The 433,802-nt window shown below is 36.5% G+C and carries 419 protein-coding genes, 2 tRNA genes, 3 pseudogenes and 2 riboswitches; of the genes and pseudogenes, 188 read left to right on the top strand and 236 right to left on the bottom strand.

Going from position 1 to position 433,802, the window contains the following annotated elements; translation table 11 throughout:
* From AC27VX_RS07815 to AC27VX_RS07735, 17 genes are all read right to left on the bottom strand, one after another.
* Positions 1 to 2,956, bottom strand: a 2,956-nt coding sequence (locus AC27VX_RS07815) for a hypothetical protein (protein WP_488694874.1), incomplete at its 3' end; no start/stop codon positions are given.
* A 12-nt stretch (positions 2,957 to 2,968) separates the two neighbouring features.
* Positions 2,969 to 4,588: a T9SS type A sorting domain-containing protein gene (locus tag AC27VX_RS07810; protein ID WP_488694872.1), complete on the bottom strand. Its 1,620-nt coding sequence runs from the start codon at positions 4,586 to 4,588 to the stop codon at positions 2,969 to 2,971.
* A gap of 563 nt (positions 4,589 to 5,151) precedes the next feature.
* On the bottom strand, positions 5,152 to 5,739 hold the full coding sequence (gene hisIE / locus AC27VX_RS07805) for a bifunctional phosphoribosyl-AMP cyclohydrolase/phosphoribosyl-ATP diphosphatase HisIE (protein ID WP_488694870.1): 588 nt from the start codon (positions 5,737 to 5,739) through the stop codon (positions 5,152 to 5,154).
* Positions 5,736 to 6,488, bottom strand: a complete 753-nt coding sequence (gene hisF, locus AC27VX_RS07800; protein ID WP_236859180.1) for an imidazole glycerol phosphate synthase subunit HisF — start codon at positions 6,486 to 6,488, stop codon at positions 5,736 to 5,738. Before hisF ends, hisIE begins: the two co-directional genes overlap by 4 nt.
* Positions 6,481 to 7,203 carry a 1-(5-phosphoribosyl)-5-[(5-phosphoribosylamino)methylideneamino]imidazole-4-carboxamide isomerase gene (hisA, locus tag AC27VX_RS07795; protein WP_488694887.1) on the bottom strand — a complete coding sequence of 241 codons (723 nt, stop codon included), beginning with the start codon at positions 7,201 to 7,203 and terminating at the stop codon, positions 6,481 to 6,483. The genes hisF and hisA overlap by 8 nt, the downstream gene beginning before the upstream one ends.
* Positions 7,203 to 7,784 carry an imidazole glycerol phosphate synthase subunit HisH gene (hisH, locus tag AC27VX_RS07790; RefSeq protein ID WP_488694867.1) on the bottom strand — a complete coding sequence of 194 codons (582 nt, stop codon included), beginning with the start codon at positions 7,782 to 7,784 and terminating at the stop codon, positions 7,203 to 7,205. The genes hisA and hisH overlap by 1 nt, the downstream gene beginning before the upstream one ends.
* Positions 7,785 to 7,787: 3 nt before the next feature.
* Positions 7,788 to 8,882, bottom strand: coding sequence for a bifunctional histidinol-phosphatase/imidazoleglycerol-phosphate dehydratase HisB (gene hisB, locus AC27VX_RS07785; protein ID WP_236859178.1), 1,095 nt, complete (start codon positions 8,880 to 8,882; stop codon positions 7,788 to 7,790).
* Positions 8,879 to 9,910 carry a histidinol-phosphate transaminase gene (hisC, locus tag AC27VX_RS07780; RefSeq protein WP_488694865.1) on the bottom strand — a complete coding sequence of 344 codons (1,032 nt, stop codon included), beginning with the start codon at positions 9,908 to 9,910 and terminating at the stop codon, positions 8,879 to 8,881. Before hisC ends, hisB begins: the two co-directional genes overlap by 4 nt.
* 231 nt (positions 9,911 to 10,141) lie before the next feature.
* Positions 10,142 to 11,419 (bottom strand): histidinol dehydrogenase, encoded by a 1,278-nt coding sequence (hisD, locus tag AC27VX_RS07775; protein ID WP_488694863.1) that lies wholly within the window; start codon positions 11,417 to 11,419, stop codon positions 10,142 to 10,144.
* A 10-nt stretch (positions 11,420 to 11,429) separates the two neighbouring features.
* Positions 11,430 to 12,287 carry an ATP phosphoribosyltransferase gene (gene hisG / locus AC27VX_RS07770; RefSeq protein WP_236859175.1) on the bottom strand — a complete coding sequence of 286 codons (858 nt, stop codon included), beginning with the start codon at positions 12,285 to 12,287 and terminating at the stop codon, positions 11,430 to 11,432.
* A 251-nt stretch (positions 12,288 to 12,538) separates the two neighbouring features.
* On the bottom strand, positions 12,539 to 13,636 hold the full coding sequence (locus AC27VX_RS07765; RefSeq protein ID WP_488694861.1) for a glycosyltransferase family 4 protein: 1,098 nt from the start codon (positions 13,634 to 13,636) through the stop codon (positions 12,539 to 12,541).
* Positions 13,633 to 14,409, bottom strand: coding sequence for a polysaccharide deacetylase family protein (locus AC27VX_RS07760; RefSeq protein WP_488694859.1), 777 nt, complete (start codon positions 14,407 to 14,409; stop codon positions 13,633 to 13,635). Before AC27VX_RS07760 ends, AC27VX_RS07765 begins: the two co-directional genes overlap by 4 nt.
* A 1-nt stretch (position 14,410) precedes the next feature.
* Positions 14,411 to 15,340: a glycosyltransferase family 2 protein gene (locus AC27VX_RS07755; RefSeq protein WP_488694857.1), complete on the bottom strand. Its 930-nt coding sequence runs from the start codon at positions 15,338 to 15,340 to the stop codon at positions 14,411 to 14,413.
* Positions 15,341 to 15,343: 3 nt separating this feature from the next.
* The gene (locus AC27VX_RS07750; protein WP_236859171.1) at positions 15,344 to 16,513 is read right to left on the bottom strand and encodes a glycosyltransferase family 87 protein; all 1,170 of its coding nucleotides are present in this window, start codon (positions 16,511 to 16,513) and stop codon (positions 15,344 to 15,346) included.
* 30 nt (positions 16,514 to 16,543) lie between these two features.
* Positions 16,544 to 17,356, bottom strand: coding sequence for a 2,3,4,5-tetrahydropyridine-2,6-dicarboxylate N-succinyltransferase (locus AC27VX_RS07745; RefSeq protein WP_236859170.1), 813 nt, complete (start codon positions 17,354 to 17,356; stop codon positions 16,544 to 16,546).
* 83 nt (positions 17,357 to 17,439) lie between these two features.
* On the bottom strand, positions 17,440 to 18,051 hold the full coding sequence (locus AC27VX_RS07740) for a methyltransferase family protein (protein ID WP_236859169.1): 612 nt from the start codon (positions 18,049 to 18,051) through the stop codon (positions 17,440 to 17,442).
* A 184-nt stretch (positions 18,052 to 18,235) separates the two neighbouring features.
* The gene (locus tag AC27VX_RS07735) at positions 18,236 to 18,808 is read right to left on the bottom strand and encodes a C40 family peptidase (RefSeq protein WP_236859168.1); all 573 of its coding nucleotides are present in this window, start codon (positions 18,806 to 18,808) and stop codon (positions 18,236 to 18,238) included.
* 153 nt (positions 18,809 to 18,961) lie between these two features.
* Here AC27VX_RS07735 and AC27VX_RS07730 point away from each other — a divergent pair, with 153 nt between their 5' ends.
* Positions 18,962 to 19,600: a hypothetical protein gene (locus tag AC27VX_RS07730; RefSeq protein WP_488694854.1), complete on the top strand. Its 639-nt coding sequence runs from the start codon at positions 18,962 to 18,964 to the stop codon at positions 19,598 to 19,600.
* Between the two features lie 36 nt (positions 19,601 to 19,636).
* Here the strand turns inward: AC27VX_RS07730 and AC27VX_RS07725 are convergent, their stop codons facing one another.
* Positions 19,637 to 20,005 (bottom strand): hypothetical protein, encoded by a 369-nt coding sequence (locus tag AC27VX_RS07725; RefSeq protein ID WP_236859166.1) that lies wholly within the window; start codon positions 20,003 to 20,005, stop codon positions 19,637 to 19,639.
* 393 nt (positions 20,006 to 20,398) lie between these two features.
* Between AC27VX_RS07725 and AC27VX_RS07720 the strand changes: the two genes are divergently transcribed.
* The gene (locus AC27VX_RS07720) at positions 20,399 to 21,088 is read left to right on the top strand and encodes a hypothetical protein (protein ID WP_236859165.1); all 690 of its coding nucleotides are present in this window, start codon (positions 20,399 to 20,401) and stop codon (positions 21,086 to 21,088) included.
* Between the two features lie 213 nt (positions 21,089 to 21,301).
* Positions 21,302 to 21,481 (top strand): YodC family protein, encoded by a 180-nt coding sequence (locus tag AC27VX_RS07715; protein WP_236859164.1) that lies wholly within the window; start codon positions 21,302 to 21,304, stop codon positions 21,479 to 21,481.
* A 31-nt stretch (positions 21,482 to 21,512) separates the two neighbouring features.
* Here the strand turns inward: AC27VX_RS07715 and AC27VX_RS07710 are convergent, their stop codons facing one another.
* The 3 genes from AC27VX_RS07710 to AC27VX_RS07700 form a co-directional block, all read right to left on the bottom strand.
* A complete protein-coding gene (locus AC27VX_RS07710) occupies positions 21,513 to 21,950 on the bottom strand; it encodes a phosphohydrolase (protein WP_488694851.1) in 438 nt (145 codons plus the stop codon).
* 147 nt (positions 21,951 to 22,097) lie between these two features.
* Positions 22,098 to 24,212 carry a catalase gene (locus AC27VX_RS07705; protein WP_236859162.1) on the bottom strand — a complete coding sequence of 705 codons (2,115 nt, stop codon included), beginning with the start codon at positions 24,210 to 24,212 and terminating at the stop codon, positions 22,098 to 22,100.
* A 392-nt stretch (positions 24,213 to 24,604) separates the two neighbouring features.
* The gene (locus AC27VX_RS07700) at positions 24,605 to 24,940 is read right to left on the bottom strand and encodes a hypothetical protein (RefSeq protein ID WP_488694849.1); all 336 of its coding nucleotides are present in this window, start codon (positions 24,938 to 24,940) and stop codon (positions 24,605 to 24,607) included.
* On the opposite strand from AC27VX_RS07700, the gene AC27VX_RS07695 reads away from it, so the two are divergent.
* Positions 24,885 to 26,240, top strand: a complete 1,356-nt coding sequence (locus AC27VX_RS07695; protein ID WP_236859160.1) for a hypothetical protein — start codon at positions 24,885 to 24,887, stop codon at positions 26,238 to 26,240. The two genes, AC27VX_RS07700 and AC27VX_RS07695, sit on opposite strands and share 56 nt — an antisense overlap.
* A gap of 256 nt (positions 26,241 to 26,496) precedes the next feature.
* On the opposite strand, the gene AC27VX_RS07690 is transcribed toward AC27VX_RS07695, so the two are convergent.
* A complete protein-coding gene (locus AC27VX_RS07690) occupies positions 26,497 to 27,471 on the bottom strand; it encodes a 3-oxoacyl-ACP synthase III family protein (protein WP_488694847.1) in 975 nt (324 codons plus the stop codon).
* Between the two features lie 323 nt (positions 27,472 to 27,794).
* Between AC27VX_RS07690 and glk the strand changes: the two genes are divergently transcribed.
* The gene (glk, locus tag AC27VX_RS07685; protein ID WP_300687296.1) at positions 27,795 to 28,871 is read left to right on the top strand and encodes a glucokinase; all 1,077 of its coding nucleotides are present in this window, start codon (positions 27,795 to 27,797) and stop codon (positions 28,869 to 28,871) included.
* Positions 28,872 to 28,876: 5 nt separating this feature from the next.
* Here the strand turns inward: glk and pgi are convergent, their stop codons facing one another.
* From pgi to AC27VX_RS07640, 9 genes are all read right to left on the bottom strand, one after another.
* The gene (pgi, locus tag AC27VX_RS07680; RefSeq protein WP_236859157.1) at positions 28,877 to 30,532 is read right to left on the bottom strand and encodes a glucose-6-phosphate isomerase; all 1,656 of its coding nucleotides are present in this window, start codon (positions 30,530 to 30,532) and stop codon (positions 28,877 to 28,879) included.
* Positions 30,533 to 30,580: 48 nt separating this feature from the next.
* Positions 30,581 to 31,321 (bottom strand): 6-phosphogluconolactonase, encoded by a 741-nt coding sequence (gene pgl / locus AC27VX_RS07675; RefSeq protein ID WP_236859156.1) that lies wholly within the window; start codon positions 31,319 to 31,321, stop codon positions 30,581 to 30,583.
* 9 nt (positions 31,322 to 31,330) lie between these two features.
* Positions 31,331 to 32,845 (bottom strand): glucose-6-phosphate dehydrogenase, encoded by a 1,515-nt coding sequence (gene zwf, locus AC27VX_RS07670; RefSeq protein WP_300687292.1) that lies wholly within the window; start codon positions 32,843 to 32,845, stop codon positions 31,331 to 31,333.
* A gap of 34 nt (positions 32,846 to 32,879) precedes the next feature.
* Positions 32,880 to 34,316 (bottom strand): NADP-dependent phosphogluconate dehydrogenase, encoded by a 1,437-nt coding sequence (gndA, locus tag AC27VX_RS07665; protein WP_236859154.1) that lies wholly within the window; start codon positions 34,314 to 34,316, stop codon positions 32,880 to 32,882.
* A 7-nt stretch (positions 34,317 to 34,323) separates the two neighbouring features.
* Positions 34,324 to 34,944 carry an HAD family hydrolase gene (locus tag AC27VX_RS07660; protein WP_488694843.1) on the bottom strand — a complete coding sequence of 207 codons (621 nt, stop codon included), beginning with the start codon at positions 34,942 to 34,944 and terminating at the stop codon, positions 34,324 to 34,326.
* Positions 34,945 to 34,946: 2 nt separating this feature from the next.
* The gene (tal, locus tag AC27VX_RS07655; RefSeq protein WP_236859152.1) at positions 34,947 to 36,038 is read right to left on the bottom strand and encodes a transaldolase; all 1,092 of its coding nucleotides are present in this window, start codon (positions 36,036 to 36,038) and stop codon (positions 34,947 to 34,949) included.
* A 40-nt stretch (positions 36,039 to 36,078) separates the two neighbouring features.
* Positions 36,079 to 36,543, bottom strand: coding sequence for an RpiB/LacA/LacB family sugar-phosphate isomerase (locus AC27VX_RS07650; protein WP_488694841.1), 465 nt, complete (start codon positions 36,541 to 36,543; stop codon positions 36,079 to 36,081).
* A gap of 70 nt (positions 36,544 to 36,613) precedes the next feature.
* Positions 36,614 to 38,623 carry a transketolase gene (gene tkt, locus AC27VX_RS07645; RefSeq protein WP_300687284.1) on the bottom strand — a complete coding sequence of 670 codons (2,010 nt, stop codon included), beginning with the start codon at positions 38,621 to 38,623 and terminating at the stop codon, positions 36,614 to 36,616.
* A gap of 581 nt (positions 38,624 to 39,204) precedes the next feature.
* Positions 39,205 to 39,375 (bottom strand): hypothetical protein, encoded by a 171-nt coding sequence (locus AC27VX_RS07640; protein WP_488694839.1) that lies wholly within the window; start codon positions 39,373 to 39,375, stop codon positions 39,205 to 39,207.
* A gap of 345 nt (positions 39,376 to 39,720) precedes the next feature.
* On the opposite strand from AC27VX_RS07640, the gene AC27VX_RS07635 reads away from it, so the two are divergent.
* Together AC27VX_RS07635 and AC27VX_RS07630 are read left to right on the top strand one after the other, a co-directional pair.
* Positions 39,721 to 40,458, top strand: coding sequence for a hypothetical protein (locus tag AC27VX_RS07635; RefSeq protein ID WP_236859149.1), 738 nt, complete (start codon positions 39,721 to 39,723; stop codon positions 40,456 to 40,458).
* Positions 40,459 to 40,586: 128 nt separating this feature from the next.
* A complete protein-coding gene (locus tag AC27VX_RS07630; protein ID WP_488694837.1) occupies positions 40,587 to 41,135 on the top strand; it encodes a GNAT family N-acetyltransferase in 549 nt (182 codons plus the stop codon).
* Between the two features lie 188 nt (positions 41,136 to 41,323).
* Here AC27VX_RS07630 and AC27VX_RS07625 read toward each other — a convergent pair whose 3' ends face one another.
* The 12 genes and pseudogenes from AC27VX_RS07625 to AC27VX_RS07570 all read right to left on the bottom strand — a co-directional run bounded on the left by AC27VX_RS07625 (position 41,324) and on the right by AC27VX_RS07570 (position 49,296).
* Positions 41,324 to 41,515, bottom strand: coding sequence for a cold-shock protein (locus AC27VX_RS07625; protein WP_236859147.1), 192 nt, complete (start codon positions 41,513 to 41,515; stop codon positions 41,324 to 41,326).
* A gap of 401 nt (positions 41,516 to 41,916) precedes the next feature.
* Positions 41,917 to 43,992, bottom strand: a complete 2,076-nt coding sequence (locus AC27VX_RS07620) for a leucine-rich repeat domain-containing protein (protein ID WP_488694835.1) — start codon at positions 43,990 to 43,992, stop codon at positions 41,917 to 41,919.
* A gap of 45 nt (positions 43,993 to 44,037) precedes the next feature.
* Positions 44,038 to 44,349: an Imm32 family immunity protein gene (locus tag AC27VX_RS07615; RefSeq protein ID WP_236859145.1), complete on the bottom strand. Its 312-nt coding sequence runs from the start codon at positions 44,347 to 44,349 to the stop codon at positions 44,038 to 44,040.
* Positions 44,350 to 44,446: 97 nt separating this feature from the next.
* Positions 44,447 to 44,908, bottom strand: a complete 462-nt coding sequence (locus tag AC27VX_RS07610; RefSeq protein WP_488694833.1) for a hypothetical protein — start codon at positions 44,906 to 44,908, stop codon at positions 44,447 to 44,449.
* Between the two features lie 214 nt (positions 44,909 to 45,122).
* Positions 45,123 to 45,692, bottom strand: coding sequence for an exonuclease domain-containing protein (locus AC27VX_RS07605; RefSeq protein WP_488694831.1), 570 nt, complete (start codon positions 45,690 to 45,692; stop codon positions 45,123 to 45,125).
* A gap of 450 nt (positions 45,693 to 46,142) precedes the next feature.
* Positions 46,143 to 46,448 carry a hypothetical protein gene (locus AC27VX_RS07600; protein ID WP_488694885.1) on the bottom strand — a complete coding sequence of 102 codons (306 nt, stop codon included), beginning with the start codon at positions 46,446 to 46,448 and terminating at the stop codon, positions 46,143 to 46,145.
* Between the two features lie 17 nt (positions 46,449 to 46,465).
* The gene (locus tag AC27VX_RS07595) at positions 46,466 to 46,627 is read right to left on the bottom strand and encodes a hypothetical protein (protein WP_488694829.1); all 162 of its coding nucleotides are present in this window, start codon (positions 46,625 to 46,627) and stop codon (positions 46,466 to 46,468) included.
* Positions 46,628 to 46,668: 41 nt separating this feature from the next.
* The gene (locus tag AC27VX_RS07590) at positions 46,669 to 47,247 is read right to left on the bottom strand and encodes a hypothetical protein (RefSeq protein ID WP_488694827.1); all 579 of its coding nucleotides are present in this window, start codon (positions 47,245 to 47,247) and stop codon (positions 46,669 to 46,671) included.
* 60 nt (positions 47,248 to 47,307) lie between these two features.
* On the bottom strand, positions 47,308 to 47,421 hold the full coding sequence (locus AC27VX_RS07585; RefSeq protein WP_410681122.1) for a DUF4266 domain-containing protein: 114 nt from the start codon (positions 47,419 to 47,421) through the stop codon (positions 47,308 to 47,310).
* A 109-nt stretch (positions 47,422 to 47,530) separates the two neighbouring features.
* Positions 47,531 to 48,423 (bottom strand): annotated as a pseudogene (locus AC27VX_RS07580) (FAD:protein FMN transferase).
* A gap of 38 nt (positions 48,424 to 48,461) precedes the next feature.
* Positions 48,462 to 48,635 (bottom strand): thioredoxin domain-containing protein, encoded by a 174-nt coding sequence (locus tag AC27VX_RS07575; RefSeq protein ID WP_236859140.1) that lies wholly within the window; start codon positions 48,633 to 48,635, stop codon positions 48,462 to 48,464.
* Between the two features lie 349 nt (positions 48,636 to 48,984).
* The gene (locus AC27VX_RS07570) at positions 48,985 to 49,296 is read right to left on the bottom strand and encodes a hypothetical protein (protein ID WP_236859139.1); all 312 of its coding nucleotides are present in this window, start codon (positions 49,294 to 49,296) and stop codon (positions 48,985 to 48,987) included.
* Positions 49,297 to 49,688: 392 nt separating this feature from the next.
* Between AC27VX_RS07570 and AC27VX_RS07565 the strand changes: the two genes are divergently transcribed.
* The 5 genes from AC27VX_RS07565 to AC27VX_RS07545 all read left to right on the top strand — a co-directional run bounded on the left by AC27VX_RS07565 (position 49,689) and on the right by AC27VX_RS07545 (position 52,386).
* Positions 49,689 to 50,351: a BON domain-containing protein gene (locus AC27VX_RS07565; RefSeq protein ID WP_488694824.1), complete on the top strand. Its 663-nt coding sequence runs from the start codon at positions 49,689 to 49,691 to the stop codon at positions 50,349 to 50,351.
* Between the two features lie 11 nt (positions 50,352 to 50,362).
* A complete protein-coding gene (locus tag AC27VX_RS07560; RefSeq protein WP_236859137.1) occupies positions 50,363 to 50,623 on the top strand; it encodes a hypothetical protein in 261 nt (86 codons plus the stop codon).
* A 356-nt stretch (positions 50,624 to 50,979) separates the two neighbouring features.
* The gene (locus AC27VX_RS07555) at positions 50,980 to 51,471 is read left to right on the top strand and encodes a tetratricopeptide repeat protein (protein ID WP_488694822.1); all 492 of its coding nucleotides are present in this window, start codon (positions 50,980 to 50,982) and stop codon (positions 51,469 to 51,471) included.
* An 81-nt stretch (positions 51,472 to 51,552) separates the two neighbouring features.
* Complete coding sequence (locus tag AC27VX_RS07550; RefSeq protein ID WP_236859135.1) at positions 51,553 to 52,110, top strand: hypothetical protein; 558 nt, start codon at positions 51,553 to 51,555, stop codon at positions 52,108 to 52,110.
* Between the two features lie 72 nt (positions 52,111 to 52,182).
* Positions 52,183 to 52,386 carry a hypothetical protein gene (locus tag AC27VX_RS07545; protein WP_488694819.1) on the top strand — a complete coding sequence of 68 codons (204 nt, stop codon included), beginning with the start codon at positions 52,183 to 52,185 and terminating at the stop codon, positions 52,384 to 52,386.
* Between the two features lie 227 nt (positions 52,387 to 52,613).
* Here the strand turns inward: AC27VX_RS07545 and AC27VX_RS07540 are convergent, their stop codons facing one another.
* Genes AC27VX_RS07540 through dinB form a run of 3 tightly spaced genes read right to left on the bottom strand, consistent with a single transcriptional unit; the run spans position 52,614 to position 57,488 of the window.
* Positions 52,614 to 53,210, bottom strand: coding sequence for an alpha-ketoglutarate-dependent dioxygenase AlkB family protein (locus AC27VX_RS07540; protein ID WP_236859133.1), 597 nt, complete (start codon positions 53,208 to 53,210; stop codon positions 52,614 to 52,616).
* A 51-nt stretch (positions 53,211 to 53,261) separates the two neighbouring features.
* Positions 53,262 to 56,315: a DNA polymerase III subunit alpha gene (locus AC27VX_RS07535; RefSeq protein ID WP_488694817.1), complete on the bottom strand. Its 3,054-nt coding sequence runs from the start codon at positions 56,313 to 56,315 to the stop codon at positions 53,262 to 53,264.
* A 24-nt stretch (positions 56,316 to 56,339) separates the two neighbouring features.
* Positions 56,340 to 57,488: a DNA polymerase IV gene (gene dinB, locus AC27VX_RS07530; RefSeq protein ID WP_488694815.1), complete on the bottom strand. Its 1,149-nt coding sequence runs from the start codon at positions 57,486 to 57,488 to the stop codon at positions 56,340 to 56,342.
* 60 nt (positions 57,489 to 57,548) lie between these two features.
* Between dinB and AC27VX_RS07525 the strand changes: the two genes are divergently transcribed.
* On the top strand, positions 57,549 to 58,328 hold the full coding sequence (locus tag AC27VX_RS07525) for an XRE family transcriptional regulator (RefSeq protein WP_488694813.1): 780 nt from the start codon (positions 57,549 to 57,551) through the stop codon (positions 58,326 to 58,328).
* Positions 58,318 to 58,584, top strand: coding sequence for a hypothetical protein (locus AC27VX_RS07520; RefSeq protein ID WP_488694811.1), 267 nt, complete (start codon positions 58,318 to 58,320; stop codon positions 58,582 to 58,584). The genes AC27VX_RS07525 and AC27VX_RS07520 overlap by 11 nt, the downstream gene beginning before the upstream one ends.
* Before the next feature lie 152 nt (positions 58,585 to 58,736).
* Here the strand turns inward: AC27VX_RS07520 and AC27VX_RS07515 are convergent, their stop codons facing one another.
* From AC27VX_RS07515 to AC27VX_RS07505, 3 genes are all read right to left on the bottom strand, one after another.
* Positions 58,737 to 59,000 carry a hypothetical protein gene (locus AC27VX_RS07515; protein ID WP_300687261.1) on the bottom strand — a complete coding sequence of 88 codons (264 nt, stop codon included), beginning with the start codon at positions 58,998 to 59,000 and terminating at the stop codon, positions 58,737 to 58,739.
* A gap of 264 nt (positions 59,001 to 59,264) precedes the next feature.
* A complete protein-coding gene (locus tag AC27VX_RS07510) occupies positions 59,265 to 60,407 on the bottom strand; it encodes a hypothetical protein (RefSeq protein ID WP_236859128.1) in 1,143 nt (380 codons plus the stop codon).
* A gap of 290 nt (positions 60,408 to 60,697) precedes the next feature.
* Positions 60,698 to 61,849, bottom strand: a complete 1,152-nt coding sequence (locus AC27VX_RS07505; protein ID WP_488694808.1) for a hypothetical protein — start codon at positions 61,847 to 61,849, stop codon at positions 60,698 to 60,700.
* 975 nt (positions 61,850 to 62,824) lie between these two features.
* Between AC27VX_RS07505 and AC27VX_RS07500 the strand changes: the two genes are divergently transcribed.
* Both AC27VX_RS07500 and AC27VX_RS07495 read left to right on the top strand, forming a co-directional pair.
* Positions 62,825 to 63,268 (top strand): transposase, encoded by a 444-nt coding sequence (locus AC27VX_RS07500; RefSeq protein WP_236859126.1) that lies wholly within the window; start codon positions 62,825 to 62,827, stop codon positions 63,266 to 63,268.
* A gap of 20 nt (positions 63,269 to 63,288) precedes the next feature.
* On the top strand, positions 63,289 to 63,645 hold the full coding sequence (locus AC27VX_RS07495) for a helix-turn-helix domain-containing protein (protein ID WP_488694806.1): 357 nt from the start codon (positions 63,289 to 63,291) through the stop codon (positions 63,643 to 63,645).
* Positions 63,646 to 63,794: 149 nt separating this feature from the next.
* Here the strand turns inward: AC27VX_RS07495 and AC27VX_RS07490 are convergent, their stop codons facing one another.
* The 8 genes from AC27VX_RS07490 to AC27VX_RS07455 form a co-directional block, all read right to left on the bottom strand.
* Positions 63,795 to 64,850, bottom strand: a complete 1,056-nt coding sequence (locus AC27VX_RS07490) for a response regulator (RefSeq protein ID WP_488694804.1) — start codon at positions 64,848 to 64,850, stop codon at positions 63,795 to 63,797.
* Between the two features lie 5 nt (positions 64,851 to 64,855).
* Positions 64,856 to 66,061, bottom strand: a complete 1,206-nt coding sequence (locus AC27VX_RS07485; protein WP_236859123.1) for a PAS domain-containing sensor histidine kinase — start codon at positions 66,059 to 66,061, stop codon at positions 64,856 to 64,858.
* Between the two features lie 1,011 nt (positions 66,062 to 67,072).
* Positions 67,073 to 67,771: a lycopene cyclase domain-containing protein gene (locus AC27VX_RS07480; protein WP_236859122.1), complete on the bottom strand. Its 699-nt coding sequence runs from the start codon at positions 67,769 to 67,771 to the stop codon at positions 67,073 to 67,075.
* Positions 67,768 to 68,220 carry a sterol desaturase family protein gene (locus AC27VX_RS07475; RefSeq protein ID WP_488694802.1) on the bottom strand — a complete coding sequence of 151 codons (453 nt, stop codon included), beginning with the start codon at positions 68,218 to 68,220 and terminating at the stop codon, positions 67,768 to 67,770. The genes AC27VX_RS07480 and AC27VX_RS07475 overlap by 4 nt, the downstream gene beginning before the upstream one ends.
* 7 nt (positions 68,221 to 68,227) lie before the next feature.
* Entirely contained in the window at positions 68,228 to 68,689 is a 462-nt protein-coding gene (locus tag AC27VX_RS07470; RefSeq protein WP_236859120.1) for an SRPBCC family protein, read from the bottom strand.
* Between the two features lie 46 nt (positions 68,690 to 68,735).
* Positions 68,736 to 69,572: a phytoene/squalene synthase family protein gene (locus AC27VX_RS07465; protein WP_236859119.1), complete on the bottom strand. Its 837-nt coding sequence runs from the start codon at positions 69,570 to 69,572 to the stop codon at positions 68,736 to 68,738.
* A complete protein-coding gene (locus AC27VX_RS07460; protein ID WP_236859118.1) occupies positions 69,556 to 71,064 on the bottom strand; it encodes a phytoene desaturase family protein in 1,509 nt (502 codons plus the stop codon). Before AC27VX_RS07460 ends, AC27VX_RS07465 begins: the two co-directional genes overlap by 17 nt.
* Before the next feature lie 56 nt (positions 71,065 to 71,120).
* Complete coding sequence (locus AC27VX_RS07455; protein WP_488694799.1) at positions 71,121 to 71,783, bottom strand: MarR family winged helix-turn-helix transcriptional regulator; 663 nt, start codon at positions 71,781 to 71,783, stop codon at positions 71,121 to 71,123.
* A 353-nt stretch (positions 71,784 to 72,136) separates the two neighbouring features.
* On the opposite strand from AC27VX_RS07455, the pseudogene AC27VX_RS07450 reads away from it, so the two are divergent.
* The 3 genes and pseudogenes from AC27VX_RS07450 to AC27VX_RS07440 form a co-directional block, all read left to right on the top strand.
* Positions 72,137 to 72,355: pseudogene (locus AC27VX_RS07450) on the top strand (transposase); the annotation flags it as partial.
* 197 nt (positions 72,356 to 72,552) lie between these two features.
* A tRNA-Ala gene (locus AC27VX_RS07445) sits at positions 72,553 to 72,626 on the top strand.
* 115 nt (positions 72,627 to 72,741) lie between these two features.
* Positions 72,742 to 73,908, top strand: coding sequence for a tyrosine-type recombinase/integrase (locus tag AC27VX_RS07440; protein WP_488694797.1), 1,167 nt, complete (start codon positions 72,742 to 72,744; stop codon positions 73,906 to 73,908).
* A gap of 12 nt (positions 73,909 to 73,920) precedes the next feature.
* On the opposite strand, the gene AC27VX_RS07435 is transcribed toward AC27VX_RS07440, so the two are convergent.
* A complete protein-coding gene (locus tag AC27VX_RS07435; protein ID WP_488694795.1) occupies positions 73,921 to 74,472 on the bottom strand; it encodes a DUF4468 domain-containing protein in 552 nt (183 codons plus the stop codon).
* Entirely contained in the window at positions 74,466 to 74,999 is a 534-nt protein-coding gene (locus AC27VX_RS07430; protein WP_488694793.1) for a hypothetical protein, read from the bottom strand. Before AC27VX_RS07430 ends, AC27VX_RS07435 begins: the two co-directional genes overlap by 7 nt.
* Positions 75,000 to 75,220: 221 nt before the next feature.
* Here AC27VX_RS07430 and AC27VX_RS07425 point away from each other — a divergent pair, with 221 nt between their 5' ends.
* The 3 genes from AC27VX_RS07425 to AC27VX_RS07415 are packed head-to-tail and all read left to right on the top strand — an operon-like array spanning position 75,221 to position 76,248.
* Entirely contained in the window at positions 75,221 to 75,520 is a 300-nt protein-coding gene (locus AC27VX_RS07425) for a hypothetical protein (RefSeq protein ID WP_488694791.1), read from the top strand.
* A 22-nt stretch (positions 75,521 to 75,542) separates the two neighbouring features.
* Complete coding sequence (locus tag AC27VX_RS07420) at positions 75,543 to 75,980, top strand: hypothetical protein (protein WP_488694789.1); 438 nt, start codon at positions 75,543 to 75,545, stop codon at positions 75,978 to 75,980.
* Between the two features lies 1 nt (position 75,981).
* A complete protein-coding gene (locus AC27VX_RS07415; protein WP_488694787.1) occupies positions 75,982 to 76,248 on the top strand; it encodes a hypothetical protein in 267 nt (88 codons plus the stop codon).
* Here the strand turns inward: AC27VX_RS07415 and AC27VX_RS07410 are convergent.
* Entirely contained in the window at positions 76,234 to 76,620 is a 387-nt protein-coding gene (locus AC27VX_RS07410; RefSeq protein ID WP_488694785.1) for a hypothetical protein, read from the bottom strand. The genes AC27VX_RS07415 and AC27VX_RS07410 overlap by 15 nt on opposite strands.
* A 25-nt stretch (positions 76,621 to 76,645) precedes the next feature.
* Here AC27VX_RS07410 and AC27VX_RS07405 point away from each other — a divergent pair, with 25 nt between their 5' ends.
* On the top strand, positions 76,646 to 76,879 hold the full coding sequence (locus AC27VX_RS07405; protein ID WP_488694783.1) for a hypothetical protein: 234 nt from the start codon (positions 76,646 to 76,648) through the stop codon (positions 76,877 to 76,879).
* On the opposite strand, the gene AC27VX_RS07400 is transcribed toward AC27VX_RS07405, so the two are convergent.
* Positions 76,876 to 77,067 (bottom strand): hypothetical protein, encoded by a 192-nt coding sequence (locus AC27VX_RS07400; protein WP_488694781.1) that lies wholly within the window; start codon positions 77,065 to 77,067, stop codon positions 76,876 to 76,878. The two genes, AC27VX_RS07405 and AC27VX_RS07400, sit on opposite strands and share 4 nt — an antisense overlap.
* 154 nt (positions 77,068 to 77,221) lie before the next feature.
* Between AC27VX_RS07400 and AC27VX_RS07395 the strand changes: the two genes are divergently transcribed.
* The 13 genes from AC27VX_RS07395 to AC27VX_RS07335 all read left to right on the top strand — a co-directional run bounded on the left by AC27VX_RS07395 (position 77,222) and on the right by AC27VX_RS07335 (position 84,222).
* Positions 77,222 to 77,497 carry a hypothetical protein gene (locus AC27VX_RS07395; protein ID WP_488694779.1) on the top strand — a complete coding sequence of 92 codons (276 nt, stop codon included), beginning with the start codon at positions 77,222 to 77,224 and terminating at the stop codon, positions 77,495 to 77,497.
* Between the two features lie 19 nt (positions 77,498 to 77,516).
* Entirely contained in the window at positions 77,517 to 77,837 is a 321-nt protein-coding gene (locus tag AC27VX_RS07390; RefSeq protein ID WP_488694777.1) for a hypothetical protein, read from the top strand.
* A gap of 320 nt (positions 77,838 to 78,157) precedes the next feature.
* Positions 78,158 to 78,319: a hypothetical protein gene (locus tag AC27VX_RS07385; protein ID WP_488694775.1), complete on the top strand. Its 162-nt coding sequence runs from the start codon at positions 78,158 to 78,160 to the stop codon at positions 78,317 to 78,319.
* Between the two features lie 23 nt (positions 78,320 to 78,342).
* The gene (locus AC27VX_RS07380) at positions 78,343 to 78,495 is read left to right on the top strand and encodes a hypothetical protein (RefSeq protein WP_488694773.1); all 153 of its coding nucleotides are present in this window, start codon (positions 78,343 to 78,345) and stop codon (positions 78,493 to 78,495) included.
* A gap of 13 nt (positions 78,496 to 78,508) precedes the next feature.
* Positions 78,509 to 79,630 (top strand): cell envelope integrity TolA family protein, encoded by a 1,122-nt coding sequence (locus tag AC27VX_RS07375; protein WP_488694771.1) that lies wholly within the window; start codon positions 78,509 to 78,511, stop codon positions 79,628 to 79,630.
* Positions 79,631 to 79,641: 11 nt separating this feature from the next.
* Positions 79,642 to 80,223, top strand: coding sequence for a hypothetical protein (locus AC27VX_RS07370; protein ID WP_488694769.1), 582 nt, complete (start codon positions 79,642 to 79,644; stop codon positions 80,221 to 80,223).
* Complete coding sequence (locus tag AC27VX_RS07365) at positions 80,220 to 80,897, top strand: YqaJ viral recombinase family protein (protein ID WP_488694767.1); 678 nt, start codon at positions 80,220 to 80,222, stop codon at positions 80,895 to 80,897. Before AC27VX_RS07370 ends, AC27VX_RS07365 begins: the two co-directional genes overlap by 4 nt.
* Positions 80,897 to 81,103: a hypothetical protein gene (locus AC27VX_RS07360; RefSeq protein WP_488694765.1), complete on the top strand. Its 207-nt coding sequence runs from the start codon at positions 80,897 to 80,899 to the stop codon at positions 81,101 to 81,103. Before AC27VX_RS07365 ends, AC27VX_RS07360 begins: the two co-directional genes overlap by 1 nt.
* A 204-nt stretch (positions 81,104 to 81,307) precedes the next feature.
* Positions 81,308 to 81,766: a hypothetical protein gene (locus AC27VX_RS07355; protein ID WP_488694763.1), complete on the top strand. Its 459-nt coding sequence runs from the start codon at positions 81,308 to 81,310 to the stop codon at positions 81,764 to 81,766.
* 1 nt (position 81,767) lies between these two features.
* Positions 81,768 to 82,079, top strand: coding sequence for a hypothetical protein (locus tag AC27VX_RS07350; RefSeq protein WP_488694761.1), 312 nt, complete (start codon positions 81,768 to 81,770; stop codon positions 82,077 to 82,079).
* A gap of 31 nt (positions 82,080 to 82,110) precedes the next feature.
* Positions 82,111 to 82,368, top strand: coding sequence for a hypothetical protein (locus AC27VX_RS07345; protein ID WP_488694759.1), 258 nt, complete (start codon positions 82,111 to 82,113; stop codon positions 82,366 to 82,368).
* A 137-nt stretch (positions 82,369 to 82,505) separates the two neighbouring features.
* Positions 82,506 to 83,471 carry a hypothetical protein gene (locus tag AC27VX_RS07340; RefSeq protein WP_488694757.1) on the top strand — a complete coding sequence of 322 codons (966 nt, stop codon included), beginning with the start codon at positions 82,506 to 82,508 and terminating at the stop codon, positions 83,469 to 83,471.
* On the top strand, positions 83,440 to 84,222 hold the full coding sequence (locus tag AC27VX_RS07335) for a hypothetical protein (protein ID WP_488694755.1): 783 nt from the start codon (positions 83,440 to 83,442) through the stop codon (positions 84,220 to 84,222). Before AC27VX_RS07340 ends, AC27VX_RS07335 begins: the two co-directional genes overlap by 32 nt.
* A 146-nt stretch (positions 84,223 to 84,368) precedes the next feature.
* On the opposite strand, the gene AC27VX_RS07330 is transcribed toward AC27VX_RS07335, so the two are convergent.
* Positions 84,369 to 84,587: a helix-turn-helix transcriptional regulator gene (locus AC27VX_RS07330; RefSeq protein ID WP_488694753.1), complete on the bottom strand. Its 219-nt coding sequence runs from the start codon at positions 84,585 to 84,587 to the stop codon at positions 84,369 to 84,371.
* 193 nt (positions 84,588 to 84,780) lie between these two features.
* On the opposite strand from AC27VX_RS07330, the gene AC27VX_RS07325 reads away from it, so the two are divergent.
* The 13 genes from AC27VX_RS07325 to AC27VX_RS07265 all read left to right on the top strand — a co-directional run bounded on the left by AC27VX_RS07325 (position 84,781) and on the right by AC27VX_RS07265 (position 89,896).
* Positions 84,781 to 85,017 carry a hypothetical protein gene (locus tag AC27VX_RS07325; RefSeq protein WP_488694751.1) on the top strand — a complete coding sequence of 79 codons (237 nt, stop codon included), beginning with the start codon at positions 84,781 to 84,783 and terminating at the stop codon, positions 85,015 to 85,017.
* A 116-nt stretch (positions 85,018 to 85,133) separates the two neighbouring features.
* On the top strand, positions 85,134 to 85,379 hold the full coding sequence (locus tag AC27VX_RS07320) for a hypothetical protein (protein WP_488694749.1): 246 nt from the start codon (positions 85,134 to 85,136) through the stop codon (positions 85,377 to 85,379).
* Between the two features lie 79 nt (positions 85,380 to 85,458).
* Complete coding sequence (locus AC27VX_RS07315) at positions 85,459 to 86,238, top strand: hypothetical protein (protein ID WP_488694747.1); 780 nt, start codon at positions 85,459 to 85,461, stop codon at positions 86,236 to 86,238.
* Positions 86,228 to 86,557 (top strand): hypothetical protein, encoded by a 330-nt coding sequence (locus AC27VX_RS07310; protein ID WP_488694745.1) that lies wholly within the window; start codon positions 86,228 to 86,230, stop codon positions 86,555 to 86,557. The genes AC27VX_RS07315 and AC27VX_RS07310 overlap by 11 nt, the downstream gene beginning before the upstream one ends.
* A complete protein-coding gene (locus AC27VX_RS07305; protein WP_488694743.1) occupies positions 86,554 to 86,817 on the top strand; it encodes a hypothetical protein in 264 nt (87 codons plus the stop codon). The genes AC27VX_RS07310 and AC27VX_RS07305 overlap by 4 nt, the downstream gene beginning before the upstream one ends.
* Positions 86,814 to 87,251 (top strand): hypothetical protein, encoded by a 438-nt coding sequence (locus AC27VX_RS07300; RefSeq protein WP_488694741.1) that lies wholly within the window; start codon positions 86,814 to 86,816, stop codon positions 87,249 to 87,251. Before AC27VX_RS07305 ends, AC27VX_RS07300 begins: the two co-directional genes overlap by 4 nt.
* Positions 87,248 to 87,472 (top strand): hypothetical protein, encoded by a 225-nt coding sequence (locus tag AC27VX_RS07295; RefSeq protein WP_488694739.1) that lies wholly within the window; start codon positions 87,248 to 87,250, stop codon positions 87,470 to 87,472. Before AC27VX_RS07300 ends, AC27VX_RS07295 begins: the two co-directional genes overlap by 4 nt.
* 179 nt (positions 87,473 to 87,651) lie before the next feature.
* Positions 87,652 to 88,044, top strand: coding sequence for a hypothetical protein (locus AC27VX_RS07290; RefSeq protein WP_488694738.1), 393 nt, complete (start codon positions 87,652 to 87,654; stop codon positions 88,042 to 88,044).
* Positions 88,045 to 88,046: 2 nt separating this feature from the next.
* Complete coding sequence (locus AC27VX_RS07285) at positions 88,047 to 88,529, top strand: hypothetical protein (RefSeq protein ID WP_488694737.1); 483 nt, start codon at positions 88,047 to 88,049, stop codon at positions 88,527 to 88,529.
* An 8-nt stretch (positions 88,530 to 88,537) separates the two neighbouring features.
* Positions 88,538 to 88,801 carry a hypothetical protein gene (locus tag AC27VX_RS07280; protein ID WP_488694736.1) on the top strand — a complete coding sequence of 88 codons (264 nt, stop codon included), beginning with the start codon at positions 88,538 to 88,540 and terminating at the stop codon, positions 88,799 to 88,801.
* Between the two features lie 38 nt (positions 88,802 to 88,839).
* On the top strand, positions 88,840 to 89,058 hold the full coding sequence (locus tag AC27VX_RS07275; RefSeq protein ID WP_488694735.1) for a hypothetical protein: 219 nt from the start codon (positions 88,840 to 88,842) through the stop codon (positions 89,056 to 89,058).
* Positions 89,055 to 89,552 carry a hypothetical protein gene (locus AC27VX_RS07270; protein ID WP_488694734.1) on the top strand — a complete coding sequence of 166 codons (498 nt, stop codon included), beginning with the start codon at positions 89,055 to 89,057 and terminating at the stop codon, positions 89,550 to 89,552. Before AC27VX_RS07275 ends, AC27VX_RS07270 begins: the two co-directional genes overlap by 4 nt.
* A 2-nt stretch (positions 89,553 to 89,554) precedes the next feature.
* Complete coding sequence (locus AC27VX_RS07265; RefSeq protein WP_488694733.1) at positions 89,555 to 89,896, top strand: hypothetical protein; 342 nt, start codon at positions 89,555 to 89,557, stop codon at positions 89,894 to 89,896.
* A gap of 45 nt (positions 89,897 to 89,941) precedes the next feature.
* On the opposite strand, the gene AC27VX_RS07260 is transcribed toward AC27VX_RS07265, so the two are convergent.
* The 7 genes from AC27VX_RS07260 to AC27VX_RS07230 all read right to left on the bottom strand — a co-directional run bounded on the left by AC27VX_RS07260 (position 89,942) and on the right by AC27VX_RS07230 (position 95,708).
* On the bottom strand, positions 89,942 to 90,310 hold the full coding sequence (locus AC27VX_RS07260; protein WP_488694731.1) for a hypothetical protein: 369 nt from the start codon (positions 90,308 to 90,310) through the stop codon (positions 89,942 to 89,944).
* Complete coding sequence (locus AC27VX_RS07255) at positions 90,310 to 90,966, bottom strand: SOS response-associated peptidase family protein (protein WP_488694729.1); 657 nt, start codon at positions 90,964 to 90,966, stop codon at positions 90,310 to 90,312. Before AC27VX_RS07255 ends, AC27VX_RS07260 begins: the two co-directional genes overlap by 1 nt.
* Positions 90,967 to 91,004: 38 nt before the next feature.
* Positions 91,005 to 91,310: a hypothetical protein gene (locus tag AC27VX_RS07250; protein ID WP_488694727.1), complete on the bottom strand. Its 306-nt coding sequence runs from the start codon at positions 91,308 to 91,310 to the stop codon at positions 91,005 to 91,007.
* A 207-nt stretch (positions 91,311 to 91,517) separates the two neighbouring features.
* Positions 91,518 to 91,958 carry a lysozyme gene (locus AC27VX_RS07245; RefSeq protein ID WP_488694725.1) on the bottom strand — a complete coding sequence of 147 codons (441 nt, stop codon included), beginning with the start codon at positions 91,956 to 91,958 and terminating at the stop codon, positions 91,518 to 91,520.
* Between the two features lies 1 nt (position 91,959).
* On the bottom strand, positions 91,960 to 92,646 hold the full coding sequence (locus tag AC27VX_RS07240) for a DUF6808 domain-containing protein (RefSeq protein WP_488694724.1): 687 nt from the start codon (positions 92,644 to 92,646) through the stop codon (positions 91,960 to 91,962).
* Positions 92,643 to 92,954, bottom strand: coding sequence for a hypothetical protein (locus AC27VX_RS07235; RefSeq protein WP_488694722.1), 312 nt, complete (start codon positions 92,952 to 92,954; stop codon positions 92,643 to 92,645). The genes AC27VX_RS07240 and AC27VX_RS07235 overlap by 4 nt, the downstream gene beginning before the upstream one ends.
* A 33-nt stretch (positions 92,955 to 92,987) precedes the next feature.
* Positions 92,988 to 95,708 (bottom strand): phage tail family protein, encoded by a 2,721-nt coding sequence (locus AC27VX_RS07230; RefSeq protein ID WP_488694720.1) that lies wholly within the window; start codon positions 95,706 to 95,708, stop codon positions 92,988 to 92,990.
* Positions 95,709 to 95,877: 169 nt separating this feature from the next.
* Here AC27VX_RS07230 and AC27VX_RS07225 point away from each other — a divergent pair, with 169 nt between their 5' ends.
* On the top strand, positions 95,878 to 96,531 hold the full coding sequence (locus AC27VX_RS07225) for a hypothetical protein (protein WP_488694718.1): 654 nt from the start codon (positions 95,878 to 95,880) through the stop codon (positions 96,529 to 96,531).
* Here AC27VX_RS07225 and AC27VX_RS07220 read toward each other — a convergent pair.
* From AC27VX_RS07220 to AC27VX_RS07155, 14 genes are read right to left on the bottom strand one after another with little or no spacing between them, the layout of a single operon-like run.
* On the bottom strand, positions 96,512 to 98,785 hold the full coding sequence (locus AC27VX_RS07220) for a hypothetical protein (RefSeq protein ID WP_488694716.1): 2,274 nt from the start codon (positions 98,783 to 98,785) through the stop codon (positions 96,512 to 96,514). The genes AC27VX_RS07225 and AC27VX_RS07220 overlap by 20 nt on opposite strands.
* Positions 98,786 to 98,792: 7 nt before the next feature.
* Positions 98,793 to 99,818, bottom strand: a complete 1,026-nt coding sequence (locus AC27VX_RS07215) for a hypothetical protein (protein WP_488694714.1) — start codon at positions 99,816 to 99,818, stop codon at positions 98,793 to 98,795.
* Complete coding sequence (locus AC27VX_RS07210; RefSeq protein ID WP_488694712.1) at positions 99,815 to 100,303, bottom strand: hypothetical protein; 489 nt, start codon at positions 100,301 to 100,303, stop codon at positions 99,815 to 99,817. The genes AC27VX_RS07215 and AC27VX_RS07210 overlap by 4 nt, the downstream gene beginning before the upstream one ends.
* Before the next feature lie 2 nt (positions 100,304 to 100,305).
* Positions 100,306 to 104,742 (bottom strand): tape measure protein, encoded by a 4,437-nt coding sequence (locus AC27VX_RS07205; protein WP_488694711.1) that lies wholly within the window; start codon positions 104,740 to 104,742, stop codon positions 100,306 to 100,308.
* Complete coding sequence (locus tag AC27VX_RS07200; RefSeq protein WP_488694883.1) at positions 104,742 to 104,957, bottom strand: hypothetical protein; 216 nt, start codon at positions 104,955 to 104,957, stop codon at positions 104,742 to 104,744. Before AC27VX_RS07200 ends, AC27VX_RS07205 begins: the two co-directional genes overlap by 1 nt.
* Before the next feature lie 5 nt (positions 104,958 to 104,962).
* Complete coding sequence (locus tag AC27VX_RS07195) at positions 104,963 to 105,415, bottom strand: hypothetical protein (RefSeq protein ID WP_488694709.1); 453 nt, start codon at positions 105,413 to 105,415, stop codon at positions 104,963 to 104,965.
* 53 nt (positions 105,416 to 105,468) lie between these two features.
* Complete coding sequence (locus AC27VX_RS07190; RefSeq protein ID WP_488694707.1) at positions 105,469 to 105,978, bottom strand: hypothetical protein; 510 nt, start codon at positions 105,976 to 105,978, stop codon at positions 105,469 to 105,471.
* Positions 105,979 to 105,992: 14 nt separating this feature from the next.
* Positions 105,993 to 106,400, bottom strand: a complete 408-nt coding sequence (locus tag AC27VX_RS07185; RefSeq protein WP_488694705.1) for a hypothetical protein — start codon at positions 106,398 to 106,400, stop codon at positions 105,993 to 105,995.
* On the bottom strand, positions 106,397 to 106,816 hold the full coding sequence (locus AC27VX_RS07180; RefSeq protein ID WP_488694703.1) for a hypothetical protein: 420 nt from the start codon (positions 106,814 to 106,816) through the stop codon (positions 106,397 to 106,399). Before AC27VX_RS07180 ends, AC27VX_RS07185 begins: the two co-directional genes overlap by 4 nt.
* Positions 106,807 to 107,136: a hypothetical protein gene (locus AC27VX_RS07175; RefSeq protein WP_488694701.1), complete on the bottom strand. Its 330-nt coding sequence runs from the start codon at positions 107,134 to 107,136 to the stop codon at positions 106,807 to 106,809. The genes AC27VX_RS07180 and AC27VX_RS07175 overlap by 10 nt, the downstream gene beginning before the upstream one ends.
* Positions 107,127 to 107,447 carry a DUF6706 family protein gene (locus AC27VX_RS07170; RefSeq protein WP_488694699.1) on the bottom strand — a complete coding sequence of 107 codons (321 nt, stop codon included), beginning with the start codon at positions 107,445 to 107,447 and terminating at the stop codon, positions 107,127 to 107,129. The genes AC27VX_RS07175 and AC27VX_RS07170 overlap by 10 nt, the downstream gene beginning before the upstream one ends.
* A complete protein-coding gene (locus AC27VX_RS07165) occupies positions 107,447 to 108,538 on the bottom strand; it encodes a major capsid protein (protein WP_488694697.1) in 1,092 nt (363 codons plus the stop codon). Before AC27VX_RS07165 ends, AC27VX_RS07170 begins: the two co-directional genes overlap by 1 nt.
* 12 nt (positions 108,539 to 108,550) lie before the next feature.
* The gene (locus tag AC27VX_RS07160) at positions 108,551 to 108,922 is read right to left on the bottom strand and encodes a hypothetical protein (RefSeq protein WP_488694695.1); all 372 of its coding nucleotides are present in this window, start codon (positions 108,920 to 108,922) and stop codon (positions 108,551 to 108,553) included.
* The gene (locus AC27VX_RS07155) at positions 108,915 to 109,586 is read right to left on the bottom strand and encodes a hypothetical protein (protein WP_488694693.1); all 672 of its coding nucleotides are present in this window, start codon (positions 109,584 to 109,586) and stop codon (positions 108,915 to 108,917) included. Before AC27VX_RS07155 ends, AC27VX_RS07160 begins: the two co-directional genes overlap by 8 nt.
* A gap of 120 nt (positions 109,587 to 109,706) precedes the next feature.
* Here AC27VX_RS07155 and AC27VX_RS07150 point away from each other — a divergent pair, with 120 nt between their 5' ends.
* From AC27VX_RS07150 to AC27VX_RS07105, 10 genes are all read left to right on the top strand, one after another.
* Complete coding sequence (locus AC27VX_RS07150; RefSeq protein ID WP_488694691.1) at positions 109,707 to 110,012, top strand: hypothetical protein; 306 nt, start codon at positions 109,707 to 109,709, stop codon at positions 110,010 to 110,012.
* Positions 110,009 to 110,257 (top strand): hypothetical protein, encoded by a 249-nt coding sequence (locus AC27VX_RS07145; protein WP_488694689.1) that lies wholly within the window; start codon positions 110,009 to 110,011, stop codon positions 110,255 to 110,257. Before AC27VX_RS07150 ends, AC27VX_RS07145 begins: the two co-directional genes overlap by 4 nt.
* 25 nt (positions 110,258 to 110,282) lie before the next feature.
* Positions 110,283 to 110,744: a hypothetical protein gene (locus AC27VX_RS07140; RefSeq protein ID WP_488694687.1), complete on the top strand. Its 462-nt coding sequence runs from the start codon at positions 110,283 to 110,285 to the stop codon at positions 110,742 to 110,744.
* 27 nt (positions 110,745 to 110,771) lie between these two features.
* The gene (locus AC27VX_RS07135; RefSeq protein WP_488694685.1) at positions 110,772 to 111,170 is read left to right on the top strand and encodes a hypothetical protein; all 399 of its coding nucleotides are present in this window, start codon (positions 110,772 to 110,774) and stop codon (positions 111,168 to 111,170) included.
* Positions 111,171 to 111,230: 60 nt separating this feature from the next.
* Complete coding sequence (locus tag AC27VX_RS07130) at positions 111,231 to 111,476, top strand: hypothetical protein (protein WP_488694683.1); 246 nt, start codon at positions 111,231 to 111,233, stop codon at positions 111,474 to 111,476.
* Entirely contained in the window at positions 111,470 to 111,715 is a 246-nt protein-coding gene (locus tag AC27VX_RS07125; protein WP_488694681.1) for a hypothetical protein, read from the top strand. Before AC27VX_RS07130 ends, AC27VX_RS07125 begins: the two co-directional genes overlap by 7 nt.
* A 236-nt stretch (positions 111,716 to 111,951) precedes the next feature.
* The gene (locus AC27VX_RS07120) at positions 111,952 to 112,209 is read left to right on the top strand and encodes a hypothetical protein (RefSeq protein WP_488694679.1); all 258 of its coding nucleotides are present in this window, start codon (positions 111,952 to 111,954) and stop codon (positions 112,207 to 112,209) included.
* A 14-nt stretch (positions 112,210 to 112,223) separates the two neighbouring features.
* Positions 112,224 to 112,323, top strand: a tRNA-OTHER gene (locus AC27VX_RS07115).
* 25 nt (positions 112,324 to 112,348) lie between these two features.
* Positions 112,349 to 112,747: a hypothetical protein gene (locus AC27VX_RS07110; RefSeq protein WP_488694677.1), complete on the top strand. Its 399-nt coding sequence runs from the start codon at positions 112,349 to 112,351 to the stop codon at positions 112,745 to 112,747.
* Between the two features lie 44 nt (positions 112,748 to 112,791).
* Positions 112,792 to 113,058 carry a histidine kinase gene (locus AC27VX_RS07105; RefSeq protein ID WP_488694675.1) on the top strand — a complete coding sequence of 89 codons (267 nt, stop codon included), beginning with the start codon at positions 112,792 to 112,794 and terminating at the stop codon, positions 113,056 to 113,058.
* Between the two features lie 12 nt (positions 113,059 to 113,070).
* Here AC27VX_RS07105 and AC27VX_RS07100 read toward each other — a convergent pair whose 3' ends face one another.
* The 3 genes from AC27VX_RS07100 to AC27VX_RS07090 are packed head-to-tail and all read right to left on the bottom strand — an operon-like array spanning position 113,071 to position 114,319.
* Positions 113,071 to 113,634 carry a hypothetical protein gene (locus tag AC27VX_RS07100; protein WP_488694673.1) on the bottom strand — a complete coding sequence of 188 codons (564 nt, stop codon included), beginning with the start codon at positions 113,632 to 113,634 and terminating at the stop codon, positions 113,071 to 113,073.
* 11 nt (positions 113,635 to 113,645) lie between these two features.
* Positions 113,646 to 114,011: a hypothetical protein gene (locus tag AC27VX_RS07095; RefSeq protein WP_488694671.1), complete on the bottom strand. Its 366-nt coding sequence runs from the start codon at positions 114,009 to 114,011 to the stop codon at positions 113,646 to 113,648.
* 44 nt (positions 114,012 to 114,055) lie between these two features.
* Positions 114,056 to 114,319 carry a helix-turn-helix domain-containing protein gene (locus AC27VX_RS07090; protein WP_488694669.1) on the bottom strand — a complete coding sequence of 88 codons (264 nt, stop codon included), beginning with the start codon at positions 114,317 to 114,319 and terminating at the stop codon, positions 114,056 to 114,058.
* 315 nt (positions 114,320 to 114,634) lie between these two features.
* Here AC27VX_RS07090 and AC27VX_RS07085 point away from each other — a divergent pair, with 315 nt between their 5' ends.
* From AC27VX_RS07085 to AC27VX_RS07075, 3 genes are all read left to right on the top strand, one after another.
* Positions 114,635 to 115,003: a YopX family protein gene (locus AC27VX_RS07085; RefSeq protein WP_488694667.1), complete on the top strand. Its 369-nt coding sequence runs from the start codon at positions 114,635 to 114,637 to the stop codon at positions 115,001 to 115,003.
* A 24-nt stretch (positions 115,004 to 115,027) separates the two neighbouring features.
* Positions 115,028 to 115,297 (top strand): hypothetical protein, encoded by a 270-nt coding sequence (locus tag AC27VX_RS07080; protein ID WP_488694665.1) that lies wholly within the window; start codon positions 115,028 to 115,030, stop codon positions 115,295 to 115,297.
* 131 nt (positions 115,298 to 115,428) lie between these two features.
* On the top strand, positions 115,429 to 115,686 hold the full coding sequence (locus tag AC27VX_RS07075; RefSeq protein WP_488694663.1) for a hypothetical protein: 258 nt from the start codon (positions 115,429 to 115,431) through the stop codon (positions 115,684 to 115,686).
* Positions 115,687 to 115,713: 27 nt separating this feature from the next.
* Here the strand turns inward: AC27VX_RS07075 and AC27VX_RS07070 are convergent, their stop codons facing one another.
* The 17 genes from AC27VX_RS07070 to AC27VX_RS06990 all read right to left on the bottom strand — a co-directional run bounded on the left by AC27VX_RS07070 (position 115,714) and on the right by AC27VX_RS06990 (position 125,414).
* Positions 115,714 to 115,884 (bottom strand): hypothetical protein, encoded by a 171-nt coding sequence (locus AC27VX_RS07070; protein WP_488694661.1) that lies wholly within the window; start codon positions 115,882 to 115,884, stop codon positions 115,714 to 115,716.
* A 16-nt stretch (positions 115,885 to 115,900) separates the two neighbouring features.
* Positions 115,901 to 116,944, bottom strand: coding sequence for a hypothetical protein (locus AC27VX_RS07065; RefSeq protein WP_488694660.1), 1,044 nt, complete (start codon positions 116,942 to 116,944; stop codon positions 115,901 to 115,903).
* Between the two features lie 80 nt (positions 116,945 to 117,024).
* Positions 117,025 to 118,410, bottom strand: coding sequence for a phage portal protein (locus AC27VX_RS07060; protein ID WP_488694658.1), 1,386 nt, complete (start codon positions 118,408 to 118,410; stop codon positions 117,025 to 117,027).
* Positions 118,410 to 119,861 carry a phage terminase large subunit gene (locus tag AC27VX_RS07055; protein ID WP_488694656.1) on the bottom strand — a complete coding sequence of 484 codons (1,452 nt, stop codon included), beginning with the start codon at positions 119,859 to 119,861 and terminating at the stop codon, positions 118,410 to 118,412. The genes AC27VX_RS07060 and AC27VX_RS07055 overlap by 1 nt, the downstream gene beginning before the upstream one ends.
* Positions 119,851 to 120,324: a helix-turn-helix domain-containing protein gene (locus AC27VX_RS07050; RefSeq protein ID WP_488694654.1), complete on the bottom strand. Its 474-nt coding sequence runs from the start codon at positions 120,322 to 120,324 to the stop codon at positions 119,851 to 119,853. The genes AC27VX_RS07055 and AC27VX_RS07050 overlap by 11 nt, the downstream gene beginning before the upstream one ends.
* Before the next feature lie 55 nt (positions 120,325 to 120,379).
* On the bottom strand, positions 120,380 to 120,598 hold the full coding sequence (locus AC27VX_RS07045; protein ID WP_488694652.1) for a hypothetical protein: 219 nt from the start codon (positions 120,596 to 120,598) through the stop codon (positions 120,380 to 120,382).
* 179 nt (positions 120,599 to 120,777) lie between these two features.
* Entirely contained in the window at positions 120,778 to 121,581 is an 804-nt protein-coding gene (locus AC27VX_RS07040; protein ID WP_488694650.1) for a ParB N-terminal domain-containing protein, read from the bottom strand.
* On the bottom strand, positions 121,578 to 122,270 hold the full coding sequence (locus tag AC27VX_RS07035; protein WP_488694648.1) for a phosphoadenosine phosphosulfate reductase domain-containing protein: 693 nt from the start codon (positions 122,268 to 122,270) through the stop codon (positions 121,578 to 121,580). Before AC27VX_RS07035 ends, AC27VX_RS07040 begins: the two co-directional genes overlap by 4 nt.
* Positions 122,271 to 122,388: 118 nt before the next feature.
* Positions 122,389 to 122,733: a hypothetical protein gene (locus tag AC27VX_RS07030; RefSeq protein WP_488694646.1), complete on the bottom strand. Its 345-nt coding sequence runs from the start codon at positions 122,731 to 122,733 to the stop codon at positions 122,389 to 122,391.
* Positions 122,720 to 123,133, bottom strand: a complete 414-nt coding sequence (locus AC27VX_RS07025) for a recombination protein NinG (RefSeq protein ID WP_488694644.1) — start codon at positions 123,131 to 123,133, stop codon at positions 122,720 to 122,722. Before AC27VX_RS07025 ends, AC27VX_RS07030 begins: the two co-directional genes overlap by 14 nt.
* Before the next feature lie 142 nt (positions 123,134 to 123,275).
* The gene (locus AC27VX_RS07020) at positions 123,276 to 123,584 is read right to left on the bottom strand and encodes a helix-turn-helix domain-containing protein (RefSeq protein WP_488694642.1); all 309 of its coding nucleotides are present in this window, start codon (positions 123,582 to 123,584) and stop codon (positions 123,276 to 123,278) included.
* Positions 123,574 to 123,765 (bottom strand): hypothetical protein, encoded by a 192-nt coding sequence (locus AC27VX_RS07015; protein ID WP_488694640.1) that lies wholly within the window; start codon positions 123,763 to 123,765, stop codon positions 123,574 to 123,576. Before AC27VX_RS07015 ends, AC27VX_RS07020 begins: the two co-directional genes overlap by 11 nt.
* A gap of 119 nt (positions 123,766 to 123,884) precedes the next feature.
* Positions 123,885 to 124,241 (bottom strand): hypothetical protein, encoded by a 357-nt coding sequence (locus AC27VX_RS07010; RefSeq protein ID WP_488694638.1) that lies wholly within the window; start codon positions 124,239 to 124,241, stop codon positions 123,885 to 123,887.
* Positions 124,238 to 124,480 (bottom strand): hypothetical protein, encoded by a 243-nt coding sequence (locus AC27VX_RS07005; protein WP_488694636.1) that lies wholly within the window; start codon positions 124,478 to 124,480, stop codon positions 124,238 to 124,240. Before AC27VX_RS07005 ends, AC27VX_RS07010 begins: the two co-directional genes overlap by 4 nt.
* Positions 124,473 to 124,895, bottom strand: coding sequence for an SH3 beta-barrel fold-containing protein (locus AC27VX_RS07000; RefSeq protein ID WP_488694634.1), 423 nt, complete (start codon positions 124,893 to 124,895; stop codon positions 124,473 to 124,475). Before AC27VX_RS07000 ends, AC27VX_RS07005 begins: the two co-directional genes overlap by 8 nt.
* Before the next feature lie 7 nt (positions 124,896 to 124,902).
* Entirely contained in the window at positions 124,903 to 125,166 is a 264-nt protein-coding gene (locus AC27VX_RS06995; protein WP_488694633.1) for a hypothetical protein, read from the bottom strand.
* A 44-nt stretch (positions 125,167 to 125,210) separates the two neighbouring features.
* Entirely contained in the window at positions 125,211 to 125,414 is a 204-nt protein-coding gene (locus tag AC27VX_RS06990; protein ID WP_488694631.1) for a hypothetical protein, read from the bottom strand.
* A gap of 160 nt (positions 125,415 to 125,574) precedes the next feature.
* Here AC27VX_RS06990 and AC27VX_RS06985 point away from each other — a divergent pair, with 160 nt between their 5' ends.
* The gene (locus tag AC27VX_RS06985; protein WP_488694629.1) at positions 125,575 to 125,841 is read left to right on the top strand and encodes a helix-turn-helix domain-containing protein; all 267 of its coding nucleotides are present in this window, start codon (positions 125,575 to 125,577) and stop codon (positions 125,839 to 125,841) included.
* Between the two features lie 43 nt (positions 125,842 to 125,884).
* Here AC27VX_RS06985 and AC27VX_RS06980 read toward each other — a convergent pair whose 3' ends face one another.
* The 16 genes from AC27VX_RS06980 to AC27VX_RS06905 form a co-directional block, all read right to left on the bottom strand.
* Positions 125,885 to 126,664 carry a phage antirepressor KilAC domain-containing protein gene (locus AC27VX_RS06980; RefSeq protein WP_488694627.1) on the bottom strand — a complete coding sequence of 260 codons (780 nt, stop codon included), beginning with the start codon at positions 126,662 to 126,664 and terminating at the stop codon, positions 125,885 to 125,887.
* Positions 126,665 to 127,155: 491 nt separating this feature from the next.
* Entirely contained in the window at positions 127,156 to 127,695 is a 540-nt protein-coding gene (locus AC27VX_RS06975) for a hypothetical protein (RefSeq protein WP_300685432.1), read from the bottom strand.
* Positions 127,696 to 127,761: 66 nt separating this feature from the next.
* Positions 127,762 to 129,915, bottom strand: coding sequence for a Hint domain-containing protein (locus AC27VX_RS06970; RefSeq protein ID WP_488694625.1), 2,154 nt, complete (start codon positions 129,913 to 129,915; stop codon positions 127,762 to 127,764).
* A 41-nt stretch (positions 129,916 to 129,956) separates the two neighbouring features.
* Positions 129,957 to 138,122: a Tc toxin subunit A-related protein gene (locus tag AC27VX_RS06965; protein ID WP_488694623.1), complete on the bottom strand. Its 8,166-nt coding sequence runs from the start codon at positions 138,120 to 138,122 to the stop codon at positions 129,957 to 129,959.
* A 30-nt stretch (positions 138,123 to 138,152) separates the two neighbouring features.
* Positions 138,153 to 145,637 (bottom strand): SpvB/TcaC N-terminal domain-containing protein, encoded by a 7,485-nt coding sequence (locus tag AC27VX_RS06960; protein ID WP_488694621.1) that lies wholly within the window; start codon positions 145,635 to 145,637, stop codon positions 138,153 to 138,155.
* A gap of 744 nt (positions 145,638 to 146,381) precedes the next feature.
* Positions 146,382 to 146,537 carry a bacteriocin-like protein gene (locus tag AC27VX_RS06955; protein WP_488694619.1) on the bottom strand — a complete coding sequence of 52 codons (156 nt, stop codon included), beginning with the start codon at positions 146,535 to 146,537 and terminating at the stop codon, positions 146,382 to 146,384.
* A 207-nt stretch (positions 146,538 to 146,744) separates the two neighbouring features.
* Positions 146,745 to 148,160, bottom strand: coding sequence for an efflux transporter outer membrane subunit (locus AC27VX_RS06950; RefSeq protein ID WP_236859111.1), 1,416 nt, complete (start codon positions 148,158 to 148,160; stop codon positions 146,745 to 146,747).
* Positions 148,161 to 148,250: 90 nt separating this feature from the next.
* Positions 148,251 to 151,397 carry an efflux RND transporter permease subunit gene (locus AC27VX_RS06945; protein WP_236859110.1) on the bottom strand — a complete coding sequence of 1,049 codons (3,147 nt, stop codon included), beginning with the start codon at positions 151,395 to 151,397 and terminating at the stop codon, positions 148,251 to 148,253.
* Entirely contained in the window at positions 151,397 to 152,581 is a 1,185-nt protein-coding gene (locus tag AC27VX_RS06940; protein WP_236859109.1) for an efflux RND transporter periplasmic adaptor subunit, read from the bottom strand. Before AC27VX_RS06940 ends, AC27VX_RS06945 begins: the two co-directional genes overlap by 1 nt.
* A gap of 1 nt (position 152,582) precedes the next feature.
* Positions 152,583 to 153,038 carry a transcriptional regulator gene (locus AC27VX_RS06935; protein ID WP_236859108.1) on the bottom strand — a complete coding sequence of 152 codons (456 nt, stop codon included), beginning with the start codon at positions 153,036 to 153,038 and terminating at the stop codon, positions 152,583 to 152,585.
* A gap of 116 nt (positions 153,039 to 153,154) precedes the next feature.
* Positions 153,155 to 153,667 carry a GNAT family N-acetyltransferase gene (locus tag AC27VX_RS06930; protein WP_236859107.1) on the bottom strand — a complete coding sequence of 171 codons (513 nt, stop codon included), beginning with the start codon at positions 153,665 to 153,667 and terminating at the stop codon, positions 153,155 to 153,157.
* A 233-nt stretch (positions 153,668 to 153,900) separates the two neighbouring features.
* On the bottom strand, positions 153,901 to 154,128 hold the full coding sequence (locus AC27VX_RS06925; RefSeq protein ID WP_065394573.1) for a DUF2007 domain-containing protein: 228 nt from the start codon (positions 154,126 to 154,128) through the stop codon (positions 153,901 to 153,903).
* A gap of 62 nt (positions 154,129 to 154,190) precedes the next feature.
* The gene (lat, locus tag AC27VX_RS06920) at positions 154,191 to 155,516 is read right to left on the bottom strand and encodes an L-lysine 6-transaminase (RefSeq protein ID WP_488694615.1); all 1,326 of its coding nucleotides are present in this window, start codon (positions 155,514 to 155,516) and stop codon (positions 154,191 to 154,193) included.
* A 115-nt stretch (positions 155,517 to 155,631) separates the two neighbouring features.
* Positions 155,632 to 157,182, bottom strand: a complete 1,551-nt coding sequence (amaB, locus tag AC27VX_RS06915) for an L-piperidine-6-carboxylate dehydrogenase (RefSeq protein ID WP_236859105.1) — start codon at positions 157,180 to 157,182, stop codon at positions 155,632 to 155,634.
* 471 nt (positions 157,183 to 157,653) lie between these two features.
* Entirely contained in the window at positions 157,654 to 157,845 is a 192-nt protein-coding gene (locus AC27VX_RS06910) for a type II toxin-antitoxin system antitoxin (RefSeq protein WP_236859104.1), read from the bottom strand.
* An 85-nt stretch (positions 157,846 to 157,930) separates the two neighbouring features.
* On the bottom strand, positions 157,931 to 158,797 hold the full coding sequence (locus AC27VX_RS06905) for an SPFH domain-containing protein (RefSeq protein ID WP_236859103.1): 867 nt from the start codon (positions 158,795 to 158,797) through the stop codon (positions 157,931 to 157,933).
* 265 nt (positions 158,798 to 159,062) lie between these two features.
* Here AC27VX_RS06905 and AC27VX_RS06900 point away from each other — a divergent pair, with 265 nt between their 5' ends.
* Positions 159,063 to 159,836: a T9SS type A sorting domain-containing protein gene (locus tag AC27VX_RS06900; protein WP_488694612.1), complete on the top strand. Its 774-nt coding sequence runs from the start codon at positions 159,063 to 159,065 to the stop codon at positions 159,834 to 159,836.
* Between the two features lie 79 nt (positions 159,837 to 159,915).
* Here AC27VX_RS06900 and AC27VX_RS06895 read toward each other — a convergent pair whose 3' ends face one another.
* From AC27VX_RS06895 to AC27VX_RS06875, 5 genes are all read right to left on the bottom strand, one after another.
* Positions 159,916 to 163,176, bottom strand: coding sequence for a cytochrome c biogenesis protein (locus tag AC27VX_RS06895; RefSeq protein WP_488694610.1), 3,261 nt, complete (start codon positions 163,174 to 163,176; stop codon positions 159,916 to 159,918).
* A gap of 240 nt (positions 163,177 to 163,416) precedes the next feature.
* Entirely contained in the window at positions 163,417 to 163,989 is a 573-nt protein-coding gene (locus AC27VX_RS06890; protein ID WP_488694608.1) for a Crp/Fnr family transcriptional regulator, read from the bottom strand.
* 68 nt (positions 163,990 to 164,057) lie between these two features.
* Entirely contained in the window at positions 164,058 to 164,702 is a 645-nt protein-coding gene (locus AC27VX_RS06885; protein ID WP_488694606.1) for a cysteine hydrolase family protein, read from the bottom strand.
* A gap of 113 nt (positions 164,703 to 164,815) precedes the next feature.
* Positions 164,816 to 165,316 (bottom strand): hypothetical protein, encoded by a 501-nt coding sequence (locus AC27VX_RS06880; protein ID WP_300685455.1) that lies wholly within the window; start codon positions 165,314 to 165,316, stop codon positions 164,816 to 164,818.
* 11 nt (positions 165,317 to 165,327) lie between these two features.
* Complete coding sequence (locus AC27VX_RS06875) at positions 165,328 to 167,016, bottom strand: DUF8202 domain-containing protein (protein WP_488694604.1); 1,689 nt, start codon at positions 167,014 to 167,016, stop codon at positions 165,328 to 165,330.
* Between the two features lie 603 nt (positions 167,017 to 167,619).
* On the opposite strand from AC27VX_RS06875, the gene AC27VX_RS06870 reads away from it, so the two are divergent.
* From AC27VX_RS06870 to AC27VX_RS06855, 4 genes are all read left to right on the top strand, one after another.
* The gene (locus AC27VX_RS06870) at positions 167,620 to 170,202 is read left to right on the top strand and encodes an FtsK/SpoIIIE family DNA translocase (RefSeq protein ID WP_488694601.1); all 2,583 of its coding nucleotides are present in this window, start codon (positions 167,620 to 167,622) and stop codon (positions 170,200 to 170,202) included.
* A gap of 63 nt (positions 170,203 to 170,265) precedes the next feature.
* Positions 170,266 to 170,913 carry an outer membrane lipoprotein periplasmic chaperone LolA1 gene (gene lolA1, locus AC27VX_RS06865; protein ID WP_236859095.1) on the top strand — a complete coding sequence of 216 codons (648 nt, stop codon included), beginning with the start codon at positions 170,266 to 170,268 and terminating at the stop codon, positions 170,911 to 170,913.
* Between the two features lie 109 nt (positions 170,914 to 171,022).
* A complete protein-coding gene (locus tag AC27VX_RS06860; protein ID WP_236859094.1) occupies positions 171,023 to 172,480 on the top strand; it encodes an LptF/LptG family permease in 1,458 nt (485 codons plus the stop codon).
* Positions 172,481 to 172,733: 253 nt separating this feature from the next.
* A complete protein-coding gene (locus AC27VX_RS06855; RefSeq protein ID WP_488694598.1) occupies positions 172,734 to 173,519 on the top strand; it encodes a hypothetical protein in 786 nt (261 codons plus the stop codon).
* A gap of 65 nt (positions 173,520 to 173,584) precedes the next feature.
* Here AC27VX_RS06855 and frr read toward each other — a convergent pair whose 3' ends face one another.
* Complete coding sequence (gene frr / locus AC27VX_RS06850) at positions 173,585 to 174,139, bottom strand: ribosome recycling factor (RefSeq protein ID WP_236859092.1); 555 nt, start codon at positions 174,137 to 174,139, stop codon at positions 173,585 to 173,587.
* A gap of 471 nt (positions 174,140 to 174,610) precedes the next feature.
* A complete protein-coding gene (gene pyrH / locus AC27VX_RS06845; protein ID WP_300685470.1) occupies positions 174,611 to 175,318 on the bottom strand; it encodes a UMP kinase in 708 nt (235 codons plus the stop codon).
* Positions 175,319 to 175,649: 331 nt separating this feature from the next.
* Between pyrH and porQ the strand changes: the two genes are divergently transcribed.
* The 5 genes from porQ to AC27VX_RS06820 all read left to right on the top strand — a co-directional run bounded on the left by porQ (position 175,650) and on the right by AC27VX_RS06820 (position 178,736).
* Positions 175,650 to 176,642, top strand: a complete 993-nt coding sequence (gene porQ / locus AC27VX_RS06840; RefSeq protein ID WP_488694596.1) for a type IX secretion system protein PorQ — start codon at positions 175,650 to 175,652, stop codon at positions 176,640 to 176,642.
* Positions 176,643 to 176,724: 82 nt separating this feature from the next.
* Positions 176,725 to 177,399, top strand: a complete 675-nt coding sequence (gene cmk / locus AC27VX_RS06835) for a (d)CMP kinase (RefSeq protein ID WP_488694594.1) — start codon at positions 176,725 to 176,727, stop codon at positions 177,397 to 177,399.
* A 96-nt stretch (positions 177,400 to 177,495) separates the two neighbouring features.
* Complete coding sequence (locus AC27VX_RS06830; RefSeq protein ID WP_236859089.1) at positions 177,496 to 177,846, top strand: YtxH domain-containing protein; 351 nt, start codon at positions 177,496 to 177,498, stop codon at positions 177,844 to 177,846.
* A gap of 80 nt (positions 177,847 to 177,926) precedes the next feature.
* A complete protein-coding gene (locus AC27VX_RS06825) occupies positions 177,927 to 178,235 on the top strand; it encodes a phage holin family protein (protein WP_236859088.1) in 309 nt (102 codons plus the stop codon).
* A 3-nt stretch (positions 178,236 to 178,238) separates the two neighbouring features.
* The gene (locus AC27VX_RS06820) at positions 178,239 to 178,736 is read left to right on the top strand and encodes a phosphoribosyl-ATP pyrophosphatase (RefSeq protein WP_236859087.1); all 498 of its coding nucleotides are present in this window, start codon (positions 178,239 to 178,241) and stop codon (positions 178,734 to 178,736) included.
* Positions 178,737 to 178,810: 74 nt separating this feature from the next.
* Here the strand turns inward: AC27VX_RS06820 and AC27VX_RS06815 are convergent, their stop codons facing one another.
* Positions 178,811 to 179,536 carry a TrmH family RNA methyltransferase gene (locus AC27VX_RS06815; RefSeq protein WP_236859086.1) on the bottom strand — a complete coding sequence of 242 codons (726 nt, stop codon included), beginning with the start codon at positions 179,534 to 179,536 and terminating at the stop codon, positions 178,811 to 178,813.
* Between AC27VX_RS06815 and tamL the strand changes: the two genes are divergently transcribed.
* Positions 179,522 to 182,122, top strand: a complete 2,601-nt coding sequence (gene tamL, locus AC27VX_RS06810) for a translocation and assembly module lipoprotein TamL (RefSeq protein WP_488694590.1) — start codon at positions 179,522 to 179,524, stop codon at positions 182,120 to 182,122. The genes AC27VX_RS06815 and tamL overlap by 15 nt on opposite strands.
* On the opposite strand, the gene AC27VX_RS06805 is transcribed toward tamL, so the two are convergent.
* On the bottom strand, positions 182,119 to 182,676 hold the full coding sequence (locus AC27VX_RS06805; RefSeq protein ID WP_300690058.1) for a SanA/YdcF family protein: 558 nt from the start codon (positions 182,674 to 182,676) through the stop codon (positions 182,119 to 182,121). The two genes, tamL and AC27VX_RS06805, sit on opposite strands and share 4 nt — an antisense overlap.
* 56 nt (positions 182,677 to 182,732) lie before the next feature.
* A complete protein-coding gene (locus AC27VX_RS06800; RefSeq protein ID WP_236859083.1) occupies positions 182,733 to 183,857 on the bottom strand; it encodes a ferredoxin--NADP reductase in 1,125 nt (374 codons plus the stop codon).
* A gap of 33 nt (positions 183,858 to 183,890) precedes the next feature.
* Here AC27VX_RS06800 and AC27VX_RS06795 point away from each other — a divergent pair, with 33 nt between their 5' ends.
* The 12 genes from AC27VX_RS06795 to AC27VX_RS06740 all read left to right on the top strand — a co-directional run bounded on the left by AC27VX_RS06795 (position 183,891) and on the right by AC27VX_RS06740 (position 195,064).
* On the top strand, positions 183,891 to 184,460 hold the full coding sequence (locus AC27VX_RS06795) for a TlpA family protein disulfide reductase (RefSeq protein ID WP_488694588.1): 570 nt from the start codon (positions 183,891 to 183,893) through the stop codon (positions 184,458 to 184,460).
* Between the two features lie 19 nt (positions 184,461 to 184,479).
* The gene (locus AC27VX_RS06790) at positions 184,480 to 185,451 is read left to right on the top strand and encodes an iron chelate uptake ABC transporter family permease subunit (protein ID WP_488694586.1); all 972 of its coding nucleotides are present in this window, start codon (positions 184,480 to 184,482) and stop codon (positions 185,449 to 185,451) included.
* A gap of 190 nt (positions 185,452 to 185,641) precedes the next feature.
* Positions 185,642 to 186,565, top strand: coding sequence for an ABC transporter ATP-binding protein (locus AC27VX_RS06785; protein ID WP_488694584.1), 924 nt, complete (start codon positions 185,642 to 185,644; stop codon positions 186,563 to 186,565).
* Positions 186,566 to 186,730: 165 nt separating this feature from the next.
* A complete protein-coding gene (locus AC27VX_RS06780) occupies positions 186,731 to 187,183 on the top strand; it encodes a MarR family winged helix-turn-helix transcriptional regulator (RefSeq protein WP_103233950.1) in 453 nt (150 codons plus the stop codon).
* 54 nt (positions 187,184 to 187,237) lie between these two features.
* Positions 187,238 to 189,643, top strand: a complete 2,406-nt coding sequence (locus tag AC27VX_RS06775) for a 3-hydroxyacyl-CoA dehydrogenase/enoyl-CoA hydratase family protein (RefSeq protein ID WP_236859079.1) — start codon at positions 187,238 to 187,240, stop codon at positions 189,641 to 189,643.
* A gap of 139 nt (positions 189,644 to 189,782) precedes the next feature.
* On the top strand, positions 189,783 to 190,034 hold the full coding sequence (locus AC27VX_RS06770) for a four helix bundle protein (protein WP_488694582.1): 252 nt from the start codon (positions 189,783 to 189,785) through the stop codon (positions 190,032 to 190,034).
* Between the two features lie 76 nt (positions 190,035 to 190,110).
* On the top strand, positions 190,111 to 191,289 hold the full coding sequence (locus AC27VX_RS06765) for a thiolase family protein (protein ID WP_488694580.1): 1,179 nt from the start codon (positions 190,111 to 190,113) through the stop codon (positions 191,287 to 191,289).
* Positions 191,290 to 191,406: 117 nt separating this feature from the next.
* The gene (locus AC27VX_RS06760) at positions 191,407 to 193,182 is read left to right on the top strand and encodes an acyl-CoA dehydrogenase FadE (RefSeq protein WP_236859076.1); all 1,776 of its coding nucleotides are present in this window, start codon (positions 191,407 to 191,409) and stop codon (positions 193,180 to 193,182) included.
* Between the two features lie 78 nt (positions 193,183 to 193,260).
* A complete protein-coding gene (locus tag AC27VX_RS06755; protein WP_488694578.1) occupies positions 193,261 to 193,824 on the top strand; it encodes a hypothetical protein in 564 nt (187 codons plus the stop codon).
* A 37-nt stretch (positions 193,825 to 193,861) separates the two neighbouring features.
* Positions 193,862 to 194,173 (top strand): hypothetical protein, encoded by a 312-nt coding sequence (locus tag AC27VX_RS06750; protein ID WP_236859074.1) that lies wholly within the window; start codon positions 193,862 to 193,864, stop codon positions 194,171 to 194,173.
* A 28-nt stretch (positions 194,174 to 194,201) separates the two neighbouring features.
* Positions 194,202 to 194,537, top strand: a complete 336-nt coding sequence (locus AC27VX_RS06745; protein ID WP_236859073.1) for a YegP family protein — start codon at positions 194,202 to 194,204, stop codon at positions 194,535 to 194,537.
* An 80-nt stretch (positions 194,538 to 194,617) separates the two neighbouring features.
* Positions 194,618 to 195,064: a phosphohydrolase gene (locus AC27VX_RS06740; protein WP_236859497.1), complete on the top strand. Its 447-nt coding sequence runs from the start codon at positions 194,618 to 194,620 to the stop codon at positions 195,062 to 195,064.
* Here the strand turns inward: AC27VX_RS06740 and AC27VX_RS06735 are convergent.
* On the bottom strand, positions 195,061 to 195,777 hold the full coding sequence (locus AC27VX_RS06735) for a DUF2490 domain-containing protein (RefSeq protein WP_488694575.1): 717 nt from the start codon (positions 195,775 to 195,777) through the stop codon (positions 195,061 to 195,063). The two genes, AC27VX_RS06740 and AC27VX_RS06735, sit on opposite strands and share 4 nt — an antisense overlap.
* Positions 195,778 to 195,849: 72 nt before the next feature.
* On the bottom strand, positions 195,850 to 197,661 hold the full coding sequence (locus AC27VX_RS06730; protein WP_488694573.1) for a TonB-dependent receptor plug domain-containing protein: 1,812 nt from the start codon (positions 197,659 to 197,661) through the stop codon (positions 195,850 to 195,852).
* 646 nt (positions 197,662 to 198,307) lie between these two features.
* Between AC27VX_RS06730 and uvrA the strand changes: the two genes are divergently transcribed.
* From uvrA to AC27VX_RS06715, 3 genes are all read left to right on the top strand, one after another.
* Positions 198,308 to 201,097 (top strand): excinuclease ABC subunit UvrA, encoded by a 2,790-nt coding sequence (gene uvrA / locus AC27VX_RS06725; RefSeq protein ID WP_488694880.1) that lies wholly within the window; start codon positions 198,308 to 198,310, stop codon positions 201,095 to 201,097.
* Between the two features lie 93 nt (positions 201,098 to 201,190).
* The gene (locus tag AC27VX_RS06720; protein WP_488694571.1) at positions 201,191 to 201,958 is read left to right on the top strand and encodes a methyltransferase domain-containing protein; all 768 of its coding nucleotides are present in this window, start codon (positions 201,191 to 201,193) and stop codon (positions 201,956 to 201,958) included.
* Positions 201,959 to 202,092: 134 nt separating this feature from the next.
* Positions 202,093 to 202,866, top strand: a complete 774-nt coding sequence (locus tag AC27VX_RS06715) for an alpha/beta hydrolase (protein ID WP_236859069.1) — start codon at positions 202,093 to 202,095, stop codon at positions 202,864 to 202,866.
* Positions 202,867 to 203,342: 476 nt separating this feature from the next.
* On the opposite strand, the gene AC27VX_RS06710 is transcribed toward AC27VX_RS06715, so the two are convergent.
* Positions 203,343 to 203,762 carry a low affinity iron permease family protein gene (locus AC27VX_RS06710; RefSeq protein WP_488694569.1) on the bottom strand — a complete coding sequence of 140 codons (420 nt, stop codon included), beginning with the start codon at positions 203,760 to 203,762 and terminating at the stop codon, positions 203,343 to 203,345.
* A 204-nt stretch (positions 203,763 to 203,966) separates the two neighbouring features.
* On the opposite strand from AC27VX_RS06710, the gene AC27VX_RS06705 reads away from it, so the two are divergent.
* Positions 203,967 to 204,539, top strand: coding sequence for a YciE/YciF ferroxidase family protein (locus tag AC27VX_RS06705; protein WP_236859067.1), 573 nt, complete (start codon positions 203,967 to 203,969; stop codon positions 204,537 to 204,539).
* A 263-nt stretch (positions 204,540 to 204,802) separates the two neighbouring features.
* Here AC27VX_RS06705 and ccoN read toward each other — a convergent pair whose 3' ends face one another.
* The 3 genes from ccoN to AC27VX_RS06690 form a co-directional block, all read right to left on the bottom strand.
* Positions 204,803 to 207,067, bottom strand: coding sequence for a cytochrome-c oxidase, cbb3-type subunit I (gene ccoN / locus AC27VX_RS06700; RefSeq protein ID WP_488694567.1), 2,265 nt, complete (start codon positions 207,065 to 207,067; stop codon positions 204,803 to 204,805).
* Positions 207,068 to 207,461: 394 nt separating this feature from the next.
* Positions 207,462 to 208,343, bottom strand: coding sequence for an AraC family transcriptional regulator (locus AC27VX_RS06695; RefSeq protein ID WP_236859064.1), 882 nt, complete (start codon positions 208,341 to 208,343; stop codon positions 207,462 to 207,464).
* A gap of 158 nt (positions 208,344 to 208,501) precedes the next feature.
* Complete coding sequence (locus AC27VX_RS06690) at positions 208,502 to 208,810, bottom strand: SDR family NAD(P)-dependent oxidoreductase (RefSeq protein WP_488694565.1); 309 nt, start codon at positions 208,808 to 208,810, stop codon at positions 208,502 to 208,504.
* Positions 208,811 to 208,867: 57 nt separating this feature from the next.
* On the opposite strand from AC27VX_RS06690, the gene AC27VX_RS06685 reads away from it, so the two are divergent.
* The 5 genes from AC27VX_RS06685 to AC27VX_RS06665 all read left to right on the top strand — a co-directional run bounded on the left by AC27VX_RS06685 (position 208,868) and on the right by AC27VX_RS06665 (position 215,621).
* Positions 208,868 to 209,326: a hypothetical protein gene (locus tag AC27VX_RS06685; RefSeq protein WP_300690844.1), complete on the top strand. Its 459-nt coding sequence runs from the start codon at positions 208,868 to 208,870 to the stop codon at positions 209,324 to 209,326.
* A 103-nt stretch (positions 209,327 to 209,429) separates the two neighbouring features.
* Complete coding sequence (locus AC27VX_RS06680) at positions 209,430 to 210,515, top strand: efflux RND transporter periplasmic adaptor subunit (protein ID WP_488694563.1); 1,086 nt, start codon at positions 209,430 to 209,432, stop codon at positions 210,513 to 210,515.
* Between the two features lie 15 nt (positions 210,516 to 210,530).
* Positions 210,531 to 213,692 carry an efflux RND transporter permease subunit gene (locus AC27VX_RS06675; RefSeq protein WP_488694561.1) on the top strand — a complete coding sequence of 1,054 codons (3,162 nt, stop codon included), beginning with the start codon at positions 210,531 to 210,533 and terminating at the stop codon, positions 213,690 to 213,692.
* Positions 213,685 to 215,154, top strand: a complete 1,470-nt coding sequence (locus AC27VX_RS06670) for a TolC family protein (protein ID WP_488694559.1) — start codon at positions 213,685 to 213,687, stop codon at positions 215,152 to 215,154. Before AC27VX_RS06675 ends, AC27VX_RS06670 begins: the two co-directional genes overlap by 8 nt.
* Positions 215,155 to 215,387: 233 nt before the next feature.
* Positions 215,388 to 215,621 carry a hypothetical protein gene (locus AC27VX_RS06665; protein WP_236859059.1) on the top strand — a complete coding sequence of 78 codons (234 nt, stop codon included), beginning with the start codon at positions 215,388 to 215,390 and terminating at the stop codon, positions 215,619 to 215,621.
* Positions 215,622 to 215,780: 159 nt separating this feature from the next.
* Here the strand turns inward: AC27VX_RS06665 and AC27VX_RS06660 are convergent, their stop codons facing one another.
* Positions 215,781 to 216,629 carry an AraC family transcriptional regulator gene (locus tag AC27VX_RS06660; RefSeq protein WP_488694557.1) on the bottom strand — a complete coding sequence of 283 codons (849 nt, stop codon included), beginning with the start codon at positions 216,627 to 216,629 and terminating at the stop codon, positions 215,781 to 215,783.
* Positions 216,630 to 216,703: 74 nt separating this feature from the next.
* On the opposite strand from AC27VX_RS06660, the gene AC27VX_RS06655 reads away from it, so the two are divergent.
* Positions 216,704 to 218,086, top strand: coding sequence for an MFS transporter (locus AC27VX_RS06655; RefSeq protein ID WP_488694555.1), 1,383 nt, complete (start codon positions 216,704 to 216,706; stop codon positions 218,084 to 218,086).
* A 53-nt stretch (positions 218,087 to 218,139) separates the two neighbouring features.
* Entirely contained in the window at positions 218,140 to 218,535 is a 396-nt protein-coding gene (locus AC27VX_RS06650; protein ID WP_488694553.1) for a hypothetical protein, read from the top strand.
* A 117-nt stretch (positions 218,536 to 218,652) separates the two neighbouring features.
* On the opposite strand, the gene AC27VX_RS06645 is transcribed toward AC27VX_RS06650, so the two are convergent.
* The 3 genes from AC27VX_RS06645 to AC27VX_RS06635 form a co-directional block, all read right to left on the bottom strand.
* Positions 218,653 to 219,303, bottom strand: coding sequence for an HD domain-containing protein (locus AC27VX_RS06645; protein WP_236859055.1), 651 nt, complete (start codon positions 219,301 to 219,303; stop codon positions 218,653 to 218,655).
* A gap of 85 nt (positions 219,304 to 219,388) precedes the next feature.
* A complete protein-coding gene (locus tag AC27VX_RS06640; RefSeq protein ID WP_488694551.1) occupies positions 219,389 to 220,252 on the bottom strand; it encodes a helix-turn-helix domain-containing protein in 864 nt (287 codons plus the stop codon).
* A 124-nt stretch (positions 220,253 to 220,376) separates the two neighbouring features.
* Positions 220,377 to 221,537 carry an MFS transporter gene (locus tag AC27VX_RS06635; RefSeq protein ID WP_488694549.1) on the bottom strand — a complete coding sequence of 387 codons (1,161 nt, stop codon included), beginning with the start codon at positions 221,535 to 221,537 and terminating at the stop codon, positions 220,377 to 220,379.
* A gap of 193 nt (positions 221,538 to 221,730) precedes the next feature.
* Here AC27VX_RS06635 and AC27VX_RS06630 point away from each other — a divergent pair, with 193 nt between their 5' ends.
* Both AC27VX_RS06630 and AC27VX_RS06625 read left to right on the top strand, forming a co-directional pair.
* Positions 221,731 to 222,576 (top strand): helix-turn-helix domain-containing protein, encoded by an 846-nt coding sequence (locus AC27VX_RS06630; RefSeq protein WP_236859052.1) that lies wholly within the window; start codon positions 221,731 to 221,733, stop codon positions 222,574 to 222,576.
* Between the two features lie 128 nt (positions 222,577 to 222,704).
* Positions 222,705 to 223,325 carry a hypothetical protein gene (locus tag AC27VX_RS06625; protein WP_300690865.1) on the top strand — a complete coding sequence of 207 codons (621 nt, stop codon included), beginning with the start codon at positions 222,705 to 222,707 and terminating at the stop codon, positions 223,323 to 223,325.
* Between the two features lie 133 nt (positions 223,326 to 223,458).
* Here the strand turns inward: AC27VX_RS06625 and AC27VX_RS06620 are convergent, their stop codons facing one another.
* The 3 genes and pseudogenes from AC27VX_RS06620 to AC27VX_RS06610 form a co-directional block, all read right to left on the bottom strand.
* Positions 223,459 to 224,373: a helix-turn-helix domain-containing protein gene (locus AC27VX_RS06620; RefSeq protein ID WP_488694546.1), complete on the bottom strand. Its 915-nt coding sequence runs from the start codon at positions 224,371 to 224,373 to the stop codon at positions 223,459 to 223,461.
* Positions 224,374 to 224,519: 146 nt separating this feature from the next.
* Positions 224,520 to 225,317 carry an SDR family oxidoreductase gene (locus AC27VX_RS06615; RefSeq protein WP_488694545.1) on the bottom strand — a complete coding sequence of 266 codons (798 nt, stop codon included), beginning with the start codon at positions 225,315 to 225,317 and terminating at the stop codon, positions 224,520 to 224,522.
* A 287-nt stretch (positions 225,318 to 225,604) separates the two neighbouring features.
* Positions 225,605 to 227,091: pseudogene (locus AC27VX_RS06610) on the bottom strand (catalase).
* A 141-nt stretch (positions 227,092 to 227,232) separates the two neighbouring features.
* Between AC27VX_RS06610 and AC27VX_RS06605 the strand changes: the two are divergent.
* Entirely contained in the window at positions 227,233 to 230,580 is a 3,348-nt protein-coding gene (locus AC27VX_RS06605) for a DEAD/DEAH box helicase (RefSeq protein WP_488694543.1), read from the top strand.
* Positions 230,581 to 230,652: 72 nt separating this feature from the next.
* On the opposite strand, the gene AC27VX_RS06600 is transcribed toward AC27VX_RS06605, so the two are convergent.
* From AC27VX_RS06600 to AC27VX_RS06570, 7 genes are all read right to left on the bottom strand, one after another.
* Positions 230,653 to 231,471, bottom strand: a complete 819-nt coding sequence (locus tag AC27VX_RS06600; protein WP_488694541.1) for a GLPGLI family protein — start codon at positions 231,469 to 231,471, stop codon at positions 230,653 to 230,655.
* A 327-nt stretch (positions 231,472 to 231,798) separates the two neighbouring features.
* A complete protein-coding gene (locus tag AC27VX_RS06595; RefSeq protein ID WP_236859045.1) occupies positions 231,799 to 233,109 on the bottom strand; it encodes a GEVED domain-containing protein in 1,311 nt (436 codons plus the stop codon).
* 229 nt (positions 233,110 to 233,338) lie between these two features.
* Positions 233,339 to 234,232 carry a leucine-rich repeat domain-containing protein gene (locus AC27VX_RS06590; RefSeq protein ID WP_488694539.1) on the bottom strand — a complete coding sequence of 298 codons (894 nt, stop codon included), beginning with the start codon at positions 234,230 to 234,232 and terminating at the stop codon, positions 233,339 to 233,341.
* Positions 234,233 to 234,335: 103 nt separating this feature from the next.
* Positions 234,336 to 235,511, bottom strand: coding sequence for an acetyl-CoA C-acyltransferase (locus AC27VX_RS06585; protein ID WP_488694537.1), 1,176 nt, complete (start codon positions 235,509 to 235,511; stop codon positions 234,336 to 234,338).
* A gap of 153 nt (positions 235,512 to 235,664) precedes the next feature.
* On the bottom strand, positions 235,665 to 236,165 hold the full coding sequence (locus AC27VX_RS06580) for an endonuclease V (protein ID WP_300686551.1): 501 nt from the start codon (positions 236,163 to 236,165) through the stop codon (positions 235,665 to 235,667).
* Complete coding sequence (locus AC27VX_RS06575) at positions 236,162 to 236,536, bottom strand: VOC family protein (RefSeq protein ID WP_488694535.1); 375 nt, start codon at positions 236,534 to 236,536, stop codon at positions 236,162 to 236,164. The genes AC27VX_RS06580 and AC27VX_RS06575 overlap by 4 nt, the downstream gene beginning before the upstream one ends.
* A gap of 163 nt (positions 236,537 to 236,699) precedes the next feature.
* Complete coding sequence (locus AC27VX_RS06570) at positions 236,700 to 237,740, bottom strand: M28 family metallopeptidase (protein ID WP_488694533.1); 1,041 nt, start codon at positions 237,738 to 237,740, stop codon at positions 236,700 to 236,702.
* 161 nt (positions 237,741 to 237,901) lie between these two features.
* Here AC27VX_RS06570 and AC27VX_RS06565 point away from each other — a divergent pair, with 161 nt between their 5' ends.
* Positions 237,902 to 239,041, top strand: coding sequence for an aminotransferase class I/II-fold pyridoxal phosphate-dependent enzyme (locus AC27VX_RS06565; protein ID WP_488694531.1), 1,140 nt, complete (start codon positions 237,902 to 237,904; stop codon positions 239,039 to 239,041).
* Positions 239,042 to 239,113: 72 nt separating this feature from the next.
* Here AC27VX_RS06565 and AC27VX_RS06560 read toward each other — a convergent pair whose 3' ends face one another.
* Complete coding sequence (locus AC27VX_RS06560; protein WP_488694529.1) at positions 239,114 to 241,849, bottom strand: sodium-translocating pyrophosphatase; 2,736 nt, start codon at positions 241,847 to 241,849, stop codon at positions 239,114 to 239,116.
* Positions 241,850 to 241,984: 135 nt separating this feature from the next.
* On the opposite strand from AC27VX_RS06560, the gene AC27VX_RS06555 reads away from it, so the two are divergent.
* Together AC27VX_RS06555 and AC27VX_RS06550 are read left to right on the top strand one after the other, a co-directional pair.
* A complete protein-coding gene (locus tag AC27VX_RS06555; RefSeq protein ID WP_488694528.1) occupies positions 241,985 to 243,706 on the top strand; it encodes an amidohydrolase in 1,722 nt (573 codons plus the stop codon).
* A 26-nt stretch (positions 243,707 to 243,732) separates the two neighbouring features.
* Entirely contained in the window at positions 243,733 to 244,692 is a 960-nt protein-coding gene (locus AC27VX_RS06550; RefSeq protein WP_300686538.1) for a SphA family protein, read from the top strand.
* 92 nt (positions 244,693 to 244,784) lie between these two features.
* On the opposite strand, the gene AC27VX_RS06545 is transcribed toward AC27VX_RS06550, so the two are convergent.
* The 8 genes from AC27VX_RS06545 to AC27VX_RS06510 all read right to left on the bottom strand — a co-directional run bounded on the left by AC27VX_RS06545 (position 244,785) and on the right by AC27VX_RS06510 (position 251,097).
* A complete protein-coding gene (locus AC27VX_RS06545; protein ID WP_236859035.1) occupies positions 244,785 to 245,396 on the bottom strand; it encodes an inorganic pyrophosphatase in 612 nt (203 codons plus the stop codon).
* Positions 245,397 to 245,413: 17 nt separating this feature from the next.
* The gene (locus AC27VX_RS06540; protein WP_300686053.1) at positions 245,414 to 245,926 is read right to left on the bottom strand and encodes a DUF7935 family protein; all 513 of its coding nucleotides are present in this window, start codon (positions 245,924 to 245,926) and stop codon (positions 245,414 to 245,416) included.
* A gap of 24 nt (positions 245,927 to 245,950) precedes the next feature.
* Positions 245,951 to 247,126, bottom strand: coding sequence for a hypothetical protein (locus tag AC27VX_RS06535; protein WP_488694525.1), 1,176 nt, complete (start codon positions 247,124 to 247,126; stop codon positions 245,951 to 245,953).
* A gap of 89 nt (positions 247,127 to 247,215) precedes the next feature.
* Positions 247,216 to 248,112: a phytanoyl-CoA dioxygenase family protein gene (locus tag AC27VX_RS06530; protein ID WP_236859032.1), complete on the bottom strand. Its 897-nt coding sequence runs from the start codon at positions 248,110 to 248,112 to the stop codon at positions 247,216 to 247,218.
* 109 nt (positions 248,113 to 248,221) lie between these two features.
* Positions 248,222 to 249,136 (bottom strand): hypothetical protein, encoded by a 915-nt coding sequence (locus tag AC27VX_RS06525; protein ID WP_488694523.1) that lies wholly within the window; start codon positions 249,134 to 249,136, stop codon positions 248,222 to 248,224.
* On the bottom strand, positions 249,133 to 249,810 hold the full coding sequence (gene radC, locus AC27VX_RS06520; protein WP_488694521.1) for a RadC family protein: 678 nt from the start codon (positions 249,808 to 249,810) through the stop codon (positions 249,133 to 249,135). Before radC ends, AC27VX_RS06525 begins: the two co-directional genes overlap by 4 nt.
* Positions 249,811 to 249,829: 19 nt before the next feature.
* Positions 249,830 to 250,405 carry a murein L,D-transpeptidase catalytic domain-containing protein gene (locus tag AC27VX_RS06515; protein ID WP_488694519.1) on the bottom strand — a complete coding sequence of 192 codons (576 nt, stop codon included), beginning with the start codon at positions 250,403 to 250,405 and terminating at the stop codon, positions 249,830 to 249,832.
* Positions 250,406 to 250,428: 23 nt separating this feature from the next.
* Complete coding sequence (locus tag AC27VX_RS06510) at positions 250,429 to 251,097, bottom strand: ABC transporter ATP-binding protein (protein WP_236859028.1); 669 nt, start codon at positions 251,095 to 251,097, stop codon at positions 250,429 to 250,431.
* Between the two features lie 457 nt (positions 251,098 to 251,554).
* Here AC27VX_RS06510 and AC27VX_RS06505 point away from each other — a divergent pair, with 457 nt between their 5' ends.
* Positions 251,555 to 251,701 (top strand): hypothetical protein, encoded by a 147-nt coding sequence (locus AC27VX_RS06505; RefSeq protein WP_236859027.1) that lies wholly within the window; start codon positions 251,555 to 251,557, stop codon positions 251,699 to 251,701.
* Between the two features lie 133 nt (positions 251,702 to 251,834).
* On the opposite strand, the gene AC27VX_RS06500 is transcribed toward AC27VX_RS06505, so the two are convergent.
* Positions 251,835 to 253,433, bottom strand: coding sequence for a dihydrolipoyl dehydrogenase family protein (locus AC27VX_RS06500; RefSeq protein ID WP_488694517.1), 1,599 nt, complete (start codon positions 253,431 to 253,433; stop codon positions 251,835 to 251,837).
* Between the two features lie 83 nt (positions 253,434 to 253,516).
* Positions 253,517 to 254,521 (bottom strand): pyruvate dehydrogenase (acetyl-transferring) E1 component subunit alpha, encoded by a 1,005-nt coding sequence (gene pdhA / locus AC27VX_RS06495; RefSeq protein WP_236859025.1) that lies wholly within the window; start codon positions 254,519 to 254,521, stop codon positions 253,517 to 253,519.
* Between the two features lie 639 nt (positions 254,522 to 255,160).
* Between pdhA and AC27VX_RS06490 the strand changes: the two genes are divergently transcribed.
* The gene (locus tag AC27VX_RS06490) at positions 255,161 to 255,763 is read left to right on the top strand and encodes a phosphatase PAP2 family protein (protein ID WP_236859024.1); all 603 of its coding nucleotides are present in this window, start codon (positions 255,161 to 255,163) and stop codon (positions 255,761 to 255,763) included.
* Between the two features lie 8 nt (positions 255,764 to 255,771).
* Positions 255,772 to 256,266 carry a BlaI/MecI/CopY family transcriptional regulator gene (locus AC27VX_RS06485; protein WP_236859023.1) on the top strand — a complete coding sequence of 165 codons (495 nt, stop codon included), beginning with the start codon at positions 255,772 to 255,774 and terminating at the stop codon, positions 256,264 to 256,266.
* A 127-nt stretch (positions 256,267 to 256,393) separates the two neighbouring features.
* On the opposite strand, the gene AC27VX_RS06480 is transcribed toward AC27VX_RS06485, so the two are convergent.
* Positions 256,394 to 257,137 (bottom strand): hypothetical protein, encoded by a 744-nt coding sequence (locus AC27VX_RS06480; protein ID WP_236859022.1) that lies wholly within the window; start codon positions 257,135 to 257,137, stop codon positions 256,394 to 256,396.
* 140 nt (positions 257,138 to 257,277) lie between these two features.
* Complete coding sequence (gene rbp, locus AC27VX_RS06475) at positions 257,278 to 257,640, bottom strand: RNA-binding regulator (RefSeq protein WP_076355637.1); 363 nt, start codon at positions 257,638 to 257,640, stop codon at positions 257,278 to 257,280.
* A gap of 589 nt (positions 257,641 to 258,229) precedes the next feature.
* Here rbp and AC27VX_RS06470 point away from each other — a divergent pair.
* From AC27VX_RS06470 to AC27VX_RS06425, 10 genes are all read left to right on the top strand, one after another.
* On the top strand, positions 258,230 to 258,457 hold the full coding sequence (locus AC27VX_RS06470) for a DUF6157 family protein (protein ID WP_488694878.1): 228 nt from the start codon (positions 258,230 to 258,232) through the stop codon (positions 258,455 to 258,457).
* A 96-nt stretch (positions 258,458 to 258,553) separates the two neighbouring features.
* Positions 258,554 to 258,949, top strand: coding sequence for an acyl-CoA thioesterase (locus AC27VX_RS06465; protein WP_236859021.1), 396 nt, complete (start codon positions 258,554 to 258,556; stop codon positions 258,947 to 258,949).
* The gene (locus AC27VX_RS06460) at positions 258,946 to 259,506 is read left to right on the top strand and encodes a helix-turn-helix domain-containing protein (RefSeq protein WP_488694514.1); all 561 of its coding nucleotides are present in this window, start codon (positions 258,946 to 258,948) and stop codon (positions 259,504 to 259,506) included. The genes AC27VX_RS06465 and AC27VX_RS06460 overlap by 4 nt, the downstream gene beginning before the upstream one ends.
* Positions 259,507 to 259,730: 224 nt before the next feature.
* Positions 259,731 to 262,577 (top strand): heavy metal translocating P-type ATPase, encoded by a 2,847-nt coding sequence (locus tag AC27VX_RS06455; RefSeq protein WP_488694512.1) that lies wholly within the window; start codon positions 259,731 to 259,733, stop codon positions 262,575 to 262,577.
* Positions 262,578 to 262,581: 4 nt separating this feature from the next.
* Positions 262,582 to 263,310, top strand: a complete 729-nt coding sequence (locus AC27VX_RS06450; protein WP_488694510.1) for a DUF72 domain-containing protein — start codon at positions 262,582 to 262,584, stop codon at positions 263,308 to 263,310.
* 306 nt (positions 263,311 to 263,616) lie between these two features.
* The gene (locus AC27VX_RS06445; protein WP_236859017.1) at positions 263,617 to 264,477 is read left to right on the top strand and encodes a polysaccharide deacetylase family protein; all 861 of its coding nucleotides are present in this window, start codon (positions 263,617 to 263,619) and stop codon (positions 264,475 to 264,477) included.
* Positions 264,478 to 264,540: 63 nt separating this feature from the next.
* Positions 264,541 to 265,200, top strand: coding sequence for a YggS family pyridoxal phosphate-dependent enzyme (locus tag AC27VX_RS06440; RefSeq protein WP_488694508.1), 660 nt, complete (start codon positions 264,541 to 264,543; stop codon positions 265,198 to 265,200).
* A gap of 56 nt (positions 265,201 to 265,256) precedes the next feature.
* The gene (locus tag AC27VX_RS06435) at positions 265,257 to 266,441 is read left to right on the top strand and encodes a sigma-54-dependent transcriptional regulator (protein ID WP_236859015.1); all 1,185 of its coding nucleotides are present in this window, start codon (positions 265,257 to 265,259) and stop codon (positions 266,439 to 266,441) included.
* Between the two features lie 99 nt (positions 266,442 to 266,540).
* Entirely contained in the window at positions 266,541 to 267,902 is a 1,362-nt protein-coding gene (locus tag AC27VX_RS06430) for an MATE family efflux transporter (protein WP_236859014.1), read from the top strand.
* Between the two features lie 79 nt (positions 267,903 to 267,981).
* Positions 267,982 to 268,806 (top strand): GLPGLI family protein, encoded by an 825-nt coding sequence (locus tag AC27VX_RS06425; protein ID WP_236859013.1) that lies wholly within the window; start codon positions 267,982 to 267,984, stop codon positions 268,804 to 268,806.
* Positions 268,807 to 268,891: 85 nt separating this feature from the next.
* On the opposite strand, the gene AC27VX_RS06420 is transcribed toward AC27VX_RS06425, so the two are convergent.
* A complete protein-coding gene (locus AC27VX_RS06420) occupies positions 268,892 to 269,395 on the bottom strand; it encodes a GNAT family N-acetyltransferase (RefSeq protein ID WP_488694505.1) in 504 nt (167 codons plus the stop codon).
* A gap of 327 nt (positions 269,396 to 269,722) precedes the next feature.
* Entirely contained in the window at positions 269,723 to 270,286 is a 564-nt protein-coding gene (locus AC27VX_RS06415; RefSeq protein WP_488694503.1) for a Crp/Fnr family transcriptional regulator, read from the bottom strand.
* Between the two features lie 77 nt (positions 270,287 to 270,363).
* Here AC27VX_RS06415 and AC27VX_RS06410 point away from each other — a divergent pair, with 77 nt between their 5' ends.
* Positions 270,364 to 271,053 (top strand): HAD family hydrolase, encoded by a 690-nt coding sequence (locus AC27VX_RS06410; protein WP_488694501.1) that lies wholly within the window; start codon positions 270,364 to 270,366, stop codon positions 271,051 to 271,053.
* A gap of 94 nt (positions 271,054 to 271,147) precedes the next feature.
* On the opposite strand, the gene AC27VX_RS06405 is transcribed toward AC27VX_RS06410, so the two are convergent.
* Positions 271,148 to 273,550: an alpha/beta hydrolase family protein gene (locus AC27VX_RS06405; protein ID WP_488694499.1), complete on the bottom strand. Its 2,403-nt coding sequence runs from the start codon at positions 273,548 to 273,550 to the stop codon at positions 271,148 to 271,150.
* Positions 273,551 to 273,672: 122 nt separating this feature from the next.
* Here AC27VX_RS06405 and AC27VX_RS06400 point away from each other — a divergent pair, with 122 nt between their 5' ends.
* Positions 273,673 to 273,834, top strand: a complete 162-nt coding sequence (locus AC27VX_RS06400; protein WP_236859008.1) for a bacteriocin-like protein — start codon at positions 273,673 to 273,675, stop codon at positions 273,832 to 273,834.
* 73 nt (positions 273,835 to 273,907) lie between these two features.
* Here AC27VX_RS06400 and AC27VX_RS06395 read toward each other — a convergent pair whose 3' ends face one another.
* Positions 273,908 to 274,336, bottom strand: a complete 429-nt coding sequence (locus AC27VX_RS06395; RefSeq protein WP_236859007.1) for a DoxX family protein — start codon at positions 274,334 to 274,336, stop codon at positions 273,908 to 273,910.
* Positions 274,337 to 274,402: 66 nt separating this feature from the next.
* On the bottom strand, positions 274,403 to 275,278 hold the full coding sequence (gene era / locus AC27VX_RS06390; RefSeq protein ID WP_236859006.1) for a GTPase Era: 876 nt from the start codon (positions 275,276 to 275,278) through the stop codon (positions 274,403 to 274,405).
* 330 nt (positions 275,279 to 275,608) lie between these two features.
* Here era and AC27VX_RS06385 point away from each other — a divergent pair, with 330 nt between their 5' ends.
* Positions 275,609 to 276,172 carry a Crp/Fnr family transcriptional regulator gene (locus AC27VX_RS06385; protein WP_236859005.1) on the top strand — a complete coding sequence of 188 codons (564 nt, stop codon included), beginning with the start codon at positions 275,609 to 275,611 and terminating at the stop codon, positions 276,170 to 276,172.
* A gap of 224 nt (positions 276,173 to 276,396) precedes the next feature.
* The gene (locus tag AC27VX_RS06380; RefSeq protein ID WP_236859004.1) at positions 276,397 to 276,726 is read left to right on the top strand and encodes a DMT family transporter; all 330 of its coding nucleotides are present in this window, start codon (positions 276,397 to 276,399) and stop codon (positions 276,724 to 276,726) included.
* Positions 276,727 to 276,792: 66 nt separating this feature from the next.
* On the opposite strand, the gene AC27VX_RS06375 is transcribed toward AC27VX_RS06380, so the two are convergent.
* The 5 genes from AC27VX_RS06375 to gpmI form a co-directional block, all read right to left on the bottom strand.
* Entirely contained in the window at positions 276,793 to 277,560 is a 768-nt protein-coding gene (locus tag AC27VX_RS06375) for a class I SAM-dependent methyltransferase (protein ID WP_488694496.1), read from the bottom strand.
* Positions 277,560 to 278,369 (bottom strand): type I methionyl aminopeptidase, encoded by an 810-nt coding sequence (gene map, locus AC27VX_RS06370; protein ID WP_236859002.1) that lies wholly within the window; start codon positions 278,367 to 278,369, stop codon positions 277,560 to 277,562. Before map ends, AC27VX_RS06375 begins: the two co-directional genes overlap by 1 nt.
* A gap of 164 nt (positions 278,370 to 278,533) precedes the next feature.
* Entirely contained in the window at positions 278,534 to 278,965 is a 432-nt protein-coding gene (locus AC27VX_RS06365; protein WP_236859001.1) for a BT0820 family HAD-type phosphatase, read from the bottom strand.
* Positions 278,966 to 279,063: 98 nt separating this feature from the next.
* Entirely contained in the window at positions 279,064 to 280,041 is a 978-nt protein-coding gene (locus AC27VX_RS06360; protein ID WP_236859000.1) for an acyl-ACP desaturase, read from the bottom strand.
* 148 nt (positions 280,042 to 280,189) lie between these two features.
* Positions 280,190 to 281,731, bottom strand: a complete 1,542-nt coding sequence (gene gpmI / locus AC27VX_RS06355; RefSeq protein WP_236858999.1) for a 2,3-bisphosphoglycerate-independent phosphoglycerate mutase — start codon at positions 281,729 to 281,731, stop codon at positions 280,190 to 280,192.
* A 330-nt stretch (positions 281,732 to 282,061) separates the two neighbouring features.
* Between gpmI and AC27VX_RS06350 the strand changes: the two genes are divergently transcribed.
* Positions 282,062 to 282,385, top strand: a complete 324-nt coding sequence (locus tag AC27VX_RS06350; protein WP_236858998.1) for a translation initiation factor — start codon at positions 282,062 to 282,064, stop codon at positions 282,383 to 282,385.
* Positions 282,386 to 282,387: 2 nt separating this feature from the next.
* On the opposite strand, the gene AC27VX_RS06345 is transcribed toward AC27VX_RS06350, so the two are convergent.
* Entirely contained in the window at positions 282,388 to 283,287 is a 900-nt protein-coding gene (locus AC27VX_RS06345) for a leucine-rich repeat domain-containing protein (protein ID WP_488694492.1), read from the bottom strand.
* A 54-nt stretch (positions 283,288 to 283,341) separates the two neighbouring features.
* Positions 283,342 to 285,495 (bottom strand): alkaline phosphatase PhoX, encoded by a 2,154-nt coding sequence (locus tag AC27VX_RS06340; RefSeq protein ID WP_488694490.1) that lies wholly within the window; start codon positions 285,493 to 285,495, stop codon positions 283,342 to 283,344.
* Positions 285,496 to 285,767: 272 nt separating this feature from the next.
* On the opposite strand from AC27VX_RS06340, the gene AC27VX_RS06335 reads away from it, so the two are divergent.
* Positions 285,768 to 286,187: a helix-turn-helix transcriptional regulator gene (locus AC27VX_RS06335; protein ID WP_488694488.1), complete on the top strand. Its 420-nt coding sequence runs from the start codon at positions 285,768 to 285,770 to the stop codon at positions 286,185 to 286,187.
* Between the two features lie 42 nt (positions 286,188 to 286,229).
* Positions 286,230 to 286,640, top strand: coding sequence for an XRE family transcriptional regulator (locus AC27VX_RS06330; RefSeq protein ID WP_236858994.1), 411 nt, complete (start codon positions 286,230 to 286,232; stop codon positions 286,638 to 286,640).
* Between the two features lie 170 nt (positions 286,641 to 286,810).
* Here AC27VX_RS06330 and AC27VX_RS06325 read toward each other — a convergent pair whose 3' ends face one another.
* Positions 286,811 to 288,640, bottom strand: a complete 1,830-nt coding sequence (locus AC27VX_RS06325; RefSeq protein ID WP_488694486.1) for a cytochrome-c peroxidase — start codon at positions 288,638 to 288,640, stop codon at positions 286,811 to 286,813.
* A 229-nt stretch (positions 288,641 to 288,869) separates the two neighbouring features.
* Here AC27VX_RS06325 and AC27VX_RS06320 point away from each other — a divergent pair, with 229 nt between their 5' ends.
* Together AC27VX_RS06320 and AC27VX_RS06315 are read left to right on the top strand one after the other, a co-directional pair.
* The gene (locus tag AC27VX_RS06320; protein WP_488694484.1) at positions 288,870 to 289,358 is read left to right on the top strand and encodes a hypothetical protein; all 489 of its coding nucleotides are present in this window, start codon (positions 288,870 to 288,872) and stop codon (positions 289,356 to 289,358) included.
* Positions 289,359 to 289,381: 23 nt separating this feature from the next.
* Entirely contained in the window at positions 289,382 to 290,236 is an 855-nt protein-coding gene (locus tag AC27VX_RS06315; RefSeq protein WP_488694482.1) for a nucleoside phosphorylase, read from the top strand.
* Positions 290,237 to 290,464: 228 nt separating this feature from the next.
* Here AC27VX_RS06315 and AC27VX_RS06310 read toward each other — a convergent pair whose 3' ends face one another.
* On the bottom strand, positions 290,465 to 291,739 hold the full coding sequence (locus AC27VX_RS06310; protein WP_488694480.1) for a hypothetical protein: 1,275 nt from the start codon (positions 291,737 to 291,739) through the stop codon (positions 290,465 to 290,467).
* Positions 291,740 to 292,686: 947 nt separating this feature from the next.
* Between AC27VX_RS06310 and AC27VX_RS06305 the strand changes: the two genes are divergently transcribed.
* Together AC27VX_RS06305 and AC27VX_RS06300 are read left to right on the top strand one after the other, a co-directional pair.
* The gene (locus AC27VX_RS06305) at positions 292,687 to 292,986 is read left to right on the top strand and encodes a DUF883 domain-containing protein (RefSeq protein ID WP_236858989.1); all 300 of its coding nucleotides are present in this window, start codon (positions 292,687 to 292,689) and stop codon (positions 292,984 to 292,986) included.
* A gap of 119 nt (positions 292,987 to 293,105) precedes the next feature.
* Positions 293,106 to 293,915, top strand: coding sequence for an enoyl-ACP reductase FabI (locus AC27VX_RS06300; protein ID WP_236858988.1), 810 nt, complete (start codon positions 293,106 to 293,108; stop codon positions 293,913 to 293,915).
* An 87-nt stretch (positions 293,916 to 294,002) separates the two neighbouring features.
* Here AC27VX_RS06300 and AC27VX_RS06295 read toward each other — a convergent pair whose 3' ends face one another.
* The 6 genes from AC27VX_RS06295 to AC27VX_RS06270 form a co-directional block, all read right to left on the bottom strand.
* The gene (locus AC27VX_RS06295) at positions 294,003 to 295,442 is read right to left on the bottom strand and encodes a glycoside hydrolase family 30 protein (RefSeq protein ID WP_236858987.1); all 1,440 of its coding nucleotides are present in this window, start codon (positions 295,440 to 295,442) and stop codon (positions 294,003 to 294,005) included.
* Between the two features lie 39 nt (positions 295,443 to 295,481).
* Positions 295,482 to 296,291 (bottom strand): glycoside hydrolase family 16 protein, encoded by an 810-nt coding sequence (locus AC27VX_RS06290; protein ID WP_236858986.1) that lies wholly within the window; start codon positions 296,289 to 296,291, stop codon positions 295,482 to 295,484.
* 80 nt (positions 296,292 to 296,371) lie between these two features.
* A complete protein-coding gene (locus AC27VX_RS06285; RefSeq protein WP_488694477.1) occupies positions 296,372 to 298,594 on the bottom strand; it encodes a glycoside hydrolase family 3 N-terminal domain-containing protein in 2,223 nt (740 codons plus the stop codon).
* 9 nt (positions 298,595 to 298,603) lie between these two features.
* Entirely contained in the window at positions 298,604 to 300,028 is a 1,425-nt protein-coding gene (locus AC27VX_RS06280; RefSeq protein WP_488694475.1) for a glycoside hydrolase family 30 protein, read from the bottom strand.
* A 3-nt stretch (positions 300,029 to 300,031) separates the two neighbouring features.
* Positions 300,032 to 301,570 carry a RagB/SusD family nutrient uptake outer membrane protein gene (locus AC27VX_RS06275; RefSeq protein WP_488694473.1) on the bottom strand — a complete coding sequence of 513 codons (1,539 nt, stop codon included), beginning with the start codon at positions 301,568 to 301,570 and terminating at the stop codon, positions 300,032 to 300,034.
* Between the two features lie 11 nt (positions 301,571 to 301,581).
* A complete protein-coding gene (locus AC27VX_RS06270; protein ID WP_488694471.1) occupies positions 301,582 to 304,494 on the bottom strand; it encodes a SusC/RagA family TonB-linked outer membrane protein in 2,913 nt (970 codons plus the stop codon).
* Positions 304,495 to 304,670: 176 nt separating this feature from the next.
* Between AC27VX_RS06270 and AC27VX_RS06265 the strand changes: the two genes are divergently transcribed.
* The 8 genes from AC27VX_RS06265 (at position 304,671) to AC27VX_RS06230 (ending at position 317,185) form a co-directional block, all read left to right on the top strand.
* Complete coding sequence (locus AC27VX_RS06265; protein ID WP_488694469.1) at positions 304,671 to 305,855, top strand: MFS transporter; 1,185 nt, start codon at positions 304,671 to 304,673, stop codon at positions 305,853 to 305,855.
* Positions 305,856 to 305,871: 16 nt separating this feature from the next.
* Entirely contained in the window at positions 305,872 to 306,660 is a 789-nt protein-coding gene (locus tag AC27VX_RS06260; RefSeq protein WP_236858976.1) for an NUDIX hydrolase, read from the top strand.
* Positions 306,661 to 306,788: 128 nt separating this feature from the next.
* Positions 306,789 to 307,967: an acyl-CoA dehydrogenase family protein gene (locus tag AC27VX_RS06255; protein WP_236858974.1), complete on the top strand. Its 1,179-nt coding sequence runs from the start codon at positions 306,789 to 306,791 to the stop codon at positions 307,965 to 307,967.
* 163 nt (positions 307,968 to 308,130) lie between these two features.
* Positions 308,131 to 310,083, top strand: a complete 1,953-nt coding sequence (locus AC27VX_RS06250) for a T9SS type A sorting domain-containing protein (protein WP_488694466.1) — start codon at positions 308,131 to 308,133, stop codon at positions 310,081 to 310,083.
* 400 nt (positions 310,084 to 310,483) lie between these two features.
* Entirely contained in the window at positions 310,484 to 313,276 is a 2,793-nt protein-coding gene (locus AC27VX_RS06245) for a TonB-dependent receptor plug domain-containing protein (protein WP_488694447.1), read from the top strand.
* Between the two features lie 22 nt (positions 313,277 to 313,298).
* A complete protein-coding gene (locus AC27VX_RS06240; RefSeq protein WP_488694444.1) occupies positions 313,299 to 314,519 on the top strand; it encodes a DUF4876 domain-containing protein in 1,221 nt (406 codons plus the stop codon).
* A 1-nt stretch (position 314,520) separates the two neighbouring features.
* Positions 314,521 to 316,035, top strand: a complete 1,515-nt coding sequence (locus AC27VX_RS06235; protein ID WP_236858965.1) for a DUF6850 family outer membrane beta-barrel protein — start codon at positions 314,521 to 314,523, stop codon at positions 316,033 to 316,035.
* A 13-nt stretch (positions 316,036 to 316,048) separates the two neighbouring features.
* A complete protein-coding gene (locus AC27VX_RS06230) occupies positions 316,049 to 317,185 on the top strand; it encodes a cytochrome-c peroxidase (protein ID WP_236858962.1) in 1,137 nt (378 codons plus the stop codon).
* A gap of 118 nt (positions 317,186 to 317,303) precedes the next feature.
* Here the strand turns inward: AC27VX_RS06230 and AC27VX_RS06225 are convergent, their stop codons facing one another.
* The 6 genes from AC27VX_RS06225 to AC27VX_RS06200 form a co-directional block, all read right to left on the bottom strand.
* A complete protein-coding gene (locus AC27VX_RS06225) occupies positions 317,304 to 319,670 on the bottom strand; it encodes a patatin-like phospholipase family protein (RefSeq protein WP_236858960.1) in 2,367 nt (788 codons plus the stop codon).
* A gap of 184 nt (positions 319,671 to 319,854) precedes the next feature.
* The gene (locus AC27VX_RS06220; RefSeq protein WP_488694441.1) at positions 319,855 to 322,542 is read right to left on the bottom strand and encodes a PD-(D/E)XK nuclease family protein; all 2,688 of its coding nucleotides are present in this window, start codon (positions 322,540 to 322,542) and stop codon (positions 319,855 to 319,857) included.
* Positions 322,539 to 323,075 (bottom strand): DUF922 domain-containing protein, encoded by a 537-nt coding sequence (locus AC27VX_RS06215; protein ID WP_488694439.1) that lies wholly within the window; start codon positions 323,073 to 323,075, stop codon positions 322,539 to 322,541. Before AC27VX_RS06215 ends, AC27VX_RS06220 begins: the two co-directional genes overlap by 4 nt.
* Positions 323,075 to 323,479 (bottom strand): hypothetical protein, encoded by a 405-nt coding sequence (locus tag AC27VX_RS06210; protein ID WP_488694437.1) that lies wholly within the window; start codon positions 323,477 to 323,479, stop codon positions 323,075 to 323,077. The genes AC27VX_RS06215 and AC27VX_RS06210 overlap by 1 nt, the downstream gene beginning before the upstream one ends.
* Before the next feature lie 62 nt (positions 323,480 to 323,541).
* Complete coding sequence (rsmG, locus tag AC27VX_RS06205) at positions 323,542 to 324,177, bottom strand: 16S rRNA (guanine(527)-N(7))-methyltransferase RsmG (protein ID WP_488694435.1); 636 nt, start codon at positions 324,175 to 324,177, stop codon at positions 323,542 to 323,544.
* Between the two features lie 100 nt (positions 324,178 to 324,277).
* Positions 324,278 to 325,114: a GLPGLI family protein gene (locus AC27VX_RS06200; protein WP_488694433.1), complete on the bottom strand. Its 837-nt coding sequence runs from the start codon at positions 325,112 to 325,114 to the stop codon at positions 324,278 to 324,280.
* Positions 325,115 to 325,290: 176 nt separating this feature from the next.
* Here AC27VX_RS06200 and AC27VX_RS06195 point away from each other — a divergent pair, with 176 nt between their 5' ends.
* The 5 genes from AC27VX_RS06195 to AC27VX_RS06175 all read left to right on the top strand — a co-directional run bounded on the left by AC27VX_RS06195 (position 325,291) and on the right by AC27VX_RS06175 (position 330,918).
* Positions 325,291 to 326,484 (top strand): pyridoxal phosphate-dependent aminotransferase, encoded by a 1,194-nt coding sequence (locus tag AC27VX_RS06195; protein ID WP_236858947.1) that lies wholly within the window; start codon positions 325,291 to 325,293, stop codon positions 326,482 to 326,484.
* Positions 326,485 to 326,518: 34 nt separating this feature from the next.
* A complete protein-coding gene (locus tag AC27VX_RS06190; protein WP_488694431.1) occupies positions 326,519 to 329,458 on the top strand; it encodes a M16 family metallopeptidase in 2,940 nt (979 codons plus the stop codon).
* Between the two features lie 145 nt (positions 329,459 to 329,603).
* On the top strand, positions 329,604 to 330,236 hold the full coding sequence (locus tag AC27VX_RS06185) for a peroxiredoxin (protein ID WP_047098363.1): 633 nt from the start codon (positions 329,604 to 329,606) through the stop codon (positions 330,234 to 330,236).
* Positions 330,237 to 330,361: 125 nt separating this feature from the next.
* Positions 330,362 to 330,670, top strand: a complete 309-nt coding sequence (locus AC27VX_RS06180; protein ID WP_236858943.1) for a thioredoxin family protein — start codon at positions 330,362 to 330,364, stop codon at positions 330,668 to 330,670.
* The gene (locus tag AC27VX_RS06175; protein ID WP_027375263.1) at positions 330,670 to 330,918 is read left to right on the top strand and encodes a DUF6952 family protein; all 249 of its coding nucleotides are present in this window, start codon (positions 330,670 to 330,672) and stop codon (positions 330,916 to 330,918) included. The genes AC27VX_RS06180 and AC27VX_RS06175 overlap by 1 nt, the downstream gene beginning before the upstream one ends.
* A gap of 468 nt (positions 330,919 to 331,386) precedes the next feature.
* Here AC27VX_RS06175 and AC27VX_RS06170 read toward each other — a convergent pair whose 3' ends face one another.
* The 3 genes from AC27VX_RS06170 to AC27VX_RS06160 are packed head-to-tail and all read right to left on the bottom strand — an operon-like array spanning position 331,387 to position 333,642.
* Complete coding sequence (locus tag AC27VX_RS06170) at positions 331,387 to 332,076, bottom strand: Bax inhibitor-1/YccA family protein (RefSeq protein WP_488694427.1); 690 nt, start codon at positions 332,074 to 332,076, stop codon at positions 331,387 to 331,389.
* Positions 332,077 to 332,112: 36 nt separating this feature from the next.
* A complete protein-coding gene (locus AC27VX_RS06165; RefSeq protein WP_488694425.1) occupies positions 332,113 to 332,559 on the bottom strand; it encodes a peptidylprolyl isomerase in 447 nt (148 codons plus the stop codon).
* 48 nt (positions 332,560 to 332,607) lie between these two features.
* Positions 332,608 to 333,642, bottom strand: coding sequence for an acyl-CoA reductase (locus AC27VX_RS06160; protein ID WP_488694423.1), 1,035 nt, complete (start codon positions 333,640 to 333,642; stop codon positions 332,608 to 332,610).
* 59 nt (positions 333,643 to 333,701) lie between these two features.
* Between AC27VX_RS06160 and AC27VX_RS06155 the strand changes: the two genes are divergently transcribed.
* From AC27VX_RS06155 to AC27VX_RS06130, 6 genes are all read left to right on the top strand, one after another.
* On the top strand, positions 333,702 to 334,052 hold the full coding sequence (locus tag AC27VX_RS06155) for a 4Fe-4S binding protein (protein WP_167028743.1): 351 nt from the start codon (positions 333,702 to 333,704) through the stop codon (positions 334,050 to 334,052).
* 123 nt (positions 334,053 to 334,175) lie between these two features.
* Entirely contained in the window at positions 334,176 to 335,240 is a 1,065-nt protein-coding gene (gene serC, locus AC27VX_RS06150; RefSeq protein ID WP_236858934.1) for a 3-phosphoserine/phosphohydroxythreonine transaminase, read from the top strand.
* Between the two features lie 110 nt (positions 335,241 to 335,350).
* Positions 335,351 to 336,316, top strand: a complete 966-nt coding sequence (locus AC27VX_RS06145; protein ID WP_236858932.1) for a D-2-hydroxyacid dehydrogenase — start codon at positions 335,351 to 335,353, stop codon at positions 336,314 to 336,316.
* 2 nt (positions 336,317 to 336,318) lie between these two features.
* Entirely contained in the window at positions 336,319 to 337,563 is a 1,245-nt protein-coding gene (locus tag AC27VX_RS06140; RefSeq protein ID WP_236858930.1) for a DUF1015 domain-containing protein, read from the top strand.
* Between the two features lie 51 nt (positions 337,564 to 337,614).
* On the top strand, positions 337,615 to 339,021 hold the full coding sequence (locus tag AC27VX_RS06135; RefSeq protein ID WP_488694420.1) for a M28 family peptidase: 1,407 nt from the start codon (positions 337,615 to 337,617) through the stop codon (positions 339,019 to 339,021).
* A 209-nt stretch (positions 339,022 to 339,230) separates the two neighbouring features.
* Positions 339,231 to 340,589, top strand: a complete 1,359-nt coding sequence (locus AC27VX_RS06130; RefSeq protein WP_488694418.1) for a M20/M25/M40 family metallo-hydrolase — start codon at positions 339,231 to 339,233, stop codon at positions 340,587 to 340,589.
* Between the two features lie 83 nt (positions 340,590 to 340,672).
* Here AC27VX_RS06130 and AC27VX_RS06125 read toward each other — a convergent pair whose 3' ends face one another.
* Positions 340,673 to 341,158, bottom strand: a complete 486-nt coding sequence (locus AC27VX_RS06125) for a hypothetical protein (RefSeq protein ID WP_488694416.1) — start codon at positions 341,156 to 341,158, stop codon at positions 340,673 to 340,675.
* Between the two features lie 607 nt (positions 341,159 to 341,765).
* Between AC27VX_RS06125 and AC27VX_RS06120 the strand changes: the two genes are divergently transcribed.
* Positions 341,766 to 342,011 (top strand): hypothetical protein, encoded by a 246-nt coding sequence (locus AC27VX_RS06120; RefSeq protein WP_236858922.1) that lies wholly within the window; start codon positions 341,766 to 341,768, stop codon positions 342,009 to 342,011.
* Positions 342,012 to 342,079: 68 nt separating this feature from the next.
* On the opposite strand, the gene AC27VX_RS06115 is transcribed toward AC27VX_RS06120, so the two are convergent.
* From AC27VX_RS06115 to AC27VX_RS06095, 5 genes are all read right to left on the bottom strand, one after another.
* Positions 342,080 to 342,301 carry a hypothetical protein gene (locus tag AC27VX_RS06115; RefSeq protein WP_236858920.1) on the bottom strand — a complete coding sequence of 74 codons (222 nt, stop codon included), beginning with the start codon at positions 342,299 to 342,301 and terminating at the stop codon, positions 342,080 to 342,082.
* Positions 342,302 to 342,432: 131 nt separating this feature from the next.
* Positions 342,433 to 342,996, bottom strand: a complete 564-nt coding sequence (locus tag AC27VX_RS06110; protein WP_488694414.1) for a hypothetical protein — start codon at positions 342,994 to 342,996, stop codon at positions 342,433 to 342,435.
* Between the two features lie 101 nt (positions 342,997 to 343,097).
* A complete protein-coding gene (locus AC27VX_RS06105; RefSeq protein ID WP_410681121.1) occupies positions 343,098 to 344,213 on the bottom strand; it encodes a peptidylprolyl isomerase in 1,116 nt (371 codons plus the stop codon).
* A 3-nt stretch (positions 344,214 to 344,216) separates the two neighbouring features.
* The gene (locus AC27VX_RS06100) at positions 344,217 to 344,729 is read right to left on the bottom strand and encodes an FKBP-type peptidyl-prolyl cis-trans isomerase (RefSeq protein ID WP_236858916.1); all 513 of its coding nucleotides are present in this window, start codon (positions 344,727 to 344,729) and stop codon (positions 344,217 to 344,219) included.
* 269 nt (positions 344,730 to 344,998) lie between these two features.
* Positions 344,999 to 346,069 (bottom strand): branched-chain amino acid aminotransferase, encoded by a 1,071-nt coding sequence (locus AC27VX_RS06095; RefSeq protein WP_236858914.1) that lies wholly within the window; start codon positions 346,067 to 346,069, stop codon positions 344,999 to 345,001.
* A gap of 85 nt (positions 346,070 to 346,154) precedes the next feature.
* Between AC27VX_RS06095 and mnmC2 the strand changes: the two genes are divergently transcribed.
* From mnmC2 to AC27VX_RS06045, 10 genes are all read left to right on the top strand, one after another.
* A complete protein-coding gene (gene mnmC2, locus AC27VX_RS06090; RefSeq protein WP_488694411.1) occupies positions 346,155 to 346,829 on the top strand; it encodes a tRNA (5-methylaminomethyl-2-thiouridine)(34)-methyltransferase MnmC2 in 675 nt (224 codons plus the stop codon).
* Positions 346,830 to 347,068: 239 nt separating this feature from the next.
* Complete coding sequence (locus AC27VX_RS06085) at positions 347,069 to 347,725, top strand: GAD-like domain-containing protein (RefSeq protein WP_300689207.1); 657 nt, start codon at positions 347,069 to 347,071, stop codon at positions 347,723 to 347,725.
* A gap of 22 nt (positions 347,726 to 347,747) precedes the next feature.
* Complete coding sequence (locus tag AC27VX_RS06080; RefSeq protein WP_300689210.1) at positions 347,748 to 348,254, top strand: hypothetical protein; 507 nt, start codon at positions 347,748 to 347,750, stop codon at positions 348,252 to 348,254.
* Positions 348,255 to 348,307: 53 nt separating this feature from the next.
* Complete coding sequence (locus AC27VX_RS06075) at positions 348,308 to 349,309, top strand: hypothetical protein (protein WP_488694409.1); 1,002 nt, start codon at positions 348,308 to 348,310, stop codon at positions 349,307 to 349,309.
* 307 nt (positions 349,310 to 349,616) lie between these two features.
* On the top strand, positions 349,617 to 351,110 hold the full coding sequence (locus tag AC27VX_RS06070; protein ID WP_488694407.1) for a hypothetical protein: 1,494 nt from the start codon (positions 349,617 to 349,619) through the stop codon (positions 351,108 to 351,110).
* A 20-nt stretch (positions 351,111 to 351,130) separates the two neighbouring features.
* Positions 351,131 to 351,652 carry a hypothetical protein gene (locus AC27VX_RS06065; protein WP_300689218.1) on the top strand — a complete coding sequence of 174 codons (522 nt, stop codon included), beginning with the start codon at positions 351,131 to 351,133 and terminating at the stop codon, positions 351,650 to 351,652.
* Positions 351,653 to 351,789: 137 nt separating this feature from the next.
* Entirely contained in the window at positions 351,790 to 352,182 is a 393-nt protein-coding gene (locus AC27VX_RS06060) for a hypothetical protein (protein ID WP_488694405.1), read from the top strand.
* A 180-nt stretch (positions 352,183 to 352,362) separates the two neighbouring features.
* Positions 352,363 to 352,821 (top strand): hypothetical protein, encoded by a 459-nt coding sequence (locus AC27VX_RS06055; protein WP_488694404.1) that lies wholly within the window; start codon positions 352,363 to 352,365, stop codon positions 352,819 to 352,821.
* A gap of 429 nt (positions 352,822 to 353,250) precedes the next feature.
* Positions 353,251 to 354,279 (top strand): hypothetical protein, encoded by a 1,029-nt coding sequence (locus AC27VX_RS06050; protein WP_488694402.1) that lies wholly within the window; start codon positions 353,251 to 353,253, stop codon positions 354,277 to 354,279.
* 149 nt (positions 354,280 to 354,428) lie between these two features.
* The gene (locus AC27VX_RS06045) at positions 354,429 to 354,845 is read left to right on the top strand and encodes an NUDIX domain-containing protein (RefSeq protein WP_236858889.1); all 417 of its coding nucleotides are present in this window, start codon (positions 354,429 to 354,431) and stop codon (positions 354,843 to 354,845) included.
* Positions 354,846 to 354,868: 23 nt separating this feature from the next.
* On the opposite strand, the gene AC27VX_RS06040 is transcribed toward AC27VX_RS06045, so the two are convergent.
* Positions 354,869 to 355,573 (bottom strand): DUF4294 domain-containing protein, encoded by a 705-nt coding sequence (locus AC27VX_RS06040; protein ID WP_236858887.1) that lies wholly within the window; start codon positions 355,571 to 355,573, stop codon positions 354,869 to 354,871.
* Between the two features lie 51 nt (positions 355,574 to 355,624).
* Here AC27VX_RS06040 and chrP point away from each other — a divergent pair, with 51 nt between their 5' ends.
* Together chrP and rpe are read left to right on the top strand one after the other, a co-directional pair.
* The gene (gene chrP, locus AC27VX_RS06035) at positions 355,625 to 356,698 is read left to right on the top strand and encodes a chryseobasin maturation metalloprotease ChrP (protein WP_488694399.1); all 1,074 of its coding nucleotides are present in this window, start codon (positions 355,625 to 355,627) and stop codon (positions 356,696 to 356,698) included.
* Positions 356,699 to 356,819: 121 nt separating this feature from the next.
* The gene (gene rpe / locus AC27VX_RS06030) at positions 356,820 to 357,470 is read left to right on the top strand and encodes a ribulose-phosphate 3-epimerase (RefSeq protein ID WP_236858883.1); all 651 of its coding nucleotides are present in this window, start codon (positions 356,820 to 356,822) and stop codon (positions 357,468 to 357,470) included.
* A gap of 212 nt (positions 357,471 to 357,682) precedes the next feature.
* Here the strand turns inward: rpe and chrI are convergent, their stop codons facing one another.
* Genes chrI through chrA form a run of 3 tightly spaced genes read right to left on the bottom strand, consistent with a single transcriptional unit; the run spans position 357,683 to position 359,526 of the window.
* Entirely contained in the window at positions 357,683 to 358,168 is a 486-nt protein-coding gene (gene chrI, locus AC27VX_RS06025) for a chryseobasin maturation helper ChrI (protein WP_488694397.1), read from the bottom strand.
* 36 nt (positions 358,169 to 358,204) lie between these two features.
* Positions 358,205 to 359,302, bottom strand: coding sequence for an MNIO family chryseobactin maturase (chrH, locus tag AC27VX_RS06020; protein ID WP_488694395.1), 1,098 nt, complete (start codon positions 359,300 to 359,302; stop codon positions 358,205 to 358,207).
* Between the two features lie 2 nt (positions 359,303 to 359,304).
* On the bottom strand, positions 359,305 to 359,526 hold the full coding sequence (gene chrA / locus AC27VX_RS06015) for an MNIO class RiPP chryseobasin precursor ChrA (protein WP_236858878.1): 222 nt from the start codon (positions 359,524 to 359,526) through the stop codon (positions 359,305 to 359,307).
* Between the two features lie 361 nt (positions 359,527 to 359,887).
* On the opposite strand from chrA, the gene AC27VX_RS06010 reads away from it, so the two are divergent.
* Positions 359,888 to 361,735, top strand: coding sequence for an alpha-L-fucosidase (locus AC27VX_RS06010; RefSeq protein WP_488694394.1), 1,848 nt, complete (start codon positions 359,888 to 359,890; stop codon positions 361,733 to 361,735).
* Between the two features lie 87 nt (positions 361,736 to 361,822).
* Here AC27VX_RS06010 and AC27VX_RS06005 read toward each other — a convergent pair whose 3' ends face one another.
* The 9 genes from AC27VX_RS06005 to AC27VX_RS05965 form a co-directional block, all read right to left on the bottom strand.
* Positions 361,823 to 362,239 (bottom strand): nucleoside-diphosphate kinase, encoded by a 417-nt coding sequence (locus tag AC27VX_RS06005; RefSeq protein ID WP_034707297.1) that lies wholly within the window; start codon positions 362,237 to 362,239, stop codon positions 361,823 to 361,825.
* Between the two features lie 694 nt (positions 362,240 to 362,933).
* Complete coding sequence (gene rsgA, locus AC27VX_RS06000; protein WP_236858875.1) at positions 362,934 to 363,860, bottom strand: ribosome small subunit-dependent GTPase A; 927 nt, start codon at positions 363,858 to 363,860, stop codon at positions 362,934 to 362,936.
* A 174-nt stretch (positions 363,861 to 364,034) separates the two neighbouring features.
* Entirely contained in the window at positions 364,035 to 365,117 is a 1,083-nt protein-coding gene (locus tag AC27VX_RS05995; RefSeq protein ID WP_236858873.1) for a chorismate mutase, read from the bottom strand.
* A gap of 396 nt (positions 365,118 to 365,513) precedes the next feature.
* Entirely contained in the window at positions 365,514 to 366,056 is a 543-nt protein-coding gene (locus AC27VX_RS05990) for a hypothetical protein (protein ID WP_236858871.1), read from the bottom strand.
* A 68-nt stretch (positions 366,057 to 366,124) separates the two neighbouring features.
* A complete protein-coding gene (gene dnaX, locus AC27VX_RS05985) occupies positions 366,125 to 367,210 on the bottom strand; it encodes a DNA polymerase III subunit gamma/tau (RefSeq protein WP_236858868.1) in 1,086 nt (361 codons plus the stop codon).
* Between the two features lie 101 nt (positions 367,211 to 367,311).
* Entirely contained in the window at positions 367,312 to 367,944 is a 633-nt protein-coding gene (locus tag AC27VX_RS05980) for a TetR/AcrR family transcriptional regulator (RefSeq protein WP_236858866.1), read from the bottom strand.
* A complete protein-coding gene (locus AC27VX_RS05975) occupies positions 367,937 to 369,211 on the bottom strand; it encodes an aminotransferase class I/II-fold pyridoxal phosphate-dependent enzyme (protein WP_236858864.1) in 1,275 nt (424 codons plus the stop codon). Before AC27VX_RS05975 ends, AC27VX_RS05980 begins: the two co-directional genes overlap by 8 nt.
* A gap of 426 nt (positions 369,212 to 369,637) precedes the next feature.
* Positions 369,638 to 369,991 (bottom strand): helix-turn-helix domain-containing protein, encoded by a 354-nt coding sequence (locus AC27VX_RS05970; RefSeq protein WP_236858862.1) that lies wholly within the window; start codon positions 369,989 to 369,991, stop codon positions 369,638 to 369,640.
* A 219-nt stretch (positions 369,992 to 370,210) separates the two neighbouring features.
* On the bottom strand, positions 370,211 to 370,420 hold the full coding sequence (locus AC27VX_RS05965; RefSeq protein WP_488694389.1) for a hypothetical protein: 210 nt from the start codon (positions 370,418 to 370,420) through the stop codon (positions 370,211 to 370,213).
* A gap of 822 nt (positions 370,421 to 371,242) precedes the next feature.
* Between AC27VX_RS05965 and AC27VX_RS05960 the strand changes: the two genes are divergently transcribed.
* From AC27VX_RS05960 to AC27VX_RS05945, 4 genes are all read left to right on the top strand, one after another.
* A complete protein-coding gene (locus AC27VX_RS05960; protein ID WP_488694387.1) occupies positions 371,243 to 374,236 on the top strand; it encodes an ATP-binding protein in 2,994 nt (997 codons plus the stop codon).
* Between the two features lie 7 nt (positions 374,237 to 374,243).
* Complete coding sequence (locus AC27VX_RS05955) at positions 374,244 to 374,855, top strand: response regulator transcription factor (protein ID WP_300689268.1); 612 nt, start codon at positions 374,244 to 374,246, stop codon at positions 374,853 to 374,855.
* A gap of 233 nt (positions 374,856 to 375,088) precedes the next feature.
* On the top strand, positions 375,089 to 376,291 hold the full coding sequence (locus tag AC27VX_RS05950; RefSeq protein WP_300689271.1) for an MFS transporter: 1,203 nt from the start codon (positions 375,089 to 375,091) through the stop codon (positions 376,289 to 376,291).
* A gap of 171 nt (positions 376,292 to 376,462) precedes the next feature.
* Complete coding sequence (locus AC27VX_RS05945; protein WP_236858855.1) at positions 376,463 to 376,876, top strand: hypothetical protein; 414 nt, start codon at positions 376,463 to 376,465, stop codon at positions 376,874 to 376,876.
* A 201-nt stretch (positions 376,877 to 377,077) separates the two neighbouring features.
* Here AC27VX_RS05945 and AC27VX_RS05940 read toward each other — a convergent pair whose 3' ends face one another.
* Complete coding sequence (locus tag AC27VX_RS05940; protein ID WP_488694384.1) at positions 377,078 to 378,040, bottom strand: helix-turn-helix domain-containing protein; 963 nt, start codon at positions 378,038 to 378,040, stop codon at positions 377,078 to 377,080.
* 92 nt (positions 378,041 to 378,132) lie between these two features.
* Between AC27VX_RS05940 and AC27VX_RS05935 the strand changes: the two genes are divergently transcribed.
* Positions 378,133 to 379,251, top strand: coding sequence for an FAD-dependent oxidoreductase (locus AC27VX_RS05935; RefSeq protein ID WP_488694382.1), 1,119 nt, complete (start codon positions 378,133 to 378,135; stop codon positions 379,249 to 379,251).
* 89 nt (positions 379,252 to 379,340) lie between these two features.
* Positions 379,341 to 380,252 carry a PhzF family isomerase gene (locus tag AC27VX_RS05930; protein WP_488694380.1) on the top strand — a complete coding sequence of 304 codons (912 nt, stop codon included), beginning with the start codon at positions 379,341 to 379,343 and terminating at the stop codon, positions 380,250 to 380,252.
* Between the two features lie 5 nt (positions 380,253 to 380,257).
* Here AC27VX_RS05930 and AC27VX_RS05925 read toward each other — a convergent pair whose 3' ends face one another.
* Positions 380,258 to 381,175, bottom strand: coding sequence for a bestrophin family protein (locus AC27VX_RS05925; protein WP_236858851.1), 918 nt, complete (start codon positions 381,173 to 381,175; stop codon positions 380,258 to 380,260).
* Between the two features lie 540 nt (positions 381,176 to 381,715).
* Here AC27VX_RS05925 and AC27VX_RS05920 point away from each other — a divergent pair.
* Together AC27VX_RS05920 and AC27VX_RS05915 are read left to right on the top strand one after the other, a co-directional pair.
* Positions 381,716 to 382,642 (top strand): Dyp-type peroxidase, encoded by a 927-nt coding sequence (locus AC27VX_RS05920; RefSeq protein WP_236859493.1) that lies wholly within the window; start codon positions 381,716 to 381,718, stop codon positions 382,640 to 382,642.
* 151 nt (positions 382,643 to 382,793) lie between these two features.
* The gene (locus tag AC27VX_RS05915) at positions 382,794 to 382,952 is read left to right on the top strand and encodes a hypothetical protein (RefSeq protein ID WP_236858850.1); all 159 of its coding nucleotides are present in this window, start codon (positions 382,794 to 382,796) and stop codon (positions 382,950 to 382,952) included.
* 206 nt (positions 382,953 to 383,158) lie between these two features.
* Here the strand turns inward: AC27VX_RS05915 and AC27VX_RS05910 are convergent, their stop codons facing one another.
* Positions 383,159 to 383,425, bottom strand: coding sequence for a transposase (locus AC27VX_RS05910; RefSeq protein ID WP_488694378.1), 267 nt, complete (start codon positions 383,423 to 383,425; stop codon positions 383,159 to 383,161).
* 566 nt (positions 383,426 to 383,991) lie between these two features.
* Here AC27VX_RS05910 and AC27VX_RS05905 point away from each other — a divergent pair.
* The gene (locus AC27VX_RS05905) at positions 383,992 to 384,558 is read left to right on the top strand and encodes a S41 family peptidase (RefSeq protein WP_488694376.1); all 567 of its coding nucleotides are present in this window, start codon (positions 383,992 to 383,994) and stop codon (positions 384,556 to 384,558) included.
* A 214-nt stretch (positions 384,559 to 384,772) separates the two neighbouring features.
* On the top strand, positions 384,773 to 385,189 hold the full coding sequence (locus tag AC27VX_RS05900; RefSeq protein WP_488694374.1) for an EamA family transporter: 417 nt from the start codon (positions 384,773 to 384,775) through the stop codon (positions 385,187 to 385,189).
* Positions 385,190 to 385,464: 275 nt separating this feature from the next.
* Here the strand turns inward: AC27VX_RS05900 and metE are convergent, their stop codons facing one another.
* Entirely contained in the window at positions 385,465 to 387,768 is a 2,304-nt protein-coding gene (gene metE, locus AC27VX_RS05895) for a 5-methyltetrahydropteroyltriglutamate--homocysteine S-methyltransferase (protein WP_488694372.1), read from the bottom strand.
* Positions 387,769 to 387,947: 179 nt separating this feature from the next.
* A riboswitch (cobalamin riboswitch) is annotated at positions 387,948 to 388,133 on the bottom strand.
* Positions 388,134 to 388,326: 193 nt separating this feature from the next.
* On the opposite strand from metE, the gene AC27VX_RS05890 reads away from it, so the two are divergent.
* Positions 388,327 to 388,788, top strand: a complete 462-nt coding sequence (locus tag AC27VX_RS05890) for an Lrp/AsnC family transcriptional regulator (protein WP_236858845.1) — start codon at positions 388,327 to 388,329, stop codon at positions 388,786 to 388,788.
* Between the two features lie 137 nt (positions 388,789 to 388,925).
* Here the strand turns inward: AC27VX_RS05890 and AC27VX_RS05885 are convergent, their stop codons facing one another.
* A complete protein-coding gene (locus tag AC27VX_RS05885; protein ID WP_236858844.1) occupies positions 388,926 to 389,708 on the bottom strand; it encodes an enoyl-CoA hydratase/isomerase family protein in 783 nt (260 codons plus the stop codon).
* Between the two features lie 103 nt (positions 389,709 to 389,811).
* A complete protein-coding gene (gene mmsB, locus AC27VX_RS05880) occupies positions 389,812 to 390,696 on the bottom strand; it encodes a 3-hydroxyisobutyrate dehydrogenase (protein ID WP_300689305.1) in 885 nt (294 codons plus the stop codon).
* Between the two features lie 209 nt (positions 390,697 to 390,905).
* Between mmsB and AC27VX_RS05875 the strand changes: the two genes are divergently transcribed.
* The gene (locus tag AC27VX_RS05875) at positions 390,906 to 391,196 is read left to right on the top strand and encodes a four helix bundle protein (protein ID WP_488694369.1); all 291 of its coding nucleotides are present in this window, start codon (positions 390,906 to 390,908) and stop codon (positions 391,194 to 391,196) included.
* Between the two features lie 104 nt (positions 391,197 to 391,300).
* On the opposite strand, the gene AC27VX_RS05870 is transcribed toward AC27VX_RS05875, so the two are convergent.
* The 9 genes from AC27VX_RS05870 to AC27VX_RS05830 form a co-directional block, all read right to left on the bottom strand.
* Positions 391,301 to 392,377, bottom strand: a complete 1,077-nt coding sequence (locus tag AC27VX_RS05870) for an enoyl-CoA hydratase/isomerase family protein (protein ID WP_488694367.1) — start codon at positions 392,375 to 392,377, stop codon at positions 391,301 to 391,303.
* A gap of 131 nt (positions 392,378 to 392,508) precedes the next feature.
* On the bottom strand, positions 392,509 to 393,669 hold the full coding sequence (locus AC27VX_RS05865) for an acyl-CoA dehydrogenase family protein (protein WP_236858840.1): 1,161 nt from the start codon (positions 393,667 to 393,669) through the stop codon (positions 392,509 to 392,511).
* Positions 393,670 to 393,759: 90 nt separating this feature from the next.
* Complete coding sequence (locus AC27VX_RS05860) at positions 393,760 to 395,256, bottom strand: CoA-acylating methylmalonate-semialdehyde dehydrogenase (protein WP_488694365.1); 1,497 nt, start codon at positions 395,254 to 395,256, stop codon at positions 393,760 to 393,762.
* A gap of 135 nt (positions 395,257 to 395,391) precedes the next feature.
* Positions 395,392 to 396,843 carry a bifunctional 2-methylcitrate dehydratase/aconitate hydratase gene (locus tag AC27VX_RS05855; protein ID WP_300689315.1) on the bottom strand — a complete coding sequence of 484 codons (1,452 nt, stop codon included), beginning with the start codon at positions 396,841 to 396,843 and terminating at the stop codon, positions 395,392 to 395,394.
* Between the two features lie 152 nt (positions 396,844 to 396,995).
* Positions 396,996 to 398,150 carry a bifunctional 2-methylcitrate synthase/citrate synthase gene (gene prpC, locus AC27VX_RS05850; RefSeq protein ID WP_236858837.1) on the bottom strand — a complete coding sequence of 385 codons (1,155 nt, stop codon included), beginning with the start codon at positions 398,148 to 398,150 and terminating at the stop codon, positions 396,996 to 396,998.
* Between the two features lies 1 nt (position 398,151).
* Positions 398,152 to 399,048 (bottom strand): methylisocitrate lyase, encoded by an 897-nt coding sequence (gene prpB / locus AC27VX_RS05845; RefSeq protein ID WP_300689319.1) that lies wholly within the window; start codon positions 399,046 to 399,048, stop codon positions 398,152 to 398,154.
* Positions 399,049 to 399,504: 456 nt separating this feature from the next.
* A riboswitch (cobalamin riboswitch) is annotated at positions 399,505 to 399,697 on the bottom strand.
* A 904-nt stretch (positions 399,698 to 400,601) separates the two neighbouring features.
* Positions 400,602 to 401,522, bottom strand: a complete 921-nt coding sequence (locus AC27VX_RS05840) for a carbohydrate kinase family protein (RefSeq protein ID WP_488694362.1) — start codon at positions 401,520 to 401,522, stop codon at positions 400,602 to 400,604.
* Between the two features lie 61 nt (positions 401,523 to 401,583).
* A complete protein-coding gene (locus AC27VX_RS05835) occupies positions 401,584 to 402,930 on the bottom strand; it encodes an MFS transporter (RefSeq protein ID WP_488694360.1) in 1,347 nt (448 codons plus the stop codon).
* A 6-nt stretch (positions 402,931 to 402,936) separates the two neighbouring features.
* Positions 402,937 to 404,373 (bottom strand): mannitol dehydrogenase family protein, encoded by a 1,437-nt coding sequence (locus AC27VX_RS05830; RefSeq protein ID WP_488694358.1) that lies wholly within the window; start codon positions 404,371 to 404,373, stop codon positions 402,937 to 402,939.
* Positions 404,374 to 404,533: 160 nt separating this feature from the next.
* Here AC27VX_RS05830 and AC27VX_RS05825 point away from each other — a divergent pair, with 160 nt between their 5' ends.
* The 5 genes from AC27VX_RS05825 to AC27VX_RS05805 all read left to right on the top strand — a co-directional run bounded on the left by AC27VX_RS05825 (position 404,534) and on the right by AC27VX_RS05805 (position 410,313).
* On the top strand, positions 404,534 to 405,541 hold the full coding sequence (locus AC27VX_RS05825; RefSeq protein ID WP_488694356.1) for a LacI family DNA-binding transcriptional regulator: 1,008 nt from the start codon (positions 404,534 to 404,536) through the stop codon (positions 405,539 to 405,541).
* Positions 405,542 to 405,711: 170 nt separating this feature from the next.
* The gene (locus AC27VX_RS05820; protein WP_488694354.1) at positions 405,712 to 406,656 is read left to right on the top strand and encodes an MBL fold metallo-hydrolase; all 945 of its coding nucleotides are present in this window, start codon (positions 405,712 to 405,714) and stop codon (positions 406,654 to 406,656) included.
* Positions 406,657 to 407,163: 507 nt separating this feature from the next.
* Positions 407,164 to 408,048, top strand: coding sequence for a helix-turn-helix domain-containing protein (locus AC27VX_RS05815; RefSeq protein WP_236858829.1), 885 nt, complete (start codon positions 407,164 to 407,166; stop codon positions 408,046 to 408,048).
* 78 nt (positions 408,049 to 408,126) lie between these two features.
* Positions 408,127 to 409,212: an SMP-30/gluconolactonase/LRE family protein gene (locus AC27VX_RS05810; protein WP_488694352.1), complete on the top strand. Its 1,086-nt coding sequence runs from the start codon at positions 408,127 to 408,129 to the stop codon at positions 409,210 to 409,212.
* Positions 409,213 to 409,272: 60 nt separating this feature from the next.
* A complete protein-coding gene (locus AC27VX_RS05805) occupies positions 409,273 to 410,313 on the top strand; it encodes an aldo/keto reductase (RefSeq protein WP_236858827.1) in 1,041 nt (346 codons plus the stop codon).
* A gap of 283 nt (positions 410,314 to 410,596) precedes the next feature.
* Here AC27VX_RS05805 and AC27VX_RS05800 read toward each other — a convergent pair whose 3' ends face one another.
* Both AC27VX_RS05800 and AC27VX_RS05795 read right to left on the bottom strand, forming a co-directional pair.
* Complete coding sequence (locus AC27VX_RS05800) at positions 410,597 to 411,802, bottom strand: MFS transporter (protein WP_236858826.1); 1,206 nt, start codon at positions 411,800 to 411,802, stop codon at positions 410,597 to 410,599.
* 2 nt (positions 411,803 to 411,804) lie between these two features.
* On the bottom strand, positions 411,805 to 412,641 hold the full coding sequence (locus AC27VX_RS05795) for an oxidoreductase (protein WP_300689345.1): 837 nt from the start codon (positions 412,639 to 412,641) through the stop codon (positions 411,805 to 411,807).
* A 364-nt stretch (positions 412,642 to 413,005) separates the two neighbouring features.
* On the opposite strand from AC27VX_RS05795, the gene AC27VX_RS05790 reads away from it, so the two are divergent.
* Positions 413,006 to 413,935 (top strand): helix-turn-helix domain-containing protein, encoded by a 930-nt coding sequence (locus AC27VX_RS05790; RefSeq protein WP_236858824.1) that lies wholly within the window; start codon positions 413,006 to 413,008, stop codon positions 413,933 to 413,935.
* Positions 413,936 to 414,048: 113 nt separating this feature from the next.
* The gene (locus AC27VX_RS05785; RefSeq protein ID WP_236858823.1) at positions 414,049 to 414,987 is read left to right on the top strand and encodes an alpha/beta hydrolase; all 939 of its coding nucleotides are present in this window, start codon (positions 414,049 to 414,051) and stop codon (positions 414,985 to 414,987) included.
* A 125-nt stretch (positions 414,988 to 415,112) separates the two neighbouring features.
* On the opposite strand, the gene arr is transcribed toward AC27VX_RS05785, so the two are convergent.
* The 3 genes from arr to AC27VX_RS05770 form a co-directional block, all read right to left on the bottom strand.
* Positions 415,113 to 415,517, bottom strand: coding sequence for an NAD(+)--rifampin ADP-ribosyltransferase (arr, locus tag AC27VX_RS05780; protein WP_410681152.1), 405 nt, complete (start codon positions 415,515 to 415,517; stop codon positions 415,113 to 415,115).
* Between the two features lie 393 nt (positions 415,518 to 415,910).
* Positions 415,911 to 416,609 carry a LytR/AlgR family response regulator transcription factor gene (locus tag AC27VX_RS05775; RefSeq protein WP_488694349.1) on the bottom strand — a complete coding sequence of 233 codons (699 nt, stop codon included), beginning with the start codon at positions 416,607 to 416,609 and terminating at the stop codon, positions 415,911 to 415,913.
* Entirely contained in the window at positions 416,606 to 418,273 is a 1,668-nt protein-coding gene (locus tag AC27VX_RS05770; protein ID WP_488694347.1) for a histidine kinase, read from the bottom strand. Before AC27VX_RS05770 ends, AC27VX_RS05775 begins: the two co-directional genes overlap by 4 nt.
* A gap of 110 nt (positions 418,274 to 418,383) precedes the next feature.
* On the opposite strand from AC27VX_RS05770, the gene AC27VX_RS05765 reads away from it, so the two are divergent.
* Positions 418,384 to 420,759 carry a TonB-dependent receptor gene (locus AC27VX_RS05765; RefSeq protein WP_488694345.1) on the top strand — a complete coding sequence of 792 codons (2,376 nt, stop codon included), beginning with the start codon at positions 418,384 to 418,386 and terminating at the stop codon, positions 420,757 to 420,759.
* Here AC27VX_RS05765 and AC27VX_RS05760 read toward each other — a convergent pair.
* The gene (locus tag AC27VX_RS05760) at positions 420,737 to 421,822 is read right to left on the bottom strand and encodes a hypothetical protein (protein ID WP_488694343.1); all 1,086 of its coding nucleotides are present in this window, start codon (positions 421,820 to 421,822) and stop codon (positions 420,737 to 420,739) included. The two genes, AC27VX_RS05765 and AC27VX_RS05760, sit on opposite strands and share 23 nt — an antisense overlap.
* A 352-nt stretch (positions 421,823 to 422,174) precedes the next feature.
* Between AC27VX_RS05760 and AC27VX_RS05755 the strand changes: the two genes are divergently transcribed.
* The 5 genes from AC27VX_RS05755 (at position 422,175) to AC27VX_RS05735 (ending at position 426,948) form a co-directional block, all read left to right on the top strand.
* Positions 422,175 to 423,203, top strand: coding sequence for a rod shape-determining protein (locus tag AC27VX_RS05755; protein WP_236858817.1), 1,029 nt, complete (start codon positions 422,175 to 422,177; stop codon positions 423,201 to 423,203).
* A gap of 439 nt (positions 423,204 to 423,642) precedes the next feature.
* Positions 423,643 to 424,140, top strand: coding sequence for a hypothetical protein (locus tag AC27VX_RS05750; protein WP_236858816.1), 498 nt, complete (start codon positions 423,643 to 423,645; stop codon positions 424,138 to 424,140).
* Positions 424,137 to 424,976, top strand: coding sequence for a helix-turn-helix domain-containing protein (locus AC27VX_RS05745; RefSeq protein WP_236858815.1), 840 nt, complete (start codon positions 424,137 to 424,139; stop codon positions 424,974 to 424,976). Before AC27VX_RS05750 ends, AC27VX_RS05745 begins: the two co-directional genes overlap by 4 nt.
* Positions 424,973 to 425,422: a nuclear transport factor 2 family protein gene (locus AC27VX_RS05740; RefSeq protein ID WP_236858814.1), complete on the top strand. Its 450-nt coding sequence runs from the start codon at positions 424,973 to 424,975 to the stop codon at positions 425,420 to 425,422. The genes AC27VX_RS05745 and AC27VX_RS05740 overlap by 4 nt, the downstream gene beginning before the upstream one ends.
* Before the next feature lie 110 nt (positions 425,423 to 425,532).
* On the top strand, positions 425,533 to 426,948 hold the full coding sequence (locus AC27VX_RS05735; protein ID WP_300689359.1) for an aldehyde dehydrogenase family protein: 1,416 nt from the start codon (positions 425,533 to 425,535) through the stop codon (positions 426,946 to 426,948).
* A 132-nt stretch (positions 426,949 to 427,080) separates the two neighbouring features.
* Here AC27VX_RS05735 and AC27VX_RS05730 read toward each other — a convergent pair whose 3' ends face one another.
* The 5 genes from AC27VX_RS05730 to AC27VX_RS05710 form a co-directional block, all read right to left on the bottom strand.
* Positions 427,081 to 427,602, bottom strand: coding sequence for a GNAT family N-acetyltransferase (locus AC27VX_RS05730; protein WP_488694340.1), 522 nt, complete (start codon positions 427,600 to 427,602; stop codon positions 427,081 to 427,083).
* Between the two features lie 711 nt (positions 427,603 to 428,313).
* Positions 428,314 to 428,766, bottom strand: a complete 453-nt coding sequence (locus AC27VX_RS05725) for a hypothetical protein (protein ID WP_488694338.1) — start codon at positions 428,764 to 428,766, stop codon at positions 428,314 to 428,316.
* Positions 428,738 to 429,880 carry a JAB-like toxin 1 domain-containing protein gene (locus AC27VX_RS05720; protein ID WP_488694336.1) on the bottom strand — a complete coding sequence of 381 codons (1,143 nt, stop codon included), beginning with the start codon at positions 429,878 to 429,880 and terminating at the stop codon, positions 428,738 to 428,740. Before AC27VX_RS05720 ends, AC27VX_RS05725 begins: the two co-directional genes overlap by 29 nt.
* Before the next feature lie 9 nt (positions 429,881 to 429,889).
* Positions 429,890 to 430,999 carry a hypothetical protein gene (locus AC27VX_RS05715; protein ID WP_488694334.1) on the bottom strand — a complete coding sequence of 370 codons (1,110 nt, stop codon included), beginning with the start codon at positions 430,997 to 430,999 and terminating at the stop codon, positions 429,890 to 429,892.
* Positions 430,999 to 432,465, bottom strand: coding sequence for a hypothetical protein (locus AC27VX_RS05710; RefSeq protein ID WP_488694332.1), 1,467 nt, complete (start codon positions 432,463 to 432,465; stop codon positions 430,999 to 431,001). The genes AC27VX_RS05715 and AC27VX_RS05710 overlap by 1 nt, the downstream gene beginning before the upstream one ends.
* A gap of 428 nt (positions 432,466 to 432,893) precedes the next feature.
* Here AC27VX_RS05710 and AC27VX_RS05705 point away from each other — a divergent pair, with 428 nt between their 5' ends.
* Together AC27VX_RS05705 and AC27VX_RS05700 are read left to right on the top strand one after the other, a co-directional pair.
* Positions 432,894 to 433,247 carry an ISAon1 family transposase N-terminal region protein gene (locus AC27VX_RS05705; RefSeq protein WP_236855726.1) on the top strand — a complete coding sequence of 118 codons (354 nt, stop codon included), beginning with the start codon at positions 432,894 to 432,896 and terminating at the stop codon, positions 433,245 to 433,247.
* Between the two features lie 27 nt (positions 433,248 to 433,274).
* Positions 433,275 to 433,802: ISAon1 family transposase (locus AC27VX_RS05700; protein WP_488694876.1), on the top strand; the 528-nt coding region annotated here is incomplete at its 3' end.

Raw genomic sequence — 433,802 nt, 5'->3', positions numbered from 1 at the left:
CCTTATCAGGGAAAAGACTCGCAGTAGACGGGTCATAAATAAGCTCTGTCTTAGCCAAAGTTTTACTCTGACCCGAAGGGCTTGCTTTCTGAGCAACTTCTGTTTCTAAGGGAATACCAATCATATTGGCAGTAATGAGCTTCTGATTATTCTTCTCAGCGGCATACAGGTAATTGGTAATAGTGGATGTACCATCAGGAAAAAGCTGGGTAGATAAGGACAAATAGTCTAAAGCGTTATAAACGCTTGTGCTTGTACTGCTCACCGAGCTTTGAACCCCATTTTTATAGAAATAAGACGTTTCTGTTTTAGAGGTAGGTAAAGTGATCCCAAACTTTTCGAAGTTTTTATAAGGAATGGTAAGCTGTACAGCGCCTACATGATAAAAATGCTGCTGATAATTATTATATTTAAAATAATCCCCTACTGAATTTCTATAAAAATTATCAAGTAATTTGATACCACTATTTTTCTCAACTTCTATGGAAGAGTAATTCGTTTGGGTTTCTGAAAGAATCTGCCCGGTTGAATTATACTTTTTCTCAGAAACCAACTGTCCTCTCAGATAATCGAGATTAGGAATGGGCTTAATAGGGGGTTGTAAAGCCATACCCGGCTTATTCGGGAAATCAAGTGGGGATCTAAATTGATAGACAGTACTACCGTTATCAGTAATAATATTATTATCACCTCTTACAATCTGTTTTACGGTAACATATTTGTACCCGACATCAGATCCCTGGGTCTTTTCTACCGGAAGAATATTATAGTTTGTTTTTATATCAAACTGAGCATTATACGTTATATCTGGATTATTTAATTTGTTCACATAGGAATAGCTATCACTATAACTTGTTATTGGCTCTGGAAATACCAACGATCCACTACTTTTTTGTGTATTATTAATATCCTTATAGTCGTACAAAAATTCTTTAGAAGGTTTTGTAGAAACAGGACTGTCAAAATATTGAATAGTATTGATTCTTAATCCGCCTCCATTTCTCTTCAATTCATTTACAAAAACATTTTCTTTTGTATAGATCATAAATGTTTCTCGGGTTTTTCCGGGATTGGATGGCGAATAATCTCCCTCTAATGAAACATAATAGGTACCAGGTTCAAAATAAATATCATCAGAATATTCTGAAATAACCTCTCCATTCAAATTCGGACTGTATATAGGGCAAGGCTGTGGCCTATTACAAGCCTGATTACCCATTCCTTTATTAAGAACTTCTAAAAAATTATTATCACTGATTTTTTTATATATTTTAAAATTCCATTGATAATAAATTAAACTTCCAATCTTAGAAACAAGTTTAGCATATTGAGGACTATTTACAGTAAAGAAAAATTTTTTATTACTAGGATTAAATCCTCCAAAACTAGTCGTAAATTCAAAAGGTTGTTCTTTCCAATAACCTGTTATACTTTCCATTACTGCTCCATTATAGTAATGACTGTAATCATTAGTACCAAAATTAAAAACTACTTTTCCTTTGGTAGGATAGGTAATAGATTTAATAACATCATTTGTTATATCATTAGGTTCCCCTTGGTAATATCCCCAACCATCTTTATTTGGAGTACCCATTGTTTTATAATAATCTAAAGTATATTCCTGATTTTGGTTATTGGGTGAAATTTTAATCACCTTTTTCAAAATCATCTTTTTCAATACACTTGTCGAAATATCCGATTGATAATTCGTATAGCTATAATCATAGTCAAATGTATATTTTTCAATATACTGTCCTATATTTTGTCCCCAATAATTAGATTGGACTGATTTGAGCTTATAAAGTTCTGAAGACTCTGTGTAATTAGAATCCTGTCTGCCTTTTTCGTAATTTAAATAAATCGTTCCCTTATCTGCTACTTCTATACTTGTTAACAGTTTTGTACTTGTGTTATTATTGACTGTTTGGGCTTCGGTTGCTCCGGGCATATTCCAATCAGGATTTTGCTGAACACCTCCGTTGTTTTGACTTGTATTATAATAATTTACATTTTTTGCATATCTGTAGGTTCGGGTAACAGGTTCTTCAAATTTCACTGATGAGGAAACCTCATACTTAAACAAGGCTAAAGTAGTATCATTTTGATCCGTAATTTTTGTAAGATGAAATGAAGACCAATAATCATCTATTTCAAGATTTGCTTCAACATCTCCAATCCCCGTTGTCAGACCTGTTTTGGTATTGGTAATCGATTTTTGGGATCTCTCCATACCACTGAAAATATACTTGATTCCCTTGTCGTCTACTATGGTAAAAGAAATAATAGTATTAGTCAGCGGTGCTTTCTCAAAACGAATCTTAAGATTATTTTTATCCAGTTTTTCCACTTGATAATCCCCTGCGGCATCTTTTACAATATAAAATCTTCCGGATTGCCCCATGAAGTTATACTGGAAGAGATCATATTCTGTGTCATATCTTCCTTTTCCCGCAAAGAAAGTATACTCTGTCATATCAACAGGTTGATTATTGATAATTTTTGATGTTGGGTTATAGATTTCATTATAAATCCCATATTTTGTTTTAGGAGGAGCTGAAAATGCAACAACTCTATTGCTTTCATCCAAGCCACCACCTCTTATCGTTCTGGATATCGTTCCCCCAGCAATGAGACTCCACCCAAGACCGGTTTCTCCTGCTTTATCATCCGGTTTTGCATTGAGAGGGTGATATTTCAGCTGAACACCAACCGACACTTTTGAATTACTGGTCGGAATATTGAAAAGAGGAATATTAATATCAGGAATTCCTGTGTAATAACTCACAGGTACTTCTTCAAACTTCATCAGGTTATTAGATGTGGGGGCTGCCGGAAATATTTGATTGATATCCCCAACATAGCTTTTAGCAATATCACCACCAGCAGAAGCCTGACTATAAAGTATATGATTTCCCAAAACTGTTAATAAAATAACAGCTATTGTATTTTTTTTCATGATGGTTAGTTTTTACTTTTTAATTAACTTAGCATTCGCCGTTTTATTCGTATCCGTTTTTATGGTCACCAGATAAGCACCCTGAACCAGAGCCTGCGTGTTAATCTTGGTTACTTTATTCTTTGTTTTCAAGCTCTGAAGCTGCCTTCCGCTCATATCATACAGCATAATATCAGCCTCTTTAAAATCAAAGCCAATTTCTACATAAGCATAATCAGATACCGGATTCGGATAGATCTTGATATCAAATTTCTCCATTAACTGATCAACCTGTTTGTCTCCCAGTTTTACAATTTTCCAGTTTTCTTTGCCCAGTTCTGTGGCACTGGTACCTGCCAGAATAATAGAGCCGTCTCTGTTCAGTTTCAGATCTGAAAGTCTCTCTTCTTTCTGTCTGGATTCTCCGGTTACATATTTTCTCCACTGTTCATTTCCATTTTGGTCTAAATATAGTATCCAAAAAGTCTCGTCATTTTCTTCTATTCTTCCTTCAGACTGAGTATATCCCCCTATAAGCAATCCTTTAGTTAGGTCCTGGTTCCTGGCTCTTGAATCTTGACTCTGAATGACACTCATTCCCATTAAGAGATCACGGTTCCCAAAATTGTAAGATTTCTGCGACTGTTCTTCACCTCTCTCGTTTAAAAAAATCAACCACAGGTCAGTACCCTCTTCAATGCCTACCGTTTTGTTTCCTGATATTTCCGATCTGGATTCACCTCCGATAATGTATCCTGTGGAAGTCAAAGCAAGCGTTCTGATGTGATCATCACCTTTGCCACCGAAGTTTTTTTCCCACTCAATTTTTCCGTTTTTATCTATTTTAAGGACGGTATAATCTCCTTCACCGAAATTGTCGCTTTGTTTTTGTACAATAGTCAGGTGTCGGGTGTCGGATGTATTTTGGGCATCTTTTATGGGAGATGTCTTACCTTGTACCGCTGAACTTCTGGAATAAATTCCGAGTAAGGCTCCGCCGTCTTTCGTTGGGATCATTTTTTCAACTTCATCAAGTCCTTTTCCGCCCCAGATTAATTGGGACAGTTCTTTTCCGTCTTTGTCCAGCCTGATGATCAGGACATCTTTAGAACCGTAGCCTTTGGAAGAATTCTGAACATTTCCGGCCACAAAAAATCCTAAATCTGTGGTTTGGATAACCGCTCTGGCTTCTTCGTCAGCAGCAGTACCTAATGTTTTTTGCCAAATCTCGTCTCCAAATTCATTGATTCTGATTAACCAAATGTCTGAATTTCCTTTAGAATCTTCTTTTTTGTCAAGACCTTTTCCTGAATGCGAAGTCCCTGTGACAACGAATCCTCCTTCCTGCGTAGCGACTGTTGCAGACAGATAATCATGATTGGTTCCGGAGAAATATTTCTCCCACACCTCTTCTCCATTCTGATTTAATTTGACTAATCTAAAATCGTAACCGTTATTGTGTTTGCTGCCTGAAGCCTGAAGCTTATTGCTTTGAATAGAACTTCCGCTGATCAGATACTGACCATCAATGGTAGTAGTCACCTGGCTCAGAAAGTCCTGTGTTGAAGATTTCAGATCCTTCTGCCATAAAATTTCCTGGGCTGATCCCAGAATGGTACATAAGGTAAATGCACCAAGATAGATTTTTTTCATATGTATTTGATTTTTTTCAAATATAGTAGTAAACATTTCAAATAACAGGGATATAATGTGCATTTAATTATACAATATTGTACACATTGTATAAATTCCTGTCCCTTCCGGAAATCCCGGAAAATTATTCAACGTCGAAAAGTTTTAATGATAAGATTGACCTAAGTATAAGACCGCAGTATATCCTGCATGGATATTCCAAAAAGTATTCTCATTTCTGTGCTGTTTTCAAGTTGGTGTTAGTTTATGATTTTTACAAATTTAACAATTTTTAGCATATACTAAAATATATAAACAAAGTTTATTATACTGTATTGATATATTATCATGCTCATCTTTGCAATGTTCTGAAGCAAATGTAGGCCAGTAAAGCGACAGAAGGTGACGTATAATAGTAAATTTTAACTCAGAATTATTGAATAAAAAAAATTCTGATTAATAAAGATCATTACAGCAATGAAAATTTCTTGCTTTAAAAAGAATATTGACCTAGACTGACAGCAAGCCTCTTCCCTAGATTTTGCAAATAAAAAAGACCTTTGAAAAATTTCAAAGGTCTTTTTTTACTTATTCCTGTCCTGAAGCACGCTCTCTATGTCTTCGAGTGCAAATCCCTTAGCTTTTAATAAAATTAAAAAATGATACATCAGATCTGCTGCTTCATTTTTAAAGAGGACTTCATTATTATCTTTAGCTTCAATTACCAGTTCCACAGCTTCCTCTCCCACTTTTTGAGCCACTTTATTAATGCCCCGCTGGTACAGTGAATAGGTATAAGAGCCTTCTGCCCTGTGGTCTATTCTCTGCGAGATTTTGTCTTCCAGCTCATATAGAAAGCCCTTAGAGTTTTTTTCCCCAAAGCAGCTGAAACTTCCGGTATGGCATACCACGTTTTCAGGAATCACTCTGATCAAAACCGTATCCTGATCACAGTCTATATCAATACTTTTTACGGTTAAAAAATTACCGGACTCTTCTCCTTTCGTCCACAGTCTTTTTTTTGAACGGCTGAAGAAAGTAACAATTCCTTCCTTTTTCGTTTTTTCAAAAGCTTCTTCATTCATATAGCCCAGCATCAGGACCTGCAAAGTTCTGTTATCCTGAATAATAACAGGAACGAGGCCATTATCTTTATTAAAATCGATATTCATCGTATTTCTATTTTTTGAGTTTTCAATTCTTGTTTCAATTCCGGTATCCTTATTTCATTAAAATGGAATATACTTGCAGCCAGCGCACCTGTGGCCTGTGTTTCACTGAATACTTTAAAGAAATCATCAACGGCTCCGGCTCCTCCTGAGGCAATTACAGGAATACTGATATTTTCTGAAACCAGTTTTGTAATCCTCAGATCAAATCCTTTTTTTGTTCCGTCACCATCCATAGACGTTAAGAGAATCTCTCCTGCACCCAGAGAAGCTGCTTTTTTTGCCCATTCCACGGTAGTCAGATTCGCAGCCTCCCTTCCGCCTTTAATGTGGACAAGATCCAACATATCAACCTGTTTGGTATCAATGGCCACTACCACACACTGGCTTCCGAATTCTTTTGCTAATTCAGAAATCAACTGAGGGTTTCTTACGGCAGAAGAATTAATGCTGATTTTATCGGCTCCTGCTTCCAAAAGCTTTCTTACATCCTCCACAGAAGAAATTCCTCCGCCTACGGTAAACGGAATACTCAGTTCTTCCGCAATATCTTTCACCAGCTCTACAAATGTCTTTCTGTTCTCAATGGTTGCCGTAATATCCAGAAAGACCAGTTCATCGGCTCCCTCCTGTTCATATTTCTTTGCCAGTTCTACGGGATCTCCTGCATTTTTAAGATCTTCAAAATTGATTCCCTTCACCGTACATCCGTCTTTAATATCCAGGCAGGGAATGATTCTTTTTTTAAGCATTTTCAATAAAGTTTTGAAGTTGTTGTAAGCTTATTTTACCTTCATAAATAGCTTTTCCTATAATAGCCCCGGAACACCCGATATCTTTCATTTTATAGACGTCCTTGATCCCGGAAATCCCGCCGCTCGCCACAAGCTGAACAGCCGTTTTATATAAAATCTCAATATAAAGGCCCGTTGAAGGACCTTCTAACATTCCATCCTTTGAAATATCGGTAGCAATAACAGTCTGAATCCCTTTTTCCTTATACTGAAGGATAAAATCCACAACATCTTCATCACTGTCTTCCAGCCATCCGGAAGTTTTAATTTTTCTGTTTTCAAAATCTGCTCCCAAAATAATTTTTTCGGTTCCATATTTCTTTATGGCTTGATAGCAGAACTCCGGGTTTTGTACCGCTATACTTCCCAGGGTAATCTGCTTCGCTCCGCAATTGAAAGCGGTTTCTATATCCTCCTGAGTTTTTAATCCGCCTCCAAAATCAATATGAAGCGAAGTGGAACGGGCAATATCTTCCAAAACATTCTGATTGACAATGTGTTTTGATTTTGCTCCGTCAAGATCTACCAGATGAAGAAACCGGATTCCGAAGTTTTCAAATTCTTTGGCCACTTCCACCGGGTTCTCATTGTATATTTTCTTGGTGTTATAATCTCCTTTTGACAGACGGACGCATTTCCCGTCGATAATATCAATAGCTGGAATAATTTTCATCATGATAAGTGTGTAAAATTACGGATGATCTGACTGCCTGTATTTCCCGATTTTTCAGGGTGAAACTGTACTGCATAGAAATTATCTTTCTGAAGAGAAGCACTGAATGGCAAAATATAATCACAGACTGAAGTTGTAAAATCCGACAGTTCACAATAGTAACTGTGAACGAAATACAGATCACTCTCCTTTTCAATTCCTGAAAACAGTGAAAAATCATTACCAGAGACGGTATTCCAGCCCATATGAGGTACAATATCTCTGGATGGGAACTTTCTGACCTCAATATCAAAAATTCCCATTCCCTGCGTATTTCCTTCTTCATTTCCTTTACACATCAGCTGCATCCCCAGACATATTCCCAGAACCGGCTGTTTTAGATTTGGAATAAGCAGATCAAGCTTTTTTTCCTTCAATAGTTTCATTGTTGAAGAGGCCTCTCCTACACCGGGAAAAATAACCTTATCGGCTTTTAAAATCTGCTCAGGATCATCTGTAATTACAGAATCCACATTCAGCCTGTTCAGCGCATTCTGAACAGAGTTTACATTTCCGCCGTTATATTTTATTATTGCGATCATTCTTTATAAACTTCCTTTTGTAGAAGGTAAACTGTAGTTAATATCAGATTGGTTCACTGCCATTTTCACGGCTTTTGCAAATGCTTTGAAGACAGATTCTATTTTGTGGTGCTCATTATCCCCTTCTGCTTTTATATTCAGATTGCATTTTGAAGAGTCTGCAAAAGACTTAAAAAAGTGGAAAAACATTTCTGTAGGCATATCTCCAATTTTTTCTCTTTTAAAAGGAGCATCCCAAACCAGCCATGGTCTTCCTCCAAAATCAATCGCGACCTGAGCCAGGCAGTCATCCATCGGAAGTAAGAAACCATATCTCTCGATTCCTTTTTTCTTACCTAATGCCTTTATAACAGCCTCTCCCAGGACAATTCCCGTATCTTCTATGGTGTGATGCTCATCTACAGACAAATCTCCGTTTACTTTTATTCGAAGATCCATATTTCCGTGTCTGGCAATCTGATCCAGCATATGGTCAAAGAAATGCAGCCCTGTTGAAATTTCAGATTTCCCTTTGCCATCGAGATTTACTTCAATTTCTATTTCAGTTTCATTGGTCTTTCTGAATACGCTGGCTTTTCTCATTCCGCTCTTCAAAAACCAGTAAATCTCCGCCCATGAGGTTGTGGTAAGATCAGCTTTGGCATTAAAGTTTTCATTTAGAAAAATAGCTTTAGATCCTAAATTTTCAGCGAGTTGAACATCCGTACTTCGATCTCCGATTACATACGAATTTTCAAGATCATAGTTCCCATATATATATTTTCCAAGCAGGCCTGTTCCGGGTTTTCTGGTAGGAAGATTTTCATATTCAAAGCTTTTATCAATCAAAATATCACTAAAAATAATACCTTCATTTCCGAGTGCTTCCAGCATTTTCTGATGAGGTTTGTTAAAATCTTCAAAGGGAAAACTTTCAGTTCCTAAACCATCCTGATTGGTGACCATAACCAGTTCATAGTCCAGTTCATTGGCAATTTTTGCAAGGTTTTGAAATACTCCGGGATAAAACTCAAGCTTTTCTAATGAATCTACCTGAAAATCTGTGGGAGGCTCCATTATCAATGTTCCGTCCCGGTCTATAAAGAGTACTTTTTTCATAGCTGGATATTTTTTAAAAGATCAATTAGCCTTTCATTTTCCTGTCGGTTCCCCACGTTGATTCTGATACATCCCGAAATCGCCGGATCTCTTCTGCTTGTCAGAATCTCTTTATCGAGCATTTCCGCGTATACCTGCTCTATATTTTTCATCGCAATCAAAAAGAAGTTGGCATCTGTAGGAAATACTTTTTCAATGCATTCAATTCCTTTAAACTGCTCCTGAAGCCACGTTCTTTCTTCCAGAATTTTATTTACATTTTCTGTAAGCCTACCTTCCTCGCTGAGTGATTTTAAAATCAGCTCCTGACTTAATACATTAACGTTATAAGGAGCTTTTACGGTATTGATTAAAGTAATAATCTCTTCAGAGGCATACGCCATCCCTACTCTTGCTCCTGCAATTCCCCACGCTTTTGAGAAAGTTTGCAAAACGATCAGATTCGGGTATTTATCAAGAAGCTCCAGACTTGATTTTTTCCCGGAAAACTCAATATAAGCTTCATCTACCACTACTATTCCGTTAAAATTCTGAAGGTAAAATTCTATATCTTCTACGCTGTTTCCCGTGGGATTATTGGGAGAGCACAGGAAGAAAACCTTGATAGACTCTTCCTTTATACTACTTAAAAAGTCTTCTTTTATTATTTCAAAATCCTCATTCAGATCAAGCTTTAAAACTCTGTTTTCATTAATGGTGGCATAAAAACCATACATCGCAAAAGAGGGATTCATCATTAAAATAGAGTCCTTTTTAGGCTCACAGAAAATTTTTATAATCAAATCGATCAATTCATCGCTTCCGTTTCCTATAGCCATCTGTGACGGAGATAACTTTTTAAGTTCTGCTAAACGGTTTTTAAGTTTTTTCTGGGTAGAATCCGGATAGCGGTTACATTCCCCAAAAGGACTCTCATTGGCATCCAGAAATACGGGTGAGCCGAATTCATTATGATCCCTGAAGCTGATATAAGGCTGTAATTGTAATATATTTTGGCGTACTAAAGTTTTGATACTGTTATTTTTCATTGTATTGCTTTTCATTTTAAATCTTTTCTTAACCATTACAGATCAATCTGAATCTTCGTTCTTCCTGGAAACTTTCTTTTCTTAATGGTTTTTTTAAATAAGCACAAGGGCGTAATTTCTTTTTATCTTATGTTATATAGGCGCAGAATTTTCAGCAAAGGATTAATTACCGTTTTACATTTTTCAATTTTATCGGGAATAAAATCCTTGTGAATTTGCATTACCCAACATTTATTCTTTTAATCTTATTGATACTGCATTTTTATGGGCAAACAGGCCTTCTGCTTCCGCCATAAGCTCTATTGTTTTTCCTAAATTTTGAAGTCCCTCTTTGGAAAGATGCTGGAAGGTTATTTTCTTAACAAAGCTATCCAGAGATACCCCGCTGTAATTTTTTGCGTATGCATTAGTCGGAAGCGTGTGATTGGTTCCGCTGGCATAGTCCCCGGCACTTTCACAGGAATAATTCCCAAGGAAAACAGAACCTGCATTCTGAATCACAGGAATATAATTTTCGAAGTTTTTCAGTGCCAGAATGAGATGTTCCGGAGCATAAAGATTACTGAACTCAAGAGCTTCTTCCAGGGAATTAACTAAAATAAAAGAACTGTTTTCTAATGCAACTTTTGCCATTTCACTTCTGGGTAAACCACTGATCTGATGATCAACAGCATTAATTGTCTCATCAAAAACTTTAATGTCAGTTGTAATGAATACAACCTGGCTGTCACTTCCGTGTTCTGCCTGTGAAAGAAGATCTGCTGCGCAGAATTCAGGAACCGCCTGCTCATCTGCTATAACAAGGACTTCACTTGGACCTGCCGGCATATCAATGGCTACTCCATACCGCTGGGCATATTCTTTGGCAGCCACTACAAACTGGTTTCCGGGACCAAAAATTTTATATACTTCCGGAATGCTTTCCGTTCCTAAAGTCATTGCTGCTACTGCCTGAGCTCCACCCGTTTTAAAAATTCGGGAAACCCCGCAAAGCTTCGCGGCATATAAAATAGCAGGATTGACATTTCCGTTTTTATCAGGTGGGGTACAGAGAATAATTTCTTTACATCCCGCCAGGTTAGCCGGTACAGCCAACATTAAAACCGTAGAAAATAAAGGAGCTGTTCCACCCGGAATATAAATTCCTACTTTCTCTACAGCTCTGTTCTCTCTCCAGCAAACAACTCCTTTTGTGGTTTCAATTTTCCGGATTTCTACTCTTTGTGATTCGTGGAACTTTGCTATATTCTCCTTTGCCTGTTGAATAGCTTCTTTCAAATCAGCTGTTATCTGATTCTCAGCATTGTCAATTTCAGCAGCGGTTACTATAATGCCTGGTGTTTCGGCTTTATCAAACTGCCTGTTGAAATCAATCAAAGCCTGATCTCCATTTTTTCCAACTTCTGTAAAGATTTCCTTGATAAGGGCAGAAATTTCTTCCTGTTTGAGAACCGGACGTTTCACAAGATCGTTCCAAATCTCTTTTTTCGGATATTTATAGATATTCATATTTTAGTTTTTAAATGACCATTTTATCGATGGGAATGATTAAAATATCCTGCGCACCATTGTCTTTAAGTTCATCAATAACATCCCAAAATCGTTCTTCATCAATCACAGAATGAATACTGCTCCAGCCTTCTTCCGCCAGCGGAATGACGGTAGGACTTTTCAGAACCGGAAGAACTTCAGCTATTTTCTGAATTTTATCATTGGGAACATTCATTAGAATATATTTTGAATTTTTAGCTCTTAAAACGGCTTTAATCCGGAATAAAAACTTGTCAAGAATAGCTGCTTTTTCTGGGGACAGTTCAGGGTTTTTTGCCAGTACTGCCTCCGATTTCAGTAAGGTAACAGTTTCTCTAAGTCCATTTTTGAACAGCGTACTTCCTGAACTTACAATATCACAGATACCATCAGCCAGGCCAATATTGGGAGCAATTTCCACCGAGCCGGAAATAATATGAATGTCTGATACGATTTCTTTTTTTTCTAAAAAATTTTTAAGGGTATTCGGGTAAGAAGTGGCAATCTTTTTCCCCTGGAAAAAACTGAGATCATCGGTTTCAATTTCTTTGGGAACGGCAATAGATACCCGGCATTTTGAGAAGCCAAGTTTCTGAACAACCTGAATCTTTTTTTGTTTCTCAATCAAAAGATTTTCACCTACAATGGCAATATCTACCACTCCGTCTTCAAGGTATTGCGGAATGTCTGAATTCCGGAGATACATAATCTCCATGGGAAAGTTATCTACTGAAACTTTAAGCTGGTCTTTTCCGTTGTTGACCAATATTCCACAATCTTTGAGAAGCTGTAGTGATTCTTCGTAAAGCCGTCCGCTTTTTTGTATCGCAATTTTTAATTTACTCATTTCGCCTTTTTTGAGGTCTGAGTAAATAAAAGATGATCTGTTGAAAATTTCTGAGGAGGATTCAGGAAACAAAAAAACCGTCTATTTACTCAGACGGTTTTTAATTATTTTTGATTTTAGTATACACATAATATCAATCAATTCCGTCTAACAGAGATGATGATAATAATGATGTAATGCTAAAAAAGTTGGTTTCATTGTATTGAATTCTGATGCAAATGTAGGATTTATTTTTAAATGGCAAAGTTTTTTCAGAATATTTTTTGATAAAAATTCATCAGTTCTTTGGCAATTCGTTCGTCATTAAATTTCTGAACAAACTCGAAACCCTTTTCCTCACGGCGTTTTCTCTCGGATTCATTTTCCCAGAGAAATTTTATTTTAGCCCTGATATCTAGATCATTATCGGGATCAATATAAACGGAATCTTTTCCTCCTGCCTCGGGCAGACAGCTTGTATTGCTGGTTACGGTTACCGTCTTTGAGAAAAGAGCCTCAATTACAGGAATTCCAAAGCCTTCAAAGAAGCTTGGGTATACGAAAATATCAGCCAGTTTGTAGATCACAGCCAGCTCATCCATGGAAACACCTTCCAGGAACAGCACCTGCTTTTCCATCTTATTCTTTTTGATAAAACGGTCTATTTTCTGATAATATTTTGTCTTTCTGCCTACCACCACCAATGGAATTTCGGTTCCGTTAACTGCTTTTACTACATTCAACAAGTTTTTACGTCCTTCAATGGTTCCTACGTTCAGAATAAACCTTTCCGGCAGTTTATATTTTTCTTTTGCAGCCTGCATCAATTCCGGAGACTGCTGTTCTTTAAATGCTTTGTGGCAGCCCTGATAGATCACTTCAATCTTGCTTTCAGGAACTTTCAAATACTGGATAATATCCCTTTTGGTCTGTTCAGAAATGGCAATGATCTTATCAGCTGTATCAGCGGCTTTTTTAAATTTCCAGAAGTGTATTTTCCTGTCAAAAAAAGAATAATACTGTGGGTATCTCATAAAGATAAGATCATGAATGGTAACGATCTTTTTAATCGGTTTCTGATCCCATTTTAAAGGGAGTTCACCGGATAAGCCATGAAAAATATCTGCTCCCAGTTTTTGGGCATCTTTTCCCATAGCAAGCTGACGGGAAAATTTCCCTTTTGAAGTAGCCGCAAACTGAACATTGGGGCGTTCCAAAATGTCTTTTCCCCGCTCTGATCTGTTTTTATTCAGCAGCAGGTAGTCGTTGTCTGGCTCATACTGAGAGAGTATTCTTACAAGATCTCTTGAGTAATTGCCCAGCCCGGACGTATTATGGAAAAAACGTTTTGCGTCAAAGGCAATTTTCATCGTTGTATCTGTTTTTGAAATTCCTGAAATGTTCCGAATGTATGTCCTTTCTCTTTAAGCCACCCTACAAACGAATCAAATCTTTCCACCATATCTTTTCCGGAGTTTTTTACGGTAAATCCTGGAAGTTTAAAGGCTTCATCTTTAATTTCTGCAAATTCCCACGGATGGAAATAAATATTAAGATATTGGTCTTTCTTCAAAGTATCTGAAGCCAGTTTTTTATAGACTGACAGCGGAAAATTATGAAAACTAAGCCAGAATAAAGGGATTCTGAAATTCGGAGATACGGATGCAGGAACCTGGGTTACATTTCCTTCTTTATAGTAGGTTCTCGATACTTTTAAGTTGTTATATCTTCCGGGTAAGAACGTAGGATTGATAGACGAATTGTAAGAATATCCTGCCTTCTCAACCTCTTTATCATCTACCGGCATCATTCTGGGCATTCGTAAGCCAGTTACTTTCGTTGAAAACAGGTCCTCCAGTTTTTCCCGTGACTCTTTAAGGTGTTTGTTTTCAAATTCTGAATGAAACCAGGTATGGGAAGCCAATTCATGACCTTCCTTTAATAATCTTTCGATGAGATGCCTGCTGTTTTCGGCAAAAACTACTGTAGAAAAAAAAGTAGCTTTGGCATTATGTTTTTTAAGGATATCCAATATCCTTTCCAGCCCGGTCTGCGAAATTGAAATTTGCTTTTCAAAGGGAATTTCACCCTTATACTCTAATGGCATATCAAATTCTTCAATGTCAAAACTTAATAAAACCATTTTAAAAATTTTTGTTTTTAATAATATAATTAGGTCTGTCTTTCACCTGTTTAAATATTTTACCCAGATAGATTCCCATGATTCCCATGATGATTAACTGTAACCCTCCAAAGAAAACAATGGTCATAATCAATGATGCCCATCCTGAGATTTCAGTACCGGCAATAAAAGAATGGAGAACATATCCTCCATATCCTAACACTGAAACTGCAGAAAACAGAAATCCAAGGTATGCAGCCAGGTAAAGAGGTTTTACACTGAAAGCTGTAATTCCCGTGAAAGCAAAAGTAAACATCTTCTTAAGGTTATAGCTGCTTTCTCCCGACACTCTTTCATTGGCTTTAAAGTCGATTCCGATCTGTTTGAAACCCATCCAGCTGGTTAATCCTCTAAGGAACAAGTCATCTTCATTGAAATTACGCATTATCTGAACGGCATTAGCATCCATTAATCTAAAATCAGAACCTCCTCCTTTTGTCAGATTGACATCGGAAAGACTTGATAATAGTTTATAAAAAAGATCAGATGTTTTTCTTTTAAAATAGGATATTTCTTTAGGGTAAGTTCTCACCGTAAAAACAACATCATAGCCTTCTTCCCATTTTTGGATCATTTCAGGAATCAGCTCAGGCGGATGCTGGAGATCACCATCCATAGAGATGACTGCGTTACCATTCGCATGATCCATTCCTGCTTTTACGGCAGGCTGATGTCCAAAATTTCTTGAAAATTCAATATACTTTACTTCTTCAAATTTTTGAGATAATTCTTCCAGCTTTTGCTGTGTATGGTCTCTGCTTCCGTCATTGACAAAGATAATTTCAAAATCATAATCTTTTAATCCTGAAAAAACCTGTTTTATTTTTTCATGTACTAAGGCAACGTTACCTTCTTCATTATGAGCAGGAATGACAATTGAGATCTTCTTCATATATTAATTTAAAGTGTAATCTTTTTCAAAGTCCTTTGTCAGGAGCTCATAGGTTACCCGCAGCCAAACGAGGATACAAGGTACGGCTTTCAAAGAATATTTAATAATATAATTTTGCTTAATAAATTTTGGAAACAAATCAGATGGTGAGAAACAGGTAAGAATAATTACAAAAACCAGCAATCCTATAATAATAGGTGTTTTTTCCTTCTGAAGGGTAAACCAGATCATTACTCCCGCTACCGCAATAATATAAGTCGGCGATTCTGATCCTGAGCTGAACAAAACCAGAAATAGTAATGTAGAAGCCAGAATCATCAATTGAAAAGCATAGTTTTTATACTGTTTTATTCTGATGTAGGGCAGAGCAAATAAAGGAACTCCAAAGGCTAAAAAGGTAAGATTAGAGATAGAAGCATCTCCTAAAATTCTTCTTACAAATCCCATTAATGATATATCCTGCATATTTCCCAATACCTGATTATCATTATTTTTTGAGATCAGAGAATGCGCCCAGTCAGCATAACTTTGAATCACAAACTGAGGTGTGGAATAAATCATTGGAATCACTAAACACAATATGGCAATGACAATTCCCGAGAGAATAAATTTCACTTTATTTTTAATAAAGAAAAACTGAGATAATCCTACAATTCCGTATAGTTTCACGAAAATCCCTACCACAATCGCTGTTGCAGACTGTACTTCTTTTCTTTCATAAACAAATATCGCAGATAACATTAGAAGTCCTACCAAAGCGACATTAAACTGTAAGCTTACCGCAGCAGTAATGTATTCCTGCAGACATAATAATGCGAAAAGGGCTTTTTTAGGATCTGAAAACGGAAGTTTATGAATCGCGTAGAGAAAAATGGCTGTATTGGCTACATTCCACAGAGAGATTCCCAACCAGTCCGGCATAACTGCAAACGGAGCGATCAGCAAGCTAAAAAAGACACCATAATGATTCATATCAGAATAGTGTTCAGGATATTGTAAATACAGATTTTTCTCATCAAGGGTATTGAAAAACACGCCCTTAAAAATCAGATAATTATTAATTGCCTGATTTCCTCTCGAAAATTTAGAAAGTGCAGTCGCAATGGCTACAATAAGATAAACCCCAAATATATATTTAGGGTTTAAAAGTATTTTTAGAAATTTTTCTTTCAAAATTGTGGTATTAGCTTAGAATATTAAATCTTAAACAGCTACATTATTATCTCTCAATGCATCATTCAGAGATGTTTTCTTATCTGTAGATTCTTTTCTCTGACCAATGATCAATGCGCAAGGAACCTGAAATTCTCCTGCAGGAAACTGCTTTGTATAGCTTCCAGGGATCACTACTGAACGGGCAGGTACTCTACCTTTGATTTCAACAGGCTCATCTCCTGTAACATCAATGATTTTTGTAGAGGCTGTTAATACAACATTAGCTCCCAACACGGCTTCTTTTTCTACATGAACTCCTTCTACTACGATACATCTTGAACCGATGAAACAGTCATCCTCAATGATTACCGGAGCAGCCTGTAATGGCTCTAATACGCCACCGATACCAACACCACCACTCAGGTGAACGTTTTTACCGATCTGCGCACAGCTTCCTACTGTAGCCCAAGTATCTACCATTGTTCCTGAATCTACATAAGCACCGATATTAATATAAGACGGCATCATGATCACCCCTGAAGCAACGAAAGAACCCTCTCTTGCAATAGCGTGAGGTACAACTCTTACTCCTTTTTCCGCATAATTTTTCTTTAAAGGAATTTTGTCATGAAATTCAAACGGACCTACTTCAATAGTTTCCATCTTCTGGATTGGGAAGTACATTACTACTGCTTTCTTTACCCATTCATTTACCTGCCATCCGTTTTCTGTAGGTTCAGCTACACGAAGTTCTCCGGAATCTAATAAAGATACCACCTCTCTGATCGCTTTCTTGCTGTCTTCATTTTGTAATAAATCTCTATTATCCCAAATGTTTTCAATAGTTTGTTGTAACGACATGTTTCTTATTTAAATTAGTTTGAAAAATTATACGGGCCAAAGATACAAAAAAGTTCAGCAAAATTATTTTTAACGTTATGCTTTTAATAGGGGCTTAACATCCGCCCAACCCTCTTTTTATAGGTCAGATAAGTCTGGCCGTGCTTCAGATTCAGATCTTCCTCTTCAAGCCTTATCTGAATTTGCATCAGAATACTTCCCACCAACAGAAACAGAAATACGGTTAAAGTGGGAAAAAGCAGAAAGAAACCAAGAAGACTTACCGTCATTCCTAAAAATATTGGATTTCTAGATATTCCAAACAGTCCATGGGTCACAAGCCTGGTTTTCATCTCAGTATCAATTCCTATACGCCACGAATCTTTCATCTGCAGCTGTGCCACAACCACCCAAATAAATGCAGAAATCATCAAAATAAGTCCGATATATTTCAGAAGATTAACATCCATGAAATGGATTATAAAAGTACCCGAGATAACTTCAGGAAATAGAGAAAGCGCAATAGAGTACGTAAACAGAGCCAGTAAGATCAGTTTAAAATAACGTCCGACAAGAGCATAAGCAGAACCGTCTTTTGGAAGAACATTGGGGTTCTTATTGATTTGTCTGGCCACTCTAAAACTGATTCCTAAAAACGAAACCGTAAAAAAAAGAATAAAATATAAGGGAATGAAAAATCGTGTAAAATCTGCCATGGTAATTATTTTTGACAAATTTCACAGATTTTGAAATGCAATACCATTGCAATATTAAGAAAAGGAATTTTTCTTATTAAGTGGCAAAGCCAATTTCGAATGATTACATTAAAAAATAGAATGCGTCCCTTTGTTCTGGTTTGAAAAAGAAAATGCTTTATATTTTCAGAGTAATAAGAATATTTTATAAAACCCTTTGGGCATGAAGATAAGCTTTATTCCAGTATTTTTCGTTCAGAGAAGAGATAATGACTCCTTTGGAAGTGGAAGCATGAATGAATTTCACCTCTCCGTCTGCGCCAATATCATGCACGATACCTACGTGAGATACTCTGCTACCTCCTGCTGTGGCAAAAAACAGCAAATCTCCTGGTTTTACGTCCCTGATGTCAATATTTTTTCCGGATTCAGCCTGATCTGTAGATCTCCTTGGAAGGCTAAAATCATTTTCTTCAAATACTTTTACCGTAAATCCTGAACAGTCGAACCCGGACGATGTATTTCCTCCGAACCGGTAAGGTGTTCCAAGATATTTCTCGGCATCTTTCAGAATTTCATTGATCGATCTTGATATTTTACCATCAAATTTAGAATCCAGTTTTCTAAGGTTCTCAGATTTCGCTACCGTTTTGGTATTCGATTTCTTACTGGAAGAAGCATTTTTTGATGCTCCGCAAGACACTACAAAAGCAGACATAATCAGTAAGACAGACAGCTGCTTTATTCTCATTCCCGATTCAAATAATCCCGATCCCATATTCATCTGATTTATACTCGATTAAGCAATTATTTATCAAATATACATTTTATATTTTAATTATACTATAACTATACTACAACACTATTATAAATATATGTTAAAATATTGTCATTCATTATTTAATGGTATATTTGAGTTCAATTTAGAGATATGGCAACATATGAAAGTATAATCAAGATCACAGGAGCTGTAGGAGACCTGGTTTTTTATGATCTGAATGGTAAAAAAGTCGTTCGGAAGAAAAGTGGGTTTAATAAAACTGCTTTTAAGAAAAATCCGTCCTATGAAAAAGTACGTCAAAACAGTTCTGAGTTCGGACATTGCTCTAAGACTGGAAAAGCTATAAGAAACAGCCTGAATGTGTACATCAAGACAGCGGGAGACCCTCTCCTTTATCAGAAATTTGCTAAACTGATGACGGAAGTAAAAGATCTGGATATGACTTCTGAAAGAGGTAAAAGAACCGTCGAAAACGGATTGAAAACTGAGGAAGGCCAAAAACTCCTCAGGGAATTTCAGTTTGGTGGAATAAAAAAAACCGCAGACCGTATTAGAATTGAGAATCAGACCCTGCATGTGAAACACAGCAGTCTTATGTATAAAATGATCATTTTGACTATAAAACTGGATTCTGAGCACTGCAACACAGAGTATGCTGAAGAAATTTTGTCTTTGGACAAGCAGCAGGAAATTGTTTTTCAGCAACATTTTTCAGAAAAGAGTGTACTCCTCTATTTTGCAGCATTACAAAATGAAGATAACGAAATAACCCACATGGGATTTGTATAAAATAAAAAAGTCTGCAATTACGTGCAGACTTTTTGTTTATTTCTTATCTCCTTTCCAGGATCCTGATCTCGCAGGAGTAGGAATTGAGTTGGACCAGCTTCCGTTTCCTTTTTTATCTGTATTCAGTGTTCCTTTAAAATTTCCTTGTGAAGGAAGTCCTACTGATGCATTAAGATCTCCTGTCTCACTTAAATTTCCGGAAATATTATAGTTTTCATTATTAACATCGGAATGCATGGTTCCCACCACTTTACCATTGGTATCTACCACGATGTTCCAGATTCCTTTATCATTACCGTCATAGGTACCAGACCATGTTCCTACATAATCATAAATGGTATCATCATTGGAGCTGCAGCCGATAAATAAAAACGCCATTAAAAAAAGTAAAAAAAGTTTCTTCATAGTTTCAGTAGTTTTATAACCTAAAAAATTCCTCTATTCTCTGTTATTTTCCATTCCTAAAAATTCTGTTTCAAAGAATAGTGCTTAATATTTATTATTTTTTGTTCCGTGCAAATCTACTAATTTTTTCATTCAAATTATCTGAATTTTAATTAGTGCGTAATATGTTTATTAAAAAACAGCATATTTCAGCTAAAATACAACTATTTTTCAAACAAATTCATGATACATAAACTTTGAGTTATCTTCAAAAGACAATACTTTAAAATTTACTATACATTCATCATTTTAATTTTAAAATTACTTGATTTTACTTTTAAATAAATTTTCATTTCTATATTAATAGATATTTCTTACCTTAGTGAAAAAATATAAACCCATTCAAATTATAACATGAAAACAAAGACATTTGTATTGTCCGTACTCGCATTTTGTGGCAGTTTAAACGCTCAGGTAGGTATTAACACAACCACTCCTACCCAAACTTTAGATATTAATGGCCTGGTAAGGGTAAGAGGACTTTCAAATCCTGATAAAAAAATTGTTGCTGCTGATCCTCAAGGTGTTCTGACATTGATTTCTCCTGAAGAAATTTTTGCTCCTAAGGCCCTATTGAATACCTCTATGTCATCTACTGAACAAAGATTTACCATATATGAAGGAAAATGCTTTCAGCCTATTGACAACGCTTCTTCCTGTACTGTTTCCTTAAATCACTATACTTCTTGTGCAGGATTTACCAACCCAGTAGATACTCAGGTAGTGGTAGGACAAGGAATTAATACTGGTAACGGGCAGTTTTTAGGTACATGGACAGCCCGATATGTTGATAATAAAGGCTTTGCCGGTGCTGCTCCTGTTGCCAACCAGACCGCCCCTGATTATCCCAGAATTTCTTATCCGGCTGCCAGTACGGTAAACTATTTGGGAAGTGGTAATTTTCCCAGTGCCGGACAGTGTAACGCAGATATCGTAACTACCATTAACCAGACAACCGGGGATATAAAAGTAGAATCTGTAAAAAGAAATATGTATGCACATCTTGTGTACCTTATTAATATCGCCCGTTCCAGAACCCAATAATATACAGATATTTGATTTCATAAAACCGGTTGCAGTCTTTGATTGCGGCTGGTTTATTTTTTAAACACTCTATTCTGAAATCAAAAAAAGAGCAGATCGTAAAATTGAGAGATGATGATCCACCGGAATAAGAGCCTCCTACAAACTAAAGAACCAGCCATGGGGTAACAGTCTATTTTGCTATATTTGAACTTAATTTTCAAATCAAATCACATGGAATTAAAAGTAGGAGACACAGTCTATCTGAAATCAGATGCCAGGACAATCATGACTATTAATGATGTTTCAGCAAAAGGGCATGGCTATTACGAATGTATCTGGTTTTCACAGGAACTTTTACAAACGGGCCACTTTCATAAGGACACCTTAGTAAAATATGACCGGGAAAAATAGAATAAAGCCCCTGTTGAAGGGGGCTGTTTCATTATTTCTGCATATAGCTTTTTAAATATCTGTGAGCATTGATATATTTAGAGAGTCTCTCTGCATCTTTTTCTGTCACTTTATTCAATCTGCTTACATCCATATTATCTTCAAGATCATTCAATTTCACCGCGATGGCTAAATCATTCTGACTGATCCTCTCTATGAAATCTGAATAATCTTCATTGCCTTTCTTTGTCACAAGCTCTAGTGCCCGAATGATCTGCTGCGGAAACCCCTCTTCTGCCAGCTGTTTAAAAGTCCAGTCAGTATCTTCCACCAGATCGTGTAATACACCACAGATCATCTCATTTTCATTTTTTCCTTTCATCATCACTCTCAGGATATGTAAAATGTAAGGTTTACCGGATTTATCTGTTTGGCCTGCGTGCGCCTGTGTTGCAATAGAAACTGCTTTTTCAAGTAAATTTAAATTCATTGTATCGTTTTATCAAATATAACAAAAGCCCTCTTAAAAAGAAGGCTTTTATTGAGATTTCAAAATAGTGAATACCCAGAAGGTGATACCTGCATTAATACGTTATATCAGAATCCTGTATAGTACTGCTTCACGCAAGATACGAGGTTATGAAGGAACCTTTCTGGATTTTTCTCTTTCCCAGATACGATGCTCTTTCATAATTTTGATAAAATCTTCGGTTAAATGGTCTGTACTTTCAAAAATAACACCTTTATCTTTATTAACAAAAGAATGTTTCGATAATTCTTCCGCGCCTTTGGCAAATGCCAGTGCTTTGCAATGGCGATATCCTTCATTGATGAATTGCAGATAATCCGCATTGCCTTCAAGAGTCTTTACAGAATCTCCATCAGGGGTATAAAATGCATCATAACATACGGATGCTTCTGTAAGGTAAGAATACTTAATATCTTCTTCCCCTCCCTCTTTGAATTTTATTTTACCAACCTGGCTTGCAATTAAAACAGCCTGTGCACCTTCTTTTTCCAGTGCCTTTTTCATTATATCTACCGAAGTTTTGCTTACCCCGTTGTCAATTAAAAAAGCCACCTTTCTCGTTTTGATATTCCCCTTTCCGGGTTCTACTTTCATGCTCAGCTCTGATGATTTTTCTACTTCAGGTTTTTTAGGTTTAATGGGATAGTTCGGATGATTCTGGCGGGCGAATTTCAAAGTTAGCGGATCAAGTTCTTTCGAAACAGTCAATCCCAGATTATCAGCGACATTTTTAGCCAGTTTTTTATCGATCTGATTCAGTATAGCTAATTCGCGTTGGCGTATATTAACATCATTTACCTTAGACAGTTCAAAGCTCAGTGCATTGATAATATGTTCTTGTTCTTCAGGACTTTGCGAATTAAAGAACAATGTGGCCTGAGTAAAATGGTCTGCAAAAGAATCCGAACGGGCCCTTACTTTGGGGCCGTTCACAGGCTGCTGGTGCGACTGAAATCCAACCTCTCCCTTAAGCATTGCCTGGTAAGGGCATCCTTCAGCTTTACTGTTTGGAAAATAACTGACAGGCCCTTTCAGAATATCCATCCTTCCAAAACCGTCTTTTTGATTATTATGCTTCCCATTTACCGGACGGTTTATAGGCAACTCATGAAAATTAGGACCTCCCAGGCGATAATTCTGAGTATCCATGTACGAAAATACTCTTCCCTGGAGAAGAGGATCATCAGAAACATCTATACCCGGAACAAGCCTTCCCGGATCAAAAGCCACCTGCTCAGTCTCTGCAAAAAAATTCTCTGGATTACGGTTGAGTGTCATAGTTCCTATAATCTGTACAGGAACAAGCTCTTCAGGAATAATTTTAGTAGGATCAAGAATATCAAATGAGTATTTCATCTCATCTTCTTCAGGAATAAGCTGAACTCCCAAATCCCATTGCGGAAAATCACCGTTTTCAATAGCTTCCCATAAATCCTTGCGATGAAAATCAGCATTAAAACCAGAAATTTTCTGAGCTTCATTCCATGCTACTGAATGTACCCCCAATCTCGGCTTCCAGTGAAATTTCACAAACGTTGCCTTACCTTTGTTATTCACAAATTTGAAAGTATGTACTCCAAAACCTTCCATCATTCTTAAACTTCTTGGAATTGCCCTATCAGACATCACCCACATGGTCATATGGGCCGCTTCAGGCATTAGTGAAATGAAATCCCAAAATGTATCGTGTGCTGATGCAGCTTGTGGCATTTCATTATTAGGTTCCGGTTTCACCGCATGAATTAAATCCGGAAAATTCATGGCATCCTGAATAAAGAAGACCGGTATATTATTACCTACAAGATCGTAATTGCCCTCTGTGGTGTAAAACTTGACTGAAAATCCCCTTACATCGCGGGCCAGGTCGGTAGACCCCTTAAATCCTGCTACTGTAGAAAACCTTGTAAATAAAGGGGTGATCGTTCCTTTTTGCAAAAATGCAGCAGTTGTGTATTTTGAAAGGTCTGCGGTAGCTTCAAAAATACCATGTGCACCGGATCCTCTTGCATGAACGACTCTTTCAGGAATCCGCTCACGGTCAAAATGCATGAGCTTGTCAAAAAAAATATGATCCTGCTGTAAAGACGGCCCTCTTTCTCCGGCTTTAAGTGTATTGTTATTGTCAAACACTGGTACGCCGTCATTGGTCGTCATTACTCTATTGTTATTATCAACTAACTGCTGATCAATCTGGGCCGATTTTACGTTCTTTACCTTTTTCATATCAATAATTTTGTGGGTTAGATTAACTGAAGAAATATCACACTTCTTTGACTAAATATACAATATTTCAATAAAATACCATCTATCATTATTTTGTTTTAACATAACAAATCCCCTTTATTGCTTAATACAAAGCTAAATCGCGTATCCAATAAAAAATTATGCTAAAAAGTCTGTCAGATCAGGCATTATGTATAGGAGATCAACTGGTTAATGCTTACAAATGTTCATAAATACGGGATTCTCCCCTGAGGAGTAGTAATTAGTTTAATGGTATTGCATAAAAATAGTTTTCATAAGCTCCGGTACCGAATGTCCAGCTGCCTGTAGCTTTATTTTCAATCAGTAAATATATTCTGATGGATGGTGAGGAAAGCATACTTAGTGCTCCATCATTTAGTAGGACCTGTATATGGAAAAATAACTGAAGCGTACGAGGTAGATACAGCAGCAGGGCCAAGGTGAGTAAAATCTGCCCGCTGAACGGAAGATTGAGAAGTAGAAAGATAAGCATGAAACCAGAATCTATTTGTATTCCCCGGGTTACTGATTGTTAAACCTGTATTCACAGACCACTTCCCTTCTCTAAGATCAATATAAACATTTGAATAAACAGTCCCCGATCCGTTAGAACTTGCTGTTATAGATGATCCTGGAAAAACTCCAGTTGCAGTGGCCCGTATAGATGCAGGGATTTTCCATGTTCCTACTCCGTTTGCATCACTCATCAAAACTTTATCCGATCCCTGGGGACCATCTGTGATTTTTATAGCTCCCGGGGAAGTGCTTATTATTTCCAGCTTTGTAACCGGAGAAGCATTTCCCATACCTGTATTACCTTCAGTTGTAACTATAAAATCATTACTTTACTGGGATATGGTAGGGTTTCTTCCCCAGGAAATGAAAGAAAATAAAGAAGCTCTGCAACTTGTAAATCCCCATACGAATCCTGAATCAAAACTTTTTGTTTCCCGCATCTATATGTGGATAGCGGATTATTATACAGAAACTCACAAATATGATTCTGCACAAATCTATATTGACAGATCAATTAAGCTGGCAGAAGAGATTCCTGAACAACAATATCTTTCTTTCAGGCGGATGTTCAGAAGAAAAGCATATGTCTATTTCTATCAGGCCCAGATTTACATCAAACAAAAAAATACAAAATCTGCACTTCAATTTATTGACAAAGCCTATAAACAGGCAGTAAGTGAAGACCATGTGTACTTACATTCTATTTTGGAAGCGTATGGCGATTATTATTTTCTCTCGGAAGAATATCAGAATGCAATCAATTATTATAAAAAAGCAATTCAGAATAAAAAAGCATTCTTAAAAATGTCAGCTGATATCAATCTAAAATTATCATATTGTTATAAAGCAATGAATGATCCTTCCAATGAAAAAAAATACCTTACCATTTCCTCAGAACAAAGACGATATAATGAGAGAATAAGCAGAATAAATGTTATCCAGATAGCAGAAAATATTTTAAAAGTAGAAAATGAAAAAAAACAGGCTAACAGGAATAAAAACATTCTTGCTGTATTATTAGTAAGCATTGTATTACTACTAATAATTGCATGTGTTCTGTATAAACAAAGAAAGGAAAATAGAAAAAGAAATGAAATCATTGAAAACAAAAATCATCAATTGCAAAAAACAACAGATTCTTTAATGGAAAAAGAAAAAACAATAAATATTTTGCAGCAAAAGGTGTCGGAACTAATCCATATGGTGAAAGCCAATTCTCCCCATTTCTGGAGCCATTTTCAGATAATTTTCCCTGATTTCACTGGAAAAATGCTTAAACTCAATCCAAATTTAAGGACTTCTGAACTTACTTTTTCTGCCTACCTTTATCTGGGGCTGGCCACTAAAGAAATATCACAATATACATTCAAATCTGTAAAAACAATAGAAAATAATAGGTACAACTTAAGAAAAAAGATCAATGTTCCATCAGAAAAAGACCTCTCCATCTGGATAAATGAATATATCAAAAATACTGAAACAGAAGCTTAAAGTGGCTCCAACTATATAGAGCTGAATTTAAGAAACAGTCTTTATTTGCATAATAACTCAGGTGAGCTAAAGTATTTTAAAGGAAAAGATTGTATCAATTTTATTGTGTTTAAAGAATTGAAAACTTTAAATAATGACTGAGTTCTAATCTTATAAATAGCCTAAAAACACCTCTTTCTTATCATCAGACTGGGGCGTTTCCAGGCTAAATTTTGAATATTTTTTTAAAGATATTTTAAAACTAAATGAACTGTAATCAATATTTCCATAGCATTAATCCTGCCTGATAACCAGCTCCTAGAGTCCATATCAGAATATTATTTCCTTTTTGTAATTTCTTTACATTCTTTTGGTATTGATCTAGAGCTAAGAAAATACTTGAAGATCCGGTATACCCTAATTCTCTGGAATAAAATGGAATCTTATCTTCCGTAATTTCATAATATTTACGAATAATATTAATATTTTTTATTGATAACTGTGAAAATAAAAACAGATCAATTTGTTCAATGGTCAAATTATTTTGATGTAAAAATGGATTGATATAATCCAATGCAAAATTTACACTCCCACTTCCATCAAAATTTGTATCCCAAAAAGTAACATCGGTAGAACTGTGACAAGAATATCCATTTGGAGGAAATAAAACAGTATTGGAAAAGCTGCTGTCGGTATGATACAAAACATCAACTAATCCCGAATCTGAATCCTCTTTCTCAACAATAAAGGCGAAAGCAGAATCTGAAAAACAAAAAGCAGTAAACGGATTTTCCCGGTCCAGTATTTTAGATAGTTTCTCAGCGCATACAATTAAAGCTTTCCCAGCAGAATGAGAGCCTGATAAATATTTTGATACCTGATCTAATGCAATAAAACCTCCAATACAGTTTGCGTTGATATCATAGCACATTGTATTCAGCTTTCCATTCAGAGCATGGTGTATTTTAATAGCGTCGCAAGGCACATTGTGTTCGGGTGTACTTGATACAAAAACAATGATATCAATATCCTTAACAGAAATATTACTCTCATGCAGTACCCCTATGGCTGCCTGTATTCCCATCGAAAGTGCAGTTTCTTCAGAATCTTCAGTCAGAATAAATCTATTATTCCTACCTAATGCATTCTGAATTTTTTGCATTGAAATTTGCTGTTTCTCAAAATCTTGAATAACTGTTTCGTTATTTTCGATATTAGATGGATGATAAAAGTAAGTGTGATGAATTTTCATATTTAAAATTGTATTCAATTTGATATAAAGTATATATTTTCAAAGTGTAAAGATTATAACTTATAAAACACTAATTAAAAGTATCTTACAAAGATAATTAACTCACCATCAAGTTAATTATAATAAAGATCTTAATGAAAACTTCTCAATGACGTAGAAGAAACCAAAACGCAATTGGAAGCAGCATAGGATTTTTAAATTCCGATAAAAAGATTCACAAATTGAGAATTATATTATCAAATCTCTATGATAATCAATTTGGAAAAATTGAAAGTAAAACCAAAAATTCTTTTTAAATTAACCTATTATAAATATTTCCAATTATGAATAATTTTCAGGATACTTCCCTACCCGATATTTCAGATGCCGGTTTACCAATGGCTTATCCTTCAGGGCAAAAAAAATTACCAGGTTCCGGAATTGTTTTAGCAGCAGATGTTGGCGGAACCAAAACAGAGTTTGCGCTTTTTCAGGTGAAGGGAGGAAAACTGATTCCCATTAAAAATCAACGATATGCCACTACAGACCACCAGTCATTTGTGGAGGCGATCCGTCATTTTCATGATGATAAATCTTCGGTTATCGACTGTGCCTGTCTGGGTGTTGCCGGTACGGTAGATGGAGATAAAGTACGGGGCGTTAACTTTGCCTGGGAAATAGACGCCCAAAAACTGGAATCTGATCTTAATATAAAAACAGTGCTTCTTATTAATGATCTTCAGGCCAATGCCTACGGCCTGTGCGCACTTGAAGATTCAGACTTTGAAATTATTGCTGAGGGTGAAAAAAGTGCAGGTAACGCGGTAGTGATCTCACCGGGAACAGGTCTTGGTGAAGCAGGAATGTACTGGGATGGGTTATATTACACGCCTTATGCAACTGAAGGCGGTCATTGCAATTTTGCCCCCTTTGATGAACTGGATGCAGAACTATGGAAGTTTCTAAAAAATAAATTCGACCATGTAAGCTGGGAAAGAGTGGTTTCCGGACAGGGTATACAAAATATTTATGAATTTTTACTCCATTACAGGGAATATACAGAACCGGAATGGCTGACTGAAAATTTAAAAAAAGATAACTCGGCGAAAACAATTTCCTCAGCAGCCATAGAGGAAAAGGAACCTCTGTGTATTGAGACAATGCAGCTTTTTTTAAAATACCTTGCCATAGAATCAAGCCAGCTGGCTTTAAAAGCAAAAGCCACGGGTGGAATTTATATCGGTGGTGGAATTACCCCAAAAATTCTCAGCTTGATTGACAAAAAAGAATTTTACAGGAATTTTATTAATGTCGGCCGAATGGAACATTTGTTAAAAGCCATCCCCATAAAAGTAGTTCTAAATGATAAAACAGCTTTGATGGGGGCAGCATATTATGCAGCAATGGGAATTATCCGTTGATAAGACTATTTATTCCGCCATTTTTTATAAGTATTGATCAGCCCGTTGGTAGAGCCGTCATGGGAATCTATTGTATCATTATTTTCAAGCTCCGGAAGCACATTTGAAGCTAATTGTTTACCCAACTCCACTCCCCATTGGTCAAAACTGAAAATATTCCAGATGACCCCCTGCACAAAGATTTTATGTTCATACAGTGCAGTAAGCGCACCTAACGAAAAGGGGGTAATCTTTTTAAGCAGGAAAGAATTGGTAGGTTTATTCCCGGTAAAAACTCTAAACGGGATCAGCTTTTCCATGCTTGATTTTTCCATTCCTGTACGTGCCAGCTCTTCGGCAACCTGCCCGGCATTTTTTCCGTTCATTAAAGCTTCGGTCTGAGCGAAAAAATTTGAAACCAAGATCTGATGATGATCACCAACAGGATTATGACTGATCGCAGGTGCTATAAAATCACAGGGGATAAGATGGGTTCCCTGATGGATCAATTGATAAAATGCATGTTGTCCGTTGGTTCCTGGTTCGCCCCAGACTACCGGGCCTGTGCTATAGGTTACATCATTCCCATTCCGGTCTGTATGTTTTCCGTTGCTTTCCATATTTCCCTGCTGAAAATAGGCCGGAAAGCGGTGCATATATTGATCATAAGGAAATATAGCCTCCGTTTCTGAACCAAAAAAATTGGTGTACCACAATCCTATTAAGGCCATCATCACAGGAATATTGTCTCCGAGATCTGTTGTTTTAAAATGATGATCGCTTGACTCAGCCCCTTTAAGTAATTGTTCAAAATGATCATATCCTATCGTGAGGGCTATGGAAAGTCCGATACTGCTCCAAAGGCTGTAACGGCCGCCAACCCAATCCCAGAAAACAAACATATTATCAGGATCAATTCCAAATTTCCTTACCCCATCTTCATTGGTTGAAAGTGCCACAAAATGTTTTGCTACCCATTTTTCGTCTTTTGCCGACTTTAGAAACCATTCACGTGCGGTTTGTGCATTGGTCATTGTTTCCTGTGTAGTGAAGGTTTTTGAGGCAATGGTAAAAAGCGTTTCCTCGGGGTCTAATTTTTTTAAAGTTTCCACAATCTGTGTTCCGTCCACATTTGAAACAAAATAAGCCTGAATTCCTTCAATCCAATAGGGTTTTAAGGCTTCTGTAACCATTACCGGCCCCAGATCACTTCCTCCAATACCGATATTGACAATATTCTTAATTTTTTTCCCGGAATAGCCCTTCCATTCACCACTATGAATTTTTTCACAAAAAGCCTTCATCTTCTGGCGTGTTTCGCGGATTTTAAGCATAATATCTTCTCCATCAATCATCACTGGCTCATCAGAAAAATTTCTCAGAGCCGTGTGCATTACAGCACGATTTTCTGTTCCATTGATCTTTTCTCCGTCAAAAATGGCTTCCATTGCATTTTTAACTTTGCAGTCTTCTGCCAATTGCAGCAGTTTTTCAAGAGTTTCATCAGTGGCAATATTTTTAGAATAATCGAAAAGGATATCATTAAATTCAATGGACATTTTTTCAAACCTTTTGGAGTCTTTTTTAAAAAGGTCTTTCATCTGAACGGATTCCATTTCCGAGTGATGAGCAATTAATGCTGCCCATGCTGGTGTTTGTATAGGATTTATTGTAGGAAACATTTTTTTATTTTTAAATATTTAATAATTTATTTTCAGAAATAATGATGATCAGTCCTGATTTTCTACAATTTTTGAGGCTGCAGAAGAATCTAGAAACCACTGTACTTTATTTTTATCTGACTTAATAAGGCGGGCAGGATATTCATCTATTGAGCCCGAACGGTCTTCCAGTATATGAACTACAGCTTCAGATTTTCCTTCTCCGAAAACTAAAAATGCGATCTGCTCCGCCTGGTTGATCAGAGGAGCGGTCATAGTTATACGAAACATGTCAACCTCATCTACAAAAATTGATTTTACAGTAGCTTCAGTTTCTTTCAATACTGACGTATAGGGGAATAGTGATGCTGTATGTGAATTGTCACCAAGACCTAAAAGAATGAAATCAAATACAATCGGTTTTTTATCAAAATGTACTTTTATGGATTCCATATACCTTTCTGCTGCTGCCTCAGGCCCATGTGATGTATCTACTTTGAAAATATGAGATGTATTGATTCCTAAAGGATCAAATAAAGCTTCCTGAACCATTCTGGAGTTTCTGTCGGGGTCATTTTCAGGGAGGAAACGTTCATCCCCAAAAAAGAAAAAGGTCTTCTCCCAATCAATCTTATCTTTAAACTTTTCGGATGCCAGCAGCTCATATAATTTCTTAGGTGAACTTCCGCCGGAAAGCACAAAGTTAAACTGTCCATGGCTCCTCACTGCTTTTTGTGAGGCCTCACAAATGGTTTCTGCCAAAGCGTTTATTAATTCTTCAGCATCCCCGAATATTTTTAAATCATTCATCAGCTATTCTTATTTTTTTTGAGGTAAATTGATCCAGTGAAAGCCATCTTTAGCAATGAGTGCTTCTGCATTTTCAGGGCCCCAGGAATTTGCAGGATAATTCGGGAAGTTTGTCATTTTATTGCTTTCCCAATAATCAAGAATGGGCATTACTACTTTCCATGCTTCTTCTACCTGGTCTGCACGCATAAACAGAGTCTGATCTCCTGAAATAACATCCAGTAAAAGCGTTTCATAAGCCTCCGGTGAATCTATTTTTGTTTTTCCTGAATAATCAAATATCATATCCACGGTATTCAGGGTCATTTCAAGACCGGGAGTTTTGCTTTCGAGCTGAAATCTGATCGCCATATCGGGCTGAATGCTGATGATAAGTCTGTTTGGTTTAGGAAGGTTCCTTTCACCATTATTAAATATATTATGAGGAACTTCCCTGAATTGTATGATAATATGCGAAGCCGATTTAAAAAGTCTTTTCCCTGTGCGCAAATAAAACGGTACTCCCTGCCAGCGCCAGTTATCTACATAAAACTTCATTGCTGCGTAGGTTTCAGTATTGGAATCTGCATCTACATCCACTTCTTCACGGTAACCCGAAACTTCTTTCCCTTCTACCCAGCCAGGACCATACTGCCCTCTGACTGCAATGGTATCAATCATTCCGGGAACAACTTTCCTCATGGCCTTCAATACCTCAACTTTGCGGTCCCGTACAAGGTCGGCATCAAAACTCACAGGCGGTTCCATGGCAATGATACAAAGTAACTGAAGTAAATGGTTCTGAATCATATCCCTCAAAATTCCGGCATTATCAAAATAGCTTCCTCTATCTTCCACACCTATCTGTTCGGTAACCGAAATCTGAACGTGTTCGATATGGGTACGGTTCCACAGAGGCTCCATAATTGTATTGGCAAAACGAAAAGCCATAACATTCTGAACGACTTCTTTTCCTAAATAATGGTCTATTCTGTAAATCTGTTTTTCGTCAAAAATTGTCAGTAATTTCGTGTTTAAAGCTTTTGCAGATTCCAGATCCCTGCCAAATGGCTTCTCAATGATAATGCGTGTGGTTTCTTTATTATTCTCCAGTTTACTTTTTGAGATATTCTCTGCGATAGTACAGAAAAGGTCCGGTGAAACTGCACAGTAATAGAGGATCGAAGGATCCTGATTCCATTCTTCTTTCAGCTTATTTATTTTTGAGTCGAATTCATCGTAAGAAGCGACATCTTTTATATTGGCTGCCTGATAAGAGATATTGGAGGAAAATTTAGCCCAATCTTCTTTTTTGGCTTTGCCGGTTCTGGAAAATTCATTGATTCCTGTTAATAGGGAATCCCTGTACTGCTCATCACTGAATTCCGTTCTTGAAGTGCCTATGATGGCAAACTTTTCAGGAAGCCTTTTCTCAAGGAACAGGTTGTACAATGCCGGAATGATTTTCCGTTTGGTTAAATCTCCGTTCCCCCCAAAAATAATTAAAACTGTGGGATTTACTTTTGTATCTGATGTATTTGGCATTATTTATTTTTTTAAGCTTAGATTAAAAAACAGATTAATTTTTAACATTCTCTTTCATCCATTGGGTATGAAATACACCTTCTTTGGCTTTAAGTTCATAGGTATGTGAACCAAAATAATCCCGCTGTGCCTGAATAAGGTTTGTCGGCATATTTTCATTGCGGAAATCATCGAAATACGTTAATGCTGCCGAAAATGCAGGTGTTGAAATACCATGAATTGCCGCATCTGAAACCACAGTACGGATATCTTTAATACTCTTAGTAAGGTTTGCTGCAATATTCTCATCTAAAAGTAAATGCTGCAGCTTAGGATTTTTGTTAAAAGCAGCGTAAATATCTTCTAAAAATTCTGATCGGATGATACATCCTCCACGCCATATTTTTGCAATAAGATCTAAGTTCAGATTATATTTGAATTCTTCATTCGCCTGATAGAGCATATGCATTCCCTGAGCATAGGCAGAAACCATTGCAAAATAGAAAGCCTCTTCAAGTTGATCACAATATTCACTCTCATTTTTTGCATAATGCATTTCAGTCAGGTCAGGATATATTTTCGAAGCCTGAACCCTCAGATTCTTCAAAGAAGAAAGATCACGCATGGAAACAGCAATGTCAATAACCGGGGTTGGCAAATGTAAATCCATTGCGGCCTGTGAAGTCCATTTACCCGTTCCTTTTGCTTTAGCCTCATCTCTGATATCATCCAGCAAAAGATGGTCTTCACCTTCATTTTTATACGTGAAAATATCCCGGGTAATCTCTAATAAATAAGACTTCAATTTCCCTTCATTCCACTTTTTGTATACTTCATAGATTTTATCATTATCCATGTTAAGACCTTTTTTCATGATCTCATAGGACTCAGAAATCAGTTGCATGATGGCATACTCAATACCATTATGCACCATTTTTACAAAATGACCAGCAGAGCGTTCTCCCATAAAACCAACGGTAGGCTCACCGTCCACATGTGCTGCAATTTTCTCCAGAACAGGTTTCAGAACCTCATAGGCTTCTTTATCACCACCAGGCATCATACTGGGACCTCTTCGTGCGCCTTCTTCACCACCGGAAACACCCATTCCCACAAAATGCAGTCCCTTGCCTTCCAGTTCTTTATATCTTCGTTCGGTATCTGTATAGTGTGAGTTTCCGCCATCTATAATAATATCTCCTTTGTCCAAAACAGTTAATAGCTCCGCTATCACACTGTCTACAATTTCACCGGCAGGAACCAGCATCATTACAACTTTGGGACTTTTAAGACTGTCTGTAAAGTCCTTCAGATCTGAAAATCCATGAATATTATCACGATTCAACTGATTAAGAGCATTTACTTTTTCGGCACTGTTATCGTATCCGGCACAGTCATAACCTTGGTCTGCAATATTTTGTAATAGATTGGAACCCATTGTTCCCAAACCTATCATTCCGAATGCGGATTGATTTTTATTTTCTTGTTTCATGTTATTATTATCTTATAAAATTTTCTAGAATATTTTTAGTTGTTTCAAAATTTTCGTGCAATATACTTGTCATTCCGAGGTTTTTTGCGGCATTAACCAACATAGGCCTGTCATCAAAATAAATACATTCATCAGGTTTAACCTGTGTGATGTCCATTGCCATTTTAAAAATTCGCGGATCAGGTTTGCGTGCCCCTACATAACAGGAGGAGAAAAAACCATCAAACACCTCATGCAGTTGAAAGGTCTTAATCCGGTATTCATTAAGATCGAGATTTTCATTACTCACTGCAAACACAGGAAGATCTGTTTGTATTTTCCATTTTTTCAGCCATTCTAACATTTGCGGCAGCTCTGTTGACTGAGCAAACATAAATTCTATGAATTCCTCTTTGGTAAAATCACGGGGTGAATAAAACAAAATGGTGTTCAGGTACTGATCCAGTGAAACGCTTCCTATCTCAAAAACATTATAGATGAAGTTGTGCAGGATATTCATTTCCTGAAAATCAAAATTAAAAACCTTCGCTGCCTTTTCACGGGATTGATAATCCCAGCCATTGGTAAGCAATACTCCTCCGATATCCATGAAGACTGCTTTTACTTTCGAAACATTCAATTCACTCATTTTTAGCCTTTTTTACGTTTTTGATCACTAATACTTTTAAGTAATTTTTCGTAGGCCTGGTTAAATTTTTCTATGCCTTCATCTTCAAGCTTCCTGGTTATTTTATCAATATCAATCCCTTTAGCTTTAAGTTCTTCCATTGTTTTCACAGCGTCATCCACATGAGCAGTCAAAGTTTCAGCTGCTATTCCATGATCGCGAAAGGCATCAATGGTTTCTATAGGAAGTGTATTGACCGTATCTTTTCCAATAATACTTTCTACATAAATGACATCACTGTATGCAGGATCCTTCGTTCCGGTACTTGCATAGAGCACCCTTTGTTTCTGCGCACCCTTTTCTTCCAGTTTTTTAAAACGTTCTCCGGAAATCATTTCGAGATAGATCTGATATGCTTTTTTTGCCGAAGCGATGGCTACTTTTCCTTTCAGGTCTGATGCTCCTTTTTCTTCAAGCATAGGGTCGACCATCACATCAATACGGCTGAGAAAGAAACTGGCCACGGAAGAAACATTCTCTATGGAGTGTCCTTCTTTAAGCCTGTCTTCAAGCCCGCCCATGAAAGCTTCTGTTACTTCCTTATAACGGGGAAGCCCGAAAAGCAGTGTTATATTAATATTAATACCTTCACGCAGACATTCACGGATGGCAATAAGGCCTTCTGCAGTTCCTGGAATTTTAATCATTACATTTTTACGGTCTACCCTTTTCCACAGTTCCCTTGCCTGCTCGATGGTTCCGTCCGTATCACGGGCCAGAAAAGGGGAAACTTCCAGGCTTACAAAACCGTCCGTACCATTGGTTCTGTCATATACCGGTTTAAAGATATCTGCAGCTCTCTGAATATCGGCAATTGCCAGATCAAAAAAAATAGCGGCATTATCTTCTTCTGTCTCTGAAAACTTTATGATATCTTCATCATAGTCTGAACTTCCGCTGATGGCCTTCTCAAAGATGGAAGGATTAGATGTCAGACCACGCAGGTCATCGTTATCAATCAGGTTTTGCAGTTTGCCTGAGTTCATCATTTCACGATCAAGCAGATCGAGCCATATACTCTGACCTAATTCACGTATTTTATTTAATGGATTCATTTTTTTTGTTTTAAAGATTAATAGATTAAAAAACCTTTCCTTATGGATGGTTTTCCAAATTCTGAATTTTTTTCAGGCGCCGAAGATGTCTTTCTGCACCAATAAATTTGGCATTCAAAAATGCCAAGACTAACTCTTCTGCACTGGCATAACCTGTTACACGTCCGCCAAGACAGATTAAATTCATATCATCATCTTCAACTCCCTGGTGTGCCGAGAAATAATCTGTAATTAAGGCAGCCCGGATACCTGAAATTTTATTGGCCGCAACACAGGCTCCCACGCCACTGCCGCAAATAGCAATACCGCGAAAAACTTCTCCGGCAGCCACTGCTTTTGCAAGGGGAATCACATAATCCGGAAAATCATCGGTATTATTTAGCTCTGTGGCTCCGAAATCTAACGGTTCGAACTTGTTTTCAGTTAAAAAAGATTTTAAGCTTTCTTTCAGTTCAAAACCGCCGTGATCGGCGCAGATTCCTATTTTTCTTATTACTGTTGACATTCCTTTTTCTATTTAATTGAGAAATGATTTTTTTAACTGGAAAGGGAGTGTGCCAGGTTCGACAAAAAACTTATCTGTCTTTCGAATACAAAGAAGTCGCCCTCTTCACGACATTTTCAACGGTAAATCCGTATTCTTTCATTACTTCTTCTGCCGGTGCTGATTCTCCGAATTTATCAATTCCGATCACCTCGCCATCATCAGTTGTGTATTTCATCCAGCCGACTGGTGAACCTGCTTCTACGGCTAATCTCCTGCGAATATTTTTTGGAAAAACCTCTTCTTTATAAGCTGCAGACTGTTTATCAAATAAATTCCAGCATGGCATACTTACCACACGGGCTTTTATATTATTTTTCTTCAGCTCCTCCTGTGCTTCCAAAATTAAATGAACTTCTGACCCGGTAGCCATAAGAATAATATCCGGTTCACCCTCTGAATCTGAAAGAATGTAAGCTCCTTTTTCAAGGTTTTTTGCACTGGTATATTTTTTTTGGTCAATAACCGGAATTTCCTGTCGTGTCAGGGCAAGTGCAACAGGACCGTCTTTATGTTCGATAGCAACTCTCCAGGCCTGTGCCGTTTCATTGGCATCAGCCGGCCTGATTACGGTCATATTGGGTACTGTACGCAATCCGATCAGCTGTTCTACAGGCTGATGGGTTGTTCCGTCTTCACCTAGCGCGATACTGTCATGGGTGAAAACCATAATCTGACGTATTTTCATGATGGCTGCCAACCTTAGCGGCGGGCGCATATAATCTGAAAATATTAAAAATGTTGCTCCATATGGAATTAAGTAATTACTGAGAGCCATTCCGTTGAGTACAGAGCCCATGGCATGCTCACGGATTCCAAAATGGAAATTACGCCCATCCCTCTGCTTTGCTGAAAAGGACTGATAAGCCTTTAGAACGGTATCGGTAGAAGGCGAAAGATCCGCTGAACCGCCAATCAGCTGAGGTAAATATTCTGAAATGGCATTCAGTGTCTGACCTGAAGCCTTGCGGGTCGCGACGGCCGCACCAGATTCAAATACAGGAAGTTTATCTTCCCAGCCTTCGGGCAGTTTTCCTGAAATGACAGACTCGTATTCTCTGGCAAGATCCGGATGTCTGTTCTTATAGCGCTCATACAGTTCATTCCATTCAGCTTCATGTTTAGCGGATTTTTTCGCTGCTTTATGATAAAAATCTAAAACATCATCCGGAACAACGAAATTTTTGTCAGGATCAAATCCGAAATTTTCTTTAACCAAACGCACTTCATCTTTTCCTAAAGGTGACCCGTGTGCAGCAGCAGAATCATGTTTGTTAGGACTTCCATAGCCAATATGGCTGCGGACTTTTATCAGTGACGGGCGGCCGGTTTCCATCTGAGCATTCTTAACCGCATTGGACAATGCCTCAAGGTCATTGATATCCGGTAAATTTTGCACATGCCATCCATAAGCTTCAAATCTTTTGGATACGTCTTCATCAAAAGCAAGATCAGTATCTCCCTCAATAGTAATATGGTTGCTGTCATAAAAATAAATAATATTTCCCAGTCCAAGATGGCCTGCAAGCGATGCTGCTTCAGCAGACACACCTTCCATAAGATCACCATCACTGCAAATTGCATAAATCCTATAGTCGAAAATATTAAAATCCGCACGGTTATAACGTTCTGCCATATATTGCTGGGCGATGGCCATTCCTACTCCATTGGCAAACCCCTGTCCCAGCGGGCCTGTAGTCACTTCGATTCCGGGAGTAAGCCTATATTCAGGATGACCAGCCGTGATGCTGTGTAACTGTCTGAAGTTTTCAATATCATTAAGGGTGATTTTATAGCCCGTTAAATACAAATAGCTATACTGAAGCATACATGCATGGCCGCAGGAAAGAATAAACCTGTCACGATTCGCCCATTCCGGGTTTTGAGGATTGTAACGCATAACTTCCGACCACAGTACATGGCCTAATGGCGCTAAGGCCATAGGAGTTCCCGGGTGTCCGGAATTTGCTTTTTGTACAGCATCGGCCGATAAAACTCTTACCGTATCAATACTTTTTTGAATTAAATTTTTAATTTCCATTGTTCTATTTTATGATTTAGCTGTTTCTGTAACTGACTCTTTTCTACTTACGAAGTCCAAGATTGAACCATTAGATCCGCCATAACTTACCTCATTAAAAGTCCATCTGATAAATGTTTTTAACTTGTTTAGAAAAGTTGTTTTAGTAATTTTAATGCTATTTCATTCTACATCAAAACTGTGACCATTTTAAAAATAAGAACCGTTATTGAATTAGAAATTAACAGAATTATAATACAATTTACCTAAAATAAATTTAACCCGCATTCAAAATATGATTAGCTTTCTGAATTATACGGAACAATAGACTGACTAATGGGCCAGGATTTAAGAATATTTAATTAAAAAAGAAAATATCCTGAGCAAAAGCGGCTTAAATAACCTTTAATAAAAATTAACACCTGGTAATCAAAATGTTATATACAATTTTATTATTTTTTATTTTTTTTTAATAGCGGTGATTTTGCAGCACACTTTATGGAATATGCACATTTAAGACCTGTACCGATGGAATACAATTATTAAATCGTATATTTTGTCATGCTCTAAAGATCAGAAAGGTGGGTTAACTTAATTGTTTCTCAGCTTAGAAGAATACAATCATTATTTCCTATTCTTTGAATCATTTCCTCATTAGAAACGGGTGTATTGTTAAATATAGAGAGGGAAGATTTAGATAATTCTGATATTCTCTGTACAATAGGCTCCTGAATTCCACAATCGTCTATAATTGTAATTTGGTTAAACTTCATTCGTGAAATATAACGAAATAATAGGCCAATCAAATCTTACCTTGCCAGGTAAATGCTCTTCTCCCGCTGGCGAAAGCTCCGTGCTCGTGACTTTTCTGATTCATAAAATTAAATCTATTTCTATTAATTTCAGACAATGATTATTTGGGGATGATTTGCGTAAATTATTCTCTTTCTATTGCTGCAAATCTTTGATAATATAAGTATACCACAAAAACATAATAGTGGGTTCGTGCATTGGTAGTATTGCAACCTCTTCCCGCCATACAGTTTATTTTAATATCTTAGTACAAAATTTGAAAACTTCTTGAAGCATCAATATTCCATCATTAAAATCCAGTTAATATGAGCTATTTAAAAAGAATAATATTAATTATATGCTTTGCTGCAGGTTTCTGCCATGCCCAGCAGAAGAATAGTGATGGGAATTATAGTTTTAGCGGTTTTATTAACAAGAAAATCCCTGTAGAGCTCACAATAAGCATTTCAAAGAATGTTGTTTTAGGGAATATCAGATACTTAAACACTAAAGAAAAAAAGGCCATTAAAATCATTGGAGTACTGCGTTCTGAAAATCAATATCTTCTGAATGAATTTGAAAACAATGGGAATATTAGCGGAAATATTGATGCAGTATTAAAAAATGGTAAATTAGAAGGAACCTGGGCTTCCACAAAGTCCAACGCTGTTTATGCTATGGCGCTTAACATCCAGGCTAAAGCTAATCCGAAGCCGGAAATATTTTCACCCGGTCCTTCTTATAATTTTGCAGGAACCTATACTTATCAATATGGAGAGAAAGGATATCAGGGAAGTATCGATATTAAAAAGATAAAAGACCATACGTATTCATATAACATTGGTTCTGTGACCTCTGCTCCCGGCAGAAATATTGCAGATGCATCAGGAAAGGGGATCATAAAAAATAATCAGTTTGTTATTGAGGTTACTAAATCCTGTTCATTTCCTGTTACATTTTATAATGGATTTTTAATGATTACAAAAGCCGGATCCGGGGATTTGGGTGACTGTGAATTTGGATTTAATGCAAGTTTAGATGGTACTTACCTCAAAGTGAAATAGCTATAAATTTGTTTAGCTTATTTGGATAGAAGTATGCCGCTTACGCAAACATAAATAATGGAATGCAAATATTGATTTGCTGTAGTTCGGTGAATAATCCTATTTTTGTATGAAATTACATTAAAATCATGCAGCTTCATACGGAAAGATTAGTTTTACGTGATATTACCTCCAGTGATAAGCAGGCTCTATTTGACTATCGTTCGGATGGCCAGGCCAATAAATTCCAAAGCTGGATTCCTGAAACTTTGGAAGATGTGGAACGATTTATTGAAAAAAGCACAAAGGAATTTAATCAGCCGGAAAGCTGGTATCAGCTTTTGATCACCCATAAAGATACCCAAGCAGTGATCGGAGATATCGGGATTCACTTTTTTGGAATTGAAAATTTACAGGTAGAATTGGGCATTACATTAAATAAATCCTTTCAGGGTAAAGGGTATGCTTCTGAAGCTTTAGCAGGTATTATTGATTTTCTTTTTAATGATTTAGAGAAACACAGAATTATGACTTCCATTGATCCTGACAATACTGATTCTATTAAGTTAATGGAAAGAATCGGTTTAAGAAAGGAAGGCCACTTTGTGAAAAGCCTGTTCTGGAAAAACAATTGGGTAGATGATGTTATTTATGCAGTTCTTCAGGAAGAATGGAATACAAATAAGAAAACTGATTGATTAGCACTTTTTTAATACGATCACGATCTCCTATTCTTTGAATGATTTCTTTACTACCTATTTTTTCAATACAATTCCCGGTTGCGGAGTCAGCTTTATTCGTTAATAATCGATCAAAAAAAAGCAGATAACATAGATGCCATCTGCTTTTTTTAACATTGAGAAAGTTCTGAGGCTTTCTACTTAATTTATGCTAGTCGCACATTAACTGCGTTAATGCCTTTTTTACCGTTTTCTAAATCAAATGTTACAGTGTCGTTTTCACGAATCTCATTAATTAAACCTGATGTATGTACGAAAACATCCTGACCTCCGTTTGATGGTGTAATAAAACCAAAACCTTTGGCGTCATTAAAGAATTTTACTGTTCCTTGTTGCATTGTATTATATTATAAAATTATGTATTTATTAAAACTTGTAGGCACTTGCCATTGCTTCATGATACTGATATCATTAAGCAATTAATCGATCTGTAAACAAAAAATGAAGTTGGTATTTTAGCGTCTTGAAAATATTCAATTTGAAAAAAAGGAACTTTACCTTATATATTGATGACAAAAATAGCGGCTGAAAAAGCGAAGACTGAGAAGAAAGAGTAAACTCAAAAGTTTCAGAAGAAGCATCGGCAGGAGCCTGATTATTTTACAAATGTAAGTATAATTTATTGAAAAACAAAATCTTTCGCAAATTTTATTTCTTGTTACCAGATATATTAACGATGCAGCAGTTCAATTTAATAAATTTTAAAGAACTATAGATCATATTGTAAGCTTCCGTTTTTCTAATCAATACTTATTCGAAAAGGGGCATAAGGTCTGGCATACCAAGTTGCCGTCTCTGGTTTGTCCAGCTGTTTTTCGGCAGCTTCTTTTTTTATTCTGTTCCCTGCAAGGTTAACTTCACGAAGCTTTGGGAGTTTGTTCAATATACTGATATCAGAGATTTGGTTGTAATATAGATTCAGGCGTTCCAGATTCTTTAGATTTTCCAAACCGTCTATGTTTTTGATTTGGTTTTCCTCCAGATTTAAGATTTTTAAACTGATAAGATTATCCAGCTTAGATACAATGGAAAGTTCACAATTACTTAGATCTAATTCTTCAAGACGGGAAAGGTTTTCTAAAGATATAATACTGTCAAAATCGCTTCCTGAAAGCACAAGTATTTTTAATTTTTCAAGGCCGGTGATTTCTATTTTCTGCTTTTCTGACGTCCTTAGGGCAAGTTTTTTAAGATTGGGAAATTTATCATGTATATTTATTTCACAGTATTCTCCCCTGCTATATAAGTCAAGTACTTTAAGCTGCTCTAACTGCGGAAGCTTATCAATTGTATTTACCTCTATGATTAACTTTTTAAGTAATGGCAAAACTGCTAAATTTTCGAGATCACCATCATCATGTAGAACAAGCATTTTTAAAGATTTTAAATGACCGGTTCCTTTAAAATAAAAATCACCATTGGTATATAGCTGTAATTTTTCCACATTTTTCAGATGTTGCAAATCCAGAATAATGGGCTCGGCAATTTTCGACTCCTGTTCTTCAATATAAATCTTCAGTTCCAGATCTTTAAGGGATCTCATAGATAGGATCTCCTGTGCAAATTCTACAGATTCTGCCTTGATAACAAGTTTTTCTAATGCAGTAAAATATTTTATCTGATCAATTTTCACAATAGCTTCAGTATCCAGAAGAATGATTTTTTTAAGACTCCCTTTCAGAGATAAAAGTTTTTCAATATCCAGGTAATCTCGACCTTCAAAACGATCAACTGAAAAACTTATATAGTCCAATTTTGTAAAATATCTGAAAAACTCCTGATTTTTGATCTCAGTTGCGTTAAAATCAATTCTTTGAATTTTGGGTGCAATTAATGAATAATCATCCAGATCTATGGAACATTTCTTAAAACATAGTTCATTTAATCTCGAAAAATACTTTATCAGGGGTGTATTGATAAGTGTACAGCCTTCTACTGTTAAACATCGAACGTATGGAGCGATTGACAGGAGAAGTTCTGTATTAAAATTAGGTATTATCGAATCTTTATCCCAATCATAAGAAGATATTCCTGATTCAATGATACATTCCTGTAATTCAAATGGTTTTACATTACTATCCGGAATACTCAGATCATTAATTTTTATACCAGGATATAAGTAAAGGCTTTTTAAATCTGGAAAATGGTAAATACTTTTTAAACTCTCTATTTCACAATCGTATAACTTTAAAGCACTTACGCCATTCGAAATTGACGTAAATAAATCGAAGTCCTTCAATTTCATATTCCCAAATGTTAAAAAAGTGAATATTTCGTGGGACTCTCGTTCGTATTTAATGTCGTTTGCTGACTCAATGAAATTGGTATCATCTATGTTCAGGCTATATAATGTAGGGAAAAGATTTAACTCATAAATATTGCATACCGTGCATTTAGTGAATGTAACATCATGAAGATGATTAGAAACAGGTAAGAAAAAACCCGGGTGTGGAACCTTCATGTCTTCCAAATCTATACTTCGAAAATTACCGGGAGTTGTCTCGGTTTTAGGTATGTCCGGATCAAAAGTTCCTTCAATGGAAATTGAACATTTCTTCAGAATGAGAGTTTGCAGCTTCTTCATGAGATGCAAGCCGTTGGCATCAGTAATTGAGCATTCTATTAATGTTAATCTTTCAAGTGTTTCGAAAACAGGTTCAAGAGCAGAGAAATTTTCAAAATGTATGTTTGAAAGAGATAGATAACTTGACCTGCCAGAAATATAAAAAGAGTTTTCACTTTTTTTATCTTCTTTTTGTAATTTGATATTGAGAGCATTCTCCAGTCTGTTGATAATGGTATTAGTATCACTCATATTTTTTAAAATAAAACTAACAATAGATGAGTTTAAAATAATTTTTCAGTTGTCTTTCGGAATATACCTGCTATAAAATTCTCCAGTCCCTCTTGCATCAAGTCTTCCAACAATTACTTCAATTGAACTTTTTGACAATTCAATATTCGGTCTTAATTCATAATGCTCTCTTGATCCACTTGGTAAAAAATTGTTATCTATCTTTTCCTGATCCAGTTCTGCTAATTTCATTAATAATTGAGCAAGCGATTTTAATCCTTCAGAATTTCCGTGTATTAATATTTGATCCTTATCATCAGAAAAGAATACATCCAAATGACCTTCTATTTCTTTTCCTTTTATCTGTTTACAGTCCATTGTCATCAATTTTGTAGTTCTAAAAAATCATACATAAACCCAAGATATACACATTGTGCCGGTATGAACTATTTATAAAGACGCTAATAGGATTTTTTTATTTCACTTCATTTTCAAATTCTAAAAAATCTTCATGAAGCCCCTGGATCATCTGTCCTGTAGCTTCAAAATTTTCATCGGTCTTCATCAGTGTCCAGCTTATTTTATCCCGCTCAGCTTCCTGGTTTCCTTCATCTAAGAGCCCAATGACATTGTAAATAATACCTTTAGAGTAAGAGGTTAGAAGACTCAATAATTTTTCCTCTCCAACGATGTCTTTTATAGCGTTATACTTTTCCTCTACGTCATCATCAAAGTCAGAGGCCATAGCGATATTGTCGTCTGTAGATTTTGCGATGTCGAACAGAGACTTAAGGATGAGAAACCTGGCAAACTGTGGTATTCCTTCTGTAACTTCGCTGGAAGCCCAACTGGACGGATTTTTGGCACCCGCATTGCTCAGTCTCATGACTAAGCTTTCATATTCTTCTTTTTGCAGGTCTGTGAATGTAGATTTCATAGGTTCTTTATATTTTTTGTCAGCAGCATCATGCCGGCTGCATTTTATTCTTTAATTAAGTACAACCAAAATGGGTATAACGTTTTGACACTTAGAGAGGGCAGCCATTCCGAATCCTAAACGTTCTACTAAAATACAAATATCTGCCGAAGCACAAACAGAGAATTATATACTTTCTTTCTGCTGTTGCCAACCCCTTGTTAGTAGTAGGTAATTATTTTTCATTAAGAATTTGTTGTAATATTAATGCTGTTGCTTTGGCATCATCTAATGCCCTATGAAATTTAAAGTCCTCTTTCACATTCATTTTTTCTAAAACTCGTTCTAATGAAATTCCGGATGTAGAGATGTTTTTTTTGGCCAGCCAATAAACACCCAGTGCTCTGATGTCAAAACCTCCTCCAACAAAATATTTATTGTAATCAAATCCAAATTCCGTAAATTCTTTCCTCAAAAGCGGTAAGTCGTAGTACAATCCCCAACCCGCTAAAGTTGATTTATTTTTTTCTCCGTACCAATCTAAAAACAGAAGAATAGCTTCATCGAAATACTTTTCATTTTCAACCATTTCATTTGTAATGTTTGTAATGTCCGTGATCTCAGGTAAAATTGGAAAATGTTTTGGTTTTATTAAAATTGAGAATTCACTTTTTATTTCAAAATTTTTCCTGTCTAATTTTACAGCCCCTATTTCTATTATATTAGTTTCATTTATTTCATTTTTCCCAAAAGTTTTGCAACTTCCTTCTAAATCATAAATGACTAAATCACTTGAAAATTTCATATAATTTTTTTTAATAAATCTACCTTAGTGGCCTATGACATTTTATGCAGTACAATTCATCCTGTTGAATCGGATCTGTCACAAATATTTCACTTACATGCTATCTAAGGATTTCTCAAAGATATGTTCTTAGTACGCAATCTATTGGCGTACTTTTTAAATAATCTTCATTCAGGTCCTCTTCGTTCAAATTGGTTGAAAATAACTGAAATAGGAAATAAGAAGCGTTCCATAACCATTGCCACAAAAATCAAAGTATAGCATGAATTCGGTATTTATTCTATGAAGTCATTTAAACTTATATATAAAAAAGGGTTAACTATTTTTTACAATCTGATATTCAGAAAATTAAGATCACTGCAATAATTGATGATTGACATACCAAAAAACCTGCTTTAATCTTATCATAAACTGAACAGGTTAAATTTTAGAAATTATATTGAGCTATCGCTATCTAAATCTCAGATTTAGAGAAATAATATCGGAACTCATTCCTACAGATTTGGTGTAATGTCCGTATCTTATCTCCAGCATATTCATGCGTTCTATTCCAGACAACCCATTTTTAGGACTGAGACGGATACCTGCTCCGTAAAAATTACGGTTAAAGGTCGACAGATCGTAATTACTTGTATAATAATCATCAAAAGCAGTATGTTGCTCATAAGGAGCAAAATATTTAGTTCCTTTCTGAGAATAATATCTATAGAACGGACTTATTGAAACAAAAGGAGATATTTTTACAGAAGCTTCAATACTGAGGGTATTTGATCTTATCCCCCAACTGTCTGTATAAAACCTGTAATTAGTCCCACTCCCAAAGGAAGTTTAAATCTTTTATCAGGGAAAGCCTCCTGATGCACGAAACCATCTGTAAAATAAACTCTGTGGAACGGCAAACTCAAAAATCCTGTCTGCTGGACAGCATCGGTCATAAATTCAACCTGAAAATTCTGATTGATAATCTGAGAATAGGCTAAGAACAAAGCAAAGGTATGTCTTCCGCTTGTTGAATTTCCGGTACGCAGTTTCTAGGGGGGGGTATCAGTTTTACCTGGTCAAGATAGGTCTGAAACTTTGCTGTAAACTCTCCCATCCTGTTGGCTGTTTTCTGTGCAAAACCAATATTCGCCCCGTAATACTGATAATCAAATTCAGTAGAAAATGATATTCCACCAAAAAGTGGACTTCCTTTATTTTCATTCTCACGGCTCCATTGAAACGCAGGATATATTCTGGTATCTGCATGAGAGGCTGAAGAATTCGCTTTAAGATCAATCATATCAGAAGAAGCTGAGGTATAATGATCGACTCCTACACTCAGATTTAATTTATTTTTTCTCTGCTTGCTATCATATTGTACCATCGTAACATCGATCATATTGGAAAGATCTGTAAGCTTTTCCGATCCTACTCCTCCGGTAACAGCAGAATTATTCCCATCCTGATGGTAATAACTTGATACCAGATTGGCTTCTTCAAAACTTAACTTTTTGGAGTTTGCTGTGTTTGAGTTTTCCTGAGCCTTTAAGCTTATGAACCCCAAAAGGCCCATATACTCATTACAATTTTTTTCATGTCTGATTCTTTAAATTTTAAAAATTGTAACGATTCTCTAATTACAACCACAGCCACCTCCTACTTTTCCGGAGTTAGCTCCCGAGGAACCTTCTCTGTAGGATTGGAAATTAAGCTCAGTCTTCTCTATAGTTCTGTTTCCCAATGCCATTTCCGCATCATTAAGTTTTGCCTTATCATACTCTTTTAAAGCAGTACAGGAGTGGATAAGGATAATGGTAACAGCCAGTAAGCATGTCCATATTTTTTTTTTTTATTTTTCATTGTAAATTAATGTTTTGAGATGAATAGACTGTATTGTCATCATCTATAATAATACATTCCAGATGGTGAATCTGATTCACCAGATTCAAAGCTGCTTTTACTCCCATAATGCCCACGGGAGTTGTCATAGCATCCGCAATTTCTGCATTTGGGCAGAAGACGGTTACGCTTTTAATTCCTGATACAGGCATTCCGGTTTTAGGATTAATGGTATGAGAATATTTTTACCGTTGATAACGACAAATTTTTCATAATTTCCTGAGGTTGCCACTGCCATATCGGTGATATTCATATATGAAAATGGCTGTTTTGCGTGGTCCGGATCTGCAATGCCTACAGTCCATGGCTTTCCGTTACTCTGCACTCCCCAGGTGGCGAGATCTCCCGAAGCATTTACAATTCCTGATTTAACGCCTCTTTTGATAAGTAATCTTTTAGCCATTTCAGCAGCATATCCTTTTCCGATTCCACCGAAGCCAATCCTCATCCCTTTTTTCCTGAGAAAAACAGTACATTCTTCAGGGTTTAGAAGAATATTCTGATAATTGACAAGCTTTAAATGATTTTCTATAAGTTGTAGATCTGGAAGCCGTGTCATATCCCTGTCAAAATTCCAGAAACTTTTATCAATCCCACCATAGGAAATATCAAAATATCCATCAGTAATCCGGCTGATGCAAAGGCTTCTTTCAATGAGCTCAAACACTTCCTGATCCACTTTTACAGGATTTATTCCTGCATGATCATTGATCTGGCTGGTCTGACTATTTTCACTAAAAGTAGTTAGTAATTTTTCAATTCTCTGAATTTCTGTAACTGCAGCATCAATATGCTTATAAGCCCTGTCTTCATTTTCATCAACTACTGTTATTTCAAAAGCATTTCCCATCAGCCTATGAGGCTTTTTGAACTCTCTTAACGTCTTTTTTATTTTCTTTGCTGTTGCACATCCCTTATTTCTTTGCTGAAAGCGAGGGCATTTTCCGAAAGAAGACCTTCCCAGCTTTTCAGTATTTTTCCATTTTGATCAAGTAGTAAAGTATAAGGAAATAATCCTTTTGAATTATACTGATCGGCAAGGGCACTATTTTCCTTTTTCATTTCGGAAGAAAACTGTTTTTTTTTATTTCTGGGAAAATCAGCATTGATATAAACAATAATATTCACTGCTTTTTTCTTCAAAATAAATATGAAGTTCAGCAGAATGTTCTTCTGCTTTGAGGATATCAAAGTGTTCAACTAGAAATTCTGGAAGTAAAAATTTAAGAAGGTCGTAATCGCTTAGCATAAAGCAAAGATAATGCAACTAAACACCCCCCCCAGCTTTTGAGACTGATCCATAAGTTCTGGTATTCTGAATCACAGATCTATCTTCATCAACATCTTATATTGATAGTTTTAGAAGGAAACAGAATACCTGCCCAATCAAAAAATGATTGAGAAAAAAAGTTTAAGATTGATAAAACTTTGGGGGTTCCCAGATAGAATTTAAAATTTCGTTGTTATAAAGAACACTTTTGTAAAAGGTTTTCTTTATTTCTTTTAAGCTATAAGCCCTTTCCGTAAAATAAAGATCCAAAGATGGATTGATAGTAAAAGCCACTGAAAGAAGGCCTACCTGTGAAACAAAAGGCAATTTCTGATCTTTATCATAATCACTGTCTTTAACAGGATTATCATAATGTGTTTTCAGAAATGCAGTGAGAGACATTTCAGGGTTGAGTTCTTTATGTTCAATATAATGCTCAATCAGCAATGGCATTTTCAAAAGCTAATACAATTCGGTTGTAGAAACCAAATATAACGATAACAATAATATGGGAATCAGCTTTTTCACTGTATCAAAATTATGAAATCTTTCGTTAAGAATGATTTTAAATAACCTCTTTAAACATCTCATTCAATATTTTATTATGCTTGAGACTAACAAACCTGTATGTGTTTTCTTCTGATTACTTCTTATTCAGAACTAAGGCCCTTACCCTATTTTAGTTTATTTAGTTGCTTAATCTTTCCATTGAGTATCTGACACTTAATCTCAATAAAAAGTGTGATATGTGCAACAATTAATCAATCTTATGTAAAGCACTGATTAACAAATAAATGTAAATTTACATCATTGAAATAAAGAAATTTCAATGAGATGCCGTACTCATGAAAACTAATTCAGAATTACAGAAAGATGTTCAAAATGCCATTAGATGGGAACCTCTATTACGTTCAGCCGAAATTCGGGTTACCGCAAAAGATGGAGTTGTTTCTCTGACGGGTGTAGTTGACAGTTTTACAAAAAAGGCAGAAGCAGAAGCAGCTGTCAGGAAAATTACCGGCGTAAAAGCACTGGTAGAAAATATTGAGGTAAATCTTCCAAACTCATGGACAAAAAGTGATGCAGATATTGCCAATGAAGTATTGGCAGCATTAAAATCTAACTATAAAGTCCCTGATGACCAAGTAAGTGTAAAAGTAGAAGACGGGTGCGTCACTTTAGGAGGAGAGCTCAACTGGAATTATGAGAAAGAGGCTGCAAAAAATGCAATCACTTTTCTTCCCGGTATCAAGGTAATCACCAATAATATTACAATCAAATCAGAAATGCATGAGGAGATTGATAAAAAAGATATTGAAAACGCATTAAAAAGCAGCGTAATTGATGATCGTGATATCAGAGTATCTGTGTCAGGCAAGATAGTAACCTTAGAAGGAACTGTCAACTCCTGGTATGCCAAAGAAGAAGTCGGTCATATTGTATGGAAAGCTCCCGGAATCCTTGAAGTTAAAAACAATCTGGAAGTTGACTATGGATATGACTATTAAATAAAATTACAATGAAAAATACAGAATCAAACAGTAAAACAGAACAGGAAAGTATTCCTAAAGCTGAAAACAACAGAGGTATTGAAAACCACAAAAAAGCAGCCACTCATTTTGAAGCTGCAGCCAAAAGCCACCGTGAGGCAGCAAGACACCATGAAGATGGTAACCATGAAAAAGCAGCAAAAAGTACCGTTGAAGCGCACGGCCATGCCTCTCTTGGTAGAGATGCACAAAAAGAAGATGCTAAATACCACGCTTCCAATCTAAAATAATCAGCTATTCCTTAAAAGCACTTACTAAAAGGTGCTTTTAAGTTTATTCTTCACAATTTACAAAGCAATTTCTTATGAGCTAAATGATAGATCAGTATATAACACCTTAATTCATCGATTTTTACAACAGGGTTAAGAAAAATACATACTATCCAATAAGGTTTAAACATACAGAAATAAACTGTAAATACACATGGTGTAGGCCGTATATCAATATTTACAGTCCGAAAAAAAATCTAATTTCACTTTACAGAACAAAAAAATCCGGACACAGAAAGTCAACGGCTATTTCTCTATAAAACGGATCTGAATAAGTGAATGGTCCTATTCTTTTAATAACACTTAAATTTAAAATAATGAAAAATATAACAATTTTAACTGTTGCGGCAATAACGGCAATAATGTTTGGCTGTAACCAGACTTCCAAAAAAAAGGAGACCAATTCAAAGGCAGATTTTACAGAAGCAAAAAAAGAATCAAATGACGCAAGTGCTAATGAAAATAACATTTTAAAAGCAAAAACAACTGCAGAATGGAAGCAATTCAAAACTGAAGCTGATAATGAGATCGCAAAACTGGATCATGATCTTACAAAATTAGATATGGGTTTAAAAAAGATGAACACCAATGATAAGCAAAAATTTGATGGTGACTATAACCAGGCAAAGAAAGATATCATGGTACTTAAAGATAAACTCAACAAGAAGAATAGAGCTTTTGACAGCGATATGAAAAATTTTGGTAATAAAACATACGAAGAAAACAAAATATTTCAAAAAGATTTTAAAACCGAATTGACAAAAGTAGATCTATACCTCAAAAAACTAATCCAAGATGATAAGAAATAGAAACTTTCTATTGATAAGCCAGTATCATAAAATAAAAATACCTTGTTGGGACAATTATGTTTCAACTTAAAATCAGAAAAAATGAAAAATAAAATTTTAAAATTATTTGCAATTACCGTCATGTCCATTGTATTTACAACATCCATGTATGGTCAGAGAAATACAGAGACTGAAGATCAGGCAGTAACTCAGTCACGGATTCCTAATTTAGTAAGCCAAAACTTTGTTAATGAATATCCTACAGTGGTCAACGTTGAGTGGCGTGGTTATCCGAAACAGGTTTTTAATACTGAATGGTATGATTATAACCCGTCTAAGCAGTCGTTTAAACCTTCTGAATATTATGTTGCTGACTTTACAAATGCTGAAACTCACCTGAAAGCAATATATTCAAAGGACGGAAAGAAAATTTCGGTTCGGGAAATAATCAGTTCGGAGCTTCCTTATTCTATTTCATATGCTCTAAGAAATGGAGATTACAGTGACTGGAAAATTTCCAGAGAAAAAGAAATTATATATGGAGACTCTGCAATGAAGCCCATGAAAATATATAAAGTCAAGATAAAAAACGGAACTTCAGAACGGGACCTGTTCTATTCTGTAGACGGCGAACTGTTAAAAGACAAAGTGATTAAATAACCAAATCAATAAAATCTACTGATCAGCAATGCTTTTTAGTTGAATTTTGAAGCCAACTTCAATTTTAAAAATATGGAAAAGAAAAACATAAAAAAGAAACCCGAAGTCACCAAATTACTGAAAGACAAACTTTTGGAAGCGGTAAACAGGGTACTTACCAATAATCAGTCTGAACTGACCGATAAAATGGAAAAGATTGTAAGAAAATCGCTTAAACCTATTTCAAGAAAGGTAAAAAAACAATTAAAACGAGCCAGGAAACAAGCTGCTAAATAGCACTAAAACCTTATCTTTCTGAGAAGATCCAGGAGGGGCTATATTACTTAAAATCATTAAAATCCCAACATCCCAAAATTTTAATTACAACAATTATCAGTTCCAGAGAATGCACCTGGACGATCATTGGATGATTCTACTTTTTGGGATCTTTATTTTTTCATCGTTAGTATACTTTTTAAAATTTGTCCACGCAATAGTAAATAGAAATACTGAGCCCTTCAATATTAAATACTTTCTTTTAACAATCGGAATGTTAAATTAATTCTCTCTTTCATCGGTACACCGGATTTTGCTATCCTATGCTCCCAATGTTCCTGCAGATCTCCTTTCATAATGAGTAAAGTCCCATGCGGTAACGGCAGACTGTACTTACTTTGATGATGATCTTTTTTCCTGAAATCAAAATTTCTGGTTTGCCCCAGGCTGATAGAAGCAATTACCGGCCGTTTCCCATATCGGCTTTCTTTATCCCTATGCCAGGCTACAGAGTCATTCTGGTTACGATAAAGGTTTAATAAAACACCATTAAACCGGCAGTCAAATTCTTTTTCAATTCTTTCTTTTATAGAAAACAGTTCCGGAGTCCAGGGATTTGTTGTTTTTTTTCTTTCCCGGACATCCCCGTACCAGGCTGTAAGGCGGGGAGTCAGTACGGTCTTATCATACATTTTCTGAGTGCTCTGCTCCCAAAGAGCGGTATTGAGCAATTTATCTTTTAGCAGATCAGCCTCTTCCATGCTCAGGAAGTTCTCTCTGTATTCCAAAAGGTCTTTTGGAAATTCATAAAATTCTTCTGTATTAAATAAACTTAACTGGTTCATTATCAATAATACTTTTTATTAATTAGTTATTCTAAGATTGGAATTCTCTGATCATTTCATTTTATGTCTGGGCAGACCAATTTCATGAGCCTGCGGATATGGTTTTCTGGATGTCATACTTACATCTTCTTTGATTTGCCGGTGAATATCATATTGTTTTTCTTTATCATAGGCATAACGCGGATCGGGAATCATCGGCATTTTGGCCATCTTATGAATGGTAATGGTTGGAAAATGAAAATCGACTTCCACCGTTCCTAACAGTAAATAGCACCCTCCTCCCTGAAAATCATATTGCTTCAAACTATCGGGAAAATGGGCTGTATCAAAATAATCACCATTGACGTCTATCCAGGTTCCAAAATACATCGTTCCCTTTTTGGTGGGAACGTGCTTCCTCGAAATAAGATATGCTAACATTTTCACCTGTCTTTTATGAAATTTCAACAAGTCTTTCACCAATACAGATCCTCTGTATCTGGTTTGTAATAAATCAAACGGACTGTATGAAACCGGAAATCCTATGAGTTCAATCTCATCAAAAGCGTCTTCAAAACGGTCTCTTTTCAGCTCAGGAAGTTTAAACTCCTGAACAGGTTCTTCAATCAGCATAAGTCCTCTGTTCTCCGGTTTAAAATTCACTAACAATAATCTCGCTTCAACAAGTAATTCATTCTTAGGCTTACCCGTAAACCGGAAGGCTCCGATAAAAATTAAAATCTGCATGGTTTCAATACCTATAGGAATACGTCTGATAAAATCTTCCAAGGATTTATATTTTCCGTTTCTTTCGCGCTCCTGAACAATTCCATAGGCTATTCTTGTTTCCAGCCCATCCAAAAGCATTAAACCCAAATAAACATCTGTTCCTTTCAGTGTGGTTTGATATTCACTTGTATTGACACATGGAGTCTGAATATTCCCCCCGGACATTTTTGCTTCATGGATATACACTTCGGTACGGTAAAAGCCTCCCTGATTATTAATTACTGAAACCATAAACTCTAATGGATAGTAGACTTTAAGATATAAACTCTGATAGCTCTCCACAGCATAGGAAGCTGAATGTGCTTTACAAAAAGAATATCCGGCGAAAGATTCAATTTGCCGGTAAGCTTCGGCGGTCAATGCCTCAGAATGCCCCTTTATTTTACACGATTCAAAGAAATTAGCTCTTACCTCCTGCAGCTTTTGAATAGAGCGGCCTTTCCCACTCATGGCTCTTCGTAGAATATCTCCATCTGCTAAAGACAGTCCCCCGAAGTATTGGGCAATCTTGATCACATCTTCCTGATACACCATAATGCCATAGGTCTCCTTCAAATGCTCTTCAAATACTGAATGAAAATATTCAAACTGATCGGGATGATTATGCCTGAAAATGTATTCCCTCATCATTCCACTTTGTGCTACTCCCGGTCTGATAATGGAAGAAGCTGCAACGAGGGTTCTGTAATTGTCACATTTCAATCTTCTTAAAAGCCCACGCATTGCTGGGGATTCTATATAAAAACATCCGATTGTCTTTCCTACCGCTAAGTATTCATTTGCTTTTTCTTCATCTTTTGACAAGGTCGTATCCCGGATATCAATGGTGATTCCTCTTGTTTTTTTAACCAGATTTACAGTATCATTAATGGTCCCAAGACCTCTTTGTGAAAGGATGTCAAATTTTTCAAGTCCAATATCTTCTGCCACATTCATATCAAACTGAACAATCGGGAATCCTTTGGGCGGCATTTCTAATGCTGTATAATGGGTAATAGGTTCTTCTGAAATCAAAATTCCGCATGCGTGCATACTTCTTTGATTAGGGAACTTTTCCAGTAATTTACCGTATTTCTGAACCTGTCGTACAACTAAATTCCGGTCATGGCTCTCCATCGGTTTTTTCGACAAATCATCCAACTCTTCTTTGGGTAAACCGAATACCTTACCTACTTCTCTGAAAATAGACCTGTATTTAAATTCTATATTGGTTCCACAAAAAGCAACATGGTTCTTTCCATATCGATCAAAAATATATCCCAGGATTGTATCCCTGTTCTGCCAGCTCCAGTCGAGGTCAAAATCCGGTGGTGTCTTTCGGTTCAGGTTCAGGAATCTTTCAAAATACAGATCCAGCTCCAGCGGACAGATATCGGTAATTCCCAGGCAGTAACTGACTATTGAATTGGCTCCGCTACCCCGCCCTACATGCATAAACCCCATCTTATTGCTGTAACGGATAATATCCCAGGTAATCAGAAAGTAAGAACAGAAATTGAGTTCATCAATAACTCCCAGCTCTTTCTCAACTCTTGTTTGAGCCACTTCATGACCGAGTCCATATCTTTTTTCCAAACCTAAATATGCCAGCCTGCGGAGAAGTTGTACATCAGATTCTTTAGATTTTGTATAGAATTGTTTGTTCTTAACTTTTTTAAAATCAAATTCAAAATCACACTGTTCAAGAATGTTCCTTGTGTTTTCAATAATTTGGGGGTATCTCTCAAATGCCTTTGTAATATGCTGTTCGGAAATGAAATATTCAGATTGACGACAAACCTCTCTTTTGGTTAATTTTGACAGCAATATATTATTGTCAATGGCCCTGAGAATTTTATGAAGTTCATATTCTTCATTCGTCTTAAAGGTGACAGGATGCAAAACAAGCATTTTAGAGATGAGGATCTGATACTCCGGTCTGATCAGAAAATTCAGCTCTTCTATTCTGACTCCCACAAACTCATTTTCTTTTAACTCAACAGGAATATTACTCATAGGATAGACTACAAATACATTTTTAAATTCCGGTGCTCTTTCTGAGAGTTCCCCGCCCCCACAGTTATATTCCGTAATGACGGTATTGACCTCTCCTATCCCTGAAAATTCTTTAGCAATAGCAATATAAAGCAGCTTACCTTCTTTTCGTACTTCTATTCCCGCAATAGGTTTAATACCGATGGCCTCACATTCTTTTTTAAAATCGTAAATTCCGGTAACGGTATTGATATCCGTCAGCACCAGTTCTTTAAGACCTGAAGCATGGGCCTGTTTCACCAATTCTCCAATGGATAGGGTTCCATAACGAAGGCTATGAAAAGAATGACAATTCAAAAACATTGTTGAAAATTTTAAAATCTTATCTTATTTCTCAAAATCAAAACCTGAAGCTCTGCCTAGCGCTCCTGTACCGAAGCGGTTCTTCAAATAATCTATAGTCTGATATAGGTTCATCTGTTCTTCGGTATCTTCAAAAAGGTTCATCTGATGATTCCCATGTACCAATCCTGTAAAACGTAATCCTACCAAACGGAGTCTCATTCTTCTTGTATACAACTTATTAAATAGTTCCAAAGCCACTTTTGACAGCGTGTGATCCACAGAAGTGTAAGAAATTTTGCATTGTCTGGTTTCTGTATCGAAATTGGCGTAACGGATTTTAACTACTACCGTTGAAGTCAGCCATTTTTCCTGTCTTAGCTGATAGGCTAACTGTTCGGTCATTCCTGATATCAGTCTTTTCAACTCCAGAATGTCCATTGTATCATTAATAAAGGTTCTTTCTGTAGAAATCGATTTTCTTTCGGAATAAGGAACTACAGGATTTTCATCAATCCCGTTTGCTTTTTTCCAAAGCTCCTTTCCGTTCACTCCAATCATCTGCTGTAAGACTAAAACAGGCATCTCAGATAAAGTATGAATAGTACGGATTCCAATTCTTGACAGAAGCTGAAAGGTCTTATCCCCCACCATCGGAATTTTTTTAATGGACAATGGATTTAAAAAGGGTTTGACTTCCAAATCTTTAATTTCCAATCTACCAACAGGTTTCGCCTCCCCTGTTCCTATTTTAGAAACCGTTTTATTGGTTGATAATGCAAAGCTGATGGGCAATCCTGTGTTTTTGGTCACAAAACTGGCTATTTCGGTAGTCCACTTATAGCATCCAAAGAATTTATCCATTCCTGATAAATCAAGATAAAATTCATCAATACTGGCTTTCTCCAATAAGGGGACTTTTTCCTGAATGATATCAGTAACCATATGTGACATATTAGAATACATTTCCATATCTCCTTTAATCACTTTAGCCTCAGGACAAAGCCTTAAAGCCATGCGTATTGGCATTGCACTTCTTACTCCAAAATATCTTGCTTCATATGAACAGGAAGCAACAACTCCCCTGTCTCCGCCTCCTATGATGACCGGCCTTCCCTCTAGCTCTGAGTTTTTCAGTCTTTCACAGGAAACAAAGAAAGTATCTAAGTCCATATGTACAATATTCCGTTTCATGCTACAAAATTAGTACGATTTGTATCAAAATTTGTAAATTTGTTGCTACAATTTATAGCAATGTCAATTTTTTCAGAAAACATAAGGTATTTAAGAGGTAAGCTTGGGGCCTCCCAGCAAAGTGTTGCAGACAGCATCCATATTACCAGGGGCAGATATGCAAAATATGAAGATGACGTTAATAGTCCCTCTCCTGAAATGCTTGTTAAGATTTCAAAATACTATAAGGTGAGTATTGATCTGCTACTGACTATTAATCTTAATAAATATTCAATAGATCATATTTTAAATCTTCCGGATAACAGGATTGTTCTGCCAATAAAAGTAAGCAATGAGGGAGAAAATAAAATTGAGATCATTCCCCATACGGGCCAAATGGGATATCTTTCGGGATATAGCGATCCGGAATACATAGAAAGTCTCCAGTATATGTCTTTACCGTTTTTAAGAAATGGAAAATACAGAGCTTTTCCTGTTGAGGGTGATTCAATGCCTCCCTATAATGACGGAACTTATATCATTGGAAAGTATATTGAAAGCAAAGACCATCTCAAAAAAGGCAAAAGCTATATGTTCATTACCCGAGAAGGGATTGTATATAAAAGGTTTGGAAAACAAAACAGCTCAGGAATGTCTGTCAGTTCAGATAATACATTTTATGAGCCTTATGAAATTGAGTGGAATGAAATAATTGAAATATGGGAATTTGCCGGAAGTGTTAATACAAAAGAACTGGAAATACCTAATAATGATTTTCAGGTATTAAAAAATATGTTCGGAATCTTACAGAATGAATTAGAAATTATAAAAACTGATCTATCTTTGAAAAATGGAAAATGAAGATTTTGAAATACTACAGCAAATAAGCAATTTACAAAATAAAATCGCAGAAGATTTATCCAACCTGTATGAAAGCTGTAATAAAGAAGAGATCGTTAAAATATTAACAGATTCAAATCCTCCTTTAGAATATTTAAAAGAAATATGTGAGATCTCTCTGATAAAAGAAAATTATAAAGCTTACGACATTATACAATCTTATCTCATGGAAAAACAGACTGGACCAACAAACACTATTGACTACCATTCATTGTGATAAGCTTAGTAAAATAAATTAGACTGCAGGCATATGATTTGTTACAACTAATAAAAATCTTATTTGAAAATTTACCTGCAGTCTTATTCATATCAGAAACTCTTTTTAAAGAAAAAAATGGTAGTGTTTCACTAACGGTGTAAGTTAAAAAGTTATTCTGGAAAATTTTGAGCCCTTACCGCTGAAAAAAAATTACGAAAATAACTTTTATCCCATAAGTTCTTAAAAACAATGCTGGATCTTATGACGATATTGTCATCAAAAAGAAGGTATTGATATTTTCTTTGCCAAGGATAGCTTTTACCCAGATATAAAAACCATTCATCAGAATGAATCTCACAATTCAAATTTTCTTTTATTGTTTCTAGAATCTCCTTCTTCGTTTTACCGGAAAGACCGTTATATATTTTTTTCATAATATAAAAACTTCAGCCAAAGCAGATCTGAGAATAGGTACTTACAAACTATTAAACAAATTCTCTAACTGAAGATTATAATTAATTAGATTTAAAAAAAAGATAATACAATCTCATTCTACACCTATATCTCATATGCTCGAACTTATATTCTGGTCTTAACGTGGTATGCTTCAAAGCCAAAAAAATAGCTCAAAAGTTAAATTAGAAACTTTTATTGGTTCTTTTTTGATAAGAAACAGAAAGAAAAACATCAATATAGGATTAATCCTTTGCTTGAGAAACCCTTGTTATACTATTAATTGTAACATCCATTGGGGTATCAGACTTTATTTTAATAATATATCCGCTGCCAATAGATAAAGAATCAGCTATAGTAATTAAATAAAAAACAAGATTTCCCGTAGTTACACCGTTTGGTGCAACAGCCGTTTGGTCTATAGAAAATGTTGAAGGAGGAAGTGGATTTGATAAATTAACTGTTACATATCCTATGGCTCCATTATTTTTACCACTGTAGTTTGCAATAATACGCCATATATGGACTTGTCCCGGAATGGGATTTTCTAAAAACGTACCATTCGTCTGATTATACATATCCCCTACAACATGAATCCCAATATTCTCCGGCCAGCTTGTTGTAGGCGAAGGAGAAAAGTCTGTCAGAACATTTATAGGGGTCTCATAGGAAATATCTTGATAAATGCTCAAAGGAATTCCTCCGGAAGCTTTAAATGAAAATGTAGGTTTTATTCCATCCCCACTATTCATCTGAACGACTCCCTCATTAGCCGTTGTTAAAGTTGGTGAAGAAATAACAGTACTCCATTGAATACCATTAAAGTATCGTAATGTTTTATAGGTAGAATCATAAATAATCATTCCATTAACTGGTGAATTTACATTAGTCGGGGGACTTATATTCCGGGGTAATACCAATGCTGAGTTCGCAGAAGAAATGTCAACAACACCTTGCGGGTTCGGTGTGCCGATTCCAAATTTACCATCTGATCCCATTCTTGCTGCTTCATTAGTATTGGTTTTAAAAATTATAGACTGAAGATTATTAGTTCCCACAAAGTTTGTTGAAGTACCAGAATTCCCAGTTGTTCTCCAAGAGGCAGCATTCAATGTTTGTGAATCAGTAATCCGGCTCCAGACTGTACCATTACTGATATAGGTACCTGGAGTTACGTCATTAATGGTTGCGGTATTATAGACTATCATACCGGCATTAAATACTCCGGTAGTTGTAGAATTCAATGCTATTCTATTCAGCAGAAGTCCCTTATTAACAGATGCCAATTCAAGATCTGAGTTAGCGTTAGGTGTAACTGTATTTATTCCGACTTGAGAAAAGCACCAAGTAGAGGACATGATACAGATCAATAAATTGAAAATTTTCATGGTAGAATTTTTTATGGTTAAAGTATAACTAGTTAAATAATCGATTAGTAAAATTAAGAATGGGTATTGGTTGCTCTATTGTTAATCTCAGGGGTTCAAGTTTAGGTTGAACTTATATTCAGTCCTGTTTTCGGTAAACAATTCACGATATTTACAATTCATTCTTTGTTTTGTATTTTTAATAAAAATAGATCTATATTACTTTTAGAAAAATAATCTCGAAACGGTGCATCATGTTGTCACTTCTTACCAAAGGTTGCATATTCTATCAAGTAAGCGCATATAAATGATTAATCCTTTGCCTGAGAAATCCTTGTTACGCTGGTAATCGTAACATCCATTGCGGTATCAGATTTTATTTTAAGGGAATATCCGTTGGCAAGAGACATAGAATCAGGGACGGTAACTAAATAAAAAACAAGATCTCCTGTAGTTACACCATTGGGAGCAACAACTGTTTGGTCTATAGAAAATGTTGAAGGAGCAACCAGATTGGATAAATTAGCTGTTACATATGCTACGGATCCGTTATTTTTACCGCTGTAACTTGCTATAATACGCCATGTATGGGTTTGCCCCGGAATAGAATTTTCAAAAAAATTACCATTTGTCTGACTGTAGATATCGGCTACAGTAGGAGTGCCAATATTCTCCGGCCAGCTGGTTGTAGGAAAAGGTGCAAAATCTGTCACAATATTTACAGGAGCTTGGTAGGTAACATTTACATATGTACTCAAAGGAACCCCTCCAGAAGGTTTAAATAAGAATGTCGGTTGTATTCCTGCTCCGCTTCTCATTTGAACAACTCCCTCATTGGCCGTTGTTAAAGTTTGTGAAGAAATAACAGTACTCCACTGAACACCATTAAAGTATCGTAAAGTTTTATAAGTAGTGTCATAAATAATCATTCCGCTCACCGGGGAATTTACGTTAGTCGGAGGATTAATGTTTCGCGGTAATACCAATGTGGAGTTCGCAGAAGAAATGTCAACAATACCTTGAGGAGTTACAGTTCCGATTCCAATAGTGCCATCTGATGCGATCCTCGCTCTTTCAATACTATTTGTTTTAAAAATAAAAGGCTGTAAATTAGTAGTACCGATAAAGTCTGTAACTGTACTAGCATTTCCGGTTGTTTTCCAAACAGTAGATAAAGATGAGCTCAATGTTTGTGCATCAGTAAGCCGGGTCCAGGCTGTACCATTACTGATATAGGTGCCCGGAGTTACATCATTAATCGTTTCAGTGTTATAAACAACCATACCGGCACTAAATACTCCGGTAGTTGTAGCGCTCAATGCAACTCTATTCAAAAGAAGCCCCTTATTAGTAGATGCTAATTCAAGATCAGCGTTAACATTTGGTGTTGCTGTATTTATTCCGACTTGAGAAAAACACCAAGCAGAGGACATGATACAGATAAATAAATTAAAAATTTTCATGGTAGAATTTTTTATGGTTAAAGAATAAGCATTAATTAAATCATTAATCAGTGAAATTGATGACAGATATTTTCATCTTTATTTTAATAGGAAGTATTTACTTAAACATATATTCTTTTTATCTATATGAGTACAAATGTTGTTTGTCTCTTTATAATTTTAAATATTTACAAATCTAAGAGTAGGCTGACTTCTGGAAAATGCTACAGATCATCTAGAAATATGATTCTGATTACTATTTTTCTGAAAAATATTTCTTGAAGCACTAAAAATCACCAATAAGGGAATATTTTAGACAATAGTTTTGCTATACATTTTATCTTTTTCAACGACTAACTACTATAAGTTGTTTTTTTCAGAACAGATCTATAGACCTTAACAACAGATACTTATTAACGCTTATAGCATTTTGTTGTATTTTTTCACTTTCCGGCAAAATCAATTTTACCAATTCTCCTGTTGGTACTATCCTGTATACTTTCCCTTTAAACCTTTTTTATGAACAGAGGAAGATAGATCCGAATGAACATAATTAATTTAAAATAGTCACTTTCTGAATCATTGATATCTTGATACTTGGGAAAAAGTGATGAAGATCATTCTAAAATAGAATTGTAGTCACTTTGTAAAAACGTTTTCTTCCATACATTTGACTTATTAATCTAAAAATAATTTATTTTGAAAACGATAGAAAGCTCATCGAGCTCCATAAGAAATAGAATATTTTTATAATTTAATTTTTAATAAGCCCCTCAGTTTTATTTCATAAATGATGAGAGAGAATGTGTTCCCAAACATTAAGAGGGGCTTAATAATAATTTAAAATATAAACCCCATCAATCCTTCCTTCATTTAAAGGTTCTTAATAAATAAAAAACTAATAGATTCTCACTTGCTATTGTTCTAAGTTTTTTGACAGTAAAACTTCAATTATCTTGTTACATGAGAATATTAAAAATCATTTACCATGATCTTATGGAAAATATAAAAACCATTCATATAGGCTCATTCATTCAAAAAAGAGTCAGCGAAAGTAATATAAGAATAACCCGAATATGCAATTTTTTTGATTGTGGTGAAAAAGAAATTAACCAAATGTATATGAGTCCTGCCTTAAACAGTGATTATTTATTAAAATGGTGTAAACTTCTTGACTATGATTTTTTTCGTTTATATTCTCAGCATCTTATTCTCTATTCACCACCAGCCCCATTTAAGCATCCTTACGTTTCTAAAGTTAAAAAATCAGCTCTGCCCCAGTTTAGAAAAAGTATATACACTAAAGAAATAATCTATTTTATCCTCAAGCTTATTGAGACCAACAAAAAAACTAAAAGTCAAATTATAGATGATTATAAAATTCCAAAAACAACACTTTATAAATGGATCGCCAAATATAAAAATTCAGAAGACTCATAAAAATAGTAAAATACATTATAATGAAAAGAAGCCGACTCACTAAAAAACAACATTTTATAGTTCCGGATTATAAGAGAATTTTCAAAGATATTATACTCTTCAACTACCCTGAAAAAGAAGAAGAATGTAAAAATATGCTTAATAAGGAGGAATTATCCACTCTTGATATTATCTATCTTAATCAAAAAATATTTGGTAATGAAAATAAAAACACACAAAAACTTAATCAATCCCTCCGTTCATACAACAAAAAAGATATTATGGAAATTTTAGAATATCAGAAAAAAAATAAGTTAAATAACTCTGAACTGGCAAGTCATTTTAAAATGAGCAGAAATACCATCTCTAAGTGGAAAACACTTCACTTTATGATTTAATTTACAATTAAAAAAACTTCAAATCACATCTGATTTTGTCTCTTTTTAATAGAATATTATGGAATTTTTTGCTACACTAAAATTGAACATTATCCTTCCTCAACAACTTCACTGCTCCTTTCATGATTCCCCTTATAATATGAGAAATGCTAGTTCTTAAGTTTTTGAAGACGTAAAATATCAAGTATTTTAATCGTTCCAGCATTTCTATCAATAAGCATTTCTGCTTTAAAATCACTGAGAATTCTGCTAACCGTTTCACTGGCCATGCCAGACATAGAAGCAAGATTTTCCCGGGAAATCTCAAACCCTACCTGTGTATAAGGTTGAACAGTATGTAGTTTAAGCAGCACTTCTGCCATTCTCTTTCTTACAGAATAGTAGGCTATCTGCAATAACTGTTCGTTATGATCAACAACATTCTTTGCTAAAATTGCAATAAATTTTTCTGCGATGTCCGGATATTTATAAACCAACGTATCTAAAACGTCCTTTGGAACAGAACATAATGTTGTATCTTCTAATGCTTCCGCAGTTTCCTTATATTCTTTTCCAGAGAAAATAGAGGTAATTCCAAAATAATCTTCTGGATTATAAACTCCTGTCATAAGCTCTTTACCGTCATCTGTATTTTTTACAGTTTTTACTGAACCTGATAAAATTAAATAAATAGCATTTGCTGTATCACCTTCAAAATAAACGACTTGTTTTTTTTTAAGTAATTTAATTTTCCGATGATTAAACGATTTTTTTAATTCATCGAGACCATGTGAATCTTGAAACAAATTTGTTATCTTACTGAGATTAGAGCTGTAGAGACTTTTCTGACGATTCTTCTTTTTTATTCTGCTTTCTATAGCGCTCAGAAGTTCAATATCATCAAACGGTTTTGTAAGATAATCGTCTGCCCCCATTTCTATACCTTTTCTGATGTCTGTTCTGGTGGTTTTTGCGGTAATAAATATAAAAGGTATTAATGCCGTGTCTTCTCTTTTACTCAAAAGATACAATACTCCATATCCATCAAGTTCCGGCATCATAATATCGCATAAAATAACATCAGGCATATGTTTAATAGCCATTTCTATTCCTTGTTTTCCATTAGCAGCCTGAAATACTTCATAATCGGCAAGCTCAAGAATTTCCAAAGTATTCTCACGAAAATCTTCGTTATCTTCAATGATTAATATGCAGTTTTTTTTCATTAGAATTATAAAGTATTATTGCTATTATTATTTTTAAATAACAGTGTAAACCTGGTCCCAACCCCTGGCTCACTTTCAAAGTGAATCTCACCTTTCAGTAGATCTACATACCTGAGTACGATGTTAAGTCCCAAGCCTGTTCCTGAAATATCACCTATATTATGCGCCCTAAAAAATGGCTGAAAGATAAAAGAATGATCCTCTAGAGGTATTCCCAATCCATTATCTTTTATGGTGAAACTATATTCCTCTTCATTTATTTCCGTAGAAAAATCTATCAGCGTATGTTCTCCCGAATATTTTATAGCATTAGTAACTAAGTTCAGCAAACAATTTCTTAACAGGTTTTTGTCTATATGTATTTTGCTGTATGCCCCTGTATGCTGGTAAATAATGATTTGATTTTCTTTAGTAGTAAGCTGCATTTCTTCAGTGAGTTCCTTAGAAAACTGAACAATATCAAATGATTCATTATAAGGTTTTAGAATTCCTATATCTAGTTTTTCTAAAGAAAGAAAATCATTAAGTATAGCATTGAGACAGGTAATTGTATTTCTTATTTTATGAAGATGTTTTAATATCTGATCACTATCTGAAATTTGGAGATATTTTTCTATTAATACAACTGATAATTGCATGGAGCTTAAGGGAGTCCGAAACTCATGTGATGCCATTGATACAAAACGGCTTTTCATTCGATTGAGGTCTTTTTCTTTTTCAAGAGATATGCTGGTTTCTTCTTTTGACTTTTCTAATGTAAAAAGCATTTGCTCTAGATGTTGTGTTCGGCTTTCGACTATCTCCTCAAGCTCACTGGTATATTTTTTAAGATATTCTTCCGCTTCTTTTTCTTTTGAAAGATCATGGATAAAACTGGTATAAATAATTCTGCTCTGCAACTGTATTTCGGTCACTGCAAATCTGAAGTAAAACCGACTGCCATCTTTTTTTAATCCCCTGACCTCTCTTTCCTTCTCTAAACATATTCGTTTTTCTGTATGTTGGCAATAAATTAAATGATTCTCATACCTGCTTTTATCAGGTTCCGACATCAAGATCGAAATATTTTCACCTAAGAGATCTTCCTCTACATAACCGAATATTTTCAAAACAGAAGGATTCAGGCTTTCTATCCTACCCCTTCGGTCAATAATAATGATGCCATCAATAGCCGTTTCTATAGTATTATATAAAATTTTTATGCTTTCCATGATTATTAGATATCTCAATTATATACTCTATTGATCGTAATAGTCTCTCCTCTTTGTTTTAAATAGAATTGACAAAAGTTTATAGTTATTTTAAAGCTTTTCTAAGTTCAAGTAGTGATTAGGTTATTATTGCCAGCCTAACAAACAAATACAGATTTAACGTCGGAAATTTTTATTCTAAATAGAAATAAAATGGAAAATATGGCCGAGGAAATTTCAGTTACCTTATGGATATAAAGAGGTTACAAAAAAAGTCCTTATGTATAAAATGAATTAGTTGCACAAAGAAAATTGTATATATAATTCTTAATAAAATCATCGTCAATTAAAATTATTCTCCACTTGGTGAAGGTATGTATATAATATTAAGTTAACAACAAATAAAACAAAATATTTAATTAAAAACTTAATAATAAAAAATAAATTGAAAAAATATTAAAAAAATCAATATAAAATTAACGATTTAAAAAAAAAAAAAATAAATTCCCTCCACAAAAGTAGGATAAAGACAAGCTTATAAAAAAGAGCAGATTTGCAGAAAGTCAGATTGTATTTGTAAAGTCAGAGACAGGAATTAAAGTTGAACAAGCTGTCCATAAAATGGGCATAATTGAGACCGCTTTTTATAATTGGAAGATGAAATTCGGAGATTTAGGGATTAAGGGGCTTTACTGGTTATGCCAACTGGAAGAAGTCAACACAAAAAGTTGCTAATAGACTTAAGTCTGAATAAGCAGATACTACAGGAGGTTCAGAAGTGGGAACTGTCGAAATTTGCCGTATTGATACCGGTTTTCGGGAATCATAAAGACCTGGTAATATTGAAAAGCATTTTGAAAAACTCACAGATTTTTTGTGCAAGCTATATATTTCATTACATAGACTTTTTCTGAATTTTGATGTCGGCTTTGGTGCTTAAAAAGCATCAAAATCCTAACATCCCAAAATTTTAAATACAACAATTATCAGGTCCAGAGCATGCACTTGGATGATCATTGGATGATTTTGCTTTTATTTCTCATCGTTAATATACTTTTTTAAAATTTTAAAGAAGTAAATATTTAATAAGAATTGGCTGTATCCATAAACGGAATCTTCTACCGGAATAGTGAACATTCTTACCCCAATAAAATCTTCAGGGTTATAATTCACTACCGGTGACGGGATTACTGAACCTGTAAGTATTCCATTTACGGCAAAAAATCCGGGTATCAAAATCAAATAAATAAAAGTAGCCTGACCTATCCATTCACTTTTAACAATAAAATGTAAATAACAAAGTGTAAAAACAGTAACAATAACAGTCAGTAAAGTATAAATCCTATCATAATACAAAAGGCCCGCAACCCCCAGAAAAATAACCCATGTGAATATAATAAGATTATTGAATGCATGAGCCCATTTCATAGTATAAAATTTGTCCACGCAATAATAAGTAAAAACACAGGCAAATGGAATACAATAAAAGAACAGCCATTCTTCAACAGGAAGCCCTATTACTTTAAAGCCCAACGTATATTTAACATCAAACCACCACACTCCCATTTTGGTAAACCAAATATCCCAAATAATAAATGGTATAGCCACAATGGTGCTGGACAACAAAAAAGTGCCAAAATATTGGTTAAATCGGATTCTCCTGTCAAAAGAAGCTATAAAACAGATGATAACAGTAAAAAAATTAATGAGAAGATAGGTGTAAGGTATCATTTTTTATTAAAATACATTTTAAAATATTGAACAGGAACCCAAAGAAATCCAAAACATTCTCCATCTTTTTTTCCGAGATGCTTATGATGTTGTTTGTGGGCACGTCTTATTGCAAGAAGATATGGATTTCGAGTTTTTTTGAAAATTTCAGCTCTTTGATGAATGAAGATATCATGTACAAAGAAATAAGCCATTCCATAGAGATTGATTCCAAGACCTATAAAAAACAGAGAACTGAATTCCTGCCTTACTCCTACATACAATAGGGCTATAGCAGGGGTCGCAAAGATTATAAAAAACCAATCATTTCTTTCAAGCGGACCATCATTACTATGATCATGATGATCCCGGTGTAATATCCACAGAAAACCATGCATAACATACCGGTGAATAATCCAGGTAACCCCTTCCATTAAAATAAAGACTGATAAAACGATTAAAAAATTCATCCTAACTCTATTTTTCATTAAAAAAATTCTCCAGAAATTGATATCTGAAATCAAATATGTCATTCAGTTTTTTTCTCACAAACAGATTATGGGCAATTCTTCCTAAAATTCCCAGAGGCAATTCGTAATCTATGGTATCTTTCATCAGAATACCTTCTTCATTTGGAACAAATTCATGATGATGATTCCAATATTTATAGGGCCCCGCTTCCTGAAAATCGGTAAAGCTCTTATGATCGTCCACCTGAATAATTTTTGTTTTCCAATGTATGGGAATACCCAATAAAGGAGAGACCTTATAATTGATTTCCATTCCTTCATAAATAGCCTTACTCCCGAAGTCCGACATCACAATAAAATTCATCGTTTCAGGTGTTATTTTTGATAAATTATGAGGGGAGGAAAAGAATTTCCATGCAGTTTCTTTATCACAATTTAACTGCTGTTCTCTATGTAATTGATAAGCCATTATTTTTCTGTTTAAAAGTAGTTATAGTTATGAACCCGGTGTTCCTTTATAGATAGGCTGACTTATACCGGATGTAGCTTTTTAATGCCAGAAATATTTTTTGAGAATTTGCTATTCTTATTCTATCCTGCAAAATTTTCTGAGAGCTCGTTTTCTTTATCTTTTCAAATAATGACAAGTAATACCTATATGCTAAATATACCCCAAACATTGAAGAATTGGGTAATTTTTTGATTCCTGTCAATGCTTCTTTAAATTCGTATTCAATTTCTTTTTCAATTTCATTTTTCACAGAGTTATCAAAGACATACATATCTACTGAGGGAAAATAGCTGCGTCCTAATATCTGATAATCATCTTTCAGATCTCGTAAAAAATTTACTTTTTGAAATGCTGATCCCAGCTTCATAGCAAAAGGTTTCAGCTCTTCAAATTTTTCTTTACTTCCTTCTGTAAATACCTGTAAGCACATCAGTCCAACGACCTCAGCAGACCCGTAAATGTATTGGCTGTATAATTCCGAATCATAATTAATTTTATGCAGATCCATCTCCATGCTGTATAAAAACTGATCAATAAGAGTTCTTTCAATCCGGTAATTCCTCACCGTTTCCTGAAAAGACTGCAAAATAGGATTAAGGGATATTCCCTCGTCAATCGCATGGTTTGTTTCCGATTTCAATCTCAAAAGCAGTTTCTCCTTGTCATACTCATGAAAACTGTCAACAATTTCATCAGCAAGACGTACATAGCCGTAAATAGCATAAATAGCTGATCTTATAGAGGGTTTTAAAGCCAATATTCCTAATGAAAAACTGGTACTGTATTTTTGGGTAGTCTTTTTGCTCACTTCGTAAGACAATTCATCAAACAATTTTTTCATATTCTTTTAATTTCAGGTTATTGACTTCTTTAGCTACTATTTTTCCGGAAATAATTGAAGGTGGAACTCCGGGTCCGGGAACGGTTAACTGTCCTGTATAAAATAAATTCTTAATCTTGTTATTTCTGATCTTGGGTTTCAATACCGCTGTTTGTCCCAATGTATTGGCAAGCCCATAAGCATTACCTTTATAAGCATTGTAATCAGCAATAAAATCACTTACACAGTAACTCCTTTTATATTCTAATTTTGAACAGAGGTTTTTTGCCCCCGTATGTTTTTCAACCCTGAGGAGCATTTCATCAAGATACTGTTCCCTGATCTCTTCATTATCATGTATTCCTGGAGCGAGTGGCATCAATAAAAATAAATTTTCACCATTTTCAGGAGCAACATGGGGATCTGTTTTAGAAGGACAGCAGCAGTAAAAAAGAGGTTTATCAGGCCATTTCTTATTTTTGTAGATACAGTCTATATGATCTTCCAATTCATTTTCAAAAAATAAGGTGTGATGCTTTAAGTTGGGAATCTTTTCTTTTATTCCTAAATAATAAATCAGGCAGGAAGGCGCCAATACTCTGGTATCCCAGTATTTACTGTTATAATTTCTGACGGATTCCGGAAGCAGGGTTTCAGTATGATGATAGTCTGACGAAGCAATGACAGCATCAAATTTATAATTTTCACCATTAATATTCAGTGATGTTACTTTTCCATTCTCTGTATTGATTTTCTGAACTGCCTGATTGAAATGAAACGTTACCCCTTGTTTTTCGGCAACCTTTTGCATTGCCAATACCAACTGATGGAAGCCTCCCATTGGATATTTGGTCCCTAAAACATACCCCCCATAGTTCATCAGACTATAAAGCGCCGGAATATTTTCAGGAGAAGCACCAAGAAATATGACCGGGAATTCCATAAGACATTTCAATTTAGGATTAGAGAAATAGCCGGAAACATATTTTCTGAAATTACTCAACAGATCAAGTTTAAATGCACTTCCTGCAATTTTCAAAGAAAAAAACTCAAACCAGCTGTCACAAGGTTTGGTAACAAATTCTTTCATTCCTATTTCATATTTAAATTGGGCAGACTGCATAAACTTATCATATTGTATGGATGCTCCTTTTTCTATTTGTTCAAATAAATTACGTATATCTTCATTTTTTTCAGGAATTGATATTTTCTCATCAGAAAAGATCATTTCGAATTGGGGATTTAACGAAATAAGTTCGAAAAAATCACTTGTCTGAAATCCAAAATCTTTAAAAAAGTCATCAATAATATCCGGCATCCAATACCAGCTTGGTCCCATATCAAAAATATAACCTTGTTCAGTTCTAAACTGCCGTGCCCGCCCCCCGGGTTCAGAATGCTGTTCAAAAACATGCACCTCATTTCCCGCCTTTGCTGCATAAGCTGCTGCTGACATGCCGGAGAATCCTGAACCTATCACTGCAATTCTCTTCGTTGATTTTTTTGCTTTCATGATCTGCTTCTTTATTCTTTTTTACTTGATTGTTTGGTAAACAACTTTACCAGCATTTAATTTTTATTTATCTGATGATAAGCAGCATCAAGAAGATCTTTATGATCTGGATTTTTACAATAAACAGAATAATGAAATTCATTCAGTTTAGTAAGCAGACGGAGAAGCTCCATTTTTTCCGTATAGCACAGATTTCCTGACACGATATGAGAAGCCTTACGGATCTTGTCCATCAGGCCTTCAAGTATCTCAAATCCCTTTCCTGATATCCTGATGACTTTTGTACGCTTATCTATATCAGAGTCGGTCTGCTCAACCCAGCCATGATGGATTAATCTGTTTATTACCTGTATCCCTGCTGGTTTATCATGTACATTCTTCTTGATTAGATCCATCTTTGACATTGCCCCAAATGACTTCAGGGTAATCAGATAAATGAAATCTTCCTGAGTTGAAAACATGGAATCTCTCATGGCAGATTTTGAATATGATTTTGCATATCTGCTCATATGAGTTAAAAAAGTACAAATGACACTATCAGCACCTCTCCCATTCTCTTTTCCTTCCCAATGAGTTTCATTTTCTGAATGATGATCAAAACAGTCTGACATCCATTCTTTAAAACCACTTAGGTCATTCCTGTAACTGATATTATTATCATTTTCAGTTTCGAATTGCTGCACCAATTCTATAACTTCCTGAATGAGTTTGTAATTCATAAAAGCTTATTTAGTTTACAAATATACTAATACAAAACAATAAAAGAGTATTAATATACTATAAATTAATATTACTTATTTATATGAATACTTTGGCTTAATTTATTTGGAAATTAGACCTAGCTAAGCAAAATTTAATGAAAATGTACAATCTATTTTGGAAGATCGCATTCAATCTTTAGGTTCAGCTCTGGAAACAAGGTTGAATGAATTAATCAGTGGTGAGATAAAAGATTCTGTGACAGAAGTTCCACTGAATCGGAGGTTTGATAAATGGTTTAAAGAGGTTCAGGCCACTGAAAAATACATAACCACTGGTACTGAAAGAAATTCTTTATAAATCGAAAAGCACGCGAAAAATCATTTATACCACAAATTTAATTGAAAATCTCAACGGAAAAATCAGAAAATACACCAAAAACAAAATGTCTTTTCCTACAGATGATGCCGTAATGAAATCAGTGTATCTCGCTTTAAAAGAATCTACTAAAAAATGGACCATGCCAATTCAAAATTGGGGTATTGTTCTTAACCAGTTTATGCTTATTTTTGAACAAAGACTCAGATTATAAAATCCAAGCCCTAACTTTTTAACTTACATACTTCGTGGGATAGTGTCGAATATTTTAAAAGTCAGTTAGCCTATTATTCTTTATAGAGTATTTTATAAAGCTTCTATTTTTAGAAATGCTAATTAATTCTGATAAAAAAACTAATAAAATAGTTGTGTATATCATATAAATACTTACTTTTGTACCGCTTTAGAATTGGGGGATTGGCGCAGTTGGCTAGCGCGTTTGACTGGCAGTCAAAAGGTCACGGGTTCGAATCCCGTATTCTCCACATAAATTTTTAACAAGCTGTAATGTAAGCAATTATATATATAGCTTGTTAAAAATAGTAAAAAATAGTAAATTTGAGTTCATGTCCTCAACGCCTGCAAGCAAATTATTGAGACATGGAAAGTAAAAATTTAACTGTTGAAATCAGTATTCCTAAAAAACAGGATGGCTTATACTATGTTTATCTTTATGATACAGTAAGTCAGGAAACAAAGAAAAAGTACTATAAAGGTATTAATATCGATCCAGATCCTTTGGAACGATTATCTGCTGCGGAAGACCTTCAAAAAGTATTAAGAACTAAGCTTAAAACAGGTTGGTTGCCAAAAACAAAAGAATCTTCTCTGCCTGAATTTATTCCCCAAAAGATTTTTATTAGCGAGGCACTTGATATTGCCATACAGGAAATGTCAAAACGCCTTGAAAAGAAAACAATACAATGCTATTCATCTCCGGTTCGTTTCTTTCAGGAAATGATAATAATTTTTAAATGGGATAAGACGTATTTGCATGAATTTAAAATTGAGCATGTAGAGCAGATTATGAAATCAATTGCCAGTGCAAGAAAATGGAGCAATAATGAATACAATAAAAATATAACATTTATTAAAGCAGTCTTTACTCAATTGGTTAACGATCGTTATATCAAAACAAACCCAGCACATGGAATTGTTTCCCGAAAAAAACAAAAACGAAAAGGTTATGAAACCTTGACCGAAAAAGAACAAACCCGAGTGATTAAGCACTTTAAGAAAGTACATCCTAATTTCGCCACCTGGCTTAAGGCGTTGTATCATACAGGAATGAGGCCGGAAGAATTACGAAATGTTAGATGCTTTATGGTGAACCTTGACGAAGAGTATATTCAACTAAATGAAGATATAACGAAAACGGATGATAATAGAAAAATTCTTATTCCAAAGGATCTTAAAAATGATCTAATAAAATTTGATTTATCTAATCCGGGAGCTTTCTTATTTGGAAAATTTGGCGTAAGGTACACAAACAATGAAAAAGACTTTCAGCCCTCTAAAAATCAACTTGGAATAAATAGAGCCAACAAAATATGGAAAGAAGAAGTAATAGACTTTTTGAAAATTGATAAAAAAATGTACTCAAACAAACACCAGAAAGCAAACCACACTATTTTGGACGGTGGAAGTCTGGAAGCTGTTCAAAGAGCGTTTGGCCACTCCAGAAAGATTACAACAGAAATTTACGCCAAAATACTTGAAACAATTCAACTAGAAGAATTCAAAAACAAAGCAAGGGACTTTAAATAGTCCCTTTTTTTATTACCAGTCGTTACTTGTTTCGTAAGGCTTGCTCATAGCATCTTTAAGTCCTTTTATAATAACCTCCATTCTAGCTTTTGTTTTTTCTTTAATATCTTGCCATGGCCCTTTTCTTAGGTAGACATCAATTGATTTATCAGGCTTATCACTTACTGTAAGTATTCCATAATTAATTGCACTATTCGGTCTACAATTTGTGCCTTCATGAACCATTGAATGAATTATATATTTATATCTTCCTTTTTTGAAGTACATATTAATTTTAAAATTAACATAACCAATTGTACATAATGCGCCAACGTATACTTTCTTAGTGTAATATCTTACCTTGCCACTGCCTGTTATTTCCCCAGCGTCCCTGTCTTCAATTGTAAATAATTCCCCTTCGTCTTTAAAGTTCTTAGCTATAAATGTTCTAGCTCTATTGTACAACTCTTGCTTTGTAATTGCGGAATCAACAGGCACTACTTCTTCGTATTTTAATTCCTGCGCATTTGCTACTGCAATAATTAAAAGCAGTAAAAGAGTCGTTATTTTTTTAACATTTACCATTTTTCAGTATTATTTTGTATAAGTTCTTGATTGAAATTTCTAACAAATGTATTCGTAAATCCTTCTACAAATGACATTGCATTTTCCAACCTAACTATTCCTCGGCTATTGAAAAAATACCCTATAGATGCTTCACTTTTAGTTTCAGTATTTAGTAAATACATGAAAGAGGGTTTAATCATTATTTTTTCATCTTTAAAATTTAGCTCATACTTATTAACTACTTTCCATACATTTGCCCCTTTCCTATTGATAAATATTGTTCTTGAGCTTTGGCTTGTAATTTCAACAATTATCTGCTCATTTTCAGACTCTACTATATGATCAAATTTCAAATCATACTTTTTAGGAAGGTTATTTTTTATTAAAGAGAATAATTCTTCTTTTTTCTTTCCAGGAAATTCTAAAACGACATAGTTTTTTGATTTGTCATCTTTGAGCTTATAATTATCCTCGGTTAAAGCAAATTCCTGAGAAAAAATAAATGTTCCAATCAAAACAAATATTAAAAATAATATTTTTTTCATTTATAATTTTTCCACAAATATAGAAATATTCTAAATATGCATCTTTACGGTTTCCCGTATTTATACGTATTGCGGGGTTAAAATCTTTTGCTATGAGTAGTAAATAATTCATGGTATTAAGAAATAATATATTATATTCGCAATTAGGATGTGAATAAAAGTTTTATAATAGCCCTGCTATTTTAATTAGTATTTTTGGAGTTAACTTTTAAATTTTAACAATGAAAACATTAAAACTGATTATTTTAGGAGCTGCAGTAAGCTTAATACTCTACTCATGTTCTAACGACAGAGACGATGAGGCCAGAAAAGAGGCCATCGAGCACGTCAAAACCAGTAACCCAGAAATTAAGTTAAACAAAAACGGATTAACCGCTAAAGGAGATCTAAATTCTAAGACTGATACTATCATAGTAAAAACACAGAATTCTTCTTTAAGCGTCCCGACAAAACAAGATCCTACTGATGGAACAGGAGCAGACCCAGTCGTTGACCCAACCAAACCAGATAAACCGTGGTAGGTCAAAAGCCATAACACAAAGAATGGCAACAATACTAGTATTGTTGTCTTCTATTCTACCATTTCTTAATAATATACTAAAGCATTTATTCAATACACCTTCTATAGTTTTAGATGTAGCAGGTGCAAAAGCTCTAGATTTGGATAGTGCTATTTTCTTTTTTGCAATGCCAATAAGCTATCTTTTTATCGCTTATGGAGGTAGATTTGGAGCACATAAAAAAAGCTACTACGCCGTGTATCTTTCTGCTTACTTGCAGGTTGTAATAGTCGTAAATTATATTTTTATTGGCATTAATACAGCATATTTTATAACACAAATAACTGTATTTATGCTATTTCTTACAGTTGCTATCTTACTACTGAAAAAAGCCAGGTATTACACAAGCATGGAGGATAAAAATGAATTCCTGAATACCACATTAGATAGATATTCATCAATAATTAGAGATAAAAAGTAGTATGAAGTTTTTAGAGAAAAAAGAAAGGCTTAAAATTCTAATATCTATTAGTGATCAATTGTGGGACGATTACAAGTCCGGATTGCTTACTGCTGATGAATATCTTACAAAAGCTGACGAAATCCGAGACGAATTTAACAAAGCCTCAGAAGTAACATTTTTAGACATGCAGGAACTGTCTAAAAGTTTCGGATATATTTTAATTAAAAGCAGGAATATTTTTGCAAAAAACAAAAACTATAAGTTTGAAAGATTAATCTTTAATTGAAGATTTAAACTTATCCAGCTCCTTCATAAAATTATCTATCTTTTCCGTAAGAACTAGAATTTTTCGATCTTGTAATTTTTTAATTGCGTCATTGGTTTCTTTTTGGAGCATAAGTTCATCCGTTACATCCGAATTCAAATTTAACTTAACATCTACAGTGTCTTCAGCAAACCCAATGTAGAATTTTTCAAATTCTGGAAATGCTGAATAAAATCTTTCTCGAAATACCGGTGTCATATCCTTTTTAAGCATTTGTGAAAAGGATGATTTATTAGGATATCCAATAAATTTCCCTACCTCTTCCTGGCTTTCAAACCTTGATGATACAGTTAAAAAATGGATAAACAAGTTTATCTTATCTATTTCTTTCATATATTTGTATAAATATTAAATGGTAATGAACGACAAAGAAATAAGCATTGAGCTTTTGAAGCTTTATCCCCAGTACGAACATGAATATACTTTTGAGCAGTTTTTAAATCTATTTAACGCTGTAAGAAGATTTATTCCGAGCAGGAAAAATTCCGCAAAAAGAATAACAAAACGAAGTTTAAGGTCTTTTAAAGGATCAAATGAAGATAAACCTTCACACTTTGTTTTTATAGAATCTGACAGGCTTAAAGAAAATTAAAGCTTAAGAAGAGTATCTCTTCCTTCCTTTGTTATCCTTACTACTATAGCATCACTTCCTTCAAAGGCTCCGATCTTTTTAACATATCCCATTCTAATAAGTTTTAAAACCTCGTTGTATTCAACGGGGTTTTTGTCTTTATCAAATTCAGTGGCATGCGAACTAATCTTTTCTAATAATTCTTTCATATAAAATTTTTATCACTGGTTATCAATCAGTTAAAACAAATGCATAAACTTTTTTACCTAAACATACACTTGTTTACATAAACTTATTTATATTTGTAAAACAATTACAGAGTTAAAGCTCTTAATTATTAGCAAAAATAATAAATAATACGTAATGGCTATAAAAATAGGTGAAACAATACCTCTTCAGCTGTCTGAGTATCTAAAAATGTTTACAACAAAAGACGACCGGGCAGACGTGAACAATGAGGTAAAAAATGTAAGCGTTTCTTCTTTACGAGAGCTTACATATAGAAATAACAGAGTGACTGAAGGCAATATAATCGGTCTTAAAGTTTTACTCATGAGGGCAAATAAAAATGCCGAAGAAAAAATAAAGCAAGCTAAACTCTGTAAAAAAGAAGTAAAAAAAGCTTTCGACTGTATTTAACTCAAAAAATCTCAAAATCATGCAAACAACCATCTCAATACCAATGCTTGAAAATATCGCACTTCAAAGGCTTGAAAATGACAATTTCATTACTGGCGAGGTTGATTATAACTCTTCATACGGGGTGTACACTGGCTACCTGCAGATAACGCCAACTATTTGCATTGACTTTACAGATTCAAAGTTTTGTCTGGCAGATGAGGGCGAAAAGATAGCTGAAATAAGCCAAGACCTTGAAAAAGCTATTGAGTGCTACTTAAGAGACAACTACTCTACTTCTGAAGATGAAAGTGAGTATGAGTTTACTGATATGAGAATTAAACTTCAAAAAGAATTTTAACATGAAAACCATCTTAAATCTCTTTATAGCCTCATCAATACTTGTTATGATGAATGATTGCGAATTAAATGCGGGTAAAACTGCATTAGATTACTCGAATTCGATTTATGCCTGTTTTGGGCTTGTTTTCTGCAGGTTTTTCAGATTGTACTACAGACAATTCATTGAATTCTTAACCAAACCACAATGAGACTAAAAAACAGATTTAAGAACCGATTTATCTCACATGAAAAATGGATTCAATGGTTTTCAGCTCGTGACTTCAGATCATCTGTTATCTGTACACTAGCCAAAATAGAACGATATAAAAATCACAAACAATGGCAGATCCAAATTACATAGCCGCTAAAACATTTCTTAATCTTTTACCTGATGCTGTTAAAGTAAAATTATGTAACCAAACACTTGCAGGCGTTGAGGACAAGAAGAAATCAAAAAAGCAGAGGGTTAAAGATTACACAAAATGGTTGGCGAATAAATAAATCAAAAAAAACAATTAAACATTATGAAAAATTACAAAGAAACTTACAGAGGCTGGGTTATAGAATCTTACGGTAGTGGATTCAAATACTACGAGCCTAAAAAAAGAGCAAAAACAACTATGATCGGTGATGATATTGTCATGATCAGAAAACAAATAGATCACTTTAACGCTTAAAACTAAACTATACATGACAACATTAGAAGTTACAACAATAAATCCATCTGAGTATGGTATCGCAGAAAATCAAGCAACTGAATTAGTTGGTAACCTGCCACAAATTAAAGCTGAAAGAGCAATTCTCGAAGAGCAATATGCCGAGATTATCAAAATGGATATTGAAGATCCAGAAACAGCAAAAAAAGCTAAAAAATTAAGATTGCTATTTAAAGATAACAGAACCAAAGGCATCAATGTTTGGCATTCTACTACCAAAGAATTTTTCTTAAAAGGTGGTCAGTTTGTCGATGCTATCAAGAGAAAAGAAATTGCGGTAAACGAAAGAATTGAGCAGAATCTTGAGAACATCGAAAAGTACGCTGAGAATCTTGAAAAAGAAAGAAAAGCAAAATTAAACGCTGAAAGAATTTCTGAATTAGAGCCTTACAACGCTTTTGTGCCAATGGGTTTGAATTTCGGTGATCTTTCAGACGATGAATATACAAAGGTTCTGAATGGTGCAAAACTTCAATTCGAGCATCAACAAGCTGAAGAAAAAAAGGCAGAAGCAGAAAGACAAAGACTTGCAGAAATTCAAAATCTTCATTCAGTAAGAAAAGATTCTCTTTTACCACTATGGCAATTTGTTGAAAACAAAGATGTTAATTTCGGCGAAATGACTGATGCTGAATTTTCTAGCATCAAAGAAAATGCAGATTGTAAAAAGGTTGTGTTTGACGCTGAACAAGTAAAAATCAAAGAAGAAAACGAAAGACTCGCAGCCGAGAAGAAAGCAATTGAAGAAAAGGCGGCTAAAGAAAAAGCTGATGCAGAAAAGAAAGCAGCCAAAGTACGTGCTGAACAAGACGCTAAATTAAAAGCCGAAAGAGAAGCAAAGGCAAAAGTTGAAGCTGAATTACAAGCCAAAAAAGATGCAGAAGCGAAAGCAGAGAAAGAAAGATTGGCAGAAGAAAAAAGACTGAAAGAAGAAGCTGCAGCATTAGCAAAAGCCCCTATCAAAGATCAGTTAAATGTTTGGGTTTCTTCGTTTGAATTACCATCTGCAAATATAGAAAATGAAAAAGCCGATTTGATAAAAGCAAAGTTTGAAGCTTTCAAAAGATGGGCATTTGCTGAAATTGAATTAATGTAATACCGAATACAATGAGTACACCTAATAATTTACCAACAATAGCAGATTTAACGACTGACCTGCAGTTAGCATGGAAAAATGATCAATTGAATTTTCTTCTGAGCCAAAACCCACCAACTAAATGGATCTCTAAACACCCATTCATCAAAAAAGATGTTGTTATTAATGGTCAGAAGCAAAAAGTACCTTATGAGTATTTACCTATTGATAAGGTAGAGCATTTATTGAGAAAGATTTTCAAAGAATATAAAATTGAAATTACTGGTCAAGGTTCTTCATTCAATGGTGTATGGGTGACAGTAAGAGTTCATTTTAAGAGCCCAATTAATGGCGAGTGGTATTTTCATGATGGCATTGGTGCAAGTCAATTACAAACAAAATCCGGCACAAGTCCAGCCGATTTACAAAATATAAATAATGGTGCTATTTCAATGGCTTATCCATTAGCAAAAACACTTGCAATAAAAGATGCTTGTGATATGTTCGGTAACATCTTCGGGGCAAACCTAAATAGAGCCGATTTAGTAGCTTTTACGCTTGATTCAAATCTTGCTGAAAGTGGTAAGTCTAACGCTGAAAAAATGGCATTATGATAAAGTATGCAGTATTTGAAACAGAAGAAGAATGGTTAGATTTTCGAGCCGAATACTTCACTGCAAGTGATTCTTCAAAATTAATGACCGAGCCTAAAAAGAAAGGTGAAGTATTATCGGTTGGTGCGAAAACTTATATCAGAAAAAAAGCGGCTGCCATTCTTGCACCCAGAGAACCGAGTTACTTTAATTCAGCAATGGAACATGGTAAGGACACCGAACCAATTGCCGCGGTACGTTTCGCTTCTGAATTTGGTAAAAATATCGATGATGATGATATTATTTACACCTCTACGAATGGCTTTGTTTTCTTTTATGACGATGAATACAATTTAGGTGGTACACCTGATTTAATCATGAGAAAAATCAAAAAGTCTGGCGAAATAAAATGCCCGAATTCAGACACTCATCTTGAATACCTAATGCTTGAAACTGCTGAGGATATAAAGGCAAATATTCCAGAATATTACGGACAAATGCAAACTAATATGTATTTAACAAATACTGACGAATGCATTTTTATGAGCTTCGATAATCGATTCTACAATGAAAATCTTCACTCTCATTTTATTACAGTACCAAAAGATGAAGATTATATAGAAAGATTATTGGTCAAAGCAAAGCACGCTAAAGAGTACAAAGAATCAATTCTAAAACTTGTAAATGAAAACTAATGGCAATAACCCATCATCCTCAAAATTACCAGAAACCGAAGGTCTACGACAAAGAAGATCATCACCGGTTCTGGCTCTGGTATTTAAATGTGACTCACAGACAGCTCACGAAAGACGAAATGGAACGCACACGAAAGAATTTTACTTACGACATGGATTATTACCTGTCTCTTCCCAACCCTAGTAAAAACATAGAAACATTTTAACCATGAATTATTTACAAATACGAATAGTTGAAGTCCGGGACCACATAGACCGACTCCAAGAGATTGCCAATAAGCACAAGACTAACGGAAAGAAACGATGTTTCATAGCCACCTGCGAAGTTATAAAGGACAATAAGCTTATCCTGAAAGTCCTTAGAGAAGACCTGAAAAAGCATAATAAAATAATCTCATCCAGAATTCTACATGAACAGTACAATTAAAGACAAAATAGGCCAATGTATTGACTGTCCACCAGGCACTCCAGAACAGCCAATCATAAAAGATAGATGCAAAAAGATGCACTATAAACGACATCGTGCAGAAGTTAACTACAGTAAGTCTTCTGGTAAGATCCAAATCAGAAAGCCTATTCCAAAGGTATCTAAAAAAAGAGCTGTAGAGAATGCAAAGTATACAGTTGCAAAGATCCAGTTTATGAGCAAACCTGAAAACAGAATATGCCCAATAACAGGTAAAGAGACAACTGATATCCACCACATGAAAGGAAAAGTAGGTTTTGCCGACAGTTGGGCTAGGATTAATAATGTATCTCTTCTACTTGATACGAGATTTTGGAAAGCTTTAAGTCGTGAAGGCCACTCATACGTTGAGCTCCATCCAGAATGGGCGAAAGAGAACGGATACTCAATAAATAGACTCTGATATGAAAAAGTTCAAAAAACGAATAAACATTGAAAACGCCACGAATTTCAAGTTAGAATACTACGAAGGGGGATCTGAGCTGAAATCCAAAGAATTCAATTCTTATAAAGCAATGGAGCAATTCCACAACAGACAAACCGACTTTATGTATCTGGATTTTCATCGATATGCGTTCGTAAATGACAAATGGTACCGGTTTTTGAAATTGCGCTCACCATTTGTTTTCCAGGAAGAATTGGATTTCATAAACAAAACATTCACTGAAAATACTGAAGCTCAAAATCTTCAATATAGTGAATTTGAGGAAAGTTAAACTCCTGACAAACTAAAGAAGATATAATACTATGATACAAGTTATTAAATACAAATGTTGCGGTAATATTTTCGCTGCCTGTTGTGAGCCCGAATGTTATACAGACATGGATTGGCTAAAAGATCTGAAAAAATATGTTGAGCGAGGTGATAAAGTAGAAATGATTCCGAGTGGTGATGGATTGCAGTTTGAGAAATGTGAATGTAAAAAAGTGGAAAAAAATAAACAACCACAAAAGGTTATAGAGAGTCTTTTTGATGACGCAATATTGATACTTGATAGTCAATAATCGCAGTGTTAAAGATTTATAATTGAACGACACTTAATCCGGCAAAAATTGAATGAATGTGTTAAAGTCCGGATACTACCCTACAGGCCTACCGCGCCTGGTGTGAATTGCTTTTGAATTTATTGAATATACATAAAATGAATATATATGAACTATCCCGCTGTTTTTGGAACTGGTCATTTGAAAATCCAGATCTAGTTAAACCTAATCATTCTGCCATGTTTTTCTTTGCAATTGAGCATTGCAACAGGTTGGGTTGGAAAGAAAAATTTGGGTTCCCAACGACAATGGTAATGGATGCAATAGGTATAAAATCATACAAAACCTTTATTACAACTTTAAATGAGTTAGTTGAATGGGGATTCCTAAAGATGGTTGAGAAATCAAAAAATCAGTACTCAGCGAATATAATTGCCTTAGCATTTTTTACCGAAGCAAATACCAAAGCACTTACCAAAGCAAGTAAAAAGCATATGCTAAAGCAAGTCCAAAGCACTGACCAAAGCATAGTTGAAAGCACATGCCAAAGCATTGCTAGTATAGATATACCTAATTACAATAATACCAATTTACCTAATAACAATATTCTTTTAGAAAAAGAATCAAAACAGGAAGAGGTAGAAATTGAAGTTTCAGAAGAATTTTTTCGTGAAGTAACTCCAATACAAGAATTAGTAAAAGAAGCCGAAGAAGTTCTTAATCAACAAGAATCAGAAAAAAGAAAAAAAGTTGCGCAAAAAAAAGAAAAGCCAGAACCGCCCGATATAGAAACTTTCATTGAATCAGCTAGGGAAATATATCAAAACGAACTTAAACTCGATTTTTCGCAGTACGAATTCGCTGTGCGGGCTAAATACAACAGCTGGAATGATGCCGGATGGAAAGACGGTCATAAAAAACCCATTCAGGGTTGGAAAAATAAACTCAGAAATGTAATCCCATACTTAAAACCAATTTATGGAAAACCAATTAACAACAACTCAAACAACGGATATAGCAACCGTACAGGAAATTCCTCAATGGGCCAAGGTGGGAAAGTCTCCGCTGCTTCCCTACTTGCCGATAGAGCTCGTGGACAAACTTCCAGAGACGGTTCGGGCTGAACTTTCGCAGGCTAAACTTAAATACTCAGACGACGCAGTACTGATGCGTTTTGCAAATCGTGTTGTGTTTGATATTGATCCTAAATTTCCTGATGACGGGGACAAAAATGATCCGGATGATCCGCTTTCACCTCTCAATATCGCAATCAACAGAGTTTGTGATTATGGACGAAGATGTGACCTTACAGAACAAGAATTCATGATTGCGATCAGCATGGCACAAAAGGGGCTTTTGCAGATAGATGGTGAAAAAGTGAGATTTTTCCGCGAAATTAATCAAGCGCATTTCGCCCAATACGAAATGGGATACGCAGAATTCAAAATCCGCGATCAAAAGTATCAGAACGCAAAAGATTCAATCAGGAAATTAATGTCACCTCCAGAAAAGAAAATGAGTTCTGAAGAGTACGAAGCCCTAACGCTAGACAATATCAGGAGGGATTACCACAGGTTCAAATCTGATGGAAAAGTTTTAGCAACACCTATTTTTTACGATCTGATCAAAAAAGAAAAAGGTGATAAAGTGAAGTTGATTTTTGTTGAGAATTTTCTTAAAAACTATGTCCCAGAATCAGCAGAGGGAAAATTAAGCGGAGAAGGAACCGCGCTACCGAAAATAATTAAGAAAGATGCGTATTTGGAATTTCAGAACGAAATGATCAAAAACTATGTGGTGTACCTGAAGCTTCACGACACCTCTGAGGAAATCTGGATGCAACATTGGAAACGATTAAACGACAGAAAGTCATGACCCCAGAAATTAAAAGCCTTACCGAAGTATACAGGCAGAACAGAATAAACAAGCTATCCCCAATTACGATGATTGATCAGTTTGGAAACTATCAGCAATTTTTTGAGGACAAGGATGAACAGGGGATTATTGCAACCCGGAAGAGATTAAGAGGAAGGATTAATAGTTTTAAGAAACAAATCGCAAACTTCAACATTTAGGAATTCTGCTATTTTGTAAAATGTTTCAATATTTGGCTGAGCCTCATTATTGCACCAGCGTGAAACAGAAACCTTTCCTGTATCCAAATGTTCCGCAAGCTCTTTTTGGGTAACATCCTTCTCCGCAAGTACAACTTTCAATCTGTTAAATTTTTTCTTTTCCATACGTCAAAGATAATAATTTATACTCTTAAAATTACTAATTATATTTAAAGTATAATTTTTAACAAAATATTAACGTTTGGTTTTATTATATTTAAAATATAACTATATATATTTGTCATGTAATTAATATCAATCTAAATATAACATGAAAACATTTAACGAACTAAAATCAAGAAGACCAGAATTAGCTGAAATGCTAGAATCCATGTCAAGAGAAGAGCTTTTAAATAATTATGCTTTAGAAGTTGCCGAAAAAGACGAATTAGAAGACTTTAAGAATACTTATGATGATTATCAGACTGATTTAGAATGCATTGTTAACTCGGCCAAACGATGGCTGGTTAAAAACAAGAAGACAAAGCACCATCTGCATATCAGCATAGAAAGAATAGAATTGGTTTATTCCAATGTTGAAACCGAATGGATTTAAAAATTTAAAAAAAGGCTGACCACCTATAACGGTCACATGGTTATAGTTTTCTGAGCGGGTTCGCTCGCTCAGTTTTTACAAAATTAAAATCAAATAACAACAAAAATTAAAATATTATGCAAGCACTTACAATGATCGAAATCGTAAAAAAATTAACTGGTGAAATTAGGCCAGTAGCAGAAACAAACGAAGATGATAAAAGGTTTGAAAACTTAAAGAACCTTACGGAATTAGTCAACGAATTGGTGGGGGAAATAGACGCTGTAGCTTATGATTTTAAAGATAGACATGAGCTTTCAGTTAAGCGTTCTGCTGAATTTGCTGAAAAATTTCTAACAGAGAAAATAGGTATCACCGAGTAAAGAATCATGGTTAGTTTTCCGGGTGGCGGATTCCAAAGCCCGGTTTTCAAAATTTCGCAAAATTTAAATCAAAAATATTATGTATAAATACACAAAATCAGGCTTTCAGGTATTTGTAGAGGCCGAAATAGAAAACAGAATGTTCGCAAGAGCTTTGACAACATTTACAGATGATGAGTATGGACATGAATTTGAGGGTTTCGGATCTCTTGAAGAATATAAGAGAGAAGAGTTATTTGATAATCCACCAGTAGAAATTCTAAATATTGAAATCGACGATTTAAACAAACAAATAATCAGCAAAAAATTTGAACTTAAAAATATTGATGCAGAGATTAGAAAATTAAATTTAGAATTATCACAATTACAGAAAACGCAAATAGATAATGAAAAATTTATAATAAATAGAACTCAATTATTAAAGGCTAATACTATTACAATGTTTCCAAGCGATTCCATTGCACCAATAACTAAGGATAAGAATGATAAAAGCTTCTATGGTCTGAAATTATCAATGGAAATTAAAATAAAGGATGGAGAATCTAATATGTGGGGCTATAAACTTTATCACGACTACAATGATTCTTATTCATATCACTTGGATAAAAGATATGGTGTTTTTGTTGATATATCGGAAGAGGAAGCTATAAATATTTGTAAACAAAGACAATTAGAAGTGTCTTTTAGTGACTCCCAGATAATGCGGACTACTGATGAATGGCTGAATGAAAAAAACCTTGCAAAAAAGAGAATTATTCTTATGAAAGAAGATGAAGAGAAAAGATTTAAGCTTAAATCAGATATTGAAAAAAAACAGCAAGAGCTAGATAAACTGAAACAGGTTCACAATGAAAACTAAGTATATAAAAGTGTCGACAGCTGATCGACTGCCTACTCAAAAAAGTCTTTATTCCACAGATTTAGGAACATTGCTTTTTTATGAAAATTCTGATGGGTTAGAAGTATTCAAAAGTCTTCGAAATGAAGAAATAATAACGAAATTAAGAATTAATTGGTGGCTCGACGAAAAGCCTGACTATGAGGAGGAAATGAGGGAGGTGTTGGAAAGATTAACTGGTCACTATGAAGATGTATTAAAAGGTGATTTTTCAAAATTCTCTTTAAGAAGTGAAATTGACTCAGCTAAGGAATTACTAACCAAAATAAAAGAATCATGAGCCACCAAGAGAAACAAGAGATCTTTGATAGATATGCAGAAGCCAAAGGATATGATAATTTCATTGAAATTATTTCAGATTACATAACCTTAAAAAGTCCTTCTGATATTATACAACACGCATTCGCTGCCTGCGATCTAGTCCAGGAGGAACAGCAGAAGAGAATTGCGGAGAATGCAAGAACACGAACAAACGAGGAGTCAACCGGAATAATCGTTGATAAATCCTCAATCACAAACCCAGAAAACAAAATACAATGAAATTATTACCAATGACAGAATTCGTATTAGAATTCAGAAACAAATGTGAATCAATGGAACATTATGTAGATACTATTGAGAACTACGCTAATTTCTTAAAACAGCCTCTCGAATTGGGGATGTTTGTTCCTGTAGATGAAGATGGCGATATTTTAGAAGAGCCTCAATTTTTAAGCGGCGCTTACAATGATAATGGATTTGGAGACGTGGATAAGTCTAAGTATAAAAAACACTTACTAGAATATCAAAAAGCAAAAGAAAAATTACTATTTGAAAGTTGTGAGGTCAGAGAAATAAAAACAGATGAAAATTATTTCGTCGTGCATCATAAAAGCCGAAAAATTTGGTTTTCGTGGACAGATAGGATAATTGAGGATATGATTCTAAATGGCTTAGAATTAACCCCCTCCGCTTTAAAACAGATAGGACTATGAAAGCACTAGAAGAACTAACAGCCGATATACGGGAGAAACTGCCAGAAACAGAAAATAGACAAATAGTCTTATCTGATTTGATGTTTATACTGCTTGTACACCTTCCAGGCAATCGAGAAGATAATATTTATAGATTGACACATAATTGGATTTTGTACAAACCATATTTAAAAGACCAATCCCCTGAACTTATAAACTTCCTGCATGGCCTTATTTCCTAACGAATAATTTGACGATCGCCCAAGATACAAGTGCACAAACTAGGATTATGGCTAAAATTGGCAAAATAGGTTTAAGAGCTAATAAAAAATCACTCATCCCTTTATTCAATGCATCGTTAACTGGAGAACTTAAAAACATAGTAGTTAATTTTTACTAAAATACAAATAAAAACAAAACAATGACAAAAGAACAGAAAATACAAGAAGCTTTTGGAGAAAGTTGGGGTAAACTTACCCAATCAATGCAACAGCATATTTTAACAGTACATCATTGGGTTGATAGGGCCCGAAATAGAATGAATCTATCTCCAAAAGATTTAGGTTTTGATGAAGAAACAGAATGTGAAGTCCATTGTGAATTTTGGCGTCCAAAATCGCTATCTGGAATCGAAAATAACAACGGCTGGACGGTTCTTAATAAAGATTCTTACAAAGAGTTGGAAAACGGGTATTACATGTGGTGGAATGATGAGGATGGGAGTTGGGAGATAGATGATTTATCAGATAGTCACATTGAAAATTATACTCACTTTCAAAAAATTCAACTTCCGCCTAAAGCACCAATTTACTAGCCATGACAAAAGAAGAACAACTACGTATATACTCGGCTTACCTGCCGTATGGATTAGAGTTTATTTCAAATAGAGATAATGAGCGACACCTATTAACTGGGGTGAATACTGTTACAGAATACCCTTTCTGGGCATCAACAGAATGGAACGATGAATCTCATAAATACGAGCCTGAAATAAACATTAAACCAGGTGGGGGAATTGGTAATGGATTTAAATTGGATGAAGTAAAGCCCGTCCTATACGACCTCTCCTATCTAACAAAAGAGATAGAGCATGAGGGGGAGGTTATTACGCCCATAGTAGAAATTATGAATAATGGTTTTGATCATTTAGAAGACATTTTAATTAGAGTAGGCGCTGGATTGTCAAATCCAGATAGACTTCCTTACAGAGTTTTTGTAGAGCTATTAGAATATCATTTAAATGTCTTCAACCTCTCGGAAGACCAGTTTATCAACAAAGCAACTTTAACCAATAAATAAACTATAAAATGAAAAAATTTAAATCATTTAATAAAAAAACAGAATTTGTTACTTATGGAAATTTCAAAACCACACCTGATATTGTGATGGATGAGAATATGGAAGTTAGTTATAAGATAGAAGTACAGCGTGTAAAGTTTTACCAAAAATTAGGTTCAGGTGATAATCTAATTGAAATATTTCTTACTAAAGACGAAGTAATATCTATGTATGAAGATATTGTAGAGGCGGAAAAAATATGTGGAACAAGCGTGTATAAACATTTAGAATAACCCCGTGCCATCTTAGGGTGGCACTTAAAACAAGAATTATGAACCCAAAAGATAAAGCAATAAACATTTACAATAATTATAGACAAATACCTCTATTGAAAGATTTTGAAGGAATGGATGAAAATTTAGCTATAGAGTGTTCTATTATCTCTGTAAATGAAATAATCCAGGATATTCCAATGTATTTAGGCAATTTAAACCCAAAATATTTTTATTGGAACGAAGTTAAAAAAGAACTTGAAAAAATGAAATCATGAAGCAGTTACAATTAGAACTAAACAAAAGACTCCTTATTGTGGAGTTTGATGACATGCAGCATTTAGAAAATGTAATATCATGCGATAAGCAAGGAATAAGATTTTGTACCGATGATGATCAGCTAATAAAACTCATCTGCAAGGGTGATGTGTTTACTGAGGATATTGCGAAAGGATTTTTGCATCAGTCAATTCATACCGGTTTATTCGCTCACTACGTCAAAGATATTCCAGTAAATACATATTGTTATAAAACGGCTCTTGAAGCATTCGATGCTGTAATTAATGCTTATGGCGCCCATTGGGGAGAGAATCCAGTGAGCGAACCTAGAATGTCAGATTATGGATGGTATGCATCAGGTCACCCAGAAGAAGACAGTGGCTGGATGTATAAGGAGGGAGAGGAAAAATATTATGAGGCTTTTAAATCTTATGAAGAATCCGAATCCAGGACCTTCAACCCATCAAAATGTATAATCTTTGAAATGCTGTAAAGATGATTGGTAAAAAAGAACAACTGCCTAAAAGCATATCTTATGCCTATGGTAAATATGTTGTTAAAATCAATGTAAAAAAGCACGTTGTAAACAAAGAAAGGCAAATTCATGTAGGGGTATTTGATACATTGGATGAAGCCGTGACTGCACGAGAAAAGTTTATTATTGATAATTTTCAAGGTGTAGCTAATGGATACTTGCCAAGAGGAATTAGCAAACATACGCATAGAAGATATATTGCTCGTTTTAGCTATTTTGGTAAACTAAAATACTTAGGAATATATGATACAATCGAAAGAGCGATTGAGGCTCGATATAAATATATTGATTCGCTAAAGTAATTACCCTACCAAAAAAAGCCCCTGCGTTAACAGGGGTTATTTTGTTTAAAATCTGATGCCTTTTTCTTTTAATTCTTGGATTCTATTTTCAATTATTTCTTTCGTTAATTGTTCATGAAAGACATGATGCCATACATAATTAAGATAATCAAATATTTCCTCGTCAACTAAAGCAGATAAGAATACATAAAGGTCCCGACGGTTTTCATCTTCGAAATATTCTTCATCAAATTCAAATATCGTATCAGCGGATATTTCCCATCGCTCGCGAAAGTAGCCATCAAATTCAATATCTTTATCTGCAGCTGCACCTCTAATTAGATTCATAGCATCATCATAGAAGCTGTTTAGATCTTCCGGATCTTCTTCAATATAATTTGAGAGAAGCTGTAATATGCGTTTTGAATCTTCCATTAGTCAAAGAATGAGGCTTGCGTTGGGGGATTTTCTTTTGGTATTTTCTGAGGTTCCAGGTTTACAGCAACTAAAGCGGGATCGTAAGCCGGAAACTCAAAGCTTTCAATCGGTTCATCATTCAAAAATCTATTTGCGGTGCCAACGTCCATGCATATTGGCATTCTGAGTTTTGAATTGTGAACAACGCTCATTAATTCGTTGGCAACAGTGGTAACCAGTCCAAAACCTATTTCTCCGTTATCCCAAACGTCATAAAATGCTGCGATAAAGAAATGATCCTGATCCTTCCAATGCATTCGGTGCTTTACAGTAATAGGAGTTTTTCTTCCCGGATTCTGAATGTGCATCCAGTCGTAGAATCCGCTCACAGGTACCACTGCCCTATTATTTTCAAACTTCTTGTAAAAAGTATGCGTTTTCTCTGCGGTTAGGTTTACTCCTTTCCCGGGTTTCGTTTTATCATAATCTTTATATAAGCGCCAGGTTCCGTGTGTGATCTTTCGGCCATGGTGATACAACACAATCGGCAAGGCCGGTACGTCAAAGGCATTGACTTCATGTTTTAGAATGTAATTCCCCTCCACTATTTCAGCAGATAGGTTTGCAGAAACTTCCTCCATTGAAAGACCTGCATTATCTACACGATTGCACATGATTAATATTTTTCACCGAAAGTACAAATATCATGCAATTATTTAATGTGCCTATCAGCCCAGCCTTCCTCATTGTTTTCATTATCGCCTTTCTTCTTTCCCTTGTACAAAAATTTCTTTTTTGGGGAAATAATACTTAAAAGCCAGAATTTAGCCAACTTTAACCCGTAATAATCAACTGATTCAGCTACAATACTGAAAAGCACAACTTCATTTTCAATGAGCTCTTCAATGTCAAATTTTTTACTCTCAGTATAAAATACATCTACCTCCTGTTTTTTATCAGAAGTAATGATCCGTAAATGATTTATATGTTTTGATTTAATTACACCTCTAATTTCCATGATACAAAATTGATACATTTTTTTTAAAATTATAAAATATTTATTGATACAATTTGTCCCAATCTTAATTTTTTCAGGTTTAAAAACACTTTGAAGGGTGTCTTTTCCCAACGGTGAGAAACAAAAAATCCCCAGATCACTCCGAGGATAAATTAATTACTAACTCATTTCATAGAAAATGAGAAATCAAATATAATATTTAAAATATTATTTCGCAAAGAACAGATCAGCTTCCGCCTTTCTTCTACGGATCAGTCCATTCAAAGTTTTTCCGCCAGCAGTAATATATTTGGTGGTGAACCAGTTTCTAATTTCGGACTCTCCTGCTTTTTTATTGACTAAAGAAAATAGCGTATCAGATCCTCCGGTATTGTAAGTATGTGATACAAGGGCATCATATTGATTTTGGGTAAGGACCACTTTCACTTTATTGCTGACCATTTTTTCGTAAGTTGGTAAAACAGTCGAAAATAATTCTGTCGCTTTTTCTCTTGTGATTGCGGGATCTTTCATGGTGACCTTCTTTCCTCCCGGATAGTAGGTATTCCCATAACCTATCGTTGGAATTCCTGCAGAGTCCAGATAAGGCTTAGCACTGAACCCCTCGAATGACAATATTAAGTCTATTCCTTTTTTTGATGTTTTCATTTTATAATCGTATTAAATTGTAAGATATTCCAATTCCAAATCCGGGGTAAAATTGATTAGTGCCAGGTATGTAGTAGTATCCTGCCTGAATACCAAATCCAATTTTTTTAGGCTTTACATCAATGCTTTTTTTGAAATGTTCGACCCCGTTAATTTTCATATTTTTATCGGGCGAAGAAATATCTATATATGATTTTTCTTTGCCAAATAACCATTTTCGCTCATTATACTTAACAATGTCAACTATTGCATCATACTTGTAGTTTAAAGTGCTGTCATTGGTATTGGAAACTATTTTCAGATACTTATTCTCGTAATAGATCCGGTCTTTCTCTCGCTGGACTTTACTGGCCTTCAATTGCCCTTCAAGAATAAATTTTGCCCGAGTCAGCTCATCTATTTTTTCAGTTGCAATATTGAGAGCCGGAGCCAGTGTATCTTGAACATAGGTAATGTAATTCTTCGTAATATGATTCTGGATTACTTCTCCCTCCTTTTGCTCAAAAGTCCCGTGCGTTGTACTATCAATTGGATTTATCCATTTATCAACATAGATAGTATCACGTTTAGAAATGGTTTCTTTTGCAATCCTGTCGTTTTTACTTGACTTAAACCATCCGGCAAATAGGTTTGCGACTAAAACTATAACCGCCAAAACCAAAATCGCTATAAATGCATTTTTTTTCATTTTGCTCTATTTAAAAGTTGTCTAGCCTGTTGCTGGGTCTTTTCCCTTAGAGTGCTATCGGCTTGTTTAATTGTTTCTTGCTGAATATATCCTGCTTTAATCAGTAATTGTCTATTAAGATCGTCTACCTTCTTTCGCTCTTCGTAATAGAGCTTTTTATAATCATCCTTAGATTCACTGCTATTATTCAAATTGATGAAATAGGTAATCCAGAACATCAAAAAAAATACAGATGCTGCAAAGGCATAAGGATTTTTGCTGATAAGACTCTGAATTTTTCCGATCTCGCTTGTACTTAGATTCGCCATTTCATTTTTTATGATTTGATATAAATTCTTTCATTATTGTATTCCTATTAATATTCCATTTGCAAATGATAATGTTTTGTTATTCCCCGCCCAATCTTTAACTGTTAAACCGCCTGTATAGCCTAGATATCCCGCAATCCTTATAGAACCATTGGGAATATCTAACGCTACATTTCCTCCGTTTCCATTTCTAACATCAATGGAAATTCCAGTATGAAAAACATCATCAGATTTTGTATTAACAATATCAAGCATGGCTGATCCAGTATTTTGCGCACCGGAAAGTTGAGCGAACTTCCTATTATCACCAGCCCCAGTGTAATCTCCGACAACTACCCAGCCTTGCGGTGATTCAATACCATTATTTGTAATTGTAAAAAATTTATTGGTTATCACACTGCCAAAGGTTCCAGCATAAGCATTAATGGTACCTGAAAAGGTTCCGGATGTAGCATTGACTACACCTTTAATATCTGCATTTTCAGCAATCAGTTTACCATTGTGAAGCACTTTGAAGACCGCGTCATTCTTATGTGCATAATCAGCTCCTGCTCCAAACCGGATGGAATCACCACCAGCATCTGTTACCGAAGATATAAAGGCGTTTCTAGCAGTGTTATTTCCTACTTCTATCACTTGTGACATCAATAATCCATTATCAATAGACGTGAAACCGTCTGAGCCGTCCGTAAACTTTATCTTTCCCTTAATCTCTTGCGTATCCAAGTTAATTGTCATCTGGCCGTCAAGCGAAGAAATGATTCCAGTCCTGATAAGTCCACCATTAATTGTAGTCGTCCCAACAGTAATGGATAATACCCTCACACCATCTACTACCGAATGCAGAATTCCTATTAAAAAATAGTAATCATTCGCGTCTGAATCGAATTTGTATTGCTCTTGACTGAAAACTATTGATCCGGTTTGATCTGTTTTAGAACATTTCCCGTAAACATATCGAAATTGATCGTCTGGAATAGTTTCTACATTTTCTGGAATACTCCACTCTTTATCAAACGTTTGAGAATATATTATTCCAGGATTAACCTTGATCTTATTCTTATCATTTTCAAACATCACGTAGAAAACAACACTACAACTTATTTGTTGTGATCTGGCCCCAACTGAAATCATGTTTGTTTCAATTGAGTTTGGCCGAATGTTTTCAGGGTCAAAATAATCATCTGTATCGAAAACAAGGTTCTTTAATTCTTCGGTGGTTTTTACACCTAATTTTGAATAGTTGATGTTTCCGAGATTGGTGATTGAAATAACGTTCTTGATTTCCTTGATCTGGAGAGTTACCTGTGAGCTGTATGCAATTTCGTAACTATCAGCAATAACAATCTTCATATCAAAAGGATTAAAATATCCGCCTTTTATGAACTCTGTACTGATTTGATTTACACGAAGAATCTTGTCAATTCCTAGAATTCTATCATAAACCTGTACATAGTCACCAATATCAAACTTCCCTACTCCTATTTTCTCCATATAGGGTGGTTCAATATTTAGATCATAAGATACTTTTGCCTTTAAATTCAGATTGAACTGCTCTGATCCTTTAATAAACAGTTCGTTTTCCGCATTATCTTCGTAAGTTTTAGGCATTTCGATGTCAATCAGAACATATTCATCACCTACAGCAAATTGAAAAGCTTCAGTCTTTTCATCCGGAAAGCTCTGGCCTTGATCGTTTTTGAAAGGAATTATTTCAAAGGTCTTCGTTGTATGATTATATCCACCCTTTTTAATCTCAAACTCATATCCGGCCAAATTTCCTGTGTTCACATGAATTTTGGCAGATGTTCCAGCAATGAGATACTTAGTTGTAACCCCGTCGGCTTCTTTTTCATTAAGGTCAAAATCCATTGTAGAGTCAGAGAACTTGAATTTAGTATCTCCTAAAGACGTAATCTTTCCGGTCCTTTTCGGATAGATGTCATCGAAAGTGATCGATCCTTCTTTTAATCCGAAGGCCGCAATCGATCCGGCATCTTCAAGATAATCTGCACCAGGTAGCTTTAAACGCTTACTGAAGTTTCTGTACTCATTCGGGATATTATTTGTTCCCCCGAAAACATAAAGCCTATTTACAATATCGTTTTCATCCACATTATTACGTGAAAGAGAATAAAGCCCCTTGCCTTTTCCGTACTCAAACTTAATCGGGACCTTTTTACCATAGTCGCCAATGTGAATTACATACTTTCCATTCTCATATTTTACCCAGAAATCAGTATTAAAGCCATTTTCTTTGTCACAAATCTTCTGCAAAGCGGAAAGACAAGTATCATCTCCAAATGTCAAAGACTTAGTTTCGCCATTTGTGAAAGATCCTATCTCCCAATTCGGGGCAAAACGCTTCATGTTGTTTTTAAGAGCTAATAAGAAAACCTCAATTGTTCCGATTAGTGGAAATTCCAAATCAGGTCCGAATCCACTTGCATCTGCATTGAAAAACTTACATCTCTTTAAATCATACATTAGGCCCTGAGCAACTATATTGTACTCATAGTTATTCTCAGCGTTTTTCGTCAAAGAAGGAAGTGAGTTGATGCGATAAACAGAATCAAACAACACAAAATAGTCGTTAATCAGAATATCCAGCTTTTCCCTTGAATTCATTTTGATCGAAACCGAATCATCTGAAAGCATAACACGGTTTAGTGTTGCTGAATCCACAGAACGCTTCCCTCGCTCAATTAAATTGAACAAGGGCGATCCGTTTCTGTATAGAATTAAATTATTCACTATATAAACGATTTTATATTGTTTTTGTTTTTCACTTTATTGAAAATAATTTTAAGCTTTTTTCATTTTTTACTATATTGCATTAACTTTTACCATGAAAAAAAATATTTTTATTCTACTATTATTTGTAATTCTATGCAATTGCCAGAAAAATGATCAACTTTCTGACATGAATAATATCCAAATGCCGACTTATGAGGAGTTAAATTATTCTGCAAAATCTTCTGATACTTTAAAAATTTACATCATAGGTAACTCCATAACTACTCACGGGATTGCCAATGAAATAGGTTGGAATCATAAATCTGGCATGGCTGCATCTACTCATGATAAAGATTATGTTCATATACTTTTTAAAAAACTTATAGGACATTATTCAACAAAAAATATTATCCTCAGATATTCCAACTGGTCATTATTTGAAAGAATGCCAGAAAAATTTTCCAAATTCAAGGTGGTCGAAAACTTTAAACCTAACATTGTCATTTTCCAGCTAGGCGACAACACTGCTTCTGAATCATCTGATTTATTTAAAAAAAGCTCAATTAAGTTTTTAAAACCTTTTGAAAATAAATTTGTCTTATCACCTTTTTTCATGAGTCCCGATAATTTTAATGTATCCAAAGAAATTGCTTACAAATCAAATTCAACTTTCATAAACATTTCCAGTATTTCCAAGAACAAAATCAATACAGCTGCTAAAGATTCAAATAGATCTGATGTAGCAAAATGGACCGTTGAAGGCGTATCAGCACATCCGGGAAATACTGGAATGTTAAATATTTCTAATGAAATTTTTAAAGCTATAATCCTAAAGAATTAAATATCGCATTCCCCATGGCTTGCATTCCTCCATCACCCGGGTGAGCTGCTACTCCAGTGTGTGTAATTGTGTGGTTTTGCCCATCATCACCTTTAACTACAGCACCAACATAGGATCTATTTCCGGCAGTATCAAATTGGCTTAAAGGCGTAAAGGATAAGCCTTTTTCAGTGGCAACAGCTTTCATGTCATTGTCTATATTTGCGTTCGCCCAGAATACCCCACACACCTTAATCAATGCAGTTGGATTCTTCAGAATTACATATTCTATTAGGTCTCTAAATCTGGCCTTGAAATATTGATTCCAGGTGACATTTTCACCTATTTTCAAAAAAATCGCATTGGGCTGATTGGAGAAATGGGTGTCCAGCGTACTATAATCAAACGTGTAGCTTGGATTTGACGTTGATATTACGCTTTCCCAGAGCGATATATTAACCGGATTAACGCTCGCGGAAGGATTTATAACTTTCATCTTAGACAAATAAACGTGGGCATAATCCTTATCTTTCTCTGATGCAGCCATACCCCAGGTACCCCACCAATCAGGCGACGGCAATGATAGCGTGATTGAATTACCCATGAATAAAGTTTTCATATAACCGCCTACGTATTCGAAGCTTACAGTTCCGTTCGAATTGAAAATTAACTTAATCTTCTTTCCATCCTTCATGAAAATATTATCAATGTTATTAAGATGATCATTAACAGCATTAAGTTCTGTCTTAGTTGCTATATTAGATTTAACATATTCGCGTAAAAACAGCTTAATCGGCAAAGAACTTCCGGATACAGCATTTAAAGTGCTGCCATAGTCCGTAGAAATAAATAGGTTAGCAGACGCACCCGCATTAGTATTTACAGGGAATTTGGCAGGCATCTTAAATCCTAATACATCGTTTTTTTCTAAAACTGTATTAATTATCACTGTGTTAACTCCTGCTGTTAAGTTTGATGTGATCAATTTCTTTTCAATAAGTTTGTTCCATTGATCTATAAAACCGATTACGATAGTGTAAGCCCCTGCGGTTTGGGCATTAACCTCTAATTTTTCTACAAAACTATCCCCTGAATGACTGTATTTATTGACAGCATATCCAGAAGCCTGAGCGGTTTCAGAATTTACCATTGTATTCCCTTCAGATGACAGATTATTGCTCTTGTAATTGTTTGCAGCGAAATCGTTAACGATTTTAGAAGTGCTTTTCTTAAGATTGAAAGACCCGGAAGCGGTCTCTATATAATTAATATTATAAAGCTCAAACCAAAGACTATAATAACTTCCAGGATTAAGCTCAGTTGGATTACCTCCATCATTTCTTGGAGCGAATAATTTATTATTCGTAGATGCTCCTGAAGACGCAAACCTAATCTTAGCAGTCGATCCTGACACGCCTGTTACACCAATTATCTGATTTGGTGATAGTTTTTTATTCACCTGGAACGAATTCCACCCTACAACCCCTGTAATGGTGTCTGAAATCCATGTAGGTATAAAATTGGTGCCATTCAATACACCGATAACAACCTTATACGTTCCAGCAACTGATAAGTTTACGTTGCCTTTTGATACATACCTGTCACTTGTGATATTATCATTTGAATTTTTATTAGTTTTACAGGTAACTAGATTTGGTGCTGCAGTAAAATCAAGTGAATCAGCATCATTACCAACCATATTAACTCCAATATTCTTATCAAACACTCCTACTTCTTCAGTGATAACGGTGGTTCCTCCTGCTTCGCCACCCTCGACTTTTGTTGAGAGCCAATTGTCGATTAGATATGCATTCTGAGCTTTATTGATATTAGCTACATTAAATGTATCATCAATAGCAGCACCTGGAATAGCTATTGCATCTTTCTTTGACACCCCGTTGGTAACATTAATATACACTAGCTTTTTATCAAGATCAGAAGTTGCTACAACAATGGGCTGTGGTGGATTAGATCCATCTTTAAAATTCGTGTAAGTCCCTGCTGTTCTGACCTCCCACTTCTCATAGAGGCCTTTCGGATAATCTGTAGGATTATAAGGCGTAGGAGAACTTGTTGGAGTCGCTTCACCTTTTATCCCGGATGATGATACTTTATCTATTTTTTCTTCAACTTCGGTCTGCCAAACTTCTAATTGTTCCTTTGATTTTGTATTGCCCACCATAGACCCTTTATCAATAGTGGCAATATTTTCAGGTGGTATTGTATCTGAAACGTTAATTGTTATCTGCTGTCCATTAATGTTGGTTGTTCCCATTTTCTTCTTAAATTTTATTCCAAATTATTTCTGCAGGCGTCTGAATATTTTTCATGTCTTCAATGTTGCCCGCTATTATTATTATTTTTTCTTTTCCTGTCATATCTTGCCATTCTCCGATTACCTCAGAAGTTTCAATTCGTGGATTGTCAAAGGTCATTCCTGGTACTTCATTTCCTTCAGAGTCCAGTACTTTATAGATGAATTTACCATACTCATTCATGTTCAAATCCTTAACTACAGAAAGCGTATTTTTTCCAGGCAATCCATTGTAAATTGTACTGATGGCTAAAGGAAGATATTCACCAGTGCTTTTTTTTCGCCCTATCATATATAGAATCAAATTCTTTGTTGTTTGAAGGGTCACCTCAACTGAGAACTGAAAAGCACTTGAATTTGATGGCACAGAATAGACTTCAAAATATTGTGCATTTACTCCGCTAACACTTACAAGTGATAACCCGGAATTCTCATATGATGGCGCTGAATAATCCTTAGTAAGGCTTACATTTCCCCTACCGGTCTGTTTTGTTCCATCACCGAAGAAAATCTCTGTATCGGAATCTATCTCATACGAAAGCTTCACAGTGTCAAGAGTAGTTTTAAGAACTCTTTTAATAGGATTTGCTTCGATAAATTTTAGAGTAAATGTTGCAAACATTACCCCATCATTGAATGTTTTTTCAGGAACTATTTCATCTTTTATATATACCTCAAATGGAATTGTCTTAAAATTAAAAGGCGTGATATGCAATCGCTGAGTACCTGGTTTAGAAAACTCATTGAGTATAAAATCTTTAAATTTCACAAACAAATCCTCCCAATTTTCTCCTCTTATAAAGCATTCTAAATCAAATACCCTTTCTTTGAATTTAGGTTTGCTTAGATTCACTGAAATACCATGGTATTCTGCCCAATCATATTGAGTTACGTCTTTCCTTTCTAATCCGCCAACAATTTTATTGTACTTTGAAACTCTTACTTCAAAGTCTTTTATATTTTTGCCGTTCAACTCAACTCTAACGTCGCTCATTTTTTGAAACTTGTTTTTGTGATTCTTACATCACCTGTGCTTTTTATTTTTCCGCCATACTGGAAAACCTCTACCCTTGCATTTTCGATACAATCAATATCAACCTCTGCATTATCCAGGATGTTGATTATGAGAATAGAATTTTCAGCAACCAAGATTTTTGCTTTTGCATGATGTCTCAAAACAAGTTGAGACACTGAAAACCCGTTGTATATCATTTTAATATCTGAGTTGCCAAAAAAGGCAGCCTTTGAAAGATTATTAGGCATACCTACGTAATCAGTGAAAAGACCATGTACCTCGCTTTGCCCCTTGAATTGTCGTAACACTTCCAATTTTGGAAAATCATTGGCCATTGACCAGTCATCTCCATCAAAGTACATCGTACATAGATTTTTCAATGACAAATCTGCCTTCATCTTTTCTTGCCATTCTCGACAAATATTGCTTTCAATAGCTTGTATGTATACTTCTTGTAAGTTCATGATTATGGAATTCCGGCTAACCCGTTTTTAATTTTTGAATTCATCGATTTTATTTCATCGTATATGCCTTTCAGAGGCCTTGTATTCTGCTCTATTTGGACCTGAACAAGGAGCTGATTTCGCATTACATCCATGCTATCTTTTTGTCGCTTCAAGGCTTCAGCCTGCATGACTCTCATAGCATTAATCTGCCCTTCGAGTGCCCCGGCTGTTTTCTCTGTAATACCTTTGATGTCTCCTTTTAATCCTTGGGCATTTTCAGCAGAAGCACCAAATAAATCCTCATACTGTTTTAATGCATCTATGTATTGTTGCATAGCATTGGTCCCTAAAGATTTAATCTTTTCTCGTTCTTCAGGTGTTAAACCATCAAAAACACCTCCTGCAGGCGTTGAAGCGTTTTGAGCTTGTAATCCTCCAATTAAATCAATCAATTTTTGTCTTTGCTCTTTTAATGCTAAGACGTATTTTGTATTTTCTGGATTATAATTATTAGAAGACTCAGCAGCCTTTATTTTCTTTTCAAGCTCTGCTATATCATTCTTGTATTTGGCAATTTGAGAATCATTAATATTTGCGTTCCCGTTTCCAAAACCCATAGATGAATAAAGGCTATCAACCATGTTTTTTACCGCCGGTTCAAGTATCTTAACTTTTAAAGCATTTGCGACGGCATTTTTCATCACAGTGTCAACGACTTTATCAAAAGCTTCTGCTGCATTCTCTCCTTTGCCAAAAGCATCAATCAAGGCGTTGGCTATGTTTTCAGATAATTCTTTAAAGTCTGTAGTTGTTATGCTTTTTTTGAAATCATCAAATACGTCTTCAATTTTCTGACTCAATTGGCTTATTTGAGAATCAAAACCTGCTATTTTATCCTTATCAGCTTTTTTCTTTTGACTCTCCTCATTACGCATTTGAATAACCATACGTCGCTGTTCTTCCAGGTTTTCAATTAAGCCCCTCTGCATTGCGATAGCTGCATCTCCGGCTGTTTTTTGAATGGAATGCTGAAGACTATCATAAGCCGTTTTAAGATTTTCAACAGCTATTTGCCAATCTTTAATCTGTTTTTCTCTGTAATTATCGCCACTTAAAAGGCTAGAAAGAGATACAACCATTTGAACGATACCTCCGGCCATCTGGGCATAATCATTTTTAAAGTACCCAGCAACAGCATTTGTTACACCATCAACTAGTTGCTCTACATCATGTAGAGCCTGCTTAGACTCATCAGATAGTAGTCCCAATGCATCTCCTAAACTAGACGAAAATCCTATAACTCCTGATACGGCAGCCCCTGCTGCCTCAAAAATTCCAACTAAGGCTAATTGGGTTTCTTTTTGCCTATCCTTAACTTTTTCATCATCTTTTCCGTATTTTTTTTGGGTTTCGCCTAGTTCTTTTCTTTTGGTCTTGTATTTATCAATAGCGTCTCCTAATGCTTTAAAAGGGTTTTTTGATATTTCGGCATCAAGATTCTTAAGAGCATCATTGTAAATCTTTAGATCTTGTGGATTTAAGGCCTTTCCGGCATCTGATTCTATATACTTTTTAAATTCATCTCGCAAACGCTTAATGGTGTTAGGACCAAGCTTTTCCAGATCTCCAAATGCTTTTACGTAAGCATCTGTTTTCTGGAACATTTCCCATGACATAGCGGATATGTCTTTTGCTTGTGCTTTATTAGCTAGTTCAGTTTGTCTTGTTTTCTCTACGTCAGAAACATTTGATTTTTGAATATTTGCCCGGATATCATCATATTCTTTTGTGATATCTGTTTTTCTCTGTTCAAAAGATTGATGTTCCTTTATGAACTCATTATATGTATCACGTTGTTGTTGGGCAACAGCATCTGATAATTCTTTATAATACTTGTCTTTTTCGTAAAAGTCTGCTGGGTTATTGTTGTTGACTATCTTATTAACGGACTTTAGTTTTTCTATAAAATCTAATTGATCTACAAGTGAAGGAATTCCTTTTATTGCATTTTCAATTCCTTTCTTTACATTTTCAAAAGGCGTATCTAAGCCTTTAAGTCCGTTAATTTTTTCACGGATAAATATCAGATCTTGCTTTTGTTGATTGGTCAACAGGCTTTTTTCGGACAAGCTCTCTAAGGCTTTTTCTTGCTTTTCTAAATAATCAAGATAATTCTTCGCACCATTGAATAGATCTGTATATTGGGCATCGGCTGAAGCTTTTCCATAAAAGGCTGCTGTCTTATAATAGTTATTCCATTGCCTTTCAGCCTCATCAATCCTTTCTTGAAAATTTTTAAGCTGTAGAGATTTTATTTTTACATCATAATCCTCATATAGCTTTACTGCAGCATCCATGCTGATTGTTTCGCCTGTGAAATATGGATTCCCCTGCTTATCCTTATCGCTTCCGTATTTATCGACTTTTCGCAACTTTACAACACCGTCCACAGCCGTCTCCATAGCCTCTTTAAGTAATGTAGATCTTCTTTGCAATTCTTTAATCGAGCCTATAGGAATTAATTCTGCTAACTGACGATTATTTTTTTTGTCTTTTTTTGGATTCATTAGCTCACTATATTTATCTATAAGAGCCATATTTTCAGTCCATTCTTTAGACCCTACTTGTAGATCCTTGTTAGCTTCCTGCAATCTCTTTACTTCATCCTCATACCATCTTTGAGTCCCTTTTTTGGGTCCTGCTTCTAAAACCTCATCAGCTATATTATTCCAATTGTCCTTTAATTTTTTATCATTTCTTTTTGTAGCATCAGCTATTCCTTTAGCAACATCATCAGCCAGTTTATCAACTTGTTTTGAAGTTTCATCAACTGCTTTTCGCGCTTGCTTCACTGGATTATAGGCAGAATAATTCAAATCTTTTTCGAGCATTACTTCATAATACATACTAGATTTAGGCATTGAGCCTAACTTTTTAGCATTTTCAACCCTTTTTTTGATATTTTCCAGCTTTTGATTTTCATAGTCTTCTTCTTTGAAGACTAAATCCAATTCTGCTTGAGCTTTCTTTTTTGATAATTCTTCCAACAAAGCAGCCTTTCCTTTAGCTATAGAAAGTTCTTTAAGACGAGACACGAGAATATTATACGCATCTGATAATTTATTGGTTGCTTTATATTCAGCATCCACGGTCCCAGTAAATGATTTATTGAGATTAATTAGGCCTTGATAAGCTTTCTTACGCATCTCAACCGTGGAATGACTAGACTTTAATATTGAAATCTCTCTATTAATAGATCCGACCAGTTGCTCAGAACTTTTTTTATACGCTGAGGCTATTGAATCACTTACGGATTTTTGAAATTCCATTGCTGCCGTTAGCTTTTCTGTTTCCTCCTTCGCTTCAAAATTGCCAGTTCTCAAATATACCAGTGCAGCAACAACAGCTGCAATTCCAGAAGCCAACAAAACATACGGATTGGCACTAGCAGCAGCATTAAATAAAAGCTGTGCTTTGGTCATTCCGGAAATCCCCTGCGCAAATCTTATTGCAGCAATCGTCCCCTCTGCCCAAATTTGTAACTTCTGCAATGCATTAACTGTAATCAATACAGCTCTATATGCGCCATATGCAGAAACTAATGTTGAAATTATCTGTATGACATCTTTGTAATGCTCAACAAGATATGTTAGTCCCTGGATTCCGTCTGATAAAAGCCCCTCATTGCTTTCTCCGATCTTATTCAACATCTGATCCCAAGCATCTCCTAAGTTTGCAACTTGTCCAGATAGTGACTTAGACTGTTTTTCCATTAAATTGAAAAACATACCGCCTTCATTCGTCATGGAGAATAATACATCCTGCACGTCTTTGAAACCAATCTTTCCCGCGGAAACCATGGCTGAAATTTCAGCTGTGTTTTTATTAAATTTTTTTGCTAGTTCTGCAACCATCGGAATACCAGCTTCTGTGAACTGCCTAAGATCATCACCTGCTAATTTACCTTTTGCTTTAACCTGCCCATAAACCAGATTAATCCTTGAAAGGGGAACTCCTAAACCTGCGGCAATGTTCCCCATTCTTGTCAAGGTGTCTAAAACTTCCTTAGCAGGGACCTGAAATGCAAGCAATTGTTTTGCTCCAGAAGAAACGTCTTGTAGTGAAAAAGGAGTTTTTTCTGCTAAATCAACCATCTGAGCCATTAGTCCTTTTGCGTCTGAGGCATTTCCCAACATTGTGCTGAAAGCAATCTCCGTCTTTTGAAACTCTCCTCTAACATTGATTACTTCCATTACAAAACTTTTTATTGCGTCTGTTGAAAAGTAACCAGCTATACCTATTGCCAAATTTTTAAATGACGAATCCATGTTCTTAGTTTCTCGGGAAATCAAACCATTTAAACCTAGAATATCTCGACGCATAGCCTCAATATCTCGACGCCATTGCGCTAGATCTATTCCTGCTCCAAAAAAAAGTGATCCGTTATTGGTATTCATTACTTGTATTGCTGTAGTTGTGCTATTAAGTCCTCAGAGTTCTGTTCAGTCATCTGTATGGACTTGGAGTTGTCTTTTTGTGTTTTCTCGTCTTTCGACTCGTATTTAGGGGCGTCTATGAGCATTCTTTGCACTATTCGCCAGTCTATTTCCCAAAGCAGGTAGTCTAAAGTCCATCCGAAGTGGTGGCAGATTTGGCCAAGTGATCCGTAGATTGTTTTTAGACCGCTTTCTCTACCGTCATCGCTTTGGTCGGTCTGTTGCCGTTCATCAAGATGGTAGAGGTCATAAAATTTTGATAGTTGGAGAATTTAAGTAGCTCCAAAGAGAAATTCATTATCTGTTCGCTATTGAGAGAATTTAAGAAGTGCCATTTAAGTATCCATTTAGGAATCTTGCTTTCAACTGCTATAGCAACGGCTTCAGCTAGTAATCCGGCATTGTCTCTTACTGCTTCATATTGGGCGGGTAATTGGATTGAAAGATCACTGTTTGAAAGAGCTTCTTCATCAACTTTGATTTTGATGGATAGTTTAGACAATCTAAGCATTTTGCCCATCGAAAGTTTTCCAATTCTCCATACTAAAGTTTTGCCGAAAATCTTTGTCTCAAAGCTGTATCCTTCACCAACCAACAATTCTAACTCCTCCTTTTCTAATTCAATGTTTTCCATGTGAAATGTTGTTAAAAAAGCCTACCCGGAGATAGGCTTTAGGAATGAATGTATTATGGAGTTGTTGTTGGATATTTTGGATTTTCAAAATTTGCCAGACCATCTTTTGTTGGCTTTAGTACCGTAGCGGTGACAATCACCCCTAAGAGTGAATCTTTCCCCATAGCATCAGAAAATCTTGCTGAAATTTGCGCTCTTGGAACATCGAAGCCATAACCTATTTCCGGAGTGATCTTCAGAGATTTTTCAATCGGCATTAAATTAACCGGAGGAGTGTATTTCCCAGTTGTAGCATCTACTGTACCACCCCATACTTGCTTAAATGTTGTTGCGTCCGGATTGTGAATTTCAAATTCAAAAGCTAATGTTCCCTTTTTCTGTCTGATAAAAATCGGATCATCATGTTCTTCTACTTTGAATTCCGTTTTGTCTCCTTCTGCCTGGTTCACTTTGAAAGTCCCTTCTTTTACCTCTCCCAGTCTTTCTAATGTAGTTCCCATTGCACCATCAGCTCCGATGGCTCCTATTTCTATTTTGGCTAAGCCGTTATTAATTGATGACATTGTTTGTATTTTTGTTAGTTATATGCTTTTAAATTGATTCTGAAATTGATATAATTAGCCTTCTCTGCTTCCTCCTCGAATGTGTTGTGATTGACTATGGTAAGATTGAATTTTGGCCTGAAAATATTTTCAAAAATTGGGTACACAGCTTTACTTATATCAAGCATTCTATTGCTATTTGGCATATATTGAGTGATTCCGTTTATGCTCACTGAAATCATAGGCACATAGCAGTTTACATTGAAGACACCGTCTTGTAGAAAGGAATTATCCATTGATATATCATTGATAACTATATCCTCTTTGGTACTTCCAGAAGGTCTCTTGTCTTTGTAAATGTTTCCGTTAATCAAGGTTTTAATATTGCTCTGTGAAAGCAGTTCAAAAATCCATTGCTTTCCTTCTAATACTGTCTTTCTCATTTAAGCTGCTTTACGAGATTTGGAATCATAGTTTTTGCTAATTGCTCAGCGCTTGTAAGTACATTTCTACCTCGACTTTCCACTTGCGATGCGTACTTCATTCCTGCCACAACAACTAAAGCTATATCCGGTTGTTGTGAGGCTAGTTCCCTTGCTAAGGACTTGCCTTTTGACACGCCATCAGATCCGCCAGTGAAATTCTCTTCCACTATTCTACCATTGATTATGATTGCATACCCTACAGATGACCTAAGATTTCCTGTTACATCTCTGTAATTTCCCGCATTTCTAGCCTCATTTATTGCCGCTTCTGCGCAATATTTTAATACTCTTATGTACTTATCTGTGATCTCTTTTTGGGCGTCAATAAACCGCTGATTGATCGCGTTGTTATCTCCAATAAATCTTAAAGCCATAATCTAGCGTGTAGTTGTTCTCTTTTGAATAACTTGTTATCTCCTTCGAGCCTTATATTCCCTTCTTTGTCGAAAACTCTTACCTTTGCTCCCAATTCGACAGATGGACTGGTTTTAGGCAGGTAAATGACCGCTCCAAATACATAAACTTCTCCGTCCGTGGTTACAATCCTATTTCCTCCTCCGTTTCCTTCGTCTCTACATTTTGAAATTGTAATCCAATCTTCTGATCCAGGTGTCCAATTACCGGTATCCGGATCGTACTGGGCTTCCGTCTTTTTTAAGGTCTTCAGCGTGTAAGGAAATTGCTTTATCCCCATTTCGATGTTATGTCGGTGATTGTATTTTCTGACAACAAATCAGGCTTACCAAGTTTCCTTGCTACCATTGAGTAGTATTTCAAGAGAGTGGTTTTATCATAGGAGATAGAATAACCACCCTCAGAAATACTGGAAGGCATATTAATGATATCGGGGATGATGTTATACCAGAAATTATCAAGGTTTATTTCATTCGTTATGGTTTCGGATGGATCAAGGTTCACGAGAGCTAATTCAGCTGCAACCATACCATCGGAATACTCAACCGACCAAAGAGAAAATTTTTCTTGTATGTACTCCCCGATAGTCATTATGCTAATTTCGTTTTCAGAATTACGTTTTTCTTCGTGTCATTAAGAACCGGAAGCGCAAATGCAGTTGCTTTAGTAGAAACCAAAATCGGATCTTGTACACCAAATGTTTTCACAAGGATAAATCCGTCACTTACAGTCTGTGAAGTCGTATCACCAAATGTCATGTTGAACTCTGGGGTTGTAGTATACTGAGTAGCACCTAATACAGGAGATACTGATAATAGTACGTTGCCAGGCTCCCATCCATTCGTAGCGGTTAATACGCCAGCCTTACTTTCAGCATTTACAAATGTTTCCCAGATTCTAATAGTAGGCAATCCGTACAATGCAAGTCTTGTATTGATCATTTCTAGAGTTGGTCTGAACATTTGAGTAGTTCCACCATTATTTGCAACCCCATAAACGAATTCTTGCATTGCTTTAATCGTTGGAATTTGGTTTGCAGTTGCTTGATCAACTGTAATAGTTGAGAACCTGTATCCTTTACTTAAAGCTTCAGTTTGTAAAGCTTGAATATCTTTTACAGGATCTGCATCAGCAGCGGTAAACCAATCTTTTGCTGCATTTACAATTCTAACTTTAAAGTCAATTGAAATATCTGCAACCCCGCCGGAATTGTTTGCCACTGTCGTTTTATACTTTCCTGTAGATGCAAATTGTTTTGCGATATGTTCAGCTCGTGCATTAACACCATCCAGAACGAATGAAGAATCTCCGTAGATTTTATCAATCATTTGGTTCTTAATCGCGGCATTAGTAGGATTTAACTGAACTGCGTTTCTCAACTGCTGGATCTTAATCAGATCATGCTCATCAAGGTCTCTTGCAATCTCAATCTTTGGAATTTCGCCCTTCATTGCAGCAATGAAGTCCCTTCCTTTTCTTGGGGCCTTCGAACCAATCGATACAATATCAGCCATCACTTTAGCGGATACAGTGGATTCAAGGTTTTGAAAGGTTAAATCTGTTTGATATTGTAGCGGGAAATAGTTTCTATACTGTAAATCTCCCAATGTATACGCATTGATGATTGCGTTCATATTTGACGCGGAAAACTCCGGTACTATGTTATTTGCGTTTATAATCATTGCTTAGTGTTTTTAGATAAAGGAGATTCTTGGTAAAGCTTTAGCCAATAAGGCTACACCTGCTTTTTCTAGGTCAGGTAAAGCGTCAATTCTTGCGGTTCCAGACATTATAATTGATGCTAAAGGGAAATCATCCACTTTAATATCATGACTTACTAATCCGATTGTTCCGGCTAAATTTCCTGCTGTTAAGGCTACATTTAAAACCTTCCACTTTCCATCTGTATCTGGAACTACTACTGTTCCTGCAGGAATTACTTTATCAGCAAATCTTGCAGATGCATCTGTTTTTGATATATGAACTCCACCAGGATAGGTAGCATCAATTTGATCAAAAACAACAATCTGTCTCCCTGCTTGGAAATCGTCGTTAATATTATTCATTGGTTTTTGCTGGTTTTTTAGCATCTAGGTATGCTTGAACATCAGGCGAAACTTCTCCCTCTTTTTTTGCCTCACCGAATAGTGGTTTAGGAGCCTGGGCTAAAGCCGTGTTCCCGAACTCCTGAGCAAGACTATCATAGTTTGCTTTCTGCTCGTTAACAAAGGCTTCCATTTCCTCCGGTGTAGCGAAAACTTTATCCATAGGGATAAGCTTCTGAAAAGATTGAGGTATTTTCAACTCTGTGAATTTTGCTTGCAGTGCTTGTGCTGTTGTTTGCTGAGCTTCCTTTTTTTGCATAGCTGTAAGACTTTCGGCAAGTGTTTTATTGCTTTCAATCATAGCTTTTGCCCATGCTGGAATTTCATCGCCCGTTGGTGCCGGATTGGGTTTTGGATCTTCAGGTTTTGGAAGTCCTGGTTCAGGTTTTGGATCTGCCCCTTTTTCCTTTTTCAAATCTGCAATCTCTTTTGCCAACGTTCTGTTTTGGTCAGCGAATGACTGGAATATTGCCAGATCATCTTCAACCCCTGCAACTGCATTTGCTATTTCTTCCTCTGTTTTAACCGCCTTTTCAAGTTGCTTTGCTTTGGCTTTTAAAATTGTTTCACTTAACCCCAGATTTGAGTATTTGGTTTTAAGTTCCTTTAGGATTTTTTCAAACATTACTTAGAATTAATTATTATGTTCAAAAGTAGTTTAGTTGCTATTGCATAACAATAACGTTTTTTGTATTTTAGCAGTAGTTAATTAAAGTATTACTTTATAACCATAAAAAAAGTATAGATGGATGATTTACTAAGGAAAAGATCTGCTGATTTATTGGTGATTGATCTTTTGGAAACTTCACACAGGATTGCCAAGGTTGAGAAGATCACATTAACGTTTAAAGATTTTTGCGATGTAATAGGAAGAGACAGAAGTACTATTCAAAAGCTACTGAAGAATAAACTACTACCCGAAAATTTAATAATTGGCGGTTATATTAATAGGAAACAAAGAACGAAGGTGTTATTTGATACGGAAAGAGTTTTAGAATGGCTTAGGGAGCAAAAAGACACCATTCATGCTGATAAGGTATTTAACTTATGAATAAAGCAACAATCTACAAGCCTACAAGATTCAAATACGTTCAGGAAGCTATTCAAAATGGTGAAAGTCGATATTATATGAATGTGAGAGTTGGTCTTCATAATAAAGCAGTGTGTAAATTTTTTGACAACGTAAGAGATTGTGCAATTGCTGTCGATATGTACCTTATATCAAAAGGAAAAAATCCAGTAAATATTCTTAAACCAAAAAAAGCAAACAATACAAACCTCCCACTCATAAGGTAATTGAGTGGCTTAAACAATAAAGGATATGATAAAACAAAATCAACCATATGGATGCGGTCTTTACGCTGTATCAAATGCATGTAACTTGAAAAACTTTGTTACTGAAGATAGATTAGAAAAAAGTAAAAAAGGCAATGTGATTGGTCAATTATCTAAATGGCTACAGGATGATGGAAATCCTTATTATATAGATGTCCTTTACTATGATCATTTAGGAAAGAAACTTCCAGAATCAGCAGTGCATTATGTTCCAATGGGTGATGATGTGAATTTTCTTCCGATACTTTTAAATGTTAGATTTTCGAATGAAGGCAAGAATCATTTAGTCGGAGGAAAAATAGCAAAAGATGGCACATTATATCTATATGATAGCTTAAAGGAATCTATGATTGAGACAACTTTAAAAAATGCTAATGAAATGTATCATCATGTTTACGGCTTGTTTTTATTTATGGGCGTAGAAGATGGCTCTTATGTATTTATATAACTGTTGATTCATCAAAATAAAATACTCATGGAAATGAAAATTATCAAAACTGAACATAGAGGAAAAGTTACTTATGGTGTTGAAAAATTATTTAAAACTTGCCACACTAACGGACAGTTTTCATCTGGTGTTTCGATTGGCAGAAGTATACTTAGTTTTAGAACTCCAGAAGAATGCGAATCAATAGTTTCGGACATACTCAAAGCAGAACCTATTTTTTATAAAGGTCATAAAATAGAAAGATTGTTTTTTACCCCTAGATGGAAAATGGTATATGTTGATCTGTCATGGAGACTAAAAGATTATGCTACAAGTAAACAATACCATTATTCTTATTGCTTGGATGGTTTGAAAGTGGATATTGACTCAAAAGAAGATAAGCCTAAAAAAAGTTTTTTTAAATTGTTTAAAATTGCATTTCGATGAAGAAATACGGATTACTCCCCAACGGAAAGAAAAACCTTAAACCTAAATTTATTAAACCAAATGCAAAACAAAGAAGAAGCAATAACAAGGGTATCTGCTAGCCTCGGACTTTCATATTCTGAAGTAGAATCCATGATGTACAAAGGTGTAAGTTTTAACGATATTAATGAAAGTAAAATAGAAGAGTTAAAGCAAGCTATGGAACAGCAGGAATTAGGCTGGTTTCAACCAAAAAGAAGAAAAGCAACTAACTACACGAAACCCAAAGACAGAAATAAAAAACCTAAAAATAAAAAACGATGCTAACAGGAAAAGCAAAACATGATTTTGAAAATCAATTTACTGGTGAAATTCCACAAGATGAAATAGCTTTAATGGCTTATATTATTGCTTGGCTAGATTCGATTGGTATGTATTTTTCAGTTTACCGTCATAAATCCGGCTATTGGTGTACAACTATCGAAAATAAAGCAATCTATGATAATAGACATGAAGCTACAATAAATGGCATTGACATTATTAACTCGCAAATTAACTCATTATAAATAAATAACAATGAACAATACGAAAACTTCAAAAGAGAAAACAACAAAGGGAAAAAGCAGACATTGCTGTCATTTAGATTGCAAAAATAACGCATCACACAGTATTTATTTTTCAAACAAAACTGAAGACTATACTGATATGTGTAAAGAACATTTACTGGCCTACTTACCACTCGATAAAAACGTGAACGTAAGTCCAATACAAGAAGATGGTTATAATATTTAAGAACAAATAAATGAGCGATTTTAATTTATACAAATTCCTGTCCGATAATGGATATCAAAAGGAAACAATCAGGGATGGTTCTGGAATCACTTTCTGCACTAACTACCAGAAAGAACTATCAGAGAACATTTGGAACTCTCTAACGGTCCACAAGGACAAAACTATTACTGGAGCATCACCGAATTCTGGATTAGTATTTAAACAGATTCCTCAGCCTACAACAATTGAAGATGCAAATCTTCTTTTACATAAAATTGAGGATTTTTAAACTCGTGGCTTAAAAGGAAAGTGGCGGAACGGTAGACGCATCAATTTGAGAGAAAGGTTCGATTCCTTTATTAAATTGGAGAAACTCGTGCAGGTTCGAATCCTGCCTTTCCTACTAAATATTTATTTAAATTTGAATTATGGAAGCAAATGAATTACGTTTAGGAAACTATGTGAAATTTCCTAACAATGAAAAACCTTTAATTGTTAATCACAGAATAATCCAGGAACTTTACAATAAGACAACTGATTACGATCCAATCCCGTTAACTGAGGAATGGATAAATAAATTCGGATTTCAATTAGATCAATATGTTGAGATAGAATCCTATATTGACGAAGATTATGAATGGGATATACACTTAGAAATGGAATATGGAGAACGTGGAACAGTAATTTGTATCAGTTCTGACAATATCGACGAATCTATGAACATCCAGCTTAAGCATATTAAATATGTTCATCAGTTCCAAAACCTTTTCTTCGCACTTAAAGGAAAAGAGCTACAACTAAAAAACATTACGGATATCCGTAATTAAGTAATGTTGATTAGAATTAATTTTACGCTTTAATAATAAAAAATATGAGTACAGAAATTAAAAATTTTAAGGAAATTGAAAAAGATCTAAGTGTTGATTATCCAGGGTTGACCCAATACGAGAGACTTAAACTAGCTATCGAGATTGAAAAGAAAGAAATCCTAAGAAACGGACTGGCTGTGTCACACAATGATGATCATGCCCCTGCATTGGTTGCAATAGCCATTGCGTTAGGCTATGGAGACGATCCTAGCGATAAAAGCATTAATCAAACATTGCAAGACTTAGTCGAGCTAAAAAGGATGAGTTAAAAAAAGCCCCAATTAAGGGGCTGTTTTATTTGTAGTGGTTATTATAGCTTTTATTTTTTGAAAATAACTCATATTAGCTTCATGCAACTTATCAATCTTCAATTCTTTTTGTAATTTGACAATAAAAACATTACAATTTTGAATCATATCCTCGTAGTTTGCAATTAATATTGTTTTAGTATAAATATCTGGTGTTGTAGAATTTTTTAAAGTAACATCTGCAGACCAGTATATCTTTTGTGCAAATATTTGAATGTCCTTTTTAGTTTCCTCAGTCAAAAATAAAATATTTTCTGAAGATAATTTTTGAAAAAAGTCATATACCTCTATAGGGCTTCTGCTATCCGAGGAAATCAATTCGATTTGCATAAGATCGGCAACTGAATATTCGTAATCATTTTTTATGTTTTGAATTGTCGTTGCAAGTTCTGCATAAGCTTTGACTTTGTAACTAAATAAGTGATCTCTTATTTTCTCCTTTCTCGTTAAATTTGAATTTATAAATGCTCCAACTATTACACCTACAAGTGCAAATATTGGAACAGATGCTTTTAGATACTCTAAATTATCTACCATTGAAAAATCATTTATATTATTGCTAAATACTTTCTAAAACTTCCATTATGAGCTAAAGCTGGATCCTGTAATATCTGATTTCGCCAGTACACAAAATTCTCAGCTTTGTATTCCAAATCCTTTTCCCGCGCTATTGGTTCTTTAAGATAAATAAGGAGATTAGCAAAGCCGTTTGAGAGATCAGGGAATTGTTCATGGTCCACTTGCTTGTATAGTCGTTCTATCCTGTGAGAAAGCTTCTGGTATACTCTGGAAAGGTAATTGTCATTGTAGAAGTGAAAACAATAGTAACGGAGACCCTCAATTTCCTGACCAAAAATAACATCTTCACAATACCCCATAAACAAAGGCGTGAGAGCTATAAAGTGTAGCTCCATTTCGTGCGTGAGGCGTTCGTATTCGGTGTATTCTGGTGAGGTCATTAAGGTTTTAGCTTTTGAATTTCACCAATGGCAATGAACGAACCATCTCTTTTTATATAAAGCTCTTCGTTGTCTCCTGCTTTTGTTGGTTCGATTAATTCCCTAACATCTACATCAATTGCTTCTGCAATAGTTCGAAGGGATTTTATAGTTGGGTTGCCGTTGATTTTTTTATTCAATCCCTCCTTTGATAATTTCATTCTTTCAGCCAATTCTATCTGACTGATATTTTTTTCTTTTAAAACCTCTTGTATTCTAAGCATACTCTTATTTCTTCTGCAAATATAACACATAAGTTTAACAGTTAACAAATATATTATACAAATAAGTTAATTTAAATTTGCGTAATTAAATATTTAAGTTTAATTTTGTAATCAGATTTAAAACATATAAGTTTAATTTAATAATTCGATAATGAAATTAGTAAAACACAGAAGCTTAGACGCATTGCAAAAACAAGCTGAACAAGATAAACAAGAATTGTTTGAAACAGCAATTTCATTTTCATTCAGAATTTTTGACAGTGTTGGCAATACAATCAGAATGAATATTTTCTACAAATAACAAATATTAAGAAAATGAGTACAAGAGAAATAAAATTTAGAGGCATCGAATTAGAATCTGTTAACTATGTTTATGGTTCCTTAGTAAGTTACGAGCCTTGTCCACAGATTCAAAGTACTGAACTTGGTGAAAATGCCTACGATTATGACAAATGGGAAGTTGATCCAGAAACAATTGGTCAATTTACAAACATGAAAGATAAGCATGATAACGAAATTTACGAAGGCAAAAGTTCTGTAAGTTTAACAATAATCGGATTAGGTGAAGGTATTGCCGATGTAGTGATGAAAGATGGAATGTGGCAGGTTTTTGAGCCTTCACAAGGTTACGCACCACTTATTGATTTGATGAACAATACTTCAATAATTATTACTGCACTCTAACCCAGAACTAATAAAATAAACGATATGGAAAATAAATGGATACCAATTTCAATTCCACCCGAAAAGTTTCAAGATGTAATTCTTTACAGAGAAGATGCAGGGGTGTTTACAGGATTTTACGGTAATTATGCAGAATGCTTACCAGATTCAATAGTTGAAAAAATGACCGACTTCACAGAGGAACAGATATTTCAAGTCAATTGGTTTTATTATTCGTTTGATGGTGGCGGATTATTAGAATTTGATTTACTACCCACTCATTGGATGGAATTGCCGCCTGAACCTACAGATTAAAGCTGACATCTTACTGTCTCATGGTTATTAGTTTTATCCTCGGCTAAGGTCGGGGATTTTTAATTACCGTATTTCTACGGATATGATTTCTAGATGTAATTTTTAAATTTACATTCTATAAAAATAATTTTATGAGAAAATACAGATTTACAATTACAGCACTTATTCCTTTATCTGATGGAAAGAATCAGGATGTTTTCAAAGTTGAATTTTTCGCTACTGATGTCGAGGAGGCTGAAAAATTTAAGATGGAAGCAGAAGAGTTATATTTTAAAACAAAAGTAGCTTTTCGACCAGAAACACCTTTTCCAAGAGATCCTCAATTAATAGACATTACAGATGAACCTGACTTATCTAATGTTTATACTCGTGGAGCATCGGACTGGTAAAATACGCCTCGTGTATGAGGCGTTTTATTATGCGTTATCTGTGAAAGTTAATTTAAGTAAACCTTCTTTTGTTCCATCCTCATTTTTCCATTCATGAAAAGCATTTAGTTTTTTCACTGATGATAAATCGACATTAGCGACTAATCTATGATATTCCTCTAAAGAATTAAATCCCATTTCTTTCACTAACTCTTCCATGATTTATAAATATTGATTATTTAACAAATTTACTGTTTTCTTGGATAAAATATGGCTTACTTTTCCGTCCCTCCAAACTCTCACGATTTTCTGAGAGCCATGAGTTAAAATTATCGGGAACACCTGAGACAAAGTTTGCAGATGATTCGGGTGATAGGTTTTGACCGTTGTTGATTTCGGTTATGAGTTCCGTGGGTGATTTGAGGATCATAGTTCTGAAGCATTTGCACTGAATGTGCCAGCTGGACCAATTGAAATCCTTTGGATAACTTCCTTGTAGATCATCACACATATCATAAACCTTGTGTTGTGGGCTTAAATTAATCTTCTGCCCTACTACATCGTTATTTCCCTGAATCCTTAATTGTTCGGCTTGTCTGTAGGCTGTACTTATTTCATTGGCCGCTAACCTCATCGCATTTTTATGGGCGGACCTGTAAACTCCTTGGCCGGGATGGAATGCTTTGGCGTTTTTGCTCAACTGCAGGTTTCCGTGCTTATCTCGTACCCTTCTGAACAATGCATCTGGATTATTGAGATTGCCTTTGATTTTCCGCGCAAGGTCCTGAGCAGACATTCCCTCTTTCAAAGCGTCATCTATGGCAAATTCAATGTTTTCCTTTGCTTGCTTGGTAATATTCCAAACTCTTTCCGATACGGTAAATTTGCCGTTCTTTCGCTCTTGGAATGCTTCAAGTGCTTTCTTGTTTTGGGATAGTGTGGATATCTCCTTCAATTTAGCATCGTAAGCGGGCCCGGAAACCTTACCTCTTACTTTTGCCAGGTTCTCAGTGAGAAGATCGCTTACTTTAGCATTTCCGAAATCCCACTCGTATTGAGTATAGGTTTTGATTGAGGAAAGCAGATTGTCATTATAAGACTTCAAAGCATCGCTAACCTCTGTAGTTATTCTTTGGTAGTCTTTAAAGCGGAATAGCTTATCTAAAACCTTTTGTTTGACAACCAATAAAGCGATATCCCTCACTAGATTATCGTACAAGCCGTTAATGCTAATGAGGTATTTGCTTATTCTTTTGAGGTGTCTTTCGTCTGGGCTCACTGCTTAATTTTATGTTACCGACACTGATGTCGGAGACCTGCTGCTTTTTAGAATTAATTGTTTTATTATCAGTAATTTAATTAGAGTAAATCATTACTTGCCTTTTTCTCCATTTCAGAATTGATCTCTTCTTGCATCTTATCAACGTCTTTGATTCCGGCTTTCTCCATTGTTGCTTTCTGGCTGAAAAGTGGCTGGTTTCCGTTTACTTCCATAAGAGTACGATAGAATGCAGCATCGTTATTGATGATATATGGTGTGATCACCGGTTCAACATCTAATTCCTTACCTCGGAAACCTGTATTCATTAATTGCAAGAAAGATTTAATGATTGACGCTCTACGCTTCAGAGCCGGCACATACACTGCTGCTTTTTCCGTTACTTTTAAGTGTGGAGACATGAACAAATAGTCTGAGTTCTCAGTCGCAAGCATATTTCCTAAGCCAGATAAGCTTTCCGGAGTTATATTTATGGTGTTAGTCATTTCATGAATGATACTTTCAAGCTTATTATCTTCATTCTTCAAGCTTTCTGAAGCATTAGGAGGCTGAATGAACTCGCCTCTACTGTTATCTCCTTTAAACTGCATTACCTTACCGCTTTTATCCTTCGAGAAACTTCCGGTAACTTCGCCATGCAGTGCAAGAATTGGCGAAGAGAACTTTTTGTTAACCTCTCCCATATCTGATGCAATCTCTTCTTTTCTTTCAATAGCTGGTTGCACTGGTTTCCATTCGACATCTGGGAACGAATACCAAACTATCGGTATTTTGCCAATAGGATTAGCATTCTCGGATACAACTTCTAATCCTTGCTGACCCTCTTTTAGAATAGCAATTCGTTCTGCTGTATATATTTCACACCACTTAACTTTATTACCTCCTTCACGTTTTTCATACTCTCTCATAAATGCAATCATATCGCCCTGATCATTAAAGTATGGGTACATTTTATTTTGTTCCGGAGAAAGTAGATTGACTTTTAAACGAAATTGAGAATTAAAACCATAGTATTGATTTGGTTCATCTGCGGTCCACCATAGTTCAGCGCATTGGGTAAATCGCCCATTATATTTTGCAATCTCCCTGTCAGTGAAAACCATCTTCTCTTTATTGATCACCTGTAGGAAAGCATCATACATGGTAGAATCTTCAATATTATTGGTGTATTTGACCGGATTACCATACAGGAACGTTACAGCAATACTGACAATTTTCTTTTGATATGCAAGAGGAACACGGTTTATCTTTTGGATACGTTTGGTTGATTTTACATTTCCCGCTTCATCGGTATATTCATCATCTATGATACGATCCGGATAATTATATAGATCAGTCATTATCCTATGTCGGCCCTCGTCCCACTCAGAATTAAACTGCTCAATATTTGGCAGAGGAATTCCGTTATCTTTAAGATAGGCTATTTTCTCTCCTATGGTCTGTAGTTGGTAATATTGTTCGTCCATTATATTAGTGATGCTATTCTGTTCAAATTGTTTCTTACTGGCTTATTGAAATCGAAATAAGCTCTCATTAAGATCATATCTCGGTAATCGGGTGATCTTCCTATGTTTTCCTTAATTTGCTTTTTATTTATTAAGGTTATAACATCGTATTCAGGATCCTGCTCGATTGTATCTAACTCTTCTTTTATATATTCTTTTTGTTGCTCAGATAGTTCCGCGGAAATGAACATTTTGCATTTATTAATGATTTTTTCTGCAACATAAACCAATAACTGAGTTTGAGCATTTTTATATTTTGGTCTGTCTTTTTCGTCTCCTAAATCCTCGTCATATGGTACACCATTATTATTAAAACCTATAACATCAAGATTATCAACTACTCCACCGCCTACGCCATCAGCATCTACAATGCATTGATCTTTAGGTATTGAAAACTTCTTTTGCAAGGCTTTTATACAGGTCTGAATTTCGGTCGTTTTACTTATGTCAAATTCGTGAACCTCGATTAATTCCCAATCCTCCCAGGCTCCAATTACTGCCTTATCTGAACCAAATCTAGCAACATCAGCAGTTATGTATTTAAGCTTCTCATTTGTTAAATGATCATTTCTCCATAAATTAAGAATGTTGTCATAAACACATAGTTTATATGGATTATCATCATATTCCCAGTTCCCATTTAAAAGCCTTTCCTTTTTCGCTTTATCCTTAGTGTTCTGCAGCTGCTCTATGTAGAGTTTATCAATAAATGGGTTATCCTGAACAAATGCTTGCAAAAACTTCTGAATTGGTTCAAGAAGATTTGCTTTAAATGGTTTATAGAAGTGGGAATACATCCAATTCTTCTTCGGGTTGCAGGTAACAAACATTTTCGGCACCAAACCAAACTCCTTATTCATGTGACGGCCTACCCTTGTATTCAGTACATCAAAAGCACCGAAATTGATTTCTCCACCTTCTTCGATCCAACCACCCGTGTATTCCAAAGAACCAAATCTCTCATAAAGCGGATCACTCGGTTTATTCTGCAAATCCAGCATATCGATTCGGGAACCGTTTTTAAACTGAATATAATTATCCTGTCCGTTGTATCTCCATTCACTTGCAGGAATAGAATAAGCTTTGCAAACTTTCTGGAAAGTGATTAATGTTGAAGAACGAATACGCTTTAGTTCTTCACGTCCAATAAACCATTTGGAACCTGGATAAAGCAGAGACATAAAAAGCAACCAGCTTGCACCGGTCCAGGATTTCGCACCGCCAGCTGCACCACCATAAAGGAACTCTCTTGTATCCTTATCGCAAAGGATCTTTAAAGCTTCTTCTTGTTTTAAGTGCTTTTCTCCTTGGTGAGTTGTAATAAAATCAAAATTTCCCCTTCTGAATTTCTCTACATAGATTTCAAAGAGCTGTATTTTTAATTGGGAAAGTAAAATCTTATCACTTCTCATCGTTTTTAAGTGCTGCCATCAAATCATTTAAGGTATCATCCGATAACTTGGAAGTATCAACAGCAGTTTTTATATTTACATCAGTCTCATCTTTAATACCCTCATCAGATTTAAACAACGTCATTAATCTGCTGGCGTATTCCATTCGGGCATTAACGCCTACTACAGCATCCATATAAACAACCTTTCCGTTTTCGTCTTTTTTTATAGAACCTTCATCATCAAATTCGGGAGATTTGACGATTCCAGCTAAAACAGCTGCAACTTGAAAATTACTTATATCCTGAAACGTCTTTTGTCTCGTTGATTTCTGAAATTCTAACAACTCAGGATTTCTGCGAATCCTCTTATACACTGACTGATAGGATACACTTAAAAGATCAGCTGCTTTTGACGGCTGACCATTAGTTTTTATTAGAGCTTCCTCCAATTGTTCATCTGTGTAAGTATCTACCATTGCCATATCAACTATTATAAACTGATTATACTCTCTATGCTTCTACCTCTTGTTGCCGTAACTATTCTGCTGTTACCTGTTCTTCTAACTTTACATATACTTTACTAGTATACATTGCGTATTGTGAAAATGCGAATACACCAATTGTTTTTTCCTCACCCCATTCATTTACTGAGCATACATAATATTCGCTATTGTCAACTGTTTTAATATCTACACTTTCACATTTAAGTATAATTTCTTTACCTGTCATATTGTGAATAAATACTACTTTTTTCATATTATTGAAATTTTGATTTTGTTTTTTGACTTGTTACATGCCATCCTCCGCATTCTTTGCAGTAATACTCTCTTTTAGGTATCTTACTTCTGCTACTGGCGGATTTACATTTGGTTATTATTTGCTTTGCTTCTTTCCGGGTGGTATACATATATTTTGAGCATACAGTTTCCCGGGTGTCAACTCGCATAGACCTCATCTATTTTTTCCTGAAGCTCTTCTCCTTTGATGAATTTGTCTTCCGGGTTAAATCCTAGGTATTCGAGAAACATAACTTTAGCATCATAATCTGTGAAGGATACTGTAAAGTAAGGCTCACCATCCATCATGGCCCCTTCTTTTACCTTCTCTTTGATCTCTTTGATTCTTGCTTTCTTTTCTTCTGCTGTTAGCTCAGACGCCTCTTTGCGTTCTATTTCAGAAACACTGGCTTCCGGGTGGTTAACAGCATTTGAAAGCTCTTGCGATATTGACTTCTCATACTCAGCGTTGATCTTCTTTTCTTCCTGAGGCTCGAACGAAGGAATCTCGATATCTGAAAGGTTTGGTAATTCTACTTCTATCATAGAAACATCGACATCATCCAGTCCTGCTAAGTCAGCATCAATATCATTATAAAGCAATGCTAGCTTTTTATAATCAAATCTACCTTGGGCACCACCAGCATTCATGAAGATGTTCTGCTCCTTTTCTTCTTTATCAGTAAGATGGGCAACAGAAACAGTGATCCAATAATCATTTTCCTTTGTTTCGTGGTTATATTTATTCGCTTTATCACAAGTACTTACTCTTCCATGTCCTGCAACTAAATTTCCGCTATCTTCATTCCATGTAATGCCTCCATAAAGCATTTTCTTTAAGTTCTTATCAAGTCTTTTCTTTGCTTCTTCTTCAAATATTCTTGGATTGTAAGACGCAAAATTTATTTGACTCCTTTGAATCTTTCTTATTTCTGCTTCAGGTATTTTGTTTTCTTTAATCATGCTTGTTGTTTTTCAGAATAATTGTGTTCAAATAGTTTTCTTTCAGTATCTGGGAATTCCTCAATGATTTTCTTCAGATCTCCTGGATAATTATCCCTACACCATATCAGAAAATCTAAATCATTAACATTCGCGCCTTGACTTCTTCCTTTCCCATATTGAATAGGCTCGATTAATCTATTTTTTCGAATATATTGCAATACCTCTCTATTTGACCAATCAGATAAAGGATATAGTTTTTGTCCTTTTTCAAATGTTATAGAATCTGGATATGTATTAAGCATTAATCTACGGTTCATAGAATCATTTTTCTTAAACCCATAAACACACCATTCCACATTTAGTTCTTGTTTTATCTTATCACTTATCATTGATAGATTCCATTCTGAATATTTAACCTTCTCCGTTCCGTTTACACCGTGTTTTTTATTGTTATAATAAGCGTAGTGAGGCGTTTGAATGAATCTGCAATTAGGATATTGTTTTTCTGCCCAATATATATATCGATTTAAGTGTTCTAAATCCTTAACGGAATACATGAAGACACAAATTATTTCATTAAAAAAAGTTGACAACATATGTAGTAATGCTATCGAATCCTTTCCTGCCCCCGAATGAAACAGTATTACCCTATCCGTTTTAGTGGACAGGGCTTTAATACTGTTAAGAGTCGAAATAAGAAAAGACATTAAATTTTAACTTTTTTTCTTATTTTCATTGGTATCCCTCCCGACTTATTAATAGTCCTACGAGTCTTTCCTTCAATCATTCTTTGGTATTCGCTAGCCATTGTTGTAATTTTTAAGATTATATATTAAGATTTTCACAATTTGTTTTTTCCAAAATTTCACCTAATTCAATCACGAAATTGCAATTATCGGGTGTCAAAATTTCATCTTCGTTATCATCCATTTCAAGCAATATTTCTTTTATCTCAACTAACATTTGAGGTGCGTTTTTCGAATAACCTAATTGGAATTTCACAACATCGTACTTCTGCACATCAACCCAATTACCATCTTTATCAAAAACACAAAATCTATCTATGTAGTAATCTATATAATCTCGGTATTCTTCTTTTTTTTCGCCTTTCAGAATTTCGAGAAACCACTTCTTTTGCAGAACTAGATATAGTTCTTTAGTTTTTTTCATGCTTTAATTTTTCTATTTGTTCAATTAAAAAATCACGGCTGTATTTAAAGCCATTTAAGGACGCCTTTTGCTCTAACTGCTGTAATCTTTGTTCACCGATTTTCAGCAGAAGATTAGCCCGGTACGGTATCAAATTAGCGCTTAAATACTTGTTGCACCTTATACATTGACCGTGCATATTATCGAGATCAAATCGAACCGATTTATAAAACTCTTTGGCGAAATAATGCCCAGAATTCATTTGATTTACCGGTTTTAGCTTGTCACATGATATACAGATAAAAAAGCCTTTTACGCTATCTCGTCTACGAACTTTTGCATTAATCAACTCTTGTAATTTATCTTCAAGCCATTCAATACTTCGACCTTTATACTTGATTTTTATTTCAGCCGTTATCATTACACGCAAATATATTTACTAGTTTGATTTATTGCAACTTAAAACAACGCATGTAAAGCACCACTTTAAACAATGTTATTTTTAAACCACAAAAAAACCACCCTAAAAAATAGAGTGGTTGACTTTTTTATATTTAGTTATATTAATTTTTCGGCAAATTGTCTGGTCTTCGCCCCAACGCGGTCATGGCTTTTTCAAATGCTAAATTAAGATCTGTGTTGCCTTCTTGGTCTTCAAAAAAGAAATTGACCTTTATCGCTTTTGCGACTTGAAGAAATGTATCTAAAGTAGGTTTGTACCTCAATGAGAAAAAACGGCTTACATTTGATTGTAATAAACCACTTTCATCAGCTATTTCTTGCTGTGTAATATTCTTTTGGTCGGCAATTTCTTTTAAAAGTAAAACGAGCAATTGCCACTGCCCGTTTTCTTTTTTTATATTAAGCTTCATAAACAACTGTATCTTTACCATTAGGGTCTTGGTACCATGTAGTGCTTTCAATAACCTTTTTAATTGGCGAAGTAATTTTATAACTAAAAAACTTCATTGCATGTTCTAAATCTTTTGCTTTTGTTGAGTACCCTACATTTTTCATGGTCTCAGTGTCGTAAATAGCTGTAAAACTTTTCATAATAATTATTGCCGTATTAAACTGTTGCCGCCAGATTCTAAAGTCAATGAGTGGGTTTGTCTCTCATTTTCTTTTACAAATATATATCATTTATGATATATAAGTCAATAGTAAAGATGTTAAAGTTTGTTAAAATTTACTCTTTCGAGTATTTTGCCTAGGTGAATCGTGAAATCACGTTTTAAAGTTATCTTTTCTATTTCGACTGTCATACGCTTTGCATCGGTATTGTAGCCGACTTGAAGTATTACGGTTCGGTAATTTTTAAAGGCGGTTTTTGACTTGTTCAAAAGTCGTGATTGATAGAATTCGGTATTACTGCGATACTCTTCGGTTTTTTCGCCAGATTCGATTTTATCAAACCAGATCTTTTGCATAATCAGAAACAATGGTTTTTCTTGCTCTTTTTCTTCAGTCGGCATGTTAATATACCGACTTGATACTTTTGTCTGAAAACGTTGTGCGGTGCTTCTCATATTTTAATTTTTATATCACCATTTTTACAAAATGTCAACCATTGCGCACTATCTGATTTTGATGTTATTATTTCTGCTGTATTTACATTTATGGTTTTCTTTTTTTTATCTGGCATTAAGAGCCAAGTCTTATAATTAGTACCTTCAGTACATTGTAGTATAGCACCATCTATCATTTCATTGATAATGTTTTTTTGATAAGTACTTAGTTTCTGATAAAAATTACTTTTCTTAATCATTTCTTTTCGCTTTTATAAATTTAAGTCTTTTTCTAATAAGTTTAGCAGGTGATTTCTTCAATACTTCAACTGCTTTTATTTCTGGGGTTCTGGTTTGCTCAAGCATGATGAAATTTTCAATTTTAAAGCATTTAAATGATTGCGATTCTACATCAAAATAAGTGAAAACTTTCAGGTTTGGCTGATTCTGGGTTTTGAAATCATAATCAATTTTCAAAGTCGCAACCGCTTTACGAATAGAACCATCTTTTTTCTCGAAATAAAATGTTATTTCACCAGAATACAACTCTTTATTCAATCGGTATAATTGCCACGCTTTACGAAGGCATACAGCCCATTCTTTGCCGGTTACTGCCATTATATGATACGCTCTTAGCATTACTGTTTTTCTAAATGATGTAGTTGAAGTTTTCATAATATTGCTATTTATGGTTTTCGATTATGTTTTTTGCTCTTTCGCAGATGAAAGTATATCTTTTATCTAATATGTTTTTATCATCGGCTAAATGATCAATCAAGTTTTTGTTTGCACCTACCAACTCGTTAATTGCGATATTTTTGAAAGTATGAAGATGACTTGCGGGCAACTTGAAAATTGCATAATCGCCATTCTGATAAATAGCCTTGTCAACTTCGTAATATTTAGTTTCAGTTTTGGTACTTGACCATGTATTCAAAATTTTCATAACTTTTTGCTTTTACCACCAAAAGCGGGTATTACCCCGCTGTTTTACTCATTTACTAATCTTAATAATTCTTCGGCCTCTTTCACTATTGTTTTTAGATCATTTATTGTAAAACCACCTTTTCTACTCAGCCAGAATAATTCTTTAGTATTGGCTTTATCTTTTTTACCAAAGCGAATAAATTCTATTTTCAATGATCTCTTTCTTTCTAAGCTTATATCTGCTTCACCTGTGTTTGAAATTTTCATAATGTATATTTTATTGTTTGTTTTGTAATTTCTATACAGCAAATATAAAATGTTTTAATATTACAAAACAAACAATAAATGTTAATATTTTGTTAAAGTTTTAATATTATAAAACAGTTACCTATATATATGTATAAATTTGTCAAAACAAAATAAATAGATGGCTCTTAACGTAGAAAGAATACTTGAAAAAAAAGGTATTAATAAAGCAAAACTTTCTGAACTTCTTGGTAGAGGCGAGAATAGAAGCTATGCAACAAATTTGTTGAAATCTCCTTCGTTGGCAAGTTTGGAAAGAATTGCTGAAGCTTTAGATGTAGATATTGTGGAACTGTTCGATCCAATTGATGAACAAAGAAATACTGAACCGATATACAGGAAGGACGATAAGGGAAATGACATAATTATCGGCTATCTTAGGAAGTGATAAAAAGAAATAAAAAAGCCCCGGATATACGGGGCTGTATTTTCTACGCTGAAATTTTTTGATTTAGAAATTTAGTAACAAAATAAACCTGGCCCTTTCCGGTGACTTTGGTGGTTATTGTTGTATGTAGTACTCCATCACTTCCAGACCTCACTCCTTTTTTGAGCTCAAATAATCCTTGTTCTACGTACTGCTGATTTGGAATGTTTTTTCTTTCTCCAACTTTTCCCAAATAACCATTTTCGCGCAGCCAGATAAAAAGCCTATTCTGCCCAATTTCAATCCCATTTTGAGAAATAATTTTTGCAAGTTCTCCGATCAAACAGGATGATGAAGATCCAATTACCGCATCAGTGAATAAAACTTTTGGTTTATTAGCTTCAATGGTTTTTTCAGCTTCGATTCTTTTTGTTTGCTCTTCTTTCCAGTTCTGAGCTAACATCAAAATGGTATCAGGATTACTAAAATCGACCGAAGGAACTAATGATTTTAATTTCTTTTCACAATTAATAAAATATTGCCTAGCAGACTTTCCTTTTTCAGATCTCTGAATCATTGAAATTTCTTTGGCGCAATCCATTGAAAGAGCATAATCAGTTTCAGGTCTACCACCATTTGGCTTATACTCATTTCTGAGTAAAACCTCATAATCTACATTTTCTGCAAAACCATACTCAAACATTCTTTTAATCCAGTCATTAAATCGTGTTTCAATTTCTAGGAACTCATAAAGTTCACGAGCAGAAACGGCTTGTTTTCCATTCTGATCAGTAATTCTAATCAATTCAGCCCCGGTGTTCCCGGAATAATTTGTTGTATTCATAATAAGTACGTCTTTAAGCTTGCAGGCGTTGAGGACCTATTATGATATAGTAAAATTAATAAATCCTTATCAATAATGCAACAGTTAATTTTATCATAGGGACTATTTAAAGTCCCTTGTTTTGTTTTATACGATAGTCATTTTTGATTTATTTCAATTTTTACTATCTTTGAAAATAGTAAAAAATAGTAAAAAAATAGTACAAACAAGGCTAAAAAGACATATCCTCAAAATATAACTATTTGATTATCAGTGGTGATATTTAAGGGTTCGAATCCCGTATTCTCCACATACCTATAAAAAATAACTGTAATAATTGATTTACAGTTATTTTTTTGTTTACAGGAAAATATGTTTTTTTAATGCATCGTTTTTTGTTTTAGTTTCCCAACTGGCGGAGAGAAAAATACTTTTTATTAAATAATCTGTATTTTTCGATTTATATCGATTAAAAACACCATCCCTGCAAAGAATCTTTGCAGGGATGGTGTTTACTCACCCCAACGATTAAATCCGGGGTTTCCGGTATCTTCCCGGGGACAGGTATCGTTTGTTAACCTTGCTTTCCTGGCCACAACACAGCCACAGGTTTTGCAGGTGCGTTTATCTTCATTTTTCTTTAAGCTGATTTTATACACCAATTGATCGGGGGCTTCTTCTAATTGATCACACGAAGCACAGGCCGCCAGCCGTTTGTTATACACCTCTTCCGTCACGGTAGAAAAGCCAACCAAACCCCACTTCCACATCGATTTCCCTAACTTTTCAATCAATTGCAGGTTGGTATAGCTGCTTTGCTTTTCTTCTTGTGGTACAACTGTTTTCGGGCTATATTGGGCCCGTTGGGCCAATAGCATATTCATCAATTCAGGACTTCTACGAGCTAGTAATAAATTCCGTGCATAATCCTCATCCTCAAGTGCAGCATACAACACACCGTCCGGAACTGGGTTCGACGATCCCAAAATTTCGCTAAAACGCATACAAGCCTCATTAATATCAGTCATTTCTTTTAGTTCATTCAGTTCCATAGATTCAATTTTTTAGTTAAAAATCGCGGTCGGCGAGATTACCGGCCGCGATAGTAATCGTCTCTTTTAGATTTTAAAAGAAATAGATCGTTGTTGTAGATCAATTGTTGATCCGTTATACGAACGAACATTCGTCGATGTGGTCAACGTATATTCAACACCACGTTTAATTTCGGCGGCAATTTCCACCACAGGAATATTGGTTTTGGCCACAACACTATCGATACGGGCATCCGGATCGAGTGTAAAATCGTGGTAGCTGGAAGCCGAAGCCGGATTGACAAGATCGTTAAATTCCAACTGAATAAGTCCCATCGCGTGAATCAGACTACTGCGAACCTGTTCGGTCATCATGTCTCGTTGATTTTTATCCGAAACATCAGGGAATAAAAAGTTCAGGTCGGTATTCACGGTAAAGTCCGGAGAAACCTCGCCATCAACAGTCACCTCTTTGTTTTGTATCAACAAACGGAATGCGTTTTCCGATGCTGCTTCGTCAATATCCTGACTCACAAAGCTAAATGCCCCTACCATTGGCGGGAATGCTTTAACATCTACAACTTTCAATCCACCGGCTGTTGGACCTCCTATTCCATCAGGTGGGAAATCCATTGCTTTACCCGCATCCAGTGCGTCGAAACGTGTATCTACTGTAGGCTTATACGGATCGTTTGTATACTCCTGATTTTCGGGCGAAATATATTTAAACAACGAAGTATCCAATTGTTTAATTCCAGGATTGTACATGGTTCCGAAATTTTTCCCGAAATAAATATCCATTAGGAAACCGATACTGTAATAATCAGCCATAGCCACTGAAGTCCAGCCATTAGCCCCGGTCGGATTCGATTTTTGAAGCGTCGAAATCATATGCGCCAATATAAACGATAATCCTTCCTGATCCATTCCTTTTAAACGCGTTAAACCACCCGTTAATACCACATACTGCATGTCCATCAGTACAAAAGCATATGCATTAGGCGTTACGTTTGACTGATCGTAATAGAAATTGATTTCCGGGAAAAACCCTTTAAACAGACGCAATACATATTTTATTAGCGAGCTGTTCATTCCAATATCTTCAAAACTCCAACGCGGTGCATTATTGTACACATCCGCTGCCTGAGCAACGTCCAGATATGCTGCGGCTGTATTCGGAACAGTGATTGAACGTTCGCCATGCAGATAGAATTTTTGCGGACGCTGTACTTTTTCTCTTCTTCCGTCGCTTAATGCCGTAATATGCATTACACCATAGTATTCTTTCGATAATTGCGAATACTTTTTCTCGTATTCTTCCGAACCGATTTTAGGCAATTCTTTATGGTCTTCCATTACCCCCATATCGATAAGTTGACCCGAATTGGCCTGTAAGGTAAAATCGCCCGAGACAACCCCTTCCGACAATAACAAGTGTCCGTCTATAACGCCATCGAAAGCAGCAGCAGTAGAAATATGGTGTACCCCACCGATATATTCTCCGATACTGATTTCGTGAATCGGCACCGCATCGCCCCACTCATTTACCAATTCGTCCACACCCGGAACCAAACGATCACTACGTTTTAATTTTCCGGTACTCATTAAAAACAACTGATCCGGAGTTACAATAATCTGACGATCGTCGTCGCCAAAGTGCATATATACCATGGCCGACTGATGTCCGTCTGGCCCGGTACCCATACTATACGCCACTTTTCCGGTATTCCATTTCAATGATCCTGTTGCCAGTGATGCCGTTAATACCTCATCTCCCGTTTGAAAATACTCAATCGTTTTGAATCCCGTCGGAATAGCAATTTTGGTACCGTTCGCATAACACGAACAACAACAGAAACACGTTAATGCATAATAGCTATCACCTTGTTTAGTACAAGCCCGTCCCCGTTTGGTACTATAATCCGATGGATTGTCGATGTTCAAACAAACACCACTCGGATAAGGGTATAATACATTTTTAGGAACACAATCCGGAATTGGGTTTCCGTTCACGTCTTTACAGTTACATAAAGCGTGTGCCTGAGGCGAAAAATCGCCGTAATCCTGACAGTGACGGTCCGGACAAATCAAGGCAAACGGCTTACTCGCCGAAAAACTATCGGTTTCCAGATTGTCTTCTGTAACCTGTTTGTTTGGCCCTGTCCAGATTACCTGATTTACTTCTTTTGCGTTAGGGTCAAGGTTCGCCCTAATTGATGTTACGCATTCTTCCCATGCCATAATTTAAAGTTTAAAGGTTAATATTTATTTGATGATGAATTTTATTGTTTTGCAAATACGTTGGACGTATAGTTAATAATAATGAGCAGTCCGCTTAATCTGTTCGGATCCAGTTGTTTCTTATCAGCCGTAAGCAATTCATCCGGTGTATTGGCGATCGTAAATAGAAGTTCTGCCGTTTCTGCCTCAAAGGGCCCGCTAAGAGCAACCGTTCCTACATTATTCATTATCGGAATACTCAGATCGCTTTTACCCGTTTGTTTTAAGGCTAAGAAGCTACCCGCTTGTTTATCGGAAACCGTTGTGTTATTTTGAGTTTGCACCACCACTGTTACCGATTGTAATGCTACCTTTTTAAGGTTTGGCAGCACAATAGCATCAGTTAAACTAAACACCATCGATTGCGTTACCGGATTCGGCTGCGGATGCATAAACTGATACCAGTTAGCACTAAAAGCCTGTTGCAATACAATTTGCTTGGCTACCTGATACGGATATGGTGGATTCTGGGATTGCAACTGATTTTTTACATCGGTGGCAAACTGTCCCATATCTTCGTAAGCCGTATAGCTGATTTTTACGATAATGTCGGATATTGAATTAAAATCGAAATGATTGGTTTCCGGCGGCAGGTTTAATTCCCATTCCGAAACAGCACCAGTTCCTTCAAACGGCAGGTACATGCTATCGTTAAAGTTGAGCACAAACAAACCATTATCGTCCATACCTTTGGAAAGTGCAATTTTCTGGTTGGGAATCCAGTCTACGCGTACATTACCCGGATCGGGATTATTAACCGGATCCATAACATATTTAACCGCATTGATTTTAGGTTCCATCACAGTATAATTTTTGGTTTGCCGCAATACCGCATTAATATTCTGGTAAGGCCCTACCACGGCAGGAATCGACACCGAAATCGTTTTGATTTTACGCAGATACTGTCCCGGGAAATCAAAATCGAATAACTGTTCCGAAAGTTTAAAACGAAGCGTTCCTTTTACTCCCGAATGAAGTCCTGTTTTAAATTCCATAAACTGTAACGGATCCAGTTGCAGCAAGGAAATTGTCTTTTCAATTTCGAAAGTACGCGTGTTTTTCAACACATAACTGCGTTCCATTTGTTGTAACGATAATAATAAAGCTTCTCCCGACAACAATCCTTTGTGAAGCGTATCCCAGTAATCGAACTGAATAAACTGTTCGGTACTGTTCATCTCATTCTGATAAGCTGATTGTGCTGCCAGCGCCATTCCCAGCGTAAGCTGATACGATTGGAAATAAATGGTCGATAATCGGCTGATCATCCACGAATAGAAATCCATATTCGTAAAACGGGTGGTCAGGAATTGTTCGTAGGCATTCTCCTGATCAATTGTTTTTTTATGAATCACCAGGTTTTGCTGGTTGATCAGTAATTGCGCATTAGCCGAATTAATCTGATCCTGAATTTGAGCCGCATCATAAGCCGCCATTTGCTGTTGCAACTTCCAGTCGTCACGTCGTCTGTTATACTGAGCAGTTGTCGCAATAATTCCGGCACTCTGGTTTAAAATAGACGAAGTCGTTTGTGCCATCTGAGCGCCCGCAGTAATGGCATCTCCAAACTTCATCCCTCCATCGGCAAAACCAAAGATATTCGGCGCCAGATAACCGGCAACTGAAATTCCGTTAATTCCAATTGAAACTGATTCCGGATAAATGGCCGCGCCTTGTAACGACAGGCTGGCGATTTCCAGAGCACTCAGGTTTTCGTCGTACTGTTTTTGGTAAAACTGTTCACGATTTTGAGCACTTAACAGATTTTGTTGCAAACCGGCAATGTTTTGTTTGGCCTCTTCAATCTCCTGTTCTTTAATCATTGTGTTAAGATTAAGCAGCACATTTTGCTGTGTGGCCTGTAATTTGGCCAGTGCCGAATCGTCTTTACGTTCCAGTGCGTTTAATAAACCGGATCCCAACTGACTTAATGTAGCAGCGATATTTTTTACCCGATCGATAAGATACTCAAAGCGATAAGCCGGAATAGCCGCATTCTGCGTCATAATACTTAACGGATTACCACCGCTCGCCGCAGCACGTGCCAATAAACCAGGATCGATAGGCGGTTCGAATAATTGCAATGGTTGCGGTATCCCATTAATATTTAAGCTATTGTTTATTTTATAAAGTCGATCGATAACCGTGTCCCAGTATTGTTCGAGTTTGTCGTTTTCGGGTACACAGAAATAGGCATCAATATCGTTATACGGTTGGAAATTTAATCCGCTGGAACCACTTCCAACATGATCTTCGAGGGTAATTTTAAACTGCGGTATATTGTCACCATATTGAGCTACAATGTCGTTAAAATTCGCAGGATCCTCGGCCTGACACGGTCCAAGGTCCTCCGGTTTTGGCCCCAGTAAACTATAAGCGTAGATGTACAACATATTCGCCGTGGTATTACTCTCCCAGGTGTACTGCGAAAAATACCAGTCGCCCCATTTAATCAGGTTATCGATAAATTGCATTACCATCGCTTTTTCGTAGGCGCCAATACGCAAACGGGCAATAGCATGCGGATCGAACGGATACTGATTGTAAGCTGCAATTTGTTTGGCGTTCGTAATGTTTTCGAGCAACGAAGCTACCGTATGGTTCCGGAAAGGATTAAACTGCCATACGCGGCAAATATCACGCGCTACCTGATGGTTGAGCAATACATTTTTTACCGATTGAATTTGTACCGGCTGAAGGAAAGAAAGAATCGAATTCAGATTTGTTTTGGCTGTAAATTTACTGCTCACATAGCCTTCGCTATCAATCCATTTGTTGTCCAGTAAAACGCGGTAAATACGGCTCGAATCGGTAACTCCTATCGTGGCACACTCAAAAGAATCTGCCTCTACCAGATACGGAGCCGCCGTTGGATCGTACATATATTTGTACCATTTTTCGGCCTGATCAAATACCTGATTTGTCTTTAGTAGATTGGCAATATACATGGGCGCATGGAAAAACAATTCCCAATAATACAATTCATACGCCCCGTTAAAATCGACCTGTCCGCCATCGGGAGCTTCAGGAGCGATAACATACGGTTCTTCAAAACCAAATCTGTTAAAAGGCAATTCCGGATCCACCGGGATCAATTGACTTTCGAGCGACAACAGTTTGTCGACACCACCGGAAAAGATACGGGCACTAAGGTTATGAATAGCTCCTGTGGTAAGACGTATCGCTTTAAAATTATATTCGCACGCATAAGGAGTGGTGTTCAAACTTCGGAAGAATCCGATAGACGACGGGTATTCTGCCTGATACAACACCTGTACCACAAAACGTACTTTTTTATCAATATCCGGTTGCCCTTCCAGAATATCGTAAAGCACACCGGTTAACTCATTAAAATCAATATCCGTCATTAAACGGCCGTTTTTATCCAGATACCCGGCCTGCATAAGCTGATCAAAAATATTTTTAGAACCATTGGCATTAATCCCGGCACTGTCAGAGATAAAATCAGTATTATAAAACAGTGGTTGATTGGTTAATACATCCATAACCGAATCGACCTTATCGGTTTTATCCGGCTGTCCTTCCAGCATCTCATTGAGCGCCTTAGTCAGATCGTCAATTGTTGTACCGCGTTCCAGTTGTCCGTCGGCTGTAAAATACCCGTAATCAATCAAATTATTGTAAATCTGGCTGGATCCGCTGGCATCGATCCCTGCGCCCGACGAAAGGAACGACGATTCCAAAAACATGGTGTCGGCATTAAACAACAAATCGGAAATAAATACCGGATCTTTATCCGGATCTTCCATTAAAAACGCTTCTTTGTCGCCATAAAAAACAAAGGTTCCTACAGCGTTTTTAATCGTAAACAATCCATAATTTTTATTCCGAACGTTTTGGGATAACCAGCGGGAACCACTGGCTCTGTTTACGACTCCCATTACAAACTGTGTCTTTTTAAGCTGACCAGGATCGCCTTCAAAAATGCTCATTACGTCGGTACGCATTTCCGCATAATCAGAACGTCCCAGCATACCGCTGCTATCGATATAACCATAGTCTACCAACGTATTATAAACCGTTTTAGAACCTGTCGCATTAATACCGGCATCGGTCGAAATAAAAGAACTGTCCTTTAAGGAAGTTTGTGGCGTTGGAATGGCCGGGGTAATAATCTGCCCCGCAATATCATTATCGTAAATCGTACGGGAAGTACTAATCAGATTCATTTGTCCCGATGTCGCGTCGATTTGCGGAGTAAACAGATCGTTACTCTTATCACTGTCTTTTTCGAAAAACAGGATTTCGTCGGGATTTACCAAATAACTGCTATCCAGACTATCGTTTAAAACAATCGGCTTAAACAACGGTAACTGCCCTTTATAACCCAGATTATAGACATAATTATAGTTTTGCCCCGTTTCAAACAACTGATTTTCAAAAATCTGAACCGCCGGATTGGAGGCATTCGGTGGATTATTGGCAGGTTGCGGATATTGCACCGTAGTATCAATCATTGGGCCGAAGGCAATCACTAATTGTTCAAATCGATTGCCGCCATTGGTAATTTCCCAGAAACTATCCTGTTGTATTTTGAGCGGATATACTTTATTCCACCAAAGACTATTGGGGTCGAAGAAATTGTCTGGAAAAAGTTTATTGTTCGCAGTTCTATAGGCACTTGGACTAACATCGATAATATAGTCTTTTACCAGTGATTGCGCCGGTACCCATTGATTCTGGAAATTATAAAACGTATAGTTGATCGAGGCCTTCACAATGTTTTCGGTAGTGGTATTCGGTGTTTTATCGATCGCAACACTTTGTTCTACCCAAAATAGGAACAACTTATTAAAGGCATAAACCGGTGTAATTTGTACGGCATTAATGGCCAGATCAATTTTAATCCATTGCGACCAGGTACCTTCGCTCTCCCGTGTGATATAGTAATAGGTATACGGATTGGTAGCGGTGCGCGCAAACAGAAACAAGGTTGGCTGATTATCGCGGGTATCGTCGGAAACCCTGCAATAATAGGCATCTACATAAACCAGTTTTGCCAGTTCTGCAAAGCCTTCCAGGTATTTCATATAAGCCGATGTTACATTGCCTTCGGTAATGTCGTTTTGTTTCAGGTCGTTTTCCAGTTGTTTAAACAAATCGGTTTTGGAGCTACGGAAAGCCGGATCGAGATAATTTTCAGGATAGAGGAAAATTTCGCGGTTGGCTTCCCATACCCGATAATTCATCATCCATTCCCACCAAACTTCAGGGATCGGTAAAAGTACCACACCGGCTTCCAGTTTCGAACGACAGCGGTTCATATACAACTGAATCGCATTAAGCGCTTCTTTGATATAGGAAATTTGTGCTACATCCGACATATCCACATCAATAAGCAAATAGTCGTGTAAATCGCGTGTATTCTGGATGTAGGCAGTGGCATCGGCCGAGCGCAGGGCAAAGATAGTCGCTCCAATCAGAGCGTCTCTTTGGGCCGATGCGGTTTTACCGCCAATTTGTACGGCCAGCTGATTCCAGTCGCTTCCTACATTATATCGTGCCTGAATTGCGGTTAATAATTTGTTTTCCTCTGCTACCAATGTATCCCAGTCGGCAACACCTTTTCCGGCCAGGCTAAGTAACTCCTGAAAAGCATCCAGATTTAAACCTGTTTTATTAAGCAACGTAATAACGGCCTGCATGCTGTACAGGCGATCGACCTGATTGGTATATTTTAAGGCATACAATGCTGTGATTATCGATTTATCCCATCCGGTTGCTTCCGACAAAATGGCTGCGGCAACATCATTTTTATTCGCTGCAATCGCCGTCATGTAGTCTGAAAACCGATTGTTTACATCATTATAAATACCGGTAAAAAACTGGAACTGAAGTAATACAATGCTATTTGCAAACGTTAGTTTTGTGGTATCGGTAATGCCATAAGCCGCTTTACTGACAGCAATGTTATCGAGTAAATCCTGACTGACTCCCGTTTTTTCTACCCATACCAACCAACGTGAAATGAGACTTAATGCTTTTATCGCATTGGTCGTATCGGGATTCATGAATATCAAAAGTGGATTGGTAACAGTAAGTGCCAAAACCGATTGCGCCAATGAGGATGGAATACCGAAGAACGCACCAACCTGTTCGTAAAGTTTGATCAATTGATCGTCTTCAGAATCGGATGCCGGAATAAGTATCAGTAGTGTTTTAAGCCATGCTTCACTTTTATCGGGATAGTATAAAATGTTAACGGTTGGCGATACAACCGCATTTACCGTATAATTGAGATCCTCTAACGTTAATCGGGTCACTGTAGCCAGTGCTTCTTTGCTGTCAATGAGTGCCGTCAGCTCATCAATTGTAAAAACCAGTTGTACTTTTCCGGATACACTCAAAAAGCTCAGATAATCTTGGATGCTTAATTTAAAATATCCTGCCAGGCGTACATGGCGCGACAAGGCCGAAATGGCAGGTACATTTAACACAATGGTTGGTGTACTCTTATATAAAGCCGAAACCAGCAACTGCAAATCGTTTTGTGAAACGCCCAAGGCCGAAGCAACACGAACCGCATTGGCCGGGTTGTTTCCGCTGTTGGAAGCATATTCCCAACTTAGCGGCGTATCCAGATAGGTTTTATTAAGCGGATAGGCTACCGTTGCGCTATTTTTAGGGTGGTATAAAGTGGTTTGTCCGGTATTAAATACAACATCAAACGGTGCTGCCGACTGTGCCGGATCGTTCCCCATTCCGTAAGTTTTCAAATCAAACAAATAGGTACTTACCGTAGCGACATCACTATTCATTCGGGTAACCAGTTGTTGTAATTTTGGTACCAGTTGTAATATGCTTTCATTAATTTCCGGTGTTCCGTTATTCAAAGCATGTAAAGCCCAGTCCAGATCATCAAACGACCATTCGCTAAGTAACGTAAGGCGTAAAAAGCGATTTATCTGATCCAGAGCCGCCGGCGTCAGGTTATCGATGGTATTTACCGAATCGGTATTCCCCACTACAACCGGTTTGGTTAATCCCTTATTGATAAAGAACTGGGCATTCAGCCCGGCTGTAATTTCGGAACCGGATAAATTTTGGTATAGTAAATCCTGGACTTGCGTTACCAGTAAATCGGTTTGTTTAGAAAAGACTTTAAAACTATTCAGATCGTCCAGTTTCGCCACCCCAAAATAGGTTTGTAATTTCGCGGTATCTACGGTTGCCGTTTTAAGCAAATTCCAACCTTCGAGGGTTGTTTGCAATTGTTCGGCAGCCAATTGCGGGCCGGTTAGCTGTTGGCAGGCAAATACCCCGGCCAGTGTTGTTTTTAGTTCCTCAAGATAAATCCGTATGCTGCTTAACGGTTGCAGGAATGGTAAGTTAAACGGATAATACGTTGCGGCAAGCTGCTTGTACAAATCGGTCGTACTCGCAATTTTCCAACTGGTCGACAGACTTTGTTCCAAACGCTCAATGATGATTTGTAAATACGGGACGATGGTATTTGTTTTTTCGCAGGTTAGCGGTATCGTTCCCAAATCGGGACGTCTTACAGCCAATGCACTTGCATGTGGTATGGTAGCGGTATTGGGCTCGGTAATATATTTTTGTACAATACGCATCAGATCAACAAAATAGGCTGCTGGTCCCAGTACCGATTTACATTCCGGGCAATCGCAATAATTGAGACTTCCAAACAGTTCCTGATAGCCTACCAATCCAGTAAAATACTCGGTTACCTCTTCACTGACAGATGAAGTCGATATCGCTTTAGAAAGCGGTGTCGACATATTTAAAATTGCATTGGTAAGATTCGCCACATTATTGGTTACTTCAGCTGCTCTCTTGTATACCTCCGATGCTACTTTGGGGCCACCAAAAGCATCGGTATATTGTTTTACAAACACTTCTCCGCTTTGTCGGGCAATGTCGTGAGCCGAGTTTAATCCATCGAATTTTTCGTATAGAGTAACAATCACATCAGCCGTTAATTTTTTGTTCGTTTGCGCTTCCGGATGTAAGCGTACCACCCGAGCCACTTGTTTGAGCTGTTCTACCATGTCGGTTGCGGTGGCACGCGATTTGGTTTTGGGTAGCTTTATGGAGGCTAAGGTCTCTTCCTTATGAAGATTGGCCTTTAGCAAATCTACGTCCGGATTTACTTCATAAAATTTATGAATCAGTTGTTTTACTTCCATGAGTAGTGGGTTTACTGTTTTTTAATATCATTATTCACTATCGGTATCGTAATCGTGTACCTGACTGGCAGATAACCCGAAATTTTTATAATATATTCCTGCATAGGTAGTCATACTCAGGTGTTCCTGATAAGGGCTCAACGAAAGAAGTGCCGCTACAGAATCCCAATAAGCACCAGGGTGCTGACCATAGGATGTGGTAGCAATACTATGAATTTGGAAAAACAAGCTGCAAGCCAGACAAGGTCGACGTGTACCGCCGATATAATTGAATTGTTTTCCGGCTTCCACAATTTTGGTTTCGGCATGTTGTTCTTCGTGTCCTTTAACAAATTCCAGTTTATAATCTTGATACGCTCCGTTGATCTCGGTTTCCAGTTTACCCAGATGTCGGGCTACACGTCCTGAATAGTTTTTTTTATCCGGAACGGTAAAATTTTTAAGCGTGTCTGACAATAATGCACTGAGCTCATTCTGCTTTTTGTTACTGGCTACATAAATCGTTTTTTCAGTATGATTGATTGCTGCCTGCACTTCGGTAAACGCCTCGTTCTGAGCCAAAAGAGCCGTCGATAAATGACGAACCAGTAACCGTTCGGGGCTCATCCCTTTATTAGGAGCGACAATCTCCTCGGTTACTCCGGTAAATAAATTGGACTGATGGACACGTTTGGCTAATTTCATTTTGCTACCATGCCGAGAAGATATTTTCTCTTTCAGCCCTTGACTTTTTTCTTTACGAATCTTTTTGGAGGCACTCAGTAATCTGGCTTTTTTAGGTGACGTTCCACCATCAGATTCATCATCTGCATCGGTTCCCGAGCTGTCGCTTAATACGGAAACCTTTTTTCTCTTTGTTTTTTTTGCGTCTCCTCCCTTACTACCTGCACTTAGTCCATCGGCATCTTTCATGCTAACCGGATTACCGATACAAAAAGCATATAAATTGAGACCATCGACGCCACCGGCCGGATCGGGTTTATTCCAGCGCATCAGCCAGGGAACATAGTAGCGATGTCCGTAGTAATATAATCCGGTAGTATCGTCCCGTTCTTTTCCTGAATACCGATAATTTTTAAGACTCACTTCCTGCTGATTCGGACCTGCAATAATAGACGTTCCGCCATACGGGAAATATTCTTCGTAACTAATCAGCAGTGCCTGATCGTCGACTTCAACTGCTACGGAATCCAGTTTGGTACAAAGCTGCCATCGGAATGAGCGGTCGCCGGTTTGCTTTTCCTTTTTATTGTCGTCGAGCTTCCAGTAGTGCATAATCAATAAACAGGTTTCGCCATCCATAATGCGTAAGGTTTCGCGTTCTAAAGTGGTGGTAGTATTATTATTGGTAACCGTTTGCTGTTGTTTTAAGGCATAGTTGCCAAAGTATACCGTACTTTCCATCATGTTTACAGTACCGCCGTTTGCCATTCTTTCGCTCACTTTTCGGGTGCGTTGTTCTGCACTGTCGTATACATAATAATCGGCATCATCTTCTTCTTCCGGGCGGATAATAATAGCGGCGCGCACCAGATTTTCGCAACAGTTATAATCCAGCGCCACGGGTTTATTGATCATAACCTGACGCAAATTCCCGGAGTCGTCGTACGTAATACCGGTTAAACGATTGGAATTCACCTCAACCGGTAAATCGCGGGTCCAGGAGGCCGATTTAGCAATATGTTTTAACTGAGTCAGGTTTCCGGAATTATCGTAGGTATAGCTTTCACTATAGTTTTCCAGTTTGTCATAATCAGAGGGTGCAACCGAAAATTTACTTTGCTTAAAGTCGTTGTTAACCACGTTATTCTGATAGGTGTTGGCTAATATTCCGGGATGCTGGTAGCCGTTTGCCGCCAACAAGCGGTATAAAATATCGTAGGTATAATCCGATAGGGGCACCACCTTCTGATTGTTATAAAAAATAGTATCCCTACTTAAATCCCGTAATCTTGTAATATTACCCACCGGATCGTATACATAGGTAATGTTTTGCAACAGCGAATTTTCGCCCAAAGTTACCAATCGGGTATTTTTAAGGGTGATCAATCGCTGTGTGGTCGCTTCGTAAGTACAAACCGTCGATGAATTGTTGGCAAAAACAATCCGGTTTCTTTGGTTTGAAGCGTTATATTCAATTCGGAGGATAACCGGTTTTGATTTTCCGTCCGGTAATTTCAGATCGATTGTTGCCAATAAGCCCGATTTTGAATAACTGCGTTGTGTTACAGTACCGTCGGCAGTTGTTTCGGTTAGTAAATCGCCTACAGCATTATAGATTTGTTCAAGTGATAAAGTGTTTGGATCTAACGGAACCTTTGCCGGATCGTTCCAATCGATGGCATCTTTGTAAACGGTAGTCATCTGGCGGCTTTTCGAAATCGATTGCCCGGTAAGTGCATACCTGTTAAATGTTACAATTCCCGATAAATCTTTTTGTTCGTACAATTTTCCGCGGAGGTTTAACGAGGCGGCATCCTGAATTTCTTCGCCATAAGTACACACTTCTACTAAAGGATATTGATCGACCGGAACAATCGGATCGCCATCAACATATCGCTTAACCCGTAGCGTTTTCTGACGTTGTAAACGATCGTAAGTAATGCGTTGGTTATACATTCTTGGTGTCCACGACCAACATAACAACCCCATGATATTGTTAAAATGAAACTCCATTCCGGCATCTGCACTTTCTGTGATCAGCGCACTTGTTTCGTTCATCTGATAGGTGTTGCGCTGATTAATATAATTGGCACCCGTAGTCGCATTCGTGTAATACAAACGTGGATCTATTTGCAGCAACACCCGGCTTTGTATATCGGTTTCGGAATAAGATGTTAATACGCCTTGCAACAAGATTAGGGTTATCTGTTCCTTTATACTATCGAATTTCGGAGCCAACTGCAATTCAAATCCAGGTTGATACGGTACAAAAATCGCGGTAAGCCATCCTTCGGCAGTAATATAACCGGCAATAACCAAAGCCTGTAAAATATCGGCACTCGTACTGCCGGAGCCCGTGGCAATGGTGTCGAATGTAGCAGCAGTAACTTTTCCCAGATTATTTGTTTGAAGCAAAAACTGTGTTCCGGTATTGTCGAAAACCTCGGTTGTGGGGGTATTATAACATTTGGCCGCCTTATCTAAAGTATTTTTTTCGTCCTGCTGTTCCTGATTCGGATTGACCGGATAATTAGCCATAAACGTTTTATAGTAATCCGAATCCAATACCGTATCGTTTGCATCGTAGGTTTTTTGTTCCCAGGCGGTAAAAGTGATTTGTGAAAAAAAGCCTTTCGGGTCGTCGGTACGAATTAACCGACCGAGAGGGTCATAATGCATTACCGAAGGGGGCGGCATAGTCCCTTCATTAATCAATGTCTGTTGATTTTCGTAATCGGATGTTGCACTAAAAAAAGGCAGGTATTGTTGTGCTACTAGTCCTTTATTATTGTATACGGTTCTGCCGGACGTATTCCAGCGTTCTTCGACCTCAACCAGTTTATTGTCGACATAAGCCAATCCCGGATCCACTAATTCTTTTTGTTCGATAATCCGGCCAAAACCATCTGAAAACTCAATCCGGATGCGACACTCTGAATTTTCTGCACCTTTATGAATAAAATTGGTTGCCGATAGAGATATAGCCGCCAACGGTTGTTTACGATCGGGCCAGTTATGCTCGTCGTAGAAAAAGTAAGTCAAAGCACCTTGTATATAGTAGTCCTGTTGGTCTAAAACCGATTGTATTGTGATTGGTGTTCCATCCGGTGCTGTGGTTCGTGTCTGATATTCTGCCGGAAAACCGCCGTACGGATACAGGAGCATGCTGCCTTCCAAATCGCCATTTTTAATTCCGAATAGAGACGAAACACGCACTTGTCCTAACGGGTCGTAAAGTACCTGCGATACATTACCATTAATATCCACCAACTGTTTGGGTGTACAGGTATGATAATCTAGTGTGAGTAGTTGTGTGTTTTTGATGTCGGTATCAGTATCAATATATTCTATTAATTCCACCACCTGAATATTATATGGTGAATCGTAGCCCATCTTCCCGCAAACCGACAATTCTGAATCGGCCGCAACAAAAGGGTTGATCACTTCATTAGGTAAGAAAAACAACTCCGGAGTATCGACTTTAAAATAAGTTTGTACCGTTCCGTTGTTCCACCAGTAGCCCGTTTCTTTATCGAAAATAAATCCGGCATTGGTAACAACATCATTCGTTAATTTTCCCTTATAGGCCGAATCGATATAATTTTGGGTAAACTGTGCTGTGGCAGTATACGCCTGTAATCCCCGTGAGGAGATTGTGAGTAATGGTAAAAAATTATCTTGTGTTTCATTCCAGAAATAATTGCGGGTCCAGGAAAACTGTAAAGCCGCAACCGCTTCTGCGGGTGATACTCCATAAGGAATGATATTTTGTAGCGCCTCTTCTATGAGGTGATTACAGTAATCGAAATCTATGTATTCTTTACCCGTTTCCAGAGCAAAGCCCGACAATTGAAACGCCTGCTCCTGGCCTACGATTCCCATCCAATACATTTCGTTTTCGTCGGTATTGATCACATCAGTCGTTGTAAAAGTCGCCAAGAGTTGTTGTTGTTCCGGATATAATGAAACACCGTTAGTTGATGGTGTACGGCGCGGCAGATAAACAGCACAGGCGCGTTTTACTGTACCACTTTGAGGATCTACTTCAAGTGTAAATTGCTGTTCTACCCGCGGATCGTTTGCGTTACGTTCATAATGATAAGCAATATGTTCCCGTGGATCGACACGGAAAACAGCATGCTCTTCATCGGATGCCGGCTGAACCAAAGCCACGCCATAATTAGCTTGTTCGACTGCATAAGGCACACTCGATTCGGGTTGATTATCTAATCCGTAAACTTCCGTCCGGATACGGCTTCCGTTTAAGGCTACAAAAGCTTCCCGAAACGTTTTGCCATTGGCGGCATAAATATCGGCAGCAAACACATTGTCCGGAAAATCGTAGGCATTAGCATCTCCCTTAAAGAAATCGGCCCGGTATTGCTCCTGTAATGCGTCATAACTTTCAAACACTCCGGTGTTAAACCATTTTTTGGTGTATACCGGAGGGACAAATAATTCTTTATTGATCTCGTTTACCGGGAACTCCTGATTCTGGATGGTCGTGGTAAACGTTTCGTAGGTTTGTGTATCCCATGTTTCTACAAAACCAAATCCGCGGAAACTTCTTTCCACAGGATCATAATATCCGTCGTGATAACCAAACTCCTGAACGTAGCACGATTGCGAAGCAGCATCCGTCTGCGTAATGCGGTCGATAACCTGAACCGGGAAAAACAACCGTGTTTTCCAAGGTTCTCCGGCTTGTTCATCTTCCAGATAAAAGCGTACCGAACTGGAATAATGCAAAGCCATTCGGCTACCGGTATTGTTATTGGTTTCGGTAAGCAAATAGGGTTTTAGTGTTACCATAGCGATATCCTGCGGATCGACTCCCGAAAAATTCAGGTAATAATGCCTTGGCGTATCGGTTAGTTTCGAAAAAATAAGGCAACTCGTTCCTGTTCCCAGTATATCGGCAAAATGAAGGCTATCTAACGGATCGAAAGATTCCGGTAAAGTAATAGTAATTGCGTCCGAAAAACTATTTCCGCTTTTATTGAGAAATACCTGAACCGTATTGCCTAATGCATATACAATATCCATAGTACCAGTGCCATTCAGATCGGCAAAATAGAATCGGGAAGCATCAAAACCGGCTTCAAAATATGGTGCATTTATTAATTGGATACGTTGCCCAAACCGGCCGTATCCTAAGTTAGGCCAACAATAAACCGTTCCGTTTGCCACGGCAACCCGATGCTGTAATCCGTCACCAAACAAATCAGCAAAAGAGACCGATGTTTTTCCGGAATTCTGACTTTGTAACGGGAACCCTTTCGGCGCCGGTACTTGTTGCGGTTCGCCATATCCAAAGTTTCCCAACCCGGGATAAACTGTCAGATAATCGTCCGAAGCCACTAAAAAATCCGATTTACCATTTCCACTCAAATCCACAGATTCCGTTCCGGCCAATGCACTTGGATATTGTTCAAAAGGTTGGAACGGTTCCCATCCTTGTCCTGTATTGGGATAATATCCGGGTGGACTGCTTACCATCAGGTCTTTAATTCCATTACCCTGTAAATCGGTAATGACACCCGAATCACCTACAGCAAAATCCGGTACGAGTTCCGGTTCTGAATAATGGCCGCTTCCTTTCGGATTGTAATAAAACGATCCGCTATCGCGGGTATATAAAATGCCGGGTAATCCGGCGCCATTTAAATCAACCGGAAGGAAATCGCCTGTATCGAGTTTTCCGGGAATAGTCCCATTATCTGCAACAGTTAATGTACTAAACGTTGCAGTTGGTGCCACATCAAATACCGAAAAAGTAAGCTCCAGATCTGGTTTTGCTAATAATTCGTAACTGCCATCACTTTGAATTCTGCATCCGGTAATGGTTACCTTTTTCAGGCAGGAAATTACTGCGGTCTGATCCGGTACCTTACTATAATCCGTTGTATCATAATAGGTAAGTTGCAAACGGTTTACCAGAAAAGGATTTCCGTTGTTTTCGTTTTCAAAATGATGAAACAACAATATATTTTGGCACCTTCGATAAGTACGCAATTCGAAGCCACTTCTAAACGAAGAAAACGGATCCGGTCGGCATGCCCACGGACGTACCTCAGCATAAGGGTCGGCCGCAGCTGTTGTTAAATTATCCAGTTCATGCGATCCGTAGTCAAAAATAACTTCGAAGGCAAATTTTTCTTCTTTGGTAGTATTGTAATAATTGCCGTAAAAAATACGGTCAATATAATTTCGTGTAAAGGCACCTCGATTTAAAATTCCGGTTTCCAGATCGTTTTCCCGTTGATATCGAAACTGAACTTTATTTCCTTTGGGATCGGTTATCGAAACGATTTGCCAACTAAAGATCCGGGCCGCATCATCGGGATCGGCAACACGCGCCTCGGGAACCGATCCATATTCCGATACCGTATTATTGGTTGCAAATGTACGCCAGAAGCTCTCACCGGTGGTTTGGTTTTTATGGTATTCGATACGGGAATAATCATCTTCCACACGTGGAAAATAAATACAAATACTCCATATATCACCTTGTTGATCGGTTTCAGTGCGGGTCGCATTTTCTCTAGGTACCAGTTCTTTTCCGGAAAAGAGAAAAATATCGGTTCCGTCATATTTGGGGATTCCCTTTTCGGTTCGAATTGTAAATTCGGGGATTTCGACATCCCAGCCTACACCAAAGATACTGTTACCCGATCCGGAATTGTAGGCCAACGAAAGGGACGGCGCTAACCCGCGACCAGCCGTTATGGGAACCGGGATTGTATAGGCTGCGGTTCCTGAAAATGAATTGGGTTGAAATGTTTCACCTATTCCTTTTATTGCTCCTCCTCCACCAGGCAGAGAAGTACCAGAGATCGATACTTTTTCCATAGCTATCATTTTGACTGATTGCAATTAAAAAATATTTAAATGCAGAATGACTTAAAACAAATAGAACCCAAACAAAAAGTTTACATTTTCTTCCTTGTGATCAAGTAAGTTAGACCTGTATATTGGGTTGCAAACAAAATAATTTCATAAACAATTATATACCTTAAAGATATGCACAAACAAAAGCATTAAATAGCGTATATATACCTAATTTACAATTATGTATAAATACCTATTTGCGAAGAAATATCTGTAACAACTCATACTAATTGAAATAGAAAAACAGTAGATACTTTCTGCAATAAAGGAACATTAATATCTGAATTGGTTTTCTGGCGTTAGGCTATAATCCACGGTTCACCATCTCTGAACAGTTTTCAGCTTCCCTGTTTTTTATGGTGTAGTTTTATAGTTTTCTCTATTTAGCAATATATAAGCTCCATGGGTTCCGGAACGGGGAGAGTGATCAGGGTGGTTAACTGGAGGTAGTTTTTATGATCGTTTTATGAGATTATTTGTGTTTATACTCTTTTGGGATATTATCAAATCTCGTTATGACTTCATTAATTTCATCCTCATTTAAATTTCCATCAATAAAATCATCAAGTATATTCGATAGAGGTTTTATGCAGTAACTTTTTAGTGGCTCTGAAGACTTCCCCTTTTTGAAGACTTAAAAGAACGTTAGTGACAACGGTATGTCAGGGCATAAAAAAAGACTGTCCTTTTGAGATAGTCCTATTATTATAAATCCGGGCATTCAAGTGTATTAGTATCCCAATAATACTGAGGAACCGGACTACCTGGACAATGATAGGAATGCATTCCCGGAGGACAAGTTTTCACACCTCCCTGCACACTTTTTAATTTCTCTCTGGAAATTTTCTTTGAATTTTTCATGGTATTTAGTTTTAGTTATGAGTTAAATATAGAGACAAATCTTCATATTATAATTTAACAAAAAATAGTTACCATAAATATGAGAATCAATAAAAAAGTCTACCTATTATAATTTTCATCAATATTTTAACAATCTTACAATTCAGAAATAAAAAAACGTATGCCATTCCTGACATACGTTTATATGATTTTTGTATAAGACTACTTTTACTTCCAGCCACCGCCTAAAGCCTGATAAAGCTCTACAGCAGCTTTCATTTTGCTGTATCGGGCATTGGAGATATTAAGTTCTGCATTCAATGAGTTAACACTTGCATTTAATACTTCAAGATAGTTTGCCATTCCATAGTTTACCAATTCCTGAGAATAGTCAACGGATTTTTTATAAGCATCCAGTTCATTTTCTTTTAATTCAATAAAAGAATCCTGTACCGAGAATACTCTGATAGCATCAGAAACTTCTTTTCCAGCAGTAAGAACGGTTTTTCTAAAGTTTAAATAAGCTGTTTCCTGATTAGCAAGACTTACATCATAGTTCGTCTTAATCTGTCTTTTGTTTAAAATAGGCTGTGCTAATCCGGCCACTACATTGGCAAATAATGAATTCACACTGAAAAGGTGATCAATATCTACAGACTGTAATCCTCCGCTTCCTGTAAGTTTCAGGGTCGGATAAAACTGGGCCTTGGCAGCATTCGTTAATTCAAAAGTATTCATCAGATTATATTCTGCTCTCATTACATCCGGACGGTTAGCTAATAACTGCGCAGGATAACCAAGTTTCAAATCAATTGGAAGTTTTTGACTTTCCAATGTAGATCTTTCAATAGCATGAGACGGCTCCCCCATCAAAAGACTCATTGTATTTTCAAGCAATTGAATCTGGGTATCAATGTCAATCAGCAGAGATTTTGCATTGAAAACAAGTGCTGCACTCTGCTGTACTGCTACTTCTGTAACGGTACCTGAAATTTTTAAAGCTTTGGTAGTTTCCAGATTCTTCTCGCGTACGGCAATGGTTTCCGAAATAATCTTCTTCTGTGAGTCAAATGTCAACAGCTGATAATAAGCCGAAGCAATAGAAGAAACAAGGCTGCTTTTTACTGCTTTGTGTGCTGCAACTGTCCCTAAATAAGTGGCTAGCTGTGCTTTTTCCTGTGCTTTCAGTTTACCCCAGATATCTGCTTCCCATCCAATACTCGCCGTAATGTCATACTGGTTCACATAACGTCTCGATCCGATAATCTGCCCAAACTGGGTGTTAATAGACTGAGTCTGGAATGTATAATTAGGTCCTATAGAAAGTGTAGGCTGATAGGCTGCTTTACTTTGCTTAAGATAAGCTTCTGCGGAACCGATACTTTGCAGAGCAATTCTGATATCTAAGTTGTTGTCTAAAGCTTTAGAAATATGTCCCTGCAGTATTGGATCGGTAAAAATCTCTTTCCATGAGATATCAGCCATATTGGTACTGTCAGAAGGAAGCATATCTGTGCGGAAAAGCTTTTCGTCCACAACGTCTTTCGGTCTTTCATATTCTTTTCTCGCCATACAGGACGAGATAGCTCCGAGTATGAAAACTGAAAAAGTGATTCCTTTTATGATGTTTAATAAACTCTTCATTATTTAAAATTAGAAGTTAGAATCCAGAAATTAGAAGTTAGTTTTAGTTTGGTAACTAAGCCTAACTTCTAAGATGTGAATCATTATTTTTTATTCAGCTAAATTGATTTCTTCTTTTTTGATAGGTTTAATTTTTTCCTGTAGTGTTTCAAAGATCACATACAGAACAGGAATTACAAATAACCCTAAAATAGTTCCTATCAATAGCCCGATTGCGGCACCCGTAGCAATAGATCTGTTACCTACTGCCCCAATTCCACTTGCCAGAACTAACGGCAGTAAACCGAAGATAAAGGCGAAAGATGTCATTAGAATAGGTCTTACTCTGGCTTTAGCTGCATTGATGGCTGACATTACAATAGTTTCACCATGATGTCTTCTCTGAACAGCAAATTCGACAATAAGAATTGCATTTTTCGCCAGTAGTCCCACGAGCATGATCAGGGCAATCTGGAAATAAATATTATTTTCCAAGCCCATAATCTTCTGTCCGAAGTAGGCTCCCATCACCCCAAGAGGAAGAGAGATAATAACGATCAACGGAAGAATATAACTTTCATACTGTGCAGAAAGGATAAAGTAAACGAAGATCAAACTAAGCCCAAAAATAAGAAGCGTCTGAGATCCTGAATTTAATTCTTCTCTGGTTAACCCGGTAAATTCTACTGCGTAGTTTTGATTCAGGGTTTCATTGGCTACCTGCTGCACAGCGGTAATGGCATCCCCGGAACTGTACCCTTCAGAGTTTGCTCCCGTTACTTTCACTGAGGTAAACAGGTTATAACGGCTTACAGATTGTGGTCCGTATGCTTTGGTAAGGGTTACAAACTGGGAGATCGGCGACATTACTCCTGAACCCGTTCTTACATAAAGCTCGTTCAGGTTATCAATACTTTTTCTATTATCCGGAAGAGCCTGAACCATTACTCTGAACTGCTTTCCGTATTTCGTAAAGTCAGCAGTATAGATTCCTCCTATATACCCCTGCATCGTAGCAAGGATATCACTTACGGAAACTCCAAGCTGCTTTGCTAACGGAACATTGATGTCCATTTGATACTGGGGATATTTTGTATTGAATGAAGTCTGAGCAAACTGAATCTCCGGTCTCTGCATCAGCTTACCGATGAACTCATTGGTTTTATTATCCAGATCAGCATATTCTCCACCTGATTTGTCCAGCAATACCATTTCAAAACCTGCACTGTTACCAAATCCCGGTACACTTGGCGGCTGAAAGAATACAACTTTAGCATCAGGAACGGCCCCTACAATTCCAAATAATCTTTTGGTAATATCATCAGAAGTCTGTCCATCTTTTTTCCTTTCTTCGAATGGTTTTAGTTTAATAAAGGCAAGACCATTATTACTCCCATTTCCGGATAAGAATCCTCTACCTGTAGAAATCGTTACGTTCTGTACTCCCGGAACTTTCAATGCTTTGGCCTGAAGTGTTTTCAAGGTGTTGTAAGTTCTTTCCATAGAAGCTCCCGGAGGAAGCTGAACATCTGTAAAGATAATCCCTCTGTCTTCTGTAGGTACAAACCCTTTCTTCATACTGCTGCTTGCCCAGAATAAGATCCCTCCGGTAACAGCGAAAATAATCAGGGTTACCCATTTATGTCTTAACAGGAATACAAATCCTCTTCCGTAACGTTCAGTAGTTGTTTTAAAAGCGATATTAAATTTATAGAAAAACTTCTGTAGCAGGTTTAAGTTCTTATATTCTGTATGATGCTCTTCGTGAGGTTTTAAGAATAATGAACATAAAACAGGGCTCAACGTTAATGCATTAATAGCAGAAATGATAATCGCTATAATCAGCGTAATACCAAACTGTTGGTAGAATACCCCTGTAGGGCCGGTAATAAACGTCACCGGGATAAATACCGCAGCCATTACCAAAGTAATAGAAATAATAGCCCCTGTGATCTCATCCATCGCTTCTACAGTTGCTTTTTTGGCATCAGAAATACCGTGCTCCATCTTAGCATGAACGGCCTCGACGACGACGATGGCATCATCCACCACAATACCGATGGCAAGTACCAATGCAAATAAAGTAAGCAGGTTTAATGAATATCCGAAAAGATTCAGGAAGAAAAACGCTCCTACAATAGATACAGGAACCGCAATGGCCGGAATCAGTGTAGATCTGAAATCCTGAAGGAATATATATACTACAATGAATACCAGGATAAATGCTTCAATAAGGGTATGTACCACTTTTTCAATGGAAGCATCAAGGAATTCATTGGTATCAAAGTTGAATGTATATTTGATTCCCTTAGGGAAAGTACTTTCTGCTGATTTCAGATAAGTTTTGATATTTTTAATAATTTCCTGAGCATTGGAACCTGGCGTCTGGAAGATCCCCATACTGATGGAGGGTGAATTTCCGTTCTCCCCGATTCCTGTATATGACTGACCTGCCAGCTCCACTTTGGCAACATCTTTCAGCATCAGGTTTTGTCCGTTTGCAAGAGATTTGATGATGATATTATCATACTGCTCTTTGTCGTTGAATTTACCTACATACTTAATGATATATTCAAAAGAACTTCCGCTGTTCTGGCCAATAGAACCCGCAGCGGCTTCTCTACTCTGCTCATTGATCGCATTGGTAACATCGGTAGGTGTTACTCCGTAAGCGGCCATTTTTGCAGGATCCAGCCAGATTCTCATCGAGTAGTTTTTACCTCCGAAAACGTTGGCATCTCCTACTCCATTTACCCTTTTCAGGTTTGGAATAATGTTGATATTTAAGAAGTTCTGAAGATACACATCGTCAAGGTCCTTATTTTCGGAATAGAACGACATATACATCAGGGCACTGGTCTGTTGTTTTTGAGTTACAACACCGGAACGTGTTACTTCAGAAGGTAACAGAGGCGTTGCTCTGGCAACACGGTTCTGTACGTTTACTGCTGCAATATCCGGGTCAATTCCCTGTTTGAAGAAAACCTGGATTTGGGCAGAACCGTCATTTCCTGCAGAAGAAGTGATATAATCCATTCCTTCCACCCCGTTGATCTGCTCTTCCAGAGGAACTACAACACTTTTCATTACAGTTTCCGCATTGGCCCCTGTATAGTTCGCTGTAACACTTACTGTGGGAGGTGCAATGTCCGGATACTGCGTAACCGGTAACGAGATCAGTCCCAGCACACCGAGAATCACAATCAAAATTGAGATTACCGTGGATAAAACCGGTCTGTTAATAAAGTTTTTTATCATTAGAATTTCGGTTTTATTGATTGAACAAGACTATCCATTTTAATTGGCTTCGGCTTCACTGCTGTTCCCGGTTTCAGTCCTCCGATACCAGCTGCAATGATGACTTCACCTTTGTTAACTCCTGATTTTACAAGAGCCATATTATCAATTCTGTCAATCACATTAATCACAACATTCTTGGCCGTATCTTTTTCTACTTTGTATACGTAAACAATACCTTGCTGCTCATAGGTAGCACTTTCAGGAACTACCAATACATTATCATAATGCTGAGGGAATCTGATGGTTCCACTGTTACCATTGCTTAATAATTTCTGAGCGTTGGAGAAGGCAACTCTGAACTGAATGGTCCCTGTGGTAGGGTCGATCTGCCCGGTAATAGCTTCAATTCTGCCCTTTTCTGGATACATGCTTCCATTGGCCAGCTGAAGCTCCACCATTGGTAAGTTTTTGATCTTCTCCGGCATAGAAGCTCCCGGAGATTTTTCAAGGAAATTAAAATACTCTTTTTCATTCATCGCGAAGTACGCAAAGATCTGAGAGGTATCAGAAATGGTTGTCAAAGGAGTCTGATCCGACGGCCCAACCAAACTTCCTACTTTTAACGGAAGTCTTCCGATCACTCCTGAAATAGGGGCACGGATAATAGAATATTCGATGTTGGCTTCTACCCCTTTATAATTGGCTTCTGCCTGTCTTTTAGCTGCATTGGCCTGTTGAAGCTGAGCCTGAGCCTGAGCAAGATTAGCCTGAGCAGTCTGCAGCTGTACGTTACTGATAATATTTTTCTGAACCAGAGGTTTGAGTTTGTTTACTTCAACCTGAGCAGCATTTACAGAAGCCTGAGCAGCGGCAATTGTAGACTCGGCGGCACCAATACCTGCCTTGGAAGCGGCTGCATTTTCATTCAGAATATTGGTTTCCAGACGGAACAGGGGCTGTCCTTTTGATACATATTGTCCTTCATCTACCAATACCTGAGTAATATACCCCTGTATTTTTGCACGTACATCATTGTTTACCCTGCCCTGGATGGTAGCCGGAAACGTCTGATAACCTACTATATTTTTTGACTCCACAGAAACCACAGGAAATGGCTTTGCACCATCCTGTTTCGGAGCTTCTTTTTTGCAGGCAGTCAGTGAAAACGCTGCAATAGAAAGTATAACTAGCTTATTATTCATTTTATAGTTTATTAAGAGATTCCTGAATATTTTCTATGTTTTTGTTTAAGAGTGTTTTGTAATGTTCTATTCTTTCGTTGTATCCATCGTCTTTACTTTTTTTAAAGTTGTCTAAATCATCTAGTAGTTTTAATTCGTCCTGCATTTTTTGAACTATTTTCTCGAATCGTATTTTCTTGTATTCATCATTGAGGAAAAAATACCGTTTCCGCTCATCCATTTTGTTGTGATCTATAATAAGTTCCGCATTAAGTAACAGCGAAATACTTGTAGAAACAGAGCTTTTACTTGCTGAAAGCACTTCCACAAACTCATCAAAAGTAATTCCTACTTTCTCATAATCAAAAAGAAGGTAGGAATAGATTTTCGAGGCTAATGGGGGTAGGTTGAAAATGGTGCCATAGAATTTTACAGCATCCTGAAATATTTTTTCATCAACTTCTATACTTTGGTGCATAATATAAAAATTTCAGCAAATGTAAATATTAGTTCGGAACCAAACGAACAAACTTGATAGAGATTATAAATACAGGGTGTTTTAAAAATTCAATGAGAATAGATTTAACTTTTTGCTCAAATTATAATCTTCTCAAAAGCTTTCCTCATTCCCCCGGCCAGAAGAACTTCTCCACAATAGGAATATCCTTTGCCTTCAAGGATTTTGAGCATGGCCATATTATCATGATTAGTATCTACTTTTACACTCTGGATTCCATGGGATCTGGTAAAGTCTTCAATATGGTCAAAAAGTTTTTTCACCATTCCCTGCCCTGCAAATTTCTCATCTACAGCCACTCTGTGAACCACCACAAATTCTCCGTTGCTCAGCCAGGTTCCTTCAATTTTGCTGTAAGCCGGCTCGTCATTTAAAATCAGTGCTGCATACACTGCAATTTCGTCATCTACACAAAGAACATATCCGAATCCTTTAGCGATATCACTTTCTACTGTCTCAAGGTTAGGATAGCCATTCTGCCATTGTGTACTTCCATCCTGTCTTCTTCTTTCAATAGACTGCTGGATAATTCCCCAAATAATGTCTCTGTCTTCAATTTCCGTTTTTCTCAGTTTGATTTCTGAATTCATTTTATTATTATGTGCTAAAAAGTTGATCAAGAGTTTAAAAGATTGATAAATTCACAAAGCCAGAAACCTGCTAAAGACCAGAATCATTAAAAGCAAGTGCTGCCCCTTCTATTCATTTAATCTTTTTAATCTCTTAATTGTTAAGATTATATGATTAATTAAAAAAACCGAAAACTAATTAAAATTAATTTTCGGTTCGAAGTAGTAAAATTTAAAATTATGAAATTGTTTTATTAATTTTCATTTTGTTGAAGATAAGCATCTATAATTTCAAATGCTTTTTTTTCATCTTCCAGATCTACCATTACTTTCAGCGACGTGGCTGTAGGTGTGGTAGTGAATGTAAGATAATTGTTCTCAACGGTGTTTGTAATTTGTGCATCATCCAATTTAGACTTAACCAACTGAATTTCTGAAGGGTTATCACTTTCATAAACCGATACTCTCGTGCTTCTTTCCATATTCTAATTGTTTGAATATCTAAAAATACAATATTTCGTTGAGAATTACAAATCTTTTCGGGTTAAATTTTATTAATATTGTCTTCAATCTTATCTAATGCCAATTGAATTTCTTCTTTGGTAACGTTCAGGTGGGGTCTGAAACGCAGGGTCTGATCTCCACATGGAAGAATGATCAAACCATCCTTGAAAAGCTCATTCATGAGAAGGTTTCTCTGTGCTCCTGATGGAAGGTCAATAGCACACATTAAACCTCTTCCTCTTGCATTGGAAATTTTTTCAGGATATTTTTCAGCTAAAGCTTTAAGGCTTTCCAACAGAAAATTACCTACTACTCTTGCATTTTCTACAAGATTTTCTTTTTCAATGACTTCCATTACCAACTGGAAACGAAGCATATCTATAAAGTTCCCTCCAAATGTAGAGTTGATCCTGGAGCTTTCTCTGAACACGTTATTCGGAACTTCGTCAAACTTTTCTTTGTTGGCCAACACTCCGCAAACCTGCGCTTTTTTACCGAACGAAATAATGTCCGGCTTTGCAGTGAAATGCTGGAAGGCCCACATTTTTCCTGTAATGGCAATCCCCGTCTGCACTTCGTCGAAGATTAATAAGATTTCATTATCATCACAGATTTTTCTTAGGCCCACTAAAAATTCATCTCTGAAATGGTTGTCTCCTCCTTCTGCCTGAATAGGTTCTATGATGATACACGCTACCTTGTCCGGGTTCATCAAAATAGCTTCCCCAATCTGTAATAGAGCAAGGTTTTCATTCTTGATGGTTTCTTCAAGATTTTCTTCTGTGATAGGGAATGTCAGTTTTGGATTTAAAATTCTTGGCCATTCAAACATTGGAAAATACTGGTATTTTCTTGGATCTGAAGTATTGGTAAGGCTTAAAGTATATCCACTTCTTCCATGGAAAGCCTGTTTGAAGTGAATACAAATTCCGGCTTCTGTCTGAAGTCCTTTTTCAAAATTTTTGCGGGTTTTCCAGTCGAAGCATGCTTTCATTGCATTTTCAACGCCCAGAGCTCCACCTTCGATAAAGAAAGCATATTGTAATTCTTCAGGGATAACTACTCTTTCAAATACCTCTAAAAAATGAGCATATTCTTCTGAGTAAACGTCTGCCAAAGTGGGTTTGTTAACTGCCATTCTTCCCAGCCATTCTGATCTTTCTAGAAGATAAGGGTGATTGTATCCAATGGAAGCAGATGCGAACATAGAGAACATATCCAGATATTCTCTATCAGTAAGTTTGTCGTAAAGCCATGATCCGTGAGATTTTTCAATATCCATCACGAAATCAAAACCGTCTGCCAAAACGTGTTTTCCTACTGTTTCTTTTACTTTATTTACTTTTATATCTAATGTTTGTTCCATAATAAATTGTTGTGTGATTTAATAAGTGAATGATTAAACGGCCTGGTGAATGAGCCATTTAATCATTCAGGTTATTAATTTTTATTGTTTTTTTTGATTGCTTAAACCAAATCTTTTATAAATCAAACTTAATCCCTTGTGCTAAAGGAAGTTGAGCTGTATAATTTATAGTATTGGTTTGTCTTCTCATATAGTATTTCCAGGCGTCTGATCCGGATTCTCTTCCTCCTCCGGTTTCTTTTTCTCCACCGAAAGCACCACCGATTTCAGCACCGGAAGTTCCGATATTGACGTTGGCAATACCACAGTCTGAACCTGCATGAGATAAGAACAGTTCGGCTTCTCTTAAATTCTGGGTCATGATTGCAGAAGAAAGTCCTTGCGGAACATCATTCTGAATAGCAATAGCTTCTTCCAGCGTTTTGTATTTGATCAGATATAAAATGGGTGCAAAAGTTTCGTGTTGTACGATTTCGTAAGAGTTTTTCACCTCTGCAACGCAAGGTTTTACATAGCAGCCTGATTCGTATTCTTTTCCGCTTAAAACACCACCTTCAACAGCGAACTTTCCGCCTTCTTTTTTACATTTTTTAATAGCTTCTGCATATTGGTTTACAGCATCTACATCGATCAAAGGACCTACATGGTTCGTTTCGTCCAATGGATTACCTATTTTCAGCTGTCCGTAAGCTTTTACCAATCTTGTTTTTATTTCTTCATAAACGCTTTCATGGATGATCAGCCTTCTGGTTGAGGTACATCTCTGTCCGGCAGTTCCCACGGCCCCGAATACGGCTCCGATGATAGACATGTCGATATCAGCTTCTTTTGTAATGATAATCGCATTGTTTCCTCCCAACTCAAGAATAGATTTTCCGAATCTTTCTGCAACTTTAGAAGAAACCATTCTTCCTACTCTTGTAGAACCGGTGAATGATACCAGCGCTACTCTTTTATCATCAACCAGCTTTTGTCCTATTTCATGGTCAGATACCAATACACTGGAAATTCCTTCAGGAAGATTATTTTCCTTTAAAACTTCAGTCATAATATTTTGACATGCAATGGCACAAAGTGGTGTTTTTTCTGATGGCTTCCAGATGGTAACGTTACCACAGATCCATGCTAAAGCGGTGTTCCATGACCAAACTGCTACCGGAAAGTTGAATGCAGTAATGATTCCCACTACGCCAAGCGGATGATACTGCTCGTACATTCTGTGGCCCGGTCTTTCTGAATGCATAGTGTACCCCTGAAGCTGCCTGGAAAGTCCCACTGCAAAATCACAGATATCAATCATCTCCTGAACTTCACCCAGCCCCTCCTGTAATGATTTACCCATTTCATAAGAAACAAGTTTTCCAAGGTCATCCTTATATTCTCTTAGTTTTAATCCAAGCTGTCTTACGATCTCACCTCTTTTGGGAGCCGGAATCAGCCTGAATTCCTGAAATGCTTTTTGAGCCGTTTCAATTACTTTGTCATAATCACTTTCTCCGGAAGTTTTTACTTTAGCGATCAGCTTTCCATCCACAGGAGAGATGCTTTCTATCATCTTTCCCGAAGCGAAATATTTCCCGCCTGCTGAGGTACCTTTGTTTTCTTCTTTAATACCTAAGTTTTTCAGTGTTTTCTCAATTCCGAAATCCTTTACTTTTTTTGACATAAAATCTTACTTTTCGTTCTCTCTAAAGATAAAAATATTATGCGAACCTCAAAACTTTAATTTTTAACGTGCTTTTTATTTGGACTAATTATAAACATGCTTATCTTTGCAGTGTAATCTTTTTGATATTGACCAATGGAAAATTCACAAGAAAATAACTCAAAGTTTAAAAAGTGGTTTAAGCGAGTGGGATGGGCAGGATTAGCTTTCTTTACGATTAAAGGCTTAATATGGCTCGTAATATTCTACTTTGGAGCAGACACCCTTCAGAGTTGTATAAAATAAAAAAGCAGAGAAAAATTTCTCTGCTTTCTTTTGTACTAAAGTTGACTGAATTGTTATTTTTTCATTAAGACGTTTAAAAAACACCTGTTTTTTATCTTTTCTGTAATCTGAAAACCGGCAAGAACTGAATGTTTTCATTTGTTTATTGACCAAAAAGCGGTTTTTCAAGCCTTAAAATTTGTTTTCCTAATTCTCTTTTTTCTTTCTCCCTGAATTGATGAGGCTCTCATGCAGCAGATATTCAATCTGTCCATTCACACTTCTGAATTCATCACCTGCCCATTTTTCAAGTAGTTTGTACGTCGACTCATCTATTCTTATTACAAAGGATTTTTTGCCTTTGCTTTCTGAAGAGCTTTGAGCTTTTTCTGATTTCATTCTCTCAATTTCTTTAAAATGATTATCCGTTTATTTTAAAGTAGAGAAAGTCTACCATAAAATTTTAATTATTAATTTTCCACTTTTAGTTATAAAGTGTTCCTGCATTTAATATTGGAGTTGCCGCTTTTTCACCACACAAAACAACCATTAAATTGCTTACCATTGCTGCTTTTCTTTCATCATCAAGCTCAACGATATTATCTTCGGAAAGTTTTTTCAAGGCAAGGTCCACCATTCCCACGGCTCCTTCTACGATCTTTGTTCTTGCTGCAACAATGGCTGTCGCCTGCTGTCTCTGAAGCATAGCTCCTGCAATTTCTGATGCATAGGCCAAATGAGAAATTCGGGCTTCCTGAATCACAATTCCGGCTTTTGAAAGACGGTCTGTAAGCTCCTGCTCCAAAATAGAGTTGATTTTATCTCCTCCTTCTCTCAGAGTGATCGGAGCATGGTCATCTTCTAGGTTATCATAAGGAAAGCTCATAGCCAGATGACGCACTGCTGCTTCACTCTGCATTTTCACAAAGTCAGAATAACGTTCCACATCAAAAGCGGCCTTATACGTATCTCCTACTTTCCATACAATGACCACTGCAATTTCAATAGGATTTCCCATTTTGTCATTTACTTTCAAAGTCTGGCCCTGCAGGTTCTCGGAACGTAAAGATATTTTCTGTGATGAATACAAAGGGTTGATAAAGAACAAACCGTTCTCTTTTACACTTCCTACATATTTCCCAAAGAAGTTCAGTACTCTGGAGTGGTTAGGCTGAATAATCATTAATCCCTTCAGGAAAAAACATGAGGTAAGAAAGCAAAGCATTGCTAAAACGACGAAAGTAATACTTTGATCTACTCCGCTTATGAAGAAATAAACAGCAGCTACAAACAAGATGAGACAAATCACTAATGTCACATAGCCGGACATAGGTTTTAAGATTTTTTCCATATAAATTTAGTTTTTAATTTGATATTATTTTGATATCATAAAGATGACAATAATTTTTGAATTATAAGGGATTAATTATGATTTTTTTTGATGCGTCCTGGAATGTAGGTTTAAAGGTGTGAAATACGGATAAGCAGTATGGAAATAAAAATTGTTTTGAACTTTCCCGTCAAAAAAAAAGACAACCCAATCATTAAAGTACGGAAAGCCATAAGGAAGTTATCAGATGACAAGATACTTTTGGGAAAATTTAAATTTAAAGACTATGAAAAAATTAACGTTATCAGCGGCAATGACAATTACAGGATTGATGTTTGGGCAAATCACACTAGACAAAAATTTTGTTTCTGAAAATCTGCAAGTTTACACCAATGCTGATGAAACATTTTATTATTCGGTAGGATACGGTATGAATGAGGTAAAAATTTATAAAGCAGATTACTCTATTTACAAACAGTTTACTCCAACTGTGCCAAGTGGGTATAACATGTTTATAGATCAGTACAATAATAATTTTATATTATCTAAAAGTATTTTTAATACTGATAGTAAATTGGAAATCATTATCACATTTGAAAAATATAATCCTGCCACATCAGAAAGAGAATACATTATAAAAATTTACAATGAAGACGGAAATATAATACATGAGTTTGGTCCAAATTATAAGTTCAGTGATGAATATGATATTAACATCTATCATGACAACATCAGCAATATCAATAAACTAAGATTATTCAACCAAAATACAAATTCAACTGAAATTTATGTTTTGCCAACAACTTTGCTTTCCGCAAAAGAAATTCAGTCAAAAGCCAAACTTTCCGCTTTTCCAAACCCTGCGAATAAGATTTTAAATATAATAAATCCCGGAAAAGGGGCCAATACAATAGAAATTTATGACGGTGCTGGAAAAATTATTTTAACTCAACATTTTAATATGTCAGACAGCAGAATTTCAATTAATGTTGAAAACCTTCCTGTCGGAACTTACTTTTATCAGATAGGTGAAATGCGGTCTAAATTTATTAAGAACTAGCCTATTATTGCTTTTTGTATTTACAAAAAAATCCCGGAAAATGAATTTCCGGGATTTTGCTTTTTATATGCTGGATGTTTTATTTCTTCGTTAATGCCTTAAACTTGAAATAAGAAACGGCTGACAGGGCAATCATGGTGCCTATTCCTATGTATACCCATGCTGGTACCGGTACCGGATCTCCTGCTGCATAAGAGTGAAGTCCACTCAGGTAGTAGTTTACTCCAAAGTAAGTCATGACCATTGAGCAGAAAGCAAACATTGTTGCTACATGGAATGCCCACCTGCTTCTAAGTCCCGGAACTAATCTCATGTGAAGTACAAAAGCATATACCATGATCGAGATGAAAGCCCAGGTTTCTTTCGGGTCCCAGCTCCAGTATCTACCCCATGATTCATTGGCCCAGATACCTCCTAAGAAGTTCCCTACCGTTAAAGCAAAAAGACCGATTGTTAATGACATTTCAGAAACGATTACCAATTCTTTCAAAGTCGTATCGTGGTGTATCTTGTAGGTTCCTTTATTTGAAATAATGTAGAATACCAGAGAGATGACCGCAATAATCATGGACAAGGCAAAGAATCCGTAACTGGACGTAATGATCGCCACGTGTACAATCAGCCAATAAGACTTCAATACAGGTACAAGCGGTGTAATCTGCGGATCAAGAGCTGAACCTCCATGTGCAAATCCCATCATAATTACCGCCACCATAAATCCGGCTGCAGGAATTAATGCATTGGCATTTCTGTAAAGGATCAGACCTGCTGTAATACCTACCCATGAGATAAATATAATAGCTTCATAACCATTACTCCAAGGAGCATGCCCTGAAATATACCATCTAGCTACAAGTCCTAAGAAATGACATAAATATCCAATTAAACCAATGGCAATAATTACTTTAATTGCTTTAGTTAATACTTTATTTGATTTAAATAATTCAACAAATCCTAAGACAAGAAGAAGTCCACCAATAATCGTGTAGAAAATCAACAATTTGAAGTTGATATCTGCTTTATTCATGAATACTTCAAGATCTACTTTAGATTTTGCAGGAACTACTGCTTTCCCCCATTTCTGCTGATAGTCTGAAAGTTTTGCCAATTCTGCATCTGCTTTGCTCCAGTCTCCTGTTTTCTGAGCGGCAAGTGCTTCTGCAAAATAAGGTCCCATTACCTGTTGAGACTCCATATCCGGTTCAAATTTCTGATCCAGCCATGAATGCCAAGTGTGGTTAGCATCATTCTTCACAGGAACGATTCTCATAAACTGGCCACTGAAAAACTCGTTAAAGATCTGTACTCTTTCGTTGACAGCAATTACTTCTTTATCATAGTTAGTCTGTTCAGCCGGTTTTTTACGGAATGCGGTGTTATAATCATGCTCTAAAATATACGCAAGATTACCGTTTGCATCTGCAGGGAAAAGGTTCATCAGAGAAGTATATCCGTCTTCGTCAGCCTTGGTTTTATTTTTCAGTTCATCACCTCCTTTAGGACCAACTTTGATCATTGGAACCATTGTCCAGCTTGGTGTATCTGTATTGATTGAAAGGAACCATTGGTTGGCAGTAAGATATTTTCCGTCTGTCCCTTTGAATTTGTCTTTCTTGTATAGTTTTCTTAAAACATCCAATGCTTCGGTATTGATAGGAACAATTCTTCCTTCAAAACTTTGTACTAAAAGATACCCGAATTTATCTGCATGTTCTTCGCTGATTTTATTTCTCGCAATGATTTCATCCGGAGAAATAGATCTCATTTTACCCATCGGAGTAGCCAATGAGTTCTGCTTTGGAGCACCACCATCAAGAGGCTGAGCGTGAGTATGTGCGTCACCTTCTACATGAACGTGTTCTCTGCTTCCGTCTGTTGTACCGTGTGTCTCAATTTTCTGCGCATTCAAACCTAAACTTAAGAATAGCAGTAGAATAGCAGCAGCTTTTCCTTTTTTCTTGTTAACATCACTCAACATTTTATTTAATTTCCAGAAATGAGTTCCTTTCCAGAAGAAGATCACAAACATTCCTAAGAACAGAAGTCCATACCCGATATAGGAAATTAAAGTTCCCCAGTAGTCGTGGTTTACAGAAAGTACTGTTCCCATTCTGTCCGGATCAAAGCTTGACTGGAAGAAACGGTACCCTTTATGGTTTAGAACGTGGTTCATATAAATTTTATAAGGAGTTTCTTTACCTTCGTCAATGATTTTCACATGACTTTCATAAGCACTTGGAGATGAACTTCCCGGATACGTTTCCATTACAAAGTCATCAAGTTTTAAAGCAAATGGAGTATTATAGACTTTAGGTCCGTATCCTACCATGATGTTCAGGCCATCCATCGTAACCTGCTTGTAAGCATTTGGATTTCCTTTTTCAACAGAAAGATCAACCAGTTGCTTTGTTTTTGGCCCCTGAAGTTCAATCTGAAGCATATCCGGAACATTAGCATCTTTCTTTCTGTCTCCTTCAATAGCCATCAGTCTTCCTTTTCTAAGACCTTCAGGTACTACCAGCTTCAGTTCGTTAATGCTGTATAAACTTCTCAATGCCAACGGTTGAAATTCATCCTTCGTTGTATTTCCCGTTGCCTGCGTTGCCATAGTCATATAGCTTGCGTCTACCGGAGTTTTGATGAATAATTTTCCACCTTCATTTTTGAATTCAACCGCACCTTCAATGGCTCTGTTGAATGTCACCAATGTTCCGTTGATGGATTTTGTTTCGCCCGGTTTGATATAAATGTTCTGTCTTCCTGTATTTCCTGTAGAAACAAGGTGAAGATACTCCGCTCCATTCGGTTCAGCAACCAAGCTGTCTTTTTTTCTTTGAATGTATTCTTTAGCGGTTACTTTCACTTCTTTCCCGTGAAAGTCATAGGTTGCCTTAAAATCTTTATGCAGTGGAGACATCATATAAGAAACATCCTGATAGTTAAGAACATCTCCTTTTTCTTCGACCTGAATCTTAAAAAAGTTTTTATCCGTCACAATTTCATTGGAGGTTTCTCCTTCTCTGATGTGCATGGTACCTTCGAAACTGATGTATCTGGTAATGGCACCACCAATAAAGATAAAAATAAAGGCAAGGTGAAAAACCAGGACCGGCCATTTGTCTTTTTTCCATAGTCTGTATCTGCCGATATTTCCTATGAAGTTAAGAATAAGCAGGACCATGATCAGTTCGAACCATTTGGCCTCATAAATTAACGCTTTTGCTGTAGGAGTTCCGTAGTCGTTTTCTAAGAACGTTGCATAAGCCATTGCAAATGCATAAACCAGTAACAATACAGCCATTGTTCTGGTTGAGATAAGAATATCTTGGAGCTTCTTCATGTTTTATTGTACTTGACATGCAAAAATAAGCATGATAAACCATAAAGAGCTTAAAAAAAGCTGTTTTTTGTCATTTTGGCCCCGGTTTTGCTTATTTTGAAACATTCTTAATAAGCTCAGAAACATTAGGGAAAATTCAATTTTTAAAATTGAAAAAATAGAGATTTATAATACCTATATCCGTAATTGAAGGCTTCTATTTCATTAGTTAAAAAACAACAATATAAACAAGCCACCTGGTTAAATAAGTTTTTTTCTGATTTTACTTAAAAACTCATGAGTAATCCCTAAATAAGAGGCAACCTGCTGCTGTGTAAGCCTCTGTTCCAGACCAGGATATTTTTCTAAAAATTCCAGATAACGTTTATCAGCTGTTTTGCCCGTCAGAGAAAGAATTCTTCTTTGGAGAGCGACTGATGACTGCTGATTCATAATTCTGAAAAGCTTTTCTACCTGGGGCATAGTTTCATACAGAATATCTTTATCTTTTTTTGAAATCATCAGTACCTCACTGTCCTCGAGTGCTTCAATATTCAATGTGGAGGGAACGTTATTGATCAGGCTGTCTATATCTGTAATCCACCACCCTTCTACTGCAAAATATAAGGTCTGCTCAAATCCCTTTTCGTTAAGGTAAAAAATTTTAAAACAGCCACTCAGAACAAATCCTTCAAAAAGGCAGTGACTGCCTTCTCTTAGAACTATATCTTTCTTTTTAAATCGCATATGCTTAAAGGGAGCTTCAAACCTTTTGAAATCTTCTTCAGAAAGATCAATGTACCTGCTGATATTTTTATAAAGTAAACTAGACATGATTCTGTTTAAACAAAATAAAGATACCAATATTATTGATATCCTTATACTTCTGTATCACGTTATAGCTATTTTCCACTAATGAAGTCATTGGTACTGACGATATGGGCGTAAAGATTTCCTAAGGCAGAAATTCCCGCTAAAAAGGATCGCTGAACTTCCTGTGCTCTCACTATCTGGCCATCGAGTTCCCTGTCTATTGTTGCTGTGGCATCCCCGATAATTGTATTACTGAAACCATAGTCAAAAGCAGCTCTTGTGGTAGATTCTACACAAACATCCGTCATCATGCCGGCGATCACCAGATTTTTAACATTTTTTGAATAAAGGTATTCCAGAAGATCTGTTTCTCTGAAACTATTAGGAAAGTGCTTTGTTATAATTTTTTCATCTTTTTGCGGAGACACCAAAGCACTGATTTTCACTCCGGAGGTATCAGGAAGAAAAAATGTGGCTCCCTCATTGGTTGAAACATGCATTATATGAATCACCGGAAGATTATTTTTTCTAAAATATTCTAAAATCCGTTTTGTATTTTGTCCGGCCTTTTCAGCTCCGTGAAGTTCCATTTTCCCTCCCGGGAAGTAGTCATTTTGTACGTCGATAATTAATAATGCGGTGTTTTCCATTTTTCCTTTTTGTTGTGCGTTAATTGATAATAATGAAATTGAGGTTAGCATTACAGCCAGAATGTTTTTTAATTTATTTCTCATTTCTAAAATTTTATAGAACAAAATTACTGACCCTCAATTTCCTGACCTTTGAACTAGTTCAAAAAAACCAGAAGATTTTCTTCCGGTTTTTTTATTATCTTGCTGACGGTCTGTTATTTCCAATAGCTCCATTTCAATCCATCAAATACAGCCATAGATTTACTTATGGTATCATAACAGATCATTCCCGGATATGGACTTTTAACGTTAATGTGCGGATTTGCTATTTTAGGTAAAACAAGTGCTTTGCTGGATGATTCAAGCACCAAAATTCCGGGAGCTGCTGTTGTTGCAGCCCCTATAATAATTCTGTTCTGCCCGGGAATCTCCCCATTTGTATTGAAAACAGCACCAGCCACAGCCCCCGGATCACTCAGCGGAACCCAGACGGATTCTACGTTCATTTTTACTACTTTATCATTTTTATCCATCAGCAGCGTTCCTGCCGAAGCATTGATGGGAAGCGTTTCTACAATCGGCAATAAAATCCCTTTTGTACCATTGGACGGGAAATCCAAAAGTCCATCTCCTTCAGCCTGGCTTTTTTCAATAGCAACCTGAGCAGATAGTGCCACTACAGAAAACAATGTTATGGTTGTAATTATCTTTTTCATATTTTGTATTTTTAATCATTACAGGATCTGAAGATGCAGTTCCAGGCTGTCCCATTATATAGTTTAAAGCATTTATCTGCCGTATCATAGATCAACATCCCTTCAACAGGCAGAGCAATACTTCCCGAAGTGGTTCTGGTAATAACCATTCCTTTGTCCTTTGATTCTAAAGCTAAAAATCCATTAGGAATATTTCCCGGCCAACCGTTTTGCAGATTGGTATATCCTGAGATCCCTACTTTTGTAAAGCCATCTGGAGTTCCCGCTGCCGGATCTTTAGTACAATATGCCTGAAGATTAGTCCCGAATGTGAAATATCGGCTGTTTGGAAATGAATAATTAAATACCGCCTTACCATTTACAAAACTTGCTTCTGAAATCATTTGTACATTCTGCGTAAATGCAGCATCATCCGCTGTCATCATAAAGACCTTATCCGTAGGTGCTATTTCAGTATAGCCTGAAAGATCAGCCTGCAACCAGACAGATCCGGTATCATTTGTTTTTTGTGCCAGCCAGGTCCTTTGAATAATCTTTCCCGAAGCCACCCCAAAATTGACCAGAGGAAGTGCCTGAATATTATTATCTCCTATCAACAAGAATGTTTTATCCTGAAGAAAAGCGGCTCTGCCGGCATCAGCATTTGCTGAGACAAAATCATTAGTTGTAGCCAGTGTAAGCATGATATTATTTTCGCTATTAATACTGTTACTCACTTTTTGGTTCAATACCGACATATCGTCTTTTGCGATTCCAAAAATATTATTGTTAAAAATGGCATTAAGACTGGAATCCCAGGTAATGCTTTGATCAGACCCAAGGTAGTTTTGTGGCTGCCGTAAAGTAACCCCATACTTAACGGCAAGATAAGAATTGACCCTCTGTCTTTCTACAGCTGTCTGGGTCTCTGAATATAAAATAAACTCTCCAATTCTGTCTCCTGCCAAAGAAGTAGAACCGGAACCGCCGTCATTGTCCATTAAAAGAACCATTCCCGGATAATTATTAACAGAAGAGACATTATTTGATGGTCCACCATAGGTAAAACCATTATTATCAAAAAAATATTTTATGTCTCCGCTTACGTTGCTGTTATAGTAAGATTGTATACTTGGAGTCTCAGTTTCTACCGTATTGATCACATCTGTGCCGAAAAATACGTCACCTGATTCTTTTTCATTATAAAATTCCGGGCGGTTTGTTTTTGTTCCAAAGAAAGGGGACTGCCACACTCCTGCAACTGCGGTAGGGTTTGAACTTTGAGCCGTACCATTCATTACAAAAACGGTTCTGTAGGTTGCTGATGCTATTCTGGAAAGATGCGTATACGAAGTCAGGGACTTTGTTGAATTATCAGGAAAACCAGATGGGAATTTATATCCGGACCTATAGCCGTTGGTACTTACAATTTGTATGGCGGGATTAAAGTTAAAACCTGGAATAGATCCTGCTGAGCGATAAACCGGCCTGTCTGCTATCCCCGGATCAGCATAATAACCTGGCATTCCCTGATTGGCAATTCCATTTACGCCACCGGTTTTTTGATTCTCCCATATAGGGACTTGTGTATTGTCTGTTGTTGTGCCAGTACCCGCATCGGCTTTTACCCATATCTGCAAATTGGCGGAAACACCACCGGGAGATTGCGCCCACAGAGTACAATTACACAACAAGAATACAAAGAATAACTGCTTTCTCATTGATGTATTTTTAATGTTGTTGTCTATTTTTAAATTGCCGGATCAAGTAAAGATCTATCAATTTGTCAGAAAAGAAGGAATATGGAAAGTGATAAAATAAGATTGAATGGTATTTTTGTTTTAAGCATGAATGAATATTCCTTAAAATATTACAACCATCCGCCTAAAAAAAATCTTTTTTTAACACCTATTGTAAAGGTATAACATATTTTTCTAAAAAACCGACACATAATCAACACTATATCTTTATATTTTTCATCATTAAATTACGATACACTTCATTAAACACCATAAAAACAGATAGCTATTTTATAAAATCAATAATTTCTTTTTAAATTATTATTTTTTTTCATTTCAGTATTTTTTTAATTAGAAATTTTACTATCTTTTTTCAAGAGCTATAAATAGCCCGCCATTATAATAATTTAACAGAATCAGATTTGGATAAACAAAAAAAATAGCCTTATTTTATTTTGTGATAATGGAAAATATTTTTCAATTAAGTTTTAAATAATCGTTGTAAAGCGGGATTACCAAAATGTTTTTTGGACAAAAAAGATTCATTTAGTGTTGAAAAAACATTAAATTTGCGACATTGATATTATGGATAAAAAGACACAAAAAAAACCGACTGAATCGCCTGATAAAGGCAGAATTTTATCTAAGCCACGCATTTTTTTCGGGCTTACTTTTATACTTTTGTCTGCTGTTCTGGCCTTCTCATTCATTTCTTATTTAATGAACTGGAAAGCGGATCAAAGCCAGGCAGGAACAATGCTGGACAAAACTATACAATCTTCAAATATTTTTGGCAAGGTAGGTGATTGGCTGGGAAATATTTTCATCTTTGAAAGTATTGGTATCGCCTCATTTATTATTGCATTTTTATTTCTTGTAGTAGGAACAATGATCCTTAAGAAGAAAATTTTCAAACCATGGAAAACCATCGGTCACTCTTTATTTTTTATCTGCTGGCTTCCTATTTTTATGGGAGCACTTACCAAAGGACAGGGTGTTTTAGGAGGGGTATACGGATACCAGATCATGGATTATCTTAATTCCATCATCGGAACTGTAGGTTTATGGACAGTTTTGGCTGCAAGCATTCTTTTGTATTTTATACTTGAATTCAATCTTCGCCCAAGTTCTATTAAAGCGAAACTCAGTAAGATCAATGAAAATACCATTGGAAAGGTAAAGTCTATGATTCCTGATTCTGAGGATGATTTTGAAGCTGATGAAGAACTGAAAGAAGAAGCTGACCAATCTGAAGAGGAGCCTGCTCCCAATGTAAGAGTAAGTGAAATCAACAGTCCGGCCGGAAACAATCCTATCAATAAAATCAAAGAGCAACCAGCGGCAATTACAACCAACGGATTCTCGGAAATTTCAACTTCTGCAGAAATAGATACTATTGTTACCCCCAACCATACTTCTTTTGATGCGGAACCTAAAGAGGTGACTCAGCCGGTTAGCTTAAACCTTTCTACAAAACCAGTTGTTCCTGTTTCTACACCGGAAGAAGCATTTGACATCAGACCTTCTGTTCCATCTCCTGCTGTAACACCGCCACCTGCGCATGAAAATATTAAATTTAATATCGAAGTTGCTCCTGTTATAGATATTCTGGATGACTCGGACAGGAAATCCCAGGAACTTGTAGAAAAACACGGTTTGTATGATCATAAATTGGATTTGCCTAATTTCCATATGCCTCCGGTAGATCTATTGAGGGACTACGGCAATGAAGAGATCGCTATCAATAAGGAGGAATTAGAAGAAAATAAAAATAAAATTGTTGGACTTCTTAAGAATTTCAACGTAGGAATTGCTGAAATCAAAGCAACCATAGGGCCCACTGTTACTTTATACGAAATCGTACCAGAGGCAGGAATCCGTGTTGCGGCTATCAAAAAACTGCAGGATGATATTGCCCTGAACCTTTCTGCTTTGGGAATCAGAATTATTGCTCCAATGCCTGGAAAAGGAACAATTGGTATTGAAGTACCAAGAAAAAATCCTACAATGGTTTCTATGCGTTCGGTAATTGCTTCTCAAAAATTCCAGAATACGGATATGGATCTTCCGGTAGTTTTCGGAAAAACGATTTCCAACGAAGTTTTCATGGCCGACCTTTCAAAGATGCCTCACTTATTGATGGCGGGAGCGACAGGTCAGGGTAAATCTGTGGGAATTAACGCGATCCTTACTTCCCTTCTTTATAAAAAACACCCAAGCGAACTCAAGTTTGTCATGGTGGATCCTAAAAAAGTGGAACTTTCATTGTACTCAAAAATTGAAAGACATTATCTGGCTAAGCTTCCGGATGCAGAAGAAGCGATCATTACAGACACCAATAAAGTAATCAATACCCTGAACTCTCTGTGTATTGAAATGGACACCCGATATGATCTCCTGAAAAATGCATTCTGTAAAAACTTAAAGGAATACAATAAGAAATTCACAGAAAGAAAACTAAATCCTGAGAATGGACACCGATACCTTCCTTATATTGTATTGGTAGTGGATGAGTTTGCAGATTTGATCATGACTGCCGGAAAAGAGGTTGAATTACCAATTGCCAGACTGGCACAGCTTGCAAGAGCCGTAGGTATTCACCTTATTGTAGCTACTCAAAGACCTTCTGTAAATGTAATTACGGGTATGATTAAAGCCAACTTCCCTGCAAGAGCTGCCTTCAGAGTAATCTCCAGTGTAGACTCAAGAACGATCCTTGATTCTCCGGGAGCAGATCAGCTGATTGGTAAAGGAGATATGCTTTATTTCAATGGGAATGAGATTCTAAGACTTCAATGTGCTTTTGTAGATACCCCAGAGGTTGAAAGAATAGCAGAATTCATTGGTGAACAGAAAGGATATGCATCAGCATTCCTACTTCCCGAATATGTTTCTGAAGACTCTTCTTCAAGCTCAGCCGGTACTTTTGACCCGAACGAAAAAGATGCTCTGTTTGAAGACGCAGCAAGAATCATTGTTTCTACACAGCAGGGGTCTACCTCAATGCTTCAGAGACAGCTTAAACTGGGATACAACAGAGCAGGAAGAATTATGGACCAGCTAGAAGCGAGCGGTATTGTGGGAGGATTTAACGGAGCTAAGGCCAGAGAGGTTATCATTAGTGATCTTCATTCTTTGGAACAGTTTTTGGAAGATCTGCGTAGTTAAAGGGAAACCATCAGGTTTTGACCTTTACAGTTTTAAAATATCTAAAGATTATTAAATAGAAAAATGAAAAATATTATTTCAAAAGTTATATTAGGAAGTTTTGTTGTAGGTGCAGTGGGAATGGCAAATGCTCAAAAGATCGATGCCAAAGCAAAAAAAATTCTGGATGATGTTACAGCCAACTACAATTCTAAAAAGAACTCTTACTTCAAATTTTCTTTTGGAAGCGGTCTTAACGGTCAGGTTGGAAAAACAGAGCCTGGTATTTATTACGTTGCCGGAGAGAAATACAAACTGAAGATCATGGATACTGAACAGATCTTCGATGGTAATAAAATCTATAACATCAACGCCGATGATATGGAAGTTACCATTGCCAAGCCTAACGGAACCAGCACCATGTTCTCCCCTATTAACTATCTTACTACCTATAGAAACGACTATAATGTAACCTATAATGGTAAAAAGATGGTGAACGGAGTGAATGCTGACTTTATTAAGCTGACTCCTGTAAAATCAAACGGAATACAGTTCGTTTATCTTTTCATTGATTCTGCTAAAAAGCAAATGGTAAAACTTGAACAGCACGGAAATAATCAGGATGTAGCAGTAATTGCCATTAAAGAGTACAAAGAAAACCAGCAGCTGGATCCCAATATGTTTGTTTTTGACAAGAATAAATTTAAAAATTACATCATTACAGAACTTTAAAAGAAGAAAAACGTATTCGTGAATACGCAAATTTCCTTTTTAAGTAAAAAAAATAACAAAATATAAAAGCCACAAGTAAACTTTGTGGCTTTTTGATTAATTTTGGCGCATGTTAAAAATACTAGACCGATATATCATAAAAACCTTCTTTGGACCGTTTTTCTTTATATTCAGCGTATTGTTTTTCATTTTCATTGTAAACATTATCTGGGTTCAATTAGGGCAATTTATGGGAAAGGGATTAAGCTACTGGCAAATCCTTAAACTTCTATTCTATCTTGGGGTGAATGTAATCAGTATGGTTCTTCCCCTTACGATCCTTCTCGCGAGTATCATGTCATTCGGTGAATTTGGAGAGCGTTATGAGCTTGCAGCTATGAAAGCAGCAGGAATTCCTCTTACCAGAGTAATGATGCCTCTGTTTGGAATTGCAACCATACTTGCTGTGATGCTCTTCTTTTTTTCCAATAATATTATTCCGGATTTCCAGAAGAAGGCTAAAAATATGCTTTTCAATATTGCACAAACGAAACCGGCCATCAACTTTACCCCCGGGCAGTTTATTGATCAGATTCCCGGATATATGGTAAAGTTTGACAAAATATATGGAGAAAACGGGGAAAATATTGAAGGTGTTTTTGTTCACAAAAAAGCAAACACTTACGAAAACCAACAGTCTGTAGTGGCAGAGAAAGGTAAATTTGTACCTGCAGCCAATAAGAATTTTTTAAAACTGGTTCTTTATAACGGTTATGTATTTGAAGATGCATTTGCCGGAAAAGGTGACAACGTAAGACAAAAGCAACCGGACCAGGCTATTAAATTTGATACATTAGTGTCACATTTTGACATCAGTGAAATCATCAATAAAGCCATCGAAAAAGAGCAGATTACAGACGACTACCGTTTCCAGACTTATAACCAGCTAAACGAAACTGTTGCAAGAAGCAAAAAAGAGAATAAAAAGTTCTTTGACAATATAGGATATGAGGTGCTGAACCAGACTAATTCTGCTATTAACTATATGGATAAAGGCAACAAACACAAAGTTGCTCCGAAAGTTCAGATCAAATTGGATACCGTAAAAGGAGATAAGAAACTGGATATGATCTATTACTCTTATAATAGGTTGGATAACCTGAAAACTACTCTGGAGTCCAAGAAAAATGAATTCAGTACCAATGTGAAGTATTTCAGTAAGGTCGTTATTTATCAGCAGAGGATTATCTCCTATTCTGTAACCTGTATTATCTTCTTCCTGATTGGAGCAAGTCTGGGGTCTATCATCAGAAAAGGAGGGATGGGACTTCCTGTAATTATAGCGATTGTTATCTTCATTATCTTCTATATCATGAATGTGGGAGTAGAAAATATGTCATGGAGCGGAAAAATGAATCCTTACCTTGCGGCATGGCTACCCAATATAATCCTATTCCCTTTTGGGGTATGGATGACATATAAAGCCCTTACAGATTCTCAGCTTTTTGATGCAGAAAAGTACAAAGTATTATTTAAACCTATTACAAAACTGTTTGTCAAGAATAAAGAACATCAGAGATATCAATAGGCAAAGTCTAACGATAAAAAAGATTCAGAACATTTCTGGATCTTTTTTATTTTACCATAGTCAGAGACATTACTTTTTTATTTTTATATTCTTTTTAAGGTACAATCAAATCTCATTGAAGATAAAAGCATTGCACGCTGAAACAGTTTATCAGGATAATTTGTACTTCCGGCTATTCGCAGATATTAAAAATCTCAGCTATTATTTATTTGAGGATAAAAAATTATCTTTGCTGAAGTTTTTAAATATAACCATGAAAAAATTACTACTTATTGGCCTGTTCGGGCTGACTTCTTTAAATATCTATGCCCAGGAGGACACAGCATCTTACAATGGCGAAAAATATGGATACATCATTGATAAAGCCGGAAAGAAGATGGAAGGTGTTATCAAACTTCACGGAAGTTATTACAGCCCATGGCAAAATCAGCTGAAAGTAAAATTTGCGGCCCCTGCTGACATTGACAAATTAAAAAACAAAATCAAATATAAAAGCTACGATGCTGATGACATCAAAGAATATATGCTGTATGAAGGAGATACACCCAGGATCTTCCAATCTATAAAATATTCGAATGCCAGAGAAGCAATGAATACTTCTGACAATATAACCGGACTAAGTGCGGGTTTAAAAGCAATTAACAATCTTTCCAGAACCTCTCAGTTTGCAGAAGTTATAGCAGATGGCAAAATTACAGTGTATAAACTATACGGTTATCCATCATCTGTTACGGCCAATAGTGCCAATGGAGTATCTCAGGCAGAAACTCAGAGATTACAGGATAATCCCAACTATATTTATTCAAAAAAAGGAGGAAAAGTGGAAGAACTTACTCCGGCAAAAGCAAAAATCATCATTACAGACTGTCCGTACGCAAAAGCAAAAATGACAAAAGGGGAATATGGCTCACTGAAAAATGAAGAGAAAAAAAGAACCGGTCTTGGGAAGTTCATCAGAGAAGAAGTCAGCAATTCTATGACAGATAAGCTCTCACTGATTAATGAAGTGATCTATGATTACAACGAAAACTGTAAATAATCACCTCTATAAAAACAAAAGCGGTTTCGAACTGAAACCGCTTTTTTATTTTCAAAAACTGAAAATTATACTTTCATAATTTCAGCTTCTTTTGTCTTAAGATGCTCATCGCAAAGCTTTACATATTTATCAGTATAAGTCTGAATTTCATCTTCCACCCCTTTAACGACATCTTCAGAAACTCCGTCTAGTTTTTTAAGTTCTTTCAAACCATCCTGTCTTGCGTTTCTTACTGTTATTTTAGTGTTCTCAGCTTCAGATTTAGCCTGTTTTGCAAGCTCTTTTCTTCTTTCCTCTGTTAAAGGCGGAACGTTAAGAATGATATTTTCCCCGTTATTAGAAGGTGCAAAACCTAAGTTTGAGTTAATAATAGCTTTTTCAATGGCGTTGATCGCTGTTCTGTCCCAAGGTTGAATAGAGATGGTCATTGCATCCGGAATAGAAACATTGGCAACCTGGTTAAGAGGAGTCGGTGCTCCGTAATATTCCACCATTACATCCTGAACCATAGCTGAAGAAGCACGTCCTGCTCTAATTCTTTGAAATGCGTGATCCAAGTGCTTTACAGCTGCATCCATGTCCTGTTTTACAGATTCTAATATAAGATCTAATTCTTCCATTATATAATTAAAATTTGATAAATTACACATCAATAATACCTACTGAATATCAATCGGTTAAAATATCTGAAATCCTGTTTTTTCAATGTTTTTCTTACTGTTTCTTAGGATTTTCAGTATTCAGTGGTGCAAAAATAATGATTGTTTTTGAATAATAGGTATTACTATACACGGATTTTATGTACTTACCACTCCTGTTTTTTATTTATCCCGTATACTAGTATAAATTCAGGTACAAATACCTATAAAGTATTTTACCTATTAAACAGGGATCGTTTACAATGACAAAAATGGGATATCCTCACCAGGGATGATTCCAGAGAAAATCTGACTATAAATTCATGACAACCTGTTAAAGTTCCCTATGATGTACAGAATTCTCTATATTTAAAAAGCACCTGCTACAGCAATAACGCTATAACAGGTGCTCTTAAATATGATTATACTTACTTTGTTTATTGTAATAAATGATTACAAATCAACTAAAGTACCCACGTTTTCTCCGTCTACAATTTTTATTAAATTCCCATCCTTATTCATATCGAATACAATGATAGGTAATTTATTTTCATGACTTAAAGTAAATGCTGTCATGTCCATTACTTTAAGGTTTTTTTCAAATACTTCATCGAATGATAATGAGTTGTATTTTACTGCATCAGCATTCTTTTCCGGGTCACTGTCATAGATTCCGTCTACTCTTGTTCCTTTTAAGATAACATCTGCTCCTATTTCAATTGCTCTCAGAGTAGCTGCTGTATCTGTTGTAAAATAAGGATTTCCGGTTCCCGCTCCGAAGATCACTACTCTGCCTTTTTCAAGGTGTCTTACTGCTCTTCTTTTGATGAAAGGTTCAGCTACTTTATCCATTTCGATAGCAGACTGTAATCTTGTTTTGATTCCTGCATCTTCCAATGCCCCCTGCAAAGCCATCCCATTGATTACTGTTGCCAGCATTCCCATATAATCACCCTGCACTCTGTCCATTCCTTTTGCAGCTCCTGCTACCCCACGGAAAATGTTTCCTCCTCCAATGACGATCGCTACTTCACAGCCTCTCTCAACTACTTTCTTGATCTCAGCAGCATATTCCTGCAGTCTTTCATTGTCAATACCATACTGTCTGTTCCCCATTAAGGCCTCACCACTTAGTTTCAGAAGGATTCTTTTATATTTCATCTTTTATTTTTAATAACTTTTTATTAACGTTGGTTTCCCCAAAATTTGATTCTGCAAATATAATCATTAATAATGTTGATTTTAAATTATCAATTATAAAATTTAAGTCTAATGCTTTATGCAATTAATAAAGAGATAATTGACTGTTAACATAATATTATATAAGAATCAAAATAAAATCTGAAGGATTATAGTTTTCTTACAATTCTGACACCTTACAATGCTCTGTAAACAACATTTTCACAAAACTTAAGTATTTATAAATAAATAATGTCCGAAATATTTTGAAAAGTACGAAAAAGGATTATTTTTGCATTAATTATAAATTGAGTTGAAGAAAATTATCATTTTTTCATTATTTCTATCAGGAATTGTTTCTTATGCACAAACAGGAACAAATGTTTATCCGTTCTTAAATGTACCTGTATCTGCAAGACAGGCTGCTTTGGGTGGAGATGCAATTTCGATAAGAGATTATGATGTTTCCTTTGCTATTGCAAACCCTGCCCTGTTAAATAAAGATTCAGACAAACAGCTTTCTGTAAACGCTACGGCATACCTTGCCGATTCGAAATACGGAACGATAGCCTATGCCAAGGATTTTGAAAATGGCCATATGGCCACCATCAATGCCCGGTATATGAGCTACGGAAGTATTCCGAGAACAGATGAAAGCGGTTTTGAAAACGGTGAATTTAAAGCCTCTGATGTTGCCATCGGTGGAGGATACGCCTACCAGTTTGAAGAAGACTGGACAATAGGTGGAGGAATCAACTTTATTACATCAAAAATAGATAACTACACTTCTTCCGCTATCTCGGGAACTGCAGGAATTACCTATCATAATAAAAAGAATAAAGAAGTTCTTTCCCTTGTATTGAGAAATTTCGGTTTTCAGCTGAAATCATTTAATGGAGAAAGAGAGAATCTTCCATTCCGAATTGATATGGGATATACCAAAATCTTAAAGAACTTCCCTCTTGCCATTACCATTACCGCTCATGACCTGCAGGAATTTAATATTTCTTCGGAATACAATAAAGACGGACAAAAGGTAAATGCCGGCAGAAAGATTGCAGATCACTTCTCGTTGGGAGCAGAACTTTTCCCGGAAAAGAATTTTAATATCCGATTGGGCTATAATGTAAGAAGAGGAAACGAACTTGCAGTAGCCGACCAAAGAAACTTCTCAGGACTTTCTGCGGGATTCGGGGTTAAGGTTTCAAAATTCAGGATAGATTATGCTCACATCAGATACCACAACTCTTCCAATGTCAACCAGATAGGAATCTCTATGGATCTTTCCAGCCACAGAGGAGAATAATTGTGACCCGGAAAATATTAAAATAAGTAAGAAATTTCTCAGCTTCTCTTGATTTTTAAGAAAAAATCAAGAAATTTGCAATATGAAAAAACCTGTAATAGCTATCGATGGGTACTCGTCTACCGGAAAAAGTTCTATCTCTAAAATCATCGCTGATCAGTTGGGACTTATTCATATGGATACAGGGGCGCTTTACAGAGGTGTTACCTGGTACGCAATGCAGCATTGTCTGAATGAAAATGGCGGGATTGATCTGAATATACTGTTCTCTTCACTGGACCAGATTAATCTTGAATTTAAAAACAACGATGGGACACTTACTCTTTTTCTTAATCATACCGATATCTCCAAAGAAATCCGTACCAACATCGTTTCTGACAATGTCAGCCTTGTTGCCAAGCAGAAAGAAGTAAGAGACTTTTTATTACAGTCGCAACGTTCTTTGGCAGAAAAAGGCGGAGTTATTATGGATGGACGTGACATAGGGACAGTAGTTCTGCCAAATGCGGACTATAAATTTTTCCTTACTGCCAGTATTGATGAAAGGACCAACAGAAGATTTCTGGAATTAAAAAGCCTGGGACTGGAAGCCGATAAAGAGCATGTAAAACAAAACCTCATTGAGCGAGACAAAATCGATAGTGAGCGTGAAATAGCCCCATTGAAGCAGGCTGACGATGCTATCGTTATTGATAATTCTAATCTGACCAAAGAAGAAACCATAGCTCTTATTTTATCTCACATCGAAAAGATTTAACACTTTTTAATAGGCTTAAAACCTCCTTTGGTATACAAATTGCAAGTTTTATTACTGTAAAAAACTAATCTATTATTAATTATTAAAAAACTTAAAATGTCTAGAAAAGGAAATAATACAGCAGGTATATTGGCAGGACTTTTAGCGGGTGCTGCAGCAGGTGTCATATTGGGAATGCTTTATGCTCCTGAAGAAGGAAAAGAAACCAGAAAAAAAATCAAAACCAAAGCCAATGATATTAAGGATCAGGCTAAAAATAAATACGGTGAGGTTTCTGAAAAAATGAAAGACCAATACAGCAATATTTCTTCTACATTCAAAGAAACAGCAAATACAGTAGCGCATACTGTAAAAGATGGATATGATAAATATAAAGATCAGATTGTTTCTAAAACTGCAGATGTAGTAAAAGATGTAGAAGCAGAGCTTAACGATCTTAAAAAATAAGTAATTTATCTTTTTTAAGTAAATTACAGAAAGGAACTTTTGTGCAAAAGTTCCTTTTTTTGTAACTTTAAAAAAAAACAATGATAGAAACTATTAAAGAATACGCCTCCAAGAGAATCGATCTTCTGAAAATTGAAGCCACCGAAAAGTCTTCTCTTTCTGCCGGGCTCATTACCTACTTTGTAGTACTGCTTGTTGCTTTTGCTTTTTTTATTATCCTTTTCAACTTTGGAATAGCTTTTCTCATTGGTAAGGCATTGGATAATTACTCCTATGGATTCTTAATTGTTGCTGCATTTTATGCTTTGATAATGGCTTTTGTGATTGCTTTCAAAAATAAAATCGTCAACGCAGTGGCAGATCAGGTTATTAAATTTTTAAACCATTAAACTATGAGCAGAAAATACGAGAGCATAGAAGAATTAAAAAGAAAGAAAAAACTGCTTCAAAGTGAAATAAGCGATCTGGAAAATCTTCTTACCTTCAAAAACACGAAAGAAAGCCTCAGTGCTTTTACCAACGGACTGAGTGATCAGTATCTGCAGGAAAAGGTAGATGAAGATGGTGATGAAAAAGTAGTTCTGCGAAAAGATATCATTGCCAGGCAGCTCACTTCTGAAGTAAAGGATCTTCTGATCAGTAAAAATACCGCTGTAGGGCTTGCAAGTTCAGCCTTCAAAGGAAATATTACAGACAGTCTTATCAAACTGGGCGTTACTGCCATGGTTGGAAACTATGCCAAAAATAATATGAAAAGCTCCAACTGGAAGAAAAAGCTTATTGGCGCAGCGTTAATCTATCTCGCTCCTATCGCTCTGAAATATGTCAGAAAAAAGATGGAAGTTTATCAGAAAAACAAAAGTGTTTCCAGTATGGAACAACTTATATAAATGTAAAAGAGTTAGAAACCAGAGATTAAAAACCAGTCCACTTTTGGATGTTTTCTAACCTCTGGTTTCCGGCTTTATTCTGAAAACAACTGCCCCAGAATAATCCCTGCAGCCATGGATACATTCAGGCTTTCTGTTGACTGGGATTTCCCAAATCTCGGAATACTAATACTTTTCTGCAGAAGCTTTTCAGTCTCCGGTCTCATTCCGTTCCCTTCATTTCCTAAGATCAGATTGATCTTTTCGGGTTTTTTAAAAGTATAAATACTCTCCCCTTCCATATCTGTTCCGATGTTTACATTTTCTGTTGCAGAAAGATATTCTATAAGATCGGTATACACTACATTAACCCTGGTAAAAGATCCCATTGTGGCCTGAATCACTTTCGGATTGTAAATATCTACTGTATCTTCACTACAGATAATCTGTTCGATCCCAAACCAATCTGCGAGCCGTATGATAGTCCCTAAATTTCCCGGATCCTGAATACCATCCAAAACAAGCTGTATATTCTTATCGGCCATCTTTTCTTCTTCGGCCAGATAGCAAACGGCAACAGAATCTTTGGGGGTTTTTAGAAAGCTGATTTTTTTCAGCTCATTTTCAGAGATATGAGTAACAGGGATATCACTACGGTCCAATTTTTGTGGATCGGTTGAGAATATTTCTTTAACTTTAAAATTAGAATTAGAAAGTTCACAAATGATTTTATTACCTTCAACCAAAAACAAATTGTATTTTTGTCTGAACTTCTTTTTATCTAAAGATTGTAAAACTTTTATTGTATGAGCTGTAAGCATTATAAGAATTCTCCTCAAAAATATTATAAAATTATCTCATTTGCAACATTTGTTGGTCTCCTTTATGCTTGTAGTACAACAAAAAAAGTTCCCGATGGTGAATATCTGCTTACTAAGAACACTTTAGAGTTCGAGGATAAGAAAGAATTTTTCGATGAGGAACTTAAAGATTATATTCAGCAGAAGCCTAATAAAAAGCAATTCCTTTTCATGCCATTAAGCCTTACTTTGTACAATATGGCCAATCCAAAGTATGATACTATCCTTAATGAGTACATGACCTATCCCAGTGAAATGAGAAATCAGAAACTAAGGGATTCTTTATTCATTAAATATGATATGAAAAAGGAGGTAGGTAAAAGTTTATTTTTCGATCGTCTTCTGCATAGCTGGGGAACACCTCCTGTGATTCTCGATCAGACAAGAAGCGAAAAAAGTGCTGAATCTATTAAAAAGCGACTTGTATACCGAGGTTTTTGGGAAGCTGATGCAAGTTTTAAACAAAAGCTGGATTCAACATCTAAAAAAGCAACAGTAGATTATTTCGTAAAGCACAACACGCCTACTTATATTAAAGGTTATTATTTTAATATTCCGGATCCGGGAATTAAACAAATCTATAACAGTCATCTGGATAAGACCTTAATAAGATCAGGACAGGTGCTTGATCAGACCGTTCTTGAAAGAGAAGTGACGAGAATCACGGACCTGATGAAAGAATCAGGATATTATAGATTCAACAATACAAATGACGAAATTTATTTTGTAGCCGATTCTCTGAAAAGTAAGAAACAGGTTCCACTTACCCTGGAAATTCATAAAGACTCTCTGGATCGTCCTTATAAAAAAGCAACTTTTGGAAATATCGATGTAGCAATTGTAGATAAAGCCAGTGATTATCCTAAAAACACCGTTAAAGACAGCCTTAGAAGAGTGAGATTCCACAAAATGAATGATCAATATAAGATATCATCATTGTGGAGAGCGATTATTGTAGATAGTAAACAACTATATGATCAGCAGAAATTGGATGTGACCAAAAGAAACTTTTTGTCTATGAATAACTTTAGTATTGTCAAGGCAAGAGACTCTTTAAGACAAGGGGGTATAACCTCTCCTAACGATAGTATTATTGATGTTTTATATGTGCTTAAACCTCTTCCAAAGTATGAGCTCAAGGTGGGAACAGACATTAATTATTCTCAGGTTTTAAATCTGGGGATCTCTCCTTCTATAGATCTTACGACCCGAAATGTTTTCAGAGGTGCAGAAAACCTGTCTACCAGCCTTTCCGGGACATTTGGTTCTATCATCAGTACAAAGGATATCAACAAGAGGGTGGCAGCCTATGAAATATCAGCGCAAACGTCTCTGAATTTCCCAAGATTACTTCTTCCTTTTAATTATTATAAATTCATTCCCAAACGATATACCCCTACTTCCTCCATTCTGTTGGGAGCATCTATACAGAACAATATCGGATTGGGTAGAATCATCTTTAATACGGGATTGAATTACCAGGCGAATGTTAACGATCAGGTATACCATAAGCTAACCCTATTTAACACTCAGGTCAGTTTAACTAAAAATAAAGATGCTTATTACGACTACTTCGTGAATGACAGAAGGGTCAAGGATGAAATATTCAGTAACTACTTCGCCTATAATCCTACTGAAGGCCAAAAGTATGAATCAGGACAGCTTAGCATAGATCAGGTATCCAAAGATATTGTGAATGACGGAGGCTACCGGGCAAATCTTGACCAAAAAGGAGCTGATCTTTTAACTGCATTCAGGGGAACATTGGTTAATAAAGACAGACAGACACAGGATGTTCTTATCTCTTCCATGATTTACAACTTTGTGTACAGTGAAATTGGAAAAAAAGAATATCCCAATGCTTTCTATTTTAACGGAAAAGTAGAATTAGCAGGTAATATTTTAAGTTTATTCAACAAAAAAGACAATGACGGAGGAGTTGTCACCGCTCCCCAAAGAACTATTTTCGGAATACCTTATGCGCAGTATATAAAATTCGATATAGACACCAGAAAGTATTTCAAATTCAACGGAAACCAAACCCTGGTACTTCGTCAGTTCATTGGAGTTGGAATTCCTTTTGGAAATTCACAGGATATGCCTATTATTAAATCTTATTTTAATGGTGGATCCAATGATATCAGAGCCTGGGTTGCGTTTGGAGGATTAGGTCCTGCAGACTCTCAGGTAGATGAAAGAGTACGTACCTATATGACCGATAATGTAAAGCTTACTACGAATGTTGAATACAGAATTCCTTTTAATAAAACCTATGAAGGGGCTCTATTCACTGATATTGGTAATACCTGGAGTCTTCGTAATTATAATGATGGATATGGAGATGAATTTAAATTCAATAAATTCATAAAACAGGTAGGTATCGGTAGTGGATTTGGACTGAGAGTGAATATCGCGTATGTAACCGCAAGAATAGACCTTGCATATAAAATTTATGATCCGAATAAACCAGATGGTGACCGATGGAGATTCAAATATTTCCAGCCTTTCAAGCCTACTCTTAACATCGCGTTCGGATATCCTTTCTAATCCGGAGAAACGCCTAAAATAAAATATACTACAGCTATCACACGGGCGAGGATTTCCCTCGCCTGATTTCTGTAAAAACTTTCAGGCTTTGTAACATCCTGTGCATCAAAACCTAATGCGTTCATATCATTATTTCTTGCAAAAAACAATGCCCGAAGGTTATGATACCCCTGTGACACAATGATTACATTTTTCTTTTTATACACATCCTTACAGCGAAGGATACTTTTATAGGTGTTAAACCCTTTCGGATCTTCTATAATAATATCTTCCGGAACGCCTTCCTGATAAATCAGATAATTTTTCATAGCACCCGGTTCATTATACCCTTTGCTTTTCTCTCCGCTTACAATGATCTTTTTGATTTTGCCATGGTGATAAAGAAGAGCCGCCGCATCCATCCTTTTGGTAAAATATGGGTTAGAAAGCCCCGATCTCATTTTAGGAGAAGTTCCCAAAACCAAAGCGATTTCCCTAGGTGGTATTTTTGATATTTTAGTGTATGTACGCCCGTTAGTAAGCCCGAAAACCCAGACATTACAGAAACATATCATTAAAATTCCCAATTCTAATGATATAAAACCTAAGTTAAATATGTTCCTAATAACTCTCAACTAAGATCAAAGTTAAGCTTTATTTTTTTACTTTTCACAATAGACATACAAGCCAATATATGTCCCTGTTCTTCTTCTTTTTCTGTAAGGTACTCATTTTCTAACAGTTCCACCTCTCCTTCTTCTAAAAAACATTCGCAACTTCCACAAATTCCCGACTTGCAGGAGTAAGGAGCCGGAAATCCCTGAATCAGAAGCTCTTGCAAAATTCTATTCCTGTTATCAGGCAAATGAGTGCTGTATTTTTTTCCTAACATTGTAAATTCTACCTCAATATTTTCGATAAGAGGAAACTCTTTTTCTACAGGATAAATATCGTCATTATATTCTTCAAATAGTTCAAAGTGAATATTTTTTTTCGGAATCCCATGGTGATAGCAGGCATTAGCCAAGGTCTTGATCATTTCTCCTTTCCCACAGATTAAAACTTCATCTACAGCATCCCATATTGTAGATTCTTCATCAGTATCATCCAGGTGCAGAATCTGATTAATGATAAGATTTAGTTTCTTTTCATCCAGTCTTCCATAAAAAAACTGGTCAGCTGTTTTCTCCTGTGAGAAAAAGTAAAAAATCTGAAGCCTGTCTCCGAATTTTCTGGCAAGATGATCCAGCTGATCAAGATAAATAAGGTCCTCCGAGCTTTTGTTTCCAAAGAATAAAAACAGTCTTGTTCTGGGTTCATTATGAAGAATATTCTTAAAATGACTCAGGATTGGAGTAATCCCGATACCGGCGGCAAAAGCAACAATCGTCCTGAACTCACTGGGCTTAGATCCTATTGTAAATCTTCCGGCGGGTTCGCTTACCCACAGTTCATCACCTTCATTATAATTCTCAAATAGCTGAGCGGTATCGCCTTCAGAAGAAGTCACTTTTATCCCCAAACATATTTTCCCCTCATAAGGAGCCGAGGTCATTGAATAATCATTAATAACCTTTTTACCATGTGATTCAAATTTAACACTTACAAACTGCCCGGCTTCAAACCTGAAATTTTCTTTCAAATCCTCCGGAATATTAAACTCCAGAGAAAAAGTATTTTTGGTCAGCTCTACCTTTTTCGCTATTTTTAACGGATGAAACTGTATCAGTTTCCCTTTATAGATTTGTTGTTCCATAACTTCAATTCAAAAATAGATAAAAAATAATTTATGAAGAAAATAATTTTATCCACGTTATTCGTAGCGGCACTTTACAGCTGCAAAAAAGAAGGACAGAAAACTGAAGGTACTGCAACTACAGACTCACTTTCAGTAACTCAACCTGCAACTCCTGAAGAGGCAGGCACTTATATCCCAAAAGAACTTTCTCCTGAGAAAGTCACTGAACATTTAGCTAAAAATAATGACACTTTATATGTAACTAATTTTTTTGCCACCTGGTGTGGCCCGTGTGTAAAAGAGATTCCAAGTTTTAAAAGTAAAATGGATGAATTGAAAGATAAGCCTGTAAAATTCACCTTTGTAAACCTTGATGACAAAGCAGAATGGAATACCGCCGTTAAAGATTTTGTTATAAAAAATAACCTGGGAGGAAGTGTGATTTTACTGGATGGACAAAAGCTTGATAAGAATTTCTTCACGACTAATTTTAAAGAATGGACCGGAGGTTCTATTCCTTTTACGTTCATGAGAAGAGGTGATAAAACTGATGAATCTCTGGGAATGTTGACAGACGAAGCGTTGAATTCAAAAATAGATTCTTTCTTAAAACAAAAATAGACTGAGCTCTTTCTGAATCATGTCAAAAAGATTTAAAATCCTGTGTTTATTATTGATGATTGCAATTGTTATAAGTGCAGCCATTAATCTGAACACAGGATTTTTAAGTTTAGGATTTCAGGACTTCTTTCAGGATTCTGCCCACAATCAAATTGCTGAGATACGCATCAACCGTGTTTTGGTAATGCTGCTGGCCGGAATTTCAATTCCTACTTCAGGTTTTCTGATGCAGGAATACTTTCAGAACCCATTGGCAGGGCCTGATATATTGGGAATAACTTCCGTAGCCAGTTTATCCGTTGCTTTCTATATTTTCTTTTCACACAGCATTTTGCTGCCGGAGTTTTTACAGAACAGCTTTCTGAGCTTATCAGCAATTGGAGGAAGTTTAGGCCTGATGCTGGTATTATTATCAATGTCTAATAAATTTCAGGACAAATCTTATCTTATTATTTTCGGATTTCTTGTGTCCGCTTTTGCAGGAGCCATAGTTTCCCTTCTTCAGTTTTATGCAGAGAACCAAAGCCTGAAAAACTATATTTTATGGTCTTTCGGAGCTAATAATATGGTAACGAGAAATCAGATTTACGTTTTACTAACCTTAGTAATGGCGGGAATGTTCATCTGTTTCAAAGCTATAAAGCCTCTTATCGGAAACTCTCTTGGAAATTCTTATGCCCAGAGTTTAGGAGTAAATCTTAAACACTTAAAGCTTTTAATAATAATAGCTTCGTCCCTCCTATCGGCTTCTATTACTGCATTTCTGGGACCTATTTTATTTATAGGAATTATTGTTCCGCATTTCTGCAGGCTCATCTATAATCCATCCAGATTGTGGCAGCAATGGATTCTCAATATGCTTTTGGGAATGATGATCATGCTGTTTTTCTCTGTCATCGCAGAAAAATCACAGATCCCTTTGAATGTGATAAGCTCCGTATTTGGTATCCCTGTGATTCTGATGATGCTTTTGAGACAGAATAAAGTGTAATAGTTGGAAAACCCTAGGCTATAAAGGATTGCTTAATTTTCAATCTGGCGTTTTCAAAAATGGAGTGACTAGAGTTGTAGATGGTTTATAAAATAAAAACATGATAAAAATTTAATAAATTCAATTTCTTTGCGTCTCAAAAACATTATTTTTGTAAAAGATAGCTCCTTTACGTTCAACCCGGCTCTATATGCACTTACAAATCAAACACGCCAATATCGGCTACAATACAACATTAATTTCCAATGCCCATGCGAATTTGAAGCTTGGCGATGTATGTTTGCTAATTGGTAATAATGGGGTTGGGAAAACTACTCTGATCAAATCTATTCTGCATCAGCTTCCTTTGCTTAGCGGCGAAATATTAATTAATGGAAAAAATGTAAATAATCTTTCTGTAAAAGAAATTGCGGAAAATATAGCTATTGTTTTTTCAAAGTCGCTAATTCCACAGCATTATACAGTTGAGGACCTTATTTCATTGGGAAAATATATCTACTACCCTTTTTACTTTGAACTAAAAAAAGAAGACCGGGAAGAAGTTGCCCATATTATTGAAGAACTTGACTTAAACCAATACCGATATACGCTTCTAAAAAATCTTTCCGACGGAAACCTTCAAAAAGCCTTTATAGGAAGGGCCATCACCCAGAACTCTCCTATTATCATTTTGGATGAACCTACTACTCATCTGGATGAAAAGAATAAAATCATCATTCTTAAGACCCTTAGAAAACTCGCCAAAGAGCAAAATAAGCTTATTCTGTTTTCATCTCATGACTGGCGGCTGGCCAAAGAATTTGCAGACAAAATATGGTATGTAAAAGATAACCAGCTTTATTCAGGGGTTGTGGAAGATGTCCTTCTTCTGCATAATGAGCTTACCAACGCTTCATTATTTCAGATAAATGAAACTTTCAATCCGCCTTTTATCATGGCCCCTCCATTTTACAAGGAAATGTTGTATTCTCTGCTTCAAAAAAACTTCTCAAAAGACCTGTCTTCCCTTAATTTTGAGTTTCAGAGCCCTTTTTGGGTAATTACTAAAGATTCAACGAAATACCAATGTGAATCTTTTGAAGAAATCATTAATTTGATTACAAACATTCATTAATACTGGTTTTTTTTTAATTAATTCACATACTATGCATGCATAGTATTATGCTAATCATACAATTTAATCTATTTACTGTCAGGTTATTAACAAAATTTAACGTTAATAAATACTATGCATGCATAATATTTACTAAATTTGGGTAAAACCATTGGCGCAAAAATGATGGATAATAATAAGGAAAAAATAGAAAACGTAGATTTAATTTTAAAACAGACCTGGCTGGCTGTTTCTAAAATGTACACAGAACTAGCCCAGGAGCACGATTCGACAGCGGTACAAGCCCTCACCCTTCTTAAAATTGATCCCAAAGAAGGAACCCGCAGTACGAATCTTGGCCCAAAGATGGCTATAGAACCCACCTCTTTAACGAGAATCATCAAACTTCTGGAAGATAACGGATATATCTATAAGGAAAAGACAACCACTGATAAAAGAGAGGTTATCATAAAGCTTACAGATAAAGGATTAAACTCCAGAAATATGTCAAAGGAAGTCGTTGTCAACTTTAACAAGAAGGTAATGGAAAAAATTGCCCCGGAAAAGATGGACGCTTTCAAAGATGTGATGACTGAAATCATGAAAATAGCAAACGAATTATTAAATAACAGAAAATAAATTATAAGGAAACCTCAGGGTTGCCTGTAATCTTATAAAAATAAAAATTTACATATGAAAAGAAGAATCAAACATGTAACGGTTCTTGGTTCAGGAATTATGGGAAGCGGTATCGCTGCTCACTTCGCCAACATTGGTGTTGAAGTATCACTATTGGATATTGTTCCTTTTGAACTTACTGAAGCTGAACAAAAAAAAGGTTTGACCAAAGATGACAAAGCAGTAAGAAACAGAATTGCTTCCGAAAACTTTGAAAAACTTAAAAAAGCAAGCCCTGCACTTCTTTATTCACCAAAGTTTGCAGATAGAATTAAGGTTGGAAACTTCGACGATGATCTTCAGAAAATAAAAAATACAGACTGGATCATTGAAGTAGTAGTAGAAAGACTTGATATCAAAAAGTCAGTATACGAGAAGATTGAACAGTTCAGAAAACCGGGAACATTGATTTCTTCCAATACATCAGGTATTCCTATTCACTTCCTGACAGAAGGCAGAAGTGACGATTTCAAAAAATACTTCGCAGGAACCCACTTCTTCAACCCAGTGAGATATCTTCCTCTTTTAGAGATTATTCCTACCAACGATACGGATCCTGAGATTATAGACTTCTACATGAGCTATGGGGCAAAGTTCTTAGGTAAAACAACAGTTTTAGCCAAAGATACTCCGGCTTTCATTGCCAACAGAATCGGAGTATTCTCCATGATGGATCTTCTTCATAATGTACAGAAACTGGGACTTACGGTTTCTGATGTTGATAAACTAACCGGTCCTGTTATCGGACGTCCGAAATCGGCAACGTTCAGAACAGCTGATGTTGTAGGTCTTGATACCTTGGTAATGGTCGCCAATGGTGTCCGTCAAAGCGGTGCCGAGGCTAATAATTTTAATGATGTCTTCGCTCTTCCAGCCTATATCCAGACAATGATGGATAATAAATGGTTAGGATCAAAAACTGAGCAGGGATTCTATAAAAAAGTGAAAAATGCAGATGGAAAATCTGAAATTCACGGATTAAATCTTGATACCCTGGAGTATGAGCTTCAAGGAAAATCATCATTCCCTACTCTGGAATTAACAAAAGCTATTGATAAACCAATTGACAGGTTCAAGGTACTAATTGGTGGTAAAGATAAAGCTGGTGAATTGTACAGAAAATCTTTCGGAGCCCTATTCGCTTATGTTTCGCATAAAGTACCTGAAATTTCTGACGAAGTTTATAAAATTGACGATGCCATGAGAGCCGGTTTCGGATGGGAAAACGGACCATTTGAAATCTGGGATGCAGTAGGTGTAGCCAAAGGTATTGAGCTTGCAAAAGATGCAGGATACGAAGTTTCAGACTGGGTAAAATCTTTAGCGGAAAAAGGAGAAACTTTCTACAAAGTAAACGATGAAGGGCAAAGCATCTACTACGATAAAAACTCAGGAAGCTATAATAATATTCCGGGTCAGGATGCTTTCATCATCTTAGATAATATCAGAAAAAACAAAACTCTTTGGAGCAACTCCGGAGCGTCTATTGAAGATTTGGGAGATGGAATTATCAACTTCGAGATCCGTTCAAAAATGAACTCTCTTGGAGGTGAGGTTCTTGATGGGCTGAACAGAGCTATTGATTTAGCTGAAAAAGAATATGACGGACTGGTAGTAGGAAATCAGGGAACGAACTTCTCTGTAGGAGCTAACCTTGCCATGATCCTTATGATGGCTATTGAGCAGGATTGGGATGATTTGAATATGGCAATCGCTTATTTCCAGAAATCAATGATGAGAGTACGCTACTCCTCTATTCCTGTAGTTGTTGCTCCACACGGAATGACCTTAGGAGGCGGATGTGAAATGACAATGCACGCTGACAGAGTTGTTGCTGCTGCAGAAACATATATCGGTCTTGTGGAAACCGGAGTAGGTGTAATTCCTGGCGGAGGCGGAACTAAAGAACTTACTCTGAGAACTTCCAGAGAATTTCATAATGATGATGTTAAAAACAACAGACTTCGAGAGGCTTTCATGAATATCGCAATGGGTAAAGTAGCTACTTCTGCCTATGAAGCTTATGACATGGGTATTCTTGAAAAAGGAAAAGACATTGTTTCTGTAAGCAAAAACAGACAGATTGCAGAAGCCAAAAAAGTGGCTAAGTTATTAGCAGAACAAGGCTATACACAACCTATCGAACAAAAAGTTAAAGTTCTTGGGAAAGATGCATTAGGTATGTTCTATGTAGGAACAGATCAGATGTTAACAGGAAACTTTATTTCTGCCCACGATAAGAAAATTGCAGATAAACTGGCTAACGTAATGGTAGGTGGAAATCTTTCTGAACCAACAGTAGTGACTGAGCAATATTTACTTAATCTTGAAAGAGAAACATTCCTTCAACTTTGTGGAGAAAGAAAAACTTTGGAGAGAATTCAGTATATGTTACAGAATGGTAAACCGTTAAGAAATTAATTTGTACAATGTCGGATGTAAAATGTAAAAAGTATTGACATGCATAATTTCAGGGAATTAGAGGTTTGGAAGAAATCAATATCGCTTTGTAAGCATTACTATATTATTTCTAAATTTTCCTAAAGAAGAATTATTTGGATTGACCTCACAGTCAAGAAGAAGTCTTTATTCAATTCCATCAAATATTGCTGAAGGAGCAGGAAGAGATACCAATCCTCAATTTTGTCAATTCTTAAACATTGCATTAGGTTCTTCTTTTGAATTTGAAACCCAAATTATAATTGCCAATGATTTGGAGTTCATTAAAAAAGATGATTTTGATTTGCTAATATCCGAAATCAAACATGTTCAAAACATGATAATCAAGTTAAAACAAAATTATTCAAAATAGAATTGTACAATGTAGTCTGTACGTAAAACAATACAACTGACATTTTACATTATACATTTTACATAAAATTTACATAATGAAAACAGCATACATAGTAAAAGGATTCAGAACAGCAGTAGGAAAAGCACCAAAAGGATCACTGCGTTTTACTCGTCCTGATGTAATGGCGGCTACCGTTATTGAAAAATTAATGGCTGAGCTACCGCAATTAGATAAAAATAGAATTGATGACCTTATCGTAGGAAATGCAATGCCTGAAGCTGAACAAGGGCTTAACGTTGCACGTCTGATCTCTTTGATGGGTTTAAATACTGATAAAGTTCCGGGAGTTACTGTAAACAGATACTGTGCTTCAGGAAGTGAGGCTATTGCTATTGCGTCAGCAAAAATTCAGGCTGGTATGGCAGACTGCATCATCGCTGGTGGTACAGAATCTATGTCTTACATTCCGATGGGTGGGTACAAGCCGGTTCCGGAAACGGATATAGCAAAAACAAATCCTGATTATTATTGGGGAATGGGCTATACTGCAGAAGAAGTAGCCAAGCAATACAATATCACAAGAGAAGAACAGGATCAGTTTGCTTTTGAGTCTCATATGAAGGCTTTAAAAGCAAATCAGGAAGGAAGATTTGCCAAGCAGATTGTTCCTATCCCTCTAGAATATAATTTCCTGGACGAAAACCAGAAAATGCAGACTAAGAAGTTTGATTTCTCGGTAGATGAAGGACCAAGAGCAGATACTTCATTACAAGGTTTAGCAAAATTAAGACCTGTATTCGCTAACGGAGGAAGCGTAACTGCCGGAAACTCTTCTCAGATGAGTGACGGAGCAGCTTTCGTAATGGTAATGAGCGAAGAAATGGTAAAAGAATTAGGATTGGAACCGGAAGCAAGATTAGTTGCTTATGCAGCTGCCGGACTGGAGCCAAGAATTATGGGTATGGGACCTATCTATGCTATTCCAAAAGCATTGAAGCAAGCAGGATTAGAATTGAAAGATATCGAATTAATCGAACTTAATGAAGCTTTCGCCTCTCAATCAGTTGCTATTAAAAAAGAATTAGGCTTAAACCCGGATATCTTAAACGTAAACGGAGGAGCAATTGCTTTAGGTCACCCGCTTGGATGTACAGGAACAAAGCTTACCGTTCAACTTCTTGATGAAATGAGAAAACGTGGCAACAAATACGGAATGGTTTCTATGTGCGTTGGAACAGGTCAAGGAGCAGCTTCAATTTTTGAACTTTTATAAAAGCACAATGTCAGTTGTACAATATATAAAGTATTAAAGGCTTATAAAATAATATCCAAATAAAAGTACAGTGTACATTTTACATTATACTTTTTACAAAAAATAAATAAAAAAAATATGGCTACATTAAAAGGCGGGGAATTCCTGATCAAACAAATTCCTGCAAATGAAATTTTCAGTATTGAAGAACTGAACGAAGAGCAAAAGATGCTTCGTGATTCTGCAAAAGAATTTATTGACAGAGAGGTAGTTCCTCAAAGAGAACGTTTTGAAAAGAAAGATTATGCATTCACAGAAGAGACTATGCGTAAACTAGGTGATATGGGTATGCTGGGAATCTCTGTTCCTGAGGAATACGGAGGTCTTGGAATGGGCTTTGTTACCACAATGCTTGCCTGTGACTACATTTCCGGAACTACAGGTTCATTGGCAACAGCCTATGGAGCACATACCGGAATTGGTACTCTGCCTATCGTTCTTTACGGAACTGAGGAACAAAAGAAAAAATACCTTCCGGATTTAGCAACAGGAACAAAATTCGGAGCTTATTGTCTTACAGAACCGGATGCAGGTTCTGATGCCAACTCAGGAAAAACAAGAGCAAAGCTTTCCGAAGACGGAAAACACTATATCATCAATGGACAAAAAATGTGGATCTCTAATGCAGGATTTGCTGATACGTTCACATTGTTTGCTAAAATAGATGATGATAAAAATATTACAGGGTTCGTTATCAACAGATCAGAACTTGAAAATCCTGAAAGCTTAACTTTCGGAGAAGAAGAACACAAATTAGGTATTCGTGCTTCTTCTACCCGTCAGGTATTCTTCAATGATATGAAGGTTCCTGTGGAAAATCTTTTAGGAGAAAGAAATAATGGTTTTAAAATCGCTTTAAATGCATTAAACGTTGGCCGTATCAAATTGGCTGCAGCTTGTCTTGATGCACAAAGAAGAATTTTAAACCATTCCATTCAATATTCTAACGAAAGAAAACAGTTTGGTGTTTCTATCGCTACGTTTGGGGCCATCAGAAAGAAAATTGCTGAAATGGCAACCGGTGTTTTCGTAAGTGAGGCTGGTTCTTACAGAGCTGCTAAAAATGTTCAGGATAAAATTGACGAATTGGTTGCAGGCGGAATGGATCATCAGGCTGCAGAACTAAAAGGAGTAGAAGAATTTGCTGTAGAATGTTCAATCCTTAAAGTATTCGTTTCAGATCTTGCACAACACACTGCAGATGAAGGAATCCAGGTGTACGGAGGAATGGGATTCTCTGAAGATACTCCAATGGAAGCAGCATGGAGAGATTCAAGAATTTCAAGAATCTATGAAGGAACTAACGAAATCAACAGATTATTAGCGGTGGGAATGCTTATTAAGAGAGCTATGAAAGGTGAGTTAGACCTTTTATCTCCTGCAATGGCAATCAGTAAAGAATTGATGGGAATCCCTTCATTTGAAGTTCCTGATTATTCAGAATTCATGAGTGAGGAAAAATCGATCATTGCTAATCTTAAGAAAGTATTCTTAATGGTTTCAGGGGCTGCTCTTCAGAAATTCATGATGGATATTGAAAAACAACAGCATTTATTACTGAATGCTTCTGAAATTCTTAACCAGATCTATATGGCAGAATCTGCAGTATTAAGAGCTGAGAAACACTTCTCTCCTGATTCTGTACAAGCTGCTATGGCTCAGCTGAACCTTTATAAGGCTGTTGAGAAAATCATCGTTGCTGCTAAAGAAGGAATTGTTTCTTTCGCTGAAGGAGATGAGCAGAGAATGATGCTTTCAGGATTAAGAAGATTTACAAAATATACCAACCATCCAAATGTAGTGGCTCTTACTGAGAAAGTAGCAGCTCATTATATTGAGAAAGGAACTTATTAGTATTTACATACCATAAATTTGATTTAAAACGCCTCGAAAATGAGGCGTTTTTTATATATTTAATGGATAAAACTAAACATGAAATTTAAATTATTTTTTCTTTTCACAATTCTCATATACAATATTTCACTTTCACAAACCCGGCCTAATGATACCCTAAGATGTCACGGTATTTTGGAAGATCGGGTTTTAGGCAAAATGCTGAATGCCTATGAAAACAAACCCCAAAAACCCAAACCTGTCCTTAAGAAAGGTCAGGCCATCTTCTGTGGCTCGGAGTTGATGCAGGAATGGGAAAGAAAACTTTGTGAGAATGCAGAAATGATTCTTAAAAAATATCCTTTTATAATTGATGAAATTAAAAATCAGACAAAAAATCATCCTAATTATTTAAAAGCTGAAATATTCTGGATGGATAAGAAAAAAGAGAAGAATGATAAAAGTTTACAGCTTTACAGAGATGTTCAACTTGAGCAGTTCATAACTAAAGGAAACCATTCCTACTTCTCTATCGTTATTATTTCTGATAAGACTAAAGAAAACACTGAGAAAGTAAAACTCATGATGAGATTTCCCGGAGAAGTCATCACAAGAAAGTATAAATTATCGTTTAAAAAAGAATGGACGTCTGAGTTTCAATAATTTTTGCTATTTTTATTATTACTAAAATCAAAAACACTTGAAGATATTATTATTTCCCCTTTTGCTGTTTCCGGCAGTCTTTTTTGCTCAGAAAAAAGAAAAAACCTTCCCAATTCCTAAAATGGATACCTCAAAAATTCAAAATCAGGAACTGCCAGGAAAAGTAAGTATAAATCCTTCTGCTAAGAAGAAAGATTTTTATACAATGATGGTTTCCCAACCAAAAGATACAGTGGTTTATATAGCCTTAAAAGAGTCTCCGAAAGATGATTCAAGGTATAAAATCTTAAACGCTGTTAAGCCTGAGAAATACAATACGAATATAGAAAAGGCAATGCCTTCCAAATAATTATCAAACAAATCCAAAACTATTTATTATGGGAAAATTTATTATTTCAAAAAGAACAAATGGTGATTTCCAGTTTAATCTTAAAGCGGCTAACGGACAGGTTATATTAACCAGCCAGGGATACAGCACCAAACCATCCTGTGAAAACGGAATAGAATCTGTAAAAACCAATTCACCTGATGATGCAAAATTTGAAAGAAATACAGCTAAAGATGGCAGATGTTATTTCAACCTTAAAGCCGGAAACGGGCAAATTATTGGTACCAGCCAGATGTATGAGTCTGATAACGGTATGGAAAACGGTATAGAATCCGTAAAAAACAATGCTCCAGCGGCTTCTGTGGAAGATGAAACCCATTTATAAAATCATCTGAAATAATCTTGATAAAAATGTCTTATTTTTTTAAGGCATTTTTTATTTTTGTACTTTACTTTTCATTCGAAATGACAAAAGAAGAATTACTCAATAAAGCAATAAAAATTGCCGATAAGGCTCACAAAGGACAAACTGATAAATACCATGCACCTTACATCGCTCACGTAATGCGGGTGATGAATTATGGTAAAACACTGGATGAAAAAATAGTGGGTGTACTGCATGATGTGGTAGAAGATCACCCTGTGGAATTCAGCCTGGATTATTTACGCTCTGAGGGCTTTCCGGAATACATTATTTTCGCGATCAGCTGTCTTACCAAATTTGATCCGGAAGAAGATTACGACGATTTTGTCAAAAGAACAGAAAGATCGCTCCTTGCTGTTGCTGTAAAACTGAATGACCTTCGGGATAATATGGATCTCAGAAGAGTAAACAGGGAGCTTACTCCCAAAGACATCAAAAGATTTAATAAGTATCTGAAATCTTACCGTTACCTGATAGAAAAATATTAATCCGCACCCGGGAAATCATAAGTTTTCGTTTGGTGGTTCGTTCCGTCAATATTAATATTCAGAGCAAGATAGATAAAATGTAAGTTTTTATTTCCTTTGGCTTCAAATTCACGCTGCCAGAGATATCCGCTTACAATTCCGAAATACTCATCGATTTGATAGCCGAAACCGCCATATACTCTGTTTCTGGCAAAAGTAGGCTTCATCGGAGTAACCAGGAAAATTTCGTCATAGGCATTTGCAAAAACAGTCCCTTTCTTGATTGTTTTGGCATTCAGGGGGACACTTACATTCAGACGGTATCGGTAGCGCATCCTTTGGGAACTGAGATCAGTCTTAGGTTCGTAAAACCAGCTTTTTTCAACACGAAAACGGTTTTCAAATTTTACAATTCCCTTTTTCACGTCTATAACATCCTGAAGCCATACCCTGAATTCTTCTCTGCTTAAACTGTGGTCTTTATAATTGACATATCTCCCAAGCCCTACAAAAGGTTTATGATTGGGGGTCAGATTATACCCTAACCCTCCTTTTATTTCATAATAATCGGGATAGGTATAATCTTCGTTACCACGCAGCTGTCCTTCTCCATAGAGGAAAAATTTCGGATGAAACTTGTAGGTCAGGGTCACTGCATTGAAGCTGGAAATATGTTCCTGTGCTTTAAAAAAAGAAAAACCAAGCAGTAAACCTAAGCCTATAAGACGTTTCATAAAAAAATTTTTGCAAATGTATATTTTTTAACAATTTGTTAATATTAACTTTCATTCACACATAATTAACATCTACTTAATATTAATTGTGTAAGAAAAACCAATATGGAACCATCTTTGAGGCATTCCCACGCCAAATGCTTCCGTGTATTTTGTATTAGTAATATTATTAATCAAAACATACACTGAATAATCTTTTCCGGCAAAACTCAATTTCTCATCAAGAAGGTTATACGTTCCCAGATTCACTCTTTCGTTATATCGGTAAACCAATTCATTGGTGAAGTTTTTCAGGAATTTCGTCTCTAGCTTTGAAATAAACTGATGCTTCAGATTATCAAGGATATATCTGGAAACCAATCCGTTTGATTCCGTAAATTTACTATCAATGTATGTATATCCTACCGTATATTTCAACCAGTCTGCAGCCTTGTGACTCCATTCAAATTCAATTCCTTTGGTTTTGATGTCTCCTACATTTTGAGCGTACCAAACCGGATCTTTCAAATCTTTTTTTACCCAATCAATAGAATTGCTTGAATTCCTCATAAATCCACTTATTTTGGCTAAAATTCTACTGTTTTGGTATTGGTATCCCACTTCTGATGAAATCGCATTTTCAGAAAGCAGATCAGGATTTCCCTGTTCCGTTTTACTTACATAGTACAGATCGGTAAAAGTCGGAATGCGGTGTACTTTTGCAATGTTTCCGTAGATTTTATTGTTTGGATTAAAGTTATATCCCACATCAAGCCCCGGATAGAAGAAGTTTCCTTCTTTAGAATAATTAGCCCATGAAATTCCCGGACTGATATTCAATTTTTTATCCAGCAAGGAGAAATGATGTTCAAAGAATACCTGGGAAACGAAACGGTTTCTGTCTCCCAGATTACTGCTTGCCAGAAATTCCTTTCTCAGTTCAATCCCTACTCCGGTAGTTCCCAGACCCCATTGGTAACTGGAATTCACTTCACCTCCTACATTATTCCCAATGTGCATATTTCTGTAAACTCCCGGGTTCCATCTGTCATAAAGATACATATCCTGTCCCCTTCTCCAGTAAACATTTGAACTGAGCTTCAGCTTTCCAAAAGTCTGCTGGTGGGCCAGGCTTACAATAGATGCCTGTGTCTCTTCATATTGTTTGGTAGCGTCTTTAGAAGCATAAAATCCGTTTGCTCCAAATTTCTTTTCAGAAAAGCCAGCCTGAAGTTTCAGATCCCCGTTTTTAATATTCAGTTTTCCCTGATAGAAGACATTTCTGATCTCATAGTCTGTATTGTACATATAGCCTTCAGAAGACGCTGAGTTGGCCTGAAGTGAATTTGAAAATTTTTCATTACCTATCTGAGCATTGAATCCGAGACCATAAGAGCCATAATCTCCGCCTTCCCCGCTTATTTTAACCCTTTTTCCAGGAGTCGTTTTAGTAATGATATTGATAACACCTGCATACGCATTCTGCCCGAAACGTCTGGCAGCAGGGCCTTTTATGATCTCTATTTTCTCTACATCTTCCAGATCTACCGGAATATTCATATTATTATGTCCGGTCTGGGAATCATTCATTCTGATCCCATTCAAAAGCAATAATACCTGTTCGAAAGAACTGCCGCGAAAACCGATATCACTCTGAACTCCATTGGCTCCTCTCCTTCTGATATCCATGCCCGGAACCTGCTGCAGAATCTCATCAATACTTTTTGCTGGAGAATTGGTAATTTCTTCTTTGGTAATAACCGTAATGTTCTGGTTGGCGCTTTTATAAGGTGTAGAGATAAATTTTCCCTGAAATTCAATGCTTTCAATATCCGTTGCCTTTTCCTGTGCATTTACCCAAAGCAAAGATCCCAGAAAAAAAGCACTTCCTATCTTTTTGATCATAATCGTTTCCGTAGTTTTTTAATAGAAGCGTCAAAAGTAAGGGAGTTCGCCAAGACAGGCAAATGATACTTGTCATAAAAAAAGACGCAGGAAGGAAGCTGCATCTTGTGTGTGAGGGAGTAATTATTATCTTTTTCTCATTAAATGTGTAACCAGATCTCTGAATAATTTTACCATTTCTATATTACAAATTTATGAATGCAATTTTAAAAAAAATTAAAATATAAAACAATACCCATATAAAAATTAACATTATAAATCACAAAACCATCTATACGACAGTAAAAATAAGTGTAAGAAACAGAATAAGTCTACAAAGTTGAACTTTTTTTTATTTTTACCCAGCTTATATTTCTTCATCATCTACTATATTATGTTTATATCTATATCATTTTAGTCTTGATAGAAGCGTATAATTTTCATCAAAAATTCGTAATTTTGTGGGTCTTAATTTTACGATGAAAAGATTATTTTTCGAACGTTTTTTTTATGCAGTATTCTGAAAAACAGATTACGGGATATCAAATAAACGAGAAAGATATTTAAAAGTTCAATTAACGACCAAAGCATGGAGTATTCTATGGCATAACACCATTACTGACAGATAGATTATAAACTGCTCAGTAACTTTATGAATAAACAAAATATGGCTAACACGACAGAAATAGATATAAAAAAACAGATTTTCGTTAAGAATGCACATCTTAACAATCTGAAACATATAGACGTCCTGATTCCTAAAAATAAACTGATCGTTATTACAGGGGTTTCAGGAAGCGGTAAATCATCACTTGCCTTTGATACCATCTATGCCGAAGGACAGAGAAGGTATGTTGAAAGTTTGAGCTCTTATGCCCGTCAGTTCCTGGGTAAACTTGAAAAACCAAAAGTGGATGATATTAAAGGGCTTGCTCCTTCTATTGCCATCCAGCAGAAAGTTATTTCTTCCAACCCAAGATCTACCGTAGGAACTTCTACAGAGATCTATGATTATATGAAGCTTTTATTTGCCAGGATCGGGAAAACATTTTCTCCGGTTTCCGGTGAAGAGGTGAAAAAAGATTCGGTTTCTGATGTAGTGGATTTCATTAAAGCTTCAAAAAAAGACACTTCTTTTCTGCTTACCGCTCCTTTGGAGTATGATGCTGACAATTTTAAAGAAACGCTGAATATTTTAAAGCTGGCAGGTTTCACAAGACTTGAAATCAACGGAAATCTGGCAGGAATTGAAGATCTGGAAAGTTTTGGTTTTGTTCCTGAAAAAGGGATGCTGATTAATCTTGTGATCGACCGTTTTGCTTATGAAGAGGATGAAAGTTTCTTACAGAGGCTTGCAGATTCTATTCAGATGGCATTTTATGAAGGGCGTGGTCACTGTTCATTAAAAAATACAGATACCGGAAAAATAAAGGAGTTTTCCAATAAATTTGAACTGGACGGAATGGAATTCCTTGAACCGAATGTTCATTTTTTCAGTTTTAATAATCCGTATGGCGCATGCCCTGCCTGTGAAGGGTACGGAAAAGTAATAGGAATTGATGAAGACCTTGTGGTGCCGAATAAGACACTATCAGTCTATGAAGATGCCATCGCCTGCTGGAAAGGAGAAACAATGAGTGAATGGAAGAAAGACTTTATTAAAAAAGCCGGAGATTTCCCTATTCATAAACCTTACCACCAGCTTACCAAAGAACAGAAAAATTTCCTTTGGAAAGGTGACGGAAAAAGCACTTTCCCGTGCATTAATAATTTCTTCAAAATGCTTGAAGAAAATCTGTATAAAATTCAATACCGGGTTATGCTCTCCCGTTACCGGGGAAAAACCCTTTGTCCTACCTGCGAAGGATTGAGACTTCGTGAAGAAACAAGCTGGGTAAAAATAGACGGCCACAATATCCAATCCATGATTGAGCTTCCACTGGATGAGCTGGAACCATTAATCAATGGTTTAAAACTGTCTGCACACGATAAAGAAGTAGCCAAAAGATTATTATACGAAATAACAACCCGTCTGGAATTCTTATTGAAAGTAGGATTAGGATATTTAACATTAAACAGAACCTCCAACACCTTATCCGGTGGAGAAAGCCAGAGAATTAACCTGGCAACAAGTTTGGGAAGCTCGCTGGTAGGCTCTATTTATATTCTGGATGAACCTTCCATCGGTCTTCACTCCAAAGATACTGAGAACCTTATCGAGGTACTGAAAAACCTCCGTGATCTGGGTAATACCGTAATTGTTGTAGAACATGATGAAGATGTAATGCGTGCCGCTGATTATATCATTGACATCGGGCCGGAGGCAGGTTACCTTGGCGGAGAATTGGTATTTGCAGGAGATTATAAAGATTTAAAGAAAGCCAATACCCTTACTTCAGAATACCTTACCGGAAGGCTGGAAATAAAAGTTCCTGAAAAACGCAGAAAAGCGAAAGAATGGATTCACATCAAAGGAGCCCGTCAGAATAATCTTAAAAATATAGATGTAGACGTTCCTATTGAAAGCCTGGTAGTCATCTCCGGAGTTTCAGGAAGTGGAAAATCCACCCTGATGAAAGAGATTCTTACCAATGATATTCAGATTCAGCTGGGAATGGGAGGTAAAAAAGGGGATTACGATTCAGTAGAGTTTCCAAAAAAACTGATTAAAAATATTGAGCTGATCGACCAGAATCCTATCGGAAAATCATCACGTTCCAATCCGGTTACTTATCTAAAAGCTTATGATGACATCCGTGATCTTTTTGCCAAGCAGAAAGTGGCTAAAATGATGGGTTATAAGCCAAAACATTTCTCTTTCAACGTAGATGGCGGAAGATGTGATGAATGTAAAGGTGAAGGAGTAATCAATGTTTCCATGCAGTTCATGGCAGATATTGAGCTTGAATGTGAAGTATGTAAAGGAACGCGATTCAAAAATGAGATCCTTGAAGTGAGATTTGATGAAAAAAATATCTCCGATATTCTTCATATGACCGTAGATGAAGCATTGGAATTCTTTAAGGATAATAATGAAGAAAAGATTGTAACGAAGCTGAGACCGCTACAGGAAGTTGGTTTAGGTTACCTACAGCTTGGACAAAGCTCTTCTACCCTTTCCGGTGGTGAAGCGCAGCGTGTAAAGCTCGCTTCATTCCTTGTAAAAGGAGTAACTACAGATAAGACCCTTTTTATCTTTGATGAGCCTTCCACAGGTCTTCACTTCCATGATATTCAGAAATTACTGAAGTCACTGCAGGCATTAATTGATCTCGGACATTCCGTGATTGTGATTGAGCACCAGCCGGATATCATCAAATGTGCTGATTACATCATAGATATAGGCCCGGAAGCAGGAAAACATGGTGGAGAAGTAGTCTTTACCGGAACTCCTGAAGATCTGGTAAAAAATAAAAAGTCTTATACCGCTAAATATATTAAAGAAAAGCTTGAGTAATAAATTGAAAGCGACTGTTTTTGAAACAGTCGCTTTTTAATGGGCTGAATAATGGATGGCAGACTTTTTGAACATTTATTTTAAAATTATTTTATGCCTTGGAATCCGGAATTATATGACCAGTACAAAGATGTACGCTACAAACCATTTTATGATTTGGCAGCGCTTATCAAACCTGAAAGCAATATAAAAGCTATTGATTTAGGGTGTGGAACAGGAGAGCAGGCGTCTATCTTAACAGAAAAACTGCCGGGATCTTCATTTTTAGGAATAGATTCGTCTGCACAGATGCTTGAAAAATCTAAAAAGTATGAAAATGAAAATCTACGCTTTAAGCTTCAGTCCATTGAAGAAACTGTGAAATCAGAAGAAAAATGGGATTTAGTTTTTAGCAACGCTGCTTTACAATGGGCAGATGATCACGAAACTTTATTTCCTAAAGTAATAGAACTCTTATCCCCTGCAGGCCAGCTAGCCATTCAGATGCCTGTTCAGAATGAAAATATACTGAATCAGATTCTCATGGAAATGGTAGATGAAGAACCTTATATATCCTATTTAAAACATTTTAAGCGAGACTCTCCCGTCCTTTCAATGGATGAATATGCACAGATTCTGTTTGACAACGGAATTGAGGATATAGAAATCTCCCAGAAAGTTTATCCTATCATTGCAGAAGATGGTGAAGCTCTGTATGAATTTATTTCAGGAACTGCATTATTACCTTATCATGAGCGGCTGGAGCATGAGCAAAAAGAAACTTTCATTACGGAATTCAAAGCACGTATTGCCAAAAGGTTTACAAAATATCCGGCCATTTATGCATTTAAACGTATTCTGATCTACGGACGTAAAAAATAAAAGGACCGTTTTAAAAATTAAAAAAAGCTATCATGATATTATGATAGCTTTTTTGTTAAACTTTCCCAGCTCCTTTACTATTACAACATAGTTTTTTTATCTTCGGAAAAAATTAATATAACAGAATTCCTCCAATGAAATATAAAAAAATATTTTCATGGTTTCCTCTCCTTTTGTTTTTTACGAATTGTTCGGTAAAGAAAAACACAACTTCTTATAATGATTATGAAGTAAAGCGGGATACTTTAACCTTATTGGACGAAAGCAGGAATAGAAAAGTTCCTGTAGCTTTTTACGTCCCAAAAACCAATACAGCAGTTCCGAATCAGAAAATTGTTATTTTCAGTCACGGATATGGATTTAATAAGGGCGGGGATTATTTTGCATATTCTTATTTAACTGAAAAACTGGCTTCAAAAGGATACTTTACGGTAAGTATTCAACACGAGCTTCCCACGGATCATCTTCTTCCGGTAGAAGGTAATCTGCAAATCGTAAGACGTCCCTTCTGGCAAAATGGTTCAGATAATATCCTGTTTGTTTTGAATGAGCTTAAAAAATTGAAACCTCATCTCGATTATCAGCACCTCACCCTTATAGGACATTCCAATGGTGGTGACATGGCAGCTCTATTCGGTAATCAGCATCCCAACCTCGTTTATAAAATCATTACGATGGACAACCGGAGAATGTTTCTTCCCAGAACTTCAATTCCCAAAATGTATACCCTCCGTTCCAATGATTATCCTGCTGATGAAGGCGTACTGCCTAATGCTGAAGAGCAAAAAAGATATCATATAACAGTACAGCCGACCTCAATTAACCATGGCCATATGGATAATAAAGGCAGTGATGACGAAAAAAAGATGCTTAATGATTTCATATTAAAATATCTGGATGAACAATAATTTCTTCAATGTCTGCAGGGAATTGTCTTAGCTTCGGCAGACTTATCCACAAAAAAATGTGGATAACTTGTGAATTTTAACATTAAATTCATGTTTCATATTAAAAATATTCCTACATTTACTATGTAATAATAATCGAAGTGGAAACTTTATTTGCTTTTCTTACTACTATTGAAATTGCAATTAAATTTGAAATAAAAATTTAAGCACAGCATTGTCGGCTGTGCTTTTTATTGTTGTCTAATTAAAAAAATGAGATGTTTTATCTACTGAATCCGCCCCTAAAGGGCGGGTTCTTTTATGATACCATTCAATAGAAACAGGGTATAGCCCGCTTCTGTACGACATTGAACAGTTGATCCTGTGTAATACTGGTGCGGTTACTACTCAGAAATAATTCATTTTTTTGAAGATATATTATTGCCCTAGACATCTATTGTAGGTCAATACGGAAATATAAATTTTAATATATGCCGCTATTTATAACGATCCTGCATTTGCGGAGCATTATTTTTTCCAGCTGATTTATTTTTATTTCCGGGATATTTTCCCAGTTTTTCGTAAAATTGATGAAGCTGATCAAGTTCATCTTCTGTCAGATCTTCGATAGCAACCATCTGATTACTTGCGGCCTTATGGCTGGCAATAAGTTCGTTAAGTTTGATCTGGATTGCTTTTGAGTCTTTATTTTGTGCTTTCTGAATAAGGAATACCATAAGAAAGGTAATAATAGTCGTTCCGGTATTGATTACCATCTGCCAGACTTCTGAAAATTTAAATACGGGCCCGGTAGCAGCCCAGATAAGCACCATTAAACTTGCTCCAGCAAATGCTCCAGCGCTTCCTGTAAAACATACTGCACGGTCCGAAAACCGGTCAAAAAAATTATTTTTCATAATTAGGGGGATTCTACAAAACAATATTTCAAACCTGAAACTGTAAAAGAAATGCAATGTTGTCTGGTAATATTTCACTAATGTATGTAAAATCCTGTTGTATTTTTATGAGCCAGATCATAAAGATATAATCTATAACATCATCCATTAAAGCAGATGGCCTTAAAATTGCACCTGTTAACATTCACCACTAAATTTATTATTATGGCAACAAGAACAACCGGAAAAAAAACAAGCACTGGGAAATCAACCCCTGCAAAGAAATCAGCTAAAACACCAGCTAAAAAGAATGCGGCCAAAGAGCTGAAAGACTTATTTGAAGATTCACTGAAAGATATTTACTGGGCTGAAAAAGCACTTGTGAAAGCATTGCCTAAAATGCATAAAAATGCTACCGATAAAAAACTTAAAGCTGCCATTGAAAGCCACTTAATGGAAACAGAAGTTCATGTAAAAAGGCTTCAGGAATGTTTTAAATCCCTGAAAAAAAGACCGCAAGCCAAGAAATGTGATGCCATGCAGGGGCTGCTGGATGAGGGTAAAAGCATTATGGAAGAAACAAAACCAGGCTCTGTAAGAGATGCAGGTATCATAGCAGCAGCACAAAAAGTAGAGCATTATGAAATTGCCACATACGGAACACTGGCAGCTTATGCCAAAGTTTTAAAAGAAGATTTCTGCCTTAAAAACTTCCTCGCCACCCTGAATGAAGAAAAGAAATGTGATGCTCTTTTAACAAAAGTAGCAGATGTAAGACTGAATAGTAAAGCTCTGTAAACAGATGCTAAAAATATAAAAAGAGATATAGATGTATCTCTTTTTATATTTAACAAAAGTTTTAAATCCAATCAGTCATTACCGTCAAGAGGTAATTCTGAAACCGCTTTAAAATATTTTTTTGGCTTGCTAAACACCAGCAGGATAAGTGAGGTAAAAAAAATAAAAAAGAATATAAGAGCGATCATCTGGTATAAACCTGTATTTTCTGTATTGGCTAAAAAGTCCTTAAAATTCTGAGGTATCATATGGAATTTATTTAGTTATTGGTTGTTGCTTGCTGTTTTTATTTCAGTAGTTCTGATATCAGTGCCAAGCCTTTGTAAATAAGAGATCAGAGCAATGATTTCTTTCTTCTCCAGTTCACCCGCAGGTCTTTTTGCATAAGCTTCTTTCAGGTCATTGGCCTCTGAGAAAATTTCCTTAACAATTTTTTTTGCCTGATTATCTGCCCATGAGTTGGCTGAATCTATCTGAGCTTTACTATAAGGAACATCATATTCTTTTTTCATCAATACAATTTTATCCACCATTTTTGATCTGTCAAGGTCATTGCTTATCAGCCACGGATATCTGGGCATAATAGAACCGGCAGAAGTAGATCTCGGATTGTACATATGTTTATAATGCCATGAACTTGGATTCTTCCCTCCTTCTCTGTGAAGATCCGGCCCTGTTCTCTTCGAGCCCCACAGAAAAGGTCTGTCATAAACAAATTCTCCTGCTTTAGAATATTCCCCGTTTTTACCATTGAATCTCACGATTTCATCTCTGAATGGTCTTATCATCTGGGAATGACATGCATTACAGCCTTCCCTGATATAGAGATCTCTTCCCTCCAGTTCCAGAGGAGAATACGGTTTTACTGCTGAAATAGTAGGTACGCTTTGCTTCAATGATAAAGTTGGAATGATCTCCACCCCGCTTCCTATAGATAATACAAGGAATGATAGTATACTCAGTACATAAGGTGTTCTTTCAATCCAAAGGTGAGTGCCTTCTCCTTTCCTTCTTTTATTGCTGATAACAGCCAGTGCAGGAGCCTCTGCTGAAACTTCTTTTTGGAATGAACCTTGTCTGATGGTTGCTATTACATTAACGGCCATCATTATAGCACCCAAAATATAGAACGCTCCGCCCATAAATCTCATTTTGTAATAAGGAATGATTGCAGTGACCGTATCCAGCCAGTTCTTCCACATTAATGTTCCGTCCGGATTGAACTGCTTCCACATTAAACCCTGGGTAAACCCTGAGATATACATGGGTACTGCATAAAAAACGATCCCGAGTGTACCAAGCCAAAAATGCCAGTTGGCCATTTTAACAGACCATATTTTTGTTCTCCACATGATGGGTACAAGATAATAGACCATTCCGAAGGCAATGAACCCATTCCATCCTAAAGCTCCCAGGTGAACATGGCCAATAACCCAATCTGTATAATGTCCGATCTTATTGATGTTTTTTGTTGCTAGAAGCGGTCCTTCAAAAGTTACCATTCCATAACAAGTTACAGCAACAACAAAAAATTTCAGTATTGGGTTGTCTCTTACTTTATCCCATGCACCTCTCAGTGTTAGAAGTCCATTTAGCATTCCTCCCCAGGAAGGAGCAATAAGCATAATTGAGAATCCTGTACCTACGGCCTGTGCCCATGCAGGAAGGGCTGTATATTGAAGATGGTGGGGCCCTGCCCAGATATAGACAAATATCAGTGACCAGAAGTGAATGATGGAAAGTTTATATGAAAAAACAGGTCTCTCAGCTGCTTTTGGAAGAAAATAATACATCAGTCCAAGAATCGGGGTTGTCAGGATAAATGCAACTGCATTATGACCATACCACCATTGTACAAGTGCATCTTTAACTCCTGCATACATGGAATATGACTTCCAGCCTGTAAAAGACAATGGTATTTCCAGATTGTTCAAAATATGCAGCATCGCCAGTCCGATCCATGTGCCTATATAAAACCATATTGCTACATAAAGGTGTCTTACTCTCCTTCTCGCAATAGTCATGAACATATTAATTCCAAAAACTACCCAGGAAAAAGTTATTAAAATATCAATTGGCCATTCATGTTCTGCATATTCTTTGGATGTATTAATCCCCATAAAGAAACTGATAAATGTAGCTATGATCATGATCTGCCATGTCCAGAAATTAATCCAGGATAAGATTGGGCTTGCCATCGGTGTTTTTAACAACCTTGGTAATGAATAATAAACACCGGTATAAACACTGTTGCATACAAAAGCAAAAATGACTGTACTGGTATGCAGCATCCTGATTCTTCCAAATCCAAAAGCACCATGGGTATTAATCAGGGACTGGATACCTCCATTTCTTAAACTTTGAATGGTTGCATCATCGGTACCGAATAAAAATTCAGGAAGTTCAGGATAAAACAACATCAATGCTGCCGTTATTCCGAATGTAAAGCCTATTAATCCGAATATTATTGTAGCGTATAGAAACGCCCTGACAATCTCATTATCATAACTGAATTTCTCTAACTCCATTTTATTATTTATTTTTTCTTATTGATCTTCGCTCTGTTTTTTATAGTTTTCATTATAGGGCAGTATGAATTGGCTATTCTCCATTGAATAATGATTTATCCCATACGTTTGCCGTCTTCAAATAATTTTCAAATTTAGAGAGAGAACAAAGACCATCTACGGTACTATTCATAGAAAATATTGTCTTTAAATAAGATGTATACGCGAATTGATTCTCCAGGATTCTAAAAACTGAAAAATTGTAAATCCAGTTTCCGCTGCATGCACTCAACTATTCTGTGCATCTTCATATAGAAAGAATATTATCATTAACCCCTTTGAAAGGCAGCAAAAGTCCTTCTCTATAGGCAATGCCTGCAGATATTATGATGACAGCCGTACTTAAAAAATCGGATTAGCTATAATATTGTTTCCTGAAGGCCTCAGGGGTGAACCGGGTATATTTTTTAAAAAACTTGATAAAATAAGAAGTGTCAAAAAAATTCAGTTCCATAGCAATGTTAGCAATGGAAAGCTCGTAATTGACCAACATACGTTTGGCCTCAAGCAAAACCCTGTTCCGGATGATTTCTCCTGCAGACATATTCAACTGCTCTTTGCACAAAAAATTAAGATGATTGGAGGTAATATATAGTAAAGCTGCATAATCTTTAGGGAGCCGCATATCTTTAAAATGATCCTGTATAAGATCAAAAAACTGTTTCAGAAGAACAGAGTTGTAACTTGTCCTGGTCAAAACAGGAACGTCCGGTCCCATCTCTCTGCTCGCTATCACAAACAGCCTGAGCATTTCAGCCGCTATCATCATAGGGCTCTGATAAGTTTCGTTCTTTAATTCTTTAAGAATAACCTCAAAAATGTTGATCATTTGCGGCCTTGTCACTTCTTTGATCTTCATCATCTGCTCACTTGAAAAAACATTAAAGAACGGAAACTGATCTACAGCAAAAGAACTTAAAAAAAGTTTATCAAAAAATGTGGCAGAAAAGTTAACAACATAGCCATCAACATCACTTTCAAATTCCCAGTTATGCACCTGCCCGGGCGACATAAAATAAATACAGCCCGGCTCTATGGGATAGCTCTTAAAATCAATAACATGCTGTCCCTTTCCAGAGGTAAAATAGACCAAATGATAAAAAGAGTGTTTATGAATATGTTTAATAGGAGGATTGTTCATCAGATATCCCTGAAACCTATCTGCATTAAAAAGGTCGTTTGAAATCTTGCTGGCCACAAGATTACAGATATCAAATGTTGGATATGCTTTTTTCATTATTACAATCGGTTATAGGTCAATTTACATCCGAAAAGATTGGTTTATTCAATGTTAACCGAACTTCAAAGTTAGCTCAAAATTGGTTGCATATATGGTATTAAACAACGTAAAAATAGTATAATTTACAGGTTTTACTCCCTCAATGCAGATCCGTCTTACGATGAGACATTGGTGTAACACCTCCGTTCACCAATAAGTGCTGCCCATTCACAAATCAATTTACTCCCGTCATATACGGCCATACCCGGAACAGGAAAAGCGGCGGTGCTTGAAGCCACATAGATAATACGTCCACCATCTTCCACATGCAAAGCTACCTGCTGCATAGTAAAATAGGCTCCTTTTGTATTAATTGAAAACAGTCTGTCAAATTGTTCTTCTGTACCGAAACAAGTTTTTTTAAAAATTAAAATTATTGTAGTAAATGTAATTAATCGTTGAAATATCCATGTGTTTTTTAACACTTTTTTAATCTTTATCGGTTGCAATGATTTTAAAGATTAAGTACCTTTGCTACTGGGATGCGAAAAAGGTTTTATCAATATTTATACAGCTTACTGTTTGCTTTACTCACCGTTTTAGGTTGGTATTACGGACAGCTTCAGCAGTATATTTCCACCGACATTCCCTCTGATTTCCATTTTACCTCTGATATTTTAGTTCATCAAAAGAAAAATATTGAAAATTCTTTTGCCTTTCTCAAAGATCACGAAGCAAGTGATTCTTACAATGTCAGCCACCCCCGCTATAACAAGATCAGAGCTAATCTTTCTGAAAACGATACAGAAAATGATGACAATGTAGAAACCTCGGCGTCTTCAGAGCTTCTTGCGCTTTTCAGAGATGGTTTCTGGCATTTGATATCAGACTTCGTCACTACATTTCACAACAGACAAATTGCTGTTTCACTGGCTCAATCTGAGCAGCTAAAGCCTTTACATGATGATCTGTACATCCAGTACAGGGTCATCAGACTGTGATTTCATAATATTTCTTCTGAAAATTCCATATGTTCTCCTGTTTTATTTTGAGAGCATAGAACTCTATTTTTTCAATTATAAATTATTATAAAATATTATTATCATGGTCAAGAAAAGTCTCATGTATATAAACGTGTGCTTTATTTTCTTCTTTATTGGCTGCCAGTCTGAAAAGAAAGAAAAAACAGAAACAGCATCATTCAACATTACAAGCCCTCTTATAAAAGATACTTTGGTTAATAAAGATTATGTTGCACAAATCCGTTCCATTAACCACATTGAGCTTCGTGCTCAGGAAAAAGGATACATTCAGTCTATTTATGTAGATGAAGGACAATATGTAAAGAAAGGACAGTTGATGTTCAAAATCATGCCCAACCTCTATGAATCTGATGTGAATAGTGCCAAAGCGGAAGCCAGATATTCAGAAATAGAATATCAGAATACCAAAAACCTTTCTGATAAAGATATTGTCGCTCCTCAGGAAATGGCAATGGCAAAAGCAAAATATGAAAAAGCCAAAGCCGAGCTTTCTGCAATGAATACACATTTGAAATTTACAGAAATCCGGGCACCTTTTACAGGGATTGTAGGAAAACTGCACGTTCGAAAAGGAAGCCTGGTGGATGACGGAGAACTTGTTACTGAACTTTCTGACAACAGTAAAATGTGGATTTACTTTAACGTTCCTGAAGCAGAATATCTTAATCAGATGGATGTAAAAAAGGACAACAGTCCAATGCATGTCCGTTTAAGAATGGCTAATGGGAAAGAATTTACTCAAGACGGAATTGTACAGACCATTGAATCTGATTTTGACAACGAAACAGGAAATATTGCCTACAGAGCTACTTTCCCAAATCCAAAAGGGCTTCTGAGATACGGAGAAACCGGAAATATAGTCATCACATCACCGTATGCCAACGCTATGATGATTCCTCAGAAAGCTACGTTTGAAGAGCTTGAAAAGAAATATGTCTATGTCATTACAAAAGACAACAAAGTAAAAGCAAGAGAGATAAAAATTGCTGCTGAATTACCACACATTTATGTTGTAGCATCAGGTCTCGGAAAGGACGAAAGAATCCTTCTGGATGGTCTTCGAATGGTTCAGGAGAACCAGAAGATCAGTTCAAAGTATCAGAATCCTCAGAAAGTAATGTCGAACCTGGATCTGTATGCAGAGTAATTAAAAAGCAGCATTATGTTTAAAAAAGTAATACACCGGCCGGTTTTCGCCATTGTGATATCGGTTGTCATCCTGTTTATGGGAGGTATAGCCATGAAGCAGCTTCCTACAGAACAGTTTCCAAAAATTGCGCCCACCACTGTAGCGGTTTCCATTGCCTATCCGGGAGCAAGTGCAGATGTACTGGTAAAATCTTCTTTGATTACCATTGAAAATGCCATTAATGGGGTTCAGGGAATGCGTTACATCACTACAGATGCTACCAGTGCGGGGGAAGCAACGGTAAATGTTGTCTTTGATCCCGGAACGGATCCCAATGAAGCCGTTGTTCTTGTGAAAACGAGAGTTGACCAGGTAATGCCTTTATTACCGGAACTTGTACAGAAAGAAGGAGTTGTGGTAAACCCTATTCAGCCAAGTATGCTGATGTATGTGAACCTTTACAGCACCAATAAAAGTATGGATGAAAAGTTCCTGTACAACTACTCTATGGTGAATATTATCCCGGAAATCAACCGTATTCACGGGATTGCAAAATCTCAGATTCTTGGTAGCCGAAGATATGCTATGCGTATATGGCTGAATCCTGATCGTATGCGTGCCTATAATATTTCTGTAGATGAGGTAATGAAATCCATTGGTGAGCAAAGTATCATCGGACGTCCCGGAAGAATCGGACAGAGTTCCGGTATCGCAGCACAATCTCTGGAATATGTACTTACTTATAAAGGGCAGTACAACAAACCTGAAGAATATGAGAATATTATCGTACGTTCCAATGCAGAGGGAGAAAATGTAAAACTGAAAGATATTGCCAAAGTAGAACTTGGCAGTGAATTCTTTGATATTTATTCCAATCTTGACGGGCATCCTTCCGCTTCTATTGTATTAAAACAAAACTATGGAAGTAATGCCAATGATGTAATCAGAGATGTAAAAGCGAAACTGGCAGAAATGAAAGGTAATTTCCCTCCAGGGGTGGATTATAAAATCAGTTATGATGTATCACAATTCCTGGATGCTTCTATTGAACAGGTAATGCACACCCTTAGAGATGCCTTCATCCTTGTTGCCATTGTAGTTTTCATTTTCCTTGGTGACTGGCGCTCTACCCTGATTCCGATTATTGCTGTACCGGTTTCATTAATAGGAACTTTTTTTGTGATCCAGTTCTTCGGATTAACCATCAATCTGGTCACGCTTTTTGCCCTTGTACTGGCCATTGGAATTGTGGTTGATAATGCGATTGTGGTGATTGAGGCTGTACATGCTAAAATGGAAGAAAGTAATATTTCTCCTTATAAAGCAGTGAAAGAAGTAATGGGTGAAATCGCAGGAGCTATTATCGCGATTACAGCAGTGATGGTGGCCGTATTTATCCCGATTTCGTTTATGACGGGACCGGTAGGTACTTTCTACCGTCAGTTTTCAATCACCATGGCAAGCTCTATTGTAATCTCAGCAGTAGTTGCCCTTACCTTAACTCCGGTATTGGCAGCCATGTTATTAAAAAACAACCACGGAAAGCCTAAGAAAGTCAATATTTTCACCAGAGCTTTAGATGCTTTTAACAGCGGTTTTGATAAAGTAACGGGAAAATATGCATCATTCCTCAGAAAGATCGTAAACCGAAAGATGGTAACCTGGGGAATCCTTATTGCTTTCTGTGCCGGAATTTTCGTAATCAATAAAGTTCTTCCGGGCGGTTTTATTCCTAATGAAGATCAGGGAACCGTGTATGCTGTGATTCAGACTCCTCCGGGATCTACTTTAGAGCAGACCAATAAAATTTCCCGAACATTACAGAAAATCGCAATGGGTGTGGATGGTGTAGAATCTGTATCATCACTGGCAGGTTATGAAATCATGACAGAAGGCCGTGGTTCCAATGCCGGAACCTGTTTGATTAACCTGAAAAACTGGAACGACCGTGAGCATTCTGTAAAGGAAATCATGAAGGAGCTTGAAGAAAAATCAAAAGATCTGGGAGCAACCATTGAATTCTTTGAGCCACCCGCAGTTCCGGGATTCGGATCTTCAGGAGGGTTTTCTATGAGACTTCTTGATCTTAACAGAACCACCAATTATCAGGATTTTGATAAAGTTAACAAAGACTTTATTGCACAGCTTAAAAAACGTAAAGAGCTTTCCGGCGTCTTCACTTTCTTTGCGGCCAACTATCCTCAATATGAACTGGTATTTGACAATAATGCGGCGATGCAGAAAGGAGTTTCCATTGGAAAAGCGATGGACAACCTCAACATCCTTATTGGTAGTACCTACGAACAGGGATTTATCCGTTTCGGACAATTCTTCAAAGTGTATGTACAGTCGTCTCCGGAATTCAGAAGATTACCTACCGATATTATGAATCTGTATGTAAAAAATGACCGGGATGAAATGGTTCCCTACTCTGCTTTCATGACAATGAAAAAAACTCAGGGACCTAATGAAATTACCCGTTATAATATGTACAATTCTGCCGCAATCCGTGGACTTCCGGCGGCTGGCTATACCACTGCAGATGCTATACAGGCCATTAATGAGACCGCTGCCAAAGCTCTCCCTCACGGATACAAAGTAGCCTGGGAAGGACTGTCTTTTGATGAAGCACAGCGTGGTAATGAAGCCATCTACGTGTTCCTTGTGGTTCTGGTATTTGTTTACCTTGTTCTGGCAGCACAATATGAAAGCTTCCTTATTCCGTTTGCTGTTCTTTGTTCGTTGCCTGTGGGAGTATTCGGATCTTTCCTGCTGTTAAAAGCAATGGGTCTTGAAAATGATATCTATGCACAGGTAGGACTGATCATGATCATCGGATTGCTGGGTAAAAATGCAGTGCTTATTGTAGAATTTGCAGTGAAAAGGCGTCAGGCCGGAGATTCTATTCTGGAAGCGGCTGTAGAGGGTTCAAAAGCCCGTTTCAGACCTATTCTGATGACCTCATTTGCCTTCATCGCAGGTCTGGTTCCGCTTGTTTTTGCAAGAGGTGCAGGCGCCATCGGAAACCATACAATTGGTGCTTCTTCACTGGGAGGAATGCTTATAGGTACCTTGTTTGGAGTGATTGTTATTCCGGGACTCTATTACATATTTGCCAAATGGTCCGACGGTAAAAAAATGATTAAAGACGAAGATGAATCTCCACTAAGCGAAGACATGATCCATTATGAATAAAAGAAAAATATACCAATATGCAGGTCTGGCAGTCGTCTTGTTAAGCCTTACTGCCTGCAAACCTATAGCTATAGAACAACGTGCCGAAAATAAAACCGTTCCCGAGAAATACGGTTCGGCAGAAAACGATACAACCAATACCGGAAAACTGAAGTGGAATGAATATTTCAGTGATCCGAATCTTCAGGCATTAATCAATCAGGCGCTCCAGAACAATCAGGAACTGAACATTGTGCTTCAGGAAATTGAAATATCTAAAAATGAAATCAATGCCCGCAAAGGGGAATACCTTCCTTCCGTGGGTCTGAAAGCCGGAGCAGGTGTGGATAAAGTAAGCCGCTATACCAATATTGGGGCAATGGAGGCTAATACTGAGATAGAACCCGGAAAAGAGATGCCAGATCCCATGTTTGATTTTGGAGTCGGACTACAGGCCAAATGGGAAACGGATATCTGGGGAAAGCTTCATAATGCTACAAGGGCTCAGGTACAGAGATACCTTGCGGGTATTGAAGGAAAGAATTTTATGGTTACCCATCTTATCTCGGAAATCGCAGATTCCTATTATGAATTGCTGGCACTGGATAATGAACTGGTTATTTTAAATCAGAATATCAAAATTCAGAAGGATGCCCTGGAAATCATAAAAGAATTAAAAAAGAATGCCCGTTCCAACGAACTTGCTGTACAAAGATTTGAAGCCCAGGTACTGAAAACACAGGGAATGCAGTACGATATTCAGCAGAAAATTGTAGAGGCAGAAAATAGGATCAATTATCTTGTCGGAAGATTTCCCCAGCCTATAGAGCGGTCTAAAGATTCTTTTGATTCTGTAATCCCTCAGACCGTATATGGCGGAATTCCATCCGAGCTTTTAGAAAACCGACCGGACATCAAGCAGGCAGAATATGAACTCGCAGCCACAAAACTGGATATTAAAGCTGCAAAGGCAAGGTTCTATCCTTCTCTTGATCTTGCTGCGGGAGTGGGTTTACAGGCATTTAATCCTACTTATATTATTAAACCGGAGTCTTTCCTGTTCTCTCTTGCAGGAGAGCTTACCACTCCTTTGATTAACAGAAGAGCTATAAAAGCAGCGTATTACAATGCCAACGCCAAACAGATCCAGGCGGTTTACCATTATGAACAGACGGTTTTGGGAGCTTATATCGAAGTTGCCAATCAGTTGTCTAAAATTCATAATCTTGAAAACAGCGTAGACATCAAAACCAAAGAGGTAAATGCTTTGACAAAGTCTATTGACATTTCCAATGATTTGTTCAAATATGCGCGTGCCGATTATATGGAAGTTCTGCTGACACAAAGGGATGCCCTGGAGTCTAAGTTTGAACTGGTAGAGAAAAAAGTAAATCAGCTTAAGGCTAGTGTTGCTGTATACAGAGCACTGGGTGGCGGCTGGGATCAGAATCCTCTTACCGTTCCCGATATTACTAAAAGATAATAAGCCCCATATTTTTTTTCAAACGAAGCTTGTCATTTATTTGATGAGCTTCGTTATTTTTATCAGCTTGCGGCAATACTCATCGTTAATTAAACGATTTCAAAATTCTATTCACATGGAAAAGAACACAATACATTATATTTCAGTTTTACCGTTACCTAACAATGTATGATATCAGCTAAATTTTTCCGATCTTTATCCCTAATTTTAAATGAATAGCAACTAAAAGCGCAATGGAAGAATTTGAATTACCCGTAACTTATAAAGGAAAGGACCTGATTTTCAATGTACGACTGGCAACATTCTCTCACGGTTACAAATTTTATGTTGATATTAATGGCTGTGAAGTAGTTTTCGAACGAGATGATGAGGGTAATCTAAGGGCAATTGTACCCGACGCATCTTCTAATCATCCTGTAGAAAAAGAACTCATTGCAGCTATCATTCAGGTGTTTAGTGATTTTTAGACTAAAAAAAACATTAATAATCAACAACTTGCTGCCATCCTATAAGCTTTAAGGCTTTTCCCTTTATGGCTTTTAAAAAATTTACTGATATGGTTTTCATCAGCAAACCTAAACTCATCAGCAATTTTATGTACCCTTTTATCACTGAAGGGCATTCTGTTATTTAAACTTTTTCCTGTATTGTCCGGGAGTTACCCCTCTGTACTTTTTAAAAATTTTGGAGAGATGACTTTCATCACTGAACTGGAGCTCATAGGCAATCTCACTCAGTCTTACACTGCTGTATTTTAAATAGGTTTCAACCAGCTTTAACCGGTAATCCAGCAAGTAATCCTGATAAGAAACTCCGGTTTGCTGTTTAAAATACTCTCCGAAATAATTCCCGGAAATTCCAAAATGATCTGCAATGGTCTGAATTCCGGTCTTCTCTCTGTCTTTTATGTGCTTCTGAATATAAGTAATGATCTTCATAATAGAGAATGCTTTTCTGTTCTCCTGTAATTCTGAAGTTTCGCTTTTTATAATATTGCGGGCAATAAGATTCAGGAGAATTGAAATACAGTTCCGAATAATAAGATAATCTTCCTCTTTGTTACTGAATTCTCTGGCAATCTGTATTATCAGAGTCCCTGCAAAGCTTTCATCATCTGCATTCCGAAATACACAGCCTGCTCTGGCGTGATAATTATTGCTTATGTACTGCAGTTTGTAGAGATTTTCACAACTTTCAATACGGTCTGACTCCAGACGGATTCTGTCAATAAATTCTATCGGACATTGTATAGCGATGAGAACAGCATTTTCACTTTCAAAACGGTATGACTCATGTTGGGGAATAATAAAAAACTTTCCTTCGGCAAAATCAATATTCCGTTCATCATAGGTAAGGCTGCCCTGCCCTTTTGCTATATAGATAAATGAAAGAAAAGCCTTTGTTTTAAAAACCATCTCCCTGCCTTTCATCTTTATTTCTTTCACTTCAATCTCTTCCAGATGTAATCCTTCCATTGATGCACACTTATTTTTCCTCCAAAAGTACAATTTTAACAGAACTCAAAGAGGTTAATTTTGCATAAAAAATTATGAACGTATATCCCAGCCGGTGGCAGGCACTCCATTTTCTGGTAGCAGGGGCATTTCTTTCCCCACTGGATTATTTTATCGTCAATATGGCACTGCCTTCTATAAAAAATGCTTTTAAAGCCAGTGATCATCAACTGCAGTTGGTGGTAGCTATCTATGGTCTTACCTATGCAGCGCTGGTAGTTTGCGGAGGTAGACTGGGAGATCTCTACGGACGAAAGAAAATTTTCATGTTCGGATTATATACTTTTCTGCTGGCTTCACTTGCCTGTGCTTTTTCACCGGATATAACGTGGCTTATTGCCTCAAGGCTCTTTCAGGGTGTTGGCGCATCATTACTGGCCCCTCAGGTATTGGCGTCTATAAAAGTTCTTTTCAGCAGTCAGGAGCAGCCAAAAGCAGTAAGTATTTTCAGTTCGGTTTTTGGGCTGGCTTCAGTTGTGGGACAGCTGTTTGGCGGATTGCTGCTCAGTATACATTGGGGAAGTATTTCATGGGAACTCATATTTCTTGTTAATGTTCCTGTAACGATCATTTGTCTTTTGGGAATCCACTTCACTATGGATAATAATGACCGGGAAGAAAAGTCAGGAATAGATTTCAGTGGTGCTTTATTATTAATTATGGCTCTCCTTATGGTGATATGTCCTTTGATTTTTGCACAAAAATATCAATGGGCGTGGTGGATATTCGGGATCATCTTTGCAGGATTGTTTTTACTAATTATTTTTTTGAAATACGAAACCTATCTGCTGAAAAAAAAGCGTCCGGTACTCATTGATCCAAGCCTCTCAAGATATCCTCCTTTTTCACTAAGCCTGCTGATCATCTTTTTTTACAATTTTACAGCCGGACTGTTTATCTGTTATCCCTATTACCTTCAGCAGTTCCTTCACAAGACTTCCATGGAAGCAGGACTGGCGATCATTCCGTATGGAATCGCGTTTTTTATGGGACCATTGATCATGCCGAAGCTAAAGCTATCTCCATATAAATTGATATGTACAGGGCTGGGCTTACTGATGACTGGCTTTATCCTTAGTGCAATGGTTTTCTATTTTCAGCAAAAACCTTCTTTTTTAACGGCTGCTACACTATTTACGGCAGGATTAGGCCACGGGACCATTATGCCCGTTATGATGAGAACAGCAATTGCATTGGTTTCCAAAGATAAAGCAGGACAGGCTTCCGGTGTGATCAGTATTGGTATACAGATCGGCAGTGTAACAGGAGGAGCTGTAATTGGTACTCTATTTTTTAATATGATCGAACTACTAGGGTTTCCTGAATCATTTGCCATTGCCATTGCATGCATTGGGGGATTTCAGATTATAGGAATAGCCGCTACAGTCAGATTAAAAAAATACATTCAGCAAGATTGAAGAAACAATATATTAAACAATTTTAAAATCTAAAATAATATAAATTTAATTCTATGAATAACACAGAAAAAATAATCAAAGAGATCAAAGAATTTCATAAGAACATTGAAAAATGGTTCCAGGGGAAATCTGAAAACCAAGACGGTCTTTATACAAAACTAATCTCCGGATTTTCTCTGGATTTCAGAATGATCAATGGAAATGGAGATACCGTAACTTTAGCTATTCTTTCTGAATGGTTACCAACAGTATTTGGAAAATTTCAGGACCGAAGTGTGCAGGTTGAAAACATAGAGATTAATACTTCTGAATACCACGGACTGGCAGCTTACACAGAGATTCAGATCACTGATGGCATAATCAATAAGAGAAAGTCATCAGCCGTGTTTCTTTTGGATGAGGAAAGAGCATTGTGGTTTCACCTTATAGAAAAATGGATATCCCTGTAATTTATTTAGTTTCTGCGGGGCAAATATTCAGCACGGCATTCAGAGGTAAAAACAAGAGACTGTCTCAGAATCGGGACTGTCTCTTGTGTTATAAAGTAGATAACCTTTGATTACATTTTATTCAGACCACGGGGAATGCAGTATACAGTCACAAAAGTTTTTTCTTTCAAAATTCGGGATCATAAAGGCACATACATCTGCTTTTATATTTCCAAATGTTGTTTCGGTTTTATGTTCAAAACCACCAAAAAAGGTCGGAATGATCTTATTTTTAAAATCATTTCTTGGAAAAGCCTGTACTATTTCTTCTCTGTGTACGGTACTCAGATGTTCATATCCCTCTCCCATTACGTCCAATCCTACACCAGAATACATCAATGCCACTTCATTCTCTTTATGCTCGGCAATCCCTATGGTGGTATGTAGCGCAATAGTATCCCATACCAGCTGAAGTTTATCCTGTGCAATACCATGCCCTTTTAAAAAGTCACGGGCTGCATTCGCTCCATCCACTTCAAACCTCAGATCAGGACTGCTGTAATGAGAAACAAGCCCAAGATCATGGAATACCGAAGCCACATACAGAAGTTCAGAATCATGCTTCATATTTTTACGTTGTGCATTTAAAGATGAAAACAGGAAAACACGCAGGGAATGGTTGTAGATAAATTCGGTTCCGTGTTCCAGCAGAAGTTCCGTAGCTTCTGTGGCAATTTTACTGTCGGGAATCAGGATCCCGGCTACTTCTTTCATACGATTTACTGACATAGCTCAAAATTATTTTATTCAAAGGTATTCTGATTATATACCCCGGAGAATATCAATACATACGGATGAGATGTCAAAATTTCACTCAGGCTCCAGTACCTATATTCATAAAATGACTACGATAGCTTACAGGAGATGCCTTTGTATTCTTCTTAAAAAAGTGGCTGAACTGTTCTGAAGTATTAAAATTAAGCTTATAAGCAATTTCTTTTACAGAATAAGAACTGAACTGAAGCAGTCTTTTAGCTTCTGCTGTAATTTGTCCGTTAATAATTTCTTTTGCACTTTTATTGCTGCAGCGTTTACACAATTCACTGAGTCTTCTGGGGGTAATATTCAGCATCTCTGCATAATCATTCACAGCGTGGAACAGATGATACTGATTGCCCAGAATTTCCATAAACTTACGATAAATAAGGTAATCCTGATTGTCGAATAGATCTTCCTGCACCAGTTTAATGTTGGCCAGTTTAATCATAATAATTTTCAGATAAGCTGCCATTACATCAATCTGATTGGTATACTGATCGGATTCAAAATCTGCAACTAAAGCTTTACATAAGAATGAAAATTCATTCAATTCCAAATCATTAGGATTCAAACGCTGATTAGCCGATGCATTGTTAAAAAGGACCGCTTTACAGTTGCTGGTACTGGAAGGTGTCTTTTCCCAGAAGCAGTCTCCAAAAGAAATACAATATCCATTGATTTCAGATTGTTGTTCGAACTGATAAATCTGCCCTTTCGCCAATAAAAGAACTTCATGTCCGGATATTTCAAAGGAATGTCCGTCTACAATCAGCAATCCGCATCCACTTTCTACAATGAGAATCCGGTTATAACTCAGCCTTATAAAATCTTCCGTATACAGGCAGTCTCCTTTCAATTGCTTTACAAAAAAGGAATGCTCTACAGCGGGTTCAGTTACAATTTTTGATAACGGCTTCATTGAAGAAAAGTTTTAATAAAGATAAAGATTTTCAGGAGTAAAGTAAACAATATTAAGCCTCTGTGTCGAACAAAAAAATGTCAAAATTGATGAAATGAATGTCAAAATTGCTCTAAAACAAGAATTAACCCTTATTTCTAAATATTTTCATCTGTCCGGCAATTACCGTTAGCAGGATTCCAAAGCAGGCAAAAAGTCCATACGAATATCTAAGATCAAAACCTTCAGCAATATATCCAATGAGAGGAGGTCCCATCAAAAATCCTAAAAAGGAAATACTGGACACAAATGACAGCGCAATACTGGGTGCTACCGTGCTCACCTGTCCTACAGCACTGTAAACAGACGGCACGCTCAGAGAACCGCCAAGCCCGATAATCATGAAAGCGATGATACACACCCATAATTCCGGAAAGAAAATACTTAGAAACAGACCGCTGCTCATCAGAATACCACAGCCCTGCAATACCGTCTTCTTACCATATTTCTCAATCACACGATTTCCTACAAAGCGTCCTAAAGTCATCATTAAAATAAAACTTGTATACCCCAGTATAACAAGCTTTTCTGGGGCTTTTACAATGGTTTGAAAATACACTCCACTCCAGTCAAACATTGCACCTTCAATGGCCATACTCAGAAATCCTATAATTCCAAGCCCTACCAAAGTAGGATTCACTGATTTAAAAATAGATTGTGTCTGGGGCTCAACTTTGTGAATGATATTGGTTAAATGCTGCCTGCAATAGAGCCATAAACCTGCAACAAGAATAAAAATAAAGATAAAATGATAGAAGGTATCCACATTGATATTGATCATCAGGAGCCCCACAAGAGCTCCGGCCAGACCGGCAAAACACCAGGCTCCATGATAAGATGACAAAAGCGTTCTTTTGGTCATCGTTTCAATTTCAATTGCCTGTGTATTCATCGCTATATTGCATAAATTTCCGGAAACTCCAAAGAAAAACAATACAGCACCCAGCACCCAATAAGAAGGAGAAATCCCGATCAGTAAAAGGAAAAGAGGATAGAACAGAAAACAGCTTTTAATGACCTGGCTGCTTCCATACCTGCTGATTAGTTTTCCGGCAAGTACCATGGTAGAAAGCTGACCTACCGGCATCAGAAGTAAAAGAGTTCCCAGCTCTGCCTCATTGATCGAAAGGGCGTTTTTAATGACAGGGATTCTGCTGGCCCATGAAGAAAAAACAAGACCGTGAGCAAAGAACAGTAAAAAGCAGGCTGCAGGCATTTTCGCATTATATAATTCTCTATCGTGCATTTTAACAGTGTTTTGATTTAAATTTCTGTTTGCGAAGTTAGGCACAGTCTTCCAAAAAAAGATATTCCATTTTTGATATTTTATATTCCATTTTAAACAACACATGAAAAAAGAAAAATTAACTGCTTACATTTGAACTCAGGAATCCGGCCCATAAACCCTTAAGCATTCCGACAAGTAATCTACCTGCATCATGATAGATATTAAGCCTAAATTTGAAGGATTATATATAGAAAAATATAAAGCAAATGACATCACTAAATTTCAAAAAAGTGCCAGCAGGGTCAATAAACTATTGCTTTGCTTTGTATCAAATGGAGAACTGAACATTCAGGTTAATTCTTTTACTTTTCATATCCAGAGTACATCTGTGGTAATGCTTTTACCAGATACAGATTTAGGCACTATTTCCTGCAGTAATGATGTTGAGTTGTCCGTATTTTTTATCTCACTGGATTTTATCAGTACTTACAGCTTTCTGACTGCTCTTCTCGCCAGTGACGAAATCAAATTCAACCCCGGAATACAGGTAGAAAATACCGCTGCAAAGCTTATCTGGTCTACAGTAAAGCTCATAAAGGAATACCACAGCAAAACAAAGGAAGAAAGTACGGCAGAGTCTGTACAATATCTTCTCTATGCCCTGCTTGAGCTGGTTTCAAAGCTTTATCTCCCGGTTATAAAAAACAACAGCCTTTTACAAACCCGAAGCCAGGATATCATAGAGCATTTCTTTGAACTGCTCAATAAACATGGTCATCTGCAAAGAGGTGTTCTCTTCTATTCGGATCAGCTTCATCTTTCCCCTCAGTATCTCAGCAGCCTGATAAAAAAGGAAACCGGAAAGCCTATTAAGCAATGGATAAGCTATATGGTAATAAAACATGCCAAAGAGCTTCTCAAAACCACTTCCCTTTCTATTAAAGAGATCAGCAATCAGCTTCAGTTTGTAGATTCCTCACTTTTCTGCAGGTATTTCAGGCGATGCACAGGAATTACAGCCAATACTTACAGGGAAAATTATAAGATCAAAAAGTAAAATACAGTCATTAAATCTCTCATATTCAATAATAAATAATTCTTTAACTGATCTATTTCCAAAAAAAAATCATATTACCAATCTCTATTTATTTTTTTGTAAGTTAGTCTCCTGAAAGAAAATTATTTATGCTAAAAAAAATGGTAGTGCCATTCATGGTATTCGCCACACTAATCAACTGCAAAAAGGAAGATACTTCAAAGAGCCTTCCATTGTCAACTTCCGTTAAGCAAGATATTACAGAGAGTCCGGAACAGAAAAAACAGGACAAATCCCCCATTGAAACGGTAAAGAAATTTCTATTCTGGTATGAGGCTAATGAAGAAAAAATAGACCGCTTTAATACTATAAAAGGCGGAGGTATGGGCAAAACAGAAGATACAGACAATTATTATGTAGATTTTGATGAGGTGGAAAAAGAGCTTAAATTACTGAAAGAAACCAACCTTTTCTCGTCAAAATTTCTTAAAGTCTACAAAAACCGATATGCAGATGGAAATGAATATTTCAAACAAAATCCTGCAAACGATGGCCCACCTGTCAATTTTGATTATAATTATTTCTTCCTTACTCAGGAAGATTTCCAGTCTGATCTGAAAAACATTGATCATATAAAGTTTACCGTAAAACCGCTCAGTGATCAGTTATGCTACGTAGAATTTCATTTGGAACGTTGTGGCATGATGCTTAGATATGTTCTGACTAAGAAGGATCAGTGGATGATAGATTCTATTGAAAATATAAGCTAAACCAATATTGAACAAGCCATTAAAAAACTGATGGCGCATTTGAAGGGATTTAGAAAAAGCATATTGATCATTATTTTACTCAATATTGCTTCAAAATATATACCCGGCAAAAATGCCGGGTATGTTTATTAATTTAATTAAATGACTGCCTGTAACTTAAAGGAGTTTCATCAGTTTTCTTTTTAAAAAGCTTATTAAATGACTGTGGATGCTCAAATCCCAGAGCATATGCGACCTCTGATACTGAAAAATTGGTAGTGGCAAGGTATTCTTTAGCCTTTTCAATCAGTTTTTCATGGATGTGCTGCTGAGCATTCTGTCCGGTAAGGTTTCTTAGCATATCACTCAGATAATGTGGAGAAAGATTAAGTTTAGAGGCCAGAAAATCAACGGTAGGAAGCCCTTTATTTAATGTTTCCTGATGGTTGAAATACTCTTCCAGTATGCTATCCATATTGGTCAGCAGATCGCTATTCACAGCCTTTCTTGTGATAAACTGTCTCTTGTAGAAACGGTTGCTGTAATTGAGCAGAACTTCTATATAGGAAACAATAACATCCTGGCTTACCTCATCTATTGCCGTATTCAGTTCATTTGTAATGCTGTCCAGAAGTCCTGTTATTCTTGTTTTTTCCTGATCGGATAAATGCAGAGCCTCATTGGTATCATAAGAAAAGAAACCAAAGTTTTTAATGTTCTTTGCCAGCGGATAGCTTCTGATAAAATCCGGATGTACCAATAAAGTGTATCCGCTGTATTCAGCATTTTCATCAGTAGAAAGAACCTGGCCTGGAGCAGTGAACATCATCCCTCCTTCATTAAAATCATAATACCCTTGTCCATACCCCATTTTTCCAAGAGTGGAATATTTGTAAGAGATTTTATAAAAATTCAAAATAAAACTTCTTCCGAGCATCCCTTTTTCAACAGACATTTTTGTATTATCCACAAGACTTACCAGTGGGTGAAGAGGCTTAGGAAGCTTCAACAGGTCATGCAGCTGTGATATGGACGAAATTTTCATCGGACTATTATCTTTCTTTTCCATGATATAAAAATAAACTATTTAGCAGACAAAAACAGTATAATTGCATTCTCTTTTATACTGTTTTTGAATCACTTATCTTTTGTTAGAAATACAAACTTATTCTGTTTCTATTTTTTCAAGGCAAAACAGATGAAATGGTCTATTGACTAAATGAATTGTTTGCCTAATTGATCTCTGAACGCTTCATCACCCAGTTCCAGACGCTGAGCATACAATGCTTTTGCATCTTCACCAGCCACATATCTCAATTTCTGTTTCCCATCTGTAGCAGCTTCATATACTACTTCAGCAATCTGCTCCGGATAAGACGCTGTCTGCATCATACCTTCCATTTTTGAAAAAAGAGAATTTGTCATTTCTTCATATGCGGGACTTGTTGCAGAATCCAGAGAACGGCTTACAAAATCTGTTTTGATCCCGCCCGGAGAAACTGTTTTGACATCCACGCCAAATTGGTTTAGCTCAAAAGCAAGGCTTTCACTCCAGCCTTCCAATGCCCATTTAGTAGCATGATAAATAGAATTCAAAGGAAAGGCAATCAATCCGCCGATGGATGTGGTAGAAATAAACATCCCATTCTTTTTTTCTCTGAAATAAGGTATAAATGCCTGTGTTACCCGGATCACCCCCAATAGATTAGTATCCAGCTGTCTTACAATCTGTTCGTCAGTTAAGGCTTCCACTGGACCTAAAAGCCCATATCCGGCATTATTAAAAACAACATCTATATCACCAGCTTCAAGTACCTGATTTACCGTTGATTTTATTTGTTCAGGATTGGTAACATCCAGTGGTAATACTGTTACATTTTCTAAAACAGAAAGTTCTGCACCCGCTTCGGGGTTTCTCATTGTAGCTATCACTTTCCATCCTTTGTTTTGAAATAATTGAGCAGTTGCTTTTCCTAATCCTGTAGAAGCACCTGTTATAAAAATTGTTTTCATTTTTTCCTTGTTTAAAAATTACATGACAAAGGTCTGTATTCAAAAAAAAGACTGAGTTGCCAAAACGGATTATCCTGTAGCCAAAATGGACTTGTCTGAAAAATTCATGCAGATTATCCGATAATGACTAAAAATCCTTCCGTTGATTGTTCAACAGAAGGATTATATTCTAAAAAAAGCTGTTCCCGCTGAAACTAAGGTCATCTCTGCCACCAATTAAGGCCTATAGCGTTGTTTAATCCTAACCTGTTTTCAGAAAATGTCCAAATGCAGCAATCCTCTTTCAGCTACTTCAAAATTCTCTTCATTTCATATCCCTCATAATCAAATACTGACTGCATGGATAGCCCAAGTGCTTCAGCTACTCCTTCACCGTACGCTGGATCAGCCTGATAACAATTTCTTATATGGCGGATCTGAATAAACTGCTGTGCCTCACCTACTGCTTCTGCTGTATTCTGAAATAAGATCTCTTTTTGCACATCCGACATAAGTCTGAAAAGATTTCCTGGTTGAGAAAAATAATATCATCTTCACGGTGGTCCCAATGGCCGGCATCTCCATTTATTTTTAAAGGTGGCTCACTAAAATCAGGCTGCTCTTCCCATTGTTTAAAACTGTTAGGTTCATATCCCAGGGTGCTTTCAAAATTACCGTCTGTACGCATTGCTCCATCACGGTGATAAGAATGATAAGGGCATTTAGGCGCATTAACAGGTATCTGATGATGATTTACCCCTAATCTGTATCGTTGGGTATCTCCATAGGAAAACAGCCGTCCCTGAAGCATTTTATCAGGTGAAAAACCAATACCCGGAACAATCGATGCAGGATTGAATGCCGCCTGTTCAACTTCTGCAAAATAATTGGAAGGATTTCTGTTAAGGGTAAATTCTCCTACCTGAATTAAGGGATAATCTCCATGCGGCCAAACTTTTGTTAAATCAAATGGATTAACAGAATAGCGGTCTGCTTCTTCTTCTTTCATAATCTGAACATACATCGTCCATTTCGGAAAATTACCTGCCTTAATACTTTCATACAAATCTTTTTGATGACTTTCCCTGTCTTCTCCAATGATTGATTTTGCTTCTGCATTACTGATATTCTGAATACCCTGCTGTGTTTTAAAATGGAATTTAACCCAAAAACGTTTATTTTCATCATTGATAAAACTGAATGTATGGCTTCCAAAACCATCCATATGCCTATATGACTTGGGAATTCCGCGGTCACTCATGGTAATCGTTACCTGATGTAGCGATTCCGGTAACAATGTCCAGAAATCCCAGTTATTATCTGCACTTCTCATATTGGTATGGGGATCTCTTTTTACGGCATGATTTAAATCCGGAAATTTTAAAGGATCACGCAGAAAAAAAACAGGGGTATTATTTCCCACCAAATCCCAATTCCCTTCTTCGGTATAAAATTTTAATGCGAAGCCTCGTATATCTCTTTCAGCATCTGCTGCACCTCTTTCTCCTGCTACTGTAGAAAAACGAATAAATAATGGCGTTTCTTTTCCTACTGTGGAAAACAGTTTGGCCCTGGTATATTTTGTAATATCATGTGTTACTTTAAAAACACCAAAAGCTCCGGATCCCTTAGCATGCATCCTTCGTTCAGGAATAACTTCCCTGTCAAAATGGGCCATTTTCTCTAAAAACCAGATATCCTGCAGTAAAGCCGGACCTCGTCTGCCTGCTGTTAAAATATTCTGGTTATCTGATACTGGTGCACCGGTTCGATTGGTTAGTTTATCTTGCTTCATAATGAATAATTTATTAACCAAAGCTATCCTCTTTATTTGGGAATAAACTCATCCAGTTTCTGCATAAAACAACGGTCCAAAAATAGATTTATCCCCTTATTATTTACTTTGTTTTTTGTAAGTTTGTCAGGATCAATTTTTATGGCAGAATATATTCTTGAAGATGTCAATATCAGCACCCTATCCGTGTATGATCTGTTGAAACATACCACAGACAGTGCGTTTATTGGTATCAAAGATTTTTACGGAATTTATCCTGTAACCATTGAAAATAATACAGGAACATTTACAAAAAGAACATCTCTTCAGGATTTTCCTATCGTTACTGTGAGCAGGATTGGCCATTCTGTTCTTTGCTCCTGTACCTGTGATAATGCGCAGAATCAGCTCTGTTCCCATCAGACAGAAATTATCCATGCTATTCTGGAAGAAAAAAAATTCCGGGCGTTTTTTGATGATACGCTTCGTAAGAATATGTTTATCCCAAAAGCAAAGGCATATGGTCTGGAACATGAACCAGATCTCGATCTTTATTTTCAGTTGAACTATACAGAAGGCAAAATTGAAATTCTTCCTAAAATCAAAGAGATATTACCTCTGGATGGCCTGATATTAGAAAGAGATTTTATTCCACAGCAGCCTTCTCTTATGGATCAACTTTCATTACTGGCAAACGGCAAAAAGCAGATATTAGTGATGGGAAAACACCGTTACTATAATCATCTGGTTTTTTCTTTAATGGAGTCAGAAATTACCCAAAACGGAAAAATTAAAAACCCGGTTACTTCTGTAGATACCATGCAGCTGATATGGAAAGCGGAAAAACCACAGGATATTAAATTCTACACGGCCGTTACCTCTTTCCAAAATAATTATAACGAAGATTATAATCACTCAGAACTTGAAGCTTTAAAACTGATTGTACAGAATCCTCTGGAGCTGGAGGTATATTATCATGACCGCGAAATTGCAGAAACCATCTCTGCAAAGTCGCTTACCCCTATTGAACTTAAAACTTTAGATGCAGAGGTACAACTATCTGTATTTAAGAAAGATCCTTTTTATGAAATAACAGGAGAATTACAGTTCAATGATCTCTCCATACCTTTTAAAAATATTGTTCTTAAAAATGAATATTTTATATATAACAAAAACGTATTCAGCTTCATAGACCATCCGGACCTCCTCAGAATCATTAGATTTTTTAAAGCTAATAACGAGATTCTGCTTATTCATTCTTCAAAATATGATGATTTTATGCAAAACATCCTGTCTACTCTTGAAGAACGTATACACATCAATTATAACTACATACAAACAGCAACGAAAGCACAGCTTGAAGATAAAAATTATCAGATAGAAAAGGTTGTTTATCTTCGTCAGCAGGAAAATTATATCGGAATTACGCCTGTAATGAAGTATGGCCAGGTAGAAGTTCCGGTATACTCCAGGAAGCAGATTTTTGATATGGATCAAAATGGAAATCCATTTAAGATAGAAAGAAATGATGCTGCAGAAGCCCGTTTCACTTCTCTGATTATGCAGCAGCATCCTGATTTTGAAGAGCAGATGGACGGCTATCAGTATTTTTATCTGCACAGAGATAAGTTCCTGGATAACAACTGGTTTCTTGAAGCATTTGATGTATGGCGCAATGAAGGAATTACCATACTCGGTTTCAATGAATTAAAAAACAATAAGCTTAATGCTCACCGGGCGAAGATCAACATTCAGATTACCAGCGGACTGGATTGGTTTAATGCCAAGCTAAAAGTAGGATTCGGACAAAAAGAAGCAACACTGAAGCAGCTTCACAGAAGTATCCGCAATAAAAGCAAATTTGTACAGCTGGATGATGGTACTTTGGGCATCCTTCCGGAAGAATGGGTAGAAAAAATATCCGCTTATTTTCAGGCCGGCGAAATTGATGAGGAATTACTAAAAATTCCAAAGATTAATTTTACTGAAATTTCCTCACTTTTTGAAAAAGAAGTACTTAATAAAGAAGTTCAGAATGAAATTACAACCTACTCATCACAATTTTCAAAGGCTAAAAAAATACCTGTAGTGAGTATTCCGGCTACGTTAAATGCTGAATTGAGAGATTATCAGCATGATGGACTGAACTGGCTGAACTTTCTTGATGGATTTAATTTTGGAGGATGTCTGGCTGATGATATGGGACTTGGAAAAACCATTCAGATTATTGCATTTATTTTGTCACAGCGGGAAAAACGGGGGCATACCACCAATCTCATTGTAGTACCTACTTCCCTGCTTTTCAACTGGCAGGAAGAAATCAGCAGGTTTGCACCTTCTATAAAAGTTTTACTGCATTACGGAGCAGACAGATCCAAAACAATTATTCATATGCCTGAATATGAAGTAGTCCTCACCACTTATGGAATGCTGCTTTCCGATATTCGGTTTCTTAAAACACTCCATTTCAATTATATTTTTCTTGATGAATCACAAACCATTAAGAATCCAAATTCAGAGAGATATAAGGCTGCCCGTCTGCTTCAGTCGAGAAATAGAATTGTATTGACAGGAACGCCTGTAGAAAACAGTACTTTTGACCTTTACAGCCAGCTTTCTTTTGCCTGTCCCGGGTTGTTGGGAAGCAAGCAGTCTTTTAAAGATATTTATGCTATTCCTATTGATAAATTTGAATACAGTAAACGTGCTGTAGAACTTCAGCAGAAGATAAAACCATTTATCCTCAGAAGAACCAAAAAACAGGTAGCCAAAGAGCTTCCTGAGAAGACGGAAACGGTGATTTACTGTGAAATGAATTCAGAACAGCGCCGGATCTATGATGCTTATGAAAAAGAACTCCGGGAATTCATTGCCAGCAATGACGATGACGAACTCAATAAAAACAGTATGCATGTTCTTACAGGGCTTACAAGGCTTCGGCAAATCTGCAACTCTCCTGCACTGATTAAAGAAGGATATTCCGGGGAAAATGCCGTAAAAATCGAGATTCTGACAGAACAGATTCTCGGAAAATCAAAAGACCATAAGATCCTGGTATTTTCACAATTTGTGGGGATGCTGGATCTGGTTAAAGCTGAATTGGAAAAACACGGTATTTCATTCGAATACCTTACAGGGCAAACAAAAAACCGAGGAGAAAAAGTCTCTAATTTTCAGAAAAATAAAAATGTCAGAGTATTCCTTATCAGCTTAAAGGCGGGAGGTGTTGGGCTTAACCTTACCCAGGCTGATTATATTTATCTGATAGATCCTTGGTGGAATCCTGCTATTGAAAACCAGGCAATTGACCGAAGCTACCGTATTGGACAAACTAAAAATGTAATTGCCGTCCGAATGATCTGTTCCAATACCGTGGAAGAGAAAATACTGATCCTTCAAAAGAAAAAAAAGCTGCTGGCCCAAAATCTGCTCCAGACGGATGGAAAAAAACTACAGGGATTATCAAAGCGTGACCTGATGGACTTGCTGGAAACCGATTCTCAGAAATAACGGTTCTGGCTTTAGCGTCAATATAAAGCTTAAAAAGTCTGCTTCATATTTGAAGCAGACTTTTTTATGAGGTTATTTATAATTGATTTTCTTATCCAGATCAATTGGATTATTATACTTTTTAATGGTTTCTTTTAATCTTTCATTTACTTCACGTCTATTGGCAGCATTCACCTGCGTTCCGTCATTCAGGAAAAACTGATCGCCCTGTATTCCATTCCTGATGAAATTAATAGGAGATTCATAAAAGGCCAGTTTTGTACTTTTATACTTTTCCCATGGGGTGGCGACACCGTTTTGCTTTGCCATATCTATAAACATATTTTTCACCGGCTTATCGAGTTTTGTAGATTTCACCAGTTCAAATTTATAGTTACTTTTATCATCATAAAGCTCTATGATCAGCCCCGGCAGGCCATGAAATTTGTACGGACCTTCCTGAAAAGGGATTTCTTTAGCAAACCATGCAGTCCATTCTCTGCCTCCATAATGAGTGGTTGCTTTCTGTAAGGTAAAATTCTTAACTTTTTTACTTTCGTTTGTCAGTTTCCAGTTTTGAGTATCATTAGTCTGCAGTTTTAAAATCGTATTTTCCAGCAAATCATATTCGTTATACATCTCTTCTCCCGGTTTATGCGAAACGATAGTGGAAGTATTGAGTTTAGCATCTTTTGGAAACTGAATATTATTACTGATCAGAGAATCGGCAATAAAAAAATCTCTCTGATAATAATCTGTTCTGTCCGGATGTATGTCCAGGTGAAAATTTTCTTTTGTAAGAATTTCTGATGCAGGATCTTTTTTATAAACAACATCATAGATAAAGCGGTGGGTTTGAGCTTGTGCCCAGAACCCTGCAGAAAGAACTGCAATAAGTACTGTTTTTTTCATGGTATTAGATTTCTATATCATACTCAAAGAGGTTTCAACAGTTTTTGAAAGGGTCCTTTTGATATGAAATAGCAGGTTTAAATGTTTCTGTAAAAATAAGTTCAATTTCTCAGCCCGGAAACACCTGTACTTTATAAAGTTTTGATAATTTTTAAGGTTAAAAGTTAAAGATTCCTGTTTGAAATTTAACAATTACCACCCATAGAATTATTTTAGTTAAAATCCTCTTAAAGACGGTCTTTTCGGGATAAAAAACAAAATCGACAGGATAATAGGACCTGTCGATTAAAAAAACAAAAATTGATATGGATATGATTAGATATGTGTTTATTTTTTAATGATTTTTTCGGTGATTACTTTTTTATCTTTTGTAAGGATTCTGATCATATATGTTCCCGGAATAAGGTTTTCCATATTTATGGCCAGAGAAGTTCCTTCCTCTATTTTCTGCCCTGACAGCGTATAAATCTCATATTTATCGAGACCTTCTTTCATTTTGATCGTTGCGGAACCTGTTGCTGGATTAGGATATATCTTCACCAGAGCTGTTGAATTTTTAGAAACCTCAGCTGTAGAGAGGCTTTCAAGCTGTACATTGATTGTATAATCTTCCACCTGTCCTATAAACCAGGCCTTAGGACATGGAAGATTTTCCAATACTCCCATCCACGAGTTTGATTCATATGCTTTTACCAGTCTGAAACGGGTCTCTCCCAACAAAGCATTCATAGGTATTGTAATATTCCCTAAAACCACGCCGGATTGGTCACCAGCAACAGGATTGGAGTTATCCAGATACCCTAAATTGAATACTTCATCGCTATCAAAAAGGTTATTGTGATTGAAATCTATATAAGCATAGGCTGATACCGTAGATTGTCCGTGAGTGCCTCCTATTACTTTAATCGGGTAATTATTTCCACGGTTAACATTGAAAACAACACTTGTAAAATTCTCAAGAACATCCGAATTACCATTGATAACACTGTTATTGACCATTCCTGCAAATTCTACTCCACCAATTTCACTTACTGTAAGACTCGTTACATTTTCAGTACCACAGTACGGGAAAGGAAAATTCGCGGTGCTTCCCAAAATATTCACCGTATATTCTTCTGTCTGCCCTGCCCTTAAGCTTGAGTCACAGGCTGAATTGATAGAATTGGGAGCATTAGGATCTGAATAGGCTGAAACATTTGTATTTTTAAGAACTCTCATTCTTGTACTTCCATTCGCAGCAGTAGCCGGGATAACGATGGAACTGTTGATTGTGAAAGCATTAGCAGGATTAGCAGCCGCAATTCTTCCGATATAAAAACTTTCACCTGCATCATCAAAATTCCCATTCTGATTAAAATCGATAAATACTACCACATCACTTGGGAAAGTACTGGATGGGCCTTTCACTGAAATCGGATACGAGTTTCCTGCCTGCAGATCTGTGGATATAGAAGTGAAGTTTTCATAGATCTGTGCATTTGAAGACTGAACGGATGAGGAATTATTAATATTCCCAAAGGTAACATTGCTAATCATATTGCTGTCAGCTCCATACTGAAAGGCAGGCATACAGTACTGTACCTGAGCATTCATCAGTGAACAGAGAGCAACAGCAGAAAGGGTAGTTATTTTTTTCATTTATTCTTAAATTTCTTGAGACAAATTTATATTTATTTAGAATCAATAAAAATAAGAACACAATGACATTTGTCAGTTTATTCATATTTGCTGATAATTAACTCAACAAATAACATCAAATCACCGGATTAATTAAAAATAATGAACAATGGATGCTTGAAAAAATCGGCTATTCTTAAATTATAGTAAGGAATAGCCGATTATTTAACAGAAAAATCAACTTCTGCTGTTAATCTTTATGATAGTTTGAAATGATTTCAATAGCAGCCTGTTTATATTCCTCATACTGTTTGACAAATGCTTCAAGTTTAGCTGATGCGCCTGGCTTGTTCACTTTTACTCTTCCCTGCCCTTTTCCAAGTAATGTTACATAACCTTGGTCCGTATAATCTATGTTAGTATAAAGCGGCCATGAGAACCCTTTCTGAAATCCCTTCTTCACTGAAGGTAAGGCAGTTTCCAGAAAGGCAAATTCCGGGGTTTCCAGTGTCGCCATTCCTATTCTTATGTACTGAAGCTTTTTCAGTTCCAATACTGGAAGAAAAGCCGGAAAATCAGACTTACAATTAATTAACCCAAGGCTGAAAAATTCTAAATCAGGAAGCCCTGCCAAAAATGAAAAGTTATTGATAGGCTGTTTCCAGTCTAATGTACCCTCAATATGAAGAAACTTTAATTTTTTTATCCCGCTAAGCCCGTCAAAATCTGAAATACTGCGCAAATTTTCCAGATGAAGGCATTTCAGCTTTGCAAGGTGCTGTAACGGTGAAAGATCTGTAAATCCTGAAACATATTCCAATGCGAGTTCTTCTAAGTTCACAAAGTTTTTCATAAATTCAATATCTTTAGTCCGGAAAGAGGTAATTCTTAATCTTTTAATATTATTCAGTTCGCTGATCAGCTGAATCTGTTCCTGACTGGGCTGATCGAGATTAAGTTCTTCAATATTAGGGTATTCAAAAATCTGCTTCCAGTTTTTATGGTGTTTACTAACTGTTATAATTTTAACATCTTCTTTATCCGAAATTTCTTTATCAACAGAATATACCACTCTCTCATTAGTCGGAATCATTTTCCAATAATCCCCCTTTCTATCCAATAAATCCTCAAAATGTTCTCGCATTAGTATTATATTATTTTACAGAATTTTTCAAAAGATCTCTCAAAATATATTGAAATTTATGAATTTTATTTTAAAAGCTTCAATTTAGTCTTTTCCCTGAATTTCAGCTTATATTTTCTATAAGAATTGCTGATGCTCCTCCGCCTCCGTTACAGATTGCTGCGATCCCGTATCTGCCCTTTTCCTGACGTAATACATTCACCAGTGTTGTTATAATACGTGCTCCGGAAGCCCCGATAGGATGCCCTAACGCAACAGCTCCCCCATAAACATTTACTTTATCTAAATCATAGCCCAGAATCTGCTGATTGGATAAAATAACAGATGAATAGGCTTCATTAATTTCAAAATAATCAATATCAGAAAGGCTTAGACCTGCCTGCTTCAATACTTTATTAATAGCTATTGAGGGTGTGGTGGTAAACCATTCCGGTGATTGGGCTGCATCAGCATAGGCTATAATTTTAGCCAATGGAGTAAGATTATGCTCCTTAACAGCTTCTGAAGATGCCAGGATTATGGCTGCAGCACCATCATTTAAATTGCTTGAGTTAGCTGCAGTGAGTGAGCCATCATTTTCAAAAGCAGGTTTTAGCAGGGAAATTTTTCCCGGGATAAGTTTATCAATATCTTCATCTCTATCTATCACTGTCGTTCCTTTTCTTCCTTCAACTGAAATACTGATCAGTTCATTACTGAATTTACTGTTTAAAACAGCATCCTGAGCTCTCTTATAAGAAAGCAAAGCATAATCATCAAGCTGCGGTCTTGTAAGCCCGTATTTCTTCACACCAAGTTCTGCTGCACTTCCCATATGGAAATCATTATAGACATCCCACAAGCCATCTTTAATCAATCCGTCTGTAAGCGTTGTATCTCCTAATTTTTTACCGTGACGGAGATGCGTATAATGCGGAACATTACTCATACTTTCCATACCTCCTGTCATTACAATATTTTCCAGTCCAAGCTGAATTTGCTGTGCCCCTATCATTGCTGATTTCATTCCGGAAGCACAAACTTTATTGATCGTTGTAGCATCTTTATTTACCGGAATTTTAGAAAAAACAGCTGACTGTCTGGCTGGTGACTGCCCTACGCCTGCACTTAGTACATTTCCCATATACACGCTGTCTATAGACTCCGGGGTGAGCTGTACACTTTCATAGGCATTCTGTATGGCCAGAGCCCCTAGCTGAGGAGCTGAAAATCCGGAAAGACTTCCCATAAATCCACCGATAGGTGTACGCTTAGCTGCAATTATAAATACTTCTTTCATAGTTATATGTTATTTAAAAATACCAATCGGTATATTTTTAGTTAAAAAATTTCCTCCCTTCTGATGGGATCTATACAAATATAAACAATTTATACCGATTGGTATTATTTGTATTAAAAAAAGTCTTACAACTTATGGTAAGACCCCAGATTTTTATTTCCGACTCAGTTGATCCAGTTTTTTCAGTAAGGTTGGAATCCTGAAAGTACCGTGCATCAGCTCTATTTTGGATTTTATTTCATCTACATCAACCCCTTTTGCAGTAAGAAAAAGAGGCGTTTTACTTTCTCCCCGCAATACATTTCTCCTTTGGGAATCAGGACTTGTAAATCCGTTTTTTGCAATTCCAACAATAGGATATTTTTCTTCTAAAGCTTCGTACAAATGTCCACCTAATCCGATTTTACCTTCATTATCAAGGGTTACATAACCGTCAACAAGGATAATATCCCCAGGACGTAATACTATTTTCTTTAACAGGCTCAAGATGCATGGCAACTCTCTTTTATAAAATGCTCCGCTTTCATATTCAGAGTTGATATCTGTTTCTTCAATAAAGACCTCAACTTCATCTTCTGAATCCCAGTTTTCAAATGCAAGACATACCGTATTGGCATAGTCTTCATAATAATAGGTGTCAAATGCGTATATCATATTTTATTCTTAAAAAACTCTCCAAAATGCCATAAAATTCCTGACGGATCATGTACAAAGCATTCTTTTCCCCATTCCATTATTCTTACGGGAGTAAGTTTTACATTTTCATATTTACTGGCAAGGCTGAGTGACAAAAGCTCCTGCCAAAATTCATCTGTATTGTCAACTTCCATAAAAATCATTGTATTTTCTATCCAGTCTTTGGCATAATAGTCCTGAAGGTAAAAAGCTGTTTCCTGTTTTCTGAACAAAGAAAGCTTAGATTCAAGAACTATTTCTTCAAAACCCAGATCTTTATAGAAATTTCTGCTTATCTCAAAGTTTTGGGCTCCAATAAAAGGGCGGATTGATTTTACCTGCTGTTTCATGGCTGCTTTTTATTTTTATGAATCCTTTTAAATCGGATGTTAATCGTATTATTGGCAAGCACAAGGTTTCATCTTTTATAAATTTCAAACGGCATTTAAAAAAGTTCTTTATTTTAATGGCTTTTATTTATCATTTCTTTGTCCTTGCCAACAAATAACATTATTATTTCCTATCTACAACAATTCTTTCTGCTCTGTTGGCAATGTCCCAGGCAGTAGTGAAAATAAGCTGAGTTCTCTTTTCCAGCAAATTATAATCAATTTTGTCCGGATCATCAGTCGGTTTGTGGTAATCTTCATGAATTCCGTCAAAGAAAAATGCTACAGGAATATTATGTTTTGCAAAATTATAATGGTCTGAACGGTAATACAATTGCTCAGGATCATTCAGATCATCATATTTATAATTAAGTTCCAGGTTATTGGTTCTTTTATTGGCAGCTTCGTTGATGACTTTAAGCTCTGAGCTCAACATTTCTGAACCAATTACATAGACATATTGCTTTCCTCTGTTGGCAGGATCATCACGTCCAATCATATCTATATTAAGGTCAACTACTGTATTCGCTAACGGGAAAACAGGGTTCTGGGAATAGTATTCTGAACCAAATAAACCATGCTCTTCTCCTGTAACGTGCAAGAACAACATAGATCTTTTAGGTCCTTTTCCTGCTTTTTTAGCTTCCTGGAAAGCTTTGGCAATTTCCATTACAGCAACGGTTCCGCTTCCGTCATCATCAGCACCATTGTATACCACTCCGTTTTTCACTCCAACGTGGTCATAATGAGCAGAAACAACCACAATTTCTTCAGGTTTTTCGCTTCCTTCGATAAAGGCCAGAATATTTTCAGAATCCGGAAGGTTACCTCCTCCTCTTTTTTTCATAAAATCTGCAGGAACTTTCTGGTAATAAGAACCTAATGCTTTGGGCCCTGAAATTCCTAAATTTTTATAATAGTTAATGATATACTCTCCCGCTTTTTTCTGTCCTTTACTTCCGGTATCTCTCCCTTCCATCTCATCGGATGCAATTACATAAAGGTTCTTCTTAAGGTCCTCAGCTTTGATCATCTTATATGCATCAGAAAAAGCCCTATCATGCTTTGTAGATACAGGATGGGATGATTTACCATCAGACATTTTTGCCGTTCCGCAACTGCTAAGTACAGCTACAGAAAATAACGGAATAAGTAGTTTTTTCATAAAGAATAAATTTCTTAAAAATAACATTTTTTATTGAATCTAAGCGACAAACGACAAAGATCTTAAAACCAGGGCAGAATCATTCATTTATTAATATATCACAAAAATTAAAATCAATACTGCATTAATTTTTTATTACATTTGAGAAAATTACAAAATAGATGAAGGAAATACAGAATTATACTCATTATTCCTTTTTTACAGCAATGTCCGAATTGGCATCAAAGCATGGAAGCTATGATCTTTCGTTAGGTCTTCCTGATTTTGATATTGATGAAAGGCTCAAATTCTTTTTAAAAGAATCGGCTGAACTCGCCACTCATAATTATGAACCTCTTGCAGGTAACCCTCTCCTGATTAAAAATATTGTTAATTTTAATGCAAAAAGAAAAAACAGCATTGCTGTTACCACCCGGGAAGTAACTATTATCCCATGTGCAACTTTTGCTTTATATACTGCACTCAAATCTATTCTGAATCAAAATGATGAAGTTATCATTATTCAACCTTCCTATTATACTTATGGGCCTTCTGTGGTAATGAATGGAGGGGTCCCGGTGTACTATGATCTAGAAGATGATTTTACTGTAGACTGGGACGGATTCAAAGATTGCATTTCTGAAAAAACAAAAGCTATTATTGTCAATTCCCCACAAAATCCAACCGGAAAAATTTGGAAAAAAGAAGACTGGAACCAGTTGTATGACCTCATCAAAAACCGTGAGATCTATTTGATTTCGGAAGAGATTTATGATACCTACTGTTATGATGAGACTGATCATTACAGCTCATTTATTCATCCTGAGCTTAGAAAACGGACATTTTGTATTTTTTCCTTTGGAAAAATGTTTCATACCTCAGGGTGGAAAGTCAGTTATATGCTCGCTTCCGAAGAGTTAACGGCAGGATTCAGGTGCCACCAGCAATATATTTCTTACAGTGCCAATGCTCCGGCTCAGTATGCTTTGGCAAAATATATGGAAGTATTTGATCCGAAAATGAATACCGTCATAATGCAGAGGAAAAGAGATATTTTTAACGATCTTCTTAAAGAAACATCCCTGATCATTGAACAAAAGGCAGAAGGAAGTGTTTTCCAGATCGTCAATTTCAGAAATATTTCCCGTACCATGACTGATGTAGAGTTTTCAAAATGGCTGACTGTAGAGAAGAAAGTGGCCTGCCTTCCTCTTTCAGCGTTTTATCATTCAAGACATGATTCAGATTATATAAGGTTCAGCTTTGCTAAAAAAGATGAAGTAATCATTCAGGCTTTGGAACATCTGAGAAAAAATCTTTAATTCTTAAATTCAATCTGGCACCTATAAAAAAGCACCGCAAAAACGGTGCTTTAATAGTATTTTCAATTGATTTTAAAAAGCCAGAACTCTTACATCAATTCTTCTGTTTTTTGCCTTACATTCATCGGTATCATTAGCTTCGCAAACAGGATGTTGTATTCCGTAGCCTTCAGCTTCTATTCTGTCCGCAGGAACACCCAGTTCCAAAAGCTTAAGCTTTGCTGTTTGTGCCCGTAAACTGGAAAGCTGCTGGTTGCTTTCTTCACTTCCGCTGTTATCAGTATAACCGCCTAGCTTTATTTTCATATCAGGATAAGCATTTAAGATTTCAGCCAGGATATTCAGCTGCATTTCATAACCAGCTTTCAGATCACTTGATCCTGTTTGAAAATAAAGGTTTTCAATGGTATACCATTTATTAGAATCCAATATAGACTTATCTCTTTGCTTAACAGCCTGATAAAGCTGATAAAGCTGGCTACCATCTCCTAAGGCAATAGTTTGACCTCCGTTCAGTTTTATTTTCTGGATATTACCTGTTTCATACACAAAATCTCCGTTTTCGTTAAGATGACCTTTCACTTCACTAGGTGAAGACGGCACTCCGGTAAGATCTGTATTCAATGCAGTTGAATTCATATTGGAAATTCTCATAAGGCTTTCCAGCTTAGCCTTTCTGTTGGCTTCAATTTTATCTTTATGCAGCACAGCAAGAGTAGGTGCTATCACTAATGAGACAATCGACATCAGCTTAATAAGGATATTCATAGAAGGGCCGGAAGTATCTTTAAACGGATCTCCCACAGTATCTCCTGTTACAGAAGCTTTATGAGGTTCGGATCCTTTATAATAAGTCTGTCCGTTGATATCTACTCCTTTTTCAAATGATTTTTTTGCATTATCCCAGGCTCCTCCTGCGTTATTCTGAAACATTCCCATCAGAACTCCAGTTACTGTAGCACCAGCTAAAAATCCTCCCAACACTTCAGGACCAAAGATAAAGCCCATTAGTAATGGAGAAATAATTGCAATAGCTCCAGGCAGCATCATTTTTCTAATGGAAGCATCCGTAGAAATGGCAACACATTTTTCATATTCCGGCTGTGCTTTTCCTTCTAAAATTCCGGGAATTTCGCGAAACTGTCTTCTGACCTCTTCCACCATGGCCATTGCAGCCTGCCCCACTGCCGTGATGGCTAATGAAGAAAATATAAATGGTATCATCCCGCCTACAAACAGCCCAGCTAAAACATCGGCCCTGTAAATATCTATTCCATCGATGCCGGCAATTCCTACAAAAGCAGCAAACAAAGCTAATGCAGTTAATGCAGCTGAAGCGATAGCAAATCCTTTTCCTGTAGCCGCTGTTGTATTTCCTACCGCGTCGAGAATATCTGTTTTTTCACGGACTTCTTTCGGCAGTTCACTCATTTCAGCAATACCTCCTGCATTATCGGCAATTGGTCCAAAAGCGTCAATGGCCAGCTGCATTGCTGTGGTAGCCATCATCCCTGCCGCTGCAATAGCTACTCCATACAGCCCTGCACATAAGTAAGAACCATAAATTCCGCCTGCCAACACAATAATCGGCAGCAAAGTAGACTCCATTCCAACGGAAAGTCCTCCGATAATATTGGTTGCATGGCCTGTGGAAGACTGTCTGACAATACTGGAGACGGGTCTTTTTCCCATGGCTGTATAATATTCTGTAATGATACTCATTAAGGTTCCTACAACCAATCCTACCATAATAGCTCCAAACACGCCCATTTTTGTGAACTCATGCCCTCTTAGAACCATTTTTTCAGGAAGAATATAGGTTACCAGAAAATAGGATGCGACGGCAGTAATAACAATACTTCCCCAGTTCCCTAAGTTCAGTGCATTCTGTACACTGGATGTAGATGAACCTTCATTATCATTAATTCTTACAAACAGGGTTCCTATCATCGAAAATATAATCCCGGTTCCTGCAATCAGCATCGGCAAAAGAATGGGTGCAAAACCTCCAAAAGAATCATCAGAGATTGTTTCTCTTCCCAATACCATAGTGGCAAGAACAGTAGCCACATAAGACCCAAAAAGATCCGCTCCCATGCCCGCAACATCTCCTACATTATCTCCTACATTATCTGCAATAGTTGCCGGATTTCGGGGATCATCTTCAGGAATTCCCGCTTCTACCTTTCCTACCAGATCTGCGCCAACGTCTGCTGCTTTTGTATAAATTCCGCCTCCAACTCTTGCAAAAAGAGCTATAGATTCGGCACCCAGAGAGAATCCGGTAAGAATTTCAATTGTTCTTTCCATTTCGTGAGAATCTACCGTGGCTTCGGGTGCAAAAATCTGTTTAATGATCAAAAACAGAGCTCCCAAACCCAAAACAGCCAGCCCTGCAACTCCCATACCCATCACAGAACCTCCTGCAAAAGATACCTTAAGCGCTTTGGAAAGTGATGTTCTTGCTGCTTCAGCAGTTCTTACATTTGCCTTTGTAGCGATCTTCATCCCAATAAATCCTGCTGAGGCAGAAAATATGGCCCCTGCTACGAAGGCAAGCCCTATACTCCAGTGTGAATTGGCATTACTAGCTCCCATTATAGCCAGTAAAATAGCAACCACTACTACGAAGTACATTAAAATTTTGTATTCGGCTTTTAGAAAGGCCATTGCACCATCAGCAATGTGTCCGCTGATTATTTTCATTTTTTCGTTTCCGGCGTTCTGCCTACTTACCCAATTGCTTTGAATATAAGTATAGACTAAAGCCACCACACCAAAAACAGGAATTAAATAGAACAAATCCATAGTTTATTATTTTTATATTAAAAAAATGTAATTAGTCTTATAAATATACTCAATTTATAAACACTTAATAAAAACCATCCATAATAATATATTATTTTGTAAATTTACTATTCACACCTATTTGAATTAATTATTATGAAGAAAACACTCTACACTCTTTTTTTAGCAGCTGTAATAAGCAGTTGTCAAAACAGAGCTCCCAGGGAAAAAGCGGAAATACTCTATTTTGGAGGACCTATTCTGACGATGGAAAACACTCCTGCTCGCGTGGAGGCCGTAGCAGTAAAAGATGGGAAAATACTTTTTGCGGGAACGAAGTCAGACGCAGACCGCTACTTGGAGCCAACGACTAAGATGATTAATCTGAATGGGAAAACCTTACTTCCCGGCTTTATTGATGTTCATGGGCACCTTACTTCAAGAGCGGGAACAATGGACGCGGTAGATCTGTCTCCTGACCCTTATGGTACTGTGAATTCAATTAAAGATCTGCAGATTGCAATCAAAAACTACATTAAAAGCAATAAGATCGCCGATAAGCAACCTGTTATCGGAAATGGTTATGATGATGCTATTATGGTAGAACACCGCCATCCTACAAAGACAGAACTGGATGCAATCAGTAAGACTAATCCTATCATTGTTATTCATGCTTCAGGTCATGCCAGCGTAGCCAACAGTGCGATGCTGAAACTTGTGGGAATAACAGAATCATCAAAAGATCCTGCGGGAGGCCATATTGGAAGAGATAAGAAAACTGGAAAATTAAATGGAAAATTAGAGGAAAATGCAAGCTTTACAGCCTTACTTACAATAACTGAAATGATGAGTAAAGGTAAGGATACTCAGGCCCATGCTATGGAAAATCTGATGAAAGCCCAGAACGAATGGCTCAGCTACGGACAGACAACCATTTGTGACGGAAGGACAATGGGAGAAAATGTAGCACTATTAGAAAAAGCTGCTTCTCAAAATCTCCTTAAAGCGGATGTTGTTTATTTTCCGGATTATGAATATTTCAAAAAAGATTTCGAGGCTTTTAGGTCAAAGTATATGAAGTATGACAATCATTTGAAGTTGGCAGGGTTTAAATTTTCCGATGACGGCTCTCCACAGGGTAAAACGGCATGGCTTACTCAGCCTTATTTAGTTCCCCCGGAAGGACAGTCTAAAGATTACAAGGGGTTTCCGATCTTCTCCGATGACACATTGTATGAAGATCTGAAAACACTTTTTCAAAATCACATAACGGCACAGCTTCACGTAAATGGAGATGCTGCAATAGATCAGGCAATACGTGTCATTAAAAGGTTAAAAGATGAAAATATTTATAAGCCGGAACTGCGTGCTACATTAATCCATGTACAGAACAGCCGCCCTGATCATATTCAAAAAATAAAAGAATTAGGAGTAATTCCGTCTTATTTTTCCACCCATGCCTATTTGTGGGGAGATTGGCATTATTCAAGTGTTTTTGGTCCTGAAAGAGCCTCTTTTATAAGTCCGGCTAATTCAGCATTAAAAGCAGGAATTACTTTTACAATCCATCATGATTCTCCAGTTACACCACCCGATTTGATTACAGCATTATATGCAGCAGTGAATAGAAAAACAAGATCAGGAATGATTTTAGGTCCCAATGAAAGAATTACCCCTCTTGAAGCCTTAAAAGCAATTACTATTAACGGAGCTTATCAATTACAGGAAGAAGATAGAAAAGGTTCTATCAAGGCTGGTAAACTAGCTGACTTTGTCATCCTTGATCAGAATCCTTTAACAATAGATCCTGAAAATCTTAGAGACATTAAAGTTCTCGAAACCATAAAAGAAGGTAATACCCTATACAAAAGAGACTAGATACATTTACTGATTACCCATTTATCATGAAAAAAATTATTATACTTTTTTTTGGTCTTATATCAGGAGCTTCTGCTTTTGGACAGGGCCACTATACAGGATCTTCTTTTAATCCCAATGATTATTTTGCTCCACATCCGGGATGGATTATTCCTGTCTGGTATGGCTATGCCAATATGGATTATCATAACGCTTCAGGCCAAAAGTCTGACCAGCTTATTAATCCGGCTCCCGGAAATCCCACCGAATTACATATTAAACAGAATGTAAAGACCAATTCTTTTATTCTGATGGCAATTTATGGAGGAAAAGGAAAAGTTTTGGGAGCCAACTGGGGAATGATGATTATCCCTACCCTGAATAGCCCTACCGCTAATATTGCACTGGATTATTACTCCAGCCAGACAGGATCAGGAAATTATGTTTTCACCAATAAAAGTATTGGGTTTGGAGATATGTATATTCAGCCAATATGGTTATCCTGGACCAAAGGAAAGTTCAGCTATGCTGTAAATTATGGGGTTTGGGCCCCTACAGGAAAATATAAACCTCATGATCTGGATAATGGCGGACATGGATATTGGTCTCACAACATCCGTGTAGCCGGAAAAGTGAAACCAACTTCTAAAACGAATCTTAGTATCGCCACTACTTTAGAAGTCAATCAGTGGCAAAAAGATACTGATTTTAAAGAAGCGAGTCATTTTACCATAGATGCCGGAGGATCATTTGTTTTGGATTCAAGAGGTGATGAAATAGGTCTTTTTGGCCACTACACAACTCAGGTTGGTAATGACAAAGGAACTAACGGAGGTTTTGCATCTGATCAGATCGCAGGAATTGGTGCATTTGCATCTTATTGGATTGTTCCAATGAAAATTGGACTAATGGGAAGAATCACTCAAAATTTCGCAGTGGAAAACAGATTTGGAGGAACCGCCATTCAGGTTGGGCTTAATTTCTTAATCCCAAGCACCAACCACTGATATTTCAAAAAGGCTTAAATACTATCAAAAATATATAAAGCAAAAAGCAGATGAAAATTCATCTGCTTTTTTGTTATGCCTGGAAAGGAATATTATCCTCCGAATTTTTCAGCGTAGTCTTTCTGAGAAGCTACGATTACTTTTCTTGCATGTTCTGCTCCGTATACCTCCTGGATTCTGCATTTTGCAGGCTCATCAGGAAGGTTTTTATAAGTTAGGAAGTAATGCATTAATCTTTTAACTTCTGCTTCAGGTAATTCAGTAATATCTCTGAAGTGTCCGAAAGCATGGTCATTGATCATTACTGCAACAATTTTATCATCAGCTTCTCCTCCATCGATCATTTTGAAACCACCAATTGGAATAGCTTCCATCAATAAACCTCCTGCATGAATATTGTGAGAACTCAAAACACAGATATCAAGAGGGTCATGATCACCCATCGTTACATCAGTAGCACCAGCTTCAACCGCAAGCTTCATTACTTCAGTATGACAGTATGTTCTTGGCACAAAACCATATAAAGCCGGAATGATATTGGAAAACTTCTGAGGCCTGTCTACCTTTAAATATCCTGTTTCTTTATCTACTTCATATTTAATAGTATCTGAAGGTACAATTTCCACAAATACGTTTACAACATTTGGCGCATCTTCTCCTGCAGAAACTCCGTGCCATGGATGTGCTTTAAAATTTGGAATCATTATTTATCTGTTATTTTTTAAGTTATTATTAAAATTTCTCTTTTTAAATCCTCTATCGTTGCCGCAATATAATCGTTGTCTTCCATATAGTTCATGATAAAGATAGTCTTGAACTCTTCCAGTTCGGCATTTCCTTTCAATCCGTCATATGTTTTATGAAGCAGATCTATAATAGCGTTTTTAGAGTCTACTATATTCTTCCAGGAATTTTTTGTGATATAAAGCTGTTGTGAAGAGTTATATTCAAACTCATCATTAATAGTCTTCTCCGTAAGAAAAATAAATTCATGAACTGCGAGCTGTTTATCAAATTTCTGGACCAGGTTTGATGGCTTGATCCTGTCCAGAAACAGGGTCATTCTTTCATAGGAGTGTGCCTTATTTTCAGAATTTGATTTCACAGTAAGCAGTTTAATCTCCTGATTTTTAAGGGTGATATATGAATGTACAAATTGTCTGAGCAAAACCAGAAAAGGAATTGCAATAATCAATGCAAATGCATAAGGTAGATATCCTGAAAGACTCATCATAATTTTAGACTGCAAAACTACTAATTATTTTCCGTCTTGTAAAGAGTTTTTAAAGATATCCACTTTAGAATTCTGTATATAAATTATAGATAGTATAATTAAAAGGTAATAGCCCAGCATCATCCTGTTGACTAATGACGGAAAAACCAGAAATCTTAAAAAGACTGTGCAGTAAATAATACCAAAAAACAAAACCTGAGCCTGATTTTTTTTGTTCTGCAAATAAAAATGATTAGCCAGAATAATGACTATGAAAAGCAATAACACCGGAAAATACGAAGCATTGAACTCCAGCATTATATTACTTTTAATAAACTTCAGATAATCAACAAAATGGAATGAATCAGGATGCGATACAGGATAAATCTGCACTTTTGTAAACTGGTTCATAAATAAAACAGACCACGAAACCTGATTAAAAACCTGTATCAAAAAGAAGGACAGGAAAAGATATCCATAAGATACCAGCAACGTTCTTGTTGTGATCTGGAGACTGGTTCTGTAAAGGTATATAAACCCGTAGAGGAATGAGTAAAAAATAAAATACTCTGGTCTGGTAAGAATACACAGCATTGCAAAAATACTTGCTGCAAGGAAATTCTTTTTGATACTGAATACATAAAAGCTTAAAAGCAGCAATAAACAGGATAAAGAATCCGCAGAGGCATGTCTGCTTGACTCTAGCAAGGGTTTAAACAATGAAAATAAGAACGTTATAATAAAAGCAAGGGTATAATTTTTCAGAATTTTTATCAAAAAAGAAAAAATCAGAATCAGAATCAGTGCATATGAAATAATTGAGATTAAAAATGTAGAAGTAGAAGCGCTAGCCCCAATTTTAAAGAAACACCAGTTGATGAAATTATAAAACGGTTTTACTGCAAAAAGCTGTAATTCTTCTTCGTATGCTTTGGGATTTTCTGATATGATCTTATAATACGTGCTTTCACCTTCTGCTATCTCTTCCACCATAGAGTTTACCGGATCTAAACCGGCAAAATGAGGATTTTTTTCTTTCAATTCATCATATACTTTCTGATGAATTTCTTCGATCTTCATATCAGGATATTCTGTTTTATAAATCAATCCCATATAGGCCTCCATATCCGTATTGTAATACTGATGGGTATAAAGATAGTATGACATGATACATACATAGACTGAAAATATAAAAACAAAAATATTTTCCTTTTTTTTCATACGTTCTGTTATAAGAATACAAAAGTAAAAAACTATCTTTCTAAAAATGCATTCTTACAAAAGTTACCTTAAAATAAATGCCTGAAAAATTAAAGTTCAAACAAAGCCGGTCTCTGGGTTACCTCATGATAGCATACACTGTTTTGATCAAAAAAGTGATAGACTAAACTTTTTCTGGTTTTATTTTTATCGGTATGCGGCTCTCCACCGTGTAGAATATTAGCATGCCATATCAGTAGATCACCTTTTTTCGCCCGAAAAACTTCTTTTTTCAAACCTAGTTCTTTTACCTTTCCTTCAAGGAATTCTTCATATGCTTTATAACTTTTCTTCCCAATTTTCAAGGCTGAGCCTTCATTTTCATAATCAGAATTCAGGAAATAAGGAAGTTTATGACTTCCAGGAATATAGTGCAAAGCTCCATTGGTTTCATCTACATCTTCAAGAGCAATCCAAACTCCCAAAAGTCCTCCCAACGGGTAGGTAGTCATGTGAATACTGTCAGAATGTGTCTTCTGCTGGCTGCCATTAATGAAATTAATACTTTGAAATAATTTTGCTTTCCCATCTATCAAAACAGATAAAAACTCCAAAAAATTTTTATCATTTCCAATGTTCCTGATTATTTCCGAATGATGAATGGCAAACATAAGTTTTCCGCCATAACGAAACTTCAGAGTGCCATTTTCCATCAAATTATCGATTTCTGCATTGATCTTATCGGCATCTTCGGGGCTTAAAAAATTTCTGAGAATCATATAGCCATTATCATCATACTGAAGGGCACTTTCTCTGTTTTCTTCTGATAATGTTTTGTAAAAAGGAGTTTCAGTCAGCTTACGATCATCTGCCATTCTTTCTTTAGCAGGAAGGTGAGCAAAATCTTTACTGGAAATACTGGAAAAATAGCTCTTATTGATTCCGTATTTTTTATATAATGGAATATTATGCTTTAACTTGCTTTTTTTGAATAAGTTATATAGCATATATGAAAATTTGTACTGACGAATCTGTTGTAGCATAACTGTTTTAATAAGTATTGTATAAAGTTACGGAATCCTGCTTAATTAGAACCAATCTAAACAACTCTTTTCATTATAAAAAAGCTTTTCCTGCCATAATAAGGCTACCTAGTTTCTTAAGAAGGTCCTTTTTTGAATTTTCAATAATTCCATACGGTCTTAATTCTGGACGAAAACCCCTGAAAAACTCTTCAATATTTGGCAATTCTCCTCCTTCAAAATCAAAAATATGAGTTTCAATTACTTCCTTAAGTATATGATCAATTAAGACTGATGCTCCGGATAATTTTACATAATCTTTATCATTAAAATTTCCTAAAAGAGCGACCATAGAGTGATCTCCATAAGTAGCAATTGCATTGACAATTTTATTCTGATAATAAAAAGCTGTGAATTTCAGAGTGTTTAAATTATAAAAGCTTTCAAAAATCCTCATAAAATCAAACAAGTCACTGTCTTTATCCGTTCCTATTGTATTGGCTTCTATAAAGGTTCTGGCCTTATCATAGGAAATAGTCCTGATCTCCGAGTCTTTTAGAATTTCCTCATCCAGGCGGAGCTTTCTCTTCCTTTTTGGAGAGTACTTCGCATATATAGCCTCATAAGAATCAGGATAAAGTAAAAAATTTTTTTTAATCCGGATTTTTGTACGGAAATGATTATCATCATTAAAACAATAGATTCTTATCAGGTAATTTTTTTCCAGATATTCTAAAAACGCTTCATTAAGATCAGCATCATCTTTAGCTGAAAAAACGCCCAATTGCTGGCAAAGCTTTGGATTGTGTACAATTTTAACTCCATATTTTCTCAGGTAAGGCACAGGCATTACTGCTTCGTAATTTCCATACACCAAAACTTCCCACTGCCTTTCTGAAGTAACATCTAAAAAGTCTTTCGAGGCACTGTATTTTCTCTGTTCAGAACGGTCTAAACAATGAGCATATTTTACAAAATCAATTTCATGGTATTTCAATCTTCTAATCATAACAATCCTGCGTCCGAGAAACTATAATATGAATTCTGAGTAATAATAATGTGGTCTAAAAGCTGAATATTTAACGAATTTCCTGCTTCTTTTATTTTTTGTGTGATACTAATATCTTCCCTGCTTGGTTTCAGACTCCCTGAAGGATGATTGTGGGCAATAATAATTCCTGTAGAAAAATGCTCCAGAGCTGTTTTAAACAAAATTCTTACATCTACAATAGATTGACTAATCCCTCCTTGTGTAAGCTGTGAAACATGAATTACTTTATTACTATTATTAAGTAAAATAGCCCAAAATTCTTCAGTTCTTAAATCGGAAAGCTGATTTTTGAGAACTAAATAAGCACTTTTGCTATTTTCAATAGTAGATTTTTCAGGAATTTCCTGCCCTGCTCTTCTTCGTCCTATTTCTAATGCTGAAATAATAGAGATGGCTTTTGCTTCGCCAATTCCTTTAAATTTCATCAAATCCTTAGCTGAAAGCAAACTCAATTGATGCCAGCTGTTGTTAACTGAAGTCAGGATCTTTCTTGCCAGCTCTATTACGCTATCCTCTTTATTTCCACTTCCCATAATGATGGCCAGCAGTTCTGAATCAGAAAGTGAATCTTTGCCTTTCTGCAAAAATTTTTCTCTTGGTCTGTCATCTTTGGCAAGAAATTTTATAGTCATGGAAATAAATTATTGGTGATTAATAAAACGCGTACAAAATGATCGGCTGTTTTGACTTATCAATATATTTTGCAGACTCTTTCAAAGCATTTACTGAAAGCATTGGACATCCTAAACTCAGGCATACGGGATCCTGAGATTCTTTATCGGGAATACATCCAAACGAATGAAGAACAATGGCTCTTTGCATTGCATTGCTGTTGGAAGATTCTAATCCTTTTAAGCGATATGCTTTTCCAAATTTTCCGATATAACTTTCCCCAACTGAGTATTTCCCTAGGGAAGACTGATAAGAACCATCTGTATTACTGAATTTCAGCACATCAGAGCCTGGAAGTACAGAGCCTGAGCCATGAGATACAACAGCTTTCTGTACTATTTTATCATTCTTCAGGTCGTAAATGAAATACCTGTATTTTCCGGAAGGTACTTTAAAGTTAATAAAAATCGCCAATCCCTGATTATATTCTTTTCCTTTAATGTAGTTTTTAACTTCCACCACCCTTGTCTGGGGCAAATCGAAAGTTTTCAACTGCTGAGAATTAGCTTTTGAAAAGGAAATTAAAGATATAAAAAGGAAAATAAAGTGTTTCATCATTTGGTTAAGCTGGGATGCTGTTATTCTATGATCATTCCGTCTTTCATCACAAGCTTCCGGTCTGTGATCTCCGCAAGGTTTGGGTTATGTGTCACAATTACAAAAGTCTGGTTGTATTTGTCCCTCAGATCGAAAAACAACCTGTGAAGATCGTCTGCATTTTTAGAATCCAGGTTACCCGTGGGTTCATCTGCAAAAATAATTTTCGGGGAATTGATTAAAGCCCTTGCTACAGCCACCCTTTGAGCTTCTCCACCTGAAAGCTGATTGGGCTTATGCTGCAATCTCTGTTCTATCTTCAGATCTTCAAACAGAGCATAAGCTTTCTCAAGTGCTTCTTTCTCATTGGCTCCGGCAATTCTTGTCGGAAGCAATACGTTTTCCAGTGCTGTAAACTCCGGAAGAAGCTGATGAAACTGAAATACAAAACCAATATTCTGATTTCTGAATTTAGACAGCTGTTTATCATTCATATTGATAAATGATTCTCCGGCTATTGCAATTTCAGTATCGTATTTATTGGACTGGCTGGGATGATCAAGAGTTCCAAGAATCTGCAGCAATGTAGATTTACCTGCTCCAGATTCTCCAACAATAGAAACAACTTCCCCCATTTTGATATGAATATCAACTCCTTTCAGTACTTCTAAATTACCATATGATTTATGGATATTTCTTGCTTTAATCATGATTCAAAAATAGTGAATTGCCTGCAAATAAAAAACCGCTTTTTCAAACGGCTTATATTTTATTAGTATTTTAATACTATCATATTCTTCTAATCCATTTGAAAAAGTCTTTTCATTAATATTTTCAACTATTTTGGTTCGTCTTTCCAGTCTCCAAATGCTAGAATTCGTACAAAAACAAAATTGATAAGCAAAATATCAAGATTTTCTTCATTATTGTTTCGTGAAAATCAAACCTTCTGTTTCCGTAAGATATATAGTTCTGTCAGGATTTCCAGAACAATTCTGCTCAGTGATTACCATTGACTGTGCTCTTTAGGTCCGGGAGATTTGTGTACTATTTTTTTTTCAAATAAATATCTCCCCAGCCAACTCTACAATTAGTTCAACTATATAAACAAATTATCGTATTTTTTGTTGGATGAATCCTGTAGCTATATATAAACCTGTTGTTAATATGGAAGAGATTATGAAACCTGAAGAAGGATATGTACTGATTAACAATGACTCTTCAAATTTGCCAAGTGATCATGGAAACGGTCTGGTCCAAAACAAAACCATCAATTATAATATTTCAGAAAAACTGACAGAGCAATATGAATAAAGAATAGTAGAATTGAAAGCGTAGTTAAAAGAACTGAAAGAAGAAATAAAAATTCTGAAAAAGTAGTTTTATAAGGGTATAAAAAACAAAAACCTCCCAAATTGGGAGGTTTTAATATTTTCAATCTGGAAAATTACAGTAACAGCGTTAATGGATTTTCTAAATATGTTCTTAATGTCTGTAAGAATTGAGCACCGGTAGCACCGTCTACTACTCTGTGGTCACATGCCAATGAAAGCTTCATTGTGTTTCCTACTACAATCTGTCCGTTCTTCACGATTGGTTTTTCGATAATAGCTCCTACTGAAAGGATTGCAGAGTTAGGCTGGTTGATAATACTGGTGAACGTCTCGATTCCGAACATTCCTAAGTTGGAAATAGAGAATGTAGATCCTTCCATTTCGTTTGCTTTAAGGCCTTTGTTCTTAGCTCTTGAAGCCATATCTTTCACAGAAGCAGAAATCTGAGTATAGCTCATCTGATCTGTATTCTTCAATACAGGAACCACAAGCCCGTCAGGAATAGCTACCGCTACACCCACATTAATGTTTCCTCTGTGAATAATCTTATCTCCTGCCCAGCTTGAATTAACCTGAGAGTGTTTTCTTAAAGCAATTGCAGTAGCTTTAATGATCATGTCATTGAATGAAATTTTTGTATCTGGTATAGAATTGATTTCTTTTCTGGCCTCAATTGCTTTATCCATATTGATCTCAACCATCAGATAGTAGTGAGGTGCAGAGAATTTACTTTCAGCAAGACGTTTTGCAATCACGTTTCTTACCTGAGAGTTTGGAGTCTCCGTATCTTCACCCTGTACAAAGCTTACAGCAACCTGAGCAGCAGCACTTGCAGCCGGAGCTGAAGCAGCTGGTTTAGCAGCAGGCTGATAGTTTTCAATATCTTTTTTAACGATTCTTCCGTTTTCACCAGAACCCTGAACACTGTTGATATCAACTCCTTTATCCTGAGCCATTTTCTTAGCCAATGGAGAAATTGCAACTCTGTCAGAAGATGAAGAGCTTACAGCCGGAGCCTCTTTCTCTTCAGTTTTAGCTTCTGCTTTTTGTTCAGCAGGCTTATCTGATGCCGGAGCAGCTTGTGGAGCAGCACCTACTGCTGAAACATCTGTTCCTGCAGGGCCAATGATAGCCAGTACGGAATCCACCGGGGCAGCACCTCCTTCTTCTACTCCCTGCTTCAATAGTACTCCATTGAATTCGGATTCGAAATCCTGTACTGCTTTATCTGTTTCGATTTCAGCAAGAAGGTCTCCTTCTTTTACTGTATCGCCTACATTTTTATGCCATTTAGCCACTTTCCCCTCTGTCATGGTATCAGAAAGTCTTGGCATTGTAATAAGTTCTACACCTGCCGGAGTTTCTGCAGCAACAGTTTGAGCAGCTTCTGCTTTAGGCTGTTCTTCTGATTTTTTTTCTTCAGAACCTGCACTGGGAGCAGCAGCTCCGCCTGTCAAGCCTGAAATATCTTCTCCTTCATTACCGATAATTGCCAAAACTGAGTCTACAGCAGCAGCAGCACCTTCTTCTACACCTACGTATAAAAGAGTACCGTTTATTTCAGATTCGAAATCCTGAACTGCTTTATCAGTTTCAATTTCAGCTAAAATATCTCCTTCTTTTACTTTGTCCCCTACTTTTTTATGCCATTTTGCCACTTTACCTTCCGTCATAGTGTCGGACAGGCGGGGCATCGTAATTACTTCTGCCATAATCTATATTGATTTGAGATTCGAGATTTGAGATTTGAGATTTTTCGGAAATTTCAAATTTCAAATTTCAAATTAATTTTTATTTATTGATTTTCTAATTTGTCTAAGAATGGATAATTTTCCTGAGAATACACATATTCATAGATCTTCTCAGCATCTGGATATGGAGAATTTTCCATGAATTCGATACATTCTTCAACAAAGTCTCTTGATTTGTTATCGATAACTTCCAATTCTTGTTCTGTAGCCCATCCATTTTCAAGAAGTCTGTGTTTTACCAATTCAATTGGGTCATCATTCTTGTGAATAGCTACTTCTTCTTTAGATCTGTAAGGTTCAGCATCAGACATAGAGTGTCCTCTGTAACGATATGTTCTAGCCTCGATGAATGTTGGCCCGTCACCTCTTCTTGCTCTTTCAATTGCCTCATAAGCAGCTTCTGCTACTTTTACAGGGTCCATTGCATCTACAGCAAGACAAGGCATTTCATATCCTAATCCTAATTTATAGATATCTTCGTGGTTGGCAGTTCTTTTCACAGAAGTTCCCATTGCATACTGGTTGTTTTCTACCACAAATACTACAGGAAGTTTCCAGTTCATTGCCATGTTGAAAGTTTCATGTAAAGAACCTTGTCTCGCAGCACCATCTCCGAAGAAACAGATATTAACAGCTTTTCTGTCAAAATATTTATCTGCGAAAGCAATACCAGCACCCAAAGGAATCTGTCCTCCAACGATACCGTGTCCACCGTAGAAACGATGTTCTTTACTGAAAATGTGCATAGATCCACCCATACCTCCGGATGTTCCAGTTGCTTTACCGCAAAGTTCAGCCATAATTCTTTTAGGATCTACTCCCATCGCCATTGGATGGATGTGACATCTGTAAGCAGTAATCATACTGTCTTTAGACAAATCCATTGCATGTGTGAATCCGGCAGGGATTGCTTCCTGACCATTATACAAATGTAAAAATCCTCTGATCTTTTGTTTTAGGTAAAGAGAACGGCATTTGTCTTCAAACCTTCTCCACATTGTCATATCTTCATACCACTTCAGGTATACCTCTTTAGAAAATTCTTTCATGTGTTAGCTCTTGCTTTTATATGATGAAATAGTTGAGCAAAATTAGGAAAAAAACTTTGTTTTTATTCTATACATAGATAACTTTTCGCTTTTTCTCTGAAATCTATTTGCAGGCGGAGTGTATTATTCTTAATTTTCGACCCGCAGAAATCTCCGTAAAGTAACATCTGATCTGTTGTATTCCTACTTACGGTTTATAAAAAACCACCCTGTTCATAAGGTTTTGCTGAAATAACATCCAAGATATAAAGCACAGAAATCCTTTATATTTTATCTCTTGTTTTTTTCAGCTTTAATTATTATTAACATACCTTTTGGTAATTTCAACAGCTTATTTTTGGGAAAAAAATCTGTAGATTGTGGGGTAATTCTTCAATTCTCCCTGATAAGACACTCCATTTCGTTGGTGTCCGGGCTTTAATGTCTCTTCATTTAGTGGCCAGTCATAAACCGGTTCCGGGCTGTTTGTTTGTGGCGCTGCGACCTATCCATTCAGACGGGTAAAGAGGCGCTGTTCCAACGAAAATAATAAGTGTTGATTATTGCTTCTGTTCATCTTCCCTCTCTATACATTACATTATATTCACTTGTTATTCGATGTTATAGTCTTATATTTGTATTTAATGTTTAAACTTGAATATGGAAGAAATCCCATCCTCAGTACCACACAAAATTTCGAAAGTTATTTCTGATTTTTTCAATCCTTTGGTTTCTCTGGTCATTTTCTTTATTTATATGAGTATCAGGGAATACACTTTTCAGGAATCTCTTCTTTATTTCGTTCCTGTATTATTAATAATTATTGCCCCCATTATTATCTGGCTGGTCTGGAATGTAAAAACAGGAAGGTATACCAATATGGATGTATCCAACAGAGTTCAGCGGAAAACACTGTATATTTTTATTGCAGCCTGCGTGATCGGTTATCTTATTTTTAATTATATAAAAAACGGATATGTAGATCTCGTGATGCTGTTTGTTTTAATATTGCTTTTCGCTCTTCAGATCAGCAATCTTTTTATTAAAAGTTCAATGCATACGGCATTCAATGTATTTGTAGCAGCATTATTTTTCACCTTAGATCAGAAGATGGGAATACTATGGTTGGGAGTAGCTGTTTTAGTAGGAGTTACCCGGATTATTCTGAAAAGGCACACCGTAAAAGAAGTATTTATGGGGGCTGGGATAGCTTTTGTGGTATCTTTTATCTATCTTTATTGCCATATTCAATTTCAACATTAGAATGCCCTATGAAAATTAATCATCTTACTGCCGCAGAGGAAAACTTTATGAAGCTGTTTTGGAAAATGGAATCTTTCTATCTGAAGGATATTATGGAGCAGCACCCTGAACCGAAACCACATCAGAACACGGTATCTACTTATTTAAAAATATTGGTTGAAAAAGGATATCTGTCTACTGTTAAAGAAGGGAGAATATTCAAATATACTGTACTTGTTCCTTTGGAAGAATACAAAAAATTCCTACTGAAAGAACTGTCTCATAATTTCTTCAATGACTCCGGAAAAGAGATTCTGGACTTCCTCTTTATTGAAAAACTAATATCACAAAACGATCTGAAAGGATATTTTGATCTTAAAATCGAAATAAAACCGGCAAAAGTGGAAGAACCAAAATTTGAGTATGCAGATGAAATCCTAAGTCCTAAAAAGGAGAAGAAAACAAAAGGAAAGGAAAAAGAGAAAGAGAAAGAAAAAAAGAAAAAGAAGAAAAAAGATCAGTAATCATCTTTCCTCTTTTAATACGTTCTGTATTATATAATAGAACTAGAGAATTATATGATCCTATAAAATAGAATTGGCTGCTCCTAAAAGGGCAGCCAATTCTATTTTCACAAGTATCTTAATATTATTATCTCTGAGTTTTTGAATCCCAGATTGGATAATTATTTCCATAGATCACCAGGTTTCCGTCATTCTGTACCATAAGTTTCGTAGCACCTTTATTGTAAGTATTTGAAATCCATATTGCTTTATTATAAGAATCATATACAACTAGGTTACCATCATTCTGAAACTCAGCTCTTGCTCCTCTATTCCCTGTTCCTGTTGTCCAGATTGGAGAACCATTTCTATTGGATAAAACAAGGTTACCATCATCCTGAAACATTAAATAATAATTACGGTCAGAAGAGTAAAGTTTTACGTCTCTACGGAATCTGTGCCCGGTATTTACATAGTCTCCACCGCGGTTATTATTATTATCATTTTTAATATTCCCCTGTGAAGCCCATAAAGGAGTAGATCTATTGTAGATAACTAGGTTACCATCATCCTGAATTGTTAATCTATCTGCTCTTTTCCCATAAGTATTAGATGTGAAAGCAACTTGGTTTCCCGGCGAATACACTACCAGATTACCATCTTCCTGAAAAACAGCTTTAACTCCCCTGTTGGTTGTTTTTGAATCCCAAACTGAGCCTCCTCCTCTGTTGTACATAACCAGATTACCGTCATTCTGGAAAATAAGATAATATCTATTGTTACTTGCCCAGTATTTCCTGTTCTGCTCAATGTTCTGACCGGAATAAATGTTTTGTGCATTGATTAATAATCCGCCAAACATCATCATGAATGCTAATAAATGTTTTTTCATTATAATTACTATTTTGATTGATTGTGAATTTTCTAAAATTATGCCAAAATACGTTCAAATTCAATACAAATAACTAATTGAATGATTTACTGCCAATTAAAATTCATAAAAAAAGCGGCTAAAAAGCCGCTTCATATTTTTTACCAACGATTTCCACCGCCGTTACCTCCACGGCTGTTTCCACCGTATCCACCACCGTTACCTCCACGGTTGTTTCCGTAACCTCCACCTCTATTGTTGTCGAAGCTTCTTCTTGGTTTTTCTTCTCTTGGCTTAGCCTCAGATACGTTTAAAGTTTTTCCATTGAATTCTTTTTGGTTAAGAGCTTCAATAGCTTGCTTTCCTTCTTCATCACCCATCTCTACAAAACCGAAACCTCTAGAACGACCAGTTTCTCTGTCTGTAACGATTTTAGCTGATGATACATCACCAAATTCTGCGAATAGATCGTGCAACTCATACTCTTTAGTTGCGTAATTGATGTTTGAAACAAAAATGTTCATTTTGAATAAATTATAAAAATTAATAAAAATTTGGTATATAAAAGAAAAACAACATAAATTAATGAACAAATATTGATTCCAAATATAAACGTATGCAAGATACAATTAAATATTTCAAATCAAAGCTTTTTTTTAATATTTCTCACATTATGTTGAATCTCATCATAAAAGCACCCTTCAAAAACAAATAAAAAACTAAGAACCAACGCCTTAAACTCCTATTTATCTAAAATCAAAATTACGTTAAATAATTAAAAAAAGAAAATTTTACATTAAATATTATCATATAAATTGTAATTATTTAATTTATTCTTTAAAAACAATGATAGAAATACATTGATTCACTTTCAATATTATCAATTATGGCTGATCGAATTAAAATGGCCCTTCCGTATAAAATGAATTTTATCATATAAATAATAAGGAATAAAAGTTTTACAAAGTTTCATAGATCGACAGAGGGTTTCTTTTATAATCTATAAGAATAGCATTATATTTACAAAGTGTTTTAACTGTTCAGATTTTCATAAATTTTACACTCACATACCACAAATCATATCCCCCCTCACTGTAGTAGCAGAAGACTACCCTGTTTCTCATTCTCAAACACCTCCTGAAAAGAAAGAAAAGACATATATTCTTTTCCAAAGGTCAGCCATGCCTGCGCACTTCCCCTTTAGCCAAAAGATACGGATTTGGAATTCATTATAATGAAGGGAAAGCAGCCTCATTTCCTGTAGAGCGTGAAGATTATCAAAAGTTCTTAAAGGATCTGTCAATCACAAAGACTATAACCATGCGCTCCAAAAGAAAATGATTGAGAAAATGAATAATTCTGTTCAGATCAATAAATACGATTCTTTTGACAACATCAGCTTTTAACACTAAATTTGTATTAATAAATTATTACAACATGAACTACCATACCAGAAAATGGGTAAAACCCGAAGATTTGAATCCTAACCACTCTCTTTTTGGAGGGAGACTATTACAATGGATTGATGAAGAAGCAGCATTATATGCTATTATCCAGCTGGAAAACACAAAAGTGGTTACCAAATTCATTTCCGAAATCAATTTCGTAAGCTCTGCCAAACAGGGGGATATTATTGAAATAGGTATTGAAGCCATGAGCTTCGGTTCCACCTCTATTACTTTAAGATGTGATGTCCGAAACAAAATGACCCACCAGACTATTATTACAGTTGAAAAGATTGTTATGGTTAACCTTGATGCTGATGGAAATCCTGCTCCTCATGGTAAAACTCAGATCGAATTTGTAAAAGATAGGCTAAACAACGGATTATGAAATTTTTCATAAAGAATATGGTCTGTAATAGATGTATTGCTGCTGTAGAAAACATCTTCAATTCTTCGGATATAAAAATAAAATCCATTATACTGGGTGAAGTAGAAACAGATACTGAAGTTTCCGCAGAAAAGATGCAGATTATCGAACAGCAGCTCCTTTATACCGGCTTTGAAAGAATTATGGATTCTGCACATCAGCTTGCCGAAAAAATAAAAAATATGATCATTCTGAAAGTCAGTGAGCTGGATATTGATGAAGATTTTCTTCTTTCTGAATTTTTAAGTTCAAGGCTTCATAAAGACTATAGTTCTCTTTCCAAAACGTTCTCACAAAATGAAAATATTACTTTAGAACAATTTTTCATTCTTCAAAAAATAGAAAAAGTAAAGGAGCTCCTTCTATATAATGAATTCAATCTTACTGAAATCGCAGGAAAGCTCGGCTATAAAAGTGTTCAGCATCTGTCTTCACAATTCAGAAATATCACAGGCTTCACTCCTACTGCATTTAAAAAACTGAAGGAGCACAACAGGAAATCACTTGATAATGTTTAGTACATCCGGAAATAAAGAAACTTTACAAACGTAGGAATTAGTACGAGAAATGTGTATGGTTTCAATATCCGGATTTCTCTCTTAATTATGCGTATTTCTGACAAGAATTACACTTTCCCTCCGAACTCAAATTTACGCCGTTCTTAATTTTATAACTATTATCCTTAAATTTATAACAGCCTTACCATTCCATTTTGGAAATTTGTAATATAAATTTAAGAATCATGGAACGACAGTATAAAATACTTGGAATGACCTGTTCAGGTTGCCAGAAAAAGATTTCGAATCAACTGAACAGTGTTCAGGGAGTAAAAGCTGATGTCAATCTGGAGAGCGGTATAGCAACAATCACTTCCGATCCTGAGATCGGACTTTCGGTTTTAAACGATGCTTTGGCAGAAATTGGAAAATACAGACTTGAAGACCCTAATAATCCGGAAAAAGCTTTTGTAAAACCTCAGGACCGCGTATCGCCATCGTCAGTATATTACTGCCCAATGGAGTGCGAAGGTGAAAAAGTTTACTTTAAGCAAGGCGAAAGATGCCCTGTATGTAATATGTACCTTGTTCCCATTGAAGAGAAACTGACAAAAGACCCTGGCTATAAACCCACTTATTCATCTACACATCTTCCGGAAAACTTTAAAGATAATATTGGAAAATATTATTGCCCGATGTTCTGTGAAAAAGACAAAGTATATGATGAAAAAGGAGACTGCCCCGTTTGTCATATGCACTTAGAGCCTATTACTGAAGACCTTGCTCAAAAAGCAGACATACACCAGCATTCTCATTCTCATGAACACAGTCATCATCAGGAAGCTCCAAAAGTTACTGATGAAATGGCTGGCAGATATTACTGTCCAATGTACTGTGAAGGTGATAAAACCTATGACTCTAATGTAGGATGCCCGGTATGTGGAATGGATCTTGTAAAATATCCTGAAAAGAAAACCGCGAAATACACCTGTCCCATGCATCCTGAGATTATTCGTGATGAACCTGGTGACTGCCCTATCTGCGGAATGGATCTCGTAAGAATGCCTGACAGTGGAGATGATGATGAAGATGAAACCTACAACATATTAAAAAGGAAATTTATTATCTCATTGGCCTTTACCATCCCTGTTTTTATTCTCTCTATGGGTGGAATGTTTATCAATTTCCCTTTTTCTCACCAGATTCAAGCGGTTATTGAGCTTGCCCTCACCCTTCCTGTTATGTTTTATTCCGGATGGTTTCTGCTGAAAAGAGGATGGGTTTCTTTTACAACCTGGAACCTTAATATGTTCAGCCTTATTGCTCTCGGAGTAGCAGCTGCCTTTATCTTCAGTATTACAGCACTAATCTTTCCGGATATTATCCCTCACGAAATTCGCGGCCACAATCATGAGATCCCGCTGTATTTCGAAGCAGTCTGTGTTATTTTGACTCTTGTCATTTTAGGCCAGCTGATGGAAGCAGCAGCCCATAAGAAAACAGGTAATGCCATTAAAGAATTAATGAATCTCTCACCGGACGAGGCTAATCTAATGATCAACGGGGAGGAAAAAAAAGTTTTACTTTCTCACGTTAAAATAGGAGACCTGCTAAAAGTAAAACCTGGTGAAAAAATTCCGGTGGACGGAAAAATCGTTGAAGGAAATTCAATTGTTGATGAAAGCATGATTACAGGAGAACCCGTTCCTGTTGAAAAGAATATAAATGATAGAGTTTCTTCGGGAACAATCAATGGGAATCAGGTGTTTATTATGAAGGCTAAAAAAGTAGGTGACGAAACTCTCCTTTCCCAGATTATCAAAATGGTGAATGAAGCCAGCCGAAGCAAAGCTCCTATTCAGAAACTCACTGATAAGGTGGCTAAAGTCTTCGTTCCTACAGTAATCCTTATTGCTGTTCTTACATTTATTGTATGGCAGTTTTTCGGACCTGAAGGGAAAAGAAGTTTATTTGCTTTTGTAAATGCCGTTGCTGTTCTGATTGTTGCGTGTCCGTGCGCTCTTGGCCTTGCCACACCAATGTCCTTAATGGTAGGAATTGGGAAAGGTGCTAAAAATGGTATTCTGATCAAGAACGCTGAAGCGCTTGAACAGATGAATAAAATAAATGTTTTAATCACTGATAAAACAGGAACTCTGACAGAGGGAAAACCATCTGTAGAATATATTGAAACCGTAAACAACGGTGATAAAAACGAAATTTTAAAATTAGCATTTTCATTAAATCAAAACTCTGAACACCCGCTTTCCAATGCAGTTATTAAAAAAGCTAAAGAGGAAAAGGTATCTGCAGAAAAAGTAAATCAGTTTGAAAACATTTCCGGAAAGGGTGTCAAAGGAAATATCAATGGTAAAACAGCTTATCTGGGGAACGAAAACCTACTGACCTCTCATCAGATTCAGATTCCGAATGCTTTAAAACAAAAAGCTGTAGAAGTACAGTCAAAGGCGCACACCATCTCTTATATTGCGCAAGACCAAAACGTACTGGGCTTCATCAGTTTTACAGATAAGATCAAAGAAAGCTCTAAAAAAGCCGTAAAACAACTGATGGACGAAGGAATTGACGTTATCATGATGACAGGAGATAATGAACATACCGCTAAAGCTGTAGCTGATGAGCTTGGAATAAAACACTTTAAAGCAAACTGTCTTCCGGAAGATAAACTGAACGAGGTAAAAAGACTACAGCAGCAAGGCAAAATAGTAGCCATGACCGGTGACGGAATCAATGACTCTCCTGCCCTGGCCCAATCTGATGTGGGAATTGCAATGGGAACCGGAACTGACGTAGCCATTGAAAGCGCAGAAATCACTTTACTGAAAGGAGATATTCTGGGAGTTGCCAAAGCAAAGTTATTAAGTGAAAAGCTTCTTAAAAATATCAAAGAGAATTTATTTTTCGCATTCATCTATAATGTCCTGGGAGTTCCGGTAGCGGCAGGATTATTGTATCCATTCTTTGGAATTCTCTTATCACCAATGATTGCTGCAGCTGCAATGAGCTTCAGTTCACTGTCTGTGATTTTGAATTCATTAAGATTAAACTCAGTGGATCTGGATATAAAATAATAGTATGAAAAAAGGAAGTCTTTACATAGGGTGCTCAGGATTTTATAATAACGACTGGAAAGGGTCATTATATCCTGAAAACGCTCCCAGTAAAGACTTTCTTTCTTTATATTCACAAACTTTCAATGCCGTAGAAATCAATTCAACATTCTATAGAAAACCAACAGCAAAAACACTTTTGAAATGGTATGATGAAACTCCGGATTTGTTTAGATTTTTCATTAAAATACCTAAAACCATCACCCATGAAAATCGGCTTGAAAATTCTAAGGAAGAAATTACAGCATTCTGTAATCACATACAAAGCAATCTGAAAGATAAGCTTTCCGAGTTTCTATACCAATTTCCTCCTTCTTTTAAAAACACATCAGAAAACATAAACCGTATTATTACGAATATAGACCACTCCTTTCTGAATGTGATTGAGTTCCGCCACAGCTCATGGTGGGAAAAAGAAATATTTGATCTTTTAAAAGATCATAATATTGTTTTTTCCGGTGTAAGTTTTCCGGGCGACCTTCCCGGGGATGTGATCCTCAATCATCCGAAAGCTCTTTATTACAGGCTTCACGGAAAACCCGTCCTTTACAAATCTGAATACAGTGAAACCTTCATGAATGAGCTTGCTGAAAAAGTCAGGAACACCCCGCAAACCCTCTTTATATTTTTCAACAATACCTGGGGGATTGCTGCCATTAGAAATGCATTGTATCTAAAAAGCATTTTAGAATAGGACTGTTCATCCTATTTTCAATTTTTCTAATTTTTGTTAAAATAAAAATAATTCTCCAACACATGAAGAATATTGAAACATCAACAAATATAGAGAAAGACTATTGCTTTAATAATTATAAATGTTAAAACAGAAACGAAACAAAACATAATTTCACAATCAGTACATTAGCACGAATTGCCTTTATCATCAAGTTCTTAAAATAAGCTTAAAAAGGTAAAATAAAGCTCAAATTGGCATATAATTTGTTAACATTCTGTCGTTATTTTTAACGATTTTTAACAACTTAAATCTCCCTTACCCTAAATGAGAAAAAAATTTGCGGGAAAGTCAAAAAACACGACTTTTCTCGGGATGCTTGCATTGATGAGTGCAACTTCAGTTTTATTGAACAGCTGTAATTTCAAGAATGATGTGAACCCCTCCATCAATTCACAGGAACATCCTGCCGCAGAAACCGTCCCCAAAATGGACGAAGAAAACGTGGATCCTGATAAAAGAGTGATCTACCTTACTTTTGATGATGGCCCAAATCAGGGTACAGAAAACCTTCTTAAAATCCTGGACAAAAGAAATGTTTGTGCGACTGCCTTTCTGGTCGGAAAACATGCCTATGGAAGTAAAAAACAAAAAGACGATTTGGAACTGTTAAAGCAAAATCCTTTAATAGAACTGGCTAATCACAGCTTTTCTCATGCTCACAACAAATACACTGATTTTTACAAAAATGCTGATGCTGTTGTGAATGATTTCGATATTGCCAAAGACAGTTTAAAACTTACTGATAAAATAGCAAGAACTCCCGGCAGAAATATCTGGAGACTCAATAATATAAATATTACTGATATCAAAAGCAGTACTGCTGCGGCAAATGGCCTTAAAAAAGCAGGTTATAAAGTAATCGGATGGGATCTGGAGTGGAGACCTTCCCAAAAAATGACATTGAAAGGAAGCCATGAAGCCATGCTTAAAAAAGTAGACAGTATCTTCTTTAACGATCTTGAAAAGACTTCAAGACACCTTGTTTTTCTTACTCATGACCAATACCTCAGAGATACAGATTCTATCAACGAATTGGATCTGTTTATTGAAAAACTTCAGAAGAGTAATAAATTCGTTTTCAGAAAGATTTCTCAGTATCCGAAAATCAACGAGGTTCTGAATTAATTCCTGTATAAAACCTGAGATATAAACTAGCAACTGTCAAGTAAATTTCGGAAATTTGCCTACATGAGTATTAAAGAAAATTATAAAGCCATCCAAGATCAGCTTCCATCCGGGGTTCAACTGGTTGCCGTTTCAAAGACGCATCCGGTTTCTGCGATACAAGAAGTATATAATCTTGGACAGAGAATCTTCGGAGAAAATAAAGTTCAGGAGCTGATGGAAAAACAGCCTCTTCTTCCTTCAGATATTCAATGGCATCTGATCGGGCACTTACAGACCAACAAAGTCAAATATATAGCTCCTTTTGTAGATACTATACAGAGTGTAGATTCTCAAAAACTATTGTCAGAGATCAATAAAGAGGCAGGGAAGCATAATAGAATCATTAAAGTTCTTCTTCAGGTGAAAATTGCGGCGGAAGAAACCAAGTTCGGACTTGAGATTTCTGAGGCAAAAGATCTTTTTCAACAATATATTGACGGTAGTTTTCCTAATATTGAAATTACCGGGCTGATGGGGATGGCAACATTCACGGAAGATGAACAGCAGGTCAGAAAAGAGTTTTTAATTTTAAAAAGTCTTTTTGATGAACTCAACGAACTAAAAACACTGGATACTTTATCAATGGGAATGAGTGATGATTTTCCATTGGCCATTGAGTCTGGGGCCAATTCTGTGCGGGTTGGATCTGCTATTTTCGGCAGAAGAGACTATTCAAAGTAGAATTTTTAGGTACGGTTTTTGCTAATAATTGAAACAAAAAATTTAAATTTGCAACTATGCAAAAAATCCTTATAGTAGAAGACGAAAAAGCAATCTCAGGAGTACTTCACAGTATTCTTTCGGATGAACTCACCGATTATGAATTTGTTATCGCTGAAGACGGCCTTGAAGGCTACAAACAGGTAGAAAAAGAAGATTTCGCTTTGGTGATTTCTGATATCAAAATGCCTAAACTTTCAGGAACCGAACTTTTAAAGCAAAGTCTTTCCCTAAAACCTGAAACTACTTTTATCATGATCTCGGGACACGCAGATATCGATTCTGCTGTTTCTTGCTTAAAAGAGGGTGCATATGATTTTATTTCCAAGCCAATTGACATCAACAGGCTGATCACAAGCGTGAAAAATGCGCTGGTAAAAGAAACACTGAAGAAAGAAAACAAAAATCTTCAGACTGAAAATAAAACATTAAAGAGAAAAGTAAATAAAAAATACCAAATGATCGGTGATTCTCCTGCTTTAAAGAAGATTCAGGATATGATCGAGAAGGTAGCCGTTTCTGATGCGAGAGTTTTAATTACAGGTCCTAACGGTGCCGGTAAAGAACTGGTAGCCCACGCTATTCACAATCAAAGTGACCGCGCAAGAGGACCAATGATTGAAGTAAACTGTGCTGCAATCCCATCTGAGCTTATTGAATCTGAACTTTTCGGACACGTAAAAGGTTCTTTTACGGGTGCTATCAAAGATAAACAGGGAAAGTTTGAACAGGCTAACGGAGGTACTATTTTTCTTGATGAGATTGGTGATATGAGCCTTATCGCTCAGGCTAAAGTATTGAGAGCCCTTCAGGAAAGCAAAGTTTCTCCGGTAGGAAGTGATAAAGAAATAAAAGTTGATGTAAGAGTAATTGCAGCAACAAATAAAAATATGCAGAAAGAAATTGAGGAAGGAAAATTCAGAGAAGACCTTTACCACAGACTTTCTGTAATTGAAATTTATGTTCCGCCATTGGACGAAAGAAAAGAGGATATCAAATTATTGGTCGACCACTTCTCCGGCATGATTGCTGACGAGCACGGTACTGCAGTGAAAAAGTTTGATGATAAAGCTATTGATGCTTTAAAAGCTCTTTCGTGGACTGGAAATATCAGAGAGTTAAGAAATGTTGTGGAAAGATTGATCATTCTTGGTGGAAATTCTGTTTCTGAAGGTGACGTTGCAAGTTTTGTAAGGAAATAATTTATCGATTATTCACTATATTATAAAAATTTGCAGTAACTACTGCAAATTTTTTTTTTGCCCTGTTTTAATTATAAACTATATGAATCTTAAAATATTATGAACTTTTTAAACAAAAACTATACAAAAGAGTGCCTGACTTTGGCTCTGCCTGTGATGCTTACTCAGGTGGGGCAGGTTTCAGTAAACTTATTCGACAATATTATTGTCGGTAAGCTGCTGGGTGCTGATGCATTGGCATCTGTTTCATTAGGAAACGCTGTATTTTTCTCCATATTTGTATTGGCACTTGGGTTTTCATTTGCAATACCGCCATTGGTTTCGGAAGCGCATTCCAAAGAAGATCACGCCACCATCAATTCTGTTTTCAGCCACGGATTTATCATCAATATGTCTGTCGGAATTATCCTGACAGTTGTTTTACTTCTTGGGATGCCTCTACTCTACCACTCGGGGCAGCCTGCCAAGATCATTCCGGATACCGTGAGTTTCTTAAGTATTATGGTGATCAGTATGATTCCGTTTATGGCATTTCAAACCCTTCGTGAGGTTTCTGAAGGACTGTCTTACACGATAGGAGTTACCAAAGCCACCATTATTGCCAATATTATCAACATTGTACTGAACTATGTATTTATCAAAGGTCTTTGGGGAATACCTGCGATGGGAGTGAAAGGATCTGCCCTGGCTACTCTTATTTCAAGAATTTTCATGGTTGTTTTCCTTTATTTTGTTTTGCTTAAAGAAGAGCGTACAAGACGTTATATTAAAGATTTTTCATTGAAAATTCAGGTTTTTTCTAAGAAAATGTTTGATAAAATGGTAAAACTGGGACTGCCAACTGCTTTACAGATGTTCTTTGAAGTAACTGCTTTTGCGGGAGCTGCCTTTATTTGCGGGCTGATCTCTGCTCATGATATTGCTTCTCACCAAATCGCTTTAAGTATGGCTTCCTTCACATTCAATTTATGTGTAGGCTTCAGTGTTGCTTCCACAGTAATGATCGGAAGAAAAGTGGGTGAACAAAATTTTGTTGAGCTTAGAAAAGCAGGCATTAACAACCTTAAGATTGCCTTTATTTTTATGTGTATCTGCGGATTAATTTTCATTCTGGGTAGAAATATACTTCCTACTTTCTTTACGAAAAAAGAAGAAATTGAAGTAATCACTCTTGCCTCAAAACTGATGATTATTGCTGCTTTATTCCAGCTTTCTGATGGAATTCAGGTAACAGCTTTGGGAATGCTCAGAGGGCTGCAGGATGTGAAAATCCCGTCTATTTATACCTTTATCGCTTATTGGGTAATTACGATTCCTTTAGGTTATTTCTTCTGTGTCACCTTAAAAATGGGAGCTTTCGGAATGTGGATTGCCCTGGGACTGGGATTAACGATATCAGCGGTCTTTCTGGTAAAAAGATTTTTGAATATGTCTGCGAAAAGAATAAAGCAGAATTTGTAAAAATAAAATACGATACGTGAAAAACGCAGAGCTATAGCTCTGCGTTTTTTATTATTTTTGCCTCTTCAAAATAATAAACATGAAAAAAACACTAATCATCTTTGCTTTATACACAGCTTCACTATATCAATCTCAAACCAACAGATTTACCTATGAACTTCAGTACCGAAAAGAAACAACTGATGAATATAGAAAAAGTCTGATGAATCTGGATATCAGTCCTAAGTCTGTTAAATTTTACGATAAGGACTTTGCTGATTATGATTTAAAAAATAAGGAAGCTAATCAGTCAGTTTCCCATTACAGTACAAAAACCGACCAGGTTGTTGAAAGAGAGCCTGAATCTTTCAATAACAGATGGTACAGAGATTTCTTTGAGTATTTTGTGGTAAAAACACATGACGAGATGAATTGGCAGGTACTTAATGAAACCAAAGAATACAATGGTTATAAACTTCAAAAAGCCACCACAGATTTTGGAGGCAGAAGCTGGAGTGCATGGTTTTCCAACGAGGTCAATATCAAAGAGGGTCCTTATAAATTCGGAGGCCTTCCCGGGCTGATCTTTATTCTTGAAGATACGGATAAAAATTTCATCTATAAGCTCATTAACAACGAAAAGCTTGTTGCAGATTACGACACTAAAGATTTTGTAGAAACCCACTATGGGAAGCCGGCACTTCCTATCACCAATGAAAAATTCAATACATATATTGAAGATATTTACCAAAACCCTACAAGGTTATTTTCAGAAAAGATAAAGAATGGAGGAAATTTAACCTTTAAAAATGAAAGTGTAGAATCTGTTGAAGAACTTAACAGGAAAAAAGAAATGCTGCAGAAAGGTATTAAAGGACGGTATATTTATATTGAAAAGGATAAAGAACCTTTATTTAAAGGCTGAATAGAATATAAATAAAACGGCAGTCTCAAAAATAACGCTCCTTGTGGCAGGTTTACGATACTTTTGAGACTGCTATTTTTATATGCTAATCAATCCTTTTACCCAATATGACAAGGCTTCTTTCTACTCCATCCAGAATAGCTACATTAGGAAGGTTTCCCCAATCTTCAAAACCAAAGTAACGGAAGAGTTTTAAGCTCGGCTCATTATGAAGAAATATAAGAGCCACCAGGTTATTTACCCCAAATTTTCCGGCATTGTCTATGCAATATTGAAGAATAGTCTTCCCATAGCCTTTTCCTCTGCTGCTTTCATCCAGATAAATACTTACTTCCACTGTTCCGCTATAGGCCGCTCTTTCATGAAAAGAACTAAAGCTCACCCAACCTACTATCTGATTTTCCTGATCTTCAACCACCCAAAGAGGTCTTGTTTCAGGGTTATGATCATCAAACCATTTCTGCTTGCTTTCTACGGAAACTTCTTCTACATCTGCGGTCACCATCCTTGATGCGATTGTTGAATTGTATATCTCTACAATTTTCTCTAAATCGGATAACTCGGCATTTCTGAACTTTAATTGTTCCATGGATTAAATTCAACTTATTTAAATACAAAAATAGTAAATTTTAAAAATACCCCTATCAATTTACAATTGAATTATTCATTTTTTATATTTAAATAAACACACCCCTAAATTAAATAACAAAAAAATCAATATAAATTATTTTTACATGAATGTTTTATTTTGAAAAATCGCTAAAATGTAATAGGTTTTATTATTCGAATACTTTAAAGACATAAGGATTCTATCTCCGATAAAATTGAATATTTATTATTTTTAACCACTAGGATATTTTACCAATCAAGCAGATTAAAAGAAAAATTCTTTATGTTTTGTGTTTTATCAACTGCTTTATTTCACATCTTTTAAAATTCTATTTAAACTTCTCACCGTAATCCCCAGATAGGCCGCCATATCTTCTTTTGAGATCTGAATTCCTTGTTTGGACTGCATATCCAGCAACTGCATTACAGTATGTTCTACCGTATATAGCTGTTGATAGGATGCCCTGCTGGAAGTATTGATAATTCTTTCTGCGAAAGAATCCAGTAGTAAGTGATTCAGAGCAAGATCGTTTTTGATTAAAGATTTAAAATGGGAAATATTTGTTTCATATACGGTTACTTCAGATACGGCTTTTACACTACATAAACAGCTGATATTTTTAATCATCTCCACTTCTCCCAGTATTTCACCTTTTCCCAGAAATTCGACAATATATTCTTTGCCGTTTTCTTCAGTAAAATAACATTTAACGATTCCCTCTTTTAGAAGCATCAGCCTTGACAGCGGTTGATCCTGCCTTAAAATATTTTCATCCCTGGAAAAGGATTTCAGTACAATATCATCTTTATGATTCTGATCATTATAAAGATTCTCAAAATAGCTTAAAAACGCCTGATTTGTTCGTAACATATCTGATCCGGGACAAATGTCCTTTTCTTATTTATTTTTTATACTGAATTTTGTGAGTAGAAAATTACAAAACAAAAATGAATAATCATATTACCACTATTGCCTTTGATGCAGATGATACACTTTGGATCAATGAACCTTATTTTCAGGAGGCAGAGAAAGAATTCTGTATCATACTGGAAGATTATCTTCCACTTCATTCGGTATCACAGGCGTTATTTGAAACCGAAATGAAGAATCTTCATTTATATGGTTACGGAGTAAAAGGGTTTATGTTGTGTATGATTGAAACTATTGGCAGAGTTTCCAATAATACGGCATCATTAGAGCTTGTAAATAAAGCTATCCGGCTCGGTCAGGATCTTCTTCAAAAACCCATTGAGCTTCTGGATGGAGTCACGGAAACCCTTGAAAGCCTGAAAGGGAAATACCGATTAGTGGTTGCTACAAAAGGGGATCTTCTGGATCAGGAACGTAAACTGAAAAACTCGGGATTACAGGATTATTTTCATCACATTGAGATCATGAGTGACAAAAAAGAAAATGATTACAGAAAACTGTTGAAACATCTGGACTGCCAGCCTGAAAATTTTCTAATGTTAGGAAATTCCATTAAATCAGATATTTTGCCCGTACTGGAAATCGGGGGATCAGCGGCTCATATTCCTTATCATGTCACCTGGAACCACGAACAGCATGATCGCAATCTGGAACATCCAAATTTTATGGAACTGGAAAGTATTAATGGAATCCTGAAGCATCTGTAAAAATGATTAATCATTAGGTTTAAAAGTACATTCTGCTGTAGGATAAGACCAAAATAAAAAAGAGGCTGCTTGTCATAAACAGCCTCTCTCAATATTATTTTTTCAAACACTTTTCAAGGAATTGATCCTGTTCCCATAAAAGATGTAAAATATTCTCCTTAGCCTGGTATCCATGGGCCTCTTTTGGAAGAAGAACCATTTTTACCGGAGCGCCAAGGTTTTTCAGTGCCTGGAAATACCTTTCTGTCTGTAAGGTAAATGTACCGGGATTGTTGTCTGCATCACCATGTATCAGAAGAAGTGGTGTTTTCATTTGATCAGCATGCATGAATGGAGACATCGTATTGTAGATCTCCGGAACGTCCCAATAATTTCTCTGCTCACTCTGAAATCCGAAAGGAGTTAAGGTTCTGTTATAAGCACCACTTCGTGCAATACCACATGCAAAAAGGTTAGAATGGGTCAACAGATTCGCTGTCATAAAGGCACCATAAGAATGTCCTCCTACAGCCACTTTCTTTCTGTCGATATATCCTAACTGGTCTACAGCATCAATTGCCGCTGCTGCATTAGCTACCAGCTGAGGGATGAAAGTATCATTTGGCTCTGTTTTTCCTTCACCAATGATTGGGAAAGCGGCATTATCTAAAACAGCATACCCTTTGGCGGTCCAATATACAAAAGAACCGTAAGTAGGGAATGTAAAGTCATTGTCATTCTGAGTACTCTGTCCTGCGGTATCCTTATCTTTAAATTCTCTGGGATATGCCCAGATTAATAACGGCAGTTTTTCCTTCTTAGCCTTTCTGTCATAGTTTGCAGGTAAGTAAAGCGTTCCTGTAAGGGTTACACCATCATTCCTTTTATAAGTAATAACTTCTTTATAAACATTCTTTAATCCTTCAAATGGATTTTCAAAATTAGTTACTGCAAAGGCTTTATTAGACTTAATATTCTTTTTAAAATAATTAGGATACTGGCTTGAAGACTGTTGGGTTGTCAATATCTCTCCTTTTGAAGGGTCGAGAATATCAACAATCACTTCTTTCGTATTCTTAAGGTTTGAAGTATAAAGTCTCTTCTTTTTGAGAGATTTAACATCCATCTCATCAATGAACGGATGCTGACCATCTTTAGTAAACCCATCTCCTATCAGATAAGCCTTATCTCCTTTCATATCAACAACAGTTCTTCCATACTGATTTTTCACAGTATTAAAATTTCCCGGATCACTGTATACATCCTGAGAATTTCTGTCATCGATCACTTTTGCCTCCCCGTTATTAAGGTCGATCAGGTAAGATTTTGTATTTCTGGTATCATACCATTCTTCAGAAACAATGGCAAAGTGGTTATTGGTCCAGCTTACCCCATCATATCTCTGTTTTGTTTTGAAAAAAGATTTCGGAGATGCTGTAAATGGTGCTTCCCATGTGAAGATCTCGTCTCTGTATTCGGAAGATCTAGACTGGTCACCTCCATCCAGTGCTTCAGCGAAAACCAGTGTTGCAGGCGCATCACTTCTCCACATCATATTTCTTTTCCCTGTTCTTACAGATGAAAAGCCTTTAGGCATGATTTCATTCAGAGGAACTTCATTCACTGCTTTTACAAGATTTCCATTCAAATCATAAACAGTAGTTACTGATGGAAATCTGCTTAACGGCACAATATAAGAGAATGGCTTTTTAATCACGGTTGTCATTAAATAGTTTCCGTCAGGAGAAAAGCTAAGTCCGGAATACATATCCTGATCTTTCACTTTTTTAAGAATTCCGTTAAGGTCTACTTTATAGATTTCTGAAGCAGTAAGAGTCTCAAAGTTTTTTTCATCCTGAGGATTCTTTAAGAGATCCTGGTACGTTCTGTTTTGTGATGCCTTTCCATCCGAGGTAGAAACAATTGGCCCTGTTGGAAGATCTTTATCAGAATCTATCAAAGCAGGTCTGTTCTGAGGAAGTGTCTTGATCAGTAAACTCTGTGAATCATTATACCAGCTATAAGGCGTTCCTAAATTCGCATTCAGGTTATCTGCTGTCACTTTTTTTGCAGAAACCGTTTCCATATCGACGATCCAGAGCTCTACCCCTTTGGTTGTCGTATTGGTAAAAGCAAGTTTCTTTTCATCAGGAGAAAATGAAATATAAGTAATTCTAGCCTCTGCTGGTAAGTTTTTTACCTGAATTTCATTTTTATCGCTAATTTTTCTGATCTTCAAATTATTGAAGTAGGTAGCTGTACTTGAAATATTCGTCACGGGATTAATTCTCAATCCTCCCAATTTCATTTCCTGCTGACTAAGATCCTGAAGTGTTTTATAAGTTGCGCGGTAAGTAAAAACCACCCAATCTTTTTTATTATTCATCAAAACGCTTGGCGGCCTTTGATAATCTGCCAGCTTAAGAATCTCAGCAGAAGGCTTTTGATAAGTAATATTTTCCTGTGCATCATAAAAATTGAGAAATGCCAAAAGGCAAATTGTCAGTTTTATCTTCATATAAATTCATTTTCTACGAAAGTAGTGAATTTTAACACATTTATAAAATCAAAAAATAACACACTTATCAGTGTCATATTGTGTATGTTTTCATTACATTTATCAAACCAAATTAAAACAATATGAAAAATTTAAGAAAATTATCAAAAAGAAGTCTGAAAACAATTATCGGAGGGAATGCCCCTTTATGCGATTCGGGCTATAGAGCATGCGTGGTAGGAAGAACTGATACAGGATCACCAATCTGGGATTGTATACCAACTTCATATCCTTGCAGACCTTAAATAAAACAAAGAGGCATCTCACTTTATGAGATGCCTCTTCTATTTTGTATTTTTTATCTTAGTTAGTATAGGTTTACCAATCTGAAGCTCTTTTTCTTCTTTCTATCATATGGTCTACAGAAACCTTTCCAGCCCCCATGACTATTAACAGTAGATAAACTGAAAGGTAAATAAGACTCATTTCTCTCTTCTCAAAAGGATCTGCTCCATGAACCACAAATGCAGCAATCACCATGGTAAAAATCAAAAATCCTAATGAAACTCTTGTAAAGAGCCCTAATATCAGTAATATTGAACATACAAACTCTGCAAAGACCGTAAGAATCAAAGATATCTGAGGGCCTAATCCCATAAAATCAAAAAAATCGATTTTACCTCCTGCTAACAGCATCTGAAGTTTTGGGAATCCATGAGACAGCATTGCAAAACCTACAAATACCCTCACTGCCAATAAAACAATATCTTTAAGTATCGATCCTGAATTTGAATTGTTATAGTTCATTTACTAAAAAATTTAGACTAAGGTAATAAAAATCTTTTAATACAAAGGGGTTACAACGTTTTTAGTTTATCTGTAACCGAAATTTTTAAGGTCTCTGTCATTCTTTCTCCAGTCCTTTTTCACTTTTACAAATAAGTTTAAGTGAATTTTCTTAGAGAAAAATTTCTCAAGATCCAATCTTGCTTCAGTTCCTACCTTTTTGATTGCTTCTCCTTTGTGACCTATAATGATTCCTTTCTGGGTATCTCTTTCTACATAGATAATAGAATCTATAAAGATAATTCCCTCTTTTTCCTTAAACTGCTCAGTTACCACTTCTACAGAATATGGAATTTCTTTATCATAGTTCAAAAGAATTTTCTCACGTATTGCCTCATTAACAAAGAATCTCTCGGGTTTATCCGTATATTGATCCTTATCATAGTATGGAGGGTTCTCAGGGAGTAATGATTTTATTTTAGGTAAGATAACCTCTGTATTGAAAGCATTCAGTGCAGAGATAGGAAGAATTTCCGCTTTTGGAATTCTATTGTGCCATTCTTCTACCAGTTTTTCAAGACCTGCCTGATCGGTTTGGTCTACTTTATTCAATAACAGAAGTACAGGAACAGGGATTTTATTTAACTTATCAATCAAAAACTCTGAAGGTTCCGCTTTATCGGTAACGTCTACAATAAACAGAAATACATCTGCATCCTGTAAAGAGTCTTTTACAAAATCCATCATTTTTTCCTGCAGGCCGTATTTAGGATCTAATACTCCGGGAGTATCAGAAAATACAATCTGAAGGTCTTCTTCATTATAAATACCAAAAATTCTGTGACGGGTTGTCTGAGCTTTCTGCGTTACAATCGCCAGCTTCTCCCCCATTAATTGGTTGAGCAGTGTAGATTTTCCGGCATTAGGCTTTCCAACTATATTTACAAATCCAGCTTTGTGCATAAAAATAATATTACGAACTGCAAAGTTAGTAAAACAAAATTGGTCTTTACAGTTAATCTCAATATTTAAAAGAAAAAAGAGAGTTATGTAGCATTAAATATGTTTAACAAAGGAAACTCTGAAGGGCAATTTTTATTTATTTTTTATAAAATCATCGTCAATCGGGTTATTTCAAAATAAATAAGAATCAACAGAAATCAAAGGGTATTAAGATAAGCTTTGATTTAAGAAATATTACCTTCAATTTAGAATGTTTCTTATAAAAATTATCACATAATTTTGTATTGCATTACTTAAAACTGATACTTTTGAATATTAGAATTCATTTTTATGAATATAGACCAGATTCTTGACTCCATTTACATTCTCCCTGAAGCTTCTAAAAACAGCTTAAAAGAGCATATTACAGAAGTTTCCCATCCTAAGGGATTCTGCCTGATGGAAGCTGATAAAGTAATTCCGTATGTTTATTTTATCCGTAAGGGTATTGCACGTGCTTATTCTTCCACGTCAGAAAATGATATTACATTCTGGTTTGGAAGTGAAGGCCAATGTGTGCTTTCCATGAAAAGCTATGTGGAAGACAAACCGGGTTATGAAAGCATTGAATTACTTGAAGACTGTGATCTGTATGTACTGGAAACGGAAAATCTCAGAAAACTTTTTAATGAAGATATTCATATGGCCAACTGGGGAAGAAAATTAGCCGAAGCGGAGATGATAAAGTCTGAGGAACTCATTATTTCAAGACAGTTCAAAACTTCTTTGGAGCGATATAAAGATATCATTTCCTATCAGCCTGATTTACTTAAGAGAGTTCAGCTCGGTTATATTGCATCGTATCTTGGAATTACCCAGGTAAGCTTAAGCAGAATCCGTGCGGAGATTAAATAATAGAAAATGAGAGATACATCCTTTTTTATAAATTATATTCAAACCTTAATTGCTGTTTCAATTGATAACGATTGAATGGAATTTCTTATTGAAACTACATTAGCTTTCTTCTCCCGGGCTTTCTATTTTATTTCATAAAACATATTTTTATGGATCATTTTTTAACAATTGTAAAATTTTTTCTCCTTTCAAATACTGAAATTTGCAGAAGAAAAATTTAAAAAATGAATTGGATTATCTTAGTTATTGCCGGGTTATTTGAAGTTGCATTCGCATCTTGTCTAGGAAAGGCAAAGGAAACCTCCGGAACGGAATCTTATTACTGGTTTGCAGGCTTCCTGGTGACAATGACAATAAGTATGGTGCTACTTATTAAAGCCACTCAGGCATTACCTATCGGTACGGCCTATGCGGTATGGACAGGAATTGGAGCAGTGGGAACTGCCTTAATGGGAATTTTCTTTTTTAAGGATCCTGTAAGCTTCTGGAGAATATTTTTCATTATCACCTTAATTGGTTCTGTGATTGGCTTAAAGGCTGTTTCTTCGCACTAAAAGAAGAGATGTAATATAAACAACTATCTAAAAAAACGTCTTCAGGATCTGAAGACGTTTTTATTTTTATTTCTTGTAAACTATAGGTAAGATCTCATTATGCCTTAACCCATATTTTTTAATTTCTTCTTCGGAGAATTTCTGCGAATAGAAGTTGGGTTCTATTTCAAAACCTGCCTTCTTTAAACGGTCAAAATAATCCATTCCGTACCAGCGAACATGATCGTACTGTCCGAAGTGTTTCTGGCGTTCTTTCGGGTCTGTGATTGTAAAATCTTCGTAAGTTTTCTCCAAAGAATTTTTCATCGGTACCTGAAGAATTCCCCATCCACCTGGTTTCATTACTCTATACAGTTCACTCATTGCTTTTGCATCATCTTCAATATGTTCCAAAACATGATTACAGAAAACAATATCGAAGGTTTCACTCTCAAAAGGCAAGTCCAGAATATCTGCCTTTACATCTACTATCGGAGAGTAAAGATCTGCTGAAATATAGTTCAGATTGCTCATCCTTTTGAATTTCCTTAAAAATTCCTGTTCGGGAGCAATGTGAAGTACTTTATAATTTTTAATGAAGAAATCAGTTTCATTCTGAAGATAAAGCCACATCTGACGATGTCTTTCCAGGCTTAAAGTTCCCGGGGAAAGCGCATTTTCTCTTTGCTTTCCGTATCCATAAGGAAGAAATTTCCTGTAGGATCTTCCATCTATAGGATCGAAAAACTCATCTCCTTTGAAAAACTGATAAATAAGAGGTCTTGCCCAGATGCTCATTTTAATCAGCATGGGGCGTGGAATTTTATTCAGTAAAAGTTTAGTTACCTTTTTCATTAAAAATCCAGTTGGAACTGCTTTTCTTCATCACTTACAATCCCTAAAGCTTCATACACATAGTCAAATGTTGAAAGCAATACCGGCTTACCGTTGATTACTGCTACATCATGTTCGAAGTGAGCAGATGGCAGATTATCTAAAGTAGTTACTGTCCAGCCGTCATTATGGAATTTTACTTTTTCGGTACCAAGGTTGATCATTGGTTCAATAGCAATAGCCAAACCGTCTTTGATCACTTTTCCACTTCCCTGTCTGCCATAGTTAGGTACTTGTGGATCTTCGTGCATCTTTCTTCCCAAACCATGTCCTACAAGTTCTTTTACTACTCCATACCCTTCTTTTTCACAATGTGCCTGGATAGCGTGGGAAATATCCCCTATTCTTTTTCCTCTTACACACTGCGCAATCCCTTTGTAAAGAGATTCTTTGGTAACCTGCAGTAATTTTTTAACCTCCGGTGCTACTTCACCGATTTCAAAAGTATAGGCATGATCTCCTACGAAACCATTAAGGATAACTCCACAGTCTACAGAAAGAACATCTCCTTCTTTTACGACTTCATTATTAGGAAAACCATGAACTACCTGGTCATTCGGAGAAATACACAGAGAGTTCGGGAAACCTCCATATCCCAAGAATGCAGGTTCAGCACCATGATCTTTGATAAAGTCATGAGCCAGTTTATCTAAATATAAGGTAGTAATCCCCGGTTTAATTTCCTTTGCCAACATTCCCAATGTTTTAGAAACCAGTCGGGCACTCTCCTTCATAAGACGCAATTCGTCTATCGTTTTTAATTGAATCATTGTTGTATAGATGTTAGATATTAGATACAAGAAGTTAATATCACAGCATTGTGTGCATTTAACTTTTAATGATCTATCAACTTTTCTAATAATACTCAAGAAGCTCAATAATGAATATGACACTAAAAAAACTACTATTTAATGTCTGGCTTCTATGCTTTGTCTTACCAGAAAAGTCCTTTTTTCTTTTCTTTTTTTAATTTTGAATAGGCAAGAACTTCTTTTCCTTCTACACGGAATTCTATTCTCTCCTGAATAATATTGTAGATTTCGCCCCATCCCGGGAATCCACCTAAGTTTCTGTCGTCAATGAACCAATCTGCATCCAGTTTTCTGGATTGATTTTCAGAGTCAAAGACCTCTCCTTCAAAGCTTGAGTTTACTGCATAGAATTCGATTCCGTTTTTTTTGCAGAATTCTACTGCTTCATCTAACGTTTTTCCGTGTCTATAGGTCCAAAGAATAAGTCTGTATCCTTCTGCCTGCAGTCTTTTTAAAGTTTCGAAAGCAAAGGTTTTCGGTTTTCCAATTGCCGGATAAGCATCATCCACAACGGTCCCGTCAAAGTCAACAGCAATCTTTTTATTATTTAACATTTTGTTCTTTTTTAGCTTTGCAAAGATAAGAAATAAAAAAGAGTGCCAAAAAGAAAGGCACTCAATACTTTTATAAATTAAATAATAATATGGAACTATTAGCTCTTTACCCAGTTGAACTGGAACTGAAGATCCGGAGTAGAAACTCTGTCTGTGATCTTCTGTAGTCTTGCAGGAAGCTTCATCAGGTATTCCTGAGCTTTTTCCGCTTTCTCTGTAAGACCTTTTACGTGCTCTATTTTCCACTCATCTAATAAGTCTTTCATAATATTGATATAATCATTCCCTGTATATACCATACATCTTTGTGCAGCATCTGAGAAATGCCCCCAAAGTTCTCCTGCTTTCTGTCCGGATTGTCTCATCAGGTGAGCAGGCATAACGATTTTCTTACGCATCATATCTTCGAACGCAAGAATCATTTCTGAAGGGTCTATTTCAAGGATTTTAGCTACGAAATGTTTATAAGCTTTAGCGTGCCTTGCTTCATCTGCAGCAATTACGCCACACATTTTGGCTAATTTACCATTTCCGGACTGCTTTGCCAATGTTCCTACTCTTCTGTGAGAAATATTGGTAGCTGTTTCCTGAAAACTTGTATAAATAAAGTTTCTGTATGGATCCATACTGGTTCCAAGATCGAAACCGTCATTGATCAAATACTGAGTAGTGATCTCTACTTCTCTCATATTTACTCTACCACACAGGTAAAGGTATTTGTTCAGCAGATCACCGTGTCTGTTCTCTTCAGCAGTCCATGCTCTCACCCAGTTTGCCCAGCCTAGTTTTTCTTCCTGATTGATTCCATCTACTCCCATCAACCAGGACTCGTAAGATGGAAGAGCTTCTTCCGTGATACAGTCTCCAATTAATGTTACAAATAAATCATAAGGCATTTCACGGGCAAAAGTCTGAATTTCTTCTAAATCATGCTTAAAATCATCGCTTGAAGGATCTGGTAAATAATCGGAAGGCTGCCATATTTTTTCAATTGGCGTTAAAAATTTATCAAGAAAAGAACCTACTTCCTTTTCCAATATTCCCATTACTTCTTTCCTAACAAGCTTTTGATACATTTTACTATTCAGTTTTAATTGACAAAGATATGATTTATTTATTATTTAACGCATAATAAAGTATGCATCTCATACCTTATCTGACATATATCATAAAAAATGCCATTATATCATTATAACGGCATTTTTTTAATATTATTATTGAATTTTAACTAACTAAAACATCTCCTGTCATTGCTTCCGGTATTTCAACACCCATTACTTTCAGGATTGTGGGTGCTACATCGCCCAGCTTTCCGGGTTTCAAATTCCAGGTATGATCTTTATCCATTACAATAAAAGGAACCAGATTTGTTGAGTGCTGGGTGTTTGGAGTTCCATCAGGATTCATCATTACATCAGAATTTCCGTGATCTGCAAGAATGAAAACGGTGTATCCGTTTTCGTAAGCAGCAGCAGCTACCTTTTCAATGCACTGATCTACGACTTCTGCAGCTTTTACAGCGGCTTCAAATACTCCTGTATGCCCTACCATATCGGTATTGGCAAAATTCAGACAAACAAAATCGGCATTTCCCTGTTCCAGTTCCGGTACGATAGCGCTGGTGATATCATAGGCTGACATTTCCGGCTTTAAATCATAAGTAGGAACATCCTTCGGACTTGGGCACAGTAATCTTCTTTCTCCGTTGAACTCCTCTTCTCTTCCTCCTGAGAAGAAAAAGGTAACGTGAGGATATTTTTCTGTTTCAGCAATTCTGATCTGAGATTTGTTATTTTTTTCAAGAATTTCCCCCATTGTTTCTGTCAAAACATTTTCGTCAAAGACTACATTAACATTCTGAAATGTTTTGTCATAGTTCGTCAACGTAATATAATAAAGGTTCAATTTCTTCATAGAATATTCCGGGAAGTCTTTCTGTGAAAGAACTTCTGTAATTTCTCTTCCTCTGTCTGTACGGAAGTTGAAGCAGATTACCACATCATTATCAATGATTCTTGCTACCGGCACGATATTACCTGTTTCAGTAGTGTTTACTAAAATAATAGGTTTCAGGAATTCATCGGTTACCTTATTATCATAGGAAGCCTTAATAACTGCCAAAGCATCTGTGGTCTGCTCGCCTACTCCTTCTACAAGGGCATCATAAGCCAGTTTTACACGCTCCCATCTTTTATCTCTGTCCATCGCATAATATCTTCCGACAACGGTAGCCAGCTTTCCTGTGGTAGCTTCCATATGTTGTTGAAGTTCATCAATGAATCCAAATCCGGAATGCGGATCACAGTCTCTGCCATCGGTAAATGCGTGAACAAAAACATTTTCATCCAATCCGAATTCTTTTGCAGCAGTCAGTAATCCTTTTAAATGGTTGATATGTGAGTGAACTCCTCCATTGGAAACCAATCCGATGAAGTGTACTTTTTTATTTTCTTTTTTGGCATATTCAAAAGCATCCTGAATCACTTTTTCCTGTCCTAAAGTCCCGTTCTCAACAGCCATATTGAGTTTTACCAGATTTTGGTAAACTACTCTTCCGGCTCCAAGGTTCATATGTCCTACTTCGGAATTCCCCATCTGTCCTTCCGGAAGACCTACTGCCAGTCCACTTGCTTCAAGTGTTGTATGTGGGAATTTTTTGAAACAGCTGTCTATAAATGGTGTATTTGCTTTATCTATTGCGGAAACATCCGGGTTTGTTCCTAATCCCCATCCGTCAAGGATAGCCAGTATTGCTTTTTTCGACATTTTCTAAAACTTTTATATACAAATTTACCTAATTTCCGATGAATAGAAGAATTTGAGGTCCTGAATTTTGGGCATTCTTTTAAAATAAGGACCTTATATCTTTTTAATAATAATTCTGCGACTCTTCCTGTTTTATTCCCGCATAGATTAAAGAGATTTATCAGAAACCCAACCAGCCTATCATCAGTATACAAGTATACAGCCAGCTAGATTCTTTAGCAATGACAATGACACTTTAAAAAAGCCGGATAAAGATCTGTTTTATCAAAATTCATGAAATTTCGTGATCATTTGCATTCATAAATCAGTAAATCTTTTTAATTTTGCTTTATGGATTTACGAGATCAATTGAAGAATCTTTTTCCTGATCATGATGAGCAGGATTTTGAAATGCCTGAGGAACAATTCAAGCAAAAGGAACCTTTAGTATGCAAATTTGAAAAAAAAGGGAGAAATGGTAAGCCGGTAACGGTTGTTGAAGGCTGGGAAGGCAGTGAGGAAGACCTGAAAAAAATCTCAAAGAAAATAAAAACCACCTTAGGAATAGGCGGTTCTGAGAAGGATGGAACGATTATCATTCAGGGGGATAACCGTGATAAAATCATGAATATCCTTAAAGAAATGGGATATAAAACCAAACGTGTTGGCGGATAAATCTAGAAATAGATCTGGGTTTCCGGCAGTGAGGTTTTTAAATTTTCAATTTTATTTTTCTCTATAGGATTTCCTGTAAGAATCAATGTTTTCAGATTTTTCAGCTGTTTGATTTCTACAGGAATATCTTTCAAATTATTGTTAGCCAGGTTCATGCTGACGATATTCTTTAATCCTTTTATTCGGGATGAAATTTCTGTGATATTGTTGCCGCTTACATTCAGAAATTCAAGATTTCTTGATTTAAAGAGGTTCTCCGGCAATTTTACAATGGCATTCTGCTGTAATTCAAGATATTTTAAGTTTTTAGGAAAGGATAAATTTCCCAAATCATTGATCTGATTATCTGAAAGGTTTAAAAATTTCAGATTTTTAATCTGATGCAGTCTGTCTGCAATAAAGCTGATCTGGTTCCCCTGCAGGTTGATTTCTTCCAGCGTTGGAATCTGCATTAATGCTTCCGGAAAAACGTTCAGATTATTGGCATCAAAATGAACTACTTTTAAGTTCTGAAGCTTTGCAATATTAGGATTGATGCTGGTCAGGCTATTAAGGTTCATCGAGAATGTGGTCAGTTTTTTAAGCTGGCTTATTTCATCAGGGATGTATTTAATACTGTTTTCATTAACGTTCAGTATTTCAAGTTCTTTTAGTGCAAATAATTCCTGATCCATCTTTTCAAGCTTATTGGCCATAATATTCAGAAAAAATACTGAGTCCAGCTTTACAGTCTGTGGAGGAAGATTGAACATTCCTTTTTCCCGAAAACTGATACTGTAAACTGTTTTTTTACTGGCTAAAGCATCCTCAATATTGGTAAAAGTAGGATATTTAACAGGATCAATCTGAGCCTTGAGCTGAGAAAGTGATACGATGGAAACAAGTAAGATAAGCTTTTTCATAAATATAAAAGACTGGCAGCAAAAAGTTACTGCCAGACTGGAATTATTAATAATTTACTTCTTTAAAAGTTTTACGGTCTTCTGGAAACCTCCTTCTGCTTCAATATTTAAAATTAAAACACGAGATCCTTCCAGCTGCTGCGTAAAGTCCAGGTCCAAAGCTTTGCTTGTACCATTGAATTTCTTCGTGTAAACAATTTTGCCATCCATACTGTAAGCTGTTACTGAAATATCTTTCAGTCCTTTTCCTGAATTGATTTTCACGATCCCTGAAGTAGGGTTTGGAGCGACAGTTACTGTATTTTCTGCTGTATTGTTTTCGATTGTTCCTAAAGATCCTTCGATACCTAAGTTATTTTTAAGAGCAATAACAACAGTTGCTGATTTTCCTTTATAGTTGATTGTATTCCCCGTTGCATCTACGTCTGTAGAAATGGTTGAATCCGGGTGCTGAACTGAGAAGAAACCAAATTTATGATCCGGAGTAAATGTAAGACCTGTAGGCTCTGCTCCTGCCGGCATAGAAGCAAATAGTCTTACTTTCGGATTAGCCTGAGTATGATCCGGTGCAATTACCCAAATATAGTTCTTACCACCATCCTGAAGAACCCAAAGGTTTCCAAGCTCGTCAAAAGTAAGGTTATCATTACCATCTGCCCATACTTCGGATTTCATTCCCTGAGCTGTATTGAAAGAATATACTGTAGAACTTCCTCCTACGAAAGTCTCTACCTGTGAAGCCGTCATTCCGTTATCCTGTAAACGGTACACTCTGTCTAATCCTTTTGCTGTAAAATAAATTCTGCCATCCAATGGGCTGATGTCTACATCTTCTACTCCATTAAATTTAGTACCTCCTAATGACAAAGCTAATGAAGCTGTATTATTTTGATCTGCCTTTGTTTTATTCGGCACCTGAATCCATGTTGCTGTAGTTCCTGCCGGATCTCCTGCTGCCGTTAATCCCTGGTCTAATTTTAATACATATAGATTTCCTGAAGAAAGATCGTTTGGAGTATCCATAATATATTTATACACCATGTGAGTTCCTCCGTCTTCTCCATAATATGCAATAGTTCCTGCATTGTTGATCACTACATTCTCATGGTTCATAATTCCCATCTGCCAAAGTTTTCCTTTGGAACCGTTCGGGTTTTTAGAGATGACCTGAGCTGTGGCGGGATCAATCTCTACCAACCAGCCGTAATCTTTGTATCCATCTGCATTCAGATCATTGGAAGTAACAGATTCTTCTGCGGTAACCACTGTTCCCCAAGGTGTAATTCCTCCTGAACAGTTTCTGATCGTCTGTACCAGACTGGGATCTGAGAAGCTTACAGCTCTGGATTTGGTTAGCTGCCAAAGTTTGGTAGAAGCATTGTAATTGATCTCTGCCATTGTAACTCCTCCAGGATTTGTTTCATGGTTTACGGAAAGATATCCGTTTGTACTGCTTCCTGTTTTTGGTACATAGGCTGTAAAGTCATTCTGACCTCCTACTAATCCTCCACCTTCGGTATAGCTGTCGCCCTCTTTTAAGATAAGCTGATATTTATGCTCCGAAGGAATGATCAGTTTATCCGTTTGTGCTGTAGGAACGATAGACGTAAAACAGCTGATATGTGTTCCGTTACAAGCTACAGGGTTTGTAGTATTTGCAGTCGTCTTAAGATAAGCATCAATTCTAAGGTCTGAACTGGTTGCACTTCTGTTATGTAATTCAACAGAGATTCTGTTGACACCGTTTACAAATTTTGATTTTGGAATAGAAAAAATATTGTATACATTTTCTGCAGCCCCATCAATGGTTGTACTAGAGAAAGTATTGAATGTAACAATACCCGCCGGCATATTGTCTCTTACCACTTCTTCACCGTTCAGGTATACAATAATACCATCATCTCTCATCACACCAAGTTCCATAGTATCAGAAAGCGTAGAAAGGTCAACGGTAAAATCCTTAGCAAAATAAGCAGTGGTAAGCCCGGAGTTAATTGTTGTTGTTACAGGATCCCCGTAACCTAGCGGGCCATTGCCAACTGTCCATGTTGAAATATCATAGGTCTTAGCATTCCATCCTATGGGCTGAGCCTGATTATTGTCTTTGTAGCTCCATGATGCTCCCTTATCAAATAATAAGGTCTGAGCCTGAATACCCGAGCAGGCAAGCAGAGCCAACGTTCCAATTGTTAGTAGTTTTTTCTTCATTTTTAATTTGATTTATTAGACGTTGCAAAACTATTTTTTTAGAGCCTTCCGTCTGTTAATAGGACTTTAAATATAAATCAGGGAATATTAAATTATTAAAAACCTAATGTTAAGGGGATTAATTTTCTGTTAATTGTTTCAAAACAAATTATATTCATAAGCTTAATCATTCACAAATGAGAAATTTTATTCAAAAACATGAATATTTTAGAAGATAATTTATTTTGAAATCAAGCTTTATTCTTATCTCTTAAAACTTTATATTTGTTATTATGATTGACACAGCTATGCAAAATAAAAAAATACATCAGGGTAGAAATATCAAACGTTTCCGGGAAATGCTGGGCATCAAGCAAGAAGCCTTAGCTTTCGAATTAGGTGAAGACTGGAATCAGAAGAAAGTCTCTCTTTTGGAACAAAAAGAAACGGTAGAATCTGATATTCTGGCACAGGTAGCTCAGATTCTTAAAGTACCGGCTGAAGCAATTGAGAACTTTGATGAAGAAGCAGCAATCAATATAATCGCTAATACTTTCAATAATCACGATCATTCTTCCCCCCAATTTGCGAATGTTATTAATAATTCACCCAATTTTCATCCTCTTGATAAAATGGTTGAACTTTATGAGCGTATGCTGAAACAACAACAGGAAATGATTGATAAACTTGAAAAGCTGATTCAAAGCAAATAGAACAAGTTTATTCTTATCTCTTAAAACTTTATATTTGTTATTATGATTGACACAGCTATGCAAAATAAAAAAATACATCAGGGTAGAAATATCAAACGTTTCCGGGAAATACTGGGCATCAAGAAAGAAGCCCTAGCTTTCGAATTAGGCGAGGACTGGAATCAGAAGAAAGTCTCTCTTTTGGAACAAAAAGAAACAGTAGAATCTGATATTCTGGCACAGGTAGCTCAGATTCTTAAAGTACCGGCTGAAGCAATTGAGAGCTTTGATGAAGAACAAGCCATCAACATTATTTCTAATACAGCCTCATTTGATAATTGTCAACAACCAGCCTTTTTTAATAACCAACCCACTTTCAATCCTCTTGACAAAATGGTTGAACTTTATGAGCGTATGCTGAAACAACAACAGGAAATGATTGATAAACTTGAAAAACTGATTCAAACAAAATAAACAAACAGACTGATCCGGTCTATAAAATAATTTTAGGCTAAATTCTGAAACTGTGTAAACATAATCTACACCAATTTCAGAATTTAGCCTATTTTTTATAAAAACTATATTGTTTCTGTCCGAATTTCCAGTGCGCAAATAAAAACCATATCACGCTACCAGAATTCTACCTACTTCGCTTTACTCACATCCGTAAGAGCATTCAGGAAAGCAATAATCTGTCTGATTTCCGTTTGGGTAAGGTTTAATTTATCAGGTGCCAGAGTTTGATTTTTCATTTTTAATCCTAATCCTTCTCCTCCTCCTTCGTTATAGAAATCCATAACCTCTTCCAATGTATTAAAAGCTCCGTTATGAAAATAAGGTTTCGTAAGGGCAATATTTCTCACGGTAACTGTTTTGAACGAATAATCATAGATCCAGGATTTTTCTTTTTTTACAGGGCTGTTTGCTCTTCCCATGTCATGATCCAATTCTATCGGCTGCTGATTGATTGGCTTTGTTGTTATTCCGAGAACTTCAGATTCATTTTCATTAAAAAACGGAGGTACAAGCCCGGAGAAATGGGGAGCAAAATGACAGGTGGCACAATTCGCTTTTCCCATAAAGAGGTTGAATCCTTTCTTTACATCCTCGGAAACATTCTTTTCATCTCTCATAAAGCGGTCAAAGTCGCTGTCAAAAGAATATAATGAAGCTACATAAGAACTTAAAGCTTTTGAAAAGTTTTCCTTATTGATATTTCCGTCTTTGAAAGCACTGCGGAATGCTTTTTTATATTCAGGTTTTGTTTTCAGTTTGTGAATAATGGTTTCGTAGCTTGTATTAAACTCATTTTCATTGTATATCACATGCTCTGCCTGCTGTTCAAGGTAAAAAGCACGAAGATCATAAAAGAATCTTTTAGCAAATACGGCATTATAAAGTGACGGAGAATTCCTTAAAACCGTTTTCCCTTCCACATTACTTTGGGATTTTGCTTTAAGATCTGTAAAAGCATTTTCCTGAAGATGGCAGGTTGCACAGCTCATTTTCCCATTACCGCTTAAATTTTGATCATAGAAAATTGACTTTCCGAGATTGCGTAAATGAGGACTGTCTTCTGAAGATTTCAGTAAAGTATAAAAATAGGGGTCTAAAAAGTCACTGCTGAAAAAGTTTTTATTTCCTACATTCCAGCCTGAGAATTCTTTGAGGTCATCCGCTCTGCCATCCCATTTCCCGAATTCTTCATACAGCGGATGTATGTATTTTTTATAAAATTCAATTCTGTCAAAAGTTTCAAAATCGGTATTTTTTGAAAGGTAACCTACAGCTTCTGTTAAGATTTGATTTGCTTTCTGCGTAGTATAATTTTTAAAATAAGGATCATCATTGATGTATTTTTGTATTCCCGAAAGTGCGTGTGCCGTTTCTTCTGAAATATTTAAGGAACCAGGTGTATCAAAACCCGTCACTCCCAGTGAATATATCCTGATCAGTTCTATCCGCAAAGGCAAGGTCTTATTATTTCCTTTACTTAATCCATTTTTCACTGCACTCAGGTAGAAACCGGAATAGCTATTGTATAAAAAGTCTGTAATAGTCTTTATTTTCTCTTTTTCATCCCCTGCCTCTTCTGAAAAAATAAGTTCATCCAAAACCTGTAATCCTTCCGGAGGTAAAGTATATGCCGTTGTTCCCGCTGCTTCTATATGAAATAAAGGGGCAGCATTAAGGTGGGTTTTGGTAAATTCAGGATAATGATAAGCTACGTAGAATTCTATTTCTTTAAATGAATTTCTGGTACTGCTTAATGATTTTTGCAGTTCATCAATTGAAATCTGGTCTTCTGAGAACTTGCGAACATCTGATTTTAGCTTTTCAAGCTTCATTTTAAAATCAGACAAACCTTTATTGACAAATGTATTTTCACTTTCTTTTCCTTTATAAACAGGATTGAAAGACATAACTGCAAATCCTATCAAAAGGACGACAACAAGCAGTGGATAAGATCTCATTAATTTTTAGCGGCAAAGCTACCAATCTGATGTTATCTCAGTTTTAATAGCAGATTAAATAATGTTTATATTTCTGATACAATATTTTTTACTAATTTTAAACCCCGAAATCAAATTCATTATTCTAGAGAAAACCGGTTATTCTAAAATACCGGAAAATAATGGCGGGAGATTATGGGGAGAGGATTTTTTTAATTAAATTCAATACATCAAAAACTAAAATAATATTATGAAAACAAAACTGTTGTTTGCAGTAGCAATAAGTTTCCTTTCTATTACTGTATTTTCGCAAAAGAAAAAGCTCGCAGAAAAGCCAGCCGTGAAGAAACAGGAAACAGCAGTCTATGCAGAGAAGAAAGGAAGTGATTATTATCTCGTTCGTCTGGAAAAAGATAAAGACATTCCCAATGTGTATGTGTATTCTAACGGAAGTACAAAGCCTTATAAAAACTACACTGATCTGAAGGATGTCATCATGGAATTCCCCGGAATAATGACTTCTAACAACTCTACCAAAGAAGAGCTGGTTTCTATTCTTAAAAAGGATGATCATTTTTATGAGATTACCTCTCAAAGGAAAGATCCTAAAAATATTGAAAAGACTATTGTTACCGTATATGAAGTAATGAATGGGCAAAGAAGAATTGTAGAAGAATACGGATCCATCTATGAGCTGATGGCCTCACCTTATAAAGAAGCAATTCTAATTAATTATTAAAAAAACAAAAAAATATACATATTATGCTAAATAAACTAGCTGCCTCAGAACTTGTTCTGAATGAAGATGGAAGTGTATACCACCTGAATCTTTTACCTGAAGATATTGCTGATAAAATCATCCTTGTGGGTGACCCTGACAGAGTGGCAAAAGTTTCAAAATATTTTGACACCGTAGAAATCAAAAAAAATAAAAGAGAATTCTATACCCATACAGGGACTCTGCGTGGTGAAAGAATCACCGTAATGTCAACAGGTATCGGAACTGAAAACATTGATATCGTAATGAACGAGCTTGATGCTTTGGTGAACATCGATCTTAAAAATAAAGAATTCAAAACTGAACATAAAGCTCTTGAGCTTTTCCGTATGGGAACATGTGGAAGTGTAAACCCTGATGTACAGGTAGACAATATGCTTGTTACTCAAAACGTAGTAGGACTGGATGGTCTTATGCATTTCTACCAGGATTACAGTTTCGAGAATGAGTTCTCTAAAAATTTCGTGGAGAAATTCCCATATGAAAAAATTAAGCCTATGCTTTACTTCTCAGACTGGGCGGAAGAAATGGGTGAATATTATAAAGATGCCAAATATCACGGTAATACGGCAACGTTCCCCGGGTTTTATGCTCCACAAGGGAGACAGCTTCGTCTAAAAGCGGTAGATGATCAATTCCTTGAAACATTGAATGACCTTGGAATCACCAACTTCGAAATGGAAACTTCTGCTATCTATGCGCTTTCAAAATTATTAGGCCACAAAGCAATTACAGTAAATAATGTAATTGCAAACAGAAGACGTGGAGAATTCTCTGCGGATCACCATGCTTCTGAAAAAAAACTGATTACATGGGTACTGGACAGAATTATTAAATAAATATTTTACACATATTACATATAAAGAGCTATTCTCGTTGGGGATAGCTCTTATTTTTGATAGGCTTCGGCTAATTTGTATTATTTAAAAACGTGCTAAAGCCCGTCCCTCTTGAATATACATCTATTCAATTTTTAAAAACCATCAATATTCAGGTGATATAAAAAGGACTTCCTTTTTGGAAGCCCTTAACACCATATCAACTATAATAAAAATTTATTATCTAAATTAAAACTCATTGATCATCACATAGAAATGTCCTGAGTACAAGCTTCCTGCGCTTCCTGAAATATTAGTAAGGTTAACCGTAATACTGGAAGTTGAAGTCAATCTCGGATTAGAAATCGAGAAGGTTGAATTACCTGCAAAATCTCCGGCTGGAGAAACAATCACCACAGCTCTGGAAGAACCCGGTTGAAATCCTGCAGGAACTGGGATATCAAGCGTCGCAAATTTCCCCGGAGGAATATTGCTGATAGAGACTCCCGGCCATACTTCAAAACTGATCTGGCTTTTCTGTATGCTTCCTTTCTCTCCCAGTTTAAATTGTCCGTTTACGTCAAGTTTTGCGGAAACATTAGGAGTTTCAGTACCAATCCCTACACTTGCATTATTATTCCCCAATACAATTGCATTGGCCTGTGAGGTTGTTGCTCCATATCCTACTGCAGTTGAATACTGTCCCAACGCATTTGCTCCCGAGCCTAAAGCAGTTGAATTCTGACTATTGGTGACAGCATTATATCCTAAAGCTGTTTCACTATTCGTATTTGTTTTTGCATTATATCCCAACGCTATGGACTGAAATCCTCCGGCAGAAGATTCATTTCCAATAGCAACAGATTCATTTTTACTGGTCTGGGCATGATAACCAATTGCTGTAGATCTGAAACTGGCAGCAGCAGCTTTATTTCCTATTGCTAAAGCTTCATTAAAAGAAGAAGCGGCACTTCCAATTGATATCCCCTGAAAAGCTGAGTTTGAACTCCCGATAGCAATACCGTTCTGGGCTGCATCGGCCCCTAATCCCAGACTTACAGAATTATCAACCCCCAGTCTGCCTGCAATTTTTGAATTTACCTTAAAGATCAGATCATCATATGTTTTTGTTCCCAATGCAAGATTGGTATTTGCCCCCCCAAAATTTCCAACATTTGTTCCTGTAAGATCCCAGCTTGTTCCATTATCAACTTTGGTGGTCCCTCCTATATTAATTAGAATATTATTCCATTTCGCTTCAAACCAGTAATAAAATCCAGCTTCTTTCAGATTTCCATTCCCATTATTCCATACAACAAGTCCATCAGCCGGAGATGGCACCGTTACATTGTCTGTAGATGAATTCAGTGCAATACTTGGAAGAAGTACTCCTTTATTTTTTGAGTTTACCTGAAGCATTGCTGAACTGTCTGGTTGAGAAATACCAATCCCAACCTGAGCATATATAAAAAAGCTAATTAGAAAAAAAAGAAGACTTACTTGAAATTTGTATTTTCCTGGCATTACACACATTTTTTGCGGTTGCAAATATACAATATTTTAATAAAATCGCAATTAAATTACAAATATCACAATTAAAAACACCACGGTGTGAATAAAGTGCAATTTAGTCACCAAACAATGAAAAATATTTAAATATCAGCAAGTTATATATTAAGCATTCATGAACATTTTACGTACCATCATTTCCAAACGCTTATTTAACCGTTACATTATTAATAAAAAACATCACTTATTATTGAATAAAACAAAATATTTTATTTTATGATAAATCAGTCTTTTATATGATAATTCGGGATTTTCCTATCCTGCATATTTGTAAAAATCTTTACAAAACCAACCAATTTAGAGCCTCTCTTTTTTTTTTTGCTGAAATATAATCAGAAATCTCCGCAGCAGCGATGTTTACAGTATATTATCAATAGGTTTTATATTGAACCTGTTTCAACTTTTACAGATCTCCAATTCTTTATTCATAATGAAATTCATACAACCTGACGTTCTAAAAACGCTTCAGATCAATTGAGTTATTATGAAATAATATTCTGGAATAAGTCCACAGGAATGTTCAATAGTAACCTCGTTGCATATATAATAATTGAAATAATTTAAAAACAGCTTTATCACTAAATCCCGTACTATACCAGGATCATTAATGAGATAATATATTTTATAACTGCAATTTTTAGTCCCACCGGAAACATTTAACGTTAAGGAATTTAAATGCTGTTTTGTCATCACAAAAAGCATTTCCTCAATCTTCATTATAATATATTCTGTAAGGCGATTATTTCTTATCAACCGAAGCGATTTTTTTTCTTAGTTATGGTACTATATACTTATAATGAATTAGTATTTAGGAAAAAATTATGAAAATTTTAACAGAAACGCCTGATTTTAGGAATGGTTATTGTTTAATTACTGGTATACCAAACTTAAATTTATATATTATGAACAATTCGGATTATAACAAAGCGGAAAATGCAGTAAACAATGTAGAAAATTCTTTACAGAATGCAACGGATAAAACCAAATGGAAAATCAATGAATTGGCAGATAAAGCCAAGGATTATATCAATGAAAAGCGAAGCAATGATGAGGAAGCTAATCAGGAAGACTGGCTAGATAGGGTAAAAGCTAATGTATCGGATGCCTGGGAAGACATTAAGGATAAAGCAGATGAAGCGTGGGAAAAAACTAAAGATGCTGCAGAGGATGTAAAAGCAGAATGGAACAAGAAAACCAATTAAAAATTCAGTCATATAAATATTTTCAAGAAAATGGAGTCTTAAATTGATAAGGCTCCATTTTTATTATGTCATAACCACAATTATTGCTACATTTGTATTTCAATAAACATTAAAAAATTATGTCATACGGTTTACTTAAAGGCAAAAAGGGGATTATATTTGGAGCCCTTAATGAACAATCTATCGCATGGAAAGTTGCTGAAAGATGTCATGAGGAAGGTGCAGAGTTCATCTTATCTAATGCACCTATCGCTTTGAGAATGGGAGAACTTAATGGTTTAGCAGAAAAAACCGGTTCTGAAGTGATCGCTGCAGATGCTACATCTATAGAAGATCTTGAAAAACTTTTTGATGCTGCAACAGCAAAATTCGGGAAAATAGATTTTATCCTTCACTCTATAGGCATGTCCGTAAATGTAAGAAAAGGAAAACATTATACAGAAATGAATTATGACTGGTTGGAAAAAGGCTGGGATATTTCAGCGGTTTCTTTCCATAAGGTAATGCGTGTGGCTTGGGAAAAAGACTGCATGAATGAGTGGGGAAGTATTTTGGCTCTTAGCTATATTGCCGCTCAGAGAACTTTCCCGGACTATAATGATATGTCTGATAACAAAGCTTATCTGGAAAGTATCGCAAGAACTTTCGGAAATTATTGGGGAGAAAGAAAAGTACGTGTAAATACGGTTTCTCAGTCTCCTACAATGACTACTGCCGGTAGTGGTGTAAAAGGTTTCGGAGGATTCCTGGGTTATGCAGAGGATATGTCTCCACTTGGAAATGCCACTGCTCTTGAGTGCGCAGATTACTGTGTTACTCTTTTCTCTGATCTGACTAAAAAAGTAACGATGCAGAATCTTTTCCACGATGGAGGTTTCAGCAGTTCAGGAGTTACTCAGAAAGTAATCAGCAAATATGATCTTGAGTAATCTCTCAAAAGATCATTCTCAATACAACAACATCGGCGGGCTCTTAGAGCCCGCCGATGATCGTTAAAATAATATATTAATATGAAGTTATAAAATTACGGTCTGTATAGAATGTGCAGGCGCTGTTAATTTAGCTGCCATCCCTTCTATCCAGAGATTTGTTTCGATATCATTTTCTGAATCATTCATAATGACCGTTACCAGTTGCCCGTTTTCATTCATAAAAGCAGAAGATGTTAAAGCAGCTCTGTTGGAAGAACTTCCAATTCTCTGAGCATTGGGTTTAATGTACTTTGAAACATGGCCTATATAATAATATTCATAGGTATAAAAGACTTCTCCTGTTTTGGTATCGGCAATAATCGGTGCAAAGCAGAAATTTCCTTTATGATTGGGACCACCCGTTTCATCCAGCAGGATATTCCAGTCTGTCCATAATGCATTTCCTTTATTGAAGTCATTCAACATATTTTTGCTGTACAGTTCTCCCAGGCTTACATCATAAATCCTGTCCATGCTAAACTGTTCTTTGCATCCTTCAGTAAAAGCCAGAAATTTATCCGGAAAAGCTCTGTGTGTTTCTGCTAAATTGTCAAAAAGCTGAGTTTTGTTATTCCAGGTTTCATACCAGTGATAACCAATTCCATGGGCGTATTTTGACGTTTCAGGATCGCTTAAAGTTGTAGTCGCTCTTTGATAGATCAGGTCTCTGTTGTGATCCCAGATCATTACCTGTTTATCTTTATATCCGTTTTTCCAAAGTGTAGGCCCGAGATTCTTTTTTAAGAACTCACCTTCTTCCTCAGCGGTATAAATACATGATTCCCAGCTCTGAGTTGCCATTGGCTCATTCTGAACGGTTAATCCCCAGACATTGATTCCTCTTTTTTCATATTCTTTAATGAATTTTATATAATAATCTGCCCAGGTCTGGTAATACTGATTTTCCAGTCTTCCACCTTTGTATAAGCTTTTGTTAGACTTCATCCAGGCTGGCGGACTCCACGGAGAGAAATAAAATGTAAAATTATTTCCTATCGCTTTCTGTGCTTCCTTGATCATTGGGATCTTATATTTCTCATCATGTGCAACGTTGAAAGTTTTCAGAGCGGTGTCATTATCCTCCACATAAGTATAGGAATCACTAGAGAAATCACATGAATTCATATTGGTACGGACAACAGTATAACCCAATCCGTTTTTACCAAAGTAAGCGTCCAGGATTTCTTTCTGTTTGTTCTTTGGCATCTTATAAAAGGTTTCTGCAGAAGCATCTGTAATAGCACCTCCAATACCTATCAGTTTCTGATATTTAAAATTAGGAGCTACAAAAATACAGGCTTCTGTTTCTTTGGGCTGTCCAAACTGCTCAAACTTTACTGCGCCTTTGTCCACCATCTTTTCATTTACTTTGGAGTTAGTAAGGATTACCTTAGCTGTTTTTCCTGCATTTTTCTTCCAGTAATTCTGGCCACTGACATTGACGACAACGCCTACTACAAAACAACTTACAATTAGTTTTCTCATAATTTCTTTCTATTTCCGGACTCATTGTCCTCTATTTCATTATTTATTTTGATAGACTCTTACGTAGTCTATATAATACTTTTGTGGAAAAATCTGATCATCAATTCCCTCTTTTCCGCCCCAGAAACCACCAACTGCAAGGTTCAAAATGATAAAATACGGCTGATCAAATGGCCATGCCTCGTAGGTTTTTTCTTTATTCTCATAGGTAAAAAATTTCTGATCGTCTATATAAACCTCTATTTTTTCCGGCGTCCAGTCTGCTTTATACACATGAAACTTCTCGCTTACATCTTTTACAAAAAGAGTATCTGTTTTCTGTGTTCCCTTGATATGATTATATTTTTTGGTATGCACTGATGCATGAATATAACCCTGATTAAAACCCACATGTTCCATGATATCCAGTTCACCATCATCCGGCCATTTCTTCATCTTTTCGCTCATCATCCATATCGCCGGCCATGTTCCACGGCCTTTCGGAAGCTTTGCCCTGACTTCTATGGTTCCATACTGAAAAGAAAATTTACCCTTGGTTAAAAGCCTTGCTGAAGTATATTTATTATTGTCCCAGTTTTCTTTTCTGGCCTCAATAACAAGATTACCGTTTTCCATTCTGGCATTTTCAAGCCTGTCTTTTGTGTAAAACTGAGCTTCACTGTTTCCATAACCGCTGCCCCCTACGTCATAATTCCATTTTAATGAATCCGGAAGCCCTTTTCCATTAAACTCATCACTCCATATCAGTTTTCTTGCAGAATCTGCCTTGTTTGAAGCACAGTTTACAGCTGACAGTACTACTATTGCAGCTGCACAAAACTGGATGGTATTCCGGAGTTTATTTTTCATGTTATTATGATTATCAGATTTTAACTAAAGCATTTTATCTTTTTTATATATGGCGGCCCAAAACCAGCCCTTTCGACTATTTACTTCACCCAATTAATTCTTTTGGTCTGCACATTCTGGGAGTTGGTTCCGACCATAATATCGAATTCTCCCCCTTCCCAGTCAAAATTCAGATCCTCATCAAAGAATTTGAGGTCTTCTGGGGTTAATGTAAAATCAATTTTTTTACTTTCTCCTTTTTTGATAAATATTTTTTCAAACCCTTTCAGTTCTTTTACCGGTCTTACTACTTTTCCAAAAAGATCTCTGATGTAAAGCTGTACTACCTCATCACCGTCATATTGACCCGTGTTGGAAACTGTAACACTGATGTTAAGCTTCTGATTTCCTTTAAGATTTGTTGAGTTTAAAATCATATCGGAATATTTAAAATCTGTATAGCTTAAACCGTAACCGAAGGGAAATTTCGGATCGTTATCAAGATCTATATAGGCTGAAACATAATTCCTATCCGTATTATTTTTCGCAGGTCTTCCTGTATTATAATGATTGTAATAAACCGGAATCTGCCCTTCAGTTCTTGGAAAACTCATGGGAAGTTTTCCTCCCGGATTCACGGTTCCAAAGAGAACATCGGCAATAGAATTTCCCGCTTCAGTTCCCAGCCACCATGTATAAATGATAGCCGGAGTATGATCCGCTGCCCAATTGAAAATCAAAGGTCTTCCTGCATTGATCATCAGGACAATAGGTTTTCCTGTTTTTGCAATTTCTACCAACAGGTCTTCCTGAACCCCGGCAAAGCCGATATTACTTCTGCTTTTGGCTTCACCACTCATCGCATGGCCTTCTCCTAAAGTCATAATTACCACATCTGCTTTTTTTGCAGTTTCTACGGCTTCCGCAAATAAAGTTTTATCCTGATCATCAACGTTACAACCCTTTGCATATAATAAAGTGGAGTTTTTATCAAGCTGGTTTTTAATTCCATCAAACTGTGATACAATTCTTTGGTTATCATCTTTAAAAGCTATCGACCAGAATCCGTGATTAGCCACTGTTTCTTTTCCAAAAGGGCCTATCAAAGCAACAGTTTTTACTGTTTTTGAAAGCGGAAGTATATTTCCCTGATTTTTAAGAAGAACAATGCTCTTTGAGCCAAATTCTCTTCCGAATTTCCTGTTTTCCAGATTATCGGTCTGTTCTTTCTGTCTTTTCTCATTACTGAATCTGTAAGGATCATCAAAAAGTCCCATTTCGAATTTTTTGGTTAAAATTCTTCCTGCTGCATCATCTATCAGTTTAAGATCTACTTTTCCTTCTTTGGCCAGTTTTGGAAGTTCTGCCATATATACACGGCTTTCCATATCCATATCACTTCCGCCAAAAATTGCCCTTTCAGCGGCTTCACCTGCATCTTTAGCATAGCCGTGAGGAATCATTTCCCCTATGCTTCCCCAGTCTGAAACAACAAATCCTTTATAATTCCATTTTCCTTTCAAAAGATCTCTCTGGAGATACTTACTGGCCGTAGCAGGAATTCCGTTGATATCATTGAAAGAGTTCATAAAAGTAGCGACACCTGCTTCTGCTGCGGCTTTGAAAGGAGGAAGATAGGTTTCATTCAGCTGCCTGAGGCTCATATCAACCGAATTGTAGTCTCTTCCGCCCACTGCTGCTCCATAGGCTGCGAAATGTTTTGCACAGGCCATCACAGCATCAATGTTTCCTAAGCCCTTCCCCTGAAATCCTTTGATTCTTGCTAAACCTATTTTAGTACCCAGATAGGTATCTTCTCCAGAACCTTCCATTACTCTACCCCATCTCGGGTCTCTGGCAATGTCTACCATAGGAGCAAAAGTCCAGTGAATACCGTAAGCAGAAGCCTCTGTAGCAGCTATTCTCTCTGATTTCTCTATCATTCTCAAATCCCAGCTCGCTGCCTGCCCCAGGTTTACCGGAAATGTTGTCCGGTAGCCATGGATAACATCCTGTCCAAACAACAAAGGAATTTTAAGCCTTGACTGAGCAGCTAATTTCTGGAAAGCTTTGGTTTCTTCAGCTCCGGCAACGTTCAGCATAGAGCCTACTTTTCCTTTTTTTATTTCTTCCAGAACTGCGGCCGAATTGGAATGCTGAGGTCCGGTAGCATATTCAAATCCGCTGTACTGCACCATCTGCCCTACTTTTTCTTCCAGTGTCATTTGAGAAAGCAGTTCTGCCACTTTCTGATCTACTGTTTTTTGTCCGTAGGCATTCATACCAAATGTTGAAAATGCGAGTAAAAAATATGCTCTTTTCATATCAAAAGTTTAAAAAATATAAGTTGCTGCCGAATGTCCTGAAATTCTTACTACAGCGGTTTTTCCGGCAAATTTAATATTAAAATTCTCATCTGCTTTATTATCGTTCTGAACAATTACTATTATTTTCCCAGATTGAGTCTTAAAAGCAGCTGTTGAAAGATTTCCAGTTTGTGAAGAGGCAATACGCTGGGAGCCGGCAGGTACAAACTTAGAAGCGTGGGCAATAATATAATAAGCAACATTTCTTGTGAAGTTTTCACTGTCTGAAATGGTGACAGCCCCTTTACATTCAGTACAACCACCGTCTGTGTGAGGTCCGTATTTTGAATCATTGGCCAAATTCCATTCTAAAGCAGTTTTACTCCAGTTCCTCATTGAACCAATGATTACGTTTTTGGTATGCCAGTTCAGATCTTCCTGAAAGGTTCCTTTTGAGCCTGTCCATTGTTCTGTGAAATATAAGTTCTTATCCGGGAAAGCATTATGAACAGTACTTAATGCTGATATTTCCCCTTCATATAAATGAAATGCAGATCCGTCTATATACTGATTGGCTTTGGCATCTTTCAAAATATCAATCGCGTATTCAGGCTTGTTGCAGTTGTGATCGTATACAACAATCTTTGTTCTGATATTATTTGTTTTAAAAACAGGTCCTAAGTGATTTTTAATAAAATCTCCCTGTTGCGCAGAAGGCATATAAAGACTAGGATTATTACCCGGATGTAAAGGTTCATTCTGAGGAGTGACTGCATCGATGATAATGCCTTCTTTTTTCATTCCCTGAATATACTTTACAAAATAATTGGCGTATGTTCCGTAGAACTCAGGTTTTAAGCTTCCGCCTTTGGATTTACCATTGTCTTTCATCCAGACAGGTGCTGACCAAGGCGCTGCAATGATTTTGATCTCTGGATTGATCGCTAAAATCTCTTTCAGCATCGAAATCAGAGCTTTATCTTTTTCTAAACTGAATTTTGATAGTGAGGCATCAGTTTGTCCTTCAGGCAGGTCATCATATGAAAACACTTGACCGTCAAGATCAGAAGCTCCAATGCTTAATCTTAAATAGCTGATAGAGATTGAGTTTTTATCATTCCCAAAAAGTTCTCTAAGTAACGCTTTTCTTTTGGCTGGTGACAATGTGTTGATCACTTCTACACTTCCTCCTGTTAATGTATATCCGAAGCCATCAACATATTGAAACTTCTGATGATCATCTATTTCAATATTCTGAAGGTTGTTGGAAATATTTGTAAATTTAACCGGAGCCTGCAATTGTAATTTTACGCTTTCATCGCCTTTTGTAAGCCAATACTGGACTTCATTTCCCTTATCAGAAGCAACTGATGTGCATGATAAAGGAAAAAGGGCCACACCACTAAGTAGTGCGGCACCTCTAAAGAAACTATATAAGTTGTGAAACTTCATGTGTTAGTAACCTGGGTTTTGGATTAAAGCTGTATTTTGCATTTCATTGAAAGGAATAGGCAGAATTTCGTTCTTACCAGTTATAAATCCTCTTGATCCCAATTTTGCTGATGCATCACCCCATCGAACCAAATCAAACCATCTGTGACCTTCTCCCGCCAATTCTCTTCTTCTTTCATCTTTGATCGCCTGGATAGAAACAGGAACTGATGCAAGGCCTACTCTAGCTCTTACCGCATCCAATAATGCCTGAGCTCTTCCTCCAACACCTCCAAGTGCTTCTGCTTCCATCAGGTAGGTATCTGCCAGTCTTATCGCAATATAATTTTGACGGAAGTTTAGCTCTGTAGGTCCCGGAAGATTAGATTTGTCTGCATTTCTTGGTAAATATTTGTTTAAGAAATATCCTGTGTCTTTATACCCCGGAGAATAGGTAATTTTACCTTCGGTCTTGAATTTTTTACCATTAAATATGGTAGCATCCAGACGGGGATCTCCCTGCATAAAGTTAAACAGATCATCCGTAACAGGGTTGAACCCCCAACTTGCATAAAGATCCGGAGCATCATTATTAGGAACATTGGCTACACGTCCATAAGACTTAATGCCTAACATCACATTGATAGAATTTCCCTCGTCCTTTCCGGTCCCCCAGAAAGGCCAATCTGCATTACTTACATTGGTATGCATCACTTCAAGGACAGATTCTGTAGTGAATTTATTATCTACTTTCCATAAATCTGCAAAATTGCTTACCAGTTTATAACCATACTGGCTTGTCTGGCCCGGTACGCCGTTTACCATTTCAAACTGAGCAGCGGCTTCAGTATTTTTTTTATCGTATAAATAAATTTTTCCCAAAATAGCTCTTGCTGTCCCCTGGGTAATTCTTCCTTTCTCTGAAGGGACTGTTGTTGTTACAGGAAGATCATTGATAGCAGCCAAGATATCTGCTTCTATCTGAGCATAAACAGCTTCAGGTTTTGCCTGAGGAATATTGTAATAATCGTCGTCGTACTTAAAAGTCTTCAGAATTAGAGGGATATTTTTGAACATTCTTAGCAATTCAAAATAATATAATGATCTTAAAACTTTTGCCTCTGCTGTAAATCTTTTTTTGTTCTGATCATTCATATTTATAGCGGGAAGCCTTTCCAAAAGAAGGTTTGCCTTTGTAATACCCTGATAATAGTCTTTCCAATAACTGAGTGGCATAATAATGGGATTGATTGAATAATTGGAAAACCCCTGAATTCCTGCACCATCTGAAGAATTGCCTCCGCCTGAGTAGAAATCATCAGATGCCCCATTAAAGAAGGTGACCATATTTTCAAATCCACCGGAATATTTTCTAAGCATATCATAAGTTGCCACTAATCCTCCAAATGCCTGCTCTTCATTCTGAAAATAGTTACTAGTATCGAAAGTTCCTGTATTTTTTACATCTTCCAGATTACCTCTATCGCAGGATACAGCCCCAAAACTAATACCTGCAAGGAATAAAACTGATAAACTTTTATATATAAATCTTTTATTTTTCATTTTTTTAACAATTAAAATTGAACATTAGCTCCAAAAAGAAAAGTTCTTGCCTGTGGATAAAAAGCTCTGTCTATACCAAATGTATCCGCGCCTGCAATTTCAGGGTCATAGCCAGTGTATTTTGTGAAAGTAACAAGGTTTTCCCCAGTCACATATAATCTAATTTTTGAAGCACCAATAGTTTTCGCAGCATCTTTAGATAAAGTATATCCTATCTGAACTAATTTCAGACGTAAATAATCTCCTTTTTGAAGATAATAGTCAGACATTCTAGTATAATTATGATTATCATCATTCACTGTTACTCTGGCTATATTATTGGATGTTCCTTCACCTGTCCAACGGCCCAAAATAGCTGTTTGGTAGTTTGCTTCCTGAATATCCAGTCTTCTTAAGCCCTGGAAAATTTTATTTCCTGCCTGTCCCTGAGCAAAAATCATCAAATCGAAATTTTTATAATTCATATTTAATGTTAACCCAAAGGTATATTTTGGTACAGAATTACCAAGATTGACCGCATCTTGTTCATCAATCACTCCATCTCCGTTTGCATCAAGTCTTTTAAAATCTCCTGGTTTTGCATTAGGTTGAATTAATCCGCCATTAGCATTTCTATACGCATCAATTTCTGCCTGATTCTGAAAAACTCCCAGATTCTTATATCCATAGAAAGAACCATAGGATTCACCAACCTGTAATCTGGAAACAGCTCCCAGCGTTTGGTAAGAAGCGAAGTTAACATAAGGTCTGTCATCTTCAAGTCTGGTAATCTGATTTTTCAGATAAGCAACATTCCCATTGACAGAAAAACCAAAGTCACCCCAGTTTTTTTTGTATCCCATGCTAACCTCTATACCATCATTGTTCATGTCTCCGATATTTCTATAAGGATTATTAATTAACCCTAAGTAACCCGGAAGTTCAACTTTTCTTAAGATATCTGTACTTTTCTTTCTGTAAACATCTACACTTAAATCAAAATTTCTGAAAATCTTAAGGTCTGCTGCAATGTTGAACTGTGAGGTTCTCTCCCATTTCAAGTTGGGATTTTCAAGGGTACTTGGTGCATATCCTACACGGATAATATTATCCCCGAATGTATAATTACTTCCGGCAATCAGAAAATTGGCAAACTGGAAATCATCAATAGCATCATTACCTAGTACACCGTATCCTCCTCTTAGTTTAAAGCTGGTTACCACTTTATTTTGCGGCCAGAAGCTCTCATTAGATGCATTCCAGCCTAAAGACATTGCCGGGAAGTTCCCCCAGTGATTATTGCTTCCAAACTTTGAAGAACCATCTCTACGAATTGTTCCGGTGAAAAGGTATCTGTTGTCATAGTCATAAACTACTCTGGCAAAATAGGAAGCCTTGTGCGTTTGTTTTCCGTCCCAGGCATTTCCCTTTTTATTTTCTGGAGAAATATCAAAATTGAAAGAGGCATCCTGCCAGTTATTTACAGGCAGATTGGTAAATGTCGTACTTTGCCCAGAAGAAATATTATACTCGTAATACCCTTGACCTAATAATACATTTAAATTATGTAATCCAAATTTATTCTGATAGGTAGCTGTATTTTCAGTACTCCACTCAAACTTTTTATCAATCTGTCTGAATAGACTGTTAAAATCATTTTTATTAGCTGTACTCAAGTAATTAATCGGAGTGAAAGCCTGATTCCCCCAGTAAGAAAGTTTTCCGTTCATACTGGATTTAAAGCTAATATGCTTGCTCAGTTTTAGCTCAGCAAATACATTGGCTATAATATCATCAGACCAGTTGTATCTGCCTAACTGAGTTTGTCTGAAAGCTAGCGGGTTTGTCATTTCTTTACTTACATATGGTGAAATTCCATAGGCATTTCCATAGGGATCTCTCACATAATTAGGATTATTAACATAATCACTAAAATTAGGTTCATTATAAATTCCGTTCCTTACAACCACCGGAGTCAACGGATCAAGATTAATCGCAGAACTCAACGGTCCCCCAAATTCACCATTATCGGTAACTCCCTGAGATCTTGTATGGGTATAAGCAAAAGTTTGCCCTATTGTCAGAAAATCGAATACTTTATGAGTTGAGTTTAATCTGGCATTCACTCTTTTATAATTTGAAATATCTCTTAATACAATACCTTCCTGATCGTAATATCCAAAAGATGAATAAAATGTAGATTTATCATTTCCACCACTGATACTAAACTCATGAGATTGACGCTGTGCGCTGTTGAATATTTGTTTTTGCCAATCTGTTCCGGCTCCATAAGTGGAAGGATTACCTAGAATCGGGGTCAGTTTATCATTGATATAGGCCTCGTTCATAATAGTTGCATATTGTGAACCATTTAGCAGATCCAGTTTTTTGGCAGCGCTTCCAACACCAAAGAAACCATTATAGGAAAGATTCAATCTTCCTTTACCTCCCTTCTTTGTCGTAATTAAAATCACACCCTTTGCAGCAGATACTCCATAAATTGCAGCAGAAGCTCCATCTTTAAGGATTTCCATTCCTTCAATATCAGACTGATTCAGCCAGCCAATATTATCCACTACAATTCCGTCTACCACCCATAAAGGATTATTACTTCCGGCTCCAAAACTGGTAATACCACGAACACGCACTGTAGCAGCGGTTCCCGGCTGTCCGGAATTTGATATTACCGAAACTCCGGCAGCTCTTCCCTGAAGAACCTGCTCAGGACGCCCTGCGGTAGGAGCGTTTTCAATGTCTGAAGCTTTAATACTTGATATAGCCCCTGTAACATTGCTTTTTTTCTGGCTGCCGTAACCAATCATTACGACCTCTTCTATTTTATTTTCTTTTGGGATAGTGTCTTTTACACTGGTCTGAGCATTGAAGTTAGCTGTAAAATACAGCACAGCAACCACTCCCAGACTTCTTGATATTCTTACATTCATATATAGTTATTGTTTAATTCTCAAATTGAGACAATAAAAATATATTTTTTTTTAATTAATTAACATTCCATTCACAAATATTTTAATTTTTCTTTTATTTTTCAGGGTTAGAAGCCATATCTTCGCATCAATATTTCATAAAAAGTTTTAAAAAACCAATAAAGTAATCTCCCAAAATGACCTCCAAGCTTTCAAATATTTCTCTTCCGCTAAAACTTACCTTTCTTATTTTTTCAATGGTTTTAAACTGTATGGGACTTATCATCCTGCAGCTTGCAGATGCTAATATTACCTATGGAGAACTTGGCTTTCTTGAATCTTTTAAAGACCTGCCTGTTGCTTTTATTTCTCTTTTTGCCGTGGGTTTCATTAATAAAACCGGCGCAAAAAAAGCACTAATTCTTGCTTTAGCGATTGTTGGGCTATGTTCATGTCTTCTTCCCTTCGTTGAAGTCTTCTGGTTTTATAAGCTGTGGTTTGCCATCATCGGGGCCTGTTTTGCCATAGGCAAAATCTGTGTCTTCGGGATTATCAGGAATAATATTTCTGATGAGAAATCGCTGGCAAAGGCAATGAACAGTGTGGAAGCTTCTTTTATGGTAGGAATTTTTGTAGTCAATACAGGATTCGGATGGTTGATTTCCAGTCAGTATTCTGAATTCTGGAAGTTTGGATTTTTACTCATTGCTGCTTTATCTGCTGTCACCATATTTTTACTTTCGAAAGCGAAAATATCTGAAGCGAAACCGTTGGAAAATAAAAGCATTTTGTCTGAACTTTCCGGGTTTACGACTCCTGTTGTGGCTTTATTTCTGGGGGTTATCTTCTTTATTGTTTTTGTAGAACAGGGATTCAACTCGTGGCTTCCCTCTTTTTATAAAAACCACCTGAAGGTCAATTCTTTTTTTGCACTTCAGGCTACTTCTTTCCTGTCACTTTTTTCATATGCAGGAAGAACTTTAACGGCCAATATCATCAGAAGATTTTCTTTGCCTGGATATTATATGGCATGTATGTCGTTAATTGTCATCATACTGCTAACTATAGTTGGTATACAGTACTCTGATTCTGAAAATTCAAAAGTTCTTCTCTTTTTGTTTCCGGTAATAGGTCTTTTTCTTTCGCCGCTCTACCCTGTTATCAATTCAAGAATGATTGCCCAGGTGGATAAAGACAAGATCAATCTTTTCACTTCTCTGATCGTTATTTTCTCTTCATTAGGCAGCTCCGTAAGCTCTATTATTATGGCTTTATTATTTGAAAATCAGCTATTAAACTTCTACCCATTATATATATTATTCTCTGTAATTCTTCTTTTTGTGATTAGTTTAATATATTTTAACGTCTCAAATAGAAAATAGTTTTATTTTTACTGCCATGAAAATCAAAGACACGAAAAGTAAAGAAACGCTTCGGGAACTTATCGACACCAAGGACTTCGTAGCTCATATTTCTGTTGACTGCACTATATTCGGCTTTCATAATAATATTCTGAAAGTTCTGCTTTTAAAATATCACGATCTGAATCTGTGGTCACTTCCGGGTGGCTTTGTTTTCAATGATGAAGATTTGAGGGAAGCTGCTGAAAGGGTTTTATTTGAAAGGACGCATCTTAAAGGTTTGTTTTTAAAACAGTTTCACACTTTTGGAAGAATAGACCGTACAGAAAACAATGTTCACCAGATCCTTCTTAAAAATAAAGGAATAGAAGTCCCGCAAGACCACTGGATCTTTCAGCGATTTATTACTGTAGGCTATTGCAGCCTTATTGATTTTTCCCTGACTAATACCTTTCCGGATGCTTTCAATGAAAGCTGTGAATGGTTTGAAGTGAATAAACTGCCTCAAATGGCTTTCGATCATGACAGGATCATAGAAACCGGGCTGGAATATCTTAGAATGAACATCAATACTGAAGTAGCTGCCAGTAATCTGCTTCCTGAGAAGTTCACAATGAAAGACCTACAGGCTCTTTATGAGACTATTCTGGGTCAGAAATTTAGAAGAAATAACTTCCAGCGAAAGATTTTAAGCTTAAATATTCTTGACAGAATGGAAAAACTTTATGATGGTTCAGCCAATAAAGCACCCTATCTGTATAAATTTAAAACTGAAGTTCACAATTCTACCAATCAATACCCTATATCCAATGATGAGGAGTCTTAAAATGCAGAATTTATTACCTAAACAAAGAAAAAGAGCATTATCTGTCTGAAAACCAATATCAATATAAGTTTTCAAAAAAACTTTCAAGACACCACGAAAAATGTTACTTTTAACAAAATCAAAAAATCATGTCATATTATCCTCTTACAAGCATTCCCGACTATTATGGAATTGATGCTTTACTTACCGAAGAACACAAACTGATCCGCCAATCTGTAAGAGACTGGGTGGAAAGTTTTGTAATGCCGCAGATTGATCAGGCCGCTCAAAATCATACAGATCTACCTGGCCTTATGAGAGAACTAGGGAAAATCGGAGCATTAGGTCCGTATATCCCTGTTGAGTATGGAGGTTCAGGATTAGACCAGATTTCTTATGGTTTGATCATGCAGGAACTGGAAAGAGGAGATTCTGCAGTACGTTCTGCAGCTTCAGTACAAAGCTCTCTGGTTATGTTTCCAATTAATGAGTTCGGTTCTGAAGAACAAAAAAAGAAATATCTGCCGAAGCTTGCTGCCGGAGAAATGATTGGGTCTTTTGGATTAACTGAGCCTAATCATGGTTCTGATCCAAGTTCTATGGAAACTTATTTTAAAGATATGGGAGATCATTATCTTTTAAATGGGGCTAAAATGTGGATCACCAACTCTCCTCTTTGCGACATCGCAGTAGTGTGGGCAAAGAATGAGGAAGGAAAAGTACAGGGGCTGATTGTTGAAAGAGGAATGGAAGGTTTTACGACTCCGGAGACTCACAATAAATGGAGCTTAAGAGCTTCGAAAACAGGAGAATTGGTATTCAATGATGTAAAAGTACCGAAGGAAAACCTGCTTCCGGGCGTAACAGGATTGAAAGGGCCTTTGTCTTGTCTGAATTCTGCAAGATATGGAATTTCGTGGGGAGTAATTGGCGCAGCTATCGACTGCCACTGTACGGCTGTTCAGTATGCTAAAGAAAGAAAACAGTTTGGTAAGCCAATTGGTTCTTATCAGCTTCAACAGAAGAAACTGGCTGAGTTCCTGACAGAGATCACAAAAGCCCAGTTATTATGTCTTCAGCTAGGAAACCTTAAAAATGCACACAAAGCAACGCCTGCTCAAATTTCTATGGCAAAGCGTAACAATGTGAATATGGCTATTGAAATTGCAAGAGAATCAAGACAGATTTTAGGAGGCATGGGAATCATGGGAGAATTTCCAATGATGAGACATGCAGCCAACCTGGAATCCGTAATTACATATGAAGGGACTCACGATGTTCATTTGTTAATTACCGGTTTAGATATTACGGGAATCAACGCTTTTTAAATAAAAGCAAACCATATACTGAAAGAGTCTGAGCCATTGGTTCAGACTCTTTTATTTTACTCACATTAAAGAGAATTGATATTCGCTGAATAGTTATTGATGTATTAATATTTTCATTAATTCATTAAAGTTATTACCTTAATACCGCCAAAAAGATATCAATATGAAAAAAATCGCTACTTTCTTATTAGGGATTTCAGCTCCATTCTGTTTTGCCCAGCAGGCTGGAGATTTGGTAAGCGCTGAAGAGAAGCTGGATTTAACTCCACAGGGAGTTGTCAATTTCATAGCTAATAATCTTGGTGAACAGAATGCTCCGGATTTTGTGAGCTATCTCAACAGTTTCAATGTTGGATTAAAAGGCTATAAAATCACCTATTACACTAAAAACGAGAAAAATGTTCTTGTAAAAGCAACCGGGCTTTTGATGTATCCTAGTGTAGGTTTCAAACTCTCAACAGTAGTATCGGACCACGGAACTACTGATAGCAGACACAACGTTCCCTCCAATTTCAAAGGAGCTTTAACTGCCGGATTTGTAGTTGAACTTTCTTATGTACTCAATGGCTATATTTTAATGGCACCTGATTATGTAGGAATGGGAACCGGAGAGGGAGTTCATCCTTATGTGGATTATCCTACGGAAGCGGGAGCCACTGTAGATTTCATCACAGCAGCCAATAAAGTATTGGCCCAACTGAATGTAAAGCGTTATGATGAGTATTTTCTAGCAGGATATTCTCAGGGAGCCCATGCTGCAATGTCTACATTAAAGAGATTAAGTATTTCAAATCCGGATAATCTCAAGTTCAAATATGCTTATATGGGGGATGGACCTTATGATTTCTCAGGAGTAACTCTACAAAAAGGAGTACTGGAAAAAGACATCTATCCATTCACTGCATTTCTGGCCAATGTTCTGCACAGCTGCAACAATACGGGTTTTAAAACCTATAACAATGATATTTCGGAGGTAATTTCTGCAGAATATATTGACCGGTACAATTATCACGTGGCTCAGGATAACGGAGGTTTACTGTGGGGACCTGTTGTATGGAGAAAACTCTTTACCAACAGCTTTATCCATGATGTCACCAACAATCCGAACAATAAGCTCAGACAGTGTATGAAGCCTAAAGATGTGTATGACTGGTATAATAAAACTCCTATGACTTTGGGGCACTCTACAGTAGATTTAGCCATCCCTCCGGAAAACACATCCAAAACTATTGATGTGCAGCGTGGATATTATCCGTGGTGGGATCTTAATAAATATAAACTGGATTCTTTTTACTGGGGCCCTATAGGACATGTAGGAGGAATTCTTCCATTCACATTAGCTTCCAATGCAAAGTTTAATGCGCTGAGAAGTGGCGGATTGCTCAATCAATGGGCAATAGCAGGATCAGTTTTTGGCAAACAATCAGATGTTCCATCAGAAAAAACTTCTTTATTCTCATCCCAGATAAAACCTGAGCTGGGAAATATGCAGCTGGTAGAAATTACAGATTTTAATCAGGAAAAAACAATGAAAAGATCTGCTGATGAGCGAAGTTTATCTTCTTTAAAAGATGGGGTTTATCTTTTAAAAGTGACGGAAAATAATGAAGATAAAATGCTTCCCTACATTAAAACCACTCCAAAAGAGATTCAGGAAAATGAAATCGTACAGGCTGAGAATAATGCTGTCTTAAAATTGAAAATAGACCAGGATGAACTTGCTGCTGTATATATTTTTGATGAAAGCAAAACACTGGTAAAAACTATTTCTAAAGAAGAATATCGGAACACAGGAGGAATCAGTTTAGAAAATCTGGGTAAACAGAAATATACTTTTGAAGTAGCCACTCCATTTTATAACCTTCAATTAAGTAAAGCCATATATATCAACACCTTAAAAGAAAGAACAGATATCTTTACGCAAAATAGACAGATCAAAATAAAATCAGGCAATAGTATTAAAAATATCAGCATATATACCATTTCAGGAGCTTTAGCTGTACAGCAGGAAGTTAATACCTCTCTTTATGAATCCAAAGGTTTAGAATCCGGAGTTTATGTGGTACATGTTACTCTTCTTAACGGAGAATCCATTCAGCAGAAAATTAAATTATAACACTTATTCACTTTCTATAATATCATTTCATTTTAAGTTAATTTTTGCACTTCAGTAATGGAGTGCTTTTTTTGTCAATAAACATTGATGAGTCATAAAATGGGTACTTCGAGAAATGCTCATCTCCTGCCGGTTACAAAAAAATGCTCTTTTTAATAAAATCTGTATTTATAATTATAAAATAACTCTAAAAAAAAGATTTGAATATAAATCTAAAAAACACTTTAACTAAAGCATTTTAAAACACAATAAAACAGATATTTTAAATACGGCAAATATTCTTAAATGATAATTTTTAAAATTTGTTGTAAATGATTTTTATCAATTATTTTAAATTATTCTAAATAAAATTAGCAAACTTATACTGAGCCTCCTAATTTTGCCGAAAGATTAATGCCAGATGGTTCACAACGATTCCCAATTCCTTTTCAAATCCCGATTTTTAACTTTCCTCTTCGTCTTCATTACCGCTGCAGCCAGCGCACAAGACCATTCCTTTACGATTATCATTGAGGTAAAAGATGCCGAACTGAAACCTGTAAAAGAAGCTGAAATCAACATCTTCTCAGCAGAGGCTAAATACACCACCTCCAGCAATGACAAAGGAATTGCTGCTATAGATATTACACCCGGAAAATACAAAATTGAAATCCATAAAAACGGAAGCCTTGGTTATACCCATACTCTGTCAGTTAAAAAGGCTGAAACATTCTCTGTCTCCCTTAAAGAAAGAATAAATACTATTGAAGAAGTTGTCATCACAGCAAAAGAAGGAAAAGGACTCACCTCTTCATCCATTATCAGCCAACGCGCTATGCAGCATTTGCAGCCATCGAGCTTTTCAGATCTTCTCGAACTTCTTCCCGGAGGAAGATCAAGTGACCCTGTTCTGAATCAGGTCAATAGAATAAGTCTTCGTGAAACAGGCAGGCCCGGCAGTGATTATAATACTTCTTCTATGGGAACGACATTTCTGGTTGATGGTGCCCCGCTAAACTCTGGTGCCAATCTCCAGTATACCTATGATTTCTTGGACAAATCCAACAATGGGCTCAAGAGAAGACTTAACATCACAAGTGGTGTCGATATGAGAAGTATAGCTACAGATCAAATCGAACGTGTGGAAGTTTTGCGGGGAATACCTTCTGTACAATACGGAAATTTAACCTCCGGTATTGTAAAAATCACGAATAAATCAGGATATACAAGATGGAAAGCAAGATTTAAAGCAGATGGTTACAGTAAACTTTTTGCAGTAAGTAAAGGTTTTGAAAACAAAGAAAAGGATCTGAAAATCAATGCAGGACTGGATTACCTGAATGCAAAAGCTGATCCCAGAGACAGACTTGAAAATTATAAGAGAATTACAGCTAATCTAGCTATTGTAAAAGAGAAAAAGCATAATAAAGGAACTTCAAGATGGCAGACCAGTCTTAGCTATACCGGCTCGCTGGACGGATCCAAATCTGATCCTGATGTCGATTTATCTGAGCTGAACTCTTATGAGGTCAACAATCATCTTGTAAGCCTCTCCAATCTGTTTACTTATACTAAAAATGAGCCTTCGTTTTTTAGATCAACAGAGATTCAGGCTACTGTTAACCAAAGATTTGACAAAATAAAACAGACCAAATTCATTCAGTTAGAGAATGCTACAGCTTTTCCACTATCCAAAACAGAGGGTGAGTATGATGGTTATTATCCTGAGCCGAGATATATTTCAAATTATAAAGTAGACGGAAAACCTCTTGATGTATTTGTAAAAATGGTAAATAACTTTCAGGCTGATTTTAAATCAGTTAGAAATGAATTCAATGCAGGATTAGACTGGCAGCTGAGCAAAAACTGGGGCAAAGGGCAGCAATTTGACATTTATAAACCTATAGATCCTAAAGCGACTTTCAGGCCCCGCGCCTATCGCGATGTTCCGGCTTATATTACCTCTGCATTGTTTCTGGAATCTATCAGTACGGTAAAGACAGGGAATCATCAGTTGATATTAGCCCTTGGAATAAGAGGAAATTCAATGATGAATCTGCCTTTTCAGTTTAAAATGCACGGAAAAATGTATTTTGATCCCAGAGCAAATCTTCAGTGGGAGCTTCCTTCATTCGAGTGGATGAATAAAAAAGCACAATTGGCTGTAACACTGGGATATGGTAAACAAAGCCTGTTCCCGGATCTTAATCTCCTGTATCCGGAACTTATTTATAAAGATATTCAGCAGCTGAATTATTTCCACAACACTCCGGAATACAGGAAAATTAATTATAAAACGTTGATTTACAATCCGCAGAATCCGCAAATAGAGCCAGCTGTGAATGAAAAGTTTGAAGCAAGGATAGATTTCAGCTTAGGAGCCCATCAACTTTCTGTGACTGCTTTTAAGGAAAATATGCATAATGCTTTCCGTTCTATGAATGAATATGCTGTGTATCAATACAAAAAGTATGACACCTCAGGAATTGATCACAATACAATCACCTCTCCACCGGACGTAAACTCACTTCCCTATCAGACTGTAAGTGAAAACTTTATTTACGCCACCCAGCGAAATGGCAGTAAGGTAGACAAAGAAGGAATAGAGTTTCAATATTCATCAAACAGAATTTCAAAGATCAATACAAGATTTACCGTCAGCGGAGCCTGGTTCCGGACTCAATATGGCAATAGCCTGCCTGTTTACAGAGGAAGAGATTTAGTCATCAATGGAAGACCCTATCCCTATTTAGGATTATATGAAGGTATGGAGCCAAGCTCAGTGAATGAAGTTTTGAATACCAACCTTATGATGGATACTTATATTCCTGGTCTGGACCTTGTCTTTTCTTCATCTTTCCAGTTTTCATGGTATTCTATGAGAAAATTACTTCCCATGAACGGTGTACCCAGCTATTATGTGGATCAGAATGGCAGCATCTTCCCTTTTAATCCGGATACAACCAAAGGTACCCTGCTTGAAAATCTGATTATTGCTCAGAATCAAGATCTGTACAATGCGTCCAGAAGACCGATGGAAATGAACCTCAACCTGAAAGTCACCAAAAGCTTCAGAAATAAAGCCATCGTAGTCGCTATGTTTGCCAACAGACTTTTCAGTTACTACGCTCCTTACCATCTCAATGGTTTCACAATCAACAGAAAAGGAGCTTATGATCCATATTTCGGGATGGAAATCAATTTCAATTTATAGACAATTTCAATTTAATACAATTATGTTAAAACAATTATTTAGAACACTATTACTATTGTGTGCTGTAATCACTTTTACAGCATGTTCTTCCGACTCCAACGAGGCTCCGGAAGCACAAACGTCATTAAAACTGGAGCTTAAAGTAGTTCCTGAGAACATCCAGGTAAAAGAATATAAACACCTTACCATAAGTTTCAAAGAACTGAACACCGGTTTTACCACTACTAAAGAACTTAAAAATACGAATACACTACAGGTTTCTCTTCCTTCAGGAACGTATCATATCATTGCGGAAGGCAGTATTCTTTATACTGATAATTCAGGATCTATTGAAGCTAAAGTAGCGGGAGTACAGACAGCAATGGTGATCAATGGCAAAGAAATCAGCAAAACAATAGCTCTTTCTCTAAAGGCAGGAAGCAACACTGATCTGATTCTTGAAGAGGTGTTCTTTACCGGAACAAAAACACCACAGGGAGCGATGTATTTTGGAGATCAGTATTTTAAAATCACCAACAATACAGACCAGACTTTATATGCTGACGGAATGCTATTGATCCAATCCAGCTTTATGACCAGCGAAAAACAGGAATACAGCCCCAATATTATAGGAACCACCCTATCTGCCGGAGCCATTATCAGAATCCCTGGTACGGGAAACACTTATCCTGTAAAACCGGGTGAGTCTATTGTCATCGCAGAAGATGCTATTAACCATAAAGCATTTAACTCGTTATCTGTTGATCTTTCCCATGCTAACTTCCAGATTTTCAAAGAAGATTCCGAAGATATCGACAACCCTGCTGTTCCGAAAATGGTCAACGTTTTTGAAAAAATGGTGATTCACACCCAAGGATATTATGCGTATGCTTTAGCACGTATGCCTCAGGGAATGACTAATGAAGCATTGATCGCTCAGAACACCTATACTTATAATTACAATCTGAGTTTCGGAGGTGATGTATATCCTATGGACGGAACCGCTGTGAAAATTCCTAACGAATGGATTGTAGATGCTGTGAATCTAAGTGTACAGGATTCTTTCCAATGGCTGGTAACATCTCCTTCTCTGGATATGGGATGGACTTCTGTGACCTCATTTGACGGAGATAAAAACCGTTTCGGAAAAGCAGTACGCAGAAAAGTGACAGGACAGAACATGGAGGGCAGGAATATCTTTAAAGATACCAACAACTCCACAGTAGATTTTGATCATGGGGTAAAACCATCTTTATTTAACTAAAATGAAACATTTCCTTTCCATATCCACCCTGCTCATCTCATTATCAGGTATAAAACTTCAGGCTCAGGTGAATGACTCCATCATAGGGAAAATACGTGAGGAATACAGCTATGAAAGGCTTATTAAAAACAGTATAACTGCAAATCCAGCCAGCCGGCCGGGGGCAAGAAAATACAGCATTACCACTTTTAACGTTCTGACTGAAAACAGCAATACTCCCCAGCAAATACAGCAAAAAGGCAAAGGAAAAAACCTATGGGGAGCCGAAGCCCAAACTTTACAGATTATTGATGATAAAACTACGGTCTGGGGCGATGCTTCTTATACACAGGGAAAGAACAAGCGGATGGTATGGAACGAAAATGCTGATTATGATCTCATCTACCCTTATGTAGCAGCCGACAGTGTAGGTGGTGATATGAAGTTTGAAAGCTACCGTTTTTCAGGAGGTTATTCCAAAAAGATCAATGTATACACTATAGGAATAATGGGAAGTTATCATGCCACCCTCAGTTACAGGGATATAGATCCCCGCCCAAAGAATACGGCAGCAGATTTCTCTTTAGCACTGGGAGCTAATAAGCTGATGTTCAAAAAATTTAAAATAGGGATTTATCTGGATGCTGAAAAATACACTCAAAAGCATTATCTGAGCTTTGTCAGCAATCAGGGCTACCCTATGATCTATAATATGAGCGGACTTGGGAATTATAACGAACTGCTTTCAGGAAAACTTCGCCAGGCTTACTATGAAGGCTGGTCATATGGCGGAGGTCTACAGATCTTTGAAGCAGATCACAGAAACTGGTATCTCAATATTGGACTGAAAAAGTTTAATCTTGATAAACTGTTGACGGAATATTCGGATCTCAATGCCTCAAAAATTGATGAGCAGCAATTTACTTTCTCAGCAGGAAAGTTTTTTGATTCGGGTAAAATATTCTGGGGCATTTCAGCTGAAGGAAACAGCATAGAAAGAAAAGGAACAGAGAATCTGTTTCTAAATGAGAATTCCAGAAATTACATTCAGATAGGTAGTGCAGAAAAATACAATCACAAAATAAATAATATCACTTTCAGAGGGCTTGTACAGACAGGTAATGAAGCGTCAAAATTTTCTTTCGTTCCGTTCTTCGGCTGGATTCAGGAAAAAGAGAAATACAGCAGCCCAATATCAAGAATTGAATTAAGTAAGCTTATTTACGGTGCGGATTATCAATGGTTAAAAACTTTTTCATCCAGTCAGGCATTGTCTTTCTTATTAGGGGTTTCAGCAAATAAAGTATATCAGAAAGACCGTCAGTTCAATATATCCGCAAAACCATCTATCAATGATATGCTGCAGGAAAATTATGCTTTTCAGTCTTCAGATTTCTGGCGGGCAAAGCTTGATATTCATTTTCATTTCAGCTTCCCTGTTGTAAAGAACGCTTTTGCAGGAGGTAAAATAATGTACACTAATTTCAATAATGGCAGCAATGTTTTATTTGCAGCAACAATAGGAAGTATTTTTTAAATTTAAAAGCATCATGAAATTTTCAGATCTTAAATTGGTTGTCCTCCTCGGAGGCATTTGTGCCTTCTTTATGCAGCATACAATCCAAAAGTATAGTGTGGATTATGGAGAGGTAGCAGAACAGTATAAAAAACCAGTGAAATATTGGCCAGGGCCTTCAGTGGATGCAGATGTTGACTGGAAAGAATTTGAAGCCATAGAATGGGATTCCAATTATTATGATACACAGGAAATCCCAGAGGTAATATTAGGGAAAAAGCTTTTTTTTGACCCAAAACTTTCATCATCCAGCCAGGTTTCCTGCAGCAGTTGTCACAATCCTGAACTGGGTTGGGCAGACGGCCAGGAACTTGCTTTGGGTAATGATCATTTACAGGGAAAAAGAAATACACAATCTCTTTTCAATATTGCGGACAGAACATCCTATTTCTGGGACGGAAGAGCCAAAAGTCTCGAAGAACAGCTTGTAGGACCCATTTCTGCCCATAATGAAATGAATATGAAACCGGAAAAACTTGCCGGAAAGCTATCAAAGTACAAGGAGTACAGAGAGCTTTTCAAAGAGGTTTATCAGAAAGACAAAATTACATTCGATCAAATAGCCAGTGCATTAGCTGCTTTTCAAAAGACGATAAGGAGCCAGCCAAGTAAACTGGATAAGTTTATCAAAGGAGACTATAAAGCCATGAGCGATAAGGAAATTTACGGTATGCACTTATTCCGGACCAAAGCAAGATGTATGAACTGCCATTATGGAAAAAACCTGACGGATGAATCTTTCCACAATATAGGACTCACCTACTATAAACGCGAGTATGAAGATCTTGGTCTTTATCATATTACCGGAAAAGCAGATGATGTAGGAAAGTTCAAAACCCCATCTTTGAGAGATCTCACTTATACCGCTCCATGGATGCATAACGGACTGATGGATGATATGCATGGAATTGTAAGCCTTTATAATAGCGGGATGCAGATGATTAACCCTACTGCTGAAGAAAAGATGGCAGATCCCAATTTCCCGGTTACAGATCAGCGGATGAAACCGCTAAAGCTCAACGAACAGGAAATAGATGCTGTAGTTGCTTTTTTAAAGAGTATATCCGGAAGTTATTACAAAATGCCGCGTCCGGAAATTCCGCGGAAATAGCTTTATATTTCAAATTAATAAATAGTTGATATCATTAATTATAAAACCCCTTATTTAAACTGACAATTTAAATAAGGGGTTTTATTGTAAGGTCATTTAAATTGGTATAAAGATGATCTTAAAATTTAAAGCCAATACTTAGATATATCCTTGAAAAATCAAGTTGGTTATTTCTGGAAACATTAATACTGATAGGGCCTATGAGTGATTCATATCCGAGGTTCACTCCGTAGCCAAACATCTCAAAACTATCATTAAAAGGAGAAAACTCCTCACTCACTTTACCATAGCTGAAGGAAGGTGTAAGGTATAATCTTTTCATAATTCTATACTGAAGAGCCAGAGATGCCTTCGCCACAGAAGTCATAGGCAGCTCTTTCTGGCGGAGCCCGTTGAATTCAGGACTCAATAGGTCATAGTTATATTCGCTTCCTCCCAGATTATATTTCTGATTCAGAAAGAAATAAGGAATTTGATCTTCCCTTTTTGCACCAAAACTTGCTCCTATGAAAAGATTTGCTTTTGCCGCTAATCTTCTTGTAATTGGGTAGGCAAAATTTTCATTCAAAGTAAAAGAAACCAGATTTTTAGGCTGATAGTAATAAGGTTCCTTCGGATTCAGTATAGGATATAAAAGAGGCTGTACAGTTTCCAGATCATACAATTGATATTCATCCCCGTAATAGAACCTTGTGCTTAGCTGAAGATGATTCCCTTTGGTAAAGAAGTATCTTTTGTTGAGGTTATTCTGTTCAAACTTCAGAAAGGTATTAAAATTGCTGTGATTGTAAAGCTTTTTACTGTAATTATCTATCCTGGACTGATCTACTTTATCCAGCAAAGTATACATTCTTTCAGTACTGAATTCCGTTCCCACAGAGATAAAAGCGTTAGAGCTCACATTGTAGTTAAGAGCAATCTTCGCAGTAACATTTCTGTAAATATGGTTAGGAAATCGGTCACCACTATCTTCATTACCTACATCATAAAGTCGGAAATTCAAATCATTACTCTTAAGACTAACCATTTTAGCCTCCACATCAAACCATAAGCGCTCTCCACTGTTTAAAAACTGCTGGTAAGCTAATTTAGCTTTAAAACGCTCTGAAATATCCAATGTTGCCAGGAATCTCGACCTGTTTAAAAGAATATTCCGGTATGTATAGTTTACAATAATACCAACAGACTGTTCTGTATCATAATGCATCGCCAGTTTAAAAGCTCCTTTTTTAGCCCTTTTCACAAAAATATTCATGGCAAGAGCGTCACCTATATTGGTATACGTGTAATATACTTTTACATATTGGCGCATTCCAAATATTCTGTCTATTGCTTCATTAACGGTTTTCACATCATAATATCTGCCTTCTACCAGCCCCATTTGCCTTTTAAGGACTTCAATTTCTCCTTCATCTTTAATTGGAGTACCATCTTCTTCATTAAAAGTGAATTTCGTGGTAGGAAGCTTTACTTCTTCAATCATCTGATGGTCATATTTAATCCCCAGTTTCCGTTGGGCTTCTGCCAGTGCTACGAACTCCGGAAGATGCTTTCTGGCCTCTAATTCTCCAATTTTAATGATCTTCCTGTATTTGGCAAAATCCTTTGTGGTGATATCTCCCAGCGGGTCTACAAAGTCAACCAGAATATTGGACAGTCCTTTCTGATGTTTAAAATCTTCCACAGAACGTATAGCATGGGTCTGATAAATCATTTTCATCGGATTCTCAATTTCCTTTTTGGTGAAAAGACGAAAACCGGTATATCCTCCAATTACAAAATCTGCCCCCATCTCACGAACTTCATTGGCTGGATAATTTCTGTCCAATCCTCCATCTACAAGGAGCTTTCCATCAATATAAACAGGAGCAAAAGCTGCCGGAATTGCTAATGTAGAACGAATAGCCAACGGTAAAGATCCTTTTTTCTGCATGATTAATCCACCATTTTCAATATCGGAAGAAGTAAGCTGTATAGGAATCCTCAACTTACTGAAATCATTAATATGTTTGGTATTGAACGTAAGAGTATTAAGAACCTCTCCCATATACTGCCCTTCAATATACGAGCTGGGAAGAGTGGGAATTCCTTTTACTACAGGAAATTCAAGAATGTATTTGTCATACTCATCCTTTTCACTGATATTAACTTTGCTGTAAGGTATTTTGTTACTCAAAATCCTGTTCCAATCTACTTTATAGACCGTATGTTTCAGCTGGTCTGCATTGTAGCCCATCGCATACAGCCCGCCAAGAATACCTCCCATACTGGTTCCTGTAATGTAATCTACCCGAATCCCAAGAGAATCTATCATCTTCAAAATACCGATATGGGCAAAGCCCTTTGCTCCACCACCGCTGAGTGCAAGACCAAATTTAGTATCTTTAGTTACATTTTGAAGCGCAAGATCCAGAGAATCATTCCTTTGTTGAGACTTGCTGATAAAAGAAAAAATTATAGCTAAAAATAATAGGCTTTTTTTCATGTGTACTCCTTAGTTTGTTCCCTCCGAACTTTAAAATTTTACCGAGGGATAAAGATACATAAAAAATATACTGCTCTATTGACCATTTTCATGAACAAAATTCATAGGTTTTCACAGGAGAAAAAAGACAATCAAGACACTGGTTATCAGCATTAAAAACCACACCTTGTCATATTAAATATGTTTAATATGCTTTCACCGTTTCTACAAAATTAACATCCGGATTCAGGATCTCAAGAATAAGACTTTTGACCGATTTCATGGCATCATCAATATTTCCTTTATCAAACTGTAGAGAAACCATTCCTTTTTTAGCATCAGCAAAACTCCAGATCCCTGTTTCTATCGGAAATCCCCAAAATTCGGGAAGATGCTGCACTACATAATGATAAATACACAGCTGAAGCGCTTGCTTTCTCTCGCTGTTATGGAAGTATCCTTCTACATTTTCACTATCAATTTTTACAATAAGATTTTTAATTTTAGCAGTTTTATAATCAATAATTCTTAAAGTTCCATTCAGTTTATCAATTCTGTCGATAAATCCGAAGAAGGAAATTTTATCATTTCCCTCCAGATAAAATTCTACATCTTCAAACTTTCTTTCGATATCCACAATCTCCAGTTTATTACCGCCTCTTATCAGTTCAAGATCATGATTGAGAACATTTTCGATAACCTTCTTTGCAATGGCCTTATGGATATAATTCATCCCTTTTTCATAGAACTCAGGCTGATGCTTAAGCTTTTCTATAGCAATATTTATATACTGATCTATTGCTTTAACTGAATTCAATAAATCGCTTTCTTTTAGAACTTTACCCTTTAACACCTCATAAACTTCTTGAAGCGTATAATGGACCAGATTTCCATAATTTTTTACAGATAGCTCCTCTTCTATTTCATCCGTTTCTGAAGTTTTTAAAATTTTGGACAAATAAAAATCTATCGGATTATAGAGGTAACTTGTAAGGTGAGAAGCAGAGACCTTTTCCTTCCATTTCTGAAGACGTTCCTGTACAATCGGAGTCTTTGAAATTTCTACAGGCTTTGTAGCAATTGGCTCTGAGGAATTCTCAATAATCAGATGCTCTATCCGATGCGAGCTCTCCATTTCCAGCTGGGTAAGGAAACGGCTTTTCTCTCCGGTATTTACTCCTGAGCTTAATGCATTGTATAGCAAATGGACATTCTTTGCATCCTGAATCAGCCTGTAAAAATGGTACGCATAAATACTGTCATTTTCAAGGAATGTATGAAGGTCAAAGAACCTGCGGATATCGAATGGAATATAGGTATTCTGAGAGTTTCCAAGAGGCAGTTTACCCTCGTTCACAGAAAGCAGAATAACATTTTCAAAATTCAGAAGACGCGTTTCCAGCAATCCCATTATCTGTAGTCCGCGTAAAGGCTCTCCCTGAAAATCTATACTTTCAGAATTAATATGCTGATTGATCAGAATTTCAAGAGTTTCCATTCTGATTTCTATATTATACGGCGTCAGCTGATTTTTAATGATCCTGAATGCGTTTTCAAAGTGGGATACGTTCTCGTACTGAATATCATCTATTTCCAGCCATTTCACCTCCTGACAAAACTCAATAAGCCTATCCAGATAAGCCTGAGTACCCGCTGCTTTTTGAAGGAGCCCAAAGTAAGAAAGTTCGCTTAAAAGTTCTTCTAAAAGCTTTTTAGAGATGTAAACAATATTCCTCTCTTCTACTTTTGTTTTAAAATCATCAATAATCTGCTCATCTTCCACAGATTTGGGAAGCTCTTCCAAAATAGGGAAAATATCCCTGTAGTAGTAAGATGACTTGTTTTTTTCCAGCTGTTTCTGCAGATAGAAAAGTCTTTTTACCGCATTGGAGAAAGAAAGGTTCTTCAGCGGAAACCCCATTGTAATATTAAGATTTTCCACCTCATGCATCACATCCAGACTCGCAGGAAGAAGATTTTCATCCAGCAGTACTACCGCTGTATTGGAATAGGTCTTATTAGTAATTTCTTTGAATATCTCAGGGAGAACCTTCGTTTGGGTCACATTTCCGGAGACTTCATATACTTTGATGTTCTTTGGCTGGCTAAAATCATCTTCAATCCATTGAAAAGCTCTGTTGTCATCAAATTCTTTCCATGTTTTATGGTTTCTGAGAAACTTTCCGGCTTCCTGTCTTTCATCATCAAAATAATAACGGTCTGCCTGAAAAAAGCACTGTGCTTTATTCCATTGCAAAAGACTTCTTACCAGTTTTTCCTCCACCGGAGTAAAGGCGTTAAAACCACAAAAAACAAAATGATCGGAAGTGTTCTTCGCAAAATCTCCAATTTGAATTTTAGCCGTCTCATGGATCATTCCTGAGGTTGCCCAGTTCTTCTCCTGTAATCTATGTTTTAATTCCGGAAGAAAAACATTCATATTCTGCCAGAAATTAAGGAATTTCTTTCTTGGAACATCATCATCCTCACCCAGGTCCTGAGCCCATTCTTTGATCCTTTCTTCATCAAACATATACTGCAGAACAGCCTGGTCGCTGTCTGAGAATTTCAGGATATCATCCCAGTCCTTCTGCAAAGTCGGAAACCACTTCAGAAAATCCGAAAAATTATCTCTGGGGATAAGATTCAGACTCCGGTATACATCAAATGAAAAAAGCCAGAGCGGAATTCCCTGTATGACCTGTTTATCTGCAATGGTATTGATAAGCTCCTCAATCGTAAAAAAATTGGGAAGAAGTCCGGAGTAGTTATTTTCCTCAAGGATTTGTCTTATAAACACAATAGGACGTTTACCCGGCAGGATAATGTTAAACACAGAAAGATCCGTATTTTGTGCCAGCAGTTCGTGAATGATCTTATTAAGGAATTTCAAAGGGATTGATAGCTTTTTAAGTTTTCTAATTCTTCAGAAATAGAGGCATTATACTCTGCCTGCTTTTCTTTATCTATACCATGACGCGTATCTCTGTCATATGCAATCTGAAATTTTTTATACTCAATGGAGAATTCATCATAAATAGTTTTAAAATATTTATGATAATCTGCTGAATTTCTGATTTTCTCTGCAACAGCTTTTCTGAATTTTCTTACAAACAGCTCAGCAATATCAAAATGCTTCTGCTCATGCAGCAAAACATAGTCATTGATTTTGGTGGTATCTTTCCAGGATTTTTCTTCATTGAAGACTGTTTTCAGCTCTATGGTAACTGGTAACTTCGGATTGCCGGATTTAACGACGGATAATTCCCAGCCACAGTTGGTATGGGCCACAACATTTGCGTTAGTTTTCCTGCTGACAGGACTTTTAAAATTATCCCACATTAGCTTTTTGCCTTCTTTCCAGATAATTGTCTGTCCAAATGCAACAGGGAAAGCAAGTAAACACAATATAAAAGTCAATTTCATTATTCTACCACAATAGTTTTGCTGATCCAGTTTTTACCACCGTTCCAGAATCTGAAAGTATAACTTCCTTTTTTTTGCGGGCTGAAGTTGATCTGGCTGGCACCTGTGTAGCTTTCTTTTTTACATGGTCCGCTTGTTGTATATTTATAAGCCGTAACGGTTCTTTCAAGATTATTATTGTAAATATAATCATATCCGTAAAAGCCCTCACAGTGCGTTGGATAGGTGGAATAGGTTTTTATGCTTTGTATTGCAAAAACAGCCATAGTATCGTTAACAATTTTCACGCTGTCTATTTTGATTTTACCAATAGTTTCAACCGTTTCATAATCATCATCATTACACGATACGAGAAACAGGCCGAACAATAATGCTGAAAATCCAAGATTTAAAAAATTCTTCATAACCTTCAATTTTTTGATTATTAACAAATATTTAGCAAAAATTATTCCCCAATCATAAAAAATCAGGAACTAAAATTACCTTTTGATACGTAAACTACTTTTTTAGTATCAAAAAATTCTCCATCAAAATAGTGTTTAAGGCTGAAAATCTCACATTTAAGTCCTGCAAGTTCTTCTGCGAGATCACCACCTTTTAAATATAAAATCCCGTTATGTTTAGGATTAAACTGTTCTTTTTCAAATTTTCCTTTCAGCCATCTCAAAAATTCCGGCATCTGGGTAACTGCTCTGCTTACTACAAAGTGGAACTTATCTTTTAATTTCTCTGCTCTTCCATGGATGGCAGTAACGTTTTTTAATCCCACTCCTTCTGCAACAGCATTTACCACGTTGATTTTCTTGCCAATAGAATCGATCAGGGTGAATTCTGAATCAGGAAACAAAATGGCTAAAGGAATTCCGGGAAAACCTCCTCCGGTTCCAATATCCAGTACTTTAGTTCCCGGAGCAAATTCCATCACTTTGGCAATTCCCAAAGAATGCAGTATATGCTTTTCATACAGCGATTCCATATCTTTTCTGGAAATTACGTTGATCTTCTCATTCCATTCATTGTACAAAGTCTCAAGCTGTTCAAACTGTTTCAACTGTGTTTCTGTAAGATCCGGAAAGTATTTTAATAGTAACGATGTAGACATGTGAATTATTATAGTCTGCAAAAATAAGTTTTTATTGGCTTTATTCAAATTTTAACCGTAGTTATATTCAAAAATAAAGCTGTCCCAGGTATTTCTATATTTAATTTTGCTCAATAGGATTATTACTCTTCATAAGGCGTTTTGCCATTTCCGCGTCTATATTTCCTTTGCCTGACTTTTTAAGCTCATTCATATTAAACCGGGTGATGTAGCCGTCTTTCAACTGTATTCCCATTGTTCCTGCTTTTGAGTCCATATTAAGGCTTTCAATATCATCAGGACCAAAAGTATAACCAGCGATAAGCTTTTTGTACTCGCCATCTTTCATTTTCTTGCTGCTTTTGGGTAAAAGATCAAACATTGACTTTATTTTTTTAACCTGAATCAAGCTGAATGAATGGTTATTTTCAATATCATTCACCTTTACAACAAGCCCCGGAAGACCGCTGAATTTATATGGGCCATCACTGATCGGATAATCTTTACTGAACCACGCCTGCCACTTTCTGCCTTTATAATCTGCTATTGCTTTCTGGCAGTTCATACCATTTATCTCTATAAATTCTTTTTGTACTTTCCACTTGGGAATATCATGATCTTCAATCACAAGATTGATGCCTTTAAAATTATCATACAGATTCAGTTTTTTACCGGAATATTCTTTTTCAATAGTATAATTCAGATTCCTATCGTAGCTTTTATTTTTAAGCAGAGCTGAATAATTTTTGTCCAGACGATATACAGAATCTCTTTCATACTTCACTGCATTATAAAAATAGGATTTTTTCCCGTCAGAATCAAGATTCATATAGTCGGTAACTACAGAATCCTTTTTTGTGATATCCGGTTTCATTTTATATTCATAGACAAAACGGTAATTCTGGGCTGAAAAAAGGGATATAGATAATAAAAAAATGGTTTTGAGTACTTTCTTCATGGATTAAGTTTTTGCTAAAATAGAATTAAATTAATTAAAACAATCAAAAGAAATCATTATTATTCCAAATACGGTGATTTGATAGAAACCTGATAAATATCTTCAAAGTAGCTTTCTTTTTATTCCTCCCGCAAAACGTTTTTATTATATATTTGTTAAAAATCAAAAAAGCATACATGGATAAACTTTCAGATAGAGTAAAAAGATTAGGATACTCACAGACTTTTGTAATGTCTAACAAGGCCAGAGAAATGAAAGCCAGCGGAATAGACGTGATCAGCCTTACTCTCGGTGAGCCGGATTTCGATGTTCCAGACAATATCAAACAGGCCGCTTTTGATGCCATCAACGAAAATTACAGTCACTACTCTCCTGTTCCCGGATTTTTGGAACTGCGTGAGGCTATTGCCCATAAACTAAAAAGAGACAATCAATTAGAATATAAACCTACTCAGATCTGCGTTTCCAATGGTGCCAAGCAGGCCATTATCAATGTGCTGGCAGCCATTATCAATGACGGGGATGAAGTTTTGCTTCCGGCTCCTTATTGGGTAAGCTATGACGAAATGGTAAAAATGATGGGCGGAAATTCTGTAATACTTCCTACATCTTATGTAACAGATTTTAAAGTTACGGCAGAACAACTGGAAGAAGCCATCACAGATAAGACCAAAGCCATACTTTTCAGTTCCCCATGTAATCCTTCAGGAGGATATTATACTTATGAAGAGTTGAAGTCTATTGCAAAAGTGGTTGCTAAATACCCCAATATCACGATCATCTCGGATGAGATCTATGAATATATCAATTACGAAACAAAGACAACTTCTATAGCACAGTTTCCTGAAGTATACGAGCAGACTGCCGTGATCAACGGAATGTCAAAAGCTTTTGCAATGACAGGATGGAGAATCGGGTATTCAGCATGCCCTGAATGGCTGGCAAAAGCATGTGAAAAAGTACAGGGGCAAATGACGAGCGGAGCCAACACTGTAGCACAGAGAGCCTCCATCACTGCATTAAAAACAGATCCATCTGAATACAAATACATGATTGACGCTTTCAAAAAGAGAAGAGATCTGGTTTATGAACTGATTAAAGAGATTCCCGGATTCAAAGTATTACTTCCCAAAGCGGCTTTCTACTTCTTCCCGGATATTTCACATTATATCGGTAAAAATTTAAACGGAACTCAAATCAATAATTCAGATGACTTTGCGATGTTCATTTTAGAAAATGCCCACGTAGGTTGTGTAGGAGGATTTTCTTTCGGAAGCCCGGAATGTATCCGATTTTCATACGCTGCTTCTGAAGAAGATTTAAGAGAAGCAATGAAAAGAATAAAAGAATTATTAGAACAATTCAACTAAGAATTAAATAAAAATAAAACACAGCACCACAACAATGAATTTGTTTAAAAAACTAACAATCGCTACAAGCATCGCCGCTGCAAGTTTTGCAGGGTATGCTTTTGGACAGGATTTCCAATGGAAAGAAGCTACTTCTAATGGTTACAAATACAAGTATGTAACCAATGACCCAACGTCCGCAAGATATTATACTTTAAAGAACGGACTGACTGTCATTTTAAGCCCTACCAATAAGGATCCGAGAATTCAAACTTATATTGCCACAAAAGCGGGGAGCAAAACAGATCCTGCAGATCATACCGGCCTTGCCCATTATCTGGAACACATGCTTTTCAAAGGTACCAATCAGTTTGGTTCTAAAGACTGGGCTAAAGAAAAGCCGCTTTTGGATAAGATTGATGCTCTTTATGAAAAATACAATCAGACCAAAGACGAGGCTAAAAGGAAAGAAATCTATAAAGAAATTGACAAAGTTTCCGGAGAAGCTGCCCAATATGCGATTGCTAATGAATATGACAAAATGATGGCAGGCATGGGTGCAGACGGAACCAATGCTTTCACTTCTTTTGAGCAGACCGTCTACACAGAAGATGTTCCGGCCAATGTTATAGACAAATTCCTTGCTGTACAGGCAGAAAGATTCAGAGAGCCTGTTCTCAGGCTTTTTCACACAGAGCTGGAAGCAGTATATGAAGAGAAAAACAGAACTCTGGACGATGATGGAGACAAAGTATACGACACAATGTTTGCCAGTCTTTTCCCTAATAACAATTATGGAAAGCAAACAACCATAGGAACGATAGAGCATCTGAAGAACCCTTCTCTTCATGCTATAAGAGATTACTACAACAACTATTATGTTCCCAACAATATGGGGATCATCATGTCAGGAGATTTCAACCCGGATGAAGTGATTGCAAAAATCGACAAATCTTTCTCTTACATGAAATCCAAACCTGTTCCTGAATATAAGGTGGGCCAGGAAAAACCTATCACATCGCCTGTTGTAAAAGAGGTTGTAGGCCCAAATCCTGAAAGCGTAATGCTTGGTTTCAGATTTCCGGGAGCCTCTACAAAAGATGCCAGGTTATTGAATCTTGTAGGAAATATGCTTACCAACGGTCAGGCAGGGTTAATAGACCTTGATCTTGTAAAAAAACAAAAACTATTAGGCGCCTATGCTTTCCCCTATACTTTAAAAGACTATTCTGTGTTACTTCTACAAGGGAAGCCCACAGAAGGGCAGTCTTTGGATGAAGTAAAAAACCTTCTCCTTCAGGAAATAGACAAACTGAGAAAAGGAGAATTTTCTGATGATCTGATCCAGTCTATTGTCAACAACGAAAAGAAAAGCATTATCCAGAAAGATGAAAAGTATTCATCAAGAGCAAGCATTCTGATGGATGAGTTCACTTCTGATGTTGATCATAAAGCAATGTTGGAATATGTAGACGAAATTTCCAAGCTTACTAAAAAGGACATCATGGATTTTGCGTCCAAATATCTTCAGAATAATAATTACGTAGCTGTCTACAAAAGAAAAGGAGAAGATAAAAGCATCGTAAAAGTAGACAAACCTACCATTACTCCCGTTTCTGTAAACAGAGAAGACCAATCACCTTTCCTAAAAAAGATCGATGAAATGCCTGAAAATGCTATTTCTCCGGCATGGTTAAACTATGACAAAGATATTGCGAAAAATAAACTGGGAGAAGTAGATGTTCTTTCTGTGAAAAACACAGACAATGCGCTTTTCAGAATGTATTATTATTTTGATTCAGGAAAATGGAATAACAAAATGCTTCCACTGGCCGCAGAATACCTTCAGTATTTAGGTACTAAGGACAAATCTTCTGAAGCAATAAGTAAAGAATTCTACAAACTGGCTTCCAGCTTCAATGTAAGTGCTGGAAATGAAGAAACTTATGTGACCTTAGAAGGGCTAAATGAAAACTTTGACCAGACCATTGCTTTATTTGAACATCTGATTAAAAACTGCCAGATAGATCAGAAAGCCCTGGATGCTTACAAAGCAAGACTAAAGAAAGCCAGAGCCAATGCAAAACAAAACAAGGCAGCTATTATGGCAGGGCTTAGAAGTTATGCACAATATGGCGCACAGAATCCATTCAACAATGTATTAAGTGATGCGGAACTGGATTCTTTGAAAGCGGAAGACCTGGTAAATGTTCTTCATGACTTATTTAATTTTAAGCATAAAATACTTTATTACGGACCAAAATCAGGAAATGAAACGGTAGCATCTTTAAAACCTATCCACCAGCTTCCTGCAACATTGAAAGACCTTCCTAAAACAAAGACTTTTACTCAGATCTCTACAGATAAAAACAAAGTACTATTTGCTCATTATGACATGGTACAGGCTGAAATCTTCTGGGTAAGAAACTCTGACCAGTATAATCCTACCATAACGCCTACTGTAAGCCTGTTCAACAATTACTTTGGAGGCGGAATGGGTTCTATTGTTTTCCAGACAATCAGAGAGTCTAAAGCATTAGCCTACTCTACTTATTCTTATTTTGCACTTCCCAATAAGAAGACAGATAAAGATATGATCATGGCTTATGTAGGAACTCAGGCTGATAAATTCAACGAGTCAACCGCAGCGATGAATGAGCTTTTGAACACACTCCCAAAATCTGAGCAATTATTTGAAACAGCAAAGAGTGGATTGAAAAAAACAATCGCTTCCGAAAGAATTACTCAGGATGGTATTATTTTCTCTTATTTAAAAGCCCAAAAGCTTGGTAATAATTTTGATATGAGAAAGAATGTATATGAGCAGGCTCCTAAACTATCTTTTGCAGACATCAATGCCTTCCATGATAAAGAGATGAAAAGCAAAAATTACACCTATTGTCTTGTCGCCGCTCAAGACAAAGTAAATGAAGCTGATATGCAAAAATTAGGTGAGGTAAAAAAACTCAATCTAACTGAAGTATTTGGTTATTAAAATAAACAAAAGCCCTGATTTCAGGGCTTTTTTATATAACAACACATCAAAAACAATTATAGATTTTATTTATCAATATTCATTTGTTTGATAGATAAATCTTTCTATCTTTGCCTAAGAAAATTAAATATAAAAACAGAAAATTATGTCTTTAGTAGGAAAAAAATTCCCGAATTTAACAATTGATGCTATGTCTGAAATGGGTGATGATCTGAGAATCAACATCCTTGATGAAGCAGTAAACAACCAACAAAAAGTTCTTTTATTCTGGTACCCGAAAGATTTCACTTTCGTTTGCCCGACTGAACTTCACGCTTTCCAGGAAGCTTTAGGTGAATTCGAAAAAAGAAACACTAAAGTAATTGGAGCTTCTTGTGATACAAACGAAGTACACTTCGCATGGTTAAACACACCGAAAGACAACGGAGGTATTGAAGGAGTTACTTATCCACTTTTAGCTGATACCCACAGACAATTGGCTAATACATTAGGAATCGTAGATCAGGATTTTGAATACAATGAAGAAGGAGAAGAAGTTTTCACTGGTTCTAATGTAACTTACAGAGCGACTTACCTTATTGACGAAACTGGAAAAATTTTCCACGAAGCGGTAAACGATATGCCTCTTGGAAGAAACGTAAAAGAATTCTTAAGATTAATTGACGCTTACACGCACGTTCAAAAGCACGGTGAAGTTTGCCCGGCAAACTGGGAAGAAGGAAAAGACGCTATGAAAGCTGACAGAACTTCTACAGCAGAATATCTAGCTAAGAACTAATATAATGTGTTAATTTGAAAATGAGATAATTTGAACATACATCATCTGATTATCTAAGATTATCTCATTTTCTTCTCTATAAAACATCAGCACATTTCCGAATTAATAATTTTTAAATAACGATTATGTATACAGAATTAACCGAAGATACATTACAAAATATAGTAAACGACAACGAAAAAGTAGTTGTTCAGTATGGTGCAACATGGTGCGGAAACTGCAGAATCATGAAGCCTAAATTCAAAAAGCTGGCCGCAGAAAATGAAGCAATTCCATTCCTGTATGTAGATGCTGAAAAGCTTCCTGAAAGCAGAAAACTTGCAAAAGTAGATAACTTACCTACTTTCGCCATATTTAAAAACGGTGAATTGGTAAACCAGGTTCAGTCTAACCAGGCAGAAAGTTTAATTAACCTTTTTAACGAGTTATCATAATGAAATTACCAGTAATCAGACAATTCTATCAGAATCAGACTCCTGAGAATCTAGAGAAAACTTTAGAAGTTCTGGAAAGCTTCTCTGAATTCAGAGGAACAAGTGAAGAAGACCTAAATGTTGCAGGAGAATTAATCACCAATATTTGCGGAGCTTTAGAAGTTCATGCCAACGTACAAAACGGAATGAGTGAAAAAGATGCTTTAAATTCTTTTGCACAAAAGGTTTTGGGGTCTATTGACAAATAATATTTTCTTTGATTAATTACTATTTTCAAAGATCATAAAAACACAAAATACCTGAGGTTTTCCTCATAATTATACTTATTTTATTCTTTAACTAATTCATTCAATTTCTACTGAAATAGAACTTCAAAAAGCGCATCAACGCCTATATGAAGCAGTGATTGCATTGCATTTATCAAAGAATATCCAATTAAAATCCCGATGAGATCTCATCAGGATTTTTTGGGTTCTGCAATTCTATTCGGTAATTCTCTCCTAACTTAAAACAGAACTCTGTGTTTATAACCAACCCGCAATTCGAAACATCTGTTTTTAAACCTCTCGTCAGACGTTAATAAAATAAGGATTCAGGTCTCATTTAAAATATTATTTTCAGATTTTTATTCTGAAAACAGGGATTAAAGCATTGATGATGTAAACAAAAATCCCGATGAAAGTTTCACCGGGACTATATTAATTAAAGAACTGAAATTAGTTTCTTCTACTCATTAAAATGCTTAAAATATACCAGAACAAAAGCATAATAGATGCAAAAAGCTGCAGCGCTGCTCCTACATACTGTTCTGTACCAAAGGAATCCTTTAATTTACTTGTTTGGTATAAAATGGTTGCCGAAGCAAGGATCACCATTCCAACAGAGAACCATAATCCCAGATTGAAACCAAAAATCATCCCTCCTACAATCAGTCCGATTGAAATAAATCCTCCAATCACAATAATATTTCTTAAAAAAGAAAAATCTCTCTTAGAAGTAAAAGCAACTGCAGAAATTCCCGCAAACATAGCAACCGTTAAAGTTGCAGCCTGGAAGATCACATTAGTACCTCCCGTCATATTCGTGGCAATAAAAAGAAGAGGCATAAAGATCACAGCCTCTAAAAGGATGTAAAACCCTAAACCAAGATATTGAGTTGATTTGCTTTGTGAAAGCGACCATTTGGAAGCCAAAATAGAAGCCAGCCAGAAAACACCAATGATTAATAACCATATGTATCTCTGTCCAAACATCATGGCAATAATTTCCACAGGCACAGTTTTCAGCAAAATAGCCTCAACTCCAATAAATGCAAGAATCGATAAAGCAACGTGCAAATACGTCTTCTTGTAAAAATTCGCTTTTTCTATTTCCGAAGAATGAGCGACTAAAACATCTGTCATCATAGTTAATATTTTTTTGTTAAAAATCGAAATTCAATTTTACCGATCCTTTTTAGCGGGCATTACCCCAAGGATTTTCCCATCATCTTCAAAAACAGCACTTACGACTTCTTTTGGCGATGGATCTCCGGCATATTTATATTTGATATCAGGATAACTGGAGCCATCCATTGTCATATAATATCCAACTTTCAAAACTTCGAGTTTTTTATCAGGATCAATACCGTTTTTTACTTTTTTAAGAACATCATCCGTGACCACTTCTTTTACTTTCTCAGAAAGTAATTTATCTACAGTTTTACGGTCAGAAGACTGCACTGCATTCATAAATTTAAAGAAATTATCACTATAAATGTTGACCTTTTCTTTACTTATAACAGCAGGCTGCTCTTTTGATTGATTGTTCTCAACCTTCAGGTCAACTACTTTCTGTGCAAACACAATCTGTCCGCCCATGATAGCAAGGCCTAGAAATAATCTTTTCATATGATCCATTTTGTTATTCGGTGAAATAATGGATGGAAGATACGAAAATCAGACCAATTCTAAAAACTTCATCGTATCCACATTATCCGCATAGGTATCAAGACCCGGATTTTGAGCTTCACCAAATGAAATAGAGTCAAGTCCGAGATCGTTTTTCGCCACCACACACTGAATACCCTCTTCATTTTCAGCAATAAAGTTTTTAACGTCATCCAGAGATTCATATCTGCTGAAATTGATCACAGAAAGAGGACTGAAAAGTTTATCATCATCTTTAAGCATCACAAAGTTATTATCCCAGAATTTATCCTGATTCAGAAGATATACAGCTCTGTTATAATCATAATTGTTAGCATATTTATTATGATTAATAATATCCTGGAATCCTATGAAACTTTCAAACAGCCTGTCAATAACAAAATCTTTTGGAATAAAAATTCTCGTCACATTCCTGCATCCTAATCCGAAATACTGGAAAATATCGTTAGCCAAAAGCTCTAATTCTTCGGGCGTTTCATCACCTTTCAAAACCGCAACTGAAGTTCTGTTTTTACGGATAACACTTAAGTGATTTTTAAAATAATACTCCAGATATCTGGCTGTATTATTACTTCCTGTTGCTATAACAGCATCAAAATTCTCCAATTTTTCTACAAATTCAAACTGAACCTGTCCATCAGAAAATTCTTTCCATTTATTTAACAGAAAAGGAATCAACAGTTTATCCTTAGAAGACAGTTTAATCACAGGAATATGATTGCTTAAAACTACAGACAGCACATCGTGAAATCCTACCAAAGGAATATTTCCAGCCAAAATCAGCCCTACTCTCTTTGAAATTTTAGAGATGGAATAATTTTCAAGCCAGTTTTTAATATTCTCTTCAGTAAGAAGATCAGCCCACTGCTGTAAGGCAAATTTCTGATTATCAATCGTAAACCATTGATTCTCAATTTTAGATCTGTTCAACAATAATTCAATATTGAGATCATCTTCATTGTAGTTCTCCGTTTTTTTCGCTAAAAACGCTTTTATATAATCACTTAATTTAATAAGTCCTAAAACTTGATTTTCGGTATTCATAATTACTTTAAAATTGGGGAATATTTTGTAATTTTGTGCAAATTTAAAAAAAATTAGCGATGGCTATTAAAATAACTGATGAATGCATTAATTGTGGAGCCTGTGAACCGGAATGCCCAAACAATGCAATATATGAAGGAGCCGTAGACTGGAAAGCTTCGGAAGGTACCACTCTTCAGGGTACAATAACAATGCCTTCAGGACTTACTGTAGATGCTGATGCACCTCAGGAACCTGTAAGTGATGATGTTTATTTCATTGTAACAGATAAATGTACGGAATGTAAAGGATTCCATGAGGAGCCTCAATGTGCTGCTGTATGTCCGGTAGACTGCTGCGTACCTGATGAGGATCATGTAGAATCTGAAGAAGCACTGCTTAACAAAAAAGCATTCTTACACGGCGAATAAAAGACTCCGTCTCATCTTTTTGAGACGGCTTTTTTTAACCAAAAACTAGGTAAACCCAATAGGAAACCACAAATAAAGCTAAAGGAATAAAAAAAATTCTGACAGCAACCAAAAAATAAAAATATGAACAAAAAGCACAACTTCAGCGCAGGGCCATGTATTTTACCACAAGAAGTATTTGAAAAATCAGCTCAGGCTATTTTAGATTTTAATGGTATCGGACTATCTCTTCTTGAAATTTCTCACAGAAGTAAGGATTTCGTCGCAGTAATGGACGAAGCGCGTGCAATTGTCAAAAGATTGATGAATCTTGGTGATGATTATGAGGTACTTTATTTAGGAAGCGGGGCGAGCATGCAGTTTGCTATGGTTCCTTACAACCTGATGAAAGTAGGTGGAAAAGCAGCTTATCTGGATACAGGCACCTGGGCTGCAGGGGCTATCAAAGAAGCCAAAAAACTAGGTACAGTAGATGTAGTAGGCTCTTCCAAGGAAGAAAATTATTCTTTTATTCCTAAAGGATATACAGTTGGTTCAGAATACGATTATTTTCACTGTACATCTAACAATACTATTTATGGAACTCAGATAAAAACTTTTCCTGAAGTAAATACACTGATGGTATGTGACATGAGTTCCGATATCTTCTCCAGACAGCTTGATTTTTCTAAATTTGATCTTATCTACGCGGGAGCTCAGAAAAACATGGGACCTGCAGGAGTTACTTTAGTGGTGATCAAAAAAGAAATTCTTGGGAAAACAGGAAGAGAAAATATGCTGTCTATGCTGGACTATTCTCAGCATATCTCTAAAGAATCTATGTACAATACGCCGCCGGTATTCCCGATATATGCATCACTACTGACGCTTCAATATCTTGAAAACAATGGTGGAATTGCTGCAGCAGAACAAAGAAACGAAGCAAAAGCAAAACTTCTATATGATGAAATTGACACTAACCCTCTGTTCGAAACATTCTGCGTAAAAGAAGATCGTTCATTAATGAATGTTTCTTTCAAAATAACAGATGACAGCAAAAAAGAAGAATTTGACAACGCATGGAAAGCAGCTGGTATCAGCGGATTAAACGGACACAGAAGCTTAGGCGGATACAGAGCCAGCTTATACAATGCCCTGCCAATTGAAAGCGTGCAAGTGTTGGTGGATGTAATGAAGTCAATAAAATAGCTTATATTAGGCGACTGAAAAAAAAGATCTCAGACAAACAGATAGCAGACAACAGACCTAAAAGTCTGACTTCTGACATCTTAAATCTAACATCTATAATAAAATAACACATGAAAGTTTTAGCAAACGATGGAATCTCAAAAGCAGGACAGCTCGCTTTAAAAGAAGCAGGAATTGAAATTCTGGACAATAGAGTGGCCCAAGATCACGTTATTAATTTTATCAACGATAATGAGGTGGACGTTCTTTTGGTAAGAAGCGCAACGAAAGTGAGACAAGATCTGATAGATGCATGCCCAAACCTTAAAATAATAGGAAGAGGAGGCATCGGGATGGATAACATTGATGTTGAATATGCAAAAAGCAAAGGAATCAAAATAATCAATACCCCTACTGCATCATCAAAATCGGTAGCAGAGTTGGTATTCGGGCATTTCATTTCACTGGCAAGATTCCTTCATGAATCGAACAGACTGATGCCTCTGGAAGGAGAAACACACTTCAATGCCATGAAAAAGTCATTCAGTAACGCGTATGAACTTTCAGGAAAAACATTAGGAGTAATCGGCTTTGGAAGCATTGGCCAGGAAGTTGTAAAAATAGGAATTGCTCTGGGAATGAAAATACAGGTCCTGACAAGAAAACCTAAAACAGAAATTCTTAGTCTGAATTTCTTTGACGGTCAGTCAGTAGACTTCGAAATTACTTCCACCAATGATATGGATGCATTCCTTAAAAATGCAGACTTCATCACGATCAACACGCCAAAAACGAATGAGTATATTATAGACACTCCTCAGTTTGAAAAAATGAAAGATGGCGTTTATATTGTAAACACGGCAAGAGGCGGAGTGATCAACGAAGTGACACTGATTGATTTTATCGAATCAGGAAAAGTAGCAGGAGCCGCGTTGGATGTTTTTGAAAATGAACCCAGCCCGGAACTGCCTTTATTAATGAACCCTGCATTATCACTTTCCCCTCACATAGGCGGAAATACGGTAGATGCGCAAGAGAAAATCGGTGTCGAACTTGCAGAACAAATTATTAAGCTACAAAAAGAAACTATAAGATAAATATGCCTGTTTTTAAACCTTTCCGTGGAATAAGACCTCATAGAGACATCGAGAGTACTTTCCCTACCCATCCTCTGGATAATTTCACCCAGGAAGAGATTGCAGAGAAAGCTCAAGTTGAAAATACTTACATCAATATGATTAAACCCTATGTTGTAAGTAAGTCTAAAGATATTGACCGGAACCTTAGAAAGATCCGTTCTACATTTGAAGAGCTTCTGGACGAAAAGAAATTGGTCCAGGACAATTCTGCCTACTATCTTTATGAACAGATCTATCCCAACAAACAGGTTTTCAGAGGGCTTCTCGGATTAGCAAGTATCGAAGATTTCTGGAGTGGAAAAATCAAAAGACATGAGAGTACCATTCCTCAGAAAAAAGAAAAACTGGCTCATTACCTTGAAAAAGTAAACCTGCAGGCAGAACCTGTATTGCTTACCTACCCTGCCAACTCAAAAATTGAGTTGCTGATGAACCATGAAGAAAAAAATGTCCCTATCTTTAATCATGTAGATTCTATTGGAATCCGACATAAAATCTGGCGAATAGACAACCGCCTGAAGCTTCAGCAGTTCAAAGAAGTGATTGATCAGATTGATTCTTTTTATATTGCTGACGGACACCATAGAATTGGTTCTACCGCACTGAATGCAAAACGCCATAAAGAAAAAAACAAAAGACATAACGGTACAGAACTTTACAACTTTGTCTACAGCTTCATTGTTTCTAACCAGTCTATTAAAATCCATGATTACAACAGGATTTTACATGATCTGAATGGTGTCTCCAAAGAAGATTTCCTGAAGGAACTGGATAAGTATTTCCTGATCCACGAAAAAGGAGAAACCCCGTACTACCCTTCTCAGAAATTCCATATGTCTATGTATATGGATGGTAAGTTCTACTCTCTTCACGTAAAACACGACCTTCGTTCTAAAGAAATGTCTCTGGACAATCTGGACCATCATCTTTTAGACAAATACATTTTTAAAAATATTTTAAAAATTGAAGATCCGGACAGCTCTGATCAAATCTCTTATGTAAAGGGAACGTCCAACATCAATGGAATCAATATTTTAAAGGAAAAAATTGACAGTGGGGAAGGAAAGGTAGGATTTGGAGTATATCCGGTGAGTTTTAATGATATGATTAAAATTTCAGATTTAAAACTGAGTATGCCTCCAAAATGTACATTTATCGAACCCAAATTAATTACGGCTCTGTTAATGTATGATATGAAACCTTAATAAATTCACGTTTTTTCCTTACTTTTAACATCGGAAAAAAGTAAATAAAAAATGAAAAAAATATTCATTATACTTCCACTCTTTTTGAGTGGATTTTTATTTTCTCAAAAAAAGCCTCAGAAAAAGCCTGTCGGCAAAACAGCTATTCCTGTAAAATTAAATTATCACGATGAATTCAAAAAGATCTCAGACGAGATCATGACCAATGGTAAAGCTTACGATAATCTTGGAGAACTTACGAAAGGTATCGGGTCGCGTTTCAGCGCAACTCCCGGTTATACAAAGGCAGCAGAATGGGCAGAAAAAAAATTCAAGGAAATTGGGATTAATATGATCTGGAGACAGGAAGCCAAAGCTCCTGTATGGATAAGAGGAAGAGAATCTCTTCAGATAAAAGCAGAAAATGGCGACTGGAAAAACATCAGAATGCTTTCTTTCGGCAACTCTCAAGGAACAGGCGGAAAAGACCTCCTGGGTGAAATTGTTTTAATTAATTCCACGTCAGAGCTTAATGCAATGTCATTGGGCCAGTTAAAAGACAAAATAGTCTTCGTAAACGTTCCTATAGATCCAAAAATCATCAATACAAGTGATTCTTATTTACTGACTGCAAAATCAAAATTAATTTCCGCCTCTGTTATTGCTAAAACAGGTGCAAAAGCATTAATTATAAGATCATTGACAACAGCTTCTGACGATACTCCTCATGCCAAAATGATTTACTATGAACCGGATGATAAAATTAAAATTCCTGCTTTATCAATTGGTGTAAGATCTGCAGATGAATTGGAAAAAACAATAAAAAAACAAAAGGTCACGGCTAAAATCAACATGACTGCTGAGTCTAAAGGTGATACTACCAATCCAAATATTATTGCTGAAATTCAGGGTAAAAAAGACTCTAAAGTGATTGTCCTGGGAGCCCAGCTTGATTCATGGGATTTTGGTGAAGGAGCTATTGATGACGGAACGGGTGTTGCTCAATGTATCGAAGTTTTAAGAACATTAAAGGCGCTTGGCTATGAAAATAATCACACGATCAGGGTGGTCTTGTACGCAAACAGCGAAAATGGAGGGCAAGGCCGTGAAATGTACGCTGCTTATGTGAAGAAGAAAGAAGAAAAACATGTATTTGCCTTAGGGACAGATGCGGGAGGCTATTCTCCGCGCGGATTTTCTTTGGATATGTCTTCTCAGAGAAGAAGGTTAATCTATCCCTGGAAAGAATACTTTCTTCCTTATGGGGTTTATGATTTCGACCAGACAGAAGCAATTCAGGATATTTCACCTTTAAAAAAACTGGATATTCCTTTAGCAGAGCTTGTTGTAGATACCCAAAGATATTTTGACTACCATCATTCCGAACAGGATACTTTTGATAAAGTAAACAAGAGAGAGCTTCTTCTCGGGGCAGTTGCCATGACACAAATGATTCTTATGGTTGATAAAAACTGGTAGCCAAAAACTCCGTGATGCCGGATCAGATACAGTTCGCTTCTAAAGATGGGTATGAATTTACATCGAATACTGGACTCCATCCTGAACGTTATTTTGATATCTACCGGACAGGAGAAGAATTACTTTCGAAAAAGTCGACAAAAAAGGACTGTCAACTAGTTCTATAATTAGAACACAATTTATTTAATAATTGCTAAAAATTGATAACAATGAAAAAGATACTAGGAACTTCACTATTACTTTTTGGAATGGCTGCTTTTGGGCAGACCAAAGAAGACTCTATACAGTTTAACAAAATCTCCACAGAGATTTTAAATAACGGTAAAGGTTATAACGAACTCAGAGAGCTTACCAAAAATATAGGGCACCGCCTAAGTGGAACGGAAGCGTACGAAAAATCCGTAAAATGGGCAGAACAGAAGCTCCGTGATGCAGGAGCCGATAAAGTATGGCTACAGGAAGTCATGATTCCGGTTTGGGTAAGGGGTAAAGAGTCCTTACTTATCAAAACATCAAATGGCAGGTGGAAAAGCCTTAAAATGCTGTCACTGGGAAATTCTGAGGGAACGGGCGGAAAAGATGTTTCCGGAGAGATGATCATGGTGAAGTCTATGGAAGAGTATGACAAACTTCCTGCTGAAAAGGTAAAAGACAAAATTGTATTTTTCAACTACCCTTTCAGTCAGTCTTTTATAGAAACATTCAAAGGATATAGTGATGCTGCCAAATACAGAACTACAGCAGCCTCTTTAACTGCAAAAAAAGGAGGGAAATTTGCCATCGTAAGATCTCTTTCTTCAGCTTTTGACGATGTTCCTCACACCGGAGCCATGCGTTATGATGAGAAAGTTTCTAAAATACCTGCTGTTGCTATAGGAAGTACCACAGCAGATGAGCTCGAAGTTTTATTAAAAAGCCAGAAAATCACGGCCAAGCTTAATTCCAACTGTGGAATGCAAGGTGAGAAACTCTCCCACTCCGTTATCGGTGAAATTACCGGTAAGAAGGATCAGAGTGTCATTGTAGTCGGAGGACATCTTGATTCATGGGATGTAGGTGAAGGAGCTCATGATGACGGCGCCGGAATTGTGCAGAGCATCGAAGTTCTGAGAACCTTTAAAAAGTTGGGAATACAAAATAACCATACTATAAGAGTCGTTTGCTTTGCCAATGAAGAAAATGGAGTAAAAGGCGGAATACAATATGGTAAAACAGTAAAAGAAAATAACGAAAAACATCTTTTTGCCATAGAAACCGATGCAGGAGGTTTTGCCCCAAGAGGAATAGCACTCGATATGGATGATACCAGAAGAAACCAGATCAGAAGTTGGTCAAAATTGTTCCTGCCATATGGGGTTTATAACTTTGAAGAAAGGTTCTCCGGAACAGACCTTTACCCACTTCACGATATGGGAATTCCCGCAGCAGAATTAATGCCGGACTCACAGCGTTATTTTGATATTCATCATACAGAAGAAGATACTTTTGAAAAAGTGAACAGGAGAGAACTTTTACTAGGAGCTACTGCCCTCACACAGATTATTTATATGATTGACAAGAATTGGTAACAGATTATCAGTTATATTTACAAGAGTTCATAAATGTTTTATGGACTCTTTTTTTGACGCAGATTCTTACTTAATTGTTCTTTTCAGCCATATCGTTGCAACAAGCTTTTCCACAAATGATCTATTCCTCCACCAGATTCCCAGTTGATATCAAATTTTCCTCCTTTCGGTGCATAAGGCGGCAATGAAATTTTAGAATGAAACATGGGAGGATTATCTTTTACCAAAGCAAAATAATCAGCATCAAAATTTGATTTTCTATAATATTGTATTTCAACTATAGTTTCTTTTTTACTTGTCCGGAAAATATAAAGATTTACATCATACAGATCATTTACTTCTTTATGTAAAATTTCTAATGCTTTATCCAATGTAAAACCCGTTTTGGAATTGTTTACCCTATTTCTGGACCATGTCATTTCAAAAGAATTTGTTCCTTCAAATTCATTAAAATCAGACAGAATAAAAAGTAAATTGGGTGAAATTGTATTCCAGCAATTAATTTCAGCAAGGTAAAGAAGATTGGCAATACAATCCTGTATACTATTCCTTAAGCTTTCGAGATTCATTTTAAAAAAGGTCCTATAAAGTATTTTAAATTACAAAAAAAAACTACCGTAATATTTTCTTCGTTTCAGATTATTAGCCCTTAAAATTAGAAAATTTTTCTTTGTTTAAGGAAATAAAACGAAATTGGCACTAAAAACAAGACCCTACAAGTCTTAAAAACAAAGTGTTAACCGAAGAAATATCACTTTGGCATGATATTGGCATCTACTTTTTTGAGAAAAAATTAAAAAAACACTAAGGATGAGAAAAAAGGTTTTCTGTGGATTTTCAGTTTTCCACTGATTCAAATTCATATTGATGTATATGAATCCTTTTTTTTCTACGATGCCGTAAAAGATACGGGAACGTGAAAAATTAACCCTCCCGTTGATTTTTCACAGCAGTTTTATGCCCCGTATCTGACTGGTGTCATCACCCTCGAATCACGCAGCAGTGATTCTAAAAATTGATTATCTATTCCGGATTTTTGATCCGGTGTAATAATATTTGTATAAATGGCAAAGCCATCGCGAACCTTAGCCCAGTAAGAGAATATACCATTCTTTTTACCGTAATGACTGCGTTGTTTTATACTATTAATTAATGTATAACCCTTAAAATGTTGTAATGATGAGAGACTTTTTTGAAATGATTTTTAAGAGAAATGAAGACGCTGCAAAAATGCATATCTGGAGCCTGTTATTGGTGTTGAGTTTTGCTGCCTTTTCAGTGTTAGTATACACCTCAAAACCAAGCTTTAACAGCTTAATAATATATCTGACGGCTTTTGCCGCTTATATTGGCTTTGGCCTTGTATTCATCAGTTCCTTAGCCGGAACAAGTATGAAGAAGAGATCGAGCAGAAACATATAACTTTTAATCTTTCTTTTACTGAAAAACCGCCCTTTTGGGGCGGTTTTTTTAGTTTTAATCAGACTATCTTACTCATTAAATATATCTTTCATCATTTTATCAAGGAATTTTTTCGTTTCTTCCTCAACCATTTTTTCAGACTTTTCTACTAATTCTACCCTGAATGGATCGCAACAGGCTTTTATTCCAAATCCTTCATCTGTTTTTACAAATTCAGGATGCAGCCCATGTTCTTTACAGGTTTGAGATTCAATTTCCTGTTTTATCAAATCATAATTTAGATCGAACATATTTTTTTATTTTGTTTTTAGGTGATTCATAAAGATAGAAATAAATTCCATTTACAGAAATCCGTATTTCCACGATACTTCAATACAAAATAAAAAGGCTGAATTTTCAGAATATTTTCCAATAGTGATCTCTAAAATTTGTCAAGAATTTTTTGTGGTAAAATCCCTTTAAGCACAGGTTTATAATTTTCTTCAAGAATCAGAAATTTCCATTTTTTTTCGTCCTTTGAAACAGCGCAGGCTTTCATATGGGCATCTACCATATAATAATCTCCATTATTGAAATTCGCAACATTTTCTTTTCCATATTTGGATACTAATGTGCCATTTATTTTTTCCTTTACGAGTTCCGGATTATGAATAACTTTCCAATCCACTTTAAACTGCATTTTAAAAGAATAATTTGTTATTGAAAAATATTCTCCTTCAATTAACTGAGGAGCTTCAATATTATCTATTTTAAAATCCTGAATATCAATTATAAAAGCGGGATTATTATAACTCAGGGTTAAAACTTTAATCATTTGTTCTCTACCTATCAGATTCAAATATTTGGGATAAATGAAATTGACAGCATTTTCAATATTCTTGTCTTTTATACTTTCAAAAAAAGAGGTAAACTCTTTTTTTATTCCCGATTCATAATCTATTTCTTTAGTCTGACTAAAAGATAAAACTGAAAAAAGTGAAATCACTAATACCATTAATTTTATTCTCATCTCTATATCCTTAGCATTAAATATCTACAAAAAAACCACCCCTTGCGGGGCGGTTATATATCTTACAAAAGATTCAATTATTTTACTTTTACAAGCTCAACATCGAAAACTAACCAAGAGTTTGGCGGGATCACTCCTCCTGCTCCTCTTTCTCCGTAACCCATTGCTGGCGGGATCAATAATGTAGCAGTTTCACCTTCTTTTAACAACAGGATACCTTCATCCCATCCCTTGATTACTCTCCCCATTCCGATTGGAATATCGATTGGCTCATTTCTCTTGAATGAAGAATCGAACTCAGTTCCGTCTACTAACTTACCTGCATAGTGTACAGATACGTTATCACCAGCTTTTGGAGCTTTACCCTCAGCTGTTTTTGTAATTTTATAGTAAAGACCTGATTCGGTTTTCTGCATACCAGCTTTTAGATTTTCAACTAATTTCTCCTGGTTTGCTTTGAATTCTTCTTCTTTTTTCTTTTTTTCAGCTTCTTCTTTAGCGATGAAAGCTTTATTGTTTTCTGCAATTTTAGATTTTCCTTCGTTGAAAGTCTTTGCTGCATCATAATGCTTGTACTCATCACCTTTTCCGAACACAGAAACTTTCTCCAAAACGATATCAGTTTTAGGCTTATCCTGAGCTCCTTTTTCTACATTGGCAATAGTGTCAATCACTTCAGTTCCTTTTACTACTTTTCCAAAGATTGTGTGTCTTCCGTCTAACCATGGAGTAGCTACTTCTGTGATGAAAAACTGAGAACCGTTAGTATTAGGTCCGGAGTTCGCCATAGAAAGAATTCCTTTTCCTGTATGTTTAAGGTCATTTCTTTCATCCTCGAATTTATATCCTGGGTCTCCCATTCCAGTTCCCTGAGGGTCACCTCCCTGAATCATGAAATCTTTGATTACTCTGTGGAAAATAGTTCCGTCATAGTAAGGAACTCCTTTAGCCTTAGCTTTGTTATCGATTTTTCCTTCTGCAAGACCGATAAAGTTGGCTACAGTTACTGGTGCTTTCTTGTCTTCAAGCTTCACAATCATGTTCCCTTTTGTGGTTTGAAGATTAGCATAAAGTCCGTCATTAAGACCTTCGTAAGTTTCTTTGTCTACGTTCATTTTTTTATAAATTGGGGTACAACTCATCAGCGAAATACTTGCCGCTGCCAGAATTATATTCTTGTTAAACAAATTCATGTATTATAAAGCTTTTAATTTTATGATTAATGGGATGTCGTTATCTATTTTCTTTTCGTCTCCGAAAGTTCCGTAAGCCAAAGAAGACGGCACCAAAAGCGTTACTTCCTCTCCATCATGTATAAAACGCAAAGCATTTTCCACCGCTTTCAGTTCATCAAAATGGCCAAACTTGGCTTCTCTTCTTTCAATAGGCTGGTCGTAGATTTTGGTTTCATCAAAATCATAAATATCATATGAGTAAGAAATCAGACTGTTATCTGCTCTCCTTTCTCTCTGATCATAACCTTGTACTGTCACCCAGTAATTAAGCTGTGTAGGATAATACTTCACAGACTGACCACCAATCCAATCCTGAATCTGGCCTCTTTCTATGCTGTTCAGATTTTTCATCCTGTTTTTAGAAACATCCAGATCTTTTTGGCTTAAAACACCTCCTACCGGAGGATGGGCCGTCTGGGTATTTCTGTTACAGCTCAACAGACTTATGGCTGATATGAAGAGTAATTTTTTCATAAACTTTTGCGAAAATACACATTTCATGAATCAATTACAAAACTTGAAGAAGAAATATATAAATCGGTCAATTTCAATATAACGATCACTGCAAGTTAGTTTAAAAATTTCAGTCTTGAATATACATCGCAGCTTTTTTATACTGTAATTACTGAAACGTTTGGTCAATTCCGTTTTCCAGGAAAAACCGGGCTGGCTTATGATCATTGAGTTTTTATAAAAAAAGCCGGAAAAACTCCGGCTTCTATATGATTTTGTTCAGTTAATGATTAAACTGTTTCCAAAACGTGGTTTACTACAACTCTCCATCCGAATGGATCTTCAGAAAGATTGTTCTGTAAATCTACCAAGTCTTTCTTAAGGGTCGCTGCATAGCTCTCTTCATCAGAAAGTCTTGGAAGCTCAAGTTTCTCACCTTGGTATCCTAACGCCTGAAACTGCGTGGTTACTACTGCAGTACCTACTCCCCATACTTCTTTAAGAGCACCTTCTTTCAAAGCTTCAATTACTGTTTTTACAGCAATAGGCTCCACTTTTACTTCAATCCCTCTCTTCTTAGCCAGTTGGATGAAACTGTCTCTAGTAACTCCGTCAAGGATCTTCTCAGACGTTGGCGGCGTATAGATGGTATCATTGATTCTTACAAACACGTTCATAGTACCACTCTCTTCGAAATACTCGTGTGTAGCATCATCAGTCCAGATGATTTGCTCGTAACCTTCTTCAATAGCCAACTGTGTTGGGTAGAAAGAAGCGGCATAGTTTCCTGCTGCTTTAGCAGAACCTACTCCACCGTTTGCTGCTCTTGAGTAGTGGTCAGAAATTTTAACAGAAACTGGTTCTGAGTAGTAGCTTTTCGCTGGTGTTGCTACGATAGCAAACATATATTTATTAGAAACTCTTGCTTTTAAAGCTTCCTCTGTAGCAAAAATCAATGGTCTGATATATAAAGACATTCCTTCTCCCTGAGGAATCCACGCTCTATCAATATCTACTAATGCTTTTAATCCGTCTAAAAACATTTCTTCTGTCACTTCAGGCATAGCAAGACGCTTTGCTGATTTATTGATACGTTCAAAATTCTTTTCAGGCCTGAAAAGTAAAACCTGCCCGTCTTTGTCTTTATAAGCTTTCATGCCTTCAAAACAAGCTTGTCCATAGTTTACCCCCATCATGGCAGGTGTAAATGGAATGGGACCGTAAGGAACTAATTTCACATCTCCCCATTTTCCATCTTCATACTCGCATATAATCATATGATCAATAAAAGTACCACCAAATGAAAAATTGTTTGGGTCAAATGTAGAAATTCTGGAGTTTTCAGTTTTTTGAATTATCATTTTTTAAAATTTTTACGATGTTCTACAAATTTAACATAATTTTCTAAATATAAAAATTTTAGAGTAAATTTGACAAAAAAATAGCTTGAAAAGAGAGATTAAGACCACAAACGACGGAAGTAAAACATTGTTTATCAATGATTTAAATGAAAACTACCATTCTCACCACGGAGCGCTTCAGGAAGCAGAACACGTGTTTATCAAAAATGGATTAAATTTAATAAATGATTGCGAAATTAATATTTTAGAACTCGGTTTTGGAACAGGTTTGAATGTTTTAGTAACAATTAATGAATATTTAAAAACTGACAAAAATCATGTCATCAATTATTTTTCGCTTGAAAAATACCCCATAAATGAATCCGAAATAAACGATTTGGCTTATTTTGAACATTTTGATAACCCAGAGTTTAAGAATATTTATCAGAAAATTCATCTGGCAGATTGGGAAAAACCAGTGGAAATCATTAGTGGATTCAATCTAAAAAAGATAGAATGTGATTTTTTCGACCTAAAGAACATTGATCTGCCTAAAATCAACCTTGTCTACTTCGACTGTTTTGGCGCAAGAGTACAGCCTGATCTTTGGGAAAAACCATTATTTGAACTCGTATCGGACAAAATGGCCATTAACGGATTATTAACAACCTACTCTTCCAAAGGAAGCGTGAGAAGAATTCTTCAGGAACTCAACTTTGAGGTGGAAAAGAAGCAGGGACCTCCGGGAAAAAGGGAGATGATTAATGCAGTGAAACTGTAAAAGCTCCTTTATATATGATACTGCTTTCTCCATTCTTGCCATGATCATCATCCGGAAGATCGGAGAAAGCAAATTTGCTAAAAACAGCAGCCCCCCACTAACAGAGCCCCCACTTAGCCACTTATTCTTCCAATTAGTCTGTCATTATTCGGAATACAGCCAGCCTTTCTCTTGCCTCTCATTACATTTAATGATAGATTTGAATCGTCATTACTACCAAACATTATAACAAAATACAAATGAGAGATGCAGATTATGCTTTATTCATAGAATGTAATGGAGAAGCTACCCACCGAATTCAAGTTCCAGAATCAAGCTTTATTAAATGGGAAGGAATACTTCCTCCCATTCTAATGACCTATTGGCGTGAAGAAGGATGGGCTGGATATGGCAATGGTAGATTATGGACTGTTAACCCTGATGACTATGAACACATTAAGGACGTATGGTTGGAGGGGACACCTTTTGAAAATTTTGATAACTTTCATGTCATTGCCAGATCCGCATTTGGAAATCTTTATTTATGCGGTGAAAAAACGGGACGGAGTGTTACTCTGACTTGCATTCATAACGAAATACAAGCTCTAAAGAATAGGCTAAAAACGAAAGCATTGGAAAAACAAGATATAACTATTCAATCCTTATTCGGACCTAGCGAGCCTGAAGATTTTGATTACCATGATATCAATAGGAAACTCCTCTTTGACCGTGCTGTAAAAAAATATGGACCATTGGCATCGGATGAGATGTATGGTTTTGAACCTGCCCTTGTACTTGGCGGGAGCCCATCAATTAAAAATCTCCGGCGGGTAAAAATCGATCCCCATCTTCTGATCCTGCGTGAACTCGATACCCCGACATTTCCTTTTGCAGGAGTTGATCTTGGTAAGTTATAAGAAATGCTCGAAAAATAATCTTATGAAAAACACAGACTACCCAAGCATTGAAGAATTTATTTCCGCAATAGGCAGGGACTCGGACTCTTCGGAGCTTCAACTTATTTTCTCCAAGATCGGGATCAAAATTAAGAACCTTGACGATTATCGGTTGGATGTCAAGGGGCAGCGGCTATGGTCAGACGACTCCGCAGGCTTACAACTTGAATTCAAGGATATCGGGATATTGAGAGAAATTCCATATCACGATATTGATGAAGGTCCGTGGGTACTAACCGATGTTATTTTTTGGGGCTGGCGAGAAAAAACAAATAGCTGTTACACAGGAGCCTTGCCATACGGGCTGGATTTCTCCATGAGTCGAGCTTCCGTAAGAGAAAAAATCTCTCGAGAACTAGGGCAACCAGAGATATTAGGATTCTCAGACAATATAGACATGTGGGTTCTGGGAACAATGAAAATAGCCATCGATTACGCCGGGAAAAAGGGGATTCGTTGCATCAGTTTAGGCATGCCTGTAGAAGAATAAAATGACGGAACCGAATGTTTTCTGAATAGGAATAAGTGTAGAGCACAATACGCATGGATATTCAAGACATAACAACTCTCTTTGGCAAAAGAGTCACCGACCCAGTCGTCGAAGCCATGTTTCAATCGCTGGGTATCAAGCGCAGGCCCGAACTGGCACGCCCCGCAAAAAGCCCCTATGAAGCAATTTTGCGAGTGAACGCGCAGGGGATGCTGTTTTCCTTCAGCGAGCGCAACTATTGGGAGGGCCTGCAAGGCTCCTCACATGGCAAGAGCAATACGCTGATTTTCACCAACGTGGCTGTCACGTCAGGCATCCCGGATGTCATGCGCCGGTATGTCGGCAGTGAATTGCCCTTCAGTTTGCAGTGGGAAGATGATCGGGCCACGGCCCGCGAAAAGCTGACGGCGGCGGGCTGGGGTGATCGTCTGCACGCTTACAAGCGAGACGCCTGGTGGCTGCCCGACTACCACATCCGTCTGACTTATCAGCCGGGGAGTATTGATCAGCCAGAACAGCCAGGCATCTTCGATATCAGTCTGGGAATTCCGATGCCGGCATCGGCTGAGCCATTTCCACCATGGCACTATCCCATGCCGGACCAGATGTACGACCTCTTTGGGGAGTCGCCCGCAAGCCCCGCATTCCAGAGTCTGTTCCGCGACTTCGATTCCGTCAGGCTTGTGGCAGAGGCAGAACAGGAGATCGTCGATAGAAAACATGAATTCGGCTTCGCGTTGTATTTCGATAGGGCACGACGGGCTCCCGATGGACGCCCCTCCTTCGCAGGCATCAACATGTGCCGTGATCGCCTGGGGACTTCAACAGCTTGGAGAGGCCCGTTGCCATTCGGCCTGAGCTTCGATGATTCACCATCCATTTTCGAAGAGCGCATCGGTCGCAAGGCCGATCATTGGGACGACAATAAGACTTTCGGAGTCGCCCGCTGGTTTCTCCCCGACCTGTTGATGTGGGTGAATTTCGACAATCTGGATAATTGCATTGAGTCGGTTCGCGTACTGCGCACTGGATATAGAGATGATCTGCGCGATTGAATTGCAACGCCATCATGACCGACCACGCGCATACACCTAATGGGTAACCCGCCACCCATCCCCTAGCCGGGCACCGCGCAACTCGATATACATGGTCGGCAGCAGACAAGATAGCCAGCCGCTGAAGGCTTGCGGGTTGTGCGAATGGATGTATTGCTTAAAGAAAAATCTATGCAAAATGAAGATAAGTTTACATCTCCTGATCCTAGGCGGGCTGGATATTCCAACATCTTTTTACAAGGGCTGATCTTGTTAAATCATAGAATAAGTACAAAAAAATATAAAAATTATCAAAATAAATCATCTGATGAAAAATATAAACTTCCCAAGCATTGAAGAATTCACTTCTGCAATTGGCAAATACTCAGAATCACCAGAGCTTAAAATAATTTTCTCGAAACTGGAGATTACTGAAAAAGATTTAACGAAATTCTCGGAGATCGCAGGCTATCAAGTTTGGGACAATGACGAGGCAGGGCTACAATTAAATTTCGAAAGAATTGACTTTATGAATTTAGTTTACAATAAAAGACCATGGATTTTAACGGATATTATTTTCTGGGGTCATGAAAAAAAGCCAAAGAAAAAAGAGACAATACTTTGTTACAAGGAACCTTTGCCCTATAGACTGGATTTCTCCATGAGCAGGGAAAAAGTAAGGGAGATACTCTCTGCCCCATTGGGACAGCCAAAGATCTTTGGACTTTCAGATAACATAGATGTATGGTTTTCCAAAACGTTCGAATTAACAGTAGATTACGCAGGAGAAAAAGGAATCCGCTGTATCAGTCTCGGAATAATCGTTGATGATAGCAAAATATTAACACCACCTGATATGAAAAAAAAAGAATGGATTTCCCAGATGGAATACTTATTAACAGGTCCCAAAAATGAAAATAGCGCATTTACCTTTCAAGATCTTGTTTACAAAGCTCCGATTAACAAGGGGAATGAAGTGGTAGAATTACTTATAAAAAGCTTTCTCGGACCTTTCGACTCTTCCGTAATGCAAGCATGCATCACTGTTTTGGGTCAGGCAGACTTCAATACCTATTATGACTCTTACTTTAAGATACTCCCCGACCTGCTGGCCTTATCAGATTCCAGCATTGCAATGGATTTGTTAGATCACCCAGGCTTTAAGCTGAAAAAAAAGCATATTAAAAATATTCTGAAAAGAATTTGGAAAACTTCCCCTGATGGCAAACTTCAGATGGAAATCGATAAGCATATTGAAAAATGGAATCTTGAGGATGAAAGACCTTATTCTAAGATTTATCTGCAGCCTGGACCAGGCATAGCATATGATCATCTCATTGAAGAAATGGATCTTAAAAATATTCTCAAAGACTTCCTGGAAGAAGGAGAAAGGCTATTGCAGATTATGCCCGTAGGTTTTTTCCCTGATCATCCGGATTCCCTTGTTGACAACGAAGGAATTTTAGCAGTCTATTATACCAAGTGGGCATACTTCAGAAATTTTCTAAACATCAAAAACACCCAATTGGATACCTGCTTAAGCAAGAGCGGGAATTTCAAGGAAAAATTAGACATGTTAAGGGCATCACTAGGACCGGAACTGCTTCCCAGTCATTTTACAAAAGAAAGTTTCAGTTTTACAAGAGCTTATTATAAGCCGGGATGGAAACATTTCTACCTTAAAGACTTTGGAGAAATATTTCCCAATTTTGAAAAGTCTGAATATATCGATGACACGGATGACAATTATCAAATGATTGAGAGCATTTTGAATATGAGATACGATGAATGGAAAAGTGAAATCAATGTATGCGGCACTTAATTATCAAAATAAATTATCAGATGAAAAATATAAACTTCCCAAGCATTGAAGAATTCACTTCTGCAATTGGCAAAGACTCAGAATCACCAGAGCTCAAAATGATTTTCTCAAAACTGGAGATTACTGAAAAAGATTTAAATCGGCTTACAGTCAAAGGATACCGAGTGTGGAGCAATGGCGAAGCAGGGTTACAATTAAATTTAGAAAACATTGATTTTATGAACAGACTTTCTCGTCCTCGTAATAAAGGGCCGTGGATACTGACGAACATAATCTTCTGGAATCATCTAATAAAAACAAAGAAAAAAGAGACAATGCTTTGCTACAAGGAACCTTTGCCCTATAGACTGGATTTCTTGATGAGCAGGGAAAAAGTAAGAGAGACACTCTCTGCCCCATTAGGGAATCCAAAGATCTTTGGGCTTTCAGATAACGTAGACCTATGGGTTTCCGAAACGTTCGAATTACGAGTAAATTACGCAGGAGAAAAAGGAATCCGCTGTATCAGTCTTGGAATAATCGTTGATCGTAGCGTCATGTAAATAGGTTTGTACCGCAGAAAGAACTAAAGCCAAGAACAGGGAATGATAGAGAAGCATGTAATGCAAAAACAGAAATTTCAGTAGAGTAATATGGAAAAAAAAGCACTAAAAAAAACCATGAAAAAATGATAATATCTTTGGCAACTTCAGGAAGGAAAGCCTGGGAGTCTGGAGATATAAAAAAAGCGGAGAATGACTTTCTTCCCTCTTGGGATGCAATCCCCGAACCCAAAGCCGAATACTATCTATCACAGTCAGCCTCACATGGTATTACCATCTTCTACAGGTCAATTGGAAACACTGAAAAAGCAAAACAATGGCTCAACATAATGAGAAAAATATATGGACCAGGAGAAGCATCTGAAGAATATGTAAACTTTCTTGAGGGAACCATTTGCTACGACTGTGGAGAACTAGATGAAGCATTTCTTCTTTTCTACCCGCAGTATAAAAAATATGGCAATCGTGCTTTTGAAGGAGAAGACAAAAAGTATCTGGATTTCGTTAAAAACAAAATAAAAGACAAGTAAAATAAGGTTCTTAGTTAAATTAAACAACATACTTTTCTATGCTAAAAGATAGAAACCTACAAGCGATGAAGATTAACTCCCCTTTACTTTCAAAACTCAAACTAACTTTCCAAAAGCTAAAGAATATCAAGAAACTATAAGTAAGCAATTTTGAATCTCAACATTAAAACGACTCACATTATGAAGCACTTTAAATTTTTGACACAATACTACGGAGAAAAAAATCTGAAAAAATTTCTGAATAAACTGAATATTTATAAAATTCCCAATCCACTCAGCAATGCTTGCGACGACACCTATCTTAAAAACAAAAAAGCCGGAATTGAATTAACCTTTTCTCATCCAGAATCAATCAAGGAAGCAAAACGGAAATACCCAGCCGGAGCCCTTGTATTATCTAACATACGATATTATGGAGCCAGAATTGGCAAATTCCATGTATATAAAGAAAAATTACCATACGGAATCAAATTCGGACAAATGAAATCTGATCTTTTCCCGTTACTTGGTGAACCAGAATGGAAAAACCCTGAAGAAAGCCGATTACGCTGGATTCTCAACAACCATACACTACACATCACGTTGAATAATGAAAATAGAGTCATCATTGTTTCAATGGGAATACCATTCAATCCATAACAGCAGAAGCTTTTCTTCTTTCTACCCACAGTATAAAAAATATGGCATTCGTTCATTTTAGGGAAAAGACAAATTAAATAAAGCTTCTTAGTTAAATTAAACAAGCTACTTTTCTACGCTAGAAAACAGCAGCCCCCCCTAACAGAATCCCCACTTAGCCACTTGTTCTTCCAATTAGTCTGTAATTATTCGGAATACAGACAGCCTTTCTCTTGTCCTCCCTTATATTTAATTATAGATTTGGACCCTCATAACAGGAATTATTTATAAATAACTCCCCAAAAATCACAATCAAAATACAAAGGATGGGAGACCCCGATTTTGCTTTATTTATAGAATGCAATGATGTGAGACTACCCACCGAATTCAAGTTCCTGAATCAAGTTTTATTAAAGTGTAAAAAATAATTTGATAAAATATTTTAATTTAATGGATAAAAAAAAGAAACCATTACCTATTTCATTTGGGAATGGATGCGCAGTCAGTGATGACATTTTTTGCATTACATCAGTTCCCGATAATCTTAATTCTGAAACTGAGTTTACCCGGATATTCATCCTTAACCTTTCATCTAAAATGAATTGGACACATCATGATATTCCCAACCGCACCATCATTTCAATAGCACTAAGGCCTAAATCAGATACTCTTCCAAGAGCATGCTATGCATTAAGTGACTACGGACAACTCCAGATATTCAATTCTACAGAGATTATAGAAGAGGAAATCCCAGCAATGAGCTCAGAAACAAACAGAGATAATGAACTAACTTTCTCTGCGATAAGACATATAGGCCAAAAAGCATATGCTTGTGGTACAATTGGCCGTATCTATCGAAGAGATGATAAAGGCTGGGTTCAAGTCACAACACCTATTGCTGATGAGGCCTCTTGGAATTTTCAATCACTCATAAATATGATTGAAAAGAGTCAGCCTGAAGATATTGCTGAACTCACAGAAAAAGTAAAGACCATTCCTAACTTTGAATACATTGCCGGCCTATCGGATAATAAAATCTATGCTTGCGGAAATAATGGAATAATTATCTATTGGAATGGCATATCATGGAATTATTTAAAAAGCTCAACTAAGAAGTATCTTCATCATATCCATTGCGTCTCTGCAGATCAGGTATATATATGCGGAGACAATGGAACATTGCTGTCAGGAAATGCAACAGATGGATTCTGCCAAATCAAACTTGACCGAAAGTATCTAAATTTTTGGGTAGTTCAAAATTTTAAGGGAATCATTTATGTTGGAACCACTTCTGGACTATTTCAATTAGAGGGGGTAAAATTGATACCTGTTAATTTTGGATTGAATAAAACTTTCACAAATATCGCAATTCAAGCACTCGAAGCTACTGAATCTGTGCTTTGGGTAGTCACCGATAAATTTTTGCTCAGACTTGAAAACAATATATGGAAACAAATATTACATCCGGATAATGTATAGTCCTAAAATATTACAGTAAGTATTTATTCAAAATAAATGATCTTACATATCTTAATACAATTTCTCCTCAAGCATTACAGATACTTTAACCTTTGCTCTTTGCACTTATTTCCTTACATTAGCTATACAAAATATTATACATTATATATATGATAAATAAGATCAACATTAGAGTGTACGGCTGTGTGGTAAAAGATAAAAAAGTACTGACTTTATTTGAGGAATATGCCGGTGAACCTTTAATGAAATTTCCGGGAGGAGGTTTGGAGTATGGCGAAGGAGTCTTAGAGTGCCTGCACCGCGAATTTGATGAGGAGCTTAATGTGAAGGTAGATATTGCTGAACATCTTTATACTCAGGAAAACTTTCTGGTTTCCAGATTCAAAAAAAATGAGCAGCTTCTTACCCTATATTATATAGTAGATATTGTCAATGAAGAAGATTTCCTGATTCTGGATCCATGCATCGAAAAAACGGAATGGATTGAAATAGACAGACCGGATAATCCTTTTCCTCTTCCTGTGGATCAGATTGTATTTGATAAATTAAAAGAAAAATACCTGTAAGCATTCTTACAGGTATTCTTATATTATTTTTTCACTTTAAAATCGTTAGATCCCGGATAAGGCTGCAGATAGCCCGAATTCCAGTTAGACTGAAGCAATGATTCTACGAATTCATCACTTCTGTTATTGTGTGGATCATAGCGGTCTTTCAAATCAATATCCGCCATTTTGCCTTTTACATTCCACCAGAAAGCGCTCCACCCACCTCTCAGTTCTTTAATGATTTCGTAAACGTTTTTACCGGTAGCCCTGTTCATCAGTTTTGCAAAAACCTGTCCTTCCGTTGTTGTAAGATCTCTCAGCTGTTTTTCATATTGATCAGCCAGCATATTCTGTCTTTCTCTTACGAACTTTCTTTTCGCTTTGCTATCCATATCATTCATATCCTTTTGAATGTCTCTGTATTGCTGTAAAGCAGTTACAAATAACGGATATACTCTATATAGCTTTTTGTTGAGAAAGTAATAATAATTTTTATCCAGCTGGTTATTAAATCTCGGTTTATTCACCAAAACCAACTCATCCAATACGACTACAGGCTCTCCGTTGATCTCATAGATCTTCACTTTCTGCAGTTCGTCGTAATAATATTTATTACCAAATTCATCTACTTTCAGGGATTCAGCGGGATATTGATTGAGGGGTTTTGCGACCACTCCATCTTTCTGACCAAAAACACTGACTCCAAAAAAGAAAATAAAAAGACAGATAATCTTACTAAAATTCATTATTTTTACACTTATAAGAACAAAAATTAAACGCAAAAATCATTCCTTTTTATGAAATTTGAAAAGAAATCTTTGAAATTTTTAGAGAAATATCTAAATACGTCCTCTCCAACAGGTTATGAACATGAAGGGCAGAAGGTATGGATGGATTACATCGAACCTTATGTAGACAAAATTGAAGTAGACCATTATGGAACGTGTTATGGGATTATCAATCCTGAGGCTGAATTCAAAGTAGTCATTGAGGCCCATGCAGATGAAATTTCCTGGTATGTTAATTATATTACAGATGACGGATTAATCTATGTAATTAGAAACGGAGGTTCTGATCAGACGATTGCCCCTTCGAAAGTGGTACACATCCATGGGGAAAAAGGAATTATAAAAGGAGTTTTCGGATGGCCGGCTATCCATACCAGAGGTAACCAGAATGAACCGATTCCAAAAATTGAAAATATTTTTATCGACTGCGGGGCTACCTCTAAAAAAGAAGTGGAAGAATTGGGAATTTTTGTAGGATGTATGATCACCTACCCTGATGAGTTCTTTGAGATGAATGACAGATACTTTGTGTGCAGAGCTCTGGACAACAGAATCGGCGGATTTATGATTGCAGAAGTAGCAAGACTCTTAAAGGAAAATAAAAAATCCATTCCTTTCGGGCTTTATATTACCAATTCTGTGCAGGAAGAGGTAGGTTTATACGGAGCAGATATGATTGCTGACACCATCAAACCCAATATCGCAATTGTAACTGATGTTACTCATGATACTACCACTCCGATGATTGAGAAGAAGAAAGAAGGTGATCAAAAATGTGGTGATGGTCCTGTGATTTTCTTTGCTCCAAGTGTTCATCATACGATCAGGGAATTGATCATTGATACCGCAAAAGCAAAAAAAATCCCATATCAGAGAGCTGCAGCTAGCAGAGCTACGGGAACAGACACTGATGCTTTCGCTCATTCTAACGGCGGGGTACCAAGTGCTTTAATTTCCTTACCTTTGCGTTATATGCATACCACAGTAGAAATGGTATCTAAAGAAGACGTAGGAAATGTCATCAAACTTATCTACGAAACTGTTCTGAAGATCAAACCGGAAATGAAACTGAAGTATCATTAATAGAATCAAGATTCAAGACACAAGATTCAAGACCCCAAATAGGTATACAGATAAACTCTAAGTTTACAACTCATATCTTGGTTCCTGGCTCTTGCCTCTAAATATCTAATAAAAAGTAAAAATGAAAACGAAGCTTATTGCTCCATCCCTTTTATCGGCAGACTTTGGGAATCTGCAAAGAGATATTGAAATGCTGAACAGATCTCAGGCTGACTGGTTCCATATTGATGTAATGGACGGGAGATTTGTACCCAATATTTCATTTGGTTTTCCGGTAATGAAAACGGTACAGCAGCATGCCAAAAAATTCGTAGATGTTCACCTTATGATCGTGGAACCTGAAAAATATGTTGATGAATTCATCAATCATGGTGCAGATCTTGTGTCGGTACACTACGAGGCTTGTACACACCTTCACAGAACGATTCATCATATTCAGAGCAGAGGCGCTAAAGCAGGTGTAGTTCTTAACCCTTCTACTCCCGTTTTAATGCTTGAAGACATTATTGCAGATGTAGATCTTGTATTACTAATGAGTGTGAATCCAGGATTTGGGGGGCAGAAATTCATTGAAAATACGTACAAGAAAATTGCTGAAACGAAAGATTTGATTTTAAGCAACAATTCTACAGCTCTTATTCAGGTTGACGGAGGAGTTAATCTTGATAATGCTTCAAAATTATTTGAAGCCGGAGCTGATGTTTTAGTAGCGGGAAATGCTGTATTTTCAACAGAAAACCCGGAAAGAACGATTGAACTTTTGAAGATCTAAAAAAGATATTTATACAAAGAAGAAAGGCAGCTATTGGCTGCCTTTCTTCTTTGTGGAATTTAAGTCGTCCTGGTTATTATTTTTTTTCAACATTTAAAAAATGTTATTCTTTGTCTTGTTATAACCCAAAGGTCCGAATAAAACAGCACCTGCGCATCCGTAGAAATACTGAATTTGTTTTTAAGTATTTCCACTTATATGATTCTTCTTTTTTAAAATTCTCTATTCCAGATACAGGAACAGACCACCAGAATTATACTGATCACGGAAAAAGACGTTCTTATATTATTCAGGAAATTCCATCGGCTTTCAAAGTTGTCACGCATCTGTTTAATAGCCTCTGCCGTTGAATTGGATATATCAAACTTATCCAAAGTATCATTCATCGGAACATTTCCGGCTACTGTAACTCCAAAGACGCCTATCAGATAAGCTAATGCCGCTATCAAAAGAAAGATAAAAACAGGCTGCTGGCCACGAAACAGAAAAACCGATATCGGAAGAAGAATGGCCGTTCCTATAAAACTCATAAAGAATACGGGATTTAAAATTTCACGATTTATACTTTGCATAGCCTTCAGATATTCAGCATCTGACAGCTTTCCAAGCCCCAGGACTACAGAGCAAGAATATGCATAAAAAAGCCCTCCTATTAAAGCAGTAAGGACAGCAGTAATGAGTAATACAAATGTTGTCATTTTCATATCATTTAATTTGTGGTGATCAGAGCGAAATTAGTAAGGATTCCAATTTTTAATAATATTACTGGCAGTGCGTATCATTTCAGGATCCCAATTTTCAGTTTTGAAATAATGAAAAGACTCTTCTTTGATGATGCCAGATCCTTTACTGTCAAAAAGAAGCTTTGTAAGTCTGGTCTGTTCTTCATATAAAATCAAATCCTCTATTGGCTTTTCTGGAAATTCAACAGTTTTTTTCAACCAGTTATCTTTCTTACAGATCTGATAGTCTGAAGCTTCTGTTATTTTTTCAACCTTCTTAAAATCATTAAAAAAGTCTTTCTTTTGACTGTCTGTTTTTATTGTACTCCCCAGCCTCTCTATGATTATATATTCCAAATCAGGACATTGAGCCAGTACAGAAGGCAGAATAGATACAATTTCGTCAGGAATAAGATCATCATGGGTATCTCTCCTGACCTGCTTTTTTCCATAGGCACTTTCCTGCCAGCTTCCCCCGGAAAGATGAATTTCCTTAACTTTATGCAAAGGGTACAAACTGATAATCTCCTGCATACCAACATCAAAATTACAAGCCTGGCAATAGATATTATGAAGATCTAGAATAAGAAAACCATTTGTATCCTCTACAAGCTGATCCAGAAAAACTCCCTGTTCCTTTACATCATCTATGGAAAAGGAAAATGCCAGATTTTCTATGCCTACAGGGATATTAACGGTATCCTGAAGCCTGTAGAGTCTGTCTTTTCCAATCTGTAATGTTTTAGGGTGTAAGGATATGGGCAGAGGTACGCCCTGATGAAAATTTTCAGTATTCATAAAACCGAAATGTTCGGTGATATGATTATAATTTCTTTTATGAACTTCTTCTTTTAATTTTTTAAGCCAAATCTCCTGCCTTTCGGTCCATATGGCATCAAATAATGAGTAATAAACACCATGTCCGATCAGGCGGTTATTTTCTGAATAAAAATTCAGTAATTCATTCAGCCAGGCAGGCTCTTCTGCATCATAAAAAGTATCAAATGACCACTCCAGTACATCCACAGAACTGGACTCTAACAGTGGCAAAACAGCAGAAACAAAATCTGTTTCCGGCATCATTGATAATCCCAATAGTGGCTTTGTCATTTTTATCCCATTCCGCAGGCCGGACAGCCATGCCCGCGAAGAACAAGGGTATCTTTTTTTACAACCGTTTTAGGAATCCCCGGTTTTGGTTTCTCAGGAGTATCGGGACTGGTTGCTTTTTTTACTTTCTTTACAGGCTTTTTAGTCTTACCCGCAGGTTTTGTCGTCTGTGCAGACACTCCTGCTGCTAATAATCCAGCCATTAATATTGTTGGAATTTTCATAATTTCTTTTAGATAAATTTACAATAAGTGTTCCATTTATAATCATCCCCCTGCTTTTCTACTTTCTGTACTATCTTCTGAACAGTCTTTATGTTACAGTTTTCTCCATTTCTGAGATCGATGTATGTTCATATTGATAGCAGCAGAACCATTGGTAAACCCTTACATTAACGACAATCTGTCAGCGGACAACCTCGGAAATATCGCTTCTGATTTGACAGAGAACATTTAAAAAAATAGGCTCAGAATAAAGATACAACAAAAAAAGGAACGTTCTGTGATGAATTATCAGTAAATAAGAGCAAACTATTCTATACTCTAATATTCTTTATTTATATTTAATATTAAAATAAATATATACATGAAAAATGGTCTGATTAAAGCTGTTTTCCTTGGATTGATCGTATCAGCAAAAAGTATCGATGCGCAGGTTCAGTCAGTTGAAAACAGCAATAAAATGGAATGGTTCAAAAATGCCAAACTGGGAATTTTTATTCATTGGGGAATTTACTCCGTGAACGGAATCTCTGAATCCTGGTCATTCTTCAACAATTATATTAATCATGATAATTATATGAAACAGCTGAATGGTTTTTCAGCTTCAAAATATCAGCCTGAACAATGGGTAAACCTGATTAAAGAATCGGGGGCCAAATACGCAGTCATTACGACAAAACATCATGACGGTATTTCCCTTTGGAACTCTAAAGCAGAAAATGCGACTACTATTCCTCATAATTCTTTAGCAAAAAAAGATGTTTTAAGTCCTTTCATTTCTTCTCTTAAAAATTCAGGATTGAAGACGGGGCTTTACTTTTCACTTCCGGACTGGAGTCATCCTTATTACGACATCAACACGCGGACAAAAAAACGTTATGAAATAAAAAATGACCCAAAACGATGGCAGAATTTTATTCAATATTATCAAACTCAGCTTACAGAGCTTTCAACTCAATACAAGCCCGATCTGTTATGGTTTGACGGAGATTGGGAACATACTTCTGAAGAATGGGAATCTTCCCAGACCCTGAATCTTCTTAAAAAATACAATTCCAATATTATTATCAATTCCAGGCTCAATAATCATGGAGACTATGATACTCCTGAACAGGGTATTCCGGTTACTGCTCCTCTGCATCCGTACTGGGAGCTTTGCTATACCATGAATGACTCCTGGGGATATCAACCTTACGACACTCATTACAAAACGCCTAATATGATCATCCGCACACTGGCAGATGTCATCAGTATGGGAGGCAATCTTCTTCTTGATATCGGGCCAAAATCTGATGGAACCTTACCTGAAAAACAGGTCGAAATATTAAAAAACCTAGGCAGATGGACTTCTAAGAACAAAAAAGCGGTCTATGAAACAGACCACGGAATTCCGTTTGAAAATTATAAAGGAAAATCAGGTTTATCAGCCTCAAAAAAATCGCTGTTCCTTTATCTGGAAGAAGTTAAAAGTTTTACAAAGATCTATGGATTGGCAACGAAACCCAGCTCAGCAAGTATCATTGGAGATGATCAGGCTGTAATTGATATGGATTATAATCATGAAAAAACGCTGACGCTGAACTTCTCAAAAGTTAAGTTTGACAAAGATGTCACTGTTGCAGAATTGGTTTTTGATATTCCACCCATTTTCCTCACAGATTTTAAAAATGAAGCAATACCACTCCATCAGCTTCTGGAAAATAAAAACACTAAATTGGCTGTATATGATTTAATCAACAGCTTTCAGAATACAGATAATCTTCTTAGTTTTTCCGGACTGACCAGTGGCGGCCTTGATATAAAGATTAAGAAAACAGCTAAAACCAATCCTGAAATAATAAACTGGATCAGTAAAAATACGGAGGCTATTTTTGAAACGGAAAAAGGGTTACCTGGAGGTCATTATTCAGGAATGAGTGCTCTTTCAAAAGATAAACAGACGCTCTATCTTTTCGTTGAAGGAATTCCTTCTGGGCCCATTGCTGTAAAAGGAATAAAAAACGAAATTTCAAGAATTAGAATTGTAGGTGAAGGAACATTACTGTCTCACGATATCTACAATAAACTTTACTGGAGTGACAGGCCTGGCATTATTTATATTGACATTCCGAAAGAAAAGATTGATAAAAATATGACTGTGATTGCCGTCTTGCTAAATAAACCTCTTGAACTTTACAGAGAAAAGGTAGGCGCTATTGAAAACAATCTTTAGAAATGGCTCTGGCGCTGAGATTTGATATAAAAAACAAAATCCGGAGAAAAATGATTCTCCGGATTTTTATTTTGTAAGATGATCTGCTTAGAAAATCTCTCTTCCTGAAAAATGGAACTGAGCTTCGATCAATGCATTCTCGTCAGAATCTGAACCGTGAACTGCATTTTCCCCGATGCTTCTTGCAAACATTTTTCTGATTGTACCTTCTGCTGCATCAGCAGGGTTCGTAGAACCAATTAATGTTCTGAAGTCCTCCACTGCATTATCTTTTTCAAGAACAGCAGCAACGATAGGACCAGAGCTCATAAATTCTACTAATTCACCATAAAATGGTCTTTCAGCGTGTACTTCATAGAATTTTTTTGCATCAGCAACTGTAAGCTGAGTTAATTTTAAAGCTTTGATTTTAAAACCTCCCTCAGCAATCTTACCCAATATTGCACCGATATGTCCGTCAGCAACTGCATCAGGCTTAATCATAGTGAATGTAATGTTAGACATAAATGTATATTTTTTTAATGGCGCAAAATTACAAAAAATATCTTTGATTTTTATTTTAATTTTTTTTAACACAAAAATAACTTTTATTAAGAAATCATGAACTAAAGTTTGGCACAGTAATTGTTTATTTTATTTCGATTCTCATGTTTAATTTGAGTTTTCATGGTTATTAGTTTTTACCCAGCTTCGGCTGGGTTTTTTATTGGCAAAAAACACACCACTTCTTTAATGATATTACAGCCTGAAAAACCATATAGAATCATATCTTCACGGCATTGCTTCAATAGTAGTCAATGACATAAACAACTTTTTTATTGTCTTTACAAATTCAGAAATTATAGAATAGAATAAAATCAAAAAAAGTAGAGTTAATATCAAAAAAACTCTTCCGAAAAAGTGGACTTATTCCAAAAGCTAAAAAAAATTAATGGAAAAAGTAAAAAAAAATCATTTTTTATTTCAAACCAGTGTTTAACCATATTTATAAGCATGACCTTTTTTAACCGCAACCGGCAAATTTTTCAAAAAATAAAAAAACAAGGCTAATTTAGATCTCTTTTTGAATCTGACAGAAATGACATAAAGTCACAAATAACAGCATTATGTGCCATCATTTCATTTTATGTGACATACAGCAAACTGACAGGTTGATCTATGCCAATCTGTTACAACTCCTATTTATGAGATATTCTGATTATTTCTGAGAAGCTTCTTCTGCTTCGTCCATTAGCTTAATGTAAGTGGCATATCGGGAATGCTGAATTTCTTCAGTTTCAAGTGCATCAATAACCGCGCACTTTGGCTCGTTCACGTGGAGGCAATTGTGAAATTTGCATTCTTCCCTTTTTTTGAAAATTTCAGGGAAATAATGCTGAACTTCTTCTTTCTGAATATCGATCATCGCAAATTCACGAACACCAGGAGTATCAATAACATTTCCTCCAAAATGCCAGAAATGCATCTGAGCAAATGTTGTTGTATGTTTTCCTTTTAGGTGAGTATCGGAAATCTCCGAAGTTTTCAGGTTTAATCCTGGTTGCAATGCATTTACTAATGTTGATTTTCCACAGCCTGAATGGCCGAAGAATACGGAAGTTTTATCTTTAAGAAGCTCCTGAAGCTGATCAAGGTTCAATTGAGAATACGAAGAAATTTCCAGTGTATTGTACCCTATTTCCTGATAAATAAATTCCACATCTTTTACGATTTCAATTTCTTCTTCATGAAGAACGTCGATTTTATTAAAGAGAATCAGCGGTTTTATGTTATAAGCCTCACAGCAGGCAAGAAATCTATCCAGAAATCCCAGAGAGGTTTCAGGGTGTTTCAGTGTAAAAATAAAACAGGCCAAATCAATATTGGAAGCAATAATATGAGCCTCTTTTGAAAGGTTTACAGATTTTCTGATCAGATAATTATGCCGTGGTTCTATTTTAGTAATCCATGCAATATCATCCTGTTCCAGTTGAAACTCAACAAAATCTCCTACAGCAAGCGGATTGGTAAGCCTAGTTTTAATTAATTTAAATTTCCCCCTGATTCTGGCTTCGAAAATTCTGTTTGTATCCAATTCCAAAACCTGATACCAACTTCCTGTAGATTTAATGATTTTTCCTTTCATAGATAATACTAGATGCAAATATAAGAAATTAGGGCTTAGGGTTTAGAAAATAGGGTAAAACAAATATTTTAATTCTCCCCTAGATCCTGATACCCTAAGCCCTGATATTATTTTTAAGCACTTAATCAATAGAACAAGAGCAAATTCTCTTATCCTATATCATAATTCTTATGCCTATTTCTTGTCGATCATAATATTATTCTGAACTTCAATAGACTCTTCGTGAATCGCTTTGAAAACTTTTTCAATAAACTCATGAGACATGCCCGTTTCTTTAGCTTTTTGATTTGCGTATTCTGTAATTACTTTCCAACGTTCCGGCTGGAAGATCGCAATATCATTTTCCTTTTTAAGTTTTCCGATTTTTTCAGAAATCTTCATTCTCTGAGAAAGAAGTTCAATCAATTGGAAGTCAAGATCAGAAATCAATGTTCTGTGCCTTCCCATTTCACCTTCAAAACCTGCAAGATCAGTACTTCTTACTTTCAGATTACTGATAAGCTCTGCCAATACTTCAGGAGTAATCTGCTGAGAAGCATCACTCCATGCTTCGTCAGGATTGCAGTGTGTCTCGATAATTGCCCCCTGGTACCCTACGTTAAGAGCTTCCTGGGTAATGTCTGCCAATCCTGTCCTATTTCCACAAATGTGAGATGGATCTATCAGCATTGGAATATTAGGGAACTGGCTTTTGAAATCAAGAGCAATCTGCCAGTTAGGATTGTTTCTGTATTTTGTTTTTTGGTAAGTAGAAAATCCTCTGTGGATAACTCCCAAGTTTTTAATATCCTGTCCTAAAAGTCTTTCCAGAGCTCCAATCCACAATGCAAGGTCCGGATTTACAGGGTTTTTAATGAATACCGGCTTATCTGTTCCTCTTAAAGCCATTGCGATTTCCTGTACTGTAAAAGGGTTTACTGTAGAACGTGCTCCTATCCAAAGAACATCTACATCCGCCTCTAAAGCAGCAAATACATGGTGAGCATTAGCAACTTCGGTAGCGGTTTTAAATCCGTATTCTTCTTTTACTTTTTTTAGCCAGTTCAGTCCAATTACACCAACTCCCTCGAAACCATTAGGTTTAGTACGAGGCTTCCAGATTCCTGCACGAAAAACGGATACCTGAGCATTGGATTCTTTAATCCTTCTAGCTGTTTCAAGCATCTGAGCTTCACTTTCTGCACTACATGGTCCTGCGATCATTAGAGGTTGTGTAAGCTCATTGATCCACTCGTTTTTTAAATCTTTTAAATTCATATTCTAAATTTTATTGTTTTTTTATATTTTTTTGAAGTTCACAGCAATAGCCCTTTGATTATAAAATTTACTTTATAATTCTTTTCAAAAAATGCCGTTCAAAATTGTTTAAAGGAATCAGGAAAATAAAAGGGCTCTACTTCTCCTGTATTTTTTGGAAAGAAATTTAATTAGCAATACCAATAAAATCGGTAATACGTTCTAAAATTTCTATAATAAGAAGCAGAAAAGCTAAAATAACCGCTAAAAAAATTAGCGGGTGCAAAAAAAGACTGGTATGTATGTACTAATTTTTCCATTTTTCTCTGGAAATGTCTTTGTTTTAGCGTTTCTAGTTACAATTTGTTTTTGTCAAAAACTTATTTTGAACAAAAATCTTTGACAAATATATAAAAATTATGTCAAATCAAACTTCATTAAATCATCAAGATCTTTTAAAAGTGGATTTTTTTCGATGAATTTCTCGAATATTTTTCTTTTGGTGACTACCTCAATCTTCAGATTTTCAACGTCTCTCACGTATTCTACCTCAATAATATGGTTGTGAACTTTTTTTCTGAAATGATTAAAAAATTCTCCACTTATTTTATCAAATTCCACTTTGGCAGAATCAGATGGGAATAAAACTTTGATTTTATTCTCTTCAGCTTTTACCAGTTTGAAGGTTTTTACTGCATTAAAGACAAAGTTATTTTTTATCTGCAGCTGTTTAAGCATTATTTTCCACTCCATCTGCAGGTCTGTATCTGTAAAATGATGTGCAGAAAGGTTTTCAGTTTTTACAGTAGTATCTTCTACGGTCTTTACTTTTTCTTCTTTGTTTATAAAAGAATTGATACTGAAGCCAGAAGAAATTCCAGGTCTGGATAGTGGTTTTGTTGTTTTCGTAATAACAGCTTCATCAAGAGTTTCAGATGGCAGGGGTTGTTCTGCCTTCATTTCTTTTTTCTCCGGAGCTTTTTCAAGAATTTTGACTTCCTGCTTCTCACTGAGAAACGGAGCCAGTATCAGGAATTTTTTTTTTTAGTGACGTCTGAGTTGGCAGTCAGCGAAGCCAATTGCATTAATGCAATTTCAACTGTAAGTCTGGGATTTTTGGAGTTCTTATAATTGATATCCGCATGATTGCAAATTTCTATACCGTCTATCAGTTGCTGAGGGTTCCATTTCTGTCCCTGTTCTATAAATTTGGATTTTGTCTTCTCTCCTACTTCAATAAGATCCATAGTGGAAGTATTCTGTGCCATCATCAGGTCTCTGAAATGATTGCCTAGTCCTGCAATGAAAATATGAGGATCAAAACCTTGTTTTACAATACCATTAAAAGCGGAAAGAACTTCAGGAATCTTATTTTCCTTGGCAAGATCTACAATATTCAGATATTGGTCATAATCCAGGATGTTTAGAACCTCTGCAGCTTTCGCCAGGGTGATATTTTTTTGAGAAAATGTAGAGAGCCTGTCAAAAATGGACAGTGCATCTCTAAGTGCTCCATCAGCCTTCTGGGCAATCAGATACAAAGCATCATCTTCGTACTGAATATTTTCTTTTTGGGCAATCGTTCTTAAGTGTTCCTGGATGCCTTCAATCGTAATTCTCTTGAAGTCATAGATCTGGCAGCGGGATAAAATGGTTGGAATAATTTTATGCTTTTCGGTGGTTGCCAAAATGAAAATAGCATGAGCAGGCGGTTCCTCAAGAGTCTTAAGGAAAGCGTTGAAGGCAGCAGAAGATAACATATGCACCTCATCGATGATATATACTTTATACTGACCTACCTGTGGTGCAAAACGTACCTGATCTATCAGTTCCCTGATATCATCTACCGAGTTATTGGATGCAGCATCCAGCTCATAGATATTGTACGCAAAACCGTCTTCTGAAACAGAACCGTCTTTTTCATTGATCTTTCTTGCCAGAATTCTGGCACAAGTAGTCTTACCTACTCCACGCGGACCACAAAAAAGCAACGCCTGAGCCAGTTGGTTTTCTTCAATTGCATGTTCTAAAGTATCCGTAATATGGGACTGTCCTACCACCGTATTGAACTCCTGGGGACGATATTTTCTTGCAGATACTATAAAATTTTCCATTGGTCAAAAATAAGAAATATAGTTTTAATTTGAAAATTAAAAGGTTTCCAATTTTAAACAAAAATAAATTTTTGCTTAAAATTGGAATGTTTTAATCCACCTTACTTCTGATAAGCAAAATCTATTATTTCTACAATAGCTTTCTCTATTTCCGATCTACCTTCTTCGTTTTTCATATCAAGTCCGCAGAAAGTACTTCCGTTCGCAGCGGTATGAATATTCAGATAGTAAGCTCCTGAAATAAGCAAAGCCATGATGGCCCTGAATCTTTTGGCTTTGTCTTCTCCAAAATAAGGGTCTGTAATATTTTTAAACATTACATCTCCCATTTCTTCGCGCTCATCCGCCAATTTTCTGAGGATAGGTTTGTGTTCTGAAAGCTCCCAAAGAATAATCTTCTGAAGTTCTTTATTCTTTTTCAAGCTTTCAAATTGATTAATTAAAGCAATTTTAGACAGTTCTTTCCCTCCATCCGAAAGATCGATTTCTCCATTACTGCCTGCAAGATTATTACTCCAATAATCCTGAGATTTGATATACTCATCAATCAACTTATCTGTACTTCCGAAGTACTCGTAGATTAACTTTTTATCAAAACCAGCTACTGCTGCAATTTTGCTTACTTTTAGGCCAGAGTAACCCTTTACTCTTAAAATTTTACCAACTGCGGCCAACAGTTTCTGTTTGGTCTTCTCCTTATCTCTGATAGGACCCTGTACAACTTTCCTAGGCATGGTTGTTATTAAATTTTTTTGCAATATGCAATTTATTATTGATATCTTCAAATGCATTTAGCGTTTTATCCAAATGTTTTCTCTCATGAGTGGCCATTACCGCCATTCTGATTCTTGCATCTTTCCTCGCTACTGCAGGATATAATATCGGGTTGGTATAGACTCCGTGTTGTATAAGAAGCTTTCCAACATCACCGGTCACATTAGGATCCCCTATTTTAACCGGAACGATGGCGGAACACGTATTTCCTGTATCCAATCCTATATCATTTAATCCTTTTTTAAAGTAATTTATATTTTCCCAAAGTTTCAGACGCCACATCGGCTCTTCATCTATCAGTTCTATAGCTTTTATAATTCCCATTGTAGATGGCGGTGCTGTAGCAGAAAATATCTGCTGGCGCGACTGGAACCTTATAAAAGCCGCCATTTTTTTATCACAGATTACATATCCTCCAATATTACCAAAAGTTTTACTGAATGTACCTGTAATAAAATCTACTTTATCTATCAGTCCTGCTTCTTCAAGCGCCCCTCTTCCCGTCTCTCCCAAAATTCCCACTCCATGAGCATCATCTACCATTAAATAAGCATTATATTTTTTCACCAGGTTGTAAATCTCTTTCAGAGGTGAAACATCACCATCCTGTGAATAAATACCGTCAATAATAACCAATTTTGTACGGAACTTATCTTCTGAAGTCTTCAAAATGTGTTCCAAAGCATCCAGATTATTATGAGGAAATGTTTTTGAATTCGTAAATACACATCCTTCATGTACGCTGGCATGCACAGCCATATCTATAATAGCAATATCTTCTTTTTGCATAAGAATCTGAAGAGTTGCACTATTTGCGGTATAACCGGTAGTAAATATTACAGCTTCTTCCTGCTTCTTTCCAAAGAAGGATGAAATCTTTTTTTCAAGGTCATCATGAAAAACAAAATGGCCCCCGATCAATGGTGAAGCACCTGCTCCGGTTCCGTATTTCTGAATTCCATCAATGGCAGCCTGTTTCACTTTTGGATGCTGGGTAAAGCCCAGATAATCATTAGAAACAAAACTTACATAATCATTCTGTGTATTCTCTATATCTACATTCATTACAGAACTACATCCTGAGTTATTTTTCAGTCTGTAGTTCATATGACCATTGGATTTCATATAATCCAAAAAGTCATAAAAAATATCAGCTCTTTTAACTATATCAAAGTCTGGGATATTCTCGAAATCCCTAAATGTTGCTGTTGTGAAATTGATGCTCATCCTTAATCTTGTTTGTTGTGGTTTGAAGACGCAAATATATGGTTATTTAAAGGCCCTTAGCTCCAGTAAAAGATTAAATATTATTAATGGCACAATATTTTTTATCTTAATCTCTGGAAACCAAACTTCTTCGTATATCTATAAATTGAAAGAAATTAGTTTTACTGAATTATTTAGTTTTTTCTTATCTAAATGTAATGAAAAAAAACAAATAATAAAAGAATATAAATAAATAATATATAAAAACTTGTTTATTTATCACAACAATCTCATTTATAAAACGTTATTTTTTATTATTTTCTCACAATCGTACAATAGAAAGTATTAAAGGTTGCCACTCTCTTCTATTCTACCTTTTCAAAGTGAAAAAATGCGGCTTTCTGCTTTACAATAAAGTTTAAGATAATTCTAATTTAAAGATGCTGTTTATATTTTAGTTGAAATTCTAAATTCTCCGGGAGTAATCCCCGTCATTTTTTTAAAGAATTTTGAAAAATTGGAAGGGTCATACGTGAAAATACGGGCAATTTCTGCTACCGACAGATCTGAAGCAGTAAGCATCTTCTTTGCCTCCTTAATAATGTTCTCATCATAAAAATGACAAGGATGCTGCCCTGTTTCTTTTTTTATGGTATCCGTAAGATGTTTATGAGAGACAGCCAGCTCTCCTGCAATTTCATTTACCTCCATGAACTCTGCCACAGTTCCGGAGATAACATCCTGAATGTGCTGATTCAGAAACGTAAAATATTGATGGGTAATTTCTTTGCCTCTTTTCATTTGTATTTTTCTTATGAAATAAATTTAATCACTAGGAATAAAAAAAATAGGGTGAACTTTTCGGGTATTCAATATCTTGTTTGGTAAAAGTTTTTGAAAACCTTTCAACGTTTGTTTAGCAAAGGTATGTGATCGTTTTAAGAATAAAGCATAAATGCCAACCTGTGATTGAGTTCTGTAGAAGATATGATGGATATAATAGGATCGGCTGTGTTTTTATCAGGTCCGGTTAAAAGTCTTATACAAATGTATCCTGCTGACCTGATCATCTTTAAAATCTAAAGATAAGATTGTCTTTCTTCCCAACCAGGTTCTGGTTAACTCGTACGTCCAGGTTTCATCTGTAAAGAAATTAAAACCATCACCCAATTCTTTTTTAACCTCTTGACGGGTCTTCCCCATCAGATGAGTAAAATCTTCTTCTTTCATAATCCTGTGTATGCTTTTATCCAACAAAATTGAGGCCAGAGTATTTAATGTCAATTTCTGCCTATACACCAAGGACAGGATAGGCACAACTGATGGAGAGATAAATTCTATACCGACAGAGAATCTGTTATTTGGACTTTTGTATGTTGAGATTAAGGAAATGATCTCACCATGGAAGAACAAAAAAGCAAAAGATCTCGTGAGGAGCTCCTTTGCCGTTGAAGGGAAAATCGTTTATGTTCTTAGAATCATTATTTTTTTAAATAAGCTTCTTATTTGTACGTGTGAAACGTTTTGCAAAAGTATAAATACTAATTGGCCCTGTCAAAGGCTTTCTGTAGAAGTAACACCTCGTGTTTATCGAACTTTTACTACAAAAATGAGATCAGTAAATATCCTGCACTTTAAAAGTATCTTGTGACAACTTATAGAATTTGTTCATTTTATAAATAAAAAAACTATAAATCAGAAAATTATAGAATGTATTTCTCCTGATGGTTATTGAAAAGTAGTCAATTAAAATTCCAATAAAATATCACCATATGTTGAAATAATGACATCTGCAAAATATTATTATCGTGTTCATTATCAGTGGTTATATAAAAAACTCATGCTAAAACACTTTAGGATGTATCAATTTATGTATATAATTTCACTATTTTTACGCAATCAAACAATCTAAAAACACAAAAGACCAGAAAACTTAATGACAAAAATTTATTTTCAATCGTTCCTACCTATTAAAAAGACTTTGACTTGTACACAAACTATTATTAACCGTTTTTTGCACTAATGCAGAAAGCATAGATCAGTTTTGCACATATGAGAGTTTGGGCATTGTTTTTTGCTTGCTTATATTTAAACATTTATGGACAACGCCATACTTCGACATGGTATAATATAGACAATGGACTTCCGCAAAGCAGCGCTAAGGCCATTGTTAAAGACCTATATGGATTTATCTGGATTTCTACCGAAAACGGACTTGTAAGATATGATGGCAGTTCCTTCATTACTTTCAACAATTTTAAAATAAATAACCTCCATTTTGGAGAATTCATTGGTGATCCGCTTCTGGATAATATAACTGTGCTCAATAGTTTTCAGGAAAATAAAATCGTCATTAAAAACAGGTTTCCCACATTAGCCAAACTTTCCGACAGCGATAAAACAATTCTTTTAAAAGGCAATAACCCTATATACAGAGTATCCAACAATGGTATATCATCTAATTTCTATAATGATATTCAATATTTTATACAGCTTAAGAATTCGGCCTATTATTTTACGGAAAGAGATGCCGTCATTTATAAAAATGAAAAAGGAAGTGACATCAAAATAAAACTGCCATTTTCCAACAAAAACCTGAGCAGCACTTTTGTTTGCAATGAAACTCTTTTTGTCAATGACCCGAAATCCAGAAAAACGTACTCTATATATAAAGGGAAATTTTCTGTTTCAGCAAAACACAGTCTCTTTAATGATCCTGACAGCAGAATCTATTGGCAGCAGATTACCAATCAGACTTTTATTATCAATCACAATAATATTTATATTGCAGAATACAAAGGAGGTGCGCTTACATTGAAACTTCTTGTAAAGTATGACGAAATAGGAAGGCATTCTTATTACTCCATGTTTTATGATAAAGATTTTGACAAACTTTATCTGGGTACTCTTAATAACGGGCTTAATATTCTCAGTCTTTCGAATTTCTATGTAGCTAAAAAGGAGGCCGACTTTGCGAACAATATTTACTTTGCCTCTCTCCCATTCAGTAAAAGTACAATTATTACTGAGGACGGAACAGAATTTGGAAAAAATGGTATTGTGCATCAATATCCGTTCGGAAGCAGCGATAATTATCTGATGATGTATGACAGTTCCGGAAATATTCTGATCCAGAAAAGAAAAGGCGTTTTTCGGTTTTATAAAGATTCAGGGTACAGGAAAAAAGATTCTTCTGTGATGAAAAAAGGATTCGAGATCTTTATGAAAAGTGGAAATATGTATGCTTCTTCATTTTCAGATCTTTCTAACTACCGGCTGCAGATTTCAAGAAAAGATGTAGCCGCGCAGCCTGATTTTACTTATCATTTTAAAAATTTTATCAACACTTTTTTTCAATACAGTGAAAATGAAGTACTGGCAGCCAGTAGTGACGGCCTTTATTCTATAGTTTTGGGAACTGATATCATTACTCCTGTCCAGAGAAATATTGAGGTCAAAAGTATCATCAGAACTAAAGATAATCAGGTCTGGGTTATGACCAGCAAAAACGGTTTTTATCTTTTTAAAAACCATAAACTGATCAAAATACCAAATGACAGGAATAATTCTCTGCAATCTGCGCATTATATCCTTGAAGACCAAAAGGGTTATTATTGGATATCTTCCAACAACGGATTATTTAAAGTTCCAAAAAAACAGTTATTACAATATGCTGTAGACAAAAAAACGCCCGTATACTACTATCGTTTTACCAAAAAGGATGGCTTTCTGACTAATGAGTTTAATGGCAGTTCAGAACCTAATGCTTATGCTTTGGAAAATGGAGAATTTGTATTTCCTTCTATGGACGGCTTTGTATTTTTCAATCCTGACAGCATCAAAACTTATTATCCTGAAAAGAAAAATCTATACCTGGAACGGATAAAGATCGGGAATGCCGAAACTCAGCATTTTTATGGTTCCATTGATTTAAAGAACAATTATAAAACTGCTGATGTATTTATTGATATTCCTTATTTTTCTAATCTGGAAAATCTCTACCTGGAAGCTAAAATATCGGGACAGGAAAATTCGGAATGGGAGCAGGTCAGTACAGGAAGAGAACTGAAATATACGATCAGTAATCTGAGCCCGGGAAATTATAGTCTGAGGGTGAGAATGCTTGTATCTCCGGATGGGGCGTACGAAGAAAAGACAGTCCGTTTCAGCATTGAGCCTCTTTTTTATCAGACCTTATTGTTCAGGGTATCTGCCACAGTGATTATTTTGGTAATTATTATGATCATCGTTCAGCTGACGACCAATTTCTTAAGAATCAAAAATAAAGCGCTGAAACAGCTTGTACACAATAAAAACTCAGAACTTAAGGAAACATCGCTCACTCTTGAAGTGGTAAAAAGCGAATTACAAAAAGAAACTGAATACCAGAAGAAGCTTGTAGAAACTATCAGTCATGATATTACAACACCCATAAGATTTATAGCAATGCTTTCTCAGAAGCTTTATGCATCGGATAATGTTGAACTTCAGAAGAAGTATTTTGACAGTATTTACAAGTCCTCTGAGCAGCTTTATCAATTTACACTGAACTTAAAGGAATATACTGAACTTTATAAAGCGGAAAATATTTTTGAGGAAAAGGAATATCCTATCAACAGGATTCTGGAAATCAAGAGGAAATTATTCTTCGAAATCGCAAAGGAAAAAAACACCGTTATTATCAATACAACGGGAGCGACAGTTTATTCCAAAGTGAATGAAAGTATTCTGACGGCTATTATTCATAACATCCTGGATAATGCGGTAAAAAATACACTTGAAGGAGAAATCATCCTGAATATCAAAGAAAATAACCAACACTCCATAATAATCATCACTGATACGGGATCAGGAATGTCTGCAGATCAGATCATCAATTATGTGAACCTGTTCAACAATCCTAAACTGGAAACCCCAAGTTTCAAAGGAAAAGGACTGGGTCTGCATATGGTCATCCATCTTGTCAAAAAAATAAAGGCCGGAATTCATTTCAGGCAAAATGATCCTAAAGGCACGATTGTGGAGATAATACTCAATAAAAACTAATTTATATATGAATGACAGAATCTTAATCGCTGATGATCATTATGTAGTAAGAGCGGGAACTGCTCTGGTACTGGAATCTGCCTATCCAGGTCTGAAAATAGACTTTGCAGAAAACTATGAGCAGGTAAAAAAAATGCTGGGAACACAATATTACAATCTTCTTATTCTGGATATTGATATGCCCGGAACTCAATATAAAAAAATGATTTCTGAGCTTAAAGATATTCAGGATACCATAAAGATTCTTGTATTTTCCGGCTATGATAAAGATGTTGCTATACAATACATCAGAGAAGGAGCTGAAGGCTACCTGAATAAACAAAGCAGCGAAGAGGAAATTAAAAATGCGGTGAAAACAGTAATTGAGAAAGGCTATTTTTATCCAACCGAACTCATCGGACTTATTATTCAGAATAAAAGGGACAATCCGGCAGAAAAGCTATCTTCCAGGGAGTATGAGATTTTTAAACTTCTGGCGGATGGCAACGGAAATCTCGAAATTGCCAATAAACTCAATATCCAGATGTCTACTGTGAGTACTTATAAAAAGAGAATTTTTCAGAAGCTTGATGTAGGGAATATCGCGGAGCTCATTAAAGTATACGAGATGATGCATTAGTAAGCCCTTTATATTTTCGCCGATTCATTCTTTTATTAAAATCAGGGCCGGATTTAAACAGTCATCCGGCCCTGGGAAAAAGTCAACCCTATTATTTATCATGATAACAGATCTATTAATCTGTTTTACCAATAAACATCATTGAAATAATGATTTTTAAATTCGAAAAATAATCTGGAACTTTGTATGATTAAATTTTCTGTGAAATCAGTGCATTTTAACTGCAAAAAAACATGAATTTATCTGAAAAAGCTGATCAGGGAAGCCAACGTTTCCGATATATAAAACTTTGTATTTTCTTTTCCGGGCTTTCCGTATTTGCACAACTTTATCTTTTTCAGCCGATGCTGCCCATGGCTGCGGAACATTTTAATGTATCTGTAGGTGATACTTCATTGCTTGTATCATCATCTACCATTGGAATGGCATTGGGATTATTGTTTTTTGCTTTTAAAGCTGACAGTTATTCAAGAAAGAAACTGATGGTATTTTCTTTGGTTTCATCGGCTTTGCTTACGATTATTTCAACCTGGATTCCCAGTCTGAGCATTCTGATTGCAATCGGTGTACTGAAAGGTTTTGTTGTATCGGGAGTATCAGCCGTTGCCCTCGCCTATCTTACGGAAGAAGTAAGTTCCTTAGCTGTACCGATGGCTATCAGCATGTATCTCAGCGGCAATACAATTGGCGGAATGAGCGGGAGAATACTGGCAACTCTAATTGCGGGAGAGCTGGGATGGCGAAATGCTGTTCTGATCATTGGAATTGAAAGTTTAATTCTGGGTGTTGTATTCTGGAAACTTTTTCCTGAATCAAGATTCTTCAATCCACAGAAAACAGACTATCATTTAAAGGTTAAGCAAATGAAGTTTTTCCTGACGAATCCATATATGCTTCGTTTATATTTCATTGCAGCTCTGCTTATGGGAGCCTTTGTGAGTGTATACAATTACCTTACTTTCAGACTTGAAGCTAAACCATTTTCTCTAAGCCACTTTATCATTGCTTTTATATTTTTAATGTATATTTTCGGGGTATTCGGGACTATGATTGTGGGGAGGCTTTCCAAAAGGTTCCGGATGAATGATATTTTAAAAGGTTCTATTCTTTTTATGCTGGCGGGAGCTTTATTACTCTTATCAGAAAATATTTATCTCCTTATTTTTGGACTTGGCCTTTTTACTCTTTCATTTTTTTCAGCACATACTATGGCCAGCCAGATGACAGCACTTTATGCTAAACGCGGAAAATCCTCTGCAACTTCTATTTACTGGCTGTTTTATTATTTTGGTTCAAGTATTCTGGGAAGTGGTACCGGATATCTTCTTCATGCCTACTCATGGAATATATTTATCGCTATTCTTACAGTGGCTGTCATCATTGCGCTTTTCCTTGCAACGGCTAATACGTCTAAAGAAGGAAAAAGAATCCAATAATTATATTTTTTTAAGTAAAAATTAACAATAAGCTTATATTTTAACACATTATTAATTAATTATACTGAAAATTTAACTTAAGCTTCATCAAACCTGGGAGCAATATTAAGATGCCGGGCATAGTATTTGCTAACTTTATAGAATCACATCATCTCTAAAAATCAAAATATTATGAACGTAGCGGATCTTAAAATCAAAAACTTAGTCGAGTACAAAAATCAGATTTATACGATCACTGAAATTTTTCAGAGTATCAAGCAGGCATATTTTGTTAAAATTGAAAATGATATTGAAAGTATCTCGGTCCCGGCAGATTCTATTAAGCCTATCAAAATAACCGAGGAATGGCTTGAAAAATTCGGTTTTTCAAGAACATACACCTCAGATCAGAGAATCCGGTATGAAAGACCGGAAGCATTTATAAAATACGATATTGACCTAAGCTCCAGAAAGATCCTTGAAGGGCTGAAAATATATGGTAATGCTATACGATGCAAATATATTCATGAGTTTCAGAATATTTTTTCCTGTTTATTCGGAAAAGAGCCAGCCTTGCATTTTGGCTATCTGAAAACAGAATCCTAGTTAAATAATTCTTATTGCGAGAAACCACAGTTTACTAAAATAGACTGTGGTTTTTTGTAATAGAAAAGCAGATCACAGCCCTATTATCGGTTTATAATAATGAAATATCAATTGTTTTTACCAAGAATTCTGACAATATAAATGTAAGGAAGGGAGTATCTGATCTTTTTATGAAGCAAGGATGCTGGCAGAATTTCCCTTTCAGTTTATCATAGAATACTGCTTAGGCTTCATTCCGGTATGTTCCAGAAATATTTTTGAAAAATGGCTCAGATTGGTGAATCCCAGCTTATAGCCAACTTCAGAGACCGTATATTTTTTTTCACGCAACATAAAAGCGGCTTCTTTCATTCTAAACTCCTGATAATAACTGAAAATACTGTTTCCAAAAACCTGTTTGAATAACCGTTTCAGCTTGGTAGGACTCATGCCTGCCCGTGATGAAAGTTCGTTGATAACCGGCGGAATTTCCAAACGTTCAAGAATCTCTTTTTTGACTTTATAAATGGTTTGTATGTCGTGGGAATTCAAATCATAAAGACGTTTTTCATCTCTTTTTTCAAGTTCCATAAGCAATCTGCAAATTAATTCTTCGGCTTTTACCCTTAAGAAAAAAAGTGTAAAAGTTTCATTGGACTGCCCGGAAACAATCTCATCTACAACCCATTGCAAAGAAGGACAGATCATCTGTTCAAAGAGCAAAGGCTGAGAATTCTGCAAAAGACTCTGTAAAACCGGCGACTGTTCTGATAAAGTAAAGAGCCCACTCAGGTAAGCTGCATCTATTTCGATATTAATGGTAGCGGTATTGCTATGAATTGAAATCACCTCATCGGTATTGATACGGCTTGTACCTATTAAAACGGAGGGTACATCTGATGGATGCAATCCTTTCCCTGATGCTTCAATTCCGGGAAATATATTCTGAAATTTAAAAAATATCATTTTCTTCGCCCCATTAATATCTTTGTTTTCAATAGGAATATCTTTTTTAAGTTCATAATTACTGATCAGCATCCGGATATGTTCATTAAAAATAAATCCGGTACAATATCCGCTTCCAAACTGAGGCGGAATTTCCAGCTTTCTGTCTATTAATTCTGTTCCTAATAAATCAGCGAGCTTTTTCAGAACATCCGGAAGTGTGCGATCATTATTTTCCATAAAAGTCTTTTACAGCTATTTTGAGGTCTAATATAGTTATTTTATTCTTAAAACATTGCTCAATTTTGTACTACACTATAACAATATAAACGATGTTATTAAAAGATAAAAAGGTAGCCATTATCGGAGCAGGTCCGGTTGGTCTCACAATGGCAAGATTACTTCAACAGCAAAACGCTGATGTTACCGTCTATGAAAGAGATAAAGATCCCTACGCCAGAATTTTCGGCGGGACACTCGATCTGCACAAGGACTCGGGCCAGAGAGCCATGAAAAAAGCAGGATTGCTGGACGATTATTACAAATTGGCAATACCAATGGGTATAAGTATTACTGATGAAAATCTTCATGTACTGTTTACAAAAAATATCACCCCTGAAAATCAATTTGACAATCCTGAAATCAACAGGAACAATTTAAGAACAATGTTGCTGAACAGTCTGGCAGACAATACTGTTATCTGGGACAGAAGGTGTACTGATCTTGAAATCCGGAACGGAAAATGGATACTGCTTTTTGAAAACGGAACACAGTCTGAGGCCGATCTCATTATAGCTGCCAATGGCGGAATGTCCGGAATAAGAAAATTTGTTACGGATACATCAGTTGAAGATACCGGAACCCTTATTGTTCAGGGTGATATTCCTGATCCTGAAAAAGATTGCAAGGAATTTTATCAGTTATGTAATGGTAAAAGATTGATGGCGGCTTATCAAGGTAACCTAATTGTAATTAATCCCAATAACAATGGGGCATTGAGCTATGGCGTGATTTTTAAAAATCCTTATGATAAGGAATTTCAATCAAAAGATTCAGACACTGTCCGTAAACTGCTTGTAGAAAGGTTTTCTCACTGGGATTATCGTTATAAAGATTTATTTCAGTCAACTTCAACTTTCTGGAGTTTTCCAACAAGAAAATTACCTTTGAACACTGCCTGGAAAAATAACCGCCCCTTACCTATTACCCTGATAGGAGATGCCGCCCACCTTATGCCTCCTTTTGCCGGCCAGGGTGTCAATACAGGATTAATGGATGCATTGATATTATCCAACAACCTTACCAGCGGAGATTATAATTCTTTACAAGAAGCCATTGAAGATTATGAACAGCAAATGTTTATCTATGCTGCAGAAGCACAGCTTTCATCATCCAGAAACGAAATGGAAATGCGCGATCCTGATTTTTCCTTCCGGCAGTTGATTCAATAACCGGTTATTGTAAAAATAGGGTCTGAACAGATGACGGATACCGTGTTTACATTAGTTTTATTCCTATCTTTACTTGTATATAACAATTTATGACGAAGGAAGTAATTGTGTATCAGATTGATTCATTTACGAAAGAAAAATTTAAAGGAAATCCTGCAGGTGTAGTATTAAATGCTGAAAATCTTACAGCTGAAGAAATGCAGTTAATCGCCAGGGAACTGAATAATTCAGAAACAGCATTCGTGTTCAGACCAGCCTCTGAAAATAACGATTTTGATTACCATGTGCGCTATTTTACTCCAACAACAGAAGTTCCGGTCTGTGGGCATGCTACTATTGGAGCGCTTTATGCAAAAGCCATTGAGGATCGGCTGGAATCCTGTACCATTAAAATCAATACTCAGGTTGGAGTTTTACCTGTCTGTATCGAAAGAACAACAGATGATTATCAAATTACAATGACCCAGGGAGGGTTTCATCTAAGTCCGGCTTTTGATACCGCAACCATCCGGAAAATTGCTAAGGCTCTGGGATTAAAAATGGAAGATCTTGATGAAAAATGCCCTCTACAAATTGCCTCTACAGGTCATTCAAAAGTAATGATCGGGATTAAAAACAGAAATACATTAAATAGTCTTAAACCGGATTTTACAGCTTTGATACAACTAAGCAAAATAATAAACTGTAATGGCTATTTTGTATTTACTTTTGATTCTGACGATCACAATATCCTTACTTATGGAAGAATGTTTGCTCCCGCAATCGGTATTTCGGAAGATCCTGTGACGGGTAATGCCAATGGACCGCTGGGTGGATATCTCATTCAAAACAAAATTATAGAAATTACTGACGGAACTTTTGAGTTTAAAGGAAGACAGGGAGAAACCATCAACCGAATCGGCGAAATAAAGGTAGAGGTCACTGTCACTGACAGCATACCCGAAACGATTAAAATTACCGGAAATGCAGTAAGTGTATTCCGCACAGTGATGCAGATTTAGTAGTATCAATCAATGATATGCTGTGCCACTTTTTGAGATACATCCAGCTTTTTTCCGCCCATCTCATGAATGGTTTCATCAATCATCACACTCATACTGTTCAATGCCAGATCATTGGCCTCTGTACCGAATGGCTCTTCAATTTCATCAGCAATGGCTTCAAATGCCACAAATGTATAGGCTACAAACACAACAATAAGTGGAGTAAACCATCCAAGAGAGTCTACGAGTCCGAAAGGCAGAAGAAAGCAGTATATGTATACCGTACGGTGCAACAATACCCTGTAGCTATACGGAATAGGAGTAGAAACAATTCTTTCACACCCTCCTACAATATCAGAAAGTTTATCAAAGTTTTCATCGAAACGTGACTGCTGAATAGAGTCTATACTCTCCTCTTCTTTTGCTTTCTGTACCCATTCTGCCAGTAAACGCATAATAACGGCTGGTTTATATTTAGATTGTACAACTATTTCCAGCTGGTCATTAGAAAGTCTGTGTTTTAAATCTTCATAGGCATCTGTTCCTCTCAGCTGATGTTTCAAAGCAAAGATAAAAGCTCCCAGTAAGTTGATGAAATCAGGTACAGAAAGACTTGTTTCTTTATTATTTTTCAGGGTCAAAGCCTGACGGGTTAATGACCGTGCCGTATTCAATAAGGCTCCCCATAATTTTCGTCCTTCCCAGAACCTGTCATAGCTTGCATTATTTCTGAATCCTAAAAATAAAGCAAGTACAAAACCAAACAAAGTTAGCGGAGCCGGATTAAGGGGTATCTTAAAAGAGAAAATAATACCACGCAGATAGACTATACCCAGTGATAAAATAAAGAGTAAAAAAAGCCTTGGCAGCAATGCCGGCAATACAGAACCATGCCACACAAAAAGCATTTTGAACCAATGTTCCTTCTTCCTTATAATCATACTATTTTTTTGTTAAGTATCAATCTGAAAATTATTTTTTGAACTGCCCTATTATCAACAATTCCGACTGCGAAAAGCTGCTTTTAAAAACAGTGTTGTTTCATCATACAATATTAATAATAATTATGCTCTTTGAATGCCTTCTCGTTAAAGCATTTCATTTACTTTTTTACAGACTTCGGGATCATGCTTTTTTCATTAGATTTTAAAGAGCTAATCATCAAAAAAACATTTATTTCTTTCATTATTAACCGCTGGAAAATAAGTAGCCTCAGCATCATAAAATTTTTTCAAAATTCTATTTCTTATGATAGGATGCAAGAGTCCCCAAGATTCCTGACCCCACAAATTAACTCTGTTACAATAATACTCATTTTTTGGCTTGCTTAATAAGTAAAAATCTAAATACAGAAATCATGATTTGTGAAAAAAATGTAATAAATTGTTTATTGTAAAAATAAAGTAATGTCATAATTTTATTCTTCATTACATTAATTATTAGAAAAGTTAGAAATGCCAACAAACGAAACACAAAAAAACATGAATTCTCAAAATGTCACGGATTATCCTAACAACAATACCTATTTTCTGGTGTGGAATTTTAAGCAGGATGCCGATCCTTCTAAAATTAAATCCGTATTTCAGAGAATGTGTGCTCTGATCATTAATCTGAACAACTCGGCCCTGGACCGTTTTCCGGATGCCAAAGCAAGTTGTGTAATGGGAATTGGTTATGAAGCGTGGATGGAGCTGGGACTTTCTACCCCATTGCCAAAGGAGTTTAAAAAGTTTGAAGAAATAAAAGGCAGCAAGCATACAGCAGTAAGCACCCGCGGAGATCTCCATTTCCATATTCGTGCGGATGAGAAAAGCTTTGCTTATGATATGGCTTCTACCATTTCCGATTTTATGCGAGAAATTGCGGACTGTGTGACAGAGGTTCAGGGATTCCGCTACTGGGACAGCCGGTCTATTTTAGGTTTTGTGGACGGAACTGAAAATCCGCATGGAAAAGACCGTGATTACTTTGCCGTTATCGGAGATTCGGATCCTCAATACAAAGGGGGAAGTTATCTTTTTGTGCAAAAGTATATCCATAATATGAATGCGTGGAAGTCGCTTTCTGTGGAGGATCAGGAAAAGGTAATCGGAAGATCAAAGGAACAGGATATTGAGATGGATGATGATGTAAAACCCAAAAACTCTCATATCGCACTGGCCAATGTAGGAGATGATTTTAAAGTGGTAAGAGACAATATGCCGTTCGGAAATGTTTCCACCAATGAAATGGGAACCTATTTTATCTGCTATGCGAGTACTTTCAGTACAGTGGAAAAAATGCTGACGAATATGTTTATTGGTGACCCACCGGGAAACTACGACAGGATTCTGGATTTCAGTACTGCAAAGACGGGGACTTTGTTTTTTGTTCCTTCAGCAGATATGCTGGATGAGTTTTCTTCATAGTCCGAACATGAAAATTTTTTAGGAGATAAGCATTGTTTCTATTTTTACCTTGTTATGATAGAAGCAGGAAAATCTATATAAAACAACCTTAGTTTTTATTATAATAATTAAAAAATTGTCTTATACATTAGACAAAAATATAATAACCCTGATGAATATTAAAAAACTGCTGCAGTTCCTACTGCTGACGGCATTCTTATCTTTTGGAAATTTAAGTTTTGCCCAGAATCTTTATCAAAAATATTTCTTTGAATTCTGGTCAGATATTAACGAAAATTACGCTTACCTTGATCAGCAGCAGATTGACTGAAAAAGGTAAAGGATATATAATATGCTTCAAATCCCCTTGCAGGATACCTGGCTGCTAAATCCAGTATTTTGAAATAACAGGGTCATCCCTTTTATGCCCATAATAATACATACTACGAATCATACAAGCGATTTTACAAGCGCTATGAACACTGATTCCTGTTTCACTAATTATCCCTTCAGCCAACTCTTTTCGTTCGCAGAGCTTTAAAGCTTTTTTTCTATGATATCCTTTAAAATACGATGATCCAGGCTCAGATCCGCGAACATACGCTTAAGACGAGCATTTTCTTCTTGTAAAGCTTTAAGCTCCTTAAGATGCTGTGCATCCATTCCTCCATACTTCCGTTTCCACTGGTAGAAAGTAGGTGCGGAAATACCCTGTTCACGACAAATATCTTTTGTCGATTTCCCAGATTCATATTCTTTCAGAATATTGATAATCTGATGTTCTGAAAATTTGCTCTTTTTCATATGGTTTAACAAACTAAATTTAATAATTTTAATTTGTTTGAAAAACAGGGAAGTTTACCAAAACGGGAAGTCTTCACCAGCACAAACGGTAACGCTCCTCAAACTAAAAGAAATTGTAAATAATGGCTATAAAAATTCTTAAGATTATCGCAATAGTTACCTTTTTGTTCACACAAGGTATAGGTCAACATGACACACTAAATATAGGAATTATACTTATGTCATTATATCAATTTATCTCTGATATTTTAAATCCCGAATATGGTATTTTATGGGAAGGATTGGGTATGGTATTTCTTATAGGATCTTTTATAGTATTTTTATCATGTAAGGGATATAAAGAAAGATATCTTTTAATATTTTGTTTTATAAGTTTATTTATCGCATTAATTCTTATAACTGGAGTTTATGATTCAAATAATTATAAAAGGATAAATAATTGGTTTATTTATCCTTCACTATTATTTATTGTTAGCTCAATACTGTCAATAGTATTAGTTTTTAGAAATAAGATTGAATAATATTATAAAAATATATTTTTTGAAATAAATAAAACACCTTAATTGGTGCTTTTTTACATAAACACAGCGTATATCAAGATTAATAATTCTCTTGGAAATAACCTGCTTATTGCTGAGTTTGACAAAGTACTTGATGTTTTTTTCAGCTACAAAAACCTGATCGTTGACCTTACTGAAACACCCGGCGGCGGAAATTCAACAGTGGCTAGAGCTATTATGGGAAGATTTACAGATCAACAGCTTCCTTATCAAACCCATGAATTTAATGAAAAGAAATATGAGACTTTAAGGCACTGGACCGAGTATGTAAGTCCACGAAAGGAAATTTATAAGGGAAATATCTATATTCTTGTTGGCCGCTGGACAGGAAGTATGGGAGAAGGAATTGCAATCGGCTTTGACGGTATGAAAAAAGCCCGGATTATCGGCACCCGGATGGCTGGGCTTCTGGGAGCAATTTCCAATTTTCAGATGGCAGAGACTAAAATCGGTTTTCAGTTTCCCACTGAAAGATTATATCATATTGACGGTACTCCAAGGGAATCCTTCACCCCAGGAATATTGACACAGAATATGGAGGAAACGTTTCAGAAAGCCAGAGAAATAAAATAACAGCTGAAAACATTTAACTTTCTCGCTCCTTCAATTAATATATAAAGAATGAGAGCCTTGCGCCCATGCGGTTATCCAACAAAGAATACAACAAGTTATTTGATCGCAAAGGCACAAAAATACATTTTGTTTCCATCATCATTTTTTGTAGCTTAGATTTGAACTTCAAAGGATTTTTCATTGCTTCAGACCAATAATTTTAAAATCATAAAATATGTGGTGGATATACGCAATTCTTTCAGCATTTTTTGCTTCACTGACGGCTATTTTTGCCAAGATCGGAATTACGGGAGTTAATTCAAATCTGGCCACGGCAATCAGAAGTGTTATTATATTACTGGTAGCCTGGGGAATTGTTTTCGCAAGAAGTGAATATAGAGGAATTCCTGCTCTTTCAAAGCATAATCTTATGTATATTGTCATTTCGGGAATAACAACAGGGCTTTCCTGGATCTTCTATTTTAAAGCCCTTCAGGCAGGTAAAGTTACACAGGTTGCACCTGTAGATAAGCTGAGTATTGCTTTAACCATCGTTTTATCTGTTGTTTTTCTGGGTGAATCTCTGAGTTTAAAAACGGCAATAGGAGCCTTACTGATTATTATTGGAACTGTGGTATTGATTTTTGAATAGAAAAAATTCTGGTTCAGGTTACACGGTATCAATCCAATTGTAGTGATCTACTTCAGCATCAATTCCGAATGATTTTCTCAATCGCTTTTTCTGGTCTGAATGGTACGTACAGAAAGATGATTGTATTCTGCAATATCATCATTCATTGCTGCCTTTTTAAAATACATATTAACTGTTCAAGATGTATTCCTTTCAAAGGAAAGTTTTTAAAATAACAGATCGTGCTATGAATATCATAACACGATCTGAGCAAGAATCTAATTATCTAAGGTTTTTTAAAGTGCATATTCTACTGAAGCTTCTTTGGCTGCGGCCACCATTGCTATTAAGGCTTTTTCTGTTTCTTCCCAGTGTCTTGTTTTCAATCCGCAGTCCGGATTTACCCAAAGCTGATTGGCAGGAATTACATTCTGAGCTTTTCTCAGGAGTTCAATCATTTCTTCTTTGGAAGGAATTCTTGGTGAATGGATATCATAAACTCCGGGTCCAATTTCGTTTGGATACTTAAAGTCTGCAAAAGCATTTAAAAGTTCCATCTGAGAACGGGAACATTCTATGGTAATCACATCAGCATCCATATCTGCAATATTTTCAATAATATCATTGAACTCAGAATAGCACATATGGGTATGAATCTGGGTAGCATCTTCTACTCCACTTGCCGAAATTCTGAAGGCTTGTACCGCCCATTTAAGATAATTTTGCCAATCTGTTTTCCTTAAAGGAAGCCCTTCCCGGATTGCAGGTTCATCAATCTGAATAATTCTTATTCCTGCTTTTTCAAGATCCACTACTTCATCACGGATCGCCAGAGCAATCTGTTTGCAAGTCTCAGAGCGAGGCTGATCATCACGTACAAAAGACCATTGCAGAATCGTAACCGGACCTGTCAACATTCCTTTTACCCATTTCTCAGTCTGCAACTGTGCATACTGAGACCAATATACAGTCATCGGATCTGGTCTTGAAACGTCACCAAAGATCACTGGCGGTTTTACACAACGGCTTCCGTAGCTCTGTACCCAGCCGTTTTTAGTGAATGTAAATCCTTCAAGCTGTTCTCCAAAATATTCCACCATATCGTTTCGCTCAAATTCTCCATGTACCAGTACATCTATTCCTATTTCTTCCTGCCAGCGGATGGTTCTTTGGGTTTCTTCTTTCAGTAAAGTATCATATTGTTCAGCTGTAAGTTCTCCTTTTTTAAATTTAGCTCTCCAGCTTCTTACTTCTGTGGTCTGGGGAAATGAGCCGATGGTTGTTGTCGGAAATAAAGGAAGCTGTAATGCCTTCTGCTGTTCTTCTTTACGGATTTTGAATATATTTTTTCTTTGAGCATCTTCTTCAGTCACCGCATTAGTTCTCTGTTTAACCTCATTATTATGAATAAGAGAAGATGTTTTTCTGTTTTCAATGGCTTTTTTGTTTTCTTCAAACTCAGCAAGGATATTTTCATTTTCTGTTCCGGATGCAATTTCCTTCAGACTTACTACTTCTTTCACCTTTTGTTTTGAAAAAGCCAGCCAGTTTTTAATTTCGGGATTAAGATTCGTTTCAAAATCCAAGTCACATGGTGAATGAAGTAATGAGCATGATGGTGCTATAAAAACTCTTTCGGAACCAAGCTTTTCAACAGCTTTCCTGATGAAAGACAACGATTTTTCATAGTCATTTTTCCAGATATTTCTTCCGTCAACAAGTCCTAATGACAGGTTTAAACTTTCCGGAATTACGTTGAGAATATCTTCCAGCTGCTCAGGATTTCTTACAAGATCTGTGTGTAATACATTTACAGGAAGTGAGACGGCAAGAGACAAATTATTCTTCAATCCTTCGAAATAAGTAGCCACAATAAATTTCAGTTTCGGGAAACGTTTTCTTATTTCAGAATAAATATATTGATAGGTTTCTTTTGCCTTATCCGTTAAGTCCAAAGCCAGAAAAGGTTCATCAAACTGAATCCATTCAACACCCTGCTCCTGAAGTTTGGTTAAAATCTCTGTATAAACCGAAAGGAGATTTCCTGCCAGATCCAGCTTATCAAATCCTTCTTCTTTTTCTTTTCCTAAAAGAAGGTAAGAAACAAGTCCTATAATGACTGGCTTTGCACTTATTCCTGCCTGCTTTGCTCCTGCAAATTCATTGAAAATCTTATCTGAGCTCAGCTTAAACTGCTGGTTTTTGTAAAATTCAGGTACGATATAATGATAATTGGTATCAAACCATTTGGTCATCTCCATCGCGGTGATATCCAATCCGTCTTTCTGATATCCTCTTGCCATTGCAAAGTAAAGGTCCAGTTCAGAATTGTTTTTTTTAAGCACCACTTCATGATAACGTCTCGGAATTGCCCCTACAACAAGGCTCATATCCAATACCTGATCATAGTATGAAAAATCATTACAAGGAATTAAATCTATTCCTGCGTCTTTCTGGATATTCCAGTTTTGGGTACAGATATTCCTTCCTGTAGTAAGAAGTTCTTCTAAAAGGATCTTACCTGACCAATATTGCTCGCAGGCTTTTTTGAGTTCTCTTTTACCACCAATACGCGGGTAGCCCAGAATGTGTGTTTGCATTTTTTAAACTTTTTAATTAGACTTAATGTAAAGCTCTCTGAAATGCTTCGCAACACTTTAACGGATAAATAAGATTTTGGAAAACAATGACATACAGAATAACACACCTCCTCTTTCATAAGAAAATGCATAGTCCGATATATCATCTGTATGACCCAAAAGCTTCAGACCGCGAAAGCATTGTCAATTCAGTAAAGGCAGGTCTCCTGACTTGTAACAGTTTCCGTCATCCTTCCCGCTTTTGGCAGTGGATATGCAAGGACAGAAACTTTTGATATGTTACTTACAGTTGCGCGACAGCTCGTGATTTCCACACGATTCCCTATTAATCTACCTTAAGTAAAACCTTTCCTGTTTGATGAAGTATCTATAAAGAACTGATTTTTACCAGTAACAACCGTCACCGGTAAAGTTTTTAATTTTGTGTAAAATTAGCAATACAGAATAAAACAACAATAAACAATGAATAATTAAGCAAATTAAACTTTTAAAACAATTTATAAAAGCATAAAATTCCTTATCTTTAACTGTTTTTATAATTTAAAAGAATAATATTCTGTGGAAGAACTTGATGATAAAGATGTACAGTTACTCAGACTGCTTCAAAAAAACGCAAAACTGACAGTTAAAGAACTGGCCAAAGAAGTTAACCTGTCTACTTCTCCTGTTTTTGAAAGAGTAAAAAGGCTCGAACAGGAAGGATATGTTAAAAGATATGCCGCAGTTCTGGATGCTGAAAAGCTCAATCGGGGGTTTACAGTTTTTTGCCAGATCAAATTAAAAATCCATGACAGGTCTGTGGGTTATGATTTTGTAAAAGAAATTCTGGAGATTGAGGAAGTGGCTGAATGCTACAACATTTCCGGAGACTTTGATTTCCTACTGAAAGTTCAGGTCCGTGATATGAAACATTACCAGGATTTTGTATTTAATAAACTGGGATCTGTAGATTCTATTGGAAGTACCCACAGCACTTTTGTAATGGCTGAAGTTAAGAACAACCATGGAATAACAATTTAATTGAAAATTTTAAGAATGGAGAATTAAAAATTAATCATGACATCAATTTTACACCTTTTACTTGCTTGACGGTACAATTTTTCACTTTTTATTTTCAATTCTCAACTCTTAATCTTTTCATTTTTAACTCACTATGTCTAGTTTCCTTTGAACTCCGGGCTGCGCTTCTCTATGAACGCTCCGATACCTTCGTTGTGATCTTCTGTAGTGAATAATTCTCCGAATAAGGCGGCTTCCTGTTGTAATCCATCTTTGATATGCAGTTCAAAACCTGTATTTAAAGACTGTTTTGCTTTGGCTACAGCCACCGGACCTCTGGAAGCAATTGTTTCTGCAAGTTTCTGAGCTTCATTCAAAAGGTCTTCCGGAGCAAAAACATGATTCACAAATCCAAATTCTTTACAGGTGTCTGCAGAATAAAATTCTCCGGAGAAAACCATTTCTCTAGCCTTATATAATCCGATGGCCCTGGGTAAGCGCTGGGTTCCGCCAAAGCATGGCAATAATCCTAGAGTTACTTCAGGCAGTCCGAATTTAGCTTTTCCGCTAGCCAGAATAATGTCACAGGACAATGCTAATTCACATCCTCCTCCTAATGCAAATCCATTTACAGCAGCAATTACTGCAAATGGCAAGGTTTCAACAGCATTAAAAGCATTCTGAGCAGCTATTGAGAAATCTTCAGCTTCTTTTGGGCTCATTCCCTGCATTGCTTTGATATCCGCTCCTGCCACAAATGCTTTGTCACCTGATCCGGTAATGATCAGCGCCCGTATATTTTTATCTGTTTTTATTTCATCGGCAAATGATTTCAATTCTTTTAAAACGTTTTCATTCAAGGCATTTAATGCCTGTGGTCTGTTAATGGTCAAAGTCCCGATATGACCGTCCTGCTGATATAATAATGTTTCGAAATTCACTTTTTTAATTTTTTAATTGATCATTGAACAGTTGAAAATTGAAAGTTATAAAGAAGTCGAGATGACATTCCATTTTTAATTTTTAATTTTCAATTCTCCACTATTAAAGCTCTGCGTTCAGAAACTGAATAATACTGGAAAAATCTGTTTTTCCTTTTCCGGCTTCGCTCCACATTCTGTATAAATTCAGGGCTGTATTGCCGAGAGGTGTTGCTGTTTTTGATTCTAATCCTGCTTCAGCAGCCAATCCAAGGTCTTTTGCCATAAGGTCTACCGCAAAGCCTCCGGAATAATTTCTGGAAGCAGGTGCATTTTCCATTACTCCCGGATAAGGATTATACACCTCCAAAGACCAGTTTTTCCCTGAACTTTTTTGCATAATTTCACTTAATATCTGAGGATTAAGACCATGTCTCACTCCGAGATTAATCGCCTCGGATGTACCAATCATATGAATCGCCAGCAGCATATTATTACAGATCTTCGCAACCTGTCCAGCCCCGGATTCCCCGGCATGGAATATGTTCTGTCCCATACATTTAAGTATTGGCCTTGCTTTTTCGTAATCCTCCTGTTTACCACCTACGATAAAGGTTAACGTACCTGCCTGAGCTCCGGCTGTTCCACCTGAAACGGGAGCATCAATCATTCTACAGCCTTTTGAAACGGCAAGTTCTGCCACAGAACGGGCAGTTACCGCATCAATGGTACTACTGTCAATCAGTAATGTATTAGGTTTCAGATTATTTATAAATTCTTCAGAATACAATTCTGCAACGTGCTTTCCGGAAGGCAGCATAGATATCACCACATCTGCTTCTCCGCCAGCGGCCAAAGCAGATCCAGCAATTTTTCCTCCAGCTGCCTGCAGGGTTTCTAATGCCGTTTCCGAAAGATCAAAACCAATAACGTTATGACCGTTTTTCATCAGGTTTACCGCCATCGGCCCACCCATGTTTCCTAATCCTATGAATGCTATATTTGACATTTTTTAATTAAAAATTGAGAGTTAAAAATTGAAAATCACTAATTTATAATCACTAATTGAATATTTTAAATGATTACCACATTATAAAGAATGAAATACACTTTTTTAATTATTTAGAAAATTCGATGTAAATTGAGTTAATGAAAGAAAATGTCGTTTAAAAAAAATCTTATGTCTTTGCTTTGCAAATTATCAAAGTATATCAACATTTGTCTTCTGAAAAAAGAGAGTTTGTTTTATCTAAACAACTTTTGCGTTCAGGGACTGCTGTTGGTGCTTTGATACGTGAAGCAGAACACGCACAGAGTACCAGAGATTTTCTCCATAAAATGAGTATTTCCCTCAAAGAAGCTAATGAAACTCTATATTGGATACAATTATTAAAAGACAGCAGTATCATTGACATTTCTATTTACAATTCTGTATTTCCACAAGCTGAAGAAATGGTTAAACTTCTTGTATCTATTGTAAAAACGACTAAAATTAAATTGAAAATGTAAAAAATTGAAATTGAGAATTAATTAGAAAAAATTATTTATTTTCAAACATTCATTTCCTGTTCCCAACTACCAATTTTTAATTTTCCATTATTAATTTTTCATTCTCAATTTTCAATTTTCAACTCATAAAAATACGAGTCTATCCATTCTTCAGTGATTTCGTCCAGTGTTGCCGGATGCCATTTCGGAGACCTATCTTTGTCTACTAATAAAGCTCTTACGCCTTCTGCAAAATCCGGGTGTATGCAGCATTGGCATGAAAGATTCAGTTCAGACTGGAAAACTTCTTCCAGACTTAACGTTTTACCTTCTTTCAGCTGCCTGAAAATAATATGAGCAGAGCTTGGAGATCCGGCTTCGAAACTTTCCAGACCATTATTGATCCAGTCGTCTTTATCTTCTTGATTAATTATTATTTTCCTGAATTCTTCCAAAGATTTCAAGCCTTCGAATTGCTGAATAAACGACTGATGTGCTGACGCCTGTGATTCAGGAATGATGATATCTTTTGAAATATTTTCCAGAATATCAGAAACTGTTTTATGATAAGATCCATTCCATTCTGTCTGTAGAAGATCTTTTAGAATTGTTTCTTTTGAAGAAGATTCTATATAGTAATCTGCTAATCCTAAGAATTTGCAGTCGGCACCATCCAGCCTTGCCCCTGTCAACCCAAGATAGAATCCATAGGCGGAAGGCATTTTATTCAAAAACCAGGTTCCGCCTACGTCAGGATATAACCCGATTGTAATTTCCGGCATGGCCAGTTTACTTCTTTCAGTCACAATCCTGTGTGATGCTCCGACCATTAAACCAATTCCCCCACCCATTACAATTCCGTGTCCCCAAACGATGACAGGTTTCGGATAGGTATGAACAGAATAATCCAACTTATATTCTTTTGAGAAAAAATCGAAACAATCCTGAGGAACTTCAGTATCATCAATAGAACGCTGTGCAATAATGGCATCATACAGCTTTCTGACATCTCCTCCCGCACAGAATGCCTTTTCACCTGCACCCTGAAGGAATATACAATTCACCTCATCAGATATTTTCCAATCATCCAAAACAACTTTCAGTTCTTCTATCATTTCTAATGACAGCGAATTGAGCGTTTTCTCAGAATTAAGGGTGATGATTCCGACTTTATTTTTTATTTCTGTTATTATTAAACCCATTTTTTTAATTGATTTTTTTAATTGAAAACTGAGAATGAATATCTGAAGGAGTAATATTTCTGATGAATTATAAAACCATTATCAATTTTTAATTCCCTATTATTAATTTTCCTCATTTTTCAATTCATTAATTATCTTATCTGCAAAGTAGCTCCTTCTTCAAGAATTTTTCTTGAGATGACCAGTTTCATAATTTCATTGGTTCCTTCTACAACCTGATGTACTCTGGCATCACGCATTAATCTTTCTACCGGAAAATCCTGTGTACATCCATAGCCTCCTAAGATCTGAAGGGCTTCATTACAAATATTAAAACTCATATCAGTAGCCAGCCTTTTGGCCATTGCACAATAGGTTGTAGCATTAACGTCTTTGGAATCAAGCTTAAATGCTGCAAGTTGTACCATTTGGCGGGCTGCAACCAGTTCTGTGGCCATATCCGCAATTTTAAACTGAAGCGACTGAAACTGAGCCAAAGACTTCCCGAATTGCTGCCTTTCATGCATATAACGCTGAGCCTGATTAACAGCGCCCTGAGCTGCACCTACAGAGCAGGTTCCTATATTGATACGGCCTCCGTCCAACCCTTTCAGTGCAATTTTAAATCCTTCGCCTAATTTACCTAAAAGATATTTTTCGTCTACCTCAACATCGTCTAAAAATACAAAACGAGTTGGCTGAGTATTCCAGCCCAGTTTTTTTTCTTTTTCTCCAAAGCTGATTCCTTTAGTATCAGAAGGTACAGCAAAAGCACTAATTCCTTTCGTGCCTGATGCTCCTGTACGGGCCATCACAATAAGTATATCGCTTTCTCCGGCTCCAGAAATAAACGCTTTGGTTCCGTTAATAACGTATTGACTTCCGTTTTTTACGGCTGTAGTTTTCAGTCCTGCCGCATCTGAGCCTGAGCCCGGTTCGGTAAGGCAGTAAGAACCCAATAGTTTACCTGATGCCAGATCCGGACACAATTCTTTGCGAATCTCTTCATTCCCAAATTCATCCACCATCCATGAAACCATATTATGTATGGTAATATAGGCTGTGGTTGAAGGACAGGCAGCAGCCAATTCTTCAAATATAATGGCAGCATCCAATCGTGATAGTCCCAATCCTCCGGCTTCCTCACTTGTATAAACTCCGCAGAATCCCAGCTCTCCTGCTTTAGCGATAGCTTCTCTGGGAAATTTCTTTTGGGCATCCCACTCAGAGGCATAGGGAAACAGCTCTTTTTCAGCAAATTTTCTAGCTGCATCCTGGAATGCCAGTTGGTCTTGACTTAGGTTAAACTCCATTTCCTTTAATTAAAAATTGTTTTAATTGAGAATTGAAAATTATTGGCAGAGAATGAAAATCATTTTCAATTCTCAACTTTCAATTTTTCACTATTTAAGATTTATTGTCATATTCACATGACCTCCCGGTACGTCTTCTTCAAACCAGCGGGCAGTAATAGTCTTGGTTTCAGTATAGAAACGAACGCCCTGTTTCCCGTAGGAATGTAAGTCGCCGAAGAATGATTTCCTCCATCCTGTGAAAGAAAAAAACGGCAATGGTACAGGAATAGGAAGATTCACTCCAATCTGTCCTACCTCAATCTCGTGCTGGAATTTTCTGGCAGCGGCTCCGGAGTTGGTAAAGATCGAAGTTCCGTTTCCGTAAGGATTTTCATTAATGATCCTGATTGCTTCATCTAAAGTTTCCGCCTTTAGCAATAATAATGCAGGTCCGAAAATTTCTTCTTTGTAGATATCCATATCAACGGATACATTATTAAATAAGGTAGGCCCTACAAAATAGCCTTTCTCATACCCTTCTACTTTACAGTTGCTTCCGTCTAATAATACTTCAGCTCCCTGATCGTATGCACTTTTAATTAATCTCAGAACTTTTTCTTTAGATTGCTGATTAATCAATGGGCCGAAAGCTGCAGATTCATCAGACCATACTCCAGGTTTGATGGTTCCTAAAGCCGTTTTAATATCTTCTACCCAATTCTGAGCCTCACCTACCAATACAGCAACACTGATTGCCATACAACGCTGACCAGCTGCACCACAGGAAGCTCCTACAAGGTTATTGATCACCTGCCCTTTATTGGCATCGGGCATTACCACCATATGATTTTTTGCTCCTCCAAAAGCCTGAACTCTTTTCAGATTGTCTGTTCCTGTACGGTAAACATGTTCAGCAACCGGAACAGAACCCACAAACGAAATAGCCCTGATGTCAGGATGGTTTAAGATATGGTTAACCTGATCTTTTGAACCGTGAACAATATTCAGGACTCCTTTGGGGAATCCTGCCTCTAAAAACAGCTCTGCCATTTTCATGGAGGTCATAGGAGTCTGCTCTGAAGGCTTTAAGATAAATGCATTACCACAGGCAATGGCCATAGGAAACATCCACAAAGGAATCATTGCAGGAAAGTTGAAAGGTGTAATTCCCGCACAAACTCCAAGAGGCTGTATATAACTGTATGTATCAACTCCTCGTGCTACATTTTCTACGGTCTCCCCCATCATCAGAGTTGGAATATTACAGGCATGTTCCACCACTTCTATTCCGCGCCATACGTCTCCCATAGCATCAGCAAAGGTTTTTCCGTTTTCTCTGGACAGAATTTCGGCAATTTCTTTTTGGTTTTCCTTTAGGAGCTGCTGGTACTTCAGAAACAGCCTTGCTCTTTCGGGAGTGGCTACTTCTTTCCATGTTTTGAAAGCTTCTTTTGCCGCTTCAATAGCTTCATCTATTTCGGATAGTTCTGTAAGAGGAACTTCCGCCAGAATTTCCTGTGAAGCAGGATTTTCTACAGGAAGATAGTTTTTAGTTGTACTTTCTGTAAAATTTCCATTGACTAATATTTTTATTTTTTGTGACATAGATTTTTTTTAGTGTAGCGTGGAGAATTGAAAATGGAAAGTGAAAAATTGGAGAATGGGAAATGCAATAATAACTCAGCCTCTACATGTTTAATAACTTTTCATTTTCAATTTTCAACTCTTATCCTTTCATTTTTAAATTACTAAAAGATCAACAAATTCATTGACATCAAGGTTGATCAGTACATCATATTCCAACGAATTTTCAAGAATTGTTCTCTGTTGTTTTTCAGGGAAGATACGGGCGAGATTGACTTTATATTTTTTGATCAGCTCAGGAATACCTTCTTCTCTTCTACGCTTGTGGCCAATAGGATATTCTACTACAATTTCATCCAGGATAGTCCCATCGTTCAATTCTATAGTCATCGCATTGGCAATGGAGCGTTTTTCCGGATCATGGTAATCTGTTGTAAACTGAACATCTTCTACGCATTCAATTTTATCACGAAGAATATCAATTCCGGGATCTGAAGCAATATTATCTTCATAGTCTGCCGCAGTGAGTCTGCCGTAAATCAATGGAACGGCAATCATGTATTGGATACAGTGGTCACGGTCTGCAGGATTGTTTAATGGTCCTTTTTTATCAATAATTCTTATAGCAGCTTCGTGAGTACGTATTGTAAGTTTTTTAATATCATCTGTTGTTTTTCCAAGGTCTTTTAATTTTTTGTGTAATGTCATTGCTGCTTCTACTGCTGTCTGTGAATGAAATTCTGCAGGGAAAGAAATTTTGAAGAGTACATTTTCCATCACATAAGAACTGTAGTCTCTCTGAAATTTAAACTCATTTCCTTTGAAAGAAACATCATAGAATCCCCATGTTTTTGCTGTTAAAACAGATGGATATCCCATTTCACCTGTTTTAGCGATCAAGGCAAGACGTACTGCTCTTGAGGTGGCATCTCCTGCAGCCCATGACTTACGCGAACCTGTATTCGGAGCATGTCGGTAAGTTCTCAAAGACTGCCCGTCAACAAATGCTAATGATACGGCATTGATTATTTCATCACGGTTCAGGCCGATCAGTTTTCCAACGACTGCTGTTGAAGCCAGTTTTACCAGTAATACATGGTCTAAGCCAACTTTATTGAACGAGTTTTCCAACGCCATTACTCCCTGAATTTCGTGAGCCATGATCATTGCCTCCAGCACCTGTTTCATTTTTAGAGGAGCTTTTCCTTCTGCCATATTGGTTCTGGATAACCAGTCTGCTGTTGCTAAGATTCCTCCAAGATTGTCCGACGGATGTCCCCATTCTGCGGCCAGCCAGGTATCATTGAAATCCAGCCAACGGATAATAGCTCCGATATTGAATGCTGCCTGAACAGGGTCTAGCTGAAATTGTGTACCAGGAACTTTTGCTCCGTTTGGAACGATAGTCCCCTTTACTATAGGTCCTAAAAGTTTTGTACATGCCGGATAAGTCAATGCTTCCAGGCCACACCCGATTGTGTCTAAAAGACAGTAGTGAGCAGTCTTCCAGGCTAAATCATTTTTAATTTCGTAGTTTAATACATAGTCTGCAATATCTGCTAATACGTTGTCCGGTTGTGGTCTTTCGTTTGAAATGTGTGAGCTCATTTTTTATAATTGAAAATTTTGATTAATTGAGAATTGAGGATAAGAATTGAAAGTGGGGAGTTAAAAACTGATCACCAACTGCTTAAGGAGTTTAGTCTGGGCATTATTAATAATTAATTTTCCAGTTTTCACTTTCAGTTTTCAACTTTGAACTATTTCCTCTCGTTGATAGATATAAATTCTTTGTTTTCAGGGCCTGTATAATTGGCACTCGGTCGGATGATCTTCCCATCCTGTCTTTGCTCTATGATGTGGGCACTCCATCCTGTTACTCTTGAAATAACAAATAGAGGAGTGAACATCAGAGTAGGAACTCCCATTAAGTGATAAGAAACGGCGGAAAACCAGTCAAGATTCGGGAACATCTTCTTTTCTTCCCACATGACGGTTTCCAGTCTTTCTGCGATATTATACAGCAGCATATCTCCGGCTTCTTCAGAAAGCTGCTTAGCTACCTTTTTGATCACCACGTTTCTTGGGTCTGAGATGGTATATACCGGATGCCCGAATCCAATGATGACTTCTTTATTGGCGATACGCTTACGGATATCTGCTTCTGCTTCATCCGGGGAATTGTAACGGCTTTGAATTTCAAATGCTACTTCGTTGGCTCCTCCATGCTTTGGCCCTCTCAAAGCACCAATAGCCCCTGTTATACAAGAATAAAAATCGGAAGCTGTTCCCGCAATGACACGCGCAGTAAAAGTGGACGCATTAAACTCGTGCTCAGCATAAAGATTTAGAGATATTTCCATTGCCTTTACCCAGGAATCAGGAGCTTTTTTGCCATGCAACAGGTGTAAGAAATGCCCGCCAATAGTGTCATCATCTGTTTCAACATTGATTTCTTTACCATTATGAGTATAGTGATACCAATATAATAGCCCTGAGCTAAATGATGCCAGAAGTTTGTCCGCAATATCTCTTGCTCCTGCCATATTATGATCATCTTTTTCCGGCTGAATACTTCCGACTGCAGATACCATTGAGCGCATGACATCCATTGGGTGTGCTGCTGCGGGAATACTCTTTAAAATATTTCTTACAGAATGAGGCAATCCTCTTAGAGACTTTAATTTTGCTTTATAGTTTTTCAACTGGGAGGCGGTAGGCAGCTGGCCGTATATCAGAAGATAAGCAACTTCCTCAAACTCTGTTTTTTCTGCCAGATCCAGAATATCATATCCTCTGTAGTGAAGATCGTTTCCGCTCTTTCCTACACTACAAAGCGCTGTATTCCCTGCTGTGACCCCCGAAAGAGCGACGCTCTTTTTAGGTTTAAATGTTGGTTCGGTGCTCGTTGACATATCAATTATTTTGTTTAAAAAGGTTATCTAATTTTTGTTCGTAATTATAATATCCGATGCTTTTATAGAGCTCTTCCCTTGTTTGCATCGTATCCAGTACATTGGCTTGTGTGCCTTCTTTGCGGAGATGTTCGTATACATTCTGAGCTGCTTTGTTAGCCGCACGGAACGCAGAAAGAGGATAAAGGATCAACCCTACCCCTGCATTTTTCAATTCTTCTACAGTATACATTTCAATCATTCCGAATTCTGTTATATTGGCTAATACTGTGATTCCTGTGGCATCAACAAATTTTTGATAAAAGGTTATGTCCGGAACGGCTTCTGCAAAAATAAAATCTGCTCCGGCCTCTTTGTAAGCTACTGCTCTTTCCAGTGTCTTTTCAAGACCTTCATTAGCGAAAGCATCTGTTCTGGCGCCAATTACAAAATTATCATCACTACGGGCATCCGCAGCAGCCTTCAGTCTGTCTACCATTTCTTCTTTGCTTACCACTTCCTTTCCAGGGCGGTGTCCGCAGCGCTTTGCACCTACCTGATCTTCAATATGTAATGCGGCTGCTCCGGCCTTGATCAATGATTTCACCGTTCTTGCCACATTAAATGCAGAAGGACCAAATCCAGTGTCTACATCTACCATTAACGGGAGGTCGCAAACATTGGTAATACGCTGAACGTCTATTAAAACATCTTCCAGCGTCGTAATTCCCAGATCCGGAATTCCTAAAGAACCTGCCGCCACACCTCCACCGGAAAGATAAATAGCATTGAAGCCAGCCTGCTGTGCGAGTAACGCATGATTGGCATTAATAGTTCCAACAATCTGAAGAGGACTTTCTTTTTCCATGGCCTCCCGAAATTTCATACCGGGAGACTTCAAACTTTCACTTTTAGTCATTATAATATTTATTGTTTAGTTGAAATTTGTTCGTAGAAGACAATAGACAAACATTGCAGTAAGCAGCTCTATCCAATGATTGGGCGATAAAAAGTAATGAACGGAAGAGAAGCAAAGTAATGCTCTCCGTTTTCCGAAATTCGGAATTTTGAATAATTAAGTTCCTGCAAACCTGTTTGTTTCCAAGTCTGCTGCTCCTGCATAAATAATCGAGATCGGATAGATACACTTTTTAACTTTTTATGTTGATTAATAAAAAGTTCCTGATAAACTTCACAATACCTTTGGGAAAGAAAACTATGGAAAAGGAAAATACGGTGAACGATAGCATAATGAAAAAGCATACTGCTCCATTACCTATTTGTATCACAAAATAACATGACCTGACAAAGATTTTTGACCAAAATGTTATCCATATCGTATCATACCTGACTATAAGCTTCAGACCGCGAAAGCATCGTCAATTCGAAATAGGCAGGTCTCCTGACTTGTAACAGTTTTTATCGTCCTTCCCATATACCGGGTATACAGTGGACCTTTATTTTGATAAAAACCTTATCCGTTACTTACAGTTGCGCGACAGTTCGTGATTTGCACACGATTCCCTTTTAATACACAGCTAAGTGTAACCATTTTCGGTTGATAAAGAAGGTGTTAAGAACTCCTTGGTGGTAAATATAAGTATTTTATGAAAATGACCAAGAGATTTTATGCAAACAATAATTATTCCAAGCTAATCAACTGTAAATGTATCATTTAAAAAAACACAATTAACAATTCAAACATTACAATTTAGGCAATAACATTAATTTTTCGTTACTAAATTCATAAGATATGACGGTAAAATATTAAACCAACCTAAATAAAAACCTTATTTTACCTTTGCTTGACATTCACAAATAACAGATGTTTTCAAGGAAATTTTTGCCCTTTTTTACAAAAGTATTTTCTGAAATTTTCGCATAGGTAAAATCCGTATTGAGTGTCTGAAATTTTTACTGAAAACTTTACTGAAATTGTATTTTCAGAGACTTTATCGTAAGACATTTTACTTTAAAATAAGTTTCGGCCCATTGCTAAAAGCAATGGGCCGAAACTTATTTTTTACCACTTTCAACAAGCGAAAATATTATTTTATTTTAAATCTCTAGATTTTAGCTCTTCCTGTAATTCCCGGTCGATTTTTTTTGAATTTATGACAAAAGGAATAAAAACAACAGGTAAACATGTAAAGAATCCAAAACCATTTTTCACTGTACTGTAAATAGAAATACCAGCCATAAACCCTACTATCACTGCATTCATTATTTTGTTTGAACTGGCTTTTTTCGCTCTTTCTATCAGTTCCTGATTGTTTAACTCATTCAGTTTATTTTCTATTGGTTATTTAGATTTAAAGGTTACGAAATTTATACTAAATTGTTGAGCTAAAACATCCAACAGTATAAATAACCAAGATACAAAAAATATTTTTCCAATAAAATAAGAACAGCTAAAGGATCAGTATTCCTTTAGCTGTTCCGGTTGTAATGTTTGAGTTCATGTTTTGAACCTTAGCTGAGAGCAGTAACGGGATAACGGTTTTTAAATCTTTTAAAATCTTTTAAAGTATATTCCGGGCAGGCGCCTTCCTGTGAAGTAATAAAGGCCCCCAGTGAAACCGCCTGAGTCATAATCTCATGAGCAGAAGCTTCATTCCCGATCCTTTTGGATAAAAATCCTGCCAAAAATGAATCTCCGCTTCCCACCGTATCTTTAACCTCAACCGGGATTGTAGGATAGAGATAAAAACGATCATCTATAGCATACAATGCTCCTTTACTTCCTTTAGAAATAATAATTTCCCGAATCCCGAATTTGTCCTGCAGATATCTGATACTGTCTTCTTCGGTTTTATATTCTTTATCTAGAAAGTCCAGAACCATCCTCAGTTCTGCTTTATTGAATTTTGCCAAATGAGTTTTATGCAGCAGTTCGTTAATAATTCTGATATCGTAATAAGGTGCTCTCAGATTGATATCGAAAACATTATAACTTCCTGTTTCAAGCAGTTCAAATAATGTATTTTTTGTTTTTTCATTTCGGGCAGCCAATGTTCCAAAAACCAAAGCATCTGCTGTTCTGGCAGACTTAAGATTTTCAGGTGTCGTTTCTATAAAATCCCAGGCTACATTTTCTACAATATCATAATGGGCATCGTTATTTTCATCCACAGTAGCAACAACAGTGCTTGTAGGATATTCCTGATTGATCTGAATAGTATCTGTAGGAATCTGCCAGTTTTTAATCTTTTGCAGCAATTCGTGGCCAGGTTCATCATCTCCCACGCTGCTGATCATCTCTACATTTACACCCATTTTAAAAAGGTGGTACGCCACATTGAAGGGTGCTCCCCCGATTCTTCTTTGAGCCCCGGGAAATATATCCCAAAGAACTTCTCCAAAACAGACTATTTTATGTTTTTTTTCTTCCATTATTAATTGAATTATATTTTTCTAGTGTTGATAGACTAAAGATAGCTAAGAAAAGTGATTATCAGCTTACGATATCTTTTTCTCTTATTCTGGAACCGAACATGGCATAGCAAAGCATCAGTAATTCACAGATTACCGTAAGAAACCATGTCCATCTCCAGGACCCGAAAACATCTGCCAGACCTCCCTGAATAAGCGTAAAAACGGCTCCTCCAAATACGGCAGAAATAAATATTCCTGAAGCTTTTGAGGTATATTTGTTTAACCCTTTTATAGAGAGTGAATAAATACAGCTCCACATAGATGAATGCAGAAGACCGATAGCCACCAGAAACCAGAGATTCTGAGTAACCATAGAAACCAAAGCAAATACACCCGCTAAAACAGTTGTTACAATCAGCTGAGTTCTCGCAGATATTTTGTTAAAAAAGCTTGATACAGATCTTCCTACAAGAAATCCCCCCCAATAAAGTGTAGACAACAAAGCATGAATTCCAAAATCAACTCCGCCAATGATAATATCTGTTTTACCAAAGAAACTGATCGGGTGTCCCGAATCCATAAGCTCAAAAGCATAAAGATTAATATTGGCTCCGATAGCCACCTCTGTTCCCACATAAAAGAATATCGCAAGAACTCCCAACACAAAATGCCGGAATGACCAGATACTTCTTTCCAGTTTTTCACCATCTGCAGCCCTTGTGTTCGCAATATCCGGCAGATAAAGCTTTTTGGTTACCATAATAATGATCAGGATACACAGGATAAGCATTGAAAGCGGAAACAGCAATTGTCTTATCTCAATACTTTCTATCGAAATACCGCTGAACATTACAACTGTGACAAAAAAAGGTGCTGAAGTAGTTCCTATAGAGTTAATGGCCGTTAAAATATTCAGACGCTGAACAGGCTGAGTACCTTTCATTTCGTAAGAGGCTGCATAAGGATTCACAACCACCTGAATAATCGCTGCAGAAGTTCCCATAAGATAAGATCCTACAACAAAAATCACAAATGCAAAAGGAATGACGGCATCTTTAATACCGAATTTCAAATCGGGATACTGAGATCCGAACCATGATGAAGACAGATACATAAACAGTCCTGAAATCATAAACAAAAGCCCCCTGAGAATGGTATTTTTATATCCAAAAGCATTTACCCATTTACTTCCCAGTGTCCCATTCAGCAGGTAACCCAGAAAAAAGAAAAAGGTAGTCATTGTCGTAAATGTATTTTTGAGACTTCCTGCATGACTGAGAAAAGTGAACTTCAAAGGAGCCTGCAGCTGTTCATTTACCGTAGTCAGAAACCCAACGATAAAGTAAATAAATGTAATGATCGCAAAGGGAAGAATGGGATTATCAGACTTTCCTCCCGAAGACTTTATATCAGTTGGTGTGATCATGGCAACTTATTTTATAATTGATTTTAAAACAGGACCACATCCCTCTTCTTTTATTGCATTCACAAAACCCGTATATAAGCCTGTAAATTTATTTGAATCCTTAAGATTCATTCCTTTAAAAGCTGATAATTCTAGAAAGTCAAGTGGTTTCTGGCTTTTGATCAGGTTTTCATCATTTGCTGTAAGCCACGGCTCTGCAATTTCATAGGAACTGCCAGAATCATCAGTTTTATACTTCAGATAATGCCTATAGGAAGCAATCAGAAAAGCAGGGCGGACAAGATCGGCATCAGCTTTGATCATATTATCAAGATTAGGGATAATATACACAGGAAATTTTGAAATTCCATCAAAACACAGACGGCTCACCTGGTCACTCACACTATGATTGGAAAATCTTTCGATAAGTGTGTTTTTGTATTCATTGAGATCTGTATTTTCAGGAGCGGGAACAAAAGGAGTGATATCAGTATCCATGAAATCGCGGATAAATTTTATAATAGTCTGATTTTCCATTGCCTGGTCCACTTTTCGGTACCCCATCAGAAAAGAAGGATAAGACAACAGCGTATGTGAAGCATTTAAAAGACTAAGTTTCATATTTTCAAAAGCGGTCACATCATTGGTAAATTCTACTCCTGCTCTCTCCCAGGCAGGCCTTCCGGCAATAAAATTGTCCTCTATCACCCATTGTTCAAAATCTTCACAGTAAACGGGAGCCAGATCATCAATCCCGCTGTTGCGGTTCAGCCGGGTAATGTCTTCAGATGTTGTGGAAGGAGTAATTCTGTCCACCATACTGTTGGGGAAAGTAACATTGGCATTCACCCATTCCGCAAGTTCTTTGTCTACGGCTTCTATAAATGCTGTAAAAGCTCTTTTGGCTGTATTACCGTTATGCTGAAGGTTATCACAGGAAAGTATGGTAATTCCTCCGCTATTTCTCATTTTTCTGAGGCGTAATCCTTCTGCAATAAACCCGAAAACAGTAGAAGGAGTTTCCGGACTCTGTAAGTCGTGCTGTATTTTCGGATCATGTAAAAGAAATTCTCCTGTTTCTTTATTCAGATTATAACCGCCTTCTGTGATCGTTAAGGTGATTATTTTCACATTGCTGTCGGCAATCTTCTCTTTTACGGCCTCAGGATCTTCTATTCCCCAGATGAGTTCGTTTAATGATCCTATTTTGTAAACCTGGTCAGTTCCCGTTCTTCCGCACACCGTAAGTGTATACTCAAGATTCTGAGCTCTCAGATCACGAACAATTTTTTCATCTGAAGGCAGCAGACATACACCACATATTCCCCACTGCCGCTGATCCTCGGATTCCAGTAAAATGTTGGTATAAAACTGCTGGTGGGCACGGTGGAAGTTTCCTACGCCAATGTGTAAAATTCCGGACGTTATTTTTTGAGTATCGTAATGATAAGAAATTGCATTCATATAGAGAATTAATAGTATTTAATCAATGTGTTAAAACTATATTAACAAACAGTTTATCATTTGTTTTTTTTGAAAAATTTACACTGGGAACGTTCTCAAAATCCCGGGCACGTTCCCAATTGCCGATTTTTTCACTAATTTTATCCCCAAAGATGGCCCAATGAAACGTATTACCATTAAAGATCTATCAAAATTTTTGTCATTATCTACGTCTACGATCTCCCGGGCGCTCCTGAACGATAAAAATGTTAATGAAGAAACCCGGAAACGGGTACTGGATGCAGCCGGTCAGTTAGGATATAAACCGAACCTTACGGCTTTAAATTTAAAGTCCGGACAGTCAAAGACGATAGGTGTCGTAGTGCCTGAAATGGTAACCCCTTTTTCAGCAAAAGTTCTTGAAGGAATTCAGAATATAATGTATCCTCTGGGCTACAGGCTGGTGATTACCCAGTGTGACGAAAATCCTGTCATTGAACGAAAAAATCTCCAGCTTCTGGAAAGTTTTGATGTGGATGGCATCATTATCAATTTATGTCATGAAACGCATAATAATGATATCTACCAGCGCATCATCAATCAGGGAACTCCATTAGTTTTTTTCGACAGAATTCCTGATAATTCTCTGGATGTTTCCAAGGTGATTGTAGATGATTATGTCCAGGCATCCCTGATGGTGGAATACCTGATCAAAACAGGAAGAAAAAGGATCGCTTACATTATGGGTCCACCTACCATCCGCAATGTCATGGAAAGGCTGAACGGATATAAAAGAATTCTGAATAAATACAATATTTTTGATGAGCAGCTGATTGTAAAAACGGAAGGAATGACTTTTGAACACGGCAGAAATGCAGCAGAGCAATTATTGCAGAAAAATATAGAATTTGACGGTATTTTTGCGTTCACTGATACCCTGGCCATTGGAGCTATGAACTATCTTTTTGAGCATAACATAAAAATTCCCGGTGATGTAGCCGTTGCCAGCTTTTCCGGCACGGAATTATCAACCATGACCTACCCTCAACTAACGAGTGTACAACAGCCACTGGTAAAGATGGGTAAAGCGGCTGCGGAATTAATTCTGGAAAAAATAAAAGACCACTCAAAACCCGGCAGAACAGTCTTAATGGATGCAGAGCTTGTATACAGAGGTTCTACTCTTTAGTTTTTAGCAGCTCGACCTGATTTGATAGCTTATATATAGAATGAATTATTAGGAGGTATTAATTTCATTTTAAGAAAAGACATTCCTGGCAAACCAGTGTATAATCGATAAAAAATAACGTAAATTTGCTCTATCCTATCGCTAAGTATAGGTTTTCTAGTTTCAAAAGAATGAAAAAAACAGCACTTACTTTATTTGCTCTTGTTGTGCATATTTTCTGCCAGGCGCAAAATTTTGATCTTATTCCACTGGGGATTTATGGCGGAGAGCAGGAAGATAACCTATCCGCTTATTTAGTTGGAGTACCGAAAGATAATGCATTTATCTGTCTGGATGCAGGAACAGTAAATGCAGGAATACGGAAAGCCATTGAATTAAAAAGCCTGAATGGCCCTGAAGAAAATGTTCTTCGGGATCAGATCAAGGGGTATTTTATTTCTCATGGTCATTTGGATCACCTATCCGGGCTTATTATCAACTCCCCTGCTGATTCTAAAAAAGATATCTTCGCAATTGCACCGGTGCTTCAGATTCTACAGAATCATTATTTCATTACAGATACCTGGATTAATTTTGCAGATCAGGGCCAGAAGCCTATCCTAGGAAAATATCATTATAATGAACTTCAGGAAGGGGTGGAAACTCCTGCAAAAGAGACTCCGTTTTTTTTAAAAGCTTATGAACTGAGCCACGTTAACCCTTATAAAAGCAGTGCTGTACTGGTGAGAAGAGATGATCATTATCTGCTTTATCTTGGAGATACGGGTGCCGACCGTATTGAAAAATCCCAACAATTAGACAAACTTTGGGAAAGTGTTGCTCCGCTTGTAAAAAAAGGCCAGCTTAACACCATATTAATTGAAGTCTCTTTCCCAAACAGCCAGCCTGAAAACCTGTTGTTTGGCCACCTTACTCCTAATCTTTTATTAGAAGAGCTGGAAAAACTGAAAGAAAAAACAGGGCAAAACAATCTGAAAAAACTGAATATTGTAGTCACTCATAGAAAACCGACAAAAGATAATCCGGAAATTATAAAGAAGGAATTACTCAAAAATAATCCTTTACAGATCAACTACATCTTCCCGGAACAAGGCAAAAAAATCAGTTTACCTTAATAGAAATGAGACAGAAGCCTGTCTCATTTTTGTTTTTATAAATCATTTGTTAATTTTTAATAAGCTTATAATTTGCGGTCGAAGTGTCTTTATCTACCGAGTAGCCATCAGCTAAATCGAGAATCCAGCCGTCACCTGAAATTTTCTTCCTTGAAGTCTCTTCTTCAATAATTATTGAACCGTTATAATGTTTAAAAATTTTATCAAATTTTGCTTTTAGATCAGTAGGAATGCTAATTTTAAATTCATCAATAAATAAATCCGTCAGATCTGTTTTTACTGTATTTTTTCCAGTTTGAATTAATTAATTTTAATAATTTTTTGGGTCTGCCGAGCTATTATAAGGGTGGATTATTATGATATTTTTTTCATAGTTCGGCTCTTTACCGTAAGACCCTGCTAATATCACTGATAATTATGACCACTTCTATAAAGGCTTCTTTTCTTTTATCCGGACAGTAGGATTCAAGATTTTATTTTCCTTATTTTTGTTATATAATATAGTATATGCACGTCGACAAATATACAGGAGAAAAGAAGGTACATCCGGGGGAACATATCATTTTAACAGCAGAGAACATTGCGACAACCGAGATATGCAGACAAGAGCATTCTCAACCCGTTCACAAGCAGAAGATGCTGAAGGATCATTTCCTGTTGTTTGTTACTCAGGGTACCCATGAAGTACGGTTGGGAAATGATTGCTATTTGGTTCATAAAGGCGAAATGGTACTTCTCAAAAAAGCAACCTATGTGGAGTTTGTAAAGCGTGGTAATCCGCATAATGATTTCATCTATGAAAGTGTTTCCTTCTCTTTAAAAAAAAGTATCATTGTTGACTTTATAAAGCTCATTGAGATCGACGGCTATATCAGCACTTCATCTGTAGCCGAAGATGAGGTTCTTATTCATCCCTATGGCGCACGCCTTCAGACATTCCTGGAATCGCTCAAACCCTATTTCGATGATAATGAAGAGGTAAAAATGGGATTATTCAAACTGAAAATCCTTGAACTGCTGTATGATCTTTCCCAAACGAATGCCCAGTTCCTACAACAGCTGATAAGACTGAACCAACACGAACCTTCTGATCTTCTGCAAACTATGGAGGCTCATTATCTTGAACCCTACTCCATCAGTGATCTTGCACTCATATCAGGAAGAAGCTTATCCAGTTTCCGCCGGGATTTTGAAACCACTTTCCATACAACACCTGCAAAATGGATCCAGGAAAAACGTTTACAAAAAGCTCGTGAGCTGTTTCTTACCACAGAACTTCAAATCACGGAAGTATGTTATGAGATTGGCTATGAAAACGTTTCCCACTTTTCCAGATTATATAAAAGTTTCTTCGGATACAGTCCCAGTGAAACTAAAAGTCAAGTAATTTGAATTTTTTAGTACAGTCCTTTTTATTTTAATGTCTGATATTTGTTGAAGCGTAACCACGCGTTCTTCAAGAAATAAGACATGAAAAAAATAATTCAATTCGCTGTAGTCTTAAGTTTCGGATATACAGGATTATTTGCACAACAAAAGCATTCTCAGAAATTAACAACTGTTTTTGAGGATCAGGATCACCAGCTGACTGGAGTCGCCGTATCTGCCTCTGAAAGAGTATTTACCAATTATCCCCGCTGGGGTGAACCTTACAGGTATGCTCTGGTAGAAGTAACAGGTACCAATACCTCCGTCCCTTTCCCGGATGAATCATGGAATGAATGGAAAGGTACGGGTGACAAAATGAAACATTTCCTTTGTGTACAGGCCGTTATAATTGATGATCAGAACTCAATGTGGGTAGTAGATGCCGGTTCTACACAACCTTCTCAGGATAACGATAAAGGTCAGAAGCTGGTTAAGATCAATCTTACTACCAATACCGTAGAGAGGGTCTATCCTCTTGCGGGAGCTTCTGATGGTAAAAGTTATATGAATGATACACGGATTGACACCCGTAAAAAACTGGCCTATATTACCAATTCCAATGAAGGAGGAATAGTGATTGTAGATCTGGTATCCGGAAAGGCACGCCAGGTTCTTTATATGGCTAAAGCCACTCAGACCGATCCTGCCTACCAGGTAAAAAGAAACGGGAAAACATTGCTCAGAGACGGCCAGCCTTTTCATGTACAGTCGGATGGCATTGCTTTAAGCCCTGATGGTAAACAGCTTTATTTTAAGGCATTAACAGATAATTCTCTTTATCATATTTCCACAGCAGATCTGAATAACGAATTATTATCTGAAGCGGAACTGGAAAAGAAAGTCGTATTTGACGGAAAATTTACGACTACTGACGGAATGGCTTTTGACCATAAAGGCAATCTATATTTAGGAGATCTGGAAGAAAGAAAGATCATTCGTATTACTCCGTCATTGAAGACTGAAACCGTAATCCCGGCCAATGAAGAACTTGCATGGCCGGATAGCTATCACATTACTAAAGATGGATGGCTCTACATCAGCTGTTCGCGTATTGACGAGCAGCCTCAGTTTCACCAAGGTAAAAGTGAACGTAAAGGATCTTACAAAATATATAAGATACACCTTTAAACAAAACTTCTCTAAAAACATCGCAAAAAACAACCTAAATTAATACAAAATAAATACATTATGGAATACAGACTATTAGGAAATTCAGGATTATACGTGTCCGAGCTCTGCTTCGGAACTGGAACTTTTGGGGGAGTACATGGTTTTGAAGCATGGGGAAGCACTCAGGTAGCTGATGCTAAAAGAATCATTGACATCTGCATTGAAGCAGGAATCAATTTTTTTGATACAGCAGATATTTATTCTCAGGGAGTTTCCGAAGAAATTTTAGGGAAAGCCATCGAGGGAAAAAAACGGGAAGACCTTATTATTTCCACCAAATCCACATTTCCTTTTGGTGAAGGGCCCAACAATCAGGGATCTTCCCGCCAGCGCATCATTCAGCAGGTGGAAGGAAGCTTAAAACGGATGAATACAGACTATATCGATGTGTATCATATGCATGGTTTTGATGCTGTAACTCCTGTGGAAGAAACCCTAAGAGCATTGGATGACCTTATTGAAGCCGGAAAGATCCGTTATATTGCCTGTTCCAACTTTTCAGGATGGCATCTGATGAAATCACTGAGCATTTCTGAAAAATATGGCTGGAATAAATATATTGCCCATCAGGTGTATTATGCTTTAACGAATAGAGATTATGAATGGGAACTGATGCCACTCGCCGAAGATCAGAAAGTTGGAGCAATCGTTTGGTCTCCGCTTGCAGGAGGAAGACTTGGCGGTAAATTCAGCAGAAGTAAAGAATGGCCTACTTCAGGGCGTGTAGCAGAAGGTGGAAGCCCTGTACATGAAGACAGCATCGAAAGAGAAAATCTTTACCGTATCACAGATGTTCTGGAAGCTATTGCTGACGAAACGCAGAAAACAGTCCCCCAGGTAGCTTTAAACTGGCTTCTGCAAAGACCTACCATTTCAACTCTGATTATCGGAGCCCGTAATGAAGAGCAGCTAAGAGATAACTTGGGAGCAACAGGCTGGAAATTAACTGAGGAGCAGATTCAAAGGCTTAATGATGCAAGCAAAGCAAAAGCACCATATCCGTACTGGCACCAGACAGAACGTCCGAAAATAAATCCGGCAGTCAATATTTTCATATAGAATAAGCTATTTTTTAATCAAAAGGTAAGGAAATGAGGTATTTCATATTCCTTACCTATTTTTTTCAATCTTTTTCTTATAATACACTGATCGGGTGATAATCAAAGTTTTCACAGGCCATGGCACTTCCCGAAAATAAATAAAAGTATAAAAAAATCAAATTCCCCATAAAACTACTCTGTTAATTTTATTGGGGCATTTAAGCATGAGCCAGACAAAGGAATTATTCAAGCAATAGAACAATTATCTCATTATTGAATCACATTATTTATTCAAATTCTCTTTAGTGGGCCAATTGCTCAGGACTTAAGTAAGACTCCTCACGTTCGGCGTTGCTACTCTCTTGATATATTCCTCTTACTCTGGGATGAACAAAAGTTAAAGCAAATGCAGACAACAAAAATGCTACACTCATCCATATAATGTTATGAACACCCGTAGATTTAATTACCCAGCCCCCGGCAACGGTTCCAAAAGTTACCCCCAAATTAAAAAAAGACGGGACAAAGCTATTCGTAAATTCCAATGTTTCTCTAGGTATTTTGTATGCACCACGAGTATTTCCAATAAGAAATCCGGATGTATGTACAAATCCCCAGATAAAAATAATAACTGTCATTGGGATAAAAAAGGTCCCGAAGAAATAAGCCAAAATTTCCACCAGAATAAGAGCAACAGGAAAATAGCGAAATCCTAAGCGTACATTTTTGCTAACCATTTTGCCTACGATCCAATTGCCAAAGATACCGGCTATCCCGAACAGCAGTAACATTAAACTTACCTCCGTCCCGTTCATATGGGTAATTTTGGTAAAGTAATCGGCAAGGTAACTATAGGTAGCAAACATCCCTGCTATTTTCAGCAGGATATAAAGATAATTTATCCATACAAATGGCTCCTTCAATATGGCCAGGTTTTGGGTGTTGCCTTTCGTTCTTTCAACCGGAGTAGACGGTACTACTACAAGTAAACTCAGAAAAGCAATAATATTAACAATTCCAGAGATGATAAAGGATGCCTTCCAATTAAATAAATCAGCAAAATAAGTGGTTAACGGCACCCCTATCACCGTTGAAATACTAAGACCCATCATGACAATAGATATAGCTTTAGGAGCGTCTTTAGGAGCTACCTGCTTCATACCCAATGTAAGCGCTATGGCCCAAAAAGCAGGATAAAAAATCGCAGGTATTATTCTGGAGATTAATAAAACTGTAAAGTTTGACGCTAATGCAGACATGACGTTGGAAATCACAAAAGTAGCGAGTACAAGAAGTAACATTGTTTTTCTGTTTATATTTTTGGTGAGCGCTGTGATGAAAGGACCACAAAGCGCCACTGTAAGTGCAAACCCGCTCATCAGCCAGCCTGCTGTATCAATAGAAACATTAAAAGTCTTGGCCAGAGCCGGCAATATTCCAATGACACAAAATTCACTTGTGGCTACGCCAAATACACCAAGTGAGAGTGCATATATTGTTTTATTCATTTTTAATTTATAAAATCTGTTGAAAAGGTAATTTCTTTAAAACGTTCAAATTCTTCATTCAGCTGATGAATCTTCGTTTGAACCCTTTTATAGGCATCGGTTCCTAAAAGCAGGCGTAATGGAGGCTGTTCCATTTCTGTAATCTTCACAATTGCTTCCACCGCTTTTTCCGGATTACCAGGTTGTTTGCCATTATTGCCGAGAAAAATATTTTTATATTTCCCCGCTGTAGAAGCATAATCCGAGATTTCATTTTTTGCGATCCCCAGAGAGCTTCCTAAAAAATTGGTACGAAATGCACCAGGTTCTATCAATGTAACCTTGATTCCCAATCCTTCAACATCAAGTTTTAAAGCCTCAGTTAATCCCTCAACAGCATACTTACTCGCATTATAAATACCAAATCCGGAAGAACTTACGAGGCCGGAAGCAGAAGAAAAATTGATTATATGACCACTTCTCTCCTGACGCATAAAAGGAAGAACATACCGCAGCAGGTTAAAAGTTCCCATTACATTCACTACAAAAACCTTTTCAATTTCTGATGAAGAAGCTTCTTCAACAGCTCCGAGGAAGCCATAACCGGCATTGTTTATTAAAACATCAATTTTTCCATGTTTTGTAATAATCATATTCACTGCGGCCTCTACTTCACTCTCTTTGGTAATATCCAAACTGATCACTGTAAGATTATTATTTTCCAAAATAGAGGGCTCAAATTGATTACGATCCCTTGTGGTTGCAATTACAATCTGATCTTTTGCTAAAAGGTATTTCACTGTTAACAATCCCAATCCTTGTGAGGCTCCTGTAATAAGCCATGTTTTTTGATTTTTCATATTTTTTGTATTATTTAAATTAATATTCCGTTTTAGGGTCGTTACTTTATCTTCAAATTGATAGGTCAAAATTAGGCAGTTTAAGATTCCTGAACCTTATTGAAAAAGTAATATGACTTATGAATATCAAACTGCAGTATCTGTTTCCGAAAGCTCAAAAATATTTTTCACCTTATCTTATAAGTGAGTTATATAATAGGAATAACAGTCATACTTATATTCTAAGGTGTATTGAAACAATCAGTTGTTGCATTGCAATTTTAATGGGAATCAATCCATTTGATTTTCATAAAATATAAGAGGTTATTCATAAAAAACTACAGCCGACAATTTTCTAACTTTGTAATTATTAAAATTATAGGTCATGGCACAGTCTTCTGAAAATAAAAAAATAGATCTGTTAAAAAATATGGGTGATATTTTACCTGTATTTCATGAGTCTTTTAATAATAGCAACATACAGGTAGTAAGCCGAAAAGATGATCCCTGCAAAAATTATCTCTCCCCAAATCGCAGAGATTTTTATAAGATCCTTTATTTCTCAAAAGGCTTAAGTGTACTGACCATTGGCGTGAATACCTATTATCTGGATAATCCGACAATTGTTTTTCTGCACCCCAATGAGATCGTGTCGTGGAAAAATCTAGACGAAGGTGCTGAGGGATACTTTGTTCTGTTCAAAAAGAAATTTATTGACTCAAAGCCCATACTAAAACTGGCTATGGAACACTATGAGCTCTTCTCAAAATCTGAAAAAAATGTTATTCAGTTGAAAAATGATCATATTCCGTTATTTGACCACTGGCTTGAAGAAATGATGGGCGAAATGAAAACAAAGGACACCTTTACCGAAGAAAGACTTCAGACCTATATACAGATGGTTATGATTGAAGGTGTAAAGGTAGGCAACTTTCCTGCTCCAGGCATGGTATCTGAAGAGTACAGGCAGGTCCATGACTTCTTTCAGCTATTAGAAGATGAGACTTCGCAGATTAATGTCAACCATCCTATCAAGATTAAAACAGCGAAAGAATTTGCTCATTCGCTGTCTATACATCCCAATCAACTGAACACACTGCTCAAAAGACATACAGGCCAGAATGTGAGTACCCATATTAAAACACGGCTTTTGGAAGAAACAAAAGCGATGCTCATACAGACCGATCTGACGCTACAGGAGATTGGGTACAGTATAGGTTTTGCCGATCAACCCAATTTCACCCAGTTTTTCAAAAAAAATATAGGGCTTTCTCCCCTGGCCTTTAGGAAAAATTACCAACAGGCAGCTCGGTAAAATCCTTATAATGAAAAATTTTATTTCATACTGAAAAATAGGTTGGCTATACCATCTGTTTAGCACCATTATTGAAGGATATTATACCGACCATCATTAATAGTCTTTATCACATGAAACCTTATATTATCATTCTTGCATTACTGTTTTCTACAGCTGCTTCTTTAGAAGCTCAGAATTCCGGAAACCGATTCCAGCAAATCGGTTCACCGAAACAAATTGATTTATGGCCTGGATCTATGCCAGACGATCAGCGTGCCATAAGACCGGATGAAATAATAAGTAACAAAGGATCTGTCACCAATGTTTCTACCCCAAGGCTCATCGCACACTATCCGGCACACCCTAACGGAACTGCAGTTCTCATTATCAGTGGCGGCGGATATGCTCATATTGAAACAGGTAAAGAAAGTACCCCAACAGCCAACTGGCTTCAATCAGAAGGGGTGACAGCATTTGAATTAATTTACCGCCTTCCACTGGAAAACTGGAAGACAACCAATGTTCCTTTTGAAGATGCACAAAGGGCCATGCGGGTTATTCGAAGCCAGGCTAAGAAACTCCATATCAAAACAATAGGCATAGTAGGCTTTTCGGCGGGAGGACATTTGGCAGGTATCATTGCAACAGAACCGGACAAACGCTTCTATCAACCTGTTGATGACATCGATTCTTTATCTGCAAAGCCTGATTTTGCCGCGTTGATTTACCCCGTAATTTCTATGCTGCCTCCTAATAACAAAACCCATGCAAAAAGAAGCATCCTTGGAGATCATCCTACTCAGCAGCAAGAGGCTGCATTTTCTGTAGAAAGACTAGTTACCACAAACACTCCTCCTACGTTTCTTGCCCATGCTACAGATGACCCTATTTCACCGGTAGCTAATAGTTATTTGATGGATGAAGCCCTTAAAAAAAACAATGTACCTGAAGAAATGCATATTTTCCCTACAGGAGGGCACGGCTGGGGGCTTGGAAAAAAAGGAAGTTCAGAATCTGAATGGCCAAACCTTTTTAAAGACTGGGCCAGCAATAATGGCTTCTGGAAATAAGTATAACAATCAAATGAATGCCTCTTGCTCTTGCTTTAGGTATTAATTATAAAATTCCTTTCTGCCATAAGAAGAGCATTTTGTCTTTGAGTCCTTTAAATTCTCTAATTTGAAAACATTAAAAATCAGTTTATAATCTCTCCTTTACCATCTTCTAATTTTTCACGAAACTTCTGAAGCTCTCCGGAATCGGGTTTAACCCAATCTGTAGTTTCTCCAACAATTTTTAATGGCATCTGTGAACGATAAGAACGGGTAGGATTGCCAGGAAATTTTTTATCCGTCAGGTTCGGATCATTTTCATAGCTTCCAGTTGGTTCTACAATATATACTCGCTCGCTGCCATCACCTTTAGCTAATGCAGCAGCAAGCCCTGCCCCATTAACCAGTGCTGTAAAATAAATATGATTCATTCTGAATTCAGATTTATAGTTAGAATCACCGCCTGCCATCAGCAGATCTCCTTTCTGCAAATCTGCTTTAGTACCATGGTAGAAAGGACCTTTGTCTGTAGGATTCCCGTTAGACAAAGCCGCCAACTCAGTATATTCTTGGGCTTTTTCCGGGTTAGACAGCTCTTCACAGCATTGGGCAATTTTAGAATAAAGGCCTGGAAAAGCACTGTTAACGGAATCATCATTTATTCTTAAAGCCAGCTCCAGGGCTATTTGCAGCCATTTTAACTGATCAGCGGGCATTTTCTGATGCCTGGATATATAATAAGCGGCAAGAAATTTTTCAAGTTCATTTTCTGCTTCATTCCAACCCTGCATAAATAGTTTCTCTGCTTCTGCAGGTTTGCCTGCTGCTTCCAGACTCATTCCCTGAAGACAAAGTTTAACAACGCTATTGAATGGTGAAAATTCCATGTTTTTATTATTTTATTTGTTTTATTATTATTCGGAATAACTAACCACAAAAGATCATACTATTCTATTTTTCAAATCTTTGTATCTTGACCGCCCTACAGGCAGTATTTCACCGCTTTTAAGCAATACACTATAGCGTGTTCCGGTGTTCACAAGCATCTTTTCGACTTGTATAAAGTTGACTAAATAAGATTTATGAACCCTTTCAAATTGGTCAGGGAGAAGCTGGTGCAGTAATTCAAGAGACTTATCATGCAATTCAGTCCGTCCATTATTAAGATGAAGCTCGGTATAGATCCCGGCACCTTTTATATAAATTACTTCTGCAATATTGATGAGCCGTACCTGTCCGGCCTTCTTTACAGCCAGATATTTAATATCCTCCTCAACCTTTAAAGCAGGGCTCACAAAACGGGTCAAAGCTTTAAAAAACCTTTCCTGATCGAAAGGTTTAGGAACAAAATCAAGTACTCCATAAGCAAAGGCTGTGATTGCTTTATCAATATTGGCTGAAACAATAATGGTATGAAAAGAAGACGCCACCATATGTTCCAGTATTTCAAATCCATTATCCCCATTGAGGTTAAGATCCAGTAAGAGAAGATCCGGAATACGGTCTGCAATCTGATCAAGACCTTTCTGCAAAGAATCACAAATTCTGATCTCAACAGATGTACTGGCAAAAAAATCAGTAGTCATACGTTCGAGGCGGCGGGCAATTCTGGCCTCATCTTCTATAATCAGTATATTCATTGTTTTAAAATATAAATTGTAGATATCCACCCTCCTTCAGCAGCCACTGAATCGAATGTCCATTTCTGGCCGTAGCTTTCAGTAAGCCTTGCTTTTATATATTTAAAACCATTTCCTCCGGACCGGTTTGTCACTGCCTTCCGGTTTTTGGCAAATGTTTCAAAGGTATATTGATTTCCCTTTTTTCCTAAAGCATAAGAAAGCACAAATTTCACGGTATTTCCCGCCAAAGGTTCGCTGTGGGTTATGCCATTCTCCAGTAAAGTATGGATAATAGCCGGAGGTATAAGCTGTTTCTCGTCTATTCCAATCTCCTCCCACTGATAATTAATTTCCTTCCGAAAACCCATTATAGATATATGCTGCCTGCAAAGCTCAAGTTCTTTCGTGATGGGAATCAGAGTTTGTTCGGAAATCTCGTTCATGATATCAAATTCTGCAGCCAGTGCCTGTATGAAGCGGGAGCCTTCCCTGGGAGATTCTTCTACCCAGTCCATCATAGAAGTCAGCGTATTTCTTAAAAAATGAGGCTGAATATTCTTTTTAAGCAGCTCCAGCTGCAGTCTTGAAGAAAGCAGCACCGCATTCTGATGTTCCGCTTCAATGACACTAGCACGAATGGAATGAAGATAAAGCATACTCAGTACAATTACTGTAAAACTGATAAACAAGCCATAGTCATACAAAACAAATTTATTAATCAAAGCACTGATCAAAAGAGCTGCTAAAGCAATAAATCCTCCTTTTTCTTTTTGGACAATACCATTAAGGACTACAATGAAAGCAGCAATCAGCATTGCCAAACTATACAGGCGGGCGGTAAGATCGTAAGAGCCATAATGAATGATATAAAGCAAGATAAGTGATATGAGCAGTACTGCCATCAGCCATCTTCCTTTTTTAAAATTAAACTGAATGATGAAATATAAAGGAACCAGCAATGCATTGGCAAAGGTTAGCCAACCTACCATCTCAAGGCGAACAAAGAAATCAGGATAGGGAATAAAAACATGAAACTTAAGATATTCAATGATCAGTAAAGCACAAAAGAGAAAACATACAGAACCGAAGATAAGGATATCCCATTGTCTGCGTTTGCTGTTCAGATAAAGAAAAAAATAATACACTGCTGCGATGAGGAAAGCTCCGGCCATCAGGTTCATATATGACATGGTCACCAAAGGCCTTGTCAATAAAGCAGTGTAACTGTTCATCTTAAAGCTTATAGATCGCTGCACATCCGGAAGAAATGACTGTGACGAGCGTAGAGCGACTGTATGAAAGCCCGGACTGGCGAGATGATCGGGAATCCTGTAATAGCTGCTCTCCGTACCCGGAATTTCCGGTTTCCCCTGTTGAGGAAGATGCCCGTTCCTGCCGATAAGCTCCCCATCCCAATACACCTCGAAAGAGCCAAACGATTGAATCTGAAGCCCCAAAGGTTTCAACTGGTTTTCTACCTGACGTATTTCAAAATGTGTTCTGGACCAAAATATCCTGTCTGAGGTATTCCCTCTAGTCTGAGACCAGTCTTTATCATCAAAGTCTTTAGCTGCCCATTCTTTATTATCCCCCGTCTTGTAGACAGGTACCGGTTCTTCAGTACGGATAATCGGTTTAACCAGTACAGTGAGTAAAGTTAATAAGAATAACAGGTTGTGCATGATGTAAATATACAAGGTAATTTCCAAAAATTCATGACCATTCAGAAGCACATAGAGCCGTTCAGAAGTTTTCGTCAGCGGGAGCCTTACCTCTCCTCTAACTTTACATCATGAAACTATTAGCAACCATCCTCCTGATTATGATCACTGCTCCGTTTTCTTTTGCACAAAATGGTCAGATAAGCGGTATTATTCATGAAAACCAGACTACTGCTGTACCTTATGTAACAGTTACATTAAAGGGTAATACAGAAACTCCCGTTGCAGCCGGAATTTCGGATAACAAAGGCATATTCCGGCTTGAAAACATTCCCGAAGGACATTACACAATCAGCTATCATCTGATCGGGTTTCAGGCGATCACCCGGCCTGTCCAGGTAAAACCTGATGAGGTGATACATCTCGGAACCATAATTTTAGAACCTGATACAAAACTTCTGCAGGAAGTATCTGTAACAGCACAGCGTTCATCCGTCAGCCTAAAGCTTGACAAAAAAGTTTTTGAAGTGGGTAAAGATGTTCTCTCACAATCAGGTGCTGTCACAGATTTACTCAATATTGTTCCTTCCGTCAGTGTCAGCCCTGGCGGGACGATAAGCCTGCGTGGTAACAGCAGTGTATTGGTACTTGTGGATGGGCGGCGTACAGGATTGACACAAAGTAATGCACTGGAACAGCTTCCTGCAGATCAGGTAGAACGTGTAGAAGTGATTACCAATCCTTCCTCCCGTTTTGATGCAGCCGGTTCAGCAGGGATTATCAATATCATTCTTAAAAAGAATAAAAAGGCTGGTTTCAGTGGACAATTAAGGCTGGTTGGCGGTATTCCCAATGAGACCCGTATAAGTCCAAGTTTAAATTATAAATCCAATAAAATCAACCTGTTTGCTACTTATGGCATCCGGCTGTCAGATTATGTTGGCTTATATACCATGCAGCAATCAACCGGACTTTCCGGCACACCGGTTTACCTGAATCAACGTCAGGATGAAGACCGTCATGATGACGCAAGACTATTGTATCTTGGAGCGGACTTCAAAATCAATGACCATAACACAATTACTACTGCCTTTATGCGAAACTCAACCAATGACCATGATAAAACACAACTCAACTATCTCTATTCAGGAAAAAAAGGCATTATTGACAGCAGTCTCAGCAGAAAAGGTGAATCATGGGAAAAACGAAGCTATAACCAACTTGAATTTAACTATACCAGAACATTCGAAAAGCCGGGTAAAAAATTTACGGTAGATATGCAGTACGATTTCTGGGACAGTGACAAAGACTGGAACTTATCAACCGCTAAAATATTACCATCTGCAATGAATCTGCCAATGATAAGGACAGGTTCTTTCGGAAAAAGTAAAGACCTGATGATTAAGACTGATATGATACAGCCGTTAGACAGCACGTCTACTCTTGAATTTGGTTTAAAAATGGAAGACCGCAGGGTAAACAGTGATTTTATTGCACAGCAGGAAAATCCGGGAGGCTGGGAAATCATTGATCAGATAGACAACCATCTTTTATATAAAGAACTGATTGGAAGTGCTTATATACAGTTTTCCGGCAAAAGAGGAGCTTTCAGCTATCAGGCCGGACTGCGTGGTGAGCTTACCCATATTGGTATTGAAGACCGTACAGGCAGCTACACCAATCAGAAAGATTATAACCGCCTCTTCCCCACTTTAAACCTCAGTTATCATTTTAATGCCACAACGAATCTGCAGGCCAGCTACAGCAAACGTATCAACAGGCCAAGGCTGGGTATGCTTTACCCATTTAATGAACTTACAGATCTCAGTACCCGTTACATAGGAAACCCGGATCTTAACCCCTCTTATGCCAATGTATTTGAAATTGCATTCCTTAAAAACTGGAAAACACTTACGTTCAATCCTTCTCTTTATTATCAGCGGAACAGCGGGGTTATTGAAGATTATACTTTCCGGGACGCCAAAGGTTTATTTATCACCATGCCGGTCAACATCAATAGAGAAACACGTACCGGCTTTGAACTCTCTCTGCTTTATAATCCCTTTAAGTGGCTTCAGGCCAATGCTGAACTTAATGTATTTCATTATAAGGAACAGGGCAGCTACCAACATCAAAACTTTGATTATTCAGCCAATACATTTACGGCACGTGTAAGTTCCCAGTTAAAATTAAAGAATAAGCTTTCTTTTCAGGCGGTCTACAATTTCAGAGGACCCAATGCGACCGCCCAAACCCGTGCAGCCGCCGTCCACGGTATTGATTTCGGAGGCAGCAAAACTTTTCTGAAAGATAAAGCAACCCTTACCCTGGATGTAAGCAACCTGTTTGGGCTCCGAAAGTTTAACAGCAGAACCATTGGATCTGATTATGAAATTAATCAAACCAGTATTCCCAATGCTGCCCGGTATCGCCTTACATTGGTATACCGGTTTAATCAGAAAGATAATCAGTCGGTACGACAGGCTAAAAGCGGTAACAGAGATTAGTGTGAACTTCTACAGGGACTATATTTCCAGGGTCGAAAGAAATGTTCATCTTTTCAAATTTTATTTCAAAATGTGGATTATCAATAAACCTTGACTTATATTCAGCAATTAGCTTTTTAGATTTCTCTTCTCTATTTATCTCCTCCACGGTGATTGCTGAGCCGTTATAATGTCCGGATATTTTATTAACGGAACTTTTCAGATCCGCGGGAATAATAATGCTTTTAATAAATAAATCTGTCAGGTCAGTTTTTGCTGTAACTTTTTTGTTCCAGTCCCGGTCTTTCTGGTATAGCAGATAACCATAAACGGGAGTTGTATGATAGGCAAATGATCTTACAAAAGTGGAATTTTTTAAAAAACCATCTATTCCCTTCCGGAAAAAAACAATGGTCTCCGCTTTATTTCTGCCACTAGCTATGATCCCTGTAAATTCAGCGAGACCTTCATTCAATTCTAATAAATTTTCAGTTTCTGCTGAATTGGTATAAAGTATATTTCGGTATTTTCTAAAGGTAAGTGCATGAGTAAGATGCTGCATTTCTTTTTCCGAAGATGACTGAAGTGCTTTCTTCAATGCTTCTGCTTCCAGACGCAGATAGATTCTTCCCTCTTTAAGGTCAAGGTGGTTATTCTCAACATTGTTAAGCACAAATCCTAATGAAGGCTGAATACGGTGAAATGACTCATGAGCAAGCAGATTAATTCGGTCGGCTTTATTCTTAGGAAGCGGAAGCATAATCATGGCCCATCTTTTACCGCTCCAGCCGACTGCCGTATTAGCAATATTCACATTGTCAGGTAAAATTCCTGTATAGATATTCCCATTGGGTTTCAACTGAGCTCCAGTGTCCGGTTCATCTGCAAACAGGGTTCTTGTTTTCGGATCAACTAAAATCATAGGACCGTATAAATCTTGATTCCAAAGTCCGGTGTTCTTTTTTGATGCCATTTTAATCTCATCAAAAAAAATAGAAATACTGTCACTGGAAATTTGTTGTTTTTGTCCTTTTGCGCTATAGACAGACCAAAAGAGCAAGGTTATAAAAACGGTTTTTCTCATTATTGTAAAAATTGAACAGCTTTTAGGCCTCTAATATAATAAATTAGCGAGCAAAGTATGGTATTCTGGTTTCCTTCAGACAAACAAACTGTTCATATATTCATTGTTTTTATAAATCAGATAGACCTTAACGTGACAATAGTAATAAGCTGTTATTGTATTTTTTACATGGTGGTGCTAAAAAATTTTTAAAAGACAAACTCATGAAAGACAATACTCGATCTGACGATTATTAAACGGCTACAATTGTCTCAGAAGAATAATTAACACAACTTTAACTTCTGCCCGAAGTCTGCCGGCAGGTATATCAATACATAAAGCGTATTTTAGCAGTCTATAAAAGAATGAATAGATGGGATTATTTGATATGTTTACACAAGAGATTGCAATGGATCTAGGAACGGCTAACACTCTGATCATACATAATAACAAAATCGTCATTGACCAGCCTTCTATTGTCGCTATTGACCGATCTACCGGAAAGCCCATTGCAGTTGGAGAACAAGCCAAACTTATGCAGGGGAAAACTCATGAAAACATCAAAACGATACGTCCATTAAAAGATGGGGTCATTGCCGATTTTCATGCTTCCGAACACATGATTAAAGAATTTATCAAACAGATACCTGGAATCAGAGGTAGATTTATTCAGCCTGCTCTCAGAATTGTAATATGTATTCCTTCAGGAATTACTGAAGTTGAAAAAAGAGCTGTTAAAGATTCTGCACTGAAAGTGAATGCCAAGGAAGTAAAGCTAATCTATGAGCCCATGGCTGCCGCTATTGGAGCGGGTATAGATGTTCAGAACCCTGAAGGAAATATGATTATTGACATAGGAGGCGGAACTACTGAAATAGCAGTGATTGCACTTGGCGGTATCGTTTGTGATAAGTCTCTGAAAATAGCTGGCGATGTGTTTACAAATGACATTGCTTATTTTCTGAGATCACACTATAATCTATATATTGGAGAAAGAACCGCTGAAAGAATAAAAATTGAAATAGGTTCTGCCCTGGAGGAACTTGATTATCCTTTAGAAGATATTCCGGTTCAGGGAAGAGATCTGATCACAGGGAAGCCAAAAGAAATCATGGTCAATTACAAGGAGATTTTTAAAGCTCTGGATAAATCGATTATGAGGATTGAAGATGCTGTTTTGGAAACACTTTCTCTTACTCCTCCAGAGCTTGCAGCGGATATCTATAAAACAGGTATTTATCTTGCCGGAGGCGGTGCTCTGCTGAATGGGCTTGCTGACAGAATACACAGAAAAACAGGACTCCCTGTATGCGTTGCTGAAGATCCTTTAAGAGCTGTTGTTCGTGGAACGGGCATCGCACTTAAAAATATAAATAAGTTCAGATTTCTTACAACGAGTTAATTTCCGATAATAAATAGAAATTATTTCCGATTAAGTAAAAACGATTAAACTTCACCAACTACGACCAAGTCAATGGAGCAAAAAATGCTTCATTGACTTATCTTTATGCTCTCATCCTTAGCTGGAAATAAACTTGGTATTTCGGAACTGCCTTTTATCTTTTCAGCCCGCGAAATTTAACTACGGACTTTATTACATCATTTAAGTCTATACTGTAATATGGCTCACCTAGACCTGAAATATCAATATCTCCAGATTGATTTATTTTTTATTCCCTATATTTATGCTACCAGAATGATATCAATTTGTTTTACCACTGATAAAGTATTTTCTGACCAATTTTGAGCTGTACAGTAAATAATTTTTGAGCTGTAAAGCAAATGATTTAACTCTTAAAAGGTTGACCTTTGTTTTATAAAATTTAAAATAATTAATCAAGATGGACGTCTTAAAATTAAGTACAGATTGGGCTCATTCCGAAGTATTTTCAGCCAAAATAGCGGCATTGATCGGCTTGTTTTTTTTTATGGCATCAATTGGTTTTTGGCAATTGGGCAAAACCGTCATGGCCAATGCATTTGTATGGCCTTTATTAATTGCAGGTGGTTTAATATTTACTGTAAGTGCAGGCTTGTATTTTACCAATAAGCCACGCATCTCACAATTTGAAAAAGCATATAAACATGATACACAGGCATTCGTAAAAACCGAAATAGAGCGAACTTCAAAATCACAAAAGGAACTTGCGCTTGTTTTTAAGATTCTACCCTGTATTATCATTGCTGCTGCTTTATTAATCATGTTTGCCAATACCCCAATGTGGAGAGCAACAGGAATAACCACTATAGCACTGATGATTGTTTTGTTATTGATAGATAGTAATACCAATGCCAGAAATACAGCATACCATCAGGCACTAAAAACAATCACACGATGAATGAAAGTATATTGCCTGTAACACAATTTCTTGAGGACAGCTTTGTATACTCCTGTTCATTTGACAAACAACGTGGACACGAACAATTTGTACCTCATCACACATTAGCTTTTCAGTTTTCGGGAGAAACGCATATACAGCTGTCCAAAGGCACATTAGTACTTCGTGAAAACCAAATGTTACTAGCGAGAGGAAACCAACTGACAAAATCCACAAAAATTCCGGGTAAAGACAAAGAATACAAAAGTATGTCGATACTGCTTACCGATGCTGTATTACGACAGTTCGCCGCTAATAATCCATCAGGCAGCAAGAAGATATACTCTGGAGAAAACAATATACTGCTAAAACCAGATGCGCTTATGGAAGGCTATTTCCACTCCCTGCTTCCCTATATTGAACAGTCAAAAGGCATCAGTAGGAAACTGACCGAAATAAAAATAGATGAGGCAATTGAATTGCTGCTTAATTTAAGTCCGGATCTCAAAAATTTTCTTTTTGATTTCACAGAACCTTTTAAAATAGATCTTGAAAAATTCATGTTGCAGAACTACCACTTCAACGTTCCGATAGAAAATTTCGCCAGACTTACCGGAAGGAGTCTTGCAGGCTTTAAACGGGATTTTGAGAAAGCTTTTCAGACCTCTCCACGCAAATGGCTTCAGGAGAAACGTCTTGAAGAAGCCTATAGGATTATTCATATGGAAAATAAGAAGCCCGCAGATATCTATATTGATCTGGGATTTGAGAATCTGTCACATTTCTACACCTGTTTCAAAAAGAAATACGGGACCACCCCTGCCGAAAGTTTAACAATCAAAAAAATAACAAAATGAATTACGATCAAAAAATTCTGGAAGCGGAAGATCGACTGGCCATTCGTGAACTGGTAGACCGCTACGCCTATTGCGCGGATACAAGAGATGCAAAAGGACAAATGGCCCTTTTTACGAACGATACAAATTTTGAGGTCTATTACGACCCTAAAGCAGATAGCCCCTCAGAAGTATATACTGGCAGACCGTCTCTATTTCCTGTCTTTGACAATCTGAACTCGTATTCTGCTACGATGCACTTTAACGGGCAGAGTACAATTTTATCTCTAAACGAAAATACTGCGACAGGAATTACCTACTGTATTGCTCATCATCAGACCTTTGAGAATAATATCCAGAAATTAATGGTAGCTTATATCCGTTACAAAGACCGGTTTGTAAAGCAGGATGAAAAATGGTTTTTTGCAGAACGCAAATTGCTCGTTGATATTATTGAAAACAGGTAATCAATAAATTTTTTCGTAAGTGAGCTTTACAGCAAATCATCTTTGAACCATAGGCGAAATAGTATCCACGACAGATTTATGATTTTTGTATAAATTAAAATTACAAAAAAATGAAAGTAATTAATAAAATTTATATCAATGGTGAATTTATAACGCCTAATGGTACTGAAATTCTGGAATTGATCAATCCTACAAGTGGTCAGAAAATGGCAGAGGTAACACTCGCTGATAAGGTTGACACTCAAAATGCAATTCATGCTGCAAGGATGGCGTTCAAAACCTTTTCAAAAAGCACAAAGGATGAACGTATCACTCTTCTGGAAAAAATACGCTCAGTAATCATCAAACGCCAAAAAGACTTAACCGATGTGATGGTTGAAGAATATGGCGGAACCTATCAGTTTTGCTCAATGGTTTCTCAATTCGCCATTGACGATTTTACAGCGATGATCGAAACATTGAAAAATTTTGATTTCGAACGTACTATAGGTCACTCAAAACTTCGTCTACAGCCTAAGGGGGTTGTCGGTATTATTATACCCTGGAACATGAGCAATGGATTTATCTGTACCAAATTATCAACAGCTATTGCAGCAGGCTGTACAGCCGTTGTAAAACCCAGTGAAATGAGTGCCCAGCAAACACAGATCATAGCCGAATGTTTTCATGAGGCAGGTCTTCCAAAGGGTATTGTTAACTTTGTAACCGGAATGGGTGATGTGGTGGGTGCTGAAATCACCCGCAATCCGGGAATTGATAAAATTGCATTTACCGGTTCTACAGCCGTAGGAAAAATTATCGCTAAAGGAGCCGTTGATACCATGAAAAGGGTAACATTGGAATTAGGTGGAAAGTCGCCGAATATCATTTTAGATGATGTTGATTTAGAAACAGCAATACCCACCGCTATAATGGGTGCTTTCCTGAATAGTGGACAAGCCTGTGCAGCTGCTACCCGCTTATTGGTTCCCTATGATAAATTAGAACAGGTAAATGTAATTGCAAAAAACACAGTTGAGAAAACAAAAGTTGGTGACCCAAAAAATGAAGATACAGGTATAGGTCCTATGGTAAGTAAAAAACAGTTTGAACGGGTACAGGAATATATTAAAATCGGACTGGAAGAAGGCGCAACGTTATTGGTTGGCGGCCCCGGAAAACCAGAAGGGCTTGAAGCCGGAAATTTCGTAAAGGCAACGGTTTTCACCAATGTAAAAAACAGCATGCGTATCGCTCAGGAAGAGATTTTCGGGCCGGTATTAAGTATTATACCTTATAAAGATGAAGAAGATGCTATAGCTATTGCCAATGACACAGCTTATGGGTTATGTGCCTATGTCAGTTCTTCAGATCAAGAGAGAGCCTATCGGGTAGCTGCCGAGATTGATGCAGGAAGAGTCTGCATTAATGGTATTCTGCACGATTCCAAAGCACCGTTCGGCGGTTTCAAACAGTCTGGTATTGGAAGAGAATATGGTGAATTCGGACTGGAAGAATATCTTGAACCTAAAGCCATTTTGGAATAATATCCGCAGCGCGCCTGCTCTATTGGTATGCGAATGCAAAAAACCAATAAAAACTGCGGTTGACATCATTCAATCGCAGTTTTTATTCGAACCAAAAATAATTTTTTGGAAAGTATGCTATTCAGAAAAATGCTACATCCAAACGTCTAATTCAAAAAGGCAGCAATTTCTTTCATTTTGATAATGAGCCGGTAGTTGTTCTGTATCAGTAAGTTTGACCATACCTAAAAAATTGAATCCGGCCGATGTGTAGTGTTCTATTAACTTTATATTATTTCCCAATGTGTCAAGGCGGACAAACCGTTTTCCTTCTTGTTTTGCATATTCCCTGGACCATTTTACTATTTCATCGATATATCTGTTACCTCGCAATTCAGGATTTGTACAAATTCGATGTATATAAATGCTGTCGTTTTTGTCTTTGATTCCCCAAATTTCCTTATCCTCAAATGTGATCGTCCAATTGCAGGCTATTGTACCATCAAAAGTTATTTTCCATTGTCGATTTTCATTGATTTCCTTTTTAAGAAACGCATCTTCAAAGTAAGGCCAAACTACCATTTCCCTTTCCGTCTGGAGCTCCCTTGCCGCTTGATAGAGTTTCATAATATCAGTTACATCAGATAGCGAACAGTTTTTGATTTTTATATTCATATAATTTTTTTGCAATTTCTAAATTATTCATATCGGATAAAATCCGAATCTTGTTATTATTTAAAGTTTCCCTTCGGGGACCATCGGATCAGGTGCAAAAGTTATAGGGCAGCAAGGATTATCTTAAGCGATCACGAACTTCTTAAATTATACTTCCAAAATTTCTAGTTGAACACTTTGATATCCTCAAAGCAGATATTTATTTTCAAGAAAAAAGCTGTATTCATGATGAATTACAAGATAGATTATTAGAGTCCAAAGGTTTTCTTTCTGAAATTATTGTAGATGATGACCCATTAAGAGGTAAAATTGTCAAATTTCAATATGGATTCTTTGAGGAGCTGTTGAAATTTACCCGTATATTCCCAAATTACGAAGCTGTTATTACAAAAAGAAATTCTTTATAAGCCGCAGAACAAGCACACCTCTTTTATAAGGTTTTAACAAAGAGAAATTCTCTCCAGTTTTAGAGGAAATTTTTGTTTCTCTATATACGCAGCAACATAAGTGCTTTATTTTACACAATTAAATATTGATTTACAACTACTTGCAAAAAACAAAAAAAGACAGATTGAAATCTTAGTAAGCTTTGACCCTTTTTAAAAAGGAAATTTAATGCTATTTTATACAAATCATCTTGGTAAATCAGATTTTTGTCTATGATTTTCTTTGCAATTCCAAACGACAATGTAGAAATTGATAGATTTTCATTTATTCTGGTACATTATGTCTTTCTACATTTTTAACCTTACCATTTTTGATGAGAATATTTACAAAATAAGATTCTCCAAGTATAGGAAAATAGTCTTCACTTCTAAAATAGTTTAGGTTATTACATGGCTTTAAAGTTTCTTTTTTGAAATAATCATTGTAAATATTTTTCTCAATTAAAACTACTTTATTGTTGGTTTTCTTTAGATAATACTTATCTTTCTCATAGTCTGGTAGTCCATAAGTAATACCAACAATAGAATCACCTCCTTTGAAATCATTGTATAGATAAATAACATTTTTACTTTTCGTCTTAGATGTTTTATCAATCATGATATTAGTTTCTACAGTAATAACATTTTTTACTTCTTCCTTGTAGTCTGTGTTACAAGAAAAAATAAGTAATAAAAATACAATGACCAACCTATTTAACTTCAAATTTATATGAGTCATAAATTATAGTTTTTTTTGAATTAGGAACAACTATATTAAAATAATCTGGAACCCTGCCATTATAAAAGTCTTTTTCAAATAGCATTTTGTGAGCTCTATCACCCTCCAATGGAGAGCCATATCCATTAAACCCCGATGGAACAAGTGTTCCTCCTGGGTGTAAATGTGTAAATTCAGTCATCTTCATGTTTTTATTTTTCAAAATTAGCCATGGTAAATAACCTCCAACACCATCTTGATTTTTTTTAAATTCGGTTGATAAAGAAAATATTTCTTTACCTCCTTCTTTCACATTTTTATAACCAGCTAAGGTAAATTCATTAGCAACATTATCCTTAATAAAATTAAAGAAATTTTTCATTGATTTTTTATCATCAGAAATATATACAGTCGATTCTGTTACTCTACTATCATCTCCCTCACGAACGGTTGACTTCCCTTCCAATCTTTTATCAATGATATCTTTGTTTACAGTTACGGATGTACTTTCATCTTCATTAAATATTCGATGAACACCATTCTTTTCATCACTATCAGTTGCTTTCATAAACTCTAATTTTCCACTTTTCAATAGCTTAAAATCATCTGTTGGAGTTCTCCCATCAGGGTCAATAAATCTCAACGGATTATTCATAGCATAGTTATATGGAGACCACCTTCTGAACTCTTCACTCAAAGGGTCTGGTGAAAACCATCTACCTGCTGTATCCAAATAAGGCTGTGCATCTGGGTCACTCAAATCTATTTCTCTGAACTCTATTATCTCCTTGGTTTTTCGATTGTATTTTACAGAACCAATATTAACAACAGCATTCATATCATGGAATTCTAAGTATTTCCCTTTGCTCAGTGTGGCAATTTTAGGATAATAACCACGGTCTTTAAAAGGATTTCCAATAGCTATATTTCTCCTTCTTCTTTCAGCTTCTTCAGGAGTAATGGAATCTCTGGTTTTCAAAACCTCATCCATATAGGGTCTGTTTCTCTCTTCTTTAGTTAGTTTAACAGAATTTACCCATTTCTTTTCAGCTTTTGGCTTAGCTTGGGGGTTCTTGACCTGAGCTTGTGTAATTCCTGCCAGAAGTACAAAGCCAGTAAGTATAATTCTTTTCATTGTCATTTGTTATTTCGTAAAGTTATTCATTAATTTTTTATTCTCATATTTATCTCTCTCAGTTCTAAGAGAAACAAGCCAATCCAAATACATTTCTTCTGGCATCTGCCTGTAGCCTATGTCATAAATATGCCCATATTCCTGTGTCATAAGCACCATGAGTTCTTTAGCCTTTGGGTCTTGTTGGACTTTTTTAATGTTTTCAGGATTAGTGGAACTCAAATTTTGTTTATCCATCAGTTTTTCAAACTGTGCTTTGTGTGTTTCAGCTTTCAGTATTAAAGCTTTAGCAAAATTGGGATAAATTTCTAATGCTCTGTTTACAGCCTTTAATACAAAACCTCCATCATTATCAGGAAAGTTTCTGTTGTATGCCTGTGCTAAATCAAATAGACATAAAGCAAGGCTTTCTTTGTTGTTCAGGGCTTTCATAAATACCCCATTTTTGATAGCATTTAAATGAATGAACCCCGAAGCCATTAACCATGAATCCTGTGGAAATATCCCACTTGTAAGCTCTGTATTATACCATCCATCAGATTTAATTTGATGTTTGATGTAAACGTGATTTGGTGCTAATGCCAGATTAGCTTCAACTCCCAATTCTTCTGCCAATATCTTATATAAGTAAGGCATAGAATTACAGTTCCCTTTTTTGGTAGCCAAAAGTTTAGATACAAACAAATTGGTAATATCTTTATGTCCAAATACATCTTCAAAATCATAGCTAAAAGGTTTGTATTGGATTACTGTATCCTTAATAGTAATTGGCAGCGTCTGGCACATAATGGAATATACTGCTGCATACTTGCTTACCTTGTCCTTGTCTGACAATTTATAGGTTAAATCCCTGCTCTGAACAATAGCATTAGCAAAGCCCTTTAAAAAGGTTATTTCTCGATTCAACTTATCTGTATCTAACTTACCTTGATAGTAAGCATTTTCCACACTAAAAACAGCCTCTTTGAAGCTGTATTGCTGTTTATCATTCAGCATGTTGTCTAATGTCTGGTAGGCTTCGTTATAAAACTGGTTGTTTTGTGCCTTAGCTGTTCCAGCACTCAGCCATAAAAATAGTAGAGTTAGGAATAAAGTTCTATATGGTAAATGTCTTTTCATTATAAATGTTTTGGGTCTATTGGGAAATACTGAGCTTTCTCGTTAGACTGTTGAGATTCTTTTTTCTTTTGTTCCTGAGCTTTTCTCAAAACTTCCTGCTGTTTCTGCTTTTGCTTTTCAGCATTAATCAGTTTCATTCTTTCAGCAAGAGCTTCACTTTTCTGGCTGTTGGCTTCACCTTTCATATTTCCTAACCACTCTTCATAAGCACCCTCAGGCATCGGGACATAACCCAAATTGTCAATATTGCTGAACTGGGCTCTAGTCTCTTGTAATAGAGCTAATGCTCTCGGATAAAACCTAATGTTTTGCAGTTCCTCAGGGTTTTCAAGGTCTTTAATTCCTAATTGATTGGCTACATAAGTCAACCTTGCCTGTTGGTACATGGATTTAAGTTGATTGGCATAAATGTTATTGGGTGAGTATTCAAGTGCCTTATCCAAAGTTTTTCCTACAAACTCATCCATACCATACTTGTGGGTATAACCATTGGCTAAATCTGTATAGAACTGGGCTAACAATTCTTTTTTACTTAAGCTTTTCATGTAAATGTCATTCTGTAAAGCTTCTGATTTTATATAACCTGATTCCAGAATTAATGAATTGGCTGTAAAAATGCCATTGGTAAGCTCTGCATTTTGCCATTCTCCCTCTTCATCCAGAAACTTGATATAAGTATGATTAGGAGCATAAGCTAAAGAGGCTTCTGTGTTCATTTCTTCTGCCAGCATCAGATATAATAAAGGCATTGAATGGCACTGTCCTGAACCAGTTTTCAGCAGTTTGGAAACAAACATCTTGGAATGGTCTTTTTGCCCCATATAATCCTCAAAATCATATTTGTAGGCTTTATGTTGAACTCCTCCCAACTTCATGTCTTTAGAGAAGTATTCAAATATCATTAGATTTTTATCTGTGTTACTTTCTATATCCTGTTTTCTTTCTTTCATTTTCTGCAAAAGTTGCTTTGCAGTTTTCTGAATTCCAGATTTAAATTGATTAAAATTTTGTTTATTCCCGTAAAAGGCATTCTCCACAATGAAATTAGCTTCACTTATGGAGTAATTGTCAGTATTGAGTGAGGCTAATTTATTGTAAGCATCATAATAGGACTGAGTTCCTGCTTTTCCTGAAAATGGAGGTAAGTTATAGTAAGAATCCTCTAAGGCTTGTTGTTTGTTGTACTCTTCCTGTTTACTTCTGGCTTCCTGCTCCTGAGCTACTTTCTTAAAATCTTCCTGAACCATTCTCATATTCTGCTGCTCTATCTGTGAACTTTTTTGATTGTATAATCCACCATGAGGAAAAGAGGGAGCAACAGACCTTGCTGCACTTCCGTAATTTGGATTTGAAAAGTTACCCAGATTGCTTGGTGCAGAGGCTTGGGAAGTAGGGAAATTTGGAATCTGCCCCAATCCTGAAATACTTATACACAGCAAAGGCAAAACCTTTAATTTTTTCATCATAAATACTCTTATATTGTGTTTGTTAGAGGTTCGTAAACTTATGAAATTTCATTGAACTGTGAAAGTTACACTTTGTTTAAAACATTCATAACGTTCATTTAATCAAATCCATATGTAGAGAACGACAAAACGTATCACATTAAAATTTGATTTAAAGTTATTACGAAAATTATATGTTGAGAACTCTGGTTTTATCCAGAATGTGAAAACCCGTTTTTATGTATCGTGTAAGTACCTATATAGAAAACAAGCCCCTCCGTTGCTTTAGTTTTGGTAGTGCCCCCTCTTTTTGAAATCAGGATTATCTCTATTTATCTGAAAAAAGATAAAATATTTTTAGTTTGGGGATTTTTCGAGAGATACAGCAGTCAGTTTTGGGATCAGTCTCAAAAGTTGGGGGGAATGTTTAGTGGTTGTATCTTTGTCTTATGCTAAGCGATTACGACCTTCTTAAATTCTTACTTCCAGAATTTCTAGTTGAACACTTTGATATCCTCAAAGCAGAAGAATATTCTGGTGAACTTCATATTTATTTTGAAGAAAAAAGCAGTATTCCCGAGGAATTTAAAGAAAGACTGCTGGAATCAAAAGGCTTTTTACCTGAAATTATTGTAGATGATTACCCATTAAGGGGTAAAATCGTAAAGCTTCACGTGAAAAGAAGAAGATGGACCGATAAGTCTTCAGGAGAAATCCTTCAAAGAAACTGGCAGGTTGTAGCTAAAGGAACGCGCATGACAAATGAATTTGCCGTCTTCTTAAAAAAAATTAGCAGACACTAAAGCTCTTCCTCTCAAAGTTATAGCAGAATTTTTGGTATCAAGGGTAAAACCTTCCAGAGACAATACAAGAATAAACTCAGCGAATATTATAGCTGGGAACAAAAACCTCACGCAGAAGACTGGATCATTTATCCTGAAAATCTCTCAGCATCCCTATCCTTAGACGAAGTTGCTTTATCTGATGGAGAACTGTATACCGTTCTTACCTCCAAAAGAGCCAAAGGGAGAAAAGGAAGTATTGTTGCAATTATAAAAGGGACTCAGAGTGATTTTGTCATCGCGCATCTTTTAAAAATCAGCAGGAGACTTCGTATGAAGGTAAAGGAAATAACTTTGGATATGGCGGGCTCCATGAAGCGTATTGCTAAAAGATGCTTTCCTAATGCAGTACAGGTGATCGACCGCTTTCATGTTCAAAAGCTAGCTCTGGAAGCCCTTCAGGAAATCAGGATCAAACATCGTTGGGAAGCCCTTGAAATGGAAAATAAGACTCTTGAAGAAGCCTCTGAAGAGCAAATTTTAAAGACAGAAGTATTTGAAAATGGAGATTCCCGA

The organism is Chryseobacterium sp. 14P4.3.2, assembly GCF_057799275.1.
This window is presented reverse-complemented; position numbering and strand designations above follow the sequence as displayed.

Excerpts from the sequence above, each read along its gene's own strand:
- AC27VX_RS07810 (WP_488694872.1), bottom strand. The coding sequence starts at position 4,588 with ATGAAAAAAATCTATCTTGGTGCATTTACCTTATGTACCATTCTGGGA.
- hisIE (WP_488694870.1), bottom strand. The coding sequence starts at position 5,739 with ATGAATATCGATTTTAATAAAGATAATGGCCTCGTTCCTGTTATTATT.
- hisF (WP_236859180.1), bottom strand. The coding sequence starts at position 6,488 with ATGCTTAAAAAAAGAATCATTCCCTGCCTGGATATTAAAGACGGATGT.
- hisA (WP_488694887.1), bottom strand. The coding sequence starts at position 7,203 with ATGAAAATTATTCCAGCTATTGATATTATCGACGGGAAATGCGTCCGT.
- hisH (WP_488694867.1), bottom strand. The coding sequence starts at position 7,784 with ATGATCGCAATAATAAAATATAACGGCGGAAATGTAAACTCTGTTCAG.
- hisB (WP_236859178.1), bottom strand. The coding sequence starts at position 8,882 with ATGAAAAAAGTACTCTTTATAGACCGGGACGGAACATTGATAATGGAG.
- hisC (WP_488694865.1), bottom strand. The coding sequence starts at position 9,910 with ATGAAAAATAACAGTATCAAAACTTTAGTACGCCAAAATATATTACAA.
- hisD (WP_488694863.1), bottom strand. The coding sequence starts at position 11,419 with ATGAATATCTATAAATATCCGAAAAAAGAGATTTGGAACGATCTTGTG.
- hisG (WP_236859175.1), bottom strand. The coding sequence starts at position 12,287 with ATGAGTAAATTAAAAATTGCGATACAAAAAAGCGGACGGCTTTACGAA.
- AC27VX_RS07765 (WP_488694861.1), bottom strand. The coding sequence starts at position 13,636 with ATGAAAATTGCCTTTGACGCAAAACGTTTTTTCCATAATACGTCCGGG.
- AC27VX_RS07760 (WP_488694859.1), bottom strand. The coding sequence starts at position 14,409 with ATGGTTTTATTAAGTTTTGACATTGAAGAATTTGATATGCCATTAGAG.
- AC27VX_RS07755 (WP_488694857.1), bottom strand. The coding sequence starts at position 15,340 with ATGAAGAAGATCTCAATTGTCATTCCTGCTCATAATGAAGAAGGTAAC.
- AC27VX_RS07745 (WP_236859170.1), bottom strand. The coding sequence starts at position 17,356 with ATGTCGTTACAACAAACTATTGAAAACATTTGGGATAATAGAGATTTA.
- AC27VX_RS07740 (WP_236859169.1), bottom strand. The coding sequence starts at position 18,051 with ATGGCAGATTTTACACGATTTTTCATTCCCTTATATTTTATTCTTTTT.
- AC27VX_RS07735 (WP_236859168.1), bottom strand. The coding sequence starts at position 18,808 with ATGGGATCGGGATTATTTGAATCGGGAATGAGAATAAAGCAGCTGTCT.
- AC27VX_RS07730 (WP_488694854.1), top strand. The coding sequence starts at position 18,962 with ATGGCAACATATGAAAGTATAATCAAGATCACAGGAGCTGTAGGAGAC.
- AC27VX_RS07725 (WP_236859166.1), bottom strand. The coding sequence starts at position 20,005 with ATGAAGAAACTTTTTTTACTTTTTTTAATGGCGTTTTTATTTATCGGC.
- AC27VX_RS07720 (WP_236859165.1), top strand. The coding sequence starts at position 20,399 with ATGAAAACAAAGACATTTGTATTGTCCGTACTCGCATTTTGTGGCAGT.
- AC27VX_RS07715 (WP_236859164.1), top strand. The coding sequence starts at position 21,302 with ATGGAATTAAAAGTAGGAGACACAGTCTATCTGAAATCAGATGCCAGG.
- AC27VX_RS07710 (WP_488694851.1), bottom strand. The coding sequence starts at position 21,950 with ATGAATTTAAATTTACTTGAAAAAGCAGTTTCTATTGCAACACAGGCG.
- AC27VX_RS07705 (WP_236859162.1), bottom strand. The coding sequence starts at position 24,212 with ATGAAAAAGGTAAAGAACGTAAAATCGGCCCAGATTGATCAGCAGTTA.
- AC27VX_RS07700 (WP_488694849.1), bottom strand. The coding sequence starts at position 24,940 with ATGAGTGATGCAAACGGAGTAGGAACATGGAAAATCCCTGCATCTATA.
- AC27VX_RS07690 (WP_488694847.1), bottom strand. The coding sequence starts at position 27,471 with ATGAAAATTCATCACACTTACTTTTATCATCCATCTAATATCGAAAAT.
- glk (WP_300687296.1), top strand. The coding sequence starts at position 27,795 with ATGAATAATTTTCAGGATACTTCCCTACCCGATATTTCAGATGCCGGT.
- pgi (WP_236859157.1), bottom strand. The coding sequence starts at position 30,532 with ATGTTTCCTACAATAAATCCTATACAAACACCAGCATGGGCAGCATTA.
- pgl (WP_236859156.1), bottom strand. The coding sequence starts at position 31,321 with ATGAATGATTTAAAAATATTCGGGGATGCTGAAGAATTAATAAACGCT.
- zwf (WP_300687292.1), bottom strand. The coding sequence starts at position 32,845 with ATGCCAAATACATCAGATACAAAAGTAAATCCCACAGTTTTAATTATT.
- gndA (WP_236859154.1), bottom strand. The coding sequence starts at position 34,316 with ATGAAACAAGAAAATAAAAATCAATCCGCATTCGGAATGATAGGTTTG.
- AC27VX_RS07660 (WP_488694843.1), bottom strand. The coding sequence starts at position 34,944 with ATGAGTGAATTGAATGTTTCGAAAGTAAAAGCAGTCTTCATGGATATC.
- tal (WP_236859152.1), bottom strand. The coding sequence starts at position 36,038 with ATGAATCCATTAAATAAAATACGTGAATTAGGTCAGAGTATATGGCTC.
- AC27VX_RS07650 (WP_488694841.1), bottom strand. The coding sequence starts at position 36,543 with ATGTCAACAGTAATAAGAAAAATAGGAATCTGCGCCGATCACGGCGGT.
- tkt (WP_300687284.1), bottom strand. The coding sequence starts at position 38,623 with ATGGAAATTAAAAATTTAATTCAAAAAAGTATTGATACGGTAAGAGTT.
- AC27VX_RS07640 (WP_488694839.1), bottom strand. The coding sequence starts at position 39,375 with ATGAAGTTTAACCAAATTACAATTATAGACGATTGTGGAATTCAGGAG.
- AC27VX_RS07635 (WP_236859149.1), top strand. The coding sequence starts at position 39,721 with ATGAGCTATTTAAAAAGAATAATATTAATTATATGCTTTGCTGCAGGT.
- AC27VX_RS07630 (WP_488694837.1), top strand. The coding sequence starts at position 40,587 with ATGCAGCTTCATACGGAAAGATTAGTTTTACGTGATATTACCTCCAGT.
- AC27VX_RS07625 (WP_236859147.1), bottom strand. The coding sequence starts at position 41,515 with ATGCAACAAGGAACAGTAAAATTCTTTAATGACGCCAAAGGTTTTGGT.
- AC27VX_RS07620 (WP_488694835.1), bottom strand. The coding sequence starts at position 43,992 with ATGAGTGATACTAATACCATTATCAACAGACTGGAGAATGCTCTCAAT.
- AC27VX_RS07615 (WP_236859145.1), bottom strand. The coding sequence starts at position 44,349 with ATGGACTGTAAACAGATAAAAGGAAAAGAAATAGAAGGTCATTTGGAT.
- AC27VX_RS07610 (WP_488694833.1), bottom strand. The coding sequence starts at position 44,908 with ATGAAATCTACATTCACAGACCTGCAAAAAGAAGAATATGAAAGCTTA.
- AC27VX_RS07605 (WP_488694831.1), bottom strand. The coding sequence starts at position 45,692 with ATGAAATTTTCAAGTGATTTAGTCATTTATGATTTAGAAGGAAGTTGC.
- AC27VX_RS07595 (WP_488694829.1), bottom strand. The coding sequence starts at position 46,627 with ATGACCGATGCTGTCCAGCAGACAGGATTTTTGAGTTTGCCGTTCCAC.
- AC27VX_RS07590 (WP_488694827.1), bottom strand. The coding sequence starts at position 47,247 with ATGGGCCTTTTGGGGTTCATAAGCTTAAAGGCTCAGGAAAACTCAAAC.
- AC27VX_RS07585 (WP_410681122.1), bottom strand. The coding sequence starts at position 47,421 with ATGGCATTGGGAAACAGAACTATAGAGAAGACTGAGCTTAATTTCCAA.
- AC27VX_RS07575 (WP_236859140.1), bottom strand. The coding sequence starts at position 48,635 with ATGAAAAAGGAAAATAGTGCCCTTGCCGATCAGTATAATTCAAAAGGA.
- AC27VX_RS07570 (WP_236859139.1), bottom strand. The coding sequence starts at position 49,296 with ATGCCATTGCTGATTGAGCATTATATTGAACATAAAGAACTCAACCCT.
- AC27VX_RS07565 (WP_488694824.1), top strand. The coding sequence starts at position 49,689 with ATGAAAACTAATTCAGAATTACAGAAAGATGTTCAAAATGCCATTAGA.
- AC27VX_RS07560 (WP_236859137.1), top strand. The coding sequence starts at position 50,363 with ATGAAAAATACAGAATCAAACAGTAAAACAGAACAGGAAAGTATTCCT.
- AC27VX_RS07555 (WP_488694822.1), top strand. The coding sequence starts at position 50,980 with ATGAAAAATATAACAATTTTAACTGTTGCGGCAATAACGGCAATAATG.
- AC27VX_RS07550 (WP_236859135.1), top strand. The coding sequence starts at position 51,553 with ATGAAAAATAAAATTTTAAAATTATTTGCAATTACCGTCATGTCCATT.
- AC27VX_RS07545 (WP_488694819.1), top strand. The coding sequence starts at position 52,183 with ATGGAAAAGAAAAACATAAAAAAGAAACCCGAAGTCACCAAATTACTG.
- AC27VX_RS07540 (WP_236859133.1), bottom strand. The coding sequence starts at position 53,210 with ATGAACCAGTTAAGTTTATTTAATACAGAAGAATTTTATGAATTTCCA.
- AC27VX_RS07535 (WP_488694817.1), bottom strand. The coding sequence starts at position 56,315 with ATGTTTTTGAATTGTCATTCTTTTCATAGCCTTCGTTATGGAACCCTA.
- dinB (WP_488694815.1), bottom strand. The coding sequence starts at position 57,488 with ATGAAACGGAATATTGTACATATGGACTTAGATACTTTCTTTGTTTCC.
- AC27VX_RS07525 (WP_488694813.1), top strand. The coding sequence starts at position 57,549 with ATGTCAATTTTTTCAGAAAACATAAGGTATTTAAGAGGTAAGCTTGGG.
- AC27VX_RS07520 (WP_488694811.1), top strand. The coding sequence starts at position 58,318 with ATGGAAAATGAAGATTTTGAAATACTACAGCAAATAAGCAATTTACAA.
- AC27VX_RS07515 (WP_300687261.1), bottom strand. The coding sequence starts at position 59,000 with ATGAAAAAAATATATAACGGTCTTTCCGGTAAAACGAAGAAGGAGATT.
- AC27VX_RS07510 (WP_236859128.1), bottom strand. The coding sequence starts at position 60,407 with ATGAAAATTTTCAATTTATTGATCTGTATCATGTCCTCTACTTGGTGC.
- AC27VX_RS07505 (WP_488694808.1), bottom strand. The coding sequence starts at position 61,849 with ATGAAAATTTTTAATTTATTTATCTGTATCATGTCCTCTGCTTGGTGT.
- AC27VX_RS07500 (WP_236859126.1), top strand. The coding sequence starts at position 62,825 with ATGGAAAATATAAAAACCATTCATATAGGCTCATTCATTCAAAAAAGA.
- AC27VX_RS07495 (WP_488694806.1), top strand. The coding sequence starts at position 63,289 with ATGAAAAGAAGCCGACTCACTAAAAAACAACATTTTATAGTTCCGGAT.
- AC27VX_RS07490 (WP_488694804.1), bottom strand. The coding sequence starts at position 64,850 with ATGAAAAAAAACTGCATATTAATCATTGAAGATAACGAAGATTTTCGT.
- AC27VX_RS07485 (WP_236859123.1), bottom strand. The coding sequence starts at position 66,061 with ATGGAAAGCATAAAAATTTTATATAATACTATAGAAACGGCTATTGAT.
- AC27VX_RS07480 (WP_236859122.1), bottom strand. The coding sequence starts at position 67,771 with ATGATACCTTACACCTATCTTCTCATTAATTTTTTTACTGTTATCATC.
- AC27VX_RS07475 (WP_488694802.1), bottom strand. The coding sequence starts at position 68,220 with ATGAATTTTTTAATCGTTTTATCAGTCTTTATTTTAATGGAAGGGGTT.
- AC27VX_RS07470 (WP_236859120.1), bottom strand. The coding sequence starts at position 68,689 with ATGGCTTATCAATTACATAGAGAACAGCAGTTAAATTGTGATAAAGAA.
- AC27VX_RS07465 (WP_236859119.1), bottom strand. The coding sequence starts at position 69,572 with ATGAAAAAATTGTTTGATGAATTGTCTTACGAAGTGAGCAAAAAGACT.
- AC27VX_RS07460 (WP_236859118.1), bottom strand. The coding sequence starts at position 71,064 with ATGAAAGCAAAAAAATCAACGAAGAGAATTGCAGTGATAGGTTCAGGA.
- AC27VX_RS07455 (WP_488694799.1), bottom strand. The coding sequence starts at position 71,783 with ATGAATTACAAACTCATTCAGGAAGTTATAGAATTGGTGCAGCAATTC.
- AC27VX_RS07440 (WP_488694797.1), top strand. The coding sequence starts at position 72,742 with ATGGAAAGTAAAAATTTAACTGTTGAAATCAGTATTCCTAAAAAACAG.
- AC27VX_RS07435 (WP_488694795.1), bottom strand. The coding sequence starts at position 74,472 with ATGGTAAATGTTAAAAAAATAACGACTCTTTTACTGCTTTTAATTATT.
- AC27VX_RS07430 (WP_488694793.1), bottom strand. The coding sequence starts at position 74,999 with ATGAAAAAAATATTATTTTTAATATTTGTTTTGATTGGAACATTTATT.
- AC27VX_RS07425 (WP_488694791.1), top strand. The coding sequence starts at position 75,221 with ATGAAAACATTAAAACTGATTATTTTAGGAGCTGCAGTAAGCTTAATA.
- AC27VX_RS07420 (WP_488694789.1), top strand. The coding sequence starts at position 75,543 with ATGGCAACAATACTAGTATTGTTGTCTTCTATTCTACCATTTCTTAAT.
- AC27VX_RS07415 (WP_488694787.1), top strand. The coding sequence starts at position 75,982 with ATGAAGTTTTTAGAGAAAAAAGAAAGGCTTAAAATTCTAATATCTATT.
- AC27VX_RS07410 (WP_488694785.1), bottom strand. The coding sequence starts at position 76,620 with ATGAAAGAAATAGATAAGATAAACTTGTTTATCCATTTTTTAACTGTA.
- AC27VX_RS07405 (WP_488694783.1), top strand. The coding sequence starts at position 76,646 with ATGAACGACAAAGAAATAAGCATTGAGCTTTTGAAGCTTTATCCCCAG.
- AC27VX_RS07400 (WP_488694781.1), bottom strand. The coding sequence starts at position 77,067 with ATGAAAGAATTATTAGAAAAGATTAGTTCGCATGCCACTGAATTTGAT.
- AC27VX_RS07395 (WP_488694779.1), top strand. The coding sequence starts at position 77,222 with ATGGCTATAAAAATAGGTGAAACAATACCTCTTCAGCTGTCTGAGTAT.
- AC27VX_RS07390 (WP_488694777.1), top strand. The coding sequence starts at position 77,517 with ATGCAAACAACCATCTCAATACCAATGCTTGAAAATATCGCACTTCAA.
- AC27VX_RS07385 (WP_488694775.1), top strand. The coding sequence starts at position 78,158 with ATGGCAGATCCAAATTACATAGCCGCTAAAACATTTCTTAATCTTTTA.
- AC27VX_RS07380 (WP_488694773.1), top strand. The coding sequence starts at position 78,343 with ATGAAAAATTACAAAGAAACTTACAGAGGCTGGGTTATAGAATCTTAC.
- AC27VX_RS07375 (WP_488694771.1), top strand. The coding sequence starts at position 78,509 with ATGACAACATTAGAAGTTACAACAATAAATCCATCTGAGTATGGTATC.
- AC27VX_RS07370 (WP_488694769.1), top strand. The coding sequence starts at position 79,642 with ATGAGTACACCTAATAATTTACCAACAATAGCAGATTTAACGACTGAC.
- AC27VX_RS07365 (WP_488694767.1), top strand. The coding sequence starts at position 80,220 with ATGATAAAGTATGCAGTATTTGAAACAGAAGAAGAATGGTTAGATTTT.
- AC27VX_RS07360 (WP_488694765.1), top strand. The coding sequence starts at position 80,897 with ATGGCAATAACCCATCATCCTCAAAATTACCAGAAACCGAAGGTCTAC.
- AC27VX_RS07355 (WP_488694763.1), top strand. The coding sequence starts at position 81,308 with ATGAACAGTACAATTAAAGACAAAATAGGCCAATGTATTGACTGTCCA.
- AC27VX_RS07350 (WP_488694761.1), top strand. The coding sequence starts at position 81,768 with ATGAAAAAGTTCAAAAAACGAATAAACATTGAAAACGCCACGAATTTC.
- AC27VX_RS07345 (WP_488694759.1), top strand. The coding sequence starts at position 82,111 with ATGATACAAGTTATTAAATACAAATGTTGCGGTAATATTTTCGCTGCC.
- AC27VX_RS07340 (WP_488694757.1), top strand. The coding sequence starts at position 82,506 with ATGAATATATATGAACTATCCCGCTGTTTTTGGAACTGGTCATTTGAA.
- AC27VX_RS07330 (WP_488694753.1), bottom strand. The coding sequence starts at position 84,587 with ATGGAAAAGAAAAAATTTAACAGATTGAAAGTTGTACTTGCGGAGAAG.
- AC27VX_RS07325 (WP_488694751.1), top strand. The coding sequence starts at position 84,781 with ATGCTAGAATCCATGTCAAGAGAAGAGCTTTTAAATAATTATGCTTTA.
- AC27VX_RS07320 (WP_488694749.1), top strand. The coding sequence starts at position 85,134 with ATGCAAGCACTTACAATGATCGAAATCGTAAAAAAATTAACTGGTGAA.
- AC27VX_RS07315 (WP_488694747.1), top strand. The coding sequence starts at position 85,459 with ATGTATAAATACACAAAATCAGGCTTTCAGGTATTTGTAGAGGCCGAA.
- AC27VX_RS07310 (WP_488694745.1), top strand. The coding sequence starts at position 86,228 with ATGAAAACTAAGTATATAAAAGTGTCGACAGCTGATCGACTGCCTACT.
- AC27VX_RS07305 (WP_488694743.1), top strand. The coding sequence starts at position 86,554 with ATGAGCCACCAAGAGAAACAAGAGATCTTTGATAGATATGCAGAAGCC.
- AC27VX_RS07300 (WP_488694741.1), top strand. The coding sequence starts at position 86,814 with ATGAAATTATTACCAATGACAGAATTCGTATTAGAATTCAGAAACAAA.
- AC27VX_RS07295 (WP_488694739.1), top strand. The coding sequence starts at position 87,248 with ATGAAAGCACTAGAAGAACTAACAGCCGATATACGGGAGAAACTGCCA.
- AC27VX_RS07290 (WP_488694738.1), top strand. The coding sequence starts at position 87,652 with ATGACAAAAGAACAGAAAATACAAGAAGCTTTTGGAGAAAGTTGGGGT.
- AC27VX_RS07285 (WP_488694737.1), top strand. The coding sequence starts at position 88,047 with ATGACAAAAGAAGAACAACTACGTATATACTCGGCTTACCTGCCGTAT.
- AC27VX_RS07280 (WP_488694736.1), top strand. The coding sequence starts at position 88,538 with ATGAAAAAATTTAAATCATTTAATAAAAAAACAGAATTTGTTACTTAT.
- AC27VX_RS07275 (WP_488694735.1), top strand. The coding sequence starts at position 88,840 with ATGAACCCAAAAGATAAAGCAATAAACATTTACAATAATTATAGACAA.
- AC27VX_RS07270 (WP_488694734.1), top strand. The coding sequence starts at position 89,055 with ATGAAGCAGTTACAATTAGAACTAAACAAAAGACTCCTTATTGTGGAG.
- AC27VX_RS07265 (WP_488694733.1), top strand. The coding sequence starts at position 89,555 with ATGATTGGTAAAAAAGAACAACTGCCTAAAAGCATATCTTATGCCTAT.
- AC27VX_RS07260 (WP_488694731.1), bottom strand. The coding sequence starts at position 90,310 with ATGGAAGATTCAAAACGCATATTACAGCTTCTCTCAAATTATATTGAA.
- AC27VX_RS07255 (WP_488694729.1), bottom strand. The coding sequence starts at position 90,966 with ATGTGCAATCGTGTAGATAATGCAGGTCTTTCAATGGAGGAAGTTTCT.
- AC27VX_RS07250 (WP_488694727.1), bottom strand. The coding sequence starts at position 91,310 with ATGGAAATTAGAGGTGTAATTAAATCAAAACATATAAATCATTTACGG.
- AC27VX_RS07245 (WP_488694725.1), bottom strand. The coding sequence starts at position 91,958 with ATGAAAACATCAAAAAAAGGAATAGACTTAATATTGTCATTCGAGGGG.
- AC27VX_RS07240 (WP_488694724.1), bottom strand. The coding sequence starts at position 92,646 with ATGAAAAAAAATGCATTTATAGCGATTTTGGTTTTGGCGGTTATAGTT.
- AC27VX_RS07235 (WP_488694722.1), bottom strand. The coding sequence starts at position 92,954 with ATGGCGAATCTAAGTACAAGCGAGATCGGAAAAATTCAGAGTCTTATC.
- AC27VX_RS07225 (WP_488694718.1), top strand. The coding sequence starts at position 95,878 with ATGAATAATATCCAAATGCCGACTTATGAGGAGTTAAATTATTCTGCA.
- AC27VX_RS07220 (WP_488694716.1), bottom strand. The coding sequence starts at position 98,785 with ATGGGAACAACCAACATTAATGGACAGCAGATAACAATTAACGTTTCA.
- AC27VX_RS07215 (WP_488694714.1), bottom strand. The coding sequence starts at position 99,818 with ATGAGCGACGTTAGAGTTGAGTTGAACGGCAAAAATATAAAAGACTTT.
- AC27VX_RS07210 (WP_488694712.1), bottom strand. The coding sequence starts at position 100,303 with ATGAACTTACAAGAAGTATACATACAAGCTATTGAAAGCAATATTTGT.
- AC27VX_RS07205 (WP_488694711.1), bottom strand. The coding sequence starts at position 104,742 with ATGAATACCAATAACGGATCACTTTTTTTTGGAGCAGGAATAGATCTA.
- AC27VX_RS07195 (WP_488694709.1), bottom strand. The coding sequence starts at position 105,415 with ATGGAAAACATTGAATTAGAAAAGGAGGAGTTAGAATTGTTGGTTGGT.
- AC27VX_RS07190 (WP_488694707.1), bottom strand. The coding sequence starts at position 105,978 with ATGTCATCAATTAATAACGGCTTAGCCAAAATAGAAATAGGAGCCATC.
- AC27VX_RS07185 (WP_488694705.1), bottom strand. The coding sequence starts at position 106,400 with ATGAGAAAGACAGTATTAGAAGGAAAGCAATGGATTTTTGAACTGCTT.
- AC27VX_RS07180 (WP_488694703.1), bottom strand. The coding sequence starts at position 106,816 with ATGGCTTTAAGATTTATTGGAGATAACAACGCGATCAATCAGCGGTTT.
- AC27VX_RS07175 (WP_488694701.1), bottom strand. The coding sequence starts at position 107,136 with ATGGGGATAAAGCAATTTCCTTACACGCTGAAGACCTTAAAAAAGACG.
- AC27VX_RS07170 (WP_488694699.1), bottom strand. The coding sequence starts at position 107,447 with ATGACTATCGGGGAGTACATACAAGAAAAATTTTCTCTTTGGTCGGTT.
- AC27VX_RS07165 (WP_488694697.1), bottom strand. The coding sequence starts at position 108,538 with ATGATTATAAACGCAAATAACATAGTACCGGAGTTTTCCGCGTCAAAT.
- AC27VX_RS07160 (WP_488694695.1), bottom strand. The coding sequence starts at position 108,922 with ATGAATAATATTAACGACGATTTCCAAGCAGGGAGACAGATTGTTGTT.
- AC27VX_RS07155 (WP_488694693.1), bottom strand. The coding sequence starts at position 109,586 with ATGTTTGAAAAAATCCTAAAGGAACTTAAAACCAAATACTCAAATCTG.
- AC27VX_RS07150 (WP_488694691.1), top strand. The coding sequence starts at position 109,707 with ATGGATGATTTACTAAGGAAAAGATCTGCTGATTTATTGGTGATTGAT.
- AC27VX_RS07145 (WP_488694689.1), top strand. The coding sequence starts at position 110,009 with ATGAATAAAGCAACAATCTACAAGCCTACAAGATTCAAATACGTTCAG.
- AC27VX_RS07140 (WP_488694687.1), top strand. The coding sequence starts at position 110,283 with ATGATAAAACAAAATCAACCATATGGATGCGGTCTTTACGCTGTATCA.
- AC27VX_RS07135 (WP_488694685.1), top strand. The coding sequence starts at position 110,772 with ATGGAAATGAAAATTATCAAAACTGAACATAGAGGAAAAGTTACTTAT.
- AC27VX_RS07130 (WP_488694683.1), top strand. The coding sequence starts at position 111,231 with ATGCAAAACAAAGAAGAAGCAATAACAAGGGTATCTGCTAGCCTCGGA.
- AC27VX_RS07125 (WP_488694681.1), top strand. The coding sequence starts at position 111,470 with ATGCTAACAGGAAAAGCAAAACATGATTTTGAAAATCAATTTACTGGT.
- AC27VX_RS07120 (WP_488694679.1), top strand. The coding sequence starts at position 111,952 with ATGAGCGATTTTAATTTATACAAATTCCTGTCCGATAATGGATATCAA.
- AC27VX_RS07110 (WP_488694677.1), top strand. The coding sequence starts at position 112,349 with ATGGAAGCAAATGAATTACGTTTAGGAAACTATGTGAAATTTCCTAAC.
- AC27VX_RS07105 (WP_488694675.1), top strand. The coding sequence starts at position 112,792 with ATGAGTACAGAAATTAAAAATTTTAAGGAAATTGAAAAAGATCTAAGT.
- AC27VX_RS07100 (WP_488694673.1), bottom strand. The coding sequence starts at position 113,634 with ATGGTAGATAATTTAGAGTATCTAAAAGCATCTGTTCCAATATTTGCA.
- AC27VX_RS07095 (WP_488694671.1), bottom strand. The coding sequence starts at position 114,011 with ATGGAGCTACACTTTATAGCTCTCACGCCTTTGTTTATGGGGTATTGT.
- AC27VX_RS07090 (WP_488694669.1), bottom strand. The coding sequence starts at position 114,319 with ATGCTTAGAATACAAGAGGTTTTAAAAGAAAAAAATATCAGTCAGATA.
- AC27VX_RS07085 (WP_488694667.1), top strand. The coding sequence starts at position 114,635 with ATGAGTACAAGAGAAATAAAATTTAGAGGCATCGAATTAGAATCTGTT.
- AC27VX_RS07080 (WP_488694665.1), top strand. The coding sequence starts at position 115,028 with ATGGAAAATAAATGGATACCAATTTCAATTCCACCCGAAAAGTTTCAA.
- AC27VX_RS07075 (WP_488694663.1), top strand. The coding sequence starts at position 115,429 with ATGAGAAAATACAGATTTACAATTACAGCACTTATTCCTTTATCTGAT.
- AC27VX_RS07070 (WP_488694661.1), bottom strand. The coding sequence starts at position 115,884 with ATGGAAGAGTTAGTGAAAGAAATGGGATTTAATTCTTTAGAGGAATAT.
- AC27VX_RS07060 (WP_488694658.1), bottom strand. The coding sequence starts at position 118,410 with ATGGACGAACAATATTACCAACTACAGACCATAGGAGAGAAAATAGCC.
- AC27VX_RS07055 (WP_488694656.1), bottom strand. The coding sequence starts at position 119,861 with ATGAGAAGTGATAAGATTTTACTTTCCCAATTAAAAATACAGCTCTTT.
- AC27VX_RS07050 (WP_488694654.1), bottom strand. The coding sequence starts at position 120,324 with ATGGCAATGGTAGATACTTACACAGATGAACAATTGGAGGAAGCTCTA.
- AC27VX_RS07045 (WP_488694652.1), bottom strand. The coding sequence starts at position 120,598 with ATGAAAAAAGTAGTATTTATTCACAATATGACAGGTAAAGAAATTATA.
- AC27VX_RS07040 (WP_488694650.1), bottom strand. The coding sequence starts at position 121,581 with ATGATTAAAGAAAACAAAATACCTGAAGCAGAAATAAGAAAGATTCAA.
- AC27VX_RS07035 (WP_488694648.1), bottom strand. The coding sequence starts at position 122,270 with ATGTCTTTTCTTATTTCGACTCTTAACAGTATTAAAGCCCTGTCCACT.
- AC27VX_RS07030 (WP_488694646.1), bottom strand. The coding sequence starts at position 122,733 with ATGAAAAAAACTAAAGAACTATATCTAGTTCTGCAAAAGAAGTGGTTT.
- AC27VX_RS07025 (WP_488694644.1), bottom strand. The coding sequence starts at position 123,133 with ATGATAACGGCTGAAATAAAAATCAAGTATAAAGGTCGAAGTATTGAA.
- AC27VX_RS07020 (WP_488694642.1), bottom strand. The coding sequence starts at position 123,584 with ATGAAGCTTAATATAAAAAAAGAAAACGGGCAGTGGCAATTGCTCGTT.
- AC27VX_RS07015 (WP_488694640.1), bottom strand. The coding sequence starts at position 123,765 with ATGAAAAGTTTTACAGCTATTTACGACACTGAGACCATGAAAAATGTA.
- AC27VX_RS07010 (WP_488694638.1), bottom strand. The coding sequence starts at position 124,241 with ATGAGAAGCACCGCACAACGTTTTCAGACAAAAGTATCAAGTCGGTAT.
- AC27VX_RS07005 (WP_488694636.1), bottom strand. The coding sequence starts at position 124,480 with ATGATTAAGAAAAGTAATTTTTATCAGAAACTAAGTACTTATCAAAAA.
- AC27VX_RS07000 (WP_488694634.1), bottom strand. The coding sequence starts at position 124,895 with ATGAAAACTTCAACTACATCATTTAGAAAAACAGTAATGCTAAGAGCG.
- AC27VX_RS06995 (WP_488694633.1), bottom strand. The coding sequence starts at position 125,166 with ATGAAAATTTTGAATACATGGTCAAGTACCAAAACTGAAACTAAATAT.
- AC27VX_RS06990 (WP_488694631.1), bottom strand. The coding sequence starts at position 125,414 with ATGAAAATTTCAAACACAGGTGAAGCAGATATAAGCTTAGAAAGAAAG.
- AC27VX_RS06985 (WP_488694629.1), top strand. The coding sequence starts at position 125,575 with ATGGCTCTTAACGTAGAAAGAATACTTGAAAAAAAAGGTATTAATAAA.
- AC27VX_RS06980 (WP_488694627.1), bottom strand. The coding sequence starts at position 126,664 with ATGAATACAACAAATTATTCCGGGAACACCGGGGCTGAATTGATTAGA.
- AC27VX_RS06975 (WP_300685432.1), bottom strand. The coding sequence starts at position 127,695 with ATGGAACTGAATGAACTAAAAGAAATGACTGATATTAATGAGGCTTGT.
- AC27VX_RS06970 (WP_488694625.1), bottom strand. The coding sequence starts at position 129,915 with ATGGCATGGGAAGAATGCGTAACATCAATTAGGGCGAACCTTGACCCT.
- AC27VX_RS06965 (WP_488694623.1), bottom strand. The coding sequence starts at position 138,122 with ATGGAAGTAAAACAACTGATTCATAAATTTTATGAAGTAAATCCGGAC.
- AC27VX_RS06960 (WP_488694621.1), bottom strand. The coding sequence starts at position 145,637 with ATGGAAAAAGTATCGATCTCTGGTACTTCTCTGCCTGGTGGAGGAGGA.
- AC27VX_RS06955 (WP_488694619.1), bottom strand. The coding sequence starts at position 146,537 with ATGAAAAATTCAAAGAAAATTTCCAGAGAGAAATTAAAAAGTGTGCAG.
- AC27VX_RS06950 (WP_236859111.1), bottom strand. The coding sequence starts at position 148,160 with ATGAAGAGTTTATTAAACATCATAAAAGGAATCACTTTTTCAGTTTTC.
- AC27VX_RS06945 (WP_236859110.1), bottom strand. The coding sequence starts at position 151,397 with ATGATAAAAAACTTTATTAACAGACCGGTTTTATCCACGGTAATCTCA.
- AC27VX_RS06940 (WP_236859109.1), bottom strand. The coding sequence starts at position 152,581 with ATGAATAATAAGCTAGTTATACTTTCTATTGCAGCGTTTTCACTGACT.
- AC27VX_RS06935 (WP_236859108.1), bottom strand. The coding sequence starts at position 153,038 with ATGCACCAAAGTATAGAAGTTGATGAAAAAATATTTCAGGATGCTGTA.
- AC27VX_RS06930 (WP_236859107.1), bottom strand. The coding sequence starts at position 153,667 with ATGAATTCAGAAATCAAACTGAGAAAAACGGAAATTGAAGACAGAGAC.
- AC27VX_RS06925 (WP_065394573.1), bottom strand. The coding sequence starts at position 154,128 with ATGGAAAGAAGCACGAGAGTATCGGTTTATGAAAGTGATAACCCTTCA.
- lat (WP_488694615.1), bottom strand. The coding sequence starts at position 155,516 with ATGGAACAAACATTAGATATAAAAGTAAATAAAGTAAAAGAAACAGTA.
- amaB (WP_236859105.1), bottom strand. The coding sequence starts at position 157,182 with ATGTCAAAAAAAGTAAAGGATTTCGGAATTGAGAAAACACTGAAAAAC.
- AC27VX_RS06910 (WP_236859104.1), bottom strand. The coding sequence starts at position 157,845 with ATGAAATCAGAAAAAGCTCAAAGCTCTTCAGAAAGCAAAGGCAAAAAA.
- AC27VX_RS06905 (WP_236859103.1), bottom strand. The coding sequence starts at position 158,797 with ATGGAAAAAATCTTAAAACCTATGTCCGGCTATGTGACATTAGTGATT.
- AC27VX_RS06900 (WP_488694612.1), top strand. The coding sequence starts at position 159,063 with ATGAAAAAATTAACGTTATCAGCGGCAATGACAATTACAGGATTGATG.
- AC27VX_RS06895 (WP_488694610.1), bottom strand. The coding sequence starts at position 163,176 with ATGAAGAAGCTCCAAGATATTCTTATCTCAACCAGAACAATGGCTGTA.
- AC27VX_RS06890 (WP_488694608.1), bottom strand. The coding sequence starts at position 163,989 with ATGTCTAGTTTACTTTATAAAAATATCAGCAGGTACATTGATCTTTCT.
- AC27VX_RS06885 (WP_488694606.1), bottom strand. The coding sequence starts at position 164,702 with ATGAGAAATAAATTAAAAAACATTCTGGCTGTAATGCTAACCTCAATT.
- AC27VX_RS06880 (WP_300685455.1), bottom strand. The coding sequence starts at position 165,316 with ATGAAAAAGATAATTACAACCATAACATTGTTTTCTGTAGTGGCACTA.
- AC27VX_RS06875 (WP_488694604.1), bottom strand. The coding sequence starts at position 167,016 with ATGAGAAAGCAGTTATTCTTTGTATTCTTGTTGTGTAATTGTACTCTG.
- AC27VX_RS06870 (WP_488694601.1), top strand. The coding sequence starts at position 167,620 with ATGGATAAAAAGACACAAAAAAAACCGACTGAATCGCCTGATAAAGGC.
- lolA1 (WP_236859095.1), top strand. The coding sequence starts at position 170,266 with ATGAAAAATATTATTTCAAAAGTTATATTAGGAAGTTTTGTTGTAGGT.
- AC27VX_RS06860 (WP_236859094.1), top strand. The coding sequence starts at position 171,023 with ATGTTAAAAATACTAGACCGATATATCATAAAAACCTTCTTTGGACCG.
- AC27VX_RS06855 (WP_488694598.1), top strand. The coding sequence starts at position 172,734 with ATGAAAAAATTACTACTTATTGGCCTGTTCGGGCTGACTTCTTTAAAT.
- frr (WP_236859092.1), bottom strand. The coding sequence starts at position 174,139 with ATGGAAGAATTAGATCTTATATTAGAATCTGTAAAACAGGACATGGAT.
- pyrH (WP_300685470.1), bottom strand. The coding sequence starts at position 175,318 with ATGAAATATAAAAGAATCCTTCTGAAACTAAGTGGTGAGGCCTTAATG.
- cmk (WP_488694594.1), top strand. The coding sequence starts at position 176,725 with ATGAAAAAACCTGTAATAGCTATCGATGGGTACTCGTCTACCGGAAAA.
- AC27VX_RS06830 (WP_236859089.1), top strand. The coding sequence starts at position 177,496 with ATGTCTAGAAAAGGAAATAATACAGCAGGTATATTGGCAGGACTTTTA.
- AC27VX_RS06825 (WP_236859088.1), top strand. The coding sequence starts at position 177,927 with ATGATAGAAACTATTAAAGAATACGCCTCCAAGAGAATCGATCTTCTG.
- AC27VX_RS06820 (WP_236859087.1), top strand. The coding sequence starts at position 178,239 with ATGAGCAGAAAATACGAGAGCATAGAAGAATTAAAAAGAAAGAAAAAA.
- tamL (WP_488694590.1), top strand. The coding sequence starts at position 179,522 with ATGAGCTGTAAGCATTATAAGAATTCTCCTCAAAAATATTATAAAATT.
- AC27VX_RS06815 (WP_236859086.1), bottom strand. The coding sequence starts at position 179,536 with ATGCTTACAGCTCATACAATAAAAGTTTTACAATCTTTAGATAAAAAG.
- AC27VX_RS06805 (WP_300690058.1), bottom strand. The coding sequence starts at position 182,676 with ATGATATGTTTCTGTAATGTCTGGGTTTTCGGGCTTACTAACGGGCGT.
- AC27VX_RS06800 (WP_236859083.1), bottom strand. The coding sequence starts at position 183,857 with ATGGAACAACAAATCTATAAAGGGAAACTGATACAGTTTCATCCGTTA.
- AC27VX_RS06795 (WP_488694588.1), top strand. The coding sequence starts at position 183,891 with ATGAAGAAAATAATTTTATCCACGTTATTCGTAGCGGCACTTTACAGC.
- AC27VX_RS06790 (WP_488694586.1), top strand. The coding sequence starts at position 184,480 with ATGTCAAAAAGATTTAAAATCCTGTGTTTATTATTGATGATTGCAATT.
- AC27VX_RS06785 (WP_488694584.1), top strand. The coding sequence starts at position 185,642 with ATGCACTTACAAATCAAACACGCCAATATCGGCTACAATACAACATTA.
- AC27VX_RS06780 (WP_103233950.1), top strand. The coding sequence starts at position 186,731 with ATGGATAATAATAAGGAAAAAATAGAAAACGTAGATTTAATTTTAAAA.
- AC27VX_RS06775 (WP_236859079.1), top strand. The coding sequence starts at position 187,238 with ATGAAAAGAAGAATCAAACATGTAACGGTTCTTGGTTCAGGAATTATG.
- AC27VX_RS06765 (WP_488694580.1), top strand. The coding sequence starts at position 190,111 with ATGAAAACAGCATACATAGTAAAAGGATTCAGAACAGCAGTAGGAAAA.
- AC27VX_RS06760 (WP_236859076.1), top strand. The coding sequence starts at position 191,407 with ATGGCTACATTAAAAGGCGGGGAATTCCTGATCAAACAAATTCCTGCA.
- AC27VX_RS06755 (WP_488694578.1), top strand. The coding sequence starts at position 193,261 with ATGAAATTTAAATTATTTTTTCTTTTCACAATTCTCATATACAATATT.
- AC27VX_RS06745 (WP_236859073.1), top strand. The coding sequence starts at position 194,202 with ATGGGAAAATTTATTATTTCAAAAAGAACAAATGGTGATTTCCAGTTT.
- AC27VX_RS06740 (WP_236859497.1), top strand. The coding sequence starts at position 194,618 with ATGACAAAAGAAGAATTACTCAATAAAGCAATAAAAATTGCCGATAAG.
- AC27VX_RS06735 (WP_488694575.1), bottom strand. The coding sequence starts at position 195,777 with ATGAAACGTCTTATAGGCTTAGGTTTACTGCTTGGTTTTTCTTTTTTT.
- AC27VX_RS06730 (WP_488694573.1), bottom strand. The coding sequence starts at position 197,661 with ATGATCAAAAAGATAGGAAGTGCTTTTTTTCTGGGATCTTTGCTTTGG.
- uvrA (WP_488694880.1), top strand. The coding sequence starts at position 198,308 with ATGGCTAACACGACAGAAATAGATATAAAAAAACAGATTTTCGTTAAG.
- AC27VX_RS06720 (WP_488694571.1), top strand. The coding sequence starts at position 201,191 with ATGCCTTGGAATCCGGAATTATATGACCAGTACAAAGATGTACGCTAC.
- AC27VX_RS06715 (WP_236859069.1), top strand. The coding sequence starts at position 202,093 with ATGAAATATAAAAAAATATTTTCATGGTTTCCTCTCCTTTTGTTTTTT.
- AC27VX_RS06710 (WP_488694569.1), bottom strand. The coding sequence starts at position 203,762 with ATGAAAAATAATTTTTTTGACCGGTTTTCGGACCGTGCAGTATGTTTT.
- AC27VX_RS06705 (WP_236859067.1), top strand. The coding sequence starts at position 203,967 with ATGGCAACAAGAACAACCGGAAAAAAAACAAGCACTGGGAAATCAACC.
- ccoN (WP_488694567.1), bottom strand. The coding sequence starts at position 207,067 with ATGGAGTTAGAGAAATTCAGTTATGATAATGAGATTGTCAGGGCGTTT.
- AC27VX_RS06695 (WP_236859064.1), bottom strand. The coding sequence starts at position 208,343 with ATGAAAAAAGCATATCCAACATTTGATATCTGTAATCTTGTGGCCAGC.
- AC27VX_RS06685 (WP_300690844.1), top strand. The coding sequence starts at position 208,868 with ATGCGAAAAAGGTTTTATCAATATTTATACAGCTTACTGTTTGCTTTA.
- AC27VX_RS06680 (WP_488694563.1), top strand. The coding sequence starts at position 209,430 with ATGGTCAAGAAAAGTCTCATGTATATAAACGTGTGCTTTATTTTCTTC.
- AC27VX_RS06675 (WP_488694561.1), top strand. The coding sequence starts at position 210,531 with ATGTTTAAAAAAGTAATACACCGGCCGGTTTTCGCCATTGTGATATCG.
- AC27VX_RS06670 (WP_488694559.1), top strand. The coding sequence starts at position 213,685 with ATGAATAAAAGAAAAATATACCAATATGCAGGTCTGGCAGTCGTCTTG.
- AC27VX_RS06665 (WP_236859059.1), top strand. The coding sequence starts at position 215,388 with ATGGAAGAATTTGAATTACCCGTAACTTATAAAGGAAAGGACCTGATT.
- AC27VX_RS06660 (WP_488694557.1), bottom strand. The coding sequence starts at position 216,629 with ATGGAAGGATTACATCTGGAAGAGATTGAAGTGAAAGAAATAAAGATG.
- AC27VX_RS06655 (WP_488694555.1), top strand. The coding sequence starts at position 216,704 with ATGAACGTATATCCCAGCCGGTGGCAGGCACTCCATTTTCTGGTAGCA.
- AC27VX_RS06650 (WP_488694553.1), top strand. The coding sequence starts at position 218,140 with ATGAATAACACAGAAAAAATAATCAAAGAGATCAAAGAATTTCATAAG.
- AC27VX_RS06645 (WP_236859055.1), bottom strand. The coding sequence starts at position 219,303 with ATGTCAGTAAATCGTATGAAAGAAGTAGCCGGGATCCTGATTCCCGAC.
- AC27VX_RS06640 (WP_488694551.1), bottom strand. The coding sequence starts at position 220,252 with ATGAAGCCGTTATCAAAAATTGTAACTGAACCCGCTGTAGAGCATTCC.
- AC27VX_RS06635 (WP_488694549.1), bottom strand. The coding sequence starts at position 221,537 with ATGCACGATAGAGAATTATATAATGCGAAAATGCCTGCAGCCTGCTTT.
- AC27VX_RS06630 (WP_236859052.1), top strand. The coding sequence starts at position 221,731 with ATGATAGATATTAAGCCTAAATTTGAAGGATTATATATAGAAAAATAT.
- AC27VX_RS06625 (WP_300690865.1), top strand. The coding sequence starts at position 222,705 with ATGCTAAAAAAAATGGTAGTGCCATTCATGGTATTCGCCACACTAATC.
- AC27VX_RS06620 (WP_488694546.1), bottom strand. The coding sequence starts at position 224,373 with ATGGAAAAGAAAGATAATAGTCCGATGAAAATTTCGTCCATATCACAG.
- AC27VX_RS06615 (WP_488694545.1), bottom strand. The coding sequence starts at position 225,317 with ATGAAAACAATTTTTATAACAGGTGCTTCTACAGGATTAGGAAAAGCA.
- AC27VX_RS06605 (WP_488694543.1), top strand. The coding sequence starts at position 227,233 with ATGGCAGAATATATTCTTGAAGATGTCAATATCAGCACCCTATCCGTG.
- AC27VX_RS06600 (WP_488694541.1), bottom strand. The coding sequence starts at position 231,471 with ATGAAAAAAACAGTACTTATTGCAGTTCTTTCTGCAGGGTTCTGGGCA.
- AC27VX_RS06595 (WP_236859045.1), bottom strand. The coding sequence starts at position 233,109 with ATGAAAAAAATAACTACCCTTTCTGCTGTTGCTCTCTGTTCACTGATG.
- AC27VX_RS06590 (WP_488694539.1), bottom strand. The coding sequence starts at position 234,232 with ATGCGAGAACATTTTGAGGATTTATTGGATAGAAAGGGGGATTATTGG.
- AC27VX_RS06585 (WP_488694537.1), bottom strand. The coding sequence starts at position 235,511 with ATGAAAGAAGTATTTATAATTGCAGCTAAGCGTACACCTATCGGTGGA.
- AC27VX_RS06580 (WP_300686551.1), bottom strand. The coding sequence starts at position 236,165 with ATGATATACGCATTTGACACCTATTATTATGAAGACTATGCCAATACG.
- AC27VX_RS06575 (WP_488694535.1), bottom strand. The coding sequence starts at position 236,536 with ATGAAACAGCAGGTAAAATCAATCCGCCCTTTTATTGGAGCCCAAAAC.
- AC27VX_RS06570 (WP_488694533.1), bottom strand. The coding sequence starts at position 237,740 with ATGAAAAAACTACTTATTCCGTTATTTTCTGTAGCTGTACTTAGCAGT.
- AC27VX_RS06565 (WP_488694531.1), top strand. The coding sequence starts at position 237,902 with ATGAAGGAAATACAGAATTATACTCATTATTCCTTTTTTACAGCAATG.
- AC27VX_RS06560 (WP_488694529.1), bottom strand. The coding sequence starts at position 241,849 with ATGGATTTGTTCTATTTAATTCCTGTTTTTGGTGTGGTGGCTTTAGTC.
- AC27VX_RS06555 (WP_488694528.1), top strand. The coding sequence starts at position 241,985 with ATGAAGAAAACACTCTACACTCTTTTTTTAGCAGCTGTAATAAGCAGT.
- AC27VX_RS06550 (WP_300686538.1), top strand. The coding sequence starts at position 243,733 with ATGAAAAAAATTATTATACTTTTTTTTGGTCTTATATCAGGAGCTTCT.
- AC27VX_RS06545 (WP_236859035.1), bottom strand. The coding sequence starts at position 245,396 with ATGATTCCAAATTTTAAAGCACATCCATGGCACGGAGTTTCTGCAGGA.
- AC27VX_RS06540 (WP_300686053.1), bottom strand. The coding sequence starts at position 245,926 with ATGATGAGTCTTTCAGGATATCTACCTTATGCATTTGCATTGATTATT.
- AC27VX_RS06535 (WP_488694525.1), bottom strand. The coding sequence starts at position 247,126 with ATGAAAAAAAAGGAAAATATTTTTGTTTTTATATTTTCAGTCTATGTA.
- AC27VX_RS06530 (WP_236859032.1), bottom strand. The coding sequence starts at position 248,112 with ATGCTATATAACTTATTCAAAAAAAGCAAGTTAAAGCATAATATTCCA.
- AC27VX_RS06525 (WP_488694523.1), bottom strand. The coding sequence starts at position 249,136 with ATGATTAGAAGATTGAAATACCATGAAATTGATTTTGTAAAATATGCT.
- radC (WP_488694521.1), bottom strand. The coding sequence starts at position 249,810 with ATGACTATAAAATTTCTTGCCAAAGATGACAGACCAAGAGAAAAATTT.
- AC27VX_RS06515 (WP_488694519.1), bottom strand. The coding sequence starts at position 250,405 with ATGAAACACTTTATTTTCCTTTTTATATCTTTAATTTCCTTTTCAAAA.
- AC27VX_RS06510 (WP_236859028.1), bottom strand. The coding sequence starts at position 251,097 with ATGATTAAAGCAAGAAATATCCATAAATCATATGGTAATTTAGAAGTA.
- AC27VX_RS06505 (WP_236859027.1), top strand. The coding sequence starts at position 251,555 with ATGGAAGAGATTATGAAACCTGAAGAAGGATATGTACTGATTAACAAT.
- AC27VX_RS06500 (WP_488694517.1), bottom strand. The coding sequence starts at position 253,433 with ATGGCAGAAGTAATTACGATGCCCCGCCTGTCCGACACTATGACGGAA.
- pdhA (WP_236859025.1), bottom strand. The coding sequence starts at position 254,521 with ATGAAAGAATTTTCTAAAGAGGTATACCTGAAGTGGTATGAAGATATG.
- AC27VX_RS06490 (WP_236859024.1), top strand. The coding sequence starts at position 255,161 with ATGGAAGAAATCCCATCCTCAGTACCACACAAAATTTCGAAAGTTATT.
- AC27VX_RS06485 (WP_236859023.1), top strand. The coding sequence starts at position 255,772 with ATGAAAATTAATCATCTTACTGCCGCAGAGGAAAACTTTATGAAGCTG.
- AC27VX_RS06480 (WP_236859022.1), bottom strand. The coding sequence starts at position 257,137 with ATGAAAAAACATTTATTAGCATTCATGATGATGTTTGGCGGATTATTA.
- rbp (WP_076355637.1), bottom strand. The coding sequence starts at position 257,640 with ATGAACATTTTTGTTTCAAACATCAATTACGCAACTAAAGAGTATGAG.
- AC27VX_RS06465 (WP_236859021.1), top strand. The coding sequence starts at position 258,554 with ATGAACTACCATACCAGAAAATGGGTAAAACCCGAAGATTTGAATCCT.
- AC27VX_RS06460 (WP_488694514.1), top strand. The coding sequence starts at position 258,946 with ATGAAATTTTTCATAAAGAATATGGTCTGTAATAGATGTATTGCTGCT.
- AC27VX_RS06455 (WP_488694512.1), top strand. The coding sequence starts at position 259,731 with ATGGAACGACAGTATAAAATACTTGGAATGACCTGTTCAGGTTGCCAG.
- AC27VX_RS06450 (WP_488694510.1), top strand. The coding sequence starts at position 262,582 with ATGAAAAAAGGAAGTCTTTACATAGGGTGCTCAGGATTTTATAATAAC.
- AC27VX_RS06445 (WP_236859017.1), top strand. The coding sequence starts at position 263,617 with ATGAGAAAAAAATTTGCGGGAAAGTCAAAAAACACGACTTTTCTCGGG.
- AC27VX_RS06440 (WP_488694508.1), top strand. The coding sequence starts at position 264,541 with ATGAGTATTAAAGAAAATTATAAAGCCATCCAAGATCAGCTTCCATCC.
- AC27VX_RS06435 (WP_236859015.1), top strand. The coding sequence starts at position 265,257 with ATGCAAAAAATCCTTATAGTAGAAGACGAAAAAGCAATCTCAGGAGTA.
- AC27VX_RS06430 (WP_236859014.1), top strand. The coding sequence starts at position 266,541 with ATGAACTTTTTAAACAAAAACTATACAAAAGAGTGCCTGACTTTGGCT.
- AC27VX_RS06425 (WP_236859013.1), top strand. The coding sequence starts at position 267,982 with ATGAAAAAAACACTAATCATCTTTGCTTTATACACAGCTTCACTATAT.
- AC27VX_RS06420 (WP_488694505.1), bottom strand. The coding sequence starts at position 269,395 with ATGGAACAATTAAAGTTCAGAAATGCCGAGTTATCCGATTTAGAGAAA.
- AC27VX_RS06415 (WP_488694503.1), bottom strand. The coding sequence starts at position 270,286 with ATGTTACGAACAAATCAGGCGTTTTTAAGCTATTTTGAGAATCTTTAT.
- AC27VX_RS06410 (WP_488694501.1), top strand. The coding sequence starts at position 270,364 with ATGAATAATCATATTACCACTATTGCCTTTGATGCAGATGATACACTT.
- AC27VX_RS06405 (WP_488694499.1), bottom strand. The coding sequence starts at position 273,550 with ATGAAGATAAAACTGACAATTTGCCTTTTGGCATTTCTCAATTTTTAT.
- AC27VX_RS06400 (WP_236859008.1), top strand. The coding sequence starts at position 273,673 with ATGAAAAATTTAAGAAAATTATCAAAAAGAAGTCTGAAAACAATTATC.
- AC27VX_RS06395 (WP_236859007.1), bottom strand. The coding sequence starts at position 274,336 with ATGAACTATAACAATTCAAATTCAGGATCGATACTTAAAGATATTGTT.
- era (WP_236859006.1), bottom strand. The coding sequence starts at position 275,278 with ATGCACAAAGCTGGATTTGTAAATATAGTTGGAAAGCCTAATGCCGGA.
- AC27VX_RS06385 (WP_236859005.1), top strand. The coding sequence starts at position 275,609 with ATGAATATAGACCAGATTCTTGACTCCATTTACATTCTCCCTGAAGCT.
- AC27VX_RS06380 (WP_236859004.1), top strand. The coding sequence starts at position 276,397 with ATGAATTGGATTATCTTAGTTATTGCCGGGTTATTTGAAGTTGCATTC.
- AC27VX_RS06375 (WP_488694496.1), bottom strand. The coding sequence starts at position 277,560 with ATGAAAAAGGTAACTAAACTTTTACTGAATAAAATTCCACGCCCCATG.
- map (WP_236859002.1), bottom strand. The coding sequence starts at position 278,369 with ATGATTCAATTAAAAACGATAGACGAATTGCGTCTTATGAAGGAGAGT.
- AC27VX_RS06365 (WP_236859001.1), bottom strand. The coding sequence starts at position 278,965 with ATGTTAAATAATAAAAAGATTGCTGTTGACTTTGACGGGACCGTTGTG.
- AC27VX_RS06360 (WP_236859000.1), bottom strand. The coding sequence starts at position 280,041 with ATGTATCAAAAGCTTGTTAGGAAAGAAGTAATGGGAATATTGGAAAAG.
- gpmI (WP_236858999.1), bottom strand. The coding sequence starts at position 281,731 with ATGTCGAAAAAAGCAATACTGGCTATCCTTGACGGATGGGGATTAGGA.
- AC27VX_RS06350 (WP_236858998.1), top strand. The coding sequence starts at position 282,062 with ATGGATTTACGAGATCAATTGAAGAATCTTTTTCCTGATCATGATGAG.
- AC27VX_RS06345 (WP_488694492.1), bottom strand. The coding sequence starts at position 283,287 with ATGAAAAAGCTTATCTTACTTGTTTCCATCGTATCACTTTCTCAGCTC.
- AC27VX_RS06340 (WP_488694490.1), bottom strand. The coding sequence starts at position 285,495 with ATGAAGAAAAAACTACTAACAATTGGAACGTTGGCTCTGCTTGCCTGC.
- AC27VX_RS06335 (WP_488694488.1), top strand. The coding sequence starts at position 285,768 with ATGATTGACACAGCTATGCAAAATAAAAAAATACATCAGGGTAGAAAT.
- AC27VX_RS06330 (WP_236858994.1), top strand. The coding sequence starts at position 286,230 with ATGATTGACACAGCTATGCAAAATAAAAAAATACATCAGGGTAGAAAT.
- AC27VX_RS06325 (WP_488694486.1), bottom strand. The coding sequence starts at position 288,640 with ATGAGATCTTATCCACTGCTTGTTGTCGTCCTTTTGATAGGATTTGCA.
- AC27VX_RS06320 (WP_488694484.1), top strand. The coding sequence starts at position 288,870 with ATGAAAACAAAACTGTTGTTTGCAGTAGCAATAAGTTTCCTTTCTATT.
- AC27VX_RS06315 (WP_488694482.1), top strand. The coding sequence starts at position 289,382 with ATGCTAAATAAACTAGCTGCCTCAGAACTTGTTCTGAATGAAGATGGA.
- AC27VX_RS06310 (WP_488694480.1), bottom strand. The coding sequence starts at position 291,739 with ATGCCAGGAAAATACAAATTTCAAGTAAGTCTTCTTTTTTTTCTAATT.
- AC27VX_RS06305 (WP_236858989.1), top strand. The coding sequence starts at position 292,687 with ATGAACAATTCGGATTATAACAAAGCGGAAAATGCAGTAAACAATGTA.
- AC27VX_RS06300 (WP_236858988.1), top strand. The coding sequence starts at position 293,106 with ATGTCATACGGTTTACTTAAAGGCAAAAAGGGGATTATATTTGGAGCC.
- AC27VX_RS06295 (WP_236858987.1), bottom strand. The coding sequence starts at position 295,442 with ATGAGAAAACTAATTGTAAGTTGTTTTGTAGTAGGCGTTGTCGTCAAT.
- AC27VX_RS06290 (WP_236858986.1), bottom strand. The coding sequence starts at position 296,291 with ATGAAAAATAAACTCCGGAATACCATCCAGTTTTGTGCAGCTGCAATA.
- AC27VX_RS06285 (WP_488694477.1), bottom strand. The coding sequence starts at position 298,594 with ATGAAAAGAGCATATTTTTTACTCGCATTTTCAACATTTGGTATGAAT.
- AC27VX_RS06280 (WP_488694475.1), bottom strand. The coding sequence starts at position 300,028 with ATGAAGTTTCACAACTTATATAGTTTCTTTAGAGGTGCCGCACTACTT.
- AC27VX_RS06275 (WP_488694473.1), bottom strand. The coding sequence starts at position 301,570 with ATGAAAAATAAAAGATTTATATATAAAAGTTTATCAGTTTTATTCCTT.
- AC27VX_RS06270 (WP_488694471.1), bottom strand. The coding sequence starts at position 304,494 with ATGAATGTAAGAATATCAAGAAGTCTGGGAGTGGTTGCTGTGCTGTAT.
- AC27VX_RS06265 (WP_488694469.1), top strand. The coding sequence starts at position 304,671 with ATGACCTCCAAGCTTTCAAATATTTCTCTTCCGCTAAAACTTACCTTT.
- AC27VX_RS06260 (WP_236858976.1), top strand. The coding sequence starts at position 305,872 with ATGAAAATCAAAGACACGAAAAGTAAAGAAACGCTTCGGGAACTTATC.
- AC27VX_RS06255 (WP_236858974.1), top strand. The coding sequence starts at position 306,789 with ATGTCATATTATCCTCTTACAAGCATTCCCGACTATTATGGAATTGAT.
- AC27VX_RS06250 (WP_488694466.1), top strand. The coding sequence starts at position 308,131 with ATGAAAAAAATCGCTACTTTCTTATTAGGGATTTCAGCTCCATTCTGT.
- AC27VX_RS06245 (WP_488694447.1), top strand. The coding sequence starts at position 310,484 with ATGGTTCACAACGATTCCCAATTCCTTTTCAAATCCCGATTTTTAACT.
- AC27VX_RS06240 (WP_488694444.1), top strand. The coding sequence starts at position 313,299 with ATGTTAAAACAATTATTTAGAACACTATTACTATTGTGTGCTGTAATC.
- AC27VX_RS06235 (WP_236858965.1), top strand. The coding sequence starts at position 314,521 with ATGAAACATTTCCTTTCCATATCCACCCTGCTCATCTCATTATCAGGT.
- AC27VX_RS06230 (WP_236858962.1), top strand. The coding sequence starts at position 316,049 with ATGAAATTTTCAGATCTTAAATTGGTTGTCCTCCTCGGAGGCATTTGT.
- AC27VX_RS06225 (WP_236858960.1), bottom strand. The coding sequence starts at position 319,670 with ATGAAAAAAAGCCTATTATTTTTAGCTATAATTTTTTCTTTTATCAGC.
- AC27VX_RS06215 (WP_488694439.1), bottom strand. The coding sequence starts at position 323,075 with ATGAAATTGACTTTTATATTGTGTTTACTTGCTTTCCCTGTTGCATTT.
- AC27VX_RS06210 (WP_488694437.1), bottom strand. The coding sequence starts at position 323,479 with ATGAAGAATTTTTTAAATCTTGGATTTTCAGCATTATTGTTCGGCCTG.
- rsmG (WP_488694435.1), bottom strand. The coding sequence starts at position 324,177 with ATGTCTACATCGTTACTATTAAAATACTTTCCGGATCTTACAGAAACA.
- AC27VX_RS06200 (WP_488694433.1), bottom strand. The coding sequence starts at position 325,114 with ATGAAGAAAGTACTCAAAACCATTTTTTTATTATCTATATCCCTTTTT.
- AC27VX_RS06195 (WP_236858947.1), top strand. The coding sequence starts at position 325,291 with ATGGATAAACTTTCAGATAGAGTAAAAAGATTAGGATACTCACAGACT.
- AC27VX_RS06190 (WP_488694431.1), top strand. The coding sequence starts at position 326,519 with ATGAATTTGTTTAAAAAACTAACAATCGCTACAAGCATCGCCGCTGCA.
- AC27VX_RS06185 (WP_047098363.1), top strand. The coding sequence starts at position 329,604 with ATGTCTTTAGTAGGAAAAAAATTCCCGAATTTAACAATTGATGCTATG.
- AC27VX_RS06180 (WP_236858943.1), top strand. The coding sequence starts at position 330,362 with ATGTATACAGAATTAACCGAAGATACATTACAAAATATAGTAAACGAC.
- AC27VX_RS06175 (WP_027375263.1), top strand. The coding sequence starts at position 330,670 with ATGAAATTACCAGTAATCAGACAATTCTATCAGAATCAGACTCCTGAG.
- AC27VX_RS06170 (WP_488694427.1), bottom strand. The coding sequence starts at position 332,076 with ATGATGACAGATGTTTTAGTCGCTCATTCTTCGGAAATAGAAAAAGCG.
- AC27VX_RS06165 (WP_488694425.1), bottom strand. The coding sequence starts at position 332,559 with ATGAAAAGATTATTTCTAGGCCTTGCTATCATGGGCGGACAGATTGTG.
- AC27VX_RS06160 (WP_488694423.1), bottom strand. The coding sequence starts at position 333,642 with ATGAATACCGAAAATCAAGTTTTAGGACTTATTAAATTAAGTGATTAT.
- AC27VX_RS06155 (WP_167028743.1), top strand. The coding sequence starts at position 333,702 with ATGGCTATTAAAATAACTGATGAATGCATTAATTGTGGAGCCTGTGAA.
- serC (WP_236858934.1), top strand. The coding sequence starts at position 334,176 with ATGAACAAAAAGCACAACTTCAGCGCAGGGCCATGTATTTTACCACAA.
- AC27VX_RS06145 (WP_236858932.1), top strand. The coding sequence starts at position 335,351 with ATGAAAGTTTTAGCAAACGATGGAATCTCAAAAGCAGGACAGCTCGCT.
- AC27VX_RS06140 (WP_236858930.1), top strand. The coding sequence starts at position 336,319 with ATGCCTGTTTTTAAACCTTTCCGTGGAATAAGACCTCATAGAGACATC.
- AC27VX_RS06135 (WP_488694420.1), top strand. The coding sequence starts at position 337,615 with ATGAAAAAAATATTCATTATACTTCCACTCTTTTTGAGTGGATTTTTA.
- AC27VX_RS06130 (WP_488694418.1), top strand. The coding sequence starts at position 339,231 with ATGAAAAAGATACTAGGAACTTCACTATTACTTTTTGGAATGGCTGCT.
- AC27VX_RS06125 (WP_488694416.1), bottom strand. The coding sequence starts at position 341,158 with ATGAATCTCGAAAGCTTAAGGAATAGTATACAGGATTGTATTGCCAAT.
- AC27VX_RS06120 (WP_236858922.1), top strand. The coding sequence starts at position 341,766 with ATGATGAGAGACTTTTTTGAAATGATTTTTAAGAGAAATGAAGACGCT.
- AC27VX_RS06115 (WP_236858920.1), bottom strand. The coding sequence starts at position 342,301 with ATGTTCGATCTAAATTATGATTTGATAAAACAGGAAATTGAATCTCAA.
- AC27VX_RS06105 (WP_410681121.1), bottom strand. The coding sequence starts at position 344,213 with ATGAATTTGTTTAACAAGAATATAATTCTGGCAGCGGCAAGTATTTCG.
- AC27VX_RS06100 (WP_236858916.1), bottom strand. The coding sequence starts at position 344,729 with ATGAAAAAATTACTCTTCATATCAGCCATAAGTCTGTTGAGCTGTAAC.
- AC27VX_RS06095 (WP_236858914.1), bottom strand. The coding sequence starts at position 346,069 with ATGATAATTCAAAAAACTGAAAACTCCAGAATTTCTACATTTGACCCA.
- AC27VX_RS06085 (WP_300689207.1), top strand. The coding sequence starts at position 347,069 with ATGAGAGATGCAGATTATGCTTTATTCATAGAATGTAATGGAGAAGCT.
- AC27VX_RS06080 (WP_300689210.1), top strand. The coding sequence starts at position 347,748 with ATGAAAAACACAGACTACCCAAGCATTGAAGAATTTATTTCCGCAATA.
- AC27VX_RS06075 (WP_488694409.1), top strand. The coding sequence starts at position 348,308 with ATGGATATTCAAGACATAACAACTCTCTTTGGCAAAAGAGTCACCGAC.
- AC27VX_RS06070 (WP_488694407.1), top strand. The coding sequence starts at position 349,617 with ATGAAAAATATAAACTTCCCAAGCATTGAAGAATTCACTTCTGCAATT.
- AC27VX_RS06065 (WP_300689218.1), top strand. The coding sequence starts at position 351,131 with ATGAAAAATATAAACTTCCCAAGCATTGAAGAATTCACTTCTGCAATT.
- AC27VX_RS06055 (WP_488694404.1), top strand. The coding sequence starts at position 352,363 with ATGAAGCACTTTAAATTTTTGACACAATACTACGGAGAAAAAAATCTG.
- AC27VX_RS06050 (WP_488694402.1), top strand. The coding sequence starts at position 353,251 with ATGGATAAAAAAAAGAAACCATTACCTATTTCATTTGGGAATGGATGC.
- AC27VX_RS06045 (WP_236858889.1), top strand. The coding sequence starts at position 354,429 with ATGATAAATAAGATCAACATTAGAGTGTACGGCTGTGTGGTAAAAGAT.
- AC27VX_RS06040 (WP_236858887.1), bottom strand. The coding sequence starts at position 355,573 with ATGAATTTTAGTAAGATTATCTGTCTTTTTATTTTCTTTTTTGGAGTC.
- chrP (WP_488694399.1), top strand. The coding sequence starts at position 355,625 with ATGAAATTTGAAAAGAAATCTTTGAAATTTTTAGAGAAATATCTAAAT.
- rpe (WP_236858883.1), top strand. The coding sequence starts at position 356,820 with ATGAAAACGAAGCTTATTGCTCCATCCCTTTTATCGGCAGACTTTGGG.
- chrI (WP_488694397.1), bottom strand. The coding sequence starts at position 358,168 with ATGACAACATTTGTATTACTCATTACTGCTGTCCTTACTGCTTTAATA.
- chrH (WP_488694395.1), bottom strand. The coding sequence starts at position 359,302 with ATGACAAAGCCACTATTGGGATTATCAATGATGCCGGAAACAGATTTT.
- chrA (WP_236858878.1), bottom strand. The coding sequence starts at position 359,526 with ATGAAAATTCCAACAATATTAATGGCTGGATTATTAGCAGCAGGAGTG.
- AC27VX_RS06010 (WP_488694394.1), top strand. The coding sequence starts at position 359,888 with ATGAAAAATGGTCTGATTAAAGCTGTTTTCCTTGGATTGATCGTATCA.
- AC27VX_RS06005 (WP_034707297.1), bottom strand. The coding sequence starts at position 362,239 with ATGTCTAACATTACATTCACTATGATTAAGCCTGATGCAGTTGCTGAC.
- rsgA (WP_236858875.1), bottom strand. The coding sequence starts at position 363,860 with ATGAAAGGAAAAATCATTAAATCTACAGGAAGTTGGTATCAGGTTTTG.
- AC27VX_RS05995 (WP_236858873.1), bottom strand. The coding sequence starts at position 365,117 with ATGAATTTAAAAGATTTAAAAAACGAGTGGATCAATGAGCTTACACAA.
- AC27VX_RS05990 (WP_236858871.1), bottom strand. The coding sequence starts at position 366,056 with ATGAAGGCAGAACAACCCCTGCCATCTGAAACTCTTGATGAAGCTGTT.
- dnaX (WP_236858868.1), bottom strand. The coding sequence starts at position 367,210 with ATGGAAAATTTTATAGTATCTGCAAGAAAATATCGTCCCCAGGAGTTC.
- AC27VX_RS05980 (WP_236858866.1), bottom strand. The coding sequence starts at position 367,944 with ATGCCTAGGAAAGTTGTACAGGGTCCTATCAGAGATAAGGAGAAGACC.
- AC27VX_RS05975 (WP_236858864.1), bottom strand. The coding sequence starts at position 369,211 with ATGAGCATCAATTTCACAACAGCAACATTTAGGGATTTCGAGAATATC.
- AC27VX_RS05970 (WP_236858862.1), bottom strand. The coding sequence starts at position 369,991 with ATGAAAAGAGGCAAAGAAATTACCCATCAATATTTTACGTTTCTGAAT.
- AC27VX_RS05965 (WP_488694389.1), bottom strand. The coding sequence starts at position 370,420 with ATGAAAGAAGAAGATTTTACTCATCTGATGGGGAAGACCCGTCAAGAG.
- AC27VX_RS05960 (WP_488694387.1), top strand. The coding sequence starts at position 371,243 with ATGAGAGTTTGGGCATTGTTTTTTGCTTGCTTATATTTAAACATTTAT.
- AC27VX_RS05955 (WP_300689268.1), top strand. The coding sequence starts at position 374,244 with ATGAATGACAGAATCTTAATCGCTGATGATCATTATGTAGTAAGAGCG.
- AC27VX_RS05950 (WP_300689271.1), top strand. The coding sequence starts at position 375,089 with ATGAATTTATCTGAAAAAGCTGATCAGGGAAGCCAACGTTTCCGATAT.
- AC27VX_RS05945 (WP_236858855.1), top strand. The coding sequence starts at position 376,463 with ATGAACGTAGCGGATCTTAAAATCAAAAACTTAGTCGAGTACAAAAAT.
- AC27VX_RS05940 (WP_488694384.1), bottom strand. The coding sequence starts at position 378,040 with ATGGAAAATAATGATCGCACACTTCCGGATGTTCTGAAAAAGCTCGCT.
- AC27VX_RS05935 (WP_488694382.1), top strand. The coding sequence starts at position 378,133 with ATGTTATTAAAAGATAAAAAGGTAGCCATTATCGGAGCAGGTCCGGTT.
- AC27VX_RS05930 (WP_488694380.1), top strand. The coding sequence starts at position 379,341 with ATGACGAAGGAAGTAATTGTGTATCAGATTGATTCATTTACGAAAGAA.
- AC27VX_RS05925 (WP_236858851.1), bottom strand. The coding sequence starts at position 381,175 with ATGATTATAAGGAAGAAGGAACATTGGTTCAAAATGCTTTTTGTGTGG.
- AC27VX_RS05920 (WP_236859493.1), top strand. The coding sequence starts at position 381,716 with ATGAATTCTCAAAATGTCACGGATTATCCTAACAACAATACCTATTTT.
- AC27VX_RS05915 (WP_236858850.1), top strand. The coding sequence starts at position 382,794 with ATGAATATTAAAAAACTGCTGCAGTTCCTACTGCTGACGGCATTCTTA.
- AC27VX_RS05910 (WP_488694378.1), bottom strand. The coding sequence starts at position 383,425 with ATGAAAAAGAGCAAATTTTCAGAACATCAGATTATCAATATTCTGAAA.
- AC27VX_RS05900 (WP_488694374.1), top strand. The coding sequence starts at position 384,773 with ATGTGGTGGATATACGCAATTCTTTCAGCATTTTTTGCTTCACTGACG.
- metE (WP_488694372.1), bottom strand. The coding sequence starts at position 387,768 with ATGCAAACACACATTCTGGGCTACCCGCGTATTGGTGGTAAAAGAGAA.
- mmsB (WP_300689305.1), bottom strand. The coding sequence starts at position 390,696 with ATGTCAAATATAGCATTCATAGGATTAGGAAACATGGGTGGGCCGATG.
- AC27VX_RS05870 (WP_488694367.1), bottom strand. The coding sequence starts at position 392,377 with ATGGGTTTAATAATAACAGAAATAAAAAATAAAGTCGGAATCATCACC.
- AC27VX_RS05865 (WP_236858840.1), bottom strand. The coding sequence starts at position 393,669 with ATGGAGTTTAACCTAAGTCAAGACCAACTGGCATTCCAGGATGCAGCT.
- AC27VX_RS05860 (WP_488694365.1), bottom strand. The coding sequence starts at position 395,256 with ATGTCACAAAAAATAAAAATATTAGTCAATGGAAATTTTACAGAAAGT.
- AC27VX_RS05855 (WP_300689315.1), bottom strand. The coding sequence starts at position 396,843 with ATGAGCTCACACATTTCAAACGAAAGACCACAACCGGACAACGTATTA.
- prpC (WP_236858837.1), bottom strand. The coding sequence starts at position 398,150 with ATGTCAACGAGCACCGAACCAACATTTAAACCTAAAAAGAGCGTCGCT.
- prpB (WP_300689319.1), bottom strand. The coding sequence starts at position 399,048 with ATGACTAAAAGTGAAAGTTTGAAGTCTCCCGGTATGAAATTTCGGGAG.
- AC27VX_RS05840 (WP_488694362.1), bottom strand. The coding sequence starts at position 401,522 with ATGGAAGAAAAAAAACATAAAATAGTCTGTTTTGGAGAAGTTCTTTGG.
- AC27VX_RS05835 (WP_488694360.1), bottom strand. The coding sequence starts at position 402,930 with ATGATCACACCAACTGATATAAAGTCTTCGGGAGGAAAGTCTGATAAT.
- AC27VX_RS05830 (WP_488694358.1), bottom strand. The coding sequence starts at position 404,373 with ATGAATGCAATTTCTTATCATTACGATACTCAAAAAATAACGTCCGGA.
- AC27VX_RS05825 (WP_488694356.1), top strand. The coding sequence starts at position 404,534 with ATGAAACGTATTACCATTAAAGATCTATCAAAATTTTTGTCATTATCT.
- AC27VX_RS05820 (WP_488694354.1), top strand. The coding sequence starts at position 405,712 with ATGAAAAAAACAGCACTTACTTTATTTGCTCTTGTTGTGCATATTTTC.
- AC27VX_RS05815 (WP_236858829.1), top strand. The coding sequence starts at position 407,164 with ATGCACGTCGACAAATATACAGGAGAAAAGAAGGTACATCCGGGGGAA.
- AC27VX_RS05810 (WP_488694352.1), top strand. The coding sequence starts at position 408,127 with ATGAAAAAAATAATTCAATTCGCTGTAGTCTTAAGTTTCGGATATACA.
- AC27VX_RS05805 (WP_236858827.1), top strand. The coding sequence starts at position 409,273 with ATGGAATACAGACTATTAGGAAATTCAGGATTATACGTGTCCGAGCTC.
- AC27VX_RS05800 (WP_236858826.1), bottom strand. The coding sequence starts at position 411,802 with ATGAATAAAACAATATATGCACTCTCACTTGGTGTATTTGGCGTAGCC.
- AC27VX_RS05795 (WP_300689345.1), bottom strand. The coding sequence starts at position 412,641 with ATGAAAAATCAAAAAACATGGCTTATTACAGGAGCCTCACAAGGATTG.
- AC27VX_RS05790 (WP_236858824.1), top strand. The coding sequence starts at position 413,006 with ATGGCACAGTCTTCTGAAAATAAAAAAATAGATCTGTTAAAAAATATG.
- AC27VX_RS05785 (WP_236858823.1), top strand. The coding sequence starts at position 414,049 with ATGAAACCTTATATTATCATTCTTGCATTACTGTTTTCTACAGCTGCT.
- AC27VX_RS05775 (WP_488694349.1), bottom strand. The coding sequence starts at position 416,609 with ATGAATATACTGATTATAGAAGATGAGGCCAGAATTGCCCGCCGCCTC.
- AC27VX_RS05770 (WP_488694347.1), bottom strand. The coding sequence starts at position 418,273 with ATGCACAACCTGTTATTCTTATTAACTTTACTCACTGTACTGGTTAAA.
- AC27VX_RS05765 (WP_488694345.1), top strand. The coding sequence starts at position 418,384 with ATGAAACTATTAGCAACCATCCTCCTGATTATGATCACTGCTCCGTTT.
- AC27VX_RS05760 (WP_488694343.1), bottom strand. The coding sequence starts at position 421,822 with ATGAGAAAAACCGTTTTTATAACCTTGCTCTTTTGGTCTGTCTATAGC.
- AC27VX_RS05755 (WP_236858817.1), top strand. The coding sequence starts at position 422,175 with ATGGGATTATTTGATATGTTTACACAAGAGATTGCAATGGATCTAGGA.
- AC27VX_RS05750 (WP_236858816.1), top strand. The coding sequence starts at position 423,643 with ATGGACGTCTTAAAATTAAGTACAGATTGGGCTCATTCCGAAGTATTT.
- AC27VX_RS05745 (WP_236858815.1), top strand. The coding sequence starts at position 424,137 with ATGAATGAAAGTATATTGCCTGTAACACAATTTCTTGAGGACAGCTTT.
- AC27VX_RS05740 (WP_236858814.1), top strand. The coding sequence starts at position 424,973 with ATGAATTACGATCAAAAAATTCTGGAAGCGGAAGATCGACTGGCCATT.
- AC27VX_RS05735 (WP_300689359.1), top strand. The coding sequence starts at position 425,533 with ATGAAAGTAATTAATAAAATTTATATCAATGGTGAATTTATAACGCCT.
- AC27VX_RS05730 (WP_488694340.1), bottom strand. The coding sequence starts at position 427,602 with ATGAATATAAAAATCAAAAACTGTTCGCTATCTGATGTAACTGATATT.
- AC27VX_RS05725 (WP_488694338.1), bottom strand. The coding sequence starts at position 428,766 with ATGACTCATATAAATTTGAAGTTAAATAGGTTGGTCATTGTATTTTTA.
- AC27VX_RS05720 (WP_488694336.1), bottom strand. The coding sequence starts at position 429,880 with ATGAAAAGAATTATACTTACTGGCTTTGTACTTCTGGCAGGAATTACA.
- AC27VX_RS05715 (WP_488694334.1), bottom strand. The coding sequence starts at position 430,999 with ATGAAAAGACATTTACCATATAGAACTTTATTCCTAACTCTACTATTT.
- AC27VX_RS05710 (WP_488694332.1), bottom strand. The coding sequence starts at position 432,465 with ATGATGAAAAAATTAAAGGTTTTGCCTTTGCTGTGTATAAGTATTTCA.
- AC27VX_RS05705 (WP_236855726.1), top strand. The coding sequence starts at position 432,894 with ATGCTAAGCGATTACGACCTTCTTAAATTCTTACTTCCAGAATTTCTA.